Annotated in this window: 377 protein-coding genes, 4 tRNA genes, 6 rRNA genes, 5 pseudogenes and 1 riboswitch (1 of these 393 only partly in view); of the genes and pseudogenes, 157 read left to right on the top strand and 235 right to left on the bottom strand. The window is 39.2% G+C overall.

What is annotated here, in order from left to right; all coding sequences use genetic code 11:
- The 3 genes in view from GQR87_RS01950 to GQR87_RS01940 are tightly spaced (at most 5 nt apart) and all read left to right on the top strand, a layout consistent with a single transcriptional unit that may run on beyond the window.
- Window positions 1-405: the final stretch of a beta-ketoacyl-ACP synthase III gene (locus GQR87_RS01950; protein ID WP_158966021.1), read on the top strand. 705 nt of this gene lie to the left of the window's left edge; only the last 405 of its 1,110 coding nucleotides appear in the window; the start codon falls outside the window, past its left edge; it ends in the stop codon at window positions 403-405.
- Between the two features lie 5 nt (window positions 406-410).
- Window positions 411-1,097, top strand: coding sequence for an iron-containing redox enzyme family protein (locus GQR87_RS01945; RefSeq protein ID WP_158966019.1), 687 nt, complete (start codon window positions 411-413; stop codon window positions 1,095-1,097).
- On the top strand, window positions 1,087-1,935 hold the full coding sequence (locus GQR87_RS01940; protein WP_158966017.1) for a hypothetical protein: 849 nt from the start codon (window positions 1,087-1,089) through the stop codon (window positions 1,933-1,935). Before GQR87_RS01945 ends, GQR87_RS01940 begins: the two co-directional genes overlap by 11 nt.
- A gap of 274 nt (window positions 1,936-2,209) precedes the next feature.
- Here GQR87_RS01940 and rsmD read toward each other — a convergent pair whose 3' ends face one another.
- Window positions 2,210-2,800, bottom strand: coding sequence for a 16S rRNA (guanine(966)-N(2))-methyltransferase RsmD (gene rsmD / locus GQR87_RS01935; protein ID WP_158966015.1), 591 nt, complete (start codon window positions 2,798-2,800; stop codon window positions 2,210-2,212).
- 84 nt (window positions 2,801-2,884) lie between these two features.
- Between rsmD and ftsY the strand changes: the two genes are divergently transcribed.
- The 3 genes from ftsY to ftsX are packed head-to-tail and all read left to right on the top strand — an operon-like array spanning window position 2,885 to window position 5,948.
- Window positions 2,885-4,246, top strand: a complete 1,362-nt coding sequence (gene ftsY, locus GQR87_RS01930; RefSeq protein WP_158966013.1) for a signal recognition particle-docking protein FtsY — start codon at window positions 2,885-2,887, stop codon at window positions 4,244-4,246.
- 7 nt (window positions 4,247-4,253) lie between these two features.
- Entirely contained in the window at window positions 4,254-4,949 is a 696-nt protein-coding gene (gene ftsE / locus GQR87_RS01925) for a cell division ATP-binding protein FtsE (RefSeq protein ID WP_158966011.1), read from the top strand.
- A gap of 18 nt (window positions 4,950-4,967) precedes the next feature.
- A complete protein-coding gene (ftsX, locus tag GQR87_RS01920) occupies window positions 4,968-5,948 on the top strand; it encodes a permease-like cell division protein FtsX (RefSeq protein ID WP_158966009.1) in 981 nt (326 codons plus the stop codon).
- A 25-nt stretch (window positions 5,949-5,973) separates the two neighbouring features.
- On the opposite strand, the gene GQR87_RS01915 is transcribed toward ftsX, so the two are convergent.
- Window positions 5,974-7,569 carry a carboxylesterase/lipase family protein gene (locus GQR87_RS01915; RefSeq protein ID WP_158966006.1) on the bottom strand — a complete coding sequence of 532 codons (1,596 nt, stop codon included), beginning with the start codon at window positions 7,567-7,569 and terminating at the stop codon, window positions 5,974-5,976.
- 75 nt (window positions 7,570-7,644) lie between these two features.
- Window positions 7,645-9,954 carry a DNA topoisomerase IV subunit A gene (parC, locus tag GQR87_RS01910; protein ID WP_158966004.1) on the bottom strand — a complete coding sequence of 770 codons (2,310 nt, stop codon included), beginning with the start codon at window positions 9,952-9,954 and terminating at the stop codon, window positions 7,645-7,647.
- Between the two features lie 176 nt (window positions 9,955-10,130).
- On the opposite strand from parC, the gene GQR87_RS01905 reads away from it, so the two are divergent.
- Window positions 10,131-13,262, top strand: coding sequence for a hybrid sensor histidine kinase/response regulator (locus GQR87_RS01905; protein ID WP_158966002.1), 3,132 nt, complete (start codon window positions 10,131-10,133; stop codon window positions 13,260-13,262).
- Between the two features lie 116 nt (window positions 13,263-13,378).
- On the opposite strand, the gene GQR87_RS01900 is transcribed toward GQR87_RS01905, so the two are convergent.
- Both GQR87_RS01900 and GQR87_RS01895 read right to left on the bottom strand, forming a co-directional pair.
- The gene (locus GQR87_RS01900) at window positions 13,379-14,056 is read right to left on the bottom strand and encodes a DUF2982 domain-containing protein (RefSeq protein ID WP_158966000.1); all 678 of its coding nucleotides are present in this window, start codon (window positions 14,054-14,056) and stop codon (window positions 13,379-13,381) included.
- Between the two features lie 253 nt (window positions 14,057-14,309).
- Window positions 14,310-14,624 carry a DUF3718 domain-containing protein gene (locus tag GQR87_RS01895; protein WP_158965998.1) on the bottom strand — a complete coding sequence of 105 codons (315 nt, stop codon included), beginning with the start codon at window positions 14,622-14,624 and terminating at the stop codon, window positions 14,310-14,312.
- 458 nt (window positions 14,625-15,082) lie between these two features.
- Between GQR87_RS01895 and GQR87_RS01890 the strand changes: the two genes are divergently transcribed.
- Window positions 15,083-16,141 carry an agmatine deiminase family protein gene (locus GQR87_RS01890; protein ID WP_199271676.1) on the top strand — a complete coding sequence of 353 codons (1,059 nt, stop codon included), beginning with the start codon at window positions 15,083-15,085 and terminating at the stop codon, window positions 16,139-16,141.
- On the top strand, window positions 16,131-17,027 hold the full coding sequence (locus GQR87_RS01885; protein ID WP_158965996.1) for a carbon-nitrogen hydrolase: 897 nt from the start codon (window positions 16,131-16,133) through the stop codon (window positions 17,025-17,027). The genes GQR87_RS01890 and GQR87_RS01885 overlap by 11 nt, the downstream gene beginning before the upstream one ends.
- Window positions 17,028-17,265: 238 nt before the next feature.
- Here the strand turns inward: GQR87_RS01885 and GQR87_RS01880 are convergent, their stop codons facing one another.
- Together GQR87_RS01880 and GQR87_RS01875 are read right to left on the bottom strand one after the other, a co-directional pair.
- Window positions 17,266-18,807, bottom strand: a complete 1,542-nt coding sequence (locus GQR87_RS01880) for a sulfatase-like hydrolase/transferase (protein WP_158965994.1) — start codon at window positions 18,805-18,807, stop codon at window positions 17,266-17,268.
- A gap of 143 nt (window positions 18,808-18,950) precedes the next feature.
- Window positions 18,951-21,518: a peptide-binding protein gene (locus GQR87_RS01875; RefSeq protein WP_158965992.1), complete on the bottom strand. Its 2,568-nt coding sequence runs from the start codon at window positions 21,516-21,518 to the stop codon at window positions 18,951-18,953.
- Window positions 21,519-21,774: 256 nt separating this feature from the next.
- On the opposite strand from GQR87_RS01875, the gene GQR87_RS01870 reads away from it, so the two are divergent.
- The 3 genes from GQR87_RS01870 to GQR87_RS01860 all read left to right on the top strand — a co-directional run bounded on the left by GQR87_RS01870 (window position 21,775) and on the right by GQR87_RS01860 (window position 26,612).
- Complete coding sequence (locus GQR87_RS01870; RefSeq protein WP_158965990.1) at window positions 21,775-23,367, top strand: arylsulfatase; 1,593 nt, start codon at window positions 21,775-21,777, stop codon at window positions 23,365-23,367.
- A gap of 88 nt (window positions 23,368-23,455) precedes the next feature.
- Window positions 23,456-25,021, top strand: a complete 1,566-nt coding sequence (locus GQR87_RS01865) for a hypothetical protein (RefSeq protein WP_199271675.1) — start codon at window positions 23,456-23,458, stop codon at window positions 25,019-25,021.
- Between the two features lie 13 nt (window positions 25,022-25,034).
- A complete protein-coding gene (locus tag GQR87_RS01860) occupies window positions 25,035-26,612 on the top strand; it encodes an alpha-L-fucosidase (RefSeq protein WP_158965988.1) in 1,578 nt (525 codons plus the stop codon).
- Window positions 26,613-27,402: 790 nt separating this feature from the next.
- Here the strand turns inward: GQR87_RS01860 and GQR87_RS01855 are convergent.
- Both GQR87_RS01855 and GQR87_RS01850 read right to left on the bottom strand, forming a co-directional pair.
- The gene (locus GQR87_RS01855) at window positions 27,403-27,876 is read right to left on the bottom strand and encodes a YcxB family protein (protein WP_158965977.1); all 474 of its coding nucleotides are present in this window, start codon (window positions 27,874-27,876) and stop codon (window positions 27,403-27,405) included.
- An 82-nt stretch (window positions 27,877-27,958) separates the two neighbouring features.
- Window positions 27,959-28,390: a DUF3859 domain-containing protein gene (locus GQR87_RS01850; RefSeq protein WP_158965975.1), complete on the bottom strand. Its 432-nt coding sequence runs from the start codon at window positions 28,388-28,390 to the stop codon at window positions 27,959-27,961.
- A 290-nt stretch (window positions 28,391-28,680) separates the two neighbouring features.
- Here GQR87_RS01850 and GQR87_RS01845 point away from each other — a divergent pair, with 290 nt between their 5' ends.
- The gene (locus GQR87_RS01845; protein WP_158965973.1) at window positions 28,681-29,346 is read left to right on the top strand and encodes a hypothetical protein; all 666 of its coding nucleotides are present in this window, start codon (window positions 28,681-28,683) and stop codon (window positions 29,344-29,346) included.
- A 28-nt stretch (window positions 29,347-29,374) separates the two neighbouring features.
- Here GQR87_RS01845 and GQR87_RS01840 read toward each other — a convergent pair whose 3' ends face one another.
- From GQR87_RS01840 to GQR87_RS01815, 6 genes are all read right to left on the bottom strand, one after another.
- The gene (locus GQR87_RS01840) at window positions 29,375-29,788 is read right to left on the bottom strand and encodes a DUF4112 domain-containing protein (RefSeq protein ID WP_158965972.1); all 414 of its coding nucleotides are present in this window, start codon (window positions 29,786-29,788) and stop codon (window positions 29,375-29,377) included.
- Between the two features lie 204 nt (window positions 29,789-29,992).
- Window positions 29,993-31,075: a ferrochelatase gene (hemH, locus tag GQR87_RS01835; RefSeq protein WP_158965968.1), complete on the bottom strand. Its 1,083-nt coding sequence runs from the start codon at window positions 31,073-31,075 to the stop codon at window positions 29,993-29,995.
- A 59-nt stretch (window positions 31,076-31,134) separates the two neighbouring features.
- Entirely contained in the window at window positions 31,135-32,463 is a 1,329-nt protein-coding gene (locus tag GQR87_RS01830) for an ATP-binding protein (protein ID WP_158965966.1), read from the bottom strand.
- A 25-nt stretch (window positions 32,464-32,488) separates the two neighbouring features.
- Complete coding sequence (locus tag GQR87_RS01825; RefSeq protein ID WP_158965964.1) at window positions 32,489-33,220, bottom strand: response regulator transcription factor; 732 nt, start codon at window positions 33,218-33,220, stop codon at window positions 32,489-32,491.
- Window positions 33,221-33,229: 9 nt separating this feature from the next.
- Complete coding sequence (locus tag GQR87_RS01820; protein WP_158965962.1) at window positions 33,230-33,640, bottom strand: DUF3019 domain-containing protein; 411 nt, start codon at window positions 33,638-33,640, stop codon at window positions 33,230-33,232.
- Complete coding sequence (locus tag GQR87_RS01815; protein ID WP_158965960.1) at window positions 33,630-34,502, bottom strand: MipA/OmpV family protein; 873 nt, start codon at window positions 34,500-34,502, stop codon at window positions 33,630-33,632. Before GQR87_RS01815 ends, GQR87_RS01820 begins: the two co-directional genes overlap by 11 nt.
- Before the next feature lie 295 nt (window positions 34,503-34,797).
- On the opposite strand from GQR87_RS01815, the gene GQR87_RS01810 reads away from it, so the two are divergent.
- The 5 genes from GQR87_RS01810 to GQR87_RS01790 all read left to right on the top strand — a co-directional run bounded on the left by GQR87_RS01810 (window position 34,798) and on the right by GQR87_RS01790 (window position 42,124).
- Window positions 34,798-36,882, top strand: a complete 2,085-nt coding sequence (locus tag GQR87_RS01810; protein WP_158965958.1) for a TonB-dependent siderophore receptor — start codon at window positions 34,798-34,800, stop codon at window positions 36,880-36,882.
- Window positions 36,883-37,081: 199 nt separating this feature from the next.
- Window positions 37,082-37,624 (top strand): hypothetical protein, encoded by a 543-nt coding sequence (locus tag GQR87_RS01805; RefSeq protein ID WP_158965956.1) that lies wholly within the window; start codon window positions 37,082-37,084, stop codon window positions 37,622-37,624.
- 8 nt (window positions 37,625-37,632) lie between these two features.
- A complete protein-coding gene (locus tag GQR87_RS01800; protein ID WP_158965954.1) occupies window positions 37,633-39,402 on the top strand; it encodes an OmpA family protein in 1,770 nt (589 codons plus the stop codon).
- 54 nt (window positions 39,403-39,456) lie between these two features.
- The gene (locus tag GQR87_RS01795; RefSeq protein WP_158965952.1) at window positions 39,457-39,948 is read left to right on the top strand and encodes a Rab family GTPase; all 492 of its coding nucleotides are present in this window, start codon (window positions 39,457-39,459) and stop codon (window positions 39,946-39,948) included.
- Between the two features lie 7 nt (window positions 39,949-39,955).
- Window positions 39,956-42,124, top strand: coding sequence for a bifunctional diguanylate cyclase/phosphodiesterase (locus tag GQR87_RS01790; protein ID WP_158965950.1), 2,169 nt, complete (start codon window positions 39,956-39,958; stop codon window positions 42,122-42,124).
- A gap of 119 nt (window positions 42,125-42,243) precedes the next feature.
- On the opposite strand, the gene hflC is transcribed toward GQR87_RS01790, so the two are convergent.
- The 9 genes from hflC to GQR87_RS01745 form a co-directional block, all read right to left on the bottom strand.
- Complete coding sequence (gene hflC / locus GQR87_RS01785; protein WP_158965948.1) at window positions 42,244-43,125, bottom strand: protease modulator HflC; 882 nt, start codon at window positions 43,123-43,125, stop codon at window positions 42,244-42,246.
- A gap of 3 nt (window positions 43,126-43,128) precedes the next feature.
- A complete protein-coding gene (hflK, locus tag GQR87_RS01780) occupies window positions 43,129-44,280 on the bottom strand; it encodes an FtsH protease activity modulator HflK (protein WP_158965946.1) in 1,152 nt (383 codons plus the stop codon).
- Window positions 44,281-44,363: 83 nt separating this feature from the next.
- Window positions 44,364-45,650 carry a ribosome rescue GTPase HflX gene (gene hflX / locus GQR87_RS01775; RefSeq protein WP_158965943.1) on the bottom strand — a complete coding sequence of 429 codons (1,287 nt, stop codon included), beginning with the start codon at window positions 45,648-45,650 and terminating at the stop codon, window positions 44,364-44,366.
- Between the two features lie 23 nt (window positions 45,651-45,673).
- Window positions 45,674-45,919 carry an RNA chaperone Hfq gene (gene hfq / locus GQR87_RS01770; RefSeq protein ID WP_158965941.1) on the bottom strand — a complete coding sequence of 82 codons (246 nt, stop codon included), beginning with the start codon at window positions 45,917-45,919 and terminating at the stop codon, window positions 45,674-45,676.
- A gap of 78 nt (window positions 45,920-45,997) precedes the next feature.
- Window positions 45,998-46,933 carry a tRNA (adenosine(37)-N6)-dimethylallyltransferase MiaA gene (gene miaA, locus GQR87_RS01765; protein ID WP_370459618.1) on the bottom strand — a complete coding sequence of 312 codons (936 nt, stop codon included), beginning with the start codon at window positions 46,931-46,933 and terminating at the stop codon, window positions 45,998-46,000.
- A 10-nt stretch (window positions 46,934-46,943) separates the two neighbouring features.
- Window positions 46,944-48,737, bottom strand: coding sequence for a DNA mismatch repair endonuclease MutL (gene mutL / locus GQR87_RS01760; RefSeq protein ID WP_158965937.1), 1,794 nt, complete (start codon window positions 48,735-48,737; stop codon window positions 46,944-46,946).
- 42 nt (window positions 48,738-48,779) lie between these two features.
- Window positions 48,780-50,111, bottom strand: a complete 1,332-nt coding sequence (locus GQR87_RS01755; RefSeq protein ID WP_199271726.1) for an N-acetylmuramoyl-L-alanine amidase — start codon at window positions 50,109-50,111, stop codon at window positions 48,780-48,782.
- Between the two features lie 14 nt (window positions 50,112-50,125).
- The gene (tsaE, locus tag GQR87_RS01750) at window positions 50,126-50,617 is read right to left on the bottom strand and encodes a tRNA (adenosine(37)-N6)-threonylcarbamoyltransferase complex ATPase subunit type 1 TsaE (protein ID WP_158965933.1); all 492 of its coding nucleotides are present in this window, start codon (window positions 50,615-50,617) and stop codon (window positions 50,126-50,128) included.
- Window positions 50,614-52,173, bottom strand: coding sequence for an NAD(P)H-hydrate dehydratase (locus GQR87_RS01745; RefSeq protein ID WP_233267375.1), 1,560 nt, complete (start codon window positions 52,171-52,173; stop codon window positions 50,614-50,616). Before GQR87_RS01745 ends, tsaE begins: the two co-directional genes overlap by 4 nt.
- On the opposite strand from GQR87_RS01745, the gene queG reads away from it, so the two are divergent.
- Window positions 52,164-53,312: a tRNA epoxyqueuosine(34) reductase QueG gene (gene queG, locus GQR87_RS01740; protein WP_158965931.1), complete on the top strand. Its 1,149-nt coding sequence runs from the start codon at window positions 52,164-52,166 to the stop codon at window positions 53,310-53,312. The genes GQR87_RS01745 and queG overlap by 10 nt on opposite strands.
- Here queG and GQR87_RS01735 read toward each other — a convergent pair.
- From GQR87_RS01735 to GQR87_RS01710, 6 genes are all read right to left on the bottom strand, one after another.
- Window positions 53,309-53,689 (bottom strand): hypothetical protein, encoded by a 381-nt coding sequence (locus tag GQR87_RS01735; RefSeq protein WP_233267374.1) that lies wholly within the window; start codon window positions 53,687-53,689, stop codon window positions 53,309-53,311. The two genes, queG and GQR87_RS01735, sit on opposite strands and share 4 nt — an antisense overlap.
- 58 nt (window positions 53,690-53,747) lie before the next feature.
- Window positions 53,748-54,470: a tRNA1(Val) (adenine(37)-N6)-methyltransferase gene (locus GQR87_RS01730; RefSeq protein WP_199271674.1), complete on the bottom strand. Its 723-nt coding sequence runs from the start codon at window positions 54,468-54,470 to the stop codon at window positions 53,748-53,750.
- A gap of 2 nt (window positions 54,471-54,472) precedes the next feature.
- Window positions 54,473-55,096 carry an NAD(P)H-binding protein gene (locus GQR87_RS01725; RefSeq protein ID WP_158965929.1) on the bottom strand — a complete coding sequence of 208 codons (624 nt, stop codon included), beginning with the start codon at window positions 55,094-55,096 and terminating at the stop codon, window positions 54,473-54,475.
- A 123-nt stretch (window positions 55,097-55,219) separates the two neighbouring features.
- Complete coding sequence (locus tag GQR87_RS01720; protein ID WP_158965926.1) at window positions 55,220-55,942, bottom strand: response regulator transcription factor; 723 nt, start codon at window positions 55,940-55,942, stop codon at window positions 55,220-55,222.
- Between the two features lie 89 nt (window positions 55,943-56,031).
- Complete coding sequence (locus tag GQR87_RS01715; protein ID WP_158965924.1) at window positions 56,032-56,769, bottom strand: spondin domain-containing protein; 738 nt, start codon at window positions 56,767-56,769, stop codon at window positions 56,032-56,034.
- A gap of 10 nt (window positions 56,770-56,779) precedes the next feature.
- Window positions 56,780-57,484, bottom strand: coding sequence for a spondin domain-containing protein (locus GQR87_RS01710; protein WP_158965922.1), 705 nt, complete (start codon window positions 57,482-57,484; stop codon window positions 56,780-56,782).
- Window positions 57,485-57,802: 318 nt separating this feature from the next.
- Here GQR87_RS01710 and GQR87_RS01705 point away from each other — a divergent pair, with 318 nt between their 5' ends.
- Complete coding sequence (locus GQR87_RS01705; RefSeq protein WP_158965920.1) at window positions 57,803-58,282, top strand: hypothetical protein; 480 nt, start codon at window positions 57,803-57,805, stop codon at window positions 58,280-58,282.
- 94 nt (window positions 58,283-58,376) lie between these two features.
- On the opposite strand, the gene GQR87_RS01700 is transcribed toward GQR87_RS01705, so the two are convergent.
- Complete coding sequence (locus GQR87_RS01700) at window positions 58,377-58,751, bottom strand: PH domain-containing protein (RefSeq protein WP_158965918.1); 375 nt, start codon at window positions 58,749-58,751, stop codon at window positions 58,377-58,379.
- 116 nt (window positions 58,752-58,867) lie between these two features.
- On the opposite strand from GQR87_RS01700, the gene GQR87_RS01695 reads away from it, so the two are divergent.
- Together GQR87_RS01695 and GQR87_RS01690 are read left to right on the top strand one after the other, a co-directional pair.
- Window positions 58,868-59,863, top strand: coding sequence for a serine/threonine dehydratase (locus GQR87_RS01695; RefSeq protein ID WP_158965916.1), 996 nt, complete (start codon window positions 58,868-58,870; stop codon window positions 59,861-59,863).
- Window positions 59,864-59,948: 85 nt separating this feature from the next.
- On the top strand, window positions 59,949-60,332 hold the full coding sequence (locus GQR87_RS01690) for a hypothetical protein (protein ID WP_158965914.1): 384 nt from the start codon (window positions 59,949-59,951) through the stop codon (window positions 60,330-60,332).
- A gap of 2 nt (window positions 60,333-60,334) precedes the next feature.
- On the opposite strand, the gene GQR87_RS01685 is transcribed toward GQR87_RS01690, so the two are convergent.
- The 19 genes from GQR87_RS01685 to GQR87_RS01595 form a co-directional block, all read right to left on the bottom strand.
- A complete protein-coding gene (locus GQR87_RS01685; RefSeq protein ID WP_158965912.1) occupies window positions 60,335-60,544 on the bottom strand; it encodes a DUF1653 domain-containing protein in 210 nt (69 codons plus the stop codon).
- Window positions 60,545-60,638: 94 nt separating this feature from the next.
- Window positions 60,639-61,691, bottom strand: coding sequence for a DNA polymerase IV (gene dinB / locus GQR87_RS01680; protein ID WP_255456457.1), 1,053 nt, complete (start codon window positions 61,689-61,691; stop codon window positions 60,639-60,641).
- 125 nt (window positions 61,692-61,816) lie between these two features.
- Complete coding sequence (locus GQR87_RS01675) at window positions 61,817-62,953, bottom strand: hypothetical protein (protein ID WP_158965908.1); 1,137 nt, start codon at window positions 62,951-62,953, stop codon at window positions 61,817-61,819.
- Between the two features lie 70 nt (window positions 62,954-63,023).
- The gene (locus GQR87_RS01670; RefSeq protein ID WP_158965906.1) at window positions 63,024-63,620 is read right to left on the bottom strand and encodes a peptidoglycan-binding domain-containing protein; all 597 of its coding nucleotides are present in this window, start codon (window positions 63,618-63,620) and stop codon (window positions 63,024-63,026) included.
- 79 nt (window positions 63,621-63,699) lie between these two features.
- Window positions 63,700-65,157: a choice-of-anchor L domain-containing protein gene (locus tag GQR87_RS01665; protein ID WP_158965904.1), complete on the bottom strand. Its 1,458-nt coding sequence runs from the start codon at window positions 65,155-65,157 to the stop codon at window positions 63,700-63,702.
- A 296-nt stretch (window positions 65,158-65,453) separates the two neighbouring features.
- Window positions 65,454-65,687, bottom strand: a complete 234-nt coding sequence (nqrM, locus tag GQR87_RS01660; RefSeq protein ID WP_158965902.1) for a (Na+)-NQR maturation NqrM — start codon at window positions 65,685-65,687, stop codon at window positions 65,454-65,456.
- A 30-nt stretch (window positions 65,688-65,717) separates the two neighbouring features.
- Window positions 65,718-66,740, bottom strand: a complete 1,023-nt coding sequence (locus tag GQR87_RS01655) for an FAD:protein FMN transferase (protein ID WP_158965900.1) — start codon at window positions 66,738-66,740, stop codon at window positions 65,718-65,720.
- 71 nt (window positions 66,741-66,811) lie between these two features.
- On the bottom strand, window positions 66,812-68,044 hold the full coding sequence (gene nqrF / locus GQR87_RS01650) for an NADH:ubiquinone reductase (Na(+)-transporting) subunit F (protein ID WP_158965898.1): 1,233 nt from the start codon (window positions 68,042-68,044) through the stop codon (window positions 66,812-66,814).
- Between the two features lie 19 nt (window positions 68,045-68,063).
- The gene (gene nqrE / locus GQR87_RS01645; protein WP_158965896.1) at window positions 68,064-68,672 is read right to left on the bottom strand and encodes an NADH:ubiquinone reductase (Na(+)-transporting) subunit E; all 609 of its coding nucleotides are present in this window, start codon (window positions 68,670-68,672) and stop codon (window positions 68,064-68,066) included.
- A 3-nt stretch (window positions 68,673-68,675) separates the two neighbouring features.
- Entirely contained in the window at window positions 68,676-69,308 is a 633-nt protein-coding gene (locus tag GQR87_RS01640; protein WP_158965894.1) for an NADH:ubiquinone reductase (Na(+)-transporting) subunit D, read from the bottom strand.
- Between the two features lie 12 nt (window positions 69,309-69,320).
- The gene (locus GQR87_RS01635) at window positions 69,321-70,079 is read right to left on the bottom strand and encodes a Na(+)-translocating NADH-quinone reductase subunit C (protein WP_158965892.1); all 759 of its coding nucleotides are present in this window, start codon (window positions 70,077-70,079) and stop codon (window positions 69,321-69,323) included.
- Window positions 70,069-71,286 carry an NADH:ubiquinone reductase (Na(+)-transporting) subunit B gene (locus GQR87_RS01630; protein WP_158965890.1) on the bottom strand — a complete coding sequence of 406 codons (1,218 nt, stop codon included), beginning with the start codon at window positions 71,284-71,286 and terminating at the stop codon, window positions 70,069-70,071. Before GQR87_RS01630 ends, GQR87_RS01635 begins: the two co-directional genes overlap by 11 nt.
- A 2-nt stretch (window positions 71,287-71,288) precedes the next feature.
- On the bottom strand, window positions 71,289-72,629 hold the full coding sequence (locus GQR87_RS01625; RefSeq protein WP_158965888.1) for a Na(+)-translocating NADH-quinone reductase subunit A: 1,341 nt from the start codon (window positions 72,627-72,629) through the stop codon (window positions 71,289-71,291).
- A 439-nt stretch (window positions 72,630-73,068) separates the two neighbouring features.
- Entirely contained in the window at window positions 73,069-74,247 is a 1,179-nt protein-coding gene (gene fabV / locus GQR87_RS01620; RefSeq protein WP_158965886.1) for an enoyl-ACP reductase FabV, read from the bottom strand.
- Between the two features lie 93 nt (window positions 74,248-74,340).
- Window positions 74,341-75,474 (bottom strand): TRAP transporter substrate-binding protein, encoded by a 1,134-nt coding sequence (locus tag GQR87_RS01615; RefSeq protein ID WP_370459617.1) that lies wholly within the window; start codon window positions 75,472-75,474, stop codon window positions 74,341-74,343.
- A 6-nt stretch (window positions 75,475-75,480) separates the two neighbouring features.
- Complete coding sequence (locus tag GQR87_RS01610) at window positions 75,481-76,848, bottom strand: TRAP transporter large permease subunit (protein WP_158965884.1); 1,368 nt, start codon at window positions 76,846-76,848, stop codon at window positions 75,481-75,483.
- Complete coding sequence (locus GQR87_RS01605) at window positions 76,848-77,399, bottom strand: TRAP transporter small permease subunit (protein WP_158965882.1); 552 nt, start codon at window positions 77,397-77,399, stop codon at window positions 76,848-76,850. The genes GQR87_RS01610 and GQR87_RS01605 overlap by 1 nt, the downstream gene beginning before the upstream one ends.
- A gap of 172 nt (window positions 77,400-77,571) precedes the next feature.
- A complete protein-coding gene (gene bolA, locus GQR87_RS01600; RefSeq protein ID WP_158965880.1) occupies window positions 77,572-77,886 on the bottom strand; it encodes a transcriptional regulator BolA in 315 nt (104 codons plus the stop codon).
- 204 nt (window positions 77,887-78,090) lie between these two features.
- Window positions 78,091-78,720, bottom strand: coding sequence for an alpha-ketoglutarate-dependent dioxygenase AlkB (locus GQR87_RS01595; RefSeq protein WP_158965878.1), 630 nt, complete (start codon window positions 78,718-78,720; stop codon window positions 78,091-78,093).
- A gap of 35 nt (window positions 78,721-78,755) precedes the next feature.
- Here GQR87_RS01595 and GQR87_RS01590 point away from each other — a divergent pair, with 35 nt between their 5' ends.
- On the top strand, window positions 78,756-79,910 hold the full coding sequence (locus GQR87_RS01590) for a methyltransferase (RefSeq protein ID WP_158965876.1): 1,155 nt from the start codon (window positions 78,756-78,758) through the stop codon (window positions 79,908-79,910).
- A 12-nt stretch (window positions 79,911-79,922) separates the two neighbouring features.
- Window positions 79,923-80,534, top strand: coding sequence for a peptidylprolyl isomerase (locus GQR87_RS01585; protein WP_158965874.1), 612 nt, complete (start codon window positions 79,923-79,925; stop codon window positions 80,532-80,534).
- Between the two features lie 76 nt (window positions 80,535-80,610).
- On the opposite strand, the gene GQR87_RS01580 is transcribed toward GQR87_RS01585, so the two are convergent.
- From GQR87_RS01580 to efp, 13 genes are all read right to left on the bottom strand, one after another.
- On the bottom strand, window positions 80,611-81,570 hold the full coding sequence (locus GQR87_RS01580; protein WP_233267373.1) for a hypothetical protein: 960 nt from the start codon (window positions 81,568-81,570) through the stop codon (window positions 80,611-80,613).
- Window positions 81,571-81,659: 89 nt separating this feature from the next.
- Window positions 81,660-82,517 carry a helix-turn-helix domain-containing protein gene (locus GQR87_RS01575; protein WP_158965872.1) on the bottom strand — a complete coding sequence of 286 codons (858 nt, stop codon included), beginning with the start codon at window positions 82,515-82,517 and terminating at the stop codon, window positions 81,660-81,662.
- 87 nt (window positions 82,518-82,604) lie between these two features.
- Complete coding sequence (locus GQR87_RS01570) at window positions 82,605-83,315, bottom strand: transposase (protein ID WP_158965870.1); 711 nt, start codon at window positions 83,313-83,315, stop codon at window positions 82,605-82,607.
- Between the two features lie 207 nt (window positions 83,316-83,522).
- Window positions 83,523-84,014, bottom strand: coding sequence for a hypothetical protein (locus GQR87_RS01565; RefSeq protein ID WP_158965868.1), 492 nt, complete (start codon window positions 84,012-84,014; stop codon window positions 83,523-83,525).
- Between the two features lie 4 nt (window positions 84,015-84,018).
- On the bottom strand, window positions 84,019-84,375 hold the full coding sequence (locus GQR87_RS01560; RefSeq protein ID WP_158965866.1) for a hypothetical protein: 357 nt from the start codon (window positions 84,373-84,375) through the stop codon (window positions 84,019-84,021).
- A gap of 115 nt (window positions 84,376-84,490) precedes the next feature.
- Entirely contained in the window at window positions 84,491-85,078 is a 588-nt protein-coding gene (locus tag GQR87_RS01555) for a hypothetical protein (protein WP_158965864.1), read from the bottom strand.
- A 12-nt stretch (window positions 85,079-85,090) separates the two neighbouring features.
- Window positions 85,091-86,836, bottom strand: a complete 1,746-nt coding sequence (locus GQR87_RS22300; RefSeq protein ID WP_158965862.1) for an RHS repeat domain-containing protein — start codon at window positions 86,834-86,836, stop codon at window positions 85,091-85,093.
- A 149-nt stretch (window positions 86,837-86,985) separates the two neighbouring features.
- Window positions 86,986-87,213, bottom strand: a complete 228-nt coding sequence (locus GQR87_RS01545; protein ID WP_158965860.1) for a hypothetical protein — start codon at window positions 87,211-87,213, stop codon at window positions 86,986-86,988.
- Window positions 87,214-87,408: 195 nt separating this feature from the next.
- Window positions 87,409-87,993, bottom strand: coding sequence for a hypothetical protein (locus GQR87_RS01540; RefSeq protein WP_158965858.1), 585 nt, complete (start codon window positions 87,991-87,993; stop codon window positions 87,409-87,411).
- Window positions 87,983-88,831 (bottom strand): RHS repeat-associated core domain-containing protein, encoded by an 849-nt coding sequence (locus GQR87_RS22295; RefSeq protein WP_233267372.1) that lies wholly within the window; start codon window positions 88,829-88,831, stop codon window positions 87,983-87,985. Before GQR87_RS22295 ends, GQR87_RS01540 begins: the two co-directional genes overlap by 11 nt.
- Before the next feature lie 327 nt (window positions 88,832-89,158).
- The gene (locus GQR87_RS01530) at window positions 89,159-89,596 is read right to left on the bottom strand and encodes a hypothetical protein (protein WP_158965856.1); all 438 of its coding nucleotides are present in this window, start codon (window positions 89,594-89,596) and stop codon (window positions 89,159-89,161) included.
- Between the two features lie 78 nt (window positions 89,597-89,674).
- On the bottom strand, window positions 89,675-90,649 hold the full coding sequence (gene epmA, locus GQR87_RS01525) for an elongation factor P--(R)-beta-lysine ligase (RefSeq protein WP_158965854.1): 975 nt from the start codon (window positions 90,647-90,649) through the stop codon (window positions 89,675-89,677).
- Between the two features lie 62 nt (window positions 90,650-90,711).
- Entirely contained in the window at window positions 90,712-91,281 is a 570-nt protein-coding gene (efp, locus tag GQR87_RS01520; RefSeq protein ID WP_158965852.1) for an elongation factor P, read from the bottom strand.
- A 35-nt stretch (window positions 91,282-91,316) separates the two neighbouring features.
- Here efp and epmB point away from each other — a divergent pair, with 35 nt between their 5' ends.
- Window positions 91,317-92,342: an EF-P beta-lysylation protein EpmB gene (gene epmB / locus GQR87_RS01515; RefSeq protein ID WP_158965850.1), complete on the top strand. Its 1,026-nt coding sequence runs from the start codon at window positions 91,317-91,319 to the stop codon at window positions 92,340-92,342.
- Window positions 92,343-92,490: 148 nt separating this feature from the next.
- On the opposite strand, the gene GQR87_RS01510 is transcribed toward epmB, so the two are convergent.
- Window positions 92,491-92,682, bottom strand: coding sequence for a hypothetical protein (locus tag GQR87_RS01510; protein ID WP_158965848.1), 192 nt, complete (start codon window positions 92,680-92,682; stop codon window positions 92,491-92,493).
- 93 nt (window positions 92,683-92,775) lie between these two features.
- Between GQR87_RS01510 and GQR87_RS01505 the strand changes: the two genes are divergently transcribed.
- Entirely contained in the window at window positions 92,776-93,084 is a 309-nt protein-coding gene (locus GQR87_RS01505; protein WP_158965846.1) for a hypothetical protein, read from the top strand.
- 61 nt (window positions 93,085-93,145) lie between these two features.
- Here the strand turns inward: GQR87_RS01505 and GQR87_RS01500 are convergent, their stop codons facing one another.
- From GQR87_RS01500 to nudF, 6 genes are all read right to left on the bottom strand, one after another.
- The gene (locus GQR87_RS01500) at window positions 93,146-94,429 is read right to left on the bottom strand and encodes a hypothetical protein (RefSeq protein ID WP_158965844.1); all 1,284 of its coding nucleotides are present in this window, start codon (window positions 94,427-94,429) and stop codon (window positions 93,146-93,148) included.
- A 37-nt stretch (window positions 94,430-94,466) separates the two neighbouring features.
- The gene (parE, locus tag GQR87_RS01495) at window positions 94,467-96,356 is read right to left on the bottom strand and encodes a DNA topoisomerase IV subunit B (protein WP_158965842.1); all 1,890 of its coding nucleotides are present in this window, start codon (window positions 96,354-96,356) and stop codon (window positions 94,467-94,469) included.
- Window positions 96,357-96,449: 93 nt separating this feature from the next.
- A complete protein-coding gene (locus tag GQR87_RS01490; protein WP_158965840.1) occupies window positions 96,450-97,028 on the bottom strand; it encodes a YqiA/YcfP family alpha/beta fold hydrolase in 579 nt (192 codons plus the stop codon).
- 2 nt (window positions 97,029-97,030) lie between these two features.
- Window positions 97,031-97,780, bottom strand: coding sequence for a metallophosphoesterase (locus GQR87_RS01485; RefSeq protein WP_158965838.1), 750 nt, complete (start codon window positions 97,778-97,780; stop codon window positions 97,031-97,033).
- A gap of 11 nt (window positions 97,781-97,791) precedes the next feature.
- Window positions 97,792-98,238 carry a DUF1249 domain-containing protein gene (locus GQR87_RS01480; RefSeq protein ID WP_158965837.1) on the bottom strand — a complete coding sequence of 149 codons (447 nt, stop codon included), beginning with the start codon at window positions 98,236-98,238 and terminating at the stop codon, window positions 97,792-97,794.
- Window positions 98,231-98,866 carry an ADP-ribose diphosphatase gene (gene nudF / locus GQR87_RS01475; RefSeq protein WP_158965835.1) on the bottom strand — a complete coding sequence of 212 codons (636 nt, stop codon included), beginning with the start codon at window positions 98,864-98,866 and terminating at the stop codon, window positions 98,231-98,233. Before nudF ends, GQR87_RS01480 begins: the two co-directional genes overlap by 8 nt.
- A 235-nt stretch (window positions 98,867-99,101) precedes the next feature.
- Between nudF and tolC the strand changes: the two genes are divergently transcribed.
- The gene (gene tolC / locus GQR87_RS01470; protein ID WP_158965833.1) at window positions 99,102-100,421 is read left to right on the top strand and encodes an outer membrane channel protein TolC; all 1,320 of its coding nucleotides are present in this window, start codon (window positions 99,102-99,104) and stop codon (window positions 100,419-100,421) included.
- 130 nt (window positions 100,422-100,551) lie between these two features.
- On the top strand, window positions 100,552-101,361 hold the full coding sequence (locus GQR87_RS01465; protein ID WP_158965831.1) for an ion transporter: 810 nt from the start codon (window positions 100,552-100,554) through the stop codon (window positions 101,359-101,361).
- 112 nt (window positions 101,362-101,473) lie between these two features.
- Here GQR87_RS01465 and prsT read toward each other — a convergent pair whose 3' ends face one another.
- Together prsT and GQR87_RS01455 are read right to left on the bottom strand one after the other, a co-directional pair.
- Window positions 101,474-104,245, bottom strand: coding sequence for an XrtA/PEP-CTERM system TPR-repeat protein PrsT (prsT, locus tag GQR87_RS01460; protein WP_158965829.1), 2,772 nt, complete (start codon window positions 104,243-104,245; stop codon window positions 101,474-101,476).
- Window positions 104,246-104,284: 39 nt separating this feature from the next.
- Window positions 104,285-105,535, bottom strand: a complete 1,251-nt coding sequence (locus GQR87_RS01455; protein ID WP_158965827.1) for a TMEM143 family protein — start codon at window positions 105,533-105,535, stop codon at window positions 104,285-104,287.
- A gap of 324 nt (window positions 105,536-105,859) precedes the next feature.
- Between GQR87_RS01455 and GQR87_RS01450 the strand changes: the two genes are divergently transcribed.
- From GQR87_RS01450 to GQR87_RS01440, 3 genes are all read left to right on the top strand, one after another.
- Window positions 105,860-107,608 (top strand): DEAD/DEAH box helicase, encoded by a 1,749-nt coding sequence (locus GQR87_RS01450; RefSeq protein ID WP_158965825.1) that lies wholly within the window; start codon window positions 105,860-105,862, stop codon window positions 107,606-107,608.
- A gap of 364 nt (window positions 107,609-107,972) precedes the next feature.
- Window positions 107,973-109,358: a siroheme synthase CysG gene (cysG, locus tag GQR87_RS01445; protein WP_158965823.1), complete on the top strand. Its 1,386-nt coding sequence runs from the start codon at window positions 107,973-107,975 to the stop codon at window positions 109,356-109,358.
- A gap of 123 nt (window positions 109,359-109,481) precedes the next feature.
- Window positions 109,482-110,219, top strand: a complete 738-nt coding sequence (locus GQR87_RS01440; RefSeq protein ID WP_158965821.1) for a GGDEF domain-containing protein — start codon at window positions 109,482-109,484, stop codon at window positions 110,217-110,219.
- A gap of 64 nt (window positions 110,220-110,283) precedes the next feature.
- Here the strand turns inward: GQR87_RS01440 and GQR87_RS01435 are convergent, their stop codons facing one another.
- The 4 genes from GQR87_RS01435 to GQR87_RS01420 all read right to left on the bottom strand — a co-directional run bounded on the left by GQR87_RS01435 (window position 110,284) and on the right by GQR87_RS01420 (window position 117,446).
- A complete protein-coding gene (locus GQR87_RS01435; protein ID WP_233267371.1) occupies window positions 110,284-112,230 on the bottom strand; it encodes a CRTAC1 family protein in 1,947 nt (648 codons plus the stop codon).
- A 98-nt stretch (window positions 112,231-112,328) separates the two neighbouring features.
- Window positions 112,329-112,856: a PEP-CTERM sorting domain-containing protein gene (locus GQR87_RS01430; protein ID WP_158965819.1), complete on the bottom strand. Its 528-nt coding sequence runs from the start codon at window positions 112,854-112,856 to the stop codon at window positions 112,329-112,331.
- Window positions 112,857-112,889: 33 nt separating this feature from the next.
- Window positions 112,890-116,411 (bottom strand): Ig-like domain-containing protein, encoded by a 3,522-nt coding sequence (locus GQR87_RS01425; RefSeq protein ID WP_158965818.1) that lies wholly within the window; start codon window positions 116,409-116,411, stop codon window positions 112,890-112,892.
- A gap of 165 nt (window positions 116,412-116,576) precedes the next feature.
- Window positions 116,577-117,446 carry a RimK family alpha-L-glutamate ligase gene (locus GQR87_RS01420; protein ID WP_158965816.1) on the bottom strand — a complete coding sequence of 290 codons (870 nt, stop codon included), beginning with the start codon at window positions 117,444-117,446 and terminating at the stop codon, window positions 116,577-116,579.
- 164 nt (window positions 117,447-117,610) lie between these two features.
- On the opposite strand from GQR87_RS01420, the gene GQR87_RS01415 reads away from it, so the two are divergent.
- Both GQR87_RS01415 and GQR87_RS01410 read left to right on the top strand, forming a co-directional pair.
- On the top strand, window positions 117,611-118,762 hold the full coding sequence (locus GQR87_RS01415; protein WP_158965814.1) for an efflux RND transporter periplasmic adaptor subunit: 1,152 nt from the start codon (window positions 117,611-117,613) through the stop codon (window positions 118,760-118,762).
- 15 nt (window positions 118,763-118,777) lie between these two features.
- Complete coding sequence (locus GQR87_RS01410; protein WP_158965812.1) at window positions 118,778-121,963, top strand: efflux RND transporter permease subunit; 3,186 nt, start codon at window positions 118,778-118,780, stop codon at window positions 121,961-121,963.
- Between the two features lie 53 nt (window positions 121,964-122,016).
- Here GQR87_RS01410 and GQR87_RS01405 read toward each other — a convergent pair whose 3' ends face one another.
- From GQR87_RS01405 to GQR87_RS01395, 3 genes are all read right to left on the bottom strand, one after another.
- The gene (locus GQR87_RS01405; protein WP_158965810.1) at window positions 122,017-122,643 is read right to left on the bottom strand and encodes a YigZ family protein; all 627 of its coding nucleotides are present in this window, start codon (window positions 122,641-122,643) and stop codon (window positions 122,017-122,019) included.
- A 20-nt stretch (window positions 122,644-122,663) separates the two neighbouring features.
- Window positions 122,664-123,539, bottom strand: a complete 876-nt coding sequence (locus tag GQR87_RS01400) for a DMT family transporter (RefSeq protein ID WP_158965808.1) — start codon at window positions 123,537-123,539, stop codon at window positions 122,664-122,666.
- Window positions 123,540-123,666: 127 nt separating this feature from the next.
- Window positions 123,667-124,374, bottom strand: coding sequence for an SDR family NAD(P)-dependent oxidoreductase (locus tag GQR87_RS01395; protein WP_158965806.1), 708 nt, complete (start codon window positions 124,372-124,374; stop codon window positions 123,667-123,669).
- A 346-nt stretch (window positions 124,375-124,720) separates the two neighbouring features.
- Here GQR87_RS01395 and GQR87_RS01390 point away from each other — a divergent pair, with 346 nt between their 5' ends.
- Both GQR87_RS01390 and GQR87_RS01385 read left to right on the top strand, forming a co-directional pair.
- Window positions 124,721-126,211: a SulP family inorganic anion transporter gene (locus GQR87_RS01390; protein ID WP_158965805.1), complete on the top strand. Its 1,491-nt coding sequence runs from the start codon at window positions 124,721-124,723 to the stop codon at window positions 126,209-126,211.
- Between the two features lie 10 nt (window positions 126,212-126,221).
- Complete coding sequence (locus GQR87_RS01385; RefSeq protein ID WP_158972847.1) at window positions 126,222-127,073, top strand: universal stress protein; 852 nt, start codon at window positions 126,222-126,224, stop codon at window positions 127,071-127,073.
- A gap of 96 nt (window positions 127,074-127,169) precedes the next feature.
- On the opposite strand, the gene GQR87_RS01380 is transcribed toward GQR87_RS01385, so the two are convergent.
- The gene (locus tag GQR87_RS01380) at window positions 127,170-128,042 is read right to left on the bottom strand and encodes a LysR substrate-binding domain-containing protein (RefSeq protein WP_158965803.1); all 873 of its coding nucleotides are present in this window, start codon (window positions 128,040-128,042) and stop codon (window positions 127,170-127,172) included.
- A gap of 157 nt (window positions 128,043-128,199) precedes the next feature.
- Between GQR87_RS01380 and GQR87_RS01375 the strand changes: the two genes are divergently transcribed.
- Together GQR87_RS01375 and fghA are read left to right on the top strand one after the other, a co-directional pair.
- Window positions 128,200-129,330 carry an S-(hydroxymethyl)glutathione dehydrogenase/class III alcohol dehydrogenase gene (locus tag GQR87_RS01375; RefSeq protein ID WP_158965801.1) on the top strand — a complete coding sequence of 377 codons (1,131 nt, stop codon included), beginning with the start codon at window positions 128,200-128,202 and terminating at the stop codon, window positions 129,328-129,330.
- 103 nt (window positions 129,331-129,433) lie between these two features.
- Window positions 129,434-130,273, top strand: a complete 840-nt coding sequence (gene fghA / locus GQR87_RS01370; RefSeq protein ID WP_158965799.1) for an S-formylglutathione hydrolase — start codon at window positions 129,434-129,436, stop codon at window positions 130,271-130,273.
- A gap of 44 nt (window positions 130,274-130,317) precedes the next feature.
- On the opposite strand, the gene GQR87_RS01365 is transcribed toward fghA, so the two are convergent.
- Window positions 130,318-130,746 carry a hypothetical protein gene (locus GQR87_RS01365; protein WP_158965797.1) on the bottom strand — a complete coding sequence of 143 codons (429 nt, stop codon included), beginning with the start codon at window positions 130,744-130,746 and terminating at the stop codon, window positions 130,318-130,320.
- Window positions 130,747-131,169: 423 nt separating this feature from the next.
- Here GQR87_RS01365 and GQR87_RS01360 point away from each other — a divergent pair, with 423 nt between their 5' ends.
- The 3 genes from GQR87_RS01360 to GQR87_RS01350 all read left to right on the top strand — a co-directional run bounded on the left by GQR87_RS01360 (window position 131,170) and on the right by GQR87_RS01350 (window position 136,963).
- Window positions 131,170-135,264, top strand: coding sequence for a hypothetical protein (locus GQR87_RS01360; RefSeq protein WP_158965794.1), 4,095 nt, complete (start codon window positions 131,170-131,172; stop codon window positions 135,262-135,264).
- Window positions 135,265-135,498: 234 nt separating this feature from the next.
- The gene (locus GQR87_RS22290; protein WP_233267370.1) at window positions 135,499-136,026 is read left to right on the top strand and encodes a DUF4403 family protein; all 528 of its coding nucleotides are present in this window, start codon (window positions 135,499-135,501) and stop codon (window positions 136,024-136,026) included.
- 31 nt (window positions 136,027-136,057) lie between these two features.
- Window positions 136,058-136,963, top strand: a complete 906-nt coding sequence (locus GQR87_RS01350; RefSeq protein WP_158965792.1) for a DMT family transporter — start codon at window positions 136,058-136,060, stop codon at window positions 136,961-136,963.
- Window positions 136,964-137,090: 127 nt separating this feature from the next.
- Here the strand turns inward: GQR87_RS01350 and GQR87_RS01345 are convergent, their stop codons facing one another.
- A complete protein-coding gene (locus GQR87_RS01345) occupies window positions 137,091-138,041 on the bottom strand; it encodes a helix-turn-helix domain-containing protein (RefSeq protein WP_199271673.1) in 951 nt (316 codons plus the stop codon).
- A gap of 194 nt (window positions 138,042-138,235) precedes the next feature.
- Between GQR87_RS01345 and GQR87_RS01340 the strand changes: the two genes are divergently transcribed.
- The 6 genes from GQR87_RS01340 (at window position 138,236) to GQR87_RS01315 (ending at window position 144,286) form a co-directional block, all read left to right on the top strand.
- Window positions 138,236-138,775 carry a TRAP transporter small permease subunit gene (locus GQR87_RS01340; RefSeq protein WP_158965788.1) on the top strand — a complete coding sequence of 180 codons (540 nt, stop codon included), beginning with the start codon at window positions 138,236-138,238 and terminating at the stop codon, window positions 138,773-138,775.
- Complete coding sequence (locus GQR87_RS01335) at window positions 138,772-140,091, top strand: TRAP transporter large permease subunit (protein WP_158965786.1); 1,320 nt, start codon at window positions 138,772-138,774, stop codon at window positions 140,089-140,091. Before GQR87_RS01340 ends, GQR87_RS01335 begins: the two co-directional genes overlap by 4 nt.
- A gap of 99 nt (window positions 140,092-140,190) precedes the next feature.
- Window positions 140,191-141,231 carry a TRAP transporter substrate-binding protein gene (locus GQR87_RS01330; RefSeq protein WP_158965784.1) on the top strand — a complete coding sequence of 347 codons (1,041 nt, stop codon included), beginning with the start codon at window positions 140,191-140,193 and terminating at the stop codon, window positions 141,229-141,231.
- Between the two features lie 73 nt (window positions 141,232-141,304).
- Window positions 141,305-142,705, top strand: coding sequence for an ethanolamine ammonia-lyase subunit EutB (locus GQR87_RS01325; RefSeq protein ID WP_158965782.1), 1,401 nt, complete (start codon window positions 141,305-141,307; stop codon window positions 142,703-142,705).
- 2 nt (window positions 142,706-142,707) lie between these two features.
- The gene (eutC, locus tag GQR87_RS01320; RefSeq protein WP_158965780.1) at window positions 142,708-143,589 is read left to right on the top strand and encodes an ethanolamine ammonia-lyase subunit EutC; all 882 of its coding nucleotides are present in this window, start codon (window positions 142,708-142,710) and stop codon (window positions 143,587-143,589) included.
- 91 nt (window positions 143,590-143,680) lie between these two features.
- A complete protein-coding gene (locus GQR87_RS01315) occupies window positions 143,681-144,286 on the top strand; it encodes a DNA-3-methyladenine glycosylase I (RefSeq protein ID WP_158965778.1) in 606 nt (201 codons plus the stop codon).
- Between the two features lie 303 nt (window positions 144,287-144,589).
- Here the strand turns inward: GQR87_RS01315 and GQR87_RS01310 are convergent, their stop codons facing one another.
- Window positions 144,590-145,837 (bottom strand): hypothetical protein, encoded by a 1,248-nt coding sequence (locus tag GQR87_RS01310; protein WP_158965776.1) that lies wholly within the window; start codon window positions 145,835-145,837, stop codon window positions 144,590-144,592.
- A 278-nt stretch (window positions 145,838-146,115) separates the two neighbouring features.
- Here GQR87_RS01310 and GQR87_RS01305 point away from each other — a divergent pair, with 278 nt between their 5' ends.
- Complete coding sequence (locus tag GQR87_RS01305) at window positions 146,116-146,730, top strand: hypothetical protein (protein WP_158965774.1); 615 nt, start codon at window positions 146,116-146,118, stop codon at window positions 146,728-146,730.
- Between the two features lie 140 nt (window positions 146,731-146,870).
- Window positions 146,871-147,401, top strand: coding sequence for a DUF3750 domain-containing protein (locus GQR87_RS01300; RefSeq protein WP_158965772.1), 531 nt, complete (start codon window positions 146,871-146,873; stop codon window positions 147,399-147,401).
- Between the two features lie 70 nt (window positions 147,402-147,471).
- Here the strand turns inward: GQR87_RS01300 and htpX are convergent, their stop codons facing one another.
- The 4 genes from htpX to GQR87_RS01280 are packed head-to-tail and all read right to left on the bottom strand — an operon-like array spanning window position 147,472 to window position 151,816.
- On the bottom strand, window positions 147,472-148,341 hold the full coding sequence (htpX, locus tag GQR87_RS01295) for a protease HtpX (protein ID WP_158965770.1): 870 nt from the start codon (window positions 148,339-148,341) through the stop codon (window positions 147,472-147,474).
- 56 nt (window positions 148,342-148,397) lie between these two features.
- A complete protein-coding gene (locus GQR87_RS01290) occupies window positions 148,398-149,213 on the bottom strand; it encodes an RMD1 family protein (RefSeq protein ID WP_233267369.1) in 816 nt (271 codons plus the stop codon).
- A 33-nt stretch (window positions 149,214-149,246) separates the two neighbouring features.
- Window positions 149,247-150,371 carry a GNAT family N-acetyltransferase/peptidase C39 family protein gene (locus GQR87_RS01285; protein WP_158965768.1) on the bottom strand — a complete coding sequence of 375 codons (1,125 nt, stop codon included), beginning with the start codon at window positions 150,369-150,371 and terminating at the stop codon, window positions 149,247-149,249.
- A complete protein-coding gene (locus GQR87_RS01280; RefSeq protein ID WP_158965766.1) occupies window positions 150,371-151,816 on the bottom strand; it encodes a RimK family protein in 1,446 nt (481 codons plus the stop codon). Before GQR87_RS01280 ends, GQR87_RS01285 begins: the two co-directional genes overlap by 1 nt.
- 288 nt (window positions 151,817-152,104) lie before the next feature.
- Here GQR87_RS01280 and GQR87_RS01275 point away from each other — a divergent pair, with 288 nt between their 5' ends.
- Complete coding sequence (locus tag GQR87_RS01275) at window positions 152,105-152,926, top strand: LysR family transcriptional regulator (RefSeq protein WP_158965764.1); 822 nt, start codon at window positions 152,105-152,107, stop codon at window positions 152,924-152,926.
- A gap of 42 nt (window positions 152,927-152,968) precedes the next feature.
- Here the strand turns inward: GQR87_RS01275 and GQR87_RS01270 are convergent, their stop codons facing one another.
- Window positions 152,969-153,193, bottom strand: coding sequence for a hypothetical protein (locus GQR87_RS01270; RefSeq protein WP_158965762.1), 225 nt, complete (start codon window positions 153,191-153,193; stop codon window positions 152,969-152,971).
- A 27-nt stretch (window positions 153,194-153,220) separates the two neighbouring features.
- A complete protein-coding gene (locus tag GQR87_RS22110) occupies window positions 153,221-153,394 on the bottom strand; it encodes a hypothetical protein (RefSeq protein WP_199271672.1) in 174 nt (57 codons plus the stop codon).
- A gap of 218 nt (window positions 153,395-153,612) precedes the next feature.
- Between GQR87_RS22110 and GQR87_RS01265 the strand changes: the two genes are divergently transcribed.
- Complete coding sequence (locus tag GQR87_RS01265; protein ID WP_158965760.1) at window positions 153,613-154,392, top strand: DUF1080 domain-containing protein; 780 nt, start codon at window positions 153,613-153,615, stop codon at window positions 154,390-154,392.
- Between the two features lie 135 nt (window positions 154,393-154,527).
- Here GQR87_RS01265 and GQR87_RS01260 read toward each other — a convergent pair whose 3' ends face one another.
- The 8 genes from GQR87_RS01260 to GQR87_RS01225 all read right to left on the bottom strand — a co-directional run bounded on the left by GQR87_RS01260 (window position 154,528) and on the right by GQR87_RS01225 (window position 161,902).
- The gene (locus GQR87_RS01260) at window positions 154,528-155,001 is read right to left on the bottom strand and encodes a peroxiredoxin (protein WP_158965758.1); all 474 of its coding nucleotides are present in this window, start codon (window positions 154,999-155,001) and stop codon (window positions 154,528-154,530) included.
- A 24-nt stretch (window positions 155,002-155,025) separates the two neighbouring features.
- The gene (locus GQR87_RS01255; protein ID WP_158965756.1) at window positions 155,026-155,520 is read right to left on the bottom strand and encodes a DUF3016 domain-containing protein; all 495 of its coding nucleotides are present in this window, start codon (window positions 155,518-155,520) and stop codon (window positions 155,026-155,028) included.
- A 169-nt stretch (window positions 155,521-155,689) separates the two neighbouring features.
- Window positions 155,690-156,391, bottom strand: a complete 702-nt coding sequence (locus GQR87_RS01250; protein WP_158965754.1) for a hypothetical protein — start codon at window positions 156,389-156,391, stop codon at window positions 155,690-155,692.
- Window positions 156,392-156,516: 125 nt separating this feature from the next.
- Window positions 156,517-157,713, bottom strand: a complete 1,197-nt coding sequence (locus GQR87_RS01245) for an NAD(P)/FAD-dependent oxidoreductase (RefSeq protein WP_158965752.1) — start codon at window positions 157,711-157,713, stop codon at window positions 156,517-156,519.
- 76 nt (window positions 157,714-157,789) lie between these two features.
- Window positions 157,790-158,188 carry a VOC family protein gene (locus tag GQR87_RS01240; protein ID WP_158965750.1) on the bottom strand — a complete coding sequence of 133 codons (399 nt, stop codon included), beginning with the start codon at window positions 158,186-158,188 and terminating at the stop codon, window positions 157,790-157,792.
- Between the two features lie 30 nt (window positions 158,189-158,218).
- Window positions 158,219-159,013 carry a class I SAM-dependent methyltransferase gene (locus GQR87_RS01235; protein ID WP_158965748.1) on the bottom strand — a complete coding sequence of 265 codons (795 nt, stop codon included), beginning with the start codon at window positions 159,011-159,013 and terminating at the stop codon, window positions 158,219-158,221.
- Window positions 159,006-161,081 (bottom strand): ATP-dependent DNA helicase RecG, encoded by a 2,076-nt coding sequence (gene recG / locus GQR87_RS01230; protein ID WP_158965746.1) that lies wholly within the window; start codon window positions 161,079-161,081, stop codon window positions 159,006-159,008. The genes GQR87_RS01235 and recG overlap by 8 nt, the downstream gene beginning before the upstream one ends.
- 191 nt (window positions 161,082-161,272) lie before the next feature.
- Window positions 161,273-161,902 carry a peroxiredoxin-like family protein gene (locus GQR87_RS01225; RefSeq protein WP_158965744.1) on the bottom strand — a complete coding sequence of 210 codons (630 nt, stop codon included), beginning with the start codon at window positions 161,900-161,902 and terminating at the stop codon, window positions 161,273-161,275.
- Between the two features lie 193 nt (window positions 161,903-162,095).
- On the opposite strand from GQR87_RS01225, the gene GQR87_RS01220 reads away from it, so the two are divergent.
- A complete protein-coding gene (locus GQR87_RS01220; RefSeq protein ID WP_158965742.1) occupies window positions 162,096-165,713 on the top strand; it encodes a family 16 glycoside hydrolase in 3,618 nt (1,205 codons plus the stop codon).
- Between the two features lie 78 nt (window positions 165,714-165,791).
- On the opposite strand, the gene GQR87_RS01215 is transcribed toward GQR87_RS01220, so the two are convergent.
- On the bottom strand, window positions 165,792-166,712 hold the full coding sequence (locus tag GQR87_RS01215) for a hypothetical protein (protein ID WP_199271671.1): 921 nt from the start codon (window positions 166,710-166,712) through the stop codon (window positions 165,792-165,794).
- A gap of 180 nt (window positions 166,713-166,892) precedes the next feature.
- On the opposite strand from GQR87_RS01215, the gene GQR87_RS01210 reads away from it, so the two are divergent.
- Window positions 166,893-168,131, top strand: coding sequence for a hypothetical protein (locus GQR87_RS01210; protein WP_158965740.1), 1,239 nt, complete (start codon window positions 166,893-166,895; stop codon window positions 168,129-168,131).
- 163 nt (window positions 168,132-168,294) lie between these two features.
- Here GQR87_RS01210 and GQR87_RS01205 read toward each other — a convergent pair whose 3' ends face one another.
- From GQR87_RS01205 to rpoZ, 5 genes are all read right to left on the bottom strand, one after another.
- Window positions 168,295-169,083, bottom strand: a complete 789-nt coding sequence (locus tag GQR87_RS01205; protein WP_158965738.1) for a crotonase/enoyl-CoA hydratase family protein — start codon at window positions 169,081-169,083, stop codon at window positions 168,295-168,297.
- Between the two features lie 101 nt (window positions 169,084-169,184).
- Entirely contained in the window at window positions 169,185-170,144 is a 960-nt protein-coding gene (gene trmH, locus GQR87_RS01200) for a tRNA (guanosine(18)-2'-O)-methyltransferase TrmH (RefSeq protein ID WP_370459628.1), read from the bottom strand.
- A 37-nt stretch (window positions 170,145-170,181) separates the two neighbouring features.
- Window positions 170,182-170,568: a RidA family protein gene (locus GQR87_RS01195; RefSeq protein WP_158965733.1), complete on the bottom strand. Its 387-nt coding sequence runs from the start codon at window positions 170,566-170,568 to the stop codon at window positions 170,182-170,184.
- A gap of 40 nt (window positions 170,569-170,608) precedes the next feature.
- A complete protein-coding gene (gene spoT, locus GQR87_RS01190; RefSeq protein ID WP_158965731.1) occupies window positions 170,609-172,726 on the bottom strand; it encodes a bifunctional GTP diphosphokinase/guanosine-3',5'-bis pyrophosphate 3'-pyrophosphohydrolase in 2,118 nt (705 codons plus the stop codon).
- 103 nt (window positions 172,727-172,829) lie between these two features.
- Window positions 172,830-173,102, bottom strand: coding sequence for a DNA-directed RNA polymerase subunit omega (rpoZ, locus tag GQR87_RS01185; RefSeq protein WP_158965729.1), 273 nt, complete (start codon window positions 173,100-173,102; stop codon window positions 172,830-172,832).
- Between the two features lie 150 nt (window positions 173,103-173,252).
- A riboswitch (TPP riboswitch) is annotated at window positions 173,253-173,351 on the top strand.
- A gap of 157 nt (window positions 173,352-173,508) precedes the next feature.
- Between rpoZ and thiC the strand changes: the two genes are divergently transcribed.
- Genes thiC through thiH form a run of 6 tightly spaced genes read left to right on the top strand, consistent with a single transcriptional unit; the run spans window position 173,509 to window position 180,000 of the window.
- Window positions 173,509-175,470 carry a phosphomethylpyrimidine synthase ThiC gene (gene thiC, locus GQR87_RS01180; RefSeq protein WP_158965727.1) on the top strand — a complete coding sequence of 654 codons (1,962 nt, stop codon included), beginning with the start codon at window positions 173,509-173,511 and terminating at the stop codon, window positions 175,468-175,470.
- A gap of 2 nt (window positions 175,471-175,472) precedes the next feature.
- Window positions 175,473-177,068: a bifunctional hydroxymethylpyrimidine kinase/phosphomethylpyrimidine kinase gene (locus tag GQR87_RS01175; RefSeq protein WP_158965725.1), complete on the top strand. Its 1,596-nt coding sequence runs from the start codon at window positions 175,473-175,475 to the stop codon at window positions 177,066-177,068.
- The gene (locus GQR87_RS01170; protein ID WP_158965723.1) at window positions 177,065-177,889 is read left to right on the top strand and encodes a HesA/MoeB/ThiF family protein; all 825 of its coding nucleotides are present in this window, start codon (window positions 177,065-177,067) and stop codon (window positions 177,887-177,889) included. The genes GQR87_RS01175 and GQR87_RS01170 overlap by 4 nt, the downstream gene beginning before the upstream one ends.
- The gene (thiS, locus tag GQR87_RS01165) at window positions 177,883-178,101 is read left to right on the top strand and encodes a sulfur carrier protein ThiS (protein WP_158965721.1); all 219 of its coding nucleotides are present in this window, start codon (window positions 177,883-177,885) and stop codon (window positions 178,099-178,101) included. Before GQR87_RS01170 ends, thiS begins: the two co-directional genes overlap by 7 nt.
- A gap of 1 nt (window position 178,102) precedes the next feature.
- A complete protein-coding gene (locus GQR87_RS01160) occupies window positions 178,103-178,891 on the top strand; it encodes a thiazole synthase (RefSeq protein WP_158965719.1) in 789 nt (262 codons plus the stop codon).
- A complete protein-coding gene (thiH, locus tag GQR87_RS01155) occupies window positions 178,891-180,000 on the top strand; it encodes a 2-iminoacetate synthase ThiH (RefSeq protein ID WP_158965717.1) in 1,110 nt (369 codons plus the stop codon). Before GQR87_RS01160 ends, thiH begins: the two co-directional genes overlap by 1 nt.
- A gap of 27 nt (window positions 180,001-180,027) precedes the next feature.
- Here thiH and gmk read toward each other — a convergent pair whose 3' ends face one another.
- On the bottom strand, window positions 180,028-180,675 hold the full coding sequence (gene gmk, locus GQR87_RS01150) for a guanylate kinase (protein ID WP_158965715.1): 648 nt from the start codon (window positions 180,673-180,675) through the stop codon (window positions 180,028-180,030).
- Window positions 180,676-180,767: 92 nt separating this feature from the next.
- On the opposite strand from gmk, the gene cyaY reads away from it, so the two are divergent.
- The 3 genes from cyaY to GQR87_RS01135 all read left to right on the top strand — a co-directional run bounded on the left by cyaY (window position 180,768) and on the right by GQR87_RS01135 (window position 183,198).
- Entirely contained in the window at window positions 180,768-181,085 is a 318-nt protein-coding gene (cyaY, locus tag GQR87_RS01145) for an iron donor protein CyaY (RefSeq protein ID WP_158965713.1), read from the top strand.
- A gap of 53 nt (window positions 181,086-181,138) precedes the next feature.
- The gene (locus GQR87_RS01140) at window positions 181,139-181,810 is read left to right on the top strand and encodes an alpha/beta hydrolase (RefSeq protein ID WP_158965711.1); all 672 of its coding nucleotides are present in this window, start codon (window positions 181,139-181,141) and stop codon (window positions 181,808-181,810) included.
- A gap of 352 nt (window positions 181,811-182,162) precedes the next feature.
- Window positions 182,163-183,198 (top strand): IS630 family transposase gene (locus tag GQR87_RS01135; protein WP_158965709.1). Its coding sequence is split into 2 segments (ribosomal slippage): window positions 182,163-182,621 and window positions 182,623-183,198, totalling 1,035 coding nucleotides; the frame shifts between segments, so codons are not numbered across the junction.
- Between the two features lie 204 nt (window positions 183,199-183,402).
- Here GQR87_RS01135 and rrf (GQR87_RS01130) read toward each other — a convergent pair.
- The 5 genes from rrf (GQR87_RS01130) to GQR87_RS01110 form a co-directional block, all read right to left on the bottom strand.
- Window positions 183,403-183,518: ribosomal RNA gene (rrf, locus tag GQR87_RS01130) — 5S ribosomal RNA — on the bottom strand.
- Window positions 183,519-183,670: 152 nt separating this feature from the next.
- Window positions 183,671-186,551: ribosomal RNA gene (locus GQR87_RS01125) — 23S ribosomal RNA — on the bottom strand.
- A 446-nt stretch (window positions 186,552-186,997) separates the two neighbouring features.
- Window positions 186,998-187,073: transfer RNA gene (locus GQR87_RS01120), tRNA-Ala, on the bottom strand.
- A gap of 99 nt (window positions 187,074-187,172) precedes the next feature.
- A tRNA-Ile gene (locus GQR87_RS01115) sits at window positions 187,173-187,249 on the bottom strand.
- A 243-nt stretch (window positions 187,250-187,492) separates the two neighbouring features.
- Window positions 187,493-189,025, bottom strand: a 16S ribosomal RNA gene (locus GQR87_RS01110).
- The 16S, 23S and 5S rRNA genes sit together here with 2 tRNA genes alongside, the layout of an rRNA operon.
- A gap of 496 nt (window positions 189,026-189,521) precedes the next feature.
- Here GQR87_RS01110 and GQR87_RS01105 point away from each other — a divergent pair.
- The 5 genes from GQR87_RS01105 to GQR87_RS01085 all read left to right on the top strand — a co-directional run bounded on the left by GQR87_RS01105 (window position 189,522) and on the right by GQR87_RS01085 (window position 197,552).
- Window positions 189,522-190,049, top strand: a complete 528-nt coding sequence (locus GQR87_RS01105) for a gamma carbonic anhydrase family protein (RefSeq protein ID WP_158965707.1) — start codon at window positions 189,522-189,524, stop codon at window positions 190,047-190,049.
- Between the two features lie 150 nt (window positions 190,050-190,199).
- Entirely contained in the window at window positions 190,200-191,630 is a 1,431-nt protein-coding gene (locus GQR87_RS01100) for a c-type cytochrome domain-containing protein (RefSeq protein WP_158965705.1), read from the top strand.
- An 18-nt stretch (window positions 191,631-191,648) separates the two neighbouring features.
- Window positions 191,649-192,845 carry a 6-bladed beta-propeller gene (locus GQR87_RS01095; protein ID WP_233267368.1) on the top strand — a complete coding sequence of 399 codons (1,197 nt, stop codon included), beginning with the start codon at window positions 191,649-191,651 and terminating at the stop codon, window positions 192,843-192,845.
- A 4-nt stretch (window positions 192,846-192,849) separates the two neighbouring features.
- Window positions 192,850-196,098, top strand: coding sequence for a DUF1553 domain-containing protein (locus GQR87_RS01090; protein ID WP_233267367.1), 3,249 nt, complete (start codon window positions 192,850-192,852; stop codon window positions 196,096-196,098).
- Window positions 196,099-196,112: 14 nt separating this feature from the next.
- Window positions 196,113-197,552, top strand: a complete 1,440-nt coding sequence (locus GQR87_RS01085; protein ID WP_158965703.1) for a DUF1501 domain-containing protein — start codon at window positions 196,113-196,115, stop codon at window positions 197,550-197,552.
- A gap of 67 nt (window positions 197,553-197,619) precedes the next feature.
- Here GQR87_RS01085 and GQR87_RS01080 read toward each other — a convergent pair whose 3' ends face one another.
- The 5 genes from GQR87_RS01080 to GQR87_RS01060 all read right to left on the bottom strand — a co-directional run bounded on the left by GQR87_RS01080 (window position 197,620) and on the right by GQR87_RS01060 (window position 203,366).
- The gene (locus tag GQR87_RS01080) at window positions 197,620-198,732 is read right to left on the bottom strand and encodes a 6-phosphofructokinase (protein WP_199271670.1); all 1,113 of its coding nucleotides are present in this window, start codon (window positions 198,730-198,732) and stop codon (window positions 197,620-197,622) included.
- 63 nt (window positions 198,733-198,795) lie between these two features.
- Window positions 198,796-200,400, bottom strand: coding sequence for a phosphoenolpyruvate carboxykinase (ATP) (gene pckA / locus GQR87_RS01075; RefSeq protein WP_158965701.1), 1,605 nt, complete (start codon window positions 200,398-200,400; stop codon window positions 198,796-198,798).
- A gap of 200 nt (window positions 200,401-200,600) precedes the next feature.
- On the bottom strand, window positions 200,601-201,305 hold the full coding sequence (locus GQR87_RS01070) for a FadR/GntR family transcriptional regulator (protein ID WP_158965699.1): 705 nt from the start codon (window positions 201,303-201,305) through the stop codon (window positions 200,601-200,603).
- 350 nt (window positions 201,306-201,655) lie between these two features.
- Window positions 201,656-202,951, bottom strand: coding sequence for a hypothetical protein (locus tag GQR87_RS01065; RefSeq protein ID WP_158965697.1), 1,296 nt, complete (start codon window positions 202,949-202,951; stop codon window positions 201,656-201,658).
- 16 nt (window positions 202,952-202,967) lie between these two features.
- On the bottom strand, window positions 202,968-203,366 hold the full coding sequence (locus GQR87_RS01060) for a hypothetical protein (protein ID WP_158965695.1): 399 nt from the start codon (window positions 203,364-203,366) through the stop codon (window positions 202,968-202,970).
- A gap of 463 nt (window positions 203,367-203,829) precedes the next feature.
- Between GQR87_RS01060 and GQR87_RS01055 the strand changes: the two genes are divergently transcribed.
- Together GQR87_RS01055 and GQR87_RS01050 are read left to right on the top strand one after the other, a co-directional pair.
- A complete protein-coding gene (locus tag GQR87_RS01055; protein WP_158965693.1) occupies window positions 203,830-204,462 on the top strand; it encodes a hypothetical protein in 633 nt (210 codons plus the stop codon).
- An 88-nt stretch (window positions 204,463-204,550) separates the two neighbouring features.
- Entirely contained in the window at window positions 204,551-205,210 is a 660-nt protein-coding gene (locus GQR87_RS01050) for an NADPH-dependent FMN reductase (protein ID WP_158965691.1), read from the top strand.
- Between the two features lie 63 nt (window positions 205,211-205,273).
- On the opposite strand, the gene GQR87_RS01045 is transcribed toward GQR87_RS01050, so the two are convergent.
- From GQR87_RS01045 to fadB, 3 genes are all read right to left on the bottom strand, one after another.
- On the bottom strand, window positions 205,274-207,232 hold the full coding sequence (locus GQR87_RS01045) for a bifunctional diguanylate cyclase/phosphodiesterase (RefSeq protein ID WP_158965689.1): 1,959 nt from the start codon (window positions 207,230-207,232) through the stop codon (window positions 205,274-205,276).
- 78 nt (window positions 207,233-207,310) lie between these two features.
- The gene (gene fadA / locus GQR87_RS01040; protein ID WP_158965687.1) at window positions 207,311-208,474 is read right to left on the bottom strand and encodes an acetyl-CoA C-acyltransferase FadA; all 1,164 of its coding nucleotides are present in this window, start codon (window positions 208,472-208,474) and stop codon (window positions 207,311-207,313) included.
- 16 nt (window positions 208,475-208,490) lie between these two features.
- Window positions 208,491-210,644 (bottom strand): fatty acid oxidation complex subunit alpha FadB, encoded by a 2,154-nt coding sequence (gene fadB, locus GQR87_RS01035; protein WP_158965684.1) that lies wholly within the window; start codon window positions 210,642-210,644, stop codon window positions 208,491-208,493.
- A 334-nt stretch (window positions 210,645-210,978) separates the two neighbouring features.
- Here fadB and GQR87_RS01030 point away from each other — a divergent pair, with 334 nt between their 5' ends.
- The 6 genes from GQR87_RS01030 (at window position 210,979) to GQR87_RS01005 (ending at window position 219,583) form a co-directional block, all read left to right on the top strand.
- Window positions 210,979-212,841, top strand: a complete 1,863-nt coding sequence (locus tag GQR87_RS01030) for a lytic transglycosylase domain-containing protein (RefSeq protein WP_158965682.1) — start codon at window positions 210,979-210,981, stop codon at window positions 212,839-212,841.
- A 73-nt stretch (window positions 212,842-212,914) separates the two neighbouring features.
- Window positions 212,915-214,234, top strand: coding sequence for a Xaa-Pro dipeptidase (pepQ, locus tag GQR87_RS01025; RefSeq protein WP_158965680.1), 1,320 nt, complete (start codon window positions 212,915-212,917; stop codon window positions 214,232-214,234).
- 263 nt (window positions 214,235-214,497) lie between these two features.
- Window positions 214,498-216,804 carry a carbohydrate binding family 9 domain-containing protein gene (locus GQR87_RS01020; RefSeq protein WP_158965678.1) on the top strand — a complete coding sequence of 769 codons (2,307 nt, stop codon included), beginning with the start codon at window positions 214,498-214,500 and terminating at the stop codon, window positions 216,802-216,804.
- A gap of 108 nt (window positions 216,805-216,912) precedes the next feature.
- A complete protein-coding gene (locus tag GQR87_RS01015; RefSeq protein ID WP_158965676.1) occupies window positions 216,913-217,848 on the top strand; it encodes an SPFH domain-containing protein in 936 nt (311 codons plus the stop codon).
- A 3-nt stretch (window positions 217,849-217,851) separates the two neighbouring features.
- The gene (locus GQR87_RS01010) at window positions 217,852-218,307 is read left to right on the top strand and encodes an NfeD family protein (RefSeq protein ID WP_158965674.1); all 456 of its coding nucleotides are present in this window, start codon (window positions 217,852-217,854) and stop codon (window positions 218,305-218,307) included.
- 148 nt (window positions 218,308-218,455) lie between these two features.
- Window positions 218,456-219,583: a hypothetical protein gene (locus GQR87_RS01005; protein ID WP_158965672.1), complete on the top strand. Its 1,128-nt coding sequence runs from the start codon at window positions 218,456-218,458 to the stop codon at window positions 219,581-219,583.
- Between the two features lie 84 nt (window positions 219,584-219,667).
- On the opposite strand, the gene pmbA is transcribed toward GQR87_RS01005, so the two are convergent.
- A complete protein-coding gene (gene pmbA / locus GQR87_RS01000; protein WP_158965670.1) occupies window positions 219,668-220,993 on the bottom strand; it encodes a metalloprotease PmbA in 1,326 nt (441 codons plus the stop codon).
- A gap of 139 nt (window positions 220,994-221,132) precedes the next feature.
- Between pmbA and yjgA the strand changes: the two genes are divergently transcribed.
- Complete coding sequence (gene yjgA, locus GQR87_RS00995; RefSeq protein ID WP_158965668.1) at window positions 221,133-221,672, top strand: ribosome biogenesis factor YjgA; 540 nt, start codon at window positions 221,133-221,135, stop codon at window positions 221,670-221,672.
- A gap of 66 nt (window positions 221,673-221,738) precedes the next feature.
- The gene (locus GQR87_RS00990) at window positions 221,739-224,186 is read left to right on the top strand and encodes an Ig-like domain-containing protein (RefSeq protein WP_158965666.1); all 2,448 of its coding nucleotides are present in this window, start codon (window positions 221,739-221,741) and stop codon (window positions 224,184-224,186) included.
- 88 nt (window positions 224,187-224,274) lie between these two features.
- On the opposite strand, the gene tldD is transcribed toward GQR87_RS00990, so the two are convergent.
- From tldD to GQR87_RS00855, 27 genes are all read right to left on the bottom strand, one after another.
- Window positions 224,275-225,717 (bottom strand): metalloprotease TldD, encoded by a 1,443-nt coding sequence (gene tldD / locus GQR87_RS00985; protein WP_158965664.1) that lies wholly within the window; start codon window positions 225,715-225,717, stop codon window positions 224,275-224,277.
- The gene (locus GQR87_RS00980) at window positions 225,710-226,537 is read right to left on the bottom strand and encodes a carbon-nitrogen hydrolase family protein (RefSeq protein ID WP_158965662.1); all 828 of its coding nucleotides are present in this window, start codon (window positions 226,535-226,537) and stop codon (window positions 225,710-225,712) included. Before GQR87_RS00980 ends, tldD begins: the two co-directional genes overlap by 8 nt.
- A complete protein-coding gene (locus GQR87_RS00975) occupies window positions 226,530-230,396 on the bottom strand; it encodes a YhdP family protein (protein WP_233267366.1) in 3,867 nt (1,288 codons plus the stop codon). The genes GQR87_RS00980 and GQR87_RS00975 overlap by 8 nt, the downstream gene beginning before the upstream one ends.
- Window positions 230,397-230,422: 26 nt before the next feature.
- Complete coding sequence (rng, locus tag GQR87_RS00970) at window positions 230,423-231,886, bottom strand: ribonuclease G (RefSeq protein ID WP_158965660.1); 1,464 nt, start codon at window positions 231,884-231,886, stop codon at window positions 230,423-230,425.
- Window positions 231,876-232,448 (bottom strand): nucleoside triphosphate pyrophosphatase, encoded by a 573-nt coding sequence (locus tag GQR87_RS00965; protein ID WP_158965658.1) that lies wholly within the window; start codon window positions 232,446-232,448, stop codon window positions 231,876-231,878. Before GQR87_RS00965 ends, rng begins: the two co-directional genes overlap by 11 nt.
- A gap of 2 nt (window positions 232,449-232,450) precedes the next feature.
- A complete protein-coding gene (gene mreD, locus GQR87_RS00960; protein ID WP_158965656.1) occupies window positions 232,451-232,927 on the bottom strand; it encodes a rod shape-determining protein MreD in 477 nt (158 codons plus the stop codon).
- Entirely contained in the window at window positions 232,924-233,772 is an 849-nt protein-coding gene (gene mreC / locus GQR87_RS00955; RefSeq protein WP_158965654.1) for a rod shape-determining protein MreC, read from the bottom strand. Before mreC ends, mreD begins: the two co-directional genes overlap by 4 nt.
- Before the next feature lie 59 nt (window positions 233,773-233,831).
- Entirely contained in the window at window positions 233,832-234,875 is a 1,044-nt protein-coding gene (locus tag GQR87_RS00950) for a rod shape-determining protein (RefSeq protein WP_158965652.1), read from the bottom strand.
- 312 nt (window positions 234,876-235,187) lie between these two features.
- Window positions 235,188-237,050: a formylglycine-generating enzyme family protein gene (locus tag GQR87_RS00945; protein WP_158965650.1), complete on the bottom strand. Its 1,863-nt coding sequence runs from the start codon at window positions 237,048-237,050 to the stop codon at window positions 235,188-235,190.
- Between the two features lie 177 nt (window positions 237,051-237,227).
- Complete coding sequence (locus tag GQR87_RS00940) at window positions 237,228-242,120, bottom strand: LamG domain-containing protein (RefSeq protein ID WP_158965648.1); 4,893 nt, start codon at window positions 242,118-242,120, stop codon at window positions 237,228-237,230.
- A gap of 49 nt (window positions 242,121-242,169) precedes the next feature.
- A complete protein-coding gene (locus GQR87_RS00935; RefSeq protein ID WP_158965646.1) occupies window positions 242,170-242,601 on the bottom strand; it encodes an MSHA biogenesis protein MshP in 432 nt (143 codons plus the stop codon).
- The gene (locus GQR87_RS00930) at window positions 242,591-243,448 is read right to left on the bottom strand and encodes a PilW family protein (protein ID WP_158965644.1); all 858 of its coding nucleotides are present in this window, start codon (window positions 243,446-243,448) and stop codon (window positions 242,591-242,593) included. The genes GQR87_RS00935 and GQR87_RS00930 overlap by 11 nt, the downstream gene beginning before the upstream one ends.
- On the bottom strand, window positions 243,448-244,014 hold the full coding sequence (locus GQR87_RS00925; protein ID WP_158965642.1) for a prepilin-type N-terminal cleavage/methylation domain-containing protein: 567 nt from the start codon (window positions 244,012-244,014) through the stop codon (window positions 243,448-243,450). Before GQR87_RS00925 ends, GQR87_RS00930 begins: the two co-directional genes overlap by 1 nt.
- Entirely contained in the window at window positions 244,001-244,555 is a 555-nt protein-coding gene (locus GQR87_RS00920) for a type II secretion system protein (protein WP_158965640.1), read from the bottom strand. Before GQR87_RS00920 ends, GQR87_RS00925 begins: the two co-directional genes overlap by 14 nt.
- 83 nt (window positions 244,556-244,638) lie before the next feature.
- Complete coding sequence (locus tag GQR87_RS00915) at window positions 244,639-245,163, bottom strand: prepilin-type N-terminal cleavage/methylation domain-containing protein (RefSeq protein ID WP_158965638.1); 525 nt, start codon at window positions 245,161-245,163, stop codon at window positions 244,639-244,641.
- A gap of 117 nt (window positions 245,164-245,280) precedes the next feature.
- On the bottom strand, window positions 245,281-245,913 hold the full coding sequence (locus tag GQR87_RS00910) for a prepilin-type N-terminal cleavage/methylation domain-containing protein (RefSeq protein WP_158965636.1): 633 nt from the start codon (window positions 245,911-245,913) through the stop codon (window positions 245,281-245,283).
- Between the two features lie 25 nt (window positions 245,914-245,938).
- Window positions 245,939-246,469, bottom strand: a complete 531-nt coding sequence (locus tag GQR87_RS00905) for a hypothetical protein (protein WP_158965634.1) — start codon at window positions 246,467-246,469, stop codon at window positions 245,939-245,941.
- Window positions 246,470-246,473: 4 nt separating this feature from the next.
- Complete coding sequence (locus tag GQR87_RS00900) at window positions 246,474-247,700, bottom strand: type II secretion system F family protein (RefSeq protein WP_158965632.1); 1,227 nt, start codon at window positions 247,698-247,700, stop codon at window positions 246,474-246,476.
- Entirely contained in the window at window positions 247,693-249,543 is a 1,851-nt protein-coding gene (locus GQR87_RS00895) for a GspE/PulE family protein (RefSeq protein ID WP_158965630.1), read from the bottom strand. The genes GQR87_RS00900 and GQR87_RS00895 overlap by 8 nt, the downstream gene beginning before the upstream one ends.
- Complete coding sequence (locus GQR87_RS00890; RefSeq protein ID WP_158965628.1) at window positions 249,540-250,625, bottom strand: lipopolysaccharide assembly protein LapB; 1,086 nt, start codon at window positions 250,623-250,625, stop codon at window positions 249,540-249,542. The genes GQR87_RS00895 and GQR87_RS00890 overlap by 4 nt, the downstream gene beginning before the upstream one ends.
- The gene (locus tag GQR87_RS00885) at window positions 250,622-251,530 is read right to left on the bottom strand and encodes an ExeA family protein (RefSeq protein ID WP_158965626.1); all 909 of its coding nucleotides are present in this window, start codon (window positions 251,528-251,530) and stop codon (window positions 250,622-250,624) included. Before GQR87_RS00885 ends, GQR87_RS00890 begins: the two co-directional genes overlap by 4 nt.
- A gap of 3 nt (window positions 251,531-251,533) precedes the next feature.
- The gene (gene mshL, locus GQR87_RS00880; RefSeq protein ID WP_199271669.1) at window positions 251,534-253,207 is read right to left on the bottom strand and encodes a pilus (MSHA type) biogenesis protein MshL; all 1,674 of its coding nucleotides are present in this window, start codon (window positions 253,205-253,207) and stop codon (window positions 251,534-251,536) included.
- Window positions 253,197-253,532 (bottom strand): hypothetical protein, encoded by a 336-nt coding sequence (locus GQR87_RS00875; protein ID WP_158965624.1) that lies wholly within the window; start codon window positions 253,530-253,532, stop codon window positions 253,197-253,199. The genes mshL and GQR87_RS00875 overlap by 11 nt, the downstream gene beginning before the upstream one ends.
- A gap of 3 nt (window positions 253,533-253,535) precedes the next feature.
- Window positions 253,536-254,210: a type II secretion system protein GspM gene (gspM, locus tag GQR87_RS00870; protein ID WP_158965623.1), complete on the bottom strand. Its 675-nt coding sequence runs from the start codon at window positions 254,208-254,210 to the stop codon at window positions 253,536-253,538.
- Window positions 254,203-254,817, bottom strand: a complete 615-nt coding sequence (locus GQR87_RS00865; RefSeq protein ID WP_158965621.1) for a PilN domain-containing protein — start codon at window positions 254,815-254,817, stop codon at window positions 254,203-254,205. The genes gspM and GQR87_RS00865 overlap by 8 nt, the downstream gene beginning before the upstream one ends.
- Window positions 254,814-255,743, bottom strand: a complete 930-nt coding sequence (locus tag GQR87_RS00860) for an MSHA biogenesis protein MshI (protein WP_158965619.1) — start codon at window positions 255,741-255,743, stop codon at window positions 254,814-254,816. Before GQR87_RS00860 ends, GQR87_RS00865 begins: the two co-directional genes overlap by 4 nt.
- A 204-nt stretch (window positions 255,744-255,947) precedes the next feature.
- Window positions 255,948-256,853, bottom strand: a complete 906-nt coding sequence (locus GQR87_RS00855; RefSeq protein ID WP_158965617.1) for a GGDEF domain-containing response regulator — start codon at window positions 256,851-256,853, stop codon at window positions 255,948-255,950.
- 182 nt (window positions 256,854-257,035) lie between these two features.
- On the opposite strand from GQR87_RS00855, the gene GQR87_RS00850 reads away from it, so the two are divergent.
- Entirely contained in the window at window positions 257,036-257,725 is a 690-nt protein-coding gene (locus GQR87_RS00850; protein WP_158965615.1) for a VIT family protein, read from the top strand.
- Between the two features lie 103 nt (window positions 257,726-257,828).
- On the opposite strand, the gene uxaC is transcribed toward GQR87_RS00850, so the two are convergent.
- Together uxaC and GQR87_RS00840 are read right to left on the bottom strand one after the other, a co-directional pair.
- Window positions 257,829-259,262, bottom strand: coding sequence for a glucuronate isomerase (gene uxaC, locus GQR87_RS00845; RefSeq protein ID WP_199271668.1), 1,434 nt, complete (start codon window positions 259,260-259,262; stop codon window positions 257,829-257,831).
- 578 nt (window positions 259,263-259,840) lie between these two features.
- On the bottom strand, window positions 259,841-260,809 hold the full coding sequence (locus GQR87_RS00840) for a class 1 fructose-bisphosphatase (RefSeq protein ID WP_158965613.1): 969 nt from the start codon (window positions 260,807-260,809) through the stop codon (window positions 259,841-259,843).
- Window positions 260,810-261,078: 269 nt separating this feature from the next.
- Between GQR87_RS00840 and mpl the strand changes: the two genes are divergently transcribed.
- From mpl to GQR87_RS00825, 3 genes are read left to right on the top strand one after another with little or no spacing between them, the layout of a single operon-like run.
- On the top strand, window positions 261,079-262,434 hold the full coding sequence (mpl, locus tag GQR87_RS00835; protein ID WP_158965611.1) for a UDP-N-acetylmuramate:L-alanyl-gamma-D-glutamyl-meso-diaminopimelate ligase: 1,356 nt from the start codon (window positions 261,079-261,081) through the stop codon (window positions 262,432-262,434).
- 30 nt (window positions 262,435-262,464) lie between these two features.
- Window positions 262,465-263,241 carry a S1/P1 nuclease gene (locus GQR87_RS00830; protein ID WP_158965609.1) on the top strand — a complete coding sequence of 259 codons (777 nt, stop codon included), beginning with the start codon at window positions 262,465-262,467 and terminating at the stop codon, window positions 263,239-263,241.
- A 5-nt stretch (window positions 263,242-263,246) separates the two neighbouring features.
- Complete coding sequence (locus GQR87_RS00825) at window positions 263,247-265,154, top strand: alkaline phosphatase family protein (RefSeq protein ID WP_199271667.1); 1,908 nt, start codon at window positions 263,247-263,249, stop codon at window positions 265,152-265,154.
- Between the two features lie 238 nt (window positions 265,155-265,392).
- On the opposite strand, the gene hemE is transcribed toward GQR87_RS00825, so the two are convergent.
- Together hemE and nudC are read right to left on the bottom strand one after the other, a co-directional pair.
- Window positions 265,393-266,457: a uroporphyrinogen decarboxylase gene (hemE, locus tag GQR87_RS00820; protein WP_158965607.1), complete on the bottom strand. Its 1,065-nt coding sequence runs from the start codon at window positions 266,455-266,457 to the stop codon at window positions 265,393-265,395.
- 205 nt (window positions 266,458-266,662) lie between these two features.
- Entirely contained in the window at window positions 266,663-267,484 is an 822-nt protein-coding gene (gene nudC, locus GQR87_RS00815) for an NAD(+) diphosphatase (RefSeq protein ID WP_158965605.1), read from the bottom strand.
- Between the two features lie 155 nt (window positions 267,485-267,639).
- Here nudC and GQR87_RS00810 point away from each other — a divergent pair, with 155 nt between their 5' ends.
- The 4 genes from GQR87_RS00810 (at window position 267,640) to GQR87_RS00795 (ending at window position 270,187) form a co-directional block, all read left to right on the top strand.
- Window positions 267,640-268,089, top strand: coding sequence for a transcriptional repressor (locus tag GQR87_RS00810; protein ID WP_370459616.1), 450 nt, complete (start codon window positions 267,640-267,642; stop codon window positions 268,087-268,089).
- Window positions 268,090-268,118: 29 nt separating this feature from the next.
- A complete protein-coding gene (locus GQR87_RS00805; RefSeq protein ID WP_158965603.1) occupies window positions 268,119-268,583 on the top strand; it encodes a chemotaxis protein CheX in 465 nt (154 codons plus the stop codon).
- A 3-nt stretch (window positions 268,584-268,586) separates the two neighbouring features.
- Entirely contained in the window at window positions 268,587-269,006 is a 420-nt protein-coding gene (locus GQR87_RS00800; protein WP_158965601.1) for a secondary thiamine-phosphate synthase enzyme YjbQ, read from the top strand.
- 83 nt (window positions 269,007-269,089) lie between these two features.
- Window positions 269,090-270,187 carry an OmpA family protein gene (locus GQR87_RS00795; RefSeq protein WP_158965599.1) on the top strand — a complete coding sequence of 366 codons (1,098 nt, stop codon included), beginning with the start codon at window positions 269,090-269,092 and terminating at the stop codon, window positions 270,185-270,187.
- 117 nt (window positions 270,188-270,304) lie between these two features.
- Here GQR87_RS00795 and dnaB read toward each other — a convergent pair whose 3' ends face one another.
- Window positions 270,305-271,702, bottom strand: coding sequence for a replicative DNA helicase (gene dnaB, locus GQR87_RS00790; protein ID WP_158965595.1), 1,398 nt, complete (start codon window positions 271,700-271,702; stop codon window positions 270,305-270,307).
- Window positions 271,703-271,785: 83 nt separating this feature from the next.
- Entirely contained in the window at window positions 271,786-273,603 is a 1,818-nt protein-coding gene (gene recQ, locus GQR87_RS00785) for a DNA helicase RecQ (RefSeq protein ID WP_233267365.1), read from the bottom strand.
- 251 nt (window positions 273,604-273,854) lie between these two features.
- Here recQ and GQR87_RS00780 point away from each other — a divergent pair, with 251 nt between their 5' ends.
- Complete coding sequence (locus GQR87_RS00780) at window positions 273,855-274,775, top strand: diguanylate cyclase (RefSeq protein ID WP_158965593.1); 921 nt, start codon at window positions 273,855-273,857, stop codon at window positions 274,773-274,775.
- On the opposite strand, the gene chrA is transcribed toward GQR87_RS00780, so the two are convergent.
- From chrA to uvrD, 3 genes are all read right to left on the bottom strand, one after another.
- Window positions 274,772-275,938 (bottom strand): chromate efflux transporter, encoded by a 1,167-nt coding sequence (gene chrA, locus GQR87_RS00775; RefSeq protein WP_158965591.1) that lies wholly within the window; start codon window positions 275,936-275,938, stop codon window positions 274,772-274,774. The genes GQR87_RS00780 and chrA overlap by 4 nt on opposite strands.
- A gap of 23 nt (window positions 275,939-275,961) precedes the next feature.
- Complete coding sequence (locus tag GQR87_RS00770) at window positions 275,962-277,200, bottom strand: diguanylate cyclase (RefSeq protein WP_158965589.1); 1,239 nt, start codon at window positions 277,198-277,200, stop codon at window positions 275,962-275,964.
- Between the two features lie 83 nt (window positions 277,201-277,283).
- Window positions 277,284-279,452 (bottom strand): DNA helicase II, encoded by a 2,169-nt coding sequence (uvrD, locus tag GQR87_RS00765; RefSeq protein ID WP_158965587.1) that lies wholly within the window; start codon window positions 279,450-279,452, stop codon window positions 277,284-277,286.
- A 200-nt stretch (window positions 279,453-279,652) separates the two neighbouring features.
- Here uvrD and cysE point away from each other — a divergent pair, with 200 nt between their 5' ends.
- Window positions 279,653-280,432: a serine O-acetyltransferase gene (cysE, locus tag GQR87_RS00760; protein WP_158965585.1), complete on the top strand. Its 780-nt coding sequence runs from the start codon at window positions 279,653-279,655 to the stop codon at window positions 280,430-280,432.
- On the opposite strand, the gene GQR87_RS00755 is transcribed toward cysE, so the two are convergent.
- From GQR87_RS00755 to GQR87_RS00725, 8 genes are all read right to left on the bottom strand, one after another.
- The gene (locus GQR87_RS00755; protein WP_158965583.1) at window positions 280,421-281,140 is read right to left on the bottom strand and encodes an HAD-IA family hydrolase; all 720 of its coding nucleotides are present in this window, start codon (window positions 281,138-281,140) and stop codon (window positions 280,421-280,423) included. The two genes, cysE and GQR87_RS00755, sit on opposite strands and share 12 nt — an antisense overlap.
- Before the next feature lie 44 nt (window positions 281,141-281,184).
- A complete protein-coding gene (locus GQR87_RS00750) occupies window positions 281,185-281,850 on the bottom strand; it encodes a DUF484 family protein (protein ID WP_158965581.1) in 666 nt (221 codons plus the stop codon).
- Window positions 281,851-281,874: 24 nt separating this feature from the next.
- Window positions 281,875-282,705, bottom strand: coding sequence for a diaminopimelate epimerase (gene dapF / locus GQR87_RS00745; RefSeq protein WP_158965579.1), 831 nt, complete (start codon window positions 282,703-282,705; stop codon window positions 281,875-281,877).
- 169 nt (window positions 282,706-282,874) lie between these two features.
- The gene (locus GQR87_RS00740) at window positions 282,875-284,149 is read right to left on the bottom strand and encodes a family 43 glycosylhydrolase (RefSeq protein WP_233267364.1); all 1,275 of its coding nucleotides are present in this window, start codon (window positions 284,147-284,149) and stop codon (window positions 282,875-282,877) included.
- 85 nt (window positions 284,150-284,234) lie between these two features.
- Window positions 284,235-285,488, bottom strand: coding sequence for a diaminopimelate decarboxylase (gene lysA / locus GQR87_RS00735; RefSeq protein WP_158965577.1), 1,254 nt, complete (start codon window positions 285,486-285,488; stop codon window positions 284,235-284,237).
- Entirely contained in the window at window positions 285,489-285,647 is a 159-nt protein-coding gene (locus GQR87_RS22280) for a lipoprotein (RefSeq protein ID WP_233267363.1), read from the bottom strand. It lies immediately after the preceding gene.
- Window positions 285,648-285,771: 124 nt separating this feature from the next.
- Window positions 285,772-286,839 (bottom strand): MJ1255/VC2487 family glycosyltransferase, encoded by a 1,068-nt coding sequence (locus GQR87_RS00730; protein ID WP_158965575.1) that lies wholly within the window; start codon window positions 286,837-286,839, stop codon window positions 285,772-285,774.
- A 12-nt stretch (window positions 286,840-286,851) separates the two neighbouring features.
- On the bottom strand, window positions 286,852-287,361 hold the full coding sequence (locus GQR87_RS00725; RefSeq protein WP_158965573.1) for a phosphatase PAP2 family protein: 510 nt from the start codon (window positions 287,359-287,361) through the stop codon (window positions 286,852-286,854).
- A gap of 205 nt (window positions 287,362-287,566) precedes the next feature.
- On the opposite strand from GQR87_RS00725, the gene rraA reads away from it, so the two are divergent.
- Entirely contained in the window at window positions 287,567-288,052 is a 486-nt protein-coding gene (rraA, locus tag GQR87_RS00720) for a ribonuclease E activity regulator RraA (protein ID WP_158965571.1), read from the top strand.
- A gap of 88 nt (window positions 288,053-288,140) precedes the next feature.
- Here rraA and GQR87_RS00715 read toward each other — a convergent pair whose 3' ends face one another.
- Together GQR87_RS00715 and GQR87_RS00710 are read right to left on the bottom strand one after the other, a co-directional pair.
- Window positions 288,141-288,548 (bottom strand): biopolymer transporter ExbD, encoded by a 408-nt coding sequence (locus tag GQR87_RS00715; protein ID WP_158965569.1) that lies wholly within the window; start codon window positions 288,546-288,548, stop codon window positions 288,141-288,143.
- Window positions 288,549-288,781: 233 nt separating this feature from the next.
- Window positions 288,782-289,852 carry a substrate-binding domain-containing protein gene (locus GQR87_RS00710; RefSeq protein WP_199271666.1) on the bottom strand — a complete coding sequence of 357 codons (1,071 nt, stop codon included), beginning with the start codon at window positions 289,850-289,852 and terminating at the stop codon, window positions 288,782-288,784.
- A 124-nt stretch (window positions 289,853-289,976) separates the two neighbouring features.
- Here GQR87_RS00710 and GQR87_RS00705 point away from each other — a divergent pair, with 124 nt between their 5' ends.
- From GQR87_RS00705 to GQR87_RS00685, 5 genes are read left to right on the top strand one after another with little or no spacing between them, the layout of a single operon-like run.
- Window positions 289,977-290,468, top strand: coding sequence for a formate dehydrogenase subunit gamma (locus GQR87_RS00705; RefSeq protein ID WP_158965567.1), 492 nt, complete (start codon window positions 289,977-289,979; stop codon window positions 290,466-290,468).
- Complete coding sequence (locus GQR87_RS00700; RefSeq protein ID WP_158965565.1) at window positions 290,468-292,030, top strand: NADH-quinone oxidoreductase subunit NuoF; 1,563 nt, start codon at window positions 290,468-290,470, stop codon at window positions 292,028-292,030. Before GQR87_RS00705 ends, GQR87_RS00700 begins: the two co-directional genes overlap by 1 nt.
- Entirely contained in the window at window positions 292,030-294,924 is a 2,895-nt protein-coding gene (fdhF, locus tag GQR87_RS00695) for a formate dehydrogenase subunit alpha (protein WP_158965563.1), read from the top strand. Before GQR87_RS00700 ends, fdhF begins: the two co-directional genes overlap by 1 nt.
- On the top strand, window positions 294,925-295,755 hold the full coding sequence (gene fdhD, locus GQR87_RS00690; protein WP_158965561.1) for a formate dehydrogenase accessory sulfurtransferase FdhD: 831 nt from the start codon (window positions 294,925-294,927) through the stop codon (window positions 295,753-295,755).
- Window positions 295,737-295,961 carry a formate dehydrogenase subunit delta gene (locus GQR87_RS00685; RefSeq protein ID WP_158965559.1) on the top strand — a complete coding sequence of 75 codons (225 nt, stop codon included), beginning with the start codon at window positions 295,737-295,739 and terminating at the stop codon, window positions 295,959-295,961. The genes fdhD and GQR87_RS00685 overlap by 19 nt, the downstream gene beginning before the upstream one ends.
- A 21-nt stretch (window positions 295,962-295,982) precedes the next feature.
- Here the strand turns inward: GQR87_RS00685 and GQR87_RS00680 are convergent, their stop codons facing one another.
- From GQR87_RS00680 to fldB, 4 genes are all read right to left on the bottom strand, one after another.
- Window positions 295,983-297,221, bottom strand: a complete 1,239-nt coding sequence (locus tag GQR87_RS00680) for a leucine-rich repeat-containing protein kinase family protein (protein ID WP_158965557.1) — start codon at window positions 297,219-297,221, stop codon at window positions 295,983-295,985.
- Between the two features lie 154 nt (window positions 297,222-297,375).
- Window positions 297,376-297,582, bottom strand: coding sequence for a cold-shock protein (locus GQR87_RS00675; RefSeq protein ID WP_158965555.1), 207 nt, complete (start codon window positions 297,580-297,582; stop codon window positions 297,376-297,378).
- 227 nt (window positions 297,583-297,809) lie between these two features.
- Entirely contained in the window at window positions 297,810-298,598 is a 789-nt protein-coding gene (locus GQR87_RS00670; RefSeq protein ID WP_158965553.1) for a CLCA_X family protein, read from the bottom strand.
- 11 nt (window positions 298,599-298,609) lie between these two features.
- Window positions 298,610-299,146: a flavodoxin FldB gene (gene fldB / locus GQR87_RS00665; RefSeq protein ID WP_158965551.1), complete on the bottom strand. Its 537-nt coding sequence runs from the start codon at window positions 299,144-299,146 to the stop codon at window positions 298,610-298,612.
- Window positions 299,147-299,428: 282 nt separating this feature from the next.
- On the opposite strand from fldB, the gene GQR87_RS00660 reads away from it, so the two are divergent.
- Window positions 299,429-300,547 carry a hypothetical protein gene (locus GQR87_RS00660; protein WP_158965549.1) on the top strand — a complete coding sequence of 373 codons (1,119 nt, stop codon included), beginning with the start codon at window positions 299,429-299,431 and terminating at the stop codon, window positions 300,545-300,547.
- Window positions 300,548-300,569: 22 nt separating this feature from the next.
- On the opposite strand, the gene msrA is transcribed toward GQR87_RS00660, so the two are convergent.
- On the bottom strand, window positions 300,570-301,115 hold the full coding sequence (gene msrA / locus GQR87_RS00655; RefSeq protein WP_158965547.1) for a peptide-methionine (S)-S-oxide reductase MsrA: 546 nt from the start codon (window positions 301,113-301,115) through the stop codon (window positions 300,570-300,572).
- 182 nt (window positions 301,116-301,297) lie between these two features.
- Here msrA and GQR87_RS00650 point away from each other — a divergent pair, with 182 nt between their 5' ends.
- The 3 genes from GQR87_RS00650 (at window position 301,298) to GQR87_RS00640 (ending at window position 303,935) form a co-directional block, all read left to right on the top strand.
- On the top strand, window positions 301,298-302,719 hold the full coding sequence (locus GQR87_RS00650) for a sodium-dependent transporter (RefSeq protein ID WP_158965545.1): 1,422 nt from the start codon (window positions 301,298-301,300) through the stop codon (window positions 302,717-302,719).
- A 653-nt stretch (window positions 302,720-303,372) separates the two neighbouring features.
- The gene (locus GQR87_RS00645; RefSeq protein WP_158965543.1) at window positions 303,373-303,618 is read left to right on the top strand and encodes a type II toxin-antitoxin system CcdA family antitoxin; all 246 of its coding nucleotides are present in this window, start codon (window positions 303,373-303,375) and stop codon (window positions 303,616-303,618) included.
- Complete coding sequence (locus tag GQR87_RS00640) at window positions 303,618-303,935, top strand: CcdB family protein (RefSeq protein WP_158965541.1); 318 nt, start codon at window positions 303,618-303,620, stop codon at window positions 303,933-303,935. Before GQR87_RS00645 ends, GQR87_RS00640 begins: the two co-directional genes overlap by 1 nt.
- 72 nt (window positions 303,936-304,007) lie before the next feature.
- Here the strand turns inward: GQR87_RS00640 and GQR87_RS22275 are convergent, their stop codons facing one another.
- Entirely contained in the window at window positions 304,008-304,403 is a 396-nt protein-coding gene (locus GQR87_RS22275; RefSeq protein WP_255456467.1) for a ribonuclease E inhibitor RraB, read from the bottom strand.
- Window positions 304,404-304,406: 3 nt separating this feature from the next.
- A pseudogene (locus tag GQR87_RS22270) lies at window positions 304,407-304,708 on the bottom strand (DUF695 domain-containing protein); the annotation flags it as partial.
- A 62-nt stretch (window positions 304,709-304,770) separates the two neighbouring features.
- On the opposite strand from GQR87_RS22270, the gene GQR87_RS22610 reads away from it, so the two are divergent.
- On the top strand, window positions 304,771-304,896 hold the full coding sequence (locus tag GQR87_RS22610; RefSeq protein ID WP_370459627.1) for a phage integrase N-terminal SAM-like domain-containing protein: 126 nt from the start codon (window positions 304,771-304,773) through the stop codon (window positions 304,894-304,896).
- A gap of 113 nt (window positions 304,897-305,009) precedes the next feature.
- Window positions 305,010-305,297, top strand: a pseudogene (locus GQR87_RS22605) (tyrosine-type recombinase/integrase); the annotation flags it as partial.
- A 368-nt stretch (window positions 305,298-305,665) separates the two neighbouring features.
- Here the strand turns inward: GQR87_RS22605 and GQR87_RS00620 are convergent.
- Window positions 305,666-306,490 carry an SDR family NAD(P)-dependent oxidoreductase gene (locus tag GQR87_RS00620; protein ID WP_158965535.1) on the bottom strand — a complete coding sequence of 275 codons (825 nt, stop codon included), beginning with the start codon at window positions 306,488-306,490 and terminating at the stop codon, window positions 305,666-305,668.
- Between the two features lie 153 nt (window positions 306,491-306,643).
- Here GQR87_RS00620 and GQR87_RS00615 point away from each other — a divergent pair, with 153 nt between their 5' ends.
- A complete protein-coding gene (locus tag GQR87_RS00615) occupies window positions 306,644-306,841 on the top strand; it encodes a hypothetical protein (protein ID WP_158965533.1) in 198 nt (65 codons plus the stop codon).
- A 35-nt stretch (window positions 306,842-306,876) separates the two neighbouring features.
- On the opposite strand, the gene GQR87_RS00610 is transcribed toward GQR87_RS00615, so the two are convergent.
- Window positions 306,877-308,121: a mechanosensitive ion channel domain-containing protein gene (locus GQR87_RS00610; protein WP_158965531.1), complete on the bottom strand. Its 1,245-nt coding sequence runs from the start codon at window positions 308,119-308,121 to the stop codon at window positions 306,877-306,879.
- Between the two features lie 57 nt (window positions 308,122-308,178).
- Complete coding sequence (locus tag GQR87_RS00605; RefSeq protein WP_158965529.1) at window positions 308,179-309,093, bottom strand: acyltransferase; 915 nt, start codon at window positions 309,091-309,093, stop codon at window positions 308,179-308,181.
- Window positions 309,094-309,256: 163 nt separating this feature from the next.
- Here GQR87_RS00605 and GQR87_RS00600 point away from each other — a divergent pair, with 163 nt between their 5' ends.
- Window positions 309,257-312,145: a pitrilysin family protein gene (locus GQR87_RS00600; protein ID WP_158965527.1), complete on the top strand. Its 2,889-nt coding sequence runs from the start codon at window positions 309,257-309,259 to the stop codon at window positions 312,143-312,145.
- A 155-nt stretch (window positions 312,146-312,300) separates the two neighbouring features.
- On the opposite strand, the gene GQR87_RS00595 is transcribed toward GQR87_RS00600, so the two are convergent.
- A complete protein-coding gene (locus GQR87_RS00595; RefSeq protein ID WP_158965525.1) occupies window positions 312,301-313,698 on the bottom strand; it encodes a HipA domain-containing protein in 1,398 nt (465 codons plus the stop codon).
- A complete protein-coding gene (locus GQR87_RS00590; RefSeq protein ID WP_233267362.1) occupies window positions 313,682-314,002 on the bottom strand; it encodes a helix-turn-helix domain-containing protein in 321 nt (106 codons plus the stop codon). The genes GQR87_RS00595 and GQR87_RS00590 overlap by 17 nt, the downstream gene beginning before the upstream one ends.
- 300 nt (window positions 314,003-314,302) lie before the next feature.
- Between GQR87_RS00590 and GQR87_RS00585 the strand changes: the two genes are divergently transcribed.
- From GQR87_RS00585 to GQR87_RS00520, 14 genes are all read left to right on the top strand, one after another.
- Window positions 314,303-314,665, top strand: a complete 363-nt coding sequence (locus tag GQR87_RS00585) for a GntR family transcriptional regulator (RefSeq protein WP_158965523.1) — start codon at window positions 314,303-314,305, stop codon at window positions 314,663-314,665.
- A complete protein-coding gene (locus tag GQR87_RS00580) occupies window positions 314,665-315,525 on the top strand; it encodes an ABC transporter ATP-binding protein (protein ID WP_158965521.1) in 861 nt (286 codons plus the stop codon). The genes GQR87_RS00585 and GQR87_RS00580 overlap by 1 nt, the downstream gene beginning before the upstream one ends.
- Window positions 315,522-316,406 (top strand): hypothetical protein, encoded by an 885-nt coding sequence (locus GQR87_RS00575; RefSeq protein WP_158965519.1) that lies wholly within the window; start codon window positions 315,522-315,524, stop codon window positions 316,404-316,406. Before GQR87_RS00580 ends, GQR87_RS00575 begins: the two co-directional genes overlap by 4 nt.
- A gap of 162 nt (window positions 316,407-316,568) precedes the next feature.
- Window positions 316,569-317,582: a tRNA dihydrouridine(20/20a) synthase DusA gene (gene dusA / locus GQR87_RS00570; RefSeq protein ID WP_158965517.1), complete on the top strand. Its 1,014-nt coding sequence runs from the start codon at window positions 316,569-316,571 to the stop codon at window positions 317,580-317,582.
- Between the two features lie 245 nt (window positions 317,583-317,827).
- Window positions 317,828-318,109, top strand: a complete 282-nt coding sequence (locus GQR87_RS00565; protein WP_158965515.1) for a hypothetical protein — start codon at window positions 317,828-317,830, stop codon at window positions 318,107-318,109.
- Between the two features lie 524 nt (window positions 318,110-318,633).
- Window positions 318,634-319,293 (top strand): phage shock protein PspA, encoded by a 660-nt coding sequence (gene pspA, locus GQR87_RS00560; RefSeq protein ID WP_158965513.1) that lies wholly within the window; start codon window positions 318,634-318,636, stop codon window positions 319,291-319,293.
- A gap of 76 nt (window positions 319,294-319,369) precedes the next feature.
- A complete protein-coding gene (locus tag GQR87_RS00555; protein WP_158965511.1) occupies window positions 319,370-319,570 on the top strand; it encodes a PspC domain-containing protein in 201 nt (66 codons plus the stop codon).
- 12 nt (window positions 319,571-319,582) lie between these two features.
- Window positions 319,583-319,912, top strand: coding sequence for a hypothetical protein (locus GQR87_RS00550; protein WP_233267361.1), 330 nt, complete (start codon window positions 319,583-319,585; stop codon window positions 319,910-319,912).
- Window positions 319,913-319,973: 61 nt separating this feature from the next.
- On the top strand, window positions 319,974-320,408 hold the full coding sequence (locus tag GQR87_RS00545; protein WP_158965509.1) for a copper chaperone PCu(A)C: 435 nt from the start codon (window positions 319,974-319,976) through the stop codon (window positions 320,406-320,408).
- 9 nt (window positions 320,409-320,417) lie between these two features.
- A complete protein-coding gene (locus GQR87_RS00540) occupies window positions 320,418-321,410 on the top strand; it encodes a DUF2333 family protein (protein ID WP_158965507.1) in 993 nt (330 codons plus the stop codon).
- A 3-nt stretch (window positions 321,411-321,413) separates the two neighbouring features.
- A complete protein-coding gene (locus GQR87_RS00535) occupies window positions 321,414-322,184 on the top strand; it encodes a TIGR04219 family outer membrane beta-barrel protein (RefSeq protein WP_158965505.1) in 771 nt (256 codons plus the stop codon).
- A 98-nt stretch (window positions 322,185-322,282) separates the two neighbouring features.
- Window positions 322,283-324,082: an assimilatory sulfite reductase (NADPH) flavoprotein subunit gene (locus tag GQR87_RS00530; protein ID WP_158965503.1), complete on the top strand. Its 1,800-nt coding sequence runs from the start codon at window positions 322,283-322,285 to the stop codon at window positions 324,080-324,082.
- Window positions 324,082-325,809, top strand: coding sequence for an assimilatory sulfite reductase (NADPH) hemoprotein subunit (gene cysI, locus GQR87_RS00525; RefSeq protein ID WP_158965501.1), 1,728 nt, complete (start codon window positions 324,082-324,084; stop codon window positions 325,807-325,809). Before GQR87_RS00530 ends, cysI begins: the two co-directional genes overlap by 1 nt.
- Complete coding sequence (locus GQR87_RS00520) at window positions 325,787-326,533, top strand: phosphoadenylyl-sulfate reductase (RefSeq protein WP_199271721.1); 747 nt, start codon at window positions 325,787-325,789, stop codon at window positions 326,531-326,533. Before cysI ends, GQR87_RS00520 begins: the two co-directional genes overlap by 23 nt.
- A gap of 4 nt (window positions 326,534-326,537) precedes the next feature.
- On the opposite strand, the gene GQR87_RS00515 is transcribed toward GQR87_RS00520, so the two are convergent.
- Entirely contained in the window at window positions 326,538-327,440 is a 903-nt protein-coding gene (locus GQR87_RS00515; protein ID WP_158965497.1) for a TIGR03899 family protein, read from the bottom strand.
- 183 nt (window positions 327,441-327,623) lie between these two features.
- Between GQR87_RS00515 and GQR87_RS00510 the strand changes: the two genes are divergently transcribed.
- Window positions 327,624-329,861 (top strand): EAL domain-containing protein, encoded by a 2,238-nt coding sequence (locus tag GQR87_RS00510; RefSeq protein ID WP_158965495.1) that lies wholly within the window; start codon window positions 327,624-327,626, stop codon window positions 329,859-329,861.
- An 8-nt stretch (window positions 329,862-329,869) separates the two neighbouring features.
- Here GQR87_RS00510 and GQR87_RS00505 read toward each other — a convergent pair whose 3' ends face one another.
- Window positions 329,870-330,427, bottom strand: a complete 558-nt coding sequence (locus tag GQR87_RS00505; protein ID WP_233267360.1) for a uracil-DNA glycosylase family protein — start codon at window positions 330,425-330,427, stop codon at window positions 329,870-329,872.
- Between the two features lie 56 nt (window positions 330,428-330,483).
- On the bottom strand, window positions 330,484-331,620 hold the full coding sequence (locus tag GQR87_RS00500; protein ID WP_158965493.1) for a fatty acid desaturase: 1,137 nt from the start codon (window positions 331,618-331,620) through the stop codon (window positions 330,484-330,486).
- Between the two features lie 129 nt (window positions 331,621-331,749).
- Here GQR87_RS00500 and fabR point away from each other — a divergent pair, with 129 nt between their 5' ends.
- A complete protein-coding gene (gene fabR, locus GQR87_RS00495; protein ID WP_158965491.1) occupies window positions 331,750-332,385 on the top strand; it encodes an HTH-type transcriptional repressor FabR in 636 nt (211 codons plus the stop codon).
- Here fabR and trmA read toward each other — a convergent pair.
- A complete protein-coding gene (gene trmA / locus GQR87_RS00490; protein WP_158965489.1) occupies window positions 332,382-333,479 on the bottom strand; it encodes a tRNA (uridine(54)-C5)-methyltransferase TrmA in 1,098 nt (365 codons plus the stop codon). The genes fabR and trmA overlap by 4 nt on opposite strands.
- A gap of 157 nt (window positions 333,480-333,636) precedes the next feature.
- Here trmA and GQR87_RS00485 point away from each other — a divergent pair, with 157 nt between their 5' ends.
- From GQR87_RS00485 to GQR87_RS00475, 3 genes are all read left to right on the top strand, one after another.
- Complete coding sequence (locus tag GQR87_RS00485) at window positions 333,637-335,088, top strand: DUF5610 domain-containing protein (protein WP_158965487.1); 1,452 nt, start codon at window positions 333,637-333,639, stop codon at window positions 335,086-335,088.
- 246 nt (window positions 335,089-335,334) lie between these two features.
- A complete protein-coding gene (gene amt, locus GQR87_RS00480) occupies window positions 335,335-338,376 on the top strand; it encodes an ammonium transporter (RefSeq protein ID WP_158965485.1) in 3,042 nt (1,013 codons plus the stop codon).
- Window positions 338,377-338,586: 210 nt separating this feature from the next.
- Window positions 338,587-339,486 (top strand): phosphoribulokinase, encoded by a 900-nt coding sequence (locus GQR87_RS00475; RefSeq protein ID WP_158965483.1) that lies wholly within the window; start codon window positions 338,587-338,589, stop codon window positions 339,484-339,486.
- A gap of 40 nt (window positions 339,487-339,526) precedes the next feature.
- Here the strand turns inward: GQR87_RS00475 and GQR87_RS00470 are convergent, their stop codons facing one another.
- Entirely contained in the window at window positions 339,527-340,453 is a 927-nt protein-coding gene (locus GQR87_RS00470) for a GGDEF domain-containing protein (protein WP_158965481.1), read from the bottom strand.
- 218 nt (window positions 340,454-340,671) lie between these two features.
- On the opposite strand from GQR87_RS00470, the gene ompR reads away from it, so the two are divergent.
- From ompR to GQR87_RS00445, 4 genes and pseudogenes are all read left to right on the top strand, one after another.
- Window positions 340,672-341,397, top strand: a complete 726-nt coding sequence (ompR, locus tag GQR87_RS00465; RefSeq protein WP_158965479.1) for a two-component system response regulator OmpR — start codon at window positions 340,672-340,674, stop codon at window positions 341,395-341,397.
- Window positions 341,398-341,424: 27 nt separating this feature from the next.
- Window positions 341,425-342,726 carry a two-component system sensor histidine kinase EnvZ gene (gene envZ / locus GQR87_RS00460; RefSeq protein ID WP_158965477.1) on the top strand — a complete coding sequence of 434 codons (1,302 nt, stop codon included), beginning with the start codon at window positions 341,425-341,427 and terminating at the stop codon, window positions 342,724-342,726.
- Between the two features lie 537 nt (window positions 342,727-343,263).
- A pseudogene (locus GQR87_RS22255) lies at window positions 343,264-344,087 on the top strand (IS3 family transposase); the annotation flags it as partial.
- A 61-nt stretch (window positions 344,088-344,148) separates the two neighbouring features.
- Window positions 344,149-345,184, top strand: a protein-coding gene (locus GQR87_RS00445; RefSeq protein WP_158965471.1) for an IS630 family transposase whose coding sequence is annotated in 2 segments (ribosomal slippage) — window positions 344,149-344,607 and window positions 344,609-345,184 — 1,035 coding nt in all. Because the reading frame shifts where the segments join, the coding sequence is not laid out codon by codon here.
- Here GQR87_RS00445 and GQR87_RS00440 read toward each other — a convergent pair.
- The 6 genes from GQR87_RS00440 to GQR87_RS00415 form a co-directional block, all read right to left on the bottom strand.
- Window positions 345,185-345,331, bottom strand: coding sequence for a hypothetical protein (locus GQR87_RS00440; RefSeq protein ID WP_158965469.1), 147 nt, complete (start codon window positions 345,329-345,331; stop codon window positions 345,185-345,187).
- 165 nt (window positions 345,332-345,496) lie between these two features.
- A 5S ribosomal RNA gene (rrf, locus tag GQR87_RS00435) occupies window positions 345,497-345,612 on the bottom strand.
- Between the two features lie 279 nt (window positions 345,613-345,891).
- Window positions 345,892-348,769: ribosomal RNA gene (locus GQR87_RS00430) — 23S ribosomal RNA — on the bottom strand.
- Between the two features lie 372 nt (window positions 348,770-349,141).
- A tRNA-Ala gene (locus tag GQR87_RS00425) sits at window positions 349,142-349,219 on the bottom strand.
- Window positions 349,220-349,318: 99 nt separating this feature from the next.
- A tRNA-Ile gene (locus GQR87_RS00420) sits at window positions 349,319-349,395 on the bottom strand.
- Window positions 349,396-349,522: 127 nt separating this feature from the next.
- Window positions 349,523-351,055 (bottom strand): 16S ribosomal RNA (locus tag GQR87_RS00415).
- A 567-nt stretch (window positions 351,056-351,622) separates the two neighbouring features.
- Here GQR87_RS00415 and GQR87_RS00410 point away from each other — a divergent pair.
- Window positions 351,623-352,078 (top strand): RNA-binding protein, encoded by a 456-nt coding sequence (locus GQR87_RS00410; protein WP_158965467.1) that lies wholly within the window; start codon window positions 351,623-351,625, stop codon window positions 352,076-352,078.
- A 106-nt stretch (window positions 352,079-352,184) separates the two neighbouring features.
- Here GQR87_RS00410 and purD read toward each other — a convergent pair whose 3' ends face one another.
- The 5 genes from purD to dusB form a co-directional block, all read right to left on the bottom strand.
- Entirely contained in the window at window positions 352,185-353,471 is a 1,287-nt protein-coding gene (gene purD / locus GQR87_RS00405; protein WP_158965465.1) for a phosphoribosylamine--glycine ligase, read from the bottom strand.
- 18 nt (window positions 353,472-353,489) lie between these two features.
- Window positions 353,490-354,314 carry a class I SAM-dependent methyltransferase gene (locus GQR87_RS00400; protein ID WP_158965463.1) on the bottom strand — a complete coding sequence of 275 codons (825 nt, stop codon included), beginning with the start codon at window positions 354,312-354,314 and terminating at the stop codon, window positions 353,490-353,492.
- A 131-nt stretch (window positions 354,315-354,445) separates the two neighbouring features.
- Window positions 354,446-356,053: a bifunctional phosphoribosylaminoimidazolecarboxamide formyltransferase/IMP cyclohydrolase gene (purH, locus tag GQR87_RS00395; RefSeq protein ID WP_158965461.1), complete on the bottom strand. Its 1,608-nt coding sequence runs from the start codon at window positions 356,051-356,053 to the stop codon at window positions 354,446-354,448.
- Window positions 356,054-356,171: 118 nt separating this feature from the next.
- Window positions 356,172-356,465: a DNA-binding transcriptional regulator Fis gene (gene fis, locus GQR87_RS00390; protein WP_133469908.1), complete on the bottom strand. Its 294-nt coding sequence runs from the start codon at window positions 356,463-356,465 to the stop codon at window positions 356,172-356,174.
- Between the two features lie 27 nt (window positions 356,466-356,492).
- On the bottom strand, window positions 356,493-357,494 hold the full coding sequence (gene dusB, locus GQR87_RS00385) for a tRNA dihydrouridine synthase DusB (protein ID WP_158965459.1): 1,002 nt from the start codon (window positions 357,492-357,494) through the stop codon (window positions 356,493-356,495).
- Window positions 357,495-357,895: 401 nt separating this feature from the next.
- Between dusB and GQR87_RS00380 the strand changes: the two genes are divergently transcribed.
- Complete coding sequence (locus GQR87_RS00380; RefSeq protein WP_158965457.1) at window positions 357,896-358,741, top strand: tetratricopeptide repeat protein; 846 nt, start codon at window positions 357,896-357,898, stop codon at window positions 358,739-358,741.
- Window positions 358,742-358,759: 18 nt separating this feature from the next.
- Here GQR87_RS00380 and GQR87_RS00375 read toward each other — a convergent pair whose 3' ends face one another.
- On the bottom strand, window positions 358,760-359,860 hold the full coding sequence (locus tag GQR87_RS00375) for a GGDEF domain-containing protein (RefSeq protein WP_158965455.1): 1,101 nt from the start codon (window positions 359,858-359,860) through the stop codon (window positions 358,760-358,762).
- Window positions 359,861-359,978: 118 nt separating this feature from the next.
- Here GQR87_RS00375 and GQR87_RS00370 point away from each other — a divergent pair, with 118 nt between their 5' ends.
- Together GQR87_RS00370 and GQR87_RS00365 are read left to right on the top strand one after the other, a co-directional pair.
- The gene (locus tag GQR87_RS00370; RefSeq protein WP_199271665.1) at window positions 359,979-360,164 is read left to right on the top strand and encodes a DUF2065 domain-containing protein; all 186 of its coding nucleotides are present in this window, start codon (window positions 359,979-359,981) and stop codon (window positions 360,162-360,164) included.
- A gap of 344 nt (window positions 360,165-360,508) precedes the next feature.
- On the top strand, window positions 360,509-361,807 hold the full coding sequence (locus GQR87_RS00365) for an adenylosuccinate synthase (RefSeq protein WP_158965453.1): 1,299 nt from the start codon (window positions 360,509-360,511) through the stop codon (window positions 361,805-361,807).
- Between the two features lie 75 nt (window positions 361,808-361,882).
- On the opposite strand, the gene GQR87_RS00360 is transcribed toward GQR87_RS00365, so the two are convergent.
- The gene (locus GQR87_RS00360; protein WP_158965451.1) at window positions 361,883-363,517 is read right to left on the bottom strand and encodes a methyl-accepting chemotaxis protein; all 1,635 of its coding nucleotides are present in this window, start codon (window positions 363,515-363,517) and stop codon (window positions 361,883-361,885) included.
- A gap of 266 nt (window positions 363,518-363,783) precedes the next feature.
- Here GQR87_RS00360 and GQR87_RS00355 point away from each other — a divergent pair, with 266 nt between their 5' ends.
- From GQR87_RS00355 to GQR87_RS00330, 6 genes are all read left to right on the top strand, one after another.
- Window positions 363,784-367,461, top strand: coding sequence for a DUF1592 domain-containing protein (locus tag GQR87_RS00355; RefSeq protein WP_158965449.1), 3,678 nt, complete (start codon window positions 363,784-363,786; stop codon window positions 367,459-367,461).
- A 12-nt stretch (window positions 367,462-367,473) separates the two neighbouring features.
- Window positions 367,474-368,841: a DUF1552 domain-containing protein gene (locus GQR87_RS00350; protein ID WP_158965447.1), complete on the top strand. Its 1,368-nt coding sequence runs from the start codon at window positions 367,474-367,476 to the stop codon at window positions 368,839-368,841.
- 43 nt (window positions 368,842-368,884) lie between these two features.
- Window positions 368,885-370,210: an L-fucose:H+ symporter permease gene (fucP, locus tag GQR87_RS00345; RefSeq protein ID WP_158965445.1), complete on the top strand. Its 1,326-nt coding sequence runs from the start codon at window positions 368,885-368,887 to the stop codon at window positions 370,208-370,210.
- Window positions 370,211-370,263: 53 nt separating this feature from the next.
- Entirely contained in the window at window positions 370,264-370,794 is a 531-nt protein-coding gene (locus GQR87_RS00340; RefSeq protein WP_158965442.1) for a sigma-70 family RNA polymerase sigma factor, read from the top strand.
- Window positions 370,778-372,511 (top strand): LamG-like jellyroll fold domain-containing protein, encoded by a 1,734-nt coding sequence (locus GQR87_RS00335; protein ID WP_158965440.1) that lies wholly within the window; start codon window positions 370,778-370,780, stop codon window positions 372,509-372,511. Before GQR87_RS00340 ends, GQR87_RS00335 begins: the two co-directional genes overlap by 17 nt.
- A gap of 109 nt (window positions 372,512-372,620) precedes the next feature.
- A complete protein-coding gene (locus GQR87_RS00330) occupies window positions 372,621-375,494 on the top strand; it encodes a pitrilysin family protein (RefSeq protein ID WP_158965439.1) in 2,874 nt (957 codons plus the stop codon).
- A gap of 30 nt (window positions 375,495-375,524) precedes the next feature.
- Here GQR87_RS00330 and GQR87_RS00325 read toward each other — a convergent pair whose 3' ends face one another.
- Genes GQR87_RS00325 through GQR87_RS00310 form a run of 4 tightly spaced genes read right to left on the bottom strand, consistent with a single transcriptional unit; the run spans window position 375,525 to window position 377,383 of the window.
- The gene (locus tag GQR87_RS00325) at window positions 375,525-375,929 is read right to left on the bottom strand and encodes a hypothetical protein (protein ID WP_158965437.1); all 405 of its coding nucleotides are present in this window, start codon (window positions 375,927-375,929) and stop codon (window positions 375,525-375,527) included.
- 3 nt (window positions 375,930-375,932) lie between these two features.
- Window positions 375,933-376,532 (bottom strand): sulfatase-like hydrolase/transferase, encoded by a 600-nt coding sequence (locus tag GQR87_RS00320; protein ID WP_158965435.1) that lies wholly within the window; start codon window positions 376,530-376,532, stop codon window positions 375,933-375,935.
- Entirely contained in the window at window positions 376,522-377,091 is a 570-nt protein-coding gene (locus GQR87_RS00315) for a sulfatase-like hydrolase/transferase (protein WP_158965433.1), read from the bottom strand. The genes GQR87_RS00320 and GQR87_RS00315 overlap by 11 nt, the downstream gene beginning before the upstream one ends.
- Before the next feature lie 46 nt (window positions 377,092-377,137).
- Window positions 377,138-377,383, bottom strand: coding sequence for a Rho-binding antiterminator (locus GQR87_RS00310; protein ID WP_158965431.1), 246 nt, complete (start codon window positions 377,381-377,383; stop codon window positions 377,138-377,140).
- A 584-nt stretch (window positions 377,384-377,967) separates the two neighbouring features.
- Between GQR87_RS00310 and GQR87_RS00305 the strand changes: the two genes are divergently transcribed.
- A complete protein-coding gene (locus GQR87_RS00305) occupies window positions 377,968-378,897 on the top strand; it encodes a hypothetical protein (RefSeq protein WP_158965429.1) in 930 nt (309 codons plus the stop codon).
- A 47-nt stretch (window positions 378,898-378,944) separates the two neighbouring features.
- A complete protein-coding gene (locus tag GQR87_RS00300; RefSeq protein ID WP_158965427.1) occupies window positions 378,945-379,466 on the top strand; it encodes a hypothetical protein in 522 nt (173 codons plus the stop codon).
- A 327-nt stretch (window positions 379,467-379,793) separates the two neighbouring features.
- Here the strand turns inward: GQR87_RS00300 and GQR87_RS00295 are convergent, their stop codons facing one another.
- The 6 genes from GQR87_RS00295 to GQR87_RS00270 form a co-directional block, all read right to left on the bottom strand.
- Complete coding sequence (locus GQR87_RS00295) at window positions 379,794-381,356, bottom strand: sulfatase (protein WP_158965425.1); 1,563 nt, start codon at window positions 381,354-381,356, stop codon at window positions 379,794-379,796.
- A 51-nt stretch (window positions 381,357-381,407) separates the two neighbouring features.
- Window positions 381,408-381,653, bottom strand: a complete 246-nt coding sequence (locus GQR87_RS00290) for a Rho-binding antiterminator (protein ID WP_158965422.1) — start codon at window positions 381,651-381,653, stop codon at window positions 381,408-381,410.
- Window positions 381,654-381,753: 100 nt separating this feature from the next.
- Window positions 381,754-383,250 carry a sulfatase gene (locus GQR87_RS00285; RefSeq protein WP_158965420.1) on the bottom strand — a complete coding sequence of 499 codons (1,497 nt, stop codon included), beginning with the start codon at window positions 383,248-383,250 and terminating at the stop codon, window positions 381,754-381,756.
- 7 nt (window positions 383,251-383,257) lie between these two features.
- On the bottom strand, window positions 383,258-384,793 hold the full coding sequence (locus GQR87_RS00280; protein WP_158965418.1) for a sulfatase: 1,536 nt from the start codon (window positions 384,791-384,793) through the stop codon (window positions 383,258-383,260).
- 92 nt (window positions 384,794-384,885) lie between these two features.
- Window positions 384,886-385,839, bottom strand: coding sequence for a DUF1080 domain-containing protein (locus GQR87_RS00275; RefSeq protein ID WP_158965416.1), 954 nt, complete (start codon window positions 385,837-385,839; stop codon window positions 384,886-384,888).
- A gap of 57 nt (window positions 385,840-385,896) precedes the next feature.
- A complete protein-coding gene (locus tag GQR87_RS00270) occupies window positions 385,897-387,351 on the bottom strand; it encodes a sulfatase (RefSeq protein ID WP_158965414.1) in 1,455 nt (484 codons plus the stop codon).
- 191 nt (window positions 387,352-387,542) lie between these two features.
- Here GQR87_RS00270 and GQR87_RS00265 point away from each other — a divergent pair, with 191 nt between their 5' ends.
- From GQR87_RS00265 to uxuA, 7 genes are all read left to right on the top strand, one after another.
- Window positions 387,543-388,424, top strand: a complete 882-nt coding sequence (locus GQR87_RS00265) for a c-type cytochrome (protein ID WP_158965412.1) — start codon at window positions 387,543-387,545, stop codon at window positions 388,422-388,424.
- A complete protein-coding gene (locus GQR87_RS22105; protein WP_199271664.1) occupies window positions 388,421-389,962 on the top strand; it encodes a hypothetical protein in 1,542 nt (513 codons plus the stop codon). The genes GQR87_RS00265 and GQR87_RS22105 overlap by 4 nt, the downstream gene beginning before the upstream one ends.
- A 175-nt stretch (window positions 389,963-390,137) precedes the next feature.
- Window positions 390,138-393,755: a PVC-type heme-binding CxxCH protein gene (locus tag GQR87_RS00255; protein WP_158965410.1), complete on the top strand. Its 3,618-nt coding sequence runs from the start codon at window positions 390,138-390,140 to the stop codon at window positions 393,753-393,755.
- Window positions 393,756-393,761: 6 nt separating this feature from the next.
- The gene (locus GQR87_RS00250) at window positions 393,762-394,925 is read left to right on the top strand and encodes a Gfo/Idh/MocA family protein (RefSeq protein WP_158965408.1); all 1,164 of its coding nucleotides are present in this window, start codon (window positions 393,762-393,764) and stop codon (window positions 394,923-394,925) included.
- A gap of 48 nt (window positions 394,926-394,973) precedes the next feature.
- The gene (locus GQR87_RS00245; protein WP_158965406.1) at window positions 394,974-396,353 is read left to right on the top strand and encodes a divalent metal cation transporter; all 1,380 of its coding nucleotides are present in this window, start codon (window positions 394,974-394,976) and stop codon (window positions 396,351-396,353) included.
- Window positions 396,353-397,462 carry a Gfo/Idh/MocA family protein gene (locus GQR87_RS00240; RefSeq protein ID WP_158965404.1) on the top strand — a complete coding sequence of 370 codons (1,110 nt, stop codon included), beginning with the start codon at window positions 396,353-396,355 and terminating at the stop codon, window positions 397,460-397,462. The genes GQR87_RS00245 and GQR87_RS00240 overlap by 1 nt, the downstream gene beginning before the upstream one ends.
- Window positions 397,459-398,649 carry a mannonate dehydratase gene (uxuA, locus tag GQR87_RS00235; RefSeq protein WP_158965402.1) on the top strand — a complete coding sequence of 397 codons (1,191 nt, stop codon included), beginning with the start codon at window positions 397,459-397,461 and terminating at the stop codon, window positions 398,647-398,649. Before GQR87_RS00240 ends, uxuA begins: the two co-directional genes overlap by 4 nt.
- Window positions 398,650-398,716: 67 nt before the next feature.
- Here uxuA and GQR87_RS00230 read toward each other — a convergent pair whose 3' ends face one another.
- The 16 genes and pseudogenes from GQR87_RS00230 to GQR87_RS00155 all read right to left on the bottom strand — a co-directional run bounded on the left by GQR87_RS00230 (window position 398,717) and on the right by GQR87_RS00155 (window position 425,264).
- Window positions 398,717-399,742 (bottom strand): hypothetical protein, encoded by a 1,026-nt coding sequence (locus GQR87_RS00230; protein ID WP_158965400.1) that lies wholly within the window; start codon window positions 399,740-399,742, stop codon window positions 398,717-398,719.
- A 30-nt stretch (window positions 399,743-399,772) separates the two neighbouring features.
- Window positions 399,773-401,344: a c-type cytochrome domain-containing protein gene (locus tag GQR87_RS00225; RefSeq protein ID WP_158965398.1), complete on the bottom strand. Its 1,572-nt coding sequence runs from the start codon at window positions 401,342-401,344 to the stop codon at window positions 399,773-399,775.
- Between the two features lie 35 nt (window positions 401,345-401,379).
- Window positions 401,380-402,843 (bottom strand): DUF1501 domain-containing protein, encoded by a 1,464-nt coding sequence (locus GQR87_RS00220; RefSeq protein ID WP_158965396.1) that lies wholly within the window; start codon window positions 402,841-402,843, stop codon window positions 401,380-401,382.
- 87 nt (window positions 402,844-402,930) lie between these two features.
- Window positions 402,931-406,194, bottom strand: a complete 3,264-nt coding sequence (locus GQR87_RS00215; protein ID WP_158965394.1) for a DUF1553 domain-containing protein — start codon at window positions 406,192-406,194, stop codon at window positions 402,931-402,933.
- A gap of 274 nt (window positions 406,195-406,468) precedes the next feature.
- A complete protein-coding gene (locus GQR87_RS00210; RefSeq protein ID WP_158965392.1) occupies window positions 406,469-410,593 on the bottom strand; it encodes a hybrid sensor histidine kinase/response regulator transcription factor in 4,125 nt (1,374 codons plus the stop codon).
- Between the two features lie 181 nt (window positions 410,594-410,774).
- A complete protein-coding gene (locus GQR87_RS00205) occupies window positions 410,775-411,707 on the bottom strand; it encodes an ABC transporter permease (RefSeq protein ID WP_158965390.1) in 933 nt (310 codons plus the stop codon).
- Between the two features lie 29 nt (window positions 411,708-411,736).
- Window positions 411,737-412,708 (bottom strand): sugar ABC transporter substrate-binding protein, encoded by a 972-nt coding sequence (locus GQR87_RS00200; RefSeq protein WP_158965388.1) that lies wholly within the window; start codon window positions 412,706-412,708, stop codon window positions 411,737-411,739.
- A 61-nt stretch (window positions 412,709-412,769) separates the two neighbouring features.
- Window positions 412,770-413,762, bottom strand: coding sequence for an ABC transporter permease (locus GQR87_RS00195; RefSeq protein ID WP_158965386.1), 993 nt, complete (start codon window positions 413,760-413,762; stop codon window positions 412,770-412,772).
- A gap of 1 nt (window position 413,763) precedes the next feature.
- Window positions 413,764-415,281, bottom strand: coding sequence for a sugar ABC transporter ATP-binding protein (locus GQR87_RS00190; protein WP_158965384.1), 1,518 nt, complete (start codon window positions 415,279-415,281; stop codon window positions 413,764-413,766).
- A gap of 76 nt (window positions 415,282-415,357) precedes the next feature.
- Window positions 415,358-416,623 (bottom strand): family 43 glycosylhydrolase, encoded by a 1,266-nt coding sequence (locus GQR87_RS00185; RefSeq protein ID WP_158965382.1) that lies wholly within the window; start codon window positions 416,621-416,623, stop codon window positions 415,358-415,360.
- 522 nt (window positions 416,624-417,145) lie between these two features.
- Window positions 417,146-417,835, bottom strand: a pseudogene (locus tag GQR87_RS00180) (transposase zinc-binding domain-containing protein); the annotation flags it as partial.
- A gap of 111 nt (window positions 417,836-417,946) precedes the next feature.
- Window positions 417,947-419,599 (bottom strand): alkaline phosphatase, encoded by a 1,653-nt coding sequence (locus GQR87_RS00175; RefSeq protein WP_158965380.1) that lies wholly within the window; start codon window positions 419,597-419,599, stop codon window positions 417,947-417,949.
- Window positions 419,600-419,682: 83 nt separating this feature from the next.
- Window positions 419,683-422,931 carry a TonB-dependent receptor domain-containing protein gene (locus GQR87_RS00170; RefSeq protein WP_158965378.1) on the bottom strand — a complete coding sequence of 1,083 codons (3,249 nt, stop codon included), beginning with the start codon at window positions 422,929-422,931 and terminating at the stop codon, window positions 419,683-419,685.
- A 120-nt stretch (window positions 422,932-423,051) separates the two neighbouring features.
- The gene (locus tag GQR87_RS00165; protein ID WP_158965376.1) at window positions 423,052-424,005 is read right to left on the bottom strand and encodes a FecR family protein; all 954 of its coding nucleotides are present in this window, start codon (window positions 424,003-424,005) and stop codon (window positions 423,052-423,054) included.
- Window positions 424,002-424,565, bottom strand: coding sequence for an RNA polymerase sigma factor (locus GQR87_RS00160; protein WP_158965374.1), 564 nt, complete (start codon window positions 424,563-424,565; stop codon window positions 424,002-424,004). The genes GQR87_RS00165 and GQR87_RS00160 overlap by 4 nt, the downstream gene beginning before the upstream one ends.
- A 507-nt stretch (window positions 424,566-425,072) precedes the next feature.
- Window positions 425,073-425,264 (bottom strand): hypothetical protein, encoded by a 192-nt coding sequence (locus tag GQR87_RS00155; RefSeq protein ID WP_158965372.1) that lies wholly within the window; start codon window positions 425,262-425,264, stop codon window positions 425,073-425,075.
- A 106-nt stretch (window positions 425,265-425,370) separates the two neighbouring features.
- On the opposite strand from GQR87_RS00155, the gene GQR87_RS00150 reads away from it, so the two are divergent.
- A complete protein-coding gene (locus tag GQR87_RS00150) occupies window positions 425,371-426,351 on the top strand; it encodes a transposase (RefSeq protein ID WP_158965370.1) in 981 nt (326 codons plus the stop codon).
- 507 nt (window positions 426,352-426,858) lie between these two features.
- On the opposite strand, the pseudogene GQR87_RS22505 reads toward GQR87_RS00150, so the two are convergent.
- Window positions 426,859-426,993, bottom strand: a pseudogene (locus tag GQR87_RS22505) (transposase domain-containing protein); the annotation flags it as partial.
- Window positions 426,994-427,518: 525 nt separating this feature from the next.
- On the opposite strand from GQR87_RS22505, the gene GQR87_RS00140 reads away from it, so the two are divergent.
- Both GQR87_RS00140 and GQR87_RS00135 read left to right on the top strand, forming a co-directional pair.
- Complete coding sequence (locus GQR87_RS00140; protein WP_158965368.1) at window positions 427,519-428,100, top strand: hypothetical protein; 582 nt, start codon at window positions 427,519-427,521, stop codon at window positions 428,098-428,100.
- Window positions 428,101-428,385: 285 nt separating this feature from the next.
- Complete coding sequence (locus GQR87_RS00135) at window positions 428,386-429,426, top strand: S9 family peptidase (RefSeq protein ID WP_158965366.1); 1,041 nt, start codon at window positions 428,386-428,388, stop codon at window positions 429,424-429,426.
- A gap of 371 nt (window positions 429,427-429,797) precedes the next feature.
- Here the strand turns inward: GQR87_RS00135 and GQR87_RS00130 are convergent, their stop codons facing one another.
- From GQR87_RS00130 to GQR87_RS00095, 8 genes are all read right to left on the bottom strand, one after another.
- Complete coding sequence (locus GQR87_RS00130) at window positions 429,798-430,604, bottom strand: PhzF family phenazine biosynthesis protein (RefSeq protein ID WP_158965364.1); 807 nt, start codon at window positions 430,602-430,604, stop codon at window positions 429,798-429,800.
- A gap of 20 nt (window positions 430,605-430,624) precedes the next feature.
- A complete protein-coding gene (gene aroE / locus GQR87_RS00125; RefSeq protein WP_158972826.1) occupies window positions 430,625-431,446 on the bottom strand; it encodes a shikimate dehydrogenase in 822 nt (273 codons plus the stop codon).
- Window positions 431,447-431,448: 2 nt separating this feature from the next.
- On the bottom strand, window positions 431,449-432,366 hold the full coding sequence (gene hemF / locus GQR87_RS00120; RefSeq protein WP_158965361.1) for an oxygen-dependent coproporphyrinogen oxidase: 918 nt from the start codon (window positions 432,364-432,366) through the stop codon (window positions 431,449-431,451).
- Window position 432,367: 1 nt separating this feature from the next.
- Entirely contained in the window at window positions 432,368-432,934 is a 567-nt protein-coding gene (locus GQR87_RS00115) for a Sua5/YciO/YrdC/YwlC family protein (protein WP_158965359.1), read from the bottom strand.
- A 69-nt stretch (window positions 432,935-433,003) separates the two neighbouring features.
- Window positions 433,004-433,567, bottom strand: a complete 564-nt coding sequence (locus tag GQR87_RS00110; protein ID WP_158965357.1) for a type I DNA topoisomerase — start codon at window positions 433,565-433,567, stop codon at window positions 433,004-433,006.
- A 13-nt stretch (window positions 433,568-433,580) separates the two neighbouring features.
- Window positions 433,581-434,057, bottom strand: a complete 477-nt coding sequence (locus GQR87_RS00105) for a DUF494 family protein (RefSeq protein ID WP_158965355.1) — start codon at window positions 434,055-434,057, stop codon at window positions 433,581-433,583.
- A gap of 1 nt (window position 434,058) precedes the next feature.
- Window positions 434,059-435,201, bottom strand: coding sequence for a DNA-processing protein DprA (gene dprA / locus GQR87_RS00100; RefSeq protein ID WP_158965353.1), 1,143 nt, complete (start codon window positions 435,199-435,201; stop codon window positions 434,059-434,061).
- 14 nt (window positions 435,202-435,215) lie between these two features.
- Entirely contained in the window at window positions 435,216-436,292 is a 1,077-nt protein-coding gene (locus tag GQR87_RS00095) for a LysM peptidoglycan-binding domain-containing protein (RefSeq protein ID WP_158965351.1), read from the bottom strand.
- A 215-nt stretch (window positions 436,293-436,507) separates the two neighbouring features.
- On the opposite strand from GQR87_RS00095, the gene def reads away from it, so the two are divergent.
- From def to GQR87_RS22100, 5 genes are all read left to right on the top strand, one after another.
- Window positions 436,508-437,017, top strand: a complete 510-nt coding sequence (gene def / locus GQR87_RS00090) for a peptide deformylase (RefSeq protein WP_158965349.1) — start codon at window positions 436,508-436,510, stop codon at window positions 437,015-437,017.
- 7 nt (window positions 437,018-437,024) lie between these two features.
- Complete coding sequence (gene fmt, locus GQR87_RS00085; RefSeq protein ID WP_158965347.1) at window positions 437,025-437,969, top strand: methionyl-tRNA formyltransferase; 945 nt, start codon at window positions 437,025-437,027, stop codon at window positions 437,967-437,969.
- A gap of 25 nt (window positions 437,970-437,994) precedes the next feature.
- Window positions 437,995-439,311: a 16S rRNA (cytosine(967)-C(5))-methyltransferase RsmB gene (gene rsmB / locus GQR87_RS00080; RefSeq protein WP_158965345.1), complete on the top strand. Its 1,317-nt coding sequence runs from the start codon at window positions 437,995-437,997 to the stop codon at window positions 439,309-439,311.
- A gap of 28 nt (window positions 439,312-439,339) precedes the next feature.
- On the top strand, window positions 439,340-440,719 hold the full coding sequence (gene trkA, locus GQR87_RS00075; protein ID WP_158965343.1) for a Trk system potassium transporter TrkA: 1,380 nt from the start codon (window positions 439,340-439,342) through the stop codon (window positions 440,717-440,719).
- A gap of 196 nt (window positions 440,720-440,915) precedes the next feature.
- Window positions 440,916-442,289 (top strand): CsgG/HfaB family protein, encoded by a 1,374-nt coding sequence (locus GQR87_RS22100; protein ID WP_199271663.1) that lies wholly within the window; start codon window positions 440,916-440,918, stop codon window positions 442,287-442,289.
- Window positions 442,290-442,323: 34 nt separating this feature from the next.
- On the opposite strand, the gene GQR87_RS00065 is transcribed toward GQR87_RS22100, so the two are convergent.
- Window positions 442,324-443,775: a TrkH family potassium uptake protein gene (locus tag GQR87_RS00065; protein ID WP_158965341.1), complete on the bottom strand. Its 1,452-nt coding sequence runs from the start codon at window positions 443,773-443,775 to the stop codon at window positions 442,324-442,326.
- A 594-nt stretch (window positions 443,776-444,369) separates the two neighbouring features.
- Here GQR87_RS00065 and polA point away from each other — a divergent pair.
- On the top strand, window positions 444,370-447,114 hold the full coding sequence (gene polA / locus GQR87_RS00060) for a DNA polymerase I (protein ID WP_158965339.1): 2,745 nt from the start codon (window positions 444,370-444,372) through the stop codon (window positions 447,112-447,114).
- Between the two features lie 436 nt (window positions 447,115-447,550).
- Here the strand turns inward: polA and yihA are convergent, their stop codons facing one another.
- Window positions 447,551-448,153, bottom strand: coding sequence for a ribosome biogenesis GTP-binding protein YihA/YsxC (gene yihA, locus GQR87_RS00055; protein WP_158965337.1), 603 nt, complete (start codon window positions 448,151-448,153; stop codon window positions 447,551-447,553).
- 205 nt (window positions 448,154-448,358) lie between these two features.
- Here yihA and GQR87_RS00050 point away from each other — a divergent pair, with 205 nt between their 5' ends.
- The 6 genes from GQR87_RS00050 to GQR87_RS00025 all read left to right on the top strand — a co-directional run bounded on the left by GQR87_RS00050 (window position 448,359) and on the right by GQR87_RS00025 (window position 454,112).
- Window positions 448,359-448,982: a cytochrome c gene (locus GQR87_RS00050; protein ID WP_158965335.1), complete on the top strand. Its 624-nt coding sequence runs from the start codon at window positions 448,359-448,361 to the stop codon at window positions 448,980-448,982.
- Between the two features lie 487 nt (window positions 448,983-449,469).
- Window positions 449,470-449,976, top strand: a complete 507-nt coding sequence (yihI, locus tag GQR87_RS00045; protein WP_158965333.1) for a Der GTPase-activating protein YihI — start codon at window positions 449,470-449,472, stop codon at window positions 449,974-449,976.
- Window positions 449,977-449,981: 5 nt separating this feature from the next.
- The gene (locus GQR87_RS00040; protein ID WP_158965331.1) at window positions 449,982-450,428 is read left to right on the top strand and encodes a DUF2489 domain-containing protein; all 447 of its coding nucleotides are present in this window, start codon (window positions 449,982-449,984) and stop codon (window positions 450,426-450,428) included.
- A gap of 231 nt (window positions 450,429-450,659) precedes the next feature.
- The gene (glyQ, locus tag GQR87_RS00035) at window positions 450,660-451,565 is read left to right on the top strand and encodes a glycine--tRNA ligase subunit alpha (RefSeq protein ID WP_158965329.1); all 906 of its coding nucleotides are present in this window, start codon (window positions 450,660-450,662) and stop codon (window positions 451,563-451,565) included.
- A 5-nt stretch (window positions 451,566-451,570) separates the two neighbouring features.
- Entirely contained in the window at window positions 451,571-453,637 is a 2,067-nt protein-coding gene (glyS, locus tag GQR87_RS00030) for a glycine--tRNA ligase subunit beta (RefSeq protein WP_158965327.1), read from the top strand.
- 25 nt (window positions 453,638-453,662) lie between these two features.
- Complete coding sequence (locus tag GQR87_RS00025) at window positions 453,663-454,112, top strand: hypothetical protein (RefSeq protein WP_158965325.1); 450 nt, start codon at window positions 453,663-453,665, stop codon at window positions 454,110-454,112.
- A gap of 1,102 nt (window positions 454,113-455,214) precedes the next feature.
- Here GQR87_RS00025 and gyrB read toward each other — a convergent pair.
- The 4 genes from gyrB to dnaA are packed head-to-tail and all read right to left on the bottom strand — an operon-like array spanning window position 455,215 to window position 461,273.
- Window positions 455,215-457,635, bottom strand: coding sequence for a DNA topoisomerase (ATP-hydrolyzing) subunit B (gyrB, locus tag GQR87_RS00020; RefSeq protein WP_158965323.1), 2,421 nt, complete (start codon window positions 457,633-457,635; stop codon window positions 455,215-455,217).
- Window positions 457,636-457,639: 4 nt separating this feature from the next.
- Window positions 457,640-458,731 carry a DNA replication/repair protein RecF gene (gene recF / locus GQR87_RS00015; protein ID WP_158965321.1) on the bottom strand — a complete coding sequence of 364 codons (1,092 nt, stop codon included), beginning with the start codon at window positions 458,729-458,731 and terminating at the stop codon, window positions 457,640-457,642.
- 36 nt (window positions 458,732-458,767) lie between these two features.
- On the bottom strand, window positions 458,768-459,871 hold the full coding sequence (gene dnaN / locus GQR87_RS00010; protein WP_158965319.1) for a DNA polymerase III subunit beta: 1,104 nt from the start codon (window positions 459,869-459,871) through the stop codon (window positions 458,768-458,770).
- A 19-nt stretch (window positions 459,872-459,890) separates the two neighbouring features.
- Complete coding sequence (gene dnaA, locus GQR87_RS00005) at window positions 459,891-461,273, bottom strand: chromosomal replication initiator protein DnaA (protein ID WP_158965317.1); 1,383 nt, start codon at window positions 461,271-461,273, stop codon at window positions 459,891-459,893.
- Window positions 461,274-461,373: the final 100 nt, after the last annotated feature.

The raw sequence follows: 461,373 nt of genomic DNA, 5'->3' as shown, positions 1-461,373 counted from the left end.
TACCCCACTTACGCCGCAGCTGAAAAAGCAGGAGCATTACTATTACGTCAAGATGTAAGACTACTTGAAAATATTGTTTCAGTCGGGGTCCAAGGTTTTCTAAAATTAATTAGCCAAAAGTATGTTGAGATTAAGAAAATTGACCATGTACTCTGTCATTTTTCATCTAAATATTTCAAAAGCAAAATTTTTGAAATGTTAGAAACTGCAGGGGCCAGTATTCCTGAAGAAAAGTGGTACACCAATTTATATCAAAGAGGCAATACGGGCTGTGCGTCAATCTTTATTATGCTGGATGAATTTATCAAAACACATGATCTAAAAGTCGGTGAAACAATTTTTTGTATGGTGCCAGAAAGTGGGCGATTTAATTGTGCTTATATGCACTTAACTGTTGCAGGGTAATAAAAATGGAACATAGAGTATTAACTACATTGGGCCAAAATTGCTTACAGTCTTTACTCAAAATTTGGTTAGATTTTGATTTTTCCCTTAACAATGTATCTATTGTTAAACGCTTAGAACAAGGTAGATTAAGCCTCGAAGACTATCAAAATCTTTTACTTAATTTACGTCAACAAGTTATCGAAGGGTCACGTTGGATAAGCCGATGTGCATCAAGTTTTGATCGTGATTATGCTGACGTCAGATCAATCGTAATTGGCCATGCAGCCGAAGAGCACCGTGACTATCTACTTTTAGAACAAGACTATGTTGCTGCGGGTGGTAAATTAGAAGATATTCAGTCAGCCAAAAAAAATATGGGCTCTGAAGCATTGCATGGTTTTTTAATGTATCGCGCTAGTCAACCTAATCCTATCGATTTAATCGGGGCCATGTGGATTATCGAAGGGTTAGGCAATAAAATGGCTAGCCGATGGTCTACGTTCATTAACCAACAATTTAACTTCGACAGTAAAGCAACCTCATTTATGGATTATCACGGTGAAAATGATGAAAATCACCTAGATGAGTTATATAAACTAATTGACCGAGTAGCAACTTCTACAAAAAATGTAGAGGACATTATTCGTACCGCTAAAGTGGTGGCAAAACTGTATAAATTACAGTTAGAAGAGGTTGATAATGACGCATAAAATCCCCAGTCCATATTTACAAGCAATAAGTAATGACGATTCTCTGCCAATAGAAAGTGCAGCAGTAAAATTATGGATGTTAGATTTGGATAATGGCTTTCGTTGGATTTTGAGGCCTTTATTACAATTCTTTTTCTCGATATTACTGCACATTACTTGGCTCATAAAGCGCTTACCGCTTCCGCAATTTAGTGCTCATGACTTCTTACAAAAAACCATTTGCTGGTTTTGTACACACTTTGTTTCACCTGAAGCTAATTTGTTAATCTTGAGACATTTTGCAACTGAATCAAATATTCTAAATTTTTTGTCAGAAAATACGGGGCATGATCATCGAGTAAACCTGTATCCCAAAAAAATTAGCGACATGTTGCAGAATACATTTGTCAATCACGATCAAGAACTTTTTGAGTGCTTCATAAAGCTGGGAAGTAGCAACCCTAGTTTCCATAACGAAGAAAATAAGGATTATAGCTGGAGTAGCTGGCAGCCCATTGATATGGAACAGTTTAATGTCAATAAAAAAGCAACACAGATACTTGATTTCGAAACATCACATGCCCTATTTATGTGTTTATTTTGCTTTTTACTTAAAAAAGACGAATACCGTGACGCAATTAATGGATTTAATTTAGACCAGTCTATCGCCATAAGAATAGGCCGTATTATTGATGACTCAACATTAACTGAATTGGCATATAACAAATATCCTCAATACTTGGTTGGTCCTTGGAACTTAGGTCAGAGGTTTTTGATGCACGGCTTTTTTACTGAGCATTTATATGCAAAATTAGAATCAATAAGAGTTAGTCAATTAGCGCAAAAGAACAATACTTAAACTGAGTTCTGGATAAGAAGTATCGTCTAATCTTAATTTATCATTACAATTCAATGACTTAATGACATTCACCCAAATCACCTCACCTGAATGCATACTCGGTGACGAAATTTTTCGTGTATAGCAAAGCGGATTTTCTTACGTAATAGCGGGCTCAGGTTAAATAGGCCTAAGTATTGCTCTCGCGGCTTAAGCTCTAGACACTTAGACACTTAGACACTTTCAAGTTTACTCGCTTCTATCAATTAGCAACTCCTTCTGCTTGTAATTGCTTTTAACTTTGCCGCTGATAAAGCCTTGCTTGCACTTGAGAAGTTTGTTTTTCTTTTATTAATTGCCAACCATCCGGCACAGTATAATTGCCCCCCTGCCCCTCACATTCAATGTAAATAACGCCATCAAGAGTCAGCAGCTCATGCTCAGCAATAGTATTTATTACCCCTGCTAATAGGCATTTATTAAATGGCGGATCTAAGAAAATTAAGTCAAATTTAACATTTAACCTAGCTAACTCTTCAGTGGCACTGCCTTGGATCACTGTGACTTGCTCACTACTTATATCAAGTAGTTTGATATTGTCCGATAATTTGATTGCCGCTTTTTTATCTAATTCAATAAAAGTAGTACTGGCAGCATAACGGGATAAGGCTTCAAAACCTAAACCACCACTACCAGCAAAAGCATCTAGACACTTAGCTTCTCGGGTATAAGGCATCAGCCAATTAAACAAGGTTTCCTTGTTTCTGTCAGTTGTCGGTCGTAATCCTTGTACATCAAGTACAGGTAATTTTCGCCCGCGCCAGCGGCCACTAATGATACGAATTGCACCATTTGCCTTTTTGATTGTTTTTACGCCTCGCTTCATTTGGGGTAGGAATGCTATTATTGTGAACTTATGTGCGTAGTGTACTTAATTAAATCAACGAATTTCCAAGGATTTTTCACCGGTATGTCAAAGTTTTTCAATTGGCTCAAGAAAAATAAAGATCAAGAAGTGCCTTCACCTTCTGATCAAGAAGCGCTTTCAACTGGTAATGAACAACCAGAACAGACAGCAAATACAATAAAGAATGATGATTCTGAACTGCAAAAAAAACCAGAAGAAATCAATAATAACAATGAATTAGCAGAAGAACATGCAGAAACGTTTGAGCAAGTAATTAATGCTGATGATAAGCTTGAACCAACTTTAGAAACTAATCATTCTTATAATGAAGACACGATAAACACGCCAACAATTACAACTGAAAATAAAATAGCGGTTGAAGCTGAACTGTCAGAAATCACCGAAGTTGTCGAACAAGTTGAACCTGTTGAACAAGCCGTTGTAGCCGAAGAAATAGTTGAAACTGCTCCGATTGTTGAAAAAACCAGCTTTTTTGGAAAGTTAAAACGTAGCTTATCTCGTACCAAGGAAAGTATTGGTAGCGGCATTATTGGTATATTCCGTGGCAAAGCGATTGATGATGAATTATTTGAGGAATTAGAAACGCAGTTATTAGTCGCTGACTTGGGCATGAATACTACGGTTAAATTAATCAAACAATTAACCGAAAGTTCAAATCGTAAACAGCTCAAAGATGGCGAAGCGTTATACCAACTGCTAAAAGAGCAAATGGCTGAAATCTTAAATAAAGTCGATAGCCCTCTCGTTTTAGAATCACCTTCTGGTCCTTTTGTCATTTTAATGGTTGGGGTAAATGGTGTAGGTAAAACCACAACCATAGGCAAAATGGCTAAGCAATTTCAACAACAAGGTAAAAAAGTCATGTTAGCGGCTGGTGATACTTTTAGAGCTGCGGCTGTGGAACAATTACAAGTTTGGGGCGAGCGGAATGATATTCCGGTGGTTGCTCAACAGACTGGCTCAGATAGCGCATCGGTTATTTTTGATGCATTTCAATCAGCCAAGGCAAAAAATATTGATGTGTTAATTGCCGATACCGCTGGTCGTTTACAAAATAAAGACCACTTAATGGAAGAGTTGAAAAAAGTAGTGCGAGTAATGAGGAAGATTTCTCCTGAAGCCCCCCACGAAATTATGTTAACCCTAGACGCCAGTACCGGACAAAATGCGGTTAGCCAAACCAAATTATTCCATGAAGCTGTGGGACTCACAGGTATTAGTTTAACCAAATTAGATGGCACAGCTAAAGGTGGAGTCATATTTTCCATCGCTGATGAATTTAACATTCCTATCCGTTATGTAGGTATTGGCGAAGGCATAGATGATTTACGTCCTTTTAATGGTAAAGACTTTGTCGATGCCTTATTTACCGAAACAGATAATCAAACAGACCAGGTGAGTTAAGCCAAATATGATTAAGTTTGAGCAAGTCAGTAAGACCTATCCTGGAGGGCAACAAGCCTTAAGAAAGGTAGATTTTCACATTGAACCTGGCGAAATGGCCTTTTTAACAGGCCATTCAGGCGCAGGGAAAAGTACCTTACTCAAACTCATTTCTATAATGGAACGCCCTACTGTGGGCAAGGTGCTGATTAACGGTCAAGATCTCAGTACCATTCAGCGTAAACAAATAGCCTATATCCGCCGAGATATCGGCATGATATTCCAAAGTCATCAATTATTGATGGATAAAACTGTTTTCGATAATGTAGCCCTGCCCTTAGTCATAGAAGGTTATTCTCACAAAGAAACAGCCAAACGAGTACATGCCGCTTTAGAAATGGTAGGTCTTAGAGATAAAGTAAAAAACTTACCTATGATGCTATCTGGTGGCGAACAGCAAAGAGTGGGCATAGCCAGAGCCGTTGTCAATAAACCCCCGCTGCTATTAGCTGACGAACCCACAGGTAACTTAGATCCTAAGTTGTCGATGGAAATTATCCGTTTATTTGAAGATTTTAATCAAGCGGGAGTGTCTGTGTTTATTGCCACCCATGATTTAGGTTTAATTGCGCGGATGAAATACCGTACTTTAACCCTTAAACAAGGCCAAATGATTACCGACGGTCTAACCCAAGAGTTTCAAAGTGACGATTTATATGTCTAATTTTCTTCGAGCTTACCTATGAGTATTTTATTTAAAGGCAGAGTGCAAGGTGCGCAGGTTACTCAAGTATCTGCAATGCAGCGATTAATTATGTTTTTTGTCAGCCATTTCAGACAAGCCTTAGGTAGTCTTGGAGAATTGTGGCGTTCACGTGTTTCAGCCATTATGACAGTAGGTGTACTAGGTTTAAGCATTACTTTACCTTCAATTTTGTATGTGATGGTTAAGAATGCCGAACAAGTCAGTTCTGGCTGGGAACAAGCATCACAAATATCTTTATTTTTAAAAGAAGATATCAATAAAACCGATGTAGATCAGCTTCTTAAGCGCATTCAGTTATGGCCAGAGGTTGATACCATTGATTTTATTTCAGCAGACAAAGCCTTAGATGAATTTAAACAATTATCTGGCTTTGGTGATGCCATTGCATATTTAGACAAAAATCCGCTCCCCAACGTTATTCTTGTGACACCCACTTCTCGTCATGCCGGTCCGACGGCAGCTCGTTTGTTATTAGAGAAGTTAAAAAAAGAGCGAGAAGTTGATATCGGCAAGTTAGATATTGAATGGTTAGAGCGGTTACACGCATTATTAAATGCAGTAAAAGATCTGGTCACTATCATAGCGCTTTTATTATTCTTGGCTGTGGTTTTGATTATTGGCAATACAATTAGATTAAACATTCTTAGTAAAAAAGATGAAATTATTATTATGAAACTAGTAGGAGCGACTGATGCATTTATTCAACGTCCCTTTATGTACACTGGTTTTTGGTATGGCTTTTTAGGGGGGTTGTTAGCCTGGTTTGCCGTTACTTTACTCTTATGGTGGATGAGTAGTAGTGTGTCAGCAGTCAGTGAGTTATACCAAAAAAGTTTTAATATAACCGGATTAGATTTCACAACTTTTATTGTGATGTTGACTGTTTCTATTTTTCTTGGACTAAGCGGTTCGGTATTATCAGTAAGGCGTCATGTCAGACAAATAGAGCCTAAATAACCTAGGCTCTGACTCACCAATATTACTATTGTAACTTGTTTAGTCCTTCGTACCTTTTGTGTAAATAATCTATATTTTCTGCAATCGGCTCTAATTTGATTATAAGCTGTTTTCTTTGCTTAAATTCAGGCCACTGCACAAGCCCTTCTCCATTTGGATTGCCATGTTTAATAAAATTAACAAAATAAGTTTGTAACATCTCCGATACTTTATAATCTTCTTGTTGCCACTGATAAATATTATTCACGTCTAGGTTACCCAAAGCATATTCAATTTCTGCAGAATGAGTAGCGCCACGGGCTAAAGTTTGATTCCATGATTTAGTCCAATACTCAGGTTTCATTAATGGCCGAACGTGGTCGTAGGTATAAAAGTATGTCGCATCTGGGTTAGATTGACTGACGATATTGATCCAATTCCAAGTAGACAAACTAATAAACCTATCACTGGCAATGGCTTGCGCAGCATCCATGACTTCATCTGCAGTGGCAGCAGGGTATAATTCCAACATATCTTCATAAGAATTAGGATACTGGCGTTGCACCGCTAATTTATAGTTATCTACTGTGACGTCCATATTCTTCATCACACTTGTATAGCCGCCTTCTTGGGAGTTATTACCAGCCAAAAACGGTACTTTTGCATATTCTCCATCGCGATACATCTGAGTAATATGCTTTGGTAAAACATAGTTATCAATCGTACCGGAAAACGATCTAAATTTAGCTTCAGTCACCTTATCTAAAAGTGCCTTTGCTGATAATTTTTTTAACTGTTTTATTGCTTCTTTACCCGAAACATCATCACTTAGCACAGCTTTAACTAGGGCCACGCCATTAGCTTCAGCAGACTGTAAACTAGTTAATCTGCCTGCTAAAAATGAGCCACTTTCGCCAATTGCGCCATTGATTAAATCTCGCGATAAATGAGAGGCCATAAGGGTACTAACAGAAAATGAACCAGCAGACTCACCAGCAATCGTCACTCGGTTAGGATCACCACCAAAAGCATGAATATTTTCCTTTACCCAAGCTAATGCTGCCGCCTGATCCATAAAAGTATAATTACCCGAACCTGCATAACCTGACTCTTTAGATAACTGTGGATGAGCAAATAATCCAAAAACTCCCATTCGATAATTAACAGTCACAGACACTATGCCTTTCGCTGCCATACTTGCACCGTCATAGCGTTTTTCTGAACCGTCCCCTGCTGCAAATCCACCTCCATAAAAATAAACCAAAACGGGTAAGGCTTTTTTCGAGTCTGAGGCGGGTGCCCAAACATTCAAAAATAAGCAGTCTTCACTGCTGCCTGCATCTCGAAATTGCATGTCACTATATAGAGGATTTTGCATACATTTACTGCCAAACGATTTTGCATTTCTGATACCAGACCAAGATTGTGGCGCTTGCGGAGGTTGCCAACGTAAATCACCGACAGGTGGTGCAGCAAATGGAATACCTTTAAAAGAGCGAACTTCACCTTGGTTTTCAAGGCTTCCCACTAATTTCCCCTGTAAAACGATAACTACATTTGGGTTATCATTTTTATCAATTTGAGAACAAGACAAAAACAATAAACTTAATCCAAATAGTCCAAAAAATGACAAAATTCGCATACACATTCCTAATCCGTTAATTAAGGCTGACAAAAAAATAGGAGCCAATATTGAGCTCCTATTTTTATAATGACTTTATTCTGGGTTAATGGGGTCTATCACATCGGGACTATCTTCAATATTAGACAAGCCAGGGGCTTCCACTTCAACTCCATCCACACGTTGCAAGCCTCTAGGCAATTTATTACCTCGACGTCCACGTTCACCTTGATAGTGAGCGAGATCAGCTGCGGTTAGGGTCATGCCACGTTTACCTGCGAGAATCTTCACATTGGCACCTTCTGGCACAACGCCCAACACTTTGACGTATTCTTCTCTTGATTGAGCTTTTGCCGATGGAATGCTGATTAATTTATTGCCCTTGCCTTTACCTAAACTTGGTAAGTCTCGAAGAGGAAACATCAACATGCGACCTTCATTAGAAATGGCCAAACACCAATCACTTTTTAAGTCATGCACAGGTTGTGGATTCATTATTTTAGAGGCGCTAGACAGTGATAAATAAGCTTTACCTGCTTTATTTTTACTGATCATGTCACTGAACTTTCCAACAAAACCATAACCCGCATCCGAAGCCATCAAATATTGTTGGCTATCTTGACCCATAACAACATGTTCAACATTTTCGCCACCCACCACATTAAAACGGCCGGTCAATGGTTCACCTTGGCTTCTTGCCGATGGTAATCCATGAGCATCACAAGAGAATGCCCTTCCAGAAGAATCTAAAAATACCACCTGTTGATTACTTCGGCCTTTAGCACAGGCTTGATAACTATCACCAGCTTTATAACTTAATCCTTCAACATCAACATCATGACCTTTCGCGCATCGCGCCCAGCCTTTTTCAGACAGCACAACAGTGACTGCTTCTGAAGGCATGAGTTCTTTTTCGGATAAAGCTTTTGCTTCACCACGAGCAACTATAGGTGAACGCCTATCATCACCGTACATCTCGGCTGCAGCTAATATCTCTTTCTTAATTAATGTTTTTAAACGTCGATCTGAACCTAACAGTTGTTGTAACTCATCTCGTTCTTTAGCCAGCTCATCTTGCTCGCCTGTTATTTTCATTTCTTCTAATTTAGCAAGATGACGTAGTTTTAAATCTAATATAGCTTCTGCTTGAATATCAGATAACGAAAACTGAGTCCTTAGCTCTTGTTTAGGTTTATCTTCATACCGGATAATACGAATGACTTCATCGATATTTAAAAAAGCGATCAATAAACCTTCAAGAATATGTAATCTAGCCAATACTTTATCTAGTCGGTACTGTAATCGGCGAACAACCACATCTTTTCTAAAAATTAACCATTCAGTTAAAATAGTACGTAAATCTTTTACTTGAGGGCGTCCATCTAAGCCAATCATATTGATATTGACTCGATAACTTTTCTCTAAATCAGTGGTAGCAAATAAATGTTGCATTAATTGCTCAATATCCACTCGATTAGAACGTGGCGTAATCAGTAACCTAGTAGGGTTTTCGTGATCAGATTCATCACGTAAATCACTGACCATAGGTAACTTTTTAGCCTGCATTTGTGCAGCAATTTGTTCCAGTATTTTGCCACCAGAGGCCTGATGCGGTAAAGCAGTGATTATTACATCCCCACCATCCTCATGGTATACGGCTCGCATTTTTATTGAACCACGACCTGATTCATAAATTTTAGCTATATCGCTCTTAGGTGTAATGATTTCAGCATCAGTCGGGTAATCTGGGCCTTGCACAAACTCTAATAATTCATATAACTCAGCTTTACTATTGTCTAATAAATGGGCGCAGGCATTAGCGACTTCTCGCACATTATGGGGAGGAATATCAGTTGCCATACCTACAGCTATACCAGTAATTCCGTTCAATAAGATATGTGGCAGCCTAGCAGGTAACACTTTAGGCTCATCTAAGGTACCATCAAAATTAGGTTGCCAATCAACCGTACCTTGTCCTAGTTCGGTTAATAACACTTCACTAAATTTAGACAAACGTGATTCGGTATAACGCATGGCTGCAAATGATTTGGGATCATCTGGTGCCCCCCAGTTACCTTGACCATCTACCAGCGGATAACGATAGGAAAACGGTTGAGCCATTAACACCATGGCTTCATAACAAGCAGAGTCTCCATGAGGGTGGAACTTACCTAATACATCACCCACAGTACGGGCAGATTTTTTGTACTTAGCAGCATTACTTAAACCTAGCTCTGACATAGCATAGACAATACGTCTTTGTACTGGTTTAAGACCATCACCTATATGTGGTAATGCTCTATCCATGATGACGTACATAGAATAATTTAAATAAGACTCTTCGGTAAAACGACGCATGGTCAGCTGTTCAATACCGTCTTTATTGATAATAGTTTCTTGGCTCATATTAGACTATTTGCACCACTGGTTAATTTGCTAAATAAAGATCTTCAATTCGGTAGATTACCCTATAAATTGAATTGATTAAATCATCCAATAACAATCTTCTACTTGGGATTGCTTCAAACCTCAATGGGATGGTTTAATACTAGTAATTTCTTCTCTTTGGTAAATATAAATTCATGGCCTTTAGATTTGTCAGATTAATTATTCTTGTTTTTGGCCTACTCCCCGTTTTAACTTATGGCCAAAGTGACATTCAATTAATTTCTACTGATTCTGTCATCCGTATTTCACCACAATTAAAAGTATTCAAAGAACAAGCCCATCAATTAACGTTGGATCAGGCTAGGCAACTAAAAGAACAATTTAAATGGCGTTCTGGGGACAACCCTAATTATGGTTTTTCAGATAAAGGCATATGGCTATACACCAGTATTAGTAACGTTACAGCCCAAAAAGACTGGGTGATAGATATTGGTTTTAGCCAACTTGATAAAGCTGATATGTATGTTTTATTAGAAGATAAAATTATCGCTAAGGCAATACAAGGGAAGCAGGGTGAGCGACAAACTTATCGCCTTCCAACCCTTGATTTAACTCTGCCCTACGCACAAACAGTTGAACTTTTTGTGCGCTTAGAAAATCAAAAATCTAGTGTGCTAGCACCGATTGTTTTACAAACTAAAAGTCACCATCAAACAATAAATTTTTACGACAATACAATGTGGGGCCTCTTTTATGGCGGGCTCATTATGTTGATTATCTACATATTAATTCTCTACTCAACTTTTAAAGAAAATAGCTTAATTAGCTATGTTGGGTATATATTTTCGGTTCTCATTTGGCAGTTGGTTTGGGGAGGACACTATATTTTATTAATGCCAGAGAGTTTATCTGCTTGGTTCAATCAGCACACAGAAATAATCTTTATTATTATCGGTACAACTTCTGGGTTGTTCTCGATTTCCTTGCTTGAAGCCAAACAAACTGCTCCTAAATCTTTGCGGCTTATAAAATTTTGTATCGGCCTTTATGCCACCTTAACTATTTGCAGTGTGCTAGGGCTGTTTTCACCATTATGGCAAAATTTATTGGTCTACTTGGTAAGCCTAATTGCTATGATTATTTACACTTATGCAGGATTTGAAAGTTTTGCAAACAGATTTAATGCCGCTCGATTTTATATTTTTGCTTGGTGTATTTTAGCTAGCTGTGGGTTAATCGCTTTTTGTAAATTAATGGGGATTTTACCCATCAACCTATTCACCACTTATTGTTTCCAAGTGGGCTTATTTATTCAAGTCTGTTTATTCTCTGTAGCCTTAATTGATAAAAGCCGAGATAAGTTACAACTTGAAGTGGAGCAAGCAACTGAAGATTTACGCAATAACATTGAAGTAGTAGAAGAACAAAATGTTCGTTTAGACATTGCCAGAAAAGATGCCATCGCGGCAAGTAATGTTAAATCACAATTTTTAGCTAATATGAGTCATGAAATTCGTACCCCATTAAATGCAATTTTAGGCTTTAGTAAAGAACTACATTCCACATCCTTAACCCCAGAAAAACAAGAACAAGTGAGTATCATCAACGCAGCTGCCGACAACTTGCTCAGCATAGTTAATGATGTGTTAGATTTTTCTAAGATTGAAGCGGGTAAATTACAAATCAACAATCATCCATTTTCTCCGAACCAAATATTTGAAGATGTTATTAGTGTCATGGCCAAGTCAGCTCATTTGAAAAATTTAGAGTTTGTGTATGATCTTGATCCCCTACCCGAAAAATTGATTGGCGATAGCTATCGAATTAAACAAATACTCAACAATCTACTAGGTAATGCACTCAAATTCACAGACCATGGCTATATTTCGCTATCTGTCACTGGTAACGAGAAAGAACATGGTATTTATGAGTTAATTCTTAAAGTAGAAGACTCAGGTATAGGCATTAGTCGTGACGATAAAAGAAAATTGTTTGCCGCTTTTTCCCAAGTAGACGACGCCTTAAATCGTTCTTATCAAGGCACGGGGTTAGGATTAGTTATTTGCCAGGAATTAGTAAAATTAATGCGTGGAGAGCTTTCTTTACAAAGTACCCCAGGTACAGGCAGCCTATTTACGGTAAAGATACGTAACAATTTACTAAATACAAACTTATCGATTAAACCCGATGGGCCATGGCAGAATAAAAAAGTGATATTTTTCGATCCTAATCCCCTATCTAGGCATAGCGGCATAAAAATCCTCACTTCGATGGGAGCCAAAGTAACAGGGGTTGAATCTATTGCTTTTTTAAGAACATTAAAAGAGCCACAAGATGCCTTATTTATTTGTTTGCCCGCCGCAAAAGACAATATATTACCCAATATTATTGAGGCGAGGAGACACATCAATACCACAGATGCCGTGCTGTTATATTCAGCAGCAGAATCACTTTCTAGCCGTAGTGATTTATCCCAATATTTTTCTCATAAAATCCGCTTACCCCTTACTTTAAGTAAAATTGACAGCTTGTCACAGGTACCTGTTATAGCGCCAATAAATGCGATACAGCAACGCTTAAAAGCATTACCTAAAGTCAAAGTGTTAGCGGTTGATGATATGGAAATGAACTTAAGGTTATTAACGACTTGGTTTAAAAATTCTAATTTACAACTGAGCTTAGCTTTTAGTGGAAAAGATGCTGTTGCACAATGTATAGACTCTGAATTTGATCTCATTCTAATGGACGTACAAATGCCGCATATGGATGGTTTAGAGGCCACAAAATTAATCCGTCAAACAGAGCTAAACTTGGGTACACCTATTATTGCTGTTACCGCCCATGCTTTTAAGGAAGAGCAGGATAGGTTGTTAAATTCAGGGATGGATGATTATTTACCTAAACCCATCAACTTATCAGACCTAGTTGATCTCATTCAACGTTGGTGTCAAGTAACCGAAAAAACAATCGAAGAATTAAAAAGTTTTGATTGGCAATTAGCCTTAAAACGGACTAATCATAACGAAGAAGCAGCAACTGACATTTTATGCCAATTTATTAAACAACTGCCGGGTTTGATATCTGCGATTAACCAATCCAATAAAGAACAGAATTTTATTGAAATGCAAAATGTCATCCATCAATTACATGGGGCTTGTTGTTATACTGGTGTACCAGCTATGCATCAATTATGTGACCAAACAGAAAGTTTGTTAAAACGAAATCAAACAGAAGAGGCACAAAAAAAGCTAAACATTATCAATAACGAAGCACAAAATATTTTACAACTAACTGAAGATAAAATTATATTCTGTAGAAACAGTTGATCTATGGGGAATATTTATCCAGAAAACGGCTGGATCTTAGAAAAATAATATACAAGTATAATCGGCTTGTTCTTACTTAATGATTGATTAAGCAATAAAAAATGCCACAGTAATATCTACTTTCTGGTTAATACCACATGTTGCTGACAGCTTTTTAATAAACTAACAAAGTCAGCTTCACTACGATCTAAATCAGCTGCCGATACAAATAAATCATAACCTAGCCTCTGCCGTAGTTTATTCATTCTATTCGCAAACATAGCTTGGATCCCTTTGTATTCCTTGCCACATTGAGACTTATAATAATCATCTTCTAACAAATCATCACTGTAACAATGACCAGATGAGCAAGCTTCAGAGCTATGCAATAGTAATGGCCGTTGCTCCATCAAAATATTACTCATTAAACGGGTTGAGGTTGCATCTAAGAACTTAGGGTAATCTTTTAATTTAATCGCTATCATGTCTAACGGTTCTATATCAAGACCACGTCGAACGGTAGGGATATCTATTCGCTGGATATTACTCCAAGCCACAGTCCAAAGACCTTGCCTGCGCCTATAAATAATTTCGCTTTTAGATAAAACAAAGCTGTACTCAGGCTCTCTATATTTAACCCAAGCAACGATAAATGCGACTATTGATAAACTGATGAAGAAAATGCCGATCAAATAATATATGTCGGGTAAAACAACTAAAGCCAAAGTACCTAAGCTTAAGCAAATAAAACCAATAAAAGCACTGGTCATAACATTGCGTTTAGAAGCACTTCTAATTTGGATAACATCGTTCATGGCTAAGTCCAAAAATACAAATACACAAAACACATTAAAGCAGCCCATATAACCATGGCTCTTAATTGTTTACATTTTTTGCAATTTGTCTGCCACCAAGATGACTTACTAGTTTTTGACTTATTCATTTTTCGATAATACACCTAATATTATAAATATCTTAGGCTTTAATATTATCTAACTCTAAAACTAATTTTGTAAAATGTGCAACCAACATATATCGGTCACACATTTTACTTAACCAGCAATTTCATTACTTAATTTTGTTTAAAAAAGCTGAAACTTTTGTAGCTTCACGTTTCTTAGAAAATTCACTTAAACTAGCGCCATTACATTTAACGCCTTGCTCAGAAGTGATTAATTGCATCACTCCAGATTTTGAGCCAGCTAATTCACCGATTTTACGACGGAAACTTTTGTTCAACATTTTCACGTCATCAGCTACTACAGCTTCACAAAAACTAGAGTAGGCAGTATCACCTTTAAATTTTACTTTGCTTTTAGATTCCATTGCTGCATTTGCGTTAAATGCACATAGAGCAACAGTTACTGCGATTAATTTTTTCATGATTTACTTCCTTTGGTTATGCGCAATTCGCACTCTATTTATGACTGATAGAGAAAGAAATTTCTGTATTTTTATTGTTTTAAATCCGTGAAGAAGCTGTAAATCAATATGTTACGAGCAAATGAAACTCCTAACACATTGAAATGTATAGATTTTATTATTCCACTTAGAACCAAAAGGAATAAAAAACACAATTAAAACAAAAAAAGTTCTAGATAAACCAGAAAATAATCATAACAAATATAGTTTTTAGGCCAATTGTTAATATCAATTAACAGGTTGCAGGCCAAAATCATAAAAAACGCCATTCCTAAAAACAACCAACAGATAATATCAAGCCAAAAAAAACAATAAATATAATTGAAAAAATATATTTTATATACCCCTATCAATACAAGACACTTAAGTGGCAAACTATTATAATTAGCCACTTTACAGTTACCGACAGCCACATCTATATGACGAATCAAATTAAACTACTTCCTGAGTGGTCTCCCCAAGAAGCTATTATACTGGCTTGGCCGGATCAACATACCGACTGGGCTCCTTGGTTAGCAGAAGTGCAAAATGTTTACTTAGAAATAATTAAAACACTAAACTCTATTCAGGTAGGTGTGATCTTACTTATCAAAAAAGAGCTGAAGGACAGCTGTAAACAACAACTAGCAGAAAATGCCCGAGTATTGTTAGTAACTGCTGATTATAATGACACTTGGGTACGTGACTATGCTTTTTTAACCTGTACAGACCAAATAAAAAACCTTCCTATAGAGTTTATCTTTAATGGTTGGGGACAAAAATTTAATGCCAGTAAAGACAATAAAGTGAATCGACAAGTATTGGCTCAGTTATGCCAAAACAAATTAAAAACAGTCGACTTAGTCGTCGAGGGTGGCGCATTAGAAATAGATGAACATGGCGTATTATTATCGACCGAACTCTGTTTATCGAATCCAAAACGTAATGGTTCATTTACTTTAGCTGAATATGAAACAGTGTTTGCCGAGCAACTAGGAACTGAACAAGTTATCATTTTTAAAAACGGCCATTTAGAAGGTGATGATACAGATGGCCATATTGATACTTTAGTACGTTTTACACCAAATTGCGGTCTAGTTATTCAGTCAGCCTTTAACCGACCCGCAGACTCACATTTTACTGGTCTAAACGCCTTAGTCGAAGAATGCAGAAAAGCCTTACCTAGACACGAAATATTTGAGTTACCCTTACCCTATATTGTAAACAAAGAAGGTGATAGGTTGCCCGCTTCTTATGCTAACTACTTGATTTCAAATCAAATATTATTATGTCCTACTTATCAACAAGCAGAAGACACAGAAGCTCTAGGCATTTTACAAAAAGCCTATCCAGAGCATAAAATTATCGGCATTAACTGCCTACCTTTAGTTCAACAATTTGGTAGTTTACATTGTATAAGTATGCAAGTACCTAAAGGCACACTTAAAACAGAAGTTGTGCAACAGTTTGCCAAGGGAGTCACAGAATATGAATGCTAACAAGAAATTAAAAGTCGGCTTAGTTCAACAGGCCATAGCAGACAATAATAAAGCAACCAACTGGCAAAATTCAGCCGAACAAGTCACAGCGTTAGCTAAACAAGGTTGTGAACTAATCATGTTGCAGGAATTACATAGCACCTTGTATTTTTGCCAACAGGAGGATACCCAAGCCTTTGACCTAGCAGAGCCCATTCCAGGTCCAGCCACTGAGTTTTTTGCCGAGTTAGCTGCATCGTTAAATATAGTATTAATTACCTCATTATTTGAAAAACGCGCAGCTGGGCTTTATCACAACACAGCAGTGGTATTTGATCGCCAACAGGGCATGGTAGGTAAATATCGTAAAATGCATATACCTGACGATCCTGGTTTTTATGAAAAGTTTTACTTTACCCCGGGCGACATGGGCTTTGAACCTATTCAAACCAGTGTGGGTAAACTCGGCGTATTAGTGTGTTGGGATCAATGGTATCCAGAAGCCGCCCGTTTAATGGCCATGGCTGGCGCAGAAATTTTATTTTACCCGACAGCCATAGGCTGGGATAAGAATGATTCAGTAGAAGAACAAGCTCGCCAACATGACGCATGGCAAACTATTCAAAGAAGTCACGCAGTGGCGAACTCTTTGCCAGTTGTAGTGGCTAATCGCACAGGTTTCGAAGCCTCGCCTATCGCGGGTGATTCTGGCATACAATTTTGGGGACAAAGTTTTATCACCGGCCCTCAAGGAGAAATTTTAGCTAAAGCCAGCGCCGATAAAGAAGAAACTCTAATGGTAGAGCTAGATCTTGCTCGTACTGAACAAGTCAAACGCATTTGGCCATACTTTAGAGACAGAAGAATTGATGCATACCAAGATCTAACCAAGCGCTGGCGGGATTGAGTAGAAACATCAGAATAGAGCAGCATGGAGCAGAAAAGCGGTTAAGAGCAGTAGATAGAAAATAGGAGGTAGGAGATAGTTTTTGCTGTGATTTGGCCTAAAATTTCGTCTTTCCGGTGTTCCCTGTTAACTACATACAGGGATGACGATATAGGCCGGAATCCATAAAGGCAGTAGATAGCCTAGCTAGAGAGTTAGCAAAGGACGAAGCGATAAGTTTTACGGCGATTAGGTTTACTTAGCGCAAAACAGAATATCCTTGTTGGCGATATTGCTCTAATAACATGTTCATTTGTTTAATTTTTTCAGGGTATTGCGCTTGTAAATTTGTGCGCTGCCCTGGATCTTTTTCTAAATCAAATAATAAGGTTGCGCTAGTAAATTTGCTAAATAGATTCTCATTGGCAAAGGCGTTAGGCATTATTGAATGCTCACCTGTTGGCTGATTAATATACAACCATTTTCCTTGTCGTAATGCATATGTATCTTTAAAGGTATTTTGCACTGTTGCTTGACGTAGCGGCGATTCGTAGTTTTTCCCAAATAATAGGGGCAATAAATTATAACTATCAGGAGCGGCGGTTTTACTTAGCGTTATATGAGTAATTTCGGCTAAAGTCGCCATAATATCTACTTGTGAAATCACTTCTTCAGAAACGCTACCTGCTGCTATTTTATTGGGCCATTTTACTAAAAAGGGAACATGATGACCGCCTTCCCATACATCGCGTTTTAAACCACGGAACTCACCCATACTGTAGTGTTGGTATTTTTCTGCACGGGCAAAAGCATATTTTTCAGGTCCATTATCGGATGTAAAAATAATCAATGTGTTTTCACTTAAACCCTGTTCCTTTAACGCTTGTAATACTTGGCCTACAACCCAATCAGTTTGAACAACATAATCACCATAAGGGCCAGCTTGTGATTTACCAAGAAACTCCTTATTTGGAATAATTGGGGCATGTGGCGCTGGTAATGGAAAGTATAAGAAAAAAGGTTGATCGACTGTTTGTTGCTTAATCCAGCTAATGGCTTTTTGGGTTAAAGTGGGTAGTACTTTATAAGGGTTCCAATTTTCTTCCGCTGGACCAGGACGAAATTCCCAGTTACCTTCGTTAATTGGAAAATCAATATTTTTGCCGTCGATAAATGTTGTGGGAGCGTTAAGAAAGCGATCATTTTCCATCCAAGCATATGGCGGAAAATTAATGGTGCCATCACCGAAATAATAATCAAAGCCACGTTCTAAGGGGCCTCCACTTACTGCTTTTGTCCAATCAATATCTTGAGCTTGGTAAAATCGGAGCGTGCGCCCTCTTTTTTCTAATCTTCCAGATGGTTTATTTTTGAAAACCCAATTAAACCCTAAATGCCATTTGCCTATTGCAGCGGTTTTATAACCTTGTGCTTTTAATATTTGCGGTAAAGTGATGTCATCATCATTGAAAAAAGGTTTGCCAAACGAGCCGACAATGTCATGTTGTTTGCGCCAGTGATATTTTCCGGTTAATAAAGCGTAACGGCTAGGAGAACAAATTCCAGATGAACTGTGGGCGTCAGTAAAACGTATCCCTTCTTTTGCTAGTTGATCTAAATTAGGTGTTGGAATTTTTGATTTAGCGTTCTGAATTGCTAAATCACCATACCCCATATCATCGGCGTAAATGATTACAATATTTGGGGTTTGTTCTGTTGCTAAGCTTAAGCTTGAAAAAACGGCGCAAGTATAAGCGAGCAAGAGTAAATAAGGTGATTTTAGTAATGTCGATATTGGCATTATTTATTCCTAATGTAATTATTTTTATCGTTAGCTTGATATTTTTGTCATCACGATAATTGTTATTTATTAAGCTTCACGCCTTGTTCAAAAGCCACTGGATGCACTCTGAGAGATCAATTATCAATACGGATTAGTATAAGTTACAAATCAAATTCGATCACAACAGCTTCCTGCCCACGCCACACTTTGGCCGTATGCGTACCTGCACGCAGTTTATCTAGTGTTCGCTTGAAATCGCGAGTGCTGGGAGTCAATGTACGATCAATCATCATCACAACGTCGCCACTTTTGAATCCAAATTTTTTGAGCCGGCTGCTTGCTGGCACATCAATTAGATAACTACCAATCGCTTCCTGCATACCTGTGGCACTGACATCAGCTAAAGTTCTTAAGGAGCGTACAGTCGCGCCCAGCACCTTAACCTCTTTTGGGGGCACATAAACGTTGCTAGCAATTTGCTTCGGTAGAATGAACGGTGGCGTTCCTGCCAATGCTTTCAAGTGCTTTGAAGTTACTCCAAATTCAGTCATTGGAAAATTCTTAAAGCCAACTTTAAATGCTGGTGAGCTGGCAGTTACGGTAAAGTTACCTTGTTCTGCAGCCACAAATTGTGCGTTACCGTATAAACTATGTGCATCGTCTAAAGTCTGTTTTTGTAAAGCAACGGCTGGTGTTACTTTCTTAGCGGCTGGATTATGTACGAAAGTATAATCGCGACTACCTCCCCATAACGTTGGATTTGACGACGAATAAATCTGCTTGCCCGACACGATATTTCGCTCAAACACATCAAATACAGGTTTTGGATATGGCACATTACAGGTGTAATCGCCCAGTATAATATTATTCGTGACGATGCGTTTATAGCCTTCACGTGTTTTTAATCCTCCGCTTAAGGTTAGGTTGCTATAAATTTCATAATTCGACGAGCCGTCGTCCAGATCAATATCCCATCCATGATCACTTTGCATTCGATTATAACGAAGAATGGTAGTTTGATATGCATCCCAAAATGGTGAGTGGGGATATTTATCCACGTAGTAACTGATCAGCGATTTGCCATTTTCATCTAACTCATTAGGTCCAGCGGGCATTGCACTATGCCAGATACGGTCACGCCCCCAGCTATTAAAGGCACCATGATCGTGAGTCTCTAATACGGTTTCAAAAACATCATTCCATTCGATTACATGCCCACCCCAAGTGCCATCGCTTATATTAATTCCAGCGCGCGGCGTATGGCTAATGGTATTATGACGGATCGTAATTCTTGAGGCCATCGAAAGGTTCACACCAGCAACTTGCTTTTCAAAACGGCCAGCAAGCATCATCAAATTATCCTCAACCAAAGCATCGGCCGGATAATCTTCACTTTTCGGCCCTACGACTGTATCAATCTCATCAAGAGGTCGGGCGGAGGCATGAAAGCTAAACGCAGGATCACGTACCGCTGCAAACGAGCCAACAAATACGACATCCGAAGCCCCATTTTCGCGAAACAGATTACTACGAATAACAGTATCACGGTTGTAGCTGTCGACTAAAATCGCATTGCCTCCAAGCTCTACAAATGCGCTATTTTCGATCTCAATCGCTTCTGTCCCACGCAAGTGAACTGCAGCTCCGCGATATATCGTCCAATCACTACGCAATAAAGGCTCAATTGTTTCCATAAAGGTTCGAGCTGTGCCTCGAAACTGAATCCCTTGCAGACGAATATGTTTAACAGCTTCTGTGGTTTGGTAGTTTTTAACTTGTGTTACCTTCAAGCCGTTTCCACTATTAGGTATATTCATAGTTGCGACTGGTTCGACATACGCACCATAAAATTCGACGAGATGTTTGATCTCAAAAACAGCTTCAAACTGAGCCGATGCCATATCGACACCTGCAGCCGGTAGATAATATAACCAGCCATCTTTAATATCGTGATACCACTCGCCCGGCGAATCAAGTTCTTCGAAAACATTTTCTATCATTCGATAAGAGCGATGCGCGGAACGATAACGGTTATTCTGCCAGCCACCTTCGTAAACTAACTCTCCCTGTTTGTTTTTCCCTAATACGCGGTAATGTTGACTTCCCCATAGTCCACCATGCATACCATGCATAAAAGCGCCAGTCGGGTCGGCCCACGCTTTAGCTTTACTTGCATCCCAGGCATCAGGTGTAGAGCCATCGTAAGGAGCATTGCCAGCTTTGATACCTTCGTGCTTTTGATTTGGTCCTAATACATAGCCGGCCCCTAAGTCTGGATAGCGTGCCATAATTTGACGGCTGTCATTCACGATAAGCTGATCGACCGTATCCTGTTTACCGATTTGGGTGCGATAAATACCGTCTTTCCAAAGCTTCCAAGCACGAGTGATTGTTTGTGCGCCTGTCACTACAACCTTGGCGTTCTCTGCGGCTCTGTAGGTGACGGGAAATGCCTTAGTTCCACTATCAGCAGGTGTGAGAGTGATTGGTTCATTCAAGCGGTACACACCTGCGGCTATAATCACTTCGCACGACTCAAGACCAAGCTTACCGCTGTTGCGTAACAGATCACGTGCAGCTGTGATAGTGGCAACCGGATTTGCTTTAGATCCTGTATTAGAATCGACTCCTAGTGGCGACACATAAATGTCACAGGCTTGCAAGATAGGAGATGTCAATAACAACATTGCAGTAGCGACAAAAACCAAACTATTTTTGTGTTGTTTCATACTAATTTGATACCTATTGGACTTCACACATTCAGATTGAACACGCTATAAAAATTTAATGTTTTACGCTTTATTTACATTTTAAATATACGTCATTGTTTTATATATGATACATTTGATTATGTGGTCGAGCAAGCTTCAACACTCTAACTAGGCCATATTAGTTCGTTTATTTGGGTTAATTAAAAAATGAAGATAAAAAAGGCCACAACATGAAAAAGTTATGGGAATCAAAAGAATGTTAATAAAAAAACTTATGTCTAAGCTTACGAGTATTAAAAAATATCGAATACGCTTAAACCGAATTAAACAAGCGACACGTAAGCGTGAGCATAAATGCATTTATGTACTACTTTTTGCTACTAGTTTTATATTAATCTCATCAGCAACTCATGCAGATGAAAACAAGCCAAATATTATATTTATAATGAGTGACGATCAGGGCTACGGTGATGTCTCTGCATTTAATCCAAACAGTAAAATCAACACACCTGCCATTGATCGCTTGGCACAAGAAGGCATGATGTTCACCGACGCTCATAGCGCATCTGCTGTATGCACCCCTACACGATACGGTGTGTTAACTGGCCGCTACCCGTGGCGAACTCGTCTACAAAAAGGAGTATTGGGTGCTCGTTCTATTAAATTACCTGATGGAAGCATCCGTATAGGTGAAGCGCCTTTAATAGATCAGAAAACCTTAACCGTCGCTCAATTTTTAAAAAACCAAGGTTACGATACTGCCATGACTGGAAAGTGGCATCTTGGTTTTCAATATACATTACCTAAAGGTACCAAAATAGATAAAAGCCGCGGTAAATTTTATGATGGAGTACCTATTGGTACAAAAGTCATTGATGGTCCAATTGAGCGAGGTTTTGATAAATATTGGGGCTTTCATCATGCAAGGCAAATGGGCACATGGATAGAACAAGACACTGTTACCTATCATTTAAAAAATACAGATGAAATGCTAAACCGTATTACTGAAAAGGCGGTTAACTATCTATCTGAGCCAGAAAGAAAAACTAAGCCCTTCTTTTTATACGTTCCATTAAGTGCACCACATAGCCCAGTAGTACCTAGTAAAAATTGGATTGGCAAAAGTGGTATTAATTTACATGCTGACTTTGTAATGGAAACGGATAACTCTGTTGAACGTATATTGAAAGCCTTAGATGACGCAAAACTTACTGACAATACGCTTGTGATATTTACCACTGATAATGGTACATCTCCAGGTGCGAAAATACCGCAATTATTGGCTGCTGACCATAATCCAAGTGCCGATCTACGTGGTCATAAAGCTGATATATGGGAAGGTGGACATCGTGTTCCTTATGTTGTTCGTTGGCCGGGTAATATTAAGCCGGGCACAAGCCATGACAATACTGTAGTGCACAATAGTTTACTTGCGACCAGTGCCGATATATTAAATGTTACCCTACCTAACAATGCTGCGGTAGACAGTTTCTCTATATTGCCAGCATTAAAAGGGTCTTCTGAAAAAACTCATCCAGTGTCTATCTTCGCTTCTATTTCAGGTCATCTTGCTATACGTGTAGGTGATTGGAAGTTAGCTACTTGTAAAGGTTCATGTGGTTGGAGTAAGGACGGTGATGACCTTACAGAAATGCAATTATACAACATGAAAACTGACCGCGCTGAAACCAACAATCTTTATAATGAAAAACCAGAAATTGTAGCCCAACTTAAAAAGCAATTAGAGCAAGTAGTAAATAACGGTTATAGCGTAGAAGGTAAAACAGGCAGTAACGATGTTGCTGTAACTATCTATAAAAAGAGCACAATAAAAAAACCAAGAAAAGCGGTTAATAAAGAAAAATAAATTAAGTGCTGAGTAAGCAATATTAAGTCTCGATGATGCTTAATATTTAATTGCTTCTAGGTAAATAATGGAATAGTAGGATTTAGAAATGTTTAAGAAAATTAAAAAAGTAATTACTGCAGTTTTGTTCCCTGTTACTTTCAGTGCTGTGGCGCTAGGCGCGGAATCTGAAACTTGGATTATCGACAGTCAAGAAGATTGGCAATCATCTCAATCTGCGCAAACGAATCTTGAATTTCAAGATGGCCTAGCCATGCCGCTTGCAAAAAAAGCTATTTTTCGAAGCAGTTTGAAATCATTTTCTAACAAGCGAAGTGCCGAGTCCATCACATTAAGCCAATCTCCTGTTTGGCATAATTGGCAGCCAGTTAAAAACCTTGGCCCCACGAATCTGCTAAACGCGCCAGTGTTCTTGAGTATGGGGCCGAAAAATTACTGGATCTTTGGACGCTACGGCGAATCGAAAAATAAGGACTTCAGCGGACTTCCAACCCAGTTAAAAGGGTTCGATGTTCCGCTTAAGACGACCCCGTATCCGAATCAATATGATGCGCCCGGCGGATTACAAAAAGATGCTAAAGGCTACCATGCTTGGCAAAGTCGCGACATGGTTAATTGGGTACACCATGGGTCTGTTACAGAGGGTTTTGCGTCTATGGTAACGACTGCTGAGTATGTCAACGGTAAAGTGTATATTTATTACGACTTTCCCAATGACCAAGACCCACATCTGTATATCGACGAAGATCTCATGGACGGGCTACCAGGCAAAAATATGGGGATGGCGTTTAAGGATCCGTCTGATGGCTCCGACACTGCATTTATTCGTGACCTTGATGGAAATTTCCATGTTATTTACGAGGATTGGAGTCCAATCAACGCCAGCACACATGCTTGGGATTCGCCACTTGCTGGACATGCGGTCAGTAAAGACGGTATTAAAGATTTTGAAATACTCAAGCCCGCGGTAGATGAGCGAACAAATCCAACAGGCAAGTTTGCTGAATATGCACATCCTCACTGGCATAGGTCCGATCCTGAAAACTATCCAGGAAAACGAATCACAGTTGATGTTCCGCAACACAGACTAAAAGCTGGAGATATCCGCGCCTTTGCCAAATACGAGATCCACGAACCTGAGCAAAATGCATACGGCGACTGGGCATCGATTGCAATTGGCGGGCAATACTATCTTTTTGGTGATTTCGACCCTGCAGGTAAACATGGGCAAAAAAACATGAGTGTAGCTTGGTTCACATCATCTAGTATCAACGAGCCTTTTACCTTTAGCGGCAGTATTGGTCAAGGGCATCCCGATCCGGATATCATGTTCGCAGAGGGGCAGTTTTATTTGGTGACCCAAACGAACACCGACTATGTAAGTCCGGGCCCATGGGTAGATGGTGTGGAAGTTCGTGTTGGGGTTGATACAAACAACAATCGTGTGGTGGATAATTGGACCAAGTGGGAAAAAGTGAAAGAACAATACGATTATATCCCTGGCTTCGCCAAACAAATAGCTAAAACACCTGCCCAGCTAGAGCTAAGTGATTTGCCAGATGGCTACGGATTCCAATTCGAGGTGCGCCTGACAGACACGACAAACAATGACGCCAAACCGATCCTAGATCGGATAGCTTTGCGTTTTAAATAAAAGGATATTAGCGATGTTTAAGAAAATCACGAAGGCAATAATATTACCTGTACTTCTCACTGCTAGTTTGAATATTTCTGCAGCCGATAAGCCTTACGACGGTAGTTGGGAGTCGTTACAAGAAATGCCTGTGCCAGCGTGGTTCGACGACGGCAAGATAGGGATTTTTATTCACTGGGGGCCTTATAGTGTTATCGGCTACCGAAAAGGTGGTAAAGGTTATGCAGAACATGTGCCTAGACATTTATATCAAGATCCCAAGCATTATAATCCTTATATGATGGAACGTTGGGGGGCTGTACCACCAGAGTTTGGTTATAAGGATATTATTCAGGAATTTAAAGCAGAAAAGTGGGATCCAGATGAGTGGGCTGAACTTTTCGCTGAAGTTGGGGCTAAGTATGTCGTAATGACAGCCGAGCACCACGATGGTTGGGCTAATTGGGATTCGGACTTAACGCCATGGAATGCAGCCGACATGGGACCTAAGCGCGACTTAATTGGGGATCTCAGTAAAGCGGTTAAAAAGCAAGGACTGAAGTTTGCTCCTTCATATCATCGAGAAAGACATCAAAGTTTTTTTGCAAAAAGAATGTATAAAGTAGATGTCGACCCCTACGAAATCATCTTGGAAGAAATTAAACGCGTGCCCGAGGCTGCATCGCTTTACGGACCTTTTGGTACGACTACTGAGTTCGTTGACAGCTATGTGGCTCGATGGAAAGAAATTCAAGAAAAATATCAACCAGATTTCTTATGGATGGACGATTTCCCTCTCTATACACGTGATGGTAATAATGTACGTGCAGGTGTTTCGTCGCCTGAAGTTCAGTACTTTGATGATCGGTTGCGCGGCATGATAACAGATTTTATGAACGACGGAGCAGCTCGTGGGGCTGAGGTTTACATGAACAATAAAGGCAGAAATAGAAATTGGCCTGATGGTGTAGGTAACTTGGAAAGAGATAACCTCAAAATGAAGGTGATTGGTCCCAAGTGGCAAAGTTGCACAACCTTCGGTACTTCTTTTGGCTATTTAGAGAATGACACCTACAAAACCATCGAAAGTGTGATCCACGAAATGGCCGAAGTGATCAGTCGCAACGGAAATTTTCTGATAAATATAGGACCCAAGGCTGATGGAACGGTTCCAAAACCTCAACTTGAACGCCTTAAAGCAATGGGTAAATGGCTTAAAATAAATGCTCCAGCAATCTACGGTAGTCGCTATTGGAAGGTGCCTGATCAAGTTAAAGAACACTTAGTCTTTACCACTAATGGCAAGAAACTTTATGCAATTAAGTTAGAGGCACCAATAGCTCCTTTTACTATTTCTGGGACTGCAGGTTGGAATGAGAGTCAGGTTGAAAATGTTAGTTTACTTGGCTCTGATGCCGCAGTAACCTGGAAAATGACTCCTAATGGTCTGCGAATAACCCCGCCGACAGATTTAGGGAAGAGTCAATATGCATGGTCTTTTGAAATTAAAACTGATGCAGAACAACATCACCCTAATGTCATCGTAAGGGATGTAGACCAAGCTTTGAAGGGCACTAAAAAGGTAAATTTAGACGGGGCACATAAAAAGTAAAATGATATTACTTACTATTATTTGCAGATAAACAAGTATTGTGAGAAAAAATAGTAGTTTTATCACTGATTTCAATATTGCTAGGTTTAGGGATTATTGTTATATCTTGGGCACTGATACTCGTATATACGAGTATCAGTGCCACTAGTCCTAATTTTAGTAATTTCATGTTTTCTTTTATGTTGAATGGAGATTATATATAAATTTATTTTTTATATAACACACTACTATCAGGACAGTTATCATTGCCAATGGCTTTATAAAACTATCTAAGTAGCCATACTTTGTGTACCAAGCACATGCTTTGGGTTTGTCGCGACTCCAAGTTCGCCGAGCAACACAGACTACTAGAAGGTAAAAGCCATGCGATCGCCAGGGATGGCGGAAGGTAGAGTACCGCAGGACGCAGTTATCGAGATGGCAGTAAGCGAAGCGAATGCTTTGTGAACGCAGTGAATAATCTTAGTGTACGCAGTACATACTAAGCGCAGCGAATAAGTGGCGCAGCCATGCTTTTCAAGTCATTATACCAATCCGTATTGATAAGTGTGCACTCAGCGAGAATTTAAATGAGCTTAATCAAGGCGCTTGAATGAAGGAATAGTGGTGCTCTTTTGAGTTCGAGCAACGCAGAGTAAGCTCATTTAAAACTCGCCTGAAAGGAATGCCCCAGCGGCTTTTGCCCTGCGTTCTCGGTATTTGAAAGGGAATAACCATTACTGCACACCGACGCCTTGTTCAAAAACCGCTGGATGCATTCTGAGAGTTCACTTATCAATATGGATTGGTATTAGACCTTCATTGCCACAAACTCTTGCGCCTCTGGCGATAAACAACGATTTGATAGGTAAGACTTTCCCTTGCCATAAAACAACAACCAACCTTGCTTAGTTTGCTCAATTTTTACGATATCGTCCCAGGCAATAAAGCTCTTAACCGAGTTAGACTGAGTGCTCACTCCCTTTTCATCTAGGGTGAGGGTTAAATCATTATTAGCTGCTTTACTTATCATTTGTCTGGCTAACCACCAAGAGCGGTGAAAACGCACACTTAAGGCCTCTATCCCAGACCAAACGATTACAAACCAAGAGATATAGGGATCAAGCTTTGTAGCGAAAAGCAATATCGTTCCCAGCAGGGCTAAAATCATTGATTTAGAGTAGGCTTTTTTAGGCTCAACTTTAACGAAGGTTTCATCAAAAGTTTCGCCGAAATGGCTTTTATCCAGTATATAACTGGTTGAATAGTGAAATGGTTGAGTCATTTAAGAATATGGTTAAAGCAAAACCCTAGTGTATCTATTCGCTTTCGGCTTAGATAGATATTTTCTGTTATTAATATAAAGGCTAATAACCTCTTTTTTTCCAAAATTGAATTTCACCATCACCATGCTCAACTAATACACTAAAGGTTTTTTCAGCGATAATTTTATCATCACATTCAATTATCATACGCCAATCCCCTACTTTATTGTGGATAGGCTCCCATATTGTATCCCCTAAATAAAATTCCCAGTCATTATTACGCACATAAACTTCCCCCTCAAAAGGAGGCATGACCACGCCATTTTTATCAGGTAAATCAGGATGAAAGATAGTCCAATCAAGACGCTTACCTTTCGCTTTTAAGGCGTGCAGAATGAAACCAAATTCAATATCTAATTGGGCGGGGATGTTAGTGGTAAAGGTTTGAATGTTAGGTAACTGCTTACTTTTTTCGTCCCAATTTTCATATATTCCATAACTACTAATTGCAAAATTGAAACGTAACTTAGACACACTATTTCCTGACATTCATCTATATTTATGTATATAGTACCAATTGTTTAATTTAAGTCTAATGCGATAAGCACTTAGAATATGAGATGGCAATGCGGACAATTAGCAATATCCTAATTATTTGCGTTCTACTCTTTTCTGAGTCAATTTTCGCTTTCAATAAAGTCCGCTACTCAAATCACAATGACGCTCATAATCAACAATCTTATTATGTCGAATTACTGCATTTGTCACTCGAATCCTCTTCTGAAAAATATGGTCCTTTTATTTTAGAAAATTTAAATATACCTATGTCTGAACAACGTCAAATCCAAAGTATCAATGATGGCTCCCTAGATATAATGTGGGTCATGACATCTAAGCAAAGAGAAGAAAGCGCTTTACCAATTCGTATTCCTCTATTAAAGGGTCTGTTAGGCTACCGAGTTCTGGTAATAAGAGAAAATCAAATAAATAAGTTTGCTGAGATAAAAAATACAGACTCTCTGAAAAAATTAGTCGCAGTTCAAGGTTTTGGTTGGCCGGATTATGAGATTTTACAAGCTAATGGTTTTAATGTCGCTAGTAGTGAGTGGTACAGTACAATATTCAAAAGCTTAAGCAAGGGGTTTTACGATTACTTTCCTCGTTCAGTCATTGAGGTGTGGGCTGAAAAGGAACAAATAAAATCGAGTAAACTAGTGATAGATAAAAAAAATCTATTGGTATACCCCACAGCCATATATTTTTTTGTTGGCAAAAATAATACAAAACTAGCCGAGCGTATTGAATATAGTTTATTGCAAGCGATTACACAGGGCAGCTTTGAGCAACTATTCACTAACTACCCAACACATCAACAAACCTTTAATATCATAGATTGGAAAAATCGTAAGATACATTTATTAACAAACCCTTTATTGCCAATTGAGACACCTATTAATAATAAAAAATTATGGTTTCAATTATCCCCCTAACACCCTCAACAAATGAAGATTAAATTCTTTATTGTTTAACATTATTCCATTCATTAACCATTGCTTGGCTACTGGCTTTTATTTTTTGATGGTTTTCACTCACCCACCATGTTTCCATAATACGCACATTTTTTTGATTGGCTTTATAAAACAAATCTACAAAATCCCCAACCATTGGGATTAAACCAAATAAAAAATCTAATACAATATGTCGATACATTAAGGTTCTTAGCTCTGCGGGTACAGCCATATCTTTGGCTAATTTTACTATTTGCAAAGAAACAACGGCCATAATAATGTCTCCCACAAATGGAATTAAACCGATTAAAAAATCTAAGCCAAAACTGAGTCCTAAAAAAGGAATGCGTATCTTAGTGTCAGTTAAATCAGCTAATTTTTGTGCTTTTAATAATGCTTCCGGAGCTTGAATTTTATTTGTCATAGATGGCCTTAGCTAAATTTAAATCAATTAATGGCTTGTAATATCTGCCCACATAACCAAGCCATATAAATTCCAACAGTATAACCGAGTACCGCCAACATAACGGCAAGAAGGCTTACGATGGTTGGAATAATGTGTAGACATAACTTTCGCCAGTATGATTAATGCTGACATTTATGGGAACGACATTATCAAAAAATTAAACTACTTTTCTGCACCTAAAGATTTAGCCAATTTTTCTCGCTGTGCCAAGTTTTGTGGTGAATTAATCATATTAGCTAAATAGGGCTGAAGAATTTGTGCCATAGCATCTATATGCGCAGGTTCAGCATTTAATGCTTCAATGTACTGGTAACTTTCACCACCAGCATTTAAAAAATAATCACGGTTTTCTACTGCAACTTCTTCAATAGTTTCTAGACAATCAGCTGAGAACCCAGGGCAAACCACCTGCACAGACTTCACTCCCTCAGCGGCAAATTGTTTTAACGAAAAATCGGTATAGGGCTTCAGCCATTCTTCTCGACCAAAACGCGACTGAAAACTAGTAAAATGTTGATCTTTTGCTAAACCCAAATTTTCTGCGATCAAACGAGAGGTTTTATAACATTCACAATGGTAAGGGTCGCCATTGGTTAAATATCTCTTAGGTATACCGTGATAACTAAATATTAGTTTTTCTGCCTGACCATTTTGTTGCCAATGAGCGCGAATTTTGTCGGCAACTGCTTGAATATAATCAGCTTGGTCGTGGTAATGAGTAATAAATTGTAATTCAGGCATCCAACGTTTTTTACCTAAACTAGCAGCCACTGCATCAAAAGTAGAGGCTGTAGTAGAAGCGCAATATTGAGGATACAGAGGCAATACCACTAATTTTCGTACCCCTTGCTGTAACATTTTATCTATCACAGAATCTATCGAAGGAGAGCCATAGCGCATAGCAAATTCAACCACTATGTTATCACCGTGGATTTGTTGTAACTTTTCTCTTAAATCGACGGCTTGGTCTTGAGTATGAAACATCAAAGGTGAGCCCCTTTCGGTCCATACAGTTGCATAGGCCTTAGCAGAACGACTAGGGCGAATATTAAGGATCACTAGATTCAAAATAAACCACCAAATTAATCTGGGTACTTCAACCACTCTAGGATCCGATAAAAATTCTTTTAAATAGGCTCTGAGTTGTTTTCTCTTTGGCGCATCTGGGGTACCTAAATTTGTAATTAACACGCCAACTTTATCTATTTGCTTGTGGCTAAACGCAGAATTGCCTTGGTATTTCATGAATGTCTCTTAGTGTTTAGTGAATCGAGGATAAGAAAAGTATGCATACGAACAAACTACTATTTTGGACTAATCTCTTTAGAAATCAATGGAGAAACTTTCGGTAAACTGAAAGAAAAGCAGGCACCACCTAACAAGGTCGAAGTTTCTACTTTTACTTGGCCAGCATGCCAATTAGCCACACGTTTAACAATGGCTAAGCCCAAACCAAAATTTGTGTTTTCTCGAGTACGACTTGTATTGGCAGTGACAAAGGCCTCAAAGATACTGTCTCGTTTATCTACCGGCACCCCTTTTCCGTCATCATGAACCTTAATTACCCAATCAAATTCAGTCTCTTGCAATTGGATTTCAATAGCGTTAACACAATAATCCATACCGTTAGAGAGCAAATTAAGAATAGCTCTGTGTATCCAGTGCCCGTCAAAGTACAAGGAAATAGCGTTTTCTGGTTTATGCACAGTAATCCGCTGCTGCTTATTATTGGCTAAGGGAGTTAATTCGTTGGCAATTGATGTCACAAATTGGCTTAAATCGTGCTCTGCAGGACTTAACGATAAACCATTGCGCTCCATACTCGCATATTCTAAAAAGGCTTCGAGCATATTTTCTAGCCGCGTTAACTCTTGCTCGACTCTGTGCAAATAGACTGTTTTTTGCTTTATATCATTACAATCTAGCGCGGCCTCGATCCCAAAACGTAAACAAGCAACTGGGGTACGTAAATCATGGGATAAACTACCTGCTAATAATTTATTATCAGCGACTAAGGTTTCTATCTGTGTGGCCATACGATTGAAACTAGATTCGATTCCATCGATGTAAGAAAAACGACTAGGTTTAATACGCACATCAAGTTGTCCTAGACCAAATCGTGCCGCTAATTTATCTAATAAAGAGAGTCTTTTAGTTAAAGGCACTAGCCATGCCACCAGAGACAAACTGATACCTAAATACAAGACTAACGTTAATGCAATATCCTGCAAATAACCTTCATCAGACTCTTTAGGTATAGCCATACTGAGTAACATATTGGGATGAGCGGTGAGTAAATAATAAAAATGCGTCGCCTCACCTGATTGCAAAACAAGTGTGTTGTGAATTGTAAGTTGCTTATCCAACGTTTGCGGCAGAGCTAAATTAGCCGTTTGTTCTAACACAACACTCACCTGGAATTGTTCAGAAAATTTTGTCACTTGGGCTGCTAATTCAAAGTCTTTCAATTGATCTAAAGATTTAGCCATGCCTGCCATCATTTTTTGATAAACCACTAAATCAGCAGGTAAAGTTTGCTCAGTGTTATCTTGTACTACTAAGTCCAACACCCAGCCTAAAAAAACCAGTGAACCAATAACAGTAAAAACAATCCCAATGTATATTTTTTTCAAGTTTTATAGTCTTAATTTATCAGGCTTAATCATGCCAAGCATCCGCAATAAATAAATATCCTTTTCCCCAAATGGTTTTAATTCTTTTCGGTTGTTGAGGGTTATCACCTAATTTTTTTCTGAGGGTCGATACCAGCACATCAAAACGTCTATCTAGGCCATCATATTCTCGGCCTTTTAAGGTTTGAAATACCTGTTCTCGACTCATCACTTTGCCCGCATGGCTGGCTAACAACCATAATAATGAAAATAAACTGCTAGTCAGTTCTACTTCTTTACCATTATGAACTACACGTTTGAACTGTTGATTAATTTGTAACTGGCCAAACACTAATTCTTCAGTGTTCTTACTACTAGTGGATTCATGATTACGTAACACTGACTTAATTCTGGCTAACAAAGCTCTTGGCCTCACCGGCTTAATCACATAATCATTTGCGCCCACTTCTAGGCCAATCACTTCATCGAATTCATCAGCTTTAGCCGTCATCATAATAATAGGCACTTGTGAAAATTGACGGACATTACGGCAGACTTCAATTCCATCCATACCAGGTAACATCACATCTAATAACATCAGGTCATACTGATTATTCGCGACAGCCTGCATCACTTGATCACCACGACCAAGATGCTCGACACTAAAACCATTGGTTTGTAAATATTCAGTTACCCATTCAGCCAACGACAAGTCATCTTCCACATGTAGAATATGTGCGTAGTGACTAGTGATTGGCTGTCGTCCTTGGCTATTCATGCTTTACTCCTAAAAAAGTCGCCATCTGCGTTTTCGGATACTGGCTTTATACAACCAGCTGACTTGAACCTTTGCAGAAGCTAACACTGTTTGCGGCATTTTTTTCATTAACAAAAATTGGCTATCGTTTGTTGATTGAAATTCATATTGCCACACAGCCTGATTAACGTCATGCCAACAACGCAATAATCTAGGATAGGCATTAAACTCTTGAATAAATAAGCAATAGTCACTGGTTTCATTTTGTTGCCAACGAATAGTTAACTCGGCAAAACACTCCCGCCCTTGATTAAGGGCAACACACTTATTAGGTTGTACCAGCAACTGAGCTGATGACATTAACTTATCTTGAGCGAAAGATGGAGAAGAACAACTAAAATACAACAATAAAATCCATTTTAACTGTTGTTTAAAATACATAACTAAAGCCTATTTGAGCAGTGACTTCATTTTCTCGAACCACTATAGGACTATCAGCAATACTCTTAGAATAATGACTAATCGTCAGTCCTCCATTGAATAACCAATCTTCATTTATTGGCCGCTGAACAAAGGCCTCTATTTGTAAACGATAGCCTGCCCCTGGTTTATACTCGGTTCTGATCTGAGTCGCTTCTTCTGGCTTAATAGAAAAATAGTAATTATTCATATTGCTTGAATAAAAACTAGCCCCTACGCCTAAATTTATATCCCAATTCCGTTTCTGCAAAATGTAACTGTAAAAGCCATCTACCACCCAGCCACTGTGTTCATCGCCGAATATATTTGCCGCTAAATCTATCCAATATACTGAGTTTGATAAATAGCGCATATATCGGATCCCTTGACTCGAGATAAACTCACGATCTTTAATTCCCTCTAATTCTGGGATATCTCGGGTATCAATTGTGCCAACATAAGAAGACGAAAATCCGGGTAAATACATTTTATTGATTAAGTCGATTTCGTATTGATCATTCACCTCTAATTCATAACCAACTTCAGCACCATTCGCATACCCACCAAATCTATGCTTATTCGTTTGAATAAAAAAACCCTTATAATATAGATCCAACAAAATAGAAATATTAACAAAATCCAAATCTTGATCTTGCTCTGCACCAATAAACATCGACTCTGTCAAAACTATGTCAGTCGCTATGGTTAAGCTCCAACTAAATTTTCCTTCAGGGTTATCAGAATGGACGTTAGCCGTTGGCTGATTATTACTTTGTGCAAATACCCCTGCACTGCAGAAGCAAAAGCTGGCGAGCAACAATTTAAATAAACATCTCGTTTGCATATTTTTATCACTAAATTTCGATATTTGTAATAGTAACAAAGCAGGCGTTTAATAAATAATCTAAGCGCCAACTAAAATGTTCAAAAATTGTAAGTTATTGATCAAATTATCAGCCCCATCCCTATTGGCATCACCTACCTTAACGACATGACAGCTAACCCTAATTAATAAAACTCATTGCATAGATGGCAATAACACTTACTCACACTTATACAACAGATCTTGTAGAAACTTCTACTTAATATGTACAGCAATTCAAACAGCAAACAATAGGTTTAACATCAAGGAAGCCATTATGTATATCAAGCCCAGTTATCTGATGATCGGTATATTTATACCTAGTAGTTTACTTATCAATACTGTATTAGCAGGACAGATAAATATAACTGAAGTTGGGGGAATAGAGGGTGAAAAAGTCGAAGTTGAAAAATTTGAAATTGTAGGGCAAAGAAACCAAGCACAAAGTTTACCTTCGTTAGAAACTGAAAAACTATTAGCCGTCGCGGGAATTGATGGTGATCCCATAGCGTCGGTTTTTAGTTTACCAGGTGTAGTCTACGCAGGCGGTGATGCAGGTGGTGAGCCTGCTATTCGTGGTTCCTCTCCCGATGATAACGCTTTTTATATAGACAACATGCCAACTGACTATATATTTCATCTATTCGGCGACAGCATTTTTAACAAAAACTTGTTACGTGATTTCAACTTACAAGCTGCCGCATTCTCTAGTCAATATGGTAATGCCACGGGAGGCATTTTTGATGTGCAATTAAGAGACCCTAAGGCCCAACCGATAGAAGTAAAACTAGATGCGAGTTTACTCAAAGTCGGTCTTTTGGTTGAGGGCGAGACTCTCGATAATCAAGCCTTTTATTTTTCATATCGCCGTAGTTTGATCCATTTGTTTCTAAAAGAAGGGAAAGAGGGAGAAGATGAGGACGTTGGTTTAACCATATTTGATGCGCCTGTAAGCGATGACTATCAAGGTAAATACCAATGGTTAATTGGCAATAATCATAAACTTACCTTCAATATTAATGGTGCAAGTGATGGTGCCGGCATCAATATTTCAGACTTGTCAGAGTCAGGCAAACTTGATCCAGACGTGATTGGCGATTACAGAGTCAACAGCAAATTTGATAGTCAAGGCATACAATGGGAATGGTTTGCCAACCAATATGACATTATTAGCTTAGGCGTGAATCATGTATTGTCTGAAAACAAAGATAGTTACGGTGACGAGCAATACCAAAAAACTGAAAATGATCAGTTTAACTTACGTTTTTTGGGGCAAACAAGACGCTTTAGTCAGCAAACTATAAGCCTCGGATTCGATTTACAAAGCAACGATTTTAATTACTCCTTTGACATGATCCCTTACTTTTGCACAGACCATACTAATAATTGTAACGAACAAAAGGGGCAACGTACCCTAGGTGCAGATAATATTACGGCAAACCTATACGGGCTATATATCACTGATATTTGGCAAATGCATCCGGACTTAAGTTTAGAGTTAGGCTTAAGAGCAGAATACGACGATTATACTAAAACACATTTTACTCATCCTAGGACACAACTAAACTGGCAAATTAGTCCCAAAATGACTGTTTTTGTCAAAGCGGGATCATATAGTCGATTTCCTGATATAAATACTGCACTCAAGCTCATTGGCAACCCTGATATTAAACCACCTGAGGCCAAGCATTATTCTGCAGGTTTAAAATGGCAACTTGCCAACAATTGGCATACAACGACTGAGCTTTACCATAAAGCATTATCTCAACTCCCATTAGCCATTGATTTACAATACGATACTGAAGAAAAACGTTACACCAATGACCTATCCGGGACCGCAAAGGGGTTGGAATGGTTATTAGAAAAAAACCTATCAGACAACTGGAATGGCTGGTTATCTATTAGCTGGTCTGAAAGTGAAAGAACAGATGAACTAACTCATATCACCAGCGAATATTATTTAGATACACCCTGGATAATGAATAGCGTATTTAACTATCACCTTACCGAAAGATGGGAATTTGGCTTTCGTTTCACAGCCAGAAGTGGTGCCAAATACACACCTATTGTTGGCTTACGTTCCAATCCAGATTATCCTAATAACTATCTAGCTATCTACGGCGAGCTGAACTCAGAAACCCTTCCCACATACAGTAGGTTAGATCTGCAAGCAAAATATAGCTATCAGATAATGGGCAAACCCGCAGCCTTGACCTTTGCCGTTATTAACGCTTTGGCCAATAGCAATGTTTCAGGTTATTACTACAAACCTGATGGCACAGAAACACCTGACAACTTCACCGTAGCAAGTGAAGAGGGAATGGGGATATTTCCATCGATAGGCTTTGAAGCCACATTCTAAAATATAAGTAAACATGCCACTGTCAACTTTAACACCACTTAAAAGTGGTGTTTTTTTTGGGCTATTAATCTAAAAGCTGTTTTATTTAACGTCAAACCTGTGCATTATGTATACACAAGGTATTTACTTGTAATTACAATTATTTACAGTAGCACCAATCGATATTAAATAAATTAAGCTAGCAGCAGAGGATGGCGTCATGTCCGATAAAAAAGATGTGGAAAATACAAAGAATGTAGAAGCAACACAACAACCGTCTGAATTAGATAGTTTACGCCAAATTGTATTCGGTGCCGCACAAGATAATATCGAAAAGCGTATTGATTCCTTAGAACAACAAACACAACAAAACTTCAGAAAAATGGAACAGTTGCTAGAAAAAAATATGCAAACTTTACAAACCAAAATGGAAGATGGTTTTAATCATTTAGAAGATAAATTAGCGATTGCAGACCAAGGCCAAGAGCAAAAAGCCAGTGAAATCAATGCCTATGCAGACCGTATAGCTTCAGCTCTAGAAATGGCAGAAGCCAATAGTAAACAAGAAAATGATGAAATACACGAACGCTTAGACAAAGAAATAAAAAATCTGAGCAACACTTTTACCGAGCAACTTAATCAAACTTTGGCAAAACTCAATCAAGTTTCCACTGACTTAAACTCATCTAAAACAGATCGTAAAACCCTTGCTAAATTACTTGCCGCTGTTGCCAGTGATTTAGAAACTGGTGAAGACTTGTAAAACCTCCGATGACAAATTCGCAAGAGGCTCAACCACAAATACCTGACACTGAGCAGATGGATAAAATTCGCCAAATAGTGTTAGGCGAAGATGGCCATGTAGTTAAACAAGCGCTCAAAGAAAATGCCAGAGAAGTGGTACGGGAAGTTTTTTCAGAAGCATTACACGATCGAGAAAAACAAGATGGTTCAGTTAACAAAGTATTATTACCCCTAGTCGAAAAATCAGTTGAAACATCTGTAGCCAATCATAGTGAGCAATTTGTCGGCTACTTATACCCTCTTGTGGGGAGTTTAGTCAGAAAATCTGTCACTGCTTTCATTACAGAATTACTTGAAAAAACTAATGCCTTAATTGAAAACAGCCTAACCATCAAAGGGTTAACATGGCGTTTTAAAGCGTGGCAAGCAAATGTGAGTTTTTCTCAATATGTCGCGAGCCAAACGTTTTCTTTTCGAGTAGAACAAGTATTTTTAATTCATAGAGAAACAGGTCTATTGCTTAATTCTGTTTCATTGGGAATAGACACAGGTGCTGATGCCGATATGGTCTCTTCCATGTTGACCGCCATCAATGATTTTGTTTCAGATTCCTTTAAGCCTAATGCTGATTCAAGTGAACAACAACTAGATGTAGTACGTACCGATGACTTTACTTTATTACTGAAACAGGGCCCTAAGGCTGTTGTGGTCGCCGCAGTAACAGGTAATATGCCACAAAATGTAGCGAATCAATTACAAATTACTTTAGAAGAAATTCACAAACTTTATGATAAAGAATTAACTGATTTTAATGGTGATGCATTTGCATTTGAAAATAGTGAAAACCAGTTAAGAGATTGTTTAATTGCAGAATTGAAAACCGATTCAAAGCAAGCTAAAAAAAAGCCCTGGTTAGCTTGGATTGTAGTCGGATTAATATTACTTGCAGCAGGGTATTTAGCCACAATACGTTGGCAATCTAGCAACCTTGTAGAACAGATACAACAAATAGATCTAGAGCCGGGCATATTAGTTACTGAGTTAGAATTGACAGGGTTAAAAGAAATAAACCTTAAAGCATTAAGAGACCCATCAGCTATTGACATAACAAAATGGCTAAATTCACATAACATCCCTCTAGAACATATTAATTTCACAGAACGTGCTTATTTATCTTTAGATGCTCAGCTAATAAAAAATAAAGTACAGAAAAGCTTGAGGGCTTTTGCCAATGTAGAAGTTGATTGGTCTAACGACCAGCCAACTTTTAGTGGACAACTCAGTGGTTTAGAAAAATTACTACTACAAGATGAATTGTCTTCAATTCTAGGCTTAAATTTTAAAGCCAAATGGCTAGACGGTATCACAATAAATAGCAACAAAAGTAGTGCCGCTGATGATCCCACTATTATTCGCGCCATATTAGATTTAAACATAGCTAAAATTGACAATGTCTCAATCTCTTTCGAAAAAGGAAAAAGTGAAATATCAGCTGCGGGGATAAATACGCTGATACAAGTTAAAGAACAATTTAATAACTTAATCCAAGTTGCCGATCAACAAAAGCTATCACTCGGTTTAGTCATTATGGGAGCAAGCGATACCGTCGGGACAGAAAGTTATAATAATATTCTCAGTCAGAAACGGGCTGACAATGTAAAATTGAAACTCCAAGAGCTAGGTATCGACGCCAATAGGCTTAATGCAATAGGTTTAGGAGTGATTGATTTAAAAACAACTGACGAAGGCGCCCGAAAAGTGCTATTTAATGTGGTATATTTTAATGCAAGTCATTAACCAACAAACATTTAAAATAATAATTATGATAAAAACGTATCTGTTGAGAACCTTATGATCCAGAAGAAAATTTGTATACTCGGGGCTTCGGGAGTAGGGAAAACGAGCCTGATTAAACAATTTGTAGAAGGTATTTTTTCTGAAAAGTACCTTACCTCTATTGGGGTAAAAATTGATAAAAAAGTGGTACAAACGGATAAAGAATCAGTGCAGTTAATGATTTGGGATATAGAGGGTATTGATAGATACTGCGGGTTTCAACCTAAATATATAAGAGGAGCATCTGCATTCATCATAGTCGCAGACTGCACTCGCTCTCAATCATTAGTTGAGGGCATTGAAATATATAGAATGGTCAAAGAAGTGTCAGATATTCCAGCAATACTTGCTCTAAATAAAAAAGATCTACCTACTACATGGCACTGGACTGAATCAGAATTAAGCGATATCAAACATTCATACTCTAAATCTTTTGATACCAGTGCAAAAACTGGAGAAGGTGTTGAAGAGATGTTTTCTTATATAGCGAATATTTTAACGGAGTAACCTTGATATGGACATTTCATTGTTTCACGAATTAGATTTACTTGATTGCGTCATACTTGAGCGAGTCTCAGAAAGTGAATTTGAAGTGTTGTATAATCAAGGAAAATGGCTAAATCAGTTGTTGCCCGAAACGCACAATAAAAAGATATTCACTTTTTCGCAAAACTCTCATTATCTAGAATATTTCTTAATCGATGCAGCAGAGCTTTGGGCAACCTCAAAAAATGGTAGTATCGAATCAGGCATATGGTCTGAACAAATCCCAGACCAATTACTAAGATTAGAAGCCAATGCGATAGTCAATCAGCACAAATATTACTTAGTGATTCATAGGCTCAAAAGCAAATTCGAACAAAAACAACACACCTTACAGCTCGCTAGAGAATTATTAATATCTAACGACCAAATAACCGAAAAGCATGATCATTTACATACAAAATTAAATGCTATGCTTGCTAAGACTAATCAATCCAAAACTATCCAACAGCCGATATTGCAAGCCCTAGAACAAACAGATTTAGGGGTAGCAATTTTAGACGCTAGATTACAATTAGTGGCGGGAAACCCTGCATTAAGTTCACTCTTTAATGACTCCCACATAGAAATCCAACTACCTGTTGATAGACTTATTTTAAGCTTATTTAAAAAACAATACCCTGAATATGAAAGGGTATTTAATACTTATAGCCCATGGACAGGAGAATTGTGTTGGCTCAATCCACCAGAACAAGGTAAGTGGTTAAAAGTCGCGATACACCCAATTAAAGATGCCAACCAAGCGATTCAATATTGGTTATTAAGTGTCAGTGATGTCACACAAATTAAGTTTCTGTTGAAACAAAATGAGAAACTGACTCATTTTGATGTTCTAACTGATTTGCCAAACCGCCAATATTTTTGGCTGCAATTAGAAAAAAAGATAAAACGAAATAGATCCTTTTATTTACTCTATATCGATATCAAACACTTTAAACGCATAAACGAATTATATGGGCACCTAATTGGCGATCGTTTGATTAAAGAGTTATCAAAACGTTTGTTATCTGTCTCTCATGTAGATGATGTTGTCGCCAGAATAGGCGGAACTGAATTTGCCATAATAATGGAACTCGACCACCAACATAGTCAATTTTCTGCTGAAGACCAAATCCAATGTTGTCGATTCGTCGATGATTTAATTAGTACTTGTTCATTGCCCTTTTACTTTGATTCAAATATAAAATGTGAAGTAGGATTAAACGTTGGCGCAGGGGCTTATCCGAAAGATTCAAACAATGCTGAAGAGCTGATGAAATATGCAGATTTAGCTGTATATACTGCAAAGAAAAATACCAAAAGTGGTTTAGAGTTTTACTCGAAAGAATTAGTAGAAGCCTCTTTAAAACGTATTGAAATGGAAGATTCATTAAGAAATGCTATTGAAAATGATGAGTTTGAATTATTCCTTCAGCCCATAATTGATATCTCCGCTAATAAAATAGTAAAAGCAGAAGCCCTAATTAGATGGCGACTATCAAACGGTGAACTTGTCCCTCCAGATCTATTTATTCCTTTAGCCGAACAAACTGGCTTAATCATCCCTATTGGCAAGTGGGTAATAGCAGAGGCTTGTAGAATATTATCTGTTCTTAAACAGAAAAATATTGAAATAAAACTAACAGTTAATTTATCTCCACGCCAAGTTACAGAACAAAAATTATTAGAATTTATTAAATACACCTTAAATAAAGAAAACATATCTCCCAAATTATTAGAGCTAGAGTTAACTGAAGGGGTGTTAATCGATAATTATGACAAGATACATTATTTATTAAGTGAATTACGTACTCTTGGTGTGAGTGTGTCGATTGATGATTTTGGCACAGGTTATAGTTCATTATCATACTTGCAAAAATTACCTATAGATCACATCAAGATTGACCGTTCATTTATTATGGCCTTAACGGGAAATAACCAAAGTCGAGACTGTGAGGGAGCAATTATTTTGGCAGTGATATCTATGGCCAAAAGCTTAAAATTAGGTGTTATTGCCGAAGGAATTGAAACCCAGATACAAAAAGACTTTTTAATCGCAAACCAATGCAACATAGGTCAAGGCTATTTATTTAGTAAACCTCTGCCTTTCGAAGGGTTTTGCAATTTTTTAGACTCTATGGATAACGTTATCAACGAATAATGGGACCAGACAAATTTACGGGCGCTGACTAACCCGCAGTTTACAAAACAAGTATTACCAATCTGTAATTATAAAAAAAGCGCCATTCGGCGCTTTTTTATTATATTGGTAACTAAAAGTTATTTACCTTTTTGACCTTTCATGTATCGAAAGAAGTCACTATCAGGCTCAACAACTATTACATCTTGTTTAGAATTAAAACTCTTCTTGTAAGCGTCCATACTACGTAAAAAGCTATAAAATTCAGGATCTTTTGTATAGGTTTCAGCATAAATTTGAGCTGCTTGCGCCTCACCTTCACCTTTAAGTTTACGTAGGTTACGTTCTGCATCAGCTAACATAACTGTGACTTTAGCGTCGATGTCAGCTTTGATAAACTCAGCTTTTTCTTGACCTTCAGAACGATGTTCTCTGGCCACAGCTTCACGCTCAGTACGCATACGTTGGAATATAAAATTACGTACTTCAGGTGGTAAGTTAATTTGTTTAACTCGCACATCTACAATTTCAATACCTAACTCATCTGAACTAGAAGAAGCTTGTTCCATTGCCTCATCCATTAATTCAGAACGTTCACCAGATACAATTTGTTGAATGGTACGTGTACCAAACTCAGAACGTAATCCGTTGTTTACTTTCTGTTGTAGTAAGACTTCAGCACTACTTTTAATGCCACCGGTGGCTAGATAGTATTTTGCAAAATCTTTAATTTTCCATTTAACGTATAAATCGACAATTAAATCTTTTTTCTCAGAAGTCACAAAACGATCAGGCACTTCATCTAGAGTTTGAATACGTGCATCCAGTTTTACCACACGATCAAAAAACGGTAATTTAAAATGTAACCCAGGTTCAAAAACCGTTGTTTCATCAGTACTACTATCTCTTTGTACTTTACCAAATTGGATAACAATGGCTTTATTACCCTCTTCGACAACAAACAAAGAACCAAAGGTAAGTAGGCCTAAAGCCACAATAATAAGAGCTAAAAAATTCTTCATTGTTTATCTCCCAGTCCGAATACTAGAACTGCGAGAGCTTCTAGAATTACTTGATACAGGTTGAGGATCGGGATCCTGATTACGTAACCCTTCTAATGTGCTACGAATATTGGCTGGAATAGTAGGTCCAGATTGTCTTTCTAATATTTTATCTAAAGGTAAATACATCATGTTGCTGGTACCTTCAGTATCCACCAAAATTTTGCTTGTATTAGAGTAAACTTCTTCTAACGTTTCCAAATAGATCCGGCTACGGGTCACATCTGGTGCAGCTGTATATTGAGGGAGTAACTCTTCAAAACGAGCAATTTCACCTTGCGCTTCCAAAGTCACGCGCTCTTTATAAGCTTGTGCTTCTTGGGCCATACGGTTAACTTGCCCCCTAGCTCTAGGTTCTATTTCACGAGAATAAGCTTCAGCTTCATTAATGAATCTTTGCTCATCTTCTTGAGCAGCAATGGCATCATCGAATGCTTCTTTCACTTCTTCAGGTGGACGAGCATCCTTGAAGTTCATATCAACAATAGAAATCCCCATATCATAGGACTCTATGATACTGGTTAATTCATCACGTACACTTTGTCTGGCAGTCTCACGGCCGCTAGTTAATACATCATCCATTTTTGAATGACCTACTACATAACGGATAGCGCTATCAAAAGCCTGACTTAGACTTTCTTCAGGACTCGTGACTGCAAAGCTATATTTATACGGTTCTGTGATACGGTATTGAACTTCCATTTCAACACGCACTACGTTTTCGTCTTCCGTCAACATAGAGCCAGAAGATGGCATAGAACGTACAGTTTGCACGTCAACGGGTCTGACTGTGTCGATAAGACTAGGCTTCCAACGAAGTCCAGGTTCAACAAAGTGACTAAACTCACCAAAACGCAACACCACACCACGCTCGGCTTCACGAATAGTATAAAAACCACTCACAGCCCAAGCTGCCACTAAAATTCCGATAATAACAATTGCACCGATCCCACCTAGGCCTTTACCCCCAGATGAATTACCATCGCCACCACCGAACTTGCCAAATTTATTCATCAAGTTTTTAAACACCTCGTCTAAATCTGGCGGTCCTTGATTTTTGCCGCCCTTATTTTTCCAAGGGTCGTTATTGTTCCCACCGGGCTCATTCCAAGCCATGATTACTCTCCAACTAGTTAATTCAATAAGTTTATAAATGTTGTAATTGTTAGCCTGTTATTTTTAACAAACTAATAAATTTATTATTTGACTATATAAGACTCTAAATTTTCATCGACTCTTTTAATTAATCTAAGCCAGTCGCTTTCTTCCATGCGTACATCCACCAGCCAATTTCCTTGTTCAGAATAACTTTCTGAAGCAATACAATTCATCTCAAAAAATACCCCTCTTAAATTACCTTTATTGGGGGGAATAGATAGACTATGTTGTACCATATTTTCAGAAAGACACTCAGTTATCGCAATCAGCAATAAATCGATACCGACCCCTTGCTGTGCCGACAACCAAACTCTTATTGGTACACCTTCTTCATTTCTATCTATTTTTGCTTCGACACCTTCCATTCTATCGATTTTATTGCATACCACCAATTGCTGAATATCATCAGCTTCAATTTCTTCTAAAACATCATTTACTTGATCAATATTCTCTCTAAATTGGTCATCAGAATAGTCAACCACATGCAATAACAAGTTAGCTTGCTGCGTTTCTTGCAAGGTTGCTTTAAAAGCTGCAATTAGATCATGGGGGAGATGTCGAATAAAACCAACCGTATCAGCAAGAATTGCTGAACCCACATCTTGTAACTGAATTTTTCTAAGTGTTGGATCTAAGGTTGCAAACAGCTGGTCAGCCGCATAAACAGCTGCATTAGTCATTTCGTTAAATAATGTCGACTTGCCTGCGTTAGTATATCCAACTAATGAAACCGTTGGAATTTCTGCACGAATTCTTGCTCGACGACCTTGCTCACGCTGTTTCTGAACTTTTACTAAACGACCTTGAATTGACTTAACCCTTGCCCTTAATAATCGTCGGTCAGTTTCAAGTTGACTTTCACCTGGGCCACGTAACCCTATGCCACCTTTTTGTTTATCTAGGTGAGTCCAGCCTCGAATTAACCGCGTACTGATATGCCGAAGTTGTGCTAGTTCGACTTGTAACTTACCTTCGTGAGTACGGGCGCGCTGGGAAAAAATATCCAAAATAAGCCCAGTACGATCAAGTACTCGACATTGACATAATTGTTCTAGATTACGTTCTTGAGAAGGGGATAAACTATGGTTAAATATAACCACGTCTGCTTGCAGAGTTCGCACTGCATTAGCAATTTCTTCAGCTTTACCACTACCAACAAAATAACGAGGATGAGGCGCTTGACGGGATCCAGTCACAACATCAATTGCATTTACACCAGCAGAAGACACCAATAACTGTAGTTCTAATAAATCTTCTTTGCTATTTTCATCGGCAAATTCTACATGTACTAAAACAGCTTGCTCACCTGCTTCATAACGGTCAAACAAGCCGTTCTCCTATACCTATCAAATTAACCTTCGTCTGAATCAGCTTGACCTGTACTAGGCATTGGGATTGCGCGAGAAGGTACTACTGTAGATATTGCATGTTTATAAACCATTTGGCTTACAGTATTTTTGAGTAAAATAACAAATTGATCAAATGATTCAACTTGACCCTGTAGCTTGATTCCATTAACTAGATAAATGGATACGGGAATACGCTCTTTCCGCAATGCATTTAGGAACGGGTCTTGTAGGGATTGCCCTTTAGCCATGATCTATCCTTTTCTTTTTATTATGAAATTTACTGCAAATTCGATTATACAGTAAAACATTTAGCTGTATAGACTCGACTATAGTCGAATTCCGCTTAGTTGTATTACTTTTGACAAATTGTCGTTACAAAACGTGTCTAGAGTGTAAATATTTTCCCAACTACGTAGCCATGTTAATTGTCTTTTAGCCAACTGTCGAGTAGCAGCAAGCGACTTATTACGCATTTCAATAAAATCGTATTCATTATCTAAGTACTGCCACATTTGACGGTAACCTACACAACGCATAGAAGGTAAGTTTAAATGTAAATCGGGGCGCTGTTTTAATTTTTCAACCTCAAGTTGAAAACCTGCATCAATCATCAACTGAAATCGTTGAGCAATTCTGTCATGCAGCACAGCTCGATCTTGTGGGGCAATGCTAAACTGTTTTATTTCGTAGGGTATCGGCGCTGATTTAGTCGCCATCAACTCAGTCATAGATCGAGCCGTTAAACGGTAAACTTCCAATGCTCTGGTTAACCTTTGTGGATCATTAGGATGAATACGTTCTGCTGATATAGGATCCACTTCGGCCAATTGCCTATGTAATTCGTGCCAACCAAGTTCGCCGGCTTGTTGCTCAATGACTTGGCGTATAGCAGCATCCGATTCAGGCAAGGGGGACAAACCATCAAGTAAAGATTTGTAGTACATCATAGTGCCACCCACTAATAATGGAATATTTCCCCGTGCTGTGATTTCTTGCATTGCCTGCAAAGCATCACGTCTAAATTCAGCTACAGAATAACTTTCTGCAGGATCTAAAATATCGATTAACCTGTGAGGGGCTCTTTTTAATTCAGCGTCACTCGGTTTGGCCGTGCCAATATCCATGCCTTTGTAGATCAATGCAGAATCTACACTAATAATTTCGCAGGGAAACCTTTCACACAACTGGATGGCTAATTCAGTTTTACCCGATGCAGTAGGCCCCATTAAAAACAAGGCCTGAGGCAGTTGTATCTTTTGCATTTCGCTAACACTACTCATAGTTAGATAACAATTCAGTTAAGGGGATAGGTTTAGCGTACTGTTTTATCTGCTCAGCAAAATCGCCAGTTTGGTTGAAAAACTGCAACCATAAAGCCTGCAATTGAGCATTGCTGACATTGTTATTTTCAACCATTTTAGCAAGTAAGTGTTGACGAACCGCTAATACATCTTGATTTGTACAAGTCAAAATACCCTGCAAACAATCTGCCCAACGAAACTGTCTCAATCCAGCTGGCACTTTACGTAATATGACCCTTTTAGGTGTCCAGCCAATTTCGACACTACTGCGTAAAAGTGGTTGATATAAAAATTTAGCTTGAGCCAATAAATCTGCATCCGCTTCAATTGAAACAGGCATCAACAAAGGTTGACTAATTGGTGGGGAGTCTTGGTACATATTCGATAATACAGCAAGTTGTAACTTGGCAATTGGCATCAGGTAATGTTTATCCTCAAAAGCGAACAAAATTTGCCTATGATTAAGGCGTACCCATTGCCCTGCATCCCTTGCACTAGAAGTTGCAGTCTCAAATTCTGACTTAGCCATTAATTGCTGATAACCATTAAAAGCTTGGCTATTACTCTTGCCTACGAATTGTCTATTCTCAACAGAACCTGCAGATAAACTGCCACGGGAAGATGGATAAGCATCAGTATCTCTAGTGTATGCCTCGGTATTTCTTTCACTCAGATTAGACTCAGTTGTAGACTGCAAAGGCTGAATATAATCATGCGCAGGTTCAACTGAGGGTAGAACCGTCGTCCCTACTCTACTGTTTTCTTGCAAAAATTGTTGTAAGGCATCGTCTAAAGCCCGATAAATAAAGTCATGTACCAGACGAGCCTGATGAAACCGCACTTCATGTTTTGCAGGGTGCACATTCACATCTACTTGGTCATGTTCTATGCTGAGATACAATACATAAGCTGCTCTAAACTCTATATTTTCAATCGTTTCAAAAGCTTGTCGAATGGCGTGATTAATTAACTTATCGCGCATCATACGGCCATTTACATAAACATATTGAAACTCTGCGCCATTGATTTCATTTGTTGGCGGTAACACCCAACCTGTTAATTCAAATTTTTCATATTGGCTATTTAACTCGATACAATTATCTGAAAAATTTTTTCCACATATGGCAGTTAACCGCTTTAATTGATTAGCGCTTTGCGACACAGCAGGGTATTTACGTAATACTTTTCCATTATGTTTTAGGCTAAAACTGACATCAAATCGGCTTAATGCAATGCGTCTAAGCACTTCATCTATATGCACAAATTCGGTTTTTTCAGTTTTTAAAAATTTTCGTCTAGCGGGGGTATTAAAAAACAAATCAGCCACATCAACACTGGTCCCATCAGGATGCGCTACAGGATTAACCTGAACCTCCATATCTCGACCTTCACAATGCGCTTGCCACGCTTGTTGTTGCTTTGCAGGTTTAGAGGTCAGTGTAAGGCGCGATACAGAACTAATACTGGCCAGAGCTTCACCACGAAACCCTAAACTAGCAATGGCTTCCAAGTCATCTAAACAGGTTATTTTACTGGTTGCATGGCGACTCAGAGCTAACGCCAATTCATCATTAGGGATACCAGAACCATTATCACGAATAAGAATACGTTTATGGCCGCCTTTTTCGATTTCAATTTCAATCGAAGTGGCACCTGAATCTAAGCTATTCTCGACTAACTCTTTAACCACAGATGAAGGACGTTCTACTACCTCCCCGGCAGCAATTTGGTTAGCGAGTCTCGCTGGAAGTATTTGAATTGACAAACTTTCGCCTTGCTTAAATATGAAGTGTGACAAGTGAACTGATTAGGTTCGAGGAATAGTTAAAACTTGCCCAATTTTAACCACATCTGAGTTCATTTTATTCGCTCGTTTAAGTTGGCTAATTGGCACATTATAACGCTGAGCTAATAAAGACAAAGACTCTCCGCTGCGTACTTTATGGGTACGAATTTGTCTTTTTTGACTAGCCCATAAAGAACCATCAGGCGGTGAATCTCTAAAATGTTGTTTAATGCCAGCAAAAATTGAAACTGCTAATTTTTGTCTATAGGTAGACCAGTTTAAGTTTTTTTCTTCACGTGGATTAGATATAAAACCCGTCTCAACCAAAATAGAGGGGATATCGGGTGAGGTTAACACCGCCAAACTTGCCGCTTGAGGTGTTTTTTTATGCATTTTAGTCACTCGCCCTAACTGCGAAATAACATCTCTACTTAAGTCATAACTAGTGGTTAATGAATGATCCATGGACATATCTAATAAAGCTTCAGCTAAATAACGTTCATTGGCAGTATCTTGAATCACTTCAGCCGCCCCTCCTAACAATTCAGAGTGTCGTTCGGTTCTTTCCATCCATCGACCTAATTCACTGTTAGCTCGTTTCATCGACAACACCCACACTGATGCACCGCTGGGCTGTGGCGTAATAAAAGCATCGGCATGAACAGAAACAAACAAATCTGCTTTGTGTTTTCTTGCAATTTCAGGGCGTTTATTCGGTGAAATATAATAATCACCGGTTCGTGTCATTACGGCTTTTAAACCAGGCTCTTGCTGAATCAGTGTTTGTAAACGTTTAGCTATACCTAAAGTGACATTTTTTTCATAACTTTTGGCGCGACCGATTGAGCCAGGATCTTCACCACCGTGACCGGCATCAATCACTATGACAATATCTCGGTCAGTAGTGGATCTAGAATTTAGCACTATCTGTGGGCTAGACGGTTCATCTCCATCCGTTAAATCAATGACTAATCGATCGCCATAAGGCTCAGTCGGTGGTAAAGCAAAAATACTTTGTTCTAACTTCTTGCTTAGTTCAATCACCACTCTTATCGACTGCTTATCTTTAGCCGTACTGTAACGTACTTTTTTCACCAAATTACTGTCATTGCTAACTTTCGAAAAATCGAATGATTTTTTAGTGTTTTCAATATCTAATACTAAACGTTCGGGTTTAGACAAGGTGAAATAAGTATATTTGGGGCTGTCAGCAAGATCAAAAACTAAGCGGGTTGTGCTAGGCGATGGCCAAATACGCAAACCTTCAACATGGTTTTGTGCAAAAACACTGAAACTTAGCACTAACAATACAATGCTAGTGACTATATTTTTTACTTTCTGTACCCAAAACATCTGCATTATTGTTTTTATATCACTAACTGTTTAATTAAATCCTGACCTTTCTCAGACAGGGCTTGCATCGATAAAGTTCGTCCTGTTTGCTGATATTCAATACTAATGTGTAAATCTGCTGCTGCCAAGAGCCCAGCACCTTTATCAGGCCATTCAATCAGACAAATACAGTCATCAGCGAAATAATCTCTAATTCCCATAAACTCTAACTCTTCAGGATCGGACAAACGATATAAATCAAAATGAAAAATTCGCCAGGAGTCTAATTCATAAGGCTCAACTAAGGTATAAGTAGGACTTTTAACATTACCTACATGCCCCATACCTTGAATAAATCCACGGCTAAAGGTGGTTTTACCTGCGCCTAAATCACCTTCCAAATATATGATCATTGATTGTTGGCAATACTTAGCTAACCTTTTAGCCAAAGTAACTGTGGCTGCTTCATCAGCTAAAGCAAATTGTAATTCATCAGAATTGGATGAGGTTCCAGTCAATAAGTTCATAGTGCGTTTATAATGGCTCGTAAAGGCTGTAATAGATCTGATGCAATCATACCACGTTGACCATACTGTCTGGCAACTCGATCTCCTGCTTCTGCATGAGCGCAGACTCCATAAACAGCAGCTTGCTGTTCAAACATTCCCTGAGCCAATAATGCGCCTAAGATACCTGTTAATAAATCGCCCATTCCTGCAGTGGCCATACCTGGATTTCCACCATTACAAACGATAAAGCTATGCTGTTCATCACTTTCTTGCTTGGAATAAATTAATGTACCCGCACCTTTCAGCACACATGAGCAAGCAAACATTTGGGCGATTGCTTTACAAGCTTGATAACGATCACTTTCTACAACACTTATTTGGCTATCCAATAATCTTGCGGCTTCTCCTGGGTGTGGTGTTAAAATACATGCTGGTAAGCTAGCTAATATTTTTTTCACGTCTAATTTGACTTTTTTTCGGGCTAATAAATTTAATGCATCTGCATCAATTATTACCGGTTTAGGAGTCACAGCTAAATATTTCAGTAATTGTTCAAGTTTTTGCACCGCCCATTGGTCTTGGCCTAATCCAGGACCAATCACTATACTAGTACACCAATCTAAAGCTGTTTCTAGATCTTGGTACTGCAACATAATTTCTGGCCGCCCAGATGCAACGTGTAACCCACTCGATTGATGACAATAAACCTTAACTAATCCAGCTCCTGTGCGCAAAGCAGCTTCTGCGCTTAAGCGAATAGCACCTGGCATACCTTGGTTTCCGCCTACACATAAAAGTTTACCAAAGGTGCCTTTATTGCCATTGATGGGTCTATTTTCAATTGGTTGTAACCATGACCAATTGACAACTTGAGCATCGACATTCGCTAATTGATAAAATTCATCACCGACGGCTAAATCTGTGAATTCAACTTGCCCACAAAACTCCTTACCTTTGCCTGTTATTAAGCCAAGTTTAAGTGCAATAAAAGTAACGGTTACATCTGCTTTGACACAAATAGGCAGGGGCATACCAGTATTTGCATGCATTCCTGAAGGTAAATCAATACTTAATACTTGCAAACTAGTTTGGTTAATTTGATTGATAACCTGTTGAAAAAGAGTCCTTACCTCACCAGTGAGACCTGTACCTAATAACCCATCAACAATAAGTTCATAATCAGTGAAAACAATCTGAGCAAAAGTAAAGGTGCTGCCTTGTATATTATGCCACTCAGCTTGTGCAGTACCGGCATCACCTAATAACTTGCGTTTTGGATCTTCACAAATAACAGAAACCTGTTTACCCGCTAATTTAGCTAACTTTGCCACAACATAAGCATCGCCAGCATTATTACCATTGCCAGCTACTACCAATATTCTGGTAATTGATGGCCAATGTTTGATTAACGTGGAGAAAGCAGCCTCTCCCGCTCTAAGCATTAAGTCATACATACGGCAATTAGCAGCTTTTGCAGCTTTAGGCTCGAGAGTTTTCACTTGTTCAGAACTTACTGCTTTATATGCTAAAATCTCGGCAGCTTGCTCGTTCAACAGGTTTCGTAATGTCATCATTTAACACTTTAGAATTATTATCTTTAGCAGAAAATATCAAGGCTTGGGGCAAAGAGCTAGGTTTTCAGCAAGTTGGTATTTGTGACGTAGACTTATCTCGCCATGAAACCCCCTTACAAGAGTGGTTAAATAAAGGTTTTTCTGGCGAAATGAACTATATGTCAGAACATGGGATGAAGCGCGCTAGACCCGATGAATTATTACCCGGCACAGTTCGGGTCATAAGTGTTCGTTTAGACTACCTGCCCCCCGATGCAGAATTTGCCAAAACCCTGAAAAATAAAAACCAAGCCTATATTAGTCGTTACGCGCTAGGTCGTGATTACCATAAATTGTTACGTGCTCGTTTAAAAAAACTAGGCGAAAAAATTCGTAGCGAATGCCAGCATCTTAATTTTAGGCCCTTCGTTGATTCGGCCCCTGTTCTAGAGCATGCCATAGCTGAAAAAGCCGGAATAGGTTGGACAGGCAAACACTCTCTTACAATTAATAAAGAGGCTGGCTCATGGTTTTTTCTGGGTGAGTTATTTATTGACCTGCCCTTACCTATCGATCAAAAAGTCGAAGAAAACTGCGGCAGTTGTCAAGCGTGTTTAACGATTTGCCCAACACAAGCCATAGTTGAACCTTATGTGGTAGATGCCAGGCGTTGTATTTCCTATTTAACCATAGAGCAAAAAGGCGCAATCCCAGAAGAATACAGAAAACTGATAGGTAATCGTATTTATGGCTGTGATGATTGTCAGCTAATTTGCCCTTGGAATCGTTATGCCAGCATTACTGATGAAAAAGATTTTCATCCTAGACAACAATTGATGGGTAAAGAATTATTAGCTTTGTTTGCTTGGGACGAAAATACATTTTTGAAAAATACCGAAGGCTCTGCCATTAGACGAATAGGTCATGAGCGCTGGCAGAGAAACATAGCAGTTGGTTTAGGAAATGCACCTTATTCTGCTGATATTATAGCGGCTTTAGAAGTAGCCTTAAAAAATGCCAGTGAACTAGTAGCTGAACATATTCATTGGGCAATAGAACAGCAAGAAGACAAGTCACTGTTTCTTGAAGAAGTAACAGAAAACCGACTCACTGAGCGGTTAATACGCAGTATTGAAAAAGGCTTACCTAGAGATGCTTAAACATAATCCCTGACTATCCTTGGCACTGAGCCGTGATAAGAAGAAATATGCACATCTGGATCAACACAATCAGCAGGATAGCCATATAAGCCAAAGAGATTGCCTCGGCTATGACTTATCACTACAGCATAATTGGGTTGTGGCTCTATGTTTCCTCTAAAAGGATCTAGAATAGGAATACTGTAACGCCCAAAATTCAACAAGCCAATATCTCGTTGATTTTTATGAATTATTTTGTCGAAAATAGGGTTTTCAATAATAGCATAAACGGCAAATTTGGGAATTTGTACTGTTACTCCCTGCCAACTTATTTGAATAATTTGTAATTCTTCGGCTAAAGATAATATGGATTTGGGTAATTCAAATGCTTTCATCATTTCTCCCGTTGTATTTCAAACCTGCTTTATTCAAAGATAGGCGATATATACAAAACTGTCAGAAATTCAGATAAAATTGTTTACAAAGATTTTGATATTCAGCTGAATAACCACCATTAACATTATGTATATTGATATCGCTGTAACTCAGTTCTTTTGGTTTTTTAGAAAATTCATACAAGTAACGAATAATCTTACCTTCAGGCTTACTTTTAACCGCCATCTGGTTAACACAATATAAGCCGACCTTTGCTGCTAATGCAACAAATTCGTTATCTATATCTGCTGGCAATACGCAACAAAATCGACCATAGGGTGAAAGGTGTTGCTCACTTAAAGTGAGTAAATCGGCATGCGTCAGTTCAGTTGTTTGCCTTGCGGTCACCCTTTGCGTTTTATTGTTTTGCAAATTTGCAGTTTGATTAATGACAAAATACGGCGGATTACAAACGATCAAATCAAACGCTATTTCGCAGTTATATTGCTGCAGGCTAGATTTTACAAACGATACTTGCTTGCTCCAAGGGCATTGTTCACCATTAAACTTAGCTTGAGTTATCGCTTGGGAATCAATATCAATGCCAACAATACGGCAATCAACGGTAGCTTTTTGCGCCAACATAATGGCCAATAAACCACTGCCCGTGCCTATGTCCAAAATCGTCTGGGTATTCTCAATATTAACCCAACTCCCCAACATTATGCTGTCGGTACCTACTTTCATTGCACATGCAGAATGTTCGATATAAAACTGTTTAAATTGAAAGCCAGAATGTTGCAAAATTAAAACACCTGCAATTGAATCATTTTTGTCGCCACGTCATTGGCCTGTATGGGTTTATATTTAGCTAAAGCCCCCATTAAAAAAGGTGCAATTATTTTTCCAAACCAGCTAGCTATTTTTTCTGCATAACGTTGCTCATAACGCTCACCTAGCAACAATGAAGGTCTTACCGCAAAAGCATTTTCGAGTCCTGACAAATTGAAAATAGCATTTTCTAGCTCCCCCTTAACTCGCAGGTAAAAGTTACGACTTTTTGCATTGGCGCCAACCGAAGATACCCACACAAAACTTGACACTTTTTGAGCTCTGGCCAATTGTGCAGCTACATGGATAAACTCAAAGTCCACTTTACGAAAAGCGCTTTTGTTGCCCGCTTTTTTAATCGTAGTTCCTAAGCAAACATAAACATGATCGACGGCAAAATATCCTTGATAATCTTGCAAATTTTCAAAATCGATAACAATAGGTTGTAATTTTGTTGAATGCTCAGCTACAAAATGTTGTAACAAAGGCTTACGTACTAAACAAATAACGGCTTGGTAGCGCTCATCTCGACACAATTGTGACACCAGCCTTTGACCCACAAGACCTGTTGCCCCCAACACTAAAGCTGTTTTTAACATGAAACTCCTAGGATTCTATTTCACAAGTTTTAATCTAATACCAATCCATATTGATAATTGATCTCTCACACTTATCAATGCGGATTGGTATAATAGTTAAACAAGAAGTTGATAAAACACAATTTAGGGAGCAACCCCTTGTGGATTAAATTTATACCCTACCCCCCATACTGTCTGCACTATTTGCGGAGCAGTTGCATCTAATTCTATTTTGGCCCGTAAACGATTGATATGGGAATTAACTGTATGTTCATAACCACTATGATGATATCCCCACACCGATTCTAATAATTGACTACGACTAAAAACTTGATTGGGGTGACTGGCAATATGATAAAGCAACTCAAATTCAGTGGCGGTTAAATCCAAGATTTGTTCTGCCAGCATCACTTGATGAGTTTGTTGATCAATGCTTAAGCGACCAATCTTTAATGTTTTTTCTGAGCTGGTTCCTTGGTCTTGTGTCGCTTGTTGTAAAAAGTGAACTTTACGTAATTGGGAACGTACCCTAGCCTGTAACTCTCGAACACTAAAGGGCTTTGTCATATAATCATCTGCGCCTAGCTCTAAACCTAAAACACGGTCAGTTTCAGAATTTTTTGCCGTTAACATAATAATGGCTTGTTCTGGTTTTTTATCGCGGATCTGCCGGCAAATATCTAGGCCACTCATGCCCGGTAACATAATATCTAACAACAACAAAGAGTAGTGACTATCTATCGCTTTTTGCAGAGCAAGTTGACCATTCATTTCATGCTCAATCTCTATCCCTATTTCAAGCAAATTAACTCGAATAAGATTGGCTATATCGTTATCATCCTCTACCACCAATACCTTGTCTGTCATAATTAACTGCCCTTATATTTTGCTATTAACACAAACGCGCCCATTAGTGGGCGCGCAATATGCTTAATCCAAATAGAATACCTACTACATTATTCTATGCGGGTTACCTGGATCCGTATACTCGGATTATCGAACTTATGATCTTGAGTGAGTATCGATGTGCTTAATCCATCATCACTACTCACCACACCTGGATGCATAGAGATATAACCGCTGTCATCTCTATCAGTATTAAAACCAGCCCCATCACTACCATCGGCAGGCCCAGGGATTGTCCCTGCAGCTTCAGTATTGGCTTCTGTGCCTGCATCATAGGTAAATGCGTTTGTCGTCCAGCTATCGCCTACAGCGAGTTGACTAAGACTCCATGCATCAAGACCGCTAAAACCATCATTAGTATTGACTAACATAGAAGCAATAGACAGATTAGCATCTTCCATATCTTGGATAGTGACCTTAATAGTTTCACTTGCACCTGGTCCTATGGGTGCGGCACCAGAAGCACTTGCTAAAGCAAATCCCCAATTCATCAACCCTGAATTGTCACCTCCTTCAGCCATTTGCTCCAAAGCAAGAGAAGCAATATCCCCTACCGCAAATATATGACTTTCTTTGTGAAGTATCACAGCAACAGGTGACAAAGGTTGGCTGTTGGTTAAATTGGTGACACTGATTTCATAACTCACATCAACGGGTGTAGGTACAGGTGCCGGAACTTCTACTTCGACCTCTTTAATAACCTCAACAATTTTATCATCATTACAGGCAGTCAGCAGTAAAGCACTGGCTACTAAGGAAACTAGATATAGTTTTTTAACCTTAAGCATAATTATCCCCTTAGTTAACAGTAACAGTGACTTTAGCGACAGGGTTCAACCAACGATGAACTGTATTAGACACATCACTACTGCCTTCGGTCATAGACTCGTCACCAATATTGCCACGATGAATATGCACACTAGTGTTAGTGTCTGCACCTGCCACTCCACTACCATTAGTCCCCACCAAACCTTCAAGTGGAGGAGGAACTGGCATGCCTGGCACACCTGGCGCTCCGCCACCCCGTAATTCGTCATTTGCTTCTGTACCGGCATCATATGCATTTAGGTAAATAGTATAAGTACCTGCTTCTGTCGGTATCGGCCAGTTATCTAAACCAATAAAGCCGTCATTAGTTGGTAAAGCCATAGCAACAACAGATAACACTGTATTGTCTGCAGCAGTACTCAAGGTGCCAGAAGCTTTAGCCGAAGGGGCTAACAAACCTGCTGCTGGATTAGCTAATACATCCGCACTAACAGAAGTAGCAATAGTAGATATACCATCCAAAGATCCTCCTTCGGCCATCATTTGTAACTCAGTACTGGCGACTTCACCCACCTCAAAAAGACTACTCTCAGGAGTATGAGCAACGACTGCTATTGGTGTGAAATATAAGCCATGAGTTAAATTTTGAATCTCAACATTGAGTTCTGCTGCATTCAGACCTGCGCTGCTAACGGCTAATAGCGCAGCTAAATAAGTTGGTTTTATTTTTATCATTTTTCATTCTCGCTTAAATAGTTAGTTTGTATTTACGAGTTTAAGTATGAAAAATGGATATCCCGAAAGTATCACGGAAATTAAACGTTTTTATCCGCGGTAAAATAAATAAAAGTAATTCGTTTTTCAGATAGGGCTCAGTAAAAACAGAAGCTCTTTGGTTAGCTCGGTAATCATTTCAGCTCCGTTATGAACCTAGCTAACGGCAAAATGGTCTCTGGTATAAATCTGGTTACGTTTGTACTTGGCTAGTATATAGTTTGAAATAGAGTTTTCGCTAATTCCTATTCAATAACAGTAGCTATTTTATAAGGTCACATGAACAAACTGTTAAGTTTACCGCGAGTATTAAATATGAACCTTCAAGTATCTTTAACAGCGCTATTAGCTAGCATTATTTGTTTAAGTGCATGTACCTCATCATTCTATGAAATTGAATATTCTGCAATTTCGACAAAAAATTCATTAAAAAAACTAACCGGTCAAACCTGTACGATCGCTCAATCTTGGTATCTTATTGGTTGGCAAAATTTTGATAATAACGGTGTAATTGAAAGTTATACGCTCAAGCCTTCCGATAATGTTTCAAGTAGACATATTAAGGATCAAATAAAACTAGATTCAAATCTTAAAATTAAAGTACTCACAATTGAGCAAAATTCTAATTGGAAGTTGCTTGTTAATAAATACAAAGTTCACTGGCAGGTTGAAAATATAGATCTCCCCGCACATTCCACTTTTAGCGCCGGAAATATGAATAATGAGTCCTTTGATTTATGTTTTGAATTTACAAAGTAAACAAAGACGAGCAGCTGGAAGTGTTCTCCAGCCCCACGAGTTGATCTGGTGATAAGATTTAAGAACGATTCCCTATCAACTACTTAATGACAGTTTATGCAAACATATGGGTGGCAAGTGTTTTTTGGATGCCGACTACTGTATCTTTTTTAAGTTCTTTTTCGATAGGGTTATCTTGTCCTGATATCCAAATTTTTAACTCAGCGTCTAAATCAAAATGGCCTGCGGTCTCAATTTTGAACTGGGTAATAGCGCGATAAGGAATCGAATGATAGTCTACTTTCCTGCCAGTCATGCCCTGTTTATCGATCAAAATTAGCCTTTTGTTAGTAAATACATACATATCTCTAATCACTTTAAAAACTTGTTGTACACTTTCTGTATCACCAATTATTGGGGCAAGTTCTTCAGCTACTTCACCAACATCTATTTCAGATGCATTGCCTAAAAGCCCATCAAGTAATCCCATGTTCTGATCCTATTCTTAATAACTAGAGGAAATATCATAAATGTTAATGCGAAATTAGCAACATAAGGATACTATCCGTATAAACTTAACTCCCTAACTTTTGTATACCAAACTTTATGCCGCCCGTGACACTTTCCGATATTCAATCTGCAAAACAACGCATACAGCCATATATTAGCCAAACTCCAATTTTACATTCTAATTTACTTGATAACTGGTTAGGCCATGAAATTTTATTTAAGGCTGAATGTCTGCAAAAAACTGGTTCTTTTAAGATTCGTGGGGCATTAAACATGATGTTAAAAGCCAAGGAAAAGGGAACTTTAGGTACAAAGGTGGTCGCCAGCAGTTCAGGTAATCACGCTCAAGCCGTTGCTTATGCTGCAAACGAGCTCGGGGTAAAAGCAACCATTTACAGTCCGCAAAATATCTCCAAAGTAAAAGCGGCAGCCACACAATTTTATGGCGCCAAGTTGAAATTATGTGCAACCCGTAAAGAAGCAGATGAAAAAGCACAACAAGCGGCAGAAAAAGAGGGCGCAGTTTGGGTACCTCCTTTTAACCATGAAGATATAATCGCTGGTCAAGGTACCGCTGTATATGACGCATTACTACAAATTGGCCAAGTAGACAGTGTATTTGCCCCAATAGGTGGCGGAGGTTTAATTTCTGGATCATTTATATGCAGTAAAACGCTATATCCTGACATTCAGGTAATAGGGGCAGAACCATTATTAGCCAATGACGCAGCTGAATCACGGCGCACTGGCACAATTCAATCATTGCCTCAGCAGCCTTTAACTCTAGCAGATGGTGCTGCAACCTTAGCTGTGGGCGAAAAAACTTTTAACTATATAAAACAATTAGATGATATTTATGAAATCCCAGAACAACCGATAGTCTATTGGTGTCAGTGGCTACAACATCTGTTAAAAATTCATCTAGAGCCCACAAGTGCAATGAGTATGGCTGCGCTAATAAATTGGTTAAAAGTTCAAAAAAAGCGACAAAAGGTGTTAGTTGTTTTGTCCGGTGGCAATATCGATCAACAAAAAATGCAACAAATTTGGCAACAAAATTACTTACAAGAAATCCCGAGTTTATTGCTTTAGTTCACCTGCAATCAATGCGGGCAACTGATATGATAAATACCTATCGTCAGATAAAATATAAAAAGAAGAAAAAGGAAATCAAACATTGAGAATGTGGTCTGTTAGTATTCTGCTAATCATAATCAGTTTTGCCACTTCGGCGAGCCAAGATAAACTTTTATTTGCTGATGCAAACTGTACTATCATTTATTCTCTAAAGCATTCAGCAAATTCTGACTTTTCTCAAGATATCGCACTACTAGAACGTGAAATAACTAAACAAAACGTGGCATTGATTGATTTGAATAATTGGCAAAAATTGCCTCCTCACATACAATTAAATGGTCGCCAACGAAATCAAATTCGCACTACCTTTGACTTACCTAAAGACACAAATCAAGCCATTGTATTTAATATAAAAGGGCAACTAGTCAGTCGTCGCACTGGTTCTGTAGCACTGGTCAATGCTTTATTAGATTGCAAATCATAACTTTAACCTAGGTATTCAAATCTAGGTTTAATCACTCCACCAATTTCTACAGTTTCTACAAACATATCTAAAGGCCTAACCCATAAATCTCGTTCACCATACAAAGGACGATAAACCACTAATTCACTCTCGTCTTCAGAGTGACGAGCTACACCAATAACTTCATATTCATTACCTTTATAGTGGCGATATTTACCTATTTTTAAAGCCATGTATTTTTACCACCTTAATTAAAGAATAAATTGATTGTGTTTCGACAAACTATGCCGAAAAATATAACAGACCATAACCCAACCTTGCATCAACTTAAAAAGAAAAAGTTAATTGCTGTTGGCTAACTTTATCCACTAGGCCTACATGTAATCCGACTAAACGAATACCTCTGCTGTCCTGCCTAGCAAGCCCTTCGTTTAACAACTCAAAAAAATAGTCTTTATTTAATTTCTGGTATTTATGTTCAACTGTAGTTTGTTGAAAATCGGCAAACTTTAATTTAATACCTTGGCTTTGTATTGCAAGTTCAGGACTCGACCTTTTTAACCTTTCTTGTAATTTGGGAAATAGATTATCAATCATTTTACAACAGTCTTCTAGGCTATAAATATCTTCAGGCATAGTACGCTCAACACCTACAGACTTTCGTTGCCTTTCTATACTCAAGCCCCGATCATCTTCACCGTGACTTCTGGCCCATATCACCGAACCAAATTTACCAAAACGTTTTATTAAATTTTCAAAAGGAAACTTGCGGACATCAGCACAAGTAAACAACCCTATCTCATTTAACTTAGCTAAAGTGACTTTACCTACACCAGGGATTTTGCCTAACTTTAGTTTCACCACAAAGTCATCTAAATTATCTGGGGTAATCACACATATACCATTCGGTTTATTTTCATCGCTGGCAATTTTCGCAACAAATTTACAAGGTGCTACCCCAGCTGAAGCTGTCAGCTGAGTTTCTAGAAAGATAGTACGGCGAATATCCTCAGCAATTAAGGTGGCACTGCCTGCAAACAACTCGCAATCAGTGACATCTAAATAAGCCTCATCTAACGATAAGGGTTCAATTTTGTTGGTATATCGGGAATATATTTCACGGATTTGTTGCGAAATTTCGCTATATAGTTCCATTCGCCCTGGCGCTAAAACCAGTTCAGGACATAGTTTTAAAGCATGTGCTGTAGCCATAGCAGAGCGCACACCAAATTGTCGAGCGATATAATTACAAGTTGAAATCACCCCACGCCTATCAGAACTACCACCAATAGCTAATGGTAAATTTCGGTATTCAGGGTTATCTCGCATTTCAACGGCAGCAAAATAACAGTCCATATCAATATGAATAATTTTGCGCAAAATACGACCGACCATGACACTGTTTATTAATACAGTATTCTGCCTATCTATTTCTCAAGGTCAATAGAAAAAGTTTAAGAATATCAAATTCTGGATTTTTAGATAATCTTACTACTGATAGCAGATCAAAAATATTCTTTAATATATGTTCCAATGCCCTCTTTCCAAATGAGTCGATTTTCCCAGTACTTATTGCTTTGAGTTCGAATATTAGCTTGCATTATTTCTCGGTTTTTTATTGCTAAGTTAACTGTATTTACAAATTGATGAGAAGACGCAGCTTTGGGAATCGATATCGCAACACCCAATTTACATAACGTATGGGCCAACATAGATTGTTCAGTTTGCGTCGGCAGCAACACCATGGGTACTGCACTATCAATGGCATGGCTCACCACACCGATACCACAATGGCAAATGACTATCTGACTTTTTGCGATAATGTTTGATACTGGCACTGGTACATCAGAAATACTGACACCAATAAACCTTAGGGCATTACGCTGGGCTAAATTTAAGTTCGGTATATACCCTTCAATCCGAAACTGAGCCGAAAGCATACGTATCGACTCAACTAAATTGGGAGTATTTGCATTTAGATAAACAAATAAATAAGGTTTGTTAGAGAACAAATCATTATTAACATTTTTTGTTTCACTATTAACTTGTGTAAGGGTAGGTAAATAAAAAATTTGGATTTGGCGGTTAAGATAATGATCGAGCATAGGGTGGGCAAGAATCAATCCTTTTTGAGGTTCGAAAATATCCTTTAAATCAAATTGCTCAATTGTCTTAGAAAATTTTTTACAAACTACCCGTAGTGTTTTATTAACTTTATTATACCAATGTAATAAATCTTTTCGAGCTACCTTCTGGTTATGCAGAATCGAGGGAAACGGTGATTCAGCAGGTGGAAACTCGAAACCGTTACCTAAAAATAAATATGGGATATCTAACAATTTTGCGGCTACTGCGGCTGACGGAGCATAATCAATAAAAACGTAGTGGGGATCTAAACGTTTAAGTATCTGTACCCAAGCCAACACTAAATCATAGGCATTATCATCGTTTTGCCAGCCACATCGCCACATTATGTGTGCAAAATTAGGTGAAATCTGCAGACTGGGACTCTTCATATAACATGGCGCAACATATACATTTTGCTTATAGGCTTTGCTGATATATTGTGATTTACTTGTATCTTTTAAGACAAACGAGAAACTGGTAGATGAAAACTCTGGCCGGTTACATATCGAATTCATACGGGTCACATGACCCAAACCGCCCCCCAATTCCCAGCAATAAGCAACTCTAGACGACGCCAGCAAACTACTATTTAACTTTCTTTAAAAAAAGGCTAAGCAGAGTATTTTGATCTGGTACACCAGTGACCGAAAGACCAATATCATTTTGATATTTTTCAAATGCATGTATGTCGCCCTCGTCAAAATCTGCTGTAACCTCATCAGTTATATAGCCAAGGTTATGTAAGCGTTCTTTTGCTCTTAGCAAAATATCTTCATAAAAATAAGTATCAGCACCATTTACACTAATTTTTATCAGCTTATTCTCTCTTTCTAAACGAATAGGGTACAAGGTTTTAAGTAACCCATTTACGGCACTTAAAAACTTTACTTTAGGGTGACTGACACAATGACGTTTCAGTAAAGTGAGCAGTAGTTCTGTTGTCTGCCAAGGTGTAGAATCATAATTCTGTGTTTGAAAAGCATTATAAGAACTTATATAACCTTCAAGCCAACCACCATAAAGGTAATAATCAGTACTCTTATCATCAGCTGCCTGCACAAAACTACTACAATCACGTTTCCCCGCCCCCTTAACGGCAAATTTTCCTTCTTTGTCAGCAGCCTGTAATGGCGCAGCAAAAACACAGTAGCAAAATATAGTCACAATTAAAGATCTATACATAATTTCCCCAAACGACAGACAAAAATAAAGCCTAAGATGAGTCAACAAACTTAGGCTTTTCATTTATAGCATCTGCTTATTATTTAGTCTTTAGTTTTCTTCTCAACAAACCCATTCCCATCAGAGACAAACCAAATAAACCAACAGAAGTAGGTGCTGACACTCCAACGGTATTTGGCTGGTCAGGAACAAAGGTAGTGATAGGTGTTTGTTCGATTCCAAAACCAGTCCCAGACTCGCTAAACGAGACTCCTGTAACAAACATAGTCGGATCCGTTGGATCTAAACCTAAGTCAGGGTCAATCCCATCAATAGTAAATTCGCCTACAGGGATAGCAAAATCAAAAGTTTGCCCAGCAGTTAGCGCCACAGTGACAGAACTTGTCCCATCGAAATAGGTTAGCCAGTAGCCATCTTCATCATTTACACTTAATTTAGTAGGCGCTGTGACACTTGCAAATAAGCCACCACCTGTAGCGGTATAGGTATAACCTGTAGATACATCTGGATCAATCCAAATCGTTTCATTAGCTACAACCTCAGGTAATAAAAATACAAAAGCGCCTTCATCATTAGTGGGATTACTACTGTCTGGTAAAATTGGAGTAAACTCAGACTCGCCACTTTCAGAATCAAAATTACCAAAACTACTTAAAAATATAGTGCTATCATATCCGCTGTCACCTGCATCGGCTAATAACAAACTAAAAGTATTGCCAGTACTGCCAGGTGTTACAGGCACATCAAACCTCAGCAATGGAATACCATTAGGGGCAATGACTCCATCAAGTTCGGTCCCAGGTACATCCTGAAAATCTGGGTGATCAATATTGATTGGCAATATTGGGTCTTCACCCGCCACATCACCCGTAGGTAAAGCGCCCGCTACATTTTCACCATTTAAAAACATGCCAAAACCATCAACAAACTGTGACCCAACATACTCAGGGTATTCTTCAGAGCCAAAAGCTGCAATAAAGGTGATTACACTTACGTCATCGTCAACATCAAAAGTAATATCTAATTGGACAGGATCAAAATGTTCGGAGCGCCCAGTAATTTCGCTTAAGACATCGTTCTGTTCATCAGTCGCGGCATTACCATCACCGCCAGAGTTACTTGAAGATGTATTTTCACCGTCTTGATAATCCTCAACATAGCCAGAACTAAAAACAACACCGCCACCACTGGGTAAACCGTAAACTCCAGAATTATTGGTGAAAATCCCCGCTTGACCGAAAGGTTCAGCTGAAAGGGCATCTAATTCTACTGCCAATGCTACTATACTGGGGATTCCACCGCCATAATCGCCACCGTAATCACCGCCATAATCTCCGCCATATTCACCTTGAATGCCTCCAAACAAACTTGAGTCAGTGATAGTAATTCCAGAGTTAGGAATAATTAAAGCGTTTGCTAATTCATCAGCATCAAGCGTTGATGTGATCTGTATCGCCGATGCCACAGGAGTTGCTAAAATAAATGCAACCGCTAAAGATATAGCGGATGCTTGGATATTTTTATTTGATTTATACATGGGTATGTCCTATGTGTGTGTTCTTAAAGTAACTACTTTGGGACATAATCAAAGCTATTGTGATTTTTTATCCCGCAACGTGTCTAGATTGCAGCAATTTCCGTTCCGTATTTTCACAATGTAACCGCAAGCACATGAAATATAATACTTTTTAAATATTGAAAAAAATTACAGGTGAAAAAGTGTAAGATTTTCTGACATATCCCACTAAAGTTGTAAATAAACTAGACAATTTATCACTATAATTTAAATACAATCTTGTTGTAAAAAATCAGTTTTAGCATAAATGTTCAAATTTAAAGTATCTGATTTTCTTTCCACTCTTTTAGTTTTTTCTCTCTAGCTTGCTCTTTTTCCATGCGCATTTTTTTACGATCGCAGGGTTCTGGACAGTCACATGCTTTATCGATACCCAAAGCGCCTAAACCACCACAACTACCTGCAATGGTTTTTTGTTGAAAGATATAACCCACTGCCATAGCAGCAACAACTACGATAAAAAATACAAATGCGAGAATAAAGGTACTCAAAATTAGTCTCCTATTAAATATATGCTGGTTTTAGTGAACAGTGACAAGCTGGTCAAACATACTACTAGTATACTCTTTAAAACCTTGTTTTTCTTTAGTAATCAATAGAACGGCTAAGTCATACTTTTCTGCCAAAATTAATGCTTTTTCTTTACCCATCACATTTAAAGCAGTAGCTAATCCATCCGCAGTCATCGAAGATGGAGCGACAACTGTCACTGACACCAAATTATGACTAATGGGAGTGCCAGTCTGAGGATTAATTAGATGTGAATACCGTACCCCCTCATCTTCATAATAATTACGATAATCACCGGATGTAGCAATAGCATTATTTCCTACACTGATAATACGTTCTATAGCTCGTTCTGTAGTTAATGGTTTTTCAATCGCTACACGCCAATTTTTACCATTCGATTTTTCACCAGATAAGCGCATCTCTCCACCTACCTCCACTAGATAATTGTGGATATTGTGTTGTTGCAAAATTTCAGCGATTCTATCCACTCCATACCCTTTAGCAATAGTGGATAAATCAACATACAAATCCGGATGAGTTTTACTCGCAGAAGACTCATTTAATATCAGTCTATTTAAACCTACACGTTCCCTAGCAGCCAATATATCTGCTGCTGTAGGTATTTTTTCTGGCCGAGCTTCAGGACCAAATCCCCATAGATTAACTAATGGCCCCACTGTAACATCAAGTAAGCCGCCACTTAACTCGCCAAGTCGCTTAGCTTCTGTCATTACAAAGAGGGTTTGTGTTGATAGAGGAAAAGCTTCTGTGTTATCCCACTGATTGAAGCGACTTAATTCTGAGTCATTAATATAGGTAGACATAAGTTGGTTAATATTGACCAGTTCATTATCTATTTTTTTTTGTAGTTCAGCCGGGGTAATAGTATCTGTTTCAATATATTTAACGTTATAAGTGGTACCCATAGTGGGGCCAGTGAGATGAACTTCACTAGTTTGTTGGCTACAAGCAATCAACAAAAGTGGGATTGCAAAGGCCAAAATAAGTGATTTGGAATAGCTAATTTTTGACATCACGATTTACTTTTATCCATAAGAAAAGGGGCATTAAGCCCCTTTAAAATTAATATAAACGAACTTTGGTTTTAACCGCCGAAGTCATCCAACATAATGTTTTCGTCTTCTACACCTAGTTCTTTAAGCATATTGATAACAGCAGCATTCATCATAGGAGGACCACACATGTAGAACTCACAATCTTCAGGCGCTGGATGATCTTTAAGGTAATTCTCTAACAATACGTTATGAATGAACCCTGTATCACCTTCCCAGTTATCTTCTGGTTGTGGATCAGATAAAGCAACATGCCAAGTAAAGTTATCATTCTCTTTTTGTAGCATGTCGAAATCTTCAACATAAAACATTTCACGAAGTGAACGTGCACCGTACCAGAATGTCATCTTACGCTTAGATTTTAATCTACGCAGCTGATCAAATATATGTGAACGCATGGGTGCCATACCAGCACCACCACCAACAAATACCATTTCAGCATCAGTATCTTTTGCAAAGAACTCACCGAAAGGACCTGAGATAGTTGCTTTATCACCAGGCTTAAGACTCCAAATATATGAAGACATTTTACCAGCAGGCAAAGACAAGTTGTTCGGCGGCGGTGAAGCAACACGCACGTTCAACATTATGATGCCTTCTTCTTCCGGATAGTTAGCCATTGAGTAAGCACGAATAGTTTCTTCATCAACTTTAGACTCAATGTTAAAGAAACCAAAACGCTCCCAATCACCACGATATTCTTCTGGTACATCGAAATCTTTATACTTCACATGATGAGGTGGAGCTTCAATTTGAATATAACCACCGGCACGGAAAGGGACACTTTCTCCATTTGGAATTTTAAGCTTAAGCTCTTTAATGAAAGTGGCTTTGTTATCGTTAGAGATAACTTCACAATCCCATTTTTTGATCCCAAAGATTTCTTCTTCTAACTCGATAGCCATATCTTGTTTAATAGCAACCTGACAAGACAAACGACAACCGTGTTTTGCTTCTTTTTTGCTGATGTGATCAAGTTCAGTTGGTAAAAGCTCTCCACCACCTTCTTTAATATCTACACGACACTGACCACAAGTTCCGCCACCACCACATGCCGAAGATACAAAGATCCCAGCATTAGCTAAAGCGCCTAATAATTTGTCGCCAGGTTGCGCTGTAATAGGATCTTGATCACCACCGTTGATGGTGATAGTTATTTCACCTTCAGGCACTAATTTAGACTTTGCAAACATGATGATAAACACTAACGCTAATACGATAGCGATGAACATGCCTACACCAAGATAAACTTCATTTAAATTCATTTATATTCTCCCAGAACGCTTAAAGCGACACGCCAGTAAATGATTGGAAACCAAGTGCCATCAATCCAGCAATCATAAATACCGATCCTAAACCTCTGATACCTTCTGGCATATCAGCATATTTCAGCTTTTCACGTACTGCAGCTAGCAAGGTAATGGCAATTGCCCAACCTAAGCCACTGCCAATTCCGTAAACGATACTTTCACTGAAGTTATATTCACGTTGTATAGCAAATGCCACACCACCAAAAATAGCACAGTTAACTGTGATTAATGGCAGAAAAACGCCAAGCGCGTTATACAATGCAGGGAAAAACTTATCTAATGTCATTTCTAGTATTTGTACTAGTGCAGCGATTACCCCGATAAAGGTTAAAAAGCTCAAAAAGCTCAAATCTGCATTCGGAAATCCCGCCCAAGCTAATGCTCCTGGCGCTAAGATATTGACAAAAATAACTTGGTTAACAGGTACAGATATACCTAAAACCACTACTACTGCCACACCTAAACCCATGGATGTTTTAACTTTCTTAGATACGGCCAAAAATGTACACATACCTAGGAATAAAGACAAAGCCATGTTTTCAATGAAAACAGACTTAATAAAAATACTTAAATAATGTTCCATGAATTACCCCTTTGGCTCTACTTGTTCAGGACGAATAGTACGTATTATCCAAATCAAGCCACCAATCAAAAAGAATGAGCTGAAAGGTAAAATCAATAAGCCATTGCCTTGATACCAACCACCATTTTGAACAAGCTCAAATATTGGGAAACCTAAAATTGTACCGAATCCAAATAACTCTTTAATAGTACCAATAATGATGAGTACTAAAGAATAACCAAGACCATTACCAATACCGTCAAGAAACGACATAAATGGCGGACTCTTCATGGCATATGCTTCTGCTCGACCCATTACAATACAGTTGGTAATGATCAAGCCAACAAATACCGATAGTTGTTTAGATATCTCGTAAGAATACGCTTTCAATATTTGGTCAACTACTATTACCAAAGAGGCAATAATGGTCATTTGAATTATGATCCTAACACTTGATGGTATCTGAGTACGGATCATAGATATAAATAAACTAGAAAAAGCCGTTACCGCCGTTAATGCTAACGACATAACTAAAGCGGTTTCTAATTTAGTGGTGATTGCAAGAGCCGAACAAACGCCCAATATTTGCAATGCGATTGGGTTATTGTCCAGAACGGGTCCAAACAATACCTTTTTCATTTCTTTAATGTCAGCCATAGTATGAACCCCTTACGATTTCCAAGTCTGATTTTTAAGGTATTGACCGTAGCCATTTTTACCTAACCAATAAGACAATGTATTTTGTACACCATTACTAGTCAATGTTGCTCCAGAAAGCGCATCAACAGCATATGGGTCAGCAGGACCGGCATTTTTCTTGACCTGAATAGCGACTTCACCATTTTCAAACAATTTTTTGCCATCCCACTTCGCTTTCCAGCTAGGGTTTTGTACTTCGCCACCTAATCCAGGGGTTTCTTTTTGTGCGTAATAAACTAATTCACGCACTGTGTTTCCGTCTGCGTCAATAGCTAATAAACCATACATTAAGTCCCAAAGACCACTACCATGAACAGGTAAGATAATACGGGTCACTTGACCTGCATCATTTCTTACTTCATAAATACTGGCGATGCTAGCACGTTGCTTAAAACCAACATTGCTACCTTCAACTTTAACTGTATATTCTGACTGTTTAGCAGCTTTATACATGTCGTAGTTTTCTGAAGGTTTCTCAACATATTCACCTGTTTCAAGATTAATAAACTTCTCTTCAACGTAATCATTGAATGTACCAGCAATATCACCGGCGGCTTTTTCAGTTAAACCTGCAGCTTCAATAATATTAGATTGTTTATCTAATGCTGCATTGTTTAGCTGTAACTCTTTCAAGCCTACCGCAGCGCCTGAAACAATAATTGAACACACCAAACATACGGCAACAACAACACCTACTGTTTTTCCTAGAGTTTCTTTCTTAGCTGACACGAGCGATCCTCCGTTTAATATTACCTTGGGCAACAAAATAATCGAACAAAGGTGCCCATAAGTTAGCAAACAAGATTGCCAACATCATTCCTTCTGGGAAGGCTGGATTGATAACACGAACCATGACACACATCACACCAATCAAAATTCCGTAAGCCCACTTACCTTGATTGGTAAAAGATGCAGAAACCGGGTCAGTTGCCATAAAGAACATACCAAAGGCAAATCCACCAGTAACCAAGTGCCAATACCAAGGCATAGCAAACATAGCATTAGTATCACTACCAACTAAGTTAAGTAATGTACTTAGTGCAACTCCGCCTAACAACACACCTAATACAATGCGCCATGAAGCAATTCTCATATAAATTAAGAATAATCCACCTAAAGCGATTGCTAGAGTTGACACTTCACCAACAGAACCTTGTAAGTTACCAAAGAAAGCATTCCACCAATCAGCATTCATACTCCAATCAGAGATATTACCGGCTGCAGCTTGGCTTAACGCCGTAGCACCAGAATAACCGTCAGCAGCTACCCAGATTGCATCACCTGAGATTTGTCCAGGGTATGCAAAATACAGGAATGCACGACCAGACAAGGCTGGGTTTAAGAAGTTACGACCAGTACCACCGAAAATTTCTTTAGCGATAACAACACCAAAGGTAATACCTAAAGCTGCTTGCCATAAAGGAATAGTAGCGGGTAACGTAAGTGCAAATAAAACAGAAGTAACAAAGAAACCTTCGTTAATTTCGTGTTTACGTACCGAGGCAAATAATACTTCCCAGAACCCGCCGACAATAAATACAGTGGCGTAAATAGGTAAGAAGAAACATGCGCCGTAAAGCATCATGCCAATCCAAGTACTATCGGCATTCAGCTGACCACCGAACATTTCGAATAAACCGGCTTGCCAGAATGCAGTCGCGGTATCAGCCCAAACAGCACCACCTAAAATGGCTTCGTGAGCTTGTGCACCAACGTTATACATACCGTAGAACATAGCTGGGAATGTTGCCATCCACACCATGATCATAATCCGTTTCAAATCGATACTATCTTTAACATGAGTTGTCGACTTAGTAACTGTTCCAGGGGTATAAAAAATAGTGGCAGCTGCTTCATACAAGGCATACCATTTTTCATACTTACCACCCGCTTCAAAATCGGGTTCAATTTTTTCTAAAAATGCTTTTAAGCCCATGATTAACCCTCTTTCTCAATCTGGTCTAGACATTCACGTAAGACTGGACCGTAGTTATATTTACCAGGGCAAACATAAGTACATAAGGCCAAATCTTCTTCGTCTAGTTCCAAGCAACCTAAGGTTTGCGCACCGTCTGTATCACCAGAAAGTAAATCTCTAAGTAATAAGGTAGGCAAAATATCTAAAGGCATAATGCGCTCATAGTTGCCGATTGGCACCATTGAACGATCTGAACCATTAGTAGTTGTTGTCATATTAAACAACTTCTTAGGACTTAAATGCCCAAGATAAGCACGGGTAATTGAATGTTGATTTACACCAGGCTTAATCCAACCGAAAAGTTCTTTTTCACGGCCTTCACGCAAGATTGATATTTGAGTATGAAAACGGCCTAAGTAACCATGTACACCGTGAGCATTGGTTCCCTGTAAGACAGAACCAGATAGCACACGCATATCGCCATCATTTGCTTCATTAGCAGTTAATTCAGCAATATCAGCACCAATCAAAGTACGGACTAAACGAGGATTTTTCGCCTCTGGTCCAGCCAAGGCTACCACTCTGCGGTTATCTAACTCACCAGTAGTAAACAAACTACCGATAGCCATTACATCTTGATATCCAAGATGCCAAACTTTTTTGTTAGCACCAGCTGAATCCAAGAAGTGAATGTGAGTTCCGACTAAACCAGCAGGATGTGGTCCAGCAAATTCATTTACTTCAACTTTAGCGGCACCTACAGCAATATCAGCACCAAGAGCCTTGCTCACAAACACTTTGCCGTCAGTTAGACAGCTAATGACTTGTAAACCGTTGACGAAATCTTCATTGCGTTCTGCGATCACAACTTGTGGATCAGCAGCCAATGGACTGGTATCCATTACACTAACAAAAATTGAATTTGGTTTAGAATCTAATTCTGGCGACTTACTGAACGGACGAGTCCGAATAGCGGTCCATAATCCAGAATTAACTAAATTCTCTTGTACTTTAGCAGCGTCCAATGATGCTAGTTCTGCACTGCTATACTTAGCAAATACTTCACTATCATCACCTTCAATTTGAATGACAACCGACTGCAAAACACGTTTTGCACCACGGTTAACTTCAACAACATTACCCGTAGCAGGAGCGGTGAACTTAACGCCAGGATTCTTTTTATCTTCAAAAAGAATTTGGCCTTTTTTCACTTTATCCCCGACTTGGATATGCATGGTTGGACGCATACCGACATATTCTTCACCCAAAATAGCCACTCTGGTGACAGAGTTTCCATTTTGAATTGTTTGTTGTGGCGATCCCTTAATAGGAAGATCTAACCCTTTCGTGATTTTTATCATACGCAATAGCACTACTCTAAATTAATACACAGCACCATTAGGCTCTTTATATTTGCTGGAGTTTTGATATTTAATAAAAAATCATCCAGTAAAAGCCTAATGGTGATGAGTATTTATGCCTGTGTTAGTTGTTAAATTATTCCGCCGTAATTCGTTACAGCTTTTATGAAAATGTCCGTAAACCCGATAAAAAGATTACATATCCGAACTCATAAAAGAGTAGAAGTATACGATAGCCCGAGCTTAGCCTCGGAATTTTAGCATTAACCGGCCCCGTTCTTCCATGCTAATTATTATTTAATCTCTATTTTTGTAAGGTTTTTGCAATTTTTAGGGTAAAAAGTCCATTAAAAAGCCAAACTTAAATTAAAGAATAAAAAAACCGCCTTATTAAGCGGTTTATTTTTTAAGCAAATTTTACTGATACAGTCAGTTAATCTTACCAGTCAGCTAACGTTTCAACATCGGCGTCATAATCCACACCTGTTATATCAAAACCAAACAATTTCAAAAACTCGTGATGATATCCAGCATAATCACTTAACTCATGGAAGTTTTCTTGGGTAACTTGATCCCATAAGGCTTTAATTTTAGCTTGAGTAGCATCATTAGTTTCTTTGCCATTCATGTAAAGACGACCATTTTCGTCCACACTAGGCTGAGCTTGATTTAGCTTTTCTGTAAATAAGTCATATATTTGCTCTATACAACCTTGATGAGTACCCTCTTCTTTCATCACTTTGTAAATAAGAGATATATATAAAGGCATAACAGGAATAGCTGAACTAGCTTGAGTAACCAAAGCCTTTAGTGAAGATACATAGGCTTGTACATTTTTACTGGCTTTAGTTTTAACAATGGCGGCAGCTGCTCGATCAAGGTCTTCTTTCGCTTTACCAATAGTCGCTTGGCCATAAATAGGCCAAGTTAATTCTTTACCCACATAAGTATAAGCAGTGGTTTTACAGTTATCGGCTAATAAGTCTGCTTGATCTAAGGCATCTAACCATAGCTCCCAATCTTCACCGCCCATGACTTTAATAGTATTTTGAATTTCTTCTTCGCTGGCTGGTTCTAAACTGATGTCATGAACTTTATCTTTATCAGTATCATAGGTTTTGGTGGTATACGCTTGGCCGACAGGTTTTAAAGTCGATTTATACACTTCACCTGTTTCAGGATCAGTTCGTCTAGGTGATGCTAAGCTATAAATAACTAAATCAACTTTGCCCATATCCGCTTTAAGAGTTTCGATCACCTGCTGTTTCATTTCTTTAGAAAAAGCATCACCATTCAAGGTTTTAGCATACAAACCCGCAGCTTTAGCTTTAGCATGAAATCCAGCGGTATTGTACCAACCAGCGGTACCAGTTTTACGCTCTGTGGGTGGTTTTTCAAAACACACGCCAAGGGTATTCGCCCCTCCACCAAAAGCAGAGACAATTCGAGAAGCTAAACCGTAACCAGTTGAACTGCCGAGCACTAAGACGTTTTTAGGGGCATTAGCTACTTCACCTTGTGCTTTTACATAATCAATTTGTTGTTGGACGCTAGCGGCACAACCTACAGGATGAGCGTTTGTACAGATAAAGCCTCGGATTTTGGGCTTAATGATCATAAAGAATTCCTATTCGAAAAATTATATACATTGTAGAGGCAGTATTCAGATAAACAACTCTGAACAGATCCTCTCTTAGTTAAAACGTTATAGCTAGTCTTGGGCTGAGCGATTTTTGTAATACTCTTCCTCAGAAACTTGATGATACTGACTGACTTTATTTTGAAAGTCAGAATACGAGTCATACACTTTTTGAAACATAGAGTCCGCAGCGGCTTGTTCTAACATAACCTCTTTAGAAGCTGTTTTTAACGCCTTCATGACATCATCAGGTAACGGGCGCATGTCTACATTATGGGTATTTATTAAAGCCTGCATAGCCGTGTTATTTCGTGCGGTATATTCATCTAATACATCTTGATTAACCGCTCGCGCAGCCACTTCAACTATGGCTTGCAAATCTTTGGGTAATGAGTCAAATGCTTGCTGATTCACGATAAATTCTAAAGTCGAACCTGGTTCATGCCAACCAGAGTAATAATAATAATCCGCAGCTTTGTATAAACCAAAAGATAAATCATTGTAAGGTCCCACCCATTCAGTGGCATCAATGGCTCCTGATTGTAATGCGGTAAATAACTCACCACCAGCTAGAGTGACCGGAATTCCACCCAATTTTTTAAACACTTCACCGCCCAAACCAGGGATGCGCATTTTTAATCCTTGGATATCCTCAATACTATTAATTTCTTTTTTAAACCATCCTGCGAGTTGTATACCTGTATTACCACCAGCAAAAGGAATTAAACCAAAAGGTTTATACACTTCACGCCATAATTCAAGACCGCCGCCATAGTGTAACCAAGCATTGGTTTCTTGTGCATTCATGCCAAATGGAATAGTGGTGAAAATTTGTGATGCGACTGCTTTTCCTTTCCAATAGTAAGCCCCAGAATGGCCCATTTGTACCGTACCTTGAGAAACAGCATCAAACACTTCTAAGCCTGGCACGAGTTCACCCGCACCATATACTTTTACAGTCAGCCTACCGCCAGACATATCTTCTACATATTTAGCAAAGGTTTCAGGCGCTCTACCTAAACCAGGAAAGTTTTTCGGCCATGAAGTGACCATTTTCCATTTATAGTTTTTTTGTGCTTGCACTTCAGTCGCAGCATCAGTACTAACTTGTTCTTTCCCACAGGCGAGTAGAAAAACAGAACACAATAAACACATGACTAGTTTGATAAAACGCTCTTGCGACGCTACTAGCGACAGATTAAACATAAATTTTTATCCATATAAGTTTTCAGGTAACCAAGTGATTAAATTAGGCCATATCGCCATGGCGATTAACAGCACAATTTGAATTACAATAAAGGGGATTACCCCCTTATAGATCTCTGTCGTTTTTACTGATTCAGGTGCCACGCCACGTAAATAAAACAAGGCAAATCCAAAAGGCGGAGTCAAAAATGAAGTTTGTAAATTGACAGCTATCATAATACCCAACCAAATCGGGTCTATTCCCATGGCTAATAATACCGGAGCAACCAAAGGTACCACAACAAAGGTAATCTCAATAAAATCTAAAATAAATCCTAAAACAAAAATCACCACCATTACCAACAACACAGCAGTAAAGACTCCACCTGGCAGGTTACTAAATAATTGCTCAATTAATTCTTCGCCACCATAGCCACGAAAAACCAATGAAAAAATAGAAGCACCGATTAAAATCAAAAACACCAAAGAAGTTACTTTGGTAGTACTCAACATCACTTCTTTTAACTGACTCAAACTCAATTTTTTTTGTAATAAAGCTAAAACTAAGGCCCCCGTTGCTCCCACACCTGCTGCTTCTGTAGGTGTCGCAAAGCCGCCTAAAATAGCACCTAACACTAAGAAAATTAAAATAAGTGGAGGTAACAATGCATTTAATAACTGTTTAACGGAAACATTCACTGCCTGGGGTGCCACAGAAGGAACTTTTTGTGGTTGTAGCCAAGTAACGAAGACCACATACAATAAATATAGCGAAACCAAAATCATACCGGGCACAATCGCCCCTACAAATAAATCGCCAACTGAAACGGATTCTGGTGAAAAGATTCCCATATTCAGTTGCGCTTTCTGATAGGCGCTTGATAACACATCGCCAAGTAAAACCAAAGCTATAGACGGAGGAATAATCTGGCCTAACGTACCGGTAGCACAAATACTGCCAGTTGCAAAACTGGGCGAGTAACCTTGTTTCAGCATGGTAGGCAATGACAGCAAGCCCATAGTGACAACCGTCGCCCCTACTATTCCAGTACTGGCCGCTAACAGTGCTCCAACGAGAATCACCGATATAGCTAGTCCACCACGATACTGACCAAATAATTGGGTCATGGCGTTTAATAAGTTTCCCGCCACTTTTGACTTCTCTAGCACTATGCCCATAAACACAAAAAGTGGCACCGCAATTAGCGTTTGATTGGTGACAATGCCATATAATCGACTAGGTAAGGCATGTAAATAGGCAGTTTCAAATCCCCCAGTCATGACTCCAAAACCTGCAAAAATTAATGCTGTACCAGCCAAAGAATAAGCAACTGGATAACCCAGCAATAAAACAGCACACACCACTACAAACATAAGGAGCGAGATATATTCCATTAGATGCCCCCCAACTTAATTGATTGGCTGTCAGTAGGCGGTGAGTTTTGAATTAATAGAATATTGCGTATTAACTCTGCTAGGCCTTGCAAATTCATAATCACAGCAAATAAAAGGAGCAAAGTTTTAAGCACAAAAACCAAAGGTAAGCCACCTGATTGTGGCGAAGATTCAAATAATTGCCAAGATGTCATCACATAATCAAAACTCAACACTAAGATAAAAGTATTGACGGGGATCAGCAGTAACAAAGTACCGAGAGTATCTACCCAAGCTTTTTGTTTGCGGCTCATTTGCCGGTAAAAGATATCGACTCGTACGTGTTCATTAACTTTTAAGGTATGCGCCGCTCCCAATAAAAACACAGTAGCATGCAAGTACATAACTGACTCTTGCATAGCAATCCAACCTAAATTAAAGCCATACCTGAGCACCACTATTAAAAAAGTGATGAACACCATAAATAGAGTGAACCAGCTGACTAGTTTGCATAAAGAGAGATGAATAGAATCGATAGTGTTCTGTAAACGAAGTGTTGTTTGTAAAAACATTGAGGGTTCTTATTTTAATCAGTTGCTGGAAGTTGTTGGCCAGCTAGACGAGTAATGTTATTAATATGTGATTTTTAACAAAATTAACAAAAAAAGGGAAGAAAGTGCCGGTTATAAGTAATTAGCTTTAGCCTTTTTAAGGCTAAAGCTCGGACATTCTAAGTTGAAACGTTTATTGTTTTGAACCACCCAAACAATTAGGTGATTTAGGAAATTCGCCAAATAATTTGTGCCATTCTGTTTCTGTATAAGTGTGTAAAGCTAAAGCATGAATATCATTCTGTAATTCATCTTTTAGTACAGCATTCACTGCTCTATGTCTGTTAATTAGTCTTTCGCCTGAAAATTTGGGAGTGACAATCACAACTTTAAAATGGCTTTCTGAGCCTGCTGGTACATTGTGATTAGCACTTTCGTTAATCACTTCAAGGTGTTCGGGTTTAAAATGGGATAAAAGTTTATTTTCTATATTGTTTTGAATGTTCATTAGTGTTCCTCTTCAGTACCTAGTAAGCAAATAATGCTCTTAAGAAATATTGTTGTTATTGTTTTATTTCAATTTTAACTTTAGCTATAAAAAGTATCATACGTAACTAGACCCTTAACTAATTTTAAAAGTAATTAGATAACTTATTGAGTGCTAGCGATATATTTTTTCTAGTAGCTTTAATAATTTATATACCAAAAAGTATTAAATGGCTGCATTTTTCTTTATATATCTGAAAGTTAGATTAATTCGAGGCGCTAACTGCTTTTTTGTTTTTGCCACACAATGTTGCCAGTGCGCTTGTGTTTCTCCGCTCATAACTAACAAACTTCCAGATAACAAAGGAAGCCTTAATTTATTGGGTAAACAGTTGTGATAAAAATCTAAATTACGAGTTTCACCAAAACTTAATGATGCAATAACAGGGTCACGCCCTAACTCTTCTTCATCATCGGCATGCCGTCCAACGCCGTCTTGACCATCACGATATAAGTTAGCTAAAACAGAATTAAAATAAGTCTGTGTAACTTGTTCACAACTTTCTTTTAAGCTTAATAATTGTTTAGTCCAACTCTGAGGCTGCATGGTCATACCAGAGTACTGATAAGCAGCTTCCGTATCTCCGTACCATGCTTGTAATCTAGGCACATCAAAGGTTTTGCCGTAAACAGTGATTTGTTCTTTTCTCCATGCTAATGACTGCTGTAAAATACACATTAATTCAGTCGCCCGTTGCCCATCTACAAAATTGGGGTAATAGACAACATCTGCATCAGGCATGTTCAGACGTACAGGCGTGTTATCATAAGCGTTATCAAATAAAGATTGTTGCATGACTCAAAATAGTAAATGGCACAAACCAGGAATTTATGAACACTAGTTTAACCTTATTAAATCGCAATTTGCAGTTACATAGATATCCGCAAAATTTACAACACCCTAGCTGGCAAGCTTGGGATGCTGCAGACGAATATATTATTGAACATGTGGAGCAACATATTGAAAATATTAATCAATGCTCCATACATATTTATAATGATGATTTTGGCACATTAGCTTGCTGGTTTGCAGATGCTAAACCTAGTTGGATCAGTGACTCTTATGTCAGTCTTCAGGCCTGTAAACAGAATCTGGCAGCAAATAATTTAAGCATTCAAGACCATCACTTTTACGATTCCGTCACTGAAGTGAAGAAAAATGCGGATGTCATTCTAATTAAGATCCCAAAAACCATAGCTTTGTTAGAACAGCAATTAATTGATATGCAGAAATTTGTGACGGCTAACACACAAGTTATAGCAGGCGGTAAAGCGAATTTAATTCAAAAGTCGACCCAAGCTTTGTTTGACAAGTACTTGGGGCCATGTAAAACATCTTTGGCTAAAAAGAAGTCTAGATTAATTTTCTGTCAACCGATGGGGGATAAGTCTGATAATAGCCCATACCCAACTGTTTGGCACACGGAAAACCCTCGGTTTGAGATCAGTAATTTAGCCAATGTTTTTGCCAGGCAACAGCTCGATATTGGCGCTAGATTTATGCTACAGCACTTCAGTAAACTGCCCTCTTTTGATAATAAGAATATTGTAGATTTGGGATGTGGTAATGGTGTGTTGGGGCTGCATATTCTTGAAAAAAGCCAAAGCGCTAAAGTAATATTTACCGATGAATCTTATATGGCTATTGCTTCGTCTAAACTCAATGTAGAAAATAATCATCCACAGCTTTTGGATAACTGTAAGTTTATCGTGAATAATTGTTTAGATGATTTTGCTGAAAAATCGACAGTCAAAACAATAGATTTAGTTCTGTGTAATCCGCCTTTCCATCAACAAAACACTATTACCGATCATATCGCTTGGCAAATGTTCAAAGACTCAAAAGACTTATTAACAAAAGGGGGACAGATTTTTGTTATTGGTAATCGACATTTGGACTACCCTGCAAAGTTAAAAAGATTATTTTCGAAGGTTACAATAGTTGCAACAGACAGAAAATTCAGTATTTTATCTGCAACAAAATAAAAAGGTTTATTCATGCTAAAAAATCCCATTCTCGCAACTTTTATTGCCATTACTTTATTGTTCAGCAATATACTTAACGCCAAACCAAAAGACGACGGCTCACAGATCCAAGCTGATAATTATTACCCTAGAGTAAAATTGGTGACCACTATGGGCGACATTATTGTTGAACTCGATCGCAACAAAGCACCAATAACAGTGAATAACTTCTTACGTTACGTAGATAAACGCAGTTACGAAGACACAATATTTCATCGAATTGTGCCAGAATTTGTCATTCAAGGCGGCGGCTATGACACTGACTTTATCGAAAAACCCTCTTTTGCCCCCATATTTAATGAGTCAGGTAACGGCCTAAAAAACAAAATGTACAATATCACTATGGCGCGCAAGAATGATCCCCATTCTGCCACTCGTCAGTTTTTCTTTAATATGAACAACAATGACAGTTTAGATCCTGGTCGAGACTGGGGTTATACAGTGTTTGGTTCGGTACAAGAAGGCTACGAAGTGCTAGATAAAATGGCTGAAGTCAAAACAGACTTTGATCCTAAGTACGGTTGGTCAGATGTGCCTGTAGAAAAAATCATCCTGAAAAAAGTTATAATATTACCGCCTCTCTAGCCCTAGAGGTTTCTGAAGACCAATTCCAATAAATAAATGCTCCCTCTTCAAGAATTTAATGGAATTGGTCAAATCTTTATATATGAACAACAAAGTTTAGAATTTTTCTAACCAACTCTTGTTGTACTTCTTGCCGGTCAACGCCTTCTCTATCAGCACATAGAGATACGCCCATTGCTTTATGCTGATGTTCACATTTATCCAAGTAAACAAAATGTCCCGCGCCGCTGCCAACTTCAATCAATTCAGCCTTAGGGATATTTTCACTGTAGTATTTGGCATGATGTTCAAAAATTAGAAAATCATTATTTACCGATCCCGCGATTAACACTGGAACATTTATCTTGTTTAATGCACTTTTTGTCACCGCAGGTCCTAGTGCAGGGTCGAGGGCAATAACAGCTCTAATTCTTGGATCCGTGACCTTAGTCACATCAATGTTAGTAGTCGGTTTATTATTTTTAGCACTTCCATACCTACAGCCTATATCTTTGGCAATAAATTTAGCACAGTAATTTTGCATCCCGATAAAGTTTAAATCAGCGCCCACTAAGCTCAATGCAGTATACCCCCCTGAAGAATGACCAATAGCAATAATATTTTCATCATCCACCAGAGCATCGCTTAAATTATTAAGCAATAACGTGTCAAGTACAAAGCTCACGTCTTGTGCTCTTAACCAAGGCTTTGACACACTAGAGTGTTCAATGGTCTCAGTACCATAGACCCAAGACTCTTGGTAATGCGCAACGCCTGCAACTAACCAGCCCTGTGAAGCCAAGCTATATCCTAACCAGTTCATTTCTCTAGGTGAACCAAAAGCACCATGAGATAAGACAGCAACAGGCATTTTTTGATTAGAAGAATCTGTTGCGATACACAGTTTTTCATCGCAATTACCTGAGGACTGATACCAAAATCTGACTTTTACTGGGCGCTCTCTGTCTGCATCAAAAAAATCTAGCTCTGTTGAAACTGTTTTAGCTAGACTTGAAGTACAGCCAAGGAATAATAAAAAACACATTTTTTGCAACATAAGAACCTTCTATTTCAATTTAGTATAGTAATATTATCCACTATCAATTTTTCTTTAGCTGTGCAGAAAGTGCTGCCAAGCACTTATTTTTATAAAATTTCTTCTACTGGGAAATAAAGTTCAGTTTTAAGATGTTCTGGAGGAGTATTCTGAGGGCTATTTAAATAACGTTGATACACTTTGCGCACCGTGAGTTTAATCTTTTTTTCACTGGCCCAAATACTGTGTAATTTAGAAATAAACTGCCACATACCTTGATATGGGCCAACATATTCAGTGTAAATATAATTCCCTTTGGGCCACACTAATTGTGTTAATTGAGTTTGCTCATCAAGCCCAGAAAGAAAACCACAAAAGAAGTCACTACTCTGACTGTCATTTACCCATGGGTTATTTAGTGAAACCCCCACAGGTCTAGATAATAAATAATCTTTCTGCTCACTTAAATCAGTTAAATAATTGAAATTTTCGGTGGCTATATTCGCAAAGCTCTGTTTTTCGAATGCCTTACAATAACACCCATATAAAATTCGCTCGGGCAATGAAAGCCAACGTGTTTCTATATATTCATCTATGTCTTTATTCGATTTTTTATATAAAATAAGAGCACTATCTAATTGCTGCTGACTACTCTGACTAGGCGCTATCCCAAAGGTCTTTTTGAATACTCTAGAAAAAGAAGAATGGGATTCATAACCCACCTCCAAAGCCACATCAATGACAGATCTATTCCCTTGCTTCAAAAGTGATAATGCCGTCTCCATTTTTCTGCGTTGAATATACTCAGCTATTTCAAACCCAGTTTGTGCAGCAAAAATACGGTGTAAGTGATATTTTGACAGGCCAACCAGATTGGCTAGTTGATCGACCGAAATTGCAGTAGCCATGTTATCAAAAACGTATTGATTGATTTGATTAATGGCATCTAGTTTTTGATGCATAGCCATTTATACTTTATCCCATAGAAACACTAGCTGTTTCGCTAGACTGTAACTCATTGATTGTGAATCAAATAGGGTCAGAGCCGTTTTATTTTAACTCTTTCCCTCTTTTGGCTTTCGCCAACCCACTCTACGCCCCCTTTTACCTTCAACCAAACGCTTACCTGTCACAGCCTCGACATCTGCAATAAAATGTTCATTGCCTAATGCCAATCCCTTATTCGTAGCCTGCCTGATATCATCTAACAGTTTACCTTCAACATGATACTTAAAAAGGTCAAGATAACTTTCCTGTCTTTTCACCTTGCTTGATCCTAAAGCCAAATATAATGGATGGGCCGACAACAAATCACTCTTTTTACCCAAAGCATTACATTGATAACTCGACCAGGTATAGTCTGCTGGGTCTGCTACCATACCGGCCCTAACGGGGTTAAGTTCAATATAGCGATAGACTTGTAAAAGATAGGTTTCTTCTTGCACTAAGCAAGACCTATAGCGGCCTTCCCACAATGTACCTGAGCGAAGATAGGTTTTATTGAAATACATCACATACATACGCCCCAATGACTGCATCATTTGAGAAATACCTGTTGCTGTCATTGGGGTGCATAATAAATGCACATGATTCGTCATTAGCACCCAGGCATGAATGTTCACTTCATACTTTTTCGCATATTCCTTCAACCATGTGACATAAGCCTTCATATCTTCTTCACTGGTAAAAGTAACCTGACGATTGTTACCTCGTTGAATAATATGCTCTGGCACACCTGCCGCTGAAGCCCTAGGTTTTCTTGGCATAAATGCCTCCTAAAACAAAAAAAGTCTATACCTCAACAATATAGACCATTTAATTCGGCTCTGACCCCTTTTATTCTTTACCTCAACAATATAGACCATTTAATTCGGCTCTGACCCCTTTTATTCTTTTACTAAATCAACGTCTTTGACCCTGACGATTCATGCTTTACCTCCCGGTAGAAAACCGGGCTGGCGTAAAAGTTAATTTCATTTAACGTTGTTCTGAACCCTTTTATTTTCAAATTCATACAATAATTGATCATATGAAGCTATTTCACTGTGAGAAGAAGGTGACAACAAAGATAACTCATCTATTTTATTGCGAATTAAATAGTAATCTTGTTCATTTCTAATTTTTCCTCTAGATAGAATTTTACTAATTCGGTTGTTTCTTTTTAGTATAAAAGCCTCATCAATATTTTCACACACACTCAGAAAAATACGACATGCTTCAGTACTTTCTTCATTATTAATTTGAATAAGCATCAAATAAGCATCCATTAGACCCTGCTCTAAACCAGTTGCCAATGCTGATTTTTTAATTTTTGTTTTTGGGTCTGACAACCAACTATCCATCTGACGTAACGAAACAGTCCAAGAACCAATCAATCGCTTCACTTGAGGATCAGAGGTGTCGTTTAATTTACTAATTAATGATTCGTAAATGCTTCTATTAATATCATATTTCGTACGTTTCATATTCTTAAAGTCCATAATTACCACCAAATCTTAATCTATAAGGCGAATTATCCGGAAGAGCGCCAAACTCGGCAATAGCATCAGAAAAATAAAAAGGTCTATTAGGGTTAAAGTCAGCAATTCCATTAATTTTATTTCTAGCACTACCACCAATACTAAGCGCACCACCTAGATAATCAATCAGCTGCTGCTCCCTTCCTCGAATAGCACCGTAATTAATTGACTGCCCTGCCAAATGCATAGAGCCAAAGCCCTTTGTAGTAAGCATCTTATGCCTTGGGGAGTTAAGTGTATTGTTAAGAATTTGAGCTGCAGTTTGATAACCTCCTGAATCAAATAGGGTCAGAGCCGTTTTATTCAACACATTCCAGAACTATTTAATTCGGCTCTGCCCCCTTTTATTTGCAGAACTATTTAATTCGGCTCTGACCCCTTTTATTTGGGATCCCTCAGTCTCTGACCCTATCGATTCTTATTTATTCTTTCAAGTAAGGAATTTCTTCTATGGTTCTAAACCCACTATCTAAATCAGCAGCGATTGAAAATTTGTAACCACTTTCTCCTTGCTTAATAAGTGGACACTCAGGACTAAGGGTACTATCCCATTTAGATGTCTGAGGAATATTTTCCCAGAATTTATTTAGTTGGCTATAGTCTAATTCAATTTTCGCTAATATACCCAAGTCAAGCATAGCGGATTCAAATTTTTGTTTATCTTTAAATCTTAAAACCTTATGACTCTCCGTATTAACAATAAAAAATTCAGAGAGGTTTAAAACGCCGAGTGCTGTAAGTGGAGTAGGTATATCAAGATCTTCTTTATTCTTATAGCAGTTTCTATAATCTAAAGGGAGCTTTATACCAACAATAAAATCTGATGTACTGTCAATATCTATCACTACAGGCGCAACAATTACTTCTCCTTCTCTTTCAATACTATTAAAATACGAAGAATAATCAATATATATGTAACCATTTGGCAGCTGGGGCGAAAGTATCAAATAAGTAATCATAGGAATGGTAGCTAATAAAATCAGCCATTTTTTATAGTTGCTATTAGTCATAAATAGTCAATATTAAAAACTAGAAATATCATATGGAGTGCCTGCGCCATGCTCGTATATTGCCTGTTGGTTTAAGTAGTTTCTAATCGTTAAATTTATAAAACCTGAAGTTTTAAAATCAAAGTCATAAGTACTCCGAGTCATTCTGCCATTTATAACCTTCTCACTACCAAAAACTTTAGTTGCGTCCCCATAGGGGCTCCAATGGTCTCCCGCAGCTGTTATTAATGAAAGCCCAGAAACTTTACTGAATATGTTATTATTTGTATACATGTCATTATCGACAATAACTCCTCTCCCCCCACCAAAGCGCCATAACCATACAGCTTGCGCATATGTTATCTTTTCCCCTTTGCCAAATCTAAACTTACCTTTTTTATATTTACGCAGCATATTTCGAGTTTGCCTACGTACATTTCGATTTAACCTACTTATCTTTTGTTTGAAAGCAATGTCTACAGAACCTGTTCTGGGGTTAAATTTCGTTACTGCCCCATAATCATATGAAACATAATCAGTAGGGAAGTCTGATGTCACCTCCCCTCGGTCTAATTTATTGTAATAATCAGCTAAGGCATTCATTACATCCATCTCATGCCTAATTTGCTCTCGTCTAGAGCCTGTAACAGTTATACACCCCTCACTTGCATTACATACTGGAGGGTTTTCACTATTCTCTTCACTCTCATACCCAGTAGGGTCGACATAACTCAAAGGATTATTCAGCACATAACTATAGCGGTTATAACTTTGGGTATTGCTAGGGGCTTGGATTAAAATATCAGCACTTAAGAATCGGCCTGCTGTGGGGTCGTATACCCGGCCATTCATATGAATTAGCCCACTGTCGTCTAGCATCTCGTGGCCAGTAAAGCCGCGGGTGCTGGTCAGGCCGTTTAGGCTAACGCTATTGGTACTCCAATCACTGGCTCGGCGTTCACCCCAGGTATTAAAGCTTAAACGCTCTTCAATTAAGCCTGATTCATTGGTGATGACAGAGGTGGAGCCTAAATGGTCTTGCAGTAAATAACGGCGCTTGGTATTGCCCATGTAGCCATAAGAGACGGTTTCTTGGAGTAAATACACCCCATCTACATAGCTGTTATGAATGACTTTGGGGCCTTTGACAATTTCTTCATACATGCCACCCATTAAGTAATAGGTTTTAGTGCCATCTGCATCGACTTTTTTATAGCACTTATGGTCAGCGCCGTAATAAAACAGTTGGCCATCAATATTGCTGGGTTTGTTAAAGATGTTGTAACTAATCTGGCTATTGCCTTTTTGGGTCACATTGCCATATTCATCGTATTTGTAGGTTTGGCCATTGGCTTGAGTGACACCATGCACACTGGCACCGTTGGTTTGATTGTAATAAAAGGTGCCGCCTTTATCTGAACGATAGTTAAGGTTACCTAAATCATCGTAGCGATAATTGGCACTGTTGATTAACTGCTGGCTTGCATTGGTATTTTTGCGGTAAACATGACTGGATTTAACCCGGTTAAGGGTGTCGTATGTAAATCTTTCTTTTAAGTCAAACCCGCCGCTTAAGACACTTTGGGTCTCTTCTCGTGTTGTTAACGCACCTGAGGTATTAAACAAATAACGAGCCGATTGTAATTCGCTGTTAAGGTTGCCGTTTTGATATTTGCCTGCAGTTTTTTGTATATAGTAACCATTGCCAGAGGTGTGGGTGGTGCTTACCACTTGATTACCAAACAACATGCCATGACTCATATTATGCTGGCTATCCACCGTCTGCTTGCCTGCCTGCCAAATACGTGCAGGCCCATTACTCCACCAAGGTGCGCCATTTTGAGTATTGACTTCTCTGGCACGTAATAAGAAATCAAATAGAAGAAATCAAATAGGGTCAGAGCCGTTTTATTCAACACATTCCAGAACTATTTAATTCGGCTCTGACCCCTTTTATTATGGGTCTCTTCTCGTGTTGTTAACGCACCTGAGGTATTAAACAAATAACGAGCCGATTGTAATTCGCTGTTAAGGTTGCCGTTTTGATATTTGCCTGCAGTTTTTTGTATATAGTAACCATTGCCAGAGGTGTGGGTGGTGCTTACCACTTGATTACCAAACAACATGCCATGACTCATATTATGCTGGCTATCCACCGTCTGCTTGCCTGCCTGCCAAATACGTGCAGGCCCATTACTCCACCAAGGTGCGCCATTTTGAGTATTGACTTCTCTGGCACGTAATAAGAAATCAAATAGAAGAAATCAAATAGGGTCAGAGCCGTTTTATTCAACACATTCCAGAACTATTTAATTCGGCTCTGACCCCTTTTATTACGGCTCTGCCCCCTTTTATTCTTTGCCTTTTATTTTCCTTAACTCGGCAATATTTCTAAATCCACTTTCAATATCTGCCATTATCGATAGTGAATATTCATGTTCTCCTTCCTTCGGCTCTGGACAGTCTTGTCCAGCAAAATCATCCCATTTTGCTGTTTGCGGAATTCGCTCCCAAAAAATATCAAATGCCGAGTAGTCGAGGAAAATATCTTCTAGTATGCCCTCCTCTGATAGTGCCAGCTCAAATTGACTTTTATTCTTAAACCTTAACACCCTTCCAGAGTCACTAAATATTATAAAAAACTCAGGGAGATATAAAACTTCAACATCTCCATGATAACTTTCCCTTGAGCTATCGGTAAAACACTTTCTATAATCAATTGGGAGCTTTAGGCCTACGATAAACCCGTTTGCATCATCAATATCCAATACCATAGGCGCAATAACCGTATTGTCATTAAGCTCAATTCTATTCACATAAGACGAATAATCTAAGTAAGAATAACCTCTGGGCAATCCACTAAAAAAATAGAAACACATTCCTGTTACTATAATCACAAGAAATAAAAAATACTTATTTCCAAATTTAGTAATCATATTTGAAGCCTATATCAAATGGCATTCCCGCCCCATGTTCATAAATAGCAGCTTGATTAAGCGGATTTCTAAATAAAAGATTAACGGGACCAGAGGATTTAAAATCAAAGTCGTAGGTACTTGTACCAACAAGCCTACCATTCGAAAAATTCTCACTCCCGAAAACTTTAGTTGCATCTCCGTAAGGATGCCAATAAACGTCCACAGCCGTTACTAGAGAAACTAACCCTGTCTTAGTATATATATTGTTATTTGAATAGTTGTTACCATCTAGAACCACTCCTCTACCCCCACCATAGCGCCATAACCATACAGCTTGCGCGTAGGTCATTTTTTCACCTTTACCAAATCTAAACTTACCCTTTTTATATTTACCCAGTATATTTCGAGTTTGTTTACCTACTTTTCGATTAAGTGTTGTCATATTTTCGCGAAATACCAAGTCTACCCCACCAGTTCTAGGGTTAAACTTAGTTACACCACCATAATCATATTGAATAAAATCCATCGGACTGCCTGAAGTGCTTTCTCCACGATCCATCCTATTATAATAATCAGCTAATGCGTTTTGTACATCCAATTCATGTCTAATTTGCTCTTGCCTTGAGCCAGTAACTACAATGCACCCTTCACTTGCACCACAAACGGGTTCATTCGTTTCAGCCGTATACCCACTAGGATCTACAAAACTCAACGGATTATTCAGCACATAACTATAGCGATTATAGCTTTGAGTATTGGTAGGCGCTTGAATGTAAATATCCGCACTTAAGAATCTTCCTGCTACAGGGTCGTAGACCCGACCATTCATATGAATAAGGCCACTTTCATCTAACATTTCATGGCCTGTGTAGCCTCGGGTGGTGCTAAGAGTGAGGTTACTAAGTTAAGATAACTGTCCCTGTGATCATAGAAAATCTTCGCTCGATTATTAAAAAATTAACAAGCCACGAGCATGAAATGTATATCAAATTAATAACCGAACTTAATAATAAACAGCATGGCAAATAAGCAAATAAGCAAATAACTTAGGGTATCAACTAGTGCACAACAGCAAGTAAAAGATGACATTATTGATCACGGTAGAGCTAGTGATTTTTCCAACTCGGATGTCCACTATGCAGTTAAAGTAGCCTATTTAGAGTCGTCATCTAATTGCGCGATATTACAAAAACATCATGACTAGGCACAATAAAAGCAGCAAAACATGAGGATAAGCCACAGTGGGTTTGAGTGATTGTTTAACATATTCCATGATTAACCCTACGGCACCTTTACGAGAGTTTTCCCATTCTGAGTTAAATTGCATACCTAGTATTGGCTGGCTACTGTTATCTGCGCCTTGCAACTGACTGACTGCCTCTTCAACCAACAATAACCTATCCCCTGTTCTAGCCTGAAAGGTTTTCCAAATGCCGTCTTGCAACCAAATAACAGCACATACAAATAGTGGCCACCATGCCAATTCCACCACAAACAGCAAATAACAGGTCACTAGAATATTGAACAACTTTATTAACAGTGAGAATTTCTCGTACTGATCAAACTGATTTTGTAGTGTTATCCATTCTTGTTGCAAAGTACTGAGTTGTCCGTCTGCCATGATGTTCCTTTTAATTTAGCATTAAGTAAGTTGTAAACGTCGCACTAAAAGACGTCAAAATTAAGACTGATGTAACAATTAAGCTCTATTGTGTTCAAAAGCGATGACCTGATCAATGCTGTCACACTCTAAGGCTAACATGACTAACCTATCTATTCCCATGGCCACCCCCGCACATTGTGGTAAACCATATTCAAGAGCGGCAATTAAGTTGTGGTCAATTGGCATAGCTGATAAACCATGCTGTTGTCGCTTTTGATTATCGGCTTCAAATCTAGCCAGTTGCTCTTGAGCATTGTCTAACTCATGAAAGCCATTAGCCAGTTCCATACCTTTAAAATACAATTCAAAGCGCTCTGCCACATTAGCATTTAACGGATTTATTTTCGCCAGCGCGGCTTGGGATGCGGGAAAGTCATAGACAAAACAAGGTCGTGTTTGACCTATTTTAGGTTCAACCTTTTGACTAAATAACAACACTAGCAAGGTATCTTTATCTTCTTCATTAGCAGCTAAGTCAGCATACCCATGTTCACTGGCCAATGCTTTTAGCTCAGTCAAACTGGCGTTAATTGGGTCGCAACTAAGGTGTTGCATAAATGCTTGCTGGTATGTGAGTCTCTCGGCACTTCTACAACCTAAAATAAGCTGCATCAGTTCATCCATCTCAGTCATCAGTTGTTGATGGTCAAAACTAGGTCTATACCACTCTAACATAGTAAATTCTGGATTATGAAAACGCCCAGCCTCTTCATTGCGAAACGACTTACATATTTGATAAATCGGCCCACTACCCGCAGCTAACAAACGCTTCATCGCAAACTCAGGAGAGGTTTGTAGATACAATCTCTGTGTATCAACCGCAAAGGGGCTTTGAAACTCTGTACTAAAAGAATGCAAATGCTGGTCGGTAACAGCGCTATGGCTAAGCGCGGGAGTATCCACTTCTAACACGCCTTTATCGGCAAAAAATTGTCTAATCTTTTGGATAAGGACAGCCCGTTGTTTAAGCACTGCTATGCTGGCACTAGGCTGCCAATGAGTCTTTGTCATAATAAAACCCATAAAAAAGCCCACCTAAAGGTGAGCTTTAACAATTTAAAGGTATTAAGCACTTATTTTTGTGCTCGACCTACATATTCACCATTACGAGTATCAACACGAACCACTTCACCTGTTTGTACAAATAAAGGGACTCGAACAACCGCACCTGTAGATAATGTTGCAGGTTTGCCACCCGTCCCTGCGGTATCGCCTTTTAAGCCAGGATCAGTTTCAGTAATTTCTAGTTCTACGAAATTAGCAGGTTGAACAACAATAGGTGAACCATTCCACAAGGTAATAGTACATACGTCATTTTCAACTAACCATTTTACACTGTCGCCTACCGCTTTATCATCGGCAGCTATTTGCTCGAATGTGTCGTTGTTCATGAAATGCCAAAATTCGCCATCTGTGTACAAATACGCTAACTCCGTATCCAATACGTCCGCACCTTCTACTGATTCACCAGATTTAAACGTTTTTTCTAATACTTTTCCTGATATAAGCTTGCGAATTTTAACTCGGCTAAAGGCTTGGCCTTTACCTGGTTTAACAAATTCATTTTCAAGAATGTTGCAAGGTTCGCCGTCGAGCATTATCTTTAGGCCCGATTTAAACTCATTTGTGCTGTAATTAGCCATGTGTCCTCGTAAATATAACTATGCTGAGAGAGTAATTGTCGCAAATAATACCTAAAAAACGTCTGACTGTAGAGACTTACTGGCAAAAAGAACTGACAACTAGTTTTTCTGATCCCGAATCTTTACTCAAATACCTCGAATTACCTGCTGAGGACTATGCTGAAGATATTAAAGCTCGTAAGTTGTTCCCTATGCGTGTGCCTAGAGAATTCGCGGCTCGTATGGTCAAAGGCGATCCTAAAGACCCGCTTTTTTTACAAGTTTTCACTCAGCAAAAAGAATTTTATTCTGTAAAAGGTTACAGCAAAGATCCTTTACAAGAACAAGACAATCAACAGCCCGGTATCTTACATAAATACCAAAACCGCTTATTGTTGTTAGTTAGAGGGGGATGTGCGGTCAATTGTCGTTATTGTTTTCGTCGTCATTTTCCTTATAGCGACAATCACCTAAATAAACAACAATGGCAAACTGCAATCAATTACATTGCTGAAAACCCACAAATAGACGAAGTGATCTACTCTGGTGGAGATCCACTGATGGCTAAAGATGATTTTTTAGCTTGGTTAACGGCGCAAATAGAAAATATTGCCCACGTTAAGCGTTTGCGTATCCATACTAGACTTCCTGTGGTCATCCCAGCGAGGATAACAGACGAACTGATGACATGGTTTAGCAAATCGAGATTGAAGCCTGTGATGGTGTTGCATATCAATCATGCCAACGAAATTGATGAAAAAGTCGCAAGTGCAGTGAAAAAATTAAAAGATGCAGGTGTAACTATGCTCAATCAAGCTGTGCTGTTAAAAGGCATTAATGATACAGCTGAACAACAAATTACTTTAAATGAGAGGTTATTTGAAATAGGCATCATGCCATATTATTTACATGTGTTAGATAAGGTGGAAGGGGCTGAACATTTTGATGTGCCAGAACCACAAGCTCTAGACTTAATGGCTGATTTGATAAAGCGTCAGCCAGGTTATCTGGTACCTAAACTCGTACGAGAAATCGGTGGTCAACCAGGCAAGACCCCGCTTGATTTAAAACTTCACCCTTAAAATTTACATAAAGTATTTGTTCAAACAAATGATAAAGCGCCTACCAAGCTACCTGTTACCTAAACTCGTACGAGAAATAGGCGTTAGATAACCCGGCAAGACGCCACTTGATTTACATCTTCATCCATAGGGCCTGCCCTATATAAAATTACGCAAAAGTATCTACATGAGATCCAATTGCGGGATTAGCTGATGAAGTTTTTGGCACGTCAGCGGCAGATTCCAGCAGCTGAAGCGTCGCTTTTCCCTCTGTTTCTTGCTGTGACTTAGCAAGTTGCAGAGATTTTATTTCAAGCGTCGCACCGGATGAAGCAGAGTGACTAGCACCTTGAATATCCATACCATATTCCCTATTGCTTGTAGCAAAGTACAAAAGCAGGCAGAATTGCCAGCTTCGCACATATTATCGACCTAACAGACAGAAACTTTAGCAATGCAAACAATTATTCAAAAGCTCGGTGAAAACGTTCAACTGATTTATCGTAAATCAATCGACGCAGACCACATCATTTCTCAATTACAAACTAGTGGCAAAGGCAAATTTACAGCTGTATTTCCTGCAGAAGCGGGATTCGAAGCCAATAGTCGTTTTTTTAAACCCTATGTAGAAGAATTAGCCAAAACAGTTGTTGAGTTAGCAGAAAAACCAGAATCAGAAGTAAAAGCTGAATTGCCTGACTTAGTGACAAAAATAGAATTGTTATTAAAAACCTTAGCTCACTTTCAAAAAAGCGTTCGCTAAGCAATCAGTATAATCGATTAACAAGCAGGCTAGTATTTCAGCCTGCTTGGATGGTTTTAAACTAATTAATGTGTATAGGTAGAACCTTGATTCTATTTTTAATTTCGGCGACCATTTGTTGATACGCCGGACTATCAGCATCGGTAAAACGCTTAGTAAATTCAGCTTTTCTAAGACCTTCAGGCAAACCTTTTATCGCTGGAAAAAAAGCACTTTCACTAAACTTATTAGCCAAAATAAGTTGCACTCTACGGGCGCTATTAGGATCAGTCGCAGACTGAGCAAATTCTACTCCAGCAATATCAGCTGCCAAGTCAACAAAACTAAAGCCTGAGCCCCCTTTGCCTCTGTCCATTAGCTCTTTAAATTCGCCAATGGCAATACTTAACCCTTGTTCAGACATGATTTTAATTGCCGCTGAGAATATAAAGTGTTGGTTTAAGTCGCCTCTAAACTTCAACATAGGACTGGCTTTTGGTAAGGCTAACTTACCTGGAATAGGCTGAACCTCACCGACAAAATTAGCAAACCTATGATGACCCGCATAAATAGCCAGAGCCATAATAGCCGCTTCATTTTCTTGCACTGCTGTTTCAACGCTTGAACGTTGTTTAGCCCAATTAAACAGAGGACCGATATACTTAGCTAAAGACTGGGGTCTAGTTTTTGAACCAACTGGAAGTTCAGAAAGCTTTTTCAAATAGAAGGCTGTCCGTAAACGTAACTCTTCATCACCTTCACTGCCCACTGTCTGTTTCACCATATTCAGTTCATTCAAAAAATCATCTAGAGGCCTAACCGATAACACGACTTTGTTAGGTGACATGGCAACATATTCAACTTGATCAACAAATTGCTGAGCGATGTCGCTTTTTGTGTACCAATTAGCCAGAGTGACAATTGTCTTCAGGGCCATATCACCAGGAATAGAAAAAGAGCCAAATTTAACTTGCTCAACTAAAATTCCAGCTCCCGGCATCAATTGAATGTCGATATTGAGATAACGGCCAAAGGGATTAGCAGGTAAAGCATAGCTAGTCAGTATTTGTGATGATGTCTCTGTTATTTTCACTTGTCCTTGCAATGGTCTATGCGCTCTTTGCGCAAAGCCCACTAAGCTGTTCAATTGATTTTCGGTGATAGTGATACTCTGTTTACTATCTCTATTTTTAACGCTATCGCTCAGCTGTTTCATCAATTTTTTAACTGATTCAGCTTCATCGACTTGTTGGCCACTCTGAGTAGTAACCAGCGGCTCAGACTCTAAAGCAGTAAGAAATAACCCAACAAAAGTAACAACTAGTAACAACAAGATCACTAATAGATATTTAATCAACTTAAACAACAGAATTTCCTTTATATATTTATTACGATGAAATGGCTTAAACGATAGCCATATTGCCTTTTGATTCGAGCCACTCTTTGCGATCTGGCGCACGTTTTTTGGCGAGTAACATATCCATAGTCTCTAACATTTGTTCAGGATCGTCTGCCACTAACTGCACTAACCTACGAGTATTGGGATCCATAGTTGTTTCACGTAATTGTAACGGGTTCATTTCACCTAGACCTTTAAAGCGTTGCACATTCACTTTGCCGCGTTTTTTCTCCGCCACAATACGATCTAAAATGCCATCTTTCTCACTTTCATCCAGTGCATAATAAACATCTTTGCCAATATCAATTCTAAATAAAGGCGGCATTGCTACGTAGACATGCCCAGTATTCACTAGGGTTCTGAAGTGTTTAACAAACAAAGCGCATAACAAAGTAGCAATGTGCAATCCATCTGAGTCGGCATCAGCCAGAATGCAGATTTTATCATAACGTAAACTACTTAAATCTTCTGAGTCAGGGTCGATACCTAATGCAACAGAAATGTCATGGATTTCATTTGAGGCTAGCACTTGTGATGAATCAACTTCCCAACTGTTGAGGATTTTTCCACGTAAAGGCATGATGGCTTGGAACTCTCGGTCTCGGGCTTGTTTAGCAGAGCCACCAGCTGAGTCTCCTTCCACTAAAAACAGCTCAGAACGTGTGGTATCTTGAGTTGAACAATCAGTCAGTTTACCGGGTAAGGCTGGGCCTTGGGTGATTTTTTTACGAGCGACTTTTTTACTTTGACGTAAGCGGGTTTGTGCATTGTTGATACACATTTCTGCTAAAAGTTCTGCCACGTCAGTATGCTGATTTAACCATAAACTAAAGGCATCTTTGACCACTCCAGAAACAAAAGCAGCAGCTTGGCGCGAAGATAAACGTTCTTTAATTTGTCCTGCAAACTGGGGATCTTGCATTTTAGTAGATAAAATATAACTACAACGATCCCAGATATCTTCAGGGGTGAGTTTTACCCCCCTAGGTAATAAATTTCTGAACTCACAAAACTCACGCATTGACTCTAATAAACCTTGGCGTAAACCGTTTACGTGAGTTCCACCTTGTGCGGTAGGTATCAAGTTCACATAACTTTCGGTGACCATTTCGCCACCTTCAGGTAACCACATAACAGCCCAGTCAGCTGCCTCAGTATTACCAGCAAGGCTACCCACAAATGGCACATCTTCAGGCAAGGTGACATATTCTTTTACTGATTGATAAAGATAATCACGTAAACCATCTTCAAAATACCACTCAGTAGTTTCGTTATTAATTTTATTATCAAAGCGAATACGTAAGCCAGGGCATAACACTGCTTTCGCTCTTAATATGTGTAATAACTTAGTGACTGAAAATTTAGCCGAATCGAAATATTTTGGATCAGGCCAAAAGTGCACTTTAGTACCGGTATTGCGCTTTCCACAGGTATCTACAATTTGTAACTCTTGCACTTTATCGCCATTTTCAAAAGCAATTTGATAAACATTGCCGTCACGACGAATATGCACTTCAACTCTTTTTGATAAAGCATTAACAACAGAAATACCTACACCATGCAAACCGCCTGAAAATTGGTAGTTTTTATTAGAAAACTTACCACCAGCGTGTAACTTGGTCATAATTAATTCTACGCCCGAAATACCTTCTTCTGGATGAATATCTACAGGCATACCACGCCCATCATCGGTTACTTCCAGAGATTGATCGGCATGTAACACAACTTTTATTGAGCTAGCAAAGCCACCAAGCGCTTCATCTACACTGTTATCTATTACCTCTTGACTTAAATGGTTGGGTCGAGTGGTATCTGTGTACATTCCGGGGCGTCTTTGTACGGGTTCTAAACCATTTAAGACTTCAATTGCTTCTGCGTTATATTGATTTGTCATAGTTTTTATTTAGAGCTCTTATTGTTCGGTGTAGATAAATATGAATAAGCCGAGGAATGGCCCTCGCTAAAGTTATGTTATACCAAGCTTCATTTAGTCTTGCAGTAGAAACCTAAAAATATCTGCTAAGAATCGTTCAAAATGTTGGAAACTGTGATCTCCACCCTGCTCTATTGTCATTTTATGACCTTGATATTTTTCTTCGGCTTGGCGGTAATCTAAAGTTTCATCACCTGTTTGTAATAAAAGCCAATAATTTTCAGCTGTTTTAGATATAGGGATATCTAAGGATTTTAATTCAGCTATGTGTTTTTGTTCTAAATGAAAGATTTCCTCTGTGTAAGGATTAACATGCTGCCCTAAAAAATCCACTAACAGTTCATAGGGCCTGACAGCCGGATTAATTAATACCGCTTTACCTGCATACTTTTCACACATATAAGTAGCCAAATACCCACCTAATGAACTGCCGATAAAACGCAACTGGCTGTTTGGATATTTTTTTACTATTTGTTCAATGGTTGCCACAGCTTGTTGTGGATAATTACCCAGCTTAGGTGTTTCTAAAATTAGCTGCGGGTAATGAGATTTAACAAACTCTATTGTTTGTGTGGCTTTATTAGATTGTGGTGAACTTAAAAAACCATGTAAATATATCACTATATATTGCAAATTCAACTGCTCACTAAACGTTGTACTGATGTGGTTATTTGACCATTTTCAGCTAAATTAATCACTCTAAACCCGGGTGCAAGATCACTTACACCAAAGGTTTTTTCACAAGACCATTGCCAGCATGTTGAGGGGCAAGCCAAATATTTAATACCCTGACGCTCAGTTTCAATATCTGCATGTATATGCCCGTAAACGACAGCTTTAACAGAAGCGTGTTTTTCTAATAGCTCTATAAAATCAGTTCGATTTAACCATTCGTGTTTATCCATCCAACTATGACATGGTAGTGGATGATGGTGAACAGCAAGCAAATGATACTTATCTGGATGGTTTGTTAATTGTTGCTCAAGACTATCTAATTCATCGCCCTCAACATATCCTAAAGTGCCCTGATGATGAGAGTTTAGTAGATGAATTTGCCACTGACTGTTAGTCAACACTTGTGGAGAGTTGTGCCATAAATGTTCTGCAGAAAAAAGTTCGACCAAAGCTTTAGGATTATCATGGTTACCAGGAATAAGTGACCAAGCACATGTCAGTTTTGTTTGCTTTAATAACCGTTCAAAATGTTGATAACTTGCGCTTGAAGCATCCCCACTAATATCACCAGTAAACAAAATCAAATCAGGTTGGCAAGCACCCACACTCGCTAAAACATTTGATAAACTTTGGTATGGATTTATGTCGTTATAACCTAGTTTATTCACATCAGCAAACAGGTGGCAATCAGATATCTGAATTATTTTCATATACGTTAACGCTAATCAAGCTGTAAGGTCAGCGCTTGCTTATTTTGACTGATGCAAAACTGTAACCATTCGGCTAAAAATTGATTGACCATTTCTTTTTCATTTCTTTGATACATTTTAATATTAGGATAGCGATAACTAGGCTTCAGAGAGCCAATATTTTGCGCGCTAATGACTTCAGCCATTTGGGCATCATGGTATAACCTAACTTGGACTATAGGTCGCAAAAATTCAAATCCAGCAATACTCTTTTGTGACATTTCTAAGGTGCTAGTATAACGACTACACTCAATGATTTTAATGGTGTATTGCAGGGCATCACTTACCGCAAATTGGTACTGTAAATCTTCTGTATCACAATCGGGTAAAAGCCGTAATAACCAACCATAGTTGAGCTCACACACTTGGTGCATATTAGCTAACTTAGGTACATACTTACGACTTAACACATTACTCATTCGACCATGTTTCCATTAATGTTTGTTTATTCATAGCAAACCACTGCAAAGCAATAAGAGTTGCAGCGTTATCTACCTTGCCTTCATTTATCCAATTCAACCCCTGTTGTTCGGGAACTCTATGCACCAGAATATCTTCTCCCTCATAGTCTAGTCCATGAACACCTTGGGCTTGTGTTGCATCCACTTCACCGACAAAAATATGTAATCTTTCAGTGGTGCCGCCAGGACTAGATAAATAACTCAGAGCTTTAGTGAGTTGTTTAACTTCAACCCCAGCTTCTTCAATAGATTCACGTCGGCAGACATTTTCAGCGGTTTCGCCTTCATCAATAATCCCGGCTACCACTTCAATCAACCAAGGTGATTCTGAAGTAGGGACAGCACCAATGCGAACCTGCTCAATTAACACAAATTCTTCCAAATTAGGGTCATAAAGTAATACTGCAATAGCGTGGCCTCGTTCAAAGACTTCACGCTCAATTACTTCACTCCAGCCACCTTTATACAATTTATGTTTAAAGGCGTATTTTACCATATTAAAAAAACCACTATACAAGGGTTCTTTTTGCAAGATTTTTATATCTTGTTGTCCATAACGCTGGATATTATTAGTGGGTTTAGTCAAAGTGTCTCTCCGCCTATAATCTGGTGAATGAAGTTATTGTACCTTTAATCACGATATAAGACGGACAAATGATTGTATTGCGAGTGTAAATTTCTTTATTAATCACATATTCTGTTACACTTGCCAGCCTAGTATTACGACAAAACATTGTCAGTTGGCACTTGATTTGAATAAACTGTATCCACAGATTAAATATTCGCGCCAAATCGGATTAGTAAACATTTTAGGACGACAAATGAAAAAGACACTTTTATCACTATTGATAAGTGTAGGCATGACAACATCTGCTTATGCTGACTCACTATTTGAAGTTTATCAACAGGCTTTACAAAATGACCCAACAACTTTGCAATCAAAAGCAATTAAAGAAGCCGCATTTGTTAACATAGATAGAAGTCGTGCTAGTCTTTTACCCCAAATATCCGCATCATTATCAGCAGGCCGCTCATACAGCGATGTTAGAGCTAGTTCTTCATCTACTACTGATTCAACTGGCGCAAGCATCAATTTAAACCAAAGTATTTATGATCGCTCTAATTGGATTGCCCTTGATCGAGCTGAATTAGAAGCAAGTAGAGCCGATACTATCTACGCCCAAGCGATGCAAAATCTGATTGTAAGAACGGTCACCAGTTATTTTAATACCTTACAAGCAAAAGACGATTTAGAATTTGCCAAAGCAGAAAAACGGGCTATCGAACGTCAACTAGAACAAACCAAACAAAGGTTTAATGTCGGATTAACCGCAGTTACAGATGTACATGAAGCCCAAGCGCAGTACGACACATCGGTCGCTTCTGAAATCAGCGCTGAAAACGCGGTAGAAACTAACCTTGAAGCCTTACGAGAAATTACTGGTCGTTACTATTCAGCGTTAAATGTTTTAAATACTGAAACATTTTCAGCAGCTATGCCTGCTCCTGCTAATATCAATGACTGGTTAAAATTGGCAGATGAATTAAATTTACAACTTATTGCAGCCAATACCAGTGTGGATATTTCTAAATTTGATATCAAGAGTGCTCGTTCTGGTCATTTACCCACAGTCAGTTTAAGTGCAAGTGCCGGCTCGGGTGATAGCAGTAAAGATCAAAACCACGTAACAACCGACAGCCATTCAAATAGTTATAGCGTGGGTTTAGGTGTATCTATTCCAATTTATTCTGGAGGCCGAGTTTCTGCTGATGTTGACGCAGCCAAATTTAGTTTTATTGCCGACAGCGAAGAACGTGAACGTATACACAGACAAGTTATCCGTAGTGTACGTTCAAACTATAATGACGTTAAAGCCGCAATTGCTCGTATTAAAGCCTTTGAACAAGCGGTAATTTCTGCTGAAAGTGCATTAAATGCCACCAATGCGGGATTCGAAGTCGGTACACGTACTATTGTAGATGTATTAAACAGTACCCGTAACTTGTTCGATGCTAGACGTAACCTATCTAGAGTCAGATATGGCTATGTCACTAGTGTGATGCAATTAAAATTAGCTGCAGGAAAATTATCTGAACAAGATGTAAAAGATATAGATGCTGCGTTAGTTGCACAAAACTGAGTACAATCAATGCTTATAAGGCAGCTAAGGCTGCCTTTTTTATGTTAGTCAATAATCTCTGTCATTCATAGATTGACAGTTGCAACGAATTCACTACTCTATCGCCGTTAATTATTTATCTATAAAGCCCATGAAAACATCAACTCTAAATAATACGTTCATCCGCATTCGCAGTAATAAATTGTTCGAAATTTTTGTCGTCACTGTCATTATTTTTTCCGCCCTGTTGGTGGGCGCAAAAACCTATCCAATGTCTAGCACTATGTTAGTTGTGACTAAATTTTTAGATTGGTTTATTAGTGGCTTCTTTTTAACAGAAGTCACCATTCGATTTTTAGCCGAACACAAAAAACGTAACTTTTTTAAAAATTTCTGGAATGTTTTTGACACACTCATAGTCGTTGTCAGTTTAATTCCCGCCGACGATGCCGAATTAGCGGTTATTGCTCGATTAGTCAGGGTGTTTCGCGTATTACGAATGATATCTATCATTCCTGAACTAAGGATTTTACTGGTTTCTTTAGTTAAAGCTCTACCACAGCTTGGTTACGTCATGCTATTGATGTTTATCATCTTTTATATTTATGCCGCAATCGGTAGTACTTTGTTTGCCGAAATCAATCCTGAATTATGGGGACACATCACCATATCATTACTGACCTTATTTCGAGTCATGACATTCGAAGATTGGACAGACGTGATGTACGAAACAATGGAAGTGTACCCCCTTAGTTGGGTCTTCTATTTGACCTTTATATTCTTCACTGCTTTTGCATTTTTGAACATGGTAATCGGAATTGTAGTGGGGGTAATGGAACAAGAAAACGCTAAAGCTAGAGCAGAAAAACTAGAAGAAGAAGGTGAGCCCAGCCTGAAAGATATTGCCAAACAAATATCAGCGTTAGATCAACAAATACGTGAATTAAAAAAGAACAATTAAGCGGGATCTGCTCATCCTCAAATAAATTGTTCAATATTCTATAAACTCGGACTTTACTTTATTTAGTACAGCAAAGTCCGAAGTTCATTTGACAACTTGACCCGAGTTCAGGTTATTTAATCTGATATTTAGCTTTTAGTTCTGCCACGCGTTGGATTGAAGCAGGCTCTTTCATTTCTCTTTGCTTAAACTTACGTTCAGCTAAAAAGGTTTTTTCTGCAGCTAGCAATGTCTCTACATAATTTAAGTAAATTTCTTCGTTTTGCATTTCCTTGGTGACCGCCCGTTCATATAATTCCAGGGCTTTATCGTACTCCTTATCTGTAAACCATATTTGGGCTAGAGTATCTAAAGCTGCGGCATTGTTTGGCTCAATAGCGACAGCTTCTTGTCCTTGCTCTTTAGCTTTATCAAGTTGTCCGGCTTGTAAATATAAGTAAGCTAAATTATTTCTAGCAACATAATTTTTCGGGTTTTTCTCTATCGCAGCTTGATAAGATGCAATAGCTGCTGACGTGTCCGAGCTAATTTGTCTTTCAGCTAACAACATACGTGCAGCTTGATCATTGGGTTGCTTTTGTAAATGTTGCTTAAGTAATGCAGTGCCTTGGGCATTTTGTCCCAGTTTTGAATAACTCGCTAATACCACTAATAAATTTCGAGTTGAGGGACTAGCATTATAGGCAATTAAACTGTTCTCTAAAGCTAACTCAGGCTTGCCATCACTCAATTGTAGGCGAGCTAAGAAACCTTTTACTAAAGGTTTATCAAGTACAGTATTAGGAAGAGCTTCGTACTCACCTTTGGCATCTTTATAATCTGAGTTCATTAATAAAAAATGCAGGTTGAGTAATTGCATTTGCAAATCATCGCGAATTTTTAAAAAGTTTTGGGTGATGACTAAAGCATCTGTAAATTTATTTTTGTTGTCTAACAACAAAAGTTTACCAATATTAGCTTCTTTATTATTAGGTTGTTCAAGCAACCAAGTATCATAGTGTTTATTGGCTAATGTAGCTTGATTAGTTCTAATCAAAGACTGACCTAATATCTTCCAATAACCTTGAGGAAGATTTTCTTGACCTTCTAATACCTCTAATAATTTAATTGCATCTGTGTATTCTTGCTCTGCAGTTTTCACCCGAGCTAACAATAAACGTAAGCCAATATTTTGTGGGTCACTGTCAAAAGCGAGATTAATTTTCTTAATCGCAGCAGTCGCATCACCCTGTTGTTTAGCAACCAAATAATTAGTCGCTAAAGCAGGAATATTTTGCGGAAACTCAACTAACAAGTCATCTAACATATTGACGGCTTGCGGAATGTTTTTTTGAATTAGCTCTAGGTTAACCATAGCTAATATGGGCGCAGGGTTACCGGGAATAGCAGCTAATCCTTGTTCAAATTCAGCTTTAGCTTGTGCGTATTGCTTTTGCTTAGTATAGATTTCACCCGCTAACATATACGACTTTAACTCATCTGGATTAGAGGCTTTCCAATCGTTCGCTAAAGCTAATGCTTTATCATATTGTTTGGTCGCTAAATAAGCCTTGCCTAAAGTCACTTGGGCAGCTTCTAGCTCAGGCGCTTTCGCTACAGCTTCCTCTAGATTGACTATACCGTCTAAGTTATTAAGAGATAATTTTAATAAACCTAAACGCGTTAGATCTTCTGCTGTTGAACTGATGGCAGTCGATCTTTCTACTAAACCTTTAGCTTCTTTTTCAAAGCCACCTTTTAACAGTTCATAACTCGCTTTGGAAAATAAAGGCGCGTCTTCTTCAGACAATTCGTCTAGTCGGTCTAATACATCACCTACTTCACTGGTTAAACCTAATTGCAGCTGACTGGCTGCAAGCAGCTTTAAGCCCGGATGATTATCTGGTAATAATCCCACTATATAAGAAAGGTGACGATTAGCACTGGCGAAATCATTAACCTGATAAGCTGAATAACCTGCAATAAGTCTTAAAGAAGGTTCATCAATTCCGCCCAAGATAGCCGTTTCTGCATGTTTTAAGGCCAAGTCATATTTTTCTTGTGCCGCACTAGAAGCTGATTTTAACTGATTGAGTAGAGGATTTTTATCATTAATTAATAATAGTTTGTCGATATAAGGTTCGGCAGATGATGCTTTACCTGTATCAACTAACAGCTTAGCCAAAACAAACATGGTTTGATTATCTTCTGGAAAAAGCCCTACATATTCAGTAAATACCTCAACCGCACTATCAGGTTGTTTTAGCGATAAATACAATTGAGCCAATAACTTTAATACTTCAGCATTTTGTGGCGCTTGTTCTTTTAATAAGATCGTTTCATCTAAGGCTGCTTGGTAATCCCTATCTACCACTTTTTCATATGCAGCAGTTAAGCCTTTAAAGATAGAATTGCTGTCCAAATCAGCTAGCTCAGTAATAAGAACTCGAGCGTCTTCTAATTTATTTAAACGTACTAAAGACAGCACTTTAAAATAGCCAATTTCAGCCTGTTCGCTTGCCGTTAAACCAGCCTGATGATGCTCTATTTTACTAATTGCAGAATAGGCTCCAGTACGATGATAAGCTTGGGTCAACAGAGGTAAGACTTTAGATGGCTCAAAACCATACTCCATGGCACGATTCAGTTCTTTTTCAGCATTTTCATACTGCTTTTGCTGAATATACAAACGGCCAAGTTCAAATCTGGCAACTGCAGACTTAGGATCGGCTTGAATCGCATTTTTCAACGACAGAATGGCAGCATTAATATTTTGTTCAGCGCTAAACTGCTTAGCCTCTTCAACATATTCAGCAGTACTTTTTTGCCCGCAAGCTGAGATGCTTACACATACAACACCTACTAAGGCGAATTTCAAACTAGTCTTGCACAAAAAATTCATCATTTATTTCCTATAAAGTCATTAAAGCTATGATACCGCGACTTAGCTAAACATAAACAGTTGGTCCCAGTTTTTATCTAAAATATTTAATCCCTGCTGAAGGGGCACCGCTGAGTATGACTGCTCAACTAATATGACTAATCCCAAACGTACTAGTTTAGCTAAAGCATCCTCGATTTCGAAATCAACATTCAAGTTAAATTTTTCAAAAAACCATGTCTCGATACATTTATCTAATTCACCGCTTGTCATTGGGCTAGCTTTAGTCAGCAAAAAATAATATGCCAATATTGCTTCTTTACATTCTTCCTCTTCAGCTGAATCAATTAAATGATGAAACACTCCACTGTTGTTGTCCAAATTTTTAAAATATAGATTATCTGTTAACGCTTTCATAAAGCTTAATTTTCTATTTTTAAATTTAGTCCACTCTTTAAAAATAAAACCACCTAATACCCCTAAACCTGCACCTAACACCACTAATTGTTGACTGCCTATTGTCACTTCTTTATTAGATAACCCTAACCAATAACTAATCAAAGTCCCCAATAAAACTAAAGAAGCCCCTAATTTAGTGACTAACACGACCGCACCGCCGACTACAGCAGAGCCACCAATAATAGCTTTATCTATAGTGCGCATCCTTACTTCACTATTGGGAAACAACATTTCCAGATCTGCTTTAGGGATGTTTTGAAATAACTTGATAACAGTAGAACCAGGTTCAAAGTTATTTACCTGCCGATTAATTTTGCTAAAATAATCGGCATCTTTAAATTTAATGTACACAGCCACTTTATCGTAATTGGTAAAGTTTACTTGCTGCTTTTTTAGCCCCCAAAACTTACTAAGTACTTCAGTGCGTTGTTGCTCACCTCTTCGATAAAACACCACTTCAGCAAAATCATCAAATTCCACCGCTAAACGAACTTTAAATAAAGACTCTTCATTTAATGCTTCTTGTAAATCGGTTTCTGTTACTTTTTCAAAATTTGCTGCGTTTAAAACCTGAATAAATGTATTCGAGAACTGTTGTTGTTTTTGTTGCAGAATTTGAGGGTTATCAGCAGCAATAGCTATGGTGTCTGAATTAGGGTCAAAAGGAGCATAATTATCTTTCAATATTTCTAATTTTTGGTGGTACTCAAAGTGTAATGTACTGACCAATAACTGACAAAAACTACTAAACTGTTGTTTTTGTTCATCAGATAATTGGTTTTCATTAATGCAAGCTTGAACCACATCCGCTTTACGTATGGGAATAAATCTATCTTTTTGGCTATTAATTAGCATAATTTTCCTGGAATCTATATTTCAGCAAACTAACTTGCTCTTTAAGTTTGTTGATCAAGCTCATTAATTGTTAAATTTATGTTTAACATGATGAAGATTTTGCAACATTCCTGACAATAAACTACAAACATAAGCATAATAAAAACACATTTATGAAAAATAATGTAATTAAACAAAGCATTGCATGGAGTAACTGATAGAAATCGCATATAATTTGACCTTTGAAACCGTGCCGGCTTCGCCTTAAATAATTGTATTACCGATTTTCGAAATTGTATTACCGATTCAAATAATGCTGTGCCTGCCAGTACCCTGGGAAACTTGATGACAACCACCACATCTGAAATAACATTTAGAGATTTAAACCTACCTGAAGAACTGCTGCAAGCATTAGAAAAAGTCGGCTATGAAAAACCAACACCTATTCAAGCACAGTGTATTCCACTTATTATCGACGGCCATGATTTATTAGGAACCGCACAAACCGGTACCGGTAAAACCGCTGCTTTTGCTTTACCAATGTTAGCCAACATTGATCCTGATGATAAAAACACTCAATTATTAGTATTAGCTCCTACTCGTGAGTTAGCTATTCAAGTAGCTGAAGCATTCCAAGTGTATGCAAGCTTCTCGAAAAAAATTAACGTATTACCTATTTATGGTGGTTCATCTTACGACAACCAAATCCGTCAACTAAGACGTGGAACACAAGTTGTTGTTGGAACACCTGGTCGTGTAATCGATCATATTAAAAAGGGTACCCTTAAACTTGATAAACTGAAGTTTTTGGTACTTGATGAAGCCGATGAAATGTTGCGTATGGGCTTTATTGACGACGTAGAATGGATTTTAGGTCATGCACCTAAAGAGCGTCAAACTGCTTTATTCTCAGCCACTATGCCTGAGCAAATTCGTAAAATAACTAAACGTTATTTGAATGATCCTAAACAAGTTAAAATCGAATCTAAAGTGGCTACCGCTAGCACTATTCGTCAGCGTTACGTCCAAGTAGCTGGCCATCACAAGATGGAAGCATTGACCCGTATCATGGAAGTAGAAACTTTCGATGGCGTAATTGTTTTTGTGCGTACTAAAACTGCCACTATGGAATTGGCTGAGAAACTATCAGCTCGAGGTTATGCAGTTGAACCGTTAAATGGTGATATTCCGCAGAACTCTCGTGAGCGTACTGTTGACCGTTTGAAGAAAGGCAAAATTGACATTTTAGTGGCAACAGACGTTGTAGCCCGTGGCCTAGACGTTGAACGTGTAAGCCATGTTATTAACTTCGATGTGCCATACGATACTGAATCTTATGTTCACCGTATTGGTCGTACAGGCCGTGCTGGTCGTCAAGGTGATGCGATATTGTTTATCTCTCATCGTGAAAAACGTATGTTATTTTCAATTGAAAAAGCCACTAGGCAAACAATTGATGCTATGACTATTCCTTCAATTTCACAACTAAACGAAACGCGCTTAAGCCGTTTCAAAAACAGTGTAATTGAAGCTATGAGTGACTCATCAATTGAAACCTTGATCCCGATTGTAGAATCGATTCAAGCAGAAACAGAAGCGGCACCAGAAGTAATTATGGCTGCATTAGCTAAAATTGCTCAAGGTGACGAGCCACTTATCTTAAGAGAAAGTGACCGCCCTGACCTAAATTCACGCCCACCAGCACGAAGTGATCGTGGTGATAGAGGCGACAGAAACGACAGAGCTCCTCGTGGAGACAGAGGTGGTCGCGGTAACGATAGACCTAAACGTGAACGTAAGTCAGGTCCTCCTAGTGAAGGTATGCAACGTTACCGTATAGAAGTCGGTCATACACATGGCGCTAAACCAGGTAACATTGTTGGTGCTATCGCTAACGAAGCTGATATCAGTAGTAAAAATATTGGTTCTATCGAAATTTATGACAATTTCAGCACAGTAGACTTACCTAAAGATATGCCTAAGAAAACCCAAGACGTGTTAACAAAAACGCGTGTTGCAGGCAGAAGTTTAGGTTTACGTGAATGGTCAGATCAGCCACCTAAAAAACGTGGTAACCCAGCTAATCGCGATTAATCAGTTAGATTAAATGATACAGGGGCTACTACTTGTAAGTAATTAGCCCCTTTTTATTGCCTGTATTTATTTCCAACTAAGTTTTTATTATACCAACCGTTTATCCGCGTTTTTGTAAGTTCGTCATATAAAAATTCTAGCCTTCTTTTTATTTTTTAATCTACACAAAATCCTTAAACAACGGAAAAATTATTGAACTATCTAGACGACAAGGCACTGCGTTTAAAAAACATATGTCTTTATAGCATTCACTACAGGCAAAGACTCTTAATAACCAAAAAACATATATTTGTAGTGAAAGACTGTTTATTCACTCGAGAATAAAAGGCAAAATGTTTATGACTTCCATTTCTTTAGAGCCCAGATGAAATATTTCCCAATTTTTTTAGATACCACCGATTTATCTTGCCTAATTGTAGGCGCGGGCGAAGTAGCAGCACGTAAAGCTGAGCTACTGCTGAAAAGCTCGGCAACTATAACAGTTGTTGCACCTTGGGCTTGCGATACCATTCTCCGTTTGGCAGCAGAAAATAAAATTAACTTTATTAATAAAGAATATGAAGAGACAGATCTCACCGATAAACAAATGGTATTTGTAGCAACCAGTGACAGTCCACTTAATGTGACCATTCATGATCAAGCAAGAGCTCACAAAATATTAGTTAACGTGGTAGACAATACACCTCTTTGTCAGTTTATTACGCCCTCTATTGTAGATCGATCTCCTATTACCATAGCCATTAGTAGTGGCGGTGTTGCCCCCGTTTTATTACGTTATTTAAGACAAAGATTAGAATCTCTGATCCCACATAAAGTGAGTTTATTGGGACAGTTTTCAGAAAAGTTTCGTGAATTAGTCAAACAACGCCTTAGCACAGTCACAGAGCGGCGCTACTTTTGGGAAGATGTACTAGAAGGTGATATTGCCGAAAATGTGTACCAAGGCAATTTAACTAAAGCAGAACAAAAGCTGATTGCCAAACTAGATAAACAAGAAGGACAAACAACTCCTGGTGAAGTTTACCTAGTAGGTGCCGGGCCTGGCGATCCTGAACTACTGACATTCAAAGCCTTACGTCTGATGCAAAAAGCTGATGTAGTGGTTTATGACCGCTTAGTATCGCCAGAAATATTAGAAATGGTCCGTAGAGACGCAGAAAAAATCTATGTGGGTAAAGCCAAAAGTGATCACGCAGTACCACAAGAGCAAATCAACGATTTATTAGCCAGAAAAGCCCTAGAAGGTAATCGTGTGGTCAGACTTAAAGGTGGTGATCCCTTTATATTTGGTCGAGGTGGTGAAGAAATCGAAACTCTTATCGATCAAGGAGTAAACTTTCAAGTGGTGCCAGCTATTACTGCAGCTAGTGGTGCTGCCAGTTATTGTGGCATCCCTCTGACCCATAGAGACCATTCGAAATCAGTAGTATTTGCTACTGGGCACCTAAAAGACAACAGTATTAATTTAAACTGGCAAGGTTTAGCTCAACAAGATCAAACTATCGTCTTTTATATGGGATTAACTGGCTTACCAATTATTTGCGAAAAACTGATTGAACACGGACTCGCCTCAACCACACCAGCAGCAATGATCCAATCAGCCACCACACCAAGACAAAAAATTGTCACTGGTACACTCGAAAATATTCAACAAAAAGCAGAAGAGGCTGGTATTCGTCCCCCGACCTTAATTATTGTCGGTTCGGTAGTCAGTTTACATAACAAACTTAATTGGTTTAATGAGAAATAAACAGGGTATTTTAAACACCCTATTGCCTTTGCAAATAACTAAGTGTTTACTATAAGTAATGTACATTTCAATCTAATATAGTAGGGATATCTTATTAGTAATTTATTTCGAGCCACTAGACATATGCAAAAAACACACATACTACTGCTGAGTTTGGTGGTGGTATGTTCATTACTTTTACACTTCAATTTCGAGCAACAGCTCAACCAATTACAAAATCAAACATCCATTAGTTTAAGCTCTTTACAATACCTTTACTGGGGCTTTATTGGACTGTTATGTGTGGTTTTATTACTGGAATCCATTTTCATCATTACCCCCCTTTTTAAACAAATACAAATTGCCAAAGCAGACCTACAAAACGAAACCAATCATGACCATTTAACAGGTTTATTAAATCATCATTCTTTTGCTGTTATAGCACAACAATCCATTGCAATGAATCAAAGGTATAAATGGGATTTATCTGTTATTAGATTTGAGATAGATCAATTTAAATCCATTAATGACGATTACGGCAAGCATATTGGCGATACAGTAATAATAGATGTCGCGACTACGATTGAAAATAATTGTAGAGAATCAGATTCAATTTTTCGGTTCAATAGAGAAGAGTTTATTGTACTTTTACCACAAACCAATAAAAATGACGCATTAAAAGTCGCGATGAAGATCCATAACAAAATTTCTAATGCGCCAATATTTTGCGATGGCCTAATTATAGAAGTCAGTACCTGTGGTGGCGTAGCGCAACTACAGAAAGGTGAAGTGAATATAGAAAACACCTTAAAACGTGCAGACGCTGGATTACAAGAGGCAAAAAAACAAGGTAGAAATGGCATAATACTTGGGGAATACTAAAAGCTGAGAACAACATAATGGCGCAATTAAGCGCCATTGTTATCAACAATAAAAACACGAGTTTTTATTTCACTTCACCAACCACTAACAACTTATTGCCAATCATATCAGATAACACTTTTTCCGTTCCGTCACGCCATCTAACTTTAATTGAATTGGCTTTTGTATCTGCACCTAAACCAAAGTGCGCAATATTTAGTACACTCTGAGAATGGCTGGCACTAGTTGAACCAATCAATTTATATTGAATAGATGAATCAGTTTCAACAAATACTTTAGCACCGAGAGGATCTAAGCCACTTTCAGAATAACCGATACGTATTAGCAAGTAATTAGAAAAATCTGTAATTTTGATATCATTACGGTACATATGCCACTTACCGTTATCATCATCACCACTTAAAATATCAATTTTACCATCTAAATTGTAATCAAAAGCGGTGCCCATATCCCCATGAGAGTCTTGGCCTAATTCAGATACTGCACCATGCTCAAGTGACATAGAAAAAGTATTGTCCCCCTGATTAAGTAATAAAACATCAGAAATACGTTCTTTTAAACCACCAAACCTGTAAACAAAGAAATCATTATTACCGTCGTTATCAAAATCACCGGTAGTCACCCCCCAATTATTTGTCATCACTTCTTTAGGTAATACTGAAGATATATCAGTCAGCTTTCCGCCATCATTTCTCAGTAATACATCGGGTACCGCAAGGTCTTGGGGCACCCAATCGGCTTTATAATTATTTAGGCCTATCACTGACGCTCTCAAATCCCAGGTTAAATTGTCAGCTAATAACCATTCCATTCGCCATTCCCCCCGCCCTATATAACCGACATACCAACCAGTATCTGTTACTTCTTCAGGGAAACCAGCCGCCTGTGCTTGAGTCACCACCTTGGCATCTTTAGGGGTCTCTAATGGTGCCTTGTTTTTACCCAAAAAGACTGGCATAGAATCTAGCAGGTTAGCTCGTGGAAAATGAGAAAAATCAGTCAAGGTTATATCCCCATCTGCAAAAAAAGTAATGCCGTCATGGCTTTTGTTACCTTCATCACGCAAATCTAAACGGCCTAAGGCCTTATTAAAAGACACACTATTATTAGCAATGGTGTAATACAACTTCCCTCTAGCTAAGTAATAATCTAAGTCTCCATCATTATCGATATCGGCTTGTGCCACAGAAATAGTGCCATGATAATTATCGCTGTCAGTAGGGAATAATTTGTCTGTTACATCTGAAAAACCAAACTCACCGTTACCTTGTAATAAAACGCTTTTAGCGTAGCTATTAAAAGCAAATAAGTCTGGAATGTTATCGTTATTGAAGTCTGTAATTAATACCCGCTCAGAATCAATTTCTTCAAAAAATGGGCTGGGCACATAGGTAAAAGTACCGTCTCCATCATTTGAAAAAAGTATATTTCTGGGGGCCTTTTCATTTACCATTTTTTCGGCGTTGATTTGCAGAAAATCCAGATCACCATCATTATCTATATCAACCCAACGTACTGTTCTGCCTCTAGCCCCCATTTCCGAAATACCAGCTTCAATAGTTGCATCAACAAAAGTGCCATTATCGTTTCTCAATAAACGTTGAGGTTGTGGCGTTAGGCCGTTACCTCCCCCTAAAGAGATTAATATATCGTTATCACCATCTAAATCATAATCGCCCGCTGACATCCCATGTAAGTCTGCTTTTTTAAATATATCCGGTTGTTTAGTGTAAGTATTGTCACCATTTGCCATATATAGCTGGATCGGTGTTGTATCATGATTGGTTAATAAAAAGTCATAATAACCATCGTTATTAATGTCAGAAACAGACGGTCCACCGTACTTCCATTTACGTTCGGTTTCTAAACCAATATGTTCAGATACATCTGTAAATCTAGGTGTTTGTTTTAATATTGTTTGAACTGATGTGTCATTATCTATGGCTCCACAACCCATTTGCGTGACACAAAATGCGCCGAGTAATGCAGTTTTAATTAATCTAACTTTCATACCTATATACCTAATTTTAATCCTACTACAACAAAAAGCGGCAGATAAAAATCTGCCGCTGATATTAGCGATATTGTTCTTTAACTATAGATAACAGTTTACGCTTTACGTCGAAAGCCAAATAAGGCGAGACCTACAATAGCAAATAAACCTAATGTAGCTGGCGCAGGTACCTCAGATACAGAAGCAACAACATCAACATCCGCTTGTACTGCATCAATTGGACCGGCTCCAAAAAAATTTTCAGCCAATAAATTAGTTAATACAAAGTCACTCACACCTGTGCCTATTGCCGTTAAATCAAACTTCGCAATGGTAAAATCACCACCGGCAAAAAGGTCAAAACTAACGAATGAAAACGCAGCACCAAATGACTGTGCACTTAAAAATGTCCCAAACGAGTCGGCAGCGAATAAATCACCACCTAACGAAAATTCATCCAATGAAAACAAACTAGTATCAAATTCAAGATCTAGATTCAAAACATCAAAGGCATCGAAGCCTGAACCCAATACAGTGACTTCAACCACATCACTTACATTGTCTGCATCAAGCTCGACACTGATCACACCGGCGTTGGCCTGTAAGCCAACAAATAACGCTAAAGCTACAATTAATTTTCTCATGATTATTTCCTACTCCTAATAATATTTAATTGATTACTCCACAGCGCAGCGGCTGCGGGTACAAACTGCCATCATGGCTCTTACATCTAACACATTGACTACACCGTCTTCACTTAAGTCAAACGCCATATCAATATCTTGTCGAGATTGAACGGCACTAGTCATCGCTCTTACGTCGTCATAATCCACATCTCCGTCACCGTCCCAATCACCTTTCACTGATGCCCCAGGCAAAATATTGATACCTGATACAGGAATGTTGTATTCACTGCCATCCGAAGACTGCACTATGACAAACAGAAAATAGAAGTCACCTTCGGGTAAATCGGCACTGGGGGTTACACCTGTTAATGGTATAGAAACATTCGAAACACCAGACTGAATCCCAATTACACTTGCGTCTTCAGCAACTACATCTTTAACAATGCCTGCCCAACCTTTCTTGATGTGTCTTAGGAAGTAACGGATACCATTAAACTTAGTGCCTACCGTGTTACCCGTGCCCATTTCATAGTTCGCGGTAATATCCATAGTGCTACCTACCTCATAATTAGTGGCTTGGTATTTATTCACATCATCCAAAGTAAATGAAGCAGTCACGACACCATGTTCAATATTAATCGGTGCTACACCAGGGATATTATAAGTAGTGCCATCTGAAGACTGAAATTGTGCATATAAAAAGTAGAAATGCCCTTCTGGTAAATCTGCCGTTGGCGTTAACCCAATTAAAGGGATAGATACATTGGCTGTGCCTGATTGCTCTCCAACTGCAGTGGCATCAGCTACAACTACATCACCGAATGTTGTTAACCAGGTTTGATCCATTTCTCGTAAGAAAAAGGTTACTCCTCCCATCTCATTAGTCACTGTTTGACCACCACCCGCTTCAAAATTAGCCACAACGTCTAATGTAGCGTCATTTGTATAGACAGTAGATTTATATTTATTATCGTCATCTAGCTGCAAACCTGGTTTGATAACCACTTCGTCTTGTTCAATTTGAATATGCGCAAGTTGGACGCTTTTTGTTACTTCAGCTGATGAATGAAAACGAATAAACAGGAAATAAAACTCACCATTGAGCAACTCGTCACTAGGTGTTAAACCGTCCAGAGGAATATCAACCGTTGAAGTGCCGCGCTGCTTACCAATAGCACTCGCATCTAACACTTTTATATCAGAGCGTACTGTCCAGTTACTATTCATATGACGAAGGAAGTAGCTCACTCCACCTAATTGATTGGAAATTATTTCTCCTGTACCTGCCTCATAGTGAGTAGTTACTTGCATAACACCGCCCACTTTAAAAACTGTACTTGTGTATTTTGAAACATCGTCAAAGACTAAACTTGCAGCAACAGGCTCCTCAACGGTAATGCTGATTTTTGCAGAAAATCCACCGTCAGTTGAGGTAGCGGTAATATCTACCACACCGGCTTTTATACCTGTAACCACACCTTCAGGTGTAACAATTGCAATACCGTCGTCACTAGAGGCCAAGCTAAAAGTTTGGTCTGTAGCAAAGAATGGAGTAACCGAAGCAGATACCTGAAGTGTTTCACCTACAGCCACAATATTGGCTTCTGATGAAATAAACATTCCTGCGACCGCGCCACCTGCTGGACGTAAATCTTCAGAAAAGTTAAACACCTTCATATTCACACTGGTGATATGACCACCATTGTCAGGGAAAGTAATAGACACTTGATTTGAGGACTTGAGCAATTCATTTGGTATGGGAATTTCTAACAAGCCAAAAAACCTATCACGACCTAATTGATCGTCACCGGTAATCATCACTTCACTACTTAATAATTGACCGTTAACCGACACACTTGGCGACAACGACAAACCATGATCACGACCCACGGCTATACGTAATATTGCTTCGCCATGCTCATTAGTCAGCACATTATTGATTTCAAAGGTATTAGCAATATCTTGACGAATTTCTTTAAAATACTCAGTAGCAAAGTATTTTTTCTCTTCAGAAAGAGCATCAATTTTAATGTCTGTAGAATAAGTATATTCAACAATGATGGTGGCTTCTGGCGCAAGATCAAAGCTATCAACATCGACATCAGCATTAATCACTTCTAGATTTGGCTTATCACCATCTAAATATAAATGCTTAATTTTTACTGACTGAATTGATGCATTGGCCGAGCCGTATTTATGCAACAAAACCTTTTCTGTTTGTTCAGTTAAATTACTTATAATCACATAAGCTTTATCTTGGTCAACATAACTATCGATTAAAATATCTTCATTAGTAGAAAACGAATCGACACGTGTTCCTTTTACATCAGACCACAATTCATAAAATTTAACCATTTCAGTGAAAACCCAGTCATCGCCTTCTTCACCAGCACCTTCTTTAGCTTGGCGTAATAAACGCCAGTTATAAGGAATATCGTCGACGGTTCCCCATAACGCTTTAATTGGCACAAATGGAATAGAAGTTTCCACAGAGTCTGGGCGATCTAAAAACTGTAACAACATCGGGCTGGCAGTTTTTAAGAACCACCAATCTCTAAGCGGTGTCCAAGGGGCCTTTTCCATTGGTCTATTACGGCCACCATACTCAGAAATAAGATGCTCTTTAGTATGCCCCAATTTAATCATTGAATAATGATCTATCATATCTAGGGTCGCTTCGATACGGCTGCCTTTAAAGCGATTAGAATCTTCTAAATCATAAAAGTGGGTAGAGTATACATCCATATATACACCGCTAGTATCAATGAACAATTTCATTCGTTCTTGCCAACGAGCAAAATTTCTTTCTTCAAAGATGGGGAATGCAACGGTGAATCCACCAATTTTCACATCAGTGTTATATTTACGCACGCCTTCAGCAGCATCATTATGAAACTCAAAAACTCTAATTGGGTCGATGGGCTCTTCTAAGCCCAATTCATGAGGTGCATCAGTCACTTGGTATAAAGGTTCGTTGAGTATTTCTAGATATTTAGGGCGAGGATGCCCTTCAGCCCCTGTTAAACCATCAGCGCGGAAAAACTCGTTTACATATTGTCCTAAAAATTCACCAACAGCATCCCCACCATTTGCTTGCCAACCTTCCCCACTACCACAGCATGGAGAGGTTTTACCTAAAAAATGTTGTTTGGGTTGACCACCAACCATTAAATCACCTCGTTCATCATACTTATGAACCGAGGCTTTATTTACACCATAAGCCGTTTCTCTATTTTGCTTACCACGTAAAGCAAGGTCAGTTGAGTCTGCATAACCAAGCCTATTTTCATCTTCTTTAGCTTGGTTAAAGTTCCAAACGCTACCGCCGTTATCTCGGCCAAAATAGACATCTAGATCTTCCATCATATATTTCAATTTATCTTCTTCACCATTCCAATCATTATCGTAAATGGTTGAATGAAGCTTTATGTGTTTAGAACGTTCAAACTTAGATTTTCCGCCAACAGAATGTTTAACATTTAAGTTAACCACAGTTTCTGTTTTAGCAATAGTAGTAAATGGAGTGCTTGCTAATCCTACTGTGACTAACAACCAAGGAATGGCTTTCAACATGGAGTACGCCTCTTTTTAGTAGATTTAATCAGAAGTCACAGTAGGTTTTATATGCAAACCAAACTATTAACTTGTAAAACTACCGAAGCATACATTGTTACCAAAGAATTGTTAACAATGTATATAAGATTATTAACATACTTGAAATAACAGGCTTAATTACACTTAATTTGGACCATATCGCTCAACAATTTCATCAACAAAACGTTGTGCAGAAGCAGGATCCATATTGAAATAAAGTGAAGGTTCGATTAGCTCGACCTCAATCACAACAAATTCAGCCATATGACGGATTAAATCAACCCTTGCGTATAGTACATCTTCAGGTAAAGCGGCTAAACAATGTCTTGCAGTGGTCAACATTAACTCTGTTGGCTGAATAGCTTTGAGCTGGCCTCCATGCTCTTCTTGTACACGAAAGTCACCAGATTTAGGTTTCTTACTAATGGTATGGCTATATTCACCGCCGAAATAAAAAAGTGAGTATTCCCCCTCTTCAATAACCGCAGACAAAAATGGTTGAAGCATAAATTTTCGAGTAGAGAACTCGGCCGTTAATCGCTCTTTTTGTACAATAAGTAAATCAGCTGTTAAACGATAAGTAAAATCAGCACCAGCACTCACTAAGGGTTTAATCACCAACTCTTGGCTATCAAAATGGGCAAAGCTCTGCTGCACCCTTTCATAATCAAAATTATCAAACCACAGAGTGGGGACTATACTCACTCCTTGATTTTGTAATTCACGAAGATAACCTTTACTTATATTCCACTCGACTATTTTTAGACTATTTTCTAACTTGGCAGTTGACGCTTCAATTTGACGCAAACACGTTAGAAATGCAGACACATTTTGTTGATAATCCCAAGTACTACGAATAATCACCAAATCATATTGCTGCCAATCTACTGTTGTATCACGCCAAGATACTTCTTCTGCCAACCATCCTTTAGCTTTAAGCGGCGCAATAAGCATAGAATCGTAGACAAAAAAGTCCTCTAGGTTATCCGTAGTTAATAGTGCACAACGTTTCATAACAACCCCTTAAAAATAATTTAGCAATTATTAGTGCTAATAATAATCGCTAAAAATTACACTATTTTGTGATGAATAATATATATTTTTACAAATGGAAATAGGTATGTGCCTTTACCTACGTTATTATATATGTCGAATAATTAATCTATTGGGCAATAACAATGAAAAAAACATGGATGAAAGGCGCCTTACCTTTTTTGATTATAGCAATTGGCTTTGGTGGATTGACTGCAATCAAAGCTTCAGCAGAAAACGATGAAGATAAAGATGCCGTTGATACACGCCCAACAGTTAAAATAGAAACCGCATTAGCAGAAGATTACCAAGTCAAAATAACCAGTTACGGTGAAGTCAAACCATTAGAAAGCACCATGCTTTCTGCGCAAGTATCAGGCGAAGTCATCAGTTGGCACCCAAACTTTGTGGCAGGTGGTTTAGTACTGCGTGGTGATACTCTTTTTAATATAGAAAAAGACACTTACGAAGCAGCCCTATTACAAGCTGAAGCTAATCTAACCTTGGCTCAATCTCAACTCATTGAAGAACAAGCTAGAGCCGACGTAGCAAAGCGCGAAGCTAAAGGTTTAGCAGCAAGTCAAATTTCCGACTTATACCTACGTAAACCTCAATTACTCAGCGCCCAAGCGGCAGTTAAATCGGCTCAATCTCGCTTAAAAATTGCCCAGCGAGATTTAGACAATTGTGAAATAAAAGCCCCATACGATGCCTTAGTGATTAAACGTAATCTAGGTGTCGGTCAATACGTCAATCAAGGGTCTCAAATTGCTGAAATTTATAATATCGAAACAGCTGAAATTTCTTTCCCTATAGCCGGCTTTGATCGAGAATTCCTGCCATTAGACATAGCCCAAAGAAAAGCAGTTGTTAAAACGAAAGGTTACAGCCCTATTACTCGAGAGGCGACAATAAGTCGTGACTTAGGCGTGATTGACCAGGCTACTCGGATGAGTCAATTAGTGGTGCGGGTTGAGGATCCATACAGTTTGAAGTCATCTCTACCGCCATTAAAGTTTGGGCACTATGTAGAAGTCAGTTTTGCCGGAAAAACTCTCAATCAGGTTTACCGTTTACCGCAAGCATTAGTTAACAACCGCATTATCTGGGTGTTAGACGAGGAACAACAAATGCAACCTAAACGGGTGGAAATACTCCGTGAAGAAGGCGCTTACTTTTTAATTAGTGAAGGCTTACAAAATCAGGATAAATTGATTACAACATTACCTGAATACCCACAAAAGGGCATGAAAGTTAAAATTGCTGAGCCAGAAAAAGACTTAGTTGTTCAACATTAATTAAAGGCATCAATCATGAATAATGAAAATGGAAACGAAAATACTCATGCCCTTGTTGAAGAGTCTATAGTTGAAGAGCCAAAACAAACTGGGTTGATCGCATTTTTTGCCAACAACTCAGTGGCAGCCAACTTAATGATGGCTTTCATTCTTATAATGGGTACATTTAGTTTTGTCACCATTCAAAAACAAATGTTTCCTAACATTGAAATTAACTATATCAATGTCAGTGCAGTATATCGTGGAGCCTCACCACAAGAGATTGAAGAAAGCATCTTAATTAAAATTGAAGAATCACTAAAAGATATCACTGAAATTAAAAAAGCAGTTTCTCGTGCCTACCGTGGCAGCGGCTCGATTAGTTTAGAAATTGAAAAAGACGAAAAATTAACTGACGTTTTAGATAAGGTTAAAGCTAGAGTAGACAGTATTGCTACATTTCCTGCTGGTATGGAACCTCCTACTATATCTCAAGCAGAATTTCGTCAAGATGTAATCGAAATGTCTCTGGTCGGCGATATCCCTATCACTGAACTTAAACCTATCGCTAAACAACTAGAAGATGAGTTATTGCAGCTAGGCAATGTATCTATAGTCAATGTAGACGCACCTTTAGATGAAATTGCGATTGAGATCGATCCCGATACATTACGCAAATATAACCTAACCATTAATGATGTGACTCAAGCAATTAGAAGACACTCTGCAAATATCTCTGCCGGCCAACTTCGCACTGATTCAGGCATCATAGCAGTTAGAGTAGAAAATCAATATTACAACGGTGACGAGTTCCGTCACATACCAGTAAAAATTGGTGAAAATGGCGCCAAAGTCTTTTTAGAAGATGTGGCTTTAATCCAAGATGGATTCACCGAAGGTAAACGTTATTTTAAATATTCTGGGCAAAATGCCATCTTTATGTCAGTCAAAGCCACAAAAGACCAAAGTATGGTACCGGTAGCTGAATCAGTGCATAAATATATCGAAGCCAGAAACAAAACACTGCCTCAAGGATTAGAGTTAAAAGTATTAGTCGACATGACTTTTTACCTCAACGCCCGGCTAGAAATGATGCTTAAAAACCTAGCACAAGGTGCGTTATTGGTCGCCTTTATGCTAACCATATTTTTGCGTTTCAGATTAGCTTTCTGGGTAATGCTGGGCCTACCTGTTTGTTTCTTAGGGGCGGTAATGATGATGCCAATATTTGGCATTACTATCAATATTATATCTTTATTCGCGTTTATTATGGTGCTAGGTATAGTGGTGGACGATGCCATTGTTATAGGTGAATCAGCTTACAACGAAATAGAATCAAAAGGCGGCGGCGTAGAAAATGTAGTACGTGGAGCTAAACGAGTTGCAACCCCTGCCACATTTGGGGTGCTAACAACTATCGCTGTTTTTGCACCTTTCATTTTTTCGAAAGGTCCTGAAGGGGCATTTTTCATTAATATAGCGACTGTAGTTATATTATGTTTAATCTTTAGTCTAATTGAGTCCAAGTGGATATTACCTGCTCACTTAGCGCATATGAAATTCACACCTATTAAAGAGACCAGTTGGCGTGCCAAATTTAACAAAAGCTTTTTTGCTTTTGTAAATGGTCCATATAAAAACTTTATTATTCGCTGTATCGAATGGCGTTGGTTGGTATTCGCCACTTTTATTGCTGTTTTAATGATCAGCTGGGGACTGATTGCCGCCAACTACGTGCGCACAGTACCTCAGCCTAAAGTCCCCCATGACTTTCCAGGTATCAGCATAGAGATGAACGATAACGTCTCTGATGACACTACCATCAATGCTTTAAAAACCATTGAAGCTATGGTGCAAGAAGTAGAACGCAAGGTAATAGATGAATATGGTAGCCCTATGTTGCAAGACATTATGGTATTTAATCAAGGTCGTACCAAAGCTCGCTTATTAGCTCCGTTAGTCCTTGAAGAAGACAGGCACTTTAATGCCTTTGAATTAGCCAGAAAATGGCGCGAAGCAATGCCTGTCATACCTGGTATGAAATCCATTACTATTCAAGACAGTATCAATGGCGGTGGCAATGGTAACGGTGAATTTGGTTATATGTTATTTGGTGCTGATATCAATATGCTAAATGCTGCAGGCCGCGAATTTATTGCGATGTTACAACAACAGAAAGGTCTGTTTGATATTAGCTCTTCGATAGATCCTGCCAGTAAAGAAATTCAAATTGACCTATTACCAGTGGCTTATGATCTAGGATTAGATTTAACCACAATCGCCAATCAAGTAGGGGCTAGTTTCTTTGGTGGAGAAGCACAAAGGGTTATCCGCAGTGGCGAAGAAGTTCGTGTCATGGTTCGTTACCCTAAACTTACTCGAGAGCGATTTGCCGAATTAAAATATGCCGTCATTTCTACCCCAAGTGGGCAAGAGGTTATGTTAGGTGATGTCGCTACATTGACCGAAAAACCAGGTATTAATCATATTCGCCGTGAAGGTGGGTATAGAAGTGTCTATGTATACGGTTCAATTGACGAAGAAGTAGTCGAACCTAATGCCGTAATAGAAGAAGTTAAGAAAAAACTATTACCACAACTCCAATCCAAATTCCCTGGAGTTAAATCTGAACTAGGCGGAGCGATTGAAGAATTGCAAGCTCAACAAAATGAACAAATTGTGTTTTTTATAGCAGGCATGTTATTTGTGTACATATTGTTAGCTGTGCCACTAAAAAGTTATGGCCAGCCATTAATTATTATGTCGGTCATACCTTTTAGTTTTACCGGAGCAATCTGGGGGCATTATTTTTTCAGTCTAGATCTCAGCATGATGTCCGCATTTGGCTTAATCGCTGCGGCTGGGGTGGTGATTAACGACAGTTTGGTGATGACAGACTTTGTTAACCAAAGGCGGAAAGATGGTTATTCGATTTTAGAAGCGGTAACCGAAGCAGGGTGTGCAAGGTTTAGGGCTATCACTTTAACTTCAATCACTACCTTTGCCGGTGTATTACCTATTATGTTTGAAACCAGCTTACAGGCGAAATTTGTCATCCCGATGGCAGTGGGCTTAGGTTTCGCTGTGTTATACGCCACTATGGTCACCCTAATATTAGTACCTTGTTTATATATGATATTAGAAGATCTGAACAAACGTTTTGCAGGGTTCTTTAGATTACTCGCTTGGCCAGTTCGTCGGCTAAGTAAAGCAAAAGCATAAGACTAAAAAAGCGCCGATACGGCGCTTTTTTAATGTTCGTATTTTATAAAAACTTAATCTTCATCTGCAAGAATATTTATTTTGCCACTGGTTGTATTGATGAGTTCAGCCTTTAAGTCATTAAATTCACTCGTAGCGACGTCAATACAAGTGACGACGTTTGCTCCATATTCAGACTGAGTATTTTCCACATCATATCGACCTATTAAACGCGAAACAGCCCCTTCAAACTCATAATCATAAATGAACTTGAGGTGACTTCTGCTGACTTTAATTTTAGTCGGCATATCGACCAGCACTTGAGCAACTGCATCTGAATAAGCCCTTTGTAAGCCACCCGTGCCCAATTTTGTACCACCAAAATAGCGCACCACAGCCACCACAATATCGCCATAACCACTATGTTCAATCACTTTTAACATAGGCATACCCGCTGTACCACTAGGCTCACCATCATCACTCATCGAGCGAACCGTAGTGTTAGGCGCACCAGCAATATAAGCCCAACACACATGGCTAGCTTGTGGATGTAGCTCTCGTAAAGAGCGAACAAAATCATCGGCTTCTTTTCTAGAGCTCGCGTTATTAGCTAAGGTTAGAAACTTGCTGCGTTTGATTTCTAACTCTACTTGCCAAAGTTCTAGAGGCACTGAATAACTTAACTCAACTTTATTTTTCATGCTAATTCACTCAGTATTTTTTAAGCCCACATGACTAACAGTGCAGCAAAAGCGATTAACAACAAGCCCACTATTTCATGTTTTTTGACTGGGTTTTTCAACCAAAACACAGCAATTAGAATAGTAAATAACACTTCAATTTGGCCTAAAGTTTTGACGTAAGCCACATGGTGCAAAGCCATAGCACTAAACCAACAAATTGAACCTAAACAGCTAGTTAAACTAGTACTAAAAGTCATCTTGGCATTTTGTTTTAGCAACACAAATGTTTGTCTGTTTTTCAGCGCGATATACATGACTAACAAACTAGTCTGAATACATAACACCCACAAAAGTACCCAAGCAGCGCTATGGGGAAATGGAACTTTCAACAGGTGGGCTGCTTCTCGAACATATAAAGAAGTTAACGCAAAACAGGTACCACAAGCCAAACCAATTAAAATTGTTTTTAAACTGAGTTCTCCTTTTCTGCCACCACCACTTAAAACAAATACAGCGGCCGCACCAACAAAAATTCCTATCCAACCAAATAAACTTAAGTGACTGCCAAAGAAAATAGTACCCACTACACCAGCCACTAAAGCTTCGCTTTTTGCCAGACCAGCACCCACAGCAAAGTTTTTTTGTTTAAATAAAATCACCATTAATGCCGTTGCCGCGATCTGTAATATGGAAGCGAGAAAGACGATGGCAATGAATTTAGCAGTGAAACTAGGAATGATTTGATCTGAGAAGCTATACAGTATAAACAGATAAAGTAACGCTATAGGTGGTGCAAAGAGAAATCTAGCGAGTGTCACCCCTGATGTACTGACGGTTGCACTGAGTTGACTTTGTAGTGCATTGCGAAAGGTCTGCATTACCACAGCGCCTAGGGTGAAAAGGATCCAGCTCACATCAATACCTTATTGGCCCTTCATCGAAGGTTATTACCTAAAAATGGTATTTTACTCTTTTTATGCTCTAAACGTTATAAAAAGATGAAAAAGCAAGCTGTTGCGGCCTGCTTCTATCTGTCAATCCTTACCAAGGTATAACTTGTCCGGTACTATCTAGATATGTTCCAGATTGTGCAGTCGTTAATTTTTCTACAGTTGTATAAATTTGTTTTGATACTTCAGTGACACTAGTTGGAGCCTGTTCTCCCCCCATGTCAGTCTTCACCCAACCTGGACTCATTGCACAAAAAATAGATTTTTTAGTCTGTTCTCTATTGGCTAATCTCACGGTTAAAAGGTTAAGCGCAACTTTACTCACGGCGTAAGCATCAAAAGGTCCATCGGCACCAATGTTTTCTTGTATCGAAGCTAAGCCAGTTGATATTTGTATCACTTTTGTGGTCTCACTTAGTAATGGGTATAACCCCTGGATCAACAGCGCTGGCCCCACTAAGTTGGCATTAAAATTACTCAAGAATGAAGCTTGCTCCCAATCGCCAAAATTAACATTAACAGACACACCAGCATTATTAATTAACACGGCAAGCTGGGTTAATTGACTAGTCATTTCTACAGCAAATTTGTGTATAGATTGTTCATTACACAGATCTAATTCTGCTAACCACAAATCTTCACCATGTTGGTCTTTTAGAGCTTGTAAACCACTACTAATGGAAGCAGGCCTATGGGTTGCAATCACTTGCCAACCTGATTGTAAATAGTGCTGACATAAACCTAGACCAATGCCTCGACTTGCACCTGTCAGTATTATTGTTTGTTTTGATTTGTTCATAAAAAACCTGTCCCCAATGCTTAAATTCGACTAACTTCATAAATAGGTAGCCCCTGAACACATTGTAAACAATCAACACAAAATAAATAGATTAAATTATATTCTTTGCATTAGGAGTATTAACTCCTTCCATTTTAAACTTGTATTTGTGACAAAATGACAAAAACTGTATCATCCCACCCTAGATAAATCAGAGAGGAATTCGATCTTGAGACTTACACCGCCCTAAGCTAATTCCGCTTCACACGCGCGACAATTTAATAGCGTATTCTGAATAATTTGCTCCTTTTTAATAAAAAACATATTTTCCTCTAATTTGGGGGAACTTACACATTAGGTTATTTACATGCTCGAACACATGAAGAGAGACTGGTTCTCTAACATTCGTGGTGATGTGCTAGCTGGTATAGTTGTGGCGTTAGCCCTGATACCGGAAGCCATTGCCTTTTCTATTATTGCTGGAGTTGATCCTAAAGTAGGCCTTTACGCATCATTCTGTATTGCAGTAGTGATTGCATTTGTAGGTGGCAGACCAGGTATGATATCTGCGGCTACCGGTGCTATGGCATTGCTGATGGTGACTCTGGTCAAAGAACATGGCTTAGAGTATCTATTAGTTGCCACATTATTAACAGGTGTGCTGCAAATACTGGCAGGTTACCTTAAGTTAGGTAGCTTAATGAGGTTTGTTTCACGCTCCGTTGTCACAGGTTTTGTCAACGCCCTAGCCATTCTAATTTTTATGGCACAATTACCAGAATTAACCGATGTCACTTGGCATGTATATGCTATGACAGCGGCTGGATTGGGGATTATTTACCTTTTTCCTTATGTTCCTACTATAGGTAAAATTATTCCTTCGCCCCTAGTGTGTATTGTGTCAATGACAATATTAGCCATCATACTCGGCTTAGACATTCGTACCGTAGGTGACATGGGTGAACTACCTGATACTCTACCTATATTTTTATGGCCAGATGTGCCACTCAACATGGAAACCCTGATGATAGTGTTGCCTTACTCAATGGGGCTAGCTGTAGTGGGTTTACTTGAGTCTATGATGACAGCAACAATAGTGGATGACCTAACAGATACCACAAGTGATAAAAATAGAGAGTGTAAAGGTCAAGGTATTGCCAATATTGGCGCTGGGCTTTTTGGCGGCATGGCAGGTTGTGCCATGATAGGCCAGTCAATAATCAATGTTAAGTCTGGCGGTAGAGGCAGATTATCAACTTTTGTTGCCGGTTTATTCTTAATCATTTTAGTAGTATTTCTTGATGAATGGGTACGTCAAATTCCTATGGCGGCCTTAGTTGCAGTGATGATAATGGTTTCTATAGGCACCTTCTCTTGGTCTTCAATCACCGATTTACGTAAGCTACCTTTATCCTCTAACATTGTCATGATCAGTACTGTTATTGTTGTTGTGGCTACTCACAACCTTGCCATAGGGGTATTCGTAGGAGTGTTGTTAGCTACCTTATTTTTCTCCAACAAAATTGGTCGTTATATGGTGGTAAATTCTCACTATTCTGAGCAAAAAAATGTGCGTACCTACGAAGTGGTTGGTCAGGTATTTTTTGCCTCAGCAGAACAATTTGTTAACCAGTTTGATTTCAAAGAAGCGGCTGAAACCGTAGTTATTGATCTCACTCATGCCCATTTTTGGGATATCACTGCGGTCACGTCATTAGACAAGGTTGTAATTAAGTTTAGACGTGAAGGTGCCACAGTCGATATAGTTGGCATGAATGAAGCTACCACAACTGTGGTCGATAAGTTTGGTGTGCACAATGATCCCAAAGAAGTTGAAAAACTATTTGGCGGACATTAAGGAGAGTATGATGAACAACATAATTACCTGTGTAGATGGTTCTGCTATCACTTCAGCTGTTACTTCTGCTGCAGTATGGGCATCAAAAAAGCTAGATAAACCTATTCTTTTTTTACATACCATTGAGAAACAACAACAACATGGTGCCGACGATTACACCGGCACGATAGGCCTAGGAGCTCGTTCAGCGTTATTGGAAGAGATCACCAAGTTAGATGAGCAACGTAGCAAGGTGGCTTTACAATTAGGTAAAGAATTACTAAAAAATGTAGTCGATCAAGCACAAAATTTAGGTGTAAAGAATAGCGAATCAATGCAAAGGCATGGTGATTTAGTTGATTCAATCACTGATCTAACAGATAAGACTCGACTTATTGTGATAGGTCGCAGTGGCCAAGGTCATGATGGAAACTTTAGTGCTATGGGTTCCAATATTGAAACTCTATTACGACAAGCGACACAAGCTGTATTACTTATCCCAGGTGCATTCCAAGCACCAAGTTCGTTTATGATTGCCTACGATGGCAGAGAAACCGCCGATAATGCCCTGCAAAAAGTGATAGATGGCGGCTTATTACACGGTTTACATTGCCATCTGGTTTCTGTGAAAAATAACGAAAAAGACCTAAATGAAAAATTATTAGCAGCACAGCAAAAGCTCGAAGCCAAAGGTTTTGAAGTAACGGCTTCTTTTATTGAAGGTAATATTTTTCAATCTCTAATGTCTTACAAAAAAGAGCATAACATCGACCTGATAGTAATGGGCGCGTTTGCCCACTCTAAACTCAGGCAGTTTTTTGTTGGTAGTAACACCACAAAAATGCTTGAGCAAAGCGAAGTACCTATGGTGGTATTACGTTAGCAATAGAAACACAAATTGCATAGGTAAGCCTTCAATATAGCAGGCTTACCTGAACATTAACTAACCCCATATTTGAACAACCATCAGTTTTCACCATCAATTATTGGGTAACTGCTCGGCCAAGTAGTCCACCAGCAAACGTATTTTAGGAGACAGATGTCGGTTACGGGGATATATAGCCCAAATTCCTTCTTCTGTTTCTCGATAATTATCAAGTAGTGTGATCAAAGCGCCGCTTTGTAGATGCTCATACACATAATAATCAGGCAACTGTACTATTCCCAGTCCTTTAAGTGCGGCATCCACCAAACTTAAACCACTGTTGTACCTTAACCTGCCGTTTAGCCGAATGTTTTTTTCTTTATCATTGTCACTGAAATGCCAATAATCGAGAGTGCCTAACAAACAACTGTGTTTATTTAATTCAGGTAATGAATGGGGGGTGCCATATTTAGCTAAATATGCAGGAGAGGCACACACATAATTAGTACGAGTACCCAGTTTTTTCGCCATCAAAGACGAATCAGTTAACTTACCCAACCGAATTGCTAAATCATAACCTTGCTCAACCAAATCTATTTTTTGATTACTTAAATAGGCTGACACTTCAATGTCAGCATAAAGCTGCATAAAATCATTTACCAAGGGTAATATCTGTTGTTCGCCATAAGTGACAGGAGCCGTAAGTCTGATTTTCCCTTGAGGTTTAGATTGTAAATTAGTGATGGCCCGTTCTGCGGCATCAAGACCATCAAGAACACTTCGGCAATGCTGATAAAAAAGTCGGCCTTCTTCAGTTAAAGATACTTTGCGAGTAGTCCGATAAAACAGCTTAATATTTAACCGCGTTTCTAAAGCACTCACTTGCCGACTAACTTGTGCTGTAGAAATACTTAGCTTATTTGCCGCTTTGGTAAAACTTTCGTTCTCTGCAACGTAAACAAATTCATTAATACCTTCCCACTGCACAGATTATTACCTATATGTAAAAGTGATTTACCAAAATCGCATATTATCATTTCTGAGGAAACAAATATAATGCTTAGGGTACATATAATATTAAGCCTTTGGTCTGCCAATTACAGGCTAAACAATAACAGCCACAACTAATATAAGTGAAAAATACATGTCAGATAAATTTATTAAATCAAAAGCAGCTATCGCTTGGGGGCCTAAACAGCCACTGTCTGTTGAAGAGATAGACGTAATGTTACCTCGAAAAGGTGAAGTGCTAATTAAGGTCATTGCATCAGGAGTATGTCATACCGATGCGTTTACTTTATCGGGTGAAGATCCAGAAGGTATTTTTCCAGTCATTCTAGGCCATGAAGGTGGCGGTATAGTTGAGCAAGTGGGCGAAGGCGTAACCAGTGTATCGGTTGGCGATCATGTTATTCCTCTTTACACCCCAGAATGTAGAGAGTGTAAATTTTGTCTATCAGGTAAAACAAACTTGTGTCAGAAAATTCGTGAAACGCAAGGTAAAGGGCTAATGCCAGATGGCACCACTCGCTTTTACAAAGATGGCCAACCTATCTTTCATTACATGGGGTGTTCAACTTTTTCTGAATACACAGTTTTACCTGAAATATCATTAGCCAAAGTCAATAAAGAAGCACCTTTAGAAGAAGTTTGTTTGCTAGGTTGTGGTGTCACCACAGGCATGGGGGCCGTGATGAATACGGCTAAAGTAGAAGAAGGCGCCAGTGTGGCAGTCTTTGGCTTAGGTGGTATTGGTTTATCTGCGGTTATTGGCGCGACTATGGCCAAAGCCAGTCGTATTATTGTGATTGATATCAACGAAAGTAAGTTTGAATTGGCTAAAAAATTAGGAGCGACTGACTGTATTAATCCAAAAGATTACGACCAACCAATTCAAGACGTCATTGTGGAACTAACCGATGGTGGTGTTGACTACTCATTTGAGTGTGTAGGTAATGTTAACCTAATGCGCTCTGCTTTAGAGTGTTGCCACAAAGGTTGGGGCGAGTCTGTAATAATTGGTGTAGCCGGTGCCGGTCAAGAAATTAGCACCCGTCCATTTCAGTTAGTCACAGGTCGAGTATGGCGCGGTACTGCTTTTGGTGGCGTAAAAGGTCGTACAGAGTTACCTGATTATGTGGAACGTTATTTAGCCGGTGAGTTTAAGTTAAGTGATTTTATTACCCACACAATGAGCCTTGAAGAGATTAACCATTCATTTGAATTAATGCATAAAGGCGAAAGTATCCGTACCGTTATTCATTTCGATAAGTAAGTCATTAAGTCACTGACTTAATTTCTGCATTATGAGTTTCACTGGCGGTTAATCTTCCCAAGGTTTAGCGCCAGTATTTTAATTTTGCTCTGAGGTGTTAAACATGACAATTGAAAATTTAAGCATCAACAAAAGTTTTGGCGGTTGGCATAAACAATATAGCCATGATTCTAAAGTACTTAACTGCAAAATGCGCTTTGCTATCTATCTACCGCCCCAAGCATCTAGCACAAACAAAGTTCCTGTACTCTACTGGCTTTCGGGCCTTACCTGTACTGACGAAAACTTCATGCAAAAAGCAGGCGCTCAGCGTATTGCTGCTGAGTTGGGCATAGCCATAGTCGCTCCAGATACTAGCCCCCGAGGCGAAGATGTAGCCAATGATGAAGCCTATGATTTAGGTCAAGGTGCGGGATTCTACGTCAACGCCACACAAGCGCCTTGGGATCGTCATTATCATATGTACGATTACGTTGTGAATGAATTACCAGAAATAATAGAAGCAGCCTTTCCTGTTTCAAGTAACCGCGCCATAAGTGGACATTCTATGGGCGGACACGGAGCATTAACTATTGGCCTGTTAAATCCTGAACGTTACCGTTCAATGTCAGCCTTTAGTCCAATTTGTAATCCAATCAATTGTACATGGGGAGAAAAAGCCTTTACCGCTTACTTGGGTAAAGATAAAACCACTTGGCAGAAATACGATGCTAGCGAGTTAATGCGCCAAGCTACTCAGTATATTCCTGCTATGGTCGATCAAGGTGGTGCTGATGATTTTTTGAAGGAACAACTTAAACCTGAAATTTTAGAATCCGCTGCGAAAGTAAGTGGTTACCCACTAAAAGTTAGAATACATCAAGGTTATGACCACAGTTACTATTTTATATCGTCATTTATAGAAGATCACCTGCGTTTTCATGCTGGTTACTTAAATAAATAACCCTATACAAAAACTGCCAAACAATCGGCAGTTTTATTTTTACTTCAACAGTCCCTAGCTTGTTGTAATTCTTTTAGCGAAAAATCAAAACCTTTATTCAACAACCATTGCTCTGCATCTTCAGCATTATGGGTGTAAAGCTGATTTTCAGCATCGTAATTAGATACATTGCTAATAATATTTTTTTGCATCTCAAAACGACATAAGGTGACCTCATGGGTTTGATTATTAGCGGCACACCAGTCGTATATAAGTTGAAAACCATCAAAAGCTTCAAAGGTCGGCATAATCCAGTTACGAATATCAACAACTGCAGCCCATGGCTTATTTTTAACGTCCACAAGTAAACTTTGAGTCTCTGCTAATACTTTTTCAACCGTCCCCTTTGACCAAACATTATTCAGTTCAACGTAAAGTACATTACCAATAAGATGTAATTGATATAAGCTCGAATTTGATTCTGTCGACACCATTATGGCTCCCTAGTTTATTTATCGCTAGATAACACAAAAGAATACTAGCATATTTATTTTGCCAAATTATATTATCAATATTTAGCTTGAACGATACCTCTTATCCAGAACTCAGGTTAAGTAACCTGAATTCTGGATAAGCCGAACCTCTCGATAACGCTCTTTTTGTGCCTAGCGGCGTTGGATTGTCTAGTAATAACACGTTATTACGTACGACAATCCGCCTTGCTATACACAAAAATTTCGTCACCGAGTAAGTATTCAGGTGAGGTGAATTGGGTGAGTGTTATTAAGTTATTGAATTGTAATAAATTAAGATTGGACGATACTTCTTATCCAGAACTCAGGTTAAGTAAAATAAAAAATATTGATTTACTTAATATTAAAAAGGCAAACTAGAGAAAAATACACAAGGAAATGTCCGTGTTCAAAAACAGCCCCCTGCGCAATTTGTTAATATTAATTCTTCTCATCACTTTCCCATCTATTGCAGAAGAATCTATTCCCGACCAACTATCAGATTGGCAAGCGTGGGTTTTGAAAGATAAGGAAAATCTAACTTGCCCATTTATCAATCAATCTGACTATCGCAACGAACACAATCACATTTGTGTCTGGCCTAGTACATTAGACATACAAGTCGATTCGCAGGGGGCAACATTTCAACAATCATGGAAGGTGCTCAGTAAAAGTAAAGTTCCCTTGTTAGGCAATAACAAATATTGGCCCTTCGAAATAAAAGTGAATGGCAAAAACACTCCCATTTTTAGTAAAAATGGCATGCCATTTATAGAATTAGAAAAAGGTAATTATTCGCTAGAAGGTAAGTTAAGCTGGCAAAGTATTCCAGCCAGCATCACTCTTTCTAAGCAAACCGCCTTAGTTAATATGTCTATTAATGGGCGAGCTATCAACTTCCCCAAAATTAATAACAATGAATTATGGTTTCAGGAATCAACACAAGATCAAGCTGACCAAGAAACGCTTGACATACGAGTGGTCAGAAAAGTCAGTGATGGTCCTTATATTGCGTTAAAAACAATTATCTCTGTGGATGTGTCAGGAAAAATACGTGAAGTCCCCCTTGGTCATGTCCTACCAAAAAACTTTGATCTCATAGGTATTCAAAGTGAAACGCCAGCATTTTTAGATGCAGATGGTGTGTTACATGCCAAGTTAAAACCTGGCAATTGGGAAATCATAGTGAATGCCTACTCAGCTCCAACCAACTTAATTTGGCAACGCCCAGCGCAATCTCAGCATTGGCCAAAAGATGAAGTTTGGGTCTTTGAGACGAACGAAAAGCTACGCTTTGGAAAACTAAGCGGGGCAAGTGTGATTGATAGCGGACAAGTAGAAATGCCACAAGCTTGGTACCAATACCCGGCCTATCTATTAACTGAAAATAACTCTCTTAATTACGATATCCAACATAGGGGTAAACCTTTACATTTAGAAAACCAATTAAGCTTAGAGCGCACCTTTTGGCTCTCTTTTGACAACAAGCAGTTGTCATTTAAAGACAAAGTAACCGGTAGTATGGTTGAAGGTTGGCGCCTAGGTATGCCTGCTCCTTTCATCCTCGAATCAGCAGAAGACCAAGACGGGCCGGTACTTATTACCAGCCTAACAGAAGGCGAAAGAGGATTAGAAAATCGTTATTCTATGCTTGATGTCAATGCTAGTGGCATGGTTAGTGCCACATCAACTCTACCAATCACAGGCTGGAAAAGTGATTTTGAGCGGGTATCTATCAAATTAAACTTACCACCTGGCAATAAACTTTTTGCCGTATTTGGTACCGATAGGGTCTCGGATAGTTGGTGGAGTCGTTGGTCCATCTGGGCAAGTTTTATCGTACTATTGGCTTCACTCGCGGCTTATCGTTTATCAGGTTTAGTTGCGGGGATATTGACTGCACTTATGTTAGTTGTTGTGTATCAAGAGAATAGTGCTCCGGTAATAGCCATACTCAACTTATTAGTTGCCATTGCAATTAGAAAACATCAACCATTCGAAAAACTTAAAAGCATTGCCAAAATCTATTGGGCAGCTAGTGCCGCCATAGTTGTAGCTGCTATTTTACTGTTTAGTGCCAATCAATTACGCACAGTGATCCATCCACAATTAGAAACAGGCAACCGCAATATGTATAGCCAAGATGCAGAAAACTATGCAGATACTGATATTATTAGAATGCGCAAACCTACACCAGCCCCTTCCCAGAGCGCATCAATATCGACAATGAACTTAGGTAAAGCAAAGGCGGAAGCGGAAGCCGAACTTAGAATGGTGACAGAGAGCGGGGCAAGAATGAGACAAGCTGATTCATTTATCGAACGTTATCAATCTGATGCTTTACTGCAAGCAGGCTCAGGTACGCCCAACTGGAGCTGGAATCAATATACACTGTCTTGGAATAGCCCAATTGCGCAAGACCAAACATTTGAGTTAATTATTTTATCCAAAACCACTAACAAAATTTTAAAACTATTAGGCATTGTTCTGATGCTGCTTTGGTTATTCTTTTTATTAAAAGACGCAATACAGGTAACAATAGATAGATTCAAACACAAATCAGCCATAGCTTTTATAGGCGTATTTTGTCTAATGCCCATTTATACCCCACCAGCGCAAGCAAATAGTTTTCCTAGCCAAGCAATGCTCGAAGAATTAAAAAGTCGATTACTTGAAGCACCTAATTGTGCACCAGACTGTGCTTCAATTAATTCACTTGGCGTGTCAGCCAAAAACGACACCTTATCTCTTAATATAACTGTGCATGCGAATAGCCAAAGTGCCTTAGCCCTGCCCACTTCAGAGTTTTGGCAAGGACAGTCCTTTACTTTAAATAACAAACCTTTATTGACTGTATATCGTCAAAATAATTGGTTATATATCCCCGTTGCTGCAGGAGTTTCGACTTTAGTCATCACTGGACGTTTAATCCCAGTTGATAACTTTCAACTAAGATTTAAAGATAAACCCAAACGGGTGGTTATTGAGCCATCTGATAGTTGGGATATTGTTGGCGCACAAGGTAATATTTTAGCGGGTAATTCCTTAGAGTTTTTAGCCAAAATAAAAGCTAACCAAGAAGATTCGCCAGCTTCGACTCGTTTTAAACAACCAGCTTATGTAAAAGTCTCTAGGGTGTTAACCATAGATAAAATGTGGACAGTGAACACGGTAGTCGAACGGATTGCGCCTGCTGTAGGCTCTTTAAACTTGCAGATCCCAATACTAACAGGAGAGCATGTTATAAGTGATGAAGTCACAGTTAAAAATAATCATGTAGCTGTCAGCATTTCGGCAGGTGAGAACAAGTTTACTTGGTCCTCTACCTTAGAGCGCCATGAAAACATGCAGCTTACCGCTGACAGTAAACAAAATTATATAGAGCAATGGCAAATTGTCATCAGCCCTTCTTGGCATTTAAGTTTGGATGGTCTACCTATGATTATGGAAAAACAGAATGCCTTCGATTATTTCAACTATTCCTTTTACCCGTATGCCGGTGAGTCTTTAAACCTCGATATTTCACGCCCCAAAGCCGTAAAGGGAGAGGCTTTAGCTATAGACAGTGTAAAAGTCGATATTGATTTAGGCACTCGCACCTCAAAACTTGAGTTGGCGTTTAATTATCGCAGTACCCGTGGCGGTGAACACTTTATTGATTTACCTGCAGACTACCAACTAAAAGAAGTCAAAACCGATGGGAGAACAATCAACTTGCAGCCAGAAGCTGGCAAACTTGCGATTCCTATATCCCCAGGCACACACCATATACAAATTACCATGCGCTCTACTGTAGAAAATTTATTATCGTTTTCGCCACCAGTAATCAATCTAAACGCACCATCGAGCAATATCACAACCCAAGTCAATGTCAGTAATCAGCGCTGGATATTATGGGCCAAAGGGCCACTGTTAGGCCCTGCAATACTTTATTGGGGCGAACTGTTAGCTTTTATTCTTATTGCCTTGCTACTCGCTCGTGTGAAATTTTCACCTCTTAATACAGGGCAATGGTTAATTTTAGGATTTGGATTAAGTTTAAATAACTGGGGGGTTTTAGTCTTAATCGCACTGTGGTTTTCTGCGATTACTGCCAGTCAATACCGGCCCAAAGACATCAAAAGCACCTTGTATAATTTCTCACAATTATGTTTATACGTTTTTTCTGCAGTGGCAATTTTGTCACTGATCGCAGTCGTCCCCATAAGCTTGTTGAGTAAACCCAGCATGGGCATTGAAGGCTATGAGTCATATGGAAATACCCTGACTTGGTTTGCCGATAAAGCTGATAATCAGTTACCCACTATCACCATTTTGAGTATTTCAGTGTGGTTCTACAAAGCCATAATGTTAGTCTGGGTAATATGGTTAAGCACCTCAATTTTAAGTTGGATAAAATGGGCTTGGAGTTCGTTAGGAGTGAATGGTTACTGGCAAGCTTCATCTAGCAAAAGCAAAAAAAACGACAGTTCATTATCGTTGACAGAGAAAGATAGATAAGATCATACAGTTTACCATATCTCGTGAAGAATTGGAGATAAAATGGCAAGGATGCCACTTCTATTGCTATTGCTATATTTGAGGCAAGCTTACAGTTTGATAAAACGAGGAACTGCATATTTAAGGCACATTTCTGTTAGCCTAGATAGCTCTAACATACGATTCAATATACAATTTCAGCACTTCACTGTTAACAACATTAAACCCAATCTATCAATTACTGAGATATCAAAAATGAAAATTTTTCTAGTACTAAGTCTTTTTTTGGCTTGTGTACAAACAGTTCATGCACAAAGTGTTACTGACGAATTTATTATCGCTTTGGTCGATAAACACTTACCCAAAGTTTTACATCAAGAAAAAGCCACAAGATGGGCAATGGGCACTTATGATTTAACCGTCACCAAAACCGGAGGAGCTAAATTTTCTAGTACCCACAAATATTTAAGCTTAACAGTACCCGTTAAAGTGGTAATGACAGGGCAAGTAAATAAACAACTATTAGGTCAAAAAATACTGCTCAATTGTTCATCTGAAATAATCACCCAAACTAGAATCGATATTGAACCTATTATTAACCCGCCAACATCAAGAGCCAATGTTGAAGTATCGGTACCTGTACCCGAGTCAAACTTAAATTGTGATGGCTTAAAATTACCTATCAAACCACTACTAGAGCAACTTGTAGCCACCGAAAAAAAGGAATGGCAGCAAAAGCTTGAGCAAGACATTCTAGCAATGTTCCAACAAGTCGGCATATAAACATTACCAAATTCATAATAAGTAAGCATTAATGAACACGTTATTATATCTAGCAACTGTTATGCTTTGGGGTACAACATGGATTGCGATTCACTGGCAAGTAGGCGACGTGACGGCATTGGTGTCGGTATTCTATCGTTTTGCTATTGCTGGCGCTTTGTTCTTACCCATCTTATTTTTATTAGGAAAACTGCAAAAAACAGATAAACGTGATCATTGCTTTTTTCTGCTGCAAGGTGCGTGTTTATTTTCGTTAAACTTTGTTTGCTTTTACACCGCCAGCCAATACATTATTAGTGGTTTAATTTCAGTTATTTTTGCGTTGGCCACCATATTTAATGCCTTAAACCAATGGCTAATTTGGCGTGACAAACCTACCGTCACTATTTATCTAGCTGGGCTTTTAGGTCTGTCTGGCTTGGTATTATTGTTTTGGCAACAGCTTAGTGTGGCAACAAGCATCCAAGATTTAATTTACGGCATAGGCTTTTCGGTTGCCGGCACTTACTGCTTCTCGTTAGGTAATATGATTTCGGTACGCCACAGCAAAAACGGCATAAAGCCATGGACCAGCAATGCCTACGGTATGATTTACGGTGTAGCCATTTTATTGCTATGTATTGGCCTAAGCGGCACACAGTGGCAATGGGACAATCGCCCACTCTATTTAGCCAGCTTAATCTACTTAGCCATACCGGGTTCTATTATTGGCTTTACGGTTTACCTAGCACTAGTTGCCCGCATAGGCGCTAACCAAGCGGCCTACACCACAGTACTATTCCCAATTGTTGCACTAACCATTTCAATTTTTGTTGAAGGTTACACCTTAGATATAACTGCAGTTCTGGGTTTAATATTGGTTATAACTGGTGTTTTAGTGTCAAGTCGTGGCTCGCAATTGCTGGCTTGGTTGCGCGGTAGACGAGCGGCGGCGTAGGGCATCGATACTCAATATTTATCAAGTATTCACTGAGTTCATAAAGCATCGGCTGACTGATATCAAAGTTAAAGAAACCCAGTCACGTCCCCCTGCATGCTTTTAGCATGGGTGCGTCAACAATATTTCAGTAGCTTTTATGTTGCAATGTTTGTCTTGGCGTCTCACCGAACAGACGTTTATAGTTCTGACAGAACCATCCCAAATGAAAAAAACCATAATTAAACGCTATCTCAGAAATGGTTAAAAACTCTTCATTATTTAACAGTACCCTTCTTACCTGATTAAGACGGGTGACCTGAATATATTGCTTAGGCGATATCCCATAGCATTGCGTAAAAGTATATTGTAAGGTGCGACGGCTGACATGTACGGCAGCGCATATTTCGCTCATGGTAATAGGAGTCTTTAAGCGTGACTCGGTTAAATACTCATGAACTCGGGCCATTATGCGTTGGCGCTGAGGCGAAGTAACCTGAACCTCTGCTGTTTGTTGCCCATTACTTAAGAGTTCTAGCACTGCGTCTTGTAGAATAGATTCGTGAGTACTTATGCTCCAACGGTTACTTTTTGGTTGCAACAACAGATTAAGATATTGCCTAAATTTTTGTAGTTCAGCTTGTGTTATGTTTTCCAGCCAAAGGCTATGGTTAACATAAAAGTCTCCCATTGCTTGCTCAATAATGTCAGTAAAAAAACTGCGGTGCAGCACTAATCCATAAATAGAGAAATTATCCGGAGTGAGTAACTCAAAGTCCTGCCCACCAGCTCTACATAGAAACTGATTACTGGTGCTCTGTTCATTATTAATTCTGCAACTTTTACTATTAGCACTGAGTCCTAGCCAAAGTCCGCCTTGCTCTACTTTGCACTGCTGCCGCAAACTATGGCTAGTATCTTCACGAAAGGTGTGGATATGTGAAAAATGCAGTTCATTAATAACACCCAGAAAGTGCCCAGAGCTCAGTTGATCAAATTCCTGCTGCCAGTTAGTCAAGTTCGCTGCCTGATGATTTGCATCATTAGCGTGAATTGTGTTCCACAGTGGTGCCTGATTATTTAATGTATGTCTATTCATATGCATCCCCCTGTTCGTCCACATGCTCCAACATAGCGCTTAAAAACTTTATCTTATTGTTATTTATATACTTTTTGTGTTTGCCGATTTTTGATATTGGTTAGGTACAGATATCGCTTACATCTACTATTGATATTGTTCTGGCGCTCAATCTCATGCAGCAAAAACTAAACCAATTCGTATAAGGGAGCCTGATGCCTGGTTTTATTATTTCTTATATCAAGTATGTGGATAAATTTAATTACTTTATTGGCCGTATTGCGATGTATGGGATCTTCATAATGGTCGGCGTACTTTTATGGTCATCCATATCTAAAACCTTTTTTATGCCATCACTCTGGACCCTTGAGTCTGCCCAATTTGCAATGGTTTCCTACTATATCCTCGGTGGTGCTTACGCAATCCAACTAAAAGCTAATGTGCGGATGGACCTTTTTTATAGTGAATGGTCGATTAAAAGGCGCGCTTGGGTCGACGCTTTTACCGTTTTCTTTTTAATTTTTTTCCTATTTGTACTTCTCTATGGCGGGCTGGAAAGCATGCTGTATTCTCTTGAGTATGGACAGCGTACTCGTACCGCTTGGCGCCCACTACTTTGGCCAATAAAGGCTGTTATGTGCATAGGGTTCTTCATGATGATCCTACAGGCTATCTCTGAATTTTTTAAAGATATCGCGATTATCAAAGGAGTAGAAGTAACAGGCATAGAAATCAAGGGAGCACAGCTCAAATGAGCTATGGAATGATCGCAACTCTCATGTTCGTGTCTATGGCATTGTTGATGGCATCAGGTCAACGCGTATTTGCAGCAATAGGCGCTGTTGCGTCAGTGGCTGCCATTTTTTTATGGGGAACTGGCGGTGCAGAAATACCTTTTACCGCAGCGATGAAGTTGATGAATTGGTATCCGATGCTGACCTTACCCATGTTTATTTTTATGGGCTATGTTCTGTCAGAATCCAAGATTGCCGATGACCTATATAAAATGTTTCATGTATGGATGGGGCCTATGCCAGGCGGCCTTGCCATAGGCACCATAGGTCTTATGGTACTGGTATCAGCAATGAACGGACTGTCTGTTGCAGGCATGGCGATTGGTGCCACCATTGCTCTACCAGAACTGCTTAAGCGAGGGTATAACAAGAAGATGGTTACCGGCGTAATCCAAGCTGGTTCCTCCCTTGGTATTTTAGTTCCTCCTTCAGTGGTACTAGTTCTGTACGCCATGATCGCTCGCCAGCCGGTGGGTCAACTTTGGCTCGCTGGTATTGTTCCAGGGCTGATTATGGCCGTCATGTTTATTATTTATATTGTCATCTGCTGTCGTCTTAATCCTTCTTGGGGACCAGTACTACCTAAAGAGGAGCGCAATGTCTCTAAGGCTGAAAAACTACGCTTACTTGGCGCGGGAATTCTGCCACTTGGAATTTTTGCAGTAATGATGGTGCCTTTTGTTAATGGCTGGACGAGCTTAGTCGAAAGCTCAGCAATTGGCGCTATGGCTGCATTTTTAGCTGCAATTTTTAAAAAGCGCATGACTAAAGTCGTATTTGAGAATTCTGTGCGTAACACGCTTGGTATCTCTTGTATGTTTATGTGGATTATTCTCGCCGCATTAGGTTTTGGGGCAATATTCGATGGACTTGGCGCAGTCAAAGCAATCGCTAACTTGTTTACTGACCAGTTAGGCCTAAGCCCATGGACCATACTTATTTTAATGCAGTTATCTTTTTTAGTGATGGGAACTTTCTTAGATGATACGGCTATGCTGGTTATTGTTGCGCCTCTCTTTGTGCCGCTAGTCCATGCTCTTGGCTTTGACTTAATTTGGTACGGCGTGCTCTACACTATTACCTGTCAGATTGCCTATATGACACCGCCATTTGGCTATAACCTCTTTCTAATGCGCGCCATGGCACCACCAGAAATTTCACTGCGGGATATCTACAGCTCTATCGGTCCCTTTGTGGGCATTATGCTGCTCGCACTTATTCTGATTATGGCTTTCCCACAGATCGCGCTGTGGTTACCCAACTATGTTTATGGATAGTAAGTGATGAGGACCTTTTATTTACTGCCTATTTAAATCTTAATTCACTCACATTAGGCGGGTTAGCGCTCGGCTAAAATTAATCAACAGGGGAAACACATGAACTCAAGACGTAAGTTTTTAACAACCGCAGCAGCGCTGACCGCTGGCACTGTGCTGGCACCTGCAAAAACTTTTGCAGCTGACCCTAAGATTAAATGGCGCATGCAAACCTATGCAGGCCCCTCACTTGCAGAGCATGTTGTTAAACCTGCTATCGAGGCATTTAACCGAATTGCTGGTGAAGAAATGCAGATCGAGCTTTATTTTGCTGATCAGTTAGTACCCACAGGTGAATTATTCCGTGCCATGCAAAAAGGAATTATTGATGCTGTACAATCGGATGATGACTCTATGGCATCTCCCACAGAAGTCACAACATTCGGTGGCTATTTTCCTTTTGGTAGCCGTTATTCACTAGACGTACCTGTATTATTTAACCAATACGGTCTAGATAAAATCTGGAAAGATGAATACGCAAAAGTAGGGGTAAAACATATTTCTGCCGGTGCATGGGATCCATGTCACTTTGCCACTAAAAAGCCGATAAAAAGTTTAAGTGACTTAAAAGGATTAAGAGTATTCACTTTCCCTACTGCGGGCCGTTTTATGGCTAAGTACGGTGTCGTACCTGTGTCTCTTCCTTGGGAAGATGTAGAAGTCGCCCTACAGACTGGAGAACTAGATGGTATAGCGTGGTCAGGTATAACCGAAGATTACACTGTTGGCTGGTCTAAAGTGACGGATTATTTTCTAACAAATAATATCTCTGGAGCATGGATTGGACACTTTTTTGCCAATATGGAGCGCTACAATGAACTGCCAGAACACCTTAAAGAATTACTAGCACTATGTATGGAAACGTCGCACTACTATCGTCAGTGGTGGTACTGGGGCGGAGAAGCAAAACTACGTGTTGAAGGCCCCGATATGAAGCTAACCACTATTCCAGACGAAGAGTGGGCACAAGTTGAAGCAGATGCTCGTGTCTTTTGGGACGAGATTGCCAAAGAATCTCCAACCAAAGCAAAAATTGTTGATATATTCAAAAAATACAACGCTGACATGGAAAAAGCGGGCAGACCTTACCGCTACAGCTAAGCGTAAAAAGACAGAGAACAGCTGCGATACTGGTCGCCGCTGTTCTGTTCTATACTAATTTATAGGTAAATCTATGACTGCAACCTACCGCTGGCAGCAGGGAGACAAAGTATACCTCTTCCACTCATTAGCTGAATTGATGGCAAAAGCCACCCCAGAGCGCTCTGGTGATGCATTAGCAGGAGTCAGCGCCAAAACGGCTGAAGAACGAGTCGTTGCGCAGATGACCTTAGCTGATTTACCTTTAAAAACCTTCCTCAATGAGGCGTTGATACCCTACGAATCTGACGAAATAACCCGACTTATTATTGATACTCATGACAAAGAAGCCTTTTCTCTCGTGTCGCATATGACAGTGGGAGATTTTCGTAACTGGCTACTTAGCGAGGCCGCTGACACTGCAACGTTGGCAAAACTGCAGCTTGGAATTACCCCTGAAATGGTTGCTGCAGTAAGTAAGATCATGCGTAATCAAGACCTGATCTTGGTTGCACAGAAATGCCGCGTGGTAACAGCATTTAGAAATACTATAGGTCTAGCGGGTAGACTCTCTACACGTTTACAACCCAATCATCCTACTGACTCTTTAGATGGCATTGCTGCCTCTATATTTGATGGCCTGATGTACGGTAATGGTGATGCGGTAATCGGAATTAACCCCGCTACAGATAACGTACCACAGACCATCAAGCTGTTATCTCTTCTAGATGAGGTGATCCAGCGTTATCAAATCCCAACTCAATCTTGCATACTGACTCATGTGACTAACACCATTGAAGCGATTGAAAAAGGCGCACCTGTTGACCTTGTTTTTCAATCCATTGGTGGTACTCAAGGTACCAATGAAACCTTTGGAGTTAATCTATCGATACTAAAAGAAGCACAGCAAGCTGCTCTTTCTCTGAACAGAGGCAGTATTGGTAATAACCTTATGTACTTTGAGACTGGGCAAGGAACCGCGCTGTCTGCCAATGCCTATTTCGGTGTTGACCAGCAAACGTGTGAGGCCAGAGCATATGCCGTTGCTCGCCAGTTTGATCCGTTACTGGTAAATACAGTGGTTGGATTTATCGGCCCAGAATACCTGTTCGATGGTAAGCAGATAATACGTGCCGGACTAGAAGACCATTTCTGCGGAAAATTACTTGGACTGCCTATGGGCTGTGATATCTGTTACACCAATCACGCCTATGCAGATCAAAATGATATGGATAACCTGCTGACGCTATTGGGAGTGGCTGGTTGCTCTTTTATTATGGGGATCCCAGGTTCCGATGATATTATGCTTAATTATCAGACCACGTCATTCCATGATGCACTCTATGCGCGTAAGGCCTTAGGCTTAAAACCTGCTCCTGAGTTTGAAGACTGGCTTACCAAAATGCAGATATTTAGTGATGTTTCTCAGGTACAGCTAAACTCTGAGCTAGCCAAACCATTCAGCGCTGTTCTTGCGTTGCTAGATAAAGGGTGAGCATGGGTAAACTCTCTGATCAACAGCAACTCAAAATTGCCCCACTGGTGATTGAAAATTCGTGGCAAAAGCTTAAACAATTTACTTCTGCCCGCATTGCATTAGGGCGCTCAGGAAACAGCATTCCAACCATTGAACAACTGAGTTTTCAACTTGATCATGCCCGGGCTATTGACGCCGTTCATAAGGCGTTAGATGTTGAAAAACTGGTTCAGCAGTTATCTCAGTCAAAAATATTGCGCGAAGCTATTGGCGCTTTGCCTATAGTCGTCAGCAGTAAAGCTCAAAATAGAATGATTTATCTGCAAAGGCCAGACTTGGGGCGTCAGCTTAGTGAGGTATCCAGGCAGTCACTGATTGATATCAGGGCAGAGAATAGCAAAGAGTATGATTTAGCCATTGTTATCGCTGATGGTCTTTCTTCCACAGCCATTCAGACACATGCACTACCAGTGATAGAAAAGGTGGTTGAAAAGTTAGTGATTGCTGAAAAGTATGACTGGTCTATTGCGCCTATAACTATTATCACCCAAGGCCGAGTGGCTTCAGGTGATGATGTGGGCGAGTGTCTTAAAGCGAAAATCACCATAATCCTCATAGGTGAGCGACCCGGATTAACGTCTCCTGATAGTATGGGCATGTATATGACATGGGCTCCTAAACGTGGTGCAAAAGATTCCAGCCGAAACTGTATTTCAAATATTCGCCCTGCGGGGCTAAATTATGAGCAAGCAAGTGACAAAGCCGTATACCTTTTGCGTGAGTCCATCAAGTTACAGATATCCGGTATCACCCTTAAAGATCGCTCACAAGGCAGTGACCACCAGTTCGAGGTACTAGAGCCAAGTTCAACGAAAAATTTTCTTCTCTCTTCTAAAAGATAATACTTGTACACTTCATCATTCTGAAAAACCTCGTTATAGGCACTACTGCCAGAACCACTGATTTATATTTTTAACTGCAGAGAATTGAATTATGCCTGATACTTACCTAGACGAAGATAAAAAAGTAAGGTGCACATGGTGCCAATCCACAGAAGATTACGTGCATTACCATGACAACGAATGGGGCTACCCCGTTACCGATGACCAAAGATTATTTGAGAAAATCTGTCTAGAAGGATTTCAATCAGGCCTAAGTTGGCTCACTATTTTAATCAAGCGAGAAAATTTTAGAGTCGCTTTTGCCAATTTTGATTATAACCAAGTGGCTGAATTTACCGACCAAGACGTTGAGCGTTTAATGCAAGACGCTGGCATAGTTCGTCACCGAGGTAAAATTACCGCCACCATCAATAATGCCAAACAGGTACAAGAACTCATTACTGAATTCGGCTCACTGGCCCATTATTTTTGGCAATTCGAACCCAAACGAGATGAAAACATAGCACCAGAATTTATGGCCACTTGTGAAGAGTCAATTGCCCTATCTAAAGACTTAAAAAAACGCGGCTGGAAATTTGTTGGCCCTACCACCATGTACGCTTTTATGCAGGCTATGGGAATGGTTAATGATCACGCCCAGCAGTGTGACTTCAGAATAAAAGCTAAGCAATTAAGGCAAGAGCTTATTAGGCCCTAGATCCCCCAACAAGCAAACATATTTTTAACTCAGGTTAACTACGTGGCAAATTTATAGACAAGATCCTAAATAAAGAGTGACTGTATAGAAAAATAATAGGTGGATATTTTTCTACCCTTAAATTTAATTAAAAGTGACTATCGAGATACATATCTATTTACCAAGGCTTTAGGGCACTTACCGCCTTAGAATTTTTACTATATATACCAGTTGAAACTACTCCATTTTCGCTCAATTTCTCTTAATAGCGATCCAAAAAACGAAAGAAAATAATGTTGCACTGAATAATATTTTTAGAAAGCCTTAGTGTGTTTCACTAAGCAAGTAAGCGCCTTCAGGTCTTTCGTATTCTACATAATCTTCTTTCGGAGTCTGAGTCATTCTATCGCTAATTTCTGCCATTATTTCCATTTCATCAGCAGTAATATAACCATGGTTTTGAGTTGTTGACCAAGTCATTGCAGCGCCAGCATCTGTTATCGTGCGTGTAAAGCGATAAGCTTGCTCTACTTCAAAAATAAGATTAGCAGTTGAACCACTCCATTTATCCCTTATTGGGAACCATCCATGTTTAACTGCATAGGTGGAACCATCATAAGTATCCCAAGGTTTTTTCACCATATCAGGAATGGTATATTCCTCATAAGCCCAAGAGTTAGGTGGTGCTCCTTGTCCTAATGGTGTGACATGACCACTGGTGAAATCCGTGTATTTATTATTCACAGCATATTTTACTATTTTATAATCAGTTTCATCTGCATCATCGAACCCATCTGTATCAACGTATAAGAAATCACCATTATCATCGGTAAAATAGTCTTTATCTAAATTAACGCCAATGGCCAACGTTGGGTCAACACTTCGTAACATAGCAATAAAGTCAGATAGCTCTCCAGGTAAATTACTGACATTATCTAACCAATAACCATCGACTAATCCGTCAAAACGTTCTGCGTAACCAAGGACTAAATTACGCCAAGCCGCAGCTTCATCACCTTCCCATTCCGTTTTATAGAAAGTTTCCCATGCTTCTTGAATCTCTGGGTCACCTCGGCCAGTTGCCATTGAAGGACCTGCAGCGTTTAAATACAGAATGACTTTAATACCAGCCTCTCGGTAGATATTAATAACATCAAAAATTATTTGTTCATTGGTAAGTGTCGGTACCATATCTGCATGGATCGCAGCGACGTCAACATTGTTGTTTGTACGCAGTGTAAAGAGATAGGCATGTGCAGGGTGAGTGAACGAAGTGATCACATGTCCAGCTGAAGGTATGTTTGCAATAACTTCATTTGCACCAGCTACCCAGTAGGATGAGTTCGCAGAAGCATCTAATTTATATCCTCCATCGATTCTCTGCGTTATACCCCAAGAGCCCGCTAACCAACTTGCGTTATATTCACTATATGGGGAATCAGTAGAAGGCTCAATGTCAGAAATAGGTTCAGATGAGTGACTATCGTCATCACTGAAACTACTACCACAGCCGACAATGCTAATCGTTGTGATGAATAGGAGTGCAGTTAATTTTGTTTTACTTGGGAGCATAATAATGATTCTGTGTAGATAGATGTCTAACCAATATTTCTAATTATACATTAGTGATTACAATGTTTCCTTTAATCACTAATGTATAATTATTTACCAAAATAATTACCAAGCCACCCATAATAAAGTTTCGATAAGATTTTGAGTCTAACCTAAATTTTAAATATCGATTATTAGCGTATAGATGACTTTGAAGCTGGGTCATTCATATTTAGTCAAATTGTTATGGGTATTTTGGTAAATCAAATGCTGAGCATTTTTTATTTAATGGTGGAAAAATGTTTTTACTTGCAATATTTTTGCTGGCCTTAACAGGGTGTGGCTCAACTTCTAACAAGTCAGAAAAAACAGAGAAAGTAGTAAAACAACAAGAATCGAAACCAAGCCAAGTTGCCAAAAAATCATTTTTAACCAAAACTAATAAACCCAATTTACTCAATTACGCCAATCCAAGTTTTGAAAAACCTATAGATGGTAAAGTAGTCAAAGCTCGTGCTGATAAAGGGCAAATGAATCTAGCTGAACACGGTGTAACTGATAAAGCAGCCCTTAGCGGCAAACAAAGTTTAGCTGTAGTATTAGAAAAAGGTGGCTTAAAACTTAGCTATGGCATTTGGCGTTTAAAAGATCAGATAGATCCTAACAAACAGTACCGCTTTGAATTTGACGCAATAGTGGCTCGAGGCAATGCCGTATTTTTTAGCAAGGTATCTGAGTCGCCTTGGCAAAGAAGCCCCTTTAAAAACACTCTAGAATGGCAAACAGTTGGCAATACCATTGAAGGTAAATTTTTAGCCAAAGGGCAACCGCTGCATTTGCATATAGATAATATTAAAAATAAAGATTTTGCTGTAGTCTTTATCGATAATGTTCGCTTATATGCAATAGATTAAGCTTCCTAAAAAACGCCAGTTGGCCCTCACCTATTTAATAGCCACTGGCATGTTTTAACCCCTTTCTAATCCAAGACTAACACTCAATTTTCATCTGCAGTATTATGTCTCACATCAATCACTAAGGCTCCCTATTTTATATGTACAAACTAGCTTCACTTTTACTTTTTTTATGTCTTTTTAACAGCTGTGCTAACAATGATTGGCGAACTGCATCACGAGCCCCTGCAGGTATTGCGGCCAATCCTGCAACCGAAAAACAAGCTGTGATTGAGTTTTATGCAGCCGATGCCTTTAGCTGGCGAGGCTGGTTTGCTGTACATACTTGGTTTGCCATAAAAGAACAAAATGCTGAACAATATTCGGTATACGAAGTAGTCGGCTGGCGTGTAAATAGAGGTTTACCTGCATTACACCAATACTTAACCGCCACACCAGACAGATACTGGTTTGGTGCCAAGCCTGAAATTATATTATCGATAAAAGGTGAAAAAGCAGCCCAGCTTATTCCCAAAATTAAACAGGCAATAACCCGTTACCCATGGGCTGACGAATACACAGTAATACCAGGACCTAACAGCAACACATTTCCCAATTGGATAGGGTTACAAGTACCTGAATTAGGCTTAAAGATGCCGTTTAATGCTATAGGTAGTGGGTATGCGGATTAACGTGAATGTGGCAGATAAAGGTGTAGCACAAGTGAAAAAACAAGATGCAGCTTCAGCTACACCTTGTTTTCTATCCCTGCAAATTAGCAATACGTTTTGCTAATGGAGGGTGGCTAGAAAATAACTTTTGTACTTTACCGGCGCTAATCGCAAATGCGGCCATTTCGTCTGGCATAGGTGGCGCATTTTGAAAACTTTGTAATTTTTTCAATGCCGCTATCATGTTACTGCGACCGGCTAATTTAGCACCACCTTCGTCGGCTTTAAATTCGCGGTAACGTGAAAACCACATCACTATCGTGCTGGCGAGTATGCCTAAAACTAGTTCACAAATAATGGACACTATCCAAAATGCTGGGCCGTGACCACGTTCAACCTTAAACACTACACGATCTACCACATGGCCTATCACTCTAGAAATAAACACCACAAAGGTATTTATCACCCCTTGTAGTAAGGTCATAGTCACCATATCACCGTTGGCCACATGGCTCACTTCATGAGCTAATACTGCTTCTACTTCATTTTGTGACATTTGGGCAAGTAAGCCAGTACTCACAGCCACTAAAGCATTATTTTTGTTCCAGCCTGTAGCAAAAGCATTAGGGCTTGGGTGCTCAAATATACCTACTTCAGGCATACCGATATTAGCTTGTTCAGCTTGTCTTTTTACCGCTCTGACTAACCACTGTTCGGTATTGGTGCTAGGCTTTTTAATCACATGTACACCCATTGAACGCTTAGCCATAAACTTAGACAGCAACAATGAAATAATAGAGCCACTAAAGCCAATCACAGCTGAATAAATCAGTAATGTACCTAAATCTAGATCCACGCCATTTTGCTGTAACAAACCTTCCACGCCTAACAGACTAAAAGTCACACTTATCAGTGCTATAACAGCTATGTTAGTACCTAGAAACATTAAAATTCTAAACATACATCCCCCTTAAGGTTTTGTTTACTTGTACAAACCTACACTTGTACTGTTCTAAATTAGTGAACAAAAAATAAAACAATTTCTACCGCGATCAAAATAATAATAATCCACTCCAAAAATGAAGAATGTTTATGATGCTGTTCAGCGGCAAGCATTTCATATAACTCATTAATGGTGGCTAACTTCATGGTTAGCAACTCTACTCTAGGTTTTAAATCTAAATATTTACTGACGGTTAAATATTTTTGCTCTTGTTCTGGGTATTCCCAGAAAAACTCTGGGGTATCTAGCAAGTTAAAGTGCAACAAAATATCACTTTTAATACTAAATAAAGCGCCACGCAACTTCGACAATTCTTTACGGCCTAGTGGCATTTTTCCGGTTTTTGCTAAAGCTTGTGACAAATAAGCGTTATTTTTAATAGTACTCACAGCCACAGATTCAAAACGTTCTAAGGTAGCCGATTGCGCTAATGCATGACTCACCGACAATAAAGTCAATGTACTGCCATCAGGAATCGTTAACTCGTCATCAATCATTTTTACTGCATCAATTTCTTGTACTTTAAACTGAAAACTTTCTGACTCGACTTGGGCGACTTTTTGTAGCACGTTGTTTTCGATCATCTCTAATAGTTGTTGTTTTTTCGTTGTGCTCATACCCCAAGCAATCACTACCCCATAATCAAAAATAAACAAATGGCCTTTAGGGGTACTCACACTTAAGGCATCACGATATTGTTTAACAAAATAGGTGTTAGCAATCTTGTCTTTTACTGCGCCTAGTTGAATTTCATTTCCAAGCAACATAATTTCAACAGTGGCACTAGCGAAGTTGGTATTCATTTTTTGTTCCTTTTTGTTCTCACTCATTAATATGACCTAGCCCAGTGTTTAGCCTGATATTTAGTTTAAGACTATGGCTGTGCGTAATTTGTTTTTTCCGTAGCTAGACAATTTCATAAAATCTTCTTTAGCTAACGGGATATGCTGACAATCAAACCCCATAACATGGCCATCAGGCACACTTGGGTCGTGAAAAAATAAGCAGTCTTCGTCCATTGCCGTAATCGTTACCCAATGAGGCACTTTATAACCATCCATACGGTAGGTACTAATTAGGCTTAATACACGCCCCCCTTCTGCTAAAACCGACTGCAATAAAGCTAGATCAAACTCTGCTGTTATCAGCGGAATATTTTTAGCTACTGCACGGCTAGCAAATTGTTCTTCAACCACTTGCACAGTTTGTTTTTTATGTTCACTGCGTACACCTGCGGTAAACAAAGGCAATGCTTGATTGATATACACCTTAGGACTAAATCCTCTTTTTTCTGCCGCCAAGGCCAAGCCAATAGGATGGCACCCACCATGACCAGACATCATAAAAATAGTGGTGGCTTCACGCCATAAATCTAGCTCGGTCTGTTGATCCATTACCATCTCTGCCGAGACACTTTTCATCGCCATCATTAAGGCTGCTGGGCCACAAGTAAAGTCAGTGGTTTGTTCATACCAAGGGTAAGTAGGCAAACGATTAAAATTAGAATAATGACGTATCGATTTTTGCATTCTTAATGCGTCATTATTGTTTTCGTAATAATTTTTATAATCGCCAAAAACCTTATAACCCAAAGATTCATACAAATTAATCGCCCGCTTATTGGTTTTTTCTACCTCTAAACGCAAAAACAATTTACCGGCAGCTACACTTTGTTTTTCTAATTCGATTAATAGTTGTTTACCTACACCTTGGCCTCGCACGTCCGATAAAATAGCCAGCGAATAAAGACGTGCCAAGCGCGTACCATCACGCATAATCACTAGGCCGTATCCAACAATTACCCCAGCTTTTTCAATCACGCTAAATATCCGTTGCGGCGACTGCAACCAATGGCGAAAACTACGCTTACTTAATCGGTCTGTGGCAAAACACTTTTGTTCTATTTCTACCAGTGTCGCTAAATCTGCCAAATCCGCGGCACGGGTTAAGTAAGATTCAGCGATATCAACTCTTTCAGCTGCGTTCATTAACGGCCTCTTTGCTCTAAACGAGTGGCAAATTCTTGCATCACTTGCATATACAATTCTTCACCTAAATACTTATCTTCTACGCCAAAATCTAGGCTAGGGTTATCGTTGACTTCAATGACATATACTTTGTCGTCGTGATGTTTAATATCCACCCCATACAAACTAGAACCAATAAAAGAGCAGGCATTGACAGCCGCTTCTAGTACTTTTCTTGGCACTTCAAAGGTCGGTAGTGTTTCAAAATCACCGGAAGAAAAACGTTTAGCCCCATGGTTATATATCTGCCAATGGTTACGTGCCATATGGTACCTGCAGGCATAAATAGCCCGACCATTTAACACACCTATACGCCAATCAAACTCGGTATAAATATATTCTTGCACTAAGATAATCGCCGACTCTGTTAATACCTCAGTAATTTTACTCACTAAGGCTTGGTGATCAGACACTTTAAATACCCCTTTAGAAAATGAGCTTTCTGGTAGTTTTAGTACCATAGGAAAACCAAATTCTTGTTCTAACTCAGCTATCGTTTCGTCCGACGCATCTAATACAAATCGAGTTTTAGGCGAAGGAATTCGGTGATAGGTAAAGGCATCATGCAAAAACACTTTATTACAACAACGTAATATAGAATCGGCATCGTCTATCACCACTAAACCTTCGCGTTCTGCTGCCCGCGCCAACTGATAAGTATGATGGCGAATCGCAGTAGTCTCACGAATAAACAAGGCATCGTAACGGCTCAATAAACCAATTTGACTAGCCGACACCAACTCAGCATTAATCCCAAAATGCTTAGCGGCTTTGACAAAACGTTTAAGGGCACCATTGTCACTAGGCGGTAGGGCTTCTTGTTCATTAACCAGAATAGCCATGTCCCAACGTAAGTGTTTATTACTTTTTTTGCTGCGCCAAACTTGATTGGTAAAATCATCTAAACGCTCTATAAACAGTTCGTGCTCAGTCGCACTCAACTGGGCTAAGTCAAACAAACTAACACGCACATATAACTTACCTTCTCGCCAAGACAAAGATAATTTCAAAATAGGCGCCGGGTATTGTTCAAAAACATACTTAGCGACTTTGTTTACACAAAAATTTTCATGCCAACCAAAATATATCAAAGCTTCTGTTGCTTGTTGTTTAACAAAGTGGCGAGAAACCAATCCAGGGATCACCAACTCAACACCATTGGTCTGGCTAGTTAAGTCATTGATAGTGCTAACACTTGGCAAAACTTTATGACATCTAGCTTCTGCTAATAACGAACAATAGTATCCTTGACTCAAATATTGACTTGAATCACATAAATTTATTAAGCGTGTTGACTGCTCATCCTTTTTCGGAAAATCAGCTAGATATTGATTAAAATCAATCGCTTTAATGTTTGTATTAATCACACTAGAAGTTTGATTAAGTACAATAAGTGTTTTATGCATTGTTCTATTTCCACAATTAGAAAATTATTAGCAATATATATAGGGTTATTGCAAAGTTAATGTCGCCAACAGACTCGAATAAAACAGCATTTAAGTTGTTGATTTTCGGCGCATCGTACTCTGTTTAATTTAATTGTGAAGTGATTGCTGATTACAAAATATTTATCTTCAAGAACACTTTTATTAATGTAAGATGTCGCTTAATCCTGGTAGTAACTAGATACATTAAGCAGACTTTTTTGTTACCTAGTTAAGCTAAAAATCATCCCATTAATTAAAGAGTTTTTTATGGATATTCGATTTCTTGTGACCTTTATGGAAGTGGCCGAAACACGGCATTTTGGAAAGGCAGCCGAAAACCTATATTTAACCCAATCAGCGGTTAGTGCACGGATCAAACAGCTTGAAGAATATTTTAATTCTGCCTTATTTGTGCGTAATAGAAATAGCCTGCAATTAACAGTAGCTGGCGAAAAATTATTGCCCTATGCAGAAACCTTAGCAAAAACCTTAAATAAAGCGCGCCAAGCCTTAAGCGATGAAAATGTGCAACAACTAACGATTGCCTGCACCACTAATGCTTGGGATCTATATTTAAAACAGCAGTTAACCGGATTAAAAAATGCATTTCCTGAGGTGGCAATCAAAGCCGATGTATTAACCAATGAACAACTAATGCGTTTAGTACACGAACATGCCATTGACTTAGCTGTGACGACCATTCCTTTTAAGTCTGATGATGTCGAAACCATTGAATTAAATACGGCTCATTTAGCGCTTTATCATTCAAGTCAACTCTATCCTGAAACCGCCAAGTCGCAATTTATTTATATTGATTGGGGTAAAAAGCACAACGAAGTGATAGATAAACTTTATCCTGAAACTCGATTGGCGAGATTTCGCACCAGCTCATTACAAGTGGCCCTAGAATATTTAGCGAATAATCAAGGTTCGATTATTTTACCTGAAGATTTTGCTGCAGATTATGTAAAACAAAAAACCTTAATTAAACTAGAAACATTGAGCAAACTGACAGTGAAGTGTTATTTAACTTATTTGAAGGAAGCAAAAAATACTTGGTTAGCGGAGTTAATTGAGTTTTTAGAATAACAAACAAGAGCACAGAGGCTCTTGTTTGTTTGGCTTGCATAGTTAGTCTAGTTTCTTGATAGCTTGATATCCTTCACTGGCTAACTCTTCATTGACACAATCCAAAATATATTTTTTCAATTCTTTATTTTCGGTACCATATTCGGTAGCCATTTCAGCACAGTACTGTTTTAGTTCTGTGATTAATTCTGCCTTTGCGACAGGTAAGTCTTTCGCTGACACTGCAGCTACTAACAACACACCTATGGACAAAACGACACTTTTCATATTGTTATTTACTCGATTAAAAATGGTCTAATGTAAATCGACAAACTCAGGCATGTCTTGACGTACCTTTCGTTTGTTCACCTTGTGTTTTTTTCTAGAGGTTGCCTCTAGTTCGCCGCTATATTCAGCGTTAAATCTATGCTTTTTAGCACCAGTGTTGGATTCGAAATCATCTTTTTTTGAATAAAAATTTCTACTCATTACCTTTTCCAAGAAAGTTAACTTATTAATTACAGCACTTGCTGCGGAAAGTATTATTGGCATGATTAACAGAAAATAAAAACGAAATAATTTGTTCTTCACGACCAATAATATTGATAAACAATGAGGAATAAGATGAAAACTAACTATAAATACGCTTTAATAGCAAAATACTTTATATATAAAAAAACCATTTCATAAAATAACTAAGGTAACTTATGACCACTAAATCATTTTTTGTTATAACCAGCATCATGATAACCCTGCTAGGTTGCGGTAGCACATCGAATTCAGATGAATGGATCACATTATTTAACGGCAAAGATTTAAACGACTGGACTGTAAAAGTTAATCATTTTGAATCCGGCGATAACTACGGAAACACCTTCAGAGTAGAAGATGGCATGATGAAAGTTCGTTACGATCAATACGAATTTACCGACGAATTTGGCCATATCTATTACAAAACCCCATTTAGCAACTTCCACCTGACTGTAGATTATCGTTTTAGTGGCGAGTTTGAAGAAGGCGGGCCAAAACATGCGGTGCTAAATAGTGGAGTGATGTTTCACAGTCAATCACCCGGATCTATGCCCAAAGAACAAAACTGGCCAGTATCGGTTGAAATGCAATATTTAGCTGATTTAGGTGATGGAAAACGTACCACAGGCAATATGTGCTCGCCTGGCACTAATATAGAATTTGAGGGAGAAACCTTTCCTAAACATTGTTTACCTTCAAATAAAAAAGCCTTACCTAAAGACGAGTGGGTTACCGCAGAATTGATAGTACAAGGCGAAAATGTCAGCCAATATATTAATGGTGAATTAGTACTTGAATACAGCAACCCAACCATAGATGGTAAAGACAGAACAGTAAAAGGCCAAACGGCAGAATATAAACAAGGTGGTAAACAACTCAAGTCTGGCTATATCGCCCTGCAAAGTGAAGGCCAACCTATAGAGTTTAAAAATGTAAAAATTAAAATCTTAGATTAAAAAAACAAACCGCTCATATACATCTTAATGCACTTTTGAGCGGTTCTTTCATTATTTCCTATCTACTATTTACTGCCTTTTAAAATAAAAAAAAGCCGCTATTAAGCGGCTTTTTACACTATATAATTGTGATGGCTAAAGACTCTTTAACAAAGTCTCTGCATCACTTACTTCAAACTTACCAGCCGGCTCGACATTAAGAGCTGTCACTACGCCATCATCAACTAACATAGAATAACGTTGTGAACGTACGCCACCAAAAGTTGCGGTTTGCATTTCTAATCCAATAGCCTGAGTAAACTCAGCGCCACCGTCAGCTAACATAGTGATAGCTTCGGCATTTTGTGTTTCACCCCATGCACTCATAACAAATGCGTCGTTTACTGAAACACAAATGATATCGTCTACACCTTTTGCCTGTAACTTATCGGCTAGGGTGATATACCCTGGCAAATGCGCTTCAGAACAAGTTGGGGTGAATGCGCCAGGAACTGCAAACAATACCACTTTTTTTCCTGCAAAAAGATCGCCAGTAGTAGGGTTACTTGCTTCGCCGCCTTTACGTAAACTAAAAGTTACTTCTGGTAATTTGTCGCCAACTTTAATCATTTTTGTTCCTAATTTAATGGTTATTTAATTTTTAACTAACTGCTCCGAGAAACTATCCTTAAACCAATCTTCTATCAACTGTTTTTCAAACCCATAGGCTTGGTTTCTATAGCGTAAAGACACCTGATTCATAAAAGACGTGTCACGGATATTTTCTTGTTTTTCGAGTAAGATATTGTCACCGCCATCCAATAATTGATAAGAAAACTTCATTCTAGGTGGAAACATATCTCGCACCACACGAATATTTCGTGAATGGGTTTCACCGGCTAAATCTAAATCGCTCACATCGAGTTTTAACAAATAACCGTCAGGTAGTTTTTTGGCTAATCTGTTTAACACTTTTTCAATATTATAAAAAGCGTCTTCTTTGGTGGTTTGATAACCATCAAAGGAATCTTTGATATCGGTATACTTATCAGGATTAGTCCAAGTCACTTCTACTTTTGCCAAAGCTGAGGCTTGAAAACTTATAAATAAAGCTGATACCAGTAGTAAAATACTATTTAACTTTTTCATTTATTCATCTCCTCATTGGGTCTCTTTATAGTAGACCATTATTCGCTCTACATTAGACCATGAATTGTTAATAAAATGTGTTACAAATTGATATGCACTGCCAATAAAGCTTATATATAAGATCTATATGAATTTTTAAGCAAAATATCTAACTAATCAAACATTCTAGTTAATCATGCAATGTGATAAATGAGTTATAGATTTTATCTTCACTGCCATCTATAAAGCTCACCAATAGGGATAATTTCATTTCAGATATGCTAGAAGAGCTAGGAGCAAGAAACCGCACAGTGTCTGTATTGGCATCAAATAGTATGATGTCGGGATCATCAGGCATAGACCAATTAAGCCCTGCTATTTTACTTGCCCGGCCGAATATATTGACAGTCACCACAGCTTCTTGTCCCCTTTGCGCCGAAACGAGGGGAATATTGATAACTAAATCGTCATTTAAATCTAACTCAATAGTAGCTGTTGTTTTACTGCCGCTGTTGTCTGTTACTTCAACTTCAAGTACCAATAAATCGATTTCATCTGAGTTAATTAACGGTGCATTAAATTCAACAATTTCTGTATCTGCGTCTCTCAGGTCAATTTGATGCTCACTCAAAATAGACCAATTAATAGCAGTAATACTGCCGTCAGAATCACTCGCCTTGGCTTCTGCTGTGACTATACGATTTGCTGGGTCGATAACATCCGTCACAACATGCACAAAATTAACGTCAACTATTTCAACTGAAGGGGGCCTATTATCTATACTCTTTCCCCCGCAACCAATCACAGCTAAGACAATTAGCAGCAAACACATTTGATTTAACTTAACTAATTTCGAAATATAAGTTGCGGGAGTTAAAAATAGACTAATCATCTTTGTTTGCTTCCTTTCATTTATCTAAGGACTAAAAGATAAATACATTGCTAGAATTGATTTGAACTCAAAAGAGTACCATCTATAAGGCATTGAGATGATGCCTTTCATCCAATTACAAAACCTTATTTCTCAGCATCCACCGCCAAGCCACAAGCCATGCCGCAACTCCATGCGAATTGGAAGTTGTAGCCTCCTAGCCAGCCGGTTACGTCTATTACTTCACCGATAAAGTATAAGCCGGGAGCTTTTTTAGCTTCAAAGGTTTTTGAACTGAGTTCGTCTGTATCGACTCCGCCTAAAGTGACCTCTGCGGTACGGTAACCTTCGGTGCCATTGGGTTTTATTTGCCAACTATGTAGGTACTGGCTGAGCTGAGTTATGTCTTGGTTACTTAATTGACTAATGGTTTTATCAGTAATGTCTTGCTGGCTAACCATGGCTTCAATAAAGCTTTTAGGTAACACAGTGGCCAACATATTCTTCAGTGATTTTTTCGGATTGCTTTCACGCCATTCTTTTATGATGTTTGTTATATCAGACTCAGGAAGTAAGTTAATACTGACACTCTCACCTGCTTGCCAAAATGAGGATATTTGCAAAATGGCTGGGCCAGACAGGCCTCTATGAGTAAATAGGATGTTTTCTTTAAAGGAGACGCCACTTTCACTGGTAACACTAGTAGCAATGCTAATACCCGACAAGCCATCAAAACGTTCTTTATCATGGTCATGCAAAGTAAAAGGCACCAAAGCCGCCGTAGTAGGCAACACATTCAGGCCAAATTGTTTAGCAATGTTATAGCCTATAGGTGTGGCTCCCAATTTAGGCATAGTTAAACCACCACTGGCGACGACTAAAGAAGTGCAATAAAACTCGCCGTTATTGGTATTCACCAGATAACCCCCGTCTTGTTTTTGCACCTGTAACACTTCGCTACGTAAACTAACCGTGACTCCAGCCCAATCGCATTCAGTTAGCAAAATATCCACTATGTCTTGGGCGCTGTTATCACAAAATAACTGCCCTAAGGTTTTGTGATGATAAGCAAGACCATGACGATCCACCAGCTCAACAAAATCTTGGGCGCTATAACGACTTAGGGCTGATTTAACAAAATGAGGATTTTGACATAAGTAATTTTCAGGCTTGGCACCTTCATTAGTGAAATTACAGCGTCCGCCGCCACTAATGAGAATTTTACGGCCGGGCTTTTTGCCCATATCCAGCACTAGCACTTGTTTACCACGATAACCGGCCTGAGCAGCACACATTAGTCCAGCCGCACCTGCACCAATCACAATTACATCAACTTGTTTCAAAAAAACATTCCAAACAAAAACGAATAATGCCGAGGATTATAATGGAACTGCTGATTAAATTCGTGATCTTTAAAAATTAGCCTACATTTTTAGGCTGTAATAAATCCCATTTATTACCGTACGAATCTTCAAACACCACCACAGTGGCATATATCTCTTCACGAGGTTCTTCTAAAAAGGTCACTCCGGCCTTTTGCATGGTCTGGTGATCGTGCCAAAAGTTATCCGTTTGTAAAAACAAAAACACGCCTTCACCAGCTTGTTTGCCCACTAGTTCTGCTTGTTGAGGGTTAGCTTTGGCTAACACTATAGCCGCCGAGGTATCAGTAACTGAGGGAGAAACTCGTACCCATCTTTGTTCTGGCGTAATCGGCACATCACACAATAAGGTAAAACCTAGTTTATTGACGTAAAAATCAATCCCTTGATCATAATCGTCAACTAATAAGGTGATATTACTAATAAACTGGGCCATGACTTTGTTTCCTTTATCAGCTAGATAGAGTTATAAATTCAAATACACGTCAAAGCGATTGGCTTTGCCTTGCATTTCTATTTGTGGTTTTGTATCCGCTAAATAGGGTGCGCCTGACGGGCGTTTAACTACTACACGTTTTTTTGCCAAAGCCAGAGCGGGTGCTAACAACAAGTTCGCGTCTTCATCTGGGCCGAGGAGTTGTTGAAATAAGCGCATTTCTTTTTTTACTGCGGCGCTTTTTTTGCGATGAGGGAACATAGGGTCGAGGTAAACCACGTCTGGGATATTCTGTGGTTGTTGCTCATGCCAATTGGCTAATAATTCAAAGGCAATACCATGAAACAAGGTCATTCTGTTATTTAACCAATCAGCTAAATTGATATGGCTTTCAGCCCTGCGTAGACCGTCACTTAACAAGGCTGCCACAACAGATGAACGCTCTATCATATCCACATGGCAACCTAAACTGGCCAAGACAAAGGCATCTCGCCCTAAACCTGCTGTAGCATCTAACACCCTAAGGCTATCGACACCTTTTAAACCGACTGCTTTGGCTATGGCTTCTTTTTTACCACCACCATGTAAACGCCTAAAAGTTAAAGCATCAGAGGCAAAGTCCACCAGCACTGCGCCCACTTTAGGTTCATCTAATTGACGGAGTTCTAATTGTGATGCTTGCTGAATTAAGGCCAAACCCGTATCAAGATCGGCTTGATACGTTAAGCCCCAATCTAACGCAGTTTGTTTAGCTTGGGAAATTACATCTGCTGTTGCGCCAGGTACGGTAGTTATATTAATTTTAGAATAATGATTATCAGGCATGACCGTATTGCTCTTTATGACCTAACCAACGGTTAATAATTGCTTGGGCATTGGCTGGGTATGACTCCCATAAATGATTAGCAATGTTTTGTACTTGAGGGATTAATTCGGCGTCACGGATTAAATCGGCAATTTTTAAATCGGCTAAACCTGTTTGTTTAGTGCCTAGCAACTCTCCTGGACCGCGAATTTCGAGATCTTGTTGAGCAATATAAAACCCATCATTCGACTCGCGTAACACGGCCAAACGTTTGTTTGCGGTTTTAGACAAGGGGCTTTGATACATAAGCACACAATGACTTTCTACCGAGCCACGGCCCACGCGACCGCGTAATTGGTGTAATTGTGCCAAACCTAAACGTTCGGGATTTTCAATAATCATTAAGCTGGCATTGGGCACATCGACTCCCACTTCTATCACAGTAGTAGCTACTAACAAATCAAGTTCACCAGCTTTAAAATCAGCCATAATTTGTTGTTTTTCATCAGACTTCAATCTGCCATGTACTAAGCCTACTTTGAGCTCAGGTAAAGCAGTACGTAACAAAATGGCAGTGTCTTCTGCGGCTTGGCTTTGTAAAAACTCAGATTCGTCAATTAAGGTACAAACCCAGTAGGTTTGTCGGCCTTGTTCAATACTGGCATTCCGTACCCGTTCAATCACTTCATCGCGCCTAGTGTCGGGCAATACTACGGTTTTAACTGGGGTTCTACCGGGCGGTAATTCATCTATTATCGATGTATTTAGATCGGCATAAGCCGTCATGGCTAATGTGCGCGGAATAGGCGTAGCTGTCATAATTAATTGATGGGGAAACGCCCCTTGAGATTCACCTTTTTCACGTAATGCTAAACGTTGATGCACACCAAACCTATGCTGCTCGTCGACTATCACTAAAGCTAAGTTATGAAACTCAACAGTTTCTTGGAAAATCGCATGGGTACCAATCAGCATTTTAATCTCACCGGACTGCAAGTCGGTGAGCACTTGCTGTCGTGCTTTGCCTTTTAGTTTTCCGCCTAACCATCCTACATCAATACCTAAGGGTTCGAACCATTGGCGAAAGTTATTGGCATGTTGTTCGGCCAATAACTCTGTGGGAGCCATTAGCCCCACCTGATAACCGCTGGCTATGGCAGATAATGCAGCCATTGCTGCAACTAAGGTTTTACCCGAACCTACGTCACCTTGCACCAGCCGCATCATAGGATAGTTTTGCTGCATATCTTGTTGAATATCAGCAGTTACCCTATGTTGTGCACCTGTGGGTTTAAAAGGCAAATTAGCTAAAAACTGCTGTAAAATGGGTGCCCCAGCAGGAATAGGATAAGAGGCTTGTTTTTGACTTTGTTGGCGCACTTTTAACACACTTAAATGATGGGCTAATAATTCTTCTATCACCAATCGTTGCTGTGCAGGGTGTTTGCCTTCTTCAAACAGCGCTAAAGTCACATCGGGTGGTGGCCTATGCACTAATATCAAGGCTTCTACTAAACCTAATTGATGTTGATACAATCCCTCAGGTAACAATTCAGCCAAACCACCTTGCTTCAGTAACTTTAACGCTTGCTCGGTAAGATTGCGTAAGGTGAGTTGTTTAATCCCTTCAGTGGCCGGATACACTGGGGTCAATGACTCTTGCATAGTTTGCGGTTTATCAAGATCAATGGTTTTATATTCTGGATGCATGATCTCAAGACCGTATTTACCTGCCTTAATTTCACCAAAACAACGGATAGTAGTGCCTATTTCTAGATTGTTTTTTTGCGCGGCGGTAAAATGAAAAAAACGTAAAGTGACTGTACCCGTGCCATCACTGATACGCACAATTAACATACGTTTACGGCCAAACTGCACATCACAAGAGGTGACTTCGCCTTGAATACTAGTGTGTAAATGGGGTTGTAAATCGGCTATAGGGTAGATACGGGTGCGATCTTCATAACGCATAGGCAAGTGAAACAATAAGTCTTGCACAGAGGAAATTGACAGCTTCAAAAAGTTTTCAGCCACCCTACTACCCACACCTTTTAGTTCGGTAACAGGGGTTTGAGCTAAACCTTTCATCGGCGACTATTCAGCACAAAAGATAAAAAATTACAGGCCATAAACTTAATAAACCAACATATCAAATGTAGGCAGGTCACTTAACAACAAGTGAATGCCTGTTTAAATATACAATAGATACATCATCGAAGAATTAACTAAATGAATCAAGTAATTATCGGTTTCGAGCAGTAAAAATCCCAATTCTGAGTTTACAAAGACAGTTTAGCCGCTTGATACAATAACTCAGGAGAAATTCTAGTTTTGGTATCTGGGTTGACATAGTTAAATTTCACTACCCCTTTTTGATCCAGAATAAACACTGCAGGCGCAGGCAATACCGCTGTTCCAGAAGATTTTTCACTGTTGAGAACTATGTCCCATTTAGTTTTCATCTTGTTTCTTTGTTCGTTTTCAACATAGTAACCAATACCAAAACCACCAATAGCTTGTAATTCTGCATCAGAATAGAGTTTCACTGTAAACTTAGTTTGTAGTTTTTGTGCTTGTAACTGAGCTGGAGTTTCTGGGGAAATGGCCAAAATTTGGTACCCCAATTTGTCTAGCTGACCTTCTATATCTTTAAGCCCTGCAAGTTGACGATTACAGTAAGGACACCAACCACCACGATAAAAAACAAGTATTGTCGGTTTGTCCATGGTTAACGCTTTAAGACTAACGGGGTCACCTTCAACATTTAATAATGTAGCTTTGGGTGCGACTTGACCATTTAGTAAGGGGGTAACATTTTGCACTGAATCTGCAATTTTTGTTCGATCTAAGGCAAAACTCGAAAATGAAATAAAAGCTGCAACGCAAACAAGTAAAGATAGTTTTTTCATAAGGCTCTCCTGAAATTATTGATAAGAATGGAATACACAATCGGTTGATCCTAACGCAATTTTAATTACTCCGCTGATTTACAGACCCATGTTAATCACAATTAATTTCGTTTTGCTGAATACGTATGCAAGTGCCTATCCCCTAGAGAAACCTCAGCGTATGATAAAAATCGGTTATTTAAGGGTCATCTGTATGTTTAATAATTTAAAATCGAGCACTATATCTAAGTGGTCATTGATAGTTTTCAGCTCTGTTGCGGGTCTAGCCTGTAATCCCCAGCAAACCAGCTCATCTAGTGAATTCACTGAACCAAGTTTACTAGCAATGCGCTCTACCTTAGATGGTGAAACTCGCATTATTAGCTTAAAACTCGGTAATGACATCACAGCGGCCTATGATACTAAAAGTTCCAAATTATTTAAATTATGGCAAGGAGAGACCAACCTCACTGGTGCTGTATTTGATCAAAAACATGGTCCACAACCTAAAACATCAGGACAAACATTTGTAGAAAATGGTCAAGCTGAATGGTCGGCAGGATCGGGTACAGTTAGTTATCATGGCCATCAAATTAATGACCAAGATGTCAGTTTGTTGTATCAAGCTAAAGGCACTTTAAATGGCAAAGCCTGGCAAGCTGATATTAGCGAAACACCCAGCGCCAGCAATCAAAATGGCCAACTGGTGTTCGTTCGACATTTTCGAATCAGCGGACTCCCAGACAAACTAAACCTGCAGCTACAACATCTATACCAGCCTATTGATACTAAGCTTGCAGGGCCAATAAAATACGATAAGGTAAATCAAACATTAAGCCTGCAAAATGGTGAATCACATTTTACTGCCACTTATTCTCCATTAGAAAAATCAAAGCAAGCAGAACAAAACTCTGCAGAAAAGATTCATCCCGGCTTAGCACTTATTCAAAATAGCGATTGTGCAGCTTGCCATAACGCAGAAGTTAAAACTGTGGGCCCAGCCTATTCGGCTATTGCTCAAAGATATGCCACTATCAGCGGTGCTAAAGACAGCCTTAGCGAGAAAATAATACAAGGCGGCTCGGGCAATTGGGGTGATGTTCCTATGACACCACACGCCCAACTCACCATGTCTGATGCAAACGTTATGTTGGATTACATTTTTACTTTAGTGCCTACCCAAAGTAGCTCAGCCGATGACAACGACATTCTGTTAGGTGTAGCAAATACGGCTATTCACTTAACCAATCAAACGCCTGAGTTTTCTACAGAGTTACGGGGGGCTTACTTGTACCAAACAGGCTTTTTGAACGGTGATCCAGATGAAGACCATGTGCGCACAAGTACAGCTGTATTAGGCGCGTTTGTTGAACAAATTCATTTTCCTCATACTGAAAGCTTAGGACCTGCAGCTAACGATTTTATGTATCAGATAAAAACCAGTTTAGCTCTAAAACAACCTTTAAAAACACGCTTAAGATTGGTGGCCGATGATGGCGCATATTTGTATTTAAACGGTCAACGTATTATCAATAACTGGGGCTTTCACGCCGCCGAAGCCAAAGATGCGGAAGTTAATCTCAGTGCAGGATTGCACCCGATAGAAATCATATATTTTCAAGCTGGCGGTGGTGGTGCCCTGTCATTACAGTGGCTTAACCCTGCTACTGAAAAATACGAAATTATTCCTGCTGCTATGTTAAAAGTGCAGAAACAAGACGTCCGAGAAGTAAAAGGCGTTGTGACAGATCCTGATATAATCAAAACCATACCCGGTGATAAGCGCGAAGTGGCAGGAATACACCCATCATTCGATTTAAGCCAAGCTCGCCCTGACGAATTTAAACCTATGGTCGGTGGTATCGACTTTTTAGATGATGGCCGTATGGTGGTCAGCACTTGGGATCCTGAGGGTTCTGTATATTTAGTCAGTGACTATCAAGCTTCACCGCAAGACATCAAAGTAAAACGTATCGCTAAAGGCCTAGCTGAACCATTAGGAGTGAAAGTAGTAGACGGCGATATTTACGTATTACAAAAACAAGAACTCACTCGTTTAGTCGACACTAACCAAGACGGCTTTATGGATCGTTATGAACTAGTGTCTAACGATTGGGCAACCACAGCCAATTTCCACGAATTTGCTTTTGGCTTAGAATATGAAAACGGGTATTTTTACGCAGCCCTTGCCACTGCGATTTTACCCGGTGGTGCTAGTACCAATCCACAAGCACCGAGTCGCGGCAAAGTACTGAAAATATCAAAAGATACAGGTGAGGTAGAATTTGTTGCTCACGGATTACGAACTCCGAATAGCATAGGCCGCGGCATAGACAACAAGTTGTTTATAGCAGATAACCAAGGCGACTGGGTGCCTGCTTGTAAAATTGTCGAACTAACTCCCGGAGCTTGGTATGGCTCACGCTCTGTAGACTTCGAAGGCACTGCCAATTTAACCGAGACTTTACCGGTTGTATGGTTGCCACAAGGGGATATTGGCAACTCTGCCAGTCAACCAGCGCCACTTAATGTTGGCCCTTACAAAAACCAAATGATCCACGGCGATGTCACCCATGGTGGCATTAAGCGTGTATTTGCAGAACGTATAGATGGCCGTTTGCAAGGCGCAGTATTTCGCTTTAGCCAAGGCTTAGAAGCCGGTGTAAACCGCTTAAAATGGGCACCCAATGGAAGTTTAATTGTAGGTGGTGTCGGCAACCCAGGAAACTGGGCCCACAGTGATAAAAAATGGTATGGCTTACAAAGCCTAACTTACAATGAAAACAGCACCTTTGAAATGTTAAGTGTCAGTGCTCGCAGTGACGGATTTGAAATCACACTAACAGAACCCATCAAACAAAACCGTTTAATTCAAGCCGATGATTTTGAAATACAACAATGGTACTTTGAACCCACAGCAGACTACGGTGGCCCGAAAAAAGATCAACAAGCATTAACGATCAATGCCCTTACTGTGTCTAAAGACCGTACTAAAATACAGTTAAAGTTAGACGGATTAAAAGAAAACCATGTGGTGTACTTTAGAATCAAACGTGCCTTTGAAAGTGAAAACAATCATGAGTTATGGACTACAGAAGCTTGGTACACACTGAACAAAATTCCACAAAATAAGCCTGTAGAGTTAAATCAGCAATATTCAGTACAGCACAATACCCTGAGCCCAAGTGAAATAAGTCAAGGCTGGTCATTATTATTTGATGGCCAATCTTTAGGGCATTTCAGAAACTATAACCAACAAACAGCAGGCACACGTTGGGGCATAGATGAGAGCAATCTATTTTTTGCTGGTAGAACCCCAGAAGAAACAGGTTGGCAAACAGTAGACGGCGGTGATCTTGTTATCACTCCTAAGCCAGTGGAAAACTTTGAACTAAATCTAGAATGGAAAGTACAGCAAGGCGGTAACAGCGGCATTATCTACAATGTCAAAGAGTTACCTGAACTTGAATTTCCTTTTTTGTCTGGCCCAGAGATGCAAATACTCGACAACCCTAACCATAGCGATGGCCAACTAGTCAAACACCGTGCTGGTGATAACTACGACCTAATAAAAAGTAAGTTTGTATCTGTGTTACCCGCTGGAGAATGGAATCAAGTCAGGTTAGTGGTCAATCAAGGCCATGTTGAACATTGGTTAAATGGCTACCAACTTGTCGATGTACAAATGTTCGACGACAATTGGAAGGCCTTAATTGCTGCAAGTAAATTTAAAGACTGGCCACACTTCGCTAAAACCCCTGGTGGGCACATAGTGTTACAAGATCACGGAGACCAAGTCTGGTTTAGAAATATCAAAATTAAACAGCTTTAATAGGCAGTTTAGGCCCAATATAAAAACGGAGCTAGGCTCCGTTTTTATTTATACCAATTCCATTAAATAACTATGCACTCATTTATTGGAGTTGGTATTAATCCCTTTACCAATAAACTGTTCGAATTTTTTCGGACTGCCGTTTTCATCGCCTGTTAACAGGAAATACACCATGCCAGCATCAGAAAAATCAGCCACACCATTAGGATGTCTTTTCATTCTCTGGTAAATCCACCTAACTGTTTCATCCTTGTGTTCTTTCATCCATAGCCAAACTGACCAATCATGTTCAGAGTGCCAAAGTTGATTTGCATCCCACTTGGCATTTTGGTCAATAATCTTCTTGTATTGAATGCGGTTACCACTTAATGCAATCGCTTCAGTGAGAGTATGGTGTTTCTGGCTTGCAGGAACTGGCTTCTTATCGAATTTAGGATCCCCCCTGCGTAGATGATTATCATTGTATCCACTATGTGAAATCACATATACGTGGGCAAGGCTTTCAATTTTTCCTAATTTAATAACTTGTTGTACTGCACGATAGAAAAACTCTGATGGCCCCATATGAATAAAAAACAATGGGTCTTCTTTTGTAGACACTTGCAAGACCCGAACTAGATCATTTAATGCTTTTTGGTAATCTTCGCTGACATCAAAAAATTTATTGGAATCATATCCCCAATTCTGAATCGCGCCTTCAACTCCCACCGCCATTTCGTTTATGGCCGTTGTATGAGGTGGCGAATTCATGAAGTTATTGTAAGAAAAATGCACTAACTGATTTTTCTTATTTGCCTTGGCAATAATAGCCAAAGCAGCAGGTGTTGCGCCCCAGTCATCGGGATCGGCTGTTGTCCAAAAATGCATTACATCTGGTTGATTATTACCATCTGCACTGATAGCAATTCTATTGTTTTTATATCCCCATCCGGCCGCATCAACATAATCAGCATACAAAAACAAAAAACTACATATAAAAACAAACAAAACATGTTTCATTTAAAATCATCTCGCAAATTAACTAAATCATTAGTTTTTAACTTACAATTACTTTAGGCAATAGATCTAGGTTTAATCATGGTTATATGCTATTAAACGGTTAACTATTTGTATTAAGCATGTAAAATGTAACGGTTACATTTTCACTTTAACACCAGTAAAAACGGGACTTTAAACAATATGAAAAACACAGTTCCGTCAACAGAGGACTTGTATCGACAACTGCAAAATATTAAACACAGTAACGTACTAGGTCGCTCATCTAACTTAAGCAAATTACTAGAATACTTAGTTGAAAAAGAAATCCAGCGAATAGAACAACAACCAGCCTTGATCCACCCACCAAAAGAAATAGAAATTGCCATCAATGTGTTCAAAAAAAATGTGGATTTTAACTCTACTGAAAATGCATCCGTTCGTGTACACATCTCCAGATTGAGAAAAAAATTAGAAGAATACTACTTAGATGAAGGGGCTAACGAGGACCTGCGCATTTCCATTCCTGTAGGAGAATATCGATTAGCTTTTATTCAAAACAATACGATAAATAAAGTAGATAATAATATAAAAATTAACCTAAGACATGAGAAAACACTCCGCCTCAAGCCGATATTGTGGCGACAAAAATTCATTTTAAGTATTTGTATTATCAGCCTAGTCATACACGTATTAATTTTTACTTTTTTCAACAAAAACACTTTAAATACAAATAATATAAATTCTCATACAATTTGGAGTGACTTTCAGTCCCCTCAGTATAAAAATATTATTGTGCTTGGAGCGCCAATGTCCTCTATCGAAGGCTCGAATATTGAAGGCGATTTTAAAGGGTCTACAAATCTATCAAGCTTACACAACGAATCTGTTAGCAAGAGCTTAGTATTAGCATTTAAAAATTTATTATCTATATCCGATAACTTTAGATATACGCAGGTTATTTTATCTTCTGCCTTAACAGCTTATGAGATCAAACATGCCAATATTATCTATATTGGCCATTTTGAAAATATGGGCGTGTTGCAAAACTACTTTAAAAGCTCTGCATACCAATACAATAGTGTACTCAAACAACTTGAACATAAAAGCACTGGGCAGATATACCTATCCCCTGAAAATGACATGACTAATCAATATACTGACTATGGACTTTTTGCCAAGGTAGATGGCCCTAGAAATAATAAAATTTATATCATGTCTGGATTTACTGATTCATCGCTACTTTGGTTAAGTTGGTTTCTAACCAACGAAGTTAATCCTACTTCCAAAGAATTTGAGGGCTCGATTGCTCATTATGATCTCAATCAAGGCAATAACGTTGAATTATTGTTTAAGATACCGAGCATGAATGGCCAGGATCTCAGTCATGAACTGATTTCCAGCTCTAAAATTGTGAGTGAAAACATATGGAATTTACCCTGAAGGTTGATTAGTAACTATCTAAAAGGGAACAACTATTACTGCATAGCGACGCCTTGATCAAAAAAACCTGGGCGCATTATGAGTCACGACTAATTTAGCGAGTATGGTATATCCTTCCACAACATAAGATTTCACCTGAATCAACCGCTTATGAGTTATCGGCTTATTTAAAATCTATATCAGTGTGTCCTTGTTGCCTTTTAACCGCAATTCGCTGGTTTTTCCCGACAAGAATCTTCAGTTGATTGAAGGTTTCTAAAGCCAATATTTTTCGCTGATTAACACTCCATATTTTGTGATAGATGTGTTTAATAGCACGATTAGAATCCGGTGATTTTTCGAGTAATTGCTTAGCTAATTCAGTAGCCGCTTGCATTGGTGATGCTGCCACTTGGGTAATTAGCCCCATGGAAAGCGCCTGTTTAGCATCAATGATTTCACTGGTCATTGCTAATTTAATAGCTTGATCGCTAGCCACACATTCACGTAATGCCACTGTACCACCCATATCGGGAATTAAGCCCCAACGGGATTCCATAATTGCCAATGAACAGTCCGGTGAGGCAATTCTAAAATCGCCTCCCAACGCAATTTGCATGCCCCCACCCCAGCATTTTCCGTGCAACACCATAATCACAGGTACATTTAAACGGCGCCAACCGATACACATTCTTTGCGCTAGATTAGCGTTGCCGGGTAACCACTTCCAAAGCAATTTAAATGCACTACTGCGATTGGAAAGTACCGACTTTATATCAAGGCCAGTACAAAAGTTTTCGCCCGCCGCAGATACAATTACCGCCCTTATCGCGGGGTCAGCTTTTATGCTTTTTATAACCTTGTCGATACCTTGAAACATAGCTAGATCTATGGCGTTATATTTTTCAGGACGATTTAAAGTAACCTTAGCAATACCGCTTTCGAGAGTTAGTGTGACACGAGATTCAGACATAAAACTGGCCCATTACTATAAGAGAGTCAACTTTATCAGATAGGAAATGGCGCAGTTAAGGTTTTTGCATTCTCTGTCAACCAACAACATCTGCTAATAATTTATTGTGTATCCATTCCCATGCTTTCAAGTTTTAACAGAATGTCTGTTTTTTGCTGATTAGCAATATCAAGCCGGTGTTTTCCTTCCTTAACGGCAATTATGGTATATAACGTATTTAGACCTGTCCCCTCTACTTTTTGTTTTAAGCGCTTGTACAATTCGAATGAATCAATAGCCATAAATTGTTCTACTGTATGAATATCAACCTTGGCTAGCATTTCTTCACTTCTAAGACCAAAACCCTTTAAATCACGAATATTCATGCCTCGAAAAGGCGTAGCGTTAGGCATTTGTATTCTTTGCCACCAAGCGTCATCGGCTTGAATATGTCCATGCTCATCAACATAGGGGTATTCAATGCCCTTGCGGTCACATATTTCACGGTACCTAGGGAAACCTCCTTGAAATAACACTTTTTGACATTCAGCTTCAGACAATTGCGGCTTATCATACATACCTGCAAGCTGTCTTTGTCTTTGAGCTTCGTACAAAATTAATGCCGCGGCCACAGAGACATTCAATGACTGCACCATACCCACCATAGGGATCACAATTTCTTGATCAGCAAGGGCAATGGCTTCATCAGTTGCGCCGTGCTTTTCTTGGCCAAGAATAATGGCAGTAGGTCGGCTGTAATCTATTTCGCGAAAATCCACAGCCTTATCAGACAGGTTGGTCACTAACACTTGCATATTTTGTTGCTTTAAATAAGCCACGGCATTTTCGGTAGAAGTATGTTCACGAGTATAAACCCAGTTTTCACTGCCCATGGCGGTGCCTTTACGAATTTGGGCTTTTTTCTTCCAAATAGCCTGAACTTCATGCACACCAACAGCATCGCAACTACGCACAATAGCCGACACATTGTGTGGCTTATCTAGCTGCTCTAAACAAAGGGTTAAACTGGGTTGTCGTAAAGAGAGAAGTTGCCTGATACGTGCATTGCGTTCAGGCGACATTTTAATTTCTACGCTCATAAATAGTGACAAGCCTAACTTATTCTGGCAATTCCATTACACCGTCAATTTCAATTTGTACACCTTTAGGTAATGCACTGATTTGTACTGCAGCTCTAGCTGGATAAGGCTTTTCAAAGTATTGACTCATGATTTCATTCACAGTGGCAAACTTTGATAAGTCTGTTAAGAAAATATTTACTTTAGCCAAATCGTTAGTGGTGCCACCAGCTGCAGAACAAACCGCTGAGACATTTTTAAATACTTGATGGGCTTGTTCTGCGAAATCTTCAGAAATCACTTCCATTGTCGCTGGTACCAGTGGAATTTGCCCAGACAAATAAACAGTTGTACCAGATTTAATCGCTTGGCTATAAGTACCAATAGCGGCCGGAGCTTTATCTGTATGAATAACAGACTTAGTCATAGGAATATCCTTTTATAAATAGTTTGATAAATAAGTGTTGTTAGGTGTTTTTTCTTGCTTGACTGTGTCGAGAGACTTTTTGTACTTCTGGCATGATACGAATTTTTCGCATGACATTTGCTAGCTGTAGACGGTTTCGGATACTCAACTCAATATCTATGTAATAGACATTACTTTCTTTTTCTTCAGTTTGCAGGCCAATAATATTAGATCCCGCAGCCGCCACTGTACTGGTTAACGTAGCTAACGTACCTTGACGATTAATTAATTCAATGCGAATTGACGCATGGAAGTCACCGCTGACTTCATGACCCCATTGCATAGTGAGTACTCTATGAGGTTCTTCTTTGCTCAATTTACGAATGTTGCTACAACCATTCTGATGAATAACTAAGCCTCGACCAGGGCTTAATACCGCAACTATTTCATCATCTGGAATAGGATGGCAACAACGAGAGTAAGACACCAACAGACCTTCGGTGCCACGAATGGCCACATTCTTTTCTTTATCTTCAAGCTCAGTTGATTCACCCAGTAGTCGTCGAGCGACTATGGCGCTTAATTCGTTACCTAAGCCTATATCTGTCAACAAAGATGAAAAATCATTATGTTTAGTTTCTGTTACCACACGATCTATATCTTGTTGTGGCACATCATCCAGTTTTACTCTGCCTAATGCGTGCCTGAGCAAACGGTTGCCCATGACAATAGCTTCTTCAGAACGCTGAGTTTTCAAATAATGGCGAATGTGAGAACGTGCTCGGGCACTGACCACAAAGTTCAACCAGTTGGCGTTGGGTTTGGCTCGTGGTGAGGTAATAATTTCAACAGTTTGACCGTTGACCAAAGGTTTACTCAAAGAAAAAGGTCGTCTTTCTACTTTCACTCCAACACACGAATTCCCTACGTCAGTATGTACTGCATAAGCAAAATCAACGGCTGTAGCACCTAAAGGTAATTCAATAATGCGACCATTAGGGGTAAATACGTATATTTCATCTGGGAATAAATCGGTTTTTACATTTTCAATAAATTCAAATGAAGAGCTAGCGCTTTGCTGCAACTCGATTAAAGATTGCATCCACTTTTGAGCACGTACTTGTGCTGTGGTGTCATTAGTATCATCAGAATCTTTATATAGCCAATGAGCAGCTACGCCCTTATCAGCCATTTGATCCATATCAAAAGTTCGGATCTGAATTTCTACAGGAATGCCATGAGGACCTATTAACGCTGTATGTAACGACTGATAGCCATTCGTGCGAGGAATGGCGACATAATCTTTAAATCGCCCTTCGATAGGTTTATACAAGCCATGCATGGCACCTAAAACGCGATAACAGCTATCGACAGAATCAACAACAATTCTAAAAGCATAGATATCCATCACTTCGTTGAATAACAGTTCTTTATTTTTCATTTTGCGATAAATGGAATAAAGATGCTTTTCACGACCTGTAGTTTGCGCTTTAATTCCTACTTCGCTCAGTCGACTTTCTACTTCTTTCTGGGTATTTTCAATAATTTCTTTACGGTTACCACGAGCCTGTTTTACTGCGCCTTTTAAAGCACGAAAACGTAAGGGGTACATGGCTTGAAAGCCTAATTCTTCTAATTCATTTTTTATGTCATGAATACCCAAACGATGGGCAATGGGAGAATAAATATCAAGCGTTTCGCGGGCAATACGGCGTCTTTTGTCTGGTCGTAATGAACCAAGGGTGCGCATGTTGTGAGTACGGTCAGCCAATTTGATCAAAATGACACGTATGTCTTGCACCATGGCCATCATCATTTTGCGGAAATTTTCGGCCTGGGCTTCTTGTTTATTACTAAAATGAATTTTATCTAACTTACTAACACCTTCAACCAGTTCAGCCACAGTTTGACCAAACTCAGCACTGAGATCTTCTTTACTGTGTTCAGTATCTTCAATTACATCATGTAACAAAGCAGCCATGATAGTTTCATGGTCTAGACGCATGTCTGCAAGAATAGCCGCTACGGCAACTGGGTGGGTAATGTAAGGGTCACCACTAGAGCGCATTTGACCGCTGTGAGCATCTTGAGCAACAACAAATGCACGCTCAGCATCCGCAACCCTTTCAGGCGACAAATAATTCTCAAGCTTTTGTTTTAAACCCTCAAAAAGATACACAAGAAACGCTTATAGTAGTTAATTAAGAACTTAGAATACGGGGAAAAAGGCAACAAGCCAACGGCTAACATCGAAAAATGTAGCCGTAAGCTAAAAAAACACTTTATTCTGCTGAAAGAATATTCGCTACCGATGCAAATTCAGCTTGATCTTGCTCTTGTTGATCGCGAAGGGTCTCTGCTTCCAGTGTATCAGCAGTCACTAATCCTTCTTCAATTTCACGCAATGCAAGAACAGTAGGCTTATCTGTGCCTCTTGGAACTAAAGGCTCTTTGCCTTCAATTGCAATTTGACGAGCACGACGAGCGGCTACTAAAACTAAATCAAAACGATTGCCAATCTTATCTACAGCATCTTCAACTGTTACGCGAGCCATGATGATCTCCGTCGGGTGGTAATATGAAAAAAAGGTCGCATAGTGTACTGATAATTTACATACTTTAAAAGCTATTTGATCGCGAAATGATCAATCTATGGGAAATAAGTTAAATTCCTTGAAACTATTTTCAGCTTAAGCTTATACTGCGCCCTCTTGTCGGAGTGCCTTTTGGCTGAGACCGTTAATTCGGGAACCGTTGAACCTGATCAGGTTAGTACCTGCGAAGGAAACAAGTGAGAGCTAGTTTTTTGGCTTTTTTATGCCTAGTATAAAAGTTAGTTTTTAGCTAACAATCTTAAGATCTATCGATAGTTTATCGATGGTATTTTTATTGTTGGCATTTTCAACATGATATTTCTCCAGACAAGCAACTTCCTTTTCAACTGTATTTGTGAGATTGCTAATGTCAAATCGTCGTCAAACCCGTGCGCAAGCACAACAATTTATTGATAATTTAAAACCCTTATTACATCCCAATTCGAGCAAAGTATATCTGCCTGGTGTTCACCATGACATCCAAGTGGGCATGCGAGCGATTCACCAAACCGATACTATTATAGGTGGCAGTGAAGAAACACCAGTGACTGAAAGTAATCCGGATATTATGGTATACGACTGCGCTGGTCCTTATTCTGATCCTGAGGCGAACATCAATGTACGCCAAGGTTTACCTAAACTAAGACGAGACTGGATCATTGGTCGGGACGATGTAGAACAATTACCAGATGCCAGTTCCCGTTATACCCAACAACGCATGGCAGACGATGGCTTAGATCACTTACGTTTTGATTCTTTAGATAAACCACTAAAAGCCAAAGCGGGCAAGTGTGTCACCCAAATGCACTATGCCAAAGCCGGTATTATTACCCCTGAAATGGAATACATCTCCATTCGTGAAAATATGGCCAGAGAACAAGTCACTCAGGAAGTATTAACTCAAAAAGCACCGGGCCATGGTTTTGGCGCCACAATCGGCCAACCCATCACAGCTGAGTTTGTACGTGATGAAGTGGCTCGTGGACGAGCGATTATTCCAGTCAATATTAATCACCCCGAAGCGGAACCTATGATTATTGGCCGTAACTTTTTAGTTAAAGTGAACGCCAATATTGGTAATTCAGCGGTGACCTCGTCTATTGAAGAAGAAGTTGAAAAACTGGTTTGGTCTACCCGTTGGGGTGCTGATACAGTAATGGACTTATCAACCGGCCGTTATATCCACGAAACCCGTGAATGGATAGTACGCAACTCTCCCGTTCCAATTGGTACTGTGCCGATTTATCAAGCCCTAGAAAAGGTCAATGGTGTGGCTGAAGATCTCACTTGGGAAGTATTTCGCGACACGCTAATTGAACAAGCCGAGCAAGGCGTTGACTATTTCACTATTCATGCGGGAGTCTTATTACGTTATGTGCCTATGACCGCCAAACGCTTAACAGGCATAGTGTCGCGTGGTGGCTCAATCATGGCCAAGTGGTGTTTATTTCATCACAAAGAAAGTTTTTTGTATCAGCATTTTAGAGAAATTTGCCAATTATGCGCCGCCTACGATGTGTCACTTTCATTGGGTGATGGAATGCGCCCAGGTTGTATTGCCGACGCCAACGATGAAGCACAGTTCGCCGAGCTAGAAACCTTAGGTGAACTGGTTAAAGTCGCTTGGGAATACGATGTACAAACGATCGTCGAAGGTCCAGGGCATATTCCTATGCAACTCATAAAACAGAATGTTGAGATGCAACTTGAAATTTGTAGTGAAGCTCCGTTTTATACACTCGGCCCACAAACTACCGACATTGCCCCAGGCTATGACCACTTTACCTCTGGTATAGGTGCGGCTCAAATCGGTTGGTACGGTGTGGCGATGCTATGTTACGTCACACCTAAAGAACACTTAGGTTTACCCAACAAAGAGGATGTAAAACAAGGGCTGATTGCCTATAAAATTGCGGCTCATGCAGCTGATGTGGCTAAAGGTCATCCAGCAGCACAAATCCGCGATAACGCCCTTTCTAAAGCCCGTTTCGAATTCCGCTGGGAAGACCAATATAACCTAGGCCTGGATCCTGAAACAGCAAGAGCTTATCACGATGAGTCACTGCCTCAAGAATCAGCCAAAGTGGCACATTTTTGTTCTATGTGTGGTCCTAAGTTTTGTTCAATGAAAATCACTCAGGAAGTAAGAGATTACGCAGCCACACAGCCTATTGATGTAGAACAAGATGCCACCCGTTTAGTAGAAAGCCGGATGTTAAGCGAAGCTGATATTTTGCAAGCGATGGACATCAAAGCAAAAGAGTTTAAAGCTCAGGGAGCGAATATCTACACCCCTGTTATAGAACCAGTAACTGACAGTTCGAAATAACCATGATAGGCAAAGATACCCGCCCCTCATTGGGCACTGCGCCCAATGAGGGGCGTCCTATTGTCTGGAGCATAGCTGCTTCAGACAGTGGTGGTGGCGCTGGAATTCAAGCAGATAACTTGACCATTCAAGATTTAGGTGGTCACGCCTGCAATATAATCACAGCCACAACGGCACAAAACTCTATACAGATAACCAGCTTAGTTGCTAGCTCTATTCAAATGCTGGCAGCGCAATTGGATTGTTTGCGTGTAGACATGCCTCCCAAAGCAATAAAAATTGGAGTGATGGCCAATGCTCAACAAGTACAGTTTATCAGCCAATGGTTAGCTGATAATTTAACGTTACTTGAAAAAAGCTTAGGGCAATCAATCCCAGTGATTTGGGATCCTGTAATGATCACAAGCACTGGCCATATGCTAACCGAATCGGACACAGCGCCGACAGTTACTGACTATCTTCAGCTTGCTAAACAGGTCACATTAATCACACCAAATTTTAAAGAGTTTACACATTTAACTCAGACCGAAATGCTGCCTGAACAAGAGGAGCTATGGCAAAATCAGCTGCAGTTAATGGTGCAACAACTTGCCACCAATGTGCTCCTCACGGGAGGAGACCATGCTAAGCAGCAAGCTACCGATTGGTTATTCAGCCATGATATTGAACACACCTCATTAGACCATCAACAACAACTGATTGGTTTTAGTCATAATAAAATCCTAAGCAGTAATAATCATGGTACTGGCTGTACCTTTTCGTCTGCTATTGCCACCACTGTGGCTCTCGGTCACCCGCTCTTAGATGCCATTTGTATTGCTAAAGCTTATGTCAATCAAGGCTTAATTTCCGGTTATGCTGTAGGTCAAGGTGCGGGAGTGCTAGCCCGGATTGGCTGGCCAAATAAGTTAGATGATTTTCCTGAAATTATCCTGCCCCAGTACAACAGACTTTACTCTAAACAAGACTTAAGCTTTAAGGCACTAAAAACACCGATAAAGATTTATCCTGTAACACAATCATTAACTGTACTTGAACAAGTATTACGATCTGGGGCGTTAACCGTACAATTAAGAATTAAAGACACAACAGATCTAATTCAACTTGAACAAGATATTCAACAAGCAATTCGTTTAGGTCGACAATATCAGGCACAAGTTTTTATTAATGACCATTGGCAGTTAGCCATCAAACACGGTGCTTTTGGTGTTCATTTAGGCCAAGAAGATTTGTTACAGGCCGATCTGCAACAAATATCATCTGCTGGTTTGGCACTAGGCTTATCGTCTCATGGTTACTTTGAAATGTTATTAGTGCAACAAACTGAACCAAGCTATCTAGCGATTGGCCATATATTTCCCACTCCCACCAAAAGTATGCCATCTCAACCCCAAGGGCTGTTAAAGCTGAGCCGTTATTGCCGATTATTGAAAGAGAAACTACCACTGGTTGCTATTGGCGGAATTGATGCAAATAACTTGGCTTTAGTACACGCAACAGGGGTCAATGATGCAGCTGTCGTCAGAGCGATAGAACAAGCAGATGATCCTGGTATGGCATGGCAATCCTTGCAAAATCAATGGCAGAGTTACTTATGAGTCAACTAACGAATTCACAACTAGTGCAATACTACCGCCAAGTGTTATTACCGGAAGTAGAAGAAACAGGGCAATTGAAGCTGTTAGCACAACATGTGTTAATTGTTGGTGTTGGCGGCTTAGGTACACACTGCGCGCAACAACTTTCGGCAGCCGGTATAGGACATCTACATTTGATGGACGACGATGTAATTGAAGCATCTAACCTACCTAGGCAGATATTGTTTAGCCCAAAAGATATAGGACAAACAAAAGTCACAGCCGCTCAATTTCAACTTTCAAAATTAAGTGGCAAGCTAAATGTAAGTACTTACTTAAATTTATTTACATCCGAAACAATGCAAAACCTGTTGCAGAGCAACAAAATTTTACAGATGGCAATACAGCAGAAACAATTTACTGTTTTAGATTGCTCAGACAACATGCTCACACGACAAGCTGTAAACGCTTGGTGTGTGTCTAATAAAGTGCCACTTATCAGTGCATCAATTAGTGCCAATGATGGTCAGCTTTTATTAATCGATCCAATCAAAACACCACAGCAAGGATGTTATCGCTGTATTTTCACTGAACAGAACACCTCTAACACTTGTGCCGAAATGGGAGTTCTTGGGCCTAGCGTAGGCGTGATGGCTAGTATGCAATCGTTGCTGGCCTTACAACATATATTAAATATTGCAGAAACCACGCAACCATTACACATATTTGATGGGCGAAATTTAAGTTGGCGAAAACTAGCTAGACATAGTGATCCGAATTGCCCTGTATGCCAGAAATCGACGCCAATTGTCACCACTAACGAGGAACATAAGTCATGTTAGTTATATATATTAATGAACAAAAATTAGAGATTGAACCAGGTAGTAACCTACAGCAAGCGGTTGAACTATACATAAATCAAAACCAGTCAGTTAAACTGGGTAATATCGCCTTAGTTATCAATCAAAATATTATTCCCAGTAGTTTTTGGCAAAGTCGACGCTGCCAAAATCAGGACAGTATCGAGATATTTACTGCTGTAGCGGGAGGGTGAGATGTTAACTATCGCTAACCACTCTTTTGGTTCTCGGCTGTTTAGTGGTACAGGTAAGTTTGCCAATACCGACACTATGCTTAGCGCATTACAAGCTTCAGGTTCTGAATTAGTCACTCTTGCCATCAAACGTATTGATCGACAACAAGGTACAGACAACTTAATGCTGCCGTTAACTCAAATGGGTGTAAAGTTATTACCAAACACCTCAGGTGCTCGTAATGCCGAAGAAGCCATTTTTGCCGCGCAATTGGCCCAACAAATGTTTGCCACCAATTGGGTAAAGTTGGAAATTCACCCTGATCCTAAATATTTAATGCCTGACCCAATCGAAACGCTTATCGCGGCTGAAGCCCTAGTCAAACAGGGGTTTGTGGTTTTACCTTATGTGCATGCTGATCCTGTGTTATGCCATCGTCTTGAAGAAGTGGGTTGTAGTGCTGTTATGCCTTTAGCCAGCCCTATTGGCAGTAACCAAGGTTTATTAACTCGTGAATTTTTACAAATTATTATCGAACAAGCTAAAGTGCCTGTTGTGATTGATGCTGGTATAGGTAGTCCTTCTGACGCCACTGCGGCAATGGAGTTAGGCGCCGATGCCGTGTTAGTGAATACAGCCATTGCATCCAGTAGGCAACCTATAGTCATGGCTCAGTGTTTTAAACAAGCCGTGAAAACTGGTCATGATGCTTACCAAGCCGGACTTGGCCAAGTCAGTAATCAAGCACAAAATACTAGCCCTTTAACTGGTTTTTTACGGCAACCCACAGCTATTGCAGGCGCAAACTAATGGGATTTTCTGACATATTTTCAGCTATAGATAAAGACCACTTAAAATTGTCGATATACAGTACTACTGCCGCAGATGTACAGCAGGCTTTGCAGCAACCTGCTGGCGACTTGTCTGCTTTAATGGCGATGTTATCGCCAGCTGCCGAACCATTTATTGAACAAATGGCACAGCAAGCCATGCACTTAACGCAAAAACGTTTTGGTCATAACATTAGTTTATTCATTCCCCTTTATTTGTCGAACTTGTGTGCTAATGAATGTGATTATTGTGGCTTTACTATGAGCAATAAAATAAAACGTAAAGTACTCAACTCAAAGGAAATTGCAGCCGAAATTAAGATTATTAAACAAAGACAATTTGATTCTGTGTTATTGGTCTCTGGTGAGCATGAAACTAAGGTCGGAATAGAATATTTCAAACAAGTATTACCTCAAGTTAAACAATACTTCAGTCACTTGGCCATGGAAGTACAGCCATTAGAAGTAAGTGAGTACCAACAACTAATTGAGTTAGGCCTAGATGCAGTGATGCTTTATCAAGAAACCTACCAGGCTCACACTTATGCAAAACATCACACTCGCGGTAAAAAAAAGGACTTCAACTACCGCTTAAATAGTCCAGATAGACTGGGAGAAGCTAGGATCGATAAAATGGGCTTAGGGGTATTATTAGGTCTAGATGACTGGCGGCTCGATGCTTTAATGATGGGACACCACTTACATTATTTAGAAAACAAATATTGGCGTAGTAAGTATAGTATTTCACTCCCTAGATTACGTCCTTGCACTGGAGGGATCCAACCTGCAAGTCCGATTACAGATTTAGGCTTAGTTCAGGTAATTTGTGCATTTAGGTTATTTAGCGAACAACTAGAAATTAGCCTATCTACTCGTGAGTCAAACGAGCTTAGAGACAATCTAATCCCCTTAGGCATCACACACATGAGTGCAGGTAGTTCAACTCAACCTGGGGGTTATACAGCAGCTACAAATGAATTAGATCAGTTTGAAATTAGCGACGAACGACCAGTAGAAGTCATTGCCGGTATGATTGCCAATAAAGGTTATCAAGCAGTATTTAAAGATTGGGAAAATGGTTGGCATTAATGCCAACCAAAAATATTTAATCTAAGACTAAGAATCACCAAGTAAATTTTCAAATAACTGCTGATGGCGAATAATCTGTTTTTCTTTACGTAAACGCCGTGTCATCACAATTGCGTCTAATTCAGCCAATGCCGCATCAAAATCATCGTTTACTACAATATAATCAAACTCGTGGTAATGAGATATTTCAGACACCGCTTTTGCCATACGTTGAGCGATCACTTCAGCTGAATCTTGTCCCCTACTAGTTAACCGTCTCTGTAATTCTTGTTTCGAAGGTGGCGCAACAAACACGGTAGCTGTGTCAGGTATTTGCGCTTTGACTTGTCTTGCTCCTTGCCAATCGATATCTAAAAAGACATCAATTCCTTGGCGTAAGATTTTTTCAATTACTACCTTAGAGGTACCGTAATAATTACCAAATACTTCTGCCCATTCAAAAAACTCATCTTGGGCAATTAAAGATTCAAATTCGGCTCTATCAACAAAATGGTAGTGCACACCATTGATTTCCCCAGGCCTAGGCGAACGGGTAGTGTGTGAAACAGACACTTGCATTTCATTGTTATGAGCACTATTTGACTGGTGTTTTTCTAATAAAGCTTTGATTAAGCTAGATTTACCCGCTCCAGATGGAGCAGTGAGAATAAAGAGATTTCCAAGAGTTTGTGGCATATTGATATTTTTGTCATTAATAATTATGTCGCGGATAACTAGCAATGTTAGCATATTGCAAGCAAAACGGCAGATTACAAACGAGTGAAAAAATGAACGATAGCCAATATCACCAAATGACAGATGATTTATTACTAAGCATTGAAGAAATGTTAGACGAATGTGAAGTAGACATAGACTATGAATCAGCAGGTAGTATCTTAACTATGACCTTTGAAAACGGTACAAAGATCATTATTAATAAACAACCCCCTCTACATCAGTTATGGGTTGCTACTAAATTTAATGGTCATCATTTTAACTTTACAAATGACCAATGGATAGATGAGCGAACTGGCGTAGAATTTTGGTCCTTTCTAGATGAAGCCTCAACTAAACAGGCAGGCCAAAAAGTGTCTTTACGTAACTAAAGACACCGCTAACAATACAGATAAATATCCAATAATAAAGTGAGAAAAATAAAATGAGTGACCAAGAATTACCTTACGTAGAAGTGAATCCAACTAACCCGGCTAAAGCGGCTGTTATTTGGTTACATGGTTTGGGTGATTCTGGCAATGGATTTGCCCCAATTGTGCCAGAGTTAAACATTCCACCACAACTTGCCATTCGTTTTATTTTTCCTCATGCACCTATTCGCCCTGTCACTATTAATAACGGCATGCCTATGCGTGCTTGGTACGATATTAAGAGTATGGACTTTGCTAGTAGAGCAGACAGAACAGGCGTTAACGAATCTGCAGCCTTAGTACAAAGCTTAATTGACAAAGAAATCACCCAAGGTATCCCAGCAGAAAAGATTGTTTTAGCAGGCTTCTCACAAGGTGGAGTGATAGCTTTACACTTAGGTACACGTATTAAACAGAAACTGGCTGGAATCATGTCATTATCCAGTTATATGTGTGAGCCAGAAAAGTTAACTGCTGAAGCTCATACTGCCAACAAACATACACCAATTTTTATCGCCCACGGCCAACAAGACGAAGTTGTGCCTATGTTTATGGGTAACGCCGCTTACAAGGTGTTAGTAGAAAACGGTTATCAAGCCTCTTGGATAGAATACATGATGCAACATAACGTATGCGCCCAAGAGCTAAACGACATTTCCAAATGGTTACAAAAAGTTCTATCCTGATCAAGCTATCATAAGGAAAGACTATCTTGAGACGAGGACTGCTCGGCTAGGTATTTTCAATATGACAAGGATGTCATATTTGAGTGAGTTTCATCATGGATGTGCCCACTCCGACCTAAAAAGTTATCAAAGCAAAAAAAAAGGCCACCTATTAAGGTGGCCTTTCTTCTGAATAGGAGTCTGGCTGTCGACTACATGGATGTAGGAGGTAGAGTGAAGCAGGAAGCCAGAACCGAGTGCTACTCTCGCATGGGGGTGAAGGTGGTTTGCTTTTAGCTGCGTAGCAGCGTAATACCATTTTCACTAAGTTTGTGATCTAATTGAGTTATGTATTCTTATCTTAATTCTTCTCATGCATAGCTTAAAAAATATCGATTTTTCGACACTCATAGCGAAGGAAAAAAATGCTCGGATGCGAGTCAGATTAATGGCCCTTTCACATATTCAACAAGGCGTTAATCGCACGCAAGCGGCTCGGTATCTGCACGTCAGCCGTAGAATGGTGAATGAGTGGGTGAAGCGCTTCAACCAAGATGGTTTGGACGGATTAAAGGAAAAGCCGCGCTCTGGTCGGCCTTGTGCTTTATCAGCTGAGCAACTGCAGACGTTGAAAATTTACATTGAGTCTCATGCCATAAAACCTGATGGTGGAAGGCTCAAAGGCACACTCATCATTGACTATGTGAAGCAAGAATTTGGTATTACCTATGGCCTGACTAACATATATCGTCTACTGCATCAGCTAGGGTTTTCTTGGATAACCAGTCGCTCTAAGCACCCTAAGCAGTCCCAAGAAGCTCAAGACGAGTTTAAAAAAACTGCAGATTGAAACGATCAAATTGATCCCAGGCCATGTCACACTGGATAAAGTCGATATTTGGTTTCAAGATGAGGCTAGAATAGGTCAACAGAACACCACTACACGTTTATGGGCGAACAAAGGTAGTCGCCCTAGAGCGGTCAAGCAACAACAGTTTGAGTATGCGCATTTATTTGGGGCTGTATGCCCAGCGACAGGTGAAACGGAAGCCTTGATAACCCCTGTGGTGAACAAAGACATTATGAGACAGCATTTAGAGTTGATATCCAAGCGTACTCAGCCTGGCCGCCATGCACTGGTGATAATGGACGGTGCGGGTTGGCATACAGACGATATTGCGCATGACCTAGATAAGGTGAGTATCATCAAGCTTCCGCCCTATTCTCCAGAGCTAAACCCAATCGAGCAGGTATGGCAATGGCTTAGGCAAAATGAGTTGGCCAATCAATGCTTTGATAGCTATGAGGATATTGTCATACAATGCAGTCGGGCATGGAATAACTTTATCAGCGATAAAGAAAAGGTTATCAAATTGTGCGCCAGAAATTGGGCACAGGTGGGAAATTAATTATCGTGATTGGTATAACCGCCTGAACGACAGGAGCTCTGCGACTGTCCGGGAATCCACTTCGTGAAGGATGACCGCGGGGTAGCATGCCGCACTTTTTCAGATGAACGGTCACCTTCTCCCAATCCAATTGATATTTTACTGTCACTAATTTTCACACAAAAAAAAGGCCACCTATTAAGGTGGCCTTTCTTCTGAATAGGAGTCTGGCAGTGTGCTACTCTCGCATGGGGAAACCCCAAACTACCATCGCCGCTAATGCGTTTCACTTCTGAGTTCGGAATGGGATCAGGTGGGACCGCATCGCTATGGCCGCCAGACAAAAACTGGTATGTTCTTATCAATATGTAAAAGCTGAGGTCTTATTGACCAAATAATCGAGGCTAAAAAGCTCTTAGTCTTACTCTTCTCTCTATGATGTTGTCTTGTCACTCAATACACGCTTAGTGCTAAAAAGCCACTTGGGCGTTGTATGGTTAAGCCTCACGGGCAATTAGTACAGGTTAGCTCAACGCATTGCTACGCTTCCACACCCTGCCTATCAACGTCGTAGTCTTCAACAACCCTTTAGGTACGTTAAACGTACAGGGATGACTCATCTTGGGGCTCGCTTCGCGCTTAGATGCTTTCAGCGCTTATCGATTCCGAACGTAGCTACCGGGCAATGCCTTTGGCAAAACAACCCGAACACCAGCGGTTCGTCCACTCCGGTCCTCTCGTACTAGGAGCAGCTCCCCTCAATCATCCAACGCCCACACCAGATAGGGACCGAACTGTCTCACGACGTTCTAAACCCAGCTCGCGTACCACTTTAAATGGCGAACAGCCATACCCTTGGGACCGACTTCAGCCCCAGGATGTGATGAGCCGACATCGAGGTGCCAAACACCGCCGTCGATATGAACTCTTGGGCGGTATCAGCCTGTTATCCCCGGAGTACCTTTTATCCGTTGAGCGATGGCCCTTCCATTCAGAACCACCGGATCACTATGACCTACTTTCGTACCTGCTCGACGTGTCTGTCTCGCAGTTAAGCTGGCTTATGCCATTGCACTAACCTCCTGATGTCCGACCAGGATTAGCCAACCTTCGTGCTCCTCCGTTACGCTTTGGGAGGAGACCGCCCCAGTCAAACTACCCACCAGACACTGTCCACATTCCCGATAAGGGAACAATGTTAGAACATCAAACCTACAAGGGTGGTATTTCAAGGTAGACTCCACGTCATCTGGCGACAACGCTTCAAAGTCTCCCACCTATCCTACACATGTAGGGTCAATGTTCAGTGCCAAGCTATAGTAAAGGTTCACGGGGTCTTTCCGTCTAGGTGCGGGTACACAGCATCTTCACTGCGATTTCAATTTCACTGAGTCTCGGGTGGAGACAGCGTGGCCATGATTACGCCATTCGTGCAGGTCGGAACTTACCCGACAAGGAATTTCGCTACCTTAGGACCGTTATAGTTACGGCCGCCGTTTACCGGGGCTTCGATCAAGAGCTTCGCCGAAGCTAACCCCATCAATTAACCTTCCGGCACCGGGCAGGCGTCACACCGTATACGTCATCTTTCGATTTAGCACAGTGCTGTGTTTTTAATAAACAGTTCCAGCCACCATTTCACTGCGGCCGCCAATCGCTCATGAAGCAAGTCCAATCACAATCAGCGGCGTACCTTCTCCCGAAGTTACGGTACGATTTTGCCGAGTTCCTTCACCCGAGTTCTCTCAAGCGCCTTAGTATTCTCTACCTGACCACCTGTGTCGGTTTGGGGTACGGTTCGATATATCATAAGTTTAGAGGCTTTTCCTGGAAGCAGAGTATTTGCAACTTCAACACCGTAGTGTCTCGTCTCGTGTCTCAGGCATGTAGAATTCCGGATTTACCTAAAATTCAACCCTACGCACTTTCACCTAGACAACCAACGCTAGGCTTGCATAACTTTCTCCGTCCCCCCTTCACTGATATACCAAGTACGGAAATATTAATCCGTTTCCCATCGACTACGCATTTCTGCCTCGCCTTAGGGGCCGACTTACCCTGCCCTGATTAGCATGGGACAGGAAACCTTGGTCTTCCGGCGTGGGGGTTTTTCACCCCCATTATCGTTACTCATGTCAGCATTCGCACTTGTGATATGTCCAGCAAACCTCTCAGTTCACCTTCAGCCACTTACACAACGCTCCCCTACCACGCAAACATAAGTTTGCGTCCGCAGCTTCGGTATATTACTTAGCCCCGTTACATCTTCCGCGCAGGCCGACTCGACTAGTGAGCTATTACGCTTTCTTTAAAGGGTGGCTGCTTCTAAGCCAACCTCCTAGCTGTCTTAGCCTTCCCACTTCGTTTCCCACTTAGTAATATTTAGGGACCTTAGCTGGCGGTCTGGGTTGTTTCCCTCTTCACGACGGACGTTAGCACCCGCCGTGTGTCTCCCGGATAGTACTCACAGGTATTCGGAGTTTGCAAAGGGTTGGTAAGTCGGGATGACCCCCTAGCCTTAACAGTGCTCTACCCCCTGTGGTATTCGTCCGAGGCGCTACCTAAATAGCTTTCGGGGAGAACCAGCTATCTCCCGGTTTGATTGGCCTTTCACCCCCAGCCACAAGTCATCCGCTAACTTTTCAACGTTAGTCGGTTCGGTCCTCCAGTTGATGTTACTCAACCTTCAACCTGCCCATGGCTAGATCACCGGGTTTCGGGTCTATACCTAGCAACTAAACGCGCAGTTAACACTCGCTTTCGCTACGGCTCCCCTATTCGGTTAACCTTGCTACTAAATATAAGTCGCTGACCCATTATACAAAAGGTACGCAGTCACAAGAGTAAACTCCTGCTCCTACTGCTTGTACGTATACGGTTTCAGGTTCTATTTCACTCCCCTCACAGGGGTTCTTTTCGCCTTTCCCTCACGGTACTGGTTCACTATCGGTCAGTTAGGAGTATTTAGCCTTGGAGGATGGTCCCCCCATCTTCAGTCAAGATAACACGTGTCCCGACCTACTTAATATGGCAATAATGACGCTTCACATACGGGACTATCACCCTGTATCGTTGTGCTTTCCAACACATTCTGCTACTTCATTACTACTCGGCTACTCCCCGTTCGCTCGCCGCTACTAGGGGAATCTCTGTTGATTTCTTTTCCTAAGGGTACTTAGATGTTTCAGTTCCCCTCGTTCGCTTCTACAACCTATGTATTCAGTTGCAGATAGTCCCTAAGGACTGGGTTCCCCCATTCGGAAATCTGTGGATCAAAGCATTTTGTCGGCTCCCCACAGCTTATCGCAGACTTACACGTCCTTCATCGCCTCTAACTGCCTAGGCATCCACCGTATACGCTTAGTCACTTAACCATACAACCCCAAATAGCTTCAGTCTGTTGCCCTATGCTTCGCCTTCGTCGTCTCTCGCTCGGTTATGTAACACGTTACATGCCTTCGCTCGTTCCTCCTTCAGCTTGCCTAGAACAAAATTCTTCGCTATTTCCAAACTATTAACGAGTAACTGTTCGTCATTTAGAAATAACTTGCTCCACCCTTTGGCCTTTTATCCAAAGTTAGGTGTAAGACTCTTTTAACAGACGTCTCACTGTTGTATGCGTGACAAGTACTAATCATAAAAATCAGATAGAGTAAGTTCTTTCGAGCTTTCTCTTTTAGTTTTCGATTACTTTTTTATCAGCTTTCCATATTGTTAAAGAACATTTAAGGTTTAAAAAACCCTAATCAATAAACATTACTAAAAACATTCATTGATTAAGGTTACTTAATCTCTTGAGCAAATCATTTACCACATAAAGTGGTGGAGCCAAGCAGGATCGAACTGCTGACCTCCTGCGTGCAAGGCAGGCGCTCTCCCAGCTGAGCTATGGCCCCGCGTAAAGCAGGTATTTACTAATCTTTTCTAATCAAGGCGAATGATTAGGCCGTGTGCACCGCACACAACGCGTCATTCAACGCAGAGTAGGAAAGATTTGGTAGGCTTGGGCAGACTTGAACTGCCGACCTCACCCTTATCAGGGGTGCGCTCTAACCAGCTGAGCTACAAGCCTTTCTTGCTTCTGCTTTTTGCCCTATGCTGCGCCTTTGTTTGTCACTCACTCGGTTATGTACTACTTGTACACGCCCTCGCTCGCTCCAAAGCCGCCTTGCCTAGAACAAAAATCATCGCAATAAACGATGACTTTACAGCGCTAGAAATTGCTTGAATATCCCAAGCACTTCTTTTTGCTCTTTCTTATCAACAACAAAACAATCTGTGTGAACACTCAACGAAGCAAGGTTCGCCGTAATAGTAAGGAGGTGATCCAACCCCAGGTTCCCCTAGGGTTACCTTGTTACGACTTCACCCCAGTCATGAATCACAAAGTGGTAACCGTCCTCCCGAAGGTTAGACTAGCTACTTCTTTTGCAACCCACTCCCATGGTGTGACGGGCGGTGTGTACAAGGCCCGGGAACGTATTCACCGCAACATTCTGATTTGCGATTACTAGCGATTCCGACTTCATGGAGTCGAGTTGCAGACTCCAATCCGGACTACGACGAGCTTTAAGGGATCCGCTTACCCTCGCAGGTTCGCTTCCCTCTGTACTCGCCATTGTAGCACGTGTGTAGCCCTACTCGTAAGGGCCATGATGACTTGACGTCGTCCCCACCTTCCTCCGGTTTGTCACCGGCAGTCTCCTTAGAGTGCCCAACTTAAGGCTGGCAACTAAGGACAAGGGTTGCGCTCGTTGCGGGACTTAACCCAACATCTCACGACACGAGCTGACGACAGCCATGCAGCACCTGTATCAGAGTTCCCGAAGGCACTAAAGCATCTCTGCTAAATTCTCTGTATGTCAAGAGTAGGTAAGGTTCTTCGCGTTGCATCGAATTAAACCACATGCTCCACCGCTTGTGCGGGCCCCCGTCAATTCATTTGAGTTTTAACCTTGCGGCCGTACTCCCCAGGCGGTCTACTTATCGCGTTAGCTACGCTACTCACGGATTAAATCCACAAACAGCTAGTAGACAGCGTTTACGGTGTGGACTACCAGGGTATCTAATCCTGTTCGCTACCCACACTTTCGCACATGAGCGTCAGTCTTTGGCCAGGGAGTCGCCTTCGCCACTGATGTTCCTCCAGATATCTACGCATTTCACCGCTACACCTGGAATTCCACTCCCCTCTCCAAGACTCTAGTCTGCCAGTTCTAAATGCTATTCCCAGGTTGAGCCCGGGGCTTTCACATCTAGCTTAACAAACCGCCTGCGTGCGCTTTACGCCCAGTAATTCCGATTAACGCTCGGACCCTCCGTATTACCGCGGCTGCTGGCACGGAGTTAGCCGGTCCTTCTTCTGTTGCTAACGTCACAGCTTACGGGTATTAACCGCAAACCTTTCCTCACAACTGAAAGTGCTTTACAACCCGAAGGCCTTCTTCACACACGCGGCATGGCTGCATCAGGGTTTCCCCCATTGTGCAATATTCCCCACTGCTGCCTCCCGTAGGAGTCTGGACCGTGTCTCAGTTCCAGTGTGGCTGATCTTCCTCTCAGAACAGCTAGAGATCGTCGCCTTGGTGAGCCTTTACCACACCAACTAGCTAATCTCGCTTAGGCTACTCTTTGCGCGGGAGCCGAAGCCCCCTTTGGTCCGTAGACATTATGCGGTATTAGCTATCGTTTCCAATAGTTATCCCCCACACAAAGGCATATTCCTAAGTATTACTCACCCGTCCGCCACTCGACATCATCTAGCAAGCTAGACATGTTTCCGTTCGACTTGCATGTGTTAGGCCTGCCGCCAGCGTTCAATCTGAGCCATGATCAAACTCTTCAATTAAATATTTTTGAAAATATGAATTTTTTTTGGTGAACGCTCACTTCGTGAGTGTCCACACAGATTGTCTTGTTATTAATTGTTAAAGACATTGCTACCTCAGTAGCCACTTCCGAAGAAGTCTCGCTTTAGATACTGTCCGAAGACCCTCTTAAGCGGGAGGCGTATAATACGCTCTCTTATTTCAATGTCAACATAATAATTTAATTTATTTTAAACTAACCATCCTGTTGCATCCCGCTAACCACAACACTCTTAGAGCATCACAACCACAACATTTATACTTGATAAATCCTGTCTCGGTAAGTCGTTTTAACTGACCTCCCCGAAGCGAGAGGCGCATTATAGAGATAACCTCCCACCTTGCAACCCCTTTTTTGATCTTTTTAACTGACTGCTTAGATATCAACCAATTGGGTGATATATCCAGCAAAATTGCGAGGATCTGCAATCATTTTTGCTATTATCATTTTAAAACAATCCATATGCGGAGTTAAAGATGACAATTAGACGATACAAAAACATATTACCTACTATCGGTGAAAACACTTATATAGACGATTCAGCAGTATTAATTGGTGATGTAACTTGTGCAGAAGATGTAAGCATTTGGCCTCTGGTAGCAGCAAGAGGTGATGTTAACTATATCAAAATTGGTGCTAGAACAAATGTACAGGATGGATCTGTATTGCATGTCACTCGCTCATCTGATGGCTTACAAGCAGGTTTTCCTCTTATTATTGGTGACGATGTGACTGTTGGTCATAAGTGTATGTTGCATGGGTGTACCCTTGGAAACCGCATATTGGTAGGTATGGGGGCAATACTTATGGATGGAGTAGTTGTCGAAGATGACGTATTTATTGGTGGTGGTTCCCTTGTACCTCCTAATAAGACACTAGAGAGTGGTTATTTATATGTTGGTAATCCTGCCAGACAAGTAAGACCTTTAAAAGAAAGTGAGTTAGCTTTCCTTAAACAGTCTGCAATCAATTACGTCGAACTGAAAAATGATTACCTAGAATAGAATTGGATGCAGGCATTATAAGACACAGTCTGCAAGTAAACTTAAGGTTAAAAATGTTATTTGGATGATAAATTGTTAACAATAAATCTTATTTTTATATGAATTTTATATTAGTATACAAACTAAGCTTGCTTATAGTTTGGTTTACTTGTGGATTTAATTCAATTTTTTGGTCGTTTTCATGTACTCGTGCTGCATCTACCAATTGGTATATTGTTACTTGCAGCTTTATTAGAAATACATTGCGCTTTCTTTAACAAAGAACGGACAAAATTATTCAACTTAGTTTGGTTTTGGGGTGCATTTTCAGCAATCTCTGCCTGTATTCTTGGTTATATGCTTTCTACTGGCGGCGGATATAGCGAAGTAGCTGTATTCATTCATATGGCTTTTGGTATCTCTGTTGCCTCTATTGCTGTTATTTGTACTTTATTCTTCACATACAAAAAAACAGCGAATAAATTTTTAATCATTGGCTTAGCTAGCTTACAACTATTTTTATTATTCTCTACTGGCCATTACGGCGCCAACATGACTCACGGTGAAACTTACTTAGTCGAACACGCACCAAACTTTGTCAGAACACTCGCTGGCTTCGAACCTTATCAAACACCTCGACCACCTATCACTAAAATTGAAGATGCCGATATATATCTAGATCTTGTTAAACCTATCTTCAAAGGTAATTGTGTCAGTTGTCATAATGATGCCAAAGCAAAGGGCAAACTTAACCTGGCAAATATAGAAGACATTATTAAAGGAGGTAAAACAGCTAGTACCTGGGGAGATGGCAAATTAAACAACAGTGAGCTATATCGCCGAATTACCTTAGATGAACATCACAAAGAATTTATGCCTGCTGAAGGTAAAACAGCATTATCCGAGAACCAAGTAAAAACCTTAGCGTGGTGGATAAAATCAGGCTTGCCAGTAAGCGGTAATATTACTACCAGCACTCTAAATACAGCGGATAAGAAGATTATCGCTCAACAACTAGGATTAGTGGCTGCAGACAATACTTGGCCATTGCCTAAACATCCGAGTATTCCAGAAGAAATCATTGTGGATTTACAGCAGCAAGGTTTTTTAGTCAAAACCATTGCCAAAGATGTGAATTATTTAGATGTCGATTATTCATCAAACTTACAAGCAATTCCTGATCAAGCTATAGCCGCCTTACTCGAAGCTAAAAAATATATAGCTTATCTTAATCTAGTCAATTCTCAGATTACAACAGAGCAGTTGAGCAGTATTGGCCAACTAGAGAATTTACTAAGATTACGTTTAAACAAAACGCCTATTGATGACGCTGGATTAGCAGCGCTACAAACACTAACTAATCTACAATATCTAAACCTTTATAGTACAAAGATCACAGATGCGTCGTCGTCGGTTTTATTAAATATTAGCCAGCTAAAACAATTATACGTTGGTCAAACAGCTTTAACCCAAGGTGCAATAACAGAAATATCTGCCATAAAACCAGATCTCAAGATATTTGGACTATCGAACAAAATACCAGACTTCCAAGCGGCGACTGAAAAAGTCCTTAAAAACCAAGCTAAAAAAGCAACCCTATAAAGAGGTATAGAAATAACCATGGACAACGACAAGCAAAATACAGTCGACAATAGTAAACGAAAGTTTATTAAAAATAGTTCAGCATTAAGTTCTGCCTTGCTGTTAGCTGCTTTTAGCGAGAAATCCAATGCTCATGAGCCACCTAAAAAGCCATTACCCAAAGCCTCTCGAGAAAATGCCCACGGGAAAATTGTTGGTCACGGCGAGTTTAAATATAGAGTGAACTACTTTTGGGGTAACTTAGACCCTCATAAAGTGCCAGTGGAAAACTGTCATGGTTTAGCCTTTGATTCTAAAGGTCGCATTATCATGGTGACCGATAACGATAAAAATAACTTCGTGATCTACAACAAAGATGGCAAGTTACTGGATGCATGGGGCACACAATACCCGGGCGCTCACTCAGTCAAAATTAACCATGAAAATGGCGAAGACTTTATATATATAGTGGATAGTGGCTGGGTGTTAAATCGACACTGGGATGGTGTCACTACTGGCAATTGGAAATCACCAACCAACAAATTTATTCCACAGCAGGGTTTTATTAGCAAGTTAACCCTAGATGGCAAACTTATATACACCATTGGTCACCCATTAACGATTGGCATTTATCAGGCAGATGAACCATTTCGCCCAACCGACATAACCATAGCCGCGAATGGTGATTTATACGTAACTGATGGCTATGGCTCTGATCGCTTAATTCAGTACAACCATAATGGCCAATATATCCGTCATTGGGGTGGTAAGAACAATCAAGATCCCAACTATAATTTAAGTAATACTCACGGTATTGGCATTGATCTGCGAAATCCTGCTGATCCCCACTTAGTTGTTAGTTCACGAGCGGCCAATGAACTTAAGTTATTTGAAATGGATGGAAAATACCGCAGCACAATTGCCACGCCAGGCGCATTTGTAGGCGGCCCGACTTTTAAAGGTGACTATGCTTATATTCCAGTGTGTTGGTCTGTGGTCGATGGCAAACGTCAAAGCAACTCTGGCTTTATTACTATCTTAGATAAAAACAACAAAGTTGTATCAAATCCAGGTGGTACCGAACCTGTTTATAAAAACGGCCAGCTGCAAAATATGCACACCACTTGGGATGTCTTTAACCACTGTCATGCAGTTTGTGTAGACGAAGACGAAAACTTATATGTGGGTCAATGGAATTCCAATCAAACCTACCCCATTAAATTAGAGCGAGTTTAATATTATGTTTTCTAAACAGTTTATCCAAATCTCTAAACTTACTCTCTGCACACTACCATTTATTGGCTTGATGAGTTGTACCGATAATTCGCAAGCGGATGCAGAGTCTGCCAAATACAACTTGCCTGAGGTAGTTGATTACAACTTTCACATAAAACCTATTTTATCTGACACCTGTTTTTTATGTCATGGGCCAGATTCATCCAACGCTAAAGCGGGATTAAGTTTAAATACATTTGAACTTGCCACTCAACACGTACTGGAATCAGGCAACCACGCCATAGTCCCTGGTAAACCAGAAAAAAGTGAAGCATTACAAAGAATCACCTCTACTGATCCGAACATGATTATGCCACCGCCTAATTCCAATTTGACTTTGTCAGATCGAGAAAAGGCCATGATCAGTAAATGGATTAAACAAGGCGCAGAATATAAAAAACACTGGTCATTTATTACTCCTGAGAAAAAACAACCACCTGCAATCAAACTTAAAGACTGGCCGGTCAACGAACTGGATTATTTTGTTTTAAAACAGATTGAAGACAAAAACTTATCACCCACTCCCGAAGCCGATAAAGAAACACTGATACGTCGTGTCACTTTTGATTTAACAGGTTTACCCCCTAGCCTACAAGAAATTGACGCTTTTATAGCTGACAACAGTGAAAATGCTTATGAGACAGTAATTGACAGACTTCTTACCAGTCCAGCATATGGTGAACGAGTTGCCACTGAATGGTTAGATGTGGCCCGTTATGCCGACACCCATGGCTATGCCACCGACCCCTTTAGAGATGTTTCACCTTTCCGTGATTGGGTAATAGAAAAATTTAACCAGAACATGCCTTTTGACGAATTTGTCACTTGGCAGTTAGCTGGAGATCTTTTACCTAATGCTACAGCTGAACAAAAAATGGCCACAGCTTTTAACCGTATGCACACTCAAAACAACGAAGGAGGCTTGGTATTAGAAGAGTTCAGAGTTGAATATGTAAAAGACCGAGTACAGGCTGTAGGTACCGGATTAATGGGGCTCACCTTACATTGCGCTCAATGTCATGACCATAAATATGACGATATCCCCACTAAAGATTATTACCAAACCTTCGCGATGTTTAATAACAACGATGACTCAGGTCAAATTTCTTGGGATCCGAAAGATATGCCTGTGCCCACTATGTTGTTACCTACAGAAGTTCAACAAAACAAAGTTAACCTTATTAATGACAAAGTTGCCCATAGTGAAACTAAGTTGGCACAAAGTATAAAAACACCTAAACAGGGTTTAAATAATTGGAAGAACACAGTTGCTGCAGACTTATTGGCGAAAAAATCATTAGTTGCCCACTTCCCCCTAAATGCAGACGATAATAATCAATCCATAGCCAACACCATACGGAAAAACAAACCGGGACAAGTTTTATTCAGCTCGAATGCCAACGAAAAAACTGGCGCTAAATTTGTCACTCAAACAAATAAACAAGGTCAAAGTATATTATTAAATGGTGAAGACGCTCTGTATTTTCCTGACGAAGATCAATTTAGTCGCGCCACGCCCTTTTCGGTTGCGGTTAACGTCAAACTGCCCGAATCGATTAAAAGTGGGGTGATATTCCACAACAATAAATCTTCGACTTTATATACATACAAAGGGTTTGATGTCAGCGTTGAAGATAATTATTGGTTAGTTCGCTTAGCTCACAGCTACCCATACAATGCAATTGCATTACGCTCTAAAGACCCTGTCACTAAAAATCAATGGCAACATCTTGCTCTGACTTACGACAGCTCATCAAAAGCCAAAGGTGTCATTTTTTATATAGATGGCAAACCTGTTGAGATGAATGTCGAGCGAGATAATCTGTACAAAGAAATCAGCCAAGAGAAAAAAGACAACCTTGGACTAGTTGCTGGCTTGAAAGTAGGTGCGCGCTGGCGAGATAGAGGTGCGGCGAATACCCTAGTGGATGACATAAAGTTATGGTCACGGGATCTTACTCAAATCGAAGTATTAGCCAATGCCAAACAACAAATGGGCGAAACCTTGAATTTAGCTCAAGTAGAAAATACTCAAGCTTTGCACGACTTTTATAACAAGGTCTTCAACCAAGAGTATCAACAACAATTTAGCCAACTAACAAAACTTAGGGTTGAGCAAAGTAGTCTGGTTGAACCCATTAGTGAAATGATGATCATGCAAGAATTAAAAGGCCAACGCCGCCCTAGTTATATATTAGAGCGTGGTTTGTATTCAGAGCATGGTGAAGAAGTGGAGCCAGGTGTGCCTGCCGCAGTCTTCCCATTTGATGAATCATTACCTAAAAACCGTATTGGTTTGGCTAAATGGTTAACCGATCCAAAACACCCACTTATGGCTCGTGTTGTGAGCAACCGTTATTGGGCGATGTTAATGGGTAATGGCATAGTGCGCACCCCAGAAGATTTTGGTAGCCAAGGTAAACTGCCCACTCACCCTGATGCACTTGATTGGCTAAGTCGGGAATTTATTGATTCGGGCTGGAATGTCAAACACATACTAAAAACTATCGCCATGACAGCAACATACAAACAAAGCTCTATTGCTAGCCCAGAACTTAAAGCTGCGGATCCAGAAAACACTTTATTTGCCAGTGGCCCATCTAACCGCTTAACCGCCGAAATGTTACGAGACAACGTATTAGCAGCAAGCGGCCTACTGGTGAAAAAAATAGGGGGAAAAAGTGTTTACCCCTACCAACCAGAAGGTTTGTGGACAATGAACCGAGCGACATACGTGCAAAGCAAAGGCGATGATTTATATCGTCGCAGCATGTACACGGTTTGGAAACGCAATGCGCCGCCACCTAGTATGCATACATTTGATACACCAACACGTACTTATACTGTCGGCGCACGTCAAGCCACCAGCACACCATTGCAAGCACTAACCATGATGAATGATCCTCAATTTGTCGAGGCTGGCCGTGTTTTAGCTGAACAAGTAATGCTGCAATCAGCTGATAAAGAACAACGTTTAATTCAACTATATCGTTCACTCACCAGTCAATACCCTGACCAAGATGAGTTAAGTGTATTAGATGATATGTACAAGCAGTTTGTTGATAAGTATTCCAAATTACCACAAGACGCAGACTCATTACTGGCGATAGGCGAAAAAGCCCCGAACCCAACATTAGACAAAACCCTAGTGGCGGCATTAAGTGCTGTTGCCAACTTAGTTATCAATCATGACGCGACTGTTATTAAGCGATAACCCGGAGACTAAAAATGAACTTATTTAACCGTAGACAATTTTTAAAAGGTGCTTCGCTAGCAGGAACTGCAGCAGGCCTATCAGGTATACCGGGATTTAGTTTGGCGCAAGATAAAAAAATCATCATGCCTGATAACAGTTTAAATGGCGTGATGGGCCAACCGCACATTCCTGCCAAAGCCAAACGTATGATTTACTTATTCCAAAGCGGTGGCCCGTCGCAAATGGAATTGTTTGATTACAAACCCATGCTGGAAAAAATGCATGGTCAAGAAATCCCCAGTGAAGTCAGGGGTGAAACAAAATTAACCACTATGACAGCACAACAAACTTCATTGCCATTAGTGAAATCTATTTTTGATTTTAAACAACATGGCGAATCAGGTGCTTGGGTCAGTGAGTTATTACCACATACCGCCAATATAGCTGACGACTTATGCTTTATTAAATCAGTGCAAACAGACTCTATTAACCATGATCCAGCAGCAACCTTTATATTAACCGGCTTCCCCATTGCTGGACGGCCTAGTCTTGGTGCTTGGTTAAGTTATGGCTTAGGTAGCAATAATGATAATTTACCGCCGTTTATTGTGTTACTCACCAATCAAACTAAAGGCCAACCAGTATTTGCTCGTTTGTGGGGAAATGGATTTTTGCCTTCCATCCACCAAGGGGTGAGATTCAGGGCAGGTAAAGATCCAGTGCTTTTTGTTAATAACCCAAGCGGTATAGACAGGCACGACCGCCGTGAAATGTTGAGTTATTTAGCCAAATTGCATGGCATTCAACATGCCAAAACAATGGATGACGAAATTCACTCCCGCATTGCCCAATACGAAATGGCGCAACGTATGCAAACCTCTGTACCTGATGTAAATGATTTTTCTGATGAACCCGATTGGGTGTTCGATATGTATGGACCAGACTCCCGTACTCCGGGCACTTATGCTGCCAATTGTTTGTTAGCTCGCAGGTTAGCCGAGCGTAATGTTAAATTTACCCAATTATTTCACCGAGGTTGGGATCATCACAGTGGTTTACCCGGTGGAATTCGTAAACAATGCCAAGAAACCGACCAAGCATCGGCCGCATTAGTCACAGATTTAAAACAACGTGGACTGCTAGACGACACCTTAGTGGTATGGGGAGGTGAATTTGGCCGGACTAGTTATTGTCAGGGTAAATTTACGGATAAGAAATATGGTCGTGATCATCATCCAAATGCTTCAACTATGTGGATGGCTGGCGGAGGAGTAAAAGCGGGACTATCTTATGGTGAAACCGACGAGTTTTCTTACAATGTGGTAAAAGATCCAGTTCATGTTCATGACCTACATGCCACTATTTTAAACTTAATGGGGATAGACCATGAAAGACTGACCTTTAAATACCAAGGTCGTCGTTTTAGATTAACCGACGTACATGGCAAAGTAGTAAAAGGGATATTAGCCTGAACCCAAGCTTAATCTGACGACTATTTTTATAGTTGTCAGTTCATCTAAAACGGCCATCAGATAACAACTAATTAGACTTCATTTTTTCATCATTAATTGTAGTTAAACTAGCTTGTAAATTTTTATCCCCAAAACAAATGCCCAGGGATAAAGCACTTATTAAAGTCATATCATCTTTTTGCACGGTTCGAGTTTTGTTTGCCACAGATTCCAAAGGAATGGAGGAAAGTTTGCCATTTTGCACTGTAACCATACGTCCATATCTTCCTTGGGCAACCAGTGATGCGGCATAACAACCTACATTGGTAGAGAAAATACGATCAAATGCACTTGTTGTACCGCCACGCTGAATATGCCCCAATACAGTAGTACGTACTTCCAATGAGATATGTTTTTCAAGCTCTTGCTGCAAATGGTGACCCACACCTCCTAGACGAATGGCATCAGGGCTATTTTCAACAGTTTTACTAACAATATAATCCCCTCCTTTGGCAATTGCCCCTTCGGCAATAACGATAATACTAGGAGATTCATGTGCAGCCCGGCTTTCAATCGCACTAATCACTGTATCTAGCTCATAAGGATATTCTGGTAAAAGAATGACATCAGCCGCGCCTGCTAGACCAGCATGTAACGCTATCCAACCAGCATAACGTCCCATTGTTTCAATAATCATAATTCGATTATGGCTATAGCTAGTAGTTTTAAGCCGATCAATGGCATCAACTACTACTCCTACAGCGGTTTCAAAACCAAAAGTACGGTCAGTGTTAACTAAATCGTTATCAATTGTTTTAGGTACACCAACAAAATTCAGACCAAGCTGAGAGAGCTCATGACACATACTCATAGTGCCATCTCCCCCCATAACAATAATGCCATCTAGCTGCAAAGCCTTATAATTATCAACAACTAATTGACTACAATCGTTACCATGATAATTAAACGGAGAAACATTATTACAAGTTTTAAGAAGAGTGCCTCCTTTGTCAATCAAGCCACTCACAGATGCTAGGTTGAGAGGTTTTGTTTTGTTTTCTAGTAGCCCTAAAATACCTTTTTCAATGCCTATCACTTCAGCGCCAAATTCGTGGATCAAACTTTTTGTAATAGCACGAATAGCGGCGTTTAAGCCGGAACAATCACCACCACCTGTGAGTACACCAATTTTCATAACCATAAAAGTCACCCTTACGAAGTGAAAATACCCAAAAGTAATCCCACGTTTAGAATAAATAACGTGTTAGAGCTGAGGTCCAACATCAATTAATTCTTGGCCAGCTTCTATATCAGTAAACCCATTAAAGTTATCAATAAATAACTGAGCTAATCGAGTCGCTTTTTGTTGCCACTGCTCAGGTGTTTGATAAGTTTGTCTTGGATCAAGAATATTAGCATCTACATTGGGTAGTGTAGTAGGTACCGCAAGGTTGAAAATAGGTAGATTAATCATATGTGTATCATCGAGAGATCCATCCAGAATTGCATCAATAATGGCGCGTGTATCTTTTATTGAAATGCGCTTGCCTGTGCCATTCCATCCCGTGTTAACAATATATGCTTGGGCACCAACAGAATCCATACGTTCAACTAATGTTTCAGCATACTTAATAGGATGTAATGTTAAAAATGCTTTACCAAAACAAGGAGAAAATGTCGGCACTGGCTCAGTAATTCCTCGTTCTGTGCCTGCCAATTTTGCAGTAAAACCGGAAAGAAAATAATATTTAGTTTGCTCGGCAGTCAGTTTCGACACTGGAGGAAATACGCCAAAAGCATCTGCGGTTAAAAATATAACTTTATTAGCGTGACCAGCTTTTGATATAGGTTTAACAATATTATCGATATGATAAATAGGATAGGAAACTCGCCCATTTTGGGTAATAGACGTGTCACTAAAATCAACTTTACCATTATTGTCCACCACCACATTTTCTAATAAGGCATTTCGTTTTATGGCGTTGTAAATATCGGGTTCGCTGTCAGGGTCAAGATCTATGGTTTTGGCATAGCATCCACCTTCAAAATTAAAGATGCCATTTTTATCCCACCCATGTTCATCATCACCAATTAATTTTCGTTTGGGATCGGTAGAAAGTGTGGTTTTACCTGTACCTGACAAACCAAAGAAAATAGCCACATCACCATTTTCTCCCATATTTGCCGCACAATGCATCGACCCCATATGTTGTAACGGTAGATAGTAGTTCATCATTGAGAACATACCTTTCTTCATCTCACCGCCGTACCAAGTACCACCGATAATCTGCATTTTTTCTGCCATATTAAAAGTGACAAACACTTCAGAATTGAGTCCATGCAATTGCCAACTGGTGTCGGTAATTTTTGAGCCGTTAAGCACCACAAAATCAGGCTCGGCAAAATCATCAAGTTGTTCATCTGTGGGTCGAATAAACATGTTTTTGACAAAATGCGCTTGCCAAGCCACTTCAGTAATAAAGCGCACTTTCATCCGAGAGTTTTCATTAGCACCACAATAAGCATCAACAACAAATAATCTTTTACTTGATAACTGATCTGTGACTAATTTTTTTAATTCTAGCCATGCGTCCTGACTGATAGGTTTATTATCGTTATGAGCCTGTTCACTGGTCCACCATAAATATTCTTTACTGACTTCATCAAGCACGATAAATTTATCTTTAGGTGATCGCCCGGTAAACTCACCGGTAGAAACAGCAATAGCACCAAACTCTGTTTTTATGCCTTTTTCATAACCTTCTAAATCAGGTTTAGTTTCTTCTTGGTAAAGTAGTTCGTAGGAAGGATTGTATACGACATTATGAGCACCTAATATGCCATACTGACTCAAATCAATTTGTTTCATTATGTGTAGCTCCTGAACTTCAATAACTTAAAGATTATCCTTTAAGATTAGTCTACAAGAGATATTGTTTTAGGTAAAAAGTAAAATCAACATATGTGGAAATCCACAATAAGCATTGAAAATTCGCAAGGTAACAGACATTTTTTAGACAAAAAACAGATAGTTTGAGTATGCCAGCACTCAATAACGCAGAAATATAATCACACTAAGGTACAGGCAGACAATCTACTCATTACGTTTGACAAATGGGCTTCAATTGCCGCTTTAGCTTTTTCACCATCTCTCTGCATCAACGCATCACAAACCGCTTTGTGTTCATCAATCTTAGGAGTGGAACCTTTATCGCGTAATTTAAGGTGAAACCTTTTACTCACTTCAGACAATTCTCTTACCTGCCATAACCATTCATAGATAGGTACTAGGGCGCCATTTCTGGTTGCTGTAACTATGGCCAAATGGAATGCATGGTCTATTTTTTCAGCTTCTTCGATATTGCCCTGCTCAATTGCGGCTGACATAGACACTAATATCTGTTTAAGTTGAAGTAACTCATCATTACTAATACGCTCGGCAGCTAACTTAGCCGACTCAGCTTCCAGTAACATTCGAGCTTCTAATACCTCAAATGGGCCGGGCATATCTTCATTTGCTATGGTCGAACTCATTTTGCGCGAAGGATCTAATGCATAGATACCAGAACCTGAACGAATTTCAACTAATCCACTCACCTCAAGCGCAATCATAGCCTCACGAATAGTTGAACGACTGACACCAAAATCGGCAGCCAGTTCTCTTTCTGCAGCAAAGCGAGCGCCTACTTTTACTTCTCCATTTTTCACCAATTCAGCTAATTTGTCAGCGATTTGCAGGTAAAGACGTTGGCTAAGGTGTTCAGTGTTTGGCATAGATATTTCAACTTTTAGGGTAAATGGTTTTATCGCTTATGACGTTGCTCGGCTAAATGAGTATTTAACCCTGGAGCCTATTCATTAGCTTGGTAAAAGATTAACCCGCATCAGCCATCAACTATTGAGATAACTACATGAAAATAAGGATTTATAGCTATTACTTGTTTAGGTAATTCAGATGGCTACAATTTCAGCCACTCAGGATTTGCGAGGTTATCGGGGCAATTGTATAGTTTCCCTGAAAAAATAACAATTGCAGCGACCTTTGGCATGCCCGTTAGTGAAATATCCACACAACCAATTTACACGGATAAACCCTAAATCAGCTCATCTACCTAACGAGGATATTAGAATGTTGTAGCTAAACTAAGACTCATCACATTATAACTCAGCTTATCTGGGGCTGAAATATCACTATTCAAATCATCATAAAGCCCACTACCGTTTTCAGTTATTCTGTTGTGGTCAAATTGTATTTTACAATTCCACGTATATGAGAAGTCCCATTTGATTCCTATACTAATAGAATCTTGATCAATTGAGTTTGAAACAACTTCATTATTCACGTCGGCTGTTAATGCTAGTAACTGATAATATGCGATTACAGGTAAACTTGCTTCAGCTTGAGAAAAATCTATGACTTCGGGTTCCTCATCCCGTACATATTTTGACAGCACCAAATAGGGGGCGAAATTATCAAAATTATAGGCCGTAGAAACATAGCCAAACTGCGCACTTTTGGCAATTCCCCAATCACTATCATAATTACCATACTCAGCAATAAACTGCCAAGCGTCTTGGGAATACTCTCCTCCAATAGCAACATATGTGACACGTGAATTTTCTGGAACCACTGCTTCTTTCAATTCCGTCGCAAAAGGCAGAAGAATCTCAGGAACCGCACTTTCAATGTTTCTAAACACATCACTACCATAAAACTCAACATCTCCTAATAAAGCAGTAAGATATGCGGCTTTAACTCGCCAGTTTATGGCTTGCATGTCGATATGTAATGCACTCAAGTTGTTATATTTAGCTCTAAATTTACCAGTAGACCCATTATTTAAATCACTACGAAAATTACTAAAGCCATGAGCTAAACCTAAATTGACCACACCAAAACTAACATCATAGGTATAGTCAATTTGCGCCCCAGTCATATTACCCACAGCACCTACAGTAGAATACATTTCTAAAGGCGGCCTAACCCATGTCAATGCATTAGTGACAAACCTTGTATCCGTATATAAATAATTGTTGGTACTAAACCGGCCAAATTGAGCCGACCAATTGCGTGTTAATTGATATCGTAAGAATGCGATCTCTAAAAGGTTTGAAAATGCTTTATCTCGCCTGTCATGAAGAACAACTTGTGCAACAGCGTCCCACTTATCAGAAAACTGAGTATTAACTTGTAATCCTAAAATAGAATCAGTGGCCAATGTTGTACCATTTCGACCTTCGTTGACTACCGAAGTTCTAAATTTCAAACGTTCATGATCAGTATGAGTCAGGCCAATATTCATAAAACCACTAAAACTAGTTTCACTGGCCACTGCTGAATTTTTTGGTAATAAAAACAATAATAAGATTGCAACCAAGATCGAGGCAAAACAAAACTTAAAATGTAATTGTGCACGCATAAAATGCGCCTCTATTTTATTTAAATCGATAAACAATTTTCATCTCCGAAGTGACGTCTGCTTCACTGACATATGCAAGGGCATATGGTTGAACAAATAGAGTATTAAATACCATAACTTCTGAGTCGGCCTGAAGGGGTGGTTTTGCTCTACCTGAAAAAAGTAATCGAGACCAATAAGCATTCACTTTTCGTTCGTTTTGCCCAACTAATGTCTGGTAAAAAGCTTCTTTTTGGCTCGAGCCTCGCGGGTGATCAATAGGTAAAACAGGTGAGCCGTCAGGGAACGTATTAAAACGGCCCATATATATATCAATTACTTGTCTTTTGGTTAATTGGTTAATTACGTTTGCTTGGTTAACCACAACAACTAGAGGGGATGAAGAATTTTGAGCAAATAAGTGCGAGGTAAACATTACCATTATGACTAGCAAGGTAATTAATGAAGGCTTATTCAGCAAACTATTTATAAAATTTTGTTTAAATATCAAATTAATTATTTCATTAAAATAACTGTATCTGTACAAGTAGAGTAATCCTTATCTCATATCTAAGCAATGCTAAAAACACTTATTCATAAACTTTAAGGATAAAAAAAACTGGCAAAAAAACATCCCGTAATAAAAAATCAATATCCGCTAATACTTAGCCATTAAACTCAAAAAGGCCTCTATAAATAAATTATATAAATTTACAGGTAAAAACGACTGAATAATCTCTCTCAATACTTGGTGAGTAAATTTTGACTTATAAGAAACCTTTATTTATAAGCGTTACAGAATATCATCATGACAGCTAGGCAAATATAGACACTGGCCTGTTAATTGCTATTTGAATTTAAAGGTATTAATTATATGACGCAATAAACGGCCCATCACTATGCAAATAAACAAAGCTCTAACCTTATTTGACTATATTGGCGACAATAATAAGTCCACCAGCATATTAGAAGATTTGGCAAATAAGCAGGGGCAAAATATTGCCGGAAATATCCAAGCGGTTGATACCGAACTTAGCTTAGGGCAATTTGAGGGCACTTTAGACAAAATCGAGAAAGGCGAAATTGAAGTCAACTCAGCCACTCTAGAAAATTATTTTCAATTTAATAAAAACAAACTAAACAATGAATTTAAACAACTGGCTGATGTTTATCAGATCAATATTGACAGCGAAATTACAATCGAAGACGGTAAACTTTTAGTCTCAGGCGATACAAAAAATGCCAAACAGTTACAACAATATTTAGATGCCGATCAACGGCTCAATAAGTTAGTTCAACAAAGCAGTCGTTTATCTAAATTAATTGAGTGGGATCAAGCCAAACAACAAGCTGCTAAACTGAAAGAGCAAGACGTCCCCGAGCAACAAATTGTCGACTTTTTAAAAGAAGGAAGACAAGTAGTGAATAATGACAACAAATTACTTTTTACTAATGTAGGTTTGGGTTTTACTTCTGAGGGGCAGACACAAGTACTGGTTGATAATCAGCAACAAGATAAAACAACAGAATGAAGCACATAAGGACAGATACTAGAAAATATGGCTGATTAGGGGAGTTATTCTGTTGCAATGAATTAAATCTATAAATGGGGTGTTGTAAATGAAATTTTTAGTATTTTTGGGAACGGTTCGAGACAGTACTCCTCCTCGGCCGGCACGTCTTGGAGATAGAGTTTGCAAAGCTTGTATTGAATGTTTAACCACTCGATATGAAGAACATGAAGTGGAGTTAGTCGATGCATTAGATTATCCTCTTGAAGCAGTGTTTAAACCTCATTTTTCCTATGCAGAAGGAAAGGCTCCATCTGCATTAAATGAACTAGCGGCAAAAATACAAACCAGCGATGGATTTATTATGGTCAGCCCCGAATATAATCACTCTATGAGCCCAGCCTTAGCTAATTTACTCAATCATTTTGGTAGTTCTTTGTTTGCTTATAAACCCAGTGCCATAGTCACTTATTCAGCTGGCCAGTGGGGCGGTATGAGGGCAGCGGTTAATATGCGAACTTTTCTCGCTGAGTTGGGATGTTTGCCTGTTTCGGCCATGATCCATGTCCCTAAAGCACAAGAGGTATTAACTGAAGACGGAGCTTGCCAAGTAACTGAACAACAGACTTCTTGGTTTGATTATTTTACTCGTACTTTTAGTCAATTAGTTTGGTGGGCAGAGGCGACAAATAAACACAGAGTCGAGCTTGATCCCCATAAAATGATCAATGATTTTAAAACCACACCAGCTCAACGAAACGCGCCTTAAAAACTAAAAACGGAGTGAGGCGGTCTGCTTTATTCTGCATTTCTGTGTGTAAATTACATGCATCTAGGCGTCAGTTTTAACTGACCCTAAATTAAATTTATCTATCGGCGCAGGACGATAAAAATAATACCCTTGCATACTGCTGCAGCCTAACTCTAATAACAAGTCTTTTTGCTCTTCAGTTTCAACTCCTTCAACAATACAACGTACCCCAAAACTTGAGCATAATTCTAAGATGGTTTTCACGACCCCACGACTACGGGGATTTTGCTGTACGTTTTCAACAAAACTACGATCAATTTTCAACGTATCAAATGCTAACTTGTGAATGTAACTTAAACTAGAGTAACCGGAGCCGAAATCATCTAATGCCACTAAAAAACCTTGTTGTTGTAAATCCTGAGTAATATTTGAACAATGTTCTAAATCAGCCATCATAGTGGTTTCGGTTATTTCAAACTGTATCTTGTTAGGTGCTATACCATGCTTATCTAAGGTTTCTCGCAGTTTTTCTAGTGTGACAGAATTAATCACGTCATGGGCTGACAAATTGAATGATAAATACAAATCTTTAGGCCACGTTTTAAGTGCTTGGATGGCTATTTCAAATAGATGCAAAGTAATTTCATTGACCATGCCTGTTTTTTCTGCAATCACAATAAATTGATCGGGGGGAATTTGCCCTAATTCAGGATGAAGCCATCTGGCTAAAGATTCAAAGCCTAATATTTCTCCAGTTTGACCATCTACTATGGGTTGATAATGTATAGTGATTTGTTCTTTTTGCAGACTTTGTGTCAAGGCTAATTCTACTTGAGACTTTTTCCTGATTAAACTTTCATGCTCATTTGAAAATATAATCGAACTACCTCTAGCGTTATTTTTTGCTTCATATAAAGCAAAATCTGCCCGCTCCATTAACTCTTCTGCTGTGTTGCCCGCTTCAGGATAAATAGCGAATCCACAAGAGCCTGATATTTGTACTAAGCCTGTACGCATTTGAAAGGGCACTTGTAATGCTGCGGTGATAAGTTGACCTAATTTTTTGATTTCTATGTGTTCAGCAGTATGCTCAATAACAAAGGCAAATTCATCACCACCGATTCTAGCTAACATACTTTGATTGCTTAATAGTTTTGTAAGACGACCGCTTACTTCTGTTAGCACCCTATCTCCAGCGGCATGACCATGAATATCGTTAACTGGTTTAAAGCCATCTAAATCAATCAAGCCAACAATAAAACTTTTCTGAGGCTCACTTTTTGACAATTTTTTATCTAGATAATTAGCAAAACTGCGTCTATTGGCCAACTTGGTTAAGCCGTCTTGATTAGCTAACACTTCATTTTGGAGGTTTAATTTTTTGGTGTGTCTATGTTGTAATTCAAGTTGTTGTTTAGCATTAATCACACTAGAAAAAGCACGGTAATAACCTTGGGCAACCATAGCTAAGACCACTATCACTAAGGTAAAATTGATAGCAACAGCTAAAAACACTGGGTGTCCTGAGTACACAAAAAAACTAATAAATGGCACGCCCACAGTTACAGATACAGCCCAAGTAGCAGCGGGGAGATGGATCAAACAAACAATAATGCCAATCACGGTTATTGATATGTAATAAATAACATGTGATCGTAAGGCAACATCGCCATAGGAATACAAAGCATAACCCCAAGCAGAAAATCCTATACTCATGAGCACAGCAAAAAACACTGTCATTCGAATTTGATTTACAGCCTGACGAAGAGTGAATTCACTTTTTCGATAACCATACCAACGAACTGCGCGACTAATACAGGCAAAAGATAAAAAAGCGGCAACATAAATAGTTAGATAGTCAGGCGCTACTCCATAATGGGTATAAACCAAAGCCAGAGAGTTAACTAATAGAATCGAATACAGTAAAGGGACTTTGGTGATCAACTCCTTAAACTGAGCAAAAATTATTTCAGCGCTTCTCTCTTCGCCGTCCACCCATTTATATATCACTTTTAGTATTTTAATAAACGCATCATCCATTTTATCAGCACAAACTTAAGTTACCTGAAGCCGTAAAAAAGGCCCCAAAAGGAGCCTTCGATAAGAATACTTATATAATCAAACCCGTTCAAATACAGTAGCTATTCCTTGGCCTAAACCAATACACATAGTGGCTAAACCTAACGATTTATCATTTGTTTCCATTAGATTAATAAGTGTACTAGAAATACGAGAGCCAGAGCAACCTAATGGATGACCCAATGCTATTGCCCCACCATTTAAATTCACTTTATCGTCAAAATGATCTAACCAGCCGAGCTGTTTGATACAAGACAAAGCCTGGGCTGCGAATGCTTCATTAAACTCAGCAATTTCAATATCATCCATAGTTAAACCGGCACGTTTAAGAGCTTTTTGTGTAGCGGGTACTGGGCCATACCCCATAATGGCGGCATCACAACCAGCCACTGCCATCGCACGAACTTTTGCTCTTGGGGTTAAACCTAATGCTTTGGCTTTGTCGGCAGACATAATTAACATGGCTGATGCACCATCAGACAAAGCTGACGACGTACCTGCGGTTACAGTTCCGTTTACAGGATCAAATACAGGTCTAAGGGCTGCCATAGTTTCTATAGTTGAGTCAGGACGGATCACTTCATCTGCTCGTATTAGTTGCAGCACTCCATCGGCATCATGACCCTCCGTTGGCATAATTTCATTATCCCAACGACCTTCTAAGTGAGCTTTATGGGCTAACTGGTGAGAACGGGCACCAAAAGCATCTTGCATCTCTCGACTAATACCATTTTGACGACCTAATAACTCAGCTGTCATACCCATCATGCCCGAGGCTTTGGCTGCATGTTTAGCAATACCCGGATGAAAATCCACATTAAAATTCATCGGTACATGTCCCATGTGTTCGACACCACCTATCATGTAGATATCACCACGACCCGACATAATACCACTCGCGGCATCATGTAATGCTTGCATTGACGAACCACATAAACGATTGACAGTGACTGCCGCGGTTGTTCTTGGAATATCAGTTAACAACTGTGCATTACGAGCAATGTTAAACCCTTGTTCTTTGGTTTGTTGGACGCAGCCCCAAATAATATCTTCTATTTCACTAGGATCTAAATTGGGATTACGTTCAAGTAATTTAGACATTAAGTGAGCAGACAAAGTTTCTGCACGTACATTTCGAAAAATACCGCCTTTAGAGCGACCCATAGGTGTGCGCATACAATCAACAACTACCACTTCTTTCATGATCTTCTCCTTGGCCTTATTGGGCGAAATATGATTTATTCGATGCAGCCATATCACGCAGCCCATCGGTAATTTGATAAATAGCACCTAAGTGGGCATATTTATCGGCCAAAGCGACAAAGTTTGCTAAGCCCATTGTTTCGATATAACGGAAGATGCCACCTTTAAATGGAGGAAAACCTAAACCGTAAATCAACGCCATATCGGCTTCTGCTGCACTAGCCACTATGCCCTCTTCTAAACAACGAATAGCTTCGTTAGCCATAGGGATCATCATGCGGGCAATAATTTCATCTTTATCAAAATCTTGTTTGACGGCGCAGTGAGGCGACAGTAACGAGTAGGCTTGTTCTGCCGCCACTTTAGCAGGTCTACCCCGCTTATCTAAACTGTGATCATAAAAGCCTTTGCCATTTTTCTGACCAAAACGTTCTGCTATATAGAGTAAGGTAACAGGATCATTTTCTATTTTTTGTAAGCGTTCAGGTATCCCTGCTGCCATCACACCAGAAGCATGATCAGCTGTATCCATTCCCACCACATCTAACAAAAAAGCGGGGCCCATAGGCCAACCAAATATTTTTTCCATGACCTTATCAACAGCAACAAAATCAGCGCCATCCATTAATAATTTGCTAAAGCCAGCAAAATAAGGAAACAACACTCTATTCACTAAAAAGCCTGGGCAGTCATTCACCACTATCGGGGTTTTACCCATTTTTAAAGTGGCTGCTACAACAGCAGAAATAGTGCTATCAGAAGTATTTTCACCACGAATTATTTCAACTAAAGGCATACGATGTACTGGGTTAAAGAAATGCATGCCACAGAAACGTTCTGGTTTAACTAAACTTTTAGCCAGTTGATTAATAGAAATAGTTGAGGTGTTAGAACAAATAATTGCCTGCTCAGACACATGCTGCTCAGTTTCAGCTAACACCAAGCCTTTCACTTTTGGATTTTCGACTACCGCTTCAATCACTAAATCAACATTTTTAATGGCGGCATAATCTAAGGTGGGAGTTATGTTATTTAAAGTAGTCGCCATCTTTTTAGCATCCACTTTGCCTTTCTCCATGCCCTTAGTCAAAATTTTAGCCGCCTCGGCTAAACCTAGGTCTAAAGCTGGCTGGGCAATATCTTTCATGATCACAGGTGTGCCTTTGACTGCTGATTGATAAGCAATACCGCCCCCCATAATCCCCGCACCTAATACGGCGGTTTGTTTAACACTAGTAGTCGCTGCTTTAGCTAACTTTTTACCTTTTGCTTTAACTAATTGATCAGCAAGAAAAATTCCCACTTGAGCTTTAGCTTCATTAGTTTTCGCTAATTGGGCAAAGCCTTGATTCTCTAACTTTAATGCACCTTCACGATCTAACTTAGCAGCTTTAGCAATGGTATCAACCATCATATGTGGCGCAGGATAATGTTTGCCAGCTTGCGCGGCCACCATAGCCTTGGCAGTAGAAAAACTCATCATAGCTTCATTGGCATTAAGCAACAGAGCGGATTGTTTTTCTGTACGACGAGCTTGCCAATCAAAATCTCCAGCAATCACCCCGTGCAACATACTTATCGCTGCATTCACTAACTTGTCTGGTGCAACTACTGCATCAACCGCCCCCACACTTAGGGCTTTTTCAGCTTTACAATCACGGCCTGTTGTCATCCACTCTAAAGCGTTATCTGCGCCGATTAAGCGAGGTAAACGTACTGTTCCACCAAAGCCAGGCATTATGCCTAATTTCACTTCAGGTAAACCAACACTGGCAGTAGTATCAGCAACACGGTAATCACAAGCCAAGGTCATTTCGAAACCGCCCCCAAGGGCAAAACCATTAACAGCGGCGATAGTTGGAAAAGGTAAATCTTCAAATCGATCGAATACTTGAGCTGCCTTAGCGACCCACACAAGTACGTCAGACTCCGGCATATCAAATAAAGCAGTAAATTCAGTAATATCTGCGCCAACAATAAAGTTGGATTTTTCAGAACGTACAAGCACTCCCTTAACATCAGTATTACTGCTTAACGCTTGAGTGGCGGCATCTAACTCAGTCAGAGTTTGTTGATCAAATTTATTCACTGATCCCTTAGCGTTAAATGCTAATTCTGCAATACCAGTTGGCAGTAATTTAACCGTAAGGCTTTTGCCATCGTATATCATCTTTATCTCCTTTGGCTTTGGCCAAGTTCGGGGCGGAGGCAACACAGCACTCCAAGTCAACAAACACATAAGTTGTTAACAAAATAATAAGTGGCAAACAAAATCATTATTACCTGCCAAGGTCTCTTATTATGTGTATAAAATAAAAATTTGCAACTGGTCATTCCAGTTGCAATGTAAATTTTTTGAAATTGATGAACACAATATTTAACATTTAAGGTAGTATAAATAGCGATCGTTAGGACTTTTATTTTCACTGGAATTTGCCATTATTCGCCACTTAACTAGCCTACATATACTTTGCTTATTGCTGACTATTTTTAGTCGTTCAGCAATGAGTGAGTTAACAATTGAACAACAACGTAAAGTCTTTAGCCACGCAGAAAGTCTGGCGCATAACCCCAAAAGTCAAATTTACAAACGTTCACTGGCTCAATTAGATGGCTATCCATTACGCCCTTATGTAGAACAAAAAACCTTAATCAAATATCCTTATATGGCCAATCAAAAAGCCATAGAAAGTTTCTTAGATAAATACAAATATTCCCCCTTAGATTGGCCATTAAGAAAAAAATGGTTAGCTTATTTAGCTAAGCAAAAAAAATATGACCTATTCGAAAATTATTACCGTGACATAGGTGATACTGCGATTAACTGCCAACATGCAGAAATATTGCTAAAAGATGAAAAATCCAAACAACAAGCATTTAATTTAGCAGAACGATATTGGGTAGTGGGTAAATCTCAACCTAAAGCTTGCGACACATTATTCAGAGCGTGGAAAAAAGCCGGTAAACAAACCCCTGAACTAGTTTGGAAACGTTTATCTTTAGCAGCAGACGGTGGCGATCACACTTTAATTCCTTATCTCAAAACATTGTTACCGACGAAACAACAATATTTAGCAGATATCTGGCTAAAAGTGCGCCGCTCACCCAGCCAAGTCAGCCGTATTTCAAATTTCCCCAATAAAATAGCCAATCTAGAACAAGAAATTATTAGTTACGGATTAAAACGTTTAGTCTGGCAAGACCGTGATTTAGCACTGCGTAGTTGGGAAAAGTTATCTAAAACCTTTAAGTTTAGCGATGAGCAAAAAAAGTCTATTTTTCATCGATTCGCTATATCCTTAGCTTTAATAAATCATGATCAAGCCGAATTATGGCTCGAAAAAGCCAGTCACTATAAAGCAGATGAGGAGCTAGCACGTTGGCATTTAGCCCATGTATTAAGACAACTTAATTGGCAACAAGCCTTACAAGTTATTCAGTCGATTCCTGAAGGAGTCGTCGAAGCTAATATATTCCAATATTGGCAAGCTCGTTCATACGAAAACCTAAAGGCAGCTGATTTAGCCACAGAAAACTATGCTAAGTTAGCTGAAGAACGTCATTATTATGGATTTATGGCCAGTGGAAAATTATCACAAATGGCAAACCTTAATGATCGTCCACTCACTCCAAGCCAACAAAATATAGAACAAGTCACCCAGTTTCCAGCCGCACAACGAGCACTAGAGTTTAGAAATATCGGCCGTCAAGTCAGTGCTCGCCGTGAATGGAATTTTTTACAATCGCAATTAACTCCTGAACAAAAAGCAACAGCAGCCGTGATAGCTGACCAACTAGGTTGGCACGACCAAGCCATATTTGGTTTTTCAAAATCAGGTTATTTAGATGACTTGGCAAGACGCTTCCCCATGCCGTTTGATACTCATTTAGAATACAATGCTAAAAAAAATAACATAGAGTTAGCATGGGCCTTTGCTATTGCCAGAAGAGAAAGTTCCTTTATGCCCGACGCGGCATCAGGCGTAGGAGCATTGGGACTGATGCAAATTATGCCAGGTACAGCTCGTTATTTAACAAAAAAGAAAGTATCAAAATCATTTTTGTTTAATCCAGAAAAAAATGTCGAACTAGGGACCCAATATATGCGTTACTTATTAGACAAAATGAATAATAACCCTATTTTAGCGACAGCTTCTTATAATGCTGGTTGGCGCCGAGTACAAAAATGGCTACCTGAAAAAGACCCGATTCCGATGGATCTATGGATAGAAACTATTCCTTACAAAGAAACTAGAAATTATGTGAAAGCTGTATTGGCCTATAAACAAATTTATAGCCAACATTTAGGCAATAAAAATAATTCATTTAAACAATTAGTTAAAATGGAAATTGGCCCCAAAGGCTAAACTCTGTACAAGCACTAAGCTTATGGTACGCTAAACGTAATGTAGCAATTTCCCTAGAAATACGGGCCTTAACATGTCACAAATCTCAGAATATTATTCGCAACATATCGGCGAGCTTCAGAATCGCACAAAAGAAGCCTTACAACGAGAAAGTATTGATGGACTCATCATACATTCAGGCCAAAGTAAGCGAATGTTTTTGGATGACAATAACTACCCTTTTTCGGTTAATCCACAATTTAAAGCTTGGCTCCCCATAATTGATAACCCTAACTGCTGGCTGATTGTTAACGGTCAAGATAAGCCTAAATTAATTTTTTATCGACCTAAAGATTTTTGGCACAAAGTACCCGATGAACCCAGTGATTTTTGGGCCGAACATTTCGATATAGTATTATTAACCCAAGCCAATGCTGTAGAAAAACATTTGCCTTTTGACAAGAGTAAGTACGCTTATATTGGTGAATATATTGAAGTGGCCAAAGCATTAGGTTTTGAGTTAATGAATCCAGATCGTGTTATTCATTATTTACACTATCAAAGAGCTTACAAAACCGATTACGAACTGACATGTATGCGTCAAGCCAATCGTATGGCGGTAGATGGACATAAAGCGGCAAAACTTGCTTTTGAGCAAGGGTTAAGTGAATTTGACATCAATTTGGCTTATTTAGGCGCCATTAGACAAGGGGACAATCAAGTACCCTACCAGAATATTATCGCCTTAAATAAACATGCTTCTATTTTGCACTACACTCAATTAAATCCCCACAGTCCCGAACAACAATTGTCTTTTTTAATTGATGCAGGCGCGACATATAATGGTTATGCCGCTGATATTACCCGTACTTATTGCCCGCAAGAGAACCTGTTCAGCGAGCTAATTGCAGCTATGCATAAAGTGACATTGTCATTAGCTGAGCAACTTAAACCTGGACTTGCCTATGGCCAAGTACAGTTACAAGCCCATCAACAAATAGCAGGTATTTTGGAGCAATTTGGTTTAATAAATTTACACGCGGAACAGGCATTAGAAGAAGGCATTGTCAGTACATTTTTTCCTCACGGAATTGGTCACTTTTTAGGACTACAAGTGCATGATGTGGCAGGACATGTTTCTGACGACCGAGGCACACCATTACCAGCCCCTGCAGAACATCCATTTTTACGCACCACTCGCACCATAGAAGCGAAACAAGTCTTTACTATAGAACCAGGCTTATATTTTATTGATAGTTTATTGGCCGAATTAAAGTCCAGTAACCAATCTAAATTTATTAACTGGAATATAGTAGACAAGCTGCGTCCTTTTGGCGGTATTCGTATCGAAGACAATATTATTGTGCACAGAGATAAAAATGAAAATATGACTCGGGAGCTAGGCTTAAATTAGTACCAAGACCCGAATATTGTACAACTTAAATATTCACAGTATTTTGTGCGTTCTAACCATAATAATTACCGCAGTATAGCTAGTTTACTTGTCTTATCGTTTTGATTAATTAGTCATTCGGTATCTAAAAAAGAGGCCATAACAAAATCGTAATAGCGTTTGAATATTAGACAGCATGCTTAGCACTAGACACTAGACTTAAAACGTGTGATAAATTACTCAAAAGTACGCACTTGACGAGTACTTAAATGGATTGGTACTAAATGTCTTTGCAAAAAATTTATCTATATCTTTTAATAAATTGTATTTACAGCCCTAGTCTCTTCGCTCAATTTAGTCAGCCAATACCTGTGCCTAATTTGCAACAAGGTATCACAATTGACGGCAATTTAAATGAGTCACAATGGCAACAGGCTCAGTCTTTTCAATTAAACGTTGTTACCAGCCCATTCGAAAATACAACGCCTCCAGTGCAAACCGAAGTAAAGATATTCGAAGATAACGACACCCTGTATCTAGCATTCGATGCCAAAGATGTGGATATATCCAAACTCCATGCATTTTATGTAGATAGAGATCAGATTTGGGATCATGACTTGGTAGGCATCAAACTCGATCCTTTTAATGATAATCGCATTGCTTACCAGTTTTTTGTCAACCCATTTGGTATACAAGCTGATGCCATAGAAAATGAAATGACTGGTGACGAAAGTGATAACTGGGATGCTATTTGGCAATCTGCAGGCCAAGTATTAACAGATAGTTATCAAGTGGAAATGGCAATTCCTCTTCGAGTGCTTAACTTTCCTGAAAGTAAAAAAGAAAAAACTTGGGGTGCTGAATTTATACGTTATTACCCAAGAAAAGATAGTTTAGAAATATCCAATAGAAAAATAGATAGAAACAACTCTTGTAACTTATGCCAACTAGGAGATATTTCTGGTTTCAAAAATGCGAAACAAGGACAAAACTTAGCAATAGTTCCCACTTTAGTACTAGGCACTGCACGTAATAGAGACCCACAAAATAACCTAGATTGGCAAAGTACTAACAACCAAGAAATTGGTTTAGATGTAAAATGGGGGATCACTCCAGAAATTTCATTCCAAGGGACAATTAACCCTGATTTTTCCCAAGTAGAATCTGATGTAGCTCAACTTAGTATTAACAATACTTTTGCTCTTTATTTTGATGAAAAACGGCCGTTTTTTTTAGAAAATTCTGACTATTTTTCTGGTTATGAAGATTTAGTCTACAGTCGTAATGTTAATGCACCTGATTATGGGCTTAAAATGACAGGTCGAATAGATAAACAAACCTTCGGTCTGTTTATCGCTAATGATGCAAACACCAGTATTATTGTGCCAGGCAATATTAGTTCACAAGTAGCCAACATAGCGGAAGAGTCAATTAATTTAGCTGCTCGTTATCGTTATGATATCTCCAACAATCTATCTATAGGTTTCACCAGCACCTTACGAGACTCGGACAATTATCATAACTATGTCAATGCCCTAGATGCCAAATATCAAATTACCGAGCAAGATGTATTACGTATACAATTGCTGAATTCAGATACGCTCTATCCAACTGATTTATACAAAGATTTTTGCTACAACAATTGTCAAACCAATACTGATTATTCAGAAACAGCCTTACGTTTACAAAAAAACCATAACTTTTCGGATAATGCTTACCGTTTAACTTACACCCATGAACAACGAAATTGGTTCAGTAACGTCACCGTTGAATCAACTGGCGCCGACTTTCGTACAGATTTAGGATTTGGTTCTTTTGCCGACAATAATAAAATAATTGTCGGAGGTGGCTACGATTGGTTCAGCGAAAACAGTTGGTGGAATCGCATTCGAATAGACGGTGATTGGGATATTTCTCATAATGATAATAATGAGTTATTAGAGAAAGAAGCTGAGCTGTACTTAAGTGTACACGGACAAAATCAATCCTATTGGGAATTTGGACTATTACACAGAGACAGTGTAGGTTTACGAGATGATCCAAGTGTATTGTCTATTCGTGATAACACTACTTTATTTACCGAAGATGTGGTGAGTATATTTTTTGAAACACGACTTATTTCTTCATTTTACGCCAACTTTTATTCATCTTACGGCGACCAGATTGATTTTGATAACAACCGCCTCGGCACGCAGTTTCAGTTCAATCCACAAGTAACTTGGGATATTGGTAAACACTTACAGCTAAACCTGCGTCACACTTACAAAAAACTAGACATAGAACAAGATAATCTATTTGTAGCGAATTTAACCGACTTACGAGTTACTTATCAATTTGATCAGAAACAGTTTTTACGCATAATTTTGGTTTTTTCTGATATTAACCGAAATCAAGATTTGTACCTTTATCATTCTGTTGATAACAAACAAAAATATCTTGGTTCACAATTACTTTACTCATATAAACTGAATCCATTAACTAAGTTTTTTATTGGCTACTCAGACTCGGCCGAACAAAATGAGTTAGTTAGTTCTTTAACCAGCCATGAACAATCAATATTCATGAAATTTAGTTATGCCTGGCTCAACTAAACTGACCTTAGCCTTTACAGAACTCAAACAGTAAACCTTGAAATGTTTATAATTTACCCAATATATTAATATGTGATAATCAATGTCACGTACATAAGGAAGTAGTTTATGGAATTGTTACTCGAGTATATTTTTACCGCACAGACCCTTATTTTAGTATTTGTGGTGGTGTTACTTAAAACATCAATTAAATTTGTCCCACAAAATCGCGCTTATGTGATTGAACGTTTTGGTAAGTACCAATCAAGTAAAGAAGCAGGCTTGAATTTTATTTTACCTTTTGTTGATCGAGTTTCTGCCGATCGCTCCCTTAAAGAACAAGCCGTTGATGTGCCTGAACAAAGCGCTATCACCAAAGATAATATTTCATTACATGTGGACGGCGTATTGTATTTCCGTGTACTCGACCCATACAAGGCCACTTATGGAGTAGACGATTACGTATTTGCTGTGACTCAACTAGCACAAACCACTATGCGTTCTGAGTTAGGTAAAATGGAGCTGGATAAAACGTTTGAAGAAAGAGATGTGCTTAACACCAATATTGTTGCTTCTATAAATGACGCCGCTGGCCCTTGGGGTATTCAGGTTTTACGTTACGAAATTAAAGATATCGTGCCCCCTCAATCAGTCATGGAAGCGATGGAAGCACAAATGAAAGCTGAGCGTGTTAAACGTGCGCAAATCCTTGAGTCTGAAGGTGACAGACAAGCCGCTATTAACCGTGCAGAAGGTCAAAAAGCCTCAGTTGTACTAGCTGCCGAAGCAGATAAAGACGAAGCAGTATTGAGAGCGGAAGGTGAAGCTAAAGCAATTGTCGCAGTCGCTGCAGCACAAGCTGAAGCCTTACGTCAAGTTGGTGAGGCCGCAGCCACCAATGAAGGACAAAAAGCAATTCAACTAGACTTAGCTACTAAAGCAATTGAAGCCAAACATGCCATTGCCAAAGAGTCTTCTGTTGTACTCTTACCAGACAGCGGTACAGAAGCTGCAGGTGTAGTCGCACAAGCTATGACTATTATTAATCAACTAAATAAGGGGTAACCTATGGATTGGGCATTCAACAATTTAGCTGAAAGTTTGCTCATTCTTGGCATCCTTTTATTAGTTATAGAAGTCGCAGTACTTGGCTTCTCAACTTTTGTGTTATTTTTTGTTGGTTGTGCAGCAGTAATAACCGCAATTTTATTGTACTTGGGCATCATTCCTGAAACTTTATTAGCCTCGTTATTTGCCACAGGCATCCTGACGGCAGTATCAGCCATTTTGTTATGGAAGCCATTAAAGAAGATGCAAACACAAGTAGATACTACCAAAGCTAAAGGTGATTTAGTTGGTCATACTTTTGTACTTAAAGACCCTGTGTCGCCCGAATTAACGCCTACTTACCGTTACTCCGGCATCGACTGGAAACTTGAATCCGCTGATACATTGGCAGTAGGTACAAGAGTACAAGTAATTGATGCGTCTGTTGGTATCTTCACAGTGCAAGCTACATTGTAAAAAGCGAGTTTCACTTTCGATTCTGATTTGAAAATAAAATAACCGAACTTATGTTCGGTTTTTTTATTAATTTTTCCTAGAACATTGACTCACATACTGATTTAAAGATATTAATAATCCACTGTAATCAATAAATTCAAGGCTCACCATGACCACGCATAGACCTTTGTTTAAATATATTAAAAATCATGATGTGCTATTTACCGAATTAGCTATAGTCAGAAATGGCTTTGTAGAAAGTTTGGGTTTGAATAATTACACCTATCATAAAACACCTAAGTTCATAGCAGCAGACGGGAGTCGCCTGACAATAGAGCCAGAACGAAGCATTGTGGTTGAAAACTACCAAGAGCTTGCAGGGGTCAAAGCTATTCTGGAAAAAGAGATCTCCGGTTTTTATATTGTTAATAACAGCGACATTGGTTTTCGTTACCCAACTGCAGCCATAGCTGGCTTAGACGCACCATTCATCAAACGCTTTCGCTCTGAGTACTTTCATGAAGACAGTGAAGACAGAAATATATGCCGCCCTATCAACTTGTCTTATGGCATTAAAAGTCGTGGTAAAGCTGATAACAGACAAGAGTATGAAATTTGGGTGCCTGACGAAGCGCTCAACCAAGATACCTCACCTTTGTTTATTGATAAATATGGCGAAGATTTACCAGAAGATATAAGACAGTTTGCCACTAAACCAGCCGTTGTACACGGTTGGATGGGAGTAAAAAGAGCTGCATTTGAAGCAATTTATATTGATAAAAAAAGTATAGGAGATCTGGCCATTATTATTGGCCTATCTGTCGATGCTTACAATATAGGGGCGAATCCAGACTTGTCTTACTCAACAAAAATAGGCAGTTCGGTGGCCTTACAAAATGCTGAGTTAGAATGGGAAATCATGGGCTATTATGCGCCCGAGGGCAGCCAAGTAAAACATGACGATATTTGGACTGCAATCAATCACACCATTGAGGCTATAAGCCAACCAATCAATAACATCTATCAACAACAGATTATTCAATGTAACGAGAGTAAAACCGAACGCATATTAAGCACAGTAAAACAACTAGGCGTGACCGATCAACAAATTCAAGATTGGAATTTACAGCCTTGTGAATTTCTACAAACGGTCAGTCCCAATAGACAAAAAGCCCACGACCCATCTCGCACCGTTAATTTATTAGGCCGGTTAAATAGGTTATTTTATCAAGAAAATTACAAATTGCCTTCGCTGGCAGCCATTCATGAATTAATCGCCCAACCTAGTAAAAGGTAGCTAGACAAAAACGTCCAGAAAAAGAAAACCCACTATAAAAGTGGGTTTAGAGTTTATAAAATTTTACATCAGTGCGACAAATATCTAATCACCGGCAATTTGCATGCTTTCGATTAAAACAGAGCCTGTTTGTACACTGCCTCTGGTTTCAGCAACCGCACCAATGGCCACTATATTCTTTAACATATCAGCTAAATTTCCGGCGATAGTTATTTCGTGCACTGGATATTGGATTACACCATTTTCAACCCAAAAACCTGCGGCGCCTCGTGAATAATCACCTGTCACTATATTCACGCCCTGACCCATTAATTCTGTTACTAACAAACCTGTACCTAATTTTTGCAACATAGTTTGATCAGATTCACCGGTATTTTTAATAAACCAGTTATGGATACCACCAGCATGTCCGGTGGTTTGCATCCCCAGTTTTCGAGCAGAGTAACTAGTGAGTAGATATTGTTGTAAAACCCCATCCTTAACGATTTCGCGATCAATAGTTTTAACCCCTTCATGGTCAAATGGCGAACTAGCCAAGCCGGATAAGATATGTGGTCTTTCAGAAATTTCGAACCAATCAGGTAACACCTGTGTACCTAAACTATCTAATAAAAAGGAGGATTGACGATACAAACTACCACCACTAATCGCATTAATGAGGTGTCCGAATAAACCAGCAGCGATTTCACGGTCAAATAACACCGGCACCTTACAGGTTTTAACTTTTTGTGCGCCTAACCTATCTAGGGTAAATTTAGCCGCATCACGGCCTATCTGTGCAGGACTGTCTAATAATTTAACATTACGATTCACTGAATAAGCATAATCACGCTGCATATCGCCATCTTGTTCACCAATCACTACACAGCTTAAACTATAACGGCTGCTGTTATAACCACCGATAAAACCATGACTATTACCGTATACTTTAGTACCTAAATTAGCGTTATATGATGCGCCGTCAGAATTAGTAATTCTAGGATCGACCTCTAATGCACTGGTTTCAGCCGCTATAACCTGTTGTATAGCTAACTCTGTATCAAGCTCTGTAGGGTGAAAAAGATCTAAATCAGGATATCCTACAGCCATTAACTCTTTATCTGCTGGGCCTGAACAATCGTCTTCACTAGTATGTTTAGATATTTCTATGGCTTTTTCTACTGTCAGCTTAAGTGCTTCAGTAGATAAATCCGCAGTTGATGCGCTGCCTTTTTTCTTACCGTGGTAAACAGTAATACCTAAGCCACCGTCATTAGTGAATTCAACTGTTTCTACTTCTTTCAAACGAGAAGAAACGGCAATTCCTTGTACTTTAGACATACTCGCTTCAGCTTGAGTTGCCCCTTTTTGTTTAGCTAAGGCTAAAACATCTTCTACTATATTTTGTATTTCTGATAATTGTTGCTGCATGAGACCTTCATTTTTGACGCTTTTATTACACTATGCACACTAAAAGTGCTGCCTCAAAGGCAAACCTTAGTTTTGTATGTAGTTTATTCGTGCTTTCAGGGTTACAATCTTTAGTTAGTGTATCACTAAAGATAATGACATGGTTGCCCCAAGAAAAAACAATCCAACTGAAGACAGTTTCGACATAGAAGAAGACACTGAGCTTCTTAGTAAAACGCAAATAAAAGCCCAAGCAGACGAGCTACAAAAGCTCGGCACTTCCTTAGTGCATTTAGGCCCATCTGCCCTAGCCAAAATTCCGATGGATACTGAACTGCTAGACGCGATAATGTTAGCCAGAAGAATTATGCGTAAAAAGGAAGGCTATCGACGTCAGTTACAATTAATTGGGAAATTAATGCGTAATCGTGATGTAGCACCAATAGAGCAGGCCTTATTAACCATTAAATCTTCCCATAAAAAAGCCACTAACGCTCTGCATAAAATTGAAGAGTTACGTGACACTATAATTATCGAAGGCGACAGTAAAATCGAATCAACATTGGATGAATACCCTTTGTTAGATCGACAAAAGTTGCGTCAGCTATTTCGCCAAGCGCAAAAACAACAAGCTGACAACAAACCACCAAAAGCGTCACGTGAACTGTTTAAATATTTAAAAGACGTGATAATTGGATAATCACTTGAATACACTAGTTATTTAGTATTAGATAAACTTTTGAGATGAGTTAAAAATGGATAGATTATGCAGCTAAAAAATGCTTTGTTGTACTCTTTGCTATGTTTTACTTTAACACTTAGCAGCTGTGGTGGTGGGGTATCAGGAAAAAATGGTGACGACCCATTTGATTCTGGTACTGAAACCGATAGCGATACATCCAGTTATACTTTGGATTTATCTATCCTTGATGCCCAATGTTCAGCCTCTACTCAAAGCTTTATTTCTGGTCAGAACTCTTGTATTCAAGCAACACTATTGCTTGACGGCAGTCCTGTGCAAGGTGAAATTGTCGCATTTAGTGGAACATTGGGAGCTTTATCTACTACCAATAAATTAACTAATGCTCAAGGCATTGCCCAAATATCAATTAGTAGTGACAGTACAATAATTGGCGCTGCAACATTAACTGCAACATATGATGATCTAAGCGCTGAACAAAATTATGAATATTTAAATACGGATATTGATATTGTAAAATCAGCCATGATGAGTGTTGTCATGCTCAGTAATGGCATTGGAGTTAATCGCTTCCAAGCAGATACAGATGTACAACTGCAAACACAAATTCTAGATGAAAAAGATATGCCAATTCCTGGCATAATCGTCACCTTCAGCGCCGAACGCGGCACGTTAAACACAAATTCTGCTTTAACCGACAACAATGGTATTGCCTTAGTCACCTTAACAGCAACAGACAGTGAGATTGGTGCAGGTGTCATTACCGCAACAGCAGTGATAAATAATGTCGACTTAGCTAGTTCACTCAATTATCAAGTGCAAGCCGCTGGCGCTATAAGCCAACAAGTTATCCGCCTAGGTCATTTCGATACAAACGGCGTATTTATTGAAAACCAATTAGGTGTAAGTACTGGTAGTAGTGGCGATGTTGAAATAAGCGCCGGTGGTACTTTGGGTTTGTCTATTGTGTTAGTTGACGAAAATGAGCAACGTATATTAACTCAAACCCCGGTTACTTTTAGCTCAAACTGTGTGGCAGACGGTTTTGCCAGTATAGACACTTTGGTCAACACTATTAATGGCGTCGCCAGTGCAACTTTTGAAGATAAAACTTGTGCTGGAGGAACAGGTAATACTGATGTAATCGTTGCCTCTGTAGTCGTTAATAACACTACACTAAGTGCCTCTCAGATTATTTCCATACAAGCCGAATCAGTAGGTTCATTAGCTTTTATTTCAGCCGAACCTAGCCTGTTAGTACTAAAGGGCACAGGAGGGCAAGATAGTGCATCAGTCTCTACTTTAGTTTTTCAGGTTAACGGCGCTTTAGGCAACCCACTCTCCCAACAAGAAGTTTCGTTTAGTTTAAATACTCAAACCGGTGGTTTAACCCTTTCTTCTGATACTGGGATCACTAATTCCCAAGGTCAAGTCAGCACTCGAGTAACAGCTGGTAATGTGCCGACCTCAGTAAGAGTAACCGCTACAGTAGAGGCGGAGTCTGGCGACATCATTACTACGCAATCTGATTTATTGTCGGTTAATACCGGTTTACCCGATCAAAACAGTATTACTCTTTCTGCTGATAATCTGAATCCCGAAGCCTTCAATATAGATGAACAAGAAGTGAATTTAGTGGTAAGGCTAGCCGATACCTTTAATAACCCAGTGCCAGATGGCACTGCGATTAACTTTACCGCTGAAGGTGGCTCTATTGATGGTAGCTGTACTACATTGGCTGGTGCTTGTGCCGTTACTTGGATCAGTGCTAATCCAAGAGTACCCGATCACCGAATCACTATATTAGCCACAGCCATTGGCCATGAAACGCTTTTCGACAGCAATGGTAATAATATTTACGACGATGCCGATGGCCCAGGATTTAACGACGGAACAGACAGTGGCTTTGGCTCCAGCGCCTATGGGCAATATGGTTTTGTGGATATCAGCGAAGCTTGGCGTGATGACAATGAAAACGGCAACTGGGATAACGGCGAAATATTTTTAGATTACAAAAATAATGGGACATTGAATGGGGAATTTGATAGTCCAGACGGAAAATTCAATGGTCCACAGTGTTCAGGTGAAAATTGTGGAACGGGCGAAGCTAGCACAATGCATGTACGACGAGCGTTAGTATTAGTAACCTCTAGTTCAGCGGCACAACTGGATATAGTAGATAGCAGTAATGCAATTGTGGCCAGTAATTATCAAAACACCAGTCCAACAACTGCAATTGATAGCAATGATGCCCAGAGTTTCACTTTAGTATTTGCCGATACCGCACGCCAGCCTATTGCTAGTGGCTCAAGCATAAATATAGCCAGCAGCGCAGGTCAATTAACTGGTCAAACTAACTTTACTATGCCTAGTACTAATAAGAACTCAGAAGCTTATGCTAGTTTTGTGTTAACTAATGATGTAACTGAAGCCACTCAAGCGACTGTCAGCGTGACGATTACATCACCCAGCGGCATTGAATCAACCACCAGCATGGTCGTTGCTTTGAATTAAATGATGGGAATAAGTGACGCGATAAATTTGCGTCACTTATTAATCAAGAAAAGGCAAATACTAGAGGTTACAAATACTAGCCTAGTGATTAAGCAGTACCACCCACAGTTAGTTCATCCACCTTCAAGGTAGGTTGACCTACACCAACCGGCACACTTTGCCCGTCTTTACCACAAACCCCAACGCCATTATCTAAAGACAAGTCATTACCTATCATAGAGATCTTTTGCATGGCTTCTGGACCATTACCAATTAAGGTCGCGCCTTTAATGGGCGAGGTGATTTTACCATTTTCGATAAGGTAAGCTTCAGAGGTAGAAAAGACAAACTTGCCTGAAGTAATATCGACTTGACCACCACCGAAGTTAGGAGCATAGATACCTTTTTTAATTGAGGCAATAATTTCCTCAGGCTCATATTGTCCACCTAACATATAGGTATTTGTCATACGGGGCATAGGTAAGTGAGCATAAGATTCACGACGACCATTACCGGTAGCAGGCACCCCCATTAATCGAGCATTCATTTTGTCCTGCATGTAGCCTTTTAATATCCCATCTTCGATTAAGACATTATATTGAGTGGGCGTACCTTCATCATCTACGCTTAAAGAACCTCGTCTATTCGCTAAAGTCCCATCATCCACTACAGTGCAACCTTTAGCGGCGACTTGCTCGCCAATACGACCACTAAAGGTAGATGCACCTTTACGGTTAAAATCACCTTCTAAGCCATGACCTACGGCTTCATGCAATAACACTCCTGGCCAACCACTGCCTAATACCACTGGCATTTGTCCAGCAGGTGCGGGAATAGCTTGCATATTGATGCGGGCCATGTGGATCGCTTCATCGGCCACTTGTTGATATCTAGGTTGACCGTCGTTTTCAGCCAAAAAATACTCATAAGCATAACGACCACCGGCACCAGAGCTGCCTCTTTCTCGTCTACCCTCTTGTTCCATTAACACTGAACAATTTAAGCGAATTAAAGGCCTAATATCAGTACAAAAAGTACCGTCGGTGGCGGCGATTAACACCTCTTCATAGACCCCACTAATACTCACCACCACTTGACTTAGAGCAGGCTCTTGTTTACGAATGTACTCATCTACCGCCCGTAATAAGGCAATTTTTTCTTGATCTTGCATACCCAAAAGTGGATTGTCAGATTGGTAACGACTAATCGCTGACTTTTGCTGTAGTGGCGATGTTTTATGTTTTCCACCAGGCATAGAAATACTACGTGAAGCTTTGGCTGCTTTTAATAAAGCCGCTGGAGAAATATCATCAGAATAAGCGAAACCCGTTTTCTCACCGCTGACTGCGCGCACACCAACACCTCGTTCAATGTTATAGCTGCCTTCTTTGATGATGCCGTCTTCTAATACCCATGTTTCATGCTGGCTAGACTGAAAATACAAATCAGCAAAGTCATTGTCATGTTTATAAATACTATCTAACGCGGTTTCCAAAGTAGCGCGTGTGAGATCGGAAGCGGTGAGTAAGTTTTCTTCTACCGTATTAGACAAGTTGACTCCTGAATTGATTATGCTGATGAACCGGCATTTTACTGCGAATGTCATCAAGTAAGTTATGATTAATTTGGCTGTGAATTAGGCCTGTATCTGTAGGTAAATTTGCTAATACTTCCCCCCATGGCGATATAATACAGGAGTGGCCGTATGTTTGTCGCTGATTCGCATGTATACCAGTTTGATCAGCTGCAATTAAATAACATTGATTTTCGATGGCTCTGGCAGCTAGTAAACTCTGCCAGTGGGCTAGACCAGTTTGTTGGGTAAATGCAGCAGGTAACGCAAGCACATCCATAGGCATTTGTTGGCTCATAGCGACAAACATTGCTGCAAAACGAATATCGTAACAAACAGCTAAACCTAGATTGCCAAAGGGAGTACTTACAACTGTTAATGAGTTACCCGCTTGGGTAAAACGAGACTCTTTATAGGTTCCTGTATTATCACTGACTGTTACGTCAAATAGATGAATTTTTTGATACTCATCGATTATTTCCCCCAGATTATTAAATAACAAACATGAGGCAGTATATTTATTAGGGGTCTTACAAAGCAGCGGAAAGCTACCAGCCACTATCCACACATTAAACTCTTTGGCCAATTCAGAGAGTCTATCTTGCACAGGACCATTACCTTTCACTTCGGCTATATCAAAAGCTTTGTTATCCTCGGCACCAAAGCAAGCAAAACACTCAGGCAACACCACTAAACAAGGTCTTTGTGCAGGCAGGTCTAACAATTGTTGCTCTACAAACTGCAAATTTTCTGCTACATCTGGTGTTGACGTCATTTGAATGGCAACTATATTAGCCATTAATAGAGTCCTCATCTGGTACTTGGATAGTCACAGGCTGCTGTAAACTTTGCTCTAAAAGCTGACTCTTGGGAGCCACTTCTGGTTTTGCTCTAGCAGGCAAGCTCACTTCTTTGCTATCACGCCCTAGCTCGGTTAATACAGGATCGTCTAATGTGCCAGTTAAAGAAAATTTGATATTCGAAATAACCTTCGCAGAAGTTAATACTTGATCGATAGCTAAAGCCGCTAGAGCCGTAGCAGGGTTGACCATCCACGCAACTATCACAGGTAAGCTCGAAGTCACTTTAGGAGCAAACTCTATGTGATAGTTAAGCTGTTTGGCGGTGAGATCTGTATATCCCCTCATAGTAATTTCGCCTGCTCCACCGTCGACTACAGTATCCCGTGTATCAGCAACACCATTTTTCACTTGAAAACTGCCATCAATTTTATCGTAAAAGAAGCCTTTGGCGAATACATCCCTAAAATCTAAAGTTAATTTCCTGACTAAAGATTCAAGACTTAATAAACTAAATATGCGAGAACCTTTATCTGTTACTTCTGTTAGATAACCATCACTTAAGTGCCAATCAACCGCGCCATTCAAAGACTCAAAATTAAATTCGTATGGCGCGTTTTGCCAACTTAAATCAAACTTAGAAGATGCTTCAGAATCTTTAATCCCTGAGTCAAAATTAAAGCCTTTAAGAAAAGCACCAAAGTCAGAACTACTAAACTCACCTTTTAGACGTGTGCTACTTTTCCCTTTGATTAAAAACCAATCGCCTGTGCCATTGAATAAACCATCACCATTATTCAATCTAACATTGTCAATTTTCATACCTGTACTTGATCTGGAGAGGTTAATGTCTATTTTCCCAAGTTGACTATCTAAGTAGCTACAACGAGCACAAGAGAAGCTAATAGGCGGCATAGACTCACGTTCTGGCACAAATAGATTTTCATTTTCTGAGTCATTAGTTTGCCATTCAGTTAACTGAATATAATCAGCATTAACGTTGATCCCTTTACTCAACCAATCTTTATATATGACCACTTCCATACGGGCCTGCTTAGCATTGACATCTAATAACCAAGCATCACTAGTATTTTTGGCCACCATGTTAAAATCAGTTAACTTTTGCCCAGCAAACAAGACATTGTCTGCATCGAGAAAAATTCGTTTTGGAGCTTCTAATAAAGGAGTACCTTGCTGTGTTTCTTCGGTAATTATGCTGCCAATTACCTGATACCATTGGCTAATATCTAACTCAGGTAAATTTGCTGAAATACTAAAACCTAAGCCCATGCCCACCAAATCAGTTTCACCTATATCTAAATGAGCTCTAGAAAATTGCATATCTTGATGGGGCAAATTACCGTTAAACTGTACTTCATCTCCTAAGGTAACTTTAACCGATGATGCTTGTTGGTTTCCTTGACTACTAACCTTCAAGGGTAATAACCGCCCGCTATTCTTTGCAAATGGTGTGGGTAGGGTTGAAACTAAATCTTTTAAATTAGTCGTAATCTCAGCATTATAAACGTAACCGTTAGTCAGAAGAGTTAATGCAACTTGGGCGCTCCATACACTTTGCCCAGATAAATATGGCATTACATCAGGATAATTTTTTTCTAATAAGGGTGTTATTTGCCAGTCGCCATTCACTTTAATATCTGTTTGATATCCTTGCTCTTGTTGCGAACCAGAAAAGTCTACGGCCACTTTTTGCTGTAATAATAAAGCGTTAAGACCTTTGAAATTAATTTCATCATTAACAAATTGTATCTTACCTTTAGCTTTTTCTAATGTTAGGCCGAGATCGACAATCGAGACTTGATTTTTTGATAAGTACGCTTGACCTTCTACCACCACACCTTTACCCGTTAAAGGAATATGCAAATTTAAATCTGTACGCAGAGCGCCTCTTACTTGAACCTTTTGTAACGTTAGGCCTAAAGTGTCAGCCAAACTAGACTGCAACATCAGTTCGGTAACTTGCGGCCCTTGTGCTTGTGCTTTCGCCTCAATAGTTAAAACAGCAGCATGACTTAAAGTGGGAATATTTGCCGCTAACTCTGTTAGATCTACATCTAATAATTTTCCTTTAGTACTAGCTAACGATAAACTTTGATTTTCAAACAAAACTGAAACATCAAGTTCGGTCAGTGCAGGCCAGTCAGGTGAAAATTTAAAATCTCCATTCTTCACCTCAAGTCCAACTTGAAAAACCCCCTGATTTTGCTCAAATGGAAATGAACTTAATTCTCCATGCCAGAGTATATCGCCACTGGAAATAGTACCGCTATTTAATGACTCAATCAGGTAAGCTCTGGTTTCTTGCCCCATTAATTCTATTGGGTATAATTTTGGCAAATTGGTAACATCTATCGCATCTAGTTTTGCGCTAAAAGATAAAAAGTCACTCTCACTGTCGTAGAATAAACTGGGACTAAAACTCACTAAATCACTTTTAAATAGTGCATTCTCAGATGATATTGAAAAGCCTTGCTGCCCAGTCTGGAAATAAAAGTCAGCAAAAAATCGTTGGTACTCAATATCATGGGTTAATAGCTTATCTATTACTAAAGTGCCAGCTTTACTTTTAACAGCCAATTTGCCTTCATTATTAAACCAGTTCAAGTCGGCATTAAGTCCCTGCATCCTAGGTAACATAGATGTTTGTTGCCATTGAATATCAGTCAATGCCGCTTTAATCGCAAGCTCACCACTGACAGAACGACTCATCACAAAAGTATTAAGTTTGGCTTCAGGTTGCAGACTGTTGATAAATGCGACTGCAGCACCGTCAAGTAATAAAGGCGATAAAGTTAATATAGGCGCAAGACTGACACTATGCTTATTTTGAATTACCAGAGAACCAGTTTTATCAAGCTTACCTAACCAGTTTGTGACGACAACCTGATCATTAATTTGCAGGGTCAGGTTATCCAAATTAAATAACCAGTTAGCTTGTTGAGGATTAGCACTAATTTGCCCACCTAAAACTGCTGCAGTAACTTCACCTTGAGTGGTATTCCATTTAAAACGGCTATTAGATAAATCTAATTGGATAGACTGCACACTTTGCTGTCCGATCGTTGCCCACATCACAAAACTGCCACGGCTTTCTACTAACTCATGAGGTGTCACCAACCATTGTTCTACCCAAGGAGATAAATCGACTTCTTCTCCTTTAGCAAAGAAAGTGCCGGTCAGCTCTTTCTCATCACCATGTAAATCCAGAATAAAAGATGCAGAATTTTTGGCTATATCTTCAATCTGTAATTGACCAACACCTTGATGATGTAAACCTTTGTTGACCCAAGACACTTGGTCAATAACGACAACTTGTTGATCATGAGGAGTATCAATAATAATTTTGCTGTTACTAATTGAGAATAACTGTAGTTGTTGTAAAAATAATTCTTCGAGAGCATCAATAATTGGAGCTTCTGCTTCTTCTTGTTCTATTGAAGCCAGATCTATGGTTAGCTCTAATCCATTTAGATCGAATTTATTCGACTGTATTTGCTTGGCAAGTATCGATTCCCAAAAATCCACTTCGATGGCGGTTTCAGCAATACTCAGCTTTATAGGTAACTTATCATTATTGGCAAGTTGCACATCACGAAGTACAATAGCAGGCCCTACCCCTTGCCATTTAGCAGTAATTTCACCAATAACAATTTGTGTGCCGACTTGTGCAGATAACCAATCTTCTAAATAGTGTTTTTGTTCATTCATGTAAGGCAAAGAATAACGCACGACACTTAAAGTCACCGCAATCACAACTAAGCTCAAGGCAACAAGGGCCCAAAGCTTTTTGATCACATAGGCGACATAAAATGACGCTGACTTCGACTCTTTTTTCACGTTATTTATATTCTCATTTGTGTCATTTACATCATAACTACATCAAATTTATCTTGGCTATATAAAGCTTCTGTATGTACTTTAATTTGTTTAGTGACAAACATTTCTAACTCAGCCAACATATGAGATTCTTCACCTAACAGTGCTTCAACTACTGCTGGTGAGGCATATACTACAAATTTATCTGCATCGTAAGCGCGGTTAACTCGAACAATTTCACGCATGATTTCGAAACAAACAGTCTCAACTGTTTTGACTGACCCTCTACCTTTACAAACCGGGCACTCACCACACAAAATATGCTCTAAACTTTCACGGGTACGTTTGCGGGTCATTTCAATTAAACCCAGTTGAGTAAAGCCATGAATATTAATTTTAGCTCGATCTTTACTAGATGCGACCTCTAAGCTGTGCATTACACGTCTTTTATGGTCGGCATCCGACATATCAATAAAGTCGATTAATATCATGCCACCCAAATTACGTAACCTAAGCTGTCTAGCAATAGCTTGAGTCGCTTCAATGTTGGTATTAAAAATGGTTTCTTCTAAATTTCGATGCCCAACAAATGCCCCAGTATTAATATCAATTGTAGTCATAGCTTCAGTTTGATCTATGATCAAATAGCCACCAGATTTTAAATCAACTCGTCTTTCTAATGAACGTTGAGCTTCATTTTCAACGTCATACAGATCAAAAATAGGTCTATCACCTGGGTAATATTCCAATAACTTATTTAGCTCGGGAGCGTATTCTTTAGTGAATTGTTGTAATTCATTAAAGGACAACTTCGAATCGATACGTATTCTATCAAGTTCGGTCCCCACAAAATCTCGTAAAACCCGTCTAGCTAAAGGTAAATCTTCGTACAAAATATGAGATTTATTTTTCATTCTTGAACGTATTTTATCCCACAAGCGCCTTAGAAAATCTGCGTCTTGTGTCAGCTCTTGGGCTTTCACTCCTTCAGCGGCTGTGCGTAAAATAAAACCGCCATTTTCGCTACAAAAGTCTTGAACTAGCCCTTTTAAACGCTCTCTTTCTGCTTCATCTTCAATTCTTTGCGACACACCTACATGTTCTACACTAGGCATAAACACCAGATATCGAGAGGGAATAGTTATGTCAGTAGTTAATCTCGCACCTTTTGTGCCTATTTGATCTTTTACTACTTGTACAACAATGTTCTGACCGTCTCTGACTAACTCTCGTATATCTTGCTTTTCAATATGATTAGAATTAATTTCTTCTTCTATTTCACTATGTATAGCAATATCCGATGCATGTAAAAAGGCCGCTTTGTCTAGACCGATATCGACAAACGCCGCCTGCATACCAGGTAAAACTCGACTGACTTTGCCTCGATAAATATTACCTACTAAACCACGCTTGGTATGTCTTTCAATATGAATTTCTTGCAAAATTCCATTTTCGATTAATGCCACTCTAGATTCAGACGGTGTAACATTAATTAATAATTCAGCACTCATTCAGTACTCCAAATTCCATTAATAATGACTTTGTTTCATATAAAGGTAAGCCTACTACTGCACTATAGCTACCACTAATTTGTTTCACAAATTGTCCGCCTAAACCTTGTATACCATAACTTCCAGCCTTATCTTGTGGCTCACCAGTAGTCCAATACCAATCGATCTGACTATTGGTTAGAGGAGCAAATTGCACTTGAGTTTCAACTAATATCGTTTTTTGTTGTTTATTTCCTGTTATAGACACTGCGGTATAGACTTGATGGGTGTTATTAGCCAGTAACTTCAGCATATTGTGAGCAGCCGATTTGTTTTCCGGTTTACCTAATATAGTACCTTCAAATACAACACTGGTATCCGCCCCCAGAACCCAAGCCGTTTTATCTTTAGCTCTAGTAAAACCTGTAAGGGCTTTTTCTTTGGCCATTCTAAGAACATACGATTTCGGATTTTCATTTATTATTGGAGTTTCATCAATGTTGACTGAACACTGGATGAAATTAGCACCAAGTTGCTTAAGTAACTCAACTCGACGAGGGGACTGAGATGCTAAAATAAGCATATTTAATGTAATCTTAACTGACGACGAATTCTACGTAATAACCAAAAGAGCCAAGGCCAAATTACCATAGCACTTGCTACAGGCCATAAGTAATCAAATAGAAAGTAGATATCTGTTAATAAATGTAATAACCAAAAGATAACTAAGTTATATAAAGCATTAAGCAATCCAATCACAATAGATTGTTGCCAAACCGAATAATTTCGTAACCTTTGATAATTGGCAGCCAGAACATATGTGGTTAAACACAGAGCAAAACTATGTACTCCCATGCTAGTACCAACCAGAATATCTAAGAATAAGCCGGCAACTAAGGCCACACCTACATTCGCTCGGTTAGGTAACGCTAAAACCCAATAACTCAGTACTAACATGACCCAATCAGGTCGATAAAGATCAACTATTGCTGGCATAGGTGTTATCTGTAACACCAGGGCAATCATAAGACTCAGCGCTATAGAATAGTTACGGAAACTCATTCTGCTAGGGCCTCTTTAGTTAAATCTTCACTAGGCCAGAGTAATAATAAATACTTTAACCTGTCCAGTTGTGCCACAGGAACAGCCGTCACCTGAGCAAAAGGTCGGCTTTCATCACGAATAATTGAACTAACTTTCGCCACTGGATATCCCTCGGGAAATACATTGCCTAACCCAGATGATATTAATAAATCCCCCACTTTTAGATCGCTACTGTGAGGGACATGAGGTATAAATAATTCACGTAAACTGCCAGAACCTGAAACGACTAAGCGTACATTATTACGTGCAACTCGAACAGGAATAGAATGAGTGACATCCGCTAGTAATAACACCCGACTATTAGTTGAACTTACTTGCATGATTTGCCCCACCACACCATTATCATCCAACACAGGTTGTCCTTCAAAAACGCCGTTTATTGCTCCTTTATTTATCACTATCTGATGACTGTAAGGATTGTTATCCACCGCCATTAATTCAGCAACTGATTTTTTAGTGCCATTTTTCACAGGAGAGTTTAACAAACGACGTAAACGCACATTTTCTTGCTGTAAAAAAGTAAAACGTTGCAACTGCTCACTCATTAACACTGCATCATGAGTCAATTTAGCATTTTCTTCTATTAGTCGTTCCTGAGAGACCAAGCGATTGGCACTAGCATTCAACATTTCGCCGGGTAAATTGGCTAAATATTGTAATGGACTCACCAAAGAATTAAGGTAAACGCGGGTTGTACCGAATCCATTGAATTTATGATCAAACAAGATCAAGGCTACCGACAATAACAACCCTAGAGCTAGGCGACTTTGTAGAGAGGGACCTCTAGAAAACATTAGATTCATGTACGTTTGCCTGAAGGCAGCTTAAAGCTGCCTCACTTACTATATTAAATTTCTTCCAATTACTCGTAACTGAAAAGATCGCCACCGTGCATATCGATCATTTCAAAAGCTTTACCACCACCTTTTGCCACACAAGTTAGAGGATCATCAGCAATTACAACAGGAATGCCGGTTTCTTCCATCAACAAACGATCTAAATCTTTCAATAATGCGCCACCACCTGTTAACACCATGCCTCGTTCAGAGATATCAGATGCTAATTCCGGCGGGGATTGCTCTAAAGCAACCATAACTGCAGAGACAATACCGGTTAACGGTTCTTGTAAAGCTTCTAAAATTTCGTTGCTATTAAGGGTAAATCCACGAGGAACACCTTCGGCCAAATTACGGCCACGCACTTCGATTTCTTTCACTTCTTCACCAGGATAGGCAGCACCAATTTCATGCTTAATTCGCTCTGCTGTCGCTTCACCGATAAGTGAACCAAAATTACGACGAATATATGAAATGATGGCTTCATCAAACTTATCACCACCGATCCGTACTGAAGACGAATAAACAATACCGTTTAATGAAATAATAGCGACTTCAGTGGTACCACCACCTATATCTACTACCATTGAACCTGTGGCTTCTGAAACAGGTAAGCCCGCTCCAATAGCGGCAGCCATTGGCTCATCAATTAGATAAACTTCACGAGCTCCAGCTCCTAGAGCAGATTCGCGAATCGCCCTACGTTCAACTTGGGTTGAACCACAAGGTACACATACCAGCACTCTAGGGCTAGGACGTAAAAAATTATTATCATGAACTTGTTTGATAAAATGCTGTAACATTTTTTCAGTCACATAAAAATCTGCAATAACACCATCTTTCATAGGTCTTATCGCTTTTATGTTACCTGGTGTTCTACCCAACATTTGTTTCGCTTCACGACCCACTGCGGCAACACTTTTAGGTCCACCGGCTCGCTCTTGACGAATAGCAACAACTGAAGGCTCATTAAGAACAATTCCCTGATCTTTAATATAAATCAGAGTGTTTGCTGTACCGAGGTCGATGGACAAATCATTAGAGAACATTCCCCGAAGCTTCTTAAACATGGAAAAACCGAATCCTGGTTGGTAATTTATAAATATCCGCTAACTTTACCAACGCACCTAGATTTCAGCAAGGGTTGAGGTTCAACAAGATGATAATAAATGCAGTTTTGGCACTTTTTTTGTTAGTAATACCAATCTAAGTAAATAAATGACCGTATAGCTAAATTATAAAGCCACTAGATCATTTTGAGTGCATAGTAATTTAGTCGTCTTGCTATGATACTTGCTAATTCGGATTGCCCTAAAATATGCAAACAAAAAAATCCCGACAATAAGTCGGGATTTTTATTTGTACATAATTTATGTATAAATTTACTGTTCTCTTACTACTCTAAAACCAATATAGTTTGAACGGAAGCTACCATCTAACTCCATTCGAGTTGACGCCCGAGCTAATCGAGGGGCAAAATTCCAAGCTCCACCTCGAACTACCGCTCTACTCGCGTTTTTATCGCTAACAGTCCATTCCCAAACGTTACCTACTGTATCAAACAAACCAAAGTCATTACGTTCAAATGAGCCCACTGGAGCAGTACTAACATTAGACCATTGGCTACCACACCAACCACAGTTGGCATTATCAGTATCTACGCCTACACCCCACCAGTAATCTGTTTCTTTACCGGCTCTAGCGGCATATTCCCAACGGACTTCTGTTGGCAATTTATATGCGTGGCTACTTGCTTTAGAAATCCAATCAACATATGCCTGAGCATCCTTTAAACTCACACAAACTACAGGACTAGTTTCATTTTGCATAAAACCAGGACTACGCCAATTACGGTTGTCTTCCCACACCGCTTTTCCTTCTTGGTAAGATGCACAACCTTTATCTTTTTCAGCGTCTGTCACATAACTTGTGGCATTCACAAATATCTCAAACTCTTTCACACTGACTTCAGTTTCACTGATACCAAATGATTGTGTTAAATTTTTAGTTTGTACTGGCCTTTCGTTAGCTAAACCTAACCCTGTGATGTCACCCATACGGAAATTACCTGCTGGCACTACCACTAAATTGGGTCCTGGAATGTCACCGGCTAAAATATCTTGAATACGCTCACCTTTACTAAAACGATATTGCGCTCTATCCAATTCAACCCTAAGAGTTTTTGACTCGTTTAAGGTAATTTGTTGACGACTCGGCTCATACCCACGTTTCACTACTTCCACTTCATGTTCACCAGTAGGTAACATGATTTGTAACTTAGTTGAGCCATAACTGACTCCATTAATAAATACTTCGTCATCAAACACATTTGAGCGTACTGTTAATTCATACATAACAGACTCGTCGGTCACTAGTATAGGGGGTGCAGCAGAAATTTTAACATTTTTAGAACGTTTAACATTGGCACAATAACGTTTATCTAAACCTAATAATTCACACCCTTCTGAACGCTTCAAGTTGCCTTGCAATTGCAAATTCATCTTAACGTTATAGTTACCTTGACCACTAAAGTTGCTATCAGCCACTTCACTACGTAAAACTTGAACTGAAGCGTCTGTCGTTTGTCTTCTTTTTTTGGCTTGTTCTGCTTCACTTAAACTATCGTAAACACTATCCAAAAAGCGTTTTGATGCTTTCTGCTTAGCTAATGATTTACCTCGTTCAGTACATTTAGATAAGGTTTCATCTTTATCACATGCAATTTTATGGCTAACAACTACAGCTTCGTTTCGATTAAACTCTTGGTACAAACGATCTATACGGGCGCCATGTAATTGCTCTTTCAGCCCTTCAATGGTATTTAGCAAGCTATGTTTAGACACCTGCATTTGCTCAATATCTTGTAATTTAGTTTGCCATTCATTGTATTTACTTGTAATCGCATCTTTAATTGCTTTGTGAGTTCTTACCGCTTTTGCGTATGTTGCACGCACAGGGGTAATATCTAGATCAGGATTATCAATGACTTTTTCGTACTGAATATTCATTTCTATCAAAGCTGATTGCCGATCAGCTTCTGCCAAAGTGACATTTTGTCTTAATTCAGCCAATTCTCTTTCTAAAGATCCTGCAACACCTATTTCAGCATCTAAATTACTGTTGTAATTGTCATATTCGGATTGTTTGCTAGAAATTTTTTGTTCAATATCAGAAACTGAAGCAGCCAAAATAAATTGGCTAAAAGAAAGGGCAACGATAAAAGTCAGTTGAGCTATACGGTTCATTATTGGGTTCCAAACTGATTGCCTAATGGCAACTATTTTTATTGTTATGATACAAAACAGGCGATAGCCTGCCAACTCACAACTTTGTCAGCCTATGCTATTGAGTTATAACAAAAAGCGCAAGCATGTTAGACATGCAAAGTTGATTTATTTACTAGGTTCCCCTTTACTCTAAGCTTAGTTAAACACCTCTCGCCACTGAATAATACGATCATTGCCTCTAAATAAGCCAAAACTGATAGTTGCATTAGGATAATCCGTCTCGTCTGCAGCAGAACCAGAGTCAGGACCATCAGGACACGTCGCTAAATTACAAATGACTTTATCTCCATTCCAGTCGTAATTTAAATATTCAGGCCAAGTTGTTGGCGCCAACAGCGTATTTAACTGTAATAAGACTTCGCCTTGCGAATTAGGGCCATTAAAAATTAAATCTCCAATTTTATCAGCTTCCCCCAACAGCAAAATGCCATCGCTAGAAATATTATTAAGGTCATCGGTCAAATCAACACTGCCTAAAGGTTTCAAAATTAAATGCCCAGTAGCTTCATCAAAATTAATCGCAGTCTGATTATCATCGATATTTGTTAACCATTTCCCACCTTGATAATACTCAGCTATTAATGGCACTTGAAGTGCTTCAGTTTCAGGGCCGTAATTACTATGCAATGCTAAACGCCCAAAACGCAGGTTAGCTCCTTCCACATCATTAAAATAATAACCATCACAACTGCTATCTGCATAATTTTGACGATAACAAATTCCATTTTCGTCAGTAAAAAATGGCGCTAAAAAATTAATATTTAACTTTGCATCAAAAGGGTCAACAGGACCATACATCAGATTACTAGAATCAACCTTATTATATGTTACCTGAGTATCAAACAGTTCTATACGCTGAGCAAATTCTGCTGCCACTGTAGTCATTATGGGCGCATTTTGATGGACGACCTGAGAACTTCCCACATAACTACTAGTATCAGTAAAACTCAATTTAGCAGCGGTTTTTAAATCCGTTAGAGTCGGTGCGTAGTTCCAACCGCCATAAATATAATTTTTTGTGACTTGGTCTAGTGCATTTTTAGGGGTAATCAATAAAGTCGATTCTTTGGAAAATGATATAGCCTGCCCTAGATAAGTAAAATTACTACTACTTACATTAACATGAGTATTTTGCAAAGCAGGAGCTGAAGCTCCTGCCTCTTCGCTCACTGAGTAATAGGCTGGAATAAAGGTGCCTAGGCTTAAACTAGACTCAGAAGCAATTGTGTTAGCCAAATAATCTGAGTCTTCAACATCTAAAGTAATACGACCGGTTTCGCTATAATAGGCCGTTTCATAAGTATATTTGCCATCAGTAAACCCAACTCCGCTAACGCTATAAAAACTAGGGCTGCCAGTTGCACTTGTCACTGTCCCCCCATCTTTGTATTTAAAATTACCGTCTACTGTGTCAGCAACAATAGGATAATCCCTGATGACTTTTAGTGCTAAATTTTCTGCTTGATAATTTGGCAATAAATTATCATTTTCGCCGTAAGCACCAATTGTATAACTAAAACCTAAGCCTGCTCTGTATAAGTCAGTATCGCCGGCGCCTGTATATAATAATGCTCCGTCAGTTATGCTTAATTTTAAGTAGCTAGGATAGACATCAACAGTTGCTGAACCTTTTAAAATTGAACCACCAGCACTACTTTCAGCACTCAACTGCAATCTGCCAGCATCGGCATAACTTAGGCCAGTAAGTTCGGCATGACCATTAGAATCAAAGGTTAATGGATACACGCCTGTTGATTCTCCAGTGCCATCTCCGGCAATGGCAATACCAGAAAAAGGAGTGATACATTTATCTTCTGTTGGGTTTATGCAGTCGTAACCTAACGTTATGTTGGTGGTACCTATTAATGCTACTTTACAAGAACCAGTAGAGGTGTCCTTTTCTACTGCACGCAGGTTTACATTGAGGAAATTTGTTTCTGCTAATTGATCGGGTAATAAATCTCCTTCTGTATTTCCAAAAAACACAAAAGCGGAATCGACAAACTCTATTTCACAGGTTTCAGTGCCACCATTAAAACAACGTAAAGGTGCATCTGGATTAGCACTAGTTTTTTCCATAGTAATCGTACTTGCATTTGTGACGCTTAAGCTAGTTGTCATCTGCCCAGTAAATACTAAAGAATCTTGCGACCAGCCAAGTGGCGACAGGTTGATTGTGGTTTCATTACTATACAAGGTATCACAGCTTTCATTCGCACAAGCCTTGATCGTCATGGATTCAGCCTCACAAGTCAGTCCTTGTCCATTGTGCTGTATTTCATAATGATCGGGAACAGGGCAACTGTGTCGTTCATCCATAATAGTATGAACATCTGTAGTTGTTAAAACACCTTGATATATCCGAACTTCATCGATTAAACCGTGAAAATCATATCCAGCATTAGCTGCCCAACCACCGATACGAAATTCACTATCGATATAAGTTCGACTTTTTGTAGGTGTACCTTGTCGTTGAGTGAGTACTTGCTCAATACCATCTATGTAAATACGGTTATTTGTGACACTACCATTAGTAAATTCAACTACAACATGGTGCCAACCATTGGCTAGATCGGCACTAGAAATCCCATATAGATCCCCAGTACCGGTATTAAACCCCATAGAACCACCAACCATCCAAATATCATGCGACCTCCAACCAACAGGCATAACACTATTGGTGCCATCCCAGTTCATCCAAAAAGTAACACTGGTTTTAACCCCATCGGTCAAGGTATCTAAGGGTAAACCTGTTACCTGTATGGCTCCATCGTTTTGGCTAGCATATCCACAGGTACCCAACTTACCCACTAAGGCCGGTGTTGCCGTTGCGGGTACCGAGTTATGATTGACTTGAGCATGAAAATCATTACCCGAATAATCTAAAATTTCGTCAGCAGTACCATCCCAGCTACTTTCTTCAAAACGATACTCCACTAATAAACTCGCTGGAGCTGGACATACTCTTGCACTACCATCGGCATTAAGGCCTGCAGCTTGATTGTCATAAAGAGCAGTAATTTCACTTTGATTCATGGCTTGGTTATACACCATAAATTCATCCAACAAGCCGTCAAAAGCTTGCGAGGCATCAAATCCCCCACCGATACTGTCTTGCTCTTGGCCTACAATTAAACTCTGAATATCAAGAGTGCCTGTTAATTGGGTAACACATCCTCTAAAAATTTTGTCTTGATAAATACAACTTTGATCCCCCTCGCGAGTCCAAACTAAATGATGCCAATTATCATCATCTATAGGTGCGATGGATACATCACCATTGTTCTCATCTTTTAAATGGGGCCTAAAGCTATCATTATCGAGAAACCACATAATTAATTCATTATTCTTGGCTCCTGCACCCGACAATATACTTTGATGGCTTTGTTTATCTGTTTTGGCCCAAACCGACAAGGTAAAGTCAGTTTGCCCAGTTAAAACATTTTCATCTAAAATTAAGTAATCTTCTATCCCAGTGGCTGTCAAGTCCACCGCATTACATACCTTACCTTCAACTACTGTAGCGGATAAGGCTTGACCGTTTGCGCCTCCAACACTATCAACTACTACATCATCTAAATCGTTATACAGAAGTTCATCAAAACGATATTCGGCAATGGGTTTGGTAGGGCACGCATGTCGCTCATTCATAATAAGTTCGATTTGAGTTGTGGTTAAATCACTTTCATATACACGCACTTCATCAATTAGCCCATGAAAGTCATAGTTCCTATCGTTTGACCAACCGCCAATCCGTAGCGTGTTGTCTACGTAAGCTTGACTTAAATTCGGAGTACCCTGACGTTGAGTTAACGTTTGTTCTACGCCGTCTAGGTATATACGATTATCGGTTACACTACCGTTAGTAAATTCAACTGTGAAATGATGCCACGTATTAGCTAAGCCAGCACTTGAAATGCCATATACATCGCTACTGCCGGTATTAAATCCTATGGAGCCACCAACTATCCAAATATCATGACCATTCCAGCCAATAGGCATTGAACTTTCAGTCCCATCCCAGTTCATCCAGAAAGTAACGGTTGTTTTGCTGCCATCGGTAATTGTATCTAAAGGCAAACCTGTCACTTGTATTGAGCCATCATTTTGACTTGCGTAACCACAAGTCCCTAATTTTCCTGGTAAAGCAGGTGACGAAAATTTAGCTGTGGAATTATTAGTCACAACACCATGATAATCGTTGCCCGAACTGTCTAAAACTTCATCAACCGTCCCATCCCAATAATCTTCTTCAAAGCGGTACTCAGCGAGTAAATCTTTTATACAAATAGATACATCCTGCATGTCTGAATCTATAGCCGTTTTATCTTGTACAAAATTGTAAATTCTCACATCGTCAAATGAACCATTTGCAGAATTAGCGCTTGAACCATTTACCGCGTAAGTAGAACGATTATCCCCGATAAACAATGTCCCCATCCCATCTAATGTACTACCACCTGGGGTTTCAATATAATCAGTTGTACTGGCCTTTTGACCATTAATATATAGTTGTAACGCGGCATTTATAGGATCCCATGTGACCGCAATATGCACCCATTCATCAGCAGCAAAGGCATAAGTCTCAGTGGTAGAATACAAATCATCATCGCCATTGTATTCGAGACCAAACCTTAATGAACCATTAGAACGTAATACAAGAAAGAAATACTTATTATCAGGGCTCCCTAAACTAGCATCAAGTAACTGCCTATCCCCGCCTCCAGACCAATCTTCATTGCTTTTATACCAAAAAGAAATCGTGCCATTATTTCCCAAGTCGTTAATATTGACGCCAGTATCGACAGCGTTAATTTCACTATTTGAATTATTAAAACCGACAGTTAATGCGGAACAAGATTTCTGCTCTAAATTGTCAAAATAAGGGGCAATAGAGCCAAGAGGTGAGCCATGCTTACTGTTCGCTGTTGAGTCTAAAACGCTAGCCGAATTGCTCCATGTGTCTTGTTCAAATTCATAAAAAGCAACTAATTCTGCTGAAAATCCAATTCTACAGACAAAGCACAAGATCAAAGCCAGAATTATAGATAAGGAGCTAGACAGGAGAGGCCTAAATTTATTCCATAGCATCAACATAAACCTCACGAGTCACTATATAATTTCCAGCTTCACAACGACCAGTACTAATGAATTTTGAATAATTATAAATGGTTCCATTATCTGTTACTGCAACATCATTAGAAGTCACTGTATAACTACAATTATTTAATCCTAACAATCCTTCCATTGGTACTGAATGAACACAATATGCGCTGGCACCCGATATGGGATATTTAGCCGCTAAGCTACATTCCACTCCAGTTCTTGCAGCATTTAATGCTCGTTGGCCTAATACTTCATAAATAACGGTTTCTGAGGATGATGATAATAACCGAGTCATAGTGACCGCTAATAAGCCAAATACAATAATCACAAATAAGGCTATCACCAACATGCTACCTTGTTGGTTTTTAATACTGTAAGGGGATTTAAATAGGTTAAGGTACATTAGGGATATGTACCTCAATATTATAATTGACTATTTCTTCATTCCGCTCAAAAGCTAATAACAAATTGACTAAACCGTTTCTAGTCAGACTAGGGCCGACTATTTTAAAAGGTAATTCATCGTCATCAGTCAGTTCATTAACTAAACCAGTTGCCATTAATATGCCTCCTGATGAATAAGCTGTTTGCTCCAAATCAATGCCAGTTTGGTGGCGTCTTATTTCTCCAGTATTGTGGGCACAATAACTGACAGCATAGCGCGCAAAATATAATCTTGATGCAGGAGAATAATCGGCAAATGTACCTGATAAAGTCAAACTGGCTGTATGTTCAGCAGAATTAGCAGTGCTACAGTCATTATCATCTGTATCGGTGCAGCTTAGAACCTCATGTTTTTTGTTATTAGCAGAATTATAAATATCATCGTTACTGGTAGGGTAAACAAAAGCATAATCAGTGTCTGAAGTGGATAATTGAAAACCAGCAGGATTATCGGCAAACTCGACTATTGTAGCTGCTGTGGTAATTTCAGGGTAAACAGATAAGGAAGTATAAAAACTGGTCCAAAGTGCCGGTACAAACTCGATACATTGAATACTATTGCTTCCGTTAGATTTAATTCGTGCACTATTTGGAATAGCCTGTCGTAACTCACGGTTTAATCTTTCAACCACAAAGCGACTTTCACTTAATATTTGATCTCGTTCAATAACATCAGCATAAATTCCCATACCAGAGCGAATGACCCCCGAAACACCTATAGACACAACACCCAGTACAATAATGACTGTAATTAATTCTATAAGAGTAAAACCTTTGGTATTTGAGGAACGAAGGACAAGAGCCACTAATAATTGCTCCTGAAGGTACTAAAAATAAGTTCTTCGTCATTGGGAGTAATCACTCGCACTTGGATAAATTTAGTATTACCCACATAGTTCCCACCGCCCACTATAGCATCATCTACCCCATCCATGTTGTCGTCATAAAATACAGTGACCGCCAAACTAAATCCAGCATACAAGTCGGCTCCATCGAGCGCTATATTGCTACCCATTGCATTCTGTTTGAAATCTGTACCAGAAGCCGACAAACCGTGATAATCGTCTACATCATTAAACAACTCTCTACTCTCATCCGGCCCTAAATCTTGACTTTGCGTACATGGATTACCACCTTCATTACAACGCAACACTTCACCTGTTCGACTAGAGTTGTCATCAAAGGGTTTACTGGCAATTTCGTTCATGAGCGACTGAGCCAATTCAGTAGCCCGTACTTGGAATATAGGGTCAACACTGCGAATAGCCTGAGGCGCCATTAATGACACAAACAGTGTCATCGCAATAGCAAAGACGACTAAGCCTATTACTAACTCAACTAGGGTAAACCCTCTCAATTTATTCACAGGCATGAATGTAGCCTTCTGATTCGACACAAACTTTGACAGTAGATTCGCCAATAAGCTCGATGACACAGGTAGAGTCACAACTACTAGTGTTAGTTTGTGGACGGCCTAATGAATCAAAACGTATATACCCATAAGATGTACCCGTTGAATCTTGCGCCAGTAAATTTACACTTTCATCTGACATTTCACTAGCTGACGTTGTTAAGTAATCAGGATTCGAATAGTCAATGGCAGTATTACAAGTAGCAGATGTCACACTAGGAGTTTGGTAATCTAATTCAGGGAGGCCAAATGCCGAGGGAGACTCACTAAAGTTAATCTGAAAACAAAGATCATCTCGAGTATCAAACATTGCACGAGTTTGCATATTACGTAACGCAGATATTAAGCGGGCTTGGTAAGTGTATTCTGCGTAACCAGATGAAGTTGAAAACCGACTGTAAGCAGTAACAGCTAACACACTAATTAAGGTTATAACCACAATCAGTTCAATAAGAGTATAAGCTCGATATTTTTGTCGAGGTAATGAACTAGTCAATTTCATATCACCCTCGTCTAACAATCTAAAACGCCACACAAACAAAAGGGAGCTAGGCTTGCTCCCATTTTAATAACCTAAATTTACAACTAACAGCCACCTGTGACTAGAGTAACAACCGGAGCAACATTCTCACCCGTCGATTCAGTATAAAGCACATGACAGCTTGCGCCAGTAGCGGCGGTAAGCGTTAAATCGATTGTATTGGCATCAGCAGGATGGATGGTAAATGTTCCTACCGCTGAGGTTGTGCCACCCGCACCCACCGTAAAAGTAAAGTCACTTGTTGCTAATTCTACCCAACCAGACAATGTAGTAGCAGTCGCAGCTTCTGCATCTGGATATCCGTAATCAGTTTCGACAGTTTGCCCGCCAACTGAAACCTGAGAAGTAGAATCCCCTGCAGCCGCTGTTTTTTGCTCTCCGGCAATGGCCGATTTGGCATAAACTAGTTGGGCTCCGCCCTGCAGAGCAGCCTTAACCCCTTGCAAAGTTGCGGCTCTAGCGTCACCTTGAATATCGATAAATTTAGGAGCAGCCGTTACTGCTAGAATGCCTAAAATTACAATCACAATAATTAATTCAATTAATGTAAACCCGCGTTGCTGTTGCATAAACCTATCCTCTTTGATGCTAAATATTTTATATTTTATAGAATGTATAGGGTTTATACCATCAATGCCCTTTTAAACCCATTTACTTTAGGTATGTAATTTCTTACCTAATAATAATTAATTATTACTAAAGACAATAACTTGCCCAATGCGTGGGTCATAAATAAAGCCATTACCAACAGTATTATCAACTGGTTCAGTTGTACGATTTTTAATAGTTTGGGTTAAATAATAATAGCAAACATCATTACCACCAGATCCTGCATCAGTGTTAACACGAGTAAAATAGCGATAATTCTCAAAAGGGCGATTGGCCCAATTTGAAGAAATAGTAGGTGCACTTTGCATAATCAAATTAAAAATACTTTCACAATCCAACACACTTACCACATCATCTTCACTGCTACTGTCAGTGCTAAGTTGTCCTGTAGGGTATCCAGTATCTTTGTCGATGCCAACTTGGATACTTTCAATGGTAATAAAAGTTGAATTAGAACCATTATTTTCTTTAGGCCTTCCTTCTAACTCCCACTGTGCCCTTGCTAGGCCAACCCCAGTGGCAAATCCGCCAGCAACGCCTTCTACTGTAGCGTCCTCGGCATCGGTCGTCACATCGAGTAATCTTGGTAATGCAGTAGCAGCCAACAAGCCCAAAATAACCACAACTATGACTAATTCAATCAGGGTAAAACCTTGTTGCGTTTGCTTCATTTGTTTCAGACTATTTAGCCTATCGTCATTAATTAACATTTATATACTCCAACAAAATCTAAGTTTAATTTTTTATTTGTAACACTTGGCCTAAATTCATTTTATATTCAAAATACGCACCTGAAGATAATCGATATCGACAAATTTCATCAATACTATTACCCGTTATCGACTTTCCATCATAGTAGTCCACAAGTACCTCAAGCCCTTCAAGTTCAAGAGGAAATCCCAGCATCATATTCCAAATTTTTATACATCCATTAACATTAGTCTCGGTTTTAGGCCAGCCTTGAACACTCATCAAAATCGACTGGCTTTTAGTCTCAACTAACTTTTTCCCTTCACCTAATTGACTGGAATAGGTGCTTACCATAAGTTTTTCTGGGCGGCCTTCTGCTTGCCACTGCCAATGTGCATTATTAACACTAGCACTAAATGTATCCGCTAGCTTCTCTAAAGACAAGCGACGAATATCTGCCGAACTATTATACAAATAATGAATAAAAACAGCTGTTAAGCTCAAAAATACCACAACCACTAAGATGTTAATAAATAAACTTCTATTACGTTCTAGAGCGGCTTCATTTTTTTGCACTTTTTTACCCTTTTATGGCACTCATCATGTCCCACATAGGAGTGAAAATCCCTAACGCTAGAACTAAAACCATAGCAGCTACGACCATAATCAATAAAGGCTCAATTTTAGCTGTCAAACTTTTTAAATCGTAATCAACTTCCCGTTCATAAAATTCTGCCGCTTCTGACAACAACTCATCTACTCGTCCCGTTTCCTCACCTACATTGATCATTTGCAAAACCAAAGGAGTAAATAACTGGCTACTACTAGCTACTCTAGACAGGCTTTCACCTTTTTCAATGTTTTTTCGCATAGTGATCACTCTATCTGCCATAAAACTATTATCTACAGCTTCAGAAACTAAATTTAAAGCAGACGTTAAAGGAACCCCAGAAACCAACATCATAGAAAAACTACGAGAAAAGCGACCTAACAAAGTACGCTCAAAAATACTGCCAACTATGGGCAAACGTAACTTAGTTTTATCCCACTTATATTGACCGCTATCGGTTTGCAAATACTTGGCCAATAAAAAAATACACACAGAAACAATAACTAACAAATAATGCCACTTGGTCATAAAAAACTCTGAAGTACTAAGCAAGATCCTAGTCATCAAGGGCAATTCAGCACCAAAAGATTTAAACATATCAGCAAAAATAGGAATAACCACCATATTCATAATTACCATAGCAATCACGATAGCAATCAGTACAAACATAGGATAACGAGTAGCAGACTTAATTTGTTTACGGGTTTCTAACTCTCTTTCGAGATAAAAGCCTAGCTGCAGAAATGCATCATCTAATTTACCTGTGTTTTCGCCAACATGGACCATACTGACAAATAATTTATTAAATACTTGTGGGTGTTTATTTAATGCCGTCGACAGGGTTCTACCCCGCTCTAAGCCTTCTCCTACATCGTACAAAGCTAACTTCATACGTTTAGAGCTAGTTGTGTCAGCTAAGCCTTTCACGGCTCTTAAAATCGGAATTCCTGACTTGGCTAAAGAATACATTTGTCGAGAAAATATAACTAAATCTTCTAATTTAATAGCAGGTGTAAATATTGAAATACCCAGTTCCGTAGAGACATTTTGCTCCGCATCTTGGCTTTTGGTTATTTCAATTGGTATAAAGTTTCGTCCAGACAAAATGAGTGCGACAGCTTTTGCATCTGCAGCTTCTAAGATTCCAGTTGCTAGCTCACCAGAAGGTTTTCGAGCTTTATAATTAAAATTAGCCATTGTAAGGCCCCAATGGATCATCTTTAGGAGCTAACTCTAGAGTTGTATTTTCAGGTTTTAAACTCTCTTTGGGGGCATCACTCTCGGTATCGACTTCTAGGTTAGGTTCCAGCATATTTTCTTCGTCCGGTTTATTTTCTATACGATCATCCGATACCATCTCAATCAATTTTAACACCTCATCGACAGTAGTAATCCCCATCTTGGCATACATTAATGCGACTTTCGCCAAAGGCACAAAACCTGTACTTTTTTCAGCGTTTTGAGTAAATGCAACTGTGTCATTCATTTTCAGTGCATTCATCATGCTCTCGGTCATCTCTAATAATTCAAAGACACCAACACGTCCTTTGTATCCTGTTTGGTTACAGTTCTGACAACCCCGACCTTTTTTGAAAGATATTGCATCTAAGTTTTTGTCTAAACTATAAAGCCAAAAACGCTGTTCATTATTTAATTGATAGTTAGTACTACAGTTGGTGCAAATTTTTCTTACTAATCTTTGTGCGACGATTGCTCGCAATGAACTAGCCACTAAATAACCAGGAGCGCCCATGTCTAATAATCGAATGGCGCTACTTACTGCATCATTGGTGTGCAAAGTAGATAACACTAAGTGACCTGTTAATGCCCCTCGCAGACCAATTTCTGCTGTTTCTTGATCTCGCATTTCTCCCACCATAATAATGTCGGGATCTTGTCTTAAAGTAGTACGTAGAATATTAGAAAAACTTAAGCCAATCTTATTATTGGTTTGTACTTGGTTAATTCGCGGCAATCGATATTCAATAGGATCTTCAACAGTAATAATTTTTGTTGCCGCATTATTTAATTCACTTAAAGCGCCATACAAGGTAGTCGTTTTACCAGACCCTGTAGGACCAGTAACCAAAATCATGCCGTGAGGTCTGTGTAACAAACTTCTAAAACGAGTCAATAAAGCGGTTGGCATACCTGTTTGTTCTAAACTTAATATCCCAGCAGACTGATCTAGTAATCTCATCACCACAGATTCACCGCCTTGAATCGGCATAGTCGACACCCTGACATCAACTAAATGGCCTTTAATACGTATACTCGTGCGGCCATCTTGAGGTAATCGTTTTTCTGAAATATCTAAACCAGACATTAATTTGAGTCTGAGTACTAAAGCAGAAGCAATATTATTTTCTTTTATTACATTTTCTTGTAACACGCCGTCTACCCGCATACGTATACGTAACATAGCTTCATCGGGTTCAATATGAATATCAGAGGCTTTTGCTTGAATAGCATCTTCAAATATAGACTGTAATAACCTTGCTACAGTTGTATCTTGTTCATCACCCACACCTGTATCAAAATCAAATTCGTTATCATCTTGATATTCTTCTGCCAGTTCTTGGGCGAAAGAAGCTATTTCATCGGTACGGCGATATAAATTATCATAGGCTTGCAGCAACTGACTGTCACTGACTACCGCCACATCTATGGGCTTTGGTAACAACCTAGACAATACATCAATTGCAGCAAGGTCAGCAGGGTCACTCATTCCAACTAAAAGCCGGTCGCCCTTATCCTCTAGAACTAAAGCTCGATAACGTCTAGCCTGCACTTCAGGCAATAAATTAACCGCCGCACTAGTGACGTTATATTGATTAATATCTATATGGGGAACTTTTAAATGTTGAGATAAAAACGAAAGCAACTGCTCTTCCGTTACAAATCCCAATTCGATCAACATCACACCTAGTTTACGACCTGACTGCTTTTGTGCTGCCAAAGTTTGGGTTAACTGATCTTCAGTAATAATGCCATTTTGTAATAGTAAATCACCTAAGCGTATTTTTACTTTCGCTTTCATTCAGCCTCCAACAATATTTGTATTCTTTGCTCAACAAAAGCGTTAACTGCATTTTCTAACTGATTAGATCGTAATGCCTTCTGATAAGCCGGAAGCGCGGCATCATAATTGCCAGTTTGATCCTCAATTATGCCTAATCCTAACCACCACTTGCCATTAGATGGTGAAATTTCTGTTAAGGTTAAGTAGTCAGTTTTGGCTAAATCAATTTGTTTAAGCTGTCTTGCCAAACCTGCTCTGTAGGCTAAAAACTCTTCTGTATCAATTTTGGGTTGAAATCCACTAATAGCTTTCATTGCCTGATTGGGCTGCTCTTGTGCCACATAAACGCGGGCAAGCATCAAGCGAAAGTCTGTTCTTTCTGGAAAGACTTCCACACCCTCAATTAATAATAGTTTTGCTTGAACATAATTTCCTTGCGAGAACTTTAATGATGCAAGTTTTTTTCGAGCATTTATATTGTCTGGCTCAGACTTCAATAATGTTGCAAGTAATGAGCTTGCTTGAGTCGTATTACCTGCGGCAAGATTTTCTGAAATATTTTGTTTGAGCTCTGCCAACCTTTTATCTTGACCGCTACCACTCATGCTAAATGTCGCTGGCTTTTTTCTAGGTTTATTCTCGACAATAGGATTTTCAGTCACTGGTTCAACTATTGTTCTTGCTTCTACATCTGGTGTGGGTATCTCTACAGTGACTATTTGTGAGCTTTGTTCTATCTCTCCTTGCTCAACTTTTTTTCCCACAGGTTGTTGAATTACTCCATCATCAAATACTAAAACAGGCTTAGTCTGTTGGGTTTTAGGTATATCTTTAAGCTCAACACTTTGCATCTTTTTAACTATTTTAGGCTCAGCTACCGGTACAGTATCTTTTAATTTTATTGATAAAGGAGCTTCATCTTTCATATGTCTAGAATTGCTCAATATCGCATAAGCGATAGCCGCCACGGCAATGATTAGTAGAAGTATAACTCTAATTTTAGAAGACTTTTTTTCAGGTGGTTGATAGTCGGCGTTTATCGCCTCAGTTTGTGACTCTCTAGATTCAAGATCTTTTAACATCTTGTTGATCACACTCATGAGAAAAACCTCATAAAACCAAAGTACCCAGCCACAATTATGAATACAATTAATAGCACACTGTAAAGGACTATATTCATTCTATTGGAGATTGGAATTGCCGCTTCTGTATCTTTAATCGCCAATTTTAAATAAGCTTCAGTAATTTTCAGCTGTCCCTCACCGTAAGCTAACATCAAGGCTTTATGACATAATACATTTACAATTCGAGGGGTTCCTTGACTGGCTTTATATAATAATTTACAACAAGTTCGATCAAATATTTCAGCCCCTTTATAACCCGCCACCAACATCCTATGCTTCACATATTGATAAACTTGATCGGCATCCATTAAACGTAAAGAATAGGCAAAGGTAATTCTCTGTTTTAATTGTCTTAACTCAGGTAAGGCTAATTTATCATTTAACTCTGGCTGTCCAAATAACACCACTTGAATTAGCTTTCTAGTTTCAGTTTCTAAATTAGTAACTAGCCTTAATGCTTCAATACTTTCTACGGGTAATGCTTGTGCTTCATCAATTATTAACACCACGCCTCTATTACTTTGATTAATTTGTATAAGGCGTTGTTGAATACGCTGGGTGAACTCTTGCTGATCGGCTTGGTCAGTCAATACTACGTTTAACTCGTTAGCGACGGCTCGGCGTAATTCACTTGGGGTTAAATATGGATTTGGGATATAAGCAGCAACAAAATGATCAGGTAATTCGTTTAGCAACTTTCTACAGATTAAAGTTTTACCTGTTCCTACTTCACCGGTGACTTTAATAAACCCTTCTCCGGTTTTTAAAGCGGTAAGTAAAACTTGAATCGCTTCTTTATGACTAGGTAAGCCAAAGAAATAACTAGTATTGGGAGTTAGAGTAAAGGGTAATTCTTTAATACCGTAGTGGTATAAATACATGGTTTAATCCACTAAAAGCCAGTCAGCCATTTGATCTCGACTGCGGCGTAATTCCTGTTTCCAAGTATTATTATTAACAACTGTAGGTCGAATCAAAATGATCAATTCCTTTTTCACTTCTTTTTCTTGTTTGCTTTTAAATAAATTACCAAATACTGGAATATCACCTAACCAAGGAGTTTGAGATTCGGAAGTAGAAATAATGGATTGCATAAGGCCGCCTATTACCACAATTTCTCCCGATTTAGCTTTAATAACAGTATCTGACTCTCGAATGTTACTTTGTGCTAACGGTAAAATGTATTGCTCTTCGTTTAAAGTAACCACTTTCTCTTGTTCTTGTGTTTCTATCACTGAAGGATGCACATGTAACAACACTTCATCATACTGATTAATTTGCGGGGTCACATCTAAAGCAATACCAGAGAAGAATGGAGTTAGTTCAATATTTGGAACTACAGATGTGCTACTTGATGAAATGGTACTTTGGCTGGATACGTCAGTAACAAAATATTCGTCATCACCCACTTTAATCACAGCTTTTTGATTATTAGTCGCAGTGACTCTTGGGCTAGACAGAACCTGAACATTACCTTGAGTTGATAATAAGGATAAAACACCCGAGAAATCTTTATTAACAAAAGACAAGCTTGTGACATTACCTAAAGCTGCGCTGATTGAGTTACCAATGGTGCCTGCTGTAGTTGAAAACTGGAAATCTGTCGAGCCACTATTAGCCAAGATCTGTCCCCAATTTATCCCTTGTTGGTAACCGTCATCTAAGGATACTTCAATAATTCTAGCTTCTAAGATAACTTGTCTTTGCACTATTTCTTCAGACACATCTAGAAAAGCCTTTATTGAGCGAATCTCACCAGGTAGTGCTCGCACTGTCACTAATCCTGCTTGTGGTGTAACCATCACGCTTCTGCCATCCCCTTCAGGGATCATTGTCTCTAAAGTTGCCAATAAATCCGACCAAAAATCGGTATCAGTGCTAGTCGAAATGTTTGTGCCATTACCACTATTAGAATTAGAACTGTTGCCACCACTGCTATTACTACTGTTACTATTGCCACTGAAGTTATTTTGAGAGCTAGTACCACTTTGATTACTACTATTACCGCTACTGCTCGAAGCAACTTGTGATACACCACCCGAGGTTATACTTGTTTGGGTAGTACCATTTCTTTTCATTAATAAATAATTAACTGCAAAAGTTTCGGTGCGCATACCTGACGGATAGATACGATAAATATTTTGTTTACGCTCAATTTCGTAACCGTAAAGTTCTGCAACTAAATCAAATACATCATTTAGCGCTACTTGTTTTAAATCTAATGAAATATCGCCCGTCACTTCTGGGTGAATAGCCACACTAAAAGGGGTATCTTTTACTATGCTGCTAAAAAATACAGCGGCTGGCAGTTGTTGCGCATTGATATCGTACTTTACTACGCCAAAGAGTTGCTCAGGTGTTTCAGTTGTTTTCGGCAATAAAGCTTGATTCACTTCATCAGGTATTGAATCAAGAGATTTAGCCGTTGTATTTTTTTGCTGATCAAATTCGGCAATCGCAGAATCTAGAGAATTCTCCACAGCACTCTTTTGAGGTGGAGTTTGACAGCCACAAGTTACAATCACCAAACTAATAAATAATAATTTTTTAAAAACCATTGTTGATATCTTTTTTAATATTGTGGTTATTTATAAATAGTGTTTTTTCGCCACTATCTGTATTGAGTATTACCTGATTTTGACTAATCAAAATCACTTTATTACCTTGTACAAAGTCTGCTACTCGATATTGCTTTCCATTAATTACTGCATACTTACTTTGACCCGTTATAAAAACAGCATTAAGTACTAGTGCGGAGCTTACTTCATCTTGCATTTTTTTCTGATGAAAAGCACCTTGAGGTTTAGTTGGGTCGATCAATGTTTTTGCTGCAACGAAAGTAATCTGGCTTAAGCACAGAAATATAAAAAATAGTAGTCGCATCACCTATACTCCCATAAAAGCTTTACTGGTGCTTACAGTAAAAATTTCTAGTTCAACTCGACTAGCAGGGTATTCTTCAACCTTGTATTCGAACTTTTTCCAATAAAACTTCCACTTCAGAGATTCTAGTTTTTCTAAATAAGCTTGTATCGCAAAGTAAGACCCTTCAAAAACTAGCTTAACACCATGATGATAAAGTTCAGCAACCTCTTTAGGTTTATCTGTATTAGTTTCACCCAAATATAAAGGCGTAGGTGGAATCGAATTTAGTGCAATTAATTTAATATCTTTACTATTTTTTAATACACTTTCTAGCACTTCTACCATCTGCTTAGCTGGCACTAAATTACTTATCTTATTTTGTAATTTTTCGTCTAAGGCATTGATTTCTTGATTTAATTTTTCAATACGCTGACGAACTTCAATATTAAGGTCGACCTGAACACCATTGGTTAATTTTTCTAACTGCAACTTCACCGTTTGCTGTTGCTCTTTCTCAGCGATAATATTGGTATTCAACATTTGTGTTTTATCAAATGTAGGCTCTAACAGTAATGTGTAAAGCAAATATACAATCAACGCGACACCTGCCAAAAACAATAACACTTGCTCTCGCGTGCTTAACTCTATGAACTTATCTGAAAGTTTAGAAAATTCAGATACTTTAGATTCACTCATTTGCCACCGCCTGAGCAGTTTGTGTATCTGCATCTTTGGTCAAAATAAAATTCAATAATCCTTCATCATCTCGAAATATTCGTGTGTCAGAAAACTCTTGTCCTCGAAAAAAACTAGAGTCACTTAATTTGTTGACCCACATTGGAATATATTCAGAGTCTTGGGTAGCACCTTCAATAGTGACACTGGTGCTATCCATATATATCCGAGTGAGCCATAATTCTTTCTGATGATTCTCAGCTAAATCAATCATCAAATCTGCAAAACCAGTACGTTTTTGTGTATCTTGGCCAACCAATTCAACATAAACTCGCTTTTTCATCTTAATTATTTGCTGTTTAGTTGCTACTTCAGCTAATAATTTAGGGTCCGTGACTAATCCATCATACTCATCTTGCAAGGATTTAATTAACGCACTTTGTTGACTGTTATTATTCTGCGTTTGCTCAAGTTCTGTCATCAATTCTTGTTGAGAAAAAGAAACGTAGCTATTAATTAAAACAGCAACAACAACAAGGATTAGCCAGACTGCAACCACAAAAGGTAAAGAAAGCACTCTAAGTTTAGGTTGAAGGTCGGCTGTATACAGATTTATATTAAGCTTCATTCGGCAAGTACCTTATCGCTAGCTAGAGCTGCCGCTAAACTTGTAAAACTTTTTGGATTTAGCGATAAGTCCTGTTCTTTTTGAATTTCTGGCTCAAACGGCACAACAGACACATACACTAAATCTTTTATAAGATCTGCTATTACATCTTGGTGAGTGCTATCCAATACAAGATACAGTTTTTTAACTGGCGCTTGACGTAATTGACTCTCAAAATAGTCCATAGAACGTTGTACTTCCAAGCCTAAATTATCCACGATTCCCATAGATAATTCTTCAGCTGACAAACTGCCCAAATTTTCATAACCATTAAGTCGGCGAGAAAAAAACAGCTTACTTTGTTTGATAATATTTAAGCTTAGTTGTCCACCCTGCTCTTGTTTTAATACAATCGCTGCATCTTCGCTAAAAGGGATCAGGTTGCAAATTGACAATTCTTCTATGCATATTTTTTCTAAGACTAAAGCCGCTTCCAAAATACCATCACGAATCGAACAAATTTCACTTTTGGTAACGGCAACCACATTGACTTGTTTTATACCAGATGACGATGTGGGGGGATCAAAATAATCAACAACTAAATCTTCGTCACCAGGCAGGTTCTCTTTAACACTCCATTGTAATGCTTGTACTAGCTCAGAATCGTCTACTGCTGGTCGATCTAAATGCATGATTTGATATTTAGATATTGATAACACTACATTACATTTAGTGCTTTGCAATTTATTTTGTTCAACGTAATGTTTTAGCTGATGTTGCCAATTTTCTTTACTTAAAGAATGTTGTTTAACCCAAATTAATTGGCCATTAGACTTTTGTAAACTTGATATATGCAAATTATGCACACCAAATTCAATCCCAACAGAATGGAACTTAGATGCTTTTCTAAATTTAGTTTTGATGTACTGACGCCAGCCAATATTCATATCGTACGCTAAGATGCCCGTAGTTAATGCCATTACAGCAAAAATAATTACAAAGCGCCAGCGCTAAAAGCAGATAATTCGATCAAATTTATTTAATAAATCCAATGATTTATAAAAATAGAGGTTAACCTTAGGAGTATTCGATCTATTTATATATAGTTAACTATATATAAATTTTTTCTTACTCTTGCGGAGTGTTAAACTTTACCAACACTTAGAAATTGATTTATTGCCCTTGTCTGCATACATATTTTTATCTGCAGCCTGAACTAAGTCATAAGGGCTTTTTGCATCTAGTCCGCGAATCGCTCCGCCAATGGCAATCGACACATCTACAGTAATTAATTCATTATCAGGTGACTTAAGAGCATATTTATCATCTATTATTGCCCTTTTATTTTCTATTATTTCAGTTAAAGATTCAGCACAGGTAACGCTGGGAGCAATTAACAAAAACTCATCTCCACCAAAGCGACAAATAAAATCACTCGCTCGATTAAACATTTTCAAACGGTGGGCAACTTGCTGTAAAATAATGTCTCCAACCCCATGCCCATAATTATCATTGATCAACTTAAACCCGTTAATATCAAACAGTATGGCTGCATAAGATCTTTGATATCGGACATAATCAGCTTCAAAATTTTCTAATCTGTGATCAAAAGCAGCTCGATTATATAGATCCGTCAACTTATCCTTAATTGCTAATTCTTCAAGTGCAGCATACAAAACGCTGCGCTCTCTCGCATATGAGATTGCCCGCTTAAGAGAGTGAGTGCTGACTTCATCCTTTAATAGGTAATCTTGAGCCCCTAACTTTATTGCTTGTAAACCTAGCGTTTCATCACTACCGGTTAAAACAATGATAGGAAGATCTTGGCTTATCTCTTTTACATCTTTTAACGTTTGTAAACCTAGACTTTCTGAGATATTTAAATCAATAACTAACAAGTCAGGAATTATATATTCAAGAGACTTTTGCAAACTTGTTACTGAAGCAAAATCGACAGTTATATATCTACAGCTATCATCTGCATTAACAATCTGCTTGAAAAGATAGATGTCATCTGAATTATCTTCTAACAAATAAATTGTTATGTCTGTCTTCATATTTAATTTTCCCTATTAAAATTATACAGCAGAGTAAATTTCATATTAAATATACGACAAATTCACAAAGTGGTGTCATTATTCCTAACATACATTTTAAATAAACAGTTAGATAAAAATTTGTCACTAAGACCAGAGAATTAAGCCTTGATTTTTTATCTTTTGCAATAGTAAACAGTTTTATGAATCAATATAAGCATCATACCCACTTATCACACCGAACCGGTTGGCTTCGTGCCGCTGTAATGGGTGCAAATGACGGTATTGTTTCAACCGCGAGTCTTATTGTTGGGGTGGCCGCAGCTAACACAAGCCAACAAGGGATACTTATAGCCGGATTAGCAGGACTAGTCGCTGGAGCAATGTCTATGGCTGCGGGGGAATATGTGTCGGTCAGCTCACAGGCCGATACTGAAAAAGCTGACCTTGCGATTGAACAAAAATCTATAGAGCAAAATTTTGAATTTGAGCAAGATGAACTTAGCAAAATTTACCAGGACAGAGGGGTGGAACCCGCTATTGCCAAACAAGTCGCGCAACAGTTAATGGAATACGACGCACTTGGCGCTCATGCTAGAGATGACATAGGCATTTGTGATACTGGAACAGCTCAACCTGTGCAAGCTGCACTATATTCTGCAATAACCTTCACAATAGGCGCTGCTTTTCCATTAATAATAGCTTGGCTAATGCCACTTAATTTATTAATTCCTTTAGTGGCAATAGGCTCCTTAGTCTTTTTATCTCTGCTAGGTGCAATTGCAGCCAAAACAGGTGGAGCATCAATTTTTACCGGTGCTATAAGAGTGACTTTTTGGGGATCATTAGCCATGGCTTCAACGGCAGGCATAGGCCAACTATTTAGTCTCTAATACCAAATTTTAAGTAAAAATATCACTCTATGTAACAAGGTAAAATCAAATTGGACTAAAGACGCTGAAGCCAAGGGGTAAAGTCACTATATGTCTGGGTGTATTATAAATAATAGGCTTGCTTCACCAAATTATAAGAAAGGTCATAAGAAATTTGTTCGGCTTGTTGTTCTGTTAATCTGTGATCAGATACCAGCTCGGCTAAAAAAGCACAATCCATACGACGAGCGACATCATGTCTAGCAGGAATAGACAAAAATGCCCGCGTGTCATCATTAAACCCTACCGTATTGTAAAACCCTGCTGTTTCAGTCACTTGCTGACGATAACGTCGCATTCCTTCTGGACTATCATGGAACCACCAAGCAGGCCCAAGTTTTAAAGCAGGATAGTGACCAGCCAAGGGCGCCAACTCTCTTGAATAGGTAGTTTCATCTAAAGTGAACACAATAATATTCATTTTTGGGTGACAGCCATACTTGTTCAATAAAGGACGTAAATTCTCGACAAATTCAACTTGAACCGGAATATCAGCACCTTTATCACGGGCAAATTTTTCAAAAAGCGGCTGGTTATGATTCCGGTAGACTCCTGGATGAATTTGCATGACTAGGCCGTCTTCAATACTCATGGATGCCAGCTCAGTTAACATTTGGGCCCGGAAACGATCGGCTTCTTCAGGGGTAAAATCTGTAGAACGAATTTTTTGATATAAGGCTTCTTTTTCATCGTCAGCTAAATCTAACGTTCTGGCGGTTGGATGCCCATGGTCGGTGGAAGTAGCCCCCATCTCTTTAAAATAGTTACGTCTATTTTGTAAGCTAGCTAAATAACCTGCAAAACTATCAATATTGATACCAGTAATTTCAGCCAATTTAGTTAAGTTATCTTCGAAACCTTCAAATTCAGGATCCGTCACATTATCTGGTCGAAAAGCAGTTATGACTCGGCCATCCCAACCACTTTCTTTAATCTTTTTATGATATCGAAGATCATCTAATGCCCCTTCAGTTGTAGCTATAACTTCAATATTAAAGCGCTCAAATAAGGCCCTAGGTTTAAAAGAATCCTGCTGCAAAGCTGAGGTAATTTGCTGATAATAATCGTCAGCATTTTCTACACAAAGGGCGTATTCCATGTTGAACACATTAGTAAACACATAATCTAACCAAATACTGGTTGGAGTACCTTGAAACAAAAAGTAATGCTCAGCAAAGGTACGCCAGATTACTTTAGGATCGCTTTCTACTTTGACTTGTTCGTTTTCTGGCACAGTAGTTTTACTTGTAAAACCTAAAGACTCTAAAGGAATACCATGACTAAACAACATTCGTAATAAATAATGGTCAGGTTGCACTAACAACTCAGTTGCATTCGAAAAACATTCATTATCGGCAAACCAGCTAGGGTCAGTGTGCCCATGAGGGCTGACAATAGGTAAATCTTTAATCTTATTATAGAGTCTTCTAGCTATGTCACGTTGTACAGGGTCTGAACTAAATAACCGGTCTGGATGTAAATGAAGTTTCTGGATCACGATAACACCTAACTATAAAAGTCGTTTAATAATAAGAGTTGCTGAACTGGTTCATCAAATCAACAACAAGCAAAACATGTAACAGCGGAACCTTTTAGCTAACAACTTGCAAATTGGTCAGGCCGAATCACCATTCAATCAAATTTAGCAAATTAGTTCAACAAATTTAATGGCACCAACTAGTTCTGAAATATGCATTTAATCCATAATTAAAGAATCTAAAACACCCCAAAAACAACAACTAAACGCTATTAACTGACAGAATATACAAGCGTTTCACCTGACATGTTAGTATTTATTAACTACCTAACGAGTTGTTTAATTGACGAGTTTTATTTACTGGTTCCAGCGCAACAGTTACGTGTCAGACCAATTTTCAATTAGTGTGGAATTTCAGAATGAAAAATAAAAATATCTTCGAGCAAGAAATGCATATACCTCAAAATGGCTAGAATAAATATACAATTCATTTGTTTTTAAGCTGTGCCTGAGTGTTTAAGTGCAGTTAAATACTGTTATAAAAACATTAGGCTTGGGGCTAATAAGTATCAGCCCCATCTAGCAAAATATTGTCAAACCTATTTGTTATAAGTTAAACAATGTTCCACTTCATTTTTAGAACCTAAAAGAACAGGTACTCTTTGATGAATTTCAGTTGGCATGACTTCCATTATACGTCCGGCCCCCGTATCAGCTAAACCACCAGCCTGTTCAACTAAAAAAGCCATTGGGTTTGCTTCGTATAATAGGCGTAATTTCCCTGCTTTATTTGGATCCCTCGCGTCATACGGATACATAAAAATACCACCACGAGATAAAACTCTATGGATATCACCAACCATAGCCGCCACCCAACGCATGTTAAAGTCTCTTTCTCTTGGGCCTTCAGTACCTGCAAGTAAATCGTTAACGTAGTTTTGTATTGGTGATTCCCAATGACGTTGATTGGAAGCGTTAATTGAAAACTCAGACGTTTCTTCAGATATTTTAACATTAGCAGTAGTTAACAAAAATCCGCCATGGGTTTTATCTAAAGTGTATAAATGAGTACCTTTACCTGTCGTCAATGCCATCATAGTAGACGGGCCATACAGAACATACCCTGCCGCTACAATTTGAGTACCTGGCTGTAAAAATGCCGATGGGTCATCGGGTTCCATCCACTGAGGAGCGTGAGTAATTGAAAATATCGTACCTATCAAGCTGTTAATATCAGTGTTAGACGAACCATCAAGAGGATCAAAACTCACAAGGTAGTTACCATTGGGATTACATCCCACTACATCATCTTCTTCTTCTGATGAGATAGCTTTTACGTACCCAGACTCTCTTAAGATATCTTTTAATATTTGGTTAGAAATAACATCTAACTTTTTCTGAGTTTCACCTTGTACATTTTCACTTAAGGTGGAACCTAATACCCCAGCTAATGCCCCTTGACTAACCCGAAATGAAATTTCTTTACAGCCAGCTAATAGAGTTCTTAATAATAAAATTAACTCCATTGGTGCGCCATCTTCTTGAAGTTGTGAATTTAATCTTTTCATTAGTATTTACTACCTTATGGTTTGTAGGGACAAAGATAAGTGGCATATTTATTTTTATTACTATCACCACAATACAAGATATATTGTACCTACTAAGAATAACAATCCCAGTAATCTAACGGAATTCATTATAACTATTAATTAAAAATTGCTGAACTCACTCTAATTAGCCAAGTTTGAGATAAATTCGCATATTTTTACAATCTTGATTGGGTTCAATAATATTGTTCTGATAATCTAAGCTCATTATTATTTTATCTTGGCAGTTTATGCATCTTCATATATTAGGCATTTGTGGCACTTTCATGGGCGGTATTGCCGCTATAGCTAAAGCTATGGGGCACAAAGTAACAGGTTCCGACAGCAACGTTTATCCCCCCATGAGCACCCAATTAGAGTCTTTAGGTATTGAATTATTTGAAGGTTACGATCCTGTTCAATTTTCTCCGCAACCTGATATTGTAATTATCGGCAACGCACTTTCTCGTGGTAATCAAGCTGTTGAATACGTGCTTGACAAAAAATTAGCCTATATAAGTGGCCCACAGTGGTTACTAGAAAATGTACTTAAAGATCGCTGGGTAATTGCCGTAGCCGGCACTCATGGTAAAACAAGCACAGCCAGTATGTTGGCTTGGATATTAGAATATGCAGACTTAAACCCTGGTTTTTTAATCGGGGGAATACCGCAAAATTTTGATGTCTCTGCCCGTTTAGGTGACAGTCCTTTTTTTGTGATAGAAGCTGACGAATACGATAGTGCTTTTTTTGATAAACGCTCCAAGTTCGTTCACTACCGTCCTAACACATTAATATTAAACAATTTAGAGTTCGACCACGCTGATATTTTTGAGGACTTAGCCGCCATTCAAAAACAATTCCATCATTTATTACGTATGGTGCCCAATAATGGTTTGGTATTACATCCCAAAAATGATCACAATTTAACCCGTGTTTTAGATATGGGTTGCTGGACTCCAGTTCAATCAATAGGAGGTGATTGGCAAGCAGATAATGCAACAGCTGATGGTTCTCAGTTCGATGTATTATTTAAAGGGCAAAACTGCGGCACAGTAAATTGGCACTTACTTGGGGAACACAATATCAACAATGCATTAATGGCTATTGCCGCAGCTAAACACAGTGGTGTGAAAAGCGATTTGGCTATAGAAGCACTTGGCAAATTTGTTAATGTAAAACGCAGAATGGAAGTCAAAGCACAAATTAACGATATTACTTTATATGATGACTTTGCTCATCATCCAACTGCTATAGCCACAACCATTAATGGCTTAAGAGCAAAAGTAGGTGAAGCTCGAATATTAGCAGTCCTAGAACCAAGATCTAATACCATGAAAATGGGTATACACAAAGACACACTTGCTGCATCTTGGGATCAAGCAGATCATGTATTTATATTTGAACCCACCAGCCTAACTTGGTCTATGGAGGATTTATTAGCCCAAAGTAAGATCACCGCTATGTTATATAAAGACATGGATATACTTGTGAAATCAATTGTTTCCTATGCCCAGCCAGGCGACCATATTTTAGTCATGAGTAATGGCAGTTTTGCTGGTATTCATCAGCGCCTTATTGATGCCTTAAGAGCAAAATTTGCATAACAAAAGTAACCTTAGAAGCGAAAATAACAGATGAAATTAAATAAATTATTACTGGGTATCTCTATAACTGTTACCAGCTTCCAAGCGTTGAGTTGGGGGCAAACAGGCCACAGGGTAACAGGAGCTATTGCTGAACAATATCTGACAGCAAAAACACAGGCAGCTATTTCAGCATTATTACCAAATGAAGACTTAGCAGAAGCGTCAACTTACCCTGATGAAATGCGTTCTGATCCTAGTGAATTTTGGAAAAAAACGGCTAGCCCTTGGCACTATGTGAATGTTTTTGACAATAAAACTTATTCTGACGTGGCGCCACCACCTGAAGGCAATGCGGTTACAGCTTTGGCAAACTTTAGCAAACAACTAAAGAGCGAACATTCCAGCCTTGCCGAAAAACAATTAGCCTTGAGATTTATTGTCCACATTATTGGAGATTTACATCAACCTTTTCACGCTGGAAATGGTAAAGATAGAGGCGGTAATGATGTGAAGTTGCAGTTTTTTTGGCAAGACTCTAATCTACACCGAGTTTGGGATTCAGAGTTAATTGATAACCAAAAGTTATCCTATACAGAATGGACTGACAGACTCAATAAAAAAATATCTAAGCAACAAGCCAAAGAATGGATGAATACTGACCCATTGATATGGATTGCAGAAAGTGCCGAAATTAGAAAAAAAGCTTATCCCAAAGAAGATAAAATATCTTGGGCTTATCAATACCAACAATTACCCTCAGTGAAACAACGATTACAAATGGGCGGAGTCAGAATCGCCGCTTATTTAAACCAATTATTTAAGTAAGCCTTTTGACGATAACAAATTTGCAAGTCTTACCCTCTGTACTAGCGGGCCCTATTGTTAGGCATGCTAGCGCAGAGCAGGTGTGTTTTTGGTTAGTGACAAAATGTGATTACAATTTTGCAGTTAAACTTTTCGAGCAAGACAAACCGTCTATTTGGTTTGATGAAGAATTAACCAATCAACAAATTTCTCAAGTGCAAGTAGGTTCACACGCCTTCGTAAACATAATCACAATAACCCCTTCAAGTGTCATTCCATCAGGCTCTAGGGTCAGTTATGAAATAAATTTAATTAATACAGATCGACAAATATTTTCAGTTAGCCAAGTATGTGCAGATTTACTCTATCCACAACAATCTCACCCCAGCTTTGTTATATCTAATGACATAAAACGTATTCTACATGGATCCTGTCGTAAGCCCCACCACAACAGTGACGATGGACTATGCTTGGTTGATATACAGCTAGAAAAATCTCTCAACGGAGAGGTCGATCCCCCCAACCTACTCATGATGGCAGGCGACCAAATTTATGCAGACGATGTAGCAGGACCAACCTTAGTTGCGATCAAACAAACGATAGAACAACTCGGTTTGTTTCATGAAGACATCAATGGATCTGTAGTTAAAAACAGTAAAGAGATTTTTCAGCATACAGATTGTTATTACCAACGCCCTGCTTTACTACCTGATACCCCAACAACAGAAAACACCTATAACAATTTTTTCAGCGCCAAAAAAAAGCCTATATTTACTTCTGATAATGCCAATAACCACTTAATGTCTTTTGCTGAAGTAATGGCTATGTATATTTTAACTTGGTCCCCAGAAATGTGGCAACGGATAACCCTATCTGACGACCCCATACCAAAAAAATTTAAGTCTATTTTTGGCAAAGAAAAAATGGCTATAGAAAAGTTTGCTACAGGGTTAGCAAAAGTTCGCAGAGCATTAGCACACGTTCCTGTTTACATGATATTCGATGACCATGACATCACAGACGACTGGAATTTAACCCGAGGTTGGGAAGAAGCCGTTTACCAAAATGAATTTGCTAAACGTATTGTGGGCAATGCTTTGATTGGCTATTGGTTATGCCAAGGTTGGGGGAATTGCCCAAACACTCTGCAGCCATTAAAAGATTTATGCACTAGTCATTTTACCAAGCGAGGAATAATTGAACACGACGAATTAGTCGATAAGTTATTAGCCTGGGAGCATTGGCATTATCATTTAGCGACTAGCCCTAAGCTTGTTGTGCTCGACACCAGAACCCAACGATGGCGTTCAGAGTCTAGTTTAACTAAACCATCAGGCTTAATGGATTGGGAAGCTTTGTGTGACTTACAGCAAGAACTTATAGGCCAAAAGTCGGTAATAATGGTATCTGCTGCACCGATATTCGGCGTTAAATTAATCGAAACCATTCAACGAATTTTTACCTTTTTTGGTAAAGCTCTAACAGTAGATGCTGAGAATTGGATGGCCCATAAGGGGACGGCTAGTGTGATGTTGAATATTTTTCGTAACCGTAAAACGCCACCCAATTTTGTTATTTTATCTGGTGATGTTCACTATTCTTTTGTTTATGACATTAGTTTACGTTTTAGACAAAATAGCCCTAATATTACGCAAATTACCAGTAGCGGTATTAAGAACCAATTCCCCGAAAAATTACTCAACTGGTTCGACACTCTCAACCGTGTTTTATATAGTAAATATTCACCACTAAATTGGTTTACCCAACGCAGAAATATGCGCATACAACACAGAAAACCGAAAGGACAAAATGTGCGCACTTTGCTTAATAGTGCAGGTATAGGTCTATTAGAAATTGACCAAGATTGTATTCACGTTTCAGCAAAACAGTTGACGACTAACGGTAAAGAAGTCATTTTCAAAAAAAGTAATTAATCAAATTCATAGGGTACACATTAACCTGAGTTAAGTTTTCACTGACTCAGGTTTTATTGGTTATGTATGCGCTGAGTATGAAGGCAATGATTTAACAGAAGTGCAAGGTAGCAATTGAATTAAGAACGCACGCACAGAAACAATTAAGTTAGATAACAACTGCTATATAAAGGCTCGATTGAAATCAATCGAGCCTTTATCACAACAAAAATTATGGTTTTAGCTGAAATAACAAGAATTAAAGATGAAAAGGTTTACTCAACTTATGTACCGCATCAATAAATACCTTGGCATTTTCCGGTGGGACATCTAAATGAATACCATGTCCTAGGTTAAATACATGGCCATCACCTTTACCAAAACCATCGAGTATTAATTGTACTTCTTGTTCAATTCTCTCTGCTGGGGCATATAACATAGAAGGGTCCATATTACCTTGCAAGGCCACTTTATCGCCAATACGTTTTTTCGCATCAGCCATATCTACAGTCCAATCCAGACCAACCGCATCACATCCAGTAGCAGCTATTGATTCAAGCCATAATCCGGCATTTTTAGTAAATAGGGTCACTGGCACTTTACGGCCGTCATTTTCACGAGTTAGACCATCAACAATTTTATGCATATAACGTAACGAAAACTCATTGTAATCACGACCTGATAACACACCACCCCATGTATCAAATACCATAACAGACTGGGTTCCAGCGGCGATTTGGGCGTTTAAATACAAAATTACAGAGTCCGCAAGTTTATCTAACAATAGATGTAAAGCTTGAGGTTCACTAAAAGCCATTTTTTTGATTTTAGTAAAAGCCTTACTTGAGCCTCCTTCGATCATATAAGTAGCTAAAGTCCATGGGCTGCCAGAAAAACCAATTAAAGGGACTTGGCCCTGCAAATTTTTACGGATGGTCCGCACAGCGTTCATCACATAACCCAATTCATCTTCTGGATCTAAAACGGGTAATTTTTTAATATCCCCCATACAAGTTAGTGGTCGTTCAAATCTTGGGCCTTCCCCTGTTTCAAAATACAGGCCTAATCCCATTGCATCAGGAATAGTTAAAATATCGGAAAAAAGAATTGCTGCATCTAGATCAAATCGACGTAAGGGTTGTAAAGTCACTTCACAAGCTAATTCTGCATTTTTGCAGAGGGACATAAAATCTCCTGCCACTGCGCGTGTCGCTTTATATTCAGGTAAGTATCGACCAGCTTGGCGCATCATCCATACAGGTGTGACGTCTACGGGTTGGCGTAACAAAGCCCTTAAATATCGATCGTTCTGCAATTCTTGCATCAGTTACCTCTAGTCATAATAAAGCTCGCCCAATGACAATTTGATTGTATCAGGCATAAAAATTGGCAGTATTGTAGCGGCTTTACGGCTTGAAGCTAAGTAAATTAGACAAAAAGTTGAACAGTTTGTTTGTGTTGATTAAATTTCAAACATTCTAAACACTAAAAATTCAAACCTTGTTGCTATATCTGTTTAACTAAGCTGGTTAGCAAGAACTTTGTTGAATCTCTGTAATAGTTTGTTCTATGAGTTGTCCCGCAATAGAAAGTTTAGGTGGGATATTAGGCAATTCACTGATATCAAACCAACCAGCTCTTAGTATTTCTTTGCCGTCGACTTGAATATCGCATGAATCAAAATCAGCTAAATAGCCCATCATTAATGCATGAGGGAAAGGCCAAGGCTGACTGGCAAAATATTTAAGGTTTTTGACTTTAATCCCTACTTCCTCAAAGACTTCTCTATGCACCGCTTGTTCTAAGGTTTCGCCACTTTCAACAAATCCTGCGATAATAGAATACATATTTCGTGATTGCTGGGACTTTCCTTGCGCCAAGAGGATTTTATCTTTGTTACGTATCGCAACTATAATACATGGTGAAATTCTCGGGTAACACCTATGACTGCAACGCATACATTGCATAGCCATTTCCCAATCAACTTGTTGCATTTTAGAACCACATTGGCCACAAAACCTATGGGTTCGGATAAACAAAGCGACTTGCCAAGACCTTGCAGCTATGCCAAAAAAGGTATCTGAACATTCATTTAATACACTACGCAAGCCCACCAGTGCTAAATCTTCTTCGTCAATCGTTTCGTTGCCCATGTCGACTAACAAACACGGTAATTCTTTATAACTACCAATTTTAACAATTTGTTGTTTATATGCATGAGCAAATGCTAAGTTTTGCCAACGACACTTGAGTAAATGTGAGTTTTCTTTTGGAATTAACATTTTATCGCCACTAAAAACAAACCAAATGGCTAATGTTTCGTGGCTAATAGTTATATTTTGTTCAATCATAATAAAGGTTAACACTGACTATATTGATGGTAAGATTAACACGCAAAATCCAAGATATGCATGATAGAATTAAGATGATGCAAAAATTTTAATACCACTACCTCATAAACGATGATTAGTGCTATTATTCACCCGTTTATTTTGAAGGAAATCAAGTGATTATTACTGATCAACAAAATGTTGAGTCACAAATATACAAAGCAAGGCAGTTTTGTGAAGATAAAGGTGCTAGATTCACTCTATTAAGAGAAAAAATCTACGCCCTATTATTAGGTCATGAAGGAGCAGTTGGCGCTTATGAATTACTCGATGAACTTAAATTAACAGAAGCTAATGCGAAACCGGCTACTATATATCGCACGCTAGATTTTTTACTGGAATTTGGCTTGATTCATAAAATCGAATCAACTAATGCTTTTGTTGCTTGCCATCATTTTGATTGCCATCATCCTGTACAATTTTTAATTTGTGACACGTGTGGTGAAGTGCAAGAAATACAATCGGTAGGATTAAAAGATACATTAAATAAACAAGCTAACTCTGTTGGATTTAATGTATTAAAACAAACAATCGAAGCCCACGGAACCTGTTCAGCTTGTCAATAAGAGCCTGAAATTAAGGAAAATTTGCGTAAATGAATTCTGAATTTATTAATCCATTTATTATTGCATTACTCAATGTGATAGAAACTATGGCCCAGACAAAACTGACTCCCGGTAAACCCCAAAAAAAGGGAAATAATCAGGCAGGTGGCGATGTATCCGGATTAATAGGTATGGTAGGAGACGATATTAAAGGTTCTCTTTCTATCTCCTTTGAAGAAAGTTTAGTCCTTGAAATCATGCACAAAATGTTAGGTGAAAAGCCAGAAGGCATCAATTCAGATGTGAATGATATGGTAGGCGAAATAACAAACATGATTTGTGGAGGGGCTAAAAATGATCTTGACCAAAAAGGATACAACTTTGGTATGGCAACCCCTATGATAGTCTCAGGCAAAAATCATACAATTGATCATCAAGTCGATGGGAAAAAAATGGTCATGCCATTTACCCACCCATCGGGTAATTTATATTTAGAAATGTGTTTTAATAAGTAAGTTATGTGGACTCAACAACGTTTAATTTTAAAGCCCAAATCTAGAGGTTATCACCTTATTACTGATGAGGTAGTGAGCCAATTGAGCGATTTGGCAAATATATCGACGGGTTTATTGCACCTGTTTATCCAGCATACGAGTGCCAGTTTAACCATCAACGAAAATGCCGATCCTACCGTTAGGCAAGATATGGAGACACATATCAATAAGATGGTACCAGATAATATGGCCTATTATCTGCATAACTATGAAGGGGCTGATGATATGCCCGCTCATATTAAAGCCAGTTTACTTGGCAGCCACGTGTCCGTCCCTATAAGTGACGGTGCGCTGGCGTTAGGTATGTGGCAAGGAATAATACTAGGCGAACATCGCAACAGAGCTGGTAGCCGTCACTTAATTGCGACGTTATCAGGGGAATGAAATAAAGGATGTTTCGATCTACAAATTTAATGGTAGAATTAGCAAATATTTAATGACATTTAAAATTTTAAGGAAAATCACAGATGAAAAAATTATTAGTCGCTAGTGCAATTGCTTTAGCTATGACTTCAAGTGTACAAGCTGAGTCAAATAAAGAAGGCGAAAAGTGGGTTGGTGGGTTTGTTGAATATTACAAAACTGATCATGCCGAAACTGGCGCGCCTTTCTACTTAGATAGTGGTAAAGGCTTAGGAGTGGAATTTGGTTTTAGATTTAAACCACAGTGGGCTGCTCGAATTGAAGCTTCAAGCTTTGATATCGATGCCACTCCTAGCGACTATTCAAGTAATCGCTTTGGTGCAGATGCGTTATATTTCCTAGAAGATGACTTGTTCTATGTCTTCGGTGGTGTGAAGCGTACCAAGATTGCAGAAAGTGATTACTACCTAGATTTAGGTTTAGGTAAGCACTGGGATCTAAACGAAAACTTTAAAATTATTACTGAAATTGCGGCATATCAGAATTTAGACACTGACAATACCCATATGGGATACAAGTTAGGTCTTGCTTATGCATTTGGCGCGAGTTCGGCTCCAGCAGCTTCTAAAGACAGTGATAATGATGGCGTTAGCAATAACATGGATAGCTGTGCCAATACTCCATACGGAACTAAAGTTGATAGTAAAGGTTGCGCAATCGTTGCTCAATCAATAGATACTGATAACGACGGTGTTGTAGATGGTAAAGATAAATGTGCTAACACACCAGCTGAAGACAAAGTTGATGCAAATGGCTGTAGCATATTTACTGAAGAACAAGTGTCAGTGAATATTAAAGTATTATTCGCTAATAACAGTGCCGTTGTGCAATATCCTCTTGATCCTCAGCTTAAAGAATTTGCTGACTTCATGAAACGATTCCCATCAACAGATACAGTGATTGAAGGACATGCATCAGCACCAGGTGATGCAGGCTACAACATGATGCTTTCTGAAAAACGAGCTAAAGCTGTTAGTGACTTATTTGTTAAAGAATACGGCATTAATCCTAATCGCTTAACTGTTAAAGGTTTCGGTGAAACTCAATTATTAGATACGTCTAATACTGCTGCTGCACATAAAATTAACCGTCGCATTACGGCTAAAGTAACTGCAAGCACAAGAGTAAAAGTTAAGAAGTAAGTTAGTCTTAACACAAAAAAAGAGATGCTTTTAGCATCTCTTTTTTTTGTCTTTAATATGATATAAACCAATAAATATAAGTGTTCAGCTAGCAAAAATCATTATCACTAATTGCTATTAATACTCATCTTCTATGGCTGGGCCAGCATAATTATCGAAGCGCGAAAACTGCCCTTGGAAGGTTAATCTAGATGTCCCTATCGGGCCATTACGTTGTTTACCAATGATAATTTCGGCAATCCCTTTTTCGGTACTTTGTTCGTTATAGACTTCGTCTCTATAAATGAACATGATCAAATCCGCATCTTGCTCTATGGAACCTGATTCCCGTAAATCCGAGTTTATCGGCCTTTTATCACTTCTTTGTTCTAGACTACGATTTAACTGAGATAGAGCAACAACTGGCACTTCTAGCTCTTTTGCTAGAGATTTCAAAGAACGAGATATTTCGGCAATTTCTAAGGTACGGTTATCACTTAAACCAGGCACTTGCATAAGTTGCAAATAATCGATCATGATTAAACTTATACCACCTTTATCTCGGGCTAATTTTCTTGCCCGGGTCCTGACTTCCATCGGAGTTAGGCCCGAAGAGTCATCAATAAACAGGTTATCTTTATCTTTTAACATAGCCATAGTATTTGACATTCTAGCCCAATCTTCATCGTCCAATTGAGCGGTACGCACTTTGGTCTGATCGACACGACTTAAAGACGCCAGCATACGCATCATGATTTGTTCTGCAGGCATTTCTAGACTAAATACTAATACAGGCTTAGTTTCCAACAACATTGCGTTCTCGCACAGGTTCATGGCGAATGTCGTTTTCCCCATAGATGGACGTGCTGCGAGAATAATTAAGTCAGAAGGTTGTAAACCACTGGTTTTTTTATCTAAGTCAGTGTATCCAGTAGACACACCTGTCACGTCTTTATTACTTTTAACCAGCTCTTCTAATCGATCTATGGTTTTACCTAGCACCGATTCAACATTTTTAGGGCCTTCGTTTTTGCCGGTTCTTTTTTCAGCAATTTCGAAGACCTTACTTTCGGCCATATCCAAAATTTCGCCACTATTTCGGCCTTCTGGATTATAACCTGTATCCGCAATTTCGTGAGCCACACCGATTAACTCACGAGTCACTGCGCGCTCTTTAATAATTTGCGCATATGCAGTCACGTTAGCTGAGCTTGGTGTATTCCGTGCCAGCTCACCTAAATAAGCAAAACCGCCGGCTGCTTCTAATTCATCTAAATTTTCTAAATGTTCAGAAACAGTAATTAAATCAATGGGTTCATTCTTCGATAACAAACCTAAAATAGAACGATAAATAACTTGATGGGAATGATTGTAAAAATCATCTTCCACTACAATTTCTGCCACTTTATCCCAAGAGTCAGGAGCAATTAACATGCTGCCCAAGACAGACTGCTCGGCTTCGATAGAATGTGGTGGGATCTTTAGTTTTTCAACATTTTGATCTTTATTTTTACGAGAAACTTCTTTTACAGCCATGGATTATATCAATTTATTAAACAATAAAGATTATGTCAGAGATACTACTACTAACCCATACAAAGACGAACTAAGATCTTAGATTATTTATTAATATGCTTACTAATCGCTTCAATAAATCGCACACCATATCGCTCTAACTTAGTAGCACCCACGCCATGGATATCTAAAAATTCAGACGAAGACTCAGGGCATTTATTGGCCATATCAGCCAGAGTTGCATCACTAAACACCACAAAAGGTGGTACATCATCTTGTTCTGCAATGACTTTACGTAAATGTTTAAGCTTGGCAAATAATGCTCGGTCATAATCTTGCGCTTGGAATTTAGATTTTTTGCCTAAGTTGACAGTCAACCTTGGCACCGCTAATTGCAAAGACTGGGTGTTTTTCAACATAGGCCGTGCTTCTTCGGTTAATTTCAATACAGCATTTTGGGTGATATCAACTCGTAACAAGCCTCGATGAATTAATTGATTAATCAGGTTATGCCAATACTCATCTGATTGTTGTTTTCCTATACCAAAGGTAGAAAGTTGTTCATGCTGATTTTCAAAAATACGTTTTAATTGTTTACCACGTAAGACATCAATGACGTATTGACTAGCGACATTTTGTTGTAATCGTAGAACACAGGAAAGAATCTTCTGAGCATCAACCGTTCCGTCGAAAGCTTTGGGTGGATCTAGGCAAATATCACAGTTTCCGCAATGCCCTGCTGAATACTCAGCAAAATAATTAAGCAGAATTTGACGTCTACAAGTTTGTGCTTCACCAAAAGCTTCCATTGCCGCAAACTTTTGCAGTTCAACAGCATTTCTTTCTGGGTTTTCACCAGAAGATATCCATTGACGGATACGTGCCGCGTCTTTTTCATCAAATAACAATAACGCCTCAGCAGGCATACCATCTCGCCCAGCTCGACCAATTTCTTGATAATATGATTCAATACTACGGGGTAAGTCAAAATGCACGACAAAACGCACGTTTGATTTATCAATGCCCATACCAAATGCCACTGTTGCGACAATCACATCAATTCTATCTTGAATAAAATCACGTTGAATTTTATCCCGTATCGCCCCTTCTAACCCAGCATGATAACCAGCACAACTTACACCTTGTTTAGCTAGCGCCACAGATAACTCGTCTACTTTTCTGCGGCTATTGCAATAAATAATACCGCTACCATCTTGTTGCTTAACAAAACTAATCGCTTGATCAGTAGCTTTATATTTGGTGATTTGATTGTATCGAATGTTAGGTCGATCAAAACTGCCTTTAAATATAAAAGGGTTATCTAAACGTAGTTGGTGAGCAATGTCAGCTCGAGTAGCTAAGTCAGCAGTAGCGGTTAAGCCCATCACAGGCGTATTAGGAAGTTTTTCTTTTAGTTGACCAAGTAATCGGTAATCTTTGCGAAAGTCGTGTCCCCAATGAGAGACACAGTGTGCTTCATCCACAGCAATTAAACTGATACTCAATGACTGAAGGCGCGCGATAAAATCAACTTGCATTAACCTTTCAGGAGCAACATATATAAGCTTATAAAAACCATCTTGCATGCCTTTATACACATTAAATATTTCTTCAGGTGATAAGTTTGAGTTGATATAAGCGGCACTAACACCATTAGCTAACAGCGCATCAACTTGATCTTTCATTAACGAAATCAATGGGGAAATGACAATCGTTAACCCCGGCAATATCATGGCTGGAATTTGATAACACAAAGATTTACCACCACCAGTTGGCATTAAGACCAACACATCTTTATGATTAATTATATTTGTAATCACTTCAGCTTGACCGTCTCTATAGTGATCATAACCAAAGGTGTTTTTTAGCACTTCTTTTGCATTAGTTAACAAGAGAAAATGATCTATAGGCTGTTGTGACAAAGAAAAACCGCAATTAAATGTAAAACCTAAGTTTACGTGTTTTTATTTTAAGGTTCACTGGGTATAACAGAATATTTTTGACAACGACTATTTTTGCAGTAAATTAGCTAGTTAATGTCTATATTATTAAATAATATATTTTAAGTTGTTTAATTTTCGCTCGACAATCATGTATTCTAGAGTCTTTACTAATTTAGTGCTAGCTATCCATTATTGAAGCATTGTCATTAGTTGTATAGTTCAAGGATGTTATGTCAACTTACCCCAACAAATTAACCTTACTTATTATTGACGATGATGTGATTTGTATATCAAGTCTAAGTGCGTTGTTTTCTAAACTGTTCAACGTAGAAGTTGCGCGGGATGGAAAAACGGCGTTACAAAGCATCATGCTAAAAGACATAGACTTAGTATTAAGTGCTGTAAACACTCCAATAATATCAGGCCAAGAACTGTGCGCTTTTGTAAAGAATAGCCAGTTAACTTCCCATATCCCTATTATGTTCTTAGCAGAACAACCTACCCGTGACCAAGAAGATGAATGTTTGGCAATGGGCGCTATTGACTATATCGATAAAAATGTTCGACCCAGTATATTAGTTTCACGAGTCAAAAATTTAATGGCAATGGTGGCGCAACAGAAAAAACTAGCGCAAGTATCTTGTACCGACGGTTTAACCGGTTTGGCCAATCGAATGCAACTTGATACGACACTTAACCAGGAATGGTATGCAGCCGTGCGTGGCGGTCACCCGTTTTCAGCTCTGTTAATTGACATTGATAATTTCAAGCTATTCAACGACGCATTTGGTCACTTAGAAGGCGATAAATGCTTAAAAAAGGTTGCCTTACTAATTGCAGCAAGCAAAAGGCGAGAAAGGGATTTTTCAGCTAGATATGGCGGAGAAGAGTTTGTTCTATTATTACCTTTTACCGATTTAGCTGGCGCGAAAACAGTCGCAGAAGATTTACTCGACAAAGTACGTAAACAGAATATACCTTCGGCTACTGGAGCTTCTCACGAGATAGTCACTATTAGCATTGGTGCCGCTACTTTTTCGCCGACAGAAAAAACTTGCACTTTATCAAATGCAACCGAATTACTCGATAAGGCCGACACCAACTTATTTAAAGCTAAACAAGCCGGTCGAAACCGTTGTGTCTGGGATTAAACATTCACACTTATTAAGCCTAGAGTGATGAAAATAACAATCAATATACATATGTGTGGTTTAAATATTTTTAGTATCAAAAATCCTGCAATCACCCATACGAGATCAAACAAATCAGTTATCGCACTAGTCAATATCGGATTATAAAATGCGGCAATGAGTAGTCCCACAACGGCAGCATTGATTCCCCTTGTTGCAGCCAAAAAATAACAATTAGCAAGCAATGTTTGCCAAACATTTCTTAACGCTAATACCAGTAAAAATCCCGGTAAAAAGATAGCTAAAGTGGCTAATAAAGCGCCAGTCAATGGAACTGCTGGATTCATTATACCGCCAATATATGTGGCAATCGTAAACATCGGGCCAGGAACACCTTGCGCGGCTGCATAGCCAAAAACAAATGCATCCTGACTAATGCTATCTCCTAGTGATGCCTGTAATAAAGGTAAAACTACATGTCCGCCTCCAAATACCAAACTGCCACTCTGAATAAAGGGCGCTAACATATTGGCATAACTTGCAGACCAACTAACCAAGCTCAGTGCAAATAAAACCAAAAACACTAACAATGGCCAGTAACTAAATTTATTTGAGTCAAACTTGAAGGGCACACTTTTTTCTGTTGTACGGCTCGTTAACACACCTATTGCCGCACTGCTTAATATCACAAATATTTGCCACAAAGGAGAGCTCACCAGCATTAACAAAGCGGCACTTGAAAGAGCAATACTTATGGCAACTTTAGTTTTACAAAAACTCTTAAACATACTAATCACTGCATCAAGTACGACTACTACAGCTAATAGTTTAAGGCCATATATTAAACCCACTAACCAAGGCTTAGACTGGCTAAAATCTGTAATTGAAGCCAAAGAATACATCAAGATAAACGACGGCAAAGTAAAACCAATAAAGGCAGCAACTCCCCCCCATAAACCTGCTTTATGTAAACCAATAGCAAAACCAATTTGGCTGGAACCTGGACCGGGTAAAATTTGGCTCAGACTAATGAGATTCGCGTACTCGTCATTTTTAAGCCATTGCAATTTATCGACAAAAGTCGATTTGAAATAGCCAATATGTGCAGCTGGCCCGCCAAAACTGACGCAGCCCAAAAGTAGGAAATGTAAAAATATGATTAACAGCTGTTTAATGAGTGCCATGTTCAACAAATCTGGTATTCCTACTAATTACTAATTACTTTATTTCTGCCACCATTTTTAGCGGTATATAAATTTTCATCAGCCATGCGTATCATTCCATTAATACCGCCTTTAGTTTGACTAGTTAAACCGACACTTACAGTACAATATATGTGTTGCTTTTCAAAAATCAGAGTTGTATTTTGCAAAGCGACACGAAATACATTCATGATTTCGAATACTTTTTCTGCATTAGTATTTGTAAAATAGACACAAAATTCTTCACCACCAAAACGAGCAGCAATATAGTCAGCAAAAAAATCAGCTACCAATTTAGCTATTTCTTTTAAAGCATAATCTCCGCAATCATGGCCATAAGTGTCATTTATATTCTTGAAATGGTCGATGTCAATAATGGCTAAACTCTGTTGTTTCGGTTTGTTTTTTTGTATGGCTTCAACACAAGAAAAAAAATGTCGTCGGTTAGGTAAACCAGTCAAATAATCGGAATTTGCCACACGTTTTATGGTGGCTATATTCTCTAACCTCTCAACATTTTGCATGATCCGGCAGAGAAATTCTTCATGGCAATAAGGCTTATATAAATAATCATTAGCGCCACTTTTAATAAACCGAGCTGATAGTCCATTATTGCTATCAGTTGCGATACCTATAATCCCCAAGTCTTCTTCACTATATGTTCTACGTAACTTAGAAATCATTTGTAAACCAGACATGCCTGGAATGTTTTCATCAATAATTGCCAGTTTAATAGTAGATTGATTAGTTAACACTTGTATAGCTTGGCTGGCATTTTGTGCTTCATAAGTAATAAAATTATGCCTTCTTAATAATGAAACCATTGCACTTCTATCCACTCGTGAATCATCTACTACCAATACGCCTACTTTTTTATTTTTATCTAATCTTGCCAATAATCTTGTGAGATATTCATAAACTTGAGCATTTTCTTTGGGAATATAATCAACTATATTTTTTTGCAGAATATCAATTCTGATTTCATCATCTAAGGTATCAGTTACCACTATTGTGGGTAAGAAAGATTGAATGGCAAAATCAACTGCCTGTCCCTTAGTTGCATCTGGCAAATTAAAGTTAACGACTGCACACAAATACTCTTCAGGTGCAGAAGCTGAAAACACATGTTTTGCTTCGATTAAACTAGCGGTAGATACAGGACGCAAACCCGCCTTAGAAATCAAGTTTCGCAGTACTTTCATGCTACTTGAGTCATATTCAATAATCAGTACTTTACGTTGCATAAATATAGAATCACTAAAAACCGGTTAACTTAGGTGTGGTTATTACACAATAGATATAACAAAAAACAACACATTTAATCCAACTATACTTTAGTTAACTTAGCAAACGACATCACCAACCATTTAGTACCGAATTCATCAAAGTTAATTTGCACTCTGGCATGCTCACCCGACCCTTCATAATTTAGCACTGTACCTTCAGCAAATTTAGGATGGCATACCCTTTCACCTAACTGAAATCCTGTCGATTCAAATGCAGTATGCCCAGTAGTTGCCGTAAAACGGTTTTGTACCGGTCGGCTAATAGTGGTGCGCAAGCGGACTTCTTCAATACACTCAGCGGGGATCTCTTTAATAAACCGTGAAGGAGTATGATATTTGTCTTGCCCATAAACGCGTCTGTTCTCAGCATAAGTGATATACAACTTTTGCATTGCACGTGTCATACCGACGTAACAAAGACGTCTTTCTTCTTCGATTTTGCCAGGCTCATCATTGCTCATCTGACTAGGGAACATGCCTTCTTCTACCCCAACCAGAAACACCAATGGAAACTCTAAACCTTTAGATGAATGAATTGTCATCATTTGCACCGCATCCTGATGACTATCAGCCTGTGTTTCACCTGATTCTAAAGAGGCATGAGCTAAAAAAGCAGATAAGGGAGTCATATTATCAGCCTCTTCAGGCACGACAAATTGTTTACAAGCCGTCACTAATTCTTCCAAGTTTTCAATTCTAGCTTGGGCTTTTTCACCTTTTTCTGCTTTATACATAGCAAATAGGCCAGAATGTTTGATCACATGATCAGCTTGTTCCTCAAGAGGTAACTGCGCAATATCTTGGCCTAACTGACTAATAAGTTGAATGAAAGCACTTAATGCATTAGATGCGCGGCCGGTTAGACGTTTTTCCTGTAACATCCGCTGACTTGCATCCCACATAGACAATTCTTGTTCTTTGGCTAGTTCGCGGATCTGCGATAAGGTCTTGTCCCCCATGCCACGAGTAGGGGTATTCACTATTCTCTCAAATGCCGCATCATCAATAGATTGATTAATTAAGCGCAAATACCCAAGGGCATCACGAATTTCCTGGCGTTCAAAAAAGCGTAATCCGCCATATATTCTGTAAGCGATTGATTCTTGAAGTAAGGCTTCTTCGAGTACCCGTGATTGAGCATTATTACGATATAAAATGGCGCAATCAACCAAGGCATTACCAGTATCACGCCACTCTTTTATTCGAGAGATGTTAAATCTAGCTTCATCAAGTTCATTAAAACCTGCATACAAAGAAATCGTTTCTCCATTGCCATCTTCAGTCCATAACTCTTTACCTAGACGCCCCTGATTATTATCAATAACAGCATTAGCGGCTTGTAATATATTGCCCGTAGAACGATAATTCTGTTCTAATCTAACGGTTTTAGCAGTAGGGAAATCTCGCAAAAAATGCTGTATATTTTCTACATTGGCACCTCGCCAACCATAGATAGACTGATCGTCATCCCCCACAATAATCATATTATTGCTTGGCGCAGCAAGTAACCTTAACCAAGCATATTGAATATTGTTAGTATCTTGAAATTCGTCAACTAATATCGCTCTAAAACGTTTTTGGTAATGGGCTAATATGTTAGGGTTGTTCAGCCATAATTCATGAGCTCGTAACAATAACTCAGCAAAATCAACTAACCCAGAACGGTCACAGGTTTGTTGATATACCTGATAAATCTCGCGCATTTTTTGTTGATTAGCATCTCCGTAGGTCTCAATATGCTCAGGGCGTAAGCCTTCATCTTTGTTACCATTGATATACCATTGTACTTGTTTAGGCGGCCAATGTTTCTCATCAAGATTAAGACTTTTAATCACTCGTCTAACCATTCGATATTGGTCATCAGAATCTAAAATAGTGAAGTTTTCAGGTAAGTTAACGTCTGCATAATGGGTGCGTAATAACCTATGGGCAATACCATGAAAGGTACCAATCCACATGCTATATAAAGGACTTCCTTGTAGTTGCTCTATTCGCCCGCGCATTTCTTTGGCTGCTTTATTGGTAAAGGTCACAGCTAAAATGCCATAAGGAGCAATACCTTCCACTTCCATTAACCAAGAAATTCTATGCACTAAGACTCGTGTTTTGCCACTACCGGCACCAGCTAAGATCAGCATGTCAGTGGCAGAAGCAGCAACTGCATCACGTTGTTTATCGTTTAGTTCATCAAGAAGTCTAGATACGTCCATGGGCAAATTTTGAAAAGGATATTTGCCTTTACTATAACAAAGCACTGTATTTAAATACACTAATGAAAGCAATACTCAGCAGAATGCCCTGCTAATTTGTGCCTATATTGCAAAGAAAAGCATTTATACCTTTTATTTTTCTACTTCATCCCCAAAAATAAGGTTAGTAGAAATACCTTTGAAAATGATGAGACAAAGTGATGAGCATTGAATTTTGGCAACAACTAAAACTAGAAGCAAAAAACTTAAGTGAAAGTGAACCTTTGTTATCTAGTTATGTACACACATGTATTCTTGCTCACCATAACTTTGAAACCTCTTTAGGTTTTATCCTATCGAATAAACTAGCAGATAAAGTCATGGGCTCATTAACCATCAAAGAAATGTTTGAGCAATGTTATCTGCTACACCCAGAAATAGCTGAAGCAGCTATGTTCGATATTCAAGCTGTGTTTAATCGAGACCCTGCGGTGAACACTCATTTAACAGTACTGCTCAATTTTAAAGGCTTCCAAGCAATCCAAGTGCACAGACTAGCTAATCAACTGTGGAAAATGGGTCGAAAAGAGCTAGCTCTCTTTATTCAAAGTCGTAATTCAGAAGTTTTTGCTATCGACATCCACCCTGCAGCTCATATAGGCCAAGGAGTGATGTTCGACCATGCGACAGGGATTGTAGTAGGCGAAACTGCGGTAATTGAAGACAATGTGTCTATCATGCAATCCGTCACCTTAGGTGGTACAGGTAATGAAGCAGGCGACCGACATCCTAAAATTCGTCAAGGGGTAATGATTGGGGCAGGAGCCAAAATATTGGGTAATATTACTATAGGTGAAGGAGCCAAAATTGGCGCCGGTAGTGTTGTTTTAAACGACGTACCTGCACATGTTACCGTCGCTGGTATCCCGGCCAAAATTGTAGGTAAACCTAGATGCCAGAACCCTTGCGAAACCATGCAACAAAATATTCTAGAAGACTAACTCTAATAATTGATTGAGTGACTGTAACTGCACATGAGGTAAAGTAAGTGTCTGCTCACTATTAAGCGACATTTCTCTATCTTCTGCGTACCAAGCGGCTTGATAGCCTGCTCGAATTGCTCCAAATACGTCTTTCTCTAAATTATCTCCCACATGCAAAATATTTTTAGCCGGTATTGCTAACATATCTTGAGCCGCATCAAACATAGCTATGTTTGGTTTCATAGGTACTGTCACACTAGATTTAAAACAGGCTGATAAATAATCGGCAATGCCAATTTTTTCAACGTCTACATTACCGTTGGTAATAGCCACCAGAGGTATTTTCTCGGCTAATGTTTTTAAAATCCAATGAATATTAGCATCGACAGAAAAATTACTGCGCTGATCATAAAAGTGTTGAAAACACCGCCTGGCTGCATCAACAGCTTGCTCTTCGTTATAACCAAGTTGCTGAAACCCAAGCTGTAAAGAGCGAAATCTAAGCTGGCCAATATCATTATGTAATATGGGATGATCTATTAGTAACTCTTTTTCTATTTTACGCCAGTACTGTGTATCTAAAGACTTAGTGATAGAGAACTCCTTATGCTGAAACGCTCGCAACGATGCCGTAGCATTTTTAATTACGCTGCCGTTTTCATATAAAGTATCATCTAAATCAAAAGTAATGGCTTGAATGGGATTGAGTTTTTTATAGAAAATCATAAATATATTAAACGCAAATTTCTAAACTGATTATTACCCAACAATTAGTAGCTAAGAATTTTAGGTAGTAAAATACTCAAAAATTGTTGTAATTGTGAAATCAACAAAGTATCCATATCAGGATTAAAGTGACTAGGATCTTTACTGCCAATCGCCAAAATACCCAGCTCCCCTTGGTCACCTAACAGCAACAAAGCCACTGAATTAGCATCTTGATCTGCAAATAATAATTTTCTTTCGTGGTCACTTAATCGTCCAAAGAAGTGTTTGTCTCTTTTAAAACGTTTTTCAATGAACAAACGACGTTGAATTTCTGGTAGCGCATGGGCACCTTTGAAAGGCATTAAACTGACAGATGCTAACTGTAAATTTTCTTGAATCACTTCTTCTAAAACAAAGGTTAAATCATCCATTGAAGTACACTTCAATATTCTGATATTTAAGTCAGCATATATCCGATAAATTTCTTCATTTTTTTTAGCAATTGTGATTAATTGACTAAGCTTATGATTAAGGCTGCGAACCTTCTTACGCAATTGCTCACTTTGTAATTCGACTAAAGACACACTACCTTTTTGAATATGAGGTATAGCAATTTTTTCCACAAGATTAGGGTGTTGAGCAAAAAAATCAGGATTATCTAACAGGTAGTTTACTACCTGTTCAGCACTTAATTGTTCATCTGTTTCTAATGCAGTATTTATTTCCATATTATTTAAAAATCCCCCCTACTCTTATAAATTTATGTAGCCGTCAAAAATATGCTCGGCTGCTCCGGTCATTTTTAATACATTGTCTTTCCCTTGCCAACGTATTTTTAAACTTCCACCAGGTAAATCAACCTTCACATCTTTACTTAATCTATTTTGTAACTGCCCAACAGCCACTGCGGCACATGCACCACTGCCACAAGCGAGTGTTTCACCGGCCCCTCTTTCATATACACGTAACTTAATATGACTAGGGTTAATTATTTGCATAAAACCAACATTAACCCCTTCAGTAAATCGCTCATGCTTTTCTAACAGAGGCCCCATTGTTTCCACATCTGCTAAATTTATGTCATCTACTAACAATACACAGTGAGGGTTGCCCATGGATACAGCACCACAAAAAAAGGTTTGATCATCCGCTCGGATAATATAAGTTTTTTCTTGTTTATTGGCCTTTAGTGGAATTAGGTGTGGTGCAAATTGTGGCACCCCCATATTCACTGTGACTTGTCCGTCTTTTTCCAAATATAAAACCATACGGCCAGCCTTTGTACTGACTACGATTTTATTACGGTTAGTTAACCCTTTCATTTTCACAAATCGAGCAAAACACCTAGCACCGTTACCACATTGGGAAACTTCCGTTCCATCAGCATTAAAGATTCGATAATGAAAATCTTGATCAGGATCATACGGTGGTTCAACCAACAAAAGTTGATCGAAGCCGATACCAAAATTTCGATCGGATAATTGACGGATTTTTTCCGGAGAAAAAAACACATTTTGGGTTACATTATCAATAACCACAAAGTCATTACCCAAGCCCTGCATCTTTGAGAACTGGATTTGCATTGTCACTACTTAACTAAAATTATTGTCTAGCCAATTAAAAATGAACTAACTAGAGATTCTAAAAGCAGTTATATCATTTCAAGCAATCACTGACTATGTCTTTAACAATCCATAGCTTAAATAATCTGATTAAAAACAATGAATAATTAGCATAATCAGGGTCGTTTATTTATTCACTTCTCAATTTTTCTGTTTGTTGCTGAATTCGTTTTTTTTGTTGAGCCGATAATCCATAACGATAATGTTCCTCTGGAGTAAACTTTAGACTATGTCGTTTCATCTGACGGTCATCAACATCCAAACTTAAATCCACATCAAATCGCGTTAAAACAGAATGGTTATTTTGCCAACCATTTGCAGCTGTAAAGTGAGAGATCCCCCAAGTAATACCACGGCCATCTTTAGTATCGGTAAATGCATCAGGGATAAAAGGTCCCGCGGCATTGGGCATTAATTCAACAATTGAAGCGATTTTAAAATTAACCCAATCTTCTGCATATTGAATAGTATTTCTTTCATTTCCATCTCGAATTGCAAAGGCCGCCACTCCCTTTTTAAATGGAAATAAAGTGGTTTCATGGCCCGCGGCCATAATGGGATTAAGCGGGTGTTTTTTAAATGGCCCTAATGGATTTTCTGCTATTGCCAGTCCATGCATACGCACTAAACCGCGCTTAGCATCTTGTTTAGAAAAGTCCGACTTGTAATACAGGTAAATCTTGCCATCGTGTACTAAAGGATAAGGATCATGAATCGAAAACTGATCCCAGTCACCTTTAGCACCATTAGGGATCACGATTTGATTGAGTGCAGTCCAAGGGCCATCAGGTGAATCCGCATAAGAAACCGCCACAGGGCAATCATCCCCCCGCTTGCCACTAGCCTCCATAAACCCCTGATAATAAAGGTAATACTTACCTTTCCATTTTAAAATATCGGTGGTTGAAACTGAGCGCCAACCGACATTAGGTTTTGGTGGTCGAGGCACAGCAACCCCTTGCTCTTGCCACGTAAAACCATCTTCTGAGGTGGCATACCATATTTCAGATAAATCCCAATCAGCGGAAGGTATAGTGTCACTGCTTTTTTCAGCACCTTTTGGCGCAGTAGGTGTATTACGATAGGTATACCAGACGTAGTATTTACCATTTTCAAAAATAACTTTAGAAGGATCACGACGAGAAATCGTACCGTCACCACCATGGTAATCAAACCCATTTAATTCTGTATATTTAAATTGAGTATACAACTCATTGTTTTCCTGTCGATTAGCTAAGTAATTATCGTAATTCCGAGCAACAGAAGCACTTAAAGGCATATCAGGCTTTTCATCTGGCATGTAAAAAGGAAAAGCTTGTTCAGAAGGTTGAGGAGGCTGCGGACTATTGGCGCTAACAAAAAAAGGTAATGTAAGGCTAGCGGTTAGGTAGCTAATTTTTTTCACTTGCAATTTCTCTGGTAAAAAACATGTTGCAAGTGTAAATAAAAAGCCGCTATAAGAATAGCGGCTTTACACTTTTAGTTAACAATTAATTATCGGGTATAGCTTCATTTTCGAATAATTGTTCAATAGTTTCTCGCTTACGTACTAAATGAGCCACATCTTTATCTACCAATATTTCTGCAGGTCGACAACGGCTATTGTAATTAGAAGCCATTACAAAACCGTATGCACCAGCACTACGTACAGCTAAATAATCTTCAGGTGCAATGGCTAACTCTCTACCTTTACCTAAAAAATCGCCCGTTTCACAGATAGGACCAACTACATCATAGACAGCCTTTTCTCTTACCAACGCTGCATTTAAAGGAATAATATTTTGCCACGCAGAGTAAAGCGCAGGTCGAATAAGGTCATTCATAGCCGCATCAACAATAGCAAAGTTTTTCTCTGCACCCTGCTTCAAAAATTCAACTTTAGTCAGTAAAACCCCAGCATTTGCCATAATAGCTCGGCCCGGTTCAAAAATAAGCATTAAATCTTCTCGTCCCACTAAACGCTGAGCAATGGCTTGCGTATATTGATCTGGGTGAGGAGGCTTTTCATCATTATAAGTAACACCTAAGCCACCACCTACGTCGAGATGTTTAATATGAATGCCATGGCTGGCTAATTCATCAATCAAGGCAAGTAAAATATCTAAAGCATCAACAAAAGGAGTAATGTCAGTTAATTGAGAACCAATATGGCAATCAATTCCAACTACATTTAGGTTCGACAAACTATTCGCATATTGGTAAATTTCAACCGCTTGTTCGCGCTCTACACCAAACTTATTATCTTTCAAACCTGTAGAAATATAAGGATGTGTTTTAGCATCGACATCAGGGTTAACTCGAATAGAAATAGGCGCTTTTTTATCTAATCTCTTAGCTACCTCATTAATCCGAGCTAACTCGCTGCGAGATTCAACATTAAAACATTTAATACCTTTCTCAAGTCCTAAGGCAATTTCTTCAGGTGTTTTACCTACCCCAGAAAAAACTACTTTGCTGGCATCTCCACCAGCTTTTAAAACGCGAAGTAATTCACCACCAGATACAATATCAAAGCCTGAGCCTAATTTAGCCATCACATTTAACACGGCCAAATTTGAATTTGCTTTAACTGCATAACAAATAAGATGCGGCTGTTTACCTGCCGCATTATTAAATGCGTGCCAATGTCGCTCTATTGTAGCTTTAGAATAAACGTAACAAGGTGTGCCGAATTGTTTAGCGATATCAAGAAGGGCGACTTCTTCAGCCAAAAGCTGTTCGTTTTTATAAGCAAAATAATCCATCTAGTTTTTCCCCTCTGATGATTCTTTTATGTGCTGAGTAGGACTGTTCGTCTCAGGCTCTTCCGGTAAATACAAGCTTCGCTTCTGACCACATGAGGATAGGACAAGAAGACTAAATATAGCCCCCGTAAGCACTGTAAATTTATAAGAATGGCGCATAACAACAATAACCTAATTTAATATGGGCTAATGATGTCATTACATTGAACAAATGCAAAGTACTGGAAAGAGCTGAATGCTATATTTTATGCCATATGAAATAACAAAGCATATAATCCTGCAGTTAAAGCGATATTTGTCTTAAAGAAGATTGCACCGATGGTGGAAAAATGACCTGTCCCCATAAAGACTGACATAATTCTTGAGTATCTGACCATTGCCTTTTTAACAGCCAATCAATCAAAATATTAGGATCTGATTTAAACTGCACATTCACACTAGGTTCAAATTGTAACCATTGCTCAATGACTTCTAAATCTAAGGTTTGCATTAACTGGCACAAACCTAAATCCGCTAAAGTAAAAGCATTTGAGGTTTGCTCAAATTGACCTGCCAAAGGTTTTAGCAACATGTTTTTATTATAATGTAAACACTCACTAGCCATCTCGAATCCAGCATTAGCAATCACCCCGCGGCACTTAGCTAGCGCCGATTTAAAAGAGATCTTAGCCGGGGAGTGCCAAACCACATTATCATCAATGTGTGCGTGTTTAATCGCCGGATGAAAACAAACAAAATCATGTTCTGCAAAGGTCGCCAATACCTTTTGTATGTCTGCCACTTCTTCAAAAGGCAAATACACTAATATACTTTTACCTTTGATATTTTCTAAATGCTCGTCGTCTATAAAAGGCGGTAAAATTGGAAAACCAAAGTGATACCAATGAATACCTAGCTGTAAATCAGTTGGCGCAAAATAGCGCATCACTAATTTATCAATCACCCCAGCTCCTTTCATTGGTATCGGATGAGCAAAAGCAGCTTGATGGCTTAGCGAAATAGAGGGTATTTTTTGCTTTTTTGCTGCCCATGCTGTGATAGGTTCAAAATCATTCAATACTAAATCGTATTCACCGAGATCTAATGATTTCACATCTTTAAAAAATTGCGATAACTGCAAATTCTGATAAGAATCCCAATAATTAAGCTTACCTTTTTTAGTGGCAAAGCTTAATCCATGATAGGTTTTAAAATCCTCGAATACTTGCATATCAAAATAATTTTCTCTGTTTCTACCAGAAAAAATATAATCAACTGTAACGTTTGAACGTTTTGCCAAAGCCTTGGCCATAATTCTGGCTCGGGTAATATGCCCATTACCTGTACCTTGCACCCCATATAGAATTTTCATGCCGACACGTCCTTAAAATATAGATAAACTGACAACGGAGATTCCCATTCCTAAGGCAGCACCAGCCAATATATCTCCAGGGTAATGGACACCAAGTAATACCCTAGATATGCCAATACAACTTGCCCATAAATACGCGACTAACGCTAAGTTAGGATAAAAACTACTCACCAGCGATGCCATTAAAAATGCCGCAGCAGTATGTCCAGACGGCAAACTGAACTTGTCAGAAGGGGTAATATGAGCATTAAAGTTAGTCGCACTATCACATGGACGTTGCCGTTTTAATGCTCTTTTTAAAAAAATATATACAGGAATTTCTAAGGTATAAGCCAATAAACCTGCAGACAAAAATAGTGCACCATGTTCAGGCTCTAACCACCAAAGTAGCACTCCAATTACAAGATATAACTGGCCATCCCCGGTTTTAGACACCCACTTTATCCAACTACAATCTCGCTTAGCCATCAGATTGAACATCCAATAAAATAAAGCTTTATCACTTTGCGCTATTGTTTTCATAACACCTGCCTTATGGATAAATCAGATTTTAGTTTAGGCTTGCTGTATGAATGAAAGGTGACATTTCCGCGAAAATTTCATGACAAACGGTAGCTAAATTTACCATCAAAAATAGAACCTGATCTTTGGCAAAAATAGTATTACACTGGCAGCAAGTTCATATTCTATTGACGTTAGCTAACCTTAAACCTCCTAAGGAAAAGACATGGATTACAATACTTCTACTCTTTGCGATATATTTGCTGACAGTGTTGACGTGGTCGAGCCCATGTTTGTCAGTTTTGGTGGCAGTCCTTCATATGGCGGAGAAATTACCACCATAAAGTGTTTTGAAGACAAAGGCCTGATCCTAAAAACATTAGAACAACCTGGTTTGGGGAAAATATTACTAATCGATGGTGGCGGTTCCATGCGCTGCGCTTTAGTCGATGCTTATACCGCTCAGCTGGCATTTGATAATGGCTGGGAAGGCATAGTTTGTTATGGCAGTGTTAGAGAAGTAGACGACCTAGAAGAAATTAATATAGGTATCCATGCCATTGCTTCAATCCCCGTCGGTGCAGATGACCAAGGTTCCGGCGAAGTAGATGTTGCAGTAAATTTTGGTGGAGTGACATTTTTACCAGAAGATCATTTATATGCTGATCGTACAGGTATTATTCTGTCTCCAGAACCACTAGATATCGAATAAAATTTACTAGCTAGTAATACATTTCTATAGACAATAAAAAACGCCGTGTTCATAAAGAACACGGCGCTTTTGTATGACTTGAAGTTAGTTATTTACCAACTAATACAGATACGTTTTTAATACCTGCTTTTTTCACTTCATTGATAACTTCAGTTACATCACCATGTTTAGCTTTAGGATGAGCTTGTACTGCAGCCGATTCTTGAGCATTTTCAGCCAAGAAACTTTGAATATTTGCTTCAACTCGGCGAATATCTACTTCACGTCCATTCACTACAATCGTACCGTCTTCGTTAACACGAATAGCTAACGATTTAACGTTAGTAGGAGGCGGTGGTGTTTTAGAATCTTTAGGACGATTAACTTCCAAACCTTTCTCTTTAACAAAAGAGGTAGTTACAATAAAGAAGATAAGCATGATGAACACTATGTCCAACATGGGTGTCATATCAATGGTTGCTTCGTCGTCGGCAGAGCCGTGCTTTTTTCTTTTCATTATTAAAAATCGCCAATTGGGTTAAAACGAATCTGCCTAGTATAAAGACAGTTTCTTCTCAGAGCATCAATTAATTAACCTTAACTTAATAAAACACTCAATTTAATTACTTATCAATGTACCTCATAGACTGCCGTAAATAGCGCTAATAATCCAGTAGGTTTTGAAAATTATCCTATCTGAATTTCAGGTTGAGCTATATACAAACCCCTTCACCCCTTTATTTTACTGGTTTAAAACCAAGCTAATAGTTGTTTAAGTTCCTTTATTTCTCCGCAATTATTTGGCAGGTAACCTGGTAATTCAGTCAATTCCTCCTCAAATTTGCTACTTTTCATCACATCTATTAGTTGTTTTGTTTGCGGTAGATCCAAGGTTTTATTTTTACAAACCATTAAATAATGCTCAGACACTAAAGGTATAAAGTCTAAACCAAAATGCCTAGCCGCCGCTTCAATACCCAAACCGACATCTGCCATGCCCGAAGCAATAAAAGCAGCAACAGCCGAATGTGTATATTCTTCATCTGCAAAGCCATTAATATCTGAATGACTTATTTGTGCTGTGCGTAATAACTCATCCAATAAAGCACGAGTACCTGATTCTTTTTGGCGATTAATAAATTTAACATCTTCTTGCGTTAAATCGGTTATGCCATAAATACCTTTAGGATTATTGGGTTGCAGCATCAAACCTTGTTGACGGGTGACAAAGCTAATAATTTTATGCTCATTTGTTTTCAAATAAACACGAAACAAACTTTTCATCCCTTCACTCAGAGCTGAAATTGGCACATCAAAAGCAGCAAGATCACAATTCCCTCTAGCCAGAGAGGATAAAGCTTCCTCTATACTTTTATATTGTAAATCTAGCGGCAAATCTTCACTGTAATCGGCTAATAAGGCGACAGCATAACCATGACTAGCATGAATACGTAGAGCCGGTTTTACATCCACTAAAATCCGTTGAATTTCTTTATTTAATTCTGAGGTTAAATTATCTAACTGTGGACCTAATCTAGCTGAGACTCTATGTTTGGACCAAAGTAATTTATCACCCAACAATGAGAGTTTAGCTCCACGACCTTTTTGTAATTCCACTAAAGGCATGCCAAACAGTTGCGAAGATTTTTGAATTAAATTCCAAGCAGAACGATAGGAAATACCTACACTAAGAGCGGCGGTGGTTAATTTATTCGAATGTTTTATTTCAGCCAATAAATGAAACAACACTGGAGACAATTCATTACCTTGTTCGTCAGTGAAGGTCCAATTGGGTTTAATATTTAATTTTTTAATATGCATTTTTGTACATATTTGGTATCTGCTGCATACATGTTATTTTAGCTTAAAATACTATTCAGCCAACAATATATGCATTTAAATGCATATATTCAAGTGATTAACAGTTGTTGTAAGGCCAAAGATTATGAGTGACGTTTCAAGTTGGGATCCACAAGCAGTAAAGGATATTATCGACTCTTTACGGGGGATGCCTGGTGCACTATTACCAATTTTGCATGCTATTCAGGATTCTCAAGGTTACATTCCCAAAGATTCGGTGCCAATTATAGCCTCAGCACTTAATCAGACCAGCGCCGAAATTCATGGTGTGATTAGTTTTTATCATCATTTTCGTACTTCTAAGCCAGGCAATCATGTTATTCAACTGTGCCGAGCTGAAGCGTGCCAAGCAAGGGGGGCAAGAGAATTAGAAAAACATGCAAAGTCATCACTTAATCTTGATTACCACGGCACAACAACAGATCAAGAATTTACCTTAGAACCTGTTTATTGTTTAGGCAATTGTTCAAACGGCCCAAATATACAAATCAATGACGAAATTTTTGCCCGAGTATCGAACACTAAATTTGATCAACTACTCGAGCAAAAAACCACTTATATAGTGGAGTTATCATAATGAGCTTTACAGTTTTTATTCCAAGAGATACCTCAGCCCTAGCGGCAGGTGCCCATAGAATCTCTGCCTTGATCCGAGCAGAAGCTAAAAATCGCCAGCTAGACCTAAACGTTATTCGTAATGGCTCCCGTGGTATGTTTTGGCTAGAGCCGCTGATTGAAGTCGCCACAAAAAATGGCCGAATAGCTTATGGTCCAGTGACTGAGTCAGACATATCATCATTATTCGATGCCGAATTTTATCTGGGTAAACCTAACCACCCCCTATGTTTAGGACAAACCGAAAATATTCCCTATTTAGCCAAACAACAAAGATTAACTTTTGCTAGAGCCGGTATTATCGATCCAGTCAACATAACTGATTATTTACAATACGACGGTTTTAAAGGTTTACAAAAAGCCTTAACGCTCAGCTCCCAAGCCACTATTGATGAAGTGACATCTTCAGGGCTTAGAGGCCGTGGAGGCGCAGCCTTTCCTACCGGTATAAAATGGCAAACTGTGCATGACTGCCCAGCAGAGCAAAAATACATAGTCTGTAATGCTGACGAAGGTGATTCAGGCTCTTTTGCTGATCGCCTAGTAATGGAAGCTGACCCCTTTATGTTAATTGAAGGTATGATCATTGCCGGGTTAGCAGTAGGCGCAAATCAAGGGTATATCTATCTACGTTCAGAATATCCCGTGGCTCACGCGATTCTCAATCAAGCTATCGAAAATGCTTATGCCCATGGCTATTTAGGCGACGATATTTTATCCGGTGGTAAAACCTTTCACCTAGAAGTACGTCTTGGCGCCGGGGCTTACATTTGTGGTGAAGAAACCTCATTGCTTGAAAGTTTAGAAGGTAAACGAGGCCTAGTACGCTTTAAACCACCACTACCTGCTATCGAAGGTTTATTCGGTCGCCCTACTGTGATTAATAATGTTTTATCTTTAGCTGCTATTCCCTATATTTTAGCCGAAGGCGGCAGCAGTTATGCTAACTATGGCATGGGCCGTTCCAAAGGCACATTGCCCTTCCAATTGGCTGGCAACGTCAATCAAGGTGGACTAATTGAACTCGCATTTGGTTTGACCTTAAGAGAATTACTCAATGAATTTGCCGGCGGTACCTTTACGGGTAAACCTATGCATGCCATTCAAGTAGGTGGCCCGTTAGGCGCTTATTTACCCGAAGAGCAATGGGATACCCCCTTAGACTATGAATCATTTTCAGCTATTCAAGCAGTGTTGGGTCATGGCAGCATAGTAGTGTTTGATGACACAGTAGACATGTTAGAACAAGCGCGTTTTTCTATGGAATTCTGCGTAGCTGAATCCTGCGGTAAATGCACGCCATGTCGAATAGGGTCAGTTCGAGGTGTAGAAGTGATTGATAAAATTCGAGCTGGTGATAACACAGAACAAAATATCGAATTATTGGAGGATTTATGCGAAACCATGATCCACGGTTCTTTATGTGCCATGGGCGGCATGACTCCCTTTCCTGTACAAAGTGCCTTTAAACACTTTGCTGAAAATGTAGATGCCGCCATCACCAAACAAGCAGGAGAACAATAATGGTTGAGATTTTCGATCCAAAAACAATAGATTTTGATAAAGATTACGGCACGCCTGCCAGCCAATCTAGCACCATGCTCTCCTTGAATATCGATGGCACTGATATAGCAGTACCAGAAGGTACCTCAGTATTACGAGCTGCAGCTTTAGCCGGGATTAACATACCCAAACTGTGTGCCTCAGATAATTTAGAAGCCTTTGGCTCTTGTCGTATGTGTACTGTGCAGATTGAAGGTCGCAGAGGTTATCCCGCGTCTTGTACCACACCCGTGGCCGAAAACATGCGTGTCAGCACGCAAACAGAATCTTTAGCTAAACTGCGCAGAAATATCATGGAATTGTATATTTCTGATCACCCATTAGATTGTTTAACTTGCCCAGCGAATGGCGACTGTGAATTACAAGACGTAGCTGGAGCTGTGGGCTTACGTGAAGTACGTTATGGCTTTGAAGGTGAAAACCACTTACAAGCTGAAAAAGACACCAGTAACCCTTATTTCACCTATGATCCTAGCAAATGTATTGTTTGCTCTCGTTGTGTACGAGCATGTGAAGAAGTACAAGGTACGTTTGCCTTAACGGTAGAAGGCAGAGGATTTGATTCAAAAATTGCTGCAGGGCAAAATGGTTCATTTTTAGAATCTGACTGTGTGTCTTGTGGCGCTTGCGTACAAGCCTGCCCTACTTCAACGTTAATCGAAAACACGGTTGTTGATATGGGCCAACCCGAACACAGCGTGGTCACTACTTGCGCTTATTGTGGTGTAGGTTGCTCATTCAAAGCTGAGATGAAAGGTGACAAAGTGGTTCGTATGGTGCCTTACAAAGGTGGCCAAGCTAACCAAGGTCATTCTTGTGTAAAAGGTCGTTTTGCCTTTGGTTACGCTACTCATAAAGATAGAATTGTTGACCCCATGATCCGCGATGATATTCATCAGCCTTGGCGCAAAGTCAGCTGGCAAGAAGCCATTGAGTTTTCGGCTAAAAAACTACGTGCTACCCAAGAGAAATACGGTAAACAAAGCATAGGGGGGATTACTTCTTCTCGTTGTACCAATGAAGAAACCTATCTAGTTCAAAAATTAATACGCGCCGCCTTTGGCAATAACAATACCGATACCTGCGCTCGCGTTTGTCATAGCCCAACAGGGTACGGCTTAAAAACCACTTTAGGCGAATCTGCTGGCACACAAACCTTCGATTCAGTTAAACACAGTGATTGTATATTAGTTATCGGAGCCAACCCTACTGACGCACATCCAGTGTTTGGCTCTATGCTGAGAAAACGTCTTAGAGAAGGGGCAAAATTAATTGTTGCCGATCCACGGAAAATTGATTTATTAAATACCCCACATCTAACAAATGCCATTCATTTACCACTTCGTCCAGGTACTAATGTCGCTTTGGTTAATGCTCTTGCGCACACTATCATGCAAGAAAAATTGCATGACCAAACATTTATCGATGAGCGTTGTGATGACATTGCCTTTAAAAAATGGCAAACCTTTATTTTAGAAGAGAAAAATTCACCGGAAGCAATGCAAAGTGTCACTGGCGTGCCAGCAGAAGATATTCGTCGAGCAGCGCGAGAGTATGCCAAAGCAGGAAACGGCGCAATTTATTACGGCTTAGGAGTAACTGAACACAGCCAGGGCTCTACTATGGTAATGGGGATTGCTAACCTAGCCTTAGCCACGGGTAACATTGGTCGCGAAGGTGTAGGTGTTAATCCACTAAGAGGCCAGAACAACGTACAAGGCTCTTGCGATATGGGCTCTTTCCCCCATGAATTACCAGGCTATCAACATGTATCTGATGACATTGCCCGAGGACATTTTGAGAAAGTGTGGGGAGTGGAATTAGATCACGAACCTGGACTACGCATTCCTAATATGTTCGATGCGGCCATTGCTGGCAAGTTCAAAGCTATGTATGTACAAGGAGAAGACATTGCCCAATCAGATCCCAATACACATCATGTGGAAAAAGCTCTCAAGTCTTTAGACTGCTTAATCGTGCAAGACATATTCTTAAACGAAACCGCGAAGTTTGCTCACGTCCTGCTACCCGGTTCAACATTTTTAGAAAAAAATGGCACCTTCACTAATGCTGAACGCCGCATCAACCGAGTACGCAAAGTCATGCCTGCGCTTGGTGGTAAAGAAGACTGGGAGGTGACGGTAGACTTAGCCAATGCTTTAGGTTATCCAATGAACTACCAACACCCATCTGAAATTATGGATGAAATTGCCAGCTTAACCCCATCGTTTAGCGGCGTAAGTTATCAAAAACTCGAGGAGCAAGGCAGTATTCAATGGCCATGTAACGAGCAATATCCTGATGGCACACCTACCATGCATGAAGTCGACTTCCCAATCGGCAAAGGTAATTTTGCGATTACCCAGTACCTAGCTACCGAAGAAAAAGCCAGTAGACGTTTTCCTTTATTGTTAACCACTGGACGGATTTTATCTCAGTACAATGTGGGCGCCCAAACCCGTCGTACCGACAACCAAGCTTGGCATGATGAAGATAAACTTGAACTTCACCCTAGCGATGCAGAGTTAAGAGGTATCAAACAAGACGATTGGTTAGGTATCACAAGTCGAGCTGGGCATACAGTATTACGCGCTTGTATTAATGACAGAATGCAACCTGGCGTGGTGTATACAACTTTTCATCACCCTCATAGTGGCGCAAACGTTATCACCACAGACAATTCAGACTGGGCAACCAACTGTCCTGAATATAAAGTCACTGCGGTACAATTAGAAAAAGTCAGCCAACCTTCAGTGTGGCAAAAAGAGTTTGTTGATTTCCATAAAAAACAGATCAACCTATTAGAACAAGGAATTGACAATGACAATTCTCAGCATAAAGATGCAGTAAAATAAATGTCTGTAGTTGATTCAACAGGCTACACAAGTTTTGCTGTATCTCAGTGGCGTGAAGGTGTTATTACTGACGCGCCAGATCACTTGATTGAAGAAGTCCCTATTGCACTTGTGTATAACGGGATTTCTCATGTAGTGATGATGGCCACTCCTCAAGATTTGGCAGACTTTGCTTTAGGTTTTAGCCTGACCGAAGGTATATTGCAAAGTGCCACAGAGTTATTGGATCTAGAAATTGTCCTACAATCTAATGGCATAGAGGTGTTGATGACGATCACAGCTAGGCGTATGAACCAACTGAAACAAGTAAGGCGTAATCTTACCGGCAGAACAGGTTGTGGACTATGTGGTGCCGAATCCTTGCAACAAGCTATTCGACCGGTACAAACTTTAGTCAACAATATTAAGGTAAATGATTTAGCCATTCAGTTGGCCGTTAAGCAATTACATCAATTTCAGCCATTACAACAATTAACTGGCGCTTGTCACGGCGCAGCCTGGTGTGATTTATCAGGACAAATTTTATTGGCTAAAGAAGATGTGGGTCGACACAATGCCCTAGACAAATTACTCGGCGCATTAGCCAAGAGCAACACAGATTTTAACCAAGGATTTGTGCTGGTATCAAGCCGCGCAAGTTATGAAATGGTACAAAAAGTTGCAAGTGTGGGGGTGGGCTTACTGGTATCAGTGTCTGCCCCAACAGCATTTGCCGTTAATCTCGCTAGGCAAAGTCAATTAACACTTGTCGGATTTGCCAGAGCAGGCAGACATGTACATTACAGTCCAATCATCGAAAATGAAGAAACAATATGTCAACCGAACAATTAGTCAAAATGGTTAATCAAATAGCTAACAACAACAGCCATCAAACAGAATCAGAATCAGTTGAATTAATCTGTAATCACCTGAAAAAATTCTGGGCCTTGTCGATGAAAAAACAAATTATTGAGTATACACAACAAGATTTAAACGAACTGACACCGCTAGCTAAAAAAGCAATAGTTAAACTGGCGACAATTTATAATGATAAATGATAATCGTAAAAACATGAGCAACTATTGAGTTAGCTTTAATAGTTGCTGATAGTCATCAGTCGACTTATCTTGCTGGTCACACACACTAAGCAGATCTAACAAAAAATATCTCAAAGCTCTTTGTTCAATCTGTTTGACTTGTTTTTGCTGGGCATCATTCAACATATGGTACATAGACGCCGCACCAAAATCACCAAACAGTATATTGGCTTGCTCATCGAATAAGGTATTGTGAGCATATAAGTCTCCATGACACACCCGCTTGTTATGCATATGTTCGAACACTTGTTGCATTTGTTTAACTATTTTATTTACTTTTTCGATAGGCAAACTAAAGCCAGCAGGAAAGGTGTCTCGGGTGCAGGTATCGAAAGACGGTGGTAAGCCTAAATTTTGATAGTGGTCAGGAATAAGCTCCATGATCAAGGCTAAATACTCAGGTTCTTTCACCTGAGCTAAAGGCTTCACTAAGTTGATATGATTACCCACTTTTAAACATGCATTCAGCTCATCCTCTGGATAACCATCAGTGGTAACCTCGCCTTTGAAAACTTTTACTGCCATCGCCTCGGGCAAGTTCAACTCATTATCTAACCAAGTACCTTTAGATATCACCCCAGAAGCGCCTTGACCCAACACTTGCTGTAATGTAAAACTCGAGGAAGTGATCTCTGGAACAGACTGCATATTTACGTCTGCTTGGCTAAAAGGGTTACCAGAAAAAGCCAACCATGCCAGTTTAGGTAATCCTAAAAGTTGATCTGGGCATTCAGTTAGCTGATTGGCAGAAATACGTACCAGTTCTAAATTATGTAACTGCGCCATAGACTTTGGCAGAGTTGTGAGTTTATTTCCCGCCAAAGCTAATTTTTGCAAGTTAATCCGCCCGCCTAATGCGTCAGGCAAGGTTTCAATTTGATTGTCAGTTAATATCAACCAACGTAATTTTTGCGGTAATGAATTGGCCGGAACCTGTTTAATTCGATTGGCTTTAAACCCCACCATTTCAAGGTTTTCACACTGGCCTAAAACCTCAGGTAAAATCTTAAATTGATTATTTGATGCAAAAATTATTTTTAATTTTTTTAATTGTATCAACTCGTCAGGTAAGGATGACAATTGATTATTGGATAAATCTAGGATTTCTAATGAATCAGCTAAAGACAAAATTTCTAAAGGGAAGGATTTCAGTTGGTCAGATAAAGATAGACGTTTTACACCCTTCAAGGCGCCGGATTTTAGCTGATTGAGAGTTTGCAAAAATTTGAATCACTAATTGGAAGTTGGAAAACGAAGGTGAACCGAATGGTTATAAAACATATTTAACGAAACCCCGGTAAACTGAAGCTATACAGCAGCAATTTACCTTGGTCTAACCTAAGGTAAATTACCTTAGGTTTTAGCTTATTACTGCTTAAGCAGGAACAACTTTATTTGCACAAGGACCTTTTTGGCCTTGGCCTACTTCAAATTCTACAGCTTGACCGTCGGTCAAAGTTGCATAACCGCCACCAGCTTGGATTTCTGAATGATGTACGAACAAATCTTTGCCGCCGTCTTCAGGTGTAATAAATCCGAAACCTTTATCTGCGTTGAACCACTTAACTGTACCTTTACTCATTTTCTTTACTCATTATTGTTGGTGAAATAAAAAATTATAGTCGAATTCACCGGTTCGAATATAATGTGAAAATTGCTATTAAAGGCTAATAATTTACATTATTTAGCATCAATAGAATTATCTGAATACATAATATGTTCATCAGAGTACTAGACTTGAACAATTCTTGCACCAATAAACGTAGTTTATCTACATAAAATTGCAATTTAATTTAGATAAACTAGATTTTAACCCTTTATAGCCCTACCCAATAAAGCAAAATAACTAAAAAAACACTGACTGATTAGATTTCTTTGCTGCCCTACAGGATAAATACCTAATTTAGCTTCAGGACTTTGTTTGGTGCCTTGTACCAAAAACGCATTTTTTCTAAGGTGGTCTTGAATTGTCGCTTCGAAAGCTCTAGCGGCAAGTTCTTGAGGTTGGGCATAATAATAAGCTTTAAGGATTTTATCCGCCTTGGCACTTTGCTGCACAAATTCACTGGCTTGGCTTTTTTCTGAACCTAAAAAAATGGCTTCAAAACATTGACTCAATTGAGTATTTAACGGATGTTTGATCAATTCTTTATCTCGTAACCAGCAAACAGAAGCAAACTCATGAGTTTTTACACCAGTAAACATTTTGTCACTGATGTAATGGTCAAAGGCATGAAGCCACTCATGGGCTAGTGCCCCCCCACCTGCATTTTTGGCTAAAGCTAATGTTTTTTTCTTCGAGTCATAGTGGGCACTGCTATGTTTTTGGCCTCCACTACCAAAAGCCAAAGACAAACTAGAATTTAACGAAATAACAGGACTAGGTACGGCTAAAATATCCATTAAGTCAAATAAGGCATCAAAAAATAAATTAGCCGCTATTTGTTGCTCACTAACAGTAACCCATTTACCAATAGTCACAGAGCGAAAGCCAAAAATTTTCACAATGTCTTGAAAACTAACGTCTGCCCCATCTCTATGCGATGGACCATTTCGATAATAAGGTTGATGAATTCTAGAGACTGGAGATGTCGACACTGAAGTCACTATTAATCAGTCATTTCGGCAAAAATTTGTTCACACCACTGTTCTATTCGCTGATCCGTTAAATCGTATTGATTTTCATCATCTAAACTTAAACCGACAAAAAACTCTTTATCTTCTGTTAAGGCTTTTGAATGTTTAAAGTCGTAGTCTTCATTTGGCCAATATCCAACAAAATCACAGCCAAGTAGCAAAAGTTCGTCATGCAACATACCTACCGCATCTTGAAACCAATCGGCATAACCAAGTTGATCGCCCAAACCAAATATAGCAACGGTTTTATTCACTAAGGTTAACCTCGCTATATCCTGCCAAGTAGATTGCCAATCTTCTTGTAATTCACCAAAATCCCAAGTGGAAATACCAAAGATTAATTTGTCGAAGTTTTCAGCATGAATCAAAGGCGTGTCTTTAATATTAAATAACTCAATACCTTGATAACCCATAAGTTGATTAAGTTTACTCTCAATTTTTTCAGCGGCCATTTCTGTGTAACAGGTGGTTGAACCGTAAAACAAACCAATTTTTATTGTGTTGGTCATAGCATCCCAAGGTCATATGTGGTTTTGCAGAAGTACAAACATTATTCATATCTATATTTATTTCTGCTACTCAAGTATCTAATAATAAAGTGATTATGACTTTCATACTAGCGTCAAATAACAGCCTAAATTTTAACACTTAATTTACAACACAAGGCGATTTGTGCATTATTTTACACAGAAAAGTAATATTAAAATTAATACCTTGACCCTACACAATACTGATCTTATAAAGAGTATCCGTCAGCCAGTTAGTGCTCTCTCATATAGAATGGATCACATATGAAATTACTCCTTCCATTAGCTTTGCTGTTTGGCTCATTGATGAGTTGCGAACCAAGCAAACAATTAGACCAAAGCAATCAAATAAAAAAAAGCTACGGCCATTGGGTTAAAGAAAAAAATGGTGAGATAACTTTAGATCCTCAGCCTTCAGGATTGACAACTTGGCGCGATAAACTGGTCATGTTAAGTGATAGAAGTGCCGACCCTTCTCAACGATTAAAATTAAGAACCGTTGATCCTAAGAATGCCACCTTAGTTGGCCCTGATATGAAAATGCAGCTATCAGCTAGTGCCTTAGATAGTTGTTTTGCCGACTATGTAAGCGACAATCCTGATTTAGAGTCATTAGCCAAAGATCCCGATAAAGATACCATTTTTTATATGACGTCTGAAGACGCAACCAGCGCGTCTCCCATGTCAGAAATGTGCCAGAAAAAATATAAAAAAACCGGCTCAACTGACTACCCTCGCCTCTTAATTAGACTAGAAGTTGAATCTTCCACAAAAGTATTAATTACCCATATACGACCAATCCAGTTTAACGACAAGATGGCAGTTGGCAACTTCCCTAATGATGGTATCGAAGCTTTAACTTTTGGTAAAAACCGTACACTTTATCTAGGTATAGAAAAAGATTCGGCCAAAAAAGCGCGTATTTTTTCATTGCAGCTTGATGAAACATTTTGGCAAACCGATGACTTTGCGGCGGTGTCCGAAGTGATGGTTAAACTACCAATTTTTAAAGGTGGTAATCACCCAATTAACGGTATGGATTTTTATCAAACCCCTACAGGTAAAGAATTTTTAATCGCAGCGGCCAGAAATGATGAAACCTTATGGATCATTGATTTAGCAGGTAAAAAAGACGCACGCATAGTGCCTATCAATTTTTATGCGGAAATAATCAATGGCACAGGGGTATGCCAAAGATTTGAAGAAATGGACAACACCTCAATTGAAGGGGTCGCGATCATAAAAGACACTTTATGGCTTATCAACGACCCTTGGAAAGCAGTGTATTTAAATAATATTAGTTGCCCACAAAACAAAAGAAACTATCAAAGATTTTCTCCTCTTTTGTTTAGTCTAGCCATTCAACAATCTTGGTTTGAATAAACTCTCTTTTTTTATGTGCCCTTTAAGATGAGTGTTTTAATCGACTGGCAAATTTTTGCTTAAATTTAGCCAGCTTAGGGGCAACAACCATATGGCAATATTGATTTTGTGGATTATTTGAAAAATAATCTTGATGGTAATCCTCTGCCTGATAATAGTTATTAATTTCAACTAACTCGGTGACCACAGGATCAGGCCAAATTTCTTCTTCACTAATCTCTTTCAATAATTGCTGGGCAATCTCTTTTTGTTCAGGATTATGATAAAAAATAGCACTACGATATTGACTGCCTACATCATTACCTTGTCTATTTAACTGAGTAGGGTTGTGTAAGGCGAAAAAAATCTCCAACACATCTCTATAACTAATTTGCAAAGCATCAAAAGTTACTTGGACTACCTCAGCATGCCCTGTAGTGCCGCTACATATTTGTTCGTAAGAAGGGTTATCGACATTTCCGCCGGCATAACCTGAGAAGGCTGAAATCACACCATCGACACTATTAAATGCTGATTCAATACACCAAAAGCACCCGCCTGCCAAAGTGGCTATCTGTAAATTTTGCATAAAGACCTCTTAAATTGATGTAATTAATTCTAGTTGCGGTTATACCGTCGAACTAGCCCATGAGTCAAAAATTAAAAACAAAATCCTAAAAAAGTCAGCTACTCCCCCTTGCATAGTAAAAGACTTTTTATTTGTCTGCTGTTAACATTGCCAACAATTATAAAAATAATACAGGATAATATATGAGTTCGTCTCGCGAGCAATTTGGTTCACGCTTAGGGTTTATATTAGCCGCTGCAGGGTCTGCTGTGGGTATTGGCAATATGGTTGGATTTCCCGTCGCTGCAACCAAAAATGGCGGGGGAGCCTTTTTATTAATTTACGCGATTTTTGTCGCATTTATTTGTTTGCCTGTGATGTTAGCCGAAATGTCTGTAGGCCGACATAGTCGTAAAGACCCACTCGGAGCTTACTCTACTATGAGTAATAACCACGGCCCTTGGAAACTAGCCGGATGGTTATCTATTATCACCCCTTTTATGATTGCAGTTTTTTATTTGGTGATTACCGTTTGGATATTTGGTTACTTATTTCAAACAGTTACTGGTAATTTAACCATGCTCGCCAACCCTGCAACGTTTGGTAGTTTTATTAATAACTACAACTTGTTTTATTACATGTTGGCTGTGTTAGCTATTGTATATTTAATTTTGCAAGGTGGTGTAAAGCAAGGGATTGAAAAAGCGGCTAAGGTGATGATGCCAGCTTTGTTTATTATGTTATTAGGCTTAGTCGTTTTCGTGCTGACCTTAGACAATGCCTTTGCTGGGGTTAAGTATTATATCATTCCTGATTTCAGTAAGATTACAGCCTCTGTAGTAAGTGCGGCGCTGTCACAAGCCTTTTTCTCTTTGTCATTAGGTATGGGTATCATGATCACCTATGGCTCCTATTTAGATAAGAAGAGTGACGTACCAGGCTCAGCGAAAATGGTCGCCTTATTAGATACGGCTGTGGCTTTTATTGCAGGTTTAGTGATACTCCCTGCAGTGTTTTCTTTTAATCCGAATATAGACACCAGTACTTTAAGTGATTCTTCGGTTGGAATGATCTTTACCTTCTTACCTAAAATATTCTTAGCCTTACAAGCAGATATTGGTTACATAGGTGCAAGTATAGTTGCCAGCTTATTTTTCATTTTGGTCTTTTTTGCCGCCATCACCTCTATGGTGTCAATCTTTGAGGTACCTGTTTCGGCATTGATGGAAGAAAAGAAATACAGCCGTCGTAAAGCCTTATCTTTACTAGGAGTTTTACTGGTACTTATGTCTATGATGGCCGCAACATCGTTTGGTATAACAGATTTATTAACCAACTTTGTAAGTTATGCAGAGCAGCAAAAGTCATTTTTTGATGTAATCATCGATGTTTTTTACGACACAATTTTGCCACTCAACGGATTTTTAATTTGTGTATTTGTTATATATCGCTGGAAAAAAGCCGAATTTAATAAGGAGTTAGATAATGGTTCTCCTAGCTACGAAAATAGTTGGTTTGAACGATATGTTAATTTTTCAGTCGGCACCTTTATACCTGTCATATTGTTATTGGTGTTCATCAATACTGTGGCTTTGAAATACTTTGGTGCAGCCTTGATTGGGTAGGTACTTATGCGCTGCGCTTACCGCAGTCCATTGCGGTTTTGATTCGGCATCCCTACCGCACCAGTTACTCATGCTATGAAATACATCCCTGTATTTCACCCTTCGGGCCGCACTAAAGTGCGTTCTAAATTTATCCCTTAAATTTAGTCAACAGCCAAGAAATAGTAACCAGACAAAATGGTCGGGAACCATTTTGAACATTTGCAAGATGGCCCGTAGGGCAAAGTACAGGACGTATTTTGTAAAAGCCGCACTCAGACCAAGCTCTATTTCTATTTTTATAAACTCAATAGGTCGTGCTGATTTGTTCCCGACAAAAGACCACTCAATTAGCTATCTCGATAACTGCGTCCTGCGTTATTCTACCTTCCGCCATCCTTGGCGGTCGCATGCCAATTGTCCTATTGAGTTTTGAATAAAAAATAGCGATCTTTGAGTCGCGACAAAATCCAAAACATGTGCTTCGCACACATACCTGATGTTCCACGAACAACGGATATTAACACCTTAATATGAGGCTCAAAATACTTGAGCTAAACTTTATGTGACGTAGAGCATAAGCCAAGTCAATTATGTCCTTTTCATAATTAACTTGTTACATACCCATTCGTACACTAAAATTACACGCATAAGATATGCGCAGGAGTGATGACATGAGAAACCTACATACACAGCAATCAGCTAAAAAGGCTGCTAACTTGAGTTTAAATAGTGAATTATTAGCAGAAGCTAAAAGACTAAATATTAACTTATCAGCAACGATGGAAAAGGCTTTAGAGCAAGCTGTAAATATAAAATTAAGAGAAGAGTGGATTGAAAACAATAGTGATGCAGTCAATGGTTGTAATAAATTAACTGAAAAGTTTGGCTTATTTTCTGATTCATATAGGAAGTTTTAATGCCTCAATTTTCACTATATGCGAATAATGATAAATCGTCATCCAAAGCATACCCATATCTAATTGATGTACAGTCAGACTTATTGAGTGGACTTGAGTCTAGAATTGTAATTCCTTTAACTCCGTTAAAGTTACTAGATACAAAAGCCCCAACTCATTTATGTCCTATTGTGCATATAGAGGAAGGTGACTTTGTGATCCTTACTCACCAAATGACAAGCGTGCCCATTAAAATATTAAAACACGAAGTAAACGACCTGAGTACTTTTCGAAATGAAATTATCGGAGCACTCGATTTTTTAATTACAGGCATATAATGCTTAACATATGGGGATTTTAGGAGCGCTTTTTCAGCGAGTAAAATTCCCACCATGATGTTTTTGTTACACCTACTTTTTCTGAACACTGGTTTCCCACCCGTCATACCGACCACCTAACTCTCGTGCTTTTCTGCCTAATTTAATCGTATGGCTGGTTATATTCCCAAGATGCATTGCTCCAACATGAGTAAATTTTGTGTAGCACTCAGAGCTATCTTCGTCTTTACCGGTAAAATGTAATTCATAATTTTCTGACTTGGCCCATGCAGCAAAATGATTGCATGAAGAGTCATTTGGGAAATATGCCCAGTGCATAACTTCCCTCTCTTTATCTTTCATATCGCCGTTTTCAGACAGTGAATCCAAAACTTTCAAATCTTGAATTACCTGCCAGTCGTCATCTGTTGGATAAAGCTGCTCCCAATAGAATTTTTTGTCAGTATCTTTCTCGTGCACGTACTTCATTTGGTATGACGTTTCGGCTGTAACCTCAGCAATTATTTCTGATGCCTGCTTTTCTTCTATGTTTAGATAAAAATAAAAGAAACGATGACCATCAACTGTTACGCGGCCAACATAAACTCCGCAAACCTCGGAAAATTTTTCATCTAGCATTTCATCAATTTTAGATACTCCTCATTTGTTAGCATGCCTGTTTCTGATGGGTTTTTAAGCGGAAGTTTGATTCTCAAAACGTTATGACGAGGGTCTGATTCTGCAACCTCTCCATAACCGTGATTGTAGGATATCCAAGCTTGGTCTTCGCCCATCGTGGCAGGGAATGTATACCAAATATCTAGCACGATTTCTCCTTATAGGTGTAACACTTTGAATATCCGGAAAAATTCCAAGATCTTGCTGTTATACAAAAAGAACCATTGAAAGTTACTTAAAATGGATCAGCAGCTTTATCCATTTTCATCAGAAAAAAACACCCAAATTTAATGCAAGATACTGAAGTTGAGTTTTTTCTATCACATTTAGTTTTAGAGCTAGATGTCGCATCGGCACTCAATGCTCTAGTGTTTTTATATCGAGATATCATTAGCGCCCTTTAAATAAAAAAAAACGAATCGTTCATTAGCGTGGCAATATATATTTGCCTCACGTCAGTTATCTAAAGATCCTGAAGATAATTCTTTACGCCGTCATTATATCGATGAGTCAGGAATTCAAAAAGCGATTCATTTAGCTGCCAAATTTGTCGCGACTCACTTACTCCGATCTGGTGCAGATATTCGTACGGTGCAAGACCAGCTAGGCCATGTTGATTTACGTACCACACAAATTTATACTCATATTTTACAACATGGCGGTAACAGTGTGGTGAGCCCATTAACGAGACTTGAGCCTTCTTAACCTATGTGACAAGCTTTGATCTTTTGCTTTTTCTAACCACTATTTATACCAATCCGCATTGATAAGTGTACACTCAGCGAGAGCTTAATCAAGGCGCTGGAATGAAGGAATAGTGGGGCTCTTTTGAGTTCGAGCAACGCAGAGTAAGTTCATTTAAAACTTGTCTGTAAGGAATGCCCCAGCGGCTTTTGTCCTGCGTTCTCGGTATTTGAAAGGGAACAACCATTCCTGCACAAAAATGTCTGGAACATTTTTGAACAGCTCCGCTGGCTTAAGCGAAAGGCAGGATGCCTGAAGTATACCGACGCCTTGTTCAAAAGCCGCTAGATGCATTCTGAGAGATCAATTATCAATACGGATTGGTATTACTATCTAATTCTCTGCAACATTTGATATGGGCTGGTATAAGTCAATTCTATACCTAACCTAGCTAAACTCGCGCTGGCGTCTATTTGTTTGCCTTTTTCGTTGTTTTCTTGAGAAATAAACTGGGGTATTGGTAAGTTCAGGGTTTCTGCAGCCCAAGTGTAGTATTCCTCACGACTAGGGTGCTCGGTGGCACTTAGTATAAAGGTTTTGCCCCACAAACCTTTATCTAAGATATTTTGGATTGCTTTGAGCACATCTTGCTGGTGAACTAAATTCACCACTTGCTTAGGTTGAGTTAAACCTGTCTTACCTGACAAAAAATAAACTGGGTGTCGTGTTTCGCCCACCAAACCAGCTAGTCTTAATATACTGAAGTTTTTCGGAAAGTAGTTGCTTACCAACTTTTCTACAGCAAAGTTAACATTAGCCGAATGAGTAATGGGGTTAGGCGTGCTATTTTCAGTGACTTGTCGGCTCTCATCGCCATAAATTGAGGTACTACTAACAAATAATACCTGTTTGATCTGGCTCTGCTGGGCACGAATTAATAACGACTCTATGGCGCGGATAAAATCAAATGATTGTACTGATTTTCGGCCTACGGGAATATTTAAAAAAAGGATATCGCTAGTAAATAGAAGATCAAACTGAGTTTGTTGTAGGTCTAAACCTAATTCAAATTTAACACCACTTATACCCAACTCAGACAATTCATCTATTCCTGCAACAGAGCGACGAGTAGCAACAATATTATGACTTTGTTTGATTAACATTTTTGCTAGTGGAAGGCCTAACCAACCACAGCCCATGACAGCAACTTGCATTTTTAGCCTTAAGGAATTGGATGTTTAACAGATTCTATCTTTATCTTACCTATTAAAATAAGCAAATAAGTAATAAAAATTGATTGGACTATGCTGTTTTCAACTTTTTTGGTGCATAATATAGGGAGTTGGAAAAATTACAGGAATTTATTTATGAGTAATTGGTACGAACCCATTTTATTTGGACTGACTTTAATCTTTTTTGTACTAGGCATGACTAGTATTATTATGGGCGCTTTACCTCAACCTGCTGGTACTAATTCAGTACAGAGCAAGGTGGAATACAGCTTTTTTGGTCTTTCTGGTTTAGCCGTATTCGCAGTATTTTTATACGCCCTTTGCACTGCCTAGTCATACCAATCAATCGTAAAAATTGGTATTAGTTTTTATTGAGGCCTGTCACTAATTCTTTGATAGGCTCTCAATTTGAAAATTGGCAACATTGCCAAAAAGTGATCAAATATATCTCCTTGAATCGCTTCATAATTTGTCCACACTTTATCAGAACAAAAACAATACACTTCTAAAGGTACACCTAACTCAGTAGCAGGTAGTTGGCGAACCATTAAGGTCATCTCTTGATTAATCTTAGTGTGCGCTTTTAGGTAGGCTTGCATATAAGCACGCAAGGTTCCGATATTAGTTAATCTGCGGCTATTCACTAGATCTTGGGTATCAATTTTTTGTTGTTGATGAAAATCCTGTAACTCCTGTTTCTTGGACTCAATATAACTTTTGATATAACGAATACTTGAAAACTCATTCAACATATCTTGATCACAAAATTTAATGCTTTGAATATCGAGATAGATAGCCCGTTTAATTCTGCGCCCGCCAGACTCAGACATGCCACGCCAGTTTTTCACCGACTCAGTGATTAAGGCATAGGTAGGAATGGTCGAGATAGTTTTATCCCAGTTTTGTACTTTTACTGTGGTGAGACCTACTGCTAATACATCACCGTCGGCACCGTATTTGGGCATTTCAATCCAATCGCCTGTATTCACCATTCGGTTCGCCGCAATTTGAATACCAGCCACAAAACCTAATATTGTGTCTCTAAATAACAATAAAAGAATGGCAGTAACTGCACCTAAACCTGATAACAACAATAAGGGTGATTTATCTAATAAATTAGAGATAACCAACAAGCCTGCCACTATCACAACAAATAATTTTCCAACTTGAATAAATCCAGTGATCGGTGCTTTTTTCGCTAGATTTGAAGCATTATAGGTGCCTTCTATTGCATTAAGCAAAGCACTACAAGCGGTGACAGCAACAATCAACACATACACAACTGCTGATTTTTGTAAAAAGCCCAATAGAGCTTCATTGTTGATCAATACATCACTCAGTAAATAAATCACCAATGCAGGAAAAATATGCCCACAACGTTTAAAAAATCCATGTTGATGTAATTCATCATCAAATACGTTTTTACTTTTCATTACAAAGGAAGTCATTTTTCCATTAAAAAATAACCCTGAAAGTTTTAAACTCACCCAAGATAAAATAAAAATAATAACCAATGAAACCAATTGAAAGGTCAAGGTTTCTGGCTCAGTAGTTATGCCAATAACCGCCAAACCGGATATCAATTGTTCATGTATTACGTTATTTGTAAGCACTTATATATGTCCTTTTTGAGTTTTAATGACTCATTTAAAATCAACTTAGCTCACTGACTACATCTTTTTTTTAGTTTCAGCGAGCATAGTTTGAATATCTTGGTCTTTTTCTAACCAAAGTGCAGTTAACCAGCGTTGAAACTTCACTCGTTGAGCCGGATCGGTAAAATAATCAGGTCCGAAGTCACCTCTTTCAATAATTTCAGAAATGGGCAACACTTTTACTTGGACTTGAATGCGACGCACCTTACCACAAACAAAATCCCAATAAGAAGGGGTACCATCTGGGTAGTGAATTGTCACGTCTAAAAGTTTATGTAACTGATCGCCCATTGCTGCCAATACAAAGGCTATACCACCCGCTTTAGGCTTTAATAAATGCTGAAATTGTGCAGATTGACGTTTATGTTTGTCTTCTGTTAACCGCGTGCCTTCAACAAAATTCATAATACTGACAGGTTTGGTTTTAAATTTTTCGCAAGCCTTACGAGTATTTTCTAAATCTTTTCCCTTAAGGTGTGGACGTTTAGCAATTAGAGCCTTGCTATATCTATGCATAAAAGGAAAATCTAACGCCCACCAAGCCATGCCTAGAAATGGCACCCAGATAAGTTCTTTTTTAAGGAAAAATTTTAAAAAAGGAATTTTGCGATTAAACACCCGCTGTAACACTAAAATATCAACCCAAGATCTATGGTTTGAAATAACCAAATACCAATCTTTAGTGCTGACTCCTTCTAACCCTGTCACTTCAAATTTTGTGCGGCAGAATATATTCTGATTCACATTGTTTATCGTTATCCACATAGTGGCGCAACCGTCCAATAAATAAGACATAAACACTTGCCATATTTTTATCGGTAGCAACTTTAAAAATGAAAAAATTAAAATCGGAATTAACCAAAAAATCGTATTAAAAAAATAACCTAACGTGGCTATCGCACCAAAAATTACTGAAAAAACTGCAAACATATTTATTACTTCTCCAAGGACCCCGAGGATTTTAAACTAAGTCGAGCATGGATATGTAGTACTTATTTACACTTGATCACTATTGTTCGATTAATAGGGCTTTAACTAGAGCAATTTATGTATCATTATTTATTCCTAAATTATTTAAATGGTATTAGTTCTCTTGAAAAAACAAATATTATTCAGTGCAAGTCTTGCCACTATCATTAGTTTAAGTGCTTGTAGCGTGAAAGAATCACAGCATCCATCTAGTCAAGCAGCCGACCAATCCATTTCTTTGCCTACGGGTATCAAAAAAATAGATTCTGTTAGTCAAAAAGCAGGCGAACTCGTCATTCCTTTTACAAAGTATGAATTAGACAACGGCTTAACAGTTGTTTTACACCCAGACAAATCCGATCCTTTAGTGCATGTGGATGTCACTTACCATGTAGGTTCTGCTCGAGAAGAGGTTGGTAAATCAGGTTTTGCTCACTTTTTTGAACACATGATGTTTCAAGGTTCAGAGAATGTAGCTGACGAACAACATTTTTCTTTGATAACAGAATCAGGCGGTACCCTTAACGGCTCCACCAGCACAGATAGAACCAATTATTACGAAACCGTCCCCTCAAACCAACTTGAACGTATGTTGTGGTTAGAAGCTGACCGTATGGGTTTTTTCCTCGATGCAGTCACTACCGAGAAATTTGAAAACCAAAGAGAAACCGTTAAAAACGAAAGAGGTCAACGAGTCGATAATCGTCCTTACGGCTTATTACGTGAACGTATTAACGAAGCTATGTACCCTGAAGGTCATCCCTACTCTTGGTTAACCATAGGTTACATCGAAGATTTAAATCGCGCGGATTTAAACGATTTGAAGAAATTTTTCATACGCTGGTACGGACCTAATAATGCCACCCTAACCATAGGTGGAGACATGGATGAAGCGCAAACTTTAGCTTGGGTCAAAAAATACTTTGGCGGCATCCCAAGAGGCCCAGAAGTTGCGGAGCCAGAATATGTTGATGTTACTTTGCCCGAAGACAGATATATTTCTCTAGAAGACAACGTGTCATTACCCTTGATGTATATGGCCATGCCTACGGTACATATTAATCACCCAGACGAAGCCCCCCTTGATGTATTGATGTCAATTTTGGGCTCGGGTAAAACCTCATTATTGTATAAAAATATGGTGAAAAATGGCAAAGCCGTACAAGCGCAAGCTGGTCATGGTTGTCAGGAACTAAGTTGTCAATTTACCCTATTAGGTTTACCTACTCCCGGCACTACATTAGCGGAACTAGAACAGATTGCTCGTGATTCATTATTAGAATTTGAAGCTCGAGGTGGCGCCGAAGATGATGATATTGAGCGAGTCAAAGCCGGAATTGTATCAGGCATGATATACGGACTCGAAAGTGTCAGTGGTAAAGTTAGTCAACTAGCCGCTTATCAGACATTCCGCAACAATCCTAATGGCATTGGCGATGATGTAGCTCGTTATGAAAATGTCACGAAAGACGACGTGATGCGAGTCTATAAAAAATATATCAAAAATAAACCCGCGGTTATCATGAGTATTGTGCCCAAGGGCCAGAAAGACAAAATTATTAAGCCTGATACTTGGCAGCGTTATACACGCAATATTCCTGAAGATAATGATACTACCGAGTTAACTTTACGCCCTGGCACTTCTGATTTTGATCGTTCAGTAATCCCAGCACCTGGTAAAAACCCGAGTATCAGCGTACCTGATATATACCGTACCACCAGCCCAAATGGCATAGAAATTTTAGGCGCAGTAAATGATGAAGTACCTACCACTTCAATCCTTTTACGTATCCCTGCTGGGCAAACCAGAGAAGGCACAGATAAATTAGGTTTAGCTGCATTAACCGCAGCTATGATGGGCGAAGATACCTTACGTTCTACTGCCGAAGACTTATCCAATCAACTACAAAAATTAGGTTCACAAGTTAGTTTTGGCGCGGGCGATCAATTCACTACAGTAAATATCAAAAGTTTAACCAAAAATTTACCTGCCACTTTAGCGATTGCTATCGAAAAGCTCACTCAACCCAAATTTGACCAGGCCGATTTTATTCGTTTGCAAAAACAACAAATTGAAGGATTAAAGAATGCCAAGAAAGATGCCAGCGTAACGGCAACCAATGTGTTTAACACCTTATTATTTGGCCATAATAATAATTTTGCCCATGCAGATAACGGCACAATTGACACAGTAGAAAATATAACACTAGATGACGTGAAAGCTTTTTATAACAAGCATTATGGTCCTGCACATAGCCAACTTATTGTGGTCAGCAACTTAGAATCTAAACAGGTTAAAACTACATTATCAGCTTTAGATTTGTGGCAAGGCCAAACAAGTGAAATGCCTGCGCTTAAATCATTCCCAGAATTAGCTGGAGGCACCTTATATTTTATTAATAAGCCCGAAGCAGCTCAATCAGAAATTCGTATAGGTAAACGAGCACTAACCTATGATGCAACTGGCGAATTCTACCGCGCAGATCTAATGAACTACAACTTAGGGGGGGCCTTTAATAGCCGTATTAATTTAAATTTACGTGAAGATAAAGGTTATACCTATGGAGCCCGTTCATCATTCTCTGGTAATAGTTTTAAAGGTTTATACTGGGCTCGAGCTGGAGTACGTGCCAACACAACCGTGGATTCAATAGTACAATTTAGAAACGAAATAGCCGAATTTTCTAAAAACGGTATGACAGACCAAGAATTGCAATTTATGAAAAGTGCTATTGGTCAAAGAGACGCAAGAAGTTTTGAAACTCCAGGACAAAAACTAGGTTTCTTATCAGAAATCATGACCTACCAGCTCGATAAAAGTTTTAAAGATAAACAAAACGCCATATTGGCTAATATCACTCAGGAAGAATTGAATAATTTGGCTAAAAAACATCTCAAGCTAGATGAGATGATCACCGTAGTGGTAGGTGATAAAGCAAAGTTATTAGACAACCTTAAACCTTTATTCGATAAAATTGTTGAGTTAGATGAAGAAGGTAATATCCTAGAATAGCCATTTTCTAAAAACTGATACCAAGCCGCTTTCAATAACTGACAGCGGCTTTTTTAATTTTTTAAACACAAGCAAAATAAATAAATAGATTTAATTTATCTATTTTTTTGCCACTCCACTTTCATGAAATCAAAGGCAATGGCCAGAAACCTGCCCTAAATTAAGTCGCTCATGTCCGTTATTTGACTCACCTCTGTACTTAATTCCTCTATTGACTCCAAAATGATCTGAATACAAATATCTATATGCCCAATCTCAGAGTCTGTTAAGTCTTGTTTAAGTGCATCCGCTTTTGCCAATTCTATCGACGTTAGCACTTGCTTGATCATTTGTGACATCAATAACTGCAAACGTGCGAGTGATATGCCAAATTCTTGGGCAAAGTCGGCAAGCATATAAGCAGTAAATGGAGGATTAAAGTTACCTCTACTGCCTGTACCATATTCGCCAATTGACATAGCAAAATGGTTCACTATTGTCACTTGAGTGTTATCTAGGCCACTGTTTTTTTGCCTTGCTTGGATCTCACGAATGATGGCCTCAATATTCACTAGGTCGTAAAATGGCGTAAGGCTTAAGCTTTGTTTACCCACAAAGAAACTAATGTTCTTACCGTGGGCATCGTAGTTACGAACTAGAATATTAAAGGTCATCCAGCGCACCAGTTGTGTTTGGTAGGCTTCAGGATTGTTTGTGCTTATAGCAAATAACTTCAAAAAGGACACGCCATCACGAATATAAATGCCATCACCATCATCTCCATGTTGGCGCTCATACTTATATGAGGGGGGAAGATCTGTTGTTTGGCAACCATCGATAACGTGACGGCGCAGAACACGTTGTTGCTCAGCTATTAACTTACGGTCAAAACGGTCAATCACAAAAGTACTCACCTCACCATATTTTCGCACTTCCACTTCTGGCACATCGATACCCGAATGTTTTGCTAGTAACATGGTAAATAGTTCATTAACGGCAATAAACGGCGCTTTCCCCGTTTCAAACTTGAAGATCTTATTAGAACAAAGTTGCCCTTCACCAAACCCTAATTTGCCATCTATCTCTAATAAGTTAAGTTTATCTTGTACACCCGCGACTGATAGCCTTGTACGACCATCCCAATAGGTAATTGATTCTCCAGCGTTCTTAAAACGAGCTAGTTTTTCGATTAACTCCGCATTAGTGACTTCCCGAAATGAAGTTTCGGTTTGAGTATTGTTTTGACTCGTAAATGACAACGCGCCAGAGGTATCAGCGCCAATGATCTTGATAAGACCAAAGGTGTTATTTTTAGAAATAGTGGTATTGCTGGTGAGCTCTTCAAGCCCTTTTCCTTCAGGTAGCAAGTTTTGTAGAAAGTTACGCACCGACCTATGCTCAAACTCACCATTAAGTGGCAAGTGAGGAGAGATGGCAAAGCCTTCTATAACCCAGTCAGGCTCGTAAGTTAAGGTTAACTCTGTTTCAGAGCCTACTGGAATAACAATGGTTGCAATTTTACGAGAATGACCAATATAAACGTGCAGAGTATTTACATCAGTACCAGTCATCACTCAAGCCTTTTGCTTTGCAAGTCATTCCGTCATCAGAAAGAAGGCTAAATGACAGGCCAAGGTATTCCATTACGTTTAGCAAGCTTGCTAACTTTACGTTAGTATCGCCTTTTTCTATTTTCACCAGTGTGGGCTTAGAAATAGAGACTGCTTCAGATACATTCACCTGAGACAACTTCATTCCAGTGCGCTTTGCGGTGATCGCTTCAGCCAGCTGACTTGGTGAAAAGCGCTCTGATAAATTAGGCATAGGGGTTGCTTTAACCGCTTTACCTGTTCTGTTTGTTTTAACTGAATCATTCATATAAGTTAACTAACATTTACTTTTAAACATAAAATAGTGCGACAAAGCCTATAAGTCAAATTTAATTAACTTATATGGTTTAGTAGTTTTATTCTCATTAAAAGTAAATTTAATTTTATTTTTAATCAAATGCTAGTTCTTTTACTTGCTGGTGACACAGATGAATAGCCAAAGAATGCTTCTCTGAACTCATCAAAGTCGCAAACCTCCCTTAACGAATCTGATTATTTTAACTTTTTAGTTTACACCTAGTGTGTTGGTGATGTATAACACAAACGTTAATTTTAGAAGGGAAAGATCATGACAACTCAATGGCATGCAGATTCACCGATATATTTACAGCTATATCAGCAGGTAATCACACGCATTATCGACGGGCATATTAAGGAAGGTGAAGCATTACCTTCAGTACGCACAATGGCGGCTGAATTACAGATAAACCCAATTACTATTTCAAAAGCCTATCAAATGTTACAAGACGAGCAGATTGTTGAAAAACAAAGAGGCAAAGGTTTGTTTGTCAAAACTGGCGCTCCAGAGAAAATATTAGTCAGAGAAAAACAAGCATTTCTAAGCAAAGACTGGCCACAAATAATGAGTCAAATAAGCCGCTTAAATATAGATATTGATGAACTGTTAAGCCCAATCAAGGAGGAAAAATAATGAGCAACATGATTTCTATTTCAGGGTTAACTAAATCCTATCAAAGAAAACCTGTGTTAACCGATGTAAATTTAACGGTGCATGCAGGACAAATAATGGGCCTAGTAGGGCCCAATGGTGCGGGTAAAAGCACTTGTTTACAGGCCTTGTTAGGCTTAATTAGTTTTCAAGGTGAAATTGACGTATTGGGCTATAACCCCCATAAAAACCGAGAAAAAATGTTGCAAGACGTGGCTTATATTGCCGATGTGGCTGTATTGCCAAAGTGGATCAAAGTGTCGCAAGCGCTGACGTATATGCAAGGTGTACATCCTAATTTTAGCCGCGAAAAGGCCGAAGAGTTTTTAGCTAAAACCAATATCCCTATTAATGCCAAAGTGAAAGCCTTGTCTAAAGGCATGGTCACGCAACTGCATTTAGCACTGGTGTTGGCTATAAACGCTAAAGTATTGATTTTAGATGAGCCAACTTTGGGTTTGGACATATTAACTCGTCGTCAGTTTTATCGTCATTTACTGGAAGATTTTTACGATGAAACCAAGTGCATCATAGTTACCACCCATCAAATTGAAGAAATCGAACATATTTTGACTGATGTGGCTTTCATTAAAGAAGGAAAAATTGCCTTCACTGAAAGTGTCGATAACATTCGCCAGCGCTTTCAATTAGTGGCGGTTGAATCAGAGAATCTAGAACAAGCTAAATCTTATCAACCCTTATTTGCTAATAGCATGATGGGTATTACCAGCATGTTATTTGATAAAACTATATCAGGTGATGTACAAGCCTTGGGTAAAATACAAACACCTACTTTAGCTGATGTGTTTGTGGGTGTGATGAGCCAGGAGAAGCAACTATGAGTTTTCAACAAATTATTCCGAGTATTAAAAGAGAACTATGGGAAAATGAAAAGAGCATCTTATGGTTACCTACGGCAATTGCTGGCTTGATGTTTTTAGTCACAGTATCCAGTTGGCTACTTGTGCCAAGTTTTAAAGTGGTAGGCATCAATAGTGGCTCTGCAGGCATAGATTTGAGTCTGTTTTTTACGGGTATGTTATTCGTTGCATTACTATTTATTGCGATTTGGGTTCAGTGGCACTATTTTGTCAGTTGTTTACATGATGACAGGCGTGATAAGTCTATCTTTTTTTGGCGCTCACTACCTGTATCTGATGCGTTAACGGTTGCAATCAAGCTATTTGTAGGCGCAATTATAATCCCCGGAGCAGCCATTTTAATATCAATGGTATTTTCACTGGTACTAGCATTAATAGTCGTAGTCAGTGCTATATTTGGTTTTGATGCATCAGTTGACTTTGAGTGGGCAAAAATCTTAAAAGAATTTACCTATCTTGCCTATACATTATTGAACTTTTTGTTATATACACTATGGATTTTTCCTGTTTATGCTTGGCTAATGTTAGCTTCTGCCTTTGCGAAAAAAGCACCAAGTGCATGGGTCATACTGCCTGTTATTATCTTGCTTATGATTGAAGCATTTGCTGTTGACTATCTAGGTATTGGTAGCAGATTTTTATTCGAAAGCATTAAAGACTACTTCTCTTTCGAAGTAGGTCAGGGGGAAAGCTCTATGCTGCACTTGTCTATTTTACAAAATACTAAACTCGATACATTACCAAACTTACTGCTAGCTAAAATTAACCTTATCCCAACATTACTAGGCTGTGGATTTATGTATTTAACTTATTGGTTAAGAGTGAATAGAAGCCAAGAGTAAATTGGTTTTCAATAAAGCCGCTAGCAAAATTATAGCGGCTTTATAAATTCCTTAAATATAAGCAAAAGCGAGTAACCCAAATCACCAGTCACTACCACTAGTGTGCGGCGATAAAATCAGCTAAAATTCGCGCCCTTTTCAATCTTGCAACTCAGGTCACAGATGAACCCACCATTAAACCGCACAATTTCCGTTGCCCCTATGCTCGATTGGACCGACAAACACTGTCGTTATTTTTTACGGCAAATATCTCAGCACACCTTGCTGTACACGGAAATGGTTACCACAGGGGCGATTATTTTTGGTAAAGGCGATTATCTAGCTTATAACCAAGCAGAACACCCTGTGGCTTTACAGCTAGGTGGCTCAGATCCTAGCGATATGGCCCGGTGCGCGGTAAAAGCCCAAGAATATGGTTACGACGAAGTGAACATCAATGTGGGTTGTCCTTCGGACAGAGTGCAAAACGGTCGCTTTGGTGCTTGTTTAATGGCCGAACCAAACACTGTTGCTGAATGTATTAAAGCCATGCAAGCCGAGGTGGACATTCCTGTTACGGTTAAGTCTCGAATTGGCATCGATGATATGGATGAGTACAAAGACTTAAGCCTATTTATTGATATAGTGGCTAGTGCAGGCTGCGAGACTTTTGTGGTGCATGCCCGTAAAGCTTGGTTAAAAGGTTTAAGCCCTAAACAAAACCGTGATGTGCCGCCATTAATGTACGACCGTGTGTATCAGCTAAAACAAGAGTTTGCCAATTTGCATATTGGTATTAATGGCGGAATCAACACGCTAGAAGAAACCGCTGAACATTTACAACATATAGACAGTGTAATGATTGGCCGAGAAGTCTACAGTAACCCCTATATTTTGGCGGAAGTAGACCAACGCTTTTATCAAGATAGCGCGCCAATCAAAACCAGAGTCGAAATAGTGCAAGCCATGTTGCCTTATGTTGAACAACAAATTGAATTAGGCGCTCGCCCTTGGCAGATTGCCAGGCATATGCTGGGCTTGTTTCAAGGCCAACCTGGTGGGCGAATTTGGCGCAGGTACTTAAGCCAAAACGGTACTCATAAAGAGGCAGGTATTGAGCTACTCACCGATGCACTTGACGTATTGTTAGAAGCTCAAACAAAAGCGACACAATTTCAAGCAGAAATGCTCCCTTAAGCAACTAAACAAAGCGAATTCAAGCAGTTGGTTATTTTGACCAACTTCTTGGCTAAAGTTACCACATTATCGTTTTCATAATTATCCCCTTTGCTCTCCAGTTCAAACGAACCACATAAAAACACTTAAAATCAATAACTTAAATAATAACAATCAGTTGGCATAACTATCGCTATAGATACATGGAATAAACAATTAGCTGCTAAAAAGAAGTCAGCAGTGTTAACTAAATAAAGGAAATTATCATGTTCACTAAATCTAAAATTGCTGTCTTCGCTTTAACACTTGGCCTTGTTATAAGTTCTACATCTCATGCGACCACCATGTCCCTTCAAAGTTACACTAACCATTTAGTAAATCAGGTTATGGAACTGACCAAACAAGAGTTACGGAATGATGTGCGTGAATCTGTGATCAATAGCGCACAAAAAGTGAACTTAAATGGAGCCACTACCGTAAAAACACAAGTTACTATCACGGATATTAAAACAAAAACAAACAAAATTGAAAAAGCTAACAAACTATAAAAGGAGTAATTATGTTTTATCAATCTTCTTTGCTGATATTACTGTTTCTGCCTGTTATAACATATCTAACAGGGGCATTACTGCTTAGCTTTATTAACGCGGTTCATAACCATCTTAAAGTGAATAAAGCCTCTGCCATTAACCTTTATCACAACGGTCTCTAATTGTACTATTGGCCGTTTTTAGTTTTATATATTTCCTGACCACTTTTCTTAAAGTTCTCATACTTATTCACTTCAATATCCTACTTTTTCCTTCTTAGGTTCTCTGCAATTTTGCAGATGTTGGCCATTCAAATGATTATTTAATTGCGAAAAAATCAGCTGCTTACTTTTAGGCTAATTTAACTAAGTCAGTGGTTAATTTGACCATTTCATATATTTAAGCACTTTCCATGAATTCAATCAACCACAATAAAAACAATCGCTTACGACTAATGATTAACTTGGCATACGACTTGTAATAACTAGTTTAGTGCTGGAATAGCCCAGCAGTAAAACTCATTAATCTGTGGAGGAATCAAAATGGGTATGTTTTCAAGAATGTCAGACATAGTGCAAGCCAACATCAATGCAATTTTAGATAAGGCTGAAGATCCGGTAAAAGTCGTTAAGCTACTTATCCAAGAAATGGAAGAAACCTTAGTAGAGTTGCGTTCGGTTGCAGCCACTAATATTGCTGAGAAGCGACAGTTACAAAGGCAAATAGAAACGTTAACTAAACAAAGCACGGACTGGCAAGAAAAAGCCAGCTTAGCCATGGAAAAAGACCGAGAAGACTTAGCTAAATTAGCTTTAGTAGAAAAACATGCTAGCCAACAAAAGTTAATCTCTTTAACGGCAGAAATGGCCACTGTTGAAGAGTCTTTAGTTAAATTACAAGCAGACACAGGCAAATTGCACGATAAGTTAACTGAAGCTCGTAGTAAACAAAAGTCGCTAATCATCAGAGAACGTTCTGCTGCAGTACGTATCACAGCTAAAAACAAAACCCACTCGGTGAAAATTGAAGACGCTATTCTTAGGTTTGAACAATACGAACGTAAAATTGACGACTTAGAATCACAAGTAGACGCATATGACTTAGTGAACGATTCACAAGGCTTGAATGCTCAATTCCAAGCGCTTGAATCTGCAAGCCAAATAGAACAAGAGTTAGCCGAGTTACGTAAAAAGGTCGCCTAAGATCCTACAAATCAGAAGTGCATAATTAAGTATGTGGCGATAGTTTTGTTGCCACAACTGCTTTCAGGAGAAAATGATGAAACATTATTTTGAAATAAACAGGCTGTATAAAGATAGAACACATCGCAAAGTTTCTGGAGTGTGTAGTGGTTTAGCTAAACACTGGGATGTACCAAGATTAGCCGTTCGAGTAGCTGCTGTAGTATGTCTTTTGACCTTACCTGTCGTCACAGCCGTTGCATATATTACTGCAACTATCCTAATTCCAAGCCGTTAGGAAGATACAATTTTGAAAAATTTAATTTTAGCCATTCTCATCGCTATTGTCTTAACCTCTTGTTTTGGAATGCTTGCAAACGAATGGTTTAATTGGAATATGTCTTTCGACAATAAAAATCTAGAGCCTTTAGCTGCGGTGTTAGCTATAACAGGGGTAATTGTTTTACTGGTAGTTGTTGGCTTTATTGTAGCTATAAGCCTGTTTGGCGCCATATTTTTAGCGCTTTTGGCCGCAACCATTGGCCTATTTGTGGCAGGTTTAAGTGTATTCTGGCCAGCCATTTTATTGGCAATTATTATATTTTTATTAGTTAAGGACAAGAAAACACCCGCTTATTAATTGGCATCTTGTGGCGATTTACTGAATAATAAAATCAAGTTGATCAGGAGAACAATTAATTATGTTTCGAATTGCCATATTGGGCTTAAGCTTTATCTGTAATCTAGCTTTTGCTGAACTAATAATAAGCCAAGCAACAGTTAGACTTTTACCTCCAAGCGTAGCCAATACATCCGCTTACTTTACGATTCAAAATAAGTCTGATAAGGATGAGTTCTTAGTGGATGCAGCCGCAGACTTTGTAGGTAAAACTGAAATACATAACCATGTTCACCAAAACGGTATGATGAAAATGCAACAACAGTCAGAAGTAAAAATCCCTGCAGGGCAAAGCGTTAGTTTCGCACCTGGTGGACTACACTTAATGTTGTTTGGTTTGAATAAACCTTTAGAAGAAGGGCAAACAGTATCTATCAGTTTACAAACCCAAAGCGGAGAAACGATTTCTTTCGCAGCTAAAGTTGAACGTCCTTCAGCTCATAAACATCACCATTAAGGAACAGCAATGAAACAATATCTAACCCCCAAATGGCTATTAAGCTTCGCTGTCATATTTATTCTTTTATTATGGATATTGTCTATTTTTTGGAGTGTCGAACCCGACACGTTCGAGCCATTTGCCATAGCTAATCAACAAGCGGAAGCGAACCAAGAACGCCTTGTACCTGGTTACACCATTACCACTAGCCTAATTGTAGTCAGCGAAACCTTACTTAATAAATCAGGAGGGTATTTATCCAATGATGTGATCCCGCCCAGCGTAATGATGGACAATATGCCAAGTTGGGAGTTTGGCGCTTTAGAAATGGTTCGAGACTTAGCCTTAGCCATGCGAAAAGACTTCAGTCGCTCTCAAAGTCAATCTGTAGAAAATACATTTTTAACTAAAGCGCAACCGCTCTTCAATAACGATAGTTTAAGCTGGATATTACCTTCTGCAGAATCCAAATATCAAGAGGGTATCGATAATTTATACAAATATAGGAGTAGCCTGTCTGACACCACGCAACAACAAGGACAGTTTTACGCGCGAGCTGATAATTTAAGAGATTTTTTAAAACAAATAGAAAAGCGTCTAGGTAGTTTTTCTCAACGATTAAGTGTCAGTGTGGGCCAAGAACGCCTAGACACCAACTTAGCTGGAGACGCACAAGCACTGCAATCAACTCCTTCAGCCAACAAGCAAAGTGAAAAAACCAGTTGGTGGCAGTTAGACGATAATTTTTATGAAGCTAGGGGCGCCAGTTGGGCCTTATTGCACTTTTTAAAAGGTGTAGAAGTAGACTTTGCTGATGTGCTCGAAAAGAAAAATGCTAAAGTTAGTCTGCAACAAATTATTCGTGAATTAGAAGCCACCCAAGAATCACTATGGAGCCCAATTGTATTAAACGGCAGCGGATTTGGCATGTTAGCCAATCACTCTTTAGTTATGGCAAACTATATATCTCGAGCAAATGCAGCATTAATTGAACTCAGCGAATTGTTAAATCAAGGATAAACAATGAAAAAAACAGCGATTACTTTAGGTATAGTTACTTTGTGTTCTAGCTTTTCTAGTCAAGCAGACACACTATTAGGGTTATACGCAGGCGCACAAGGTTGGAATATGGAAACTACAGGCGGTTTTTCTGACGGTGGTGACAATAGAGATTTTAATTTTGAAGATAAAGCCCAATCTAATATTTATGTGGCATTCGAACACCCTATTCCCCTTATACCAAATATAAAAGTTCAAAGAACTGATATGAGCACTGACGGGGATGTCACATTAGAATCAAATTTTAACTTTGGTGGTAAATTATATTCCAGTAACTCAGAAGTCAACGCAGACATTCAATTAACCGCCACTGACATTATTTTGTATTATGAATTTTTCGACAATGATCTTATTAGTTTTGATTTTGGTATTAACGCTAAATATTTAGATGGTGAGTTTATGGTGACGGATGATAAAGCTGATCCTGATCGAACTGCAAATATAGACTTTTCAGTGCCTGTGCCTATGTTGTATTCTAGATTAGCATTGGGCATTCCTTTTACCGGCTTTGGGGCTTATGTAGAAGGCAGTTATTTGAGCTTGGATGATAATACACTGACAGATTATCAAGCTGTGGTCACGTATAGCCTAATGGAAAACTTAGCATTAGACGTAACTTTTCAAGTGGGTTACCGCGCCGTATCACTGGAATTAGATTACAGCGATAACAGTAACAACATCCATTCTGATTTAGAATTTAAAGGACCTTTTGCTGGATTAGAGGTACATTTTTAATTTCATTAGATTTGGTTATAAAAAAGTTTCTTTTATTCTTTCCGGTTATGATAATAGAACGCTAACCTATATGGGTATTAATAAAGGTTAGCGATTCTATGACTTCATCAACAAACCAAACAATGGGTATTACCGCGGGATTAAATGAATCTCAGTGGACTCAAATAAATCAAGCTACTAGTGGCTTAAATTCACAACAACTTACCTGGTTAAGTGGTTATTTTGCGGGCTTGGCTCAATCAGGTCAAACTGTAGCGGCACCTCAAGCCACAGTGACTGCTGGTCAATCTTTAACTATTTTGTATGGTTCACAAACTGGTAATGCAAAATCAGTTGCCGAAGAATATAAAGCCAAGTTAGATGGCTTAAATATTCCTGCCAAATTAGTGAATATGGCTGATTATAAAGCTAAGCAACTTAAGAGTGAAACCCACCTAGTTATTGTTGTCAGCACACACGGTGAAGGTGAAGCACCTGATGATGCAGTCGAATTCCATAGTTTCTTAGGCGGTAAAAAAGCCCCTAAATTACCTGATTTGAAGTTCGCCGTTTTAGGTTTAGGCGACAGTAGCTATGAATTTTTCTGTCAAACAGCCAAAGACTTTGATCTGCGCTTAGCGAATGCTGGTGCAACACGACTATTAGATCGTGTTGATTGTGATGTAGATTACGACGCCATTGCTACCACTTGGTTTGACAACGTAACAGCTGAAGTTAAAGACATTTTGACGGCAGAAGCGACGCAACCCGCTCCTATAGCAATTGGCTCAAGTACTGGTGGCAATATTTATACTAAAAAAGCGCCTTATTCAGCGTATTTATTAGAAAGCCAAAAAATTACCGGTCGTGATTCAGTTAAAGATATTCGCCATATTGAAATCTCTCTTGAAGATTCAGGAATTGAATACAGACCAGGTGATGCATTAGGTGTTTGGTTTACCAATGACCTACAGCTTGTAGATCAACTGTTAACGCTACTCGCTGTAGACGGTGATAGCTCAGTAGAATTCTCTGGAGAAGATTACACAGTCAAAGAGTTACTGATTGAAAAATTAGAATTAACCCAGAGTTACCCTACCTTCGCCAAAGCTTATGCTGAGTTTGCCAATAATGCTGAATTAACTGCTTTATTAGAAGACAAAGCAGCCTTGAGAGAATTTTTAGCCGAACGTCAAATTATCGATATTGTTCGTCAATACCCAGCTAAAGTCACAGCTCAACAATTTATAGATACCCTTAGAGGGTTAACGCCAAGATTGTATTCAATTGCTTCTAGCCAAGCAGAGGTTGAAGACGAAGTGCATCTAACCGTGGCTTTAGTTGATTTTGAAGCTCATGGTGAATCTCATCAAGGGGGCGCCTCAAGTTTCTTGTCTACACGCCTTAATGAAGGTGGTGAAGTAAAAGTATTTGTTGAATCAAATGACAATTTCCGTTTACCTGAAGATGGTAACACCCCAGTGATCATGATTGGCCCAGGCACAGGTATTGCGCCATTCCGTGCATTTATGCAACAACGTGAAGCGGACGAAGCCGAAGGTAAAAACTGGTTGTTTTTTGGAAATCCGAATTACACCCAAGACTTTTTATACCAAACAGAATGGCAGCGTTTTGTTAAAGACGGCGTAGTGGATAAAGTTACTTTGGCATTCTCTCGCGACCAAGAACAAAAGATTTATGTTCAACACCGTATGCTTGAACAAGGCGCGGAGTTATATCAATGGTTAGAAGACGGCGCGCACCTATATGTGTGTGGTGACGCAAACCATATGGCTAAGGACGTACAAGACGCTCTAGTCAAAATTGCCATTGAACATGGTGGTAAAACTGAAGAACAAGCCGAGCAATATATTAATGACTTGCGCCGTGCTAAACGTTATCAGAAGGATGTGTACTAATGAGCACTGACAACAAAAAATTCATAGTTGAAGGCAAACTTGCCGACAATGAGCGCCTAAAAACGCAAAGTAACTTTTTACGTGGCACCATTGCAGAAGATTTAAAAGATGATCTTACTGGCGCTTTTGTTGGTGATAATTTCCAACTAATACGTTTCCACGGTATGTATCAACAAGATGACCGTGATATTCGTGCAGAGCGTGCCAAACAAAAGCTTGAACCATTACAAAATGTAATGTTACGTGCCCGTTTGCCTGGTGGTATTATTACTACTGACCAATGGTTAGGCATAGACAAATTTGCTAAAGAAAAAAGCATTTATGGCAGCATACGTTTAACTACACGTCAAACCTTTCAGTTTCATGGTGTATTAAAACCAAACGTTAAACCTATGCACCAAATGCTTAATCAAATAGGCATGGACTCAATTGCTACTGCAGGTGACGTAAACCGTAACGTATTATGTACTTCTAACCCTGTAGAATCTGCAGTACACCAAGAAGCGTACGAATGGGCGAAAAAAATCAGTGAACATTTACTGCCTAAAACTCGTGCCTATGCTGAAATTTGGTTAGATGAGAAAAAGACAGAAACTACAGAAGAGCCAATATTAGGTAGCACTTACTTACCTCGTAAGTTCAAAACTACTGTAGTGATACCGCCTCATAATGATATTGATGTGCATGCTAACGATCTAAATTTTGTGGCGATATCTGAAAATGGCAAACTAATTGGTTTTAACGTTTTAGTGGGCGGTGGCTTAGCTATGACCCATGGCGATACTGACACATTCCCGCGTAAAGCTGATGATTTTGGTTTTATCAGCCTAGAACACACTCTTGCTGTTGCAGCAGCCGTTGTGACTACCCAACGTGATTGGGGAAACCGTGTTAACCGTAAAAATGCCAAAACAAAATACACACTAGAACGAGTCGGTGTTGAAAACTTTAAAGCTGAAGTTGAAAAACGTGCCGCTATAAAATTTGCACAAAGTAGACCTTACGAATTTACTAGCCGTGGCGATCGAATTGGTTGGGTTGAAGGTATAGACGGCAAACATCATCTAACTTTGTTTATCGAAAATGGCCGTATTTTAGATTTCCCAGGTAAAACCCTTAAAACAGGTTGTGCAGAAATCGCCAAAATTCACCCAGGTGATTTTCGTATTACAGCCAATCAAAATTTGATTGTTGCCGGCGTCCCAAAAGAGCTTAAAGCACAAATCGAATCGATTGCTCGTGAACATGGCTTGATTGACGATGGTGTCAGCCTTCAGCGTATGAACTCTATGGCATGTGTAGCCTTACCTACATGCCCATTAGCCATGGCAGAAGCAGAGCGTTATTTACCTAGTGCTGTGACCGAAATCGAAGGCTTGTTAGCAAAACACAATTTAGCTAACGAAAGTATAATTTACCGTGTTACTGGCTGCCCTAACGGCTGTGGTCGTGCCATGTTAGCTGAAGTGGGCTTAGTCGGCAAAGGCCCGGGTAAATACAACTTCCATTTAGGTGGTGATCGTCAAGGATTACGTATACCTCGCATGTATAAAGAAAACATCAGCGAACAGCAGATAATGCAAGAGTTAGATGAGTTGATTGGCCGCTGGGCAAAAGAACGCAATACAGACGAAGCATTTGGTGATTTTCTTATCAGAGCTGAAATAGTTAAGCCGGTTGTTAATTCAGCCAAGGACTTTCATGATGAATCACAACTTCCAGCCTAATGCCGCATTCGGTCGAGATTTCCTCTCGGCCGAAGCGCTTGCAGAAATCAATCTGAGCTTAGAGCAACAAACTCCTCAGCAAAGAGTGACTTGGGCCCTAGATAACTTGCCAGGTAACTTTATGTTGTCTTCAAGTTTTGGTGCACAAGCGGCTGTCATGTTACACATGGTGACTCAAGAATTTCCTGATATTCCTGTGGTATTAACCGATACGGGTTATTTATTCCCTGAAACCTATCAATTTATTGATGAGTTAACTGAACGCCTGAAACTTAATTTACAGGTATACCGCGCCAAGATGTCTCCTGCATGGCAAGAAGCTCAGATGGGCAAGATGTGGGAGCAAGGTTTGGAAGGAATTGAAAAGTACAATACCTTGAATAAGGTTGAACCCATGCAAACCGCCTTAAAAGAACTGGAAATCAAAACCTGGTTTGCTGGCTTGCGTCGAAGTCAATCTGACATGCGAGAAAAATTGCCTGTTATCCAACAACTTAAAGGGCAAGCTAAAGTTTATCCTATAATTAATTGGTCAAACCGGGATGTACACATGTATCTTAAGGAGCATAATTTACCTTATCATCCATTGTGGGAGAAAGGTTATGTGTCAATTGGTGATTGGCATAGTACTCGTTCTCTAGAAGAGGGCATGAACGAGCAAGACACTCGTTTCTTAGGCTTAAAAAGAGAATGTGGTTTACATGAATTTGGAGACGGAATTTAGTCCTCTAATTTATAGAAAATGAATGAGTTAACGCTCCTTTTAGGGCGTTAACATATTCAACCTGCTTTTTTCGCGTTACCAATTTAAATAACTCAGCACCAATATTAGTAAATTTATAATAGATCAATGTCGTGCCCGTTTTTTTAGCCTGTAAATTTATCCCATGACCAGCGCAATACCATTGCTCAGGGATATTAATAACTATCTCGGCAGACTCAATTTCACTTTGGTGCAACAAACCTAAATCCATTAATGATAAAAGATCCGGATAACCTAAACCAAATTCGGCTAAATTAACTTGTAAGGTTTTATTTTTGCTGAAAAGTGACCAAACCCCTGCCCTTTGAGTAAATCCAAGTAGTAATTTGGGACTCGCTTCTCCTTTACGTTTACTGGCTAAATTGACCGCCTGTTTAAAAATAAGGGCATCTTTATGTGTTAATTGCTTCAATACTTCTAAGGTTTTTAAGGAAAAACTGCCCGGAGTTGCGGTTTCAACAGCAAATATCTTGCCCCACAACTGTTGCATTGCAGGAGAATAAATCTCTTCAGCCATATTTACAAAACTAAAAAACCAATCAGGATCAATTAATTCCCCGTGCCCATCATCTAGACAAAAATCTAATGCTTTACCTAGAATATTCTGTAAGTTTTCGAATTTTCTACGGGCTAACATTTGTGCTTTAAGTTTAGCTTTTTGATTAAGTGTTAAGTTGTATTCGACAGAGTAACCAGTTTGCACTCCTACTTGCGCAAACCATTGACTGATCCTATTCTGATTTGACTGATTACTTAATTGCGCAGCATTTTTATGTGAAGCAGACGCACTTTTATTTTTTGTCTTATCTAAGCTGCTTGGTATCTGTGATTTAACCAGTCGCGAGGTAGATTGAGGCTCTATCTTCATAATCAATTGATAACATTTACTTTTAACTGTATTTAAAAGCTATATTGCGACAACTTATATAACCTAGGCAAATATAATTGATAATTTTACTTCAATAGACATTGAGATAGTTGTATTTATTCGCTTTTTAAATTAATCGTATTGGGGTAGAGTTAGGCTGTTATTGATGTAAACGGAAGTTAAATGAGTTCTAATAATTACGACAACGATGAGTTGATTTTTTTACCCGAAGAAACCAACAACGAACAAGCTATTCCTCGCACTCTTGGGGTCTGGAATATCCTTGTTGTTGATGATGATGAGGAAATTCACTCCGTCACACGTCTGGCTCTTTCAGACTTAATAGTGGCAGATCGAAGTTTACATTTTATCCATGTTCATTCAGGTACTGAAGCATTAGAACTTATTGCTGAAATGAGGTCATCTATTGCCATCATTTTATTAGATGTGGTTATGGAATCTGATGATGCGGGCTTAATTGTCGCCCGAAAAATGCGCGAAGAATTAAAAATACTTGAACCCCGAATTATTCTGCGTACAGGTCAGCCAGGCTATGCCCCTGAAGAGCAAGTGATTAAAGATTATGACATTAATGACTATAAAACTAAGACCGAATTAACTAGAAGTAAACTTGTTACCACTATTATTGCTTCAATACGTTCATATCAACAAATTCTATCCATAAATCAAAGCCGTTTAGGTTTGCAAAAAATAATCGCTTCAGCCGCTAATTTAATGGAAGAGCACTCTGTTAAAAACTTTTGCGAAGGAGTGGTCACACAAATCAGTTCTCTGATCGGCTTAGAAGCAGGTGGCATAGTATGTGCTAAAGCTGGTTCCGTATTAGATATGGAAGATGATGATATTTATGTACTTGGTGCCGCCGGCGAATTTGCAGAATACATAAATAAAAAACTAGAAAACTTACACAGCTCAAAAATCGTTAAATATGTAAATAGTTGCTTATTGCTCAAAGAACACATTTTTGAACCTGATTTTACCGTACTTTATTTACACAGCTCAGATTACGAAGCTGCAGTATTTTTGCAAATAGGTCATACAATAAGCGACATAGACAAACAACTGCTCGAGGTATTTCTTTCTAGCGTATCCGTCGGATACGAAAATGTTAATCTTTTCCACCAACTACGCACTGCAGCCTTTAGAGATTGGTTAACTAAACTACCCAATCGCAGTGAATTTATTAATATGTTAGATGATGTGGGTAAAGCACATTTACAAAAAAAAGATCTAGTGGTGGCTTTAATTGATATCAACCATTTTGCCGACATTAACGACGGATTAGGTCAAGACGCAGGTAATGATATTTTATTGGCGGTTACAAAAAGATTAGAAGAGACATTTGCCGACAAAGTTAAGCTGGGTAGAATTGGCTCAGACGTATTTGGCCTTATAGGTCCTGAATATTACATTAATCCTGAAATTATAGAACAGCTATTTATCGCACCTTTTAAAGCAGGTGAACACACATTACCGCTCGCTGCCTCTTTCGGTTTTTGTCGACTAACAAGTAAAAGTCAAACTGGGATTAACCTTTTAAAACAGAGTAATATCGCGCTGAATAGAGCGAAGAAAAATTTAAAAATCAATTTTGAATATTATGCCCCTGAAATGGAGCAACAAACCACTTGGCGGTTAGATATGATCCGTCAATTAACTCATGATTTTCAACAAAGAAAACTACAACTTTGGTATCAACCCCAAGTCGACCTAGTTACAGAGCAAATAATCGGAATGGAAGCTTTATTACGTTGGCCCACTAGTGACGGAGGTTTTGTTTCTCCTGCTGTTTTTGTACCTTTAGCCGAGTACTCTGGATTAATTATTGAGATAGGTTCTTGGGTATTAGCAGAGTCTTGCCAAAAGTTAGCCGCACTAAATGAACAAGGGTTCCAAGGGTTAAGAATGGCAGTAAACGTTTCAATGCCACAATTCCGTGATCCAAACTTTGTTGAGTCGGTAAAAACTATTATTACCGAACACAATATAGAACCCGATCGTATCGAATTAGAAATAACCGAAAGTGTGGTAATGGATGAACCACAAATAGTGGTGGAAGCACTACAAGAATTAAAAGGTTTTGGGGTCAAAGTGGCAATAGATGATTTTGGCACAGGTTTCTCATCTATGAGTTATCTACAAAAGTTACCTTTGGATAGATTAAAAGTTGATCGCAGTTTTGTTAACGAGATATCTCCAGGTAAGTCGGCATTTATTGTAGAAACTATTGTGACTTTAGGTAATAAACTAGGTCTATCAACCATAGCCGAAGGTGTAGAAAAAAGAGAACAAGCTAGCTATATGCTTAAATTAGGCTGTGATGAAGCACAAGGTTATTTATTTGCCAAACCTATGCCTTTTGATCAATTACTAGATTTTTTAAGAGAACACGAAAAGTAGCCATTGTTTTACCAATACTGAGATAATACTTTTTTCATTTTCGGTAAAACGTCCCGCTCAAACCAGCTATGTCTTTTTAACCAGATATTATTTCTTGGTGATGGATGGGGTAACACTAAATAATCAGGCTGATAATCACGCCAACCTTGTAATCTCGCAGTTAAACTTTTTTTGTCCGGTAAATAATAATCTTGCGCATATTTACCAATCAGTAATATAAGTTTAGGCCGACTGGTTTTAAGCAAATCTGAATGCCATTTGGGTGCACATTCTGGTCTTGGCGGTAAATCGCCAGACTTCCCTTTACCTGGATAACAAAAGCCCATAGGCACTATGGCCAATATATCTTTATTATAAAAACAAGCTTCATCTATATTAAGCCAATCTCTTAGGCGTTTGCCAGAAGCATCATTCCACGCTTTATTGCTGTCATGAGCTTTGATACCCGGCGCTTGGCCAATGATAACAACCTGAGCATTAGCTGAATATTGAATAATAGGTCGAGGAGCAAAAGGCAAACTATCAATACATATTGTACATTGATTTATTCTATTAGCTATATCCACTCTAGGTCCTGATTTTTAGATATAAAAAAGGCTTCAATCGAAGCCTTTAATTAAAGTTATTCAGCGCAAGCTGGCATAAAGTCAAATTGGTTTAGTCGCAACCATTTTTGTTTTTGTAATGCTAGATTTTGTTTCAACTCTTTATACTTATAATGGATCTCTAAGTTTTTATAACTACGTTGTAGAGACTGCTTTTTGATTTCCATTAATTGTTTTTTAGCCGCATAATATTCGGTCATACGCTGTGCTAATAGTTCATACTCAGTTTGAATACGCACCAATATTTCATCGGCGTTATGTAATTTAGCCACTTTTTCTTTAGCTAGTTTTAATTGCATCGCTACTTTAGCTTTTTCAATCCGTTCTTCTGGACAACGGCGTAAGTTTTTTGTCCAGCCTAAATATGACAATCCACCTATTAACCATTTGGTAGGATCAAATTGCCACCATTTGATACCATTTCGGTAATCATATTCAAATATATGATGATAATTATGATACCCCTCACCAAATGTAAAGAATGCCAAAATATCGTTGTCACGGGCTGTGTTAGCATCTGTATAGGGTTGTTTTCCCCATATGTGTGCCAAAGAGTTGATAAAAAAGGTCACATGATGCACAACTACTAAACGAAACACACCAGCCAATAACAACATGCCCCAAATATCGCCATTTAACCAACCTAATAAGATAGGTATGCCAAAGTTAGCAATTAACATAATAGCTAGGTAATGATTATGTTGCCACATCACAACTTTATCTTTTTGTAAATCACGGCAATTACTATAATCAGTATATCTATGCCTCTGATATTCCCTTAGCATCCAACCGACATGAGAAAACCAAAATCCTTTTTTAGCCGAATATGGATCACGCTCGTTATCATCTACGTGCCTGTGATGAATTCGGTGATCAGAACACCAATGTAAGATGCTATTTTGTAACGCCATCGCTCCCCCGATAGCTAAAACGTAGCGCACTAAAGCATTAGCTTCGTATGCCTTGTGGGACCAAAGCCTGTGATAACCCGCTGTAATCGACATACCAGAGAAATAAATTAACACAATACAAGCTGTGATTTCGACTCCATCAAATCCATGTTGAAATGCCTCGAACGGCACTAAAACCAAGGCTATGAGTCCGGTTATAATAAATACCAATAAATTGGTTATGATAAGACGTGGCTTCTTCATTCAAAGTTACTTTCAGCTTACAAGTGTACGCTATTTTACTTTGCTCAAAGCGTTAAGCAAGCAATATGTTGAATTTATCCACTTTTTATAGTGTCTATTGCTCCCCTTTTTACGTTAGAATTGATCGCTATGATAAACATCAAAGAATCGCCATTAAGCCGCCAAGAGCAGAAATTACGCACACGTAGAGCGATAATAGAAGCCGCCTTTTCATTGTTAGATGAACACCGTAGCTTATCAAGCATAAGCTTACGAGAAGTCGCACGTGCCGCTGGCATTGCCCCCACATCATTTTATCGTCACTTTAAAGATATTGATGAATTAGGCCTGACCCTAGTTGACGAGGCAGGATTAGCACTACGCCAATTAATGCGTCAAGCACGACTAAGAATAGCTTCTGGGGGTGGTGTTATTAGCACTTCTGTAGATACATTCATGGAATTTATTACAACCAACAACAATGAATTTCGTTTGTTATTGCGTGAACATACCGGTACATCTATGGCATTTAGAGCAGCTGTATTACGTGAAATTAAACACTTCAATGTTGAATTAACCGACTATACAATTGCCAGCACAGAACTACCCGATAACATAGCAAACCTGCAAGCAGAAGCTATGGTGAAATTGGTATTTAGTGCTGGAGCCGAAGCTTTAGACGCAACTCAAGAACAGAAAAAAAAGGTCGCGTCACGGGTAAAATTACAACTTAGATTTGTTGCAAATGGCGCGTTATTAGCGGTAAAACAAAAAAAATCATCTTAAATTTTCTGCAAATAAACCCCACATTCCGCATGGTGGGTATAAGGAAATTGATCAAACAAAGCAAACCGAGTGACCTTGTGGGTTTTTAGCAAGGTATCTAAATTATCTTTCAACGTCTCTGGATTGCAGGAGATATATACAATATTTTCATAAGCTTTTATCATATCAACAGTCGTCTCATCTAAACCAGCACGAGGTGGATCAACTAACACTGTTCTACAGTCATAAGACTGTAAATCTATACCTTCCAACCTACGAAAAATTCTTATCCCTTGCTGGGCTTGGACAAATTCTTCACTCGACATACGAATAATTTTTAAATTATCGATATTATTTTGTCGAATATTATCTTGTGCCGCAGCAACCGATGTCTTAGATATTTCAGTAGCCAAAACTTGATTGAAGTTTTGCGCTAAAGGCACGGAAAAATTACCTGAACCACAATATAACTCAAGTAAATCTCCTTCACTGTTTTTGGTAATATCTAAAGCCCATTGCAACATTTGTATATTCACTTTGGCATTAGGCTGAGTAAAACTATTTTCAATTTGTTTGAAGGAATATTGTTGTTCGTTAATTAATAATGTTTCAGTAACAAAATCTTTATCCAAAATTATTTTTTGTTTTTTAGCTCGTCCTATTATGTCTACTACGTATGACTCTCTCAATTTAGAACGTAACGCTTGCATAGCACGCTGCCAGCTTTCATCCAAAGGTTTGTGATATAACAAAGACACAATGATTTCACCACTAAGAGTGGCGAGATAATCAATTTGAAATAGTTTTCTGCGTAAAGTCTCATTCGTTTTTAAAGCGGCAATTAAATCTGCCATGACATCGTTTATCAGCTGAGTTGCGGGTGGAAAATGATGCACTTGATACTTTTCTTTACTTTCTTGGTCAAACATAACATGGTGCAAGTCATCACCATCATGCCATACTCTGAATTCAGCACGCATTCGATAATGCAAAGGATCGGAGGCAAACGTTTCCAACTTAGGCATTTTATATTGCGCAAAACTACTCTCTACAAAATTTGCTTTGTACTGTAGTTGTTCAGCGTAGGTGTCTGCCTTAATTTCAGTTGGGCGCATAGTCTCATATCCTTCATACTTCTAGAAAAAAGCGCAAGGTAAAGGGTTTTAACCAATACTGCAATATTTATAGCCACAACTATGAATTTTTAGTGACTCGGGCTAAATTTTGAACAAACACGGCCGATAAAGTGTTGAGGGTAGAGAGGTTTACATTATGAATATTAATCAAATAAAAGATTTTTTAAACGACAAGCCACAACATTTAGGCAGTAAAGAGAGTATCCAAAATCAATTGCGAGATTCAGGATTAAAGCAAGCTGCTGATTTGCAAAGTAATTTTATTTCTTTACAAGTCGACAAGTTTAGTTCAAGTGCTACATTTGGCGTAAGAGTTTTTTCTAATGCCTTGAATTCAACTTTAGAAGTGAATAATCAAAAGCCAAATTTTTCAGAAAAAAAATCTCAAGAATCAAATAATTCCATGTTTGATTTCGAAGAAGTGGCAAAAAATGTCCTGAAATTTGTTGGCGGTGCAATTAAAAATGCCAAAAACTCCGGCGCAGATGAAGCTGAATTAAATAAATTATTTGAACAAGCAACCTCTGGTGTACTAAAAGGCATAAAAATGGCCGAAAAGGATCTGGCTGGCTTTTTAAATGATGAAATAGAAAAAGGCATAAGTAACAGCAAAAAGTTAATTGAACAAGGTATTGAAGCACTTAGACAACAAATATTTGATCCCACAGCTGGTGAAGACGATACTTCAACGCAAGCTAATTCTGTAACTAAAAGTACAGATGTTTCATATGCCAAATTAGAAATGGGTGAATTAAACATCCGTACCAGAGATGGAGATCAAGTTAGTATCAGATTTGAAGACCTAGAATCCTTTGAATTAAGTCAAAAAGAAATCAAACAATTAGCTACACCAACCGAAGTTGTTGAAGAACAAACCTCTGAAACAGCAGTGCAAGTAGCTGTTGACGAAAAAGTAGCAGCTAATGCAGCAGCAGACACCGCAACAACTGCGCCGAGTGCTGTAACCACAGCTAAATCAGGTGATGATAAGGTTGAGGAATTAGCTGAGGAAGCTCAACAAAGCGCACAACCTCAACAAACAACGGTTGAAACTGCATCCGAATTAAATGCAATTTATTATCAACAGCAATCTTTTTCATTTTCTGTAACCGGTGAATTAGATGAGGGCGAGTTACAAGCAATTGGTAAGTTGGTCAATGATGTCAACGTATTGGCAGAAGAGTTTTTTAATGGAGACATTGAAACTGCTTTTAATCAAGCCTTAGAATTGGGTTTCGATGATAAAGAATTAACCGGGTTTGCTCTCCAACTGACCAAAGTTGAAAATACACAAGTCATCAAAGCCTATGAAGCCGTATCTCATTTTGATGAAGATAATCTAGAAAATGAAGACCCAAGTAAAGCCGTTAAACCTGTAGCCGATTATTTAGAAAAGCTTCTCAATGTACTAGACGGCGCTAGACTCCACTTGGAAGACAGTAAGTCATACGAAAATGTGGTGAATGAATTAATAAATAGGTTAGGCGATGTTGCTACGCCTGACCTAATTACCGCTATTCATCGCTTTAACGATTTTAACCAAAAACTTATAGACAACCTTCCTATAGGATTTAAACCTCAAGTTTAATGATATTTCACCTCGATAAGTCTTGCACAAAATCACTGAATCGAGGTGAAACTCACACCTATAAACCCATTTTCTTTTTGTGTTCAGAGCAAATTCAACTAAAGAATAATGGTGAAAACAGTTAAACAGGTCATAATTCTCTCCTGAACAAAAATATTTGCAGCGAATATCTATAAACCAACTATTAAAACTTTGAATTCACGGTTTTTTCTAGCAAACTAGCTAGACTAAAACCAAGGATAATAAATGACAGAATCATGGCTTTTACTGACTGCCTTCCTAGTATTTCTAATGCAAGCGGGGTTTTTGTGCTTAGAAACAGGAAAAATTCGCAGTAAAAATAGCATTAACGTTGCCGCTAAAAATATTTCTGATTTTATTCTATCTACCATCATATTTTGGCTTTTCGGCTTCGGCTTAATGTTTGGCAGCTCTGTTAATGGCTTGTTCGGTACCTCAAATTTCTTTTTTGGTGAAGATAACTCGCCTTATGAAATTAGCTATTTTGTTTTTCAATTAATGTTTTGTGGTACTGCGGCAACACTCATGTCTGGGGCCGTAGCTGAACGAATGACTTTTACTGGTTATTTATGGATTACCGTTATTATGGCCAGTGTTATTTATCCAATTACAGGACATTGGGCTTGGGCTTCCTTTTTTAGTCCTGAAAATCATGGCTGGTTACAAGAAATTGGGTTTATTGATTTTGCCGGTTCTACTGTTGTTCATTCTGTAGGAGGAAGTGTTGCATTAGCCGCTATCATTATAATTGGACCTCGTATCGGCCGGTTTGATTCAAAATATAACTTGCCAACAGGTAGTAATTTACCTCTATCAGTACTAGGCACCTTATTAATTTGGCTAGGCTGGTTTGGCTTTAACGGCGGCAGCACTTTAGCTTTCAACGACTCAGTTCCCAAAATAATATTGAATACTTGCATTGCTGCAGTGTGGGGTGGCCTCTTTAGTTCCATTTGCCACTACTATAAACGCCGCTTTATTGATGTTGGCTATATACTAAACGGAGTATTAGCTGGTTTAGTTGCTATAACTGCCGGTTGTCATGCACTATCTCCTGCAGAATCTGCGGTTATTGGTTCGATAGCTGGCTTAATTTTGTATATGGGTGCAGCTCTACTTGAAAAACTCAAATTAGACGATGCCTTGAGTGTTGTGCCTGTGCACTTATTTGCTGGTATTTGGGGCACTATAGCCGTAGCTATTTTTGCGGACTTAACTTTGCTCGAAACACCTCTAACGCGTAGTGAATTATTTGTAACTCAGCTTATAGGCATTATTTCGGTCAATGCTTATAGTTTTGCTGTGAGCTTTATTTTTCTGACTGTCATTGGTCGTTTTATCGCATTACGGGTTACTGCAGAACAAGAAATTCAAGGTATGAATATATCTGAGCATAGAGCATCAACTGAACTTATAGGTTTACTTGGAAATATGCAAAAACAGCAAGATGAAGGCCAATTCTCTAAGCCTGTACCAGTGGAGCCCTTTACGGAAGTTGGACAAATAGCCCAACAATATAATCAAGTAATTAATCGAGTTAACAACGAGATATCTCAACGAGATGAGGCTATTGTTAATTTTCGGTCCAGTGAAAAGCGTAAATCTGCGATTTTAAATTCTTCAATGGATAGTATCGTCAGTATCGATCTTGATGGTAATATAATTGAGTTTAATCCTGCAGCAGAAAAAACTTTTGGCTACTTAAAAGATAATGTATTAGGTCGAAGTTTTATTGAATTATTTATTGAATCTGCTGAACAAGCTAATGCTATGAACAGTCTAAAGCATAAGTTTTCTGCCTCTCAGGGCTTACTTTATAATCGTAGAAATACCACATTTTTATTACGCAGTTCAGGGGAAAAGTTTCCAGCCGAAATTACTATAACGGGAGCCAATTTAGGTAGTGAACTAAGAAACGAATTTACCTTACATATCCGAGATGCGACACGCCAAACTAAATTACAGAATAAATTAAAGCAATTAGCCTATAGTGATCCATTAACAGGCCTATACAACCGTACATACTTAATTGAAAACATCCAAAAATTAAACATCGAAAAAACTCGCCAAGAGTTAGCCATCTTCTTTTTAGATTTAGATCATTTTAAGAATATTAATGACACACTAGGCCACGCTGCAGGTGATAAATTATTAAAAGAAGTAGCCGAACGTTTAACTCATGTCACGGCAAAAAAAGATATCATTGCTAGATGGGGTGGAGATGAATTTATTGTTTTATTTAACCACATAAAAAGTATTCAATTTGTGCATGACAAAGCCAACGAAATTCTTAGCCAAATGCGAGAACCAATAACCTTAGAAGGCCGTGAAATTAATATACCGACAAGTATAGGTATTTCATTTTGCTCTTCGACAGAACAAGATGCCTCGAAATTAATCCAACAAGCTGATGTGGCCATGTATCACGCTAAACAACTTGGCCGAGATAATTACCAAATATTCAATCAAGAAATGATGAATAAATCGGTTAGGCAATTTAATTTTGAACAACAAATGACTAAAGCACTCCAAGTTGATGAACAAATACATATGGTTTATCAACCTAAAGTTAATGGTTACAAAGAAATCGTTGGCTTAGAGGCACTGATTCGATGGGTACACCCTACTGAAGGGTTAATTTCCCCAGCTGAATTTATTCCCCTTGCGGAAGAGTCAAACTTAATCATTAACTTAGATCGAAAAGTCATTAAACTAGTCCTCTCTCAAATTAAGCAATGGCAAAATGAAGGTATTTCTTTAGTGCCCATTTCTATCAACTTGTCAGGTAAACATTTAGTCTCTGATGACCTAATCCCCTATGTTAAAACTCAGTTCGAAATTTATAACATCGACGGTTCACTAATAGAATTTGAAATCACCGAAGGGGTGTTATTAACGGATATTGAACTTTGCATCAATGCGATGGCTGCGCTAAAAGAGTTAAACATTAGAATATCAATTGATGATTTTGGCACTGGCTATTCCTCACTTAATTATCTGAAACGACTGCCTATCGACATACTTAAAATCGACCGCTCTTTTGTGGATGAATGTGCCAACACAATAGAAGACGGCCAAATATGCGCCACTATCATTAATCTAGCAAAAAACTTGGGATTAGAGGCTGTGGCCGAAGGAGTAGAAACTAAAATGCAGAAACAATTTTTACTCGACAATGGCTGTAATATATTTCAAGGGTTTTATTTTTATAAACCGATACCAGCTGATGAAGTTTCTAATATTATTTTAAACAATGCTAAAAAATAGTATTAATAACAAACCTAAATTATTTTCTATTACCTTTATATAGTTTTCAATATTTAGTAATAAATCCAAGTAAACCTATTAAAAAAGGCTATTATAAACAAGTAAGTACCCACTTCATGATTAATCTTGTAAAGTTAAAATACGGTAGTTCTTGACCCCGAAGCCAAGCTTGCTTATAAATGTTGTTCATTTTTCAGGTAAATATATTGAATGTCAGTTAAACACCCCGTAATTGCAATCACCGGTTCATCTGGTGCAGGCACAACTATGACTACTAATGCGATCAGACATATTTTCCGTAATTTATCGGTTAATGCTGCTGTTGTAGCTGGTGATAGCTTCCATCGATTTACCCGTCCTGAAATGGAAGTAGAGATCCGTAAAGCTCAGGAACAAGGTCGACATATTAGTTATTTCGGCCCCAAAGCCAATGATTTCGAAATGTTAGAATCTTTATTCAAAGAATATGGTGAAACCGGCATGGGTAAGCATAGGCAATATTTGCATACCTTTGATGAAGCCGTTCCGTTTAACCAAATGCCAGGTACATTTACACCTTGGCAAGATTTACCTGAAAATACAGATGTACTGTTCTACGAAGGTCTACATGGTGGAGTAACCAATGATGAAGTTGACGTTGCCAAACATGTGGACTTACTGGTTGGCATGGTTCCCATAGTAAACTTGGAGTGGATCCAAAAAATAGTGCGTGACACCAACGACAGAGGCCACTCTCGTGAAGCCGTGATGAGTAGCATAGTACGCAGTCTAGATGACTATTTTAAATTCATTACTCCCCAATTTTCACGTACGCACGTTAATTTTCAGCGAGTGCCCACTGTAGATACATCTAATCCATTTAGTGCGCGAGAAATACCCAGTCAAGATGAAAGTTTTGTTGTTGTGCGTTTTCGTCGTGAAATGAAAACAGTAGATTATCCTTATTTATTGAAAATGATCGATGGTGCTTTTATGTCACGTATTAACACCATAGTGGTACCCGGTGGAAAAATGGGGTTGGCGATGGAATTGATATTAATGCCTCTATTAGAAGAACTTTTAGACAAAAAACGCCGCGCTGGTTTTCAAATGGATTGGGTGAGTGAATAAGAATTTGAATTGTATTCTGGATTGATACGAGGTCATTTAGCTAAATTTGTTCAAACACCGCAATCCGATTACGCCCTGCCCCCTTGGCTTCAAATAAAGCCACATCAGCGTTGCTATACAATTGTTCAAAGGTGGCTCCATTCCAGTTTTCAACTAAACCAATTGAAACTGTCAAATTTATTGATTGTTGCGAAGAATTAAAGTTAGTTTCAACAATAAGATCACATAAACGTTGCATAATATCTTTGGCTTGTAACATGTTGGTCTCAGGTAGAAAGATAGCAAATTCTTCACCTCCGATTCTGCCAAAAGGATCATATTCTCGTAAAAATCTTTTCACAACCTGTGCTAACTTTACCAAGACCCTATCACCAATAATATGGCCGAATTTATCGTTAATTCTTTTAAAGAAATCTATATCTAACAAACAAAAAACAGCAGACAAGTTGCTCCTTTCACAACGCTTTAATTCAGCTTGAACATGGCTAATAAAGCAGCGCCGATTAGCTATTTGAGTTAGCTCGTCGGTGGCAGCCAAATTAGATAGTTGCGTGCTATGTTCAAATAAACTGTGCTCAATCATCTTCTGTTTAGTAATGTTTTTAGCTTGTAATAATAAATCACCATTAGCTAAAGTTTGCTCTGAAATTAGAAACCAGCGGCCATCCACCAAATCAACTTCAAATAATCTAAAGTCTCTAGAGCGTCTTTTTAAGCTGGCATCTTTTAACCAAGCATCAATATCATTGCTATTGATTTTTGGACCTTGTTGTTTTTCATAAATGACACGATATAACTCATCAAATGTTTTACCAACAATATGATTAATATCTAAATACATAATATCAGCGAAGGCTTGGTTACAACCAATCAATTTATCTTGCATACAAAAAATAGCATAGCCGTCTTGAGTGACATTTAGAAAGTCACCAATACGCGATGCTAATGTTGCAAATCCATTATTCATATACAGCTATCAGAATGACCAAGATTAACTAATTATACATAGTTAACTATAATTAACATATTTACAGTAAATATAGTCATGTTTGCCTTAGATAATAGGGTTCAAATGACAAACTTTGTAACAAAGCAAAGACTCCTTGAGGCAAAGCAACCTTTTGAATCACTTAGCTTTCACTTATAGTGTTGCAATTAAAGTAATTGTTACGAGCTGAATAAAGTATGGGACAAGAAACCACCAAAATTTTAGTAGTCGATGATGACATGCGTTTACGCAGTTTATTAGAACGTTATTTAGTTGAGCAAGGCTTTCAAGTAAGGGCCGCTGCTAACTCAGAACAAATGGATAGGTTTCTAGAGCGAGAGAATTTCCACTTAATTGTACTAGACCTTATGCTACCTGGTGAAGACGGCCTTTCTATCTGTCGTCGTCTACGTCAAAAAGAAAATGAAATTCCTATCGTTATGCTCACAGCCAAAGGTGACGAAGTTGATCGTATAATCGGCCTAGAAATGGGTGCGGACGATTATTTACCCAAACCCTTTAACCCTAGAGAGTTATTAGCTCGAGTAAGAGCTGTTCTACGTCGTAAAACAACAGAAGCACCTGGCGCACCATCATTAGAAGAACAAATTGTAACCTTCGGTAAATATTCTTTAAATCTAGGCACCAGAGAAATGTTAGCAGACGGCCAACCCATGACATTAACCAGTGGCGAATTCGCCGTGCTTAAGTCATTAGTAACTCATCCTAGAGAACCTTTATCTCGAGATAAATTAATGAATTTAGCTAGAGGCAGAGATTACAGTGCCTTAGAGAGAAGTATCGACGTCCAAGTTTCTCGTTTACGTCGTATGTTAGAAGAGGATCAGACCAACCCTAGATATATCCAAACTGTATGGGGCTTAGGTTATGTATTCGTACCTGATGGCGAAAATGCATCATAATCCTTATTATTAGAAATTTTTAATTTTGTGAAAATACTTCCTAGAAGCGCCTTTGGTCAAACCGTCTTGTTGATCGGCATGTTATTGCTGATCAACCAAGTTGTCTCTTTAGTATCAGTAACCTTTTATTTTGTCAGCCCAAATGTACAACAGATTAATAACTTACTTTCGAACCAAATTAAATTAGCTTTTATCGAAGGTCTAAACGGCGAAGATTCACAACTGAATGAACGTATATTTGATACAACTGGTATGCGAATACTCAGTGACGCAGAAGCTGTAAAACAAGGGTTGAATCAAGCTGTTCCTTATCAATCTTGGTCAAAGCAGATGTCCTACAATTTAGGAGGCGAGGCCCAAGTCAAAATTACTCATGGTGAGCCTTATTTATACTGGATCAAACCACCACAAAATCCATCCATTTGGATCACTATCCCTATTGTTGGACTTGGCCATGGTGAAGGCTCTCCTCACTTAGTCTACTTATTAATGATAGGGATATTAAGTGTAGGAGGCAGTTTGATATTCGTAAGACGACTCAATCGGCCTTTAAAAGCATTACAAGAAGCAGCTATTACTGTGGGTAAAGGCCAAGTACCTTCACCATTAAAAGAAGAAGGAGCCTGTGAATTAATTGCCGTAACTGGTGCTTTTAATCAGATGTCTAAAGGAATAAAACAATTAGAAAAAGATAGAGCCTTGCTCACAGCTGGCATATCACACGATTTACGTACCCCTCTAACCCGTATCCGTTTAGCTAGTGAAATGTTACCTGACAGTCAAGATTGGATTAAAGAAGGTATAGTGCATGATATAGAAGACATGAACGACATCATTGACCAATTTATTGACTATGTACGCCAAGATCAACAAGAGGTATTGGAAGAAGGTAATATTAACGATCTAATTAATGACGCTGTTCAAGCAAGAAATATTGAAGAAAATCATAATATTAAATTAAAGTTAGCTCCATTACCTAAAATATTAATTCGTAGAGTCGCCTTGCGTAGGGTACTTGAAAACCTTATTGAAAATGCATTTAGGTATGGCAGTAACAATATAGAAATATCTACATGTCACGATAAAAAGAAACAAAAAGTAAGCTTTTCTATCCGAGACTTTGGTCCAGGGATCCCAGAAGAGAATATGGAATCCCTATTCGAACCCTTTACACAGGGTGATAAAGCCCGCGGCAGTTTAGGCTCTGGCTTAGGCTTAGCTATCATAAAACGGATAGTCAGTATGCACTCAGGAACCGTCAGTTTAAAAAACCACTCCGATGGAGGGTTAGTAGTTAGTGTAGTAATAGACGCTAACAAACTTAACTAGCCTGAATCTTGAGAAGCCGAACGTCTCGATAACACTCTTTTGTTGTTTAGCGGCGTTAGCTTCTCTAGCAAAAACACGTTTTTAATTACAACAATTCTTCTACTTTCCTCGAAAAATTTCGTCACCGCTTGAGGATTCAGTTTGAGGGTTTGACCGAATGTGATTAAGCTATTGAATTATATTGTTAATATATAGCTTGAACTATACTTGTTATACCAATCCATTTAAAAATGTGCTCTAGAAGTAGCTTAATGTGATCACTAATTAAGATTTAACTAGACAGAACACAATATCACATGGATGTTGGGATTGGGTGCATATCATCAGGGGAAAATACCGTATTGAGACGAGCACTGCTCGGCTAGGTATTTTCAATATGACAAGGATGTCATATTTGGGTGAGTTTCATCAGGGATGTGCCCACTCCGACCTAAAAAGTTATCAAAGCAAAAAAAAGGCCACCTATTAAGGTGTAATGGTTTAATGAAACTGGAGAGATTTATAGCTTAAAATAAACAAAATCTCGTAGGTATTAACATGACTAGAAAAGCAAAAGTAACCTTCACCCCGAAACAGAAATTAGAATACGCCAAATTGATGGTAGAAGATGGGTATACCAATAAACAGGTTGAAGAAATATCAGGTGCAGGCAGATCAGCCGTATCACGTTGGAAGCGTCAATATCAATCTGAGTTGCAGGGTGTTACACCAGAAAACACCAAGGCATTAACAGATGAGCAGCAAAGGATCCAAGCGTTAGAAACGCAACTTAAGCGAGCATTAAGGGATAATGAAATATTAAAAAAAGCCACCGCTTTCTTCATACGCAACAATCCAGACTTAATGTAATGAAAGAAATGAAGAAAGCTCAACTTGGCTATACCACCACCGAGTTATGTCGTTTATTTGAAGTGAGTAGTAGCCGTTATTATTACCACCCTAGGCCTCCTAATAGCGATGATATTGCATCATCGATTCAGTCGATAGCAGAAGTGACAGGAAATACTTATGGTAAGCGCAGAATGCAGGTTGAACTGAATGCGCTAGACCACAACATTGGTTTATATAAAACGGCTACACTCATGAAAAAACTAAACATAAAGGCGATTAGGCCTAAGAAGAAACATTATTATCCAGATTCAGGTGTTGAACATAAATATGCGCCCAATTTACTCAAGCGACAGTTTAGTCCTGATACCTATAATACTCATTGGGTTGGCGATATAACCTATATCAGACATCATCATGGCTGGAGCTATTTAGCATGTGTCTTAGATCTATCAACTAAAGAAATCGTGGGTTATGCATTATCGACAAAGCCTAACGCGGAATTGACAAAAACAGCATTGAATAATGCAATAATACCATTTTCACTAAGTTTGTGATCTAATTGAGTTATGTATTCTTATCTTAATTCTTCTCATGCATAGCTTAAAAAATATCGATTTTTCGACACTCATAGCGAAGGAAAAAAATGCTCGGATGCGAGTCAGATTAATGGCCCTTTCACATATTCTACAAGGCGTTAATCGCACGCAAGCGGCTCGGTATCTGCACGTCAGCCGTAGAATGGTGAATGAGTGGGTGAAGCGCTTCAACCAAGATGGTTTGGACGGATTAAAGGAAAAGCCGCGCTCTGGTCGGCCTTGTGCTTTATCAGCTGAGCAACTGCAGACGTTGAAAATTTACATTGAGTCTCATGCCATAAAACCTGATGGTAGAAGGCTCAAAGGCACACTCATCATTGACTATGTGAAGCAAGAATTTGGTATTACCTATGGCCTGACTAACATATATCGTCTACTGCATCAGCTAGGGTTTTCTTGGATAACCAGTCGCTCTAAGCACCCTAAGCAGTCCCAAGAAGCTCAAGACGAGTTTAAAAAAACTGCAGATTGAAACGATCAAATTGATCCCAGGCCATGTCACACTGGATAAAGTCGATATTTGGTTTCAAGATGAGGCTAGAATAGGTCAACAGAACACCACTACACGTTTATGGGCGAACAAAGGTAGTCGCCCTAGAGCGGTCAAGCAACAACAGTTTGAGTATGCGCATTTATTTGGGGCTGTATGCCCAGCGACAGGTGAAACAGAAGCCTTGATAACCCCTGTGGTGAACAAAGACATTATGAGACAACATTTACAATTAATATCAAATCGCACACAACTGGATCGCTATGCAGTAGTGATTATGGATGGTGCGGGTTGGCATACAGACGATATTGCGCATGACCTGGATAACGTGAGTATCATCAAGCTTCCGCCCTATTCTCCAGAGCTAAACCCAATCGAGCAGGTATGGCAATGGCTTAGGCAAAATGAGTTGGCCAATCAATGCTTTGATAGCTATGAGGATATTGTCATACAATGCAGTCGGGCATGGAATAACTTTATCAGCGATAAAGAAAAGGTTATCAAATTGTGCGCCAGAAATTGGGCACAGGTGGGAAATTAATTATCGTGATTGGTATAATTGCCCACGAAATTTATAAAAACTCGATGTGCTAAGCCTGTGCTCTCGACAGAAATCAATAATGGCTAAGCCACTTGATTGTTGTTGGGAAATCAACTCTCGCCACTCATCTAGTGTTCTATGCTTCATAATACCTCTCCTTAATAATGGGAAGGTATTTTCAAATTAACAAACCTTAATGACTAGGTGTGGTTTACCGGACGCTTACTCTTCTATTCAAAAGTAATGACTATGTTTCAAACCCTAGAAACGCAAAAAGCCACCTCAATGAGGTGGCTTAGTACTTAAATAGGAGTCTGGCAGTGTGCTACTCTCGCATGGGGAAACCCCAAACTACCATCGCCGCTAATGCGTTTCACTTCTGAGTTCGGAATGGGATCAGGTGGGACCGCATCGCTATGGCCGCCAGACAAAAACTGGTATGTTCTTATCAATATGTAAAAGCTGAGGTCTTATTGACCAAATAATCGAGGCTAAAAAGCTCTTAGTCTTACTCTATTTCTATGATGTTGTCTTGTCACTCATATTACGCTTTATGATTCTTATAAACTGCTTCGCTTATCTTCGCTTTTCCTTTAGCGAGTAGATATTATGTCAGCAAGGTCCCCTTGCCCACTCTTTATATCAAGAGCAGCATAATATCACGATAGCGCGATTAGCGCGTTTACAAAAAGCCACTTGGGCGTTGTATGGTTAAGCCTCACGGGCAATTAGTACAGGTTAGCTCAACGCATTGCTACGCTTCCACACCCTGCCTATCAACGTCGTAGTCTTCAACAACCCTTTAGGTACGTTAAACGTACAGGGATGACTCATCTTGGGGCTCGCTTCGCGCTTAGATGCTTTCAGCGCTTATCGATTCCGAACGTAGCTACCGGGCAATGCCTTTGGCAAAACAACCCGAACACCAGCGGTTCGTCCACTCCGGTCCTCTCGTACTAGGAGCAGCTCCCCTCAATCATCCAACGCCCACACCAGATAGGGACCGAACTGTCTCACGACGTTCTAAACCCAGCTCGCGTACCACTTTAAATGGCGAACAGCCATACCCTTGGGACCGACTTCAGCCCCAGGATGTGATGAGCCGACATCGAGGTGCCAAACACCGCCGTCGATATGAACTCTTGGGCGGTATCAGCCTGTTATCCCCGGAGTACCTTTTATCCGTTGAGCGATGGCCCTTCCATTCAGAACCACCGGATCACTATGACCTACTTTCGTACCTGCTCGACGTGTCTGTCTCGCAGTTAAGCTGGCTTATGCCATTGCACTAACCTCCTGATGTCCGACCAGGATTAGCCAACCTTCGTGCTCCTCCGTTACGCTTTGGGAGGAGACCGCCCCAGTCAAACTACCCACCAGACACTGTCCACATTCCCGATAAGGGAACAATGTTAGAACATCAAACCTACAAGGGTGGTATTTCAAGGTAGACTCCACGTCATCTGGCGACAACGCTTCAAAGTCTCCCACCTATCCTACACATGTAGGGTCAATGTTCAGTGCCAAGCTATAAGTAAAGGTTCACGGGGTCTTTCCGTCTAGGTGCGGGTACACAGCATCTTCACTGCGATTTCAATTTCACTGAGTCTCGGGTGGAGACAGCGTGGCCATGATTACGCCATTCGTGCAGGTCGGAACTTACCCGACAAGGAATTTCGCTACCTTAGGACCGTTATAGTTACGGCCGCCGTTTGTACGGGGCTTCGATCAAGAGCTTCGCCGAAGCTAACCCCATCAATTAACCTTCCTGGCACCGGGGCAGGCGTCACACCGTATACGTCATCTTTCGATTTAGCACAGTGCTGTGTTTTTAATAAACAGTTCCAGCCACCATTTCACTGCGGCCGCCAATCGCTCATGAAGCAAGTCCAATCACAATCAGCGGCGTACCTTCTCCCGAAGTTACGGTACGATTTTGCCGAGTTCCTTCACCCGAGTTCTCTCAAGCGCCTTAGTATTCTCTACTGACCACCTGTGTCGGTTTGGGGTACGGTTCGATATTCATAAGTTTAGAGGCTTTTCCTGGAAGCAGAGTATTTGCAACTTCAACACCGTAGTGTTCGTCTCGTGTCTCAGGCATGTAGAATTCCGGATTTACCTAAAATTCAACCCTACGCACTTTCACCTAGACAACCAACGCTAGGCTTGCATAACTTTCTCCGTCCCCCCTTCACTGATATACCAAGTACGGAAATATTAATCCGTTTCCCATCGACTACGCATTTCTGCCTCGCCTTAGGGGCCGACTTACCCTGCCCTGATTAGCATGGACAGGAAACCTTGGTCTTCCGGCGTGGGGGTTTTCACCCCCATTATCGTTACTCATGTCAGCATCGCACTTGTGATATGTCCAGCAAACCTCTCAGTTCACCTTCAGCCACTTACACAACGCTCCCCTACCACGCAAACATAAGTTGCGTCCGCAGCTTCGGTATATTACTTAGCCCCGTACATCTTCCGCGCAGGCCGACTCGACTAGTGAGCTATTACGCTTTCTTTAAAGGGTGGCTGCTTCTAAGCAACCTCCTAGCTGTCTTAGCCTTCCCACTTCGTTTCCCACTTAGTAATATTTAGGGACCTTAGCTGGCGGTCTGGGTTGTTTCCCTCTTCACGACGGACGTTAGCACCCGCCGTGTGTCTCCCGGATAGTACTCACAGGTATTCGGAGTTTGCAAAGGGTTGGTAGTAAGTCGGGATGACCCCCTAGCCTTAACAGTGCTCTACCCCCTGTGGTATTCGTCCGAGGCGCTACCTAAATAGCTTTCGCGGGAGAACCAGCTATCTCCCGGTTTGATTGGCCTTTCACCCCCAGCCACAAGTCATCCGCTAACTTTTCAACGTTAGTCGGTTCGGTCCTCCAGTTGATGTTACTCAACCTTCAACCTGCCCATGCTAGATCACCGGGTTTCGGGTCTATACCTAGCAACTAAACGCGCAGTTAACACTCGCTTTCGCTACGGCTCCCCTATTCGGTTAACCTTGCTACTAAATATAAGTCGCTGACCCATTATACAAAAGGTACGCAGTCACAAGAGTAAACTCCTGCTCCTACTGCTTGTACGTATACGGTTTCAGGTTCTATTTCACTCCCTCACAGGGGTTCTTTTCGCCTTTCCCTCACGGTACTGGTTCACTATCGGTCAGTTAGGAGTATTTAGCCTTGGAGGATGGTCCCCCCATCTTCAGTCAAGATAACACGTGTCCCGACCTACTTAATATGGCAATAATGACGCTTCACATACGGGACTATCACCCTGTATCGTTGTGCTTTCCAACACATTCTGCTACTTCATTACTACTCGGCTACTCCCCGTTCGCTCGCCGCTACTAGGGGAATCTCTGTTGATTTCTTTTCCTAAGGGTAACTTAGATGTTTCAGTTCCCTCGTTCGCTTCTACAACCTATGTATTCAGTTGCAGATAGTCCCTAAGGACTGGGTTCCCCCATTCGGAAATCTGTGGATCAAAGCATTTTGTCGGCTCCCCACAGCTTATCGCAGACTTACACGTCCTTCATCGCCTCTAACTGCCTAGGCATCCACCGTATACGCTTAGTCACTTAACCATACAACCCCAAATGACCTCTTCATTACTGACGTAATGACACGTTGCTTGTTTCACCTCAGTAACGTCAGAGATAAATCAAACAACTCGTCCACCCTTTGGCCTTTTATCCAAAGTTAGGTGCTTATCCTTTAAATAAATTTAAAGAACGTCGCTGTTGTATGCGTGACAAGTACTAATCATAAAAATCAGATAGAGTAAGCTCTTAAAGAGTACTCTTTTTGTTTTCGATTACTTTTTTTATCAGCTTTCCATATTGTTAAAGAACATTTAAGGTTTAAAAAACCCTAATCAATAAATACTATTTATATCGAAACAGTACACATTGATTAAGGTTACTTAATCTCTTGAGCAAATCATCTACCACGTAAAGTGGTGGAGCCAAGCAGGATCGAACTGCTGACCTCCTGCGTGCAAGGCAGGCGCTCTCTCCCAGCTGAGCTATGGCCCCGCATAAAGCAGGTATTTACTAACCTTTTCTAATCAAGGCGAATAATTAGGCCGTGTGCACCGCACACAACGCGTCATTCAACGCAGAGTAGGAAAGATTTGGTAGGCTTGGGCAGACTTGAACTGCCGACCTCACCCTTATCAGGGGTGCGCTCTAACCAGCTGAGCTACAAGCCTATTTTATGTTTTCGCTTACGCAAAAACACTATAGTGACTTGTTACCCAAGCACTTCTTTTTGCTCTTTCTTATCAACAACAAAACAATCTGTGTGAACACTCAACGAAGCAAGGTTCGCCGTAATAGTAAGGAGGTGATCCAACCCCAGGTTCCCCTAGGGTTACCTTGTTACGACTTCACCCCAGTCATGAATCACAAAGTGGTAACCGTCCTCCCGAAGGTTAGACTAGCTACTTCTTTTGCAACCCACTCCCATGGTGTGACGGGCGGTGTGTACAAGGCCCGGGAACGTATTCACCGCAACATTCTGATTTGCGATTACTAGCGATTCCGACTTCATGGAGTCGAGTTGCAGACTCCAATCCGGACTACGACGAGCTTTAAGGGATCCGCTTACCCTCGCAGGTTCGCTTCCCTCTGTACTCGCCATTGTAGCACGTGTGTAGCCCTACTCGTAAGGGCCATGATGACTTGACGTCGTCCCCACCTTCCTCCGGTTTGTCACCGGCAGTCTCCTTAGAGTGCCCAACTTAAGGCTGGCAACTAAGGACAAGGGTTGCGCTCGTTGCGGGACTTAACCCAACATCTCACGACACGAGCTGACGACAGCCATGCAGCACCTGTATCAGAGTTCCCGAAGGCACTAAAGCATCTCTGCTAAATTCTCTGTATGTCAAGAGTAGGTAAGGTTCTTCGCGTTGCATCGAATTAAACCACATGCTCCACCGCTTGTGCGGGCCCCCGTCAATTCATTTGAGTTTTAACCTTGCGGCCGTACTCCCCAGGCGGTCTACTTATCGCGTTAGCTACGCTACTCACGGATTAAATCCACAAACAGCTAGTAGACAGCGTTTACGGTGTGGACTACCAGGGTATCTAATCCTGTTCGCTACCCACACTTTCGCACATGAGCGTCAGTCTTTGGCCAGGGAGTCGCCTTCGCCACTGATGTTCCTCCAGATATCTACGCATTTCACCGCTACACCTGGAATTCCACTCCCCTCTCCAAGACTCTAGTCTGCCAGTTCTAAATGCTATTCCCAGGTTGAGCCCGGGGCTTTCACATCTAGCTTAACAAACCGCCTGCGTGCGCTTTACGCCCAGTAATTCCGATTAACGCTCGGACCCTCCGTATTACCGCGGCTGCTGGCACGGAGTTAGCCGGTCCTTCTTCTGTTGCTAACGTCACAGCTTACGGGTATTAACCGCAAACCTTTCCTCACAACTGAAAGTGCTTTACAACCCGAAGGCCTTCTTCACACACGCGGCATGGCTGCATCAGGGTTTCCCCCATTGTGCAATATTCCCCACTGCTGCCTCCCGTAGGAGTCTGGACCGTGTCTCAGTTCCAGTGTGGCTGATCTTCCTCTCAGAACAGCTAGAGATCGTCGCCTTGGTGAGCCTTTACCACACCAACTAGCTAATCTCGCTTAGGCTACTCTTTGCGCGGGAGCCGAAGCCCCCTTTGGTCCGTAGACATTATGCGGTATTAGCTATCGTTTCCAATAGTTATCCCCCACACAAAGGCATATTCCTAAGTATTACTCACCCGTCCGCCACTCGACATCATCTAGCAAGCTAGACATGTTTCCGTTCGACTTGCATGTGTTAGGCCTGCCGCCAGCGTTCAATCTGAGCCATGATCAAACTCTTCAATTAAATATTTTTGAAAATATGAATTTTTTTTGGTGAACGCTCACTTCGTGAGTGTCCACACAGATTGTCTTGTTATTAATTGTTAAAGAACATTGCTACCTCAGTAGCCACTTCCGAAGAAGTCTCGCTTTAGATACTGTCCGAAGACCCTCTTAAGCGGGAGGCGTATAATACGCTCTCTTATTTCAATGTCAACATAATAATTTAATTTATTTTATTTTATTTTAAACTAACCATCCTGTTGCATCCCGCTAACCACAACACTCTTAGAGCATCACAACCACAACATTTATACTTGATAAATCCTGTCTCGGTAAGTCGTTTTAACTGACCTCCCCGAAGCGAGAGGCGCATTATAGAGATAACCTCCCACCTTGCAACCCCTTTTTTGATCTTTTTAACTGACTGCTTAGATATCAACCAATTAACTTGTTTTACGCTTATAAAAACAACAAATCACTCTATATACAGGCTTAAAGAATGTAACTATTTGCGATTGTTTAATAATTGAGTAACATGGAGGGGCTTTATCTTATTCTTATAATCATAAATTTTTTAGGTATTTAATAAATGAAACCATCTTTTATCTTAAACTTTATCATTACGGTTATTTTCGCCGTAGTCCTCTATGTACTTCTTCCTTTAGTTGCCGCAGATATTTCAAACCAACTAGCCGCTGTTATTGGCGTGTTGATTGGTGGGTTAATAGTTCCTTTATTAATCGGACTTTTTAACACTACAGAAACGACTAGTTCTGATGCTCCACAAGAGATATCAACTTTGTACGTAGGTAATCTCCCTTATCGCGCAAATGAGCAAGCTGTACAAGAACATTTTGAACAACAGGGTTCTGTTGTTTCTGTACGTTTAATGAAAGACCGTAGAACAGGAAAGCGTAAAGGTTACGGTTTTGTAGAAATGGATGCGAAAGGTGCCAACAAAGCTATTAAGAACTTAAATGATTCTAGTTTCCAAGAGAGAACATTAAAAGTTAGGCTAGCTAAAGAAAAAGTAGAGGAAGAGTAACTTTCTACTAACAGGGTTATTCACTCTATATCTAAGTTCAATTAATAAAAAATCCAGTGACTGTGAAGTGACTGGATTTTTTATTTTCAGTGCGTAAATATGAGATTTAAGCTTTTTGTTCTCTGGCTATTGCTCGGTAAGCAATATCATCACGATGGAACATATCTTTCCAACTAATCGTTTTGACTAATTCGTAAGCATTATGTTGTGCTTCGGTTACAGTATTCCCTAGAGCTGTAGCACAAAGTACCCTACCGCCATTAGTAGTCACATTACCATCAATTGTTTTAGTACCAGCATGAAATACCTTGGCTTCTTTATTACCAAGTTCCAAACCAGAAATAACATCACCTTTATTATAACTACCTGGGTAACCACCAGCAGCGAGTACAACACCAACCGACGCTCTTGAATCGAATTCAGCTTGTATTTGATCAAGCTTACCATCAAGTGCTGCTTCTACTAGTTCAACAAGATCCGACTGTAAGCGCAACATGATAGGTTGGGTCTCAGGATCACCAAAACGACAATTGTATTCAATCACCTTTGGTGTGCCATCAGCCATAATCATCAAACCAGCATATAAGAAACCAACATAGGTATTACCTTCGCTAGCCATGCCATTTACTGTTGGATATATTACTTCGTCCATAACACGTTGGTGTATTTCAGCTGTAACTACCGGTGCTGGTGAATAAGCCCCCATACCACCGGTATTTGGTCCTTCATCATTATTATATGCACGTTTGTGATCTTGGCTTGTTGCAAAAGGCAGGACATTTTTGCCATCTACCATAACAATAAAACTTGCTTCTTCACCATCAAGAAACTCTTCTATTACCACACGAGAACCTGCTTCACCAAAAGCATTACCGGCTAACATATCACGAATAGCATCTTCGGCTTCTTGCAAAGTCATAGCTACAATTACGCCTTTACCAGCGGCTAAGCCATCAGCTTTGATGACGATAGGTGCACCTTTTTCTTGTACATAGGCTATTGCAGGGTCGATTTCAGTAAAGTTCTGATACTCACCAGTGGGTATATTATGACGTTGTAAAAAGTCTTTAGTGAATGCTTTCGAACCTTCAAGCTGTGCTGCCGCTTGAGTAGGACCAAATATTTTCATGCCTTTAGCTTGAAATGCATCAACCACACCTAACACTAATGGAACTTCTGGGCCTACAATAGTTAAATCAATATTAGCTTGTTCAGCAAAATTAACTAGAGCAGGTACATCTTCAGCGCCTACATCTACATTGATCAATTTATTTTCAAGTGCAGTACCAGCATTACCCGGCGCTAAATACACTTCAGATACTTTTTCTGATTGTGCGGCTTTCCATGCCAAAGCATGTTCACGTCCACCACCACCAATAATCAATATTTTCATATGTCTCTTTTCTTACTTTTAAGGTTTTACAAATTTTAATGTCATACGTGAACTTTCACCTATGGCTAAATATTTAACTTGGTCTTTTTCACCCAAACGTAATGAAGGAGGTAAAGTCCAGACCCCTTTTTCATGATCAGAGGTATCTAATGAATTCAAATTCACAGGGCTCTGTGCAACTAATTTAAACCCTGCTTTTTCAGCTGCGGCCACTACAAATGATTGTTTCATATAGCCTGATTTTTTCTGAGTATCATCAGAAAAACTTTCTGGTAATTTATGTTCGACTACGCCTAATACGCCACCTTTTTTAAGGGCCTTAAAAAAACTAGAAAAAGCGCTGTCTATACCGTCTTGTCCACCTTGCATATACCAGTTATGTACATTACGAAAAGTTAACACACGGTCAAGTGAGCCAGCAGGGGCAAAATCTAAAGCTTTAGTTTGGTGAAAAGCCGTAATTTTTGTGTTCTGTAAGGAAGGTGTATTGGCGACACTTTTCTTAAAACCTTCTAATGAATTTCTGTAATAGCCTGGTGCACCATCATATACATAAAAATGTGCGGCATAGAATGTGCCGTTATCTTTTAACAATGGAGCAAGAATATGGCTATACCAACCACCACCTGGCGCTATTTCAGCCACGGCCATGTCTGGTTTAACATCGAAAAAACGTAAGGTTTGTTGTGGATGACGGTATTCATCTCGCAACCTTTGTTCAGCTGGACGATCTGGATTATTTACCGCATCACTTATAGCGTCAGCAAAAGCGAAAGAAGAACTCAATAAAGTAAAAGTGACACTAGAAACGATCAATGCAGATTTAACAGCACGTTTAAACATAATATTATCTCAGTTAGTTAACAGAAAAGTTGAGATGATTGTAACTGGAATATCCTCACTAGGTAACAAAAAACGGGTCTAACAATCTATAGGATACGTTAAACACCGTTTTTTATTCCACAGAGCTTTAATTAATGTTTAAAGTGACGCATACCAGTAAACACCATAGCAATACCGTGCTCATTTGCAGCATCAATCACTTCTTGATCACGCATTGAACCGCCAGGTTGAATGATAGCGCTTATACCAGCAGCTGCCGCTGCATCAATACCATCACGGAATGGGAAGAATGCATCTGAAGCCATAACAGAACCTTGTACTTGCAAACCTTCATCAGCCGCTTTAATACCAGCAATTTTCGCCGAATAAACACGACTCATTTGCCCAGCACCAACGCCAATAGTCATACCGTCATTACAATAAACGATAGCATTTGATTTGACGTATTTAGCTACTTTCCAAGTAAACATTAAGTCTTTGAGTTGTTGTTCTGTGGGTTTTACTTCAGTGACTACTTGTAAGTCATCTTCGTCAACCATACCAAAGTCACGGTCTTGTACCAACAACCCACCATTAACCCGTTTAAAGTCAAAACCATCAGTCAATTGACCTTGCCAATTGCCACAAGCCAATAAACGAACGTTTTTCTTAGCCGCAACCACTGCGACTGCTTCTTCACTTACCGCAGGAGCAATAATCACTTCAACAAATTGACGGTCAACAATAGCTTGAGCTGTAGCAGCGTCCAACTCACGGTTAAAAGCAATAATGCCACCAAAGGCTGATGTAGGGTCTGTTTGATAAGCGCGATTATAAGCACTCAAAATATCATCACCTAGCGCTACACCGCATGGGTTGGCATGTTTAACAATGACACAAGCCGGCTCATCAAATTCTTTAACACATTCTAGCGCAGCATCTGTATCAGCAATATTATTGAAAGATAATTCTTTACCTTGTAATTGCACAGCTGTAGCAACAGAAGCTTCTTGAATATCGTTCTCAACATAAAATGCAGCATTTTGATGGCTATTTTCGCCGTAGCGTAAATCTTGTTTTTTACTAAATTGCATATTGTAAGTACGAGGAAATTCACTGTGTTGATGACCACAATCATCTTTACAAGCAACTGACTCAACCATAGCGCCAAAGTAGTTAGCAATCATGCCATCATATTCAGCAGTATGTTCAAAAGCAGCAATGGCTAAATCAAAGCGAGTCCCTTGGGTAACAGAGTTTTCATTAGCTTGCATTTCGCTGATAACACGAGCGTAGTCTTTAGCATTCACGACTATAGTGACGTCATTGTTATTCTTAGCTGCAGCACGAACCATAGTCGGACCACCGATATCAATGTTTTCAATTGCATCTTCAAGGCTGCAATCTTCTTTGGCCACTGTGGCAGCAAATGGATAAAGATTCACTACCACTAAATCGATAGGTTGAATGTTGTTGTCTGCCATCACCTGCTCGTCTTGGCCACGACGAGCTAATATTCCACCGTGAATTTTTGGATGTAAAGTTTTTACACGACCGTCCATGATCTCAGGGTGACCAGTATATTCTGAAGCTTCAATAACGGTTAAACCATTATCGCTTAATAATTTTGCAGTACCGCCAGTAGAAAGCAGTTCAACCCCTTGGCTTGCCAAAAATTGGGCAAATTCCAGAAGTCCAGTTTTATCAGATACGCTCAATAAAGCGCGGCGAATAGTTTTTACAGGAGATACGTTTTGCATGCTTGTCCACTATAGAAGGTAAAAATACTTATTTAATGACTACTTTCTTGACTAGTTGGTCATATGAAACTCAAACAAAAAGAGCACCATTAAGGTGCTCTTTTAAATATAGCTATGATTAGTTCATGCCATATTGTTTTAATTTTTTACGTAAAGTACCGCGATTGATACCTAACATGATAGATGCACGAGTTTGGTTACCACGTGTAAAGGTCATAATCTCTTCAAGCATAGGCGCTTCAACTTCAGCCATTACTAGCTCATATAAGTTTTCGATATTAGTGTTATCAAGTTGCTTAAGATACTTGTTAACTGCCTGTTTAACTGAATCGCGAAGAGGTTTCTGCGCCTGAGTTTGCGAAGGAGTAGTTACCGTAGTGGTAAACGGAGAAGTTACATTTTGTTCGAACATTACATCTTGCTCTTTAGTTAGTCATCATTACACAGTAGGCGAAACTAGCGAAAACGCTGGTTCATCTACCAATTTATCAAAATACGTGCTTAACGCGTCAAGTTGCTGCTGAGCATCCTCAATAGCATTGAACTTTGCACGAAACAGTCTTTGCTGGTCTTGTTCGGCCAAATACCAACCCACATGTTTGCGGGCAATTCTGCACCCCAGAAATTCACCATAAAACTGATGAACATTGGCAACGTGTTCAAGCAAAATACTGCTCACTTCGCCAAGACTAGGTGCAGCCAATAATTGGCCAGTTTGCAGATAATGTAATATTTCACGAAAGATCCAAGGGTGACCCTGGGCTCCGCGACCTATCATCAAAGCATCTGCTCCGGTAAATTCTAAAACTTGCTTTGCTTTAAGGGCACAAGTGATATCACCGTTGGCAACAACAGGTATAGACACAGCTTTTTTAATAGCCTTAATGGTGTCGTATTCTGCATTGCCTTTGTACATACAGGCTCGGGTGCGACCATGCACCGCTAACGATTGAATTCCATTGTCTTGTGCAATTTTGGCTATATCTACACCATTACGGTTCTCAACATCCCAGCCTGTGCGTATTTTTAATGTAACAGGCACATCAACTGCCGCAACTACAGCTCTAATGATTTTTTCAACCAATAGAGGATCCTGTAATAGTGCAGAGCCTGCTAACTTCTTGTTTACCTTTTTTGCTGGACAGCCCATATTAATATCGACAATCTGTGCACCATTGCTCACATTGAACTGGGCAGCTTGCGCCATTAATAGGGGATCAGCTCCCGCAATTTGTACTGCTCGCACACCGTCTTCACCTTGGTGATCCATCCTTTGTTTAGACTTATCAGAGTTCCATACTCTAGGATTTGAAGACAGCATTTCTGATACCACTAATCCTGCCCCTAGACGTTTACATAATTGTCTAAAAGGCCTATCAGTGACTCCTGCCATTGGAGCGAGTATCAAATTGTTTTCTAACGCATATGGACCAATCTGCATAATTACCTATATTTTAAAATCGTGCAAAAAACGTCCGAGGAGTTAAAAAGGGGCGCAAGTTTAAGGTTTTTTTACAAACTTGAAAAGCCTATCTAGGCAACAATTTTGTACTTTTTTTAAACAAATGCTGTTGACAATGTGATAAATAGCAAAAAATGCTATGCAATTTGACTGTTATGTTTGTATATAGTTACAAACCTGTCGAAAAAATGTTGCAGCAAAAAACACATGGCTTGTTAAAAACCTGTTCTAACCAATAAATATATTACCGCAAGAATACTTAAAAGAACCAGGTAACAAGATTAATAGCTGTAGTAATAATTATAGGATCACAACTCAAAACTTGAGTTTCATGTTTTTGACCCCATCACCCATTCTAGCTTAGGTAATTGGACCGGATTATGAACAACATAGTAAACATCACCCCAGAAAACTTTCAGCAAGTCATCCTACAAGACTCTCAATCTAAAATAGTCATGGTAGAGTTTTGGGCTGAGGGATATGAGCCCAGTGCCGCTATTGCACCTTTAATAGCCAATGTTGCCGCTAGATTTAGTGACAACCTTATTCATGCTCGCGTAGATTGCCAACAACAACAAGAAATTGCCGGACAATTTGGTGTACAAGGATTACCCACAGTTATCTTAGTTAAAGAAGGCCAACCACTAGATGGTTTTGCTGGTCCACAAACCGAAGAACAAATAGTCGCTTTGCTAGAAAAACATCTACCTAAAGTTGAAGACGGCTTATACCAGCAGGCAACTGAACTAGTGACAGCAGGTGATTATCAACAAGCCTACCCTTTACTAAAACAAGCGAACGAATTAGCCCCTGAAAGAGCTGATATCAAATTACTATTAGCAGACAGCCAAGTTGAACTCGGCCAACTAAAACCAGCTAAAGCGCTACTAGATACAATTGGATTAGTAGATCAAGATGCGCTGTTTAAAAGCATTTTAGGTAAGATAGAATTAGCAGAACAAGCCGCCGAATCCCCAGAAATAAAAGCACTACAAGCTAAATTAGCTGAGCAGCCGGATTCATTAGAAATAAAAACTGAACTGGCCATACAATTACACCAAGCCAACCAAACAGAAGAAGCCCTAGAGCTAATTATGTCGGTGTTATTGGTAGACTTAAACTTTGGTGAAGCGAAAAAATTCACTTTAGATATGATCAACGCATTACCAGACGGCGACCCATTGAAGTCTAAATATCGTCGTAAGATATATAGTCTGCTTTATTAAACTTAGATATAAGCCAGATCAACTTATCAGGCTGACATTACTTTGTGCTTGCACAAATCGGTTGCGACCTTGCGCTTTAGCTAAATAAAGCGCTTCATCTGCTTTTGCCACCAACTTATCTTTGCTTGAAAACTGATCGACCTCTTCTCGGTAAAAACCCACTGAACAGCTAACGTATTCTCTTTGAGCCACTTTACCGTGGGGCATTTTCTTACTTTCCCAACTACTAATAATCTCATTCGCACTTTCAATACATTGTTCTTCAGATAGGTTTGCCGTCACTACCACGTATTCTTCACCACCGTAGCGGGCAATTATGTCGGTGTTTCTACGAAATATTTGCTGCAACATATCGGCCTGCAATTTGATAATTTCATCACCTTTTAAGTGGCCATAACCATCGTTGTAAGCTTTGAAGTTATCTAAATCAATAAAGAACACGCACACGCTAGCGCCATTGCGCTTACTCAACTCAAGTAGTTGAGTAAAACGACTTTCATAAGTGCCCCGATTTAACAGATTTGTTAGTTGGTCTATCTGGCTCAAGTGCGCAAGTTGGGTATTCAAAGAAAACAGTTTTTTAAAAACATTTTCAATTTGATAAACTCCCATCAAGCCAACTACTAAACCGCATAAAACAAAAGCCAAACTGATTGAGTTTCTTTCGCCATAAATAGGATAAGACATAGTAAGCAGGATAAATCCCGCTAAGGTGCAAGTAACAAAAAATAAGGCGTATTTAAATTTAATTCGAAACACAAACAGAACGAACAAACTGTAAATTACAGTTCCTTCATAAGGAAATGAGAATTGCTCTAATTGCCAACATCTAAGTATCAGCCAATAATTGCCATACACGACACATAATATAGTGAAACACATGGAAAACTGATGAATTCTGGGATAAAAAGGCGCAAAGGTAATTATTATAAAAAGCCCACAGATTGGTAACTGGATCAAAAATCTAGACTGTATATACACTTTTTGCAGAGTGATGGGCAATAATTGTAAATCTACAAAAATAAAACAGGCGAGCAATGCTGCACCAATGACAGCCAGTAGCCTGATTTGTTTTAAATTTTTTTGAGTCAATGTTTGATCTTGAATGATTTTATCCATACAGCCTATTTAACATAATTAAAAAAGTGCAAAAAAATTACAACGAACTTGATTGTAGCTCTTTCATTCATAATAAGGTTATATTGTCTTTAATTTCATTGCTTAAGGACAAATTAAATTGCTCAACAATATACTTATCGCTTTTGCCATAGTCCTGATTATTGAAGGTGTAGGGCCTATGTTATTCGCCAATAAGTGGCAAAAATTCTTAACTAATTTATCACAACAGCCTGTTAATCAACTAAGAGCAACAGGTGGAGTATTGGTTACTATCGGTCTGGTCAGTCTATTATATTTATTATAAGTAACCTGAGTTCTGGATAAGAAGTATCGTCTAATTTGAATTTATCACGACAATTCAATAACTTAATAATATTCACCCAAATCACCTCACCTGGATGCTTACTCGGTGACGAAATTTTTCGTGTATAGCAAGGCGGATTGTCCTACGTAATAACGTGTTATTTCTAGACAATCCAACGCCGCTAGGCACAAAAAGAGCGTTATCGAGAGGTTCGGCTTATCCAGAATTCAGGTTAAGTAATGACAGCCATAAGCCAGTTGATTATAACTTGCGCTATTTTGCTATTTAGCTAATGATAGTTTTTTGTTAGAATCCTCGCCTAATTTTCTGACTCCGTTCTATTCATGGCTAAAAATGTTGTTGTACTCGGCACCCAATGGGGTGATGAGGGTAAAGGTAAGGTTGTTGATTTGCTCACTGATCAAGCAACCTATGTTGTTCGTTATCAAGGCGGTCACAATGCTGGACACACTCTTGTAATTGACGGTGAAAAAACTGTCCTACATTTAATTCCATCTGGTATTTTGCGCGAAAACGTTACTTGTGTCATAGGTAACGGTGTAGTACTTAGCCCAGAAGCTTTGCTAAAAGAAACCGCAATGTTAGAAGAACGTGGCGTTCCAGTAAAAGAACGCTTACGTATCAGCGAAGCTTGTCCACTTATTTTGCCGTACCACGTTGAGCTAGACATGGCTCGTGAAAAAGCGTTAGGTAAAAAAGCAATTGGTACCACAGGTCGCGGTATTGGTCCTGCATACGAAGACAAAGTCTCTCGTCGTGGTTTACGTGTGGGTGATTTGTTTAATCCTGAAGACTTCGCAGTAAAACTTAAAACCATCCTCGAATACCATAACTTCATGTTAACCAACTACTATAAAGTTGAGCCTGTTAGTTATGAAAAAGTATTAGCTGATGCGTTAGCAGTAGCTGACATATTAAAAGCTATGGTCGTTGATGTAACCGACGTTTTAGATAAAGCACGTTTACGTGGTGATGCCATCATGTTTGAAGGCGCTCAAGGTACATTATTAGATATTGACCACGGAACTTATCCTTATGTCACATCTTCAAATACCACTGTAGGCGGTGTAGCAACTGGCGCAGGGTTTGGTCCGTTACACTTAGATTACGTACTGGGTATCGTGAAAGCTTATACCACTCGCGTAGGTTCTGGCCCTTTCCCTACAGAGCTTGATTGTGAGGTAGGTCAACACTTAGGTGTTAAAGGCCATGAATTTGGTGCCACCACTGGCCGTAAACGTCGTACCGGTTGGTTTGATGCTGTTGCTATGAAACGCGCCGTACAAATTAATTCGATTACCGGCTTCTGTTTAACTAAGTTAGACGTATTAGATGGCCTAGAAAGCTTAAGCATTTGTACTGGTTATAAAGATGCCGCAGGAAATATCTCAGATGTGCCGCCAATGGCCGCTGATGGTTACGAGTTAATTACGCCAGTGTACGAAAGTATGCCTGGTTGGAGTGAAAACTCTTTTGGTGTAACTCAATACGATGAGTTACCGCAAGCTGCTAAAAATTATATCAAACGCCTAGAAGAATTAACTGGCGTGCCAATTGATATTATTTCTACTGGCCCTGATCGTAACGAAACCATTGTATTACGTCATCCATTTGAAGTGTAAATAGAAACTCTTTAAATTAAAAAGGCTGCAAGTTGCAGCCTTTTTTGTATCTGTTGAAATAACGTATAAAAAGAATTAACTGCGGATTTTTAATTCTTTCGTGGCGATATCTACATGACTATAAATATTCGCTAGCTGTTTTGAAGCATCGTCTACCACTAACGCTTCTTGCTGAGATTGTTCACTTTGTTGTTCAATTGTCGATAAAGCTAAATTAATGGTATCTGTTTGCTCTTGCTGTTGAGTCATCTCTAGTTCGATCAAACCATGTAAGTCACTAATTTTATTAATCACTTGCGTCATTGAATTGACAAACTCTTGCGATTCTTGGGTTTGTGATAAACTTGCTTCTGCTTGTTCTTTACCATGACTCATAGCAGCTACCGCAGCATCCGCAGCTTTTTGCAACTTAGCAATATTTTCAGATATCTGTTGAGTTGATTGCTGAGTTTTTGTGGCCAAACTACGCACTTCATCTGCCACAACAGCAAAGCCCCTACCCGATTCACCTGCACGAGCCGCCTCGATTGCCGCATTTAAGGCTAACAAATTTGTTTGATCAGCAATACCGCTAATCACATTAACTACATTACCAATACTATCTGAGTCTGCTTTTAAGGTTGTGACAATACTCGATGCATGGTTGGTTGCATCCAACATATTGTGACTAGTGACTAAATTATTTTTAAACATAGATTGGCCGGCATCGGCTAACTCTGCGCACTCTCCCACTAGAACGTTAGCATCAGAAATAGCTTGATTGACAGAGTCATTCGAACTTGACAGTTGCTGCATATTCACAGCCAGCCTAGTGGATTCATCAACTTGTTTTTGCAATCCCATCTTAACACTTTCAAAGGCTGCAGACAGGTTGGCAATTATGCTCCCTAAGCCTCTAATATCAGTGATTATTGATGTTAATACTTTGCTTAATCCGACTTGTATCAGCGTGAAGTTTTTGGCCACTTGACCAATTTCATCTTGGCTAGTGTTTTCAATATGGCTAGTTAAATCACCTTTAGCAATTGTTTGTGACGCTCGGCTAATTATTTTTAAAGGGGATATGACTTTTTTATTAATAAACCAACTTACTGCTACTAAGATCAAAATTATAATTGTCAGGGTACTGACTTGAGTGAGCATTAAAGTAGAGTCAGACTTTTTAATTGAAGACGTTTTAAAACCCAAAATATTTTTACTCACTGCCGCCACAGCTAAATTTAAACTTTCGGTGGGAGCGCGGTCTATACCTTTGACACTTTTATCTGCCACTTGGATATTTTTATCTGAGCGAATAAAATTATCGTAACCTTGTTGATAAGCAACCAACATATTCGGATAGACCTTAGCAAACTCTTGAATGTGTGCTCTGGCGGGATGCTCTTTAGCGATCATGGTTAACAAATCTTGGTAATGACTTTTGATTTGTGCAGCTGAGTCGTTAAAACGTCCCCAGTACTTATCAAGTTGTTTGGGTTCAGCGCCTCTAATTAAAGTATTTTTCCATTCTTGCACTTGAGTCTTAAATTGCACATTTAAGTCAGCTACTTCTAACATAATGACGGCTTCTCTGTTCACTGTATCGCTATAATTATTCATCACTGAGTTCATTGACGAAAAACCAGTAAATACTGTAATTAAGATCACAGATAATGCGCAAACTAACATCAACAGTAATTTATTTCTAATGTGTGCACGAAAGGCTTGCATATCTCAGCTCTCCAAAATTTTTATTGCAACAAAAATAACTGCGGTATTTGATGACATTTTTGTTACATAAGTATGACACGTGGCAATTAAACAAATCTAGTTTAAAAAAACGCTTAAATGTGAAACATCCCTCACATTTTAAAAATAATTTATACTTAAATGAAACAAAACATTAACACATGACAATTATTAGTAAGATTATAAAATGTAATTAGCCAAAAGTAGGAATTGAGTGCTGATTAATCGAGAACAAATGTGGAGCTTTTGTGTCAAATTCTAAAAATTTAAAACCATTATTATTCCTGTTTATACTAGGAGTGGCGTTATTGATAGGCGCTTATTTTGCACCTATTGATTCTCAAGATAGTGAAGGTTTATTGCGCTTCTTTGGCCGCTTTCATGTATTGCTTCTACATTTTCCAGTAACGCTCTTATTATTGGCTCCAATTTTATCTTTAACCACTAAACTAAAACGTTTTGAACATTTAAAGCCAGCGATTCGACCAATTTGGTGGCTTGGTGCCATCAGTGCTGTTGCTACAGTTAGCATGGGTTTACTTTTAGCGTCAAACGAAGGCTTTGCTTTTACAGAAGTGCAACAGCATATGATTGCTGGTGTAAGTGTGGCACTGTTAGCTTTATATTGTACGGGTCTCATCACATTTGGTTCCACCACTTTCCTTGGTAAAGCTCACTACGCCACCGCCAGTGCACTGCTCACTGTTACTATATTTATAGCCGCTCACGAAGGTGGGAATTTAGTCCATGGCGATACTTATCTTACTCGTTATTCACCAGAGCCTTTCCGCACTTGGTTAAGTCCTGAAGAGCAAAAATTAGATATAAGCCAGGTAGACGACACTCATTATGTGGAAACTGTGCGCCCTTTATTACAAAACTACTGTTTTGGTTGCCACGGCCCTGATACACAAAAAGCAAACGTTCGCTTAGATATTCTTAATCCTGATTTTATCAATGGAGCAGATGCAGAACATTGGCATGCCGCATTAGATATGATCAACACAGCAGAAATGCCACCCAAAAAGAAAAAACAACCCACTGGCGAAGAGCGTCGCATTATTGTGGACTGGATGACGCAAGGCATTCAATTAGCTAAAGCTGCTAAACAAGGCGAAAGTAAACAAGTGCTGCGCCGTTTAACCAAAGAACAATATACCAATACCTTACAAGATTTATTAGGTATTGAAGTTAACTTTGGTCGAGAACTACCTAATGATCCCCTTTCAAGTATAGGCTTTAGTAATAGCGGGGAGTTATTACAGAGTTCAACACTGCATTTAGAAACATTCGAAAAAATCGCTCGAGACGCTTTAGGTAAAGTCATAGTCGGTCCTGAAAAACCTAAAGTTCATCACTATCGCATGCGTTTTGGTGACGACATAGGTCAACAAGAAAATAACACCCTTTCAGTAGGTTATATGGATAAAGCCGTTCCTGCAGAAGATTTTTATGTAGAAATCCTCGACGAACAAGGTCAACCAACTAAAGATACAAACGGCATCAAGAAATACTTTAGTGGCAGTATGCGTGGCTCAGATACTAAGCGCTTTTTGATACAAGAAAAAGGCATAGATTTATATTCCGCCACACCTCACCAAGAAGTGATTGAAGCAGGTAAATACGGCACATGGAATGGTCCTTCGCCTAACCTTTCGATGCAAATAAAGGATCAATTCCCCTCTACTGGAGATTTTATTGTCAGAGTTAAAGCTTCAGCTTCACCAGGCTTTAATAAAGCAATGAACTCAATTGCGGCTCTGAATAATCAAACGCCACTGGCGAAACTAAATGATGATGGCGCACCAATAATAGATAAAAACAGCCAAGCACAATCTGATACATCAAAAATTACTAAAAAAACTGGAATTGAACCTAGCAAGGAAAAACCCAGATTTTATATTAAATCAGCACAAGCTGAAGACGTGTTAGTACAATCTAAACTGCTATTAAAAAGTAACGGAGGGAGCTTTTATCAAATTGACCTCGTTCATCCAGAGCTAGCCTCTGGCAACACAGCCGAACTAAACATAAAAGTAGATAATTTGCCTGAATTTAGCACGACGTTATCGCCTTCTGGTAAAGCAAAAGTAGGTGAGCCAGTGGTTTCTAGTATTGCATCAGCATACCTAAGCAAGATAAATCACAAGATTACAATAAAAGCTAAAGCCGATTTCCCTGGATATAGCGATATAGTGGTTACACAACTTGATAAAGATCACCTAGTTGCGAAAAATCACCCGGACAAGTCATTTAAAAACCTAGTGAGCAATCAAACTCAACCTATATTATTGCCTTATTTAGGTACCAGAACCGATGATGGCATGGACTATCGAAACTTTGCTCCGGGTGCCAAAGTCAGCGGACAAAACCAGCTATATACTTTTAAAGGACGACTAGAAAACCTTCCTATACCAACCCACGGCACTAAAGGTGATCACATCACCAGCAGTAGTTTAAAAGTAGGGGTTTGGAACGATGACAAGATTAAATCAGCTGACCAACTGGGTTCAAGCATGAATATTGATTACATCGAATTTGAAGCACCTTATTTTGAACAATGGCCTACCGCGAGACATAAAAATATATTTTTCGATACAGCAGAGAAAGATAAGGAATATGCCAAACAAGTAATCACTAAATTTGCTGAGCGTGCTTTTAGACGTCCCGTAACAGAAGATGAAGTAGCACCTTTCATTGGTCTTTGGCAAGAACTACAACCTGAATTCGATACGTTCGAAGAAGGTGTACAAGAAGCATTAGTGGCCATTTTATGTTCACCTCGCTTTTTATACCTAGTTGAACCAAAAGCAGAGCAACACGTTGCCCAAGCGGATAGTTCACAGTCTTGGCTAACAAGTTTAAGCGATTTATTTTCTGTCGGCGAAGCTCACGCCAGTGAAAATACTAGTCAGGCAATTGATCAATTCTCTCTAGCCAGTCGACTGTCTTATTTCTTATGGAATACTGCTCCAGACCAAGAATTATTAAACCTTGCTAAAAATGGTGAGTTAACTAACCAAATCACAGATCAATTATCTCGAATGATTAGTGATGATAAGAAGCTACAACATTTTATTCAAATATTTGCAGCCCAGTGGTTAAGGTTAGATAGACAACAAGGACAAACTGTCGACATTGCTACATTTCCTGACTATACGCGTTTTGTAAAACAGGACATGAAGTTAGAAACCGAACAATTTATCCAATACTTAATTCAGCAAGACAAAACGGTACTGAATATCATTGATTCGGATTTTGCTATGTTGAATCAAAACCTAGCAGAGTTTTACGGCATAGATAATGTTATTGGTCCAGATTTTCGCCCTGTGAAATTACCAGCAGAGCAAGCTCGTGGCGGCTTATTATCCCAAGGCGCTTTTTTGACCGGACATGCGGATGGTACACACAGCCACCCGGTAAAACGTGCGGTATGGGTGAAATCTAAAATTCTTGGTGACGAGCCACCGCCTCCTCCACCCAATGTGCCTGACTTAGATCCTGACACCCCTGGATTTGATAAGCTTACACTTAAACAGCAACTTGAATTACATCGTGACAAAGACTCTTGTCGTGACTGCCATGCCAAAATTGATCCTTATGGTGTGGTATTTGAACACTTTGATGCAGTAGGGCGTTATAGAGATGACTATAAAGGGTTACCTATTGATGCCACGTCTATTTTACCAGACGGTACTGCAATTAATGGCATGCTTGAAATTAAGCAATACTTGCTAAAAGAAGAAGCAGATAAAGTCGCTTTATCTGTAATCAAACATTTATTCTCATACGCTCTTGGCCGTGAGGTTAGTTACCGTGATGACGCTGAGCTTGAAGACATTTTACAACAAGTCAAAGCTAACGATTATCGTATGCAAAGTTTATTATTGGCTATTGTGAATAGCCCATCATTCAACCAAATATAAGGACAAACAGTAATGAAAAATGTTAAACCTTTTCGCCTTCAACGCCGCTCATTTTTGAAAGGGCTTGGTGTAGCCGCCTGTTTACCTTATATGGAATGTATGGCTGACAATAAAAAACAGCTAGGACAAAGAAGCGCTCCAGCCAAACGACTAGCCTATGTATACACGCCAAATGGCGTAGGTATGCCAGGTGAAGACTCTGCCCATAAAGAATGGAATTGGTTTCCAAGTGGTGAAGGTAAAAACTATAAACTAACTAACACCTTGCAACCATTAGCGGCTCATAGAGACGACATTTCTATTCTAGGTGGACTGAGTCATCCAAAGTCACGTAGTTTGTTGGGGCATATAGCTGGTGATACCTTTTTAACCGGTGGCGACGTACGTACTGACTATAACAATAGTATTTCTGTCGACCAGTTTGCCGCACAGATTAAAAAACAAGCCACTCGTTACCCATCTTTGGTTTTGTCTGCTGACGGCGGCATAGGATTTAAATCTCGGGTATCTACTTTATCTTTCGATTCTAGTGGGCAAGCTATACCTTCAGAACATAATCACCGTAGTATTTTTGAACGCTATTTTTCACTAAACGGCAAAAATGCTAGCGCTGAAAGACGTAAAAGCCTACTCCGTCAAAAGAAAATGGTCGACCTAATTTTAGAAGACTCTAAACGTTTACAGACTAGACTAGGGGTTAACGACAGACATAAACTCGACGAACATTTGTCATCTCTAAGCAGTTTAGAAGAACAAATTCAACGTAATGAAGCTTGGTTAGATATCCCACTTAAATCAGTAAATACCGACCATTTAGATTTAATGGTTGATGCCAAGGTAGACCCACAAGCTTATATTCGTAGTATGTACGACCTAATGGTACTTGCCTTTCAATTAGATTTAACCGAGGTCATTTCTTATATGGTCTCTCGTGAAGATGGTATGGGGTTTGGTGATGCTTATCCAATTTTGGGTGTAGGTTTGAAAAAAGGTCACCATGCCATCAGCCATGATAAAACCGAAGGTCACTGGAAAGAATGGGGGCAATACGATCAATGGATGGCGAGTCATTTTGCTTACTTTATTGATCGCATGAAAAACACCCAAGATGAATTTGGCTCTTTGTTAGACAGTACCCAAATTTTGTACGGCAGTGCCTGTAGTTCAACGCACAATGCTCGTAATTACCCTGTAATACTTGCAGGGGGTAAAAACATGGGCTTAAAACACGGTAGTTATACTAAATTCGGCGATGAAACCCACATGAGTAATTTATTTGTTAATCAATTACGATCCGCTGGTATATTAACTGATACATTTTCTGACAGTAACGATAAGATGGCTGGTATGGAAAATATATTTAGCGGTATTCAAGCATAAAAACCGCTGTTAGCAAAAACATAATAATAACGAAGGAAACAAGATGTCTACAGAGTCACAAGTAATGCCAGAAAACACTAATGTCGAAGAAACGGGAGGTTCATCAACGCCCATCATTCAAAAAGGTTTGTTATTACCTTTTATTTTAATCACGGCTTGTTTTGCCCTTTGGGGGGCCGCAAACAATATGACAGATTTGTTAGTACCGGCATTTCAAAAAGTATTGAGTATGAGCCAACTGCAGTCTTCGTTTATTCAATCTGCATTTTACGGTGCATATTTTGTAATGGCTCTACCTGCAGCATTTTTGATTCAAAAATATAGCTACAAAAACGGGGTATTAATTGGCTTAACCGTATATGCCGCGGGCGCAATTTTGTGTTACCCAGCCAGTCAAGCAATGAGTTTTGAATTTTTCTTATTGGCGTTTTATGTATTTGCCTCTGGTTGTGCAATTTTAGAAACCGTTGCCGCACCTTATATTATGTCTATGGGTCCAGAAGAAACCGGTACCCAAAGAATTAACTTAGCTCAAGCTTTTAATCCTATTGGTGTGTTAATGGGTGTATTTTTGGGTAAAGAAGTGATTTTGAAAGGGCTCAATTCAGCTTCTGAAACTGAACGCGCAGCCATGACTACCGATCAATTATTAATGATCCAATCAAGTGAACTTTCAAACGTAGTAACCGCATACTTAATAGTGGCAGTTGTGGCGTTTATCCTAGCGGCAATTATTTTTATAACGCGTTTCCCAGCTGGAAAGTCGAGCGATAAATTTAGCGAATTAAAACAATCTTTTAATCGTCTAAAACAAAACAAAAAATGGAAATTTGCCATAGTTGCACAGTTTTTCTATGTCGGTTGCCAAATAGGTGTATGGACTTATGCCATCAAATACATAATGGATAATCACACAGGTGTAAGCACCGAAGCACAAGCTGGCGAATACGTTTTTTACGGCTTATGTGTGTATACCGCATTCCGCTTTATTTGTACTGGCTTGATGAGCATAATTTGCCCCACTAAACTTTTATCTATTATGGCAAGTTTGGCCATAGCCCTGATTGCAGTCGCTGTATTTGTAGGTGGCGAAATCGGTACCTATGCCCTACTCGCTTGTTTTTCTTGCATGTCATTAATGTTCCCAACTATTTATGGTTTAGGTTTAACAGGTGTAGGTGAAGACAGAAAACTAGGTGGTTCATTTATTATTATGGCTATCTTAGGTGGGGCGATTTTAGTGCCACTACAAGGTTGGATAATTGATATCACTGGCAATGTAAACACCAGCTATATCATGCCTTTGATTTGTTTTGCAGTGGTACTAATATTCAGTATATTTGCCCGTAAACAAGACAAAGCACAGTAACAGGGCGCTATCAATGAAGTGTTTACGTTTATTCGTTGTTAAGCAGTTTTCCCATGAATAAACAGAATACTCTGTTTGCTGCTTTCATTCGCCAATATCAAGGGCGTTTACGCTCGTTTATTCGGGGAATGGGAGTAGCGGCACATTCAGTAGATGATATTGCCCAAGAAACTTTTATCACAGCTTATAAAAAGTTAGATGAATTTGACCAAGAAAAAGATTTTGGTAACTGGCTATACGGCATTGCGCGCAATATTCTGCGCAATGAGTTAAGGAAAAATGCACGGCAAAACCGTATAATGGACGAAAAGCTCAGCCAGTTTTTATTAGATGAATATGAGTTAGATTACGAACCTTCAGATAATAAAGGCGACGAAGTAATGGCGTTACAAGAATGTATCCAACAACTGCCAGAAAAAAGTAAGACATTACTCAACAAAAAGTACTCAGAAGAATGGAAAACTCCAACATTGTCAGAACATTTCAGCATGTCAGATACCGCTATTCGCTTAGCGTTAATGCGTATTCGCAAAAAACTCAAAACATGTATGGATTATAGGTTGGATTATGATCAGCAATATTGAAACACATAAACATTTCTCTAATCTTCTAGGATTACTTATTGAAGGCGAAGCCAGTCAAGAGCAAATCAGCGAACTGGTAAATTTAGCTAAACAAAACATAGAATTTAAACATATCCTTCGTGCTCAGTTAGAAATGGATAACTTAGTGGATCAGGCTTTATCGCCTGCTGAACACACAGATACGTTTGTCGAACAAATATTAAGCCACTCTAAGAACGTACACTCAAATAATGAATTTGAGAAAAAAGTGATGAGTGCTTTACCAAAAGAACAAAAACCCCATAAAAGCAGTAGTCGATTTGCTTGGTTTATTTCAGGCTTAAGTTTGGCCGCTTGTTTTATTATTTCTGTCTTATCTTTTAACCAGCAACCAACAACACATCCTATTGCAGGCCTGTCCACATTTAACAACGCTGAAATACAAGATAAAGGTGTAGCCATAGTCGCAAATGCTGTGGGTCTGAACAATCCTGACCATTTTGTAATTGGAGAATCTGTCGCCCCAGGTAGGTTAAATATTGAAAATGGTTTCCTAGAGTTAGAGTTTTACCATGGGGCACAATTAAAAATTGCTGGCCCGGCCGAACTAGAAATAGTCAGCGCCAAACGGGTCAAGTTATTCAAAGGTAAAGTGATGACAGATGTGCCAACCGTAGCCATAGGGTTTACCATAGATACCCCAAATTCTGAAGTGGTAGATTTAGGTACCGCAATAGGTGTACAAGTAGACGCGAATGGCGACTCTCAAGTACATGTATTTGAAGGCTTAGTAGAAGCTATCAGTAAGACTGGTATAAAGAAACTAATCGAGAAAGGTGACGCGGTTAGCTTTTTTTCTGAAGATGCCAAGCAGTGGCAAGAAGACCAAGCCACTGCCAGTCAATTTATTGAGTTTGCTGAAATAGCGGATTTGACTTATCTAGCAACCAACAAAAAACAACAACAATGGTTAACAATAAAAGAGCAGTTATTACAAGATCCTAATCTTATCGCCTATTATGATTTTGAAAAAGCTGAACGTAAACCTCGCTTATTAAAAAATAAAGCCGCTAATAGCAACGGCACTCATGGCGCGATAGTCGGAGCTAATTGGGGAAAAGGCCCTTGGCAGGGTAAGGCTGCGTTAGAATTTAAACGTCCAGGTGATAGGGTACGCATTGATATAAAAGACAAACTCAAAAACTTCACCTTAGCCAGTTGGATAAAAATAGACAGCCTAGATAGAGCATTTAATTCTTTGTTGCTGACAGATGGCTACAAACCTGGAGATATTCACTGGCAATTGGGCAATTTTCACCAGAATCAAACAGGCACTATAGTTTTAGGCCTATCATCCATAGACCCTGGCGCCAAAAACTACAATGCCGAACCTTTCTATAGCCCTGCGGAATCAGGTACTTGGTATCACTTAGCCACCACAGTAGACCAAGAAAAAGAAGAAGTGAAAATATTTATCAATGGAACACTCTTCAAAACCAGACACCTAGTTCAAAAATCTGAATATTGGCATATTGGTAAAGCCTCAATCGCTAATTGGGACAATATGAATAATCTAGGAGCCCCCATAAGAAACTTGAATGGCAGTATGGCTGAGCTGGTCATTCTATCTCGCGCTTTAACAGAAGATGAGATAGACAGGCTCGCTTTAAACACCACAACAAAACCACTTAAAGCTTCCTACGCTAACCAAGTTGAGCTAGAGCTAAATCATCCATAATTAAAGCCAGTTATATTTATAAACTAAATTTTAAATTATATGATTAAGTAAAATCCTTGTTACCATGGATTGGTATAAGGTCAAACTAAACCAAGGAAATGGCACTAACATGATGTATAAAACACTAATTCGAAATTTATATCCCACTCTTGCAATCCTAGTGTGCTCAATTAGCTTAAGCGCTTGTCAATCCAATGATACAACCGAAGCCAAACCGACTACTAAACTGAATCCAACAACTTCACCCTTTTCCGGTTCATTACCAATTACACCCCGAATTATAAAAGGTCAATTAGATAACGGTATAGGATACATAATCCAAAAAAACCTAAAACCTGCCAAGCGAGCCGAAATACGCTTAGTGGTAAATATTGGTTCTTTGGCTGAAGACGAAAGTCAATTAGGTTTTGCCCATTTTGCTGAACACATGGCATTCAATGGCACTGAAGACTTCAAGAAACAAGAAATAATTGAATATGTAGAATCCATAGGTATGAAATTTGGCGCGCATTTAAACGCTCATACAAGCTTTGATGAAACAGTATATAAATTACAAATTCCTACTGATAACCAAGACACCATAGATAAAGGTTTTCATATTCTCGAAAACTGGGCTCACAAAATTAGTTTTGAAGCTGAAGAGATAGATAAAGAGCGAGGTGTGGTGATTGAAGAATTACGCAGTCGCAAAGGGGCCAACGAACGTATTTTTAATAAACAATTACCTGTTCTATATAAAGGCTCTCGTTATGCAGAACGTTTACCAATAGGCAAACAAGACATTTTAGAACAAGGTAAACATCAAGATCTGATACGTTTCTACAAAGATTGGTATCGCCCTGATTTAATGTCGGTAGTGGTAGTGGGTGATATTGAGCCTACTGAAGCACTACAACTTATCGAAAAATACTTTGCCAATATAAAACCTGTAGAAAATGGCAAACCAAAACAAAGTTACCCGCTCCCCGACAATATAGAACCATTGGTGAGTATTCAAACCGATCCTGAATTAATCCGCAGCACTGTGTCATTAACCATTAAACAACCTTTGTTTGAAATGAAAAGTTATCAAGACCTGCAACAAAGTATCACCCATTCATTATTCATAGGTATGCTTAACAATAGAATTAGAGAAGCAGTGTTAAAACCTAATTCATCCTTGATTGCTGGCGGAGCCAATTTCTCTCGTTTATTTAGTGATAACTCGACTTTTAATATGGGAGCATTAACCAAACCAGAACAAACAAGCGCGGCAATAAAATTTTTATTAGAAGAATATAATCGAGTCCAGCAAAATGGTTTCACTGCAACTGAATTAGCTCGGCAAAAAGCCGGCATGTTACGCTCAGCAGAAAAAGGCGCTAAAGAAATTGACAAAACTCAATCGAACCGCCTGATTTCTCAATACGTAAGCCACTTTTTAAAACAAACGCCTTTAATGGACCGCAAACAATCTTTACAAGCTTACCAACATTTTTTACCACAAATCAGTATTAAAGAGGTTAACCAGCTTGCCAATAAATGGTGGAGTGAGAACAACCGTTTAGTGGCCGTTTCGGCTCCAGAAAAAACCGCGGCCAGCCTACCTAGCGAACAACAAATTTTGGCGTTATGGCAACAGAGTAGCCAACAAAAATTACTGGCCTACCAAGATGAAAAAGTCGCTGATTCACTTATGCCATCCCTTCCCAAATCTGGTGCAGTGTTATCCAAAACTTATGATGAAGACCTAGCCGCGCATATCTGGACATTAAGTAATGGCGCCCATGTTATTTTAAAACAAACAGATTTCAAAGAAGATGAAATTCTGTTTTCAGCCAGTAGTGAGGGCGGTCATTCATTACTCACAACAGAGCAGTACTTAAACACCCTGTTAAGTACTCATATTACCAATGCTATGGGTATTGGCGATATGAACAGCATACAGCTGGGTAAATTCATGAAGGGCAAACAATTTGGTATTTCAGCCCGTATAGATCAATATCATCAGTCTTTGTCTGGTAGTAGTTCTGTGCAAGATTTGCCACAATTTATGCAATTACTCCATTTAAAATTTCAAAAACCTAGAGTGGATCAAGATGCCTTTAATACCTTAATTTCAAGGGCTTCACCTTATTACAAAAACCAATTAGACACGCCTAACGGGGTATTTTCTGAAGCAATCAGAGTGGCCCAGTATAGTAATAATCCTCGCTCCATTAGAATGGACGACAAGGTGATTGAACAACAAAATTTCCAACTATCTCTCGATTTTTATCAACAACGATTTTCCAACGCTGGTCAGTTTAATTATGTATTTGTCGGTAATATAGACCTTGTAAAAATGGAAGAATTACTCAGTATTTACTTAGCCAGCCTACCTAATAACAGCACCGCAGAAACATGGAAAAAAATACCAAGCCTAAGAAGTGAAGGGCAACTACAAGTCAAAGTAGAGAAAGGCATGGAACCTAAAGCCACAGTGGTACTAAATTTTTATGGTGATAACCAGTGGAGCTTCGAACAAAGTGCCGCTTTTAACAGCTTAAAATCAGTATTAAGTACTGTATTGCGAGAGCGCATTCGTGAAGAAAAGTCTGGTGTATACGGGGTAAGAGTTAATGGTGGATTCTCCCGCTACGACAATACACACAGCATTAGTATTTCTTTCACTTGTGACCCTAATCGTGTGAATGAACTGGTACAAGAAACCCAATTAGTCATTAATCAATTTAAAACGACACAACAAGATGCAAAATATCTCAACAACTTTAAAAAACAACAAACAAAAGACATCGAAACTAAGGTCAAGTTAAATGGTTTTTGGCGTGGTTATTTATTAGCAAGTCTATCTAAAACCGAAAAGTTTCAAACAGTTGAACAAGGTTTAGCTTTAATTGAAACCATGACCGAAGAAAAACTACAAAGCGCAGCGAAAGATTTCTTAAACGAGCAAGACACACTTATCGCCACCTTACTGCCTGAAAACAAACCAGCCGACTGATACTAAACCAGCCCTTAACTTTGTTAGGGGCTAATGTTCCGCCCTTTCTATTAATTTATTGTCATTCAGCATTTGATACTCTTTTAAATACTTACCTCGTAAATATTTATCTTTATTCGCATAAAACGGGTAATCCCTCCAAGGATCCAACCCTTGCATTCTGGGGTCTTGATCTTTGCTTAATTCACGCATTAGTTGAGCTTTTAATTGCTCTAATGCCTGTTGATTCTGCACGTTATTAGCCACATTGTTAATTTGTTCAGGATCCGAAGGCAAATGATACAACTCATCTTCGGGCAATTTAGAAAATGCCAAATGGTAAAAAGGTTCTACTTGTGGGTTACCTTTGTTAGCTAACAAGAACTTTTTTGTAGGCCCAGCGTCAACATCACCAAATATACCTTGATGGCTAGCGACAAAATCTGGATTACCCATTGGTCAACGGTCTGGATTAAAGTCATGAATATAAACCCAATCTTTGGTGTGTATAACTCGGCGGCCGTATACGTCCCCCTCAGTGCGAGCCCATACATGGCGTTCAAATCCCGTTACCGTAGATGTCCGACTTTTATCAACTAAACCTGATTTATCAGATAACAAAATAGGTAGTAAACTTTTACCCGACAGGCCAGCTGGCACTTCTACTCCCGCCGCCTCTAAAAAGGTGGGAGCAAAGTCGACGTGATTAACAAAGTCTTCAATCACCCGCCCTGGTTTGATTTTATCTCCCCAGATCATAGCCAATGGTATTTGCACACAGTAGTTGTAACTGATGGCTTTGGCTCTTGGGAATGGCATACCGTTGTCTGATGTATACACCACTAGCGTGTTATCTAGCTGGCCAATTTTTTCTAGATAATTTAATGCTCTCTCCAAGTGCCTATCAGCCCACTGCACTTCAAAAAGATAATCGGCGATGTCATTTCTAATCGTTGTATTGTCGGGTAAAAAGTCAGGAACTGTGACCTTATCGGGATTAATACCATTTTCAGCGCCTATGCCTTTTTTATAGACTCTGTGAGGCTCTTTAGTGCCCAACCAAAAAAAAACGGCTGCTCTTTTGGCTTATCTTGCATAAATTTAATAAATGAAGCTGAATAATTTTCAGAGTTAATGCCAGAGGGAGTTTTTCGTGGGTTTTATACTCTTTATTGAATAATCCCTGCTGTTCATCAACCAGAGGATAAGTCGACTCAAAATTTTGATTGGCAGAAGCGTAAGATTTACCACTCAAACCTACTGCGTATCCTGCATCAGACAATAAACGAGTGAAAATTTTATGTTCTGTTTTAAGCCGACCAAATAATAAACCTGCCTCGCCATTTCGCCAAAACGATTTTCCAGTCAGGATATTTGCTCCAGAAGGCGTACAGGATGCCACCCCAGTGAAAGAATGGGTGAAATAGACGCCTTGATTAGCCAAGCGATCAAAACCAAGTGTATGTAATTGCACCGCGCCAGCAAACGACGTATGCATAGAACTTTGATCATCACTGATCACAAATAAAATATTAGGCCGTGATTCTTTAGCTACTAGATTACCTGTAAATAATACAGCCATAAACACTAACAAAAGTGTTTTGTAATTTCCTCCCATCTCTCTCACTTATTAATGAATACTTAACTGTAATAACACCAAGACTCTAATCAAACAAAACTTCTTTAAAATGAGGATTATTATCACACACCTGCAATTTGTCTATGTTATCCAACACCACTAATTTATCTATTTTGTTATGCACTATTTTTATACATTCTTGGCGTGATCCGTTTCTCTGAGTGTCGACAGCTTGGCCTTCAAAAATTTCACCCGATTTCATGAATAACTTGATTGTATAACCATACAAACAGACTATTTCAATGTAATCGTAATTACTGCAACTAATCATAAGCTATCTCCTATAAACTTGGTCATCAGCCATGACAGAGATTAATAATACCAATCTAGTTAAACAGTGGATAACCCTGCAGTACTTTTAAAACCAGCTCCGATAATAATGTCACTAAATGGTTGGTTTTAAGAAAGTATGACGTTTAATTATTTAAGCCTATAGAAATAAGGTGTAACGATTAAACTAATTTCAGATTTACCTTGCTGAAGCATACCGAACATCTTTAATTATCCTTACTTAAGAGCTGAGAGCAAAATGACCGTTTTCTACTTTCCTACAATATTAGCCATCTTTAGCTATCGATATGAATGGTTGCAGTGTCAGATTTTTTTACAAAACTGTTTTGCACTTAGCGTTTAAAATTAAATTAATCATTTTAAATCAGATGCTTGAGAACAAGGCATATTTTATGCTTATCGGCTGAGGGCATGCAATGGATGCACTTTTAGGCTTCCTCTGTTGAAATCAATAATTTGAAAAGGTGTGCAACTCACGCAATTTCTAACGGTAGTTTATTTCAGTCCTTGAAACCAGAGCGACAAATACGCTCCTTTAATTTCCACAAAATACAGAGAAGTATTATGAAAAAAATATTAACTTACACTATGTTAGCATCACTTTCTTTGGGTACCATGGCTGCTAGTGCAACACCGTTATTCGATATTATAGTTGATTACAAACCCGCAGGTGAAACTGTCGATAACGGCGCCGGAAACCCAAATTCTCCGACCGAAGCTTTCTCAGCACGCCAGATACAATTATTTGGTGCAGCTGAAACATTCTGGGAATCAATGTTAGTTGGCTTTGAAGGTATTGCTAACCCAACCTATAACCTAACGGCTTGGTTGACTCCAGAAGACGGTGCTTACGGTTCTTTGGCGTTTGCTGGACCTAGAGCATGGGAAACAACAACTTCGGGCTTTGATCGCGCCACCGACGGCATCATGCAATTCGACGCCGATGATTTTGGTGCCAGCGCTGTTTCCCCACAGTCAGAACAATTATTTCTTGACTCTGCAATTCACGAAATAGCTCATGCATTAGGTTTTGGTACACAATTTTCTTTTAATAACCTAATCGATGTCAACGGCAACTACATCGGTGCTAATGCAGTTGACGCCTTCAATGTTGAGTACGGTACTAGTGAGACATCAATTGCCTTACAAGATGGCGGCGGCCACTGGGATGAGTGCTGGATTAAAGGTTTGTTCGGTCCGTGTTCACCAGAAGATGGTTCAGTAAATATTGGCTTATTCAATGATGTCGAACTGATGACGCCATTCGCAGTAGATGTTCCTGCTACTATTTCACCGGCCACCATCGCCGCTTTTAGTGATCTTGGTTACTTGACTATTAACCCATTCACAGATGTATCTTTGCCACTGGCAGCCGACATTCAATATAATGTTGCAGTGCCTGCGCCAGCCACAGGTTCACTGTTGTTCGCCGCGATGCTTGGCATGTATATATCAATACGTAGACGTAGTAACTCAGCTATAAAAGTTAACTAAGTCTGTCGGCGGCACAGTTCATGTGCCGCCTTTTTTTTAAGGAATCTATGCGCCTTTGTTTGTTGACTATGCTCTATTTGATGGGCTCAATATTCACCTCCCATGCTCAGAATATAAAACCAAACACTAATACTGTCATGATAACCTTCGATATGCGTGGCGGACAAAAACCCCGTACTACTGATGGTCCTGTTCTACAAATATATGTTAACCGCAAAGTCACTGCTCGAGCCTTAAAGCCGGGAGATCCACAAGTAAGCATTCAGCTAAGCAAGGAAGAACTAGACACTCTGCTCAAAGAGTTGATCGACGACACCAACATACTGGAAATAACCACTGCCAGTATTGAAGCTGAGTTAAGAAAACAAAACTCGCGACTACATCAGTTTCCAGATGCTCCCACGACATTTCTATCTATTCAACTGCAACAGGGAAGTACATTGATTAGCATCAAAGGGGTTTCTGCACTAGCCTATCTCGTTCCGGATGCTTCGTCTTTGCAAACTCTGTTCTCTATTCAACGACGCCTACTAAACCTATCCGAACAGGTTAACACTGAAAGAAAATGATTATTTTTGGTGAAATTTATGACTCTCTTTAGCAAGGCTGACACAAACTAATACCTAAACAACTTTAAAGAACAACAAGTAAAAAGCATTGAAACTAAGGTTAAGTTAAATGGTTTTTGGCGTGGTTATTTATTAGCAAGTCTATCTAAAACCGAAGAGTTTCAAACAGTTGAACAAGGTTTAGCTTTAATTGAAACCATGACCGAAGAAAAGCTACAAAGCGCAGCGAAAGATTTCTTAAACGAGCAAGACACACTTATCGCCACCTTACTGCCTGAAAACAAACCAGCCGACTGATACTAAACCAGCCCTTAACTTTGTTAGGGGCTAATGTTCCGCCCTTTCTATTAATTTATTGTCATTCAGCATTTGATACTCTTTTAAATACTTACCTCGTAAATATTTATCTTTATTCCCATAAAACGGGTAATCCCTCCAATGATCCAACCCTTGCATTCTGGGGTCTTGATCTTTGCTTAATTCACGCATTAGTTGAGCTTTTAATTGCTCTAATACTTGTTGATTCTGCACGTTATTAGCCACATTGTTAATTTGCTCAGGATCCGATGGCAAATGATACAACTCATCTTCGGGTAATTTAGAAAATGATAAATGATAGAGAGGCTCTATTTCAGGCGCATCTTTATTTTCTAATAGAAATGTTTTTGTAGGACCTGCATCAACATCACCAAAAATACCTTGATGACTAGCGATAAAATCTGGACTCCCCATAGGCCAGCGATCAGGATTAAAGTTGTGAATATACACCCAATCTTTAGTATGAATGACTCGGCGGCCATACACCTCACCATCAGGACGAGCCCATACATGACGCTCGAATCCTGTTAACGTGAATGTGCGTTTTGCATCAATTAAACCTGATTTATCCGATAACAAAATGGGCAACAAACTCTTGCCAGATAATCCAGCTGGAATTTCCGCCCCAGCAACATCTAAAAAAGTAGCGGCAAAATCGATATGATTAACAAAGTCTTCAATCACCCGCCCAGGTTTGATTTTATCGCCCCACATCATGGCTAAAGGCATTTGTACACCATAGTTATAGCTTGTCGCTTTAGCTCGAGGAAACGGCATACCATTATCAGAGGTATACACCACTAAGGTATTGTTTAGTTGCCCTATTTCCTCTAAATAATTTAAGGCATTAACTAGATGATTATCAGCCCACTGAATTTCAAAAAAATAGTCAGCTATGTCGTTTCTAATTGTTGTATTGTCAGGTAAAAAATCAGGCACTGTGACCATATCGGGATTAATACCATTTTCAGCGCCTATGCCTTTTTTATACGCTCTGTGAGGCTCTTTAGTGCCCAACCAAAAAAAGAACGGCTGCTCTTTTGGCTTATCTTGCATAAATTTAATAAACGAAGCTGAATAATTTTCAGAATTAATACCAAAGGGTGTTTTTTCGTGGGTTTTATACTCTTTATTGAATAATCCCTGCAGTTCATCTACCAGAGGATAAGTAGACTCAAAATTTTGATTGGCAGGAGAGTAAGACTTACCACTGACACCGACGGCATAACCTGCATCGGATAACAGCCGAGTGAAGACTTGATGATCCTTTTTCAAGCGCCCAAATAACAAACTGGCTTCTCGGTTACGCCAAAACGATTTTCCAGTCAAAATACTTGCTCGTGAAGGCGCACAGGATGCCACCCCAGTAAAAGAATGGGTGAAATAGGCACCTTGATTAGCCAATCTATCAAAACCAGGGGTGTGTAGCTGTTGAGCGCCAGCATAAGAGGTGTGCACTGAACTTTGATCATCACTGAGCACAAATAAAATATTTGGCCGTGATTCTTTAGCTACTAAATTACCTGTAAATAATACAGCCATAAACACTAACAAAAGGTTTTGTAATTTCATCCCATCTCCCTAACTTATTAATGAATACTTAACTGTAATATTACCAATACTCTAGTCGAACAAAACTTCTTTAAAATGAGGGTTTTCGATACATACCTGCAATTTGGCTATGTTATCTAACACCACTAATTCATCTATTTTGTTATACACTATTTTTATACATTCTTGCCCAGATCCGTTTCTCTGAGTGTCGACCGCTTGGCCTTCAATAATTTCACCAGACTTCATGAATAGCTTGATTGTGTAACGATACAAACAGACTATTTCAATGTAATCGTAATTACCGCAACTAATCATTCGCTACCCTCTAAAAACTTGGCCATCAATCATAGTTGAAATTGATAGCATATTTTTATCAGAGATCTTGCATATCGAGTACCTAAGCAGTAGGCCTCACTCATTTTTGTAAACCTCTACGTTTTAATATGTCTGCCATTTTTTGCACATTTTCAGCATATTCTTTTTGCCGGTAAGGGTGATATTGGTCAAATATGTCGCCATTACCCAAAACTCTTGGGTCTTGTTGTTGTTTCAATTGGCTAAATAAATCCTGCTGCATGGACTGTTTAACAGCGGCGTACTGGGGATCTTCAGCTAAGTTATTTATACATTCAGGATCTTTGACAATGTTGTACAACTCTTCTTGAGGGCGTTTACCAAAAGACAGTGCATAGGCTTTGCTGCCTTTTTGATTAAACATTAAATCTGATTTTGTCGGACTGCCGTCAGTATCTTTCAAACCTGCTTCCCAGGTCCCCACTGGCCAACGCTCAGGTTTAAAGTTATGCATATATACAAATTCCCCTTTATGTAAACTACGTACGGGGTAACTCCAACCATTAGGCCTAGCCATATCATTACGCTCTCGGCCGGTTAATACAGTGTTTCGACCAGTTATTTTTGCTGCGAATATGTCAGTTAAACTTTTACCTTCAAAGGGTAACATCTTAGTTTTGTTAATATCTATGTTGGCAATATCGAGAAAGGTAGGAGCAAGGTCGATAAAACTAGCAAAGTGGTTTTCTTCCCGCCCCGGATTGACAATTTTGCCAGGCCAAGCCACAACAAAGGGCACTCGGGTAGCAAACTCATGGGGGTGACCTTTGTACCGCGGAAAAGGCATAGCATTGTCTGATGTCACAATCACGATTGTGTTATCTAACTCGCCTATGGACTTTATATGGTCGAGTATTTTGCCTAGGTGGTTATCGAAATATTCCACTTCAATGGCGTAGTCTAAAACATCGTGTTTAGAGGCTTCTGAGCCGCCCCAGAATGACGGAGTAAAATCGAGGTTTTCCAGTTTTTTACCTAACCTAACACCAGATTTGTATTCGTAACCTCGGTGTGGCTCTTTAGCCCCATACCAAAAGAAAAAGGGCTGATTTTTAGGTTTGTCTTGCATAAACTTTTTGAAGTTTGCCGTGTAATCAGAGGTGAACATTTTGCTAGTAGGGGTTTTATCCATCTTTATCTGATTGTATTGCCTGCCGGTTAAGGTACGATTTTTGGGATGAATACCGGGGTTCCAACCTTTCCCTGTGAAACCGGTGAAATACCCATTTTGTTCTAGTACTTCAATAACGCTTATGTATTTTTCTGGCCAAGTGGGTTTGTGATTAGCGAGCTCTTCTAGCTGCCATGGATTACGCCCAGTCAATATTACCGCTCTAGAAGGAGAACACTTGCTACTTGGGGTGTACATACGATTAAAGCGAATGCCTTGTTCGCCAATAGAATCAAAATTAGGCGTGTTTAAAAACTTATAACCATAGGCACTGGCGTGAGACATATCGTCGGCCACCGCAAATAAAATATTAACAGGCTTGGCTGCGTGAACCTTATTAAACAACAGTAGCAAGGCACAAAAACTTAAACTCAGTTTTTTTAACATATGAACTTTACTCTTTGGTTAAATCTAACGCAGGCAAAAAGCCATTGTTTAGCTGCTTAATTTTTGCCAGCAATTTGGCCACCACTTTAGGATTTTGCGCTGCGACATTGGTTGTTTCGTTTGGATCTTCATCATGGTCAAACAACATTTTGTGCTGTGAATGACCATCGTCGAAAACCGCCAGCCGGTATTTGTCTGTACGTAAACTTAAGATGTCACGCCAGTAACTCATCACCGCATCTTTGCCTTGTGCTTGAGGATCGGTTAACAACTGAACAAAGCTCTGTCCTTCTATACCTTGTGGTTTTTCTAACCCTGCTAAATCACATAAAGTAGGGTAAATATCGATAGAAGCGACGAGTCCATCTGTTGTTACTCCTGCATATTTCATGTCAGGTGTTTTCACCAAAAAGGCACTATTTAACGCTCTATCAAATGAACTATGTTTACCCCAAATAGTGTGGTCACCCAAATGCCAGCCATGATCGCCCCAGACCACCACTATGGTATTTTTGTCTAAGCCCGTTTGTTTGAGTTTATTAAGCACTTTACCTACTTGAGCATCTACATAACTCACCGACGCATAGTTAGCATGAAGTACTTGTCTAGCGTATTTGTCGCTCATCTTTTTATTTTCTTGGGCTTTTGCTCTTTCTTCAGCTGGCGAGTAGTACTTACTAAAGAATTCACCGCTATCATGTAAAAACCGTTTATCGACACCTTTAGGAGCATGAGGATTTGGAGACAAGGGGATGTATTCGCGCTGATACAAATCCCAGTATTTTTTAGGGGCATTAAAGGGCAAGTGTGGTTTAAAGAAACCTACCGCCATAAAAAATGGCTGCTTACTTTTAGCCCGTTTTGCTAACTCTGCTACAGCTTGTTCTGCCAATAAACCATCTGGGTAATCCGTGTCTTGTAAATCTAACATTTCAAAAGGAGGAGTCGTTTTTACATCTCGGGATATACCTTCAGCGTAGGTATGCAGTACGCTTCCCTTCCAGGGCCATTTAACCTTTACATAATTACTCCAACTATGGGGCAACTCTAGTTCGGCTTTGAGACTTTTGCCGTTTTTGTCTTTAGGACTGTAATATCCACCAGCCTGATGGGTGATCTTGCCCATTCCTACTGTGTAATAACCATTTTGTTTAAAATGATGAATAAATGACTCTGGACTGTTTGGTTCAGCAGTTCCGTACAAGGCTTTACCCAAAACACCGTGATTAATACTAGCTCGAGACTTAGTATTCATGCCCGTTAACAAGCTTGCTCTTGAAGGCCCACATGTGGGCACTTGTACATAATGGCGGTTAAACAATCGACCTTGCTGGGCCAGTTTATCTAAATTTGGCGTGATGATATGTTTGTCACCGTAAGCCCCTAAATTGGCTCGCAAATCATCAATAGAAATAAACAAAACATTAGGCTTTTGCCCTTGATGACTGGAGCCTGCGAAAGTAGGCATTAAACTATTTAGCAAAACCAAGCTGCTAAGGGCGCATATTTTAAAAAACCACTTATTACCTATAGAAATTTGCATACTTGTTTTAGACCTTTATTGATTCTGCTGGCCAGCAGGAGTGGATTGGTACCAAATTTGCCCCACTTGCCTATTGATATTCATTTCATGACCTAATGTTTAACAAGCCAAATATTGCGATATTGCACTGGGTTATGATGGTTTTGCATATAGATAGGCCCTTTGGATAACTCTTCTTTTTTACTTTGGCTACCAGTGCCTTTTTGTATCTCTACATCATCATGAATTTTTAGCCCGTTGTGGATCACACTAATACGCGCATTGGCTATTTTTTTATCATCTGCAAAGCGTGCGGCAGTAAAATGTATGTCATAACTTTGCCAAGTAAGCGGAGGTAAACTCATATTGATTAAAGGAGCATTCACCTTATAAATAGCCCCATTACAACTGGCCGGAGATGCCATGGTGAAATTTTGCTTTTTCCATACAGACTCACTGTAAGGTAAGGCAAAACAATCCATAATTTGTACTTCATAACGTTTCAATAAATAGAAACCACTATTGCCTCGGTCAGCATTACCGACAGGCCTTGCAGGTTTATAAGGAGTGCGAAACTCTGCATGTAAATGAAAATCGGTGAAATCGTCATTTATCAAAGCCCCGGCTAACAATAATTCATCCACTACTTTGCCGTTCAATATTGGCGATTTTTTGCCATCAAAAATAATTTGTGCATCTTCTGGTGCTGGGTAACTAGCCGATAGAACACCTCTATCCACTTTATCAAAGCCAATTAATAACTGCTTAAGTTGTTGTTTAGATAAGCGCTTATACTCAGCCGATTTATTATCCCAACCCGCACCTGGTAAGCCACCTTGATAAATAGCAACATAGAATTGATTACCATCAGGATTCACTTGCAAAGCTTGATTTGCTTTTGTGTACTCTCCCATATATTTAAAACTATCGTGCTCTTTGGCTGCCAATATAGGATCGGTCCAAGTGGGCGTGGGTTCAGGTTTTGCTGCCCAAACACTACAAGATAAAATGACTGACACAGCTGTGCTTAATAATAATTGACCGCACTGTTTTTTGCTAAAGTTCATGAGGAGTTCCTTTGAATCTGAATCGAATTTGTTGTGTTTGTGGCGTATAACTATGCACTAAAATTTGTCATTTTTAGTCATACGCGCTTTTAATATGGGTAACATCTGATTGACTATTTCAGGATGCTGCGCCGCCACATTATGGGTTTCTTTTGCTTGGCTGTTGTGATCATACAAAGCCACGTCTTTACCGTTAAATAAGGTCAGTCGATAGCCTTGCATGCGTAATGTATGGTTTTTACCACGGTAAGAATAAGCGTAATGACCACCGGCTTCTGGATCGTCTAATTGCGCCAGCATAGGCCTGCCGTGAATATTCTCTGGATCAGGTAATCCTGCTAAACGAGTGACTGTAGGAAAAACCCCTGCCGCTTCGACAACAGCTGTAGTGCTTTCACCACGCTTAGGCATACCTGGATATGAAATCAATAATGGCGAGCGTAAACCTTCTTCGAATAAATTATGCTTACCCCAAATGGCATGTTCACCTAAATTCCAACCATGATCTCCCCACAGCACCACTATAGTATTTTTATCTGCGCCAGAATCTTTCAGCTGTTTAAGTATTTTGCCCACCTGTGCATCTGCATAACTGACACTAGCGGCATAATGGCGACGTACTTTTTCAGCGAAACCCTTATCAGTAATAGGGTTTTTACCCCAGCGATTATACTTCATAAATTCACCCGACTTATGCCAAGTAGATAATCCTTGGGGTTTATTCGGGTAAGGGTTTTCTGGGAACTCTACACCGTCATACAAATCCAAATATTTTTTCGGTGCACCAAAAGGCAAGTGAGGTTTGATAATACCCACAGCTAAAAAGAATGGTTTTTCTTTATCTTGGCTCAGCACCTTCAATTGTTTGAGTGCCTCTTCAGTAATCAACCCGTCTGGATAAATGTTATCGCTGCCCTCTACCGATTGTAACAAGTCCATATTTTTAGCATTTTTACGTACTTCACCATGGGCTAAGCCATGCATCATGCCTGAAGGCGTTTTCCATGCACCCACGGGCATTAGATGCCGTGTCCAAGCATTGGGCATTTCCAATTGAGTATCATCTACCCAGCCTTTACCGCCACGTCCACCGGGTAAATGGGAAACCTTGCCCACAGACACTGTTGTATAACCGTTCTGTTTAAACCATTCAGGCATACTGGGTGGAATATCTTTCGCACCTTCCCGGATGGCTTTACCTCTTACTTGTAAAGCGCTATTGTCACTCGGCCCATAGCGACCGGTTAATAAAGAATATCGAGAAGGTCCGCAACTTGGTGCATTGACATATTGATTTAAAAATATTCGACTGTTTTCTGCTAGGGCATCAATATTGGGAGAAACAATATGATGCGCGCCAAATGACTTAAGTTCCGGTCGCAGATCATCAATAAATAAAAATAGAATATTTTTTTGCTGTACTATTTTTTTCTGTTTATTTTCCACAGCAGTTATTGTTGTACAGGCACTACAGAGCCAAGTTAACAAACACAATTGAAGTAATTCTTTCATTTATTCACCTAATACCAATAAGCCAAGCCATCAGACCAAATCACCAATATGTTAACGACAATAACATATAAAGTTAAATTTCCCATATAAAAACCATGTTTTATGCTTGAAAAACAATCCTACTATCCTATACTGAATTTTTTGGACTGACCAAAATACCACTATGAAAAATAGTATCAAGAGGCATTACCTTGAAAAATTTTAATTTTATTACTGCAGTTGTATTGATATTTTCCTTACATGCGCCAGCAATAGCGGACGAACAACAAATAGGTAGCCAAGCTTATAATCAAAATTGTAAAGCTTGTCACAGCGCAGATCGATTTAGTGTGGGTCCTTCATTAGTAGAAATTCGCACTAAATACCCGAAAGAAAAACGACAAGCCTTTTTAGATTGGGCAAATAATCCCGGTAAGGTAAACCCTAAAACCATTCAAATGCCTGCCATGGCTCATGTAGGAAATGACAAACTGGCAGCCATTCATGACTATATTTTACTTTCAACCAAGTTCTTGAATGAGCGAAAGCCTAAACCTAAATTTTCATTTAAAGCACCACAAAAAACCTATCCTTTTGTGAAACGTGCTTTTATGCCATTCACTAGCCCAGCCTCTATTTTTGTGGCATTAAACGAGGAGCTAGGTATTGTTTGGGACACAACAAAATTAACTACTCGCTATGCGGTAGCTGGCAGACAAAACATATTTAGTGGTGAAAACAGGATAGAGCAAGTACGTCCATTTGTGTTTTATAGTGAAACGGCCGATACGTTTTGGTCAATAGCCAATGACAATAATTTCAATTTTGCAGGATACCGACTAGTTAACGGCTTACCCAATTTTTTATATTCAATAGGTGGCGCCAGTATTAGTGAGCAAATTGAACGGGGTAATAAGCCAAAAAGCTTCAAACGCCGCTATACAATCAAAGGCTTAAAGCAAGGACTCACCCTCGATCTTGCTCATCAAGGTTCAGCGCAGATCACCGCAGACCAAGGTCAGTTAGAGAACAATCGACTAACCCTCACCCCAGCCCAAGCAAAAAACTTTACAATTGAGGTAACTTTCCCATGATCCGCCCTACTCTATTTTCATTAGTGGCATTGTTTGCTGTCACAGCTGCTGTCAACACAAGCACCAGCTTAGCTGAAGAACAAACAAACCCATGGCTGAATTACTATACCATTGAAGATATTGCTATTCCAAAAGGTGTAGACCCACAAATCAGTGGTTTAGAAGCTTTAAAAAACGGCACCATAGCCGCCAGTTTTCATGATGGAAACTTGCTTATTCTCGATCCAAAGACTTTGGACTGGAGCAAATACGCAACGGGTTTACACGAACCTTTAGGCATTAAAGAAGATAAAACAGGCGCATTAGTGGTAGCCCAAATGGCCGAGTTAACCAGATTGGTTGATGAAGATAGCGACGGACAAGCAGATCTATACCAAACCTTATCTGAAGACTTTGGCATTACAGGTAACTACCACGAGTTTGCTTTTGGTCCAGCTATGGATTCAAAGGGCAATATGTTTATATCGTTAAATGTTGCATCGAATCACGCAGGCATATTCCAAGAAATTCGCGGCCCATATAATCAGTTATGTCCCCCTCAAGAAGAAATGAAGAAGTGGCATGATAAAGAAGCTTTCAAAAAAACCGGTCAATCAGCGGGTCGTATGTTTTCTTGTGCTCCTTACCGTGGCTGGATATTGAAGATCACTCCAGAAGGTGAAACTATTCCTTATGCATCAGGTTTACGTTCACCTAATGGTATCCATATCGACAAACAAGACCGCTTATGGGTCACTGATAATCAAGGTGACTGGATAGGTACAAGTCCACTTCACCTTGTTGAAGAAGGTGATTTTTTAGGTCACCCCGCTTCATTATTATGGAAAAAAGGTTGGAGTAAAAAAGCCATAGAGATTGTCCCTTCAGATTTAGAGGCAATGCGTAAACCAGCAGTCGCCTTATTCCCCCAAGGTGAATTGGCGAACTCACCCACACAACCCATTAATACAATTGATCCTGAAAAGTTTGGACTACCAGAAGGCGAGCTGATTATTGGCGACATGAATCAAAACAACTTAATTCGATTTATCCCTGATGAAGTAAAAGGCACCATGCAAGGAACCGTTTTACCTTTCATTAATGGCGATGAGTTAGGCATAGGTAATAATCGTTTTACATTTACTGACGATGGTTCGTTATGGGTAGGTAAAATGTATTATCGCTGGGCGGGCGATATAGGTATCAAAAAAATCAGTTGGAATAAAAAACCCTTCTTATACATTAAAAAAGTCAGCCAAGTAAAAAATGGTCTAGCTATTGAGTTTAGTCAACCTATGCCAGAGTTATTACCCGAGATATTAGTGTCGCGCCATACCTATCACTACCATAGCCAATATGGTTCAGAAAAAGTGGATTTAACCACAGTACCTGTTGTGACTAAATCTCTAGATAAAACCAATACTATATTAACAGTGACCTTTAACGAATTAACCGAAAACCGTTTATATACTGTAGAAATCAATCATGCCAAAGACAGAAAAAACCGTCCTTTGATGGGTGATCTCTTTTGGTATAACCTAGTTAAACGTAAATATTAGGCTTATTTGTTCTTATAAGAACAAATCTATCAGACCAAAATAAAGGTAAACTAGGTTTTTTTAGTTAAAAACTTAGTTTTAGCTTTATTTATTTACATTAATTACTTGAAAATACAGGTGCGCCTTTTATACTGGCTAAATTGGTCAGTCCAAAAAAAATTAGAGTTGCTATAATATGAAACCATCAAATTTGTCTACTTCATCAAAACTAAAAACAGTTTTTGTTGGAGTGCTGTTCTCCGCTACTTTGCTCCAATCTTGCTCAATTCACGAAGAAGCGTCTGCTAAATCACCCAGTCAGGCTAAAGTTGAAAAAGCCGACGCAGGCTGGCGCTCTTTAATTGCAGATGGCAATTTAGATGCATGGAAAAAAATAGGCGGTAATGCGGGTTACGTGCTTGAAGATGACACTATTATTGGTACTAGTATCGCAAGCCGCGATAGCACTTACTTCACCACAGGTGAAATATTTAGCGACTTTATTTTTGAAGTTGATGTTCAGGCCGAGGCACCACTTAATTCTGGTGTGCAGTTCCGTAGTAAGAAAATCCAAGGGAATAGAGGTGCAACAGTAGCCGGTTACCAAATGGAAATAGACACGGCCCCTCGCGCTTGGAGTGGAGGTATTTTTGATCAAGGTCGTCGTGGCTGGTTATACACATTAAGTCGCAATGAGAGTTGCAGTAAAGAATTCAAAGTAGATGGTTGGAATAAATATCGCGTAGAAGCGGTAGGTCAGAGTATTCGTACTTATATTAACAATGTGCCTTGTAGTAACTTAATTGATGATTTGAGTCCAACAGGCTTTATTGCTTTGCAGATCCACAGTGCCGGTGGCGACAAGGTGAATAAAACAGTTAAATGGCGCGATCCTAAAATTTTAACTAACAATATCAAAGATCATGTCAACAAACCTGCTGACATTGAACAGTTTAGTTATATCAACAACCAAATAACAACCGAACAACAAGCTAATGGTTGGCAGTTATTATGGGATGGTCAATCTAACACTTCACCACAACAAACGGGCGACTGGAAAATTAAAAACCAAGCGTTGAAAGCAGATGCTAAACAACAAAAAAATAGCTTAACTATCCCTGTCACTAGCCATTATTTTGAACTGGAGTTTGATGTTAACTCTTCTGATAATGCAGATAACGGCATTCACTATTTACGTGACACAAATGGTAAAGGTTTTGAATTTCAGTTATCTAGTGAAACCACAGTGGAACAAACCGCTAATAATAATCAAGCTATGGGCGCCATTGTCGGGCGAGTTGCTCCTACCAATTTAACCGAACCAAAAGGCTGGGGAAGCTTGCGCATTGGTAAAGGTTGGAATCGAGTACGCCTAGTGGTGAAAGGCTCACAAATAGAGCACTGGATCAACAATATCAAAATGGTCGATTACCAATATATTGGTGTCATTCCTAAAACTGTCAACCCTGTGATTGTTGAAAATAGCAAAGGCTCAATAGAAGTTAAAAACCTTAAATTACGCAATTTGCCAAAACCTGAAGGTATCTCTAAAAAGTCAAATCCGGGTGACAGAGAAGGCCACGTCATGAAAAAGGTAGTGCCTGAAAATATTATTCCTGAAGCCCCAATATTAAGTATTGAACAAGCCATGAACTCGTTTGTGGTGCATCCTGATTTTGCAGTTGAAGTTATCGCCGATAGCCCTTTAATATTCGATCCGGTTTTTGCAATCTATGATTCTGCAGGCCGTGTTTGGGCATTAGAAATGACCACTTATATGCAAGACACATTGGCGACAGGTGAAATGAAACACGACAGCCAAATCGTGATGCTAACCGACACTGACCAAGACGGCACCATGGATACCCGCCAAGTAGTCTTACCGAATTTAATATTGCCCAGAGCGTTAGCCTTTATCGATAAAGGTATTATTTGGGCTGATAATACCAGTTTATATTTTTCTGAATTATCAGAAACCGATGGCAAAGTGAGTTTAGTCAAAACAGAAATGGTTGATAAAGACTATGCCAAAGGCGGCAATGTAGAACACAAACCAAACGGCTTATTATTTAGTTTAGATAACTGGTACTACAGCGCTAAATCAAGTAAACGTTATCGTCCCTACCCTTTAGCGGTAGATCTTCCTAAAGATACTAAAGAAATCTACCGCAACAAATATTGGAAAATGGCAGTAGGTCCCACTGAATTTAGAGGTCAATGGGGAATTACCCAAGATGATTATGGACGCCACTACTTTTTAGATAACTCATCACCTTTGCGTACTACCTCATATTTACCTAATGTCGTTTATCGCAACAAAAAGCAAGCCTTTCCGAAAGAGCTGATAAACCAAAATGTAGGCCGCAATGACATTTACCCGATTCGTGTGACTCCTGGGATTAACCGTGGTTACATGGAAGGTATGTACGACAAAGACTTTAAACTAAAAGGCAATACCGCAGCTGGTGGCCCTGTTTTTTATCGTGGCAATCAATATCCTGAACAATATCGCCACATTAGTTTGGTCACTGAGCCTGCTGCTAACTTAATGCGAGCCAATAAAGTCATTGATACAAATGGTCAAGTGACGGGTAAAAATCTATTTGAAAAACAAGAAATTTTAGCCTCAACCGATGAAAGATTTCGCCCTGTAAACACTAACAACACACCAGATGGCACTGTGATGATAGTAGATTTTTACCACGGTATTTTACAACACCGTACGTATTTAACCACTTACTTGTCAGATCAAATCAAATCTCGAGATCTAGAGCGAAGCAAACATATTGGTCGTTTATACCGCCTTAAATCTAAAACTAACCCTATGCCTAAAGTTGACTATTTAAATGACTTGTCAGCAGCTGAACTTGTACCATTTTTGGCTCATGATAATGGCTGGCACCGAGACATGGCGCAACAGTTATTAGTAATGAAACAAGACTCGTCAGTTATTCAAGCGTTACAAAAAATGGTGACGACCAGCGACAACCATTTAGCGCAAATCAAAGCCTTATGGGTATTAGAAGGCTTAGGTCAAAATAAGTTCGACATACTTAAACAGGCGGCCACTACTAACAATGCCAAAGTGAAATCTAGTATCTATCGTTTAGTTGAATTGCTACCTAGCTCTTCAGCCATTAAGACTTGGTTGGCACAACAAAGCCAAAGCGTTAGCCAAGAAGCTGCCCAAGCATTAGTGTTAGCGGCAGGTACACATCAAGCTTGGCCTGCCACGGCTAATATCATTAATAAATATGGTAACTCGGCTTTTGTAGAAGCCAGTTTAGCCAATCATGAAGCTGACTTTTTAGCTTCTCAGCAAAACAATATTCAACCTGAGGCAGCCGCAGAAATTGCCAAATTAAGCAACACTGTGCTGAAAACTAAGAAAAAATTAACAGGCAGCCTAGCCAAGAGTGCCGCCAAAGGTAAATTGTTATTTAATGGTGAAGCGGGATGTTTTGGCTGTCATGGTGCTGATGGTGAAGGTAACCCTGCCATTCCACCTTTAAATAAAAGTGAATGGGTAACAGGCGACCCTAAACGTTTAGCCGGTATTTTATTACACGGTTTTAGTGGCCCAATTACCGTAAAAGGTAAAACTTACGATAGTGGTATGGTCATGCCTGGCATGGCACAAGCGCCTAATATTAGTGATGAAGACATAGCTGATATAGCCACGTATATTCGCAATGCATGGAACAACAGAGCAAGTGAAGTATCCTCTAGTACAATACAAAGCGTGCGTTATCACACCGAAGATCAAGACATGCCGTATACCAACGAAACCATCAAAAAAATGAGAGTGCACTAGATTATTATGAGCAAACAAATCATTAAATTAGGTGTCATTGGCTTAGGTAATATCGCCCAGCAGCATATTAATAATATTACCTCTGGCGCGGTAGAACATTGCCAAATCACCGCTCTATGTGCTCGCAACAACACTGGACTAGCTGATGAGCTTAGTGCTCAACACTTTACTAACTATCAAGAATTAATTGATTCTGGCAGTGTTGATGCAGTACTAATTGCCACGCCGACCTTGTCACATTTTGCTATCGCCAAATATGCTTTGGAAAAGGGCTTACATGTAATGCTTGAAAAGCCAATTGGTTTATCAAGCTGGGAAGGCGAACAACTGGTTAAAATCAAACCGGCTAACACTCAATTTGCCTTGATGTTAAATCAACGTACCGACCCTACTTTCAAGAAAATGAAAGAGGTTATCGACAGTGGTATTTTAGGTGACATTCAACGTACCCATTGGACCATGACCAATTGGTTTCGCCCTGACATTTACTTTCAAGTCAGTGACTGGCGCGCCACATGGAAAGGAGAAGGTGGCGGGTTATTGGTTAATCAATGTATCCATAACCTAGATATTTTTCAGTGGATCTGCGGCGTACCTAACGAAATCACCGCCTTTTGTGAGTTTGGTAAATATCACAACATAGAAGTCGAAGACGAAGTCACGGCTTACTTACGTTACAACAATAAAGCCACAGGTGTTTTTATTGGCTCGACTGGTGAAGCGCCTGGTGTTAATCGTTTTGATATTATTGGTGATAAAGGCAGTCTTCATTTTACTGTTGTTGACGGGAGTGGCAAGTTAACACAAAAATTAAATGATCAAAGTACCGCCACCTTTTGTGCCAATACTGACGAAATGTTTGGTATGCCCAAAGTGACAACCACTGACATCAGCATCTCTGACAAAGTCAATCAACACGCTATTATCATGAATAATTTTATCCAAGCTATACAAGGTGATGCTGAGTTAATCGCTCCCGCAGAAGACGGTTTAGCGTCTTTAGATATAGCGAATGCCATGCTGCAATCAACTTGGAACAAACAATCGGTTGCATTGCCTTTAGACAGACAAAAATACCAAACATTATTAACCGAAAAAGCTTCGCATTCAATCTTAAGAGAAAAGTCGAATGCACAAGCTAAAGTCGATATGAACGCTTCGTATCGTTAGTGGCAATTACTCACAAATTAATAATCATAAAAATAAAGAGCTCTAATTATGAATAACAATAGCGAAATCGCGACACTGCAAGCTTTGTCCGCCAAACCTTGGTACGCCCGCGTCCCCACCTATGTAAAACTCAGTGGCCCAGGCTGGTTGCAAGGAGCCATGACTTTAGGTGGGGGCAGTGCTGTTACCTCATTAACTATTGGTGCACTATTTGGTTACGAATTGTTGTGGGTGCAACCTGTTGCCATGATTATTGGTTGTATCATGTTGTTTGTATTGTCTCACCAAACCTTAAATACCCAAGACAAACCTTTTGAAGCAATGAAAAAGCACGTCAATGTACCTATAGCTTGGGGATGGGCGATTGCAGCTTTTGCCTCAAGTATTATTTGGGGCTTTGCTCATTACCCTTTAAGTGCCGCGATGTTAGAAGAAATAGTGGTGGTGAGTACAGGATTCTCAGTTGATAAAGACTCTGGCATGGCCAGAGATATGTACTTACTTGCGCTGGCCATATTGATTTGGATGGGCGTTGCATTTACCGCTTGGAAGTACGGTGACCACGACAGTGAAGGCGGTAAGAATAACGCGGTTAAGTATTTTGAAACCGGTATTAAAATTCTTAGCGCCTTAATAATTGTAGCCTTTGCTTGGGTGGTAATTAGTGCCTCACTTAACGGCAAAGTAGACTGGGCTGCAGTTGCTGCAGGTTATATTCCTACTTCACTACCAACAGACGCTCAAGGTGTGACAGTGGTAATGGCCGCATTAGGTAGTGCTGTAGGTATCAATATGACATTTATCTATGGCTATACGTTACTGCATAAAAAATGGGGTAAAGAGCATGCAGAGCTCTCTCGTTACGATATAGGCTTAGGTTTAGTTGTACCTTACATTTTAGTGACGAGCTTAATTTCAATAGCTGCCGCAGGTGCCTTTTATGGCTCTGATTTAGATATTCAAGGTAAATTAAGTCCCACTCAAGCTGGCACTATGTTTATGTCTGCAGGCCTAGATGAAGTCACCAGCCGCCTTATCTTTGCCTTTGGTATTTTTGGTATGGCAGTCGGCTCATTGGTCATGCATATGTTGTGTTGTGGCTCAGCAGCTGCCGCTATGTTTGGTTGGTCTGAAAACAGCTTTAAATACAAACTGGCTTTGTTGGCCCCGACACCAGCCATTCTTGGTGTGTTTGTTTGGCAAACTATGGGCGCTTACGTGGTATTGCCTACGTCAGCCATTTGCGGATTTTTGTTACCCATCGCCTATATTGGCTGGGCATTACTCAATAATAATAAAGCTTATTTAGGCGACGCTATGCCAACAGGCAGCAAACGCCTATTTATTAATATTGCTATGGCAATTTGTATCATTACCGTGCTTGCCAGTGTGATTTATTCAACTTTAGTTAAAATGGGTTATATCTAATGGCGCAAAGCTCAACTCCTAGAAAAGTAAATGTGAAAGATGGCGCCAACTACGCACCAAGTGGTATCAGTGAAAAAGTAGTGCAACCCGGCGAATTTACGTTTTCTATTGCCTATTTAGATCACGGGCATATTAATGGCCAGACAAATGGCTTGTTGCAAGCAGGTGCCACACTTAAATATGTGTACGATTCAGACTCAACACGCCTAGCTGCCTTTTGTGAGAAATATCCGCAAGCGATTGTGGCTGATTCATTTGAACAAATATTAGAAGATATCGACACTAAACTGGTGGCTTCTGCTGCAATCCCGCACTTAAGAGCAGGCATTGGTATACGAGTGATGCAAGCAGGTAAAGATTATTTTACCGACAAATCCCCTTTTACCACCTTAGAGCAATTAACTGAGGTAAAAGAAGTAGTGGCCAGTACAGGGCAAAAATATGCAGTTTATTACGCCGAACGCTTACACAATGAAGCAGCATGGCAAGCGGGTGAGCTTATAAAACAAGGCGCTATTGGCCGTGTTTTACAAGTGATCAATTTGGCCCCACATCGCTTAGCAAAAGCGACTCGCCCTGATTGGTTTTTCGATAAAGATTGTTATGGCGGCATATTGACCGATATTGGATCCCATCAGGTAGAACAGTTTTTAACTTATGCTGGTGTCACTAACGCTACTATAAACTTTGCCCGTGCTACTAACTTAAACAACCAAGATAAGCCTGGCCTAGAAGACTTTGGCGAAATATCTATGACAGCCGAGAATGGCGCGTCTTTCTACACCCGAGTCGATTGGTTTACCCCTGAAGGACAAGCCACTTGGGGTGATGGACGTACCTTCATTATGGGTACAACAGGTAATATTGAGTGTCGCAAATACAATGATGTCGCTCGCCAAGCACCTGCGTCAAAATTATTTATAACCAATAACCAACAAGAGCAAGAAATGGATTGTTTAGGACAATCTAGCTTCCCATATTTTGGCCAGCTCATTTTGGACGTTATCAACCGAACCGAAAACGCCATGAGACAAGACCATACATTTAAAGCGGCAGAATTAAGTATGCGCGCACAACAAATAGCAGATTTAGCGGAGACAGAAAAATGATAGAAACATGGCGCTGGTTTGGCCCTAAAGACACAGTTTCTTTAGCCAACATAAAACAAGCAGGAGCTACAGGAGTGGTCACGTCTTTACACCATGTTGCTACTGGCGACGCTTGGTCTTTAGATGAAATAATGGCACGCAAAAATTTAATCGAAGACAATGACTTAACTTGGTCAGTAGTAGAGAGTGTGCCACTGCATAACGATATTAAGTTACGCACTGGTGACTATTTACAACATATTGAAAACTACAAAATATCAATTAAAAACTTAGGCAAAGCAGGCATAGCCAGCATCTGTTACAACTTTATGCCGGTGGTAGATTGGACCCGTACTAATCTTTTATATTCTATGCCTAACAAAGCCAAAGCGTTACGTTTTGAAATGTCTGATTTTGCAGCCTACGACGTTTATATTCTTGAGCGTGATAACGCCGAACAAGATTATGCACCTGAGCTATTAGCCAAAGCTAAAACTCGACTAGATGCTATGTCTGAACAAGAAAAAGCCTTACTAGAAAAAAACATCATTGCTGGTTTACCCGGTGGTGAAGGATCATATTCAAGAGACAGCATCAGGCAAGCTATTGCTGAATTTATCCAACTAGGTAATGAAGGTATGCGTCGCAACCTTATTTTGTTCTTAGAAGCGATAATTCCTACAGCAGAAGAAGCGGGAGTACAGATGTGTATTCACCCTGACGATCCACCTTTTTCATTATTTGGTTTACCCAGAGTAGTTTCAACGGCAGAAGATGTGCGACTGTTAACTCAAGCAGTACCAAGCCGAGCCAATGGTTTAACTTTATGTGCCGGATCATTTGGCGCACGTTGTGACAACAACCTAGTCGAAATTGCCAAAGAGTTTTCTGACATAGTGCACTTTGTGCATCTGCGAAATGTAAAAAGAGAGCCTGATGGCTCCTTCTTTGAATCAGACCACCTAGACGGCGACAACGACATGATTGGCCTAATTACTGCGTTATTAAATGAGCAAAAGCGCCGTAAATTAGAAGGCCGAGCAGACTACTTAATCCCGATGCGTCCAGATCATGGCCACCTAATGGGCGAAGAACTAGAGCAACAAGGCATTAATCCTGGTTATTCGTTTACCGGAAGATTAAGAGGTTTGGCAGAGTTAAGAGGTGTAATTACCACTTTAGAACACTTGCAAAATCAAGCAAGTTAACCGATCTCGGTGAGGTAAAAGATAGGGTTAGCGGTCTAACCCTATTATATTGTTATAACCTGTGGTTTCAGTAATTAAGACGCTTCCAATAAGATAATTTGCCTGGATTCCAAGTACCTATCACAATATCACCATTAGACATAAATATAGCGTCGTGAGGATGTTTATGGCCTTCAGCACCCAGTACTTTATTTAACTCGATCACATCAATCAATTTGCTGTTTTTATCTAAATAAGCCACTGTCCCGTTTAAGTTAGGCACCAATAATTGTTCTTGCCACACATCGGTATTACAGACTCGGCTGATGCCCTCACCTGTTAACTCATTTAAAAAGTTTCCTTGGCGATCTAGAACAACAATGCGTTTATTCTCACGATCAGCAACTAAAATATTATTTGTTCTGGGATCAAAGGTCACGCCATGGGGCACCTTAAAATGTTGACCTGAGTTTTCACCCGTCCATACTTTATTTGAAAAATTACCCGTTTGTTTATCACGCTCAGTAATGGTTGAACTGCCATATCCATCAGCAACATATAACTGATTTGAATCTGGATTAGTGGCCGTGTCGGTAGGTTTATACTTAAGGGGCGACTTTTGATAAATGTTAGTGTCAGGCGATTTATCTGACTGCCATAATATATTGCCATCTAGATCAATTTTACGAACAGCTTGTCCATTGTTACTTAAATACAGATATTTTATGCCGTTCTCATACACCAAATCTAAGCCATGTGGTGAACCATAGGCGATAGCCGAATCGCCAATATAACGAATGAAATGGCCCTGTTTATCAAACATAGCAATGGCATGAGTATTCTCATCAATCGTTTTAGACTCATAAGCCAAATATATATTATCGTCATTATCACGGGTTAAACCATGAGCATGTTTAATATCGATTTCTTTAGGCAAGGTTAAATAGTTAGGTTGATACTGATATCCCCCAGAAATAATGCTTTGTTTATCAACCACTGGATTGGGCTGGTCTAATGTTGGCTTTTTATGCTCGTGTGCCAAGCTTTGACTCGACAGAGAAAAACTTGTTATGCCCACTAATAGCCAAGCTAATTGGTTAATTCTTATTGTCATAATTAGTCTACTTATCCCTATTATTGTTGCTTATTCTGTAGGGCTATCAAGCCCGTCTTCGTTTGTTTCTGCTGATATTTCTACTGCTGCGTTAACTGGGTTTTTCACCACCGAATGATAAATTTTAGTGTGGCTCAATTGTGCTTCCAGCATATTTAATCCTTGCTCGGTATAATCGGTATTGGCCAAATAAAGTTTCTTTAATGACGATATCTGAACCAGTGTTTTAGCGGATTCATCGCCTACTTTTGTATTAAACAAATTTAACACCTGTAATTTATTGAGTCGGCTTAAGGGCGCTAAATCTCCTGCAATTTTGGCATTATCCAATAACAACACCCTTAACTGCGACAGGTTAGCAATTTCGTTCATCACTTCAGAGCTAATACTCATATCACCAAGATCAGCCGCAGTAATAAATTCAGCCAAAGGTTTTAACGAATCCCTGGCTTCAATACTTAAAGGGGTATGGAAATTGAAGGAACTAATCTGTAGGCCGTCTTTAGGATCTTGTGACACCGTGCTGATATCGATTCCGAAGTTATCTTTTAATTGGTTTACATGCTTTTGTAATTCCATAGGCTGCATACTGGTATAGGTTTTAAGCGGAAACAAACGCTCTTGTGATTCAGCAATTAACTGCTCAATGATAAGAGAAACTTCAGGCGTGAGTTTATCGTTAGCTAGCTGATGAATACTGTTTTCTGTTGGTGCTCCAGCATTGATCCACCATTTCATCAGTGTTAATTGCTGTTCATTTAAAGGTGTACGCCCTTCTGGTGGCATGGCTTGGTCATCATCTCTTGGTAGACTAACACGATGGAATAACTCACTGCCTTCGGCATCACCCGCTACTATGCTTGGTTTTTTACTTTTGCCACCTTTGAATAAGCCATCAAGGGTATCCATTTGAAATTGGCCTTTAATTTTCCCAGCGTTATGACAACTCATACACTGCTGAGCTAACATAGGCTCTATAAAGCCCTGATAAATAGGCGTTTCTAAACTAAGTAACATTTCCGGCTTTTCTAAACCTAGAGTTATTTTAAGTTCTGTTGGCAGCTTTTCAGTCAAATAGCCCTCACCTTGTACCAATGAGCCCCCTAAGTGCCCACCAATGATGACTGCCACCAAGGCAATAGATAAACAAGCAAAGTAGGTTATTTGATAAATATGTTTTTTAGCTAGGTGATAGGTTTCGTTTGCTAGGCAAGCCAAAATAGTAAAAATAGCCGTAGTGATACCCAACCACATATGAGTGGTCACTAACTCACCAGAATAACCATCAGAACTGGCAAGGGTGAATCCAACAATAACGGCTAAAACTGCAGAAATAGCAGCAAAATATAAAATAAAACGTATAGCTTTACTGAGTTCCGCTAGCTGGCACTTTCGGGAAATCACCTCAATGAAAGGTACCAACATCAACCAACCTATAGGTAAATGCAGCACCACAATATGAAAACGTCCAAAAAATATTGCCCAATCGTTACCTACTTCGCCATCTAGATCCGCTAAATAGGGTAAACATAGTAAAAAGGTAATCAGCACCAATCCAAGGATCAGAGAATAAAGATAATGGCGGGGTAAAGAAGACTGCATAATATCGCTCGTAGTTATGAGATTAGTTGGATGTTTTAGCTAATAATATCTTTGATGAGATACGATTTTTCGACCCCAGTTAAGGTTTGATCTAAACCTTGATACTTCACCGACAAACGTTTGTGGTCGATACCCAATTGATGCAAAATTGTGGCATTAAGATCACGAATATGTACTGGGTGTTTGGTAATGTTATAACCAAATTTGTCAGTTTCACCATGCACAATCCCACCTTTAAAACCACCACCAGCAACCCAGCTAGTAAAACTACGTGGATGATGATCACGGCCATAGTTTTCTTTGGTTAATTTACCTTGGCAATAAATGGTACGGCCAAATTCTCCGCCCCATGTGACTATTGTGTCTTCTAATAATCCTCTAGATTTTAAATCAGTAATTAAGCCGTAACAGGCTTGGTCAACATCTCGACATTGATTCGGTAAATCCGCCGCCACATTTTGATGTTGATCCCAGCCACGATGAAATATTTGGGTAAAACGCACCCCACGCTCAGCCAAACGCCTTGCCATCAAACAGTTGGCGGCAAAAGTACCTGGTTTATGTACGTCAGGGCCGTATAAATCTAATGTGGCTTTACTTTCATTAGTAATATCAGCTAACTCAGGTACAGAAGTTTGCATACGATTAGCCAGTTCATATTGAGCGATGCGAGAAGCTATTGTGGGATCTCCCATACGTTCAAAGTGCTGCTGATTCATACTTGCTAGGCCATCGAGCATGGCACGACGCACGTCTGAACTAATGCCTTTAGCATTAGTTAAATACAAAATGGGATCACCAGATGATTGAAACGCGACACCTTGATGACTGGCCGGTAAAAAACCGCTGCCCCACAATCGATTAAATAATGCTTGAGCTGATTTTCTGCCAGTCCAACTTGAATGCAACACCACAAATCCAGGCAAATTAGTATTTTCGCTACCTAAGCCATAATCTAACCAAGCGCCCATACTCGGATGCCCCGGTTGCTGAGAGCCAGTTTGAATATAGGTAATAGCCGGATCATGATTAATCGCTTCGGTATGCATAGATTTTATGATGGTTAAATCATCTACCATTTTTGCGGTATAGGGCATCAATTCACTGACCCAAGCGCCACTTTCTCCATGCTGCTGGAAATCATATATTGTCGGGGCAATGGGAAAACTATCTTGTCCTGAAGTCATGCCCGTTAAACGCTGGCCATTACGTATCTCTTCAGGTAAATCTTTGCCAAACCATTCTTTCATTTTTGGTTTGTAGTCAAACATATCGTGCTGCGAAGGACCGCCAGCCATAAATAAATTAATCACTCGTTTAGCTTTAGGCTTAAAGTGAGGAGAGCCCAAACTACCGCGCCCTAAAGAATATTGAGCGGGTTCAGATGCCAGAGCATTTTGCCCTAAAAGACAAGCTAAACCAGCGGCGCCTTGTTTTAAAAAGCCTCGCCTATTTAAGGTTTTATATTTAACGGCAAATTCTGTATCTTTGGTATTCATTTTATCTCTCCTTAGCTAGTAGCCTTGGCTGCTAGATAATTAACTAACTCAGTAAATTATTTGTTGTTTGTTTTTTCAATTACTAGGTCAATTTTTGGTAATAAATTCATCTAAATTAAATACTTGGTTGGCGAGCATAGTCCAAGACGCGAGTTCAATAGGATCCAACTGTTCGTCGGCCTGCGACTCTCCGATATTGATTAATTCATCAGCAGCAGTTTCACTGGTTAAATACAAACGTTTTAAGTTTTGATAGGAGTTCTTTAAGGTTTTCAGCATAAATTCATCTGGTTTACGGCCAAGAGAGTGTTCAATTAAATAACTAAATTTATCCTCAGTATTCGCCTTTAAAACTGACTCAGCCATCACTCTAGCCGCCTCAATAAATTGTGGATCATTCATTAATAACAATGCTTGTAATGGTGTATTGGTTTGATCTCGTTGTACTACACAACTTTCTCGATCTGGCGCATCAAATAAAGCCATACCGGGAGGAGACGCTGTGCGCTTTCTAAAAGTGTATAAACTTTTTCGATACAAGTTTTCACCATAGTCTTGGACAAATTTTGCGGTATTACTGTCAACATATGCCACAGTTTTCCACAGCCCGTCTGGTTGATATGGCTTAACCGGTTTGCCCCCTACCTTATCGATTAATAAGCCACTAACATGTAATGCTTGGTCACGAATCACTTCTGCATCTAAGCGGTAACGTGAAGACCTAGCATAAAGTTGATTTAATGGATCTTTTTCTTTAAGTTCTGAAGTGATTTTTGATGATTGCTGGTAAGTGGCCGACATTACCATTTGTTTTATTACCCGTTTCACATCCCAACCATTATTTTTAAAGTCATTTGCCAACCAATCCAGTAACTCTGGGTGTGTAGGTGGCGTGCCTTGACTACCAAAATCGCCCGCGGTTTCGACTAAACCTTTGCCAAACAAATATTGCCAAAAACGATTAACAGTAACTCTAGCCGTTAACGGGTGATCATCTCGGACTAACCATTTAGCTAGATCTAAACGATTGAGATTTTCGCTTTTGTCTATGCTAGGTAACACAGCTAAGGTGGATGAAAAAACTTCTTCTCCTTTATCATCATATAAGCCCCGATTAAGCACATGTGCCGAAGGGCTGCTGTTTGCTTTCTCTTGCAAAACCAAAGTGATAGGAGAATGTTTTTCTATATCAGCGATTTGTGGCAGATGCGAAATACGCTGGGCAGTAAGAGCCTTTCCAGCCACTGAAATTTGACTTGCATAATAATCAGCTAGTAAGTCTTTTTGTGCCTCAGACAAGTCGTTTGTATTAGTTGCTAATGCAGATTTTATTTCTGGCATCTTGGCAATTAAATGATTTTCGTTCTCGGTTAGAATCATGTTGTAAACCCGTAAATCTTGGACCGCCACAAAAGGACTAGCTTGCTGCTTGGCCATGACCTCTTTATCTAAACGGTTTTCTTTGTGAGCATAAGGGTTTTGGACAAAACCAACCGCGAGTGGATTACTGATTTTAGTGTTGGCTACTTTATTAAATTCTTCAGTGCTGAGACTACGGGCTTGTGCATCCTGTATTTCTTCACCATCTACATAATATTGAAATGATTTTTGACTAGCCGTGCCATTGTATTGAATAGTGAAATGTTGCCAAGTATCAGCTTTGATCACATTCCAGAGGCTGCCTTCAATAAATGACGATTCACCATAATTGAGCGCTAATTTAAGTGAATTTTCGTTACTCAGCTCAACAAACCAACCTGATGTAGTACTTTCCCCACTCCACCAGCCTTTATTAGGATCCACATCTATACGACCAATAATGGCTTGGGATTTAATTTTTTCTTTCGGTACTTTCAACCAAAAACTAACACTAAACCTATCCCTATAATTGAATTCAGCGGTATTGCCCAGCTCAATAAGGGTTGACTGGTTAATGGCTAAAGCTTTACCTTGTTTACCATTTACCCATTGATATTTTCCGCTAACTTTTGCTGATGATTTTTTGTCATCCACATAAGTAGTGAGTTGATTATTTGCACCTTCATCAGCTGGTAAATGAAAAACTAAATGTGAGTTTTCAATAGGCACTGGCTGCTGACCATCAAGTTGTTTAATCCAGCTGCTCAGTTCACTTTTATTCTCTGTCGCAATCGCCTTCAGTTTGCTTTTTAAAGTCTTGTCCTTGACGGCAAGGCTTTCTTTTAACAGTTTGTCTTGGGCACTTAATACATGAATAGAAGGTGGATAATCCATAGCATTACCATCCATAGGCTTTTCAGTGGTATTTCTAAAAAATGCAGTTAACTGATAAAATTCTTTTTGCGAAATAGGATCGAATTTATGGTCATGACAACCTGCACAACCAGTGGTTAATCCTAACCACACAGTAGACAAGGTTTCAGTTCGGTCTTTTGCATATATAGCCGCATACTCTTCCTCAATAGCACCACCTTCATTAGTACTTGGATTCGAGCGCACAAAACCTGTAGCCACTAACTGCTCTTGAGTGGGATTGGGTAATAGGTCACCGGCTAACTGTTCAATTGAAAATTGATCAAAAGGCATATTTTGATTAAAGGCATTCACCACCCAATCTCGGTAGGGCCAGATACTTCTCAAGTTATCTAAATGTAAACCATGGGTATCGGCATAACGCGCAGCGTCGAGCCAATAATGGGCTTGATGTTCGCCGTATGCTGGTAATGCTAGTAGTTTATCCACCACCTTTTCGTAGGCATTAGCAGAGTCATCGTTAACAAACTGCTGGATAAGTTGCTGCGAAGGGGGAAGCCCAGTTAAGTCTAGAGCAAGACGCCTGATCAAGGTACGTTTATCTGCTTGAGCAGAGGCTGATAATTGCTCTTGCTCTAAACGAGACAAAATAAAACTATCTATGGGTGTTTTAGCCCAATCTCTTTGTTTGATTGGTGGTATTGGTACATCGGCAATAGGCTCAAACGACCAATGATTTTGCCATTGTGCCCCTTGTTTTATCCATGCATAGATAGTTGATATTTCTTGCTCTGATAACACCTTGTGCATGCTTTTAGGTGGCATGCGCTCTTCAGGGTTTTTATGGGTTATCCGCTTATATACTTCACTTTTTTCAGGATTGCCTGGCACCACAGCAAAATGCCCACCCAGATCAGTTAATAAACCTTCTGCAGTATCGAGACGTAAATTGGCTTTTCTATCATCCTTGTCAGGCCCGTGACAATGGAAACAGTTATCAGACAATATAGGACGGATATCTTTGTTAAACTGTATTTCAGCATCGGCAGCAAAACTAACCATAGTAATAATCAGTAAAAAGTAGCGATTTAATAGACTCAAAGAATAACTAAATTTCAAAACAATTCTCCACTAAAAATGAACAGATTTAACTGTCAAAAATAGTTTATGTATAAAACTACACTTTTATTTATCAATCCAGCATACGGAATAGTATGTTAACAGTCAAAAAAAGGATGTAACAACACAAGGAATTAAAACCAATAAAAACAATGGGTTACATAAAAACAAACATTCCTGATACAAATTAACAACAAATAGAGACAAATTGCCCAGCCCAGTAAACAGCTCCAAATTCATATTGATGCATTGGGGTTAGTGAGGCTTAGCCGTTCTACCGAGTTGAATTTTGCTCTGAAGGGTTGTGGCCAAAATAGTTTTTGAATGCTCGATTAAAAGAGCTTGAGTCGCTATAACCCACCTTACTGATTATTGCTGATACGCTGTACCCGTCTTGCAATAACTGTTTGGCCGTAGTTAAACGGTGACGTTTAATATATTCAGCAGGGGTAATATTAGTTAAGGCATTAAATTTTCGATAAAAGGCGCTTCGACTCATATGTACATGACCGGCCAATTGTTCGGCATTAAACTCAGTTGTATGAAAGTTTTCCAACAACTTTTGATTCACTAGTAGTAGAAATTTTTCTTCTTGGGCTGTGATAGTGCCATCTAATATATTTGTTAAGCTATTTGCTGATCTATTTACTAAACTAAAGGTATTCTCTTCTGTTTTTGGCTGATCGGCAGAATTAGCAATAGGTAACGCTTGTAAGCTTTTTTGTAAAAAACTTGCATAGTGTTGGCGATTTTTCATCAAGCTTTTAATACGGTTTTTTAATATGGGTAAAGACACGGGTTTTAAGAGGTAATCAACCGCACCAAAAGCAAATCCTTTAAGTTGGTGTTCTTCAGCAATCATAGCGGTATGCAGCAACACTGGGATATGGCTAGTGACTATGTCATTTTTTAACGCTTGGCAAAGATCCAATCCATCCATATTAGGCATTTTATAATCCGACACTATTACGTCTGGTACATTTGAACGAGCATAAGTAAGCGCTTGCTTTCCATCGTATTCTACGTGACATATAAAATTATTAGACAGTTCTAGCTGTAAATAATTGGCTAGTTCAACATTGTCATCCACAATCAGTAAATGAATAGGGTTATCCCTATTATCTGCTTCTTTTTGCGCTGTACAGGTATTTATCGGAGCATTAATCGTTGAGTCAGTATCAGCCTGTTTATCTAAAACTAAAACCTGTATTTCAGTATCTCCATTATTAACTTCAATAAAATGATCAAAGTTGACAACAAATAATGAACCGACAGATTTTCCTTCAGGAGGACTGATCACACTTATATTGCCTTGGCAAAGTGTCACTAAGTCTTTGACTAAAGCGAGGCCAATGCCAAAGCTATTGTTATTAGCAAAACGATGTTCTTTTTGGGTGTAGAAAGGTTCGAATATAGTTTTTATCTCCGCAGCTGGCAGACCCAAACCTTGATCTTCAATATGTACACTCATACCCTGTAGGCTTTTACTTTTCAAAATTCTCACTGAAATAATACTGTTCTCAGGAGAATATTTAATGGCATTAGTGATCAGATTTTCAATTATTTTCCTAACCACATCTTGGTCAAACTCACATAGATAACAGCTTAATTTTGTCTCTAATACAATTTGTTGATCTTTACTCTTGGCAATAAAAGCTAAGTCTTCGACTAATAGACGCACCATCAACACAAAATCTTGCAATTGATTGTTCAATGCCAATTGCCCTGTTTGTAATCTACGGTACTGCAACAGTTGCTCAATCAGTTGTTTTAACCGCTTGGCATTGCGCAGTGCCAGTTGTAATCCATAATTATCTTTCGCTTTGGCATGCTGATTAAAAAACTCATCAAGAGGGGAAATAATAAGTGATAGCGGGTTTCTGAGTTCATGAGAAATATTGGTTAAAAACTGCATTCTCACTTCATTCATTCTACTGGTTTGTTTTAACCTTTGCACAATAAGCATCAGCAATACAATAAACATCAATACAAACAGGCTAGCCATAATGATGTAAAACCATGTTTGCTGCCAGAAAGGAGCCAAAATCGTAAAACTAATAGTTGCAGGTGTCAGTGAAATATTGCCATCACCGTCCCTTGCCCTGACTTCTACTGAATAGTCTCCCGCTGACAAATTAGTAAAATAATGAGATGTGTCTGATGAAAAAACTGACCATTTATCTTGGTTAAGTCTGTATGAATATTTCAACTTACTGGACGGAGTTTCATACCATTGATCTTTACCCCGCCATGACAATAAAACTGCATTTTGGTAATTATCAATTGAAGATTCTAAGCTAACAGTGATTAAAGGGGCTAATTTAGATGGACTGTATTTGATGGTTTCAAATACATCCCCTTGCAGTTGAAAATACCATTTAAAATTCATCTTAATTTGTTGAAACCTAAACACCCAATCACGAGATGCTTGATTGACCCATAATGTATTGTCATCTGCGGCAACTAAGTTACTGCCCTCTCGAATAGCACGAGCATTATAAATATCCATGTTTTGCCATGTCGTGCCGTCAAACCAGTCGACTCCTGTTGAGGTAAGCGCCAATACCCTGCCGTCTTTCGGCGCTAATATGGTCGAGACCTTTTCACTACTTAAGCCTTCATTTAATGAATATTGTCGCCACTTAGTGCCGTTATATGACAAAACGCCATAGTGCCAATTAGCCATCCAAATATTATCATTAAGGTCACTGGCAGTTCCCTCTACCCAGCCATAAACAAAATGTTCTGGCAAAGCTAAAAGCGAAACATTCTGCGATAAATTAAGGTTATCAGGATTGAGTACGGCTAATTTGTTATTACTCACCACCAATTGATTATTTTTAAACTCTGCGATTGACGCAACCCGAGATTTTGCCAAGGGGATATCAGTGACAGTAAATTCTCCACTCTCTTTACTTAACCTACTTAACTTAACCAGCATTCCCTCGGTCATTAAACTCTCATCGTTTCTACCAAGATAGATATCACCACTACTCGACTGTAATACTGACAAAGCGCCAATATTTTCACCTAGTTGAGGTAATAAAAGTATTTGCCACTTTATCTGTTTTTTTTGACTGAATGCTAGATTTTGAAGGTAACTGATAGCTGCTGTTTTATTATGTGAGCCATAAACAATAATGTCATTTTCACGAGTACATAAAATATTAGTCGCAGTGGAAATTAATCCCTTGTCGACAGTTTGTTTATACCAAATATCGGTTAATACGTTATGCCTGATAACCCTCCCATCTTTGTGCAGGAAGAATTCATTTTGTTGACTTTTACAACCATAAATTAAATTTTTATAGGTTATTTGCCGAGGCTTATTGTAATTCAGCCGGCGGATGGCATTGCCAAATTCAAATAACCATAAGTTGCCATCTTTCGATTGTTTTAAGCCTAATATTTTTCTATCGATTTTAAAGTCAGCCAGAGGTGTAGATTGCCATTTATTATCAGCTTTTATATAAATGCCTTTTTCACTGACTAACATGACCTCACCTTTTGAGGTGCCTAAAACAACTTGATCAACGTAGCCTGCTTGGGATGGATAATTTTGCTCCTGCCAATTAAGTTGTGCTGTAGGCTTTCGTTTTATATCAGTAATATCAAGAGAAAGTGGTGGTTGCTGTTTATCATGATTCAATAGCCAAATTTGGTTGTTAGCTACTTGAAATAATCGGCTCTCGGTTAAATTTTTGTTTAGTCGAGGCCAAACATTAAGCTCGATCAGTTTATCATTTTGCAAACGATATCGTTTTACATCGCCTGTATCTCTAAATAACACCCAAAAAAAGCCGTCATTATCGACTATGTATTCTTCAATGAACTGGCCAGATAATTCGAAATATTGATAATCATTTTCACTGACTTTAATTAAGTTATCTGCCGACACAAGCCAGAAAGCATCATGGGCAAATATTAGCTTTCTGTGTGTCCATAAATGATACTTGGCACCCCTGAGATAAGGACCAAAAGGCTGCCATTTGTTGTCTTTGAATTGATATATTTGTTTTTCGCCCAGTGCATAAACCTGCCCTTTATCATCAATATCTACCACATAAAATTGTGGAGCATAGCTAGATAAACCGTCTTTCACATCGTATTTGGTCAGGGTTTTCCCGTCATAACTCAAAACCGCATTAAAACTTCCCATCCAAAGATGATTATTTTTGTCTACCGTAAGATTATGAATAGCATTGCTGGGTAAATTCTCGATTTCGATCCATGCTTCAGGATGTAATGCATTGTTTTCAATTTCAGGATAAAACAGATTCTCTGCAGAAACAGCAACAGGAAAGACAAACAACACTAAAAATAAAAAGAGTGTTTTTGTATGATAGAGAAATATGGATAATTTTTTTTGTAACCACATTGCTTTTTTAGCTGCTGTCATGAGACCAATTAAAATATTTCATATAGACAAGGGGTTATGCATATATGATTTGCTTGAATTTATCTCACTATACCTGTTGATTGCAATAGTGACGAAATAAAATCATAAATTAAAAATATTTTAATTTATTAGCAGGTGATGCCTGAACAGCCACCACCCGAATAATTGCTTAATATTAAAACTAGTCTCTACTTAACTTCATTGCCAAGCTGTAACCAATAAAGATCAGTGCGCCTTGCACAATCAATTGGTCGTAAAATGGAATTCCCATTAAGTTTAGGCCGCTGGTCAAAATCGCTAGAATAGCCACACCTTGAACCGTTTTCATTATTGAACCTTCACCGCCATTCATATGGGTTCCCCCCAAAACAACACCACCAATAATCAGCAACAGTAAAGTATCACCCACACCCGGCAAGGCATTACCTAAGTTAGCAATACTTATCATGCCTGCAATCCCAGCCAGTAAGCCTGAAACAATATACACGCTGGTTTCAATTAAACGAGTTTTAATGCCGCAATAACGAGCCGCATTTCGATTACTACCAAACAACATGACCTGCCGGCCCCAAGTGGTTTTGGCCATGAACAGTGCACTAATAATCACCACAACTAGTGCTACAACCATAATACTGGGGATGCCCCATATCAGCTCAAAACCAAAATCTAATAAAGCATCTGGGGTGCCTTTTACCGCTATACCTTCTGACAAGGTGAAAGCAATACCTCTGGCTATTAAGGCTGTGCCCATAGTAGTGATAAAGGGATTTAAACCAAAAAAGCCAACACAAACCCCATTTAACAAACCAAAAACCAGACCCGCTGAGAGTGCTGCACAAGTGCCTAACAACACACTATCGGTGGCGGCCATCACTAATCCGCCAATTACCGCAGTAGCACTAATAACAGTGGCGATAGAAAGATCTATACCACCGGTAAAAAATACTAAAGTCATACCCACAGCTGCAATCAATACTACAGAATTGGCCAATAAAATTGACTCAGCATTGCCAGCCGTAAAAAAATATGGCGAAAGGGATGAAAACAGCGCTATCAATACTGCAATAATCAGTAACGACGGATAACTTTTTAATAACTTAATGCTAGACGACATGTCCACTCGATCCTTTTTTACCAGCGCCGCTACTTCGCGCCCCAGATATCTGCTTTATTCTCAGCAATGTTTTTATTTGTATAAAACTTACCCGCAATAACATTGTGTTTTTCAACCGACTCACCACGAATTAACGCCGCGGCTAATTGCACTGTTTTTTGTCCGATGCCATTTAAGTCCATCACCACAATACCGTCAGCAAAACCACTAACAGTAGCTTCATAGCCATCATTGCTTCCGTTAATACCTGTCACTACAACGTGTCCTTTCTCACCCACTTTTTTGTTTTTATTTAAGTTGGTTAGCACAGTTTCAATAGCAGGGATTTGTGTATCTGTAGCAGCAAAAATAGCCGTGATATTAGAATTTGCTTGGAATGCGTTTTCGGTTGCCGCTAATGCTTTAGCAGAATCCCAATCTGTTGGTACAGATACAATTTCTACATTTGGTAAAGCTTTGAATGCTTGTTTAAACCCTTTGCTTCTATCAATACCATTCTGATCGTTTAACGCACCTAACAGCTCAAGTACTTGCACTTTACCCTTAAGCGCTTTTAGTTGCTCAACCATGTATCGACCTGCTTGCAGCCCATCAGACATAGAATCAGGACCAACAAATGCTGACACTACGCGACTATCTGGTAGCGCTCTGTCATAGGCAATCACAGGAATTCGTGCTCTTTTGGCGCGCATTAATGCTCGCTCTATGGTGTTTTGATCCACAGCGCAAACCAAAATCGCGTCAACTTGCTGAACCACTAAAGATTGAATTTGTGCATTTTGAGTTTGTGCATCACCATCGGCAACCACTTCGATTACTTCAAAACCCAGTCTCTCAGCTTCAGCTTTAATCGCATTGTTTTCAGCCACTCGGCTTTCAAATAACTGATCAACAGCCAAACCGATACGAATTTTTTCAGCTAATGCTGACGCTGAAACTGTGGAAAACAACAACACAGTAACAACAGACAGCAGGCCACTTAATTTTTTACTTATATTCATTACTTTTCCTTTAAAAAACCTAAAATTGAATCATTAACCGCCAAAGCACACATTACTCTGACTAATTGGTTGCACCGCGTATTTTCATTGCACTACTTTTAATCAGTTCTCGTGATTTACGTACTTCAGAAAGTCTGTCAACAATCACAGCCACCAGTAAAACAACACCTCGCACTGTGTCATACACATAAGGCGAAGCATTTAACATATTCAAACCGTTATCGATTAATACCAAAAAGATAGCGCCTATCACACTGCCGATAATAGTGCCTGAACCTCCTGATAACTTTGTGCCCCCCAAAATCACTGCTGCAATCACAGTAAATTCTAGGCCTATACCAATATCTGACTGTAAACCACCGACTCGAGCGATCAAAATAAGACCAGCCAAAGCAGCAGTAAGCCCACCAATTAAATAGGCTAAAATGGTCACCCGCATAATTGGCAGGCTAGATTCTTGCGCCGATACCTCTGAACTGCCTACGGCTCTAAGATACAAACCAAAACGTGTTTTTTTAATCAGATAAACACCCAACACAGTCACCAGAACCATCAATAAAATAGGTACCGGAATACCTAAAATACTGCCATTGCCTAAATAACCGAGTTCGCGAGGCACAGGAATATTTTGTGCGCCAGTTAGATGAATAGCCATTCCTCTATATACGGTATAAGTGGCTAATGTAGTAATCAGCGGTGTGACTTTAAATTTAATCGATAAAAAGCCATTAAAGGCTCCCAGCAACACACCCGCAGAAATTGACACTAAAAGCGCAAGGGTATAACTGCCAGTGGAGACCACCATCTCAGCAAACAGCGATGAAATGAAAAACAAAATCGCGCCAACAGAAATATCAATGCCACCCCCTATAATTATATAGGTCATACCCACTGCCATAATGGCCGTCACACTCGCCTGCACTAATACAGACTGCATGTTAGTAAAGGACATAAAGGCAGGAGAAGCTATGGCTAAAAATAAACATAAAGCAATAGTAGCAACCGCAATCGCCGACCAATCTAGGTCAAAAAATTTAAATTTATTCAATGTCATGTTAACTCGCTACTTGTTGGCTTTGTTCGTGTACCGAACTGGCTGCAATTGAAATAATTTTCACTGGGTCGAAATTGGCTCTATCGAATTCCCCCACTATATGCCCTGTCCGCATCACCATGATCCTATGGGACACATCAAGTAACTCTTGTAAATCAGATGACACTACAATCACTGCAACACCTTGTTTAGCTAGTGCCACTATCTTTTTATGGATCTCAAATTTGGCACCAATATCGACACCTTTAGTCGGCTCATCTAAGATGCAGATTTTTGGTTTAGTGGCTAACCATCGCCCTAACAGCACTTTTTGCTGATTACCGCCACTGAGCTGCCTAACTGATGCATCAATACTTGGGGTAGAGACATTCATTTCCTTTACAAATTCTGATGCAGCAGCCCGTTCACCTTTAAAGCCAAAACCTTTAACTAATTGCTTAACAAAATAAGACAAGCCAGATGCACTGGCGTTTTCTTTCACCGAACGTCCGCTAAACATGCCATTTGTGCGTCGATCTTCGGTCACGTAGACCACACCTTTTTGTTTCATTTTAGCTACGCTAACAGGTGAAACACATTCGTTATCGATATAGATATCACCGCTTGCAGCACGAATACCAAAAATAGACTCTGCTAGTTCGGTTCTACCAGAGCCCATCAAACCAGCGATACCCAGAATTTCTCCATTAGCCACTGAAAGTGAGACTTGGTCAAAACGGTGTGAACACAACTTATCTAAACGTAATGCTATTTTGTCGGATGTCGCATCTAGCACAAAAGCAGATTCACCAATTTTTCTGCCCACCATCATTTCTTCTAATTCATGACGCGGCACGTCCCGTAAATAACCTGTACCTACTTGTGTACCATCACGCAACGCTACAAATTTATCAGCCATGGCATACACTTCATCCATAAAGTGAGAGATAAAAATCATCGCCACACCACGGGCCTTTAACTTACGCATTATGCTGAAAAGTTTTTCTCGCTCGGGAGCGGTTAAAGAGGTGGTAGGTTCATCTAAAATAAGTACTTTATTGGCATGCATTGACGCTTTGGCTATTTCGACAATCTGTTGTTTACCTGCACCAAGAGATTCAACATTAGCAAAAATGTCAATTTCTACTCCTAGAAAATCTAATTGTTGTTTTGCTAATTTTTCGGTTTCACGCCAATCCACATTTAAAGCATGACCAGGCAAATCATTAATACACAGGTTTTCTGCCACAGTTAAGCTGGGAAATAAACTAAGCTCTTGGTGTACAGCTGATATTCCCTGTGCTTGACCTTGTATTTGTGACACTTCTTCGCCATCAACAAATATTTGTCCTAATGTGGGTTGCAATAAACCACACAACATATTTTTTGTGGTTGATTTACCGGCACCATTTTCCCCCACTAAAGCCAATATCTCGCCTGGGTATAGGTCAAATGTCACTTCTTTTACTACTGTTTTTCCTGCAAACGCTTTACTCAGCTGTTTAACAGAAAGTACAGGCTTAACGCCCTTGTCCATCATCAAAGTACCTATCTAAAATCATTTTTTATTTCTCGCATTCACCACATCTAGCAGCACGTTATCCATGACATAGGATCTAGTTATTCTGCTCGGCAATACGTTGTTTTTGTTTAGCTGACAAACCAAAAGAATAATGCACTTCTGGAGAATACTTATTGTTATGTTGTTTCATTTCGGGGTCATCGACATCTAAACTCAGATCGGCATCAAATCGAGTTAATATAGAATGATTACGCTCCCAACCTTTAGGTTGAGTAAAGTGCGAAATCCCCCAAGTCACTCCACGGCCATACTGAGTATCAGTAAAAGCATCAGGCACAAAAAAGCCAGCAGCATTTGGCATTAATTCAACCACAGAGGCAATTTCAAAATTCACCCAATCCTTGGCGTATTGAATAGTGCTACGCTCATTACCATCTCGAATAACTAAGGCTGCAACCCCTTCTTTGAATGGAAATAAGGAGGTTTCATGACCTGAGTTTAAAACCGGGTTTAGTGGGTGTTTTTTAAAGGGCCCTAATGGATTGTCAGCTATGGCTAAACCTTGCATACGTATAGCTTGAGGCCTGTCTTTACTGCCACGAATACGGTCAAAATCAGACTTGTAATATAGATAAATTTTACCATCATGAACGATTGGATGTGGATCATGCACAGCATTTTGATCCCACTCCCCTTTCTTACCATTAGGCACAACAACTTTATTCGTTGCGACCCAAGGCCCATCTGGCGAATCAGACACAGACATGATCACAGGACAATCATTATCTGTTAAACCACTTGGCTCACTGAACCCTTGATAATATAGATAAAATTTACCTTTAAATTTTAGAATGTCTGGCGTCGCCACAGAACGCCATCCTATAGTAGGTTTAGCAGGTCTGGGAACGGCCACACCTTGCTCTTGCCAAGTAAAGCCATCTTTTGAGGTGGCATACCAAACTTCAGCTAAGTCCCAATCTGCGGATGGCACAGTGTCAGTAGCTAAATGGGCATTGCTTAGGCCAACAGGTTTCTGTTTGGTATCTCGCTTGGTGTACCAAACATAATATTGGCTATTTTCTTTAATAATTTTTGAAGGGTCACGACGGGAGATAGTGCCGTCACCTCCGTTATAATCAAACCCCTTTAACTCGGTATATTTAAATAGAGAATACAGCTCATTATTTTCCTGACGAGGTGACAAATAATTATCATAATTGCGGGCAACAGCTGCGCTTAATAGTCTGTTTGGTTTTTCTGCCGGTAAATCATAGGGAAAAGCAGCTTGTTCCTTTGCCCCTGCTGCACTCACAACAGAGCTTAGTAAACAACAAATAATACTGATAGATTTTATTTTCATTCTACTGCACCTTGTTAACATAGGATTTTTAAATATGAATTAACTATTTTACCGCACAACCAACAGAAAATGTTAAATTAATACGATAAATTGTCAACAAAATATAAAATATATGTATCACAGAAAGATAATAAGCAGAGTTATTTAGACACCCTTATTTATAAAGTAATTGAAATGCCTGTCCTAAATTTGAGTCTAGTCACCGATTTAGGTCAACTTTCCCCTATAAATGCACAAATCAGCTCTAATTTCAGATTTTAGAGCCATAAGTTAAAAATTACTCCCATGTTTTTTGCTTGTTGATCCATTAGTTATTGGGTATTTTATTACTTTGGGTGTCTAGATAACTCCCATTTTATTACTTTGGGTGTCTAGATAACTCCCATGAAATACATCCATGTATTTCATCCTTTGTGCCGCACCAAATGTAGGGGCTTTTATCGGGTGACCAATTCATCGGGAATGAATTAGGACAACCAGAGGTTGCCCGTAGGGTGAGCAACAAGGATGTTTCTCATCTAAACGCGTTTTGCCATAGTTATCTTCGGCATATACGCCATCGCGGTAGAGCATATGAAAATGGATATTTAAATTACTTCGGGCGTCCTGACCTTCCCCCTCTGGGGCCAGCCTCCGGCTGTTCAAAATAGCTCCCGGCGATTTTGTCAGCGCTGAGCCAAGTCGTTGGGTCAGTGTGACCGCACCCGTTTGTGCCGTCTGTTTGTTGTAGTCTGCTTTTTTAGTGATATGTGTGGCAAGTGTGCGATAGACAATACCCAGTACTTTCCCCTTGATGCGAGGATAACTAGCAAACAAAAATCTAAGTTGAAAAGGGAAGCTCAATACCCATTGCCTAATGGGCTCATGAGGCAACACATCATCAACCAGCAAGGCGGCGCTTTCTGCCATTCGCCGCGCAGCACAGCTGGGACAAAATCCTCGGCGTTTACAACTGAATGCGACCAGGTGCTCATGGTGACAATTTTCACAACGTACTCGCAAAAAAACATATTCCAAACGACCGCACTTGAGGTACTCTTCAAATTCTGACCGCACATACTTGGGCAAATATTTATCTTGTTGCCCCATGAGATTCAGAAACTGCGGGTAATATTTTTCAACAATTTGATAAAGAAGGGTTTGCTCTGGTTTATGACGTTCATACTTTACCGTTCCCTCTTTTCTGGCCCCTTTACAAGAGACATATAACACACCTATGCTGTGATTACATACAGCATAGGTGTGTTTTTTTATTGTAGGTATGCTGATACTTTATAGCGCAAAAATATGGGAATTAACTGTGCAGGCCTTGGAAAATATTCCTTAAATACTGTGCCGTAGTCCTTGCTTGGTGCGTTGTATGGTCATACTTTTTTGTAGAAAACTTGCAGTAGAACGTTTTGTGACAGTTTGCATTGCGATGTAATCAATCTTCGCTTGGGTTTTAGTTAGTGTGGTTTTTACATAGCCCCTATGCTCACAATCGGCCCATAGAACTTCGGCATTCTGCTCACTCAATAAAGCGTCGAATGTACGGGCATATTCAGCAAAGTAATCGAAACTACCAGGTGAAGTCACGCTAGTGGTTCCTATTTCAAAGCCCATATTTTTTCCTTGTTGGGTGTGTAATTGATTGGCCCAAAAGCAATGGCTATCGCCAGTAAAAACTAATAAATCATCAGCTTTAACATTCATGCACTGGTTATAAAACTTCTCTCTTGCTGCAGCATAACCATTCCATGTGTCTAGAGAAATGGGAAGCTTCCAGTTTCCCATTTGTTGGGCTTTGGCTACTTTAGCTTTCGTTTTCTTGGAGAAATTAGGATGACTAATATCTACATGATCTGTGATGTCAGGCATATTAATTTTAGCCATAGGGATCTGATTACCTATCAGTCGCCATGGCTCTTGATTACTGATTGATTGAGTTAACTTATTGCTTAAAAACTCTTCCATTTCTGGATGTAAGATTGTTTGTGCTGGGTTATGTAGTTGCTCTCGCACAAACTTATCTCGAGCTTGTTGGTTAGTTATGTTGGGTAAGTGGTCACTGTAATCAACTTGTTTACTTCTGCCCGTATGTCGAGTCTCTAAGGTAATCAAACTGGCAAGGTTGCCAAATTGAAAGTGGCGCCATAGTTTAGCTCTGTCATTCACTTTTTTAGGATCCCGTATAGGCATCCATTCGTAGTAGGCTTGTAAAGATGCATCACGACGAGTGTACCAATCCCCCTCATTGACCTGATGATTTTGCGCGCCATGCAAGTATGGATTATTGGTTGACTCGTGGTCATCCCAAGTAGGAATAAGAGGATGAGCGGCATGCATTAATTTAGAACCTTGGTCTGTCTTGTATTGTGCATGGCGCGTGCGATAGTCGGCTAGAGTGATAGTCTCGTTTGCTGGTAGGTGTTCACGATTTAACAACTGTCCAGACACGCCCCCCCAGCTTTTTTGACTATATTCATACATAAAATCTCCTAAGTGTAAAACAAAGTCGATTTCGCTATCTTCCGCTATATGCTCATAGGCATTGAAATAACCAAATGGAAAATTAGAGCAAGACACAACAGCAAAGGTCAGTTTATCCATGCCTTGCTGACTTAAGGTTTTTGTTCGACCAGTTAACGAGTGAAAGTTATCAAGACTAAAACGATAAAAATAAGTTTGTCCTGGCTTTAAGCCAGTGACATCGACTTTTATCGTGAAGTCGGAGTTGGCTGTTGCTAGCTTTGTTCCAGATTTTACTATTTGCTTAAAGTTGTCGTCTAAAGCGACTTGCCAACTAACATTAGTCGAAAATAAGACCGACAAACGGGTCCATATAATAACGCTGTTGTGAGTAGGGTCGCCGCTAGCGACACCATGTGCAAATAACTGCGAGGCTTGGTCTTGTTGGTTTGTGCCGTTGGCCGCAACAGCAAACACAGAAGCTGACGTGCCGACTAAAAAACTTCTACGTGTGATTAAATTCATGATAGTTGTTCCTGAACAAACAAATGAAAACATCCCCTAAGGAGTTTATTCCCAAGGGGATGCTTATGAAGGGACTGTGTTAGTTAAAAGTCGTAGGTCAACTTGGTGTATACATAGCGGCCAGAAATACTGTGTACACGGCCAAATGTTCCGAAGCTTTCATCTGCTAAGGGAGGGTATTTATCAAACAAGTTTTTTACCCCGAATGTTACCCGCAACCCTTGTAGTGCGTCTTTCTTGAATTTATGACTAATATAGGTATTCACTTGCTGCCAAGCATCTATTTTCCAGCGTTGGTCCACACCATCAATAGTTGTTTTAGCGCTAGATTCTTCAAAGTCCCCCACGTATTCCCAAAACAATGCACTGGTCCAGTTACCGATATTCCATTTTACTGAAGCATTTGCTTTCCATTCTGGACGACCATTTACCCCCACTAATTGGCCAAGTGAGCTCACTGGCAGGCCCGCATTAATTAACACTTGTGATTCGTTGCCAGGAAATGACTCTACACCTTTAAGATGCGCGGCAGAAAAATTATAAGTGAATTTTCCATACTCGCCATCTGTTATGTATTGAGCGGTATAGTCAACGCCACTAGATTTGCGTTGGTTAAGATTCATGTATGGGTCGTAAATACGCAATATTTCGCCGGCCGGAGTAATATCGGTACCATCAAATAACGCAAGGTCTTCATCAGTAGGTGTGGCTCGCACAACGTTAGAGTTATTAGTTCCATCTCTCAAATATAGCTGGTCTAGGGCTGATTGGTTCCCAGCCCCCAAGACTCCAACCACATCACGCTGCACAACTTCCCAATAATCAATGGCAAGTGTCAGGTTTTGAATGGCACTAGGGGTGATTACTAAGCCTAAACCACGGTTGTAAGAGGTTTCAGATTCGAGATTAGATGATTCACGAATAACCGCAACTTGGTTGCCTTTACAATTGGTATAGTTACCTTCAATCAAGCCCTTTTGCAGCATGGCTTCACATCTGGCGTAATCCACAGTTGAAGACTGGCGCTGCACTGCACTGGAGTTAATTTGCACTAAGTTAGGCGCGCGAAAGCCTTTTGACCAACTTGCACGGAGCATAAAGTCGTCATTCAAAGCCCATGATGCAGCAATACGTGGAACAACAACACTTCCAAAGTCAGAAAAATGCTCCAAGCGCGTGGCTGTTTGTACGTCTATCGCTTGGACTAATGGAATAGCCTGCCTGGGAGACACCAATGGAATGGCCAGCTCAGCGAAGGCAGATACCACACTGTGATCTCCTGATAAGTCATTTGTGGGACTGTCACCTAAGGAGTTACTTTGGTGTACAGCGCCAGATATGGCGTCTACGTATGGTTCTGTGCCATCTAGTCGTGAGTCTCTATCGTCACTAAAGCTTTCGTAGCGGTACTCTAAGCCAGAAGCAAAACCCACGCTGCCAGCTGGCAAACTAAACAAATCACTATTGGTTATTTTGAAGTCAACCAATGCAAGTTCGGTATCTCCTTTTTTATCAAGATTATCATAAATGGCAGATACTACTTCAGGTGAATTACATGCGCCACAGAAGGGGTTGTATGCATCAGGGGTAGTTTTGTTAATCGCTGCTTGTAGCTTACTTACCGACACCGCGTAATTGGTTTTGTCTTTACTAATGGCCGTTGAATACATCGCCGCGGTATCAAAATCCCAATCCCCCCATTGCCCATTTAGGCCAATTAATGCTCGGTAGGTTTCATTGGTAATAGTTGCCTGTCGAGGAATAACTGTATCGGTTACCCGATATGAGCGCAGCACTAAGTCGAGCCCTTCACTTGAAATATCGCTGGTATTAGCTAAGCGATTTGGGTTGGCACTGCCATCAGCTAGATTGATATTTCCAAAGGGGTTCCAGTAAGCATCTTTTGAGATGGTGACATATTGATCTGTCAATATTCGTGCAGAATCACCTTTGCGTTTTGTTTCTGCGTAATAAGCACCTAGTTCTCCATATAATTGTAAGTCAGCACTTAGGTCGTATGTTATAACTGAGAATAAATTGGCGCGATGACGTTCGGAAAATAAGTCTCGCTCTTGCTCAAGGTCGTGATACATGGGGTTGTCATTTTCATAACTCCAATAACCATTATCAATACAAATGTCATCACTGATATTTGCTAAACAACCTGTATTTGTAGTGGGTTGAACATGAAACCTACCTGAAGAGTTAGTTAATACTGTACCGTCATCTAGAGTAATAAGCCCAGAGTCTACTTTATCAAAGTATCCATGTCCGCCAATTGAAGTACGGTTATCAAAGGCATTGTTGCCCTCAAAGTCAGTTCCTTCTAAAAAAGGGGTACGGTTGGCCACGGCATATTTGTATCTAGAAGCAGGTACCGCATTACGGTGACTATATCCACCATATATAGAAAAATGCCCTTTACCGTCAGCAAACTCATTTCCGCTACCAAGCGTGAAATTAATGTCTTTTTTGCCTAAAGTGGTTTCTTTACCATAGCGCAGTGTAGCTCGCGTGCCTTCATAATCATCAGCCATGACGGTATTGATAACACCAGCCACCGCATCGGCACCATACAATGCTGATGCACCGTCGCGCATGACTTCAAGCCTAGATACCCCTGCAGTAGGAATGGTATTGGCGTTATAGGTCACAACAGGTACAGAATTACTATTTTGCCAACCGGGGTGAACGGCCATGCGTCGTCCATTAATTAGCATTAGTGTGTTCCCCGTACCAACAGAGCGTAAATTAACGGATGCTATATCACCGCGGACTGTGTTTACTCCACCAGAAAAATTGGTTTCATTAAAGTCTACATCGCCAGATTGAGGCAACATACGTAGTAGTTCAGCGCCGTCTGTGGCGCCAAAAGCAGCGATATCTTCACTGCTTAGCATTGAGATTGGCAGAGTGCTTGAAATATTGGCTCCGGCTATGTAAGAGCCAACAACTACGACCTCTTCGATATATTCGTCTTCTTTTGGTTGTGTTGAAGATTGTGTTTTTTGAGATGTTGCTGGCTTACTCTTTTTTACTATTACAATTGCACCACTAGCACTTTGTGTCGCTTTATATTGACTGCCTTGCAGTGCGGTATTAAGTGCATTGACTAAACTGTCAGATGTTGTCACCGAGCGGATAATAAGACTTTTATCAATACCCTCAGGTAGCACAATCACTTGATCATATTTTTCAGATAATACCGAAACAGCATCCACTAAGCTTTGTTGTTTTATTGAGTAGTTTTCTGCAGCCAGTACCGGTTGAGAAGTCCCTAGAGCAAGAGCGATAGTCGCAGCCAATAGACGCGGTCGATGGTTAGTGAACATGTGTGAATACTCCGTAGTTATTTAAGTTTTGAAATAGTTGATTTACTTACATAACGATTAGCTTTGGCATCTGTTTCAGTGCAATTAACAGATTCACAAAACCTTCATAAACACAGAGCTTTAATTTTTTAGCCATATCACGCCCATAGAGTCGATATGCCACTGAATGTTGTGGCTTACTTGCAATGCATCTAAAAATTGATTCAATTGATTTAACCTAAAAGAAGCGGTAACAACCTGGTTGCCAATCTGGGGGTGAGCTAGTTGAATAGGGTCTTGTCGATATCTATTTAGCACGCCTACAATTTCAGCAATAGTTACCTGTTGAAAAGAGAAACGCTTGCTGCGCCAACTCGCAAATTGCTTCTGTTGATTGGTGCTTATATCTGAAAACTCGCCAAGAGCACTAACAGTGACAGATTCAGAGGCGATTAAATCTTCCTCGAATGCTCTGTTACTTACATTCACTCGACCCTCTGCAACTTCTACTTTTATAGACTTATTGCGTTTTAACACTTCGAATACTGTGCCTAATACTGTTACATCAAGGTCATTAACAGTCACAATAAACGGCCTTTGTGGATCTTTAGAAACCTTATATATGGCGTCACCAGTTAACTGTGAAACCTTTCGTTGTTGTTTATTTTGAGTAACCAGTATATGGCTTTTCGCCCCTAAAGTAATGATTGTGCCATCAGGTAAGATAAAGTCTGCTATTTCACCCCGTGCAGTTTTAAATTCGAGCGGCGGTGAAACACTTACTTGTTGATAAACCAAAAGAAATGAAACTAACGCCACACATGCAGCTAATAAGCTAAAAGGATTAGCTAACTTTTTATGTGACGGCTTTTTAGTTCTTTGTTTTAAATATGCCGCTTCGCCAAGTGAGCTATAGCGATTTTGACGATGCATAACCTCTAAATCCCGGAAGCATTGCATGTGCTTGTCGTCTAAACTCAACCATGCTTTAACTTGCTGTTTTTGTTCTGGCTCACACATCCCTGAGTGCAGTAAGTGATGATATTTTCTGGCTTGTTGCCAAACAGCCTCACTGTAATGTTGATTTAGTTTCATTGACAGCTTCCTTCTATTGCTAAATATGCAATGTTGTCAACGGAGCTACCTTGCTCCCAAGTATTAATTGATTGATCTAAAAGATTTTGCGCAGCTACTATCGTTCGACTGATATTGGCGATAGGTAGTCCGGTTTCTTTAGCTATCTGCCGATAACTTTTACCCTCTATGATACTCATTGTCATTAACTGTTTTTGTTTGTCGCTAAAGGTCGAAATAGCTTGTTCGATCAAGGTGTTGCGTTCTATTTGAAGGGCTGATTGCTCCGCTGAATCTTCAAAAATAGGATCTATATCTAATTCTTCAAAGATTTGATCGATAACCTGCTGTTGTTTATCAATTCGTCTAAATTGATCAATGAAAAGGTTTCGTGCAACTGTGTAGATAAATGCTTTGGGGTTCTCGATTCGATGTTGGTCGCAAAGCTCTGAATATTTACAAAATGCTTGTTGGGCAATGTCTTCTGGATCAGGCGGGCCTGGGCCAAATCGAGCATGTAGTTTGGCGCATAGTTCTGACCAATACTGTTGATACAGTTGGTTAAAAAACTTCGATTTCATAAATATTATCGTCAAGCTTAAGGCTCCGAGAGAGTATGACGTTTACGTTACATTTTTATGAAAGGTAACGTTTCAGTCAAAGTGGTTCTTAAAGTAGACGAATGAAAGACAGGACTGTTTCAGACTTTCAACAGTTATTTAGACTCCCTTACTTATAAAGCACCCAATAATCACTAAATGAACATGTGGTCAATAATGGGAATATTTGTTTATTTGATTTTTATATTAGGAATTTAAACTTATTTCGATATTGAACTAGATAAATTCAGCAAAGTACCTGATTTAACTAAAATTTCAGGCAGCATGAGCCAACCAAGTTTGTTGGTCAGTTTTAATGAAAGTGAAAATAAAGTATTTAGGCCTGTTGAAGTAATACCCTGGCCTTTGCCATCCCTCGTATTCGTTGATGGTCGGTATGTTGTTTGAATTGTTGTAGCATGTGTTCGCTGCCAACAGCTGTATGAAAGTGTTGTTCAAATTCTGTGGTCAGAGTGAGCGCGCAGTGGTTTATTTGTTTAAGCGTTGTTTAAATATACGATTATTTTTTTCCGCTAATTTTTTGGTTTGTTCTAAATGATAGGCACCTGGTCTAGGCTGATACTTTGGGTTTTTGGTGGGCATTTCAGCTTTCATTTCTTTTAATGAAGCCTCTAAATGCTTAGCGAGGGCTATGACTTTTTTCGGCTGTTGAGCAGCCAAATTGTTTTGCTCGTTAGAGCTGTTTTACCAAGCCACCCATAATAATTTGACTAAATATAAAGACAAGCTAGGCTTTGATTAGGAAATAAATCAAAGGATTGATGTCATGCCCCAGCCACGTAGTAGTCAAATTTCTTTATCGGATACCCCTTATTACCATTGTATTTCTCGCTGTGTGAGAAGGTCTTTTTTGTGTGGTGTAGATAGTTATTCAGGCCAGAGTTATGAACATCGTCGAGGCTGGGTTGAAGAGCGCTTATTGTTTTTATCATCTGTATTTTCAATCGACATATGTGCTTATGCAGTGATGAGTAATCACGTGCATGTGGTGCTACATGTAGATGTCCAACAAGTGATGGATTGGACAGATAGTGAAGTGGTTGAACGCTGGCACCGTCTACATAAAGGCACATTACTCACTCATATGTTTGTCAGGGGAGATACATTAAGCCAAGGTCAACAGCTAAGTATAAACGACACCATAACCGAGTATCGAAAGCGCTTGCATGACATTAGCTGGCTTATGCGTAATCTGAATGAATACATTGCCAGAGAAGCCAACAAAGAAGATGACTGTACTGGCAGATTTTGGGAAGGGCGGTTTAAATCACAGGCTTTGTTAGATGAAGCCGCATTATTGGCCTGTATGGCCTATGTTGACCTTAACCCGATTCGAACCAAGATAGCTGATACCCCAGAAACGTCAGAGCACACCAGTATTAAACAACGCTTAGAATCGATAAAATGTGCCACCACAACACATTCACTGATGCCTTTTGTTGGTAACCCTAGACAATATATGCCTAAAGGTATCGCATTCTCTCTCAAAGACTATTGTGAGTTAGTGGACATAACAGGCAGAATAATCAGAAACGACAAAGCAGGGCATATAGACCATCAGCAACAACCCATCCTACAAAGGTTAGGCTTATCAGACGAACAATGGTTAACCCTTACAACAGAGTTTGAAAAGCATTTTTGTTATGCAGCAGGGGCAGAAATGATGATGAATCAGTTTAAAGCACGCACAGGTCATCAACGCATACGAGGAATGGGTAAAGCAAAAACATTGCTACGCTGCGCATAATCTCAATATAGCAGTTAACTTATCACCGATAAGGAACAGTTGTGCCCACAACACCGCTAAATTCCTATTATTTCCACCAAATAGACTGAAACTAACCTTCCGCCTCCATATTTCAATCAATCCAAGCCATTATCACGCTGAAAATCGATATTAAATATTTGGGTTAGACTCAAAATATTATTGAAACCTTATTATGGGTGGCTAGGTAAAGACTGAAAACCGATATTAAATATTTGGGTTAGACTCAAAATATTATTGAACCTTATTATGGGTGGCTAGGTAAAGACTATTAATTTGGATTGAATAACGGATATTTACAATGTCAGCCAGTCACAATTCAAGTATACCATACCTAAATAATGACCATATATTACCCCTGCCAAATCTGTGAGTAGCTTAATACGTATTTCATCGATTATGAGCGAGTGTCATTAGTGGGTACAGCAAAATGATGAAAGTACGACTTCCTGAAATAGCCTTCAGTATGTAACCGTCCGGTGATCCCATCTAGTTTAACTTAACATTCCATGGCAGTAGCAATTCAATGTCAGGCTCAGGCATACTCAGCTCTGTTAGCAAGTGCACGACATAGTTGAATGGCGTCAGTCCATTTGCCTTAGCGGTTTCGACGATAGAATAAAGAAAACGTTACCCTGACACCCATCACAAAAAATGGCAAAAAGACTTATATGTTCTAAACTTTAAGGCATTCAAATCACCAAGGATGGTCTGTTATTCCACAGTCACGTAAATCTCAAATTTCACTCATTGATACCTCTTTATATCGCTATGTTTATCGCACTACTGTTAGTCACCTATATTCCAGCAATAAGTGAATACTTACCTAAGTTATTTGGGTTTATGTAGGAATAATAACGAATGCCTCAACTACTTGTCCGGATAATAGCACTCTAAAGGAGTTATTTAGGACACCCTTATTTATAAAGTAATTGAAATGCCTGTCCTCAATTTGAGTCTAGTCACAGATTTAGGTCACCTTCCTCCTATAAATACACAAATCGGCTTTAATTCCAGGTTTTAGAGCCATAAGTGAAAAATTACTCCCATGTTTTTTGCTTGTTGATTAAGTACTTATTGGGTATTTTATTACTTTTGGTGTCTAGATAACTTTTCTTATGTAGCGGCATAGTTATAGGGGAGCTTTTGGTGAGTAACGGAATTTTTAACATAATTAACCCTACAGGAAAGGATTACCCTTGGAAATTGGCTATCAAGGCGTTATTCAATATGGGGGATGTTATTGTTCCTCAGCATGATATGAATGATCTTATTTTAAAGACGATAAAACAAGATGCTGTTGTGCATCAGCTTTTTATATACAAACCTTTGTTATTTCTGGAATATTTTAATATTGATGTTAAAGATAATCAGGACGAAGTCGCCTATTTAAAAAGGGTTTACCATAAATTGCATTTGACTTTAGATAGGGCCGCTAACTTAGGCCTTGTAGATATTGAAGAAAAAAAACCGGAAACTAGTGATGGCACTGAGTATTCAGCATACCATTACAAGTTATCGTCAAAAGGATTAGATGTTGTTTTGCGCCTTTTTGAGCATGAAGATCAAGAAAAGAGAAATGACCAGCAAACACTTATTTCAGAACGCACCTCTAAAGCCAGTATTTCATCAGCTCGGACAGCACGTAGAGCACTTTTCGCTGCAGCTTTCATTGCTGTTGGGTCTATTGGTAATTTAGTATTTACAATTTATGTTGAGTGTTGGAAATAATAAGGAAAAAACTGTGGTTCAAACTCCCTGAAATGTGTCATTTGTCACCAAATTTACCGTTCAACCCATTAAACTATTTAGCCCGCTTTGGGCGTGAAGCAGTTGTGAATCTAGGCCCGTATTGACGAAAGTCAGGCTTAAGCTTGAAAGGAAAATCTGTGCCATTTTTAGTCGTTAAGTAGGAGTTATCTGCCAGGCAGTTGTGTGCCCAAACCAGAGCGTCGATAGTTAAACCTTACGGTGAAGTTTGTCATTATTGCTATTTAAACAGAAAAAACTTAATGTTTGCTCCAAGTAAAAACAGGAAGTCAAAAACCAACTAAGGAAACTACATTGCATATATATATTCTCGTTTTATCCATAATTCTATGCTTTCAATCATTAACTGCATTTGCTGAGAAATCCACCTTAATAAAAAATGTAAAAACTTGCTTTAGTGGTCCTTTTGAAACTCATGGAAATTGGGGGAACTTTCTCGAATCCAAAAAGAAAAATTTTAATAAGGAACTGTTTAATAAAACATTTACAAAACAACGGTTCAATACAATTAAAGCTTCGCTAGTTTGCAACAATTTCAGGTATGAAGTCGATGGATATATAGTTGAAGGTTATTATTTAAAACCTCGTAACGCATCTAATAAAAAGTTGCCTGTAGTGATATATAATAGAGGCGGCAATGCTGGATTCGGTTATGTTGCTTTTGGCCAAAAACTACAATTAATTTCAGATATTGCTTTGAAAGGATTTGTCGTTATTGGAAGTCAATATCGAGGATCTAGTTCTCGTTCTATATCTAATAATGGACATGATGAATTTGGTGGAACTGATATTAATGATGTTCTTAAACTCATTGAAATAGCTAAAGACATACCAGATGCGGATACTGATAATTTAGGCATGGTTGGCTGGAGCAGAGGTGTTATGCAATCTTATATCGCCTCTCAATCAATTCCATCTTTAAAGACTATCGTTGCTATAGCGGGAAATAGTGACGTTGAAAAAGCACTTGTATGGCGACCTAGCATGGAGAATGTGTATAAAGCTAGGGTGCCAAACTTTGATGAAAATAGATCGACTGAGTTGAAGTCAAGATCTGTAAGTATGTGGTTAGATAAAATTCCCACAAAGATGTCTATTTTACTAATTCATGGAGATAAAGATAAAAGAGTAAATGTGGAGCAATCTAAATCGTTAGCATCACAATTAAAGGGAAGAAATCATCCTCACAAATTAGTCATATACCCCAACGACAATCATGGCTTAGTTAAACATCGTAAAGAAATGACACAAGAAATAATATCATGGTTAAAAACCAGCTTAATTTAATGAAAGGTGGTTAAAAGAACTTTAGCTAATTGAATATTTCGCTCATTTTCGCCGTCCGAGACTGTAATGCGTTTGGTCCGCTTTGGGCGTTAAGGCGAAGTGGCTATCAAAAAGCACGGGATGATCGAAATTGGCACATAGACCTATGTCAAGTTTGGTTAAGTTAAACCAAGCCTTTTCCTCTGTGAGCTCTGTGCCCTCTGCGGTAAAACGCTTTTATTTCTGCCTTTTTATTCACTATCTCCTTATCCCCGCTTTTAAACTGCTTTTTCTGCCCCATGCTGCTTAGTCTGCAATATTCTGTTTTCCTCTGTGAGCTCTGTGAGCTCTGTGCCCTCTGTGGTAAAACGCTTTTGTCTTAGCTTTGCTTGTTACTTCAAGCTATCTCCACTCAGGTTAGGTAGATTAATTACGCCTTGCATGTAGTCCACAGCATGGCCGGTTAGTAACACTCTATCTTTTAATAACTCACAATTGACCAAACCGCTGCGTGCAGATATTTGCCGAGCCAGTAATGTGGTTTTGCCTAATTGTTTGGCCCAATAAGGTACAAGTTGGCAATGAGCAGAGCCAGTAACAGGGTCTTCGTTCACCCCTAAACGTGGAAAAAAGCAACGGCTGACAAAGTCTTGTTGCTCACTTTTTGCACTGACAATTACTCCGCGTTTGTCTAATTCAGCCCATTTGCTGAAATCAGGTCTGATATTTTTTACATCATGTTCAGAATTCAATACCACAAGATAGTCATCAGCTACTAATATATCTAACGGCTCTATGCCTAAGCCAGCTAACAACAATGACGGAGCTTCAATATTAATAGGCATGTTAATGGGGAAATCCATGGTGTAACCGTGCTTACTTTTTGCCACTAACAATTCACCACTGCGAGTTTGAAATCTTATAACTGATTCTATAAATGCTAGGTGTTGGTACAATACATGTGCCGCTGCCAGTGTTGCATGGCCACAAAGATCTACCTCAGCTTGTGGGGTAAACCAACGTAAGTGAATATGGTTATTCGATTGCACGAAAAATGCGGTTTCGGATAAATTATTTTCTTCAGCTATTTTTTGTAACAGCTCATCCTCTAACCATTCATCTAATGGACAAACTGCCGCAGGATTACCTTCAAATACATTAGAAGCAAAGGCATCCACTTGGAATAATTTTATTTTCATAGCGATCCCCAAATAAGAGTTTAAAGTTCGGCTCTTAGCGCTGCAATGACAGGCTCCACTTCTGGCCTAACACCTCGCCACAAATAAAAACTTTCAGCCGCCTGCCCTACCAACATGCCTAAACCGTCAGAAAAACGTGTCACCCCAAGTTGTTTTGCATGACTTAGAAAGACAGTAGGTTTGTCGCTATAACTCATGTCATAAACAAAACCACAGCTGGCAATGACATTATCTGCAATAGGTGGTAATTCACCAGACAAACTGGCTGAAGTGGAATTAATGATCAGGTCAAAAGGCTCTGTTTGAGCGACTAAATCACTAAAACCACAAGCTTGAAGATTATTTTGCGGTATAAGCGAGGCTAACTGCTGCGCTTTTGATTCAGTTCGATTGGCCACCAGCAATAAAGAAGGCTGTAACGCTAACAAAGACTGTAGTGCCCCTCTAGCTGCTCCACCGGCACCTAGTAATAAAATTCGAGCGCCTTGATTAACGGCTTTTAAACGTAATAAATCTTGGACTATGCCGGGACCGTCTGTAGTGTCACCCAAAAATTTACCGTTAGCTTGGCGAATAATAGTATTTACCGCGCCAGCTAATTGGGCCCCTGTAGAAAGTTCATCCACCCATTGGGCGGCTTGCTCTTTAAAAGGTGCAGTCACATTACAACCTTTAGCGCTAGGATCTGCAAACAATTCATCTAGCGATGGTTTAAAGTTTTCTATGGTCGCAAGTTGGCGGGCATAACTAATAACTTGTGCGGTTTGTTGTGCGAACATAGAGTGGATCTGCGGAGACTTACTTTGCGCAATGGGATTACCAAAAACAATATATTTGTCGATCACTACAGCCACTCCCTAGGATGTAAATAGTTTTCATAAAGATCCGCTTCTTTACTACCAGGTTCAGGTTGATAATCATATTCCCAACGAGCCAGTGGTGGCATAGACATCAAGATGGACTCGGTACGGCCACCGGTTTGTAAACCAAACAAAGTGCCTCTGTCCCATACCAAATTAAACTCAACATAACGACCACGTCTATATAGCTGGAAGTCTCTTTCTTTTTCTGTAAAAGGTGTGTCTTTACGTTTTTCGATGATCGGCACATAAGCATCTAAGAAAGCATTACCAATAGATTTCATGGTTTTAAAGCTTGTTTTGAATCCTGGTTTATTCAAGTCATCAAAAAACAAACCGCCAACACCACGAGTTTCCCCTCTGTGTTTTAGGAAAAAGTATTCGTCACACCACTTTTTATAATCGGGGTAAACATTATCACCAAAAGGTTCGCAGGCTTTTTTCGCCACTTTGTGCCAATGTACAACATCTTCTTCAAAGGGATAAAAAGGGGTTAAGTCAAAGCCACCACCAAACCACCAAACCGGCTCTTCCCCAGGCTTTTCAGCAATAAAAAAACGTACGTTAGCATGGGTAGTAGGTACAAATGGATTACGAGGATGAATAACTAATGAAACACCTACCGCTTGAAAACTTCTACCGGCTAATTCAGGTCGAGCAGCGGTTGCTGATGCTGGTAACTCCCCACCAAATACATGAGAAAAGTTAACGCCTCCTTGCTCAATTATATTGCCTTTAGTGATAACACGTGTGCGGCCGCCCCCACCTAACTCACGCTGCCAATTATCTTCGATAAAGTGGCCTTTACCATCTACCAGCTCTAAAGTTTGACAGATATTATCTTGCAATTTTAAAAGGTATTTTTTTACTTTTTCAATATTGGGGCTTGTATCGTCAGTCATTTTACACATTATCTCTTATGATTTGTCCGGTAATTCCGTGACGTATTTTACTTGGGTTAGCACTTTTTCCTAATTCACCAGGTATCAACACCACTTGTTGTGGAAACTGTTGAATTACTTCTTGTTCACTAATGGCAGCAGGCTGACCTGTTAAGTTAGCACTAGTAGAAACCAAAGGTTTATTGAATAACTCACATAACGACTGTACGAGAGGATGAGCACTGACTCTTACCGCAATCAATTCAGAACCTCCAGTTAACCAAGCAGGCGCATTTTTAGCGGCAGGCAATAACCAAGTGTTGGGTCCTGGCCAGCTAGAAAATATTTCGGTACGCTTATACATAGGAATCGCAGCATCATTTACGTAAGGTAATAATTGCGAATAACTTCTCGCCACTAAAATCAAACCTTTCTCTATAGGTCTTTGTTTTAATGCTAGCAAAGCCAAGACTGCTTGTTCTTGATCTGGATCACAACCTAGACCAAAAACAGCTTCAGTGGGGTAAGCAAAAATCTTTCCAGCCAAAAATTCTGTTAAAAGAGAATCTTCATTTTTTAATAATTTCATTAGATAAAATAGTCTTAGTGATTAAACGCAGTTAAGTGCAATGGTAAATATGAGAAAAAACAAAGCAGGTCATTCTACCGACTTTTTATAACCGCACAACTTTTGAGGGCACTGTAAAACCTCTTTCCCTGACAAGACTTTTTTAATCAATACAGGCCATTGGCATTCAGGACAAGTGGCGGTAACGGGGGGGGAGTTCAGAACGTATTTACACTTTGGGTACTGATCACAGGAATAAAAAGATTTACCGAATTTGTTAGCACGTTTACTTAGATGGCCCTTTTTACAAGCAGGGCAACTAACAGTGGTTTCTTCGGCTTTATTAGTAGACTCAATATAGTGACAAGTAGGAAAATCACTACAGCCTATAAACAAGCCAAATCGCCCTTTTTTGATCACTAGTGACGATTGACACAAAGGGCATGACGAGCCGTCAATCACCTTTATATCTGCATTTTCGTATTCGTGGAGAGGTTTGGAAAAATCACATTCAGGGTAATTACTGCAGCCAATAAAGGCACCAGATTTACCGCGACGAATATTTAATTTAGCTTGGCACTTAGGGCACGGACCAAACGCCTGCTCTGACGCTTGGTCATGGGTAGAAAATAATGAATGGTCAATTTTAGACACTTATTTTACACATTTAATGCAGTGGCCCTTCAGGCTCTTCAAATAATAAATCTTCCATTTGAGCATAAGCATTCTCTTTACCAGGTACATTAAATAGGACCATAAGGACTACCCATTTCATGTCTTCTAAACAAAATTCTTTGGAATCAATTTCCATCACGCGATCAACCACCATTTCTCGAGTAGAAGAATCCAAAACATTAATTTGTTCTAAAAACATCAAAAAACCACGACATTCAAGATCCAGTCGCATTTCTTCGTCTTGTGTATAAATACGGGTGACAAATGAGGTGGGACCTTTGGCAAAATAAGGTTTTATATCGGTTTCTTGCAAAGCCGCAAGTTTTTCTAACCAAGAGAGCGCTTTATAAATTTCATCGTGATGAAATCCAGCTCTAATTAGCTCATCGGTTAATTCGTCTTGATCAACTCGAATTTCCGTTTCGTTGTGAATAAAGTTCTCAAACAAATACATGAGGATATCGAACATTTTATTTTTCCCCCAATTTAATGTAACCGCCTGGTACTGCGCTGACTAAACCACACAACTCATACTCTAATAATTTTGACATTACATCTTCAACAGCAATGCCACTGCGTTGCGCCACTAGATCTAATGACGTAACTTCAAAATCTACACTATCTAACAATTTGTCTGATGCCAAGCTCTGATCTGAACTTTTTTGCTCAATTGTTTGCTTTGCATTCAAAAAAGGTAAGTTAACACACCTAAACTCTTCATTTATATCTTCAATACAGGTTACCAATTTTGCCCCTTGTTGAATTAAATAGTTACAGCCAGTTGCCATAGGGTTATGAATATTGCCAGGCACAGCAAAAACTTCTCTATTTTGCTCTAAAGCATATTTAGCGGTAATTAACGATCCACTCTTAATCGCGGCTTCAACAATAAGAGTACCAACAGCCAAACCACTAATGATTCTATTTCTTCGAGGAAAGTTTTCAGGTTTACTGGGCACACCCGGTGAAAACTCAGAAATAATCACACCATCGGATGCTAAAATTGTTTCAGCTAACTTTATATGGCGCTTAGGATACATTTTATCAATAGCGGTACCTAAAATAGCAACTGTAATATGTTTACCTAATAATGCCCCTTGGTGCGAAAAACCATCTATGCCTAAGGCTAAACCACTGGTTACTGTCCAGCCTTGCTCGCTAAGTTGATGAGCAAATCGCTGAGCATTTTCTTTTCCTTGGGTACTTGGGTTTCTGCTACCAACCATACCCAACTGGTGACGACTTAAATGTTTATAGTTGCCGTAACCATATAGCACAGCAGGTGGACTAGAGATTTGTTTGAGTAATTGCGGATAATCAGTATGCTCGAAATATAAAATAAAACGATTCGCTGCAGCCTTTAGCCACTGCAGGCTTGTATTTATGCGGTTTTGGTCAGGACGACAGATTATTTCCACTTGTTGGCTATTGAAGCCTAATTGTTCTAGCTGTTTAGCCGGTAATAACAATAATTGACTAAGTGTCAGCCCATGTTTTTTTTGCAACTTAAGTAAACTGGCAACAGAAAATTTGGGTATCTGTGTCAGTTTAAGCCAATCTAATAAAGCATCAGATTCTTGGTAAGCCTCAATAAATTCAACATCCTGTTGCACATTTTCTCCTTAGCTCATGGTTTAGCGACTATCATTCCTCTTTTAATAACTTTAGCTGACTCAGTAATAAGTGCATAACTGGCATTCTCAAATGTTTTGAACACCAACACCTCGCCTACTTTAATTGCTGGTTGTTCAATTTCGTCACCACGATTAAAGGCACTACGAATGGCATTACTTTCGCCGGCGTATTTAGGCGTATAACCGTCAATAATATTAGGACCTTGGCTATATATTCCCATAACCGTGCCCGCGTCTAGGTGGTCACTGCCAATGTCTAATATCACAACATTGTATTTACCTAATAGGTTATGTTGTTCTAAATCACCAATAATATAACCATTTTGTTGTTCCGCAGCTTGAAGAGTAATATCACCTATGTTTAAGTTTTTATAAGGAATGATCCTGTCGCCACGCTTAATTTCTAGAACTGCTTGGTTGATTTTAAGTAAGTTTTCTTTCTTTAGCTCACTTTTGATTGGCTGAGCTTTAGCTAGATGTCTAACCTGCAAACCAATCAGCTTACCTTGCATGTCGTATAACTCATTTTGCGCTCTAATAATCTGGTAATCACCTTTAGGTTTGTCTATTGATTTACCTAAAACTAAATTATCTGTTTCATAACGCACAGCCCCTTCGTGATTACCCAACACATAAGGATTTTTTTCATATGAATCTGCAGACATTATCATTTCATTTGTGATGTAAGGGCTAATAACTGACCAAGGTAAAGCAGGAATAGCCTGCGCTTGTTTAATTTTTTTTTGCCCTTCAGGAGACAGTTTCATTCGTACTTTAGCTTCATCTCGAACCAAATCAAGGACTATATCCCCCTGATTATTCTTGGTTAAACGCAACTCATCTCCTGGGTAAATTAGATGAGGATTTGATATATGTACATTAGTTCTCCATAACTCAGGCCACAACCAGGGTTTTGACAAATACATATTTGAAATGTCCCATAAGGTGTCTCCCTTTTTTACTACGTAGACTTGAGGAGCTGAATCTTTTATGTTTAATACGTCGGCAAATGAAACAAGCGGCAATAAAAACGCAATTGCGAGTAGCTTAACTAATCTTTTAATCATCATTGTTTAATACACCTTGATGCAGTCACTGTTATGTTTTCGATCCATTTAAGCTAGAATAGCCCATGCTGAAATGGTTTAAATAGCTTAATCTATTTGATCGTATAGCAAATAATACACAGACCAATACAAATGGATACTTAGTTACCTAATGTCGCTATTGGTTTAATCGGTTTCAGAGTCACTATTTATGTGGCTCATTATAGTTGAATAATAGAATGGCAATATTAGATGTTTTGCGTTTTCCTGATGAGAGATTACGCACAGTCGCAAAAAAAGTAGACAAAATAGATAGTGCAATAACGACCTTAGTGAACGATATGTTCGAAACTATGCGTGAAGAAAATGGCATAGGACTAGCCGCCACCCAAATCAATGTTCATAAACAAGTTGTGGTGATGGATGTATCGGAAGAACAAGATAATTCGCTGGTATTTATTAACCCAGAAATCACCCATATGGATGGTAAAACCATAAGTGAAGAAGGTTGTCTGTCAGTGCCAAATAACTTTGCTCAGGTTGAACGAGCTGAAAAAATCACTGTTACTGCACTCGATAAGAAGGGTGAAAGTTTTACTATGGATGCAGAAGGCTTATTGGCCATTTGTATTCAACATGAACTCGATCATTTAAAAGGTAAGTTATTTGTTGATTATCTATCACCATTAAAACGCCAACGGATCAAAAAGAAACTTGAGAAAGAAGCTAAGTTAGCGGCCAAAGGGTAATTTTAAATTGAGCACACGGTTAAAAGTCATTTTTGCAGGCACGCCTGAATTTGCAGCTTTGCATTTACAAGCGTTAATTGATTCTGAACATGAAGTAGTTGCAGTATACAGCCAACCAGACCGCCCTGCTGGCCGTGGAAAAAAACTGCAAGCCAGTGCAGTGAAACAATTGGCTGTCGAACACGAGATTGCGGTTTATCAACCTGAATCATTAAAAACGCCAGAAGCTCTGCAAGAACTAGCGGCATTACAAGCTGACATAATGATAGTCGTTGCATATGGGCTTATATTACCCAAAGCAGTGCTTGAAACACCTAAGTTGGGTTGTCTAAATGTGCATGGTTCTTTATTACCTAAATGGCGTGGAGCGGCTCCTATTCAACGCTCTATTTGGGCTGGCGATAAAGAGACGGGTGTAACCATAATGCAAATGGATCAAGGACTAGATACAGGTGCTATGTTGTTAAAACATGCCTTGCCAATTGAACCTGACGATACCAGTGCTACCTTATATCAAAAATTATCTGTAATAGGCCCACAAGCTTTAATAGATACCATAGAACAGTTACCTCAGCTACAAGCTGAGGTACAAGATGAAACGTTAGCCTCTTATGCCCATAAATTATCTAAAGAAGAAGCGAAAATAGATTGGCAATTAGATGCCTATCAAATTGAAAGGAACATTCGTTCTTTTAACCCTTGGCCGGTCGCTTTTTTTAACGTTCAAGATACTAATGTAAAAGTATATTCAGCTGAAGTTGTTGAAAAAAGTCAAGAAAATATTCCATGCGGGCAAGTTATCAAGGCTGATAAGGCTGGCATCTTAGTTGCGACTGGAACGAATCAATTATTACTAAAAACATTACAACTACCGGGGAAAAAACCTATAGCCGTTGCTGATGTTTTAAATGGCCGCGCAGATTGGTTTGCTCAAGGTGAAATTTTACGATGAATATTTTTAATCTAAGCAGTCAGCTATGAAAAACCATAAAGGTCGTCAAGTTGCCAATTTACGCGCTGATGCAGCCAAAGTCTTATTTCAAATTCTTGAAGAAGGTCAATCAGCTAGAGAATGTTTACCTCTCGCTCAGGCTCAGTTAAAAGATCAAGACAAAGCTTGGTTGCAAGAGATGGTCTACGGGGTGTTACGCCACCTACCGATTTTGCAGTTTTGGTTAAGGCAACTGCTAGATAAACCATTAAAAAACCGTTTTAAAATAACCGAACATCTGATTATGTTAGGTTTTTATCAGCTCGCTTTTAGTCGTGTCAGCCAACATGCCGCTGTTTCTGAAACTGTAGCGGCCTGCCAGTCATTAAACACATTAGCAATGAAGGGCTTAGTTAATGCCATTCTGCGTACTTTTATTCGTGAAGACATGGCAAACCAAGCAGCTCCTAATGAACAAATAGCCTCGGGGTTACCCAAGTGGTTATACAAAAAATTAGAGAATGCATACCCAACACAACTTGCTCAACTGGTTGATAATATGCAGATTAAAGCGCCTATCTGGTTGAGAGTTAACACCCAGAAAATAACTATTGCTGAATTTAAACAAGCCTTATCTGCAGAAAATATTGAATTTCAAACTTCAGAAAATCATATAAGCGGACTAATTTTAGCTAAAGGTTGTGACGTGACTACACTGCCTGGTTTTGCTTTAGGCTGGTTTGCAGTACAAGATGGTGCAGCCCAATTAGCGGCAGAATATTTAAATCCTCAAGCTGATGAGAATATTTTAGATTGTTGCGCTGCTCCCGGCGGCAAAACTTGTCACATGATAGAGCTACAGCCAAACGTCAAAAGTATTACTGCACTAGAAGTGGATGCCTATCGAGCACAAAGGATCCAAGAAAACTTCGACCGCTTAGGACACAAAGCGACAATCATAGTCGGTGACGCTAGCCAACCTAATAGTTGGTGGGACAACAAACAATACGAGCGAATATTACTAGATGCCCCCTGCTCTGCTACAGGTATTATAAGACGCCACCCAGACATAAAATGGTTACGTAAAGCAAAAGATATAGAAGTATTGGTTGAGCTGCAAAAGCAAATATTAGCTGCAGTTTGGTCACAATTAAAACCAGGTGGCACATTGTTGTATGCCACTTGTTCGATTTTGCCTGAAGAAAACCACTTACAAATAAGTCATTTCTTATCAAATACCAGCGATGCAATTCTGGATACAAGCTTCAATAATGACTCAGTTGACAAACCAGGCAGACAAATTTTTCCAGGAGACCAACAAATGGATGGTTTCTACTATGCCAGACTGCTAAAGTCTGCTTAATAACAAGGTTTAAAGACCACATAAAAACATGAAAATAATCATTCTTGGTGCTGGCCAAGTTGGCGCGACATTAGCCGAAAATTTAGTTGGCGAAAAAAACGAAATAACGGTAATTGATTCTGATCCTGAAACATTAAGACAATTACAAGATAGGCTTGATCTGCAAGTTGTACATGGAATGGGCTCACACCCAGATGTTTTGAAAAAAGCAGGAGCCGAAGACGCTGACATGTTAATTGCCGTTACCAATAGTGACGAGAGTAATATGATGGCCTGCCAAGTCGCTTTTAGTTTATTCAAAACACCGACCAAAATAGCGCGGATTCGCTCCGAGCAATACATTATTTACCAAGAACAATTATTCAAACATCAAGATATTCCTGTAGACCACTTAATTGCCCCTGAGCAACTAGTCACCAAAGCCATCAAGCGATTAATTGATTACCCAGGTGCCTTACAAGTTGTAGAATTTGCTGACGGTAAAGCCAGCTTAGTGGCGGTTAAAGCTTATTACGGTGGTTTATTAGTAGGCCATGCATTATCCACATTAAAAGAACATATTCCTAATGTAGACACTCGTGTAGCGGCTATCTATAGACGTGGAAAACCAATCCGTCCTCTAGGCACCACTATTATCGAAGCTGACGATGAAGTGTTCTTTATTGCAGCCACCAAACATATTCGAACGGTAATGAGTGAATTACAAAAACTCGAATCAAGTTATAAAAGGATCATGATTGCTGGTGGCGGACTTATTGGTGCAGGGTTGGCCAAACTATTAGAACATGACCATAATGTGAAACTAATAGAATACAGCCAAGAAAGAGCTAAATACCTGTCAGCACATTTAGACAAAACTATAGTATTTGCTGGCGACGCTTCTGATCATGAGTTGCTCACCGAAGAAAATGTCGAACAAATTGATGCCTTTATCGCTGTCACTAATGACGATGAAGCCAACATTATGTCTGCTATGTTAGCCAAACGGTTAGGCGCTCAAAAAGCCATGGTATTAATTCAACGTGGTGCATATGTTGATTTAGTACAAGGTGGTGAAATAGATATCGCATTCTCCCCCCAACAAGCAACTATATCAGCACTATTAACCCATATAAGACGTGGCGACATAGTAAATGTTTACTCACTTAGACGAGGCGCAGCAGAAGCAATTGAAGCCATAGCTCACGGAGATCAAAATACATCTAAGGTAGTGGGTAAAAAAATACGAGAAATAAAGCTACCTCCTGGCACTACCATTGGTGCCATAGTGCGCGCAGATGAAGTTATCATTGCCCACGGCAACACAAAAATAGAACCGAATGATCACGTCATTTTGTTTTTGGTTGATAAAAAATACATTAGCCATGTTGAAAAACTATTCCAACCTAGTGCATTTTTCTTTGGTTAAAAAGCAATCAAAGATTAATATACTTAATATTTTAAAGTTGCTAAAGTTAGTTAGTGCCATGTAGTTGAACTATAAAAGACGGAATTTTGCTGTATTACTTAAGAAACTTTTTTGGGTAAATTAATATCGTTATATACGTATCAGGCGAGTATTGAGCGTTTAATTTAATATTAATTTATACCCAAGGAAGCATCTGATGTATCAACCACACTCAGGTATGAAGCAAATCGCGACTACCGATCATAGATCTAGTATAAAGAAACCTATTACCAAATTTATTGTTGTCACTTTATTATCTACATTAGTCTCTAGCTGTATGTCTACCATTCCCCAAATGGGCGATACAGATGGAAACACTATAACAGGCGGGGCTGGTGGAGGTAATGCCGAAGGTAATAATTCTAGCCTTGAACAATGTGATCAGACTTTAGGTACATTGACTGTATTTGAAGACACCAAGCAAGCATGGTGGCGTACTTACCGTTCACGATACCCTAAATTAGGTAGCACTTTACCTGTCATTCGATTAATGATTCAACAATCCAACTGTTTTGTAATCGTTGAGCGCGGGGCGGCAATGTCCTCGATGAATAGAGAGCGGCAGTTAATGCAATCAGGGCAATTAAGATCTGGTAGTAATATTGGTGGCGGACAAATGGTAGCCGCAGATTATACTTTAAGTCCGTCAATTCAATTTTCTGCAGAAGGAACAAAAGGTTTGCAAGCTGCTGGTGGCGCATTACTGGGTGGTTTAGGTTCCTTAATTGGTGGTGGAGTTAAAAAAAATGAAGCATCTACCACTCTATTATTAATTGATAACCGCTCAGGTGTGCAAGTATCAGCTGCTGTAGGTAGTGCTGGAAACTGGGATTTTAACCTGTTTAACGGCTTATTTGCAGGCCCTATAGCAGGTGGAGCAAGAGGGTTTTCAAATACGCCTGAAGGAAAAATTATCACAACTTCATTTGCAGATTCTTTTAATCAAATGGTCAAAGCACTGCGAAATTACAAACCTCAACAGGTAGAAGGAGGTCTAGGCAAAGGCGGAAGATTGACCATAGGAGGTGCCGATGATCCAATGCCGCAAGCGACAAATATTGCTCCTATTGCGCCAGCACCGCTACCTGCTCCCAACCCAGTTTATGTTGAACCTACCCCCAAAGTAGTCAAAAAACCTCGCAGTCAAAGTTTTTATATCGATGATAATTATGATGAAAAGGCTCTGAACAAATACTATGACTGGTTAAAAAACCACGCGCCTCTCATAGCGGCATTAGGTTCAATGTCTACAGAACAAATGGAAAAAGCCGGCAATGGTATGATGAATTACCGAACACTAATCAATATGTTGGTTAGTGGCATAAATTCACACAAAATTGAACTAGAAGCTTGGCCCCTTAATGTCAGACAAGAAGCTTGGGCCGTTTTAGGAAAACGAATAGAATCTCATTCGACGTTATTTGAAAAGAATCGAAAAATGGCACTGCAAAATGAAGATATAGATCCAGTATTTAGGCAAGAGCTAAGCGATATTGTATTGCTCACCAAAGAATCTTTTTTAGCAGAATAAAACAAACCAAGGCCTGTAAAAATAGCAGGCCTTTTTAACTGCGCCAAAATGTCGGAGAAAACAGAACGAGAAGAGAAAATACTTCTAGTCGTCCAAATAACATACCTAAAATTAATAACCACTTTCCGCCATCACTTACATTTGCATAAGTACCCGCAACTTCACCTAAACCTGGGCCCAAATTATTTAATGTCGCAGCTGTAGCAGTAAAAGCGGTTACATCGTCCATACCGGTACCTATTAAACAAACCATTATAATGACAAAAATCATCGCATAGGCAGAGAAAAAACCCCAAACGGCCTCTACTACTCTATCGGGTAAAGCACGTTCGCCCAATTTAACGGAATATACTGCTTTAGGATGAATAAGACGATTCACTTCTCTGTTACCTTGAACAAAAAGTAACAACACTCGAATCACTTTCAATCCGCCACCAGTTGAACCTGCGCAGCCTCCTATAAAACTAGAGAAAATCAATACAATTGGCAAAAATACAGGCCAATTTGAAAAATCAGTGGTAGCAAAACCTGCAGTAGTACTAAATGAAACAGACTGAATTAAAGCCTTGTCGAATGTTACTCCAACGTCATCAAACCAATTGTGATGTAGCAAAACCAGAAAACAAATAAGGATGAGAGAAAATTGTATCCAAAAGAAGGTTTTTAACTCTGGATCATGGATATAACCTTTTAGAGAGCGCCCACTAGCTGCTGCATAATGTAGAGCAAAATTCAGCGCCGCTATCCATAAAAAGACAACACAAACTAGGTTAACACCAAAACTATCAAAGTGACCCAAACTGGCATCGTAATTACTAAAGCCACCAATAGCGATAGTTGAAAATGCATGGCAAATTGCATCAAACCAATTCATTCCCACTGCCCAGTATGAAATGGTACAGGCAATAGTAAGCGACAAATATATGTACCAAAGATGTTTAGCCGTATCCGCAATTCTAGGCGTCATCTTAGAATCTTTCACTGGACCAGGTGTTTCAGCTCGATATAACTGCATGCCTCCTACCCCTAAAATAGGTAAAATAGCGACGGCTAAAACAATGATCCCCATACCTCCCAACCACTGTAATTGTTGGCGATAAAATTGCACCGCTTTTGGTAAAAAATCGATACCCTCGATAACAGTGGCACCAGTAGTTGTTAAACCGGAGAATGATTCAAAAAAAGCGTCTGTTGTAGACATTTGTGGCTGTTCAAGTAGTAAAAAAGGTAATGCGCCAAAACTAGCCAATACAGTCCAAAATAAAACTACGATTAAGAAACCTTCTTTCGCTCTTAAATCAAACTTATATTGCCTATTTGGATACCAAATAATTAAGCCTGTGGCTAAACATAAAACAAAAGCCATTAAAAAAGGTAAGCCACTACCATCAGCATAAATAATGGAAACAATTACGGGTGGGATCATAGTGACGCTAAGTAACGCAATAAGTAATCCTAAAATACGAATAATGGTACGGTATTGCATGGTTTAGCTTGAGCTCACTTTAATAAAACCTATTGAAGGCTTAGTTATCATAGTTATAAAAATCATTTATCTAATTATTGTCCGCAAAACATTAAATCAAAAGAGAAACTTTAAATTAATTTACACTTCCACCAGTAATAAGTTAGCACTCACATACTTTTGTGTCCCAGCAAGAATATATAAGACAATAAAAAGCTCTACAAAGCCCTAAAACAAAGGCTTATATTTTTTTGCTTTTAACTATTGTCAAAATCACCTTAAAAATTTTAAAAAATAGCTGTTAACTAGCAACAGATCTGTGTATCTTTTAGCACGCTTAATTTTTAGCTAAATAGGCGCATTTAAATTTTATCCACAAAAAAAATTTAACTTCCATAAACTTATTTTGTAAACACAATAAAATGACAAGTTATTGTTTTTTATGAAAATAAACACAAATGACATTCTGAATACTAACATAAATCTATTTAATATAGATAATCTTATCTACTTAGTTATCCACAGGAAATCAAGCTATTCAACCATAGATGAAGCAATCTAGTTATGACATGCTTCACACTACTTTAATCAACCCGAACTTGCTGAGCTTTAAATATGACAAACCAAGACAAAATACCTACCTCTAATCCTCTTATATTAGTGGATGGCTCTTCATATTTATTTCGAGCTTATCATGTACCTTACTTACAAGCTTTGTCGACATCTTATGGGCAACCAACTGGCGCCATCACAGGTGTTTTGAATATGATCAAAAGTTTGCAGAAGGATTATCCATCTGGAAACATCATTGTCATATTTGATGCGAAAGGAAAAACGTTCAGAAATGACCTATATCCTGAATACAAAGCCAACCGCCCGCCTATGCCTGATGACTTAAGAACCCAAATCGCTCCTTTACACAATATTATCGAAGCCTTAGGTTTACCATTATTGGTAATAGATGGAGTTGAAGCTGACGATGTTATAGGTACTCTTGCTCATCAAGCCTCTCAATTAGGAATGGAAACTGTCATATCTACTGGCGATAAAGATATGGCTCAATTGGTCACTCCTCATGTCAGGTTAATTAATACTATGACCAATGTAGAATTAGATGAAGCCGGTGTATTTGAAAAATTCGGAGTCAAGCCAGAGCAGATTATCGATTATTTAGCATTAATGGGGGATAAAGTAGACAACATCCCTGGTGTAGATAAATGCGGACCCAAAACCGCAGCCAAATGGTTGAATGAACACCAAACACTTGAGCAAGTGATAGAAAATGCCGAGCAAGTAAAAGGGAAAATAGGTGAACACTTACGAAATGCTATCCCCCACCTGCCCTTATCTTATGAACTTGCCACAATAAAATTAGATGTCGATTTACCAGTTGAAGTACAAGATTTAAAAGCGAATCAGCAGAATACAGATAAGTTATTAGAACTAGCAAAACAATTTGAATTAAAGAGATTAATTACAGAAGTAGAAAAAAACGCTCAATCCTCAGCGACCCCTTCTACAGGACAGCAAGAACAAAGGCCAGCTGTCGAAGTAGATTATCAGTGTATTCTCACTCAAGAAGAATTTAATAACTGGGTTGAGAAGTTAAAAAGTGCCGATTTATTTGCCTTTGATACCGAAACCACAAGCTTAAATTACATGGAAGCGGAAATAGTAGGCGTGTCATTTGCAATTTATGAAGGTGAAGCCGCATATGTCCCTTTAGGACACGATTACCTTGATGCTCCGCAACAGCTTGATAAAAAAGATGTGTTAGCAATATTAAAACCTATTTTACAAAATTCAAAAATCAAAAAGGTGGGGCAACATCTCAAATATGATAAAAATGTATTAGCCAATTATGACATTAATTTACAAGGCATTGCATTCGACACTATGTTGGAATCCTATGTTTTAAATAGTGTCGCCACTAAACATGATATGGATAGTTTAGCCAACTTTTACTTAGGCGTAGATACAATACATTTTGAAGATATAGCCGGAAAAGGCAGCAAACAGCTTACATTCAATCAAATTGAGCTTGAACAAGCAGCACCATACGCAGCAGAAGATGCTGATATCACACTTAGATTACACAATGTTCTTGCAGAAAAGCTAAAAAGTGAAACGGATTTAAATTCAATATTTACTGAAATAGAACTCCCTCTTTCCAGCGTACTTGCTCGTATGGAGCAATTTGGTGTCTTAATTGATAGCCAACAATTAGCCCAACAAAGCCAAGATTTAGCATTAAGAATTATCAATTTAGAAAAAGAAGTATACGAACTTGCTGGCGAAGAATTTAATTTAGCTTCGCCCAAACAATTGCAAGAAATTTTGTATAAAAAAATGGATTTGCCGGTACTTAAAAAAACACCTAAAGGGGCTCCCTCTACTGCTGAAGAGGTACTACAAGAGTTAGCTATCAATTACCCTCTTCCAAAATTACTTATGGAATACAGAGGATTAAGTAAACTTAAAAATACTTATACTGATAAATTACCTAAAATGATTAACATGCGTACAGGCCGTGTACATACCTCGTATCATCAGGCAATTGCTGCCACAGGTCGTTTATCTTCTACTGAACCAAACTTACAAAACATTCCAATCAGAACTGAAGAAGGCCGTAGAGTCAGACAAGCATTTGTTGCTAGACCTGGCTATAAAATAGTTGCGGCCGATTACTCTCAAATTGAATTACGTATTATGGCCCACCTGTCTGGCGATAAAGGTTTGTTGACTGCATTTGCGGCAGGCAAAGACATACATACAGCCACTGCTTCAGAGGTATTCTCTACACCTATTGATGCAGTCAGCATAGAACAACGGAGGAACGCAAAGGCAATTAACTTCGGATTGATTTATGGCATGTCAGCATTTGGACTATCAAGACAATTAAATATTACACGTCACGACGCGCAAAAATACATGGATCTATATTTTGAACGTTACCCTGCAGTGTTAACTTACATGGAAGACACCCGTACCCTAGCGAAAGAAAAAGGATACGTCTCCACTGTATTTGGCCGTAGATTGTATTTACCTGAAATAAACGCCAGTAATGGCATGCGCAGAAAAGGCGCAGAAAGAGCCGCGATTAATGCACCTATGCAAGGAACAGCAGCTGATATCATTAAAAAAGCCATGTTAGCAGTAGATCATTGGATTTCAGAGCAAACCGACAACGACATTAAAATGATCATGCAAGTTCATGATGAATTAGTGTTTGAAATAAAGGAACAAAAAATTGAAGAATATAAAACTCAAATAATATCTTTAATGGAGAATGCAGTATCTCTAGATGTACCTTTAATAGTTGAAGCTGGAGTCGGAGAAAACTGGGATGAAGCTCATTAATGAAACAATTTATTATGAAATATACAAATCCAATGTTCTTTTATAATAAATAATCAAAACGGCTTGGCATATATGCAGCGAATCAATTAAACTTAAACATGTAGGGTACAGAGGTGAGATTTATCTAACCTTTGCTTAAACCTCGGCATTTGCCGAGGTTTTTTTTTGTTTAAAAAAGATTTAATTTTTATATGAACTTTTTAGACAGCAAGCACTCTTATATATAGTTTTTGTGTGTCTCTATGTGTTTATATTTAGCCTTACTTTTCTTAGTAAGGCTTTTTTTTGAAAAATTTTTAAATATGGGGAACAAAATTCAAATATAGCTGTCTGTTCTTAGGCATGCTGAAACTTCAGCATTGTGTAGTTGTTTTTATGTGTTTTCTCAAAGTGCTTTGCCCTATACATTTGTATAGGGCTTTTTTATATTAGTAGATTAATCTTTTATCAAGCCAAACCACTGATTAAGCTTCTGTTCTAACTGTTCAAGTCCAATACCATTTAAAGATGAAAAAACCTCCACTGTTACATCACCACAAAAAGCCATAGCAGCCTCTCGGGTCATTAATAACTGTTGCTTTCGTTTTCCAGATTTTAATTTATCTGCTTTAGTCAATAAGGCTAATACCGGTAAACCTGCCGCTACAGCCCAATGAATAAGCTCTTGATCTAAATCTTTAAAAGGATGGCGAATATCCATAAGTACAACTAACCCTTTTATACTTTCCCTCTTTTGCAAATATTCGCCTAAAGATTTTTGCCATTTCTTTTTGATTTCTAATGGCACTTGAGCAAAGCCATAACCTGGCAAATCCACTAATCTGCGGGTCTCATCTAAAGTAAATACGTTAATTAACTGAGTCCGACCAGGTGTCTTACTCGTTCTTGCTAAACCTTTTTGTCTTGTTAACTTATTCAGTGCACTTGATTTACCTGCATTTGAACGGCCTGCAAAGGCAATTTCTATACCTTCATCCGCACCTAAGTGTGAAATATCTGGTGCACTTATGCTGAATTTCACTTGACTATAATAACTCACGTAAACTCCTAGAAAGCTATAAAATTTCACAGCTTCGAAATAAATTTTTATCATTATATCAGCTAAAAGTACTAGAACACCCTGCTTTACAGTAGATAATATTCAACTTATGTCATGAATTTATTTTACTCGCTGTGTAAATGTGTAAAATACTATGATCTGAAATAAGGATTAACCTGCTAATCAATTGCTTAACGAGAAAAAAATGAAAAATATAAGTCTGCTAATTTGTCTACTTTTAAGCTTTAGTGCTTCATCTTTCGCCCAAGGCGATGCCGAAAAAGGTAAAGCCAAATCTGTAGCCTGTGGAGCCTGCCACGGTGCAGACGGAAATAGTGCAATTTCAATGAACCCTAAACTAGCAGGTCAACATGTTAGTTATTTAGTTAAACAACTAAATGAATTTAAATTGGCTAGTCAAACAGGTGGAAAAGAAGGACGTAATAATGCCGTAATGAATGGTATGGCTGCAGCCCTCTCTGAACAGGATATACAAGACATAGCTGCATATTTTTCCAGTCAAACAGGTTCTGCTGGTGAGACACCTGAAGATTTTGTTGAGCTTGGTAGAAAACTTTATAATGGCGGTGATTTAGAGCGAGGTATTACAGCATGTATTGCTTGTCATGGCCCTCGAGGAAATGGCACAAGTCTATCTGGTTTTCCAGATATTAGTGGCCAACATACTGATTACATAAAAAGCCAATTAAAAGCATTCCGTTCTGGAGATCGCAACAATTCTTTAAACGGTATGATGGAAGATATAGCTAAAAAGATGACAGACAATGATATTGAAGTATTAGCTAATTACATTTCAGGTTTACACTAATCTAGTTACCGGCGATTAACTTAAAGCTCAATCTAACAAGTTAATCGCCCAATTTAATTACCAAATTGCAATATTTTTGTTAATTGTTTTGTAAAGAAGTTGTAAATTTTATTCAATCCTGTATTCTCTTGCTCCAATAAAACAACAGGGAATTACAAGCATTTTGCTTGTCAGGGAAGCGCTTAGGTAACAAAAGTTAACCTTTGATACTTATATCACTTTGAGAAAAAGGCAAGGACGAAGAATAAAGCATCAGGATGATCATAGATTAAAAGTCTTTGTTAAAAATAAAAATAATAGAAGACTCAATGGATTACATGTTTAGGATGAACAAACCTTGGGAGAAGTGTCTGCTGACACTCTTGATTTAAGAAAAAGCGATAGTTTAACTATCGCTTTTTTTATGCCAAAATTTTACACAAGTCACCCCAGTTTGGTTAAAACTAATGTAGAATGCAGCCATTAAACTAAGCTACATTGGTGTAACATGCCCAGAAAGAAAAAGTCTCGTAAAGTAGGTCAAATTGGCATACCTAAATCATCTTCAAATACTCGCAAACCTAAGCCTGCAGAGCAACGAACTAGAAAACATCTAGGTAAGCCTGCTGGGAGCCGTAATAGTGAAGTAATACTTAACAAAGATTCGGTTAATAATAACGCCCCTAAAGATCCCCGGCATGGCAGTAAAAAACCTATAGATCTATTTCCGACAGAAACCAAAAAAGAAACAACTTCAAAAGTTAAACACTTTTCCCCTGCTAAAGAATTAGAAACAATTGAAAAAGATGAAAAACTTTCATCTTTATTAGATAAAGCAGAACTAGGTAAAAAACTAAGTAAAGAAGAGCAGAATTATGTAGATAAAAACTTAGCAAGACACAAAGTTTTATGTGGTCTTCTTGGGTTAGATAATGAAGAAGAGGACACTTCTGAACATACAGCTGATCCTTTTACCTCTTTTGAATCCATCAATATAGATGACTATAAAGACTAAACCCTATGTATATTATTGCCCTTATACTTGCAGTTCTTATTGTTTTTGCTATGGCATTTTACGCAGGTACACTGCTATTTAAATTAAAGAATCAAAATGAAGCGCGGAAAATCAAGGTTAATAAACGAATCGCTAATATAACAGAAAGCATTCAAACTATTGCTAAAGCAGTAGAACAAAAACAATGTAATCTTTCTGAAGCGAGTATTCGCCTGTATCATTTATTAGAAAGTTTGCCCATTTTGGACAAGCCTGATTTTTCTCTACAATACCCAGGATTATTCGAACTTTATAATGCAGTTAAAGATTTACCTACTCATAAAGATAGGAGTCAACAGCCAAAATTAGTAACCAGAAAACAAGATATACAAAGAGAATCGTTAGAAGCAAAGTTAGAGCCACAAATCATTGCAGAAATGAAACAATTAACTCATTTTTCTATTAACCAATAGCCCTTTAAATATCCTGTTTAAACAATTTTGTACTCTTAGTACGTGCTCAAAGACTCGAAACCATTAATAATATTTTGAGCACATTTAGTATAACGGTGCCCTATTCAATTAATTTTTTCCATTTAACAGCTATTACTTGTATATAAATTGCCTTTTAGCCTACATACAGGCCTATACAAAAGGTATACTTGCCAACGTTTTTTTGAATTTTATTTAATATTTGGCAGGACAATGCAAAAGTTTGATTGTAAGACATTTCAGGGCCTAATTTTAGCGCTCCAAGATTATTGGGCACGTCAAGGGTGCGTTATTATTCAACCCCTTGATATGGAAGTTGGGGCTGGCACCTTTCACCCTATGACATTTTTAAGATCTTTAGGCCCAGAGCCTATTAGTAGCGCCTATGTGCAGCCTTGCCGTAGACCTACTGATGGTAGGTATGGTGAAAACCCTAATCGTCTACAACATTACTATCAATTTCAAGTAATGTTAAAGCCCTCACCAGATAATATTCAAGAATTGTATTTAGGATCATTAAAAGAATTAGGTTTCGATCCTTTAGTACATGATATTAGGTTTGTTGAGGACAATTGGGAATCACCTACTTTGGGCGCATGGGGTCTAGGTTGGGAAGTTTGGCTTAATGGCATGGAAGTGACTCAATTCACTTATTTTCAGCAGGTAGGCGGCCTTGAGTGCTCCCCAGTCACTGGTGAAATCACCTATGGCTTGGAGCGACTAGCTATGTATATCCAAGGCGTAGATAGTATTTATGATCTAGTCTGGACAGACGGCCCTATGGGTAAAGTCACTTATGGCGATGTATTTCATCAAAATGAAGTAGAGCAATCAGCTTATAATTTCGAACATGCAGATGTAGACGCTTTGTTTGCTACTTTTGATCAATGCGAAAAAGACAGCCAGAATTTAATTGATAAAAACTTACCATTACCTGCATACGAGCAAGTAATGAAAGCGTCCCATGCTTTCAACTTGTTAGATGCTAGGCATGCGATATCAGTGACAGAACGTCAACGTTATATTCTTCGAGTAAGAACTCTATCTAAAGCCTGTGCACAAGCTTACTACGACGCACGTGAATCCCTTGGCTTTCCAATGTGTAAAAAGGAGAAGTAATAGCCATGCGTACTGAAAATTTATTAGTAGAAATTGGAACAGAAGAACTTCCACCCAAAGCACTAGCTAAATTAGCCTCAGCCTTTAAAGATAATATTGTCAGCCAATTTTCTGAAAATGATCTTAATTTCTCTCAGGCTAATTGGTATGCCACTCCTAGACGTTTAGCTCTTATAGTCAGCGACCTTGCAGAATATCAATCAGACAAAAATGTTGAAAAGCGTGGACCAGCTGTTAATTCTGCATTCGATGCCAATGGAGAACCTACAAAAGCCGCACAAGGTTGGGCTAAATCGAATGGCATAGAAGTTTCTGAAGCCGACAGATTAAAAACAGACAAAGGTGAATGGTTACTATTTAAAGCTAATGTAAAAGGCCAACCTGTAAAAAATCTTTTACCCAATTTAATTGAAAAAGCACTTAAAGCATTACCTATTCCAAAACCAATGCGTTGGGGAACAAAAACCACCCAATTTATCCGACCAGTCCATACTGTTGCTATTCTATTTGGTGCAGATTTAATTGATGGCCAAGTGTTAGGGATCACATCATCGCGCTTAATTAAAGGACATAGATTTCATTCAGATGCACCTTTCACATTAAACAAATCTGATGACTATCTAACTGAACTAGAACGTCATTATGTATTGGCAGAGCATAATGTTCGTAAAACTAAAATACTTGAACAAATCAACTGTGCTGCTGAAAAAGAAAATTCGACGGCAAATATAGATGATGACTTACTCGAAGAAGTTACCTCTTTAGTTGAATGGCCCGTTGCCTTGACAGCGAGTTTCGACGAATCATTTTTAGCCGTACCGAAAGAAGCGCTTATTTATACAATGAAGGATGACCAAAAGTATTTCCCTTTGTTAGATAAAGATGGGGAATTAAAATCACGTTTTGTATTTATTACTAATATTGAAAGTAAAGACCCTCAAACAGTCATAAGCGGTAACGAAAAAGTCATAAGACCAAGACTTGCAGATGCTGAATTTTTCTTTAATACAGACAAAAAGAAAACCTTAGAATCAAGACTCGAAAGCTTAAAAACAATCTTGTTCCAAAAGCAGCTTGGCACCTTGTTTGAAAAATCACATCGCATAGCCACTATGGCGAATAACATTGCGTTATTAATCGATGCAGATCAAGAAGCTTCTTACCGCGCTGGTTTATTATGCAAAACTGATTTAATGACTAACATGGTCATGGAATTTCCTGATGTTCAAGGTGTAATGGGAATGCATTATGCTCGAGCAGATGGTGAATCAGAATTAGTCGCAGTAGCCCAAAACGAACAATACATGCCGCGATATGCTGGTGATTGCTTACCCACGTCCAACGTTAGTATTTGTGTAGCTTTAGCAGACAAAATAGACACTTTAGTTGGTATTTTTGGCATAGGGCAAACCCCTAAGGGAGATAAAGACCCATTTGCCTTGAGAAGGGCTTCTATTGGCGTATTACGTATCATAGTAGAAAAATCTTTGCCTCTCGATTTAGAAGATTTAGTAGATGCTTCAATTGCTACTTTTGCAGATAAAATTGAAACTAAAGACTTAAAAGATAAAGTAGTTGATTTTATATTAGCTCGATTTAAAGCTTGGTATGGTGAACAAGGTATAGCTGCAGGTGTTGTACAATCTGTAGAAGTCAATCGCCCTACTCGCCCAGCTGACTTCGCTGCACGTATTGAGGCTGTAAAATCATTTAGCACTTTAGAATCAGCTGAAGCTTTAGCTGCCGCCAATAAACGTGTAGCTAACATATTAGCTAAAAACCCTTATGATGCAGACACAGCTCTAGATAAGACACTATTTGTTGAACCTCAAGAAATTGCTCTAGCAGATGCTCTTGAAGCACTAAAAACACAAATAGCACCTATGATAGCCAAGTCTGATTATTCTAGTGCTCTAACAGCTCTTGCTGAACTAAAATCACCTATAGATGATTTCTTTGAAAATGTGATGGTTATGGCTGAAGATGAAGCAATTAAGATTAATCGTTTAACCTTACTTTCAAAACTTAGAGAGTTATTTTTATGCTGCGCTGATATTTCGGTATTGAAATAAGCACAGTAAGTATAAGGGTAACAATATGAAAAATAGTGCTTTAGGTTCGATAATGTTAGTCACAGCAGCATTATTAAATGGCTGTGCAAGTACAGCCATTGTTCCTTTCACACAACAAGATAATTACGACACTCTTTATTTAAGAGGGGTATTTACTTGGTGGGAAGCCGATGAAAAATATAAATTAGTAGAAATGGCGGATCAAGTATATTCAACTAGCATTGAATTAATCGCTGACGGTCAACCATATGACTTTAAGTTTGCCGATGCAAATTGGACACCTGGTTTAAACTGCGGCTTTTCTCGTAAAAAAGATCAAGTCATAGTCTTAGGTAAATCAGTAAGTTCAAACTGTGATTCAACAGATGAAAATTTTAGGTTTACCCCGACAGAAACTGGCACATTTGAATTTATTATCGACTTTAGTGGTTTTGGTTCACCAGATGTCACTGTCACTAAGTTACATAGTAATTAATTTAATAGTTTTAATAAAGGCCACCGTATGTGGCCTTTTTTTATGTTCGTGTATCTCATTTCACAAATCTTATAATCAAGATTTCTTTACTAACTTTAATAATTAACCCCAATACTACCCCTTCAATCAGACTAAGATCTAAACATTCTACTAGGCATTTGAGCTAATCGATAACTTCATAAACAATTTATACAAGGAAGAACGAACTTATAGCATTCTAGCTAAATTTGTAGTCACTCAGAATGCGTCCAGTATTTTTTTAGCAATAGGTCGTCATGCACTAATGGTTGTTCCCTTTCGATAAGTGAGAACGAAAAGCAGCAAGCACTCGGAAATTGCTTTGATGGGAGTTTAAAATAGAGCACATACACTGCGTTGCTTATACTCAAATGACTACTGTCTCTTTTATAATACAAGCCGTCTGTCATGTCTTATTTGAGCCTTTTAAAATTCTCGCTAAGCGATCCATTATCTAGCTAGATTGGTAATTACGGTTCATTTTCTACAGTGAGGAAAAAGTAGATTATTCTCAGTTTCACAACATTTATAGTGAATATTCTAATTTGGTAAAAGCTGAACCCGCTTCAGCTTATAGGCCAAAGAAACTTATGACAGTGATAAAACCTTCACCTAGGTGTAGAATTTTCTCTCATATTGGGGGACATGTTTTAAAGAATTTATAACAGGTTCGATACGATTACCAAAGCGTTCAATCACTTTATAGTTAAGCATAAAAAAAAGCACACCTATTATACCAATCCACATTGATAAGTTCTCTCTCAGAATGCAGCCAGCGACTTTTGAACAAGGCGTCGGTGTGCAGGAATGGTTGTTCCCTTTCAAATAGCGAGAACGCAGGGCAAAAGCCACTGGGGCATTCCTTTCAGGCGAGTTTTAAATGAGCTTACTGTGCGTTGCTCGAACTCAAAAGAGCCCCACTATTCTTTCATTCAAGCGCCTTAATTAAGCTCATTTAAATTCTCGCTGAGTGTACACTTATCAAAGCGGATTGGTATTAACTACATATAATAAAAAGCCAGCAAAAAATGCTGGCTTCAAAACCGTCAACTTATTTTATGACGGTACAATTTATTGATAATAACTAGACATCAAGGTTAGCTACTTTCAGGGCATTTTCTTCAATGAAGGCCCTTCTAGGTTCAACATGATCCCCCATCAAAGTAGTGAACAATTGATCCGCTCCGATAGCATCCTCAATTTTAACTTGTAACATTCTTCGTGTCGTAGGATCCATAGTAGTCTCCCATAATTGGCTAGGGTTCATTTCTCCCAGTCCTTTATAACGTTGAATATACTGTCCACGTTTCGACTCAGCCATTAACCAATCAAGCGCTTCCACAAAGCTAGTGACTGACTTTGTTTTGTCATTTCTTTGAACGTATCCGCCCTCTTCTATCATTCCACTGATGGCTTGATTAAGCTCTTTTATGCGTTTGTATTCATTTGAATCAACAAACTCATTATCAATATAATACTCAGTATCGATACCATGTAAGCGAATAATTATAGCTACATACCAGTTATTTCTTTCTGAATTATGACGTACTTCAAATGAATAAGTCGCGCCATCTATTTCATCCCCAGTAAGACCGTCAGTAAAATCCTGAGCAAAAGCTTTAAGTTTTTCTTCGCTATTTATATCTGCAGACTCTAAAGTTTTGCTGTATACAAGCTTATTAAGTATCACTGAAGGCATTAAACGACTCATACGTCCAATCATAGATGTAGTCGTTTGATATTGAGCCACAAGCGATTCTAGAGCGACTCCAGTTATAGCAGGGGCATCTTCATTTACATGCAATGAAGCGTTATCCAATGCAATAGAGGTTAAATATTTAGTTAAAGATTCATCATCTTTTAAATATTGTTCTTGCTTACCTTTCTTCGTTTTATATAGAGGTGGCTGAGCTATATATATATATCCACGCTCAATGATTTCAGGCATTTGACGATAAAAGAAAGTCAGTAACAAAGTACGAATGTGCGAACCATCCACATCAGCATCTGTCATGATAATAATACGATGATATCTCAGCTTCTCAGGGTTGTATTCATCTCGACCAATACCACAACCTAAGGCAGTAATAAGCGTTGCAACTTCTTGTGAAGATAACATTTTATCAAAACGAGCTTTTTCTACGTTAAGAATTTTCCCTTTTAAAGGTAATATAGCTTGGTTTTTACGATTACGTCCCTGCTTGGCTGAACCGCCAGCAGAGTCCCCTTCCACTATATATAATTCTGATAATGCAGGATCTTTTTCCTGACAGTCAGCTAATTTACCGGGTAACCCTGCAAGATCTAATGCACCTTTACGACGAGTCATGTCACGAGCTTTTCTTGCTGCTTCCCGTGCTCTAGCTGCATCAATAATCTTACCTACGATAATCTTACTTTCTGCAGGGTTTTCTAGTAAGAACTCTTGTAACTTTTCGCCCATCACTGTTTCTACTGCCGGCCTAACTTCTGAAGATACTAACTTATCTTTAGTTTGTGAAGAGAATTTAGGATCTGGTACTTTGACGGAAATGATTGCAGTTAAACCTTCTCTAGCATCATCACCACTGGTAGTAGTCTTCGCCTTTTTAGATAAACCTTCTTTATCCATATAATTATTAAGAGTACGAGTTAGTGCACCTCTAAATCCAGCTAAGTGACTCCCTCCATCCTTTTGTGGGATATTATTAGTAAAACAAAAGACATTCTCTTGGAAACTATCATTCCATTGCATGGCTACTTCAACAGAAATACCATCATCTCTATGTGAATCAAAATAGAAAATCTTTTGATGCATAGGTGTTTTGTTCTGATTTAAAAATTCAATAAAAGCAGTTATCCCACCCTCATATTCAAATTTATCAGTTTTGCCATCTCTTTCATCTTCAAGAATGATACAAACACCAGAGTTCAAAAAAGATAACTCACGTAATTTTTTAGCTAAAATATCATAATGAAACTTTACATTAGTAAATGTATCTTCACTTGGCCAAAAACGGATACTGGTTCCATTTGATTCTGAATCGCCGATAATTTTAAGAGGATTTTGTGGCACCCCATGTTGATATTCTTGCTCATGAAGTTTGCCAGAACGTCTGATTTGAATTTGCAGTTTTTTCGATAAAGCATTTACAACCGAGACACCTACACCGTGTAAACCTCCAGATACTTTATACGAATTATCATCAAACTTACCACCGGCGTGCAACACAGTCATTATAACTTCAGCTGCTGACACCCCTTCTTCTTCGTGAATTTCTGTTGGAATTCCACGACCATCATCTTTTACAGATACTGAACCATCGATGTGTATTTTCACATTGATGCTAGAACAATGACCAGCCAAGGCTTCATCTATAGAGTTATCTACAACTTCAAATACCATGTGGTGAAGTCCAGTACCATCGTCAGTATCACCTATATACATCCCAGGTCTTTTTCTTACAGCATCAAGTCCTTTTAAGACTTTAATACTCGACGAATCATAAACATTTTCTTCTGCCATTTGGTTAAATCTCCTCTCTCACCTGGCCATGTTCCACGTGAAACACTGTTTTATCATTATAATTATTTAAGAAATTAAGTTCATTTAAATCAATTGCGGTCACAAAAAGTTGTGAATCCGAAGCATTTAACTTACTAATAAAAACTTTTCTTTTTTCTTCATCTAATTCGGCACCAATATCATCCAACAAAAATATTGAAGTTTTTCCTGTCTTCTCGTGGAGATATTGTGTTTGTGCTAATTGCATTGCCGCCACTAACATTCTTAGTTGACCGCGTGACAACAACTCTTGAGCTGGTAAACCTTGAGCCTTAATTCTAAGATCAGCTTTATGCGGACCTACACTGACAAACCCATTTCGTTGATCTCTTTCAAAATTTCTAACTAAAGCATCAGCTAAAGTTGTACCTTTTTCCCACCCCCTATAATACGAAATTTCTAGAGAAAACTCAGGTAAAAAATCCTTTAAGTTCAAATTAATTAGTGCAATCAACCTTTCCTGTACAAGACTTTCTCTATATTTTGAAACAATCTCCCCCTGCTTTTGAAATAGTTCAATCCAGTATTGCCTTTCTTGACTAGTGGTAAACTTTTTATATATAGAATTTAATTGTTTTAAAGATTTCCTAAATATTTGCACTTCATAATTAAATGGTTGTTCCACGTGGAACAATAACCAATCTAAATATGTTCTGCGAAGTTTTGGTGCACCTAGGAGTAAATCAGAACTCTGAGGGGTAAAAATTTGAATGGGCAAATGACTTGCTAATTCAGTGGCTCGTTGCTTTTTATCACCATTTATATTAACCGTACAAATATCGTTACGATCACGGTATAAACCTAATTTTTTACTTTCTGACTGGCTTTCTTCAAAAGTAGTACAAAAAACAGTAAAACTTGATTCACCACTTTGAATAACATTTTTATGTTTAGTGGTACGGAACGAACGCGCAAAACCTAAATAATGTACCGCTTCTAAAATTGATGACTTGCCACTACCGTTTTCGCCTATAAAAATATTTAATTTTTTATTAGGTTTGAGCGACAAGTCTTTAATATTTCTAAAAGAGCTTACCTGGACCCTGTCCAGCTTCATTTTATATTACTTCTTTAATAATAATTATAAATAAATTTATAGTCTCATTGGCATGATAACGTATAGAGCGGAATCATCCTTTGCATCTTCAATCAATGCGCTACTGTTTGAGTCAGCTAAAGTAATACGAACATCTTCACAATTTAAGCCATTCATAACATCAATTAAATAAGCAACGTTGAAACCTATTTCCAAATCATCTCCGCTGTAATCAACATCAACAATTTCTTCAGCTTCTTCTTGCTCTGGATTATTAGCAGTAATTTTTAGCTCTGCATTCGACAGGTTTAAACGGACACCTCTGAATTTTTCATTAGAAAGTATTGACGCTCTTGAGAAAGCTTGTTTGAGTACATCTTTACTAGATTCAATTTTTTTGTCACCGTCTTTCGGTAATACTCTTCGATAATCAGGAAAGCGACCATCTACTAATTTACTGGTAAAGATAAAATCTGTAGAAAAGATACGAATGTGATTAGAACCAACCTGAACCTTAACTAATTTATCATTATCTTCAATTAAACGAATTATCTCTAAGACGCCCTTTCTAGGGATAATTACCTGTCTGTTAGGCAGTGGTGCACTATCATAACTTAAACGGCAAAGAGCTAGCCGATGACCATCTGTAGCCACCGTTCTTATAAGATTATCTTCTGTCTCTAAGGACATACCATTTAAATAGTAACGAACATCCTGTTGTGCCATACAGAAGTGGGTACTGTCAATTAGGCGTTTTAAATCATGTTGTGAAATTTCAAATTCGAGCTCGCCTTGCCAATCTTCTAAATTCGGATAATCGTCTGCGGACAAAGTAGAGAGACTATATTTACTGCGACCAGAACGTAATAATGCTTTATTACCATCTACACTAAATTCAATATTACTGCCATCAGTTAGTCCTTTACATATATCCAAAAGTTTTTTTGCTGGAACTGTAATTTCACCTTCTACAAAATCACCAGTCAAAGTGACATTTGAAATCAACTCGACTTCTAAATCAGTACCTGTAAGCCAAAGTGAGTTATCACTAACTTTAATTAATACATTAGATAATATTGGAAGTGTGTGACGACGTTCTACAGCACCAGATACTAATTGAAGTGGCTGTAAAAAATTTTCCCTGCTAATACTAAATTTCATCTTTTTACTCATGAATATTTTATGAAGAAAGTGTACGAATTAGATTCTGATAGTCTTCTTTTATATCATGACTTTCTTCTCTAAGTTGAACTATTTTACGACAAGCGTGCAATACAGTTGTGTGGTCACGACCACCAAATGCATCCCCTATTTCAGGTAAACTATGGTTAGTTAATTCTTTAGACAATGCCATAGCCATTTGTCTGGGACGAGCAACACTGCGGCTACGTCGTTTGGATAGAATGTCAGCCATTTTAATTTTGTAATATTCGGCAACTGTTTTTTGAATATTATCTATGGTGACTAATTTTTCTTGTAATGCTAATAAATCACGAAGGGCTTCTCGGACAAAATCAATAGTAATTGGCCTACCGGTAAAGTTGGCATTAGCGATGACACGATTTAGTGCACCTTCTAATTCTCGAACATTTGAGCGTAAACGTTTTGCTATAAAAAATGCCACTTCATCAGGTAGGAATATTTTATTCTCAACAGCTTTTCGCATTAAAATGGCAACACGAGTTTCAAGTTCTGGTGGTTCAATAGCAATAGTTAACCCCCAGCCAAATCTTGATTTTAATCTATCTTCAACCCCAGCAATTTCTTTTGGATATCGATCAGAGGTTAAAATAATTTGCTGATTTCCCTCTAATAACGCATTAAAAGTGTGGAAAAACTCTTCTTGAGATCGTTCTTTATTAGCAAAAAACTGGATATCATCTATTAGTAATGCATCTACAGATCGATAATAACGTTTAAATTCTTCAATAGCGTTATTCTGTAGAGCCTTAACCATATCTTGCACAAAGCGTTCTGAATGCATATACACGACAGTAGCATTTTTCTTTTTATCCATAATGCCATTACCGACAGCATGCAATAAATGAGTTTTACCTAAACCTGTTCCACCATATATAAAAAGAGGATTATAAGCTCCACCAGGATTATCAGCGACCTGTTGCGAGGCAGCCCTAGCTAGCTGATTTGATTTACCCTCTACAAAGTTATCAAACTTATAGGTTAAATTAATATTACTTTTATGAGCTGGAATATCGGGGTGACTGGAGCTATTCGCAGCAACACTTTGTGTGTTGACATTAGTGTTGATTTGATTAGAAACGACCGTTTTAGCTAGAGGAGTATGAACGCTGCTCATAGCAACTTTTTCATTATTTACTTCAAATCGCAATTGAGGCGCTTTATCACCAGAAAATTCATTTAATAAATTATTTATTTGTGCAAAATATTTATCCCTCACCCAGTCTAATACAAACCGATTCGGAGCAAATAATGTCAAATATCCATCGCCATGCTCTGCTTGTAAAGGCCTTATCCACATACTAAATTGCTGGATAGGTAAATCTTGCTGAAGCCTTTCTAAACATTGGTTCCACATAGACATTAAAAAAGACTCCACCCTATGAAAGGGCCTTAAAAAGGGACAAAAAACACATGTATAACTCAAAACAAGAAAGCAATTACTGTGCAGTATTCAATCAATC

Origin of the sequence: Paraglaciecola sp. L3A3, assembly GCF_009796765.1 — a bacterium.
Lineage (GTDB): Bacteria > Pseudomonadota > Gammaproteobacteria > Enterobacterales > Alteromonadaceae > Paraglaciecola.
Note: the sequence above shows the minus strand (reverse complement) of the source record. Positions and strands in the feature narration are given on the sequence as shown.

Excerpts from the sequence above, each read along its gene's own strand:
- GQR87_RS01530 (WP_158965856.1), bottom strand. The coding sequence starts at position 89,596 with ATGGCAGACGGACAACTCAGTACTTTGCAACAAGAATGGATAACACTA.
- GQR87_RS00050 (WP_158965335.1), top strand. The coding sequence starts at position 448,359 with ATGAAAAATATAAGTCTGCTAATTTGTCTACTTTTAAGCTTTAGTGCT.
- hemH (WP_158965968.1), bottom strand. The coding sequence starts at position 31,075 with ATGAAATACCAAGGCAATTCTGCGTTTAGCCACAAGCAAATAGATAAA.
- ftsY (WP_158966013.1), top strand. The coding sequence starts at position 2,885 with ATGTCAAAGTTTTTCAATTGGCTCAAGAAAAATAAAGATCAAGAAGTG.
- GQR87_RS22100 (WP_199271663.1), top strand. The coding sequence starts at position 440,916 with ATGTATCAACCACACTCAGGTATGAAGCAAATCGCGACTACCGATCAT.
- GQR87_RS00900 (WP_158965632.1), bottom strand. The coding sequence starts at position 247,700 with ATGGCTAATTTTAATTATAAAGCTCGAAAACCTTCTGGTGAGCTAGCA.
- GQR87_RS01890 (WP_199271676.1), top strand. The coding sequence starts at position 15,083 with ATGACGAATCAAATTAAACTACTTCCTGAGTGGTCTCCCCAAGAAGCT.
- GQR87_RS01430 (WP_158965819.1), bottom strand. The coding sequence starts at position 112,856 with ATGAGAAAATTAATTGTAGCTTTAGCGTTATTTGTTGGCTTACAGGCC.
- rpoZ (WP_158965729.1), bottom strand. The coding sequence starts at position 173,102 with ATGGCTCGCGTAACAGTTGAAGATGCTGTAGATAAGATTGGCAATCGT.
- GQR87_RS01895 (WP_158965998.1), bottom strand. The coding sequence starts at position 14,624 with ATGAAAAAATTAATCGCAGTAACTGTTGCTCTATGTGCATTTAACGCA.
- GQR87_RS01090 (WP_233267367.1), top strand. The coding sequence starts at position 192,850 with ATGTTTTCTAAACAGTTTATCCAAATCTCTAAACTTACTCTCTGCACA.
- hemE (WP_158965607.1), bottom strand. The coding sequence starts at position 266,457 with ATGCAAGAATTGCAGAACGATCGATATTTAAGGGCTTTGTTACGCCAA.
- GQR87_RS01345 (WP_199271673.1), bottom strand. The coding sequence starts at position 138,041 with ATGAATAGACATACATTAAATAATCAGGCACCACTGTGGAACACAATT.
- def (WP_158965349.1), top strand. The coding sequence starts at position 436,508 with ATGGCAATATTAGATGTTTTGCGTTTTCCTGATGAGAGATTACGCACA.
- trkA (WP_158965343.1), top strand. The coding sequence starts at position 439,340 with ATGAAAATAATCATTCTTGGTGCTGGCCAAGTTGGCGCGACATTAGCC.
- GQR87_RS01670 (WP_158965906.1), bottom strand. The coding sequence starts at position 63,620 with ATGTATAGATCTTTAATTGTGACTATATTTTGCTACTGTGTTTTTGCT.
- GQR87_RS00860 (WP_158965619.1), bottom strand. The coding sequence starts at position 255,743 with ATGAATATTGGCTGGCGTCAGTACATCAAAACTAAATTTAGAAAAGCA.
- GQR87_RS01705 (WP_158965920.1), top strand. The coding sequence starts at position 57,803 with ATGAACAAACTGTTAAGTTTACCGCGAGTATTAAATATGAACCTTCAA.
- GQR87_RS00605 (WP_158965529.1), bottom strand. The coding sequence starts at position 309,093 with ATGTTTGCAGTTTTTTCAGTAATTTTTGGTGCGATAGCCACGTTAGGT.
- GQR87_RS00375 (WP_158965455.1), bottom strand. The coding sequence starts at position 359,860 with ATGGATAAAATCATTCAAGATCAAACATTGACTCAAAAAAATTTAAAA.
- GQR87_RS01280 (WP_158965766.1), bottom strand. The coding sequence starts at position 151,816 with ATGCATAAAACACTTATTGTACTTAATCAAACTTCTAGTGTGATTAAT.
- GQR87_RS01060 (WP_158965695.1), bottom strand. The coding sequence starts at position 203,366 with ATGTTTACCTCGCACTTATTTGCTCAAAATTCTTCATCCCCTCTAGTT.
- GQR87_RS00730 (WP_158965575.1), bottom strand. The coding sequence starts at position 286,839 with ATGAAAATTCTATATGGGGTGCAAGGTACAGGTAATGGGCATATTACC.
- GQR87_RS01170 (WP_158965723.1), top strand. The coding sequence starts at position 177,065 with ATGAGTCAACTAACGAATTCACAACTAGTGCAATACTACCGCCAAGTG.
- cysE (WP_158965585.1), top strand. The coding sequence starts at position 279,653 with ATGAGCATTGAATTTTGGCAACAACTAAAACTAGAAGCAAAAAACTTA.
- GQR87_RS00850 (WP_158965615.1), top strand. The coding sequence starts at position 257,036 with ATGAATCAATATAAGCATCATACCCACTTATCACACCGAACCGGTTGG.
- GQR87_RS22105 (WP_199271664.1), top strand. The coding sequence starts at position 388,421 with ATGATCCGCCCTACTCTATTTTCATTAGTGGCATTGTTTGCTGTCACA.
- cysG (WP_158965823.1), top strand. The coding sequence starts at position 107,973 with ATGAAATATTTCCCAATTTTTTTAGATACCACCGATTTATCTTGCCTA.
- GQR87_RS00325 (WP_158965437.1), bottom strand. The coding sequence starts at position 375,929 with ATGGGTAATCCAGATTTTGTCGCTAGCCATCAAGGTATATTTGGTGAT.
- dusB (WP_158965459.1), bottom strand. The coding sequence starts at position 357,494 with ATGCAGATTGGTCCATATGCGTTAGAAAACAATTTGATACTCGCTCCA.
- GQR87_RS01030 (WP_158965682.1), top strand. The coding sequence starts at position 210,979 with ATGAGTGAGTTAACAATTGAACAACAACGTAAAGTCTTTAGCCACGCA.
- uxuA (WP_158965402.1), top strand. The coding sequence starts at position 397,459 with ATGATAGAAACATGGCGCTGGTTTGGCCCTAAAGACACAGTTTCTTTA.
- GQR87_RS01205 (WP_158965738.1), bottom strand. The coding sequence starts at position 169,083 with ATGTCTGAATCTCGTGTCACACTAACTCTCGAAAGCGGTATTGCTAAG.
- GQR87_RS00805 (WP_158965603.1), top strand. The coding sequence starts at position 268,119 with ATGAATTCTGAATTTATTAATCCATTTATTATTGCATTACTCAATGTG.
- GQR87_RS01700 (WP_158965918.1), bottom strand. The coding sequence starts at position 58,751 with ATGGGATTACTTGATGGGCTTTTAGGCAATGCATCTGAAATAGATGTT.
- GQR87_RS00330 (WP_158965439.1), top strand. The coding sequence starts at position 372,621 with ATGATGTATAAAACACTAATTCGAAATTTATATCCCACTCTTGCAATC.
- fabV (WP_158965886.1), bottom strand. The coding sequence starts at position 74,247 with ATGATCATTAAGCCCAAAATCCGAGGCTTTATCTGTACAAACGCTCAT.
- GQR87_RS00195 (WP_158965386.1), bottom strand. The coding sequence starts at position 413,762 with ATGACATTGAATAAATTTAAATTTTTTGACCTAGATTGGTCGGCGATT.
- GQR87_RS00175 (WP_158965380.1), bottom strand. The coding sequence starts at position 419,599 with ATGAATTTAATCACACGTAGAAGTTTTTTAGTCGGCACGTCAGCTTCT.
- GQR87_RS00520 (WP_199271721.1), top strand. The coding sequence starts at position 325,787 with ATGAATCACAACTTCCAGCCTAATGCCGCATTCGGTCGAGATTTCCTC.
- miaA (WP_370459618.1), bottom strand. The coding sequence starts at position 46,933 with ATGCAAAAGATACAACTGCCTCAGGCCTTGTTTTTAATGGGGCCTACT.
- GQR87_RS00700 (WP_158965565.1), top strand. The coding sequence starts at position 290,468 with ATGAGCTTTACAGTTTTTATTCCAAGAGATACCTCAGCCCTAGCGGCA.
- nqrE (WP_158965896.1), bottom strand. The coding sequence starts at position 68,672 with ATGGAACATTATTTAAGTATTTTTATTAAGTCTGTTTTCATTGAAAAC.
- GQR87_RS00885 (WP_158965626.1), bottom strand. The coding sequence starts at position 251,530 with ATGTATTTATACCACTACGGTATTAAAGAATTACCCTTTACTCTAACT.
- GQR87_RS00250 (WP_158965408.1), top strand. The coding sequence starts at position 393,762 with ATGAGCAAACAAATCATTAAATTAGGTGTCATTGGCTTAGGTAATATC.
- GQR87_RS00510 (WP_158965495.1), top strand. The coding sequence starts at position 327,624 with ATGAGTTCTAATAATTACGACAACGATGAGTTGATTTTTTTACCCGAA.
- GQR87_RS00040 (WP_158965331.1), top strand. The coding sequence starts at position 449,982 with ATGTATATTATTGCCCTTATACTTGCAGTTCTTATTGTTTTTGCTATG.
- GQR87_RS00440 (WP_158965469.1), bottom strand. The coding sequence starts at position 345,331 with ATGAAGCATAGAACACTAGATGAGTGGCGAGAGTTGATTTCCCAACAA.
- GQR87_RS00890 (WP_158965628.1), bottom strand. The coding sequence starts at position 250,625 with ATGAGTGTGATCAACAAGATGTTAAAAGATCTTGAATCTAGAGAGTCA.
- GQR87_RS01310 (WP_158965776.1), bottom strand. The coding sequence starts at position 145,837 with ATGCTCCCAAGTAAAACAAAATTAACTGCACTCCTATTCATCACAACG.
- pmbA (WP_158965670.1), bottom strand. The coding sequence starts at position 220,993 with ATGCAGCAACAATTATCAGAAATACAAAATATAGTAGAAGATGTTTTA.
- GQR87_RS01210 (WP_158965740.1), top strand. The coding sequence starts at position 166,893 with ATGAAAAACACAGTTCCGTCAACAGAGGACTTGTATCGACAACTGCAA.
- GQR87_RS00590 (WP_233267362.1), bottom strand. The coding sequence starts at position 314,002 with ATGAATGATTCAGTTAAAACAAACAGAACAGGTAAAGCGGTTAAAGCA.
- GQR87_RS01455 (WP_158965827.1), bottom strand. The coding sequence starts at position 105,535 with ATGCTAATTAATAGCCAAAAAGATAGATTTATTCCCATACGTAAAGCG.
- GQR87_RS01810 (WP_158965958.1), top strand. The coding sequence starts at position 34,798 with ATGTATATCAAGCCCAGTTATCTGATGATCGGTATATTTATACCTAGT.
- GQR87_RS01290 (WP_233267369.1), bottom strand. The coding sequence starts at position 149,213 with ATGAGTGAGAACAAAAAGGAACAAAAAATGAATACCAACTTCGCTAGT.
- GQR87_RS01605 (WP_158965882.1), bottom strand. The coding sequence starts at position 77,399 with ATGTTTTTACAAACAACACTTCGTTTACAGAACACTATCGATTCTATT.
- GQR87_RS00150 (WP_158965370.1), top strand. The coding sequence starts at position 425,371 with ATGCCCCAGCCACGTAGTAGTCAAATTTCTTTATCGGATACCCCTTAT.
- GQR87_RS01825 (WP_158965964.1), bottom strand. The coding sequence starts at position 33,220 with ATGAATAGCCAAGGACGACAGCCAATCACTAGTCACTACGCACATATT.
- GQR87_RS00275 (WP_158965416.1), bottom strand. The coding sequence starts at position 385,839 with ATGAACTTTAGCAAAAAACAGTGCGGTCAATTATTATTAAGCACAGCT.
- GQR87_RS00950 (WP_158965652.1), bottom strand. The coding sequence starts at position 234,875 with ATGTTTAAGAAGCTTCGGGGAATGTTCTCTAATGATTTGTCCATCGAC.
- GQR87_RS01375 (WP_158965801.1), top strand. The coding sequence starts at position 128,200 with ATGTCAGATAAATTTATTAAATCAAAAGCAGCTATCGCTTGGGGGCCT.
- GQR87_RS01580 (WP_233267373.1), bottom strand. The coding sequence starts at position 81,570 with ATGTTGCAAAAAATGTGTTTTTTATTATTCCTTGGCTGTACTTCAAGT.
- GQR87_RS00160 (WP_158965374.1), bottom strand. The coding sequence starts at position 424,565 with ATGAAATCGAAGTTTTTTAACCAACTGTATCAACAGTATTGGTCAGAA.
- GQR87_RS01275 (WP_158965764.1), top strand. The coding sequence starts at position 152,105 with ATGGATATTCGATTTCTTGTGACCTTTATGGAAGTGGCCGAAACACGG.
- GQR87_RS00115 (WP_158965359.1), bottom strand. The coding sequence starts at position 432,934 with ATGAAATTATTAAAAAATGAAGATTCTCTTTTAACAGAATTTTTGGCT.
- GQR87_RS01350 (WP_158965792.1), top strand. The coding sequence starts at position 136,058 with ATGAACACGTTATTATATCTAGCAACTGTTATGCTTTGGGGTACAACA.
- GQR87_RS01055 (WP_158965693.1), top strand. The coding sequence starts at position 203,830 with ATGCAAATAAACAAAGCTCTAACCTTATTTGACTATATTGGCGACAAT.
- GQR87_RS01240 (WP_158965750.1), bottom strand. The coding sequence starts at position 158,188 with ATGGCCCAGTTTATTAGTAATATCACCTTATTAGTTGACGATTATGAT.
- GQR87_RS00840 (WP_158965613.1), bottom strand. The coding sequence starts at position 260,809 with ATGAAAAGATTAAATTCACAACTTCAAGAAGATGGCGCACCAATGGAG.
- GQR87_RS00540 (WP_158965507.1), top strand. The coding sequence starts at position 320,418 with ATGAAACAATATCTAACCCCCAAATGGCTATTAAGCTTCGCTGTCATA.
- GQR87_RS00535 (WP_158965505.1), top strand. The coding sequence starts at position 321,414 with ATGAAAAAAACAGCGATTACTTTAGGTATAGTTACTTTGTGTTCTAGC.
- GQR87_RS01385 (WP_158972847.1), top strand. The coding sequence starts at position 126,222 with ATGAACAACATAATTACCTGTGTAGATGGTTCTGCTATCACTTCAGCT.
- GQR87_RS01665 (WP_158965904.1), bottom strand. The coding sequence starts at position 65,157 with ATGTATAAATCAAATAAAAATATCCAAGCATCCGCTATATCTTTAGCG.
- rsmD (WP_158966015.1), bottom strand. The coding sequence starts at position 2,800 with ATGAAGCGAGGCGTAAAAACAATCAAAAAGGCAAATGGTGCAATTCGT.
- parC (WP_158966004.1), bottom strand. The coding sequence starts at position 9,954 with ATGAGCCAAGAAACTATTATCAATAAAGACGGTATTGAACAGCTGACC.
- GQR87_RS00065 (WP_158965341.1), bottom strand. The coding sequence starts at position 443,775 with ATGCAATACCGTACCATTATTCGTATTTTAGGATTACTTATTGCGTTA.
- GQR87_RS00770 (WP_158965589.1), bottom strand. The coding sequence starts at position 277,200 with ATGCAACGTAAAGTACTGATTATTGAATATGACTCAAGTAGCATGAAA.
- GQR87_RS00715 (WP_158965569.1), bottom strand. The coding sequence starts at position 288,548 with ATGAAAAGAAAAAAGCACGGCTCTGCCGACGACGAAGCAACCATTGAT.
- GQR87_RS01945 (WP_158966019.1), top strand. The coding sequence starts at position 411 with ATGGAACATAGAGTATTAACTACATTGGGCCAAAATTGCTTACAGTCT.
- bolA (WP_158965880.1), bottom strand. The coding sequence starts at position 77,886 with ATGAACATTCAAAACAATATAGAAAATAAACTTTTATCCCATTTTAAA.
- GQR87_RS01790 (WP_158965950.1), top strand. The coding sequence starts at position 39,956 with ATGGACATTTCATTGTTTCACGAATTAGATTTACTTGATTGCGTCATA.
- fadA (WP_158965687.1), bottom strand. The coding sequence starts at position 208,474 with ATGAAAGAAGTGGTAGTTGTTGATTGTATGCGCACACCTATGGGTCGC.
- GQR87_RS22280 (WP_233267363.1), bottom strand. The coding sequence starts at position 285,647 with ATGCGCCATTCTTATAAATTTACAGTGCTTACGGGGGCTATATTTAGT.
- thiH (WP_158965717.1), top strand. The coding sequence starts at position 178,891 with ATGGGATTTTCTGACATATTTTCAGCTATAGATAAAGACCACTTAAAA.
- mreD (WP_158965656.1), bottom strand. The coding sequence starts at position 232,927 with ATGAGTTTCCGTAACTATTCTATAGCGCTGAGTCTTATGATTGCCCTG.
- GQR87_RS01575 (WP_158965872.1), bottom strand. The coding sequence starts at position 82,517 with ATGGCTATGCATCAAAAACTAGATGCCATTAATCAAATCAATCAATAC.
- GQR87_RS00295 (WP_158965425.1), bottom strand. The coding sequence starts at position 381,356 with ATGAAATTACAAAACCTTTTGTTAGTGTTTATGGCTGTATTATTTACA.
- GQR87_RS01330 (WP_158965784.1), top strand. The coding sequence starts at position 140,191 with ATGAACTCAAGACGTAAGTTTTTAACAACCGCAGCAGCGCTGACCGCT.
- GQR87_RS01235 (WP_158965748.1), bottom strand. The coding sequence starts at position 159,013 with ATGCCTGATAATCATTATTCTAAAATTAATATAACTACCGTACCTGGC.
- hfq (WP_158965941.1), bottom strand. The coding sequence starts at position 45,919 with ATGGCTAAAGGGCAATCCCTACAAGACCCGTTCCTAAATGCATTGCGG.
- ftsE (WP_158966011.1), top strand. The coding sequence starts at position 4,254 with ATGATTAAGTTTGAGCAAGTCAGTAAGACCTATCCTGGAGGGCAACAA.
- fdhF (WP_158965563.1), top strand. The coding sequence starts at position 292,030 with ATGGTTGAGATTTTCGATCCAAAAACAATAGATTTTGATAAAGATTAC.
- purH (WP_158965461.1), bottom strand. The coding sequence starts at position 356,053 with ATGCAAAACGTATCTCCTGTAAAAACTATTCGCCGCGCTTTATTGAGC.
- yihI (WP_158965333.1), top strand. The coding sequence starts at position 449,470 with ATGCCCAGAAAGAAAAAGTCTCGTAAAGTAGGTCAAATTGGCATACCT.
- GQR87_RS00800 (WP_158965601.1), top strand. The coding sequence starts at position 268,587 with ATGTGGACTCAACAACGTTTAATTTTAAAGCCCAAATCTAGAGGTTAT.
- recF (WP_158965321.1), bottom strand. The coding sequence starts at position 458,731 with ATGAAGCTGGACAGGGTCCAGGTAAGCTCTTTTAGAAATATTAAAGAC.
- GQR87_RS00575 (WP_158965519.1), top strand. The coding sequence starts at position 315,522 with ATGAGTTTTCAACAAATTATTCCGAGTATTAAAAGAGAACTATGGGAA.
- GQR87_RS01625 (WP_158965888.1), bottom strand. The coding sequence starts at position 72,629 with ATGATAAAAATCACGAAAGGGTTAGATCTTCCTATTAAGGGATCGCCA.
- GQR87_RS00095 (WP_158965351.1), bottom strand. The coding sequence starts at position 436,292 with ATGATGATTAAAAGATTAGTTAAGCTACTCGCAATTGCGTTTTTATTG.
- GQR87_RS01105 (WP_158965707.1), top strand. The coding sequence starts at position 189,522 with ATGACAATTAGACGATACAAAAACATATTACCTACTATCGGTGAAAAC.
- GQR87_RS00350 (WP_158965447.1), top strand. The coding sequence starts at position 367,474 with ATGAAAAATGTTAAACCTTTTCGCCTTCAACGCCGCTCATTTTTGAAA.
- mreC (WP_158965654.1), bottom strand. The coding sequence starts at position 233,772 with ATGAATCTAATGTTTTCTAGAGGTCCCTCTCTACAAAGTCGCCTAGCT.
- GQR87_RS00205 (WP_158965390.1), bottom strand. The coding sequence starts at position 411,707 with ATGTCGTCTAGCATTAAGTTATTAAAAAGTTATCCGTCGTTACTGATT.
- GQR87_RS00220 (WP_158965396.1), bottom strand. The coding sequence starts at position 402,843 with ATGAATACCAAAGATACAGAATTTGCCGTTAAATATAAAACCTTAAAT.
- GQR87_RS01685 (WP_158965912.1), bottom strand. The coding sequence starts at position 60,544 with ATGGCTTTAAAAATAGGTAAATATCGCCACTATAAAGGTAATGAATAT.
- GQR87_RS01020 (WP_158965678.1), top strand. The coding sequence starts at position 214,498 with ATGTCTTTGCAAAAAATTTATCTATATCTTTTAATAAATTGTATTTAC.
- GQR87_RS00750 (WP_158965581.1), bottom strand. The coding sequence starts at position 281,850 with ATGGAAATAAATACTGCATTAGAAACAGATGAACAATTAAGTGCTGAA.
- fdhD (WP_158965561.1), top strand. The coding sequence starts at position 294,925 with ATGTCTGTAGTTGATTCAACAGGCTACACAAGTTTTGCTGTATCTCAG.
- GQR87_RS01095 (WP_233267368.1), top strand. The coding sequence starts at position 191,649 with ATGGACAACGACAAGCAAAATACAGTCGACAATAGTAAACGAAAGTTT.
- GQR87_RS00360 (WP_158965451.1), bottom strand. The coding sequence starts at position 363,517 with ATGCAAGCCTTTCGTGCACACATTAGAAATAAATTACTGTTGATGTTA.
- GQR87_RS00920 (WP_158965640.1), bottom strand. The coding sequence starts at position 244,555 with ATGAAATTGACTAGTTCATTACCTCGACAAAAATATCGAGCTTATACT.
- GQR87_RS00990 (WP_158965666.1), top strand. The coding sequence starts at position 221,739 with ATGCAGCTAAAAAATGCTTTGTTGTACTCTTTGCTATGTTTTACTTTA.
- GQR87_RS00365 (WP_158965453.1), top strand. The coding sequence starts at position 360,509 with ATGGCTAAAAATGTTGTTGTACTCGGCACCCAATGGGGTGATGAGGGT.
- GQR87_RS22275 (WP_255456467.1), bottom strand. The coding sequence starts at position 304,403 with ATGAAGTACGTGCACGAGAAAGATACTGACAAAAAATTCTATTGGGAG.
- ompR (WP_158965479.1), top strand. The coding sequence starts at position 340,672 with ATGGGACAAGAAACCACCAAAATTTTAGTAGTCGATGATGACATGCGT.
- thiC (WP_158965727.1), top strand. The coding sequence starts at position 173,509 with ATGTCAAATCGTCGTCAAACCCGTGCGCAAGCACAACAATTTATTGAT.
- fis (WP_133469908.1), bottom strand. The coding sequence starts at position 356,465 with ATGTTCGAACAAAATGTAACTTCTCCGTTTACCACTACGGTAACTACT.
- htpX (WP_158965770.1), bottom strand. The coding sequence starts at position 148,341 with ATGTTTAGAATTTTAATGTTTCTAGGTACTAACATAGCTGTTATAGCA.
- GQR87_RS00230 (WP_158965400.1), bottom strand. The coding sequence starts at position 399,742 with ATGACAATAAGAATTAACCAATTAGCTTGGCTATTAGTGGGCATAACA.
- GQR87_RS00640 (WP_158965541.1), top strand. The coding sequence starts at position 303,618 with ATGCCTCAATTTTCACTATATGCGAATAATGATAAATCGTCATCCAAA.
- GQR87_RS01265 (WP_158965760.1), top strand. The coding sequence starts at position 153,613 with ATGACCACTAAATCATTTTTTGTTATAACCAGCATCATGATAACCCTG.
- nudC (WP_158965605.1), bottom strand. The coding sequence starts at position 267,484 with ATGATTGAACAAAATATAACTATTAGCCACGAAACATTAGCCATTTGG.
- GQR87_RS00650 (WP_158965545.1), top strand. The coding sequence starts at position 301,298 with ATGAGTTCGTCTCGCGAGCAATTTGGTTCACGCTTAGGGTTTATATTA.
- GQR87_RS01900 (WP_158966000.1), bottom strand. The coding sequence starts at position 14,056 with ATGAACGATGTTATCCAAATTAGAAGTGCTTCTAAACGCAATGTTATG.
- GQR87_RS00565 (WP_158965515.1), top strand. The coding sequence starts at position 317,828 with ATGTTCACTAAATCTAAAATTGCTGTCTTCGCTTTAACACTTGGCCTT.
- GQR87_RS00895 (WP_158965630.1), bottom strand. The coding sequence starts at position 249,543 with ATGAAAGCGAAAGTAAAAATACGCTTAGGTGATTTACTATTACAAAAT.
- GQR87_RS00290 (WP_158965422.1), bottom strand. The coding sequence starts at position 381,653 with ATGATTAGTTGCGGTAATTACGATTACATTGAAATAGTCTGTTTGTAT.
- GQR87_RS01325 (WP_158965782.1), top strand. The coding sequence starts at position 141,305 with ATGACTGCAACCTACCGCTGGCAGCAGGGAGACAAAGTATACCTCTTC.
- efp (WP_158965852.1), bottom strand. The coding sequence starts at position 91,281 with ATGGCTAATTACAGCACAAATGAGTTTAAATCGGGCCTAAAGATAATG.
- GQR87_RS00410 (WP_158965467.1), top strand. The coding sequence starts at position 351,623 with ATGAAACCATCTTTTATCTTAAACTTTATCATTACGGTTATTTTCGCC.
- GQR87_RS01410 (WP_158965812.1), top strand. The coding sequence starts at position 118,778 with ATGAATAATGAAAATGGAAACGAAAATACTCATGCCCTTGTTGAAGAG.
- GQR87_RS01415 (WP_158965814.1), top strand. The coding sequence starts at position 117,611 with ATGAAAAAAACATGGATGAAAGGCGCCTTACCTTTTTTGATTATAGCA.
- glyQ (WP_158965329.1), top strand. The coding sequence starts at position 450,660 with ATGCAAAAGTTTGATTGTAAGACATTTCAGGGCCTAATTTTAGCGCTC.
- GQR87_RS00185 (WP_158965382.1), bottom strand. The coding sequence starts at position 416,623 with ATGAAAATAAAATCTATCAGTATTATTTGTTGTTTACTAAGCTCTGTT.
- GQR87_RS00105 (WP_158965355.1), bottom strand. The coding sequence starts at position 434,057 with ATGTTCGATATCCTCATGTATTTGTTTGAGAACTTTATTCACAACGAA.
- GQR87_RS00620 (WP_158965535.1), bottom strand. The coding sequence starts at position 306,490 with ATGCAAGTTGCTGTCATGGGCTGTGGTTGGTTAGGCCTTCCACTAGCA.
- GQR87_RS00725 (WP_158965573.1), bottom strand. The coding sequence starts at position 287,361 with ATGAAAACAATAGCGCAAAGTGATAAAGCTTTATTTTATTGGATGTTC.
- GQR87_RS01845 (WP_158965973.1), top strand. The coding sequence starts at position 28,681 with ATGTCTGAACAACGTCAAATCCAAAGTATCAATGATGGCTCCCTAGAT.
- GQR87_RS01555 (WP_158965864.1), bottom strand. The coding sequence starts at position 85,078 with ATGACTAATAGCAACTATAAAAAATGGCTGATTTTATTAGCTACCATT.
- GQR87_RS00645 (WP_158965543.1), top strand. The coding sequence starts at position 303,373 with ATGAGAAACCTACATACACAGCAATCAGCTAAAAAGGCTGCTAACTTG.
- GQR87_RS00245 (WP_158965406.1), top strand. The coding sequence starts at position 394,974 with ATGAATAACAATAGCGAAATCGCGACACTGCAAGCTTTGTCCGCCAAA.
- cyaY (WP_158965713.1), top strand. The coding sequence starts at position 180,768 with ATGAACGATAGCCAATATCACCAAATGACAGATGATTTATTACTAAGC.
- GQR87_RS01720 (WP_158965926.1), bottom strand. The coding sequence starts at position 55,942 with ATGACAGACAAGGTATTGGTGGTAGAGGATGATAACGATATAGCCAAT.
- ftsX (WP_158966009.1), top strand. The coding sequence starts at position 4,968 with ATGAGTATTTTATTTAAAGGCAGAGTGCAAGGTGCGCAGGTTACTCAA.
- prsT (WP_158965829.1), bottom strand. The coding sequence starts at position 104,245 with ATGATGAATTTTTTGTGCAAGACTAGTTTGAAATTCGCCTTAGTAGGT.
- tolC (WP_158965833.1), top strand. The coding sequence starts at position 99,102 with ATGAAAAAGACACTTTTATCACTATTGATAAGTGTAGGCATGACAACA.
- GQR87_RS01595 (WP_158965878.1), bottom strand. The coding sequence starts at position 78,720 with ATGCAACAATCTTTATTTGATAACGCTTATGATAACACGCCTGTACGT.
- GQR87_RS00200 (WP_158965388.1), bottom strand. The coding sequence starts at position 412,708 with ATGAATATAAGTAAAAAATTAAGTGGCCTGCTGTCTGTTGTTACTGTG.
- GQR87_RS01675 (WP_158965908.1), bottom strand. The coding sequence starts at position 62,953 with ATGAATTCGATATGTAACCGGCCAGAGTTTTCATCTACCAGTTTCTCG.
- tsaE (WP_158965933.1), bottom strand. The coding sequence starts at position 50,617 with ATGAACTTATTGACTGGAACCTCATCCAATTCTGATGAATTACAATTT.
- GQR87_RS00965 (WP_158965658.1), bottom strand. The coding sequence starts at position 232,448 with ATGCTTATTTTAGCATCTCAGTCCCCTCGTCGAGTTGAGTTACTTAAG.
- amt (WP_158965485.1), top strand. The coding sequence starts at position 335,335 with ATGACAGAATCATGGCTTTTACTGACTGCCTTCCTAGTATTTCTAATG.
- GQR87_RS01335 (WP_158965786.1), top strand. The coding sequence starts at position 138,772 with ATGAGCTATGGAATGATCGCAACTCTCATGTTCGTGTCTATGGCATTG.
- GQR87_RS00225 (WP_158965398.1), bottom strand. The coding sequence starts at position 401,344 with ATGCAGTCTTCTTTACCCCGCCATTATCTTTATTCTCTGATCCTTGGA.
- GQR87_RS00685 (WP_158965559.1), top strand. The coding sequence starts at position 295,737 with ATGTCAACCGAACAATTAGTCAAAATGGTTAATCAAATAGCTAACAAC.
- GQR87_RS01050 (WP_158965691.1), top strand. The coding sequence starts at position 204,551 with ATGAAATTTTTAGTATTTTTGGGAACGGTTCGAGACAGTACTCCTCCT.
- GQR87_RS01875 (WP_158965992.1), bottom strand. The coding sequence starts at position 21,518 with ATGAAACAACACAAAAATAGTTTGGTTTTTGTCGCTACTGCAATGTTG.
- GQR87_RS01485 (WP_158965838.1), bottom strand. The coding sequence starts at position 97,780 with ATGAAAATAATTCAGATATCTGATTGCCACCTGTTTGCTGATGTGAAT.
- GQR87_RS01450 (WP_158965825.1), top strand. The coding sequence starts at position 105,860 with ATGACAACCACCACATCTGAAATAACATTTAGAGATTTAAACCTACCT.
- GQR87_RS01305 (WP_158965774.1), top strand. The coding sequence starts at position 146,116 with ATGTTTTTACTTGCAATATTTTTGCTGGCCTTAACAGGGTGTGGCTCA.
- GQR87_RS00545 (WP_158965509.1), top strand. The coding sequence starts at position 319,974 with ATGTTTCGAATTGCCATATTGGGCTTAAGCTTTATCTGTAATCTAGCT.
- GQR87_RS00705 (WP_158965567.1), top strand. The coding sequence starts at position 289,977 with ATGAGTGACGTTTCAAGTTGGGATCCACAAGCAGTAAAGGATATTATC.
- GQR87_RS22290 (WP_233267370.1), top strand. The coding sequence starts at position 135,499 with ATGAAAATTTTTCTAGTACTAAGTCTTTTTTTGGCTTGTGTACAAACA.
- cysI (WP_158965501.1), top strand. The coding sequence starts at position 324,082 with ATGAGCACTGACAACAAAAAATTCATAGTTGAAGGCAAACTTGCCGAC.
- GQR87_RS01585 (WP_158965874.1), top strand. The coding sequence starts at position 79,923 with ATGCTAAAAAATCCCATTCTCGCAACTTTTATTGCCATTACTTTATTG.
- nqrF (WP_158965898.1), bottom strand. The coding sequence starts at position 68,044 with ATGAATTTAAATGAAGTTTATCTTGGTGTAGGCATGTTCATCGCTATC.
- dnaN (WP_158965319.1), bottom strand. The coding sequence starts at position 459,871 with ATGAAATTTAGTATTAGCAGGGAAAATTTTTTACAGCCACTTCAATTA.
- recG (WP_158965746.1), bottom strand. The coding sequence starts at position 161,081 with ATGAAAGGTTTAGCTCAAACCCCTGTTACCGAACTAAAAGGTGTGGGT.
- GQR87_RS01745 (WP_233267375.1), bottom strand. The coding sequence starts at position 52,173 with ATGATGACATTACGAAACCTGTTGAACGAGCAAGCTGCCGAGATTTTA.
- GQR87_RS01270 (WP_158965762.1), bottom strand. The coding sequence starts at position 153,193 with ATGAAAAGTGTCGTTTTGTCCATAGGTGTGTTGTTAGTAGCTGCAGTG.
- GQR87_RS01870 (WP_158965990.1), top strand. The coding sequence starts at position 21,775 with ATGTCTAAGCTTACGAGTATTAAAAAATATCGAATACGCTTAAACCGA.
- GQR87_RS00660 (WP_158965549.1), top strand. The coding sequence starts at position 299,429 with ATGAAATTACTCCTTCCATTAGCTTTGCTGTTTGGCTCATTGATGAGT.
- GQR87_RS00980 (WP_158965662.1), bottom strand. The coding sequence starts at position 226,537 with ATGGCTAATATAGTTGCCATTCAAATGACGTCAACACCAGATGTAGCA.
- GQR87_RS01710 (WP_158965922.1), bottom strand. The coding sequence starts at position 57,484 with ATGATAAAAATAAAACCAACTTATTTAGCTGCGCTATTAGCCGTTAGC.
- GQR87_RS00170 (WP_158965378.1), bottom strand. The coding sequence starts at position 422,931 with ATGTTCACTAACCATCGACCGCGTCTATTGGCTGCGACTATCGCTCTT.
- GQR87_RS01425 (WP_158965818.1), bottom strand. The coding sequence starts at position 116,411 with ATGTTGAAAGCCATTCCTTGGTTGTTAGTCACAGTAGGATTAGCAAGC.
- GQR87_RS00615 (WP_158965533.1), top strand. The coding sequence starts at position 306,644 with ATGAGTAATTGGTACGAACCCATTTTATTTGGACTGACTTTAATCTTT.
- GQR87_RS01010 (WP_158965674.1), top strand. The coding sequence starts at position 217,852 with ATGGATTGGGCATTCAACAATTTAGCTGAAAGTTTGCTCATTCTTGGC.
- pspA (WP_158965513.1), top strand. The coding sequence starts at position 318,634 with ATGGGTATGTTTTCAAGAATGTCAGACATAGTGCAAGCCAACATCAAT.
- GQR87_RS01725 (WP_158965929.1), bottom strand. The coding sequence starts at position 55,096 with ATGTTAAAAACAGCTTTAGTGTTGGGGGCAACAGGTCTTGTGGGTCAA.
- GQR87_RS00025 (WP_158965325.1), top strand. The coding sequence starts at position 453,663 with ATGAAAAATAGTGCTTTAGGTTCGATAATGTTAGTCACAGCAGCATTA.
- parE (WP_158965842.1), bottom strand. The coding sequence starts at position 96,356 with ATGACAAATCAATATAACGCAGAAGCAATTGAAGTCTTAAATGGTTTA.
- GQR87_RS01655 (WP_158965900.1), bottom strand. The coding sequence starts at position 66,740 with ATGTCAAAAATTAGCTATTCCAAATCACTTATTTTGGCCTTTGCAATC.
- trmA (WP_158965489.1), bottom strand. The coding sequence starts at position 333,479 with ATGCGCCCAACTGAAATTAAGGCAGACACCTACGCTGAACAACTACAG.
- GQR87_RS00255 (WP_158965410.1), top strand. The coding sequence starts at position 390,138 with ATGAAACCATCAAATTTGTCTACTTCATCAAAACTAAAAACAGTTTTT.
- epmA (WP_158965854.1), bottom strand. The coding sequence starts at position 90,649 with ATGACAAAGACTCATTGGCAGCCTAGTGCCAGCATAGCAGTGCTTAAA.
- GQR87_RS01225 (WP_158965744.1), bottom strand. The coding sequence starts at position 161,902 with ATGAAAAAACTATCTTTACTTGTTTGCGTTGCAGCTTTTATTTCATTT.
- gyrB (WP_158965323.1), bottom strand. The coding sequence starts at position 457,635 with ATGGCAGAAGAAAATGTTTATGATTCGTCGAGTATTAAAGTCTTAAAA.
- hemF (WP_158965361.1), bottom strand. The coding sequence starts at position 432,366 with ATGACTGACGATACAAGCCCCAATATTGAAAAAGTAAAAAAATACCTT.
- GQR87_RS01735 (WP_233267374.1), bottom strand. The coding sequence starts at position 53,689 with ATGATGAAAGCATTTGAATTACCCAAATCCATATTATCTTTAGCCGAA.
- GQR87_RS00755 (WP_158965583.1), bottom strand. The coding sequence starts at position 281,140 with ATGATTTTCTATAAAAAACTCAATCCCATTCAAGCCATTACTTTTGAT.
- GQR87_RS01540 (WP_158965858.1), bottom strand. The coding sequence starts at position 87,993 with ATGATTACTAAATTTGGAAATAAGTATTTTTTATTTCTTGTGATTATA.
- GQR87_RS01465 (WP_158965831.1), top strand. The coding sequence starts at position 100,552 with ATGAAAACATCAACTCTAAATAATACGTTCATCCGCATTCGCAGTAAT.
- GQR87_RS00380 (WP_158965457.1), top strand. The coding sequence starts at position 357,896 with ATGAACAACATAGTAAACATCACCCCAGAAAACTTTCAGCAAGTCATC.
- GQR87_RS01480 (WP_158965837.1), bottom strand. The coding sequence starts at position 98,238 with ATGAGTAATGTGTTAAGTCGTAAGTATGTACCTAAGTTAGCTAATATG.
- GQR87_RS00580 (WP_158965521.1), top strand. The coding sequence starts at position 314,665 with ATGAGCAACATGATTTCTATTTCAGGGTTAACTAAATCCTATCAAAGA.
- GQR87_RS01880 (WP_158965994.1), bottom strand. The coding sequence starts at position 18,807 with ATGCCAATATCGACATTACTAAAATCACCTTATTTACTCTTGCTCGCT.
- dapF (WP_158965579.1), bottom strand. The coding sequence starts at position 282,705 with ATGCAAATCCAGTTCTCAAAGATGCAGGGCTTGGGTAATGACTTTGTG.
- GQR87_RS01065 (WP_158965697.1), bottom strand. The coding sequence starts at position 202,951 with ATGCGTGCACAATTACATTTTAAGTTTTGTTTTGCCTCGATCTTGGTT.
- GQR87_RS00830 (WP_158965609.1), top strand. The coding sequence starts at position 262,465 with ATGAAATTAAATAAATTATTACTGGGTATCTCTATAACTGTTACCAGC.
- GQR87_RS01435 (WP_233267371.1), bottom strand. The coding sequence starts at position 112,230 with ATGAAAGTTAGATTAATTAAAACTGCATTACTCGGCGCATTTTGTGTC.
- GQR87_RS00300 (WP_158965427.1), top strand. The coding sequence starts at position 378,945 with ATGCGCCTTTGTTTGTTGACTATGCTCTATTTGATGGGCTCAATATTC.
- dnaA (WP_158965317.1), bottom strand. The coding sequence starts at position 461,273 with ATGTCTATGTGGAACCAATGTTTAGAAAGGCTTCAGCAAGATTTACCT.
- GQR87_RS00500 (WP_158965493.1), bottom strand. The coding sequence starts at position 331,620 with ATGAAGAAGCCACGTCTTATCATAACCAATTTATTGGTATTTATTATA.
- GQR87_RS00935 (WP_158965646.1), bottom strand. The coding sequence starts at position 242,601 with ATGTACCTTAACCTATTTAAATCCCCTTACAGTATTAAAAACCAACAA.
- GQR87_RS00710 (WP_199271666.1), bottom strand. The coding sequence starts at position 289,852 with ATGCATATTAAAAAATTAAATATTAAACCCAATTGGACCTTCACTGAC.
- GQR87_RS00875 (WP_158965624.1), bottom strand. The coding sequence starts at position 253,532 with ATGCGACTACTATTTTTTATATTTCTGTGCTTAAGCCAGATTACTTTC.
- rraA (WP_158965571.1), top strand. The coding sequence starts at position 287,567 with ATGGATTACAATACTTCTACTCTTTGCGATATATTTGCTGACAGTGTT.
- GQR87_RS01590 (WP_158965876.1), top strand. The coding sequence starts at position 78,756 with ATGAACACTAGTTTAACCTTATTAAATCGCAATTTGCAGTTACATAGA.
- GQR87_RS00925 (WP_158965642.1), bottom strand. The coding sequence starts at position 244,014 with ATGCCTGTGAATAAATTGAGAGGGTTTACCCTAGTTGAGTTAGTAATA.
- GQR87_RS01565 (WP_158965868.1), bottom strand. The coding sequence starts at position 84,014 with ATGAAACGTACGAAATATGATATTAATAGAAGCATTTACGAATCATTA.
- GQR87_RS00335 (WP_158965440.1), top strand. The coding sequence starts at position 370,778 with ATGATCAGCAATATTGAAACACATAAACATTTCTCTAATCTTCTAGGA.
- GQR87_RS00165 (WP_158965376.1), bottom strand. The coding sequence starts at position 424,005 with ATGAAACTAAATCAACATTACAGTGAGGCTGTTTGGCAACAAGCCAGA.
- GQR87_RS01610 (WP_158965884.1), bottom strand. The coding sequence starts at position 76,848 with ATGGAATATATCTCGCTCCTTATGTTTGTAGTGGTGTGTGCTGTTTTA.
- GQR87_RS01215 (WP_199271671.1), bottom strand. The coding sequence starts at position 166,712 with ATGAAACATGTTTTGTTTGTTTTTATATGTAGTTTTTTGTTTTTGTAT.
- GQR87_RS01140 (WP_158965711.1), top strand. The coding sequence starts at position 181,139 with ATGAGTGACCAAGAATTACCTTACGTAGAAGTGAATCCAACTAACCCG.
- GQR87_RS01405 (WP_158965810.1), bottom strand. The coding sequence starts at position 122,643 with ATGAAAAATAAAGTTGAGTTAAGTTATTCAGTGCCTCTAGAACTTTGG.
- GQR87_RS00780 (WP_158965593.1), top strand. The coding sequence starts at position 273,855 with ATGTCAACTTACCCCAACAAATTAACCTTACTTATTATTGACGATGAT.
- GQR87_RS01395 (WP_158965806.1), bottom strand. The coding sequence starts at position 124,374 with ATGAACAAATCAAAACAAACAATAATACTGACAGGTGCAAGTCGAGGC.
- lysA (WP_158965577.1), bottom strand. The coding sequence starts at position 285,488 with ATGGATTATTTTGCTTATAAAAACGAACAGCTTTTGGCTGAAGAAGTC.
- GQR87_RS00210 (WP_158965392.1), bottom strand. The coding sequence starts at position 410,593 with ATGACAGCAGCTAAAAAAGCAATGTGGTTACAAAAAAAATTATCCATA.
- GQR87_RS01085 (WP_158965703.1), top strand. The coding sequence starts at position 196,113 with ATGAACTTATTTAACCGTAGACAATTTTTAAAAGGTGCTTCGCTAGCA.
- hflC (WP_158965948.1), bottom strand. The coding sequence starts at position 43,125 with ATGAAGAATTTTTTAGCTCTTATTATTGTGGCTTTAGGCCTACTTACC.
- GQR87_RS01315 (WP_158965778.1), top strand. The coding sequence starts at position 143,681 with ATGCCTGATACTTACCTAGACGAAGATAAAAAAGTAAGGTGCACATGG.
- GQR87_RS01855 (WP_158965977.1), bottom strand. The coding sequence starts at position 27,876 with ATGACTCAACCATTTCACTATTCAACCAGTTATATACTGGATAAAAGC.
- GQR87_RS01860 (WP_158965988.1), top strand. The coding sequence starts at position 25,035 with ATGTTTAAGAAAATCACGAAGGCAATAATATTACCTGTACTTCTCACT.
- yjgA (WP_158965668.1), top strand. The coding sequence starts at position 221,133 with ATGGTTGCCCCAAGAAAAAACAATCCAACTGAAGACAGTTTCGACATA.
- GQR87_RS01160 (WP_158965719.1), top strand. The coding sequence starts at position 178,103 with ATGTTAACTATCGCTAACCACTCTTTTGGTTCTCGGCTGTTTAGTGGT.
- GQR87_RS00675 (WP_158965555.1), bottom strand. The coding sequence starts at position 297,582 with ATGAGTAAAGGTACAGTTAAGTGGTTCAACGCAGATAAAGGTTTCGGA.
- GQR87_RS01510 (WP_158965848.1), bottom strand. The coding sequence starts at position 92,682 with ATGGATATTCAAGGTGCTAGTCACTCTGCTTCATCCGGTGCGACGCTT.
- GQR87_RS00400 (WP_158965463.1), bottom strand. The coding sequence starts at position 354,314 with ATGTTTAAACGTGCTGTTAAATCTGCATTGATCGTTTCTAGTGTCACT.
- GQR87_RS01820 (WP_158965962.1), bottom strand. The coding sequence starts at position 33,640 with ATGTATTTTAAACAACAGTTAAAATGGATTTTATTGTTGTATTTTAGT.
- GQR87_RS01755 (WP_199271726.1), bottom strand. The coding sequence starts at position 50,111 with ATGTTTTGGGTACAGAAAGTAAAAAATATAGTCACTAGCATTGTATTG.
- GQR87_RS01300 (WP_158965772.1), top strand. The coding sequence starts at position 146,871 with ATGTACAAACTAGCTTCACTTTTACTTTTTTTATGTCTTTTTAACAGC.
- dnaB (WP_158965595.1), bottom strand. The coding sequence starts at position 271,702 with ATGGCTGTAAAAGAAGTTTCTCGTAAAAATAAAGATCAAAATGTTGAA.
- GQR87_RS00795 (WP_158965599.1), top strand. The coding sequence starts at position 269,090 with ATGAAAAAATTATTAGTCGCTAGTGCAATTGCTTTAGCTATGACTTCA.
- GQR87_RS01175 (WP_158965725.1), top strand. The coding sequence starts at position 175,473 with ATGATAGGCAAAGATACCCGCCCCTCATTGGGCACTGCGCCCAATGAG.
- GQR87_RS01795 (WP_158965952.1), top strand. The coding sequence starts at position 39,457 with ATGATCCAGAAGAAAATTTGTATACTCGGGGCTTCGGGAGTAGGGAAA.
- GQR87_RS01005 (WP_158965672.1), top strand. The coding sequence starts at position 218,456 with ATGACCACGCATAGACCTTTGTTTAAATATATTAAAAATCATGATGTG.
- fucP (WP_158965445.1), top strand. The coding sequence starts at position 368,885 with ATGTCTACAGAGTCACAAGTAATGCCAGAAAACACTAATGTCGAAGAA.
- GQR87_RS01260 (WP_158965758.1), bottom strand. The coding sequence starts at position 155,001 with ATGATTAAAGTTGGCGACAAATTACCAGAAGTAACTTTTAGTTTACGT.
- dusA (WP_158965517.1), top strand. The coding sequence starts at position 316,569 with ATGAACCCACCATTAAACCGCACAATTTCCGTTGCCCCTATGCTCGAT.
- GQR87_RS00270 (WP_158965414.1), bottom strand. The coding sequence starts at position 387,351 with ATGAAAGAATTACTTCAATTGTGTTTGTTAACTTGGCTCTGTAGTGCC.
- GQR87_RS01570 (WP_158965870.1), bottom strand. The coding sequence starts at position 83,315 with ATGCCAAGAAAACCTAGGGCTTCAGCGGCAGGTGTGCCAGAGCATATT.
- GQR87_RS00485 (WP_158965487.1), top strand. The coding sequence starts at position 333,637 with ATGAATATTAATCAAATAAAAGATTTTTTAAACGACAAGCCACAACAT.
- GQR87_RS00305 (WP_158965429.1), top strand. The coding sequence starts at position 377,968 with ATGAAAAAAATATTAACTTACACTATGTTAGCATCACTTTCTTTGGGT.
- GQR87_RS01390 (WP_158965805.1), top strand. The coding sequence starts at position 124,721 with ATGCTCGAACACATGAAGAGAGACTGGTTCTCTAACATTCGTGGTGAT.
- GQR87_RS01195 (WP_158965733.1), bottom strand. The coding sequence starts at position 170,568 with ATGACTAAGTCTGTTATTCATACAGATAAAGCTCCGGCCGCTATTGGT.
- GQR87_RS01615 (WP_370459617.1), bottom strand. The coding sequence starts at position 75,474 with ATGTTTAATCTGTCGCTAGTAGCGTCGCAAGAGCGTTTTATCAAACTA.
- GQR87_RS22110 (WP_199271672.1), bottom strand. The coding sequence starts at position 153,394 with ATGAGTAGAAATTTTTATTCAAAAAAAGATGATTTCGAATCCAACACT.
- fabR (WP_158965491.1), top strand. The coding sequence starts at position 331,750 with ATGATAAACATCAAAGAATCGCCATTAAGCCGCCAAGAGCAGAAATTA.
- GQR87_RS00515 (WP_158965497.1), bottom strand. The coding sequence starts at position 327,440 with ATGAAGATAGAGCCTCAATCTACCTCGCGACTGGTTAAATCACAGATA.
- GQR87_RS00945 (WP_158965650.1), bottom strand. The coding sequence starts at position 237,050 with ATGAACCGTATAGCTCAACTGACTTTTATCGTTGCCCTTTCTTTTAGC.
- GQR87_RS01015 (WP_158965676.1), top strand. The coding sequence starts at position 216,913 with ATGGAATTGTTACTCGAGTATATTTTTACCGCACAGACCCTTATTTTA.
- msrA (WP_158965547.1), bottom strand. The coding sequence starts at position 301,115 with ATGCAAAATTTACAGATAGCCACTTTGGCAGGCGGGTGCTTTTGGTGT.
- pepQ (WP_158965680.1), top strand. The coding sequence starts at position 212,915 with ATGTCACAAATCTCAGAATATTATTCGCAACATATCGGCGAGCTTCAG.
- fldB (WP_158965551.1), bottom strand. The coding sequence starts at position 299,146 with ATGACCAACACAATAAAAATTGGTTTGTTTTACGGTTCAACCACCTGT.
- mshL (WP_199271669.1), bottom strand. The coding sequence starts at position 253,207 with ATGGTTTTTAAAAAATTATTATTTATTAGTTTGGTGATTGTAACTTGT.
- GQR87_RS01940 (WP_158966017.1), top strand. The coding sequence starts at position 1,087 with ATGACGCATAAAATCCCCAGTCCATATTTACAAGCAATAAGTAATGAC.
- GQR87_RS01420 (WP_158965816.1), bottom strand. The coding sequence starts at position 117,446 with ATGAAACGTTGTGCACTATTAACTACGGATAACCTAGAGGACTTTTTT.
- glyS (WP_158965327.1), top strand. The coding sequence starts at position 451,571 with ATGCGTACTGAAAATTTATTAGTAGAAATTGGAACAGAAGAACTTCCA.
- GQR87_RS01640 (WP_158965894.1), bottom strand. The coding sequence starts at position 69,308 with ATGGCTGACATTAAAGAAATGAAAAAGGTATTGTTTGGACCCGTTCTG.
- polA (WP_158965339.1), top strand. The coding sequence starts at position 444,370 with ATGACAAACCAAGACAAAATACCTACCTCTAATCCTCTTATATTAGTG.
- pckA (WP_158965701.1), bottom strand. The coding sequence starts at position 200,400 with ATGAAACAAATTGATTTGAGTCAGTATGGCATATTAGGTGCTCATAAT.
- GQR87_RS01905 (WP_158966002.1), top strand. The coding sequence starts at position 10,131 with ATGGCCTTTAGATTTGTCAGATTAATTATTCTTGTTTTTGGCCTACTC.
- GQR87_RS00585 (WP_158965523.1), top strand. The coding sequence starts at position 314,303 with ATGACAACTCAATGGCATGCAGATTCACCGATATATTTACAGCTATAT.
- GQR87_RS01630 (WP_158965890.1), bottom strand. The coding sequence starts at position 71,286 with ATGGGCTTAAAAGCATTTTTAGAAAAAATTGAACCCGATTTTGAAGCG.
- GQR87_RS00280 (WP_158965418.1), bottom strand. The coding sequence starts at position 384,793 with ATGCAAATTTCTATAGGTAATAAGTGGTTTTTTAAAATATGCGCCCTT.
- queG (WP_158965931.1), top strand. The coding sequence starts at position 52,164 with ATGTCATCATTTAACACTTTAGAATTATTATCTTTAGCAGAAAATATC.
- GQR87_RS00315 (WP_158965433.1), bottom strand. The coding sequence starts at position 377,091 with ATGGGAGGAAATTACAAAACACTTTTGTTAGTGTTTATGGCTGTATTA.
- thiS (WP_158965721.1), top strand. The coding sequence starts at position 177,883 with ATGTTAGTTATATATATTAATGAACAAAAATTAGAGATTGAACCAGGT.
- GQR87_RS01070 (WP_158965699.1), bottom strand. The coding sequence starts at position 201,305 with ATGCCAAACACTGAACACCTTAGCCAACGTCTTTACCTGCAAATCGCT.
- GQR87_RS01885 (WP_158965996.1), top strand. The coding sequence starts at position 16,131 with ATGAATGCTAACAAGAAATTAAAAGTCGGCTTAGTTCAACAGGCCATA.
- GQR87_RS00555 (WP_158965511.1), top strand. The coding sequence starts at position 319,370 with ATGAAACATTATTTTGAAATAAACAGGCTGTATAAAGATAGAACACAT.
- GQR87_RS01250 (WP_158965754.1), bottom strand. The coding sequence starts at position 156,391 with ATGATTAGTCTATTTTTAACTCCCGCAACTTATATTTCGAAATTAGTT.
- fghA (WP_158965799.1), top strand. The coding sequence starts at position 129,434 with ATGACAATTGAAAATTTAAGCATCAACAAAAGTTTTGGCGGTTGGCAT.
- GQR87_RS00865 (WP_158965621.1), bottom strand. The coding sequence starts at position 254,817 with ATGAAGCTTAATATAAATCTGTATACAGCCGACCTTCAACCTAAACTT.
- fadB (WP_158965684.1), bottom strand. The coding sequence starts at position 210,644 with ATGATATACGATGGCAAAAGCCTTACGGTTAAATTACTGCCAACTGGT.
- GQR87_RS01045 (WP_158965689.1), bottom strand. The coding sequence starts at position 207,232 with ATGGATGATGCGTTTATTAAAATACTAAAAGTGATATATAAATGGGTG.
- GQR87_RS00915 (WP_158965638.1), bottom strand. The coding sequence starts at position 245,163 with ATGCAACAGCAACGCGGGTTTACATTAATTGAATTAATTATTGTGATT.
- GQR87_RS00240 (WP_158965404.1), top strand. The coding sequence starts at position 396,353 with ATGGCGCAAAGCTCAACTCCTAGAAAAGTAAATGTGAAAGATGGCGCC.
- GQR87_RS01695 (WP_158965916.1), top strand. The coding sequence starts at position 58,868 with ATGCCGCCCGTGACACTTTCCGATATTCAATCTGCAAAACAACGCATA.
- GQR87_RS00130 (WP_158965364.1), bottom strand. The coding sequence starts at position 430,604 with ATGAAAATAAAATTATTCCAAGTGGATGCCTTTGCTTCTAATGTATTT.
- GQR87_RS00285 (WP_158965420.1), bottom strand. The coding sequence starts at position 383,250 with ATGTTAAAAAAACTGAGTTTAAGTTTTTGTGCCTTGCTACTGTTGTTT.
- GQR87_RS00470 (WP_158965481.1), bottom strand. The coding sequence starts at position 340,453 with ATGAATAATGGATTTGCAACATTAGCATCGCGTATTGGTGACTTTCTA.
- GQR87_RS22295 (WP_233267372.1), bottom strand. The coding sequence starts at position 88,831 with ATGTTAGATGAAAGTGGCCTTATTCATATGAATGGTCGGGTCTACGAC.
- GQR87_RS00530 (WP_158965503.1), top strand. The coding sequence starts at position 322,283 with ATGACTTCATCAACAAACCAAACAATGGGTATTACCGCGGGATTAAAT.
- purD (WP_158965465.1), bottom strand. The coding sequence starts at position 353,471 with ATGAAAATATTGATTATTGGTGGTGGTGGACGTGAACATGCTTTGGCA.
- GQR87_RS00190 (WP_158965384.1), bottom strand. The coding sequence starts at position 415,281 with ATGATGGACAAGGGCGTTAAGCCTGTACTTTCTGTTAAACAGCTGAGT.
- GQR87_RS01805 (WP_158965956.1), top strand. The coding sequence starts at position 37,082 with ATGTCCGATAAAAAAGATGTGGAAAATACAAAGAATGTAGAAGCAACA.
- gmk (WP_158965715.1), bottom strand. The coding sequence starts at position 180,675 with ATGCCACAAACTCTTGGAAATCTCTTTATTCTCACTGCTCCATCTGGA.
- GQR87_RS01080 (WP_199271670.1), bottom strand. The coding sequence starts at position 198,732 with ATGGTTATGAAAATTGGTGTACTCACAGGTGGTGGTGATTGTTCCGGC.
- mpl (WP_158965611.1), top strand. The coding sequence starts at position 261,079 with ATGCATCTTCATATATTAGGCATTTGTGGCACTTTCATGGGCGGTATT.
- GQR87_RS01505 (WP_158965846.1), top strand. The coding sequence starts at position 92,776 with ATGCAAACAATTATTCAAAAGCTCGGTGAAAACGTTCAACTGATTTAT.
- eutC (WP_158965780.1), top strand. The coding sequence starts at position 142,708 with ATGGGTAAACTCTCTGATCAACAGCAACTCAAAATTGCCCCACTGGTG.
- chrA (WP_158965591.1), bottom strand. The coding sequence starts at position 275,938 with ATGGCACTCATTAAACAGCTGTTAATCATATTTTTACATTTCCTACTT.
- hflK (WP_158965946.1), bottom strand. The coding sequence starts at position 44,280 with ATGGCTTGGAATGAGCCCGGTGGGAACAATAACGACCCTTGGAAAAAT.
- GQR87_RS01865 (WP_199271675.1), top strand. The coding sequence starts at position 23,456 with ATGTTTAAGAAAATTAAAAAAGTAATTACTGCAGTTTTGTTCCCTGTT.
- GQR87_RS01440 (WP_158965821.1), top strand. The coding sequence starts at position 109,482 with ATGCAAAAAACACACATACTACTGCTGAGTTTGGTGGTGGTATGTTCA.
- rng (WP_158965660.1), bottom strand. The coding sequence starts at position 231,886 with ATGAGTGCTGAATTATTAATTAATGTTACACCGTCTGAATCTAGAGTG.
- GQR87_RS00310 (WP_158965431.1), bottom strand. The coding sequence starts at position 377,383 with ATGATTAGTTGCAGTAATTACGATTACATTGAAATAGTCTGTTTGTAT.
- uvrD (WP_158965587.1), bottom strand. The coding sequence starts at position 279,452 with ATGGACGTATCTAGACTTCTTGATGAACTAAACGATAAACAACGTGAT.
- GQR87_RS01840 (WP_158965972.1), bottom strand. The coding sequence starts at position 29,788 with ATGACAAATAAAATTCAAGCTCCGGAAGCATTATTAAAAGCACAAAAA.
- GQR87_RS01915 (WP_158966006.1), bottom strand. The coding sequence starts at position 7,569 with ATGCGAATTTTGTCATTTTTTGGACTATTTGGATTAAGTTTATTGTTT.
- GQR87_RS00855 (WP_158965617.1), bottom strand. The coding sequence starts at position 256,853 with ATGAAGACAGACATAACAATTTATTTGTTAGAAGATAATTCAGATGAC.
- GQR87_RS00340 (WP_158965442.1), top strand. The coding sequence starts at position 370,264 with ATGAATAAACAGAATACTCTGTTTGCTGCTTTCATTCGCCAATATCAA.
- rsmB (WP_158965345.1), top strand. The coding sequence starts at position 437,995 with ATGAAAAACCATAAAGGTCGTCAAGTTGCCAATTTACGCGCTGATGCA.
- GQR87_RS00475 (WP_158965483.1), top strand. The coding sequence starts at position 338,587 with ATGTCAGTTAAACACCCCGTAATTGCAATCACCGGTTCATCTGGTGCA.
- GQR87_RS01255 (WP_158965756.1), bottom strand. The coding sequence starts at position 155,520 with ATGAAAAAGTTAAATAGTATTTTACTACTGGTATCAGCTTTATTTATA.
- trmH (WP_370459628.1), bottom strand. The coding sequence starts at position 170,144 with ATGTCGCCTGAACGCAATGCACGTATCAGGCAACTTCTCTCTTTACGA.
- GQR87_RS01220 (WP_158965742.1), top strand. The coding sequence starts at position 162,096 with ATGTTTAATAATTTAAAATCGAGCACTATATCTAAGTGGTCATTGATA.
- GQR87_RS01340 (WP_158965788.1), top strand. The coding sequence starts at position 138,236 with ATGCCTGGTTTTATTATTTCTTATATCAAGTATGTGGATAAATTTAAT.
- GQR87_RS01800 (WP_158965954.1), top strand. The coding sequence starts at position 37,633 with ATGACAAATTCGCAAGAGGCTCAACCACAAATACCTGACACTGAGCAG.
- GQR87_RS01285 (WP_158965768.1), bottom strand. The coding sequence starts at position 150,371 with ATGAACGCAGCTGAAAGAGTTGATATCGCTGAATCTTACTTAACCCGT.
- GQR87_RS01715 (WP_158965924.1), bottom strand. The coding sequence starts at position 56,769 with ATGCTTAAGGTTAAAAAACTATATCTAGTTTCCTTAGTAGCCAGTGCT.
- GQR87_RS01365 (WP_158965797.1), bottom strand. The coding sequence starts at position 130,746 with ATGGTGTCGACAGAATCAAATTCGAGCTTATATCAATTACATCTTATT.
- GQR87_RS01815 (WP_158965960.1), bottom strand. The coding sequence starts at position 34,502 with ATGCAAACGAGATGTTTATTTAAATTGTTGCTCGCCAGCTTTTGCTTC.
- gspM (WP_158965623.1), bottom strand. The coding sequence starts at position 254,210 with ATGAGTGAATCTAAAGTATCTGAATTTTCTAAACTTTCAGATAAGTTC.
- GQR87_RS00910 (WP_158965636.1), bottom strand. The coding sequence starts at position 245,913 with ATGTTAATTAATGACGATAGGCTAAATAGTCTGAAACAAATGAAGCAA.